Origin of the sequence: Paraburkholderia sp. GAS38, from assembly GCF_050434965.1 — a bacterium.
In the GTDB taxonomy this organism is placed as follows: domain Bacteria; phylum Pseudomonadota; class Gammaproteobacteria; order Burkholderiales; family Burkholderiaceae; genus Paraburkholderia; species Paraburkholderia phenazinium_A.
Genome location: NZ_JBNDJO010000004.1, coordinates 229,947 through 625,898, shown reverse-complemented (window position 1 = coordinate 625,898; position 395,952 = coordinate 229,947). Strand labels below are relative to the sequence as shown.

Annotated in this window: 365 protein-coding genes, 11 pseudogenes and 2 riboswitches (1 of these 378 cut by a window edge); of the genes and pseudogenes, 199 read left to right on the top strand and 177 right to left on the bottom strand. The window is 63.1% G+C overall.

The genetic code is table 11. The features are described from left to right. The first annotated feature begins 214 nt into the window (after nt 1–214). Nucleotides 215–904, top strand: a complete 690-nt coding sequence (locus P3T42_RS13300; protein ID WP_429306292.1) for a GIN domain-containing protein — start codon at nt 215–217, stop codon at nt 902–904. A gap of 27 nt (nt 905–931) precedes the next feature. Further along, a complete protein-coding gene (locus tag P3T42_RS13295) occupies nt 932–1,369 on the top strand; it encodes an acetyltransferase (RefSeq protein WP_074294790.1) in 438 nt (145 codons plus the stop codon). Nucleotides 1,370–1,405: 36 nt separating this feature from the next. On the opposite strand, the gene P3T42_RS13290 is transcribed toward P3T42_RS13295, so the two are convergent. After that, on the bottom strand, nt 1,406–1,852 hold the full coding sequence (locus P3T42_RS13290) for a GNAT family N-acetyltransferase (RefSeq protein ID WP_429306291.1): 447 nt from the start codon (nt 1,850–1,852) through the stop codon (nt 1,406–1,408). 269 nt (nt 1,853–2,121) lie between these two features. On the opposite strand from P3T42_RS13290, the gene P3T42_RS13285 reads away from it, so the two are divergent. Then, nucleotides 2,122–4,272, top strand: coding sequence for a tetratricopeptide repeat protein (locus P3T42_RS13285; protein ID WP_429306290.1), 2,151 nt, complete (start codon nt 2,122–2,124; stop codon nt 4,270–4,272). Nucleotides 4,273–4,393: 121 nt separating this feature from the next. Then, nucleotides 4,394–4,795, top strand: a complete 402-nt coding sequence (locus tag P3T42_RS13280; RefSeq protein ID WP_074297181.1) for a VOC family protein — start codon at nt 4,394–4,396, stop codon at nt 4,793–4,795. A 39-nt stretch (nt 4,796–4,834) separates the two neighbouring features. On the opposite strand, the gene P3T42_RS13275 is transcribed toward P3T42_RS13280, so the two are convergent. Then, a complete protein-coding gene (locus P3T42_RS13275; RefSeq protein WP_074294796.1) occupies nt 4,835–5,560 on the bottom strand; it encodes a DeoR/GlpR family DNA-binding transcription regulator in 726 nt (241 codons plus the stop codon). A 265-nt stretch (nt 5,561–5,825) separates the two neighbouring features. Here P3T42_RS13275 and P3T42_RS13270 point away from each other — a divergent pair, with 265 nt between their 5' ends. The 3 genes from P3T42_RS13270 (at nt 5,826) to P3T42_RS13260 (ending at nt 7,250) form a co-directional block, all read left to right on the top strand. Further along, nucleotides 5,826–6,257: a DoxX family protein gene (locus P3T42_RS13270; RefSeq protein ID WP_074294798.1), complete on the top strand. Its 432-nt coding sequence runs from the start codon at nt 5,826–5,828 to the stop codon at nt 6,255–6,257. A 90-nt stretch (nt 6,258–6,347) separates the two neighbouring features. Next, the gene (locus tag P3T42_RS13265; protein WP_074294800.1) at nt 6,348–6,620 is read left to right on the top strand and encodes a hypothetical protein; all 273 of its coding nucleotides are present in this window, start codon (nt 6,348–6,350) and stop codon (nt 6,618–6,620) included. Between the two features lie 150 nt (nt 6,621–6,770). Next, on the top strand, nt 6,771–7,250 hold the full coding sequence (locus P3T42_RS13260) for a DUF2501 domain-containing protein (protein ID WP_429306289.1): 480 nt from the start codon (nt 6,771–6,773) through the stop codon (nt 7,248–7,250). A gap of 82 nt (nt 7,251–7,332) precedes the next feature. Here the strand turns inward: P3T42_RS13260 and P3T42_RS13255 are convergent, their stop codons facing one another. Both P3T42_RS13255 and P3T42_RS13250 read right to left on the bottom strand, forming a co-directional pair. Further along, entirely contained in the window at nt 7,333–8,823 is a 1,491-nt protein-coding gene (locus P3T42_RS13255; RefSeq protein ID WP_429306288.1) for an MFS transporter, read from the bottom strand. 98 nt (nt 8,824–8,921) lie between these two features. Further along, complete coding sequence (locus tag P3T42_RS13250) at nt 8,922–10,238, bottom strand: MFS transporter (protein ID WP_074294803.1); 1,317 nt, start codon at nt 10,236–10,238, stop codon at nt 8,922–8,924. A gap of 420 nt (nt 10,239–10,658) precedes the next feature. Between P3T42_RS13250 and P3T42_RS13245 the strand changes: the two genes are divergently transcribed. Beyond that, entirely contained in the window at nt 10,659–11,378 is a 720-nt protein-coding gene (locus P3T42_RS13245) for a response regulator transcription factor (RefSeq protein ID WP_074294804.1), read from the top strand. Nucleotides 11,379–11,426: 48 nt separating this feature from the next. Here the strand turns inward: P3T42_RS13245 and P3T42_RS13240 are convergent, their stop codons facing one another. After that, nucleotides 11,427–12,332, bottom strand: coding sequence for a dihydrodipicolinate synthase family protein (locus P3T42_RS13240; RefSeq protein ID WP_074294805.1), 906 nt, complete (start codon nt 12,330–12,332; stop codon nt 11,427–11,429). Between the two features lie 198 nt (nt 12,333–12,530). On the opposite strand from P3T42_RS13240, the gene P3T42_RS13235 reads away from it, so the two are divergent. The 6 genes from P3T42_RS13235 to P3T42_RS13210 all read left to right on the top strand — a co-directional run bounded on the left by P3T42_RS13235 (nt 12,531) and on the right by P3T42_RS13210 (nt 17,421). Further along, nucleotides 12,531–13,478 (top strand): 4-hydroxyproline epimerase, encoded by a 948-nt coding sequence (locus P3T42_RS13235; RefSeq protein ID WP_429306287.1) that lies wholly within the window; start codon nt 12,531–12,533, stop codon nt 13,476–13,478. Further along, nucleotides 13,475–14,602: an NAD(P)/FAD-dependent oxidoreductase gene (locus P3T42_RS13230; protein WP_429306312.1), complete on the top strand. Its 1,128-nt coding sequence runs from the start codon at nt 13,475–13,477 to the stop codon at nt 14,600–14,602. The genes P3T42_RS13235 and P3T42_RS13230 overlap by 4 nt, the downstream gene beginning before the upstream one ends. Continuing rightward, on the top strand, nt 14,595–14,861 hold the full coding sequence (locus tag P3T42_RS13225) for a (2Fe-2S)-binding protein (RefSeq protein ID WP_429306286.1): 267 nt from the start codon (nt 14,595–14,597) through the stop codon (nt 14,859–14,861). Before P3T42_RS13230 ends, P3T42_RS13225 begins: the two co-directional genes overlap by 8 nt. Further along, nucleotides 14,858–16,153 carry an FAD-dependent oxidoreductase gene (locus tag P3T42_RS13220; RefSeq protein ID WP_429306285.1) on the top strand — a complete coding sequence of 432 codons (1,296 nt, stop codon included), beginning with the start codon at nt 14,858–14,860 and terminating at the stop codon, nt 16,151–16,153. Before P3T42_RS13225 ends, P3T42_RS13220 begins: the two co-directional genes overlap by 4 nt. 81 nt (nt 16,154–16,234) lie before the next feature. Further along, nucleotides 16,235–17,002, top strand: a complete 768-nt coding sequence (locus tag P3T42_RS13215) for an AraC family transcriptional regulator (protein WP_074297183.1) — start codon at nt 16,235–16,237, stop codon at nt 17,000–17,002. 83 nt (nt 17,003–17,085) lie between these two features. Beyond that, on the top strand, nt 17,086–17,421 hold the full coding sequence (locus P3T42_RS13210; protein ID WP_074294810.1) for a hypothetical protein: 336 nt from the start codon (nt 17,086–17,088) through the stop codon (nt 17,419–17,421). Nucleotides 17,422–17,481: 60 nt separating this feature from the next. Here the strand turns inward: P3T42_RS13210 and P3T42_RS13205 are convergent, their stop codons facing one another. The 4 genes from P3T42_RS13205 to P3T42_RS13190 all read right to left on the bottom strand — a co-directional run bounded on the left by P3T42_RS13205 (nt 17,482) and on the right by P3T42_RS13190 (nt 21,735). Further along, the gene (locus P3T42_RS13205) at nt 17,482–17,742 is read right to left on the bottom strand and encodes a hypothetical protein (RefSeq protein WP_074294811.1); all 261 of its coding nucleotides are present in this window, start codon (nt 17,740–17,742) and stop codon (nt 17,482–17,484) included. Between the two features lie 169 nt (nt 17,743–17,911). Further along, on the bottom strand, nt 17,912–18,244 hold the full coding sequence (locus tag P3T42_RS13200; RefSeq protein WP_429306284.1) for a hypothetical protein: 333 nt from the start codon (nt 18,242–18,244) through the stop codon (nt 17,912–17,914). A gap of 282 nt (nt 18,245–18,526) precedes the next feature. Next, nucleotides 18,527–19,708 (bottom strand): porin, encoded by a 1,182-nt coding sequence (locus P3T42_RS13195; protein ID WP_429306283.1) that lies wholly within the window; start codon nt 19,706–19,708, stop codon nt 18,527–18,529. A gap of 131 nt (nt 19,709–19,839) precedes the next feature. After that, a complete protein-coding gene (locus P3T42_RS13190; protein WP_429306282.1) occupies nt 19,840–21,735 on the bottom strand; it encodes a bifunctional sugar phosphate isomerase/epimerase/4-hydroxyphenylpyruvate dioxygenase family protein in 1,896 nt (631 codons plus the stop codon). Between the two features lie 237 nt (nt 21,736–21,972). On the opposite strand from P3T42_RS13190, the gene aroQ reads away from it, so the two are divergent. The 3 genes from aroQ to P3T42_RS13175 are packed head-to-tail and all read left to right on the top strand — an operon-like array spanning nt 21,973 to nt 24,708. Then, nucleotides 21,973–22,428: a type II 3-dehydroquinate dehydratase gene (gene aroQ / locus P3T42_RS13185; protein ID WP_429306281.1), complete on the top strand. Its 456-nt coding sequence runs from the start codon at nt 21,973–21,975 to the stop codon at nt 22,426–22,428. Further along, on the top strand, nt 22,425–23,294 hold the full coding sequence (locus P3T42_RS13180) for a shikimate dehydrogenase (RefSeq protein ID WP_429306280.1): 870 nt from the start codon (nt 22,425–22,427) through the stop codon (nt 23,292–23,294). Before aroQ ends, P3T42_RS13180 begins: the two co-directional genes overlap by 4 nt. A 43-nt stretch (nt 23,295–23,337) precedes the next feature. Continuing rightward, nucleotides 23,338–24,708, top strand: a complete 1,371-nt coding sequence (locus tag P3T42_RS13175; protein WP_429306279.1) for an MFS transporter — start codon at nt 23,338–23,340, stop codon at nt 24,706–24,708. 107 nt (nt 24,709–24,815) lie between these two features. Here P3T42_RS13175 and P3T42_RS13170 read toward each other — a convergent pair whose 3' ends face one another. From P3T42_RS13170 to P3T42_RS13145, 6 genes are all read right to left on the bottom strand, one after another. Further along, a complete protein-coding gene (locus P3T42_RS13170) occupies nt 24,816–25,511 on the bottom strand; it encodes a TetR family transcriptional regulator (protein WP_074294821.1) in 696 nt (231 codons plus the stop codon). 82 nt (nt 25,512–25,593) lie between these two features. After that, nucleotides 25,594–26,883, bottom strand: coding sequence for an NAD(P)/FAD-dependent oxidoreductase (locus P3T42_RS13165; protein WP_074294823.1), 1,290 nt, complete (start codon nt 26,881–26,883; stop codon nt 25,594–25,596). 56 nt (nt 26,884–26,939) lie between these two features. Beyond that, nucleotides 26,940–27,731, bottom strand: coding sequence for an anti-sigma factor (locus P3T42_RS13160; RefSeq protein ID WP_074294824.1), 792 nt, complete (start codon nt 27,729–27,731; stop codon nt 26,940–26,942). Further along, nucleotides 27,731–28,303: an RNA polymerase sigma factor gene (locus P3T42_RS13155; RefSeq protein ID WP_074294826.1), complete on the bottom strand. Its 573-nt coding sequence runs from the start codon at nt 28,301–28,303 to the stop codon at nt 27,731–27,733. The genes P3T42_RS13160 and P3T42_RS13155 overlap by 1 nt, the downstream gene beginning before the upstream one ends. A 299-nt stretch (nt 28,304–28,602) precedes the next feature. Then, a complete protein-coding gene (locus tag P3T42_RS13150) occupies nt 28,603–29,535 on the bottom strand; it encodes a dihydrodipicolinate synthase family protein (protein WP_429306278.1) in 933 nt (310 codons plus the stop codon). 87 nt (nt 29,536–29,622) lie between these two features. After that, nucleotides 29,623–31,197, bottom strand: coding sequence for a UxaA family hydrolase (locus tag P3T42_RS13145; protein ID WP_429306277.1), 1,575 nt, complete (start codon nt 31,195–31,197; stop codon nt 29,623–29,625). Between the two features lie 158 nt (nt 31,198–31,355). Between P3T42_RS13145 and P3T42_RS13140 the strand changes: the two genes are divergently transcribed. Then, nucleotides 31,356–32,291 carry a LysR family transcriptional regulator gene (locus P3T42_RS13140; RefSeq protein ID WP_429306276.1) on the top strand — a complete coding sequence of 312 codons (936 nt, stop codon included), beginning with the start codon at nt 31,356–31,358 and terminating at the stop codon, nt 32,289–32,291. A 234-nt stretch (nt 32,292–32,525) separates the two neighbouring features. Continuing rightward, nucleotides 32,526–35,600 carry a transglycosylase domain-containing protein gene (locus P3T42_RS13135; RefSeq protein WP_429306275.1) on the top strand — a complete coding sequence of 1,025 codons (3,075 nt, stop codon included), beginning with the start codon at nt 32,526–32,528 and terminating at the stop codon, nt 35,598–35,600. A gap of 67 nt (nt 35,601–35,667) precedes the next feature. Here the strand turns inward: P3T42_RS13135 and P3T42_RS13130 are convergent, their stop codons facing one another. From P3T42_RS13130 to P3T42_RS13105, 6 genes are all read right to left on the bottom strand, one after another. Further along, nucleotides 35,668–35,961 carry an addiction module antidote protein gene (locus P3T42_RS13130; RefSeq protein ID WP_074294834.1) on the bottom strand — a complete coding sequence of 98 codons (294 nt, stop codon included), beginning with the start codon at nt 35,959–35,961 and terminating at the stop codon, nt 35,668–35,670. A 1-nt stretch (nt 35,962) separates the two neighbouring features. Further along, nucleotides 35,963–36,259, bottom strand: coding sequence for a type II toxin-antitoxin system RelE/ParE family toxin (locus tag P3T42_RS13125; protein WP_074294836.1), 297 nt, complete (start codon nt 36,257–36,259; stop codon nt 35,963–35,965). Nucleotides 36,260–36,771: 512 nt separating this feature from the next. Next, nucleotides 36,772–38,025 carry an ROK family transcriptional regulator gene (locus tag P3T42_RS13120; protein WP_429306274.1) on the bottom strand — a complete coding sequence of 418 codons (1,254 nt, stop codon included), beginning with the start codon at nt 38,023–38,025 and terminating at the stop codon, nt 36,772–36,774. Nucleotides 38,026–38,054: 29 nt separating this feature from the next. Further along, nucleotides 38,055–38,852, bottom strand: coding sequence for an ATP-binding cassette domain-containing protein (locus tag P3T42_RS13115; protein ID WP_074294839.1), 798 nt, complete (start codon nt 38,850–38,852; stop codon nt 38,055–38,057). A gap of 17 nt (nt 38,853–38,869) precedes the next feature. Then, complete coding sequence (locus P3T42_RS13110) at nt 38,870–39,859, bottom strand: ABC transporter permease (protein ID WP_074294841.1); 990 nt, start codon at nt 39,857–39,859, stop codon at nt 38,870–38,872. A gap of 93 nt (nt 39,860–39,952) precedes the next feature. After that, a complete protein-coding gene (locus P3T42_RS13105) occupies nt 39,953–40,954 on the bottom strand; it encodes a sugar ABC transporter substrate-binding protein (protein WP_074294842.1) in 1,002 nt (333 codons plus the stop codon). A 476-nt stretch (nt 40,955–41,430) separates the two neighbouring features. Here P3T42_RS13105 and P3T42_RS13100 point away from each other — a divergent pair, with 476 nt between their 5' ends. Further along, the gene (locus P3T42_RS13100) at nt 41,431–41,568 is read left to right on the top strand and encodes a hypothetical protein (RefSeq protein WP_171991605.1); all 138 of its coding nucleotides are present in this window, start codon (nt 41,431–41,433) and stop codon (nt 41,566–41,568) included. A 154-nt stretch (nt 41,569–41,722) separates the two neighbouring features. Here P3T42_RS13100 and P3T42_RS13095 read toward each other — a convergent pair whose 3' ends face one another. Then, nucleotides 41,723–43,825, bottom strand: a complete 2,103-nt coding sequence (locus tag P3T42_RS13095) for a pyridoxamine 5'-phosphate oxidase family protein (protein WP_429306273.1) — start codon at nt 43,823–43,825, stop codon at nt 41,723–41,725. A gap of 54 nt (nt 43,826–43,879) precedes the next feature. Continuing rightward, nucleotides 43,880–44,527, bottom strand: a complete 648-nt coding sequence (locus P3T42_RS13090; RefSeq protein ID WP_074294846.1) for a glutathione S-transferase family protein — start codon at nt 44,525–44,527, stop codon at nt 43,880–43,882. Nucleotides 44,528–44,646: 119 nt separating this feature from the next. On the opposite strand from P3T42_RS13090, the gene P3T42_RS13085 reads away from it, so the two are divergent. Then, nucleotides 44,647–45,558 (top strand): LysR family transcriptional regulator, encoded by a 912-nt coding sequence (locus P3T42_RS13085; RefSeq protein ID WP_429306272.1) that lies wholly within the window; start codon nt 44,647–44,649, stop codon nt 45,556–45,558. Between the two features lie 81 nt (nt 45,559–45,639). Here the strand turns inward: P3T42_RS13085 and P3T42_RS13080 are convergent, their stop codons facing one another. The 3 genes from P3T42_RS13080 to P3T42_RS13070 all read right to left on the bottom strand — a co-directional run bounded on the left by P3T42_RS13080 (nt 45,640) and on the right by P3T42_RS13070 (nt 48,582). After that, on the bottom strand, nt 45,640–46,929 hold the full coding sequence (locus P3T42_RS13080; protein WP_074294851.1) for an MFS transporter: 1,290 nt from the start codon (nt 46,927–46,929) through the stop codon (nt 45,640–45,642). 93 nt (nt 46,930–47,022) lie between these two features. Beyond that, nucleotides 47,023–47,490 carry a hypothetical protein gene (locus P3T42_RS13075; protein WP_429306271.1) on the bottom strand — a complete coding sequence of 156 codons (468 nt, stop codon included), beginning with the start codon at nt 47,488–47,490 and terminating at the stop codon, nt 47,023–47,025. Nucleotides 47,491–47,565: 75 nt separating this feature from the next. Continuing rightward, complete coding sequence (locus P3T42_RS13070; RefSeq protein ID WP_074294855.1) at nt 47,566–48,582, bottom strand: 1-aminocyclopropane-1-carboxylate deaminase; 1,017 nt, start codon at nt 48,580–48,582, stop codon at nt 47,566–47,568. A 197-nt stretch (nt 48,583–48,779) separates the two neighbouring features. On the opposite strand from P3T42_RS13070, the gene P3T42_RS13065 reads away from it, so the two are divergent. Then, complete coding sequence (locus P3T42_RS13065) at nt 48,780–49,289, top strand: Lrp/AsnC family transcriptional regulator (RefSeq protein WP_074297192.1); 510 nt, start codon at nt 48,780–48,782, stop codon at nt 49,287–49,289. Nucleotides 49,290–49,323: 34 nt separating this feature from the next. Here the strand turns inward: P3T42_RS13065 and P3T42_RS13060 are convergent, their stop codons facing one another. Then, entirely contained in the window at nt 49,324–49,851 is a 528-nt protein-coding gene (locus tag P3T42_RS13060; RefSeq protein ID WP_074294857.1) for an Lrp/AsnC family transcriptional regulator, read from the bottom strand. 152 nt (nt 49,852–50,003) lie between these two features. Here P3T42_RS13060 and mdeB point away from each other — a divergent pair, with 152 nt between their 5' ends. Beyond that, nucleotides 50,004–52,775 carry an alpha-ketoglutarate dehydrogenase gene (gene mdeB, locus P3T42_RS13055; RefSeq protein ID WP_429306270.1) on the top strand — a complete coding sequence of 924 codons (2,772 nt, stop codon included), beginning with the start codon at nt 50,004–50,006 and terminating at the stop codon, nt 52,773–52,775. Nucleotides 52,776–52,788: 13 nt separating this feature from the next. Here the strand turns inward: mdeB and P3T42_RS13050 are convergent, their stop codons facing one another. Further along, nucleotides 52,789–53,592, bottom strand: a complete 804-nt coding sequence (locus tag P3T42_RS13050; RefSeq protein ID WP_429306269.1) for a DUF2182 domain-containing protein — start codon at nt 53,590–53,592, stop codon at nt 52,789–52,791. 43 nt (nt 53,593–53,635) lie between these two features. Next, a complete protein-coding gene (locus P3T42_RS13045; RefSeq protein WP_074294863.1) occupies nt 53,636–54,403 on the bottom strand; it encodes a DUF899 domain-containing protein in 768 nt (255 codons plus the stop codon). A gap of 130 nt (nt 54,404–54,533) precedes the next feature. On the opposite strand from P3T42_RS13045, the gene P3T42_RS13040 reads away from it, so the two are divergent. From P3T42_RS13040 to P3T42_RS13015, 6 genes are all read left to right on the top strand, one after another. Then, nucleotides 54,534–55,754 (top strand): helix-turn-helix domain-containing protein, encoded by a 1,221-nt coding sequence (locus tag P3T42_RS13040; protein WP_429306268.1) that lies wholly within the window; start codon nt 54,534–54,536, stop codon nt 55,752–55,754. Between the two features lie 77 nt (nt 55,755–55,831). Beyond that, complete coding sequence (locus tag P3T42_RS13035) at nt 55,832–56,518, top strand: DUF5074 domain-containing protein (protein ID WP_429306311.1); 687 nt, start codon at nt 55,832–55,834, stop codon at nt 56,516–56,518. Nucleotides 56,519–56,900: 382 nt separating this feature from the next. Further along, nucleotides 56,901–57,731, top strand: a complete 831-nt coding sequence (locus tag P3T42_RS13030) for a MipA/OmpV family protein (protein ID WP_429306267.1) — start codon at nt 56,901–56,903, stop codon at nt 57,729–57,731. Between the two features lie 103 nt (nt 57,732–57,834). Next, nucleotides 57,835–58,737 (top strand): LysR substrate-binding domain-containing protein, encoded by a 903-nt coding sequence (locus P3T42_RS13025; RefSeq protein ID WP_429306266.1) that lies wholly within the window; start codon nt 57,835–57,837, stop codon nt 58,735–58,737. Nucleotides 58,738–58,841: 104 nt separating this feature from the next. Then, nucleotides 58,842–60,788, top strand: coding sequence for an aconitase family protein (locus P3T42_RS13020; RefSeq protein ID WP_429306265.1), 1,947 nt, complete (start codon nt 58,842–58,844; stop codon nt 60,786–60,788). 157 nt (nt 60,789–60,945) lie between these two features. Next, the gene (locus tag P3T42_RS13015; protein WP_074294874.1) at nt 60,946–62,397 is read left to right on the top strand and encodes an MFS transporter; all 1,452 of its coding nucleotides are present in this window, start codon (nt 60,946–60,948) and stop codon (nt 62,395–62,397) included. Nucleotides 62,398–62,628: 231 nt separating this feature from the next. Here the strand turns inward: P3T42_RS13015 and P3T42_RS13010 are convergent, their stop codons facing one another. After that, the gene (locus P3T42_RS13010; RefSeq protein WP_074294876.1) at nt 62,629–62,937 is read right to left on the bottom strand and encodes a putative quinol monooxygenase; all 309 of its coding nucleotides are present in this window, start codon (nt 62,935–62,937) and stop codon (nt 62,629–62,631) included. Between the two features lie 383 nt (nt 62,938–63,320). Between P3T42_RS13010 and P3T42_RS13005 the strand changes: the two genes are divergently transcribed. The 3 genes from P3T42_RS13005 to P3T42_RS12995 all read left to right on the top strand — a co-directional run bounded on the left by P3T42_RS13005 (nt 63,321) and on the right by P3T42_RS12995 (nt 65,951). Next, nucleotides 63,321–64,568: an ATP-binding protein gene (locus P3T42_RS13005; protein ID WP_429306264.1), complete on the top strand. Its 1,248-nt coding sequence runs from the start codon at nt 63,321–63,323 to the stop codon at nt 64,566–64,568. A gap of 125 nt (nt 64,569–64,693) precedes the next feature. Beyond that, the gene (locus tag P3T42_RS13000; RefSeq protein ID WP_429306263.1) at nt 64,694–65,353 is read left to right on the top strand and encodes a glutathione S-transferase family protein; all 660 of its coding nucleotides are present in this window, start codon (nt 64,694–64,696) and stop codon (nt 65,351–65,353) included. A gap of 241 nt (nt 65,354–65,594) precedes the next feature. Further along, the gene (locus P3T42_RS12995; protein ID WP_429306262.1) at nt 65,595–65,951 is read left to right on the top strand and encodes a superinfection immunity protein; all 357 of its coding nucleotides are present in this window, start codon (nt 65,595–65,597) and stop codon (nt 65,949–65,951) included. On the opposite strand, the gene P3T42_RS12990 is transcribed toward P3T42_RS12995, so the two are convergent. Further along, entirely contained in the window at nt 65,948–66,232 is a 285-nt protein-coding gene (locus tag P3T42_RS12990) for a hypothetical protein (RefSeq protein WP_074294883.1), read from the bottom strand. The two genes, P3T42_RS12995 and P3T42_RS12990, sit on opposite strands and share 4 nt — an antisense overlap. Nucleotides 66,233–66,626: 394 nt before the next feature. Then, nucleotides 66,627–66,800: a hypothetical protein gene (locus P3T42_RS12985; protein WP_171991606.1), complete on the bottom strand. Its 174-nt coding sequence runs from the start codon at nt 66,798–66,800 to the stop codon at nt 66,627–66,629. Between the two features lie 12 nt (nt 66,801–66,812). Here P3T42_RS12985 and P3T42_RS12980 point away from each other — a divergent pair, with 12 nt between their 5' ends. Genes P3T42_RS12980 through P3T42_RS12965 form a run of 4 tightly spaced genes read left to right on the top strand, consistent with a single transcriptional unit; the run spans nt 66,813 to nt 73,120 of the window. Continuing rightward, the gene (locus P3T42_RS12980) at nt 66,813–68,735 is read left to right on the top strand and encodes an SPFH domain-containing protein (protein WP_429306261.1); all 1,923 of its coding nucleotides are present in this window, start codon (nt 66,813–66,815) and stop codon (nt 68,733–68,735) included. 58 nt (nt 68,736–68,793) lie between these two features. Next, nucleotides 68,794–69,873 (top strand): protease modulator HflC, encoded by a 1,080-nt coding sequence (gene hflC, locus P3T42_RS12975; RefSeq protein ID WP_429306260.1) that lies wholly within the window; start codon nt 68,794–68,796, stop codon nt 69,871–69,873. Further along, nucleotides 69,870–71,012, top strand: a complete 1,143-nt coding sequence (locus P3T42_RS12970; protein WP_074294885.1) for an SPFH domain-containing protein — start codon at nt 69,870–69,872, stop codon at nt 71,010–71,012. Before hflC ends, P3T42_RS12970 begins: the two co-directional genes overlap by 4 nt. After that, entirely contained in the window at nt 71,009–73,120 is a 2,112-nt protein-coding gene (locus P3T42_RS12965; protein ID WP_429306259.1) for a heavy metal translocating P-type ATPase, read from the top strand. The genes P3T42_RS12970 and P3T42_RS12965 overlap by 4 nt, the downstream gene beginning before the upstream one ends. Nucleotides 73,121–73,179: 59 nt before the next feature. On the opposite strand, the gene P3T42_RS12960 is transcribed toward P3T42_RS12965, so the two are convergent. From P3T42_RS12960 to P3T42_RS12935, 6 genes are all read right to left on the bottom strand, one after another. Continuing rightward, nucleotides 73,180–73,416 (bottom strand): hypothetical protein, encoded by a 237-nt coding sequence (locus P3T42_RS12960; RefSeq protein WP_074294887.1) that lies wholly within the window; start codon nt 73,414–73,416, stop codon nt 73,180–73,182. A gap of 458 nt (nt 73,417–73,874) precedes the next feature. After that, nucleotides 73,875–74,012: a hypothetical protein gene (locus tag P3T42_RS12955; protein ID WP_171991607.1), complete on the bottom strand. Its 138-nt coding sequence runs from the start codon at nt 74,010–74,012 to the stop codon at nt 73,875–73,877. A 136-nt stretch (nt 74,013–74,148) separates the two neighbouring features. Then, nucleotides 74,149–74,490 carry a hypothetical protein gene (locus P3T42_RS12950; protein ID WP_429306258.1) on the bottom strand — a complete coding sequence of 114 codons (342 nt, stop codon included), beginning with the start codon at nt 74,488–74,490 and terminating at the stop codon, nt 74,149–74,151. A 212-nt stretch (nt 74,491–74,702) separates the two neighbouring features. Next, complete coding sequence (locus P3T42_RS12945) at nt 74,703–75,713, bottom strand: DUF2891 domain-containing protein (protein ID WP_429306257.1); 1,011 nt, start codon at nt 75,711–75,713, stop codon at nt 74,703–74,705. A gap of 22 nt (nt 75,714–75,735) precedes the next feature. Next, nucleotides 75,736–76,686 (bottom strand): DUF979 domain-containing protein, encoded by a 951-nt coding sequence (locus tag P3T42_RS12940; RefSeq protein ID WP_429306256.1) that lies wholly within the window; start codon nt 76,684–76,686, stop codon nt 75,736–75,738. Next, nucleotides 76,683–77,372 (bottom strand): DUF969 domain-containing protein, encoded by a 690-nt coding sequence (locus P3T42_RS12935; RefSeq protein WP_429306255.1) that lies wholly within the window; start codon nt 77,370–77,372, stop codon nt 76,683–76,685. The genes P3T42_RS12940 and P3T42_RS12935 overlap by 4 nt, the downstream gene beginning before the upstream one ends. A gap of 318 nt (nt 77,373–77,690) precedes the next feature. On the opposite strand from P3T42_RS12935, the gene P3T42_RS12930 reads away from it, so the two are divergent. The 5 genes from P3T42_RS12930 (at nt 77,691) to P3T42_RS12910 (ending at nt 84,867) form a co-directional block, all read left to right on the top strand. Next, a complete protein-coding gene (locus tag P3T42_RS12930; RefSeq protein ID WP_143788273.1) occupies nt 77,691–77,888 on the top strand; it encodes a hypothetical protein in 198 nt (65 codons plus the stop codon). A gap of 10 nt (nt 77,889–77,898) precedes the next feature. Continuing rightward, nucleotides 77,899–79,449, top strand: a complete 1,551-nt coding sequence (locus P3T42_RS12925; protein ID WP_429306254.1) for an efflux transporter outer membrane subunit — start codon at nt 77,899–77,901, stop codon at nt 79,447–79,449. Nucleotides 79,450–79,523: 74 nt separating this feature from the next. Continuing rightward, nucleotides 79,524–80,789 carry an efflux RND transporter periplasmic adaptor subunit gene (locus tag P3T42_RS12920; RefSeq protein ID WP_429306253.1) on the top strand — a complete coding sequence of 422 codons (1,266 nt, stop codon included), beginning with the start codon at nt 79,524–79,526 and terminating at the stop codon, nt 80,787–80,789. 10 nt (nt 80,790–80,799) lie between these two features. Next, nucleotides 80,800–84,150 (top strand): efflux RND transporter permease subunit, encoded by a 3,351-nt coding sequence (locus tag P3T42_RS12915; protein WP_429306252.1) that lies wholly within the window; start codon nt 80,800–80,802, stop codon nt 84,148–84,150. 60 nt (nt 84,151–84,210) lie between these two features. Then, nucleotides 84,211–84,867, top strand: a complete 657-nt coding sequence (locus tag P3T42_RS12910) for a TetR family transcriptional regulator (RefSeq protein WP_429306251.1) — start codon at nt 84,211–84,213, stop codon at nt 84,865–84,867. A 48-nt stretch (nt 84,868–84,915) separates the two neighbouring features. Here the strand turns inward: P3T42_RS12910 and P3T42_RS12905 are convergent, their stop codons facing one another. Both P3T42_RS12905 and P3T42_RS12900 read right to left on the bottom strand, forming a co-directional pair. Next, entirely contained in the window at nt 84,916–85,923 is a 1,008-nt protein-coding gene (locus tag P3T42_RS12905; protein ID WP_429306250.1) for a hypothetical protein, read from the bottom strand. Between the two features lie 87 nt (nt 85,924–86,010). Next, complete coding sequence (locus tag P3T42_RS12900; RefSeq protein WP_429306249.1) at nt 86,011–86,847, bottom strand: AraC family transcriptional regulator; 837 nt, start codon at nt 86,845–86,847, stop codon at nt 86,011–86,013. A 194-nt stretch (nt 86,848–87,041) separates the two neighbouring features. Here P3T42_RS12900 and P3T42_RS12895 point away from each other — a divergent pair, with 194 nt between their 5' ends. Next, complete coding sequence (locus P3T42_RS12895) at nt 87,042–87,740, top strand: O-methyltransferase (protein WP_429306248.1); 699 nt, start codon at nt 87,042–87,044, stop codon at nt 87,738–87,740. Between the two features lie 27 nt (nt 87,741–87,767). Here the strand turns inward: P3T42_RS12895 and P3T42_RS12890 are convergent. The 12 genes and pseudogenes from P3T42_RS12890 to P3T42_RS12835 all read right to left on the bottom strand — a co-directional run. Continuing rightward, nucleotides 87,768–89,121: pseudogene (locus P3T42_RS12890) on the bottom strand (MFS transporter); the annotation flags it as partial. A gap of 454 nt (nt 89,122–89,575) precedes the next feature. After that, entirely contained in the window at nt 89,576–90,880 is a 1,305-nt protein-coding gene (locus P3T42_RS12885; protein ID WP_429306247.1) for an NAD(P)/FAD-dependent oxidoreductase, read from the bottom strand. Next, nucleotides 90,880–92,172 (bottom strand): NAD(P)/FAD-dependent oxidoreductase, encoded by a 1,293-nt coding sequence (locus P3T42_RS12880; RefSeq protein ID WP_429306246.1) that lies wholly within the window; start codon nt 92,170–92,172, stop codon nt 90,880–90,882. Before P3T42_RS12880 ends, P3T42_RS12885 begins: the two co-directional genes overlap by 1 nt. A 67-nt stretch (nt 92,173–92,239) precedes the next feature. Then, complete coding sequence (locus P3T42_RS12875; protein ID WP_429306245.1) at nt 92,240–93,814, bottom strand: DUF3138 family protein; 1,575 nt, start codon at nt 93,812–93,814, stop codon at nt 92,240–92,242. Nucleotides 93,815–93,857: 43 nt separating this feature from the next. Continuing rightward, nucleotides 93,858–94,763, bottom strand: a complete 906-nt coding sequence (locus P3T42_RS12870) for an ABC transporter permease subunit (protein ID WP_074294916.1) — start codon at nt 94,761–94,763, stop codon at nt 93,858–93,860. Further along, nucleotides 94,760–95,731 (bottom strand): ABC transporter permease subunit, encoded by a 972-nt coding sequence (locus P3T42_RS12865; protein WP_074294918.1) that lies wholly within the window; start codon nt 95,729–95,731, stop codon nt 94,760–94,762. Before P3T42_RS12865 ends, P3T42_RS12870 begins: the two co-directional genes overlap by 4 nt. Beyond that, nucleotides 95,728–96,894, bottom strand: a complete 1,167-nt coding sequence (locus P3T42_RS12860) for an ABC transporter ATP-binding protein (protein WP_074294920.1) — start codon at nt 96,892–96,894, stop codon at nt 95,728–95,730. Before P3T42_RS12860 ends, P3T42_RS12865 begins: the two co-directional genes overlap by 4 nt. A 205-nt stretch (nt 96,895–97,099) precedes the next feature. Next, nucleotides 97,100–98,233, bottom strand: coding sequence for a polyamine ABC transporter substrate-binding protein (locus P3T42_RS12855; protein WP_074294922.1), 1,134 nt, complete (start codon nt 98,231–98,233; stop codon nt 97,100–97,102). Between the two features lie 76 nt (nt 98,234–98,309). Further along, on the bottom strand, nt 98,310–99,746 hold the full coding sequence (locus tag P3T42_RS12850) for an aspartate aminotransferase family protein (RefSeq protein WP_074294924.1): 1,437 nt from the start codon (nt 99,744–99,746) through the stop codon (nt 98,310–98,312). Nucleotides 99,747–99,781: 35 nt separating this feature from the next. Then, nucleotides 99,782–101,116 carry a glutamine synthetase family protein gene (locus P3T42_RS12845; RefSeq protein WP_074294926.1) on the bottom strand — a complete coding sequence of 445 codons (1,335 nt, stop codon included), beginning with the start codon at nt 101,114–101,116 and terminating at the stop codon, nt 99,782–99,784. 31 nt (nt 101,117–101,147) lie between these two features. Continuing rightward, nucleotides 101,148–101,942, bottom strand: coding sequence for a gamma-glutamyl-gamma-aminobutyrate hydrolase family protein (locus P3T42_RS12840; protein ID WP_074294928.1), 795 nt, complete (start codon nt 101,940–101,942; stop codon nt 101,148–101,150). A 299-nt stretch (nt 101,943–102,241) separates the two neighbouring features. Continuing rightward, nucleotides 102,242–102,463 (bottom strand): hypothetical protein, encoded by a 222-nt coding sequence (locus P3T42_RS12835; protein WP_429285803.1) that lies wholly within the window; start codon nt 102,461–102,463, stop codon nt 102,242–102,244. 465 nt (nt 102,464–102,928) lie between these two features. On the opposite strand from P3T42_RS12835, the gene P3T42_RS12830 reads away from it, so the two are divergent. The 3 genes from P3T42_RS12830 to speB all read left to right on the top strand — a co-directional run bounded on the left by P3T42_RS12830 (nt 102,929) and on the right by speB (nt 106,154). Next, nucleotides 102,929–103,480, top strand: coding sequence for a cupin domain-containing protein (locus P3T42_RS12830; RefSeq protein ID WP_074294930.1), 552 nt, complete (start codon nt 102,929–102,931; stop codon nt 103,478–103,480). A gap of 91 nt (nt 103,481–103,571) precedes the next feature. Beyond that, nucleotides 103,572–105,059 (top strand): aldehyde dehydrogenase, encoded by a 1,488-nt coding sequence (locus P3T42_RS12825; RefSeq protein WP_074294932.1) that lies wholly within the window; start codon nt 103,572–103,574, stop codon nt 105,057–105,059. Between the two features lie 132 nt (nt 105,060–105,191). Beyond that, a complete protein-coding gene (gene speB / locus P3T42_RS12820; protein ID WP_074294934.1) occupies nt 105,192–106,154 on the top strand; it encodes an agmatinase in 963 nt (320 codons plus the stop codon). 26 nt (nt 106,155–106,180) lie between these two features. Here the strand turns inward: speB and P3T42_RS12815 are convergent, their stop codons facing one another. The 3 genes from P3T42_RS12815 to P3T42_RS12805 form a co-directional block, all read right to left on the bottom strand. Next, nucleotides 106,181–107,464 carry an MFS transporter gene (locus P3T42_RS12815; RefSeq protein ID WP_429306244.1) on the bottom strand — a complete coding sequence of 428 codons (1,284 nt, stop codon included), beginning with the start codon at nt 107,462–107,464 and terminating at the stop codon, nt 106,181–106,183. Continuing rightward, nucleotides 107,461–107,994 carry a MarR family winged helix-turn-helix transcriptional regulator gene (locus P3T42_RS12810; RefSeq protein ID WP_074294938.1) on the bottom strand — a complete coding sequence of 178 codons (534 nt, stop codon included), beginning with the start codon at nt 107,992–107,994 and terminating at the stop codon, nt 107,461–107,463. Before P3T42_RS12810 ends, P3T42_RS12815 begins: the two co-directional genes overlap by 4 nt. Before the next feature lie 103 nt (nt 107,995–108,097). Continuing rightward, complete coding sequence (locus P3T42_RS12805) at nt 108,098–109,330, bottom strand: D-amino acid dehydrogenase (RefSeq protein ID WP_074294940.1); 1,233 nt, start codon at nt 109,328–109,330, stop codon at nt 108,098–108,100. 41 nt (nt 109,331–109,371) lie between these two features. Then, a riboswitch (glycine riboswitch) is annotated at nt 109,372–109,485 on the bottom strand. Nucleotides 109,486–109,746: 261 nt separating this feature from the next. On the opposite strand from P3T42_RS12805, the gene P3T42_RS12800 reads away from it, so the two are divergent. The 3 genes from P3T42_RS12800 to P3T42_RS12790 all read left to right on the top strand — a co-directional run bounded on the left by P3T42_RS12800 (nt 109,747) and on the right by P3T42_RS12790 (nt 112,105). After that, the gene (locus tag P3T42_RS12800; RefSeq protein ID WP_429306243.1) at nt 109,747–110,649 is read left to right on the top strand and encodes a LysR substrate-binding domain-containing protein; all 903 of its coding nucleotides are present in this window, start codon (nt 109,747–109,749) and stop codon (nt 110,647–110,649) included. Nucleotides 110,650–110,887: 238 nt separating this feature from the next. Beyond that, nucleotides 110,888–111,289, top strand: coding sequence for a nuclear transport factor 2 family protein (locus P3T42_RS12795; RefSeq protein ID WP_429306242.1), 402 nt, complete (start codon nt 110,888–110,890; stop codon nt 111,287–111,289). A gap of 60 nt (nt 111,290–111,349) precedes the next feature. Then, nucleotides 111,350–112,105, top strand: coding sequence for an SDR family oxidoreductase (locus tag P3T42_RS12790; RefSeq protein ID WP_429306241.1), 756 nt, complete (start codon nt 111,350–111,352; stop codon nt 112,103–112,105). Nucleotides 112,106–112,140: 35 nt separating this feature from the next. Here P3T42_RS12790 and P3T42_RS12785 read toward each other — a convergent pair whose 3' ends face one another. The 9 genes and pseudogenes from P3T42_RS12785 to P3T42_RS12745 all read right to left on the bottom strand — a co-directional run. Further along, complete coding sequence (locus P3T42_RS12785; RefSeq protein ID WP_429306240.1) at nt 112,141–112,635, bottom strand: DUF3237 domain-containing protein; 495 nt, start codon at nt 112,633–112,635, stop codon at nt 112,141–112,143. Nucleotides 112,636–112,917: 282 nt separating this feature from the next. Continuing rightward, entirely contained in the window at nt 112,918–113,667 is a 750-nt protein-coding gene (locus P3T42_RS12780; RefSeq protein WP_429306239.1) for an SDR family NAD(P)-dependent oxidoreductase, read from the bottom strand. Nucleotides 113,668–113,722: 55 nt separating this feature from the next. Further along, entirely contained in the window at nt 113,723–114,118 is a 396-nt protein-coding gene (locus P3T42_RS12775) for a DUF427 domain-containing protein (protein WP_074294950.1), read from the bottom strand. A 69-nt stretch (nt 114,119–114,187) separates the two neighbouring features. After that, nucleotides 114,188–114,361 carry a hypothetical protein gene (locus P3T42_RS12770; protein WP_429306238.1) on the bottom strand — a complete coding sequence of 58 codons (174 nt, stop codon included), beginning with the start codon at nt 114,359–114,361 and terminating at the stop codon, nt 114,188–114,190. Between the two features lie 71 nt (nt 114,362–114,432). Next, complete coding sequence (locus tag P3T42_RS12765) at nt 114,433–115,179, bottom strand: SDR family NAD(P)-dependent oxidoreductase (RefSeq protein ID WP_074294952.1); 747 nt, start codon at nt 115,177–115,179, stop codon at nt 114,433–114,435. 474 nt (nt 115,180–115,653) lie between these two features. Beyond that, nucleotides 115,654–116,337, bottom strand: coding sequence for a DUF3331 domain-containing protein (locus P3T42_RS12760; protein WP_074294954.1), 684 nt, complete (start codon nt 116,335–116,337; stop codon nt 115,654–115,656). Between the two features lie 278 nt (nt 116,338–116,615). Continuing rightward, nucleotides 116,616–116,798 (bottom strand): zinc-binding dehydrogenase, encoded by a 183-nt coding sequence (locus tag P3T42_RS12755; protein ID WP_429306237.1) that lies wholly within the window; start codon nt 116,796–116,798, stop codon nt 116,616–116,618. Nucleotides 116,799–116,887: 89 nt separating this feature from the next. After that, nucleotides 116,888–117,079, bottom strand: a complete 192-nt coding sequence (locus P3T42_RS12750; RefSeq protein ID WP_429306310.1) for an SDR family oxidoreductase — start codon at nt 117,077–117,079, stop codon at nt 116,888–116,890. Beyond that, nucleotides 117,056–117,229 (bottom strand): annotated as a pseudogene (locus P3T42_RS12745) (SDR family NAD(P)-dependent oxidoreductase); the annotation flags it as partial. The gene P3T42_RS12750 and the pseudogene P3T42_RS12745, both read right to left, overlap by 24 nt. A 239-nt stretch (nt 117,230–117,468) precedes the next feature. On the opposite strand from P3T42_RS12745, the gene P3T42_RS12740 reads away from it, so the two are divergent. Then, nucleotides 117,469–118,371: a LysR family transcriptional regulator gene (locus tag P3T42_RS12740; protein WP_429306236.1), complete on the top strand. Its 903-nt coding sequence runs from the start codon at nt 117,469–117,471 to the stop codon at nt 118,369–118,371. Between the two features lie 61 nt (nt 118,372–118,432). On the opposite strand, the gene P3T42_RS12735 is transcribed toward P3T42_RS12740, so the two are convergent. Continuing rightward, the gene (locus P3T42_RS12735; RefSeq protein ID WP_074294960.1) at nt 118,433–119,080 is read right to left on the bottom strand and encodes a LysE family translocator; all 648 of its coding nucleotides are present in this window, start codon (nt 119,078–119,080) and stop codon (nt 118,433–118,435) included. Between the two features lie 102 nt (nt 119,081–119,182). Here P3T42_RS12735 and P3T42_RS12730 point away from each other — a divergent pair, with 102 nt between their 5' ends. Beyond that, the gene (locus tag P3T42_RS12730) at nt 119,183–120,031 is read left to right on the top strand and encodes a LysR substrate-binding domain-containing protein (RefSeq protein WP_429306235.1); all 849 of its coding nucleotides are present in this window, start codon (nt 119,183–119,185) and stop codon (nt 120,029–120,031) included. Nucleotides 120,032–120,080: 49 nt separating this feature from the next. Here P3T42_RS12730 and P3T42_RS12725 read toward each other — a convergent pair whose 3' ends face one another. Then, complete coding sequence (locus tag P3T42_RS12725; RefSeq protein ID WP_429306234.1) at nt 120,081–120,884, bottom strand: DUF72 domain-containing protein; 804 nt, start codon at nt 120,882–120,884, stop codon at nt 120,081–120,083. A 227-nt stretch (nt 120,885–121,111) separates the two neighbouring features. Here P3T42_RS12725 and P3T42_RS12720 point away from each other — a divergent pair, with 227 nt between their 5' ends. After that, entirely contained in the window at nt 121,112–122,284 is a 1,173-nt protein-coding gene (locus P3T42_RS12720; protein WP_429306233.1) for a 4-hydroxybenzoate 3-monooxygenase, read from the top strand. Between the two features lie 42 nt (nt 122,285–122,326). Here P3T42_RS12720 and P3T42_RS12715 read toward each other — a convergent pair whose 3' ends face one another. Further along, nucleotides 122,327–123,133: a TetR/AcrR family transcriptional regulator gene (locus tag P3T42_RS12715; protein WP_429306309.1), complete on the bottom strand. Its 807-nt coding sequence runs from the start codon at nt 123,131–123,133 to the stop codon at nt 122,327–122,329. A 232-nt stretch (nt 123,134–123,365) separates the two neighbouring features. Here P3T42_RS12715 and P3T42_RS12710 point away from each other — a divergent pair, with 232 nt between their 5' ends. The 4 genes from P3T42_RS12710 (at nt 123,366) to P3T42_RS12695 (ending at nt 129,171) form a co-directional block, all read left to right on the top strand. Continuing rightward, the gene (locus P3T42_RS12710) at nt 123,366–124,547 is read left to right on the top strand and encodes an isovaleryl-CoA dehydrogenase (RefSeq protein ID WP_074294967.1); all 1,182 of its coding nucleotides are present in this window, start codon (nt 123,366–123,368) and stop codon (nt 124,545–124,547) included. Nucleotides 124,548–124,624: 77 nt separating this feature from the next. Beyond that, nucleotides 124,625–126,232 (top strand): carboxyl transferase domain-containing protein, encoded by a 1,608-nt coding sequence (locus tag P3T42_RS12705; RefSeq protein ID WP_074294969.1) that lies wholly within the window; start codon nt 124,625–124,627, stop codon nt 126,230–126,232. 31 nt (nt 126,233–126,263) lie between these two features. After that, nucleotides 126,264–127,049 (top strand): enoyl-CoA hydratase/isomerase family protein, encoded by a 786-nt coding sequence (locus P3T42_RS12700; protein ID WP_429306232.1) that lies wholly within the window; start codon nt 126,264–126,266, stop codon nt 127,047–127,049. Nucleotides 127,050–127,116: 67 nt separating this feature from the next. Next, nucleotides 127,117–129,171: an acetyl/propionyl/methylcrotonyl-CoA carboxylase subunit alpha gene (locus P3T42_RS12695; RefSeq protein ID WP_429306231.1), complete on the top strand. Its 2,055-nt coding sequence runs from the start codon at nt 127,117–127,119 to the stop codon at nt 129,169–129,171. A gap of 100 nt (nt 129,172–129,271) precedes the next feature. Here the strand turns inward: P3T42_RS12695 and P3T42_RS12690 are convergent, their stop codons facing one another. After that, the gene (locus P3T42_RS12690; protein ID WP_429306230.1) at nt 129,272–130,063 is read right to left on the bottom strand and encodes a phosphate/phosphite/phosphonate ABC transporter substrate-binding protein; all 792 of its coding nucleotides are present in this window, start codon (nt 130,061–130,063) and stop codon (nt 129,272–129,274) included. A 49-nt stretch (nt 130,064–130,112) separates the two neighbouring features. Continuing rightward, on the bottom strand, nt 130,113–131,042 hold the full coding sequence (locus tag P3T42_RS12685) for a LysR family transcriptional regulator (protein WP_429306308.1): 930 nt from the start codon (nt 131,040–131,042) through the stop codon (nt 130,113–130,115). A gap of 172 nt (nt 131,043–131,214) precedes the next feature. Between P3T42_RS12685 and P3T42_RS12680 the strand changes: the two genes are divergently transcribed. From P3T42_RS12680 to P3T42_RS12635, 10 genes and pseudogenes are all read left to right on the top strand, one after another. Further along, on the top strand, nt 131,215–132,789 hold the full coding sequence (locus P3T42_RS12680; protein ID WP_429306229.1) for an MFS transporter: 1,575 nt from the start codon (nt 131,215–131,217) through the stop codon (nt 132,787–132,789). A gap of 283 nt (nt 132,790–133,072) precedes the next feature. Next, nucleotides 133,073–133,534 carry a cupin domain-containing protein gene (locus P3T42_RS12675; protein WP_429306228.1) on the top strand — a complete coding sequence of 154 codons (462 nt, stop codon included), beginning with the start codon at nt 133,073–133,075 and terminating at the stop codon, nt 133,532–133,534. A gap of 110 nt (nt 133,535–133,644) precedes the next feature. Then, the gene (locus P3T42_RS12670) at nt 133,645–134,064 is read left to right on the top strand and encodes a DUF3592 domain-containing protein (RefSeq protein ID WP_429306227.1); all 420 of its coding nucleotides are present in this window, start codon (nt 133,645–133,647) and stop codon (nt 134,062–134,064) included. A gap of 1,163 nt (nt 134,065–135,227) precedes the next feature. Further along, a pseudogene (locus P3T42_RS12665) lies at nt 135,228–135,881 on the top strand (ESPR-type extended signal peptide-containing protein); the annotation flags it as partial. 3 nt (nt 135,882–135,884) lie between these two features. Next, complete coding sequence (locus tag P3T42_RS12660; protein WP_429306307.1) at nt 135,885–139,451, top strand: YadA family autotransporter adhesin; 3,567 nt, start codon at nt 135,885–135,887, stop codon at nt 139,449–139,451. 45 nt (nt 139,452–139,496) lie between these two features. Next, nucleotides 139,497–139,961, top strand: coding sequence for an outer membrane protein assembly factor BamE (locus P3T42_RS12655; protein ID WP_429306226.1), 465 nt, complete (start codon nt 139,497–139,499; stop codon nt 139,959–139,961). A gap of 61 nt (nt 139,962–140,022) precedes the next feature. Continuing rightward, nucleotides 140,023–140,196 (top strand): hypothetical protein, encoded by a 174-nt coding sequence (locus tag P3T42_RS12650; protein ID WP_429306225.1) that lies wholly within the window; start codon nt 140,023–140,025, stop codon nt 140,194–140,196. A gap of 200 nt (nt 140,197–140,396) precedes the next feature. After that, nucleotides 140,397–140,822, top strand: a complete 426-nt coding sequence (locus P3T42_RS12645) for a GNAT family N-acetyltransferase (RefSeq protein WP_429306224.1) — start codon at nt 140,397–140,399, stop codon at nt 140,820–140,822. A gap of 316 nt (nt 140,823–141,138) precedes the next feature. Continuing rightward, on the top strand, nt 141,139–141,705 hold the full coding sequence (locus P3T42_RS12640) for a hypothetical protein (protein ID WP_429306223.1): 567 nt from the start codon (nt 141,139–141,141) through the stop codon (nt 141,703–141,705). Nucleotides 141,706–141,774: 69 nt separating this feature from the next. Next, the gene (locus P3T42_RS12635) at nt 141,775–142,347 is read left to right on the top strand and encodes a GNAT family N-acetyltransferase (RefSeq protein ID WP_429306222.1); all 573 of its coding nucleotides are present in this window, start codon (nt 141,775–141,777) and stop codon (nt 142,345–142,347) included. Nucleotides 142,348–142,491: 144 nt separating this feature from the next. Here the strand turns inward: P3T42_RS12635 and P3T42_RS12630 are convergent, their stop codons facing one another. The 4 genes and pseudogenes from P3T42_RS12630 to P3T42_RS12615 all read right to left on the bottom strand — a co-directional run. Next, the gene (locus P3T42_RS12630; protein ID WP_429306221.1) at nt 142,492–143,133 is read right to left on the bottom strand and encodes a DUF2268 domain-containing putative Zn-dependent protease; all 642 of its coding nucleotides are present in this window, start codon (nt 143,131–143,133) and stop codon (nt 142,492–142,494) included. A gap of 262 nt (nt 143,134–143,395) precedes the next feature. Next, nucleotides 143,396–143,863 (bottom strand): annotated as a pseudogene (locus P3T42_RS12625) (nucleotidyltransferase family protein). Further along, a pseudogene (locus P3T42_RS12620) lies at nt 143,824–143,964 on the bottom strand (nucleotidyltransferase family protein); the annotation flags it as partial. The pseudogenes P3T42_RS12625 and P3T42_RS12620, both read right to left, overlap by 40 nt. 14 nt (nt 143,965–143,978) lie before the next feature. Further along, nucleotides 143,979–144,153, bottom strand: a pseudogene (locus P3T42_RS12615) (IS5/IS1182 family transposase); the annotation flags it as partial. A 186-nt stretch (nt 144,154–144,339) separates the two neighbouring features. Here P3T42_RS12615 and P3T42_RS12610 point away from each other — a divergent pair. Together P3T42_RS12610 and P3T42_RS12605 are read left to right on the top strand one after the other, a co-directional pair. Then, nucleotides 144,340–145,062 (top strand): nitroreductase, encoded by a 723-nt coding sequence (locus P3T42_RS12610; protein WP_429306220.1) that lies wholly within the window; start codon nt 144,340–144,342, stop codon nt 145,060–145,062. Nucleotides 145,063–145,310: 248 nt separating this feature from the next. Then, nucleotides 145,311–145,823: a GNAT family N-acetyltransferase gene (locus P3T42_RS12605; RefSeq protein ID WP_429306219.1), complete on the top strand. Its 513-nt coding sequence runs from the start codon at nt 145,311–145,313 to the stop codon at nt 145,821–145,823. A gap of 123 nt (nt 145,824–145,946) precedes the next feature. Here the strand turns inward: P3T42_RS12605 and P3T42_RS12600 are convergent, their stop codons facing one another. Beyond that, nucleotides 145,947–146,249, bottom strand: coding sequence for a helix-turn-helix domain-containing protein (locus P3T42_RS12600; protein WP_429306306.1), 303 nt, complete (start codon nt 146,247–146,249; stop codon nt 145,947–145,949). A gap of 66 nt (nt 146,250–146,315) precedes the next feature. Further along, nucleotides 146,316–146,657: pseudogene (locus tag P3T42_RS12595) on the bottom strand (AraC family transcriptional regulator); the annotation flags it as partial. A 410-nt stretch (nt 146,658–147,067) separates the two neighbouring features. Here P3T42_RS12595 and P3T42_RS12590 point away from each other — a divergent pair. Next, a complete protein-coding gene (locus tag P3T42_RS12590) occupies nt 147,068–147,910 on the top strand; it encodes an SDR family oxidoreductase (RefSeq protein ID WP_429306218.1) in 843 nt (280 codons plus the stop codon). 86 nt (nt 147,911–147,996) lie between these two features. Here the strand turns inward: P3T42_RS12590 and P3T42_RS12585 are convergent, their stop codons facing one another. Continuing rightward, the gene (locus P3T42_RS12585; protein WP_429306217.1) at nt 147,997–148,413 is read right to left on the bottom strand and encodes an ester cyclase; all 417 of its coding nucleotides are present in this window, start codon (nt 148,411–148,413) and stop codon (nt 147,997–147,999) included. A gap of 199 nt (nt 148,414–148,612) precedes the next feature. On the opposite strand from P3T42_RS12585, the gene P3T42_RS12580 reads away from it, so the two are divergent. The 3 genes from P3T42_RS12580 (at nt 148,613) to P3T42_RS12570 (ending at nt 150,356) form a co-directional block, all read left to right on the top strand. Further along, nucleotides 148,613–149,497 (top strand): LysR family transcriptional regulator, encoded by an 885-nt coding sequence (locus tag P3T42_RS12580; protein ID WP_429306216.1) that lies wholly within the window; start codon nt 148,613–148,615, stop codon nt 149,495–149,497. A gap of 227 nt (nt 149,498–149,724) precedes the next feature. Next, nucleotides 149,725–150,096 carry a VOC family protein gene (locus P3T42_RS12575; RefSeq protein WP_074294986.1) on the top strand — a complete coding sequence of 124 codons (372 nt, stop codon included), beginning with the start codon at nt 149,725–149,727 and terminating at the stop codon, nt 150,094–150,096. A 65-nt stretch (nt 150,097–150,161) separates the two neighbouring features. Then, on the top strand, nt 150,162–150,356 hold the full coding sequence (locus tag P3T42_RS12570) for a hypothetical protein (protein WP_429306215.1): 195 nt from the start codon (nt 150,162–150,164) through the stop codon (nt 150,354–150,356). Between the two features lie 208 nt (nt 150,357–150,564). Here the strand turns inward: P3T42_RS12570 and P3T42_RS12565 are convergent, their stop codons facing one another. The 4 genes and pseudogenes from P3T42_RS12565 to P3T42_RS12550 form a co-directional block, all read right to left on the bottom strand. Next, nucleotides 150,565–151,083, bottom strand: a complete 519-nt coding sequence (locus tag P3T42_RS12565) for a tetratricopeptide repeat protein (RefSeq protein WP_429306214.1) — start codon at nt 151,081–151,083, stop codon at nt 150,565–150,567. A 248-nt stretch (nt 151,084–151,331) separates the two neighbouring features. Then, a complete protein-coding gene (locus P3T42_RS12560; protein WP_074294988.1) occupies nt 151,332–151,682 on the bottom strand; it encodes a BON domain-containing protein in 351 nt (116 codons plus the stop codon). 65 nt (nt 151,683–151,747) lie between these two features. Then, on the bottom strand, nt 151,748–152,878 hold the full coding sequence (locus P3T42_RS12555) for a porin (protein WP_074294990.1): 1,131 nt from the start codon (nt 152,876–152,878) through the stop codon (nt 151,748–151,750). Nucleotides 152,879–154,019: 1,141 nt separating this feature from the next. Beyond that, a pseudogene (locus P3T42_RS12550) lies at nt 154,020–154,306 on the bottom strand (IS3 family transposase); the annotation flags it as partial. A 185-nt stretch (nt 154,307–154,491) separates the two neighbouring features. On the opposite strand from P3T42_RS12550, the pseudogene P3T42_RS12545 reads away from it, so the two are divergent. Beyond that, nucleotides 154,492–156,393 (top strand): annotated as a pseudogene (locus P3T42_RS12545) (bifunctional transcriptional regulator/glucokinase); the annotation flags it as partial. A 420-nt stretch (nt 156,394–156,813) separates the two neighbouring features. On the opposite strand, the gene P3T42_RS12540 reads toward P3T42_RS12545, so the two are convergent. After that, nucleotides 156,814–157,698 carry a LysR family transcriptional regulator gene (locus tag P3T42_RS12540; RefSeq protein WP_429306305.1) on the bottom strand — a complete coding sequence of 295 codons (885 nt, stop codon included), beginning with the start codon at nt 157,696–157,698 and terminating at the stop codon, nt 156,814–156,816. A gap of 196 nt (nt 157,699–157,894) precedes the next feature. On the opposite strand from P3T42_RS12540, the gene P3T42_RS12535 reads away from it, so the two are divergent. After that, nucleotides 157,895–158,278, top strand: a complete 384-nt coding sequence (locus tag P3T42_RS12535; protein WP_074294992.1) for a cupin domain-containing protein — start codon at nt 157,895–157,897, stop codon at nt 158,276–158,278. A 110-nt stretch (nt 158,279–158,388) separates the two neighbouring features. Here P3T42_RS12535 and P3T42_RS12530 read toward each other — a convergent pair whose 3' ends face one another. Then, the gene (locus tag P3T42_RS12530) at nt 158,389–158,628 is read right to left on the bottom strand and encodes an HNH endonuclease (RefSeq protein ID WP_429306213.1); all 240 of its coding nucleotides are present in this window, start codon (nt 158,626–158,628) and stop codon (nt 158,389–158,391) included. 27 nt (nt 158,629–158,655) lie between these two features. Here P3T42_RS12530 and P3T42_RS12525 point away from each other — a divergent pair, with 27 nt between their 5' ends. Continuing rightward, nucleotides 158,656–159,582: a LysR family transcriptional regulator gene (locus P3T42_RS12525; protein ID WP_429306212.1), complete on the top strand. Its 927-nt coding sequence runs from the start codon at nt 158,656–158,658 to the stop codon at nt 159,580–159,582. Nucleotides 159,583–159,792: 210 nt separating this feature from the next. Here the strand turns inward: P3T42_RS12525 and P3T42_RS12520 are convergent, their stop codons facing one another. Both P3T42_RS12520 and P3T42_RS12515 read right to left on the bottom strand, forming a co-directional pair. Continuing rightward, nucleotides 159,793–160,425: a class I SAM-dependent methyltransferase gene (locus P3T42_RS12520; RefSeq protein ID WP_429306211.1), complete on the bottom strand. Its 633-nt coding sequence runs from the start codon at nt 160,423–160,425 to the stop codon at nt 159,793–159,795. A gap of 126 nt (nt 160,426–160,551) precedes the next feature. Further along, entirely contained in the window at nt 160,552–161,304 is a 753-nt protein-coding gene (locus tag P3T42_RS12515; RefSeq protein ID WP_074294998.1) for an SDR family NAD(P)-dependent oxidoreductase, read from the bottom strand. 584 nt (nt 161,305–161,888) lie between these two features. Here P3T42_RS12515 and P3T42_RS12510 point away from each other — a divergent pair. The 3 genes from P3T42_RS12510 (at nt 161,889) to P3T42_RS12500 (ending at nt 163,833) form a co-directional block, all read left to right on the top strand. Then, nucleotides 161,889–162,557 carry a Type 1 glutamine amidotransferase-like domain-containing protein gene (locus P3T42_RS12510; RefSeq protein WP_074294999.1) on the top strand — a complete coding sequence of 223 codons (669 nt, stop codon included), beginning with the start codon at nt 161,889–161,891 and terminating at the stop codon, nt 162,555–162,557. 282 nt (nt 162,558–162,839) lie between these two features. Beyond that, nucleotides 162,840–163,241 (top strand): NUDIX hydrolase, encoded by a 402-nt coding sequence (locus tag P3T42_RS12505; protein WP_429306210.1) that lies wholly within the window; start codon nt 162,840–162,842, stop codon nt 163,239–163,241. 154 nt (nt 163,242–163,395) lie between these two features. Beyond that, nucleotides 163,396–163,833: a GNAT family N-acetyltransferase gene (locus P3T42_RS12500; protein ID WP_074295002.1), complete on the top strand. Its 438-nt coding sequence runs from the start codon at nt 163,396–163,398 to the stop codon at nt 163,831–163,833. Between the two features lie 564 nt (nt 163,834–164,397). On the opposite strand, the gene P3T42_RS12495 is transcribed toward P3T42_RS12500, so the two are convergent. Further along, complete coding sequence (locus P3T42_RS12495; protein ID WP_031356643.1) at nt 164,398–165,192, bottom strand: SDR family NAD(P)-dependent oxidoreductase; 795 nt, start codon at nt 165,190–165,192, stop codon at nt 164,398–164,400. A 97-nt stretch (nt 165,193–165,289) separates the two neighbouring features. Between P3T42_RS12495 and P3T42_RS12490 the strand changes: the two genes are divergently transcribed. Together P3T42_RS12490 and rsgA are read left to right on the top strand one after the other, a co-directional pair. After that, complete coding sequence (locus tag P3T42_RS12490) at nt 165,290–165,442, top strand: helix-turn-helix domain-containing protein (RefSeq protein ID WP_429306209.1); 153 nt, start codon at nt 165,290–165,292, stop codon at nt 165,440–165,442. A gap of 267 nt (nt 165,443–165,709) precedes the next feature. Continuing rightward, complete coding sequence (rsgA, locus tag P3T42_RS12485) at nt 165,710–166,774, top strand: ribosome small subunit-dependent GTPase A (RefSeq protein WP_429306208.1); 1,065 nt, start codon at nt 165,710–165,712, stop codon at nt 166,772–166,774. A gap of 1,368 nt (nt 166,775–168,142) precedes the next feature. Here rsgA and P3T42_RS12480 read toward each other — a convergent pair. After that, nucleotides 168,143–168,646 (bottom strand): GNAT family N-acetyltransferase, encoded by a 504-nt coding sequence (locus tag P3T42_RS12480; protein ID WP_429306207.1) that lies wholly within the window; start codon nt 168,644–168,646, stop codon nt 168,143–168,145. Between the two features lie 196 nt (nt 168,647–168,842). Further along, nucleotides 168,843–169,505, bottom strand: a complete 663-nt coding sequence (locus P3T42_RS12475; protein WP_429306206.1) for a TetR/AcrR family transcriptional regulator — start codon at nt 169,503–169,505, stop codon at nt 168,843–168,845. Nucleotides 169,506–169,578: 73 nt separating this feature from the next. Between P3T42_RS12475 and P3T42_RS12470 the strand changes: the two genes are divergently transcribed. Beyond that, the gene (locus P3T42_RS12470; protein WP_074295008.1) at nt 169,579–170,160 is read left to right on the top strand and encodes a hydrolase; all 582 of its coding nucleotides are present in this window, start codon (nt 169,579–169,581) and stop codon (nt 170,158–170,160) included. Between the two features lie 177 nt (nt 170,161–170,337). Beyond that, entirely contained in the window at nt 170,338–171,459 is a 1,122-nt protein-coding gene (locus P3T42_RS12465; protein WP_429306205.1) for an FUSC family protein, read from the top strand. 89 nt (nt 171,460–171,548) lie between these two features. Here P3T42_RS12465 and P3T42_RS12460 read toward each other — a convergent pair whose 3' ends face one another. Then, nucleotides 171,549–172,637: a fatty acid desaturase gene (locus P3T42_RS12460; RefSeq protein WP_429306204.1), complete on the bottom strand. Its 1,089-nt coding sequence runs from the start codon at nt 172,635–172,637 to the stop codon at nt 171,549–171,551. 209 nt (nt 172,638–172,846) lie between these two features. On the opposite strand from P3T42_RS12460, the gene P3T42_RS12455 reads away from it, so the two are divergent. Further along, nucleotides 172,847–173,347: a MarR family winged helix-turn-helix transcriptional regulator gene (locus P3T42_RS12455; protein ID WP_429306203.1), complete on the top strand. Its 501-nt coding sequence runs from the start codon at nt 172,847–172,849 to the stop codon at nt 173,345–173,347. A gap of 23 nt (nt 173,348–173,370) precedes the next feature. Here P3T42_RS12455 and P3T42_RS12450 read toward each other — a convergent pair whose 3' ends face one another. The 5 genes from P3T42_RS12450 to P3T42_RS12430 form a co-directional block, all read right to left on the bottom strand. Further along, nucleotides 173,371–174,111 carry a CDP-diacylglycerol diphosphatase gene (locus tag P3T42_RS12450; protein WP_429306304.1) on the bottom strand — a complete coding sequence of 247 codons (741 nt, stop codon included), beginning with the start codon at nt 174,109–174,111 and terminating at the stop codon, nt 173,371–173,373. Nucleotides 174,112–174,260: 149 nt separating this feature from the next. Continuing rightward, nucleotides 174,261–175,715 carry an indoleacetamide hydrolase gene (iaaH, locus tag P3T42_RS12445; RefSeq protein WP_074295013.1) on the bottom strand — a complete coding sequence of 485 codons (1,455 nt, stop codon included), beginning with the start codon at nt 175,713–175,715 and terminating at the stop codon, nt 174,261–174,263. A 149-nt stretch (nt 175,716–175,864) separates the two neighbouring features. Next, a complete protein-coding gene (locus tag P3T42_RS12440) occupies nt 175,865–176,083 on the bottom strand; it encodes a transcriptional regulator (protein ID WP_074295016.1) in 219 nt (72 codons plus the stop codon). A 324-nt stretch (nt 176,084–176,407) separates the two neighbouring features. Beyond that, the gene (locus tag P3T42_RS12435; RefSeq protein ID WP_074295018.1) at nt 176,408–177,058 is read right to left on the bottom strand and encodes an NADPH-dependent FMN reductase; all 651 of its coding nucleotides are present in this window, start codon (nt 177,056–177,058) and stop codon (nt 176,408–176,410) included. 389 nt (nt 177,059–177,447) lie between these two features. After that, nucleotides 177,448–177,927, bottom strand: coding sequence for a hypothetical protein (locus P3T42_RS12430; protein ID WP_074295019.1), 480 nt, complete (start codon nt 177,925–177,927; stop codon nt 177,448–177,450). A gap of 556 nt (nt 177,928–178,483) precedes the next feature. Here P3T42_RS12430 and P3T42_RS12425 point away from each other — a divergent pair. Next, nucleotides 178,484–178,768: a hypothetical protein gene (locus P3T42_RS12425; protein WP_074295021.1), complete on the top strand. Its 285-nt coding sequence runs from the start codon at nt 178,484–178,486 to the stop codon at nt 178,766–178,768. 28 nt (nt 178,769–178,796) lie between these two features. Here the strand turns inward: P3T42_RS12425 and P3T42_RS12420 are convergent, their stop codons facing one another. Further along, nucleotides 178,797–179,201 (bottom strand): helix-turn-helix domain-containing protein, encoded by a 405-nt coding sequence (locus P3T42_RS12420; RefSeq protein ID WP_074295023.1) that lies wholly within the window; start codon nt 179,199–179,201, stop codon nt 178,797–178,799. 702 nt (nt 179,202–179,903) lie between these two features. Between P3T42_RS12420 and P3T42_RS12415 the strand changes: the two genes are divergently transcribed. From P3T42_RS12415 to P3T42_RS12400, 4 genes are all read left to right on the top strand, one after another. Beyond that, the gene (locus P3T42_RS12415) at nt 179,904–180,749 is read left to right on the top strand and encodes a DUF2092 domain-containing protein (RefSeq protein ID WP_429306202.1); all 846 of its coding nucleotides are present in this window, start codon (nt 179,904–179,906) and stop codon (nt 180,747–180,749) included. After that, entirely contained in the window at nt 180,746–181,564 is an 819-nt protein-coding gene (locus P3T42_RS12410) for a hypothetical protein (RefSeq protein WP_429306201.1), read from the top strand. Before P3T42_RS12415 ends, P3T42_RS12410 begins: the two co-directional genes overlap by 4 nt. Nucleotides 181,565–182,213: 649 nt before the next feature. Next, nucleotides 182,214–183,182, top strand: coding sequence for a hypothetical protein (locus P3T42_RS12405; protein ID WP_429306303.1), 969 nt, complete (start codon nt 182,214–182,216; stop codon nt 183,180–183,182). Between the two features lie 24 nt (nt 183,183–183,206). After that, complete coding sequence (locus P3T42_RS12400) at nt 183,207–183,602, top strand: hypothetical protein (protein ID WP_429306200.1); 396 nt, start codon at nt 183,207–183,209, stop codon at nt 183,600–183,602. Here P3T42_RS12400 and P3T42_RS12395 read toward each other — a convergent pair. Further along, nucleotides 183,574–186,711, bottom strand: a complete 3,138-nt coding sequence (locus P3T42_RS12395) for a winged helix-turn-helix domain-containing protein (protein ID WP_429306199.1) — start codon at nt 186,709–186,711, stop codon at nt 183,574–183,576. The genes P3T42_RS12400 and P3T42_RS12395 overlap by 29 nt on opposite strands. Nucleotides 186,712–186,903: 192 nt before the next feature. Then, nucleotides 186,904–187,527: a GNAT family N-acetyltransferase gene (locus P3T42_RS12390; protein WP_429306198.1), complete on the bottom strand. Its 624-nt coding sequence runs from the start codon at nt 187,525–187,527 to the stop codon at nt 186,904–186,906. Between the two features lie 270 nt (nt 187,528–187,797). Here P3T42_RS12390 and P3T42_RS12385 point away from each other — a divergent pair, with 270 nt between their 5' ends. Continuing rightward, nucleotides 187,798–188,340, top strand: a complete 543-nt coding sequence (locus P3T42_RS12385) for a hypothetical protein (RefSeq protein WP_429306197.1) — start codon at nt 187,798–187,800, stop codon at nt 188,338–188,340. A 41-nt stretch (nt 188,341–188,381) separates the two neighbouring features. On the opposite strand, the gene P3T42_RS12380 is transcribed toward P3T42_RS12385, so the two are convergent. The 4 genes from P3T42_RS12380 to P3T42_RS12365 all read right to left on the bottom strand — a co-directional run bounded on the left by P3T42_RS12380 (nt 188,382) and on the right by P3T42_RS12365 (nt 190,872). Further along, on the bottom strand, nt 188,382–188,837 hold the full coding sequence (locus P3T42_RS12380; RefSeq protein WP_074295033.1) for a CesT family type III secretion system chaperone: 456 nt from the start codon (nt 188,835–188,837) through the stop codon (nt 188,382–188,384). A 120-nt stretch (nt 188,838–188,957) separates the two neighbouring features. Beyond that, a complete protein-coding gene (locus P3T42_RS12375; protein ID WP_171991560.1) occupies nt 188,958–189,125 on the bottom strand; it encodes a hypothetical protein in 168 nt (55 codons plus the stop codon). Between the two features lie 148 nt (nt 189,126–189,273). Further along, a complete protein-coding gene (locus P3T42_RS12370; RefSeq protein ID WP_074295034.1) occupies nt 189,274–189,522 on the bottom strand; it encodes a type III secretion protein in 249 nt (82 codons plus the stop codon). A 66-nt stretch (nt 189,523–189,588) separates the two neighbouring features. Then, nucleotides 189,589–190,872, bottom strand: a complete 1,284-nt coding sequence (locus P3T42_RS12365; protein ID WP_429306196.1) for a type III secretion protein — start codon at nt 190,870–190,872, stop codon at nt 189,589–189,591. A 273-nt stretch (nt 190,873–191,145) separates the two neighbouring features. Between P3T42_RS12365 and P3T42_RS12360 the strand changes: the two genes are divergently transcribed. Further along, nucleotides 191,146–191,715 carry a thioesterase family protein gene (locus tag P3T42_RS12360; protein WP_429306195.1) on the top strand — a complete coding sequence of 190 codons (570 nt, stop codon included), beginning with the start codon at nt 191,146–191,148 and terminating at the stop codon, nt 191,713–191,715. Between the two features lie 53 nt (nt 191,716–191,768). On the opposite strand, the gene P3T42_RS12355 is transcribed toward P3T42_RS12360, so the two are convergent. Next, complete coding sequence (locus tag P3T42_RS12355) at nt 191,769–192,893, bottom strand: ABC transporter ATP-binding protein (RefSeq protein WP_429306194.1); 1,125 nt, start codon at nt 192,891–192,893, stop codon at nt 191,769–191,771. A 306-nt stretch (nt 192,894–193,199) separates the two neighbouring features. On the opposite strand from P3T42_RS12355, the gene P3T42_RS12350 reads away from it, so the two are divergent. The 5 genes from P3T42_RS12350 (at nt 193,200) to P3T42_RS12330 (ending at nt 198,683) form a co-directional block, all read left to right on the top strand. Continuing rightward, nucleotides 193,200–194,552, top strand: coding sequence for an ABC transporter substrate-binding protein (locus P3T42_RS12350; protein ID WP_429306193.1), 1,353 nt, complete (start codon nt 193,200–193,202; stop codon nt 194,550–194,552). Nucleotides 194,553–194,657: 105 nt separating this feature from the next. Continuing rightward, nucleotides 194,658–195,596: a carbohydrate ABC transporter permease gene (locus tag P3T42_RS12345; RefSeq protein WP_171991612.1), complete on the top strand. Its 939-nt coding sequence runs from the start codon at nt 194,658–194,660 to the stop codon at nt 195,594–195,596. Nucleotides 195,597–195,616: 20 nt separating this feature from the next. Next, on the top strand, nt 195,617–196,477 hold the full coding sequence (locus P3T42_RS12340; RefSeq protein ID WP_083640449.1) for a carbohydrate ABC transporter permease: 861 nt from the start codon (nt 195,617–195,619) through the stop codon (nt 196,475–196,477). A gap of 73 nt (nt 196,478–196,550) precedes the next feature. After that, nucleotides 196,551–197,519 (top strand): sugar-binding transcriptional regulator, encoded by a 969-nt coding sequence (locus tag P3T42_RS12335; protein WP_253190029.1) that lies wholly within the window; start codon nt 196,551–196,553, stop codon nt 197,517–197,519. A 129-nt stretch (nt 197,520–197,648) separates the two neighbouring features. Then, nucleotides 197,649–198,683 carry an NAD(P)-dependent alcohol dehydrogenase gene (locus P3T42_RS12330; RefSeq protein WP_429306192.1) on the top strand — a complete coding sequence of 345 codons (1,035 nt, stop codon included), beginning with the start codon at nt 197,649–197,651 and terminating at the stop codon, nt 198,681–198,683. Between the two features lie 93 nt (nt 198,684–198,776). Here the strand turns inward: P3T42_RS12330 and P3T42_RS12325 are convergent, their stop codons facing one another. The 10 genes from P3T42_RS12325 to sctU all read right to left on the bottom strand — a co-directional run bounded on the left by P3T42_RS12325 (nt 198,777) and on the right by sctU (nt 207,922). Beyond that, nucleotides 198,777–199,250, bottom strand: a complete 474-nt coding sequence (locus tag P3T42_RS12325) for a DUF1801 domain-containing protein (RefSeq protein ID WP_429306191.1) — start codon at nt 199,248–199,250, stop codon at nt 198,777–198,779. Between the two features lie 97 nt (nt 199,251–199,347). After that, a complete protein-coding gene (locus P3T42_RS12320) occupies nt 199,348–199,875 on the bottom strand; it encodes an SRPBCC family protein (RefSeq protein ID WP_429306190.1) in 528 nt (175 codons plus the stop codon). Next, a complete protein-coding gene (locus tag P3T42_RS12315) occupies nt 199,872–200,207 on the bottom strand; it encodes an ArsR/SmtB family transcription factor (RefSeq protein WP_429306189.1) in 336 nt (111 codons plus the stop codon). The genes P3T42_RS12320 and P3T42_RS12315 overlap by 4 nt, the downstream gene beginning before the upstream one ends. Before the next feature lie 155 nt (nt 200,208–200,362). Then, on the bottom strand, nt 200,363–201,373 hold the full coding sequence (locus tag P3T42_RS12310; protein ID WP_429306188.1) for a hypothetical protein: 1,011 nt from the start codon (nt 201,371–201,373) through the stop codon (nt 200,363–200,365). Nucleotides 201,374–201,413: 40 nt separating this feature from the next. After that, nucleotides 201,414–201,677 carry a type III secretion system export apparatus subunit SctS gene (sctS, locus tag P3T42_RS12305; protein WP_074295048.1) on the bottom strand — a complete coding sequence of 88 codons (264 nt, stop codon included), beginning with the start codon at nt 201,675–201,677 and terminating at the stop codon, nt 201,414–201,416. A 13-nt stretch (nt 201,678–201,690) separates the two neighbouring features. Beyond that, nucleotides 201,691–202,341, bottom strand: coding sequence for a type III secretion system export apparatus subunit SctR (sctR, locus tag P3T42_RS12300; protein ID WP_429306187.1), 651 nt, complete (start codon nt 202,339–202,341; stop codon nt 201,691–201,693). Next, nucleotides 202,325–203,257, bottom strand: a complete 933-nt coding sequence (gene sctQ / locus P3T42_RS12295) for a type III secretion system cytoplasmic ring protein SctQ (RefSeq protein ID WP_429306302.1) — start codon at nt 203,255–203,257, stop codon at nt 202,325–202,327. Before sctQ ends, sctR begins: the two co-directional genes overlap by 17 nt. A 593-nt stretch (nt 203,258–203,850) precedes the next feature. Then, nucleotides 203,851–204,618 (bottom strand): type III secretion system protein SctP, encoded by a 768-nt coding sequence (gene sctP, locus P3T42_RS12290; RefSeq protein ID WP_429306186.1) that lies wholly within the window; start codon nt 204,616–204,618, stop codon nt 203,851–203,853. 13 nt (nt 204,619–204,631) lie between these two features. Further along, on the bottom strand, nt 204,632–206,740 hold the full coding sequence (sctV, locus tag P3T42_RS12285; protein WP_429306185.1) for a type III secretion system export apparatus subunit SctV: 2,109 nt from the start codon (nt 206,738–206,740) through the stop codon (nt 204,632–204,634). 84 nt (nt 206,741–206,824) lie between these two features. Beyond that, entirely contained in the window at nt 206,825–207,922 is a 1,098-nt protein-coding gene (gene sctU / locus P3T42_RS12280) for a type III secretion system export apparatus subunit SctU (protein ID WP_074295055.1), read from the bottom strand. Between the two features lie 367 nt (nt 207,923–208,289). Here sctU and P3T42_RS12275 point away from each other — a divergent pair, with 367 nt between their 5' ends. The 10 genes from P3T42_RS12275 to sctC all read left to right on the top strand — a co-directional run bounded on the left by P3T42_RS12275 (nt 208,290) and on the right by sctC (nt 218,109). After that, nucleotides 208,290–208,868: an HrpB1 family type III secretion system apparatus protein gene (locus P3T42_RS12275; protein ID WP_429306184.1), complete on the top strand. Its 579-nt coding sequence runs from the start codon at nt 208,290–208,292 to the stop codon at nt 208,866–208,868. 37 nt (nt 208,869–208,905) lie between these two features. After that, nucleotides 208,906–209,301, top strand: a complete 396-nt coding sequence (locus tag P3T42_RS12270; protein WP_074295058.1) for a type III secretion protein HrpB2 — start codon at nt 208,906–208,908, stop codon at nt 209,299–209,301. Between the two features lie 76 nt (nt 209,302–209,377). After that, nucleotides 209,378–210,205, top strand: coding sequence for a type III secretion system inner membrane ring lipoprotein SctJ (gene sctJ, locus P3T42_RS12265; protein WP_429306183.1), 828 nt, complete (start codon nt 209,378–209,380; stop codon nt 210,203–210,205). Nucleotides 210,206–210,222: 17 nt separating this feature from the next. Further along, a complete protein-coding gene (locus P3T42_RS12260) occupies nt 210,223–211,029 on the top strand; it encodes a type III secretion protein HrpB4 (RefSeq protein WP_429306182.1) in 807 nt (268 codons plus the stop codon). A gap of 26 nt (nt 211,030–211,055) precedes the next feature. After that, nucleotides 211,056–211,886 (top strand): type III secretion system stator protein SctL, encoded by an 831-nt coding sequence (sctL, locus tag P3T42_RS12255; protein ID WP_429306301.1) that lies wholly within the window; start codon nt 211,056–211,058, stop codon nt 211,884–211,886. Then, complete coding sequence (gene sctN / locus P3T42_RS12250) at nt 211,883–213,232, top strand: type III secretion system ATPase SctN (protein WP_429306181.1); 1,350 nt, start codon at nt 211,883–211,885, stop codon at nt 213,230–213,232. Before sctL ends, sctN begins: the two co-directional genes overlap by 4 nt. Then, nucleotides 213,232–213,765: a type III secretion protein HrpB7 gene (locus tag P3T42_RS12245; RefSeq protein WP_429306180.1), complete on the top strand. Its 534-nt coding sequence runs from the start codon at nt 213,232–213,234 to the stop codon at nt 213,763–213,765. The genes sctN and P3T42_RS12245 overlap by 1 nt, the downstream gene beginning before the upstream one ends. Beyond that, a complete protein-coding gene (gene sctT / locus P3T42_RS12240) occupies nt 213,762–214,580 on the top strand; it encodes a type III secretion system export apparatus subunit SctT (protein ID WP_429306179.1) in 819 nt (272 codons plus the stop codon). The genes P3T42_RS12245 and sctT overlap by 4 nt, the downstream gene beginning before the upstream one ends. Nucleotides 214,581–214,770: 190 nt before the next feature. Next, nucleotides 214,771–216,246, top strand: a complete 1,476-nt coding sequence (locus P3T42_RS12235; RefSeq protein WP_429306178.1) for a helix-turn-helix transcriptional regulator — start codon at nt 214,771–214,773, stop codon at nt 216,244–216,246. A 63-nt stretch (nt 216,247–216,309) separates the two neighbouring features. Next, the gene (gene sctC, locus P3T42_RS12230) at nt 216,310–218,109 is read left to right on the top strand and encodes a type III secretion system outer membrane ring subunit SctC (protein WP_429306177.1); all 1,800 of its coding nucleotides are present in this window, start codon (nt 216,310–216,312) and stop codon (nt 218,107–218,109) included. 76 nt (nt 218,110–218,185) lie between these two features. Here sctC and P3T42_RS12225 read toward each other — a convergent pair whose 3' ends face one another. The 3 genes from P3T42_RS12225 to P3T42_RS12215 all read right to left on the bottom strand — a co-directional run bounded on the left by P3T42_RS12225 (nt 218,186) and on the right by P3T42_RS12215 (nt 220,878). Beyond that, nucleotides 218,186–219,112, bottom strand: coding sequence for a response regulator transcription factor (locus P3T42_RS12225; protein ID WP_429306176.1), 927 nt, complete (start codon nt 219,110–219,112; stop codon nt 218,186–218,188). Nucleotides 219,113–219,238: 126 nt separating this feature from the next. Then, the gene (locus P3T42_RS12220) at nt 219,239–219,661 is read right to left on the bottom strand and encodes a CHRD domain-containing protein (protein ID WP_074297225.1); all 423 of its coding nucleotides are present in this window, start codon (nt 219,659–219,661) and stop codon (nt 219,239–219,241) included. Nucleotides 219,662–219,915: 254 nt separating this feature from the next. Further along, a complete protein-coding gene (locus P3T42_RS12215) occupies nt 219,916–220,878 on the bottom strand; it encodes a response regulator transcription factor (RefSeq protein ID WP_429306175.1) in 963 nt (320 codons plus the stop codon). 479 nt (nt 220,879–221,357) lie between these two features. Here P3T42_RS12215 and P3T42_RS12210 point away from each other — a divergent pair, with 479 nt between their 5' ends. Genes P3T42_RS12210 through P3T42_RS12200 form a run of 3 tightly spaced genes read left to right on the top strand, consistent with a single transcriptional unit; the run spans nt 221,358 to nt 225,840 of the window. After that, a complete protein-coding gene (locus P3T42_RS12210) occupies nt 221,358–222,515 on the top strand; it encodes a Rieske 2Fe-2S domain-containing protein (protein WP_429306174.1) in 1,158 nt (385 codons plus the stop codon). Next, nucleotides 222,515–224,476 carry a thiamine pyrophosphate-binding protein gene (locus P3T42_RS12205; RefSeq protein WP_429306173.1) on the top strand — a complete coding sequence of 654 codons (1,962 nt, stop codon included), beginning with the start codon at nt 222,515–222,517 and terminating at the stop codon, nt 224,474–224,476. The genes P3T42_RS12210 and P3T42_RS12205 overlap by 1 nt, the downstream gene beginning before the upstream one ends. Beyond that, nucleotides 224,476–225,840, top strand: coding sequence for a polysaccharide pyruvyl transferase family protein (locus P3T42_RS12200; RefSeq protein WP_429306172.1), 1,365 nt, complete (start codon nt 224,476–224,478; stop codon nt 225,838–225,840). Before P3T42_RS12205 ends, P3T42_RS12200 begins: the two co-directional genes overlap by 1 nt. Before the next feature lie 85 nt (nt 225,841–225,925). On the opposite strand, the gene P3T42_RS12195 is transcribed toward P3T42_RS12200, so the two are convergent. After that, the gene (locus P3T42_RS12195) at nt 225,926–227,011 is read right to left on the bottom strand and encodes an LLM class flavin-dependent oxidoreductase (protein ID WP_429306171.1); all 1,086 of its coding nucleotides are present in this window, start codon (nt 227,009–227,011) and stop codon (nt 225,926–225,928) included. 26 nt (nt 227,012–227,037) lie between these two features. Continuing rightward, nucleotides 227,038–227,730 (bottom strand): DUF3455 domain-containing protein, encoded by a 693-nt coding sequence (locus P3T42_RS12190; RefSeq protein WP_429306170.1) that lies wholly within the window; start codon nt 227,728–227,730, stop codon nt 227,038–227,040. A gap of 319 nt (nt 227,731–228,049) precedes the next feature. Here P3T42_RS12190 and P3T42_RS12185 point away from each other — a divergent pair, with 319 nt between their 5' ends. Genes P3T42_RS12185 through P3T42_RS12175 form a run of 3 tightly spaced genes read left to right on the top strand, consistent with a single transcriptional unit; the run spans nt 228,050 to nt 230,692 of the window. Beyond that, nucleotides 228,050–228,985, top strand: a complete 936-nt coding sequence (locus tag P3T42_RS12185; protein ID WP_429306169.1) for a TylF/MycF/NovP-related O-methyltransferase — start codon at nt 228,050–228,052, stop codon at nt 228,983–228,985. Further along, nucleotides 228,982–230,241 (top strand): cupin-like domain-containing protein, encoded by a 1,260-nt coding sequence (locus P3T42_RS12180; RefSeq protein WP_429306168.1) that lies wholly within the window; start codon nt 228,982–228,984, stop codon nt 230,239–230,241. The genes P3T42_RS12185 and P3T42_RS12180 overlap by 4 nt, the downstream gene beginning before the upstream one ends. 43 nt (nt 230,242–230,284) lie before the next feature. After that, entirely contained in the window at nt 230,285–230,692 is a 408-nt protein-coding gene (locus P3T42_RS12175) for a hypothetical protein (RefSeq protein WP_074295091.1), read from the top strand. Nucleotides 230,693–230,786: 94 nt separating this feature from the next. On the opposite strand, the gene P3T42_RS12170 is transcribed toward P3T42_RS12175, so the two are convergent. Beyond that, nucleotides 230,787–231,707 carry an anti-sigma factor family protein gene (locus P3T42_RS12170; protein ID WP_429306167.1) on the bottom strand — a complete coding sequence of 307 codons (921 nt, stop codon included), beginning with the start codon at nt 231,705–231,707 and terminating at the stop codon, nt 230,787–230,789. Next, nucleotides 231,704–232,252 carry an RNA polymerase sigma factor gene (locus P3T42_RS12165; RefSeq protein ID WP_074297227.1) on the bottom strand — a complete coding sequence of 183 codons (549 nt, stop codon included), beginning with the start codon at nt 232,250–232,252 and terminating at the stop codon, nt 231,704–231,706. The genes P3T42_RS12170 and P3T42_RS12165 overlap by 4 nt, the downstream gene beginning before the upstream one ends. 287 nt (nt 232,253–232,539) lie before the next feature. On the opposite strand from P3T42_RS12165, the gene P3T42_RS12160 reads away from it, so the two are divergent. The 6 genes from P3T42_RS12160 to P3T42_RS12135 all read left to right on the top strand — a co-directional run bounded on the left by P3T42_RS12160 (nt 232,540) and on the right by P3T42_RS12135 (nt 239,893). Further along, complete coding sequence (locus P3T42_RS12160) at nt 232,540–234,111, top strand: sensor domain-containing diguanylate cyclase (RefSeq protein WP_429306166.1); 1,572 nt, start codon at nt 232,540–232,542, stop codon at nt 234,109–234,111. Nucleotides 234,112–234,320: 209 nt separating this feature from the next. After that, the gene (locus tag P3T42_RS12155) at nt 234,321–235,523 is read left to right on the top strand and encodes a hypothetical protein (RefSeq protein WP_429306165.1); all 1,203 of its coding nucleotides are present in this window, start codon (nt 234,321–234,323) and stop codon (nt 235,521–235,523) included. 185 nt (nt 235,524–235,708) lie between these two features. Next, nucleotides 235,709–236,461: an SDR family NAD(P)-dependent oxidoreductase gene (locus P3T42_RS12150; RefSeq protein WP_429306164.1), complete on the top strand. Its 753-nt coding sequence runs from the start codon at nt 235,709–235,711 to the stop codon at nt 236,459–236,461. Between the two features lie 38 nt (nt 236,462–236,499). Then, the gene (locus P3T42_RS12145) at nt 236,500–237,822 is read left to right on the top strand and encodes an MFS transporter (RefSeq protein ID WP_429306163.1); all 1,323 of its coding nucleotides are present in this window, start codon (nt 236,500–236,502) and stop codon (nt 237,820–237,822) included. Between the two features lie 62 nt (nt 237,823–237,884). Continuing rightward, nucleotides 237,885–239,063 carry an L-rhamnonate dehydratase gene (gene rhmD / locus P3T42_RS12140; protein WP_074295103.1) on the top strand — a complete coding sequence of 393 codons (1,179 nt, stop codon included), beginning with the start codon at nt 237,885–237,887 and terminating at the stop codon, nt 239,061–239,063. 47 nt (nt 239,064–239,110) lie between these two features. Further along, nucleotides 239,111–239,893, top strand: coding sequence for an SDR family NAD(P)-dependent oxidoreductase (locus P3T42_RS12135; RefSeq protein ID WP_074297229.1), 783 nt, complete (start codon nt 239,111–239,113; stop codon nt 239,891–239,893). 47 nt (nt 239,894–239,940) lie between these two features. Here P3T42_RS12135 and P3T42_RS12130 read toward each other — a convergent pair whose 3' ends face one another. Continuing rightward, the gene (locus P3T42_RS12130; RefSeq protein ID WP_074295105.1) at nt 239,941–240,945 is read right to left on the bottom strand and encodes a LysR family transcriptional regulator; all 1,005 of its coding nucleotides are present in this window, start codon (nt 240,943–240,945) and stop codon (nt 239,941–239,943) included. A 195-nt stretch (nt 240,946–241,140) separates the two neighbouring features. Between P3T42_RS12130 and P3T42_RS12125 the strand changes: the two genes are divergently transcribed. The 9 genes from P3T42_RS12125 to P3T42_RS12085 all read left to right on the top strand — a co-directional run bounded on the left by P3T42_RS12125 (nt 241,141) and on the right by P3T42_RS12085 (nt 250,227). Continuing rightward, nucleotides 241,141–241,464: an L-rhamnose mutarotase gene (locus tag P3T42_RS12125; RefSeq protein WP_074295107.1), complete on the top strand. Its 324-nt coding sequence runs from the start codon at nt 241,141–241,143 to the stop codon at nt 241,462–241,464. A gap of 69 nt (nt 241,465–241,533) precedes the next feature. Then, nucleotides 241,534–242,427, top strand: a complete 894-nt coding sequence (locus P3T42_RS12120; protein WP_429306162.1) for an amidohydrolase family protein — start codon at nt 241,534–241,536, stop codon at nt 242,425–242,427. 60 nt (nt 242,428–242,487) lie between these two features. Continuing rightward, nucleotides 242,488–244,017: a sugar ABC transporter ATP-binding protein gene (locus tag P3T42_RS12115; RefSeq protein ID WP_429306161.1), complete on the top strand. Its 1,530-nt coding sequence runs from the start codon at nt 242,488–242,490 to the stop codon at nt 244,015–244,017. After that, nucleotides 244,014–245,078 carry an ABC transporter permease gene (locus tag P3T42_RS12110; protein WP_074295112.1) on the top strand — a complete coding sequence of 355 codons (1,065 nt, stop codon included), beginning with the start codon at nt 244,014–244,016 and terminating at the stop codon, nt 245,076–245,078. Before P3T42_RS12115 ends, P3T42_RS12110 begins: the two co-directional genes overlap by 4 nt. Then, complete coding sequence (locus tag P3T42_RS12105; protein ID WP_429306160.1) at nt 245,071–246,084, top strand: ABC transporter permease; 1,014 nt, start codon at nt 245,071–245,073, stop codon at nt 246,082–246,084. Before P3T42_RS12110 ends, P3T42_RS12105 begins: the two co-directional genes overlap by 8 nt. 85 nt (nt 246,085–246,169) lie before the next feature. Further along, entirely contained in the window at nt 246,170–247,177 is a 1,008-nt protein-coding gene (gene rhaS / locus P3T42_RS12100; RefSeq protein WP_074295115.1) for a rhamnose ABC transporter substrate-binding protein, read from the top strand. Nucleotides 247,178–247,353: 176 nt separating this feature from the next. Next, the gene (locus P3T42_RS12095; RefSeq protein WP_429306159.1) at nt 247,354–247,593 is read left to right on the top strand and encodes a DUF2442 domain-containing protein; all 240 of its coding nucleotides are present in this window, start codon (nt 247,354–247,356) and stop codon (nt 247,591–247,593) included. Nucleotides 247,594–247,989: 396 nt separating this feature from the next. Further along, nucleotides 247,990–249,297, top strand: coding sequence for an MFS transporter (locus P3T42_RS12090; protein ID WP_429306158.1), 1,308 nt, complete (start codon nt 247,990–247,992; stop codon nt 249,295–249,297). A 108-nt stretch (nt 249,298–249,405) separates the two neighbouring features. After that, entirely contained in the window at nt 249,406–250,227 is an 822-nt protein-coding gene (locus P3T42_RS12085) for an NAD-dependent epimerase/dehydratase family protein (RefSeq protein ID WP_429306157.1), read from the top strand. 34 nt (nt 250,228–250,261) lie between these two features. Here the strand turns inward: P3T42_RS12085 and P3T42_RS12080 are convergent, their stop codons facing one another. Beyond that, nucleotides 250,262–251,215 (bottom strand): GlxA family transcriptional regulator, encoded by a 954-nt coding sequence (locus tag P3T42_RS12080; RefSeq protein ID WP_429306156.1) that lies wholly within the window; start codon nt 251,213–251,215, stop codon nt 250,262–250,264. Between the two features lie 148 nt (nt 251,216–251,363). Here P3T42_RS12080 and P3T42_RS12075 point away from each other — a divergent pair, with 148 nt between their 5' ends. Further along, complete coding sequence (locus tag P3T42_RS12075) at nt 251,364–252,167, top strand: SDR family NAD(P)-dependent oxidoreductase (protein ID WP_074295123.1); 804 nt, start codon at nt 251,364–251,366, stop codon at nt 252,165–252,167. Between the two features lie 42 nt (nt 252,168–252,209). On the opposite strand, the gene P3T42_RS12070 is transcribed toward P3T42_RS12075, so the two are convergent. After that, a complete protein-coding gene (locus tag P3T42_RS12070) occupies nt 252,210–252,791 on the bottom strand; it encodes a TetR/AcrR family transcriptional regulator (protein WP_074295124.1) in 582 nt (193 codons plus the stop codon). A gap of 256 nt (nt 252,792–253,047) precedes the next feature. Between P3T42_RS12070 and P3T42_RS12065 the strand changes: the two genes are divergently transcribed. From P3T42_RS12065 to P3T42_RS12010, 12 genes are all read left to right on the top strand, one after another. Then, entirely contained in the window at nt 253,048–254,082 is a 1,035-nt protein-coding gene (locus tag P3T42_RS12065) for a LysR family transcriptional regulator (RefSeq protein ID WP_083640288.1), read from the top strand. Between the two features lie 178 nt (nt 254,083–254,260). Beyond that, on the top strand, nt 254,261–255,070 hold the full coding sequence (locus P3T42_RS12060; RefSeq protein ID WP_429306155.1) for an alpha/beta hydrolase: 810 nt from the start codon (nt 254,261–254,263) through the stop codon (nt 255,068–255,070). A 231-nt stretch (nt 255,071–255,301) separates the two neighbouring features. Beyond that, nucleotides 255,302–256,237: a LysR family transcriptional regulator gene (locus tag P3T42_RS12055; protein ID WP_429306154.1), complete on the top strand. Its 936-nt coding sequence runs from the start codon at nt 255,302–255,304 to the stop codon at nt 256,235–256,237. 229 nt (nt 256,238–256,466) lie between these two features. Further along, nucleotides 256,467–256,817 (top strand): MarR family winged helix-turn-helix transcriptional regulator, encoded by a 351-nt coding sequence (locus P3T42_RS12050; RefSeq protein WP_429306153.1) that lies wholly within the window; start codon nt 256,467–256,469, stop codon nt 256,815–256,817. A 74-nt stretch (nt 256,818–256,891) separates the two neighbouring features. After that, nucleotides 256,892–257,998, top strand: coding sequence for an HlyD family secretion protein (locus P3T42_RS12045; RefSeq protein ID WP_074295128.1), 1,107 nt, complete (start codon nt 256,892–256,894; stop codon nt 257,996–257,998). An 18-nt stretch (nt 257,999–258,016) separates the two neighbouring features. After that, nucleotides 258,017–259,591, top strand: a complete 1,575-nt coding sequence (locus P3T42_RS12040; protein ID WP_074295129.1) for a DHA2 family efflux MFS transporter permease subunit — start codon at nt 258,017–258,019, stop codon at nt 259,589–259,591. An 8-nt stretch (nt 259,592–259,599) separates the two neighbouring features. Next, nucleotides 259,600–261,036: an efflux transporter outer membrane subunit gene (locus P3T42_RS12035; protein ID WP_429306152.1), complete on the top strand. Its 1,437-nt coding sequence runs from the start codon at nt 259,600–259,602 to the stop codon at nt 261,034–261,036. A 118-nt stretch (nt 261,037–261,154) separates the two neighbouring features. Next, nucleotides 261,155–261,517 (top strand): BON domain-containing protein, encoded by a 363-nt coding sequence (locus P3T42_RS12030; protein ID WP_074295131.1) that lies wholly within the window; start codon nt 261,155–261,157, stop codon nt 261,515–261,517. Nucleotides 261,518–261,761: 244 nt separating this feature from the next. Beyond that, the gene (locus tag P3T42_RS12025) at nt 261,762–262,931 is read left to right on the top strand and encodes a quaternary amine ABC transporter ATP-binding protein (RefSeq protein WP_074295132.1); all 1,170 of its coding nucleotides are present in this window, start codon (nt 261,762–261,764) and stop codon (nt 262,929–262,931) included. After that, nucleotides 262,924–263,826, top strand: coding sequence for a choline ABC transporter permease subunit (gene choW / locus P3T42_RS12020; protein ID WP_074295133.1), 903 nt, complete (start codon nt 262,924–262,926; stop codon nt 263,824–263,826). The genes P3T42_RS12025 and choW overlap by 8 nt, the downstream gene beginning before the upstream one ends. 125 nt (nt 263,827–263,951) lie before the next feature. Continuing rightward, complete coding sequence (locus P3T42_RS12015) at nt 263,952–264,956, top strand: GlxA family transcriptional regulator (protein WP_429306300.1); 1,005 nt, start codon at nt 263,952–263,954, stop codon at nt 264,954–264,956. A gap of 43 nt (nt 264,957–264,999) precedes the next feature. After that, nucleotides 265,000–265,941 (top strand): choline ABC transporter substrate-binding protein, encoded by a 942-nt coding sequence (locus tag P3T42_RS12010; protein WP_074295134.1) that lies wholly within the window; start codon nt 265,000–265,002, stop codon nt 265,939–265,941. A gap of 124 nt (nt 265,942–266,065) precedes the next feature. Here P3T42_RS12010 and P3T42_RS12005 read toward each other — a convergent pair whose 3' ends face one another. The 3 genes from P3T42_RS12005 to P3T42_RS11995 form a co-directional block, all read right to left on the bottom strand. Continuing rightward, on the bottom strand, nt 266,066–267,214 hold the full coding sequence (locus P3T42_RS12005; RefSeq protein WP_429306151.1) for a CmpA/NrtA family ABC transporter substrate-binding protein: 1,149 nt from the start codon (nt 267,212–267,214) through the stop codon (nt 266,066–266,068). A 10-nt stretch (nt 267,215–267,224) separates the two neighbouring features. Continuing rightward, nucleotides 267,225–267,800 carry an ANTAR domain-containing response regulator gene (locus P3T42_RS12000; protein ID WP_074295136.1) on the bottom strand — a complete coding sequence of 192 codons (576 nt, stop codon included), beginning with the start codon at nt 267,798–267,800 and terminating at the stop codon, nt 267,225–267,227. 567 nt (nt 267,801–268,367) lie between these two features. Continuing rightward, entirely contained in the window at nt 268,368–269,597 is a 1,230-nt protein-coding gene (locus P3T42_RS11995; RefSeq protein ID WP_429306150.1) for a Fic family protein, read from the bottom strand. 301 nt (nt 269,598–269,898) lie between these two features. On the opposite strand from P3T42_RS11995, the gene P3T42_RS11990 reads away from it, so the two are divergent. From P3T42_RS11990 to P3T42_RS11970, 5 genes are read left to right on the top strand one after another with little or no spacing between them, the layout of a single operon-like run. Next, nucleotides 269,899–271,107: a CaiB/BaiF CoA transferase family protein gene (locus P3T42_RS11990; protein WP_429306299.1), complete on the top strand. Its 1,209-nt coding sequence runs from the start codon at nt 269,899–269,901 to the stop codon at nt 271,105–271,107. Nucleotides 271,108–271,142: 35 nt separating this feature from the next. Further along, nucleotides 271,143–272,591 carry an MFS transporter gene (locus P3T42_RS11985; protein WP_429306149.1) on the top strand — a complete coding sequence of 483 codons (1,449 nt, stop codon included), beginning with the start codon at nt 271,143–271,145 and terminating at the stop codon, nt 272,589–272,591. Nucleotide 272,592: 1 nt separating this feature from the next. Continuing rightward, nucleotides 272,593–273,441 carry a citryl-CoA lyase gene (locus P3T42_RS11980; protein WP_429306148.1) on the top strand — a complete coding sequence of 283 codons (849 nt, stop codon included), beginning with the start codon at nt 272,593–272,595 and terminating at the stop codon, nt 273,439–273,441. Next, nucleotides 273,438–274,343, top strand: a complete 906-nt coding sequence (locus P3T42_RS11975) for an SMP-30/gluconolactonase/LRE family protein (RefSeq protein ID WP_074295138.1) — start codon at nt 273,438–273,440, stop codon at nt 274,341–274,343. The genes P3T42_RS11980 and P3T42_RS11975 overlap by 4 nt, the downstream gene beginning before the upstream one ends. Nucleotides 274,344–274,375: 32 nt before the next feature. Continuing rightward, nucleotides 274,376–275,197, top strand: coding sequence for an IclR family transcriptional regulator (locus P3T42_RS11970; protein WP_429306147.1), 822 nt, complete (start codon nt 274,376–274,378; stop codon nt 275,195–275,197). A gap of 51 nt (nt 275,198–275,248) precedes the next feature. Here P3T42_RS11970 and infA read toward each other — a convergent pair whose 3' ends face one another. Then, nucleotides 275,249–275,521 carry a translation initiation factor IF-1 gene (gene infA, locus P3T42_RS11965; protein WP_042325066.1) on the bottom strand — a complete coding sequence of 91 codons (273 nt, stop codon included), beginning with the start codon at nt 275,519–275,521 and terminating at the stop codon, nt 275,249–275,251. A gap of 144 nt (nt 275,522–275,665) precedes the next feature. After that, on the bottom strand, nt 275,666–275,947 hold the full coding sequence (locus tag P3T42_RS11960) for a hypothetical protein (protein ID WP_074295140.1): 282 nt from the start codon (nt 275,945–275,947) through the stop codon (nt 275,666–275,668). A gap of 202 nt (nt 275,948–276,149) precedes the next feature. Here P3T42_RS11960 and P3T42_RS11955 point away from each other — a divergent pair, with 202 nt between their 5' ends. Further along, the gene (locus tag P3T42_RS11955) at nt 276,150–276,317 is read left to right on the top strand and encodes a hypothetical protein (RefSeq protein ID WP_171991613.1); all 168 of its coding nucleotides are present in this window, start codon (nt 276,150–276,152) and stop codon (nt 276,315–276,317) included. Between the two features lie 153 nt (nt 276,318–276,470). On the opposite strand, the gene P3T42_RS11950 is transcribed toward P3T42_RS11955, so the two are convergent. Further along, a complete protein-coding gene (locus P3T42_RS11950) occupies nt 276,471–276,689 on the bottom strand; it encodes a hypothetical protein (protein ID WP_074295141.1) in 219 nt (72 codons plus the stop codon). A 197-nt stretch (nt 276,690–276,886) separates the two neighbouring features. Between P3T42_RS11950 and P3T42_RS11945 the strand changes: the two genes are divergently transcribed. From P3T42_RS11945 to cysC, 3 genes are all read left to right on the top strand, one after another. Continuing rightward, nucleotides 276,887–277,078, top strand: coding sequence for a DUF1653 domain-containing protein (locus P3T42_RS11945; RefSeq protein WP_253190031.1), 192 nt, complete (start codon nt 276,887–276,889; stop codon nt 277,076–277,078). Between the two features lie 50 nt (nt 277,079–277,128). Continuing rightward, nucleotides 277,129–277,323 carry a YqaE/Pmp3 family membrane protein gene (locus tag P3T42_RS11940; RefSeq protein WP_074295142.1) on the top strand — a complete coding sequence of 65 codons (195 nt, stop codon included), beginning with the start codon at nt 277,129–277,131 and terminating at the stop codon, nt 277,321–277,323. A gap of 246 nt (nt 277,324–277,569) precedes the next feature. Next, on the top strand, nt 277,570–278,325 hold the full coding sequence (gene cysC, locus P3T42_RS11935; RefSeq protein ID WP_429306146.1) for an adenylyl-sulfate kinase: 756 nt from the start codon (nt 277,570–277,572) through the stop codon (nt 278,323–278,325). 221 nt (nt 278,326–278,546) lie between these two features. Here cysC and P3T42_RS11930 read toward each other — a convergent pair whose 3' ends face one another. The 3 genes from P3T42_RS11930 to P3T42_RS11920 all read right to left on the bottom strand — a co-directional run bounded on the left by P3T42_RS11930 (nt 278,547) and on the right by P3T42_RS11920 (nt 282,281). Beyond that, complete coding sequence (locus P3T42_RS11930) at nt 278,547–278,858, bottom strand: 2Fe-2S iron-sulfur cluster-binding protein (RefSeq protein ID WP_429306145.1); 312 nt, start codon at nt 278,856–278,858, stop codon at nt 278,547–278,549. A gap of 71 nt (nt 278,859–278,929) precedes the next feature. Further along, nucleotides 278,930–280,069: a VIT1/CCC1 transporter family protein gene (locus tag P3T42_RS11925; RefSeq protein WP_429306144.1), complete on the bottom strand. Its 1,140-nt coding sequence runs from the start codon at nt 280,067–280,069 to the stop codon at nt 278,930–278,932. Nucleotides 280,070–280,223: 154 nt separating this feature from the next. After that, a complete protein-coding gene (locus P3T42_RS11920) occupies nt 280,224–282,281 on the bottom strand; it encodes a sigma-54-dependent Fis family transcriptional regulator (protein ID WP_429306143.1) in 2,058 nt (685 codons plus the stop codon). A 312-nt stretch (nt 282,282–282,593) separates the two neighbouring features. On the opposite strand from P3T42_RS11920, the gene P3T42_RS11915 reads away from it, so the two are divergent. Then, the gene (locus P3T42_RS11915; RefSeq protein ID WP_074295147.1) at nt 282,594–282,884 is read left to right on the top strand and encodes a DUF1488 domain-containing protein; all 291 of its coding nucleotides are present in this window, start codon (nt 282,594–282,596) and stop codon (nt 282,882–282,884) included. A 53-nt stretch (nt 282,885–282,937) separates the two neighbouring features. Here P3T42_RS11915 and P3T42_RS11910 read toward each other — a convergent pair whose 3' ends face one another. The 6 genes and pseudogenes from P3T42_RS11910 to P3T42_RS11885 form a co-directional block, all read right to left on the bottom strand. Next, nucleotides 282,938–283,468: a cytochrome b gene (locus P3T42_RS11910; protein ID WP_429306142.1), complete on the bottom strand. Its 531-nt coding sequence runs from the start codon at nt 283,466–283,468 to the stop codon at nt 282,938–282,940. Between the two features lie 164 nt (nt 283,469–283,632). After that, complete coding sequence (locus tag P3T42_RS11905; RefSeq protein ID WP_074295149.1) at nt 283,633–284,934, bottom strand: NCS2 family permease; 1,302 nt, start codon at nt 284,932–284,934, stop codon at nt 283,633–283,635. 469 nt (nt 284,935–285,403) lie between these two features. Continuing rightward, nucleotides 285,404–285,667: a DUF4148 domain-containing protein gene (locus P3T42_RS11900; RefSeq protein WP_074295150.1), complete on the bottom strand. Its 264-nt coding sequence runs from the start codon at nt 285,665–285,667 to the stop codon at nt 285,404–285,406. Nucleotides 285,668–285,698: 31 nt separating this feature from the next. Beyond that, nucleotides 285,699–286,472: a slipin family protein gene (locus P3T42_RS11895; protein WP_074295151.1), complete on the bottom strand. Its 774-nt coding sequence runs from the start codon at nt 286,470–286,472 to the stop codon at nt 285,699–285,701. Between the two features lie 14 nt (nt 286,473–286,486). After that, complete coding sequence (locus P3T42_RS11890) at nt 286,487–288,082, bottom strand: NfeD family protein (RefSeq protein WP_429306141.1); 1,596 nt, start codon at nt 288,080–288,082, stop codon at nt 286,487–286,489. A 95-nt stretch (nt 288,083–288,177) separates the two neighbouring features. Then, a pseudogene (locus P3T42_RS11885) lies at nt 288,178–288,285 on the bottom strand (IS5/IS1182 family transposase); the annotation flags it as partial. 164 nt (nt 288,286–288,449) lie between these two features. Here P3T42_RS11885 and P3T42_RS11880 point away from each other — a divergent pair. Then, the gene (locus P3T42_RS11880) at nt 288,450–289,364 is read left to right on the top strand and encodes an HpcH/HpaI aldolase/citrate lyase family protein (protein ID WP_074295153.1); all 915 of its coding nucleotides are present in this window, start codon (nt 288,450–288,452) and stop codon (nt 289,362–289,364) included. A gap of 118 nt (nt 289,365–289,482) precedes the next feature. Then, the gene (locus P3T42_RS11875) at nt 289,483–290,904 is read left to right on the top strand and encodes a DHA2 family efflux MFS transporter permease subunit (protein ID WP_429306140.1); all 1,422 of its coding nucleotides are present in this window, start codon (nt 289,483–289,485) and stop codon (nt 290,902–290,904) included. 12 nt (nt 290,905–290,916) lie between these two features. On the opposite strand, the gene P3T42_RS11870 is transcribed toward P3T42_RS11875, so the two are convergent. Beyond that, complete coding sequence (locus P3T42_RS11870) at nt 290,917–291,942, bottom strand: AraC family transcriptional regulator (RefSeq protein ID WP_074295155.1); 1,026 nt, start codon at nt 291,940–291,942, stop codon at nt 290,917–290,919. Between the two features lie 292 nt (nt 291,943–292,234). Between P3T42_RS11870 and P3T42_RS11865 the strand changes: the two genes are divergently transcribed. From P3T42_RS11865 to P3T42_RS11850, 4 genes are all read left to right on the top strand, one after another. Beyond that, nucleotides 292,235–293,368, top strand: coding sequence for an acyl-CoA dehydrogenase (locus P3T42_RS11865; protein ID WP_074295156.1), 1,134 nt, complete (start codon nt 292,235–292,237; stop codon nt 293,366–293,368). Between the two features lie 139 nt (nt 293,369–293,507). Continuing rightward, nucleotides 293,508–295,226 (top strand): AMP-binding protein, encoded by a 1,719-nt coding sequence (locus P3T42_RS11860; protein ID WP_429306139.1) that lies wholly within the window; start codon nt 293,508–293,510, stop codon nt 295,224–295,226. Between the two features lie 18 nt (nt 295,227–295,244). Beyond that, complete coding sequence (locus P3T42_RS11855; protein ID WP_429306138.1) at nt 295,245–296,048, top strand: enoyl-CoA hydratase; 804 nt, start codon at nt 295,245–295,247, stop codon at nt 296,046–296,048. Nucleotides 296,049–296,083: 35 nt separating this feature from the next. Further along, nucleotides 296,084–297,223 carry an enoyl-CoA hydratase/isomerase family protein gene (locus tag P3T42_RS11850; protein ID WP_429306298.1) on the top strand — a complete coding sequence of 380 codons (1,140 nt, stop codon included), beginning with the start codon at nt 296,084–296,086 and terminating at the stop codon, nt 297,221–297,223. 116 nt (nt 297,224–297,339) lie between these two features. Here the strand turns inward: P3T42_RS11850 and P3T42_RS11845 are convergent, their stop codons facing one another. From P3T42_RS11845 to P3T42_RS11835, 3 genes are read right to left on the bottom strand one after another with little or no spacing between them, the layout of a single operon-like run. After that, entirely contained in the window at nt 297,340–298,602 is a 1,263-nt protein-coding gene (locus P3T42_RS11845; protein ID WP_074295159.1) for an MFS transporter, read from the bottom strand. A gap of 59 nt (nt 298,603–298,661) precedes the next feature. After that, entirely contained in the window at nt 298,662–299,477 is an 816-nt protein-coding gene (locus tag P3T42_RS11840; RefSeq protein ID WP_429306137.1) for a siderophore-interacting protein, read from the bottom strand. Nucleotides 299,478–299,530: 53 nt separating this feature from the next. Beyond that, on the bottom strand, nt 299,531–300,283 hold the full coding sequence (locus P3T42_RS11835) for a PadR family transcriptional regulator (protein WP_429306136.1): 753 nt from the start codon (nt 300,281–300,283) through the stop codon (nt 299,531–299,533). Between the two features lie 257 nt (nt 300,284–300,540). On the opposite strand from P3T42_RS11835, the gene P3T42_RS11830 reads away from it, so the two are divergent. Beyond that, nucleotides 300,541–301,413, top strand: a complete 873-nt coding sequence (locus P3T42_RS11830; RefSeq protein WP_074295162.1) for an NmrA family NAD(P)-binding protein — start codon at nt 300,541–300,543, stop codon at nt 301,411–301,413. A 150-nt stretch (nt 301,414–301,563) separates the two neighbouring features. Here P3T42_RS11830 and P3T42_RS11825 read toward each other — a convergent pair whose 3' ends face one another. Beyond that, a complete protein-coding gene (locus P3T42_RS11825; protein ID WP_074295163.1) occupies nt 301,564–302,751 on the bottom strand; it encodes an NAD(P)/FAD-dependent oxidoreductase in 1,188 nt (395 codons plus the stop codon). Nucleotides 302,752–302,942: 191 nt separating this feature from the next. On the opposite strand from P3T42_RS11825, the gene P3T42_RS11820 reads away from it, so the two are divergent. Next, on the top strand, nt 302,943–303,908 hold the full coding sequence (locus P3T42_RS11820; protein WP_429306135.1) for a LysR family transcriptional regulator: 966 nt from the start codon (nt 302,943–302,945) through the stop codon (nt 303,906–303,908). Between the two features lie 259 nt (nt 303,909–304,167). Here the strand turns inward: P3T42_RS11820 and P3T42_RS11815 are convergent, their stop codons facing one another. Beyond that, complete coding sequence (locus P3T42_RS11815; protein WP_074295165.1) at nt 304,168–304,770, bottom strand: helix-turn-helix domain-containing protein; 603 nt, start codon at nt 304,768–304,770, stop codon at nt 304,168–304,170. 225 nt (nt 304,771–304,995) lie between these two features. Here P3T42_RS11815 and glnT point away from each other — a divergent pair, with 225 nt between their 5' ends. The 6 genes from glnT (at nt 304,996) to P3T42_RS11785 (ending at nt 312,703) form a co-directional block, all read left to right on the top strand. Then, entirely contained in the window at nt 304,996–306,384 is a 1,389-nt protein-coding gene (gene glnT / locus P3T42_RS11810) for a type III glutamate--ammonia ligase (RefSeq protein WP_171991614.1), read from the top strand. 11 nt (nt 306,385–306,395) lie between these two features. After that, a complete protein-coding gene (locus P3T42_RS11805; RefSeq protein ID WP_074295166.1) occupies nt 306,396–307,304 on the top strand; it encodes a class II glutamine amidotransferase in 909 nt (302 codons plus the stop codon). Continuing rightward, nucleotides 307,292–307,981, top strand: a complete 690-nt coding sequence (locus P3T42_RS11800; RefSeq protein WP_074295167.1) for a protein glxC — start codon at nt 307,292–307,294, stop codon at nt 307,979–307,981. The genes P3T42_RS11805 and P3T42_RS11800 overlap by 13 nt, the downstream gene beginning before the upstream one ends. A gap of 25 nt (nt 307,982–308,006) precedes the next feature. Continuing rightward, entirely contained in the window at nt 308,007–309,368 is a 1,362-nt protein-coding gene (locus P3T42_RS11795; protein WP_429306134.1) for an FMN-binding glutamate synthase family protein, read from the top strand. Nucleotides 309,369–309,448: 80 nt separating this feature from the next. Continuing rightward, nucleotides 309,449–310,885, top strand: a complete 1,437-nt coding sequence (locus P3T42_RS11790; protein ID WP_074297245.1) for an APC family permease — start codon at nt 309,449–309,451, stop codon at nt 310,883–310,885. Then, the gene (locus tag P3T42_RS11785) at nt 310,886–312,703 is read left to right on the top strand and encodes a bifunctional protein-serine/threonine kinase/phosphatase (RefSeq protein ID WP_429306133.1); all 1,818 of its coding nucleotides are present in this window, start codon (nt 310,886–310,888) and stop codon (nt 312,701–312,703) included. It abuts the gene before it with no gap. A gap of 128 nt (nt 312,704–312,831) precedes the next feature. Here the strand turns inward: P3T42_RS11785 and arsH are convergent, their stop codons facing one another. The 10 genes and pseudogenes from arsH to P3T42_RS11735 all read right to left on the bottom strand — a co-directional run bounded on the left by arsH (nt 312,832) and on the right by P3T42_RS11735 (nt 324,046). Then, nucleotides 312,832–313,596, bottom strand: a complete 765-nt coding sequence (arsH, locus tag P3T42_RS11780; RefSeq protein ID WP_429306132.1) for an arsenical resistance protein ArsH — start codon at nt 313,594–313,596, stop codon at nt 312,832–312,834. Continuing rightward, on the bottom strand, nt 313,596–314,018 hold the full coding sequence (gene arsC, locus P3T42_RS11775; protein WP_429306131.1) for an arsenate reductase (glutaredoxin): 423 nt from the start codon (nt 314,016–314,018) through the stop codon (nt 313,596–313,598). The genes arsH and arsC overlap by 1 nt, the downstream gene beginning before the upstream one ends. 5 nt (nt 314,019–314,023) lie before the next feature. Next, nucleotides 314,024–315,100 carry an ACR3 family arsenite efflux transporter gene (gene arsB / locus P3T42_RS11770; RefSeq protein WP_429306297.1) on the bottom strand — a complete coding sequence of 359 codons (1,077 nt, stop codon included), beginning with the start codon at nt 315,098–315,100 and terminating at the stop codon, nt 314,024–314,026. A 169-nt stretch (nt 315,101–315,269) separates the two neighbouring features. Beyond that, on the bottom strand, nt 315,270–315,602 hold the full coding sequence (locus tag P3T42_RS11765) for an ArsR/SmtB family transcription factor (RefSeq protein ID WP_074295173.1): 333 nt from the start codon (nt 315,600–315,602) through the stop codon (nt 315,270–315,272). Between the two features lie 167 nt (nt 315,603–315,769). Beyond that, nucleotides 315,770–316,087, bottom strand: a complete 318-nt coding sequence (locus P3T42_RS11760) for a DUF4148 domain-containing protein (protein ID WP_074295174.1) — start codon at nt 316,085–316,087, stop codon at nt 315,770–315,772. Nucleotides 316,088–316,303: 216 nt separating this feature from the next. After that, nucleotides 316,304–317,140 (bottom strand): annotated as a pseudogene (locus tag P3T42_RS11755) (hypothetical protein). Nucleotides 317,141–317,283: 143 nt separating this feature from the next. Further along, nucleotides 317,284–317,541, bottom strand: coding sequence for a PAAR domain-containing protein (locus tag P3T42_RS11750; RefSeq protein ID WP_429306130.1), 258 nt, complete (start codon nt 317,539–317,541; stop codon nt 317,284–317,286). 11 nt (nt 317,542–317,552) lie between these two features. After that, complete coding sequence (locus P3T42_RS11745; protein ID WP_429306129.1) at nt 317,553–319,049, bottom strand: virulence factor; 1,497 nt, start codon at nt 319,047–319,049, stop codon at nt 317,553–317,555. After that, the gene (locus tag P3T42_RS11740; RefSeq protein ID WP_429306128.1) at nt 319,046–321,238 is read right to left on the bottom strand and encodes a T6SS effector phospholipase Tle3 domain-containing protein; all 2,193 of its coding nucleotides are present in this window, start codon (nt 321,236–321,238) and stop codon (nt 319,046–319,048) included. Before P3T42_RS11740 ends, P3T42_RS11745 begins: the two co-directional genes overlap by 4 nt. 21 nt (nt 321,239–321,259) lie before the next feature. After that, the gene (locus tag P3T42_RS11735; RefSeq protein ID WP_429306127.1) at nt 321,260–324,046 is read right to left on the bottom strand and encodes a type VI secretion system Vgr family protein; all 2,787 of its coding nucleotides are present in this window, start codon (nt 324,044–324,046) and stop codon (nt 321,260–321,262) included. A gap of 1,060 nt (nt 324,047–325,106) precedes the next feature. Between P3T42_RS11735 and P3T42_RS11730 the strand changes: the two genes are divergently transcribed. Together P3T42_RS11730 and P3T42_RS11725 are read left to right on the top strand one after the other, a co-directional pair. Beyond that, nucleotides 325,107–325,340, top strand: a complete 234-nt coding sequence (locus tag P3T42_RS11730; protein WP_429306126.1) for a LysR substrate-binding domain-containing protein — start codon at nt 325,107–325,109, stop codon at nt 325,338–325,340. Nucleotides 325,341–325,506: 166 nt separating this feature from the next. After that, nucleotides 325,507–326,529, top strand: a complete 1,023-nt coding sequence (locus P3T42_RS11725) for an aldo/keto reductase (RefSeq protein ID WP_429306125.1) — start codon at nt 325,507–325,509, stop codon at nt 326,527–326,529. 25 nt (nt 326,530–326,554) lie between these two features. Here P3T42_RS11725 and P3T42_RS11720 read toward each other — a convergent pair whose 3' ends face one another. Continuing rightward, nucleotides 326,555–327,469: a glutaminase gene (locus tag P3T42_RS11720; RefSeq protein WP_074295180.1), complete on the bottom strand. Its 915-nt coding sequence runs from the start codon at nt 327,467–327,469 to the stop codon at nt 326,555–326,557. 104 nt (nt 327,470–327,573) lie between these two features. Continuing rightward, the gene (locus tag P3T42_RS11715; RefSeq protein WP_074295181.1) at nt 327,574–329,148 is read right to left on the bottom strand and encodes a DHA2 family efflux MFS transporter permease subunit; all 1,575 of its coding nucleotides are present in this window, start codon (nt 329,146–329,148) and stop codon (nt 327,574–327,576) included. Between the two features lie 350 nt (nt 329,149–329,498). On the opposite strand from P3T42_RS11715, the gene P3T42_RS11710 reads away from it, so the two are divergent. The 3 genes from P3T42_RS11710 (at nt 329,499) to P3T42_RS11700 (ending at nt 332,447) form a co-directional block, all read left to right on the top strand. Continuing rightward, the gene (locus tag P3T42_RS11710; protein ID WP_074297247.1) at nt 329,499–330,167 is read left to right on the top strand and encodes an alpha/beta hydrolase; all 669 of its coding nucleotides are present in this window, start codon (nt 329,499–329,501) and stop codon (nt 330,165–330,167) included. Nucleotides 330,168–330,355: 188 nt separating this feature from the next. Next, on the top strand, nt 330,356–331,408 hold the full coding sequence (locus P3T42_RS11705; protein WP_074295182.1) for a rod shape-determining protein: 1,053 nt from the start codon (nt 330,356–330,358) through the stop codon (nt 331,406–331,408). Between the two features lie 241 nt (nt 331,409–331,649). Beyond that, nucleotides 331,650–332,447 (top strand): alpha/beta fold hydrolase, encoded by a 798-nt coding sequence (locus P3T42_RS11700; protein WP_074295183.1) that lies wholly within the window; start codon nt 331,650–331,652, stop codon nt 332,445–332,447. A gap of 117 nt (nt 332,448–332,564) precedes the next feature. Here P3T42_RS11700 and P3T42_RS11695 read toward each other — a convergent pair whose 3' ends face one another. Continuing rightward, nucleotides 332,565–332,966, bottom strand: a complete 402-nt coding sequence (locus tag P3T42_RS11695; protein WP_429306124.1) for a hypothetical protein — start codon at nt 332,964–332,966, stop codon at nt 332,565–332,567. Nucleotides 332,967–333,360: 394 nt separating this feature from the next. On the opposite strand from P3T42_RS11695, the gene gltA reads away from it, so the two are divergent. The 7 genes from gltA to P3T42_RS11660 all read left to right on the top strand — a co-directional run bounded on the left by gltA (nt 333,361) and on the right by P3T42_RS11660 (nt 342,149). Further along, a complete protein-coding gene (gene gltA / locus P3T42_RS11690) occupies nt 333,361–334,662 on the top strand; it encodes a citrate synthase (RefSeq protein ID WP_429306123.1) in 1,302 nt (433 codons plus the stop codon). A 330-nt stretch (nt 334,663–334,992) separates the two neighbouring features. Then, nucleotides 334,993–337,272: an amylo-alpha-1,6-glucosidase gene (locus tag P3T42_RS11685; RefSeq protein WP_429306122.1), complete on the top strand. Its 2,280-nt coding sequence runs from the start codon at nt 334,993–334,995 to the stop codon at nt 337,270–337,272. 65 nt (nt 337,273–337,337) lie between these two features. Further along, entirely contained in the window at nt 337,338–338,198 is an 861-nt protein-coding gene (locus P3T42_RS11680) for a MurR/RpiR family transcriptional regulator (RefSeq protein WP_074295187.1), read from the top strand. 311 nt (nt 338,199–338,509) lie between these two features. After that, complete coding sequence (locus P3T42_RS11675; RefSeq protein WP_429306121.1) at nt 338,510–339,559, top strand: C45 family autoproteolytic acyltransferase/hydolase; 1,050 nt, start codon at nt 338,510–338,512, stop codon at nt 339,557–339,559. Between the two features lie 25 nt (nt 339,560–339,584). Next, nucleotides 339,585–340,931 carry an aspartate aminotransferase family protein gene (locus tag P3T42_RS11670; protein ID WP_074295189.1) on the top strand — a complete coding sequence of 449 codons (1,347 nt, stop codon included), beginning with the start codon at nt 339,585–339,587 and terminating at the stop codon, nt 340,929–340,931. A 36-nt stretch (nt 340,932–340,967) separates the two neighbouring features. Continuing rightward, nucleotides 340,968–341,522 carry a carboxymuconolactone decarboxylase family protein gene (locus P3T42_RS11665; protein WP_074295190.1) on the top strand — a complete coding sequence of 185 codons (555 nt, stop codon included), beginning with the start codon at nt 340,968–340,970 and terminating at the stop codon, nt 341,520–341,522. A 201-nt stretch (nt 341,523–341,723) separates the two neighbouring features. Then, the gene (locus P3T42_RS11660; protein WP_074295191.1) at nt 341,724–342,149 is read left to right on the top strand and encodes an OsmC family protein; all 426 of its coding nucleotides are present in this window, start codon (nt 341,724–341,726) and stop codon (nt 342,147–342,149) included. 135 nt (nt 342,150–342,284) lie between these two features. On the opposite strand, the gene P3T42_RS11655 is transcribed toward P3T42_RS11660, so the two are convergent. From P3T42_RS11655 to P3T42_RS11640, 4 genes are all read right to left on the bottom strand, one after another. Continuing rightward, nucleotides 342,285–342,899, bottom strand: a complete 615-nt coding sequence (locus P3T42_RS11655) for a hypothetical protein (protein ID WP_074295192.1) — start codon at nt 342,897–342,899, stop codon at nt 342,285–342,287. 44 nt (nt 342,900–342,943) lie between these two features. Continuing rightward, the gene (locus tag P3T42_RS11650; protein WP_429306120.1) at nt 342,944–343,735 is read right to left on the bottom strand and encodes a molybdopterin-dependent oxidoreductase; all 792 of its coding nucleotides are present in this window, start codon (nt 343,733–343,735) and stop codon (nt 342,944–342,946) included. A 2-nt stretch (nt 343,736–343,737) separates the two neighbouring features. After that, complete coding sequence (locus tag P3T42_RS11645) at nt 343,738–344,331, bottom strand: cytochrome b/b6 domain-containing protein (protein ID WP_074295194.1); 594 nt, start codon at nt 344,329–344,331, stop codon at nt 343,738–343,740. Nucleotides 344,332–344,609: 278 nt separating this feature from the next. Further along, nucleotides 344,610–345,374: a helix-turn-helix transcriptional regulator gene (locus tag P3T42_RS11640; RefSeq protein WP_429306119.1), complete on the bottom strand. Its 765-nt coding sequence runs from the start codon at nt 345,372–345,374 to the stop codon at nt 344,610–344,612. Nucleotides 345,375–345,597: 223 nt separating this feature from the next. Between P3T42_RS11640 and P3T42_RS11635 the strand changes: the two genes are divergently transcribed. Next, nucleotides 345,598–347,379 (top strand): NAD(P)/FAD-dependent oxidoreductase, encoded by a 1,782-nt coding sequence (locus tag P3T42_RS11635; protein WP_429306118.1) that lies wholly within the window; start codon nt 345,598–345,600, stop codon nt 347,377–347,379. Between the two features lie 608 nt (nt 347,380–347,987). On the opposite strand, the gene P3T42_RS11630 is transcribed toward P3T42_RS11635, so the two are convergent. Then, a complete protein-coding gene (locus P3T42_RS11630) occupies nt 347,988–348,698 on the bottom strand; it encodes an autoinducer binding domain-containing protein (protein ID WP_074295196.1) in 711 nt (236 codons plus the stop codon). Between the two features lie 67 nt (nt 348,699–348,765). Here P3T42_RS11630 and P3T42_RS11625 point away from each other — a divergent pair, with 67 nt between their 5' ends. Both P3T42_RS11625 and P3T42_RS11620 read left to right on the top strand, forming a co-directional pair. Then, nucleotides 348,766–349,215, top strand: coding sequence for a DUF4902 domain-containing protein (locus P3T42_RS11625; protein WP_074295197.1), 450 nt, complete (start codon nt 348,766–348,768; stop codon nt 349,213–349,215). Between the two features lie 208 nt (nt 349,216–349,423). Beyond that, nucleotides 349,424–350,098, top strand: a complete 675-nt coding sequence (locus tag P3T42_RS11620; RefSeq protein WP_074297251.1) for an acyl-homoserine-lactone synthase — start codon at nt 349,424–349,426, stop codon at nt 350,096–350,098. A 117-nt stretch (nt 350,099–350,215) separates the two neighbouring features. On the opposite strand, the gene P3T42_RS11615 is transcribed toward P3T42_RS11620, so the two are convergent. Together P3T42_RS11615 and P3T42_RS11610 are read right to left on the bottom strand one after the other, a co-directional pair. Then, complete coding sequence (locus tag P3T42_RS11615; protein ID WP_074295198.1) at nt 350,216–350,773, bottom strand: inclusion body family protein; 558 nt, start codon at nt 350,771–350,773, stop codon at nt 350,216–350,218. 188 nt (nt 350,774–350,961) lie between these two features. Next, nucleotides 350,962–351,519 carry an inclusion body family protein gene (locus P3T42_RS11610; protein ID WP_429306117.1) on the bottom strand — a complete coding sequence of 186 codons (558 nt, stop codon included), beginning with the start codon at nt 351,517–351,519 and terminating at the stop codon, nt 350,962–350,964. Between the two features lie 567 nt (nt 351,520–352,086). Between P3T42_RS11610 and P3T42_RS11605 the strand changes: the two genes are divergently transcribed. The 9 genes from P3T42_RS11605 (at nt 352,087) to P3T42_RS11565 (ending at nt 361,931) form a co-directional block, all read left to right on the top strand. Next, complete coding sequence (locus P3T42_RS11605; protein ID WP_429306116.1) at nt 352,087–352,989, top strand: alpha/beta fold hydrolase; 903 nt, start codon at nt 352,087–352,089, stop codon at nt 352,987–352,989. 33 nt (nt 352,990–353,022) lie between these two features. Next, on the top strand, nt 353,023–353,592 hold the full coding sequence (locus tag P3T42_RS11600; RefSeq protein ID WP_429306115.1) for a methyltransferase family protein: 570 nt from the start codon (nt 353,023–353,025) through the stop codon (nt 353,590–353,592). Between the two features lie 20 nt (nt 353,593–353,612). Then, a complete protein-coding gene (locus P3T42_RS11595) occupies nt 353,613–354,923 on the top strand; it encodes a nucleotide disphospho-sugar-binding domain-containing protein (protein ID WP_429306114.1) in 1,311 nt (436 codons plus the stop codon). A gap of 74 nt (nt 354,924–354,997) precedes the next feature. After that, nucleotides 354,998–356,509 carry a DHA2 family efflux MFS transporter permease subunit gene (locus tag P3T42_RS11590; RefSeq protein ID WP_429306296.1) on the top strand — a complete coding sequence of 504 codons (1,512 nt, stop codon included), beginning with the start codon at nt 354,998–355,000 and terminating at the stop codon, nt 356,507–356,509. A gap of 21 nt (nt 356,510–356,530) precedes the next feature. Continuing rightward, nucleotides 356,531–357,487, top strand: coding sequence for a glycosyltransferase family 2 protein (locus P3T42_RS11585; RefSeq protein WP_429306113.1), 957 nt, complete (start codon nt 356,531–356,533; stop codon nt 357,485–357,487). Further along, the gene (locus P3T42_RS11580) at nt 357,484–359,028 is read left to right on the top strand and encodes an efflux transporter outer membrane subunit (protein ID WP_074295205.1); all 1,545 of its coding nucleotides are present in this window, start codon (nt 357,484–357,486) and stop codon (nt 359,026–359,028) included. Before P3T42_RS11585 ends, P3T42_RS11580 begins: the two co-directional genes overlap by 4 nt. Further along, nucleotides 359,029–360,222 (top strand): HlyD family efflux transporter periplasmic adaptor subunit, encoded by a 1,194-nt coding sequence (locus P3T42_RS11575; RefSeq protein ID WP_429306112.1) that lies wholly within the window; start codon nt 359,029–359,031, stop codon nt 360,220–360,222. Between the two features lie 99 nt (nt 360,223–360,321). Then, nucleotides 360,322–360,948, top strand: a complete 627-nt coding sequence (locus tag P3T42_RS11570) for a TetR/AcrR family transcriptional regulator (RefSeq protein WP_074295207.1) — start codon at nt 360,322–360,324, stop codon at nt 360,946–360,948. Between the two features lie 704 nt (nt 360,949–361,652). Beyond that, nucleotides 361,653–361,931 carry a YodC family protein gene (locus tag P3T42_RS11565; protein ID WP_074295208.1) on the top strand — a complete coding sequence of 93 codons (279 nt, stop codon included), beginning with the start codon at nt 361,653–361,655 and terminating at the stop codon, nt 361,929–361,931. A gap of 59 nt (nt 361,932–361,990) precedes the next feature. Here the strand turns inward: P3T42_RS11565 and P3T42_RS11560 are convergent, their stop codons facing one another. The 3 genes from P3T42_RS11560 to P3T42_RS11550 form a co-directional block, all read right to left on the bottom strand. After that, the gene (locus P3T42_RS11560) at nt 361,991–362,470 is read right to left on the bottom strand and encodes a GNAT family N-acetyltransferase (protein WP_429306111.1); all 480 of its coding nucleotides are present in this window, start codon (nt 362,468–362,470) and stop codon (nt 361,991–361,993) included. 2 nt (nt 362,471–362,472) lie between these two features. Beyond that, nucleotides 362,473–363,105 carry a LysE family translocator gene (locus P3T42_RS11555; protein WP_074295210.1) on the bottom strand — a complete coding sequence of 211 codons (633 nt, stop codon included), beginning with the start codon at nt 363,103–363,105 and terminating at the stop codon, nt 362,473–362,475. Nucleotides 363,106–363,156: 51 nt separating this feature from the next. Beyond that, nucleotides 363,157–363,253, bottom strand: a riboswitch (ZMP/ZTP riboswitch). A gap of 90 nt (nt 363,254–363,343) precedes the next feature. Then, the gene (locus tag P3T42_RS11550) at nt 363,344–363,652 is read right to left on the bottom strand and encodes a superinfection immunity protein (protein ID WP_074295211.1); all 309 of its coding nucleotides are present in this window, start codon (nt 363,650–363,652) and stop codon (nt 363,344–363,346) included. A gap of 237 nt (nt 363,653–363,889) precedes the next feature. Between P3T42_RS11550 and P3T42_RS11545 the strand changes: the two genes are divergently transcribed. The 3 genes from P3T42_RS11545 to P3T42_RS11535 all read left to right on the top strand — a co-directional run bounded on the left by P3T42_RS11545 (nt 363,890) and on the right by P3T42_RS11535 (nt 367,749). Next, nucleotides 363,890–365,353 carry a M20 family metallopeptidase gene (locus tag P3T42_RS11545; protein ID WP_429306110.1) on the top strand — a complete coding sequence of 488 codons (1,464 nt, stop codon included), beginning with the start codon at nt 363,890–363,892 and terminating at the stop codon, nt 365,351–365,353. A 48-nt stretch (nt 365,354–365,401) separates the two neighbouring features. After that, nucleotides 365,402–366,505, top strand: a complete 1,104-nt coding sequence (locus tag P3T42_RS11540; protein WP_074295213.1) for a malate/lactate/ureidoglycolate dehydrogenase — start codon at nt 365,402–365,404, stop codon at nt 366,503–366,505. Between the two features lie 362 nt (nt 366,506–366,867). Continuing rightward, on the top strand, nt 366,868–367,749 hold the full coding sequence (locus tag P3T42_RS11535) for a crotonase/enoyl-CoA hydratase family protein (protein ID WP_074295214.1): 882 nt from the start codon (nt 366,868–366,870) through the stop codon (nt 367,747–367,749). A 13-nt stretch (nt 367,750–367,762) separates the two neighbouring features. Here the strand turns inward: P3T42_RS11535 and pdeR are convergent, their stop codons facing one another. From pdeR to P3T42_RS11520, 3 genes are all read right to left on the bottom strand, one after another. Beyond that, on the bottom strand, nt 367,763–369,766 hold the full coding sequence (pdeR, locus tag P3T42_RS11530; protein WP_429306109.1) for a cyclic di-GMP phosphodiesterase: 2,004 nt from the start codon (nt 369,764–369,766) through the stop codon (nt 367,763–367,765). 184 nt (nt 369,767–369,950) lie between these two features. Further along, complete coding sequence (locus P3T42_RS11525; RefSeq protein ID WP_429306108.1) at nt 369,951–374,408, bottom strand: DEAD/DEAH box helicase; 4,458 nt, start codon at nt 374,406–374,408, stop codon at nt 369,951–369,953. A 141-nt stretch (nt 374,409–374,549) separates the two neighbouring features. Continuing rightward, nucleotides 374,550–377,849: an autotransporter outer membrane beta-barrel domain-containing protein gene (locus P3T42_RS11520; RefSeq protein ID WP_429306107.1), complete on the bottom strand. Its 3,300-nt coding sequence runs from the start codon at nt 377,847–377,849 to the stop codon at nt 374,550–374,552. Between the two features lie 178 nt (nt 377,850–378,027). Here P3T42_RS11520 and P3T42_RS11515 point away from each other — a divergent pair, with 178 nt between their 5' ends. Then, a complete protein-coding gene (locus P3T42_RS11515) occupies nt 378,028–379,083 on the top strand; it encodes an aldo/keto reductase (RefSeq protein ID WP_074295218.1) in 1,056 nt (351 codons plus the stop codon). 71 nt (nt 379,084–379,154) lie between these two features. Here P3T42_RS11515 and P3T42_RS11510 read toward each other — a convergent pair whose 3' ends face one another. Together P3T42_RS11510 and P3T42_RS11505 are read right to left on the bottom strand one after the other, a co-directional pair. Next, the gene (locus P3T42_RS11510; RefSeq protein ID WP_074295219.1) at nt 379,155–379,715 is read right to left on the bottom strand and encodes an FUSC family protein; all 561 of its coding nucleotides are present in this window, start codon (nt 379,713–379,715) and stop codon (nt 379,155–379,157) included. Nucleotides 379,716–379,849: 134 nt separating this feature from the next. Then, nucleotides 379,850–381,175 carry a cation:proton antiporter gene (locus P3T42_RS11505; protein ID WP_429306106.1) on the bottom strand — a complete coding sequence of 442 codons (1,326 nt, stop codon included), beginning with the start codon at nt 381,173–381,175 and terminating at the stop codon, nt 379,850–379,852. Between the two features lie 495 nt (nt 381,176–381,670). On the opposite strand from P3T42_RS11505, the gene P3T42_RS11500 reads away from it, so the two are divergent. Further along, entirely contained in the window at nt 381,671–382,213 is a 543-nt protein-coding gene (locus P3T42_RS11500) for a hypothetical protein (protein ID WP_429306105.1), read from the top strand. 44 nt (nt 382,214–382,257) lie between these two features. Here the strand turns inward: P3T42_RS11500 and P3T42_RS11495 are convergent, their stop codons facing one another. Both P3T42_RS11495 and P3T42_RS11490 read right to left on the bottom strand, forming a co-directional pair. Further along, entirely contained in the window at nt 382,258–382,932 is a 675-nt protein-coding gene (locus P3T42_RS11495; RefSeq protein WP_429306104.1) for an HAD family hydrolase, read from the bottom strand. Nucleotides 382,933–383,141: 209 nt separating this feature from the next. Beyond that, complete coding sequence (locus P3T42_RS11490) at nt 383,142–383,456, bottom strand: hypothetical protein (protein WP_429306103.1); 315 nt, start codon at nt 383,454–383,456, stop codon at nt 383,142–383,144. A 42-nt stretch (nt 383,457–383,498) separates the two neighbouring features. Here P3T42_RS11490 and P3T42_RS11485 point away from each other — a divergent pair, with 42 nt between their 5' ends. Together P3T42_RS11485 and P3T42_RS11480 are read left to right on the top strand one after the other, a co-directional pair. Then, nucleotides 383,499–383,834: a DUF1488 domain-containing protein gene (locus tag P3T42_RS11485; protein ID WP_074295222.1), complete on the top strand. Its 336-nt coding sequence runs from the start codon at nt 383,499–383,501 to the stop codon at nt 383,832–383,834. Between the two features lie 45 nt (nt 383,835–383,879). Further along, a complete protein-coding gene (locus tag P3T42_RS11480; RefSeq protein WP_429306102.1) occupies nt 383,880–384,461 on the top strand; it encodes a hypothetical protein in 582 nt (193 codons plus the stop codon). Between the two features lie 29 nt (nt 384,462–384,490). Here the strand turns inward: P3T42_RS11480 and P3T42_RS11475 are convergent, their stop codons facing one another. Next, on the bottom strand, nt 384,491–384,724 hold the full coding sequence (locus P3T42_RS11475) for a hypothetical protein (protein ID WP_429306101.1): 234 nt from the start codon (nt 384,722–384,724) through the stop codon (nt 384,491–384,493). A gap of 403 nt (nt 384,725–385,127) precedes the next feature. Between P3T42_RS11475 and P3T42_RS11470 the strand changes: the two genes are divergently transcribed. Then, a complete protein-coding gene (locus P3T42_RS11470) occupies nt 385,128–385,580 on the top strand; it encodes a PA2169 family four-helix-bundle protein (RefSeq protein WP_074295224.1) in 453 nt (150 codons plus the stop codon). A 145-nt stretch (nt 385,581–385,725) separates the two neighbouring features. Here the strand turns inward: P3T42_RS11470 and P3T42_RS11465 are convergent, their stop codons facing one another. After that, on the bottom strand, nt 385,726–386,064 hold the full coding sequence (locus tag P3T42_RS11465) for a BON domain-containing protein (protein WP_074295225.1): 339 nt from the start codon (nt 386,062–386,064) through the stop codon (nt 385,726–385,728). A gap of 374 nt (nt 386,065–386,438) precedes the next feature. Between P3T42_RS11465 and P3T42_RS11460 the strand changes: the two genes are divergently transcribed. The 5 genes from P3T42_RS11460 (at nt 386,439) to P3T42_RS11440 (ending at nt 393,384) form a co-directional block, all read left to right on the top strand. Next, nucleotides 386,439–387,962: an RNA polymerase factor sigma-54 gene (locus P3T42_RS11460; RefSeq protein ID WP_074295226.1), complete on the top strand. Its 1,524-nt coding sequence runs from the start codon at nt 386,439–386,441 to the stop codon at nt 387,960–387,962. A gap of 327 nt (nt 387,963–388,289) precedes the next feature. After that, nucleotides 388,290–389,489 carry a pyridoxal phosphate-dependent aminotransferase gene (locus P3T42_RS11455; protein WP_429306100.1) on the top strand — a complete coding sequence of 400 codons (1,200 nt, stop codon included), beginning with the start codon at nt 388,290–388,292 and terminating at the stop codon, nt 389,487–389,489. A 149-nt stretch (nt 389,490–389,638) separates the two neighbouring features. Beyond that, nucleotides 389,639–390,349, top strand: coding sequence for a lytic transglycosylase domain-containing protein (locus P3T42_RS11450; protein ID WP_429306099.1), 711 nt, complete (start codon nt 389,639–389,641; stop codon nt 390,347–390,349). Nucleotides 390,350–390,548: 199 nt separating this feature from the next. Further along, the gene (locus tag P3T42_RS11445; RefSeq protein WP_074295229.1) at nt 390,549–391,607 is read left to right on the top strand and encodes an ABC transporter substrate-binding protein; all 1,059 of its coding nucleotides are present in this window, start codon (nt 390,549–390,551) and stop codon (nt 391,605–391,607) included. Nucleotides 391,608–391,695: 88 nt separating this feature from the next. Then, on the top strand, nt 391,696–393,384 hold the full coding sequence (locus P3T42_RS11440; protein ID WP_429306098.1) for a GMC family oxidoreductase: 1,689 nt from the start codon (nt 391,696–391,698) through the stop codon (nt 393,382–393,384). An 89-nt stretch (nt 393,385–393,473) separates the two neighbouring features. On the opposite strand, the gene P3T42_RS11435 is transcribed toward P3T42_RS11440, so the two are convergent. The 3 genes in view from P3T42_RS11435 to P3T42_RS11425 are tightly spaced (at most 22 nt apart) and all read right to left on the bottom strand, a layout consistent with a single transcriptional unit that may run on beyond the window. After that, a complete protein-coding gene (locus P3T42_RS11435; protein WP_429306097.1) occupies nt 393,474–394,901 on the bottom strand; it encodes an aldehyde dehydrogenase family protein in 1,428 nt (475 codons plus the stop codon). A 22-nt stretch (nt 394,902–394,923) separates the two neighbouring features. After that, the gene (locus P3T42_RS11430; protein WP_429306096.1) at nt 394,924–395,718 is read right to left on the bottom strand and encodes an ABC transporter permease; all 795 of its coding nucleotides are present in this window, start codon (nt 395,716–395,718) and stop codon (nt 394,924–394,926) included. Then, nucleotides 395,715–395,952: the 3' end of an ABC transporter permease gene (locus P3T42_RS11425; protein WP_429306095.1), read on the bottom strand. Its footprint extends 629 nt past the window's final position; 238 of the gene's 867 nt are visible here — the last part of the coding sequence; its start codon lies off the right edge, out of view — the gene reads right to left on this strand; the stop codon is at nt 395,715–395,717. Before P3T42_RS11425 ends, P3T42_RS11430 begins: the two co-directional genes overlap by 4 nt.

Genomic DNA, 395,952 nt, shown 5'->3' with positions numbered 1-395,952 from the left:
TACGTTCCAGGGCATGGATGGGTCCGGGCGTTCGATTGCCCGAAAGTGTCAACCATGTCCCCGTACACCTGTCAGCTATGTCTCCAGTCTGTACAGCGTTGCAAAGGACTCGATTTACTGGCGGGTTTGACGCCTCGCTGCGCTTAGGCGCATGATGCGCAACCAAAGCGGCCAAGGGCCGCAATAGCGAGTTGAGACAAGGAGGCGAAAGACCATGAGCGTGTCCATCGTTCGAATTGCCGCGGCGGCGGCCTTTAGCGTGCTCGCAAGTGTGGCGGTGGCCCAGAGCAACGCCGGTGCGGTGATCCGCGTGTCGACGGATGCCAACGCCGCCTCGTCTGCCGATCAGACCGAAACGCGGCCAGCAGGAAAGTTTTCAGGCATTGAGCTGCGTGCGCCGGCTGAGGTGGTCTTCTCGATTGGCGCAAGCCCGTCGATCACGGTCTCCGGTCCGGCGAACCTGTTGCCGTTGCTACTCACTTCCATCCACGACGACGTATTGACCATCGAGTTGAAGGAGCCGGTCGCGCTGGCGAGGGACATCAAGGTCGTGATTACGAATCCGTCGCTGCGTGCGGTGAGTCTGCAGGGCTCGGGGTCGATGACGGCGTCGGGCATCCATGGCGATGCCTTGAACCTCAGCGTTTCCGGGTCGGGCTCGTTCGTGGCTTCCGGCCGCGTGAAGACGGTGAACGTGGCCATCCAGGGTTCGGGCGCGGTGGATGTCCACGCCGTCGAGGCGAACGCGTTGAACGCGAGCGTGCATGGATCGGGCGACCTGCGTGGCGATGCCTCAGTCTCGGCGATCGTCAATGTAGCCGGTTCGGGCGATGTTCGGATCAGCGGGAACCCGTCGACACGAATCGTCAACCGTTCCGGTTCGGGGGACGTGCGTTTCGAGTAGCTGTTGAGGCGTTCGCTTATACCCATCATGACCATACGAAGCCGCATTCCCGCCGACAACTCGGCGCTGGTCGAAATCTGGCTGCGCTCTGTGCGAGCGACGCATACCTTTCTGCGCGAGCAGGATATCGAAGACCTCTATCCGCAAGTCAGAGACCTGTATCTGCCGGCGGTGGAAGTGTGGGTCTGTGAGAGTGCCGAGGGCCTCATTGCCGGTTTTATCGGCATGCATGAGGCACAGGTCGAAATGTTGTTTGTGGACCCCGAGCAGTTCGGGCGAGGTGTCGGTACAAGCCTGCTCGACCATGTGAGGCAGAAGCACGCCAGTCTCACCGTGGACGTCAACGAACAGAATCCGCGCGCGCATGAGTTTTATCGCCGCTACGGGTTCAAGGATGTGGGACGTTCCGCAACGGATTCTGCTGGCCGGCCGTTTCCGCTTGTGCATATGGCCTGGCAGTCTTAGGGCGGTGATTCGGACCGCCGTGCCGGCGAGCTCAGCTTAAAAGTCCCGTTGCAGCTGAATGTCGCCGTCCTCGAGCACACCCACGCGACGAAAGCCGAGCCTGGCATAGAGGCGGCCGGCCACTTCGTTGTCCGGCTTATGCATCGTGTAGGCCAGTCGAGCGCCCATCGTTTCCATCTCGGCTAACGCGAGTGTCACCGCCTGGTAGCCAAGGCCTTTGCCTTGATGCGAAGCGGCGATCATCATGCGGAACAGCCAGAATGCTTCAGCCTGCTGATCGGTGTCGTTCTGGCAATACATCAGGAAGCCGGCCACTTCCTCATCCAGCAGAATCACACGCGGCTGATAGTGCGGTTCGAATTTCGATTCCGCAATGGAGTAGACGTTAGGGGCGACATAGCCGCGCTGGCTTTCCGGCAATTCGAGCTTGGCGCAGGCGATCCAGTTGTCCCGCGTGACGGGGTGGAGCGTAAGTTGGGTCATTGTTATGGTTCCGATTTTCTTTACGACACGTTTCGGAGCTTAGCGTATCGCCGGGCGCAAGGCATCCCGATTGGGCGGGCCCATCCGCTGAATAACGTGCAGCAATACGCTCATTTCGTCCCATCGCGCCGGCCTCAAGTGCCGTAACCTGCTTGTTGGGGCGCTCCCGTTGCATGAAGAGCGTGCCAACCACGCATCCGCACCGGACCCGATCAGGGAACAACTTTCCCCGAGCTTACAAGCGCCGACAATCGCGCCTACCACCATCCATGACTTCGGCATCGACGCTCGCGCCTCTCACCACGGCACCTCATCAGGTGGCGGTTTCGCTGTGCGGGGCCGGGAAGTTTGCCGAAGCCCTGGCCTTGCTTCAGCCCATACTCGATGCACGGGAAAGCGTCGCCGAACACTTGCTGGTCGAGACGCTGAATGTTGCCGCGGTCGCGGCGCTCGGCCTGAACCGCTGGGACGACGCGGAAAATTACTGGCGCCAGTCGATCGCGGTCAAACCCGATTTCGTCGATGCGTACAACAACCTCGGCATCCTGCTCAAAGGTCTCAACCGCCTGCTCGAAGCGGAAGCGATGTTTCGCAGCGTCGCGGCCATCCGGCCCGATCAGGCTCAGGCCTACAATAACCTCGGCGCGGTGCTGTACAGCCTCAAGCGTTTGCATGACGCAGAAGCGGCCTACCGGCAGGCCATTGCCATCCGCTCCGATTACGCGGAGGCTCACTACAACCTGGGCATCGTGCTCTACGATCATCGCCGTCTGCACGAGGCGGAAGGCGCTTACCGGCAATCGCTTGCAGTGCGGCCCGACTGCGCCGAGGCGCATAACAATCTGGGTAATGTGCTCAGAGAACTCGGCCGTCTTGCCGAGGCGGAGCAGACTTACCGCCAGGCGTTGACCGTGCGGCCGCAATATCCCGAGGCCCTCAATAACCTCGGCAGTGTGCTGAAGATTTCAAAGCGCTTGCCCGAAGCGGAACTGGCTTGCCGCCTGGCGGTGACGATTCGCCCGAATTACAGCGACGCGCACAACAACCACGGCAGCGTGCTGGCCGACCTCGAGCGCTTGCCCGAAGCCGAAGCGGCCTACCGGCAGGCACTCGCATTGCGTCCCGACTACGCTGAGGCGTACTACAACCTGGGCATCGTGCTGCACAAACTGGAGCGGCTGGCCGAGGCTGAGGCCGCGTATCGCGAGGCACTGCGCATCAATCCGGGAGGCGTCGAAGCTCACAACAACCTGGGCAGTGTGCTGCAGGTCCAGGAGCGCTGGCAGGAAGCGGCCGCCGCTTATCAGCAGGCGCTCGCGCTACGTCCCGATCTTGTCGAGGCGCTCTATAACCTGGGCAACGTGCTGAAGGAGCTCAACCGTTTGCCCGAGGCCGAGGCGGCTTACCGGCAAGCCATCGCCATCCGCGCGGACTATCCTGACGCGACGTTCGCGCTTGCGACTTTGCTGATCAGTACCGGCGAGTTCGAAGAAGGCTGGCGGCTCTACGAATCACGCTACAAGAAGACCGACTTTATCTATCACAAGACGCCAAGGCTGTTGCCCTGTCCGCAGTGGCATGGCGACGCATTGGCGGGCAAGTCGCTGCTGGTCTGGCAAGAGGACGGTCTTGGAGACATGCTGCAGTTCGGCCGTTATCTGCCGTTGCTCAAGGCGCAGGGCGCCACGCATATTACGGTGGCCTGTCTGGCGCCGCTGCGCCGCTTGTTGGCGGCGGTGGAGGGCGTGGATGCGGTCGTCGATCACCAGGGGGCCGTGGACCGCGCTTCGGGCTTCGATTGCTGGACCAGCCTGTTGAGTGCGCCGCTGCATCTGCGCACGACGCTGGAGACGATTCCGCCCGTCGAACCGGTGAGACTTGCGGAGCCTGTCGTCGAACAGTGGCGCGCTCGGCTCGCGACGCTGCCCGCAGGACGCAGGATCGGGCTGGTGTGGAAGGGCAATCCGCAACACCACAACGACGCCAACCGTTCGCTGCCCTCGCTGACTGCGCTGGCGCCGCTGTGGAGCGTGCCGGATCTGCAATTCGTGAGTCTGCAAAAAGGTCAGGGCGAAGAAGAGGGCCAGTCGCCGCCGGCTGCTCAGCCGTTGCTGCATCTCGGCTCGGAGACGACGGACCTGGTCGACACCGCGGCGATCGTCGCGCAGCTCGATCTGGTGATTTGCGTCGATACCTCCGTCGCTCATCTGGCCGCCTCAATGGGCAAGCCTTGCTGGGTCATGCTGCCGAGCCAGGGCCTCGACTGGCGCTGGATGCACACGCGCAGCGACTCGCCGTGGTATCCGGATACGCTGCGGTTGTTCCGACGCGCGGCGGACGAGGACTGGTCGTCGGTGATCGAACGGGTGCGTGAGGCGTGTGTGGTGGCGTTCGCTACGTCGCTCGCTGCGCAGACCTGAGAACGCGTTTGGCCCGAGCGTGGTATTTTGCCTGGGTGGCATACGGTTGGCGTTGCCGGCGCATCGGCCGGTGCGGCAGACGCCCGTCCCCAACGCGATCTGCACAACACTCTCGACGATCATGAGCTTCTCGATAGACAGCATCGACCACATCGTTCTGAACGTAGCGGATGTGGAAGCCAGTGCCGAATGGTATGTGCGTGTGCTGGGTATGCAACGCATCGATTTCGATTCGCGCACCGGCGTGCGGGTCGCCGTGCATTTCGGCGTCCACAAGATCAATCTGCGGCCGAAGGATGCGGATACGGTGGCGTGGTTCACCGGCGCGGCGCCGGTACCGGGCAGTGCGGATCTCTGCTTCGTGACTCAGGCGAGTCCGGAGTCAGTCAAGGCGCATTGGCTCGCGCAAGGTGTCGCGATCGAAGCGGGCCCAACCGCGCGATCCGGCGCACGTGGCCCGATGACCTCGGTCTATTGCCGCGACCCGGATGGCAATCTGATCGAGGTGGCTACGTATCCTTGAGACGCGGCAAGTGCCGTTTCGCGGCCACGGCCCCAACGCTCACTTGCGCTGGCGCAACTCCTGGCCTTTCTCGGTGATGATCGAATCGAAATCGTCGACCTGCGAGAAACGGACGGCTTTGACCGCGCCGAACTTGCTGGTATCGACCACTAGATGCCGTTCGACGGCGCTCGCCATGGCCGCCTGCTTGAGCGCGACCTCATGGAAATTCCAGCAGGTGACACCACGCGCCTGGTCCACCCCACCCGCCGAAATGAAGGCCTTGTTGATGCCCATCCGGCGCAGCATTTCGATGCTCTCTTCCCCCGCGAACGAATCCGATGACGGCACGTAGACCCCGCCGAGCAGGATCATGCGTACGTTGGGCTTGCGCCGCAGGATTTCCGCGACGTTCAGCGAATAGCAGACCACGGTGACGTGCCGCTCGGCGGGAATCAGCCGGGCCAGTGTGGTGAGCGTGGTGCCGCAATCGATGAAGAGCGTTTCGTTGTCGGCGATGAGCTTGGCGGCGAATGCCGAGGCCTCGGCCTTGGCTTGCGCGAAGTGATCTTTTTCCTGCTCCAGCGAATAGCCGGCGGTGTTCGGCACATCTGTCGCGCTGACGATGTAGCCGCCGAGATAAGTGAACTGCCCCGGACTCGCGGCGACGTCGCGGCGCACCGTCATTTCCGACACCCCGAGCAGCGCGGCCGCGTCGCGCAGACGCATCACGTTTTGTCTCGCCAGCGCATCGGCGAGCGCGCGAAGGCGATCAGTTTTCAGCATGGAAGTCCTGGGGCCCGTGACGCAAAGCTGCGTTATATTTCGTTCGAAATCGTGAAAGGATTATAACAAGAGCGGCCGGGGGCGGCGAGCAATTGAAAGCGCGATTCCGGGCGTCCTGCAGGGAAGAATTCTCCTTGTAAGTGCCTGCCGTAGCGCGTATTCGCTTGGAAAAGCGAGTCAATGGACATATTCTGACAGTCAACCTCCGGGAACTGACAGCGCGCAGCCCGGTCTTCTGCTTATTCATTTACAGGAGCCCTCTCTCATGACGCGTCCCGTCGATTCCGGCGTTATTTTCCTCGCACGTCTTGCGCTGGCCGTGTTGTTCTTATGGGGCGGCGTGATGAAACTGCTGGGATACGCAGGCTTCGTCGGGTATCTGCACTCCAAAGGCGTGCCGTTCGTGCAGGTGGCGGCGCCGCTCGCCACCGCCGTCGAAGCGCTCGGCGGACTGTGTCTGGTGGTCGGTTTCAAGATTCGCCCGCTTGCGCTCATTCTGGCGGTGTACACGGTGGCCACCGCCGTCCTCGGACACGATTTCTGGAACGTCACCGATGCGGCCGTCCAGCACGACATGGTGATCCACTTCTGGAAAAACATCGGCATTGCGGGTGGTTTCCTGCTGCTGTTCGTGACGGGTGCGGGCCGGATCAGCATCGACGGGGCGCGTGCGCCGCGCGGCGGTTTGGGGCGGTGATTCTGCGCGGGCGCCGTGGCACCGGAATTGCGTGGGGAAGGCGTGGGCCGGCAAATCTCTTCGATTCGGATAGTCAGCAAGGAGCCAACAATGATTCAAAGTTTTGAGCAAACGATCGGCGGCAATGTCATGCAGTTTTGCGCGAGCCTCGGCGAAGGGCCGACGCCGCATCGCGTGATCATCAGCCGGGCCGATTCGGCGGAAACGCTGGTGATCCTCGATGCCTCCGGCTTCCTCAGCACGATCAAGGCAGAGATCGAAGAGCCGGAGAAGCTGATTGCCGACGCGATCCGCAAGGTGGAAAACGAAGGGTTGATCCAGCGCGCACTGGATTCCGGGGAGATTCAGGAAACCTCGCTATAGCGTGGAGAGTGCGCTGTGATGAAAAGGACAACTGCGCAATTGCCTGAAGTGCAAAATCAGTGGGAAACCAATGATTTCCGCACTATTGTGTCCTGTAGGGTTGTCAAAAAATATTGAACAACTGGAAGCGGCGACCCACAGGAGGAATCTATGAAAGCACGCATGCACTGCGTTGTAGCTGCGGCAACGCTTATTGGACTGTCGATCCCGCTTTCCGCAGCTTATGCTCAACTCGGCAATCTGCTTAACCAGGGGAGCAGCAACGGTTCCTCACCGAGCCTCGGTGGCTTGACCGGGGGCGGTTCGTCGGGAGGCCTGGGCGACCTTGGCAGTGCGTTGTCAGGGGGCTCGGTGACGTCCGGCAGCAGCAGCAATGTCGCCGGTGTGCTGCAGTTCTGCATCAAGAACAACTACCTGGGCGGCAACAGCGCGTCGTCGGTCAAGGATTCGCTGATGAGCAAGCTGCCGGGCGGCGCGTCGAATTCCAGCAGCGGCTATACCGATGGCGCCAACGGCGTGGTCGACACAGGCAGCGGCCAGAAGCTGAGCCTTGGCGGCGATGGCGTCAAGCAGCAACTCACCAAGCAGATCTGCGACAAGATCCTCGATCAAGGCAAGTCGATGCTTTAAGCATCGTCAGCCCAAATTCTGCGAGCGTCGCGGTTACCCGCACGGTCATCTTCATGGCCGCAAACAAACACCACACGGCGGCTCAACCGCGCCCGGCGCCATGCACCGGGCGCAAGGGCGGTTTCTTCCTGTCATCCGGTTCCTGAGCGTGCGGCTGCGGATGGACGAGGCACGCCAGCGCCAGCGCAGTGAGTAGCAAGCCCGCGGAAATCGCGGTGGCCGCTTGCATGCCGAACACGATGTGCGCGGCGCCCGCTCCGCTCACCAGCGCGCCGAAGGCCGCGACGCCCACTGCGCCGCCCGCTTGCCGCGCGGTGTTGAGGACCGCTGACGCAGTGCCGGCGCGCTGCTTCTCAACCGACGCGAGCACGGCGGTCGTCATGGCCGGCACCGCGAGGCCCATGCCCGAAGGAATCAGCAGGAACGGCAGCAACAGCCCGATAAGCGGCGTCGTTGCGCCCACGAGATGCAGCAAGCCATAACCCAGCGCCGCGATCAGCGCGCCGCAGATCATCGGCACGCGCGCGCCGTAGTGCCCCACGACCCAGCCGCTGAGTACGTTCGAGACCAGAAAGCCACCGGTCAGCGGCAGGAATGCGAGCCCCGCCTGCAGTGGTGTGTAACCGCGCACCCGTTGCAGATACAGGCTCAGCACGAACACCATGCCGTAGTAGGTCAGGTTCACGCAGATGCCGAACAGGACCGCCGCGCTGAAGGTGCGCTTGCGGAACAGCGAGAGCGGCAGCATCGGTGCGGCCACGCGCGATTCGATGGTGACGAAGGCGATGGCGGCGATGAGTGCGAGGACAAAGCCGCCTGCGACGAGCGGATGGCTCAGGCCGAGCGGTCGCCATTCGATGACCGCGCCGGTAAAGGCAGTCAATGTGACGACGGCAAGGGATTGGCCGGGCAGGTCGATGCTGCGCGGCGGCACCGCGGGTTGCGAGGCCTGAGCCGACGGTTGTGCCGACGCTTGCACCGGCTTGGCGTTCGGCCCCGGCACCCATGCGAAGGTCGCGAACAGGCCCGCGGCGCACAGGGGCAGGTTGACCAGAAAGATGCTGCGCCAGCCGAAGCCCGCAATCAACAAGCCGCCAACCACCGGGCCCGCTGCGATAGAGATGGCGCCCGCCGCGGTCCACAGACCCACTGCGCGCGCCCGCAGCTTCGGATCGTGCCCGCAGGCCTGATTGAGCAGCGCGAGCGAGTTGGGCAGCATCGCGGCGGCGCCGATGCCCTGCACCGCGCGTGCGGCGACCAGCATGACGTCGTCGAACGCGAGTCCGCAGGCGAGCGATGCGAGCGCAAAGATCACGATGCCGGCGGCGTACATGCGGCGCGCGCCGAGCCGGTCGCCGAGCACACCGGCCGACAGCATCAGGACCGCGAAAGCCAGCGCGTAAGCGTCGACGATCCATTGCAGGCCGGCGACGCTCGCATGCAGGTCGGTGCTGATGTTCGCGAGTGCGATATTGACGATTGTCACGTCGAGTTGCGTGACGACGAACCCGACGCTGACCGTTCCGACAATCAGGGCGATGGCGCGGGTGAAGGGGGCGGTGGGGGTATTCATGAGACACATCGTAACGCCGCGCGGCACGCGACGTTTCGGTGTGACATGAAGTATCGATGTATCGCCGCGGGTGAGCCGGCGCCGCGCCTAAGCCAGCCTCAGCGGCTCGACGAAGGCTCCTGAGGCGCATCCTTGATGAAAAAGGTGGTCACCGCGCCGAGCACGCACACTGCGCCCACATAGAGCGCCGGCGCCATCGGATTCGATTTCATCATCAGCGAAACGACGATTGGCGTGAGGCCGCCGAACACCGCATACGCGACGTTATACGAGAACGAGATGCCCGAGAAACGCACGGCGGCCGGAAACGCCTTGACCATCACAAATGGCACGGCGCCGATCACGCCGACGAGAAACCCCGTCACGGCGTAGAGCGGCAGCAGTTTGGACGGATCGACGGCGAGCTGCGCGAACATCACGTAGTACGACGCCGCCAGCGCCAGACCGCCGATAAACAGCGTGCGTCCCGCGCCGATCCTGCCGGCAATCGAACCCGCCACGACGCAACCGAGCGTCAGGCACAGCGTCGCCACGCCGTTGGCGAGCAGGGCGGTGGCCGGTGCGATATGAAACTGCTTTTGCAGCAGCGTGGGCGTCATCAGGATCACGACGACGATCGCCGCCGACAGCATCCACGTCAGCAGCATCGACACGACGACGGCGCGGCCGTGGTCGCGCAGCACCGCCTTCAAGGGGATTTCCGCGGCAAGCGACTTGCGTTGCTTGAGTTCGGCGAACACCGGCGTCTCATGCAGCCAGCGGCGCAGGTAGACCGAGAACAGGCCGAACACGCCGCCCAGCAGGAACGGGATCCGCCACGCGTAGCCGGTGATGTCCGCGGGCGCAAAGTGGCGGTTCACGCCCGAGGCGACCAGCGAGCCGAGCAGGATGCCGGCTGTCAGACCCGCCGTCAGCGTGCCGCAGGCATAACCGATATGGCGCTGCGGCACGTGTTCCGACACGAACACCCACGCGCCCGGCACTTCGCCGCCCACCGCGGCGCCTTGCAGCACACGCAGCACCAGCAGCAGCACCGGCGCGAGCAGGCCGATGCTGGCGTAAGTGGGCAGCAGGCCCATCAGCAGCGTCGGCACTGACATCAGCAGCACGCTCAGCGTGAACATGCGCTTGCGGCCGAGCAGGTCGCCGAAGTGCGCCATGATGATCCCGCCGAGCGGGCGCGCCAGGTAGCCCGCCGCGAAGATGCCGAAGGTCTGCAACTGGCGCAGCCAGTCGGGGATCGCTTGCGGGAAGAACAGTTGTCCGATCGCCGGGGCGAAGAACACGAAGATGATGAAGTCGTAGAACTCCAGCGCGCCGCCAAGTGCGGCGAGGCCCAGGGTTTTGTAGTCGCTTGGGCCAAGGGTGCGTGGGGTGACAGCCTGTTGTGCTCCACCCAGATTTGTTGCTTGCATTGCTCTGTCGTTTTATTGAATAGGAAGCCACGCGCGCTGCGTGGAATGCGGCGGTTGTCGGGCGAGAAGTGTTGGGGGCGCCGGGTAGAGCACGGGACACGGGCGCGTCTGCCGGGATACGACAGGCGCGATGACAACGTTGGCCGGCCGGCGATTTTACAGGATGAAAGGGATTGGCCGCTGGAAGTGCTTAATTCGATTGAACAAGTTGGTCGGCGGGGCGCGGCTCATTGGGACGTCACGACGCTTTTCTGACGGTCCCAGGCAGCCTCGCGCAGGTAATGCGGAATACATACGTCGGAACGCAAGACAGCTCTGTCGGACGACGCCGATCGGCGGCTAAATTAGGACTGCTCCTATGGGCTGGCGGTCATGCGACTCACAGAATCGCGTCCGATCTATCAGTTGAGAGCCACCCTCATGCGTATTGCCATCCTTCAGCGCGACCCCTTGCAGCGCCAGTCGATCGAAAAGACTCTGGTGCAGGCGGGCCACACCTGCGTGACTTATGACGACGGCCTGAACATGTCGAGGGTTCTCGCGCGTTCCACCGTCGACCTGCTCGTGCTGGACTGGCACGGCGTGCGCCTGTCCGGCGTCGACGTGCTGAAATCGGTGCGGGCCGTGGGCGGCGACCGGCTGCCGGTCGTCTTCGCGTCAAAAGAAAGTACCGAGGAGGCGGCCGTGCGCGCGTTCGCAGCCGGCGCTGACGATTACGTGTCGTTGCCGTTGCGCCCGGCCGAGTTCCGCGAGCGCGTCGCCGCGCTGCTGCGGCGCGCTTACCCGGACCGCCACAGTGTGGCGAGCTTCGACGCCGGGCCGTATCACTTCGACGGCCGTCGCCAGCTCGTCATGTTGCGCGGCGAGCCGGTGAATCTGTCGGGCACGCAGTATCGGCTGGCGTCGCTGTTCTTCGCCAACATCGGCCGCGTGCTGTCGCGCGATCATATCTTCGCGATGGTTTGGGGCCGCGAATTCCGCGAGTTCACGCGCACCATCGACAGCCATGTGTCGCGTCTGCGTCTCCTGCTCGAAATCGATCAGGACAGCGGCTTTCGTCTGCAACCGGTCTACAAGAGTGGCTACCGCTTGCTGAATCTGCGTCACGCCGATGCGCAGATCGAGAAAGCGGCGGCCTGATCGAACGGCGCCGCCGGCTGCTGACGCAGCTTCGGACGCCACTGCCGCTCAGAGCGTCGGCAAGGCCGGCCGTGTTTCGAGCGAGCGGCGAATCAAGGCTTCGACCGCCTTGCGTTCATCGCCGGCGAGCGGCAGGCGCGGCGGTCGCACCGGCTCCGTGCCGAGTCCTACCATCGCTTCGGCCAGCTTGATGTTCTGCACCAGCTTTGCCGACACGTCGAGCGAGAGCAGCGGCGCAAACCAGCGGTAAATCGCCCGGGCTTCTTCAAGGCGTCCTGCCTTGAGCAGCTTGTAGATCGCCACCGTCTCATGCGGGAACGCGCAGACGAGGCCGGCTACCCAGCCGTGTGCGCCCATCAGGATCGCTTCCATCGCGAGGTTGTCCACGCCGCACAGGATCGCGTAGCGGTCGCCCACGGCGTTGATCAGATCCGTGACGCGCCGCACGTCGCCGCACGACTCCTTGATCGCGACAATCTTCTTCTCGTCGGCAATCTCGGCAAACATCTCCGGCGTCATGTCGACGCCATACGCGAGCGGATTGTTGTAGATCATCAGCGGCAATGCGCTGGCGTTCGCCACGCTGCGGAAATGATGCAGCGTCTCGCGCCGGTCCGACAGGTAGCGCAGGCCCGGCAAGACCATATAGCCGGCCGCGCCGCGCTTCGCGCCCGCTTCGGCCTGGCGGCAGCCGTCGAGCGTGCTGTTTTCGGCGATCGTCAGGAGCACCGGCACCCGGCCGCGAGAGGCGTCCACGGCGATGTCGAGCACCTCGAGCTTTTCGTCGAGCGAGAGGGTCGAGGCTTCGCCGAGCGAGCCGCACACAATAATCCCATCCACCCCCGCGTCGATCTGCGCTTCGATGTTCTTCTTCGTCCACGCCCGGTCTATGCTGAAATCCGCGTTGAACTTGGTGGTGACTGCGGGCAATACGCCTTCCCAGATATGTGCCACGACTTCTCTCCTGAGTGTGATGAGTTGACCGCAGTGTAAGCAGGGAAAAAGCTGCCGTCTTGCGTGATTCGCGCGTGCCGGATGACGATTTCAGCATAGGCGCTGATGTTGCGCGCCGCCGGCGCCTATGCTGAAATCGTCATGATCCACGCATAATGACGCCAAGACCGGCCGAGTCGGCATTTCTAAGATAGCAGCATGAAAACCTTGAACGTGATTGATTCGCACACCGGCGGTGAACCGACCCGCCTGGTTGTGTCCGGCGGACCCGACCTCGGCAACGGGACGCTGGCCGAACGGCTCGACGTATTCCGCACCCGCTTCGACGACTGGCGCGCCGGCATCGTCACGGAGCCGCGCGGCTCGGACGTCGTGGTGGGCGCGTTGCTATGCGAGCCGGACGCGGCGGATTGCGCGGCCGGCGTGATCTTCTTCAACAACGTCGGCTACCTCGGCATGTGCGGACACGGCACGATTGGACTGGTGGTGTCGCTGGCGCATATGGGGCGCATCGGACCCGGTCAGCATCGGATCGAAACGCCGGTGGGCATCGTCGAGGCCACGCTCAATGCGGACGGCAGCGTCGCTGTGCGCAACGTGCCGGCTTACCGGTATCGCCAGGCGGTGAGCGTCGAGGTGCCCGGTTACGGCGTGTTGAGCGGCGATATCGCCTGGGGCGGTAACTGGTTTTTCCTCGTCGCCGAGCACGGCCGCACGCTCGAAGCGCGTCACATTGCCGAGTTGACCACCTTCAGTTCGGCGATTCGCGATGCGCTGATCGCACAACACATCACCGGAGCGGACGGCGCGCTGATCGACCATATCGAATTGTTCGAGGCGGGTTCGCGCGAAGGGATCGACAGCCGCAGCTTCGTGCTGTGTCCGGGCAACGCCTACGACCGTTCGCCGTGCGGCACCGGCACCAGCGCGAAGGTGGCGTGCCTCGCCGCCGACGGCAAGCTCGCCGAGGGCGCGGTGTGGCGGCAGGAAAGCATCATCGGCAGCGTGTTCGAGGCTACGTATCGGAACAGCGGTGACGGTGCGACCGTGGTGCCGACGATCACCGGCTACGCGCATATCATGGCGGAAGGGCGCCTGTGTTTCGACGAGCGCGATCCGTTTGCATGGGGTCTGCGTACGGCATGACGGCAGATGCGGTGATCGTCGGCGCGGGGATTGTCGGTGCGGCCTGCGCGGCGGAGCTGGCTGCGCGCGGCATGCAGGTCGAGGTGCTCGATAGCCATGGCATCGGGGGCGGCGCGACGGCCGCGGGCATGGGGCACATTGTCGTGATGAACGACTCGCCCGCGGAGTTTGCGCTGAGCGCGTATTCGCGCGACCTGTGGCTCGAACTCGCGCCGCAACTGCGCAAGCGCGACGCGTTCTCGCGCTGCGGCACGCTTTGGGTCGCCGCCGACGACGAAGAGTGGCAAGCCGCACGTGCCATGCACGACGCGTTTGCGGCACGTGGAGTGGCCGCACAGTTGCTCGATAGCGCGGCGTTGCGCGCCTGCGAACCGGCGCTCGCGCCCGACATGGTGGGCGGTCTGCGGATCGAACACGACAGCATCGTGTACGCGCCGACCGTCGCCGAATGGTTGCTCACGCAAGCGCCGCACGCCGCGAATATCCGCGTGCGGCTCGACACGGAAGTCGCCGCCGTCGACGCCCATGGCGTGACGCTCGCCAATGGCGAGCGCAAGCACGCCGCTCATGTGATCGTGGCGAACGGCATCGGCGCGCAGAAGCTGGTGCCGTCGCTGCCGTTGCAGCCGAAGAAGGGCCATCTGCTGATCACGGACCGCTATCCCGGCCTGATTCGCCATCAACTGCTTGAGCTTGGCTACATCAAAAGCGCCCATCATGCGGTGGGCACCTCTGTGGCGTTCAACGCGCAGCCGAGGCCGACCGGCCAGGTGCTGATCGGCTCGTCGCGCCAGTTCGACACCACCGATCCCGCCGTCGACATGCCCGTGCTCGCGCAGATGCTGCAGCGTGCCGCGCGCTATCTGCCGGCCTTGCCGAGGCTCAACGGCATTCGCGCGTGGACCGGCTTCCGGGCGGCGACGCCGGATGGTCTGCCGCTGATCGGCCGCATGGGCGGCGCCGCGCAGGACTTGTGGGTGGCGGTGGGGCACGAGGGACTCGGTGTTACCACTTCGTTGGCGACGGCAAAACTGCTCGCGGCGCAGATCACCGGCGACGCGCCGGCGATCTCGCTCGCGCCGTATTTGCCGCAACGTTTCGCGCAGGGAGGCGGTCATGTCTAGTCGCGCCGTCGAGCGGGTTCGCGTGACGATCGACGCACGCACGGTGGAGGTCGAGGCCGGAACCCTGGTGGTGGCCGCGCTCGCCATAGCGGGTCTGCACGGCACGCGCACCTCCGTGAGCGGTCAACCGCGCGCGGCTTTCTGCGGGATGGGCGTCTGCCAGGAATGCCGCGTCACCATCGACGGCCGGGCGCATGCGCTCGCGTGTCAGACGGTCTGTCGCGATGGTCAGATCATTCAGACGACGGAGCCCGCGTGAATCGGCACTATGACGTCGTGGTGGTGGGCGCGGGCCCGGCTGGGTTGAACGCAGCGCGTACGGCTGCGCAGGCGGGCGCAGAGGTCGCCGTGTTCGACGACAACCCGCGCGTCGGCGGACAGGTCTGGCGGCAAGGCCCAGGGCACGCGCCGCAGGCGCCGCTGCGCGAGGTACACGAGGCGCTGACAGGTCATCCGAATGTGACGGTTTTCTCTTCGGTGCGGGTGATCGCGCCGCTGCCCCCACACGCGTTATTGCTGGAATCGGCGGCCGAGCAGGGCGGCATGTGCGTCAGTTACGGCCAACTGATCCTCGCGACCGGCGCGCGCGAACGTCTGCTGCCGTTCGCCGGCTGGACGCTGCCAGGCGTGACCGGAGCGGGTGCACTGCAGGCGTTGATCAAAGGCGGCACACCGGTGCGCGGCGAGCGCGTCGTGATTGCGGGCAGCGGCCCGTTGCTGCTTGCTTCGCTCGCCACGGCTCGCGCCGCGGGCGCCCAGGTGGTGGCGGTGGTCGAGCAGGCCTCGGCGTTGGCGCTGGCGCATTTCGCCGCTTCGCTGCTGGCGACGCCCTCCAAGCTGCTGCAGGCCGCGCAATTGACGCGTGGGTTCGCAGGGCTGCGCTACCTGAGCGGCAGCGTGGTGCGCGAAGCACGCGGTGCAGGCCGGGTTGAACAGGTGACGATCCAGCGCGGCGAACGCGAGATCACGCTTGACTGCGATCGCATCGCGTGTGGCTACGGCCTCGTGCCCAATATCACGCTCGCGCAGGCACTGGGTTGTGCGCTCGACGTGCGCGGCGCGGTCCGCATCGACGATCTGCAGCGGACTTCCGTGCCGGGCGTGCTCGCCGCCGGTGAATGCACGGGTATTGGCGGGATGGAGTTGGCGCGCGTCGAAGGCGAGATTGCGGGTTATGTGGCAAGCGGCGCGCTGCCGGATCTGGGCGCCCGGCCAGATTTGCGCGCGCAACGCTCGCGTTGGCAACGCTTCGCTCAGCGCGTGGACGATGCGTTCACCTTGAGCGAGGCAGCCCGCGCGCTCCCGCCCGACGACACCTTGCTATGCCGCTGCGAAGACGTGACGCTCGGCGAAGTGCGAACTCATGCCGAATGGCGCGACGCCAAGCTGCACACGCGCTGCGGGATGGGCGCGTGCCAGGGGCGCATCTGCGGCACGGCTGCCGGCACGTATTTCGGCTGGCAGACGGCGCAGCCACGTCCGCCGTTTCATCCGGCGCAGATCGGCACGTTGATGGCTGCGTGCGAGCAGGACCTGGCTTCGACGGATTGAGGCGCACATTTTTTCACCGCATCGCGCGGCCCTATAATCAAGCGCACAAGACCACCGCACCGCATGCACGGGACACGCAAGATGAACACGCTGGCTCACCCGCTCGACCCAGCCGATGCCACGCTAAGCGGCATGCTCTCGCATTTCACGCTGCTCGAACCTGTCTTCGACGCGATGCCGGACGTCGTGTTTTTCGTCAAGGACGCGCAGGCGCGCTACGCGCTGGTGAACCGCACGCTGGCCTCGCGCTGCGGCTACAAGGACAAGACGGCGCTGCTCGGCAAGACCGCCGAGGATGTGTTCCCGCGCCGCTTCGGGCGCATCTACACCGCGCAGGACATCGCGATCATCAATGTCGGCAACCAGATGGTCGATCAGCTGGAGCTGCATCTTTACCCCGGGCGGCAACCGGGCTGGTGTCTCACCTGCAAGCAGCCGCTGCGCGATCCGGCGGGGCGGGTGGTGGGGCTGGCGGGCATCTCGCGCGATCTGAAAGCGGACGAGGGCAGCCATCCCGCGTACAGCCGGCTCGCCGCGGTTGTGCAGTACATTCAGGACAATTACGTGCAGCCGCTGAATCTGAAACAGCTTGCGGCGATGGCGGACATGTCGGTGGCGCAGCTCGAACGGTATTTCCACAAGGTGTTTCATCTGACGCCGCGTCAGGTGCTGCTGAAAACGCGGCTCGATGCGGCCACCGCCCTGCTGGTGTCGCACGACAAGGTCACGGATGTGGCCGCGTTGTGCGGCTATACCGATCACAGCGCGTTCACGCGGCAGTTCAAGGCGACGGTCGGCATCACGCCCACCGAATACCGCATGCTGCTGCATGGGACCGCGCATGGCTGATCCAGCCGCGACGCGCGACTGCTGCATGAGCGCATAAAAGCTGCTATACAGCCGGTTCAACGTTGATTTGTCGCCCGCATCGCATGGCCCGCCGTCGTCCGAGTCACCACTACTACGTCTATGTCGTCGCGTTGTCGGACACGGTCTGGAACGAGGCGCGTTTTCGCCGTTCGAACCCGGACTACCGGTTCGAGCGGCCATGCGTGTATGTGGGTATGACGGGGTTGGACCCGGACCTGCGTTTCGACCGTCACAAGGCGGATATCCAGGCGAATCGCTACGTGCGCGATTACGGCCTGCGCCTGATGCCTGAGCTGTATGAGGTGTTCAATCCGATGCCCTACGACGGCGCGCGAGACATGGAAGTCGAACTGGCGATTGGACTGCGTGAAGCGGGTTACGCGGTGTGGCAGGCTTAGAAACGTAGCGCCCTTGAGCCGTCACGGCGGTGCAACAGAAAAGCTGATGAAAGCCCGCTGTTAGCGGATGCCCAGTCCACGCAGGACGGCATTTCCTTCTTGCGTCAGACGAATGCTCGGTGCACCGGCTTCGGTGGCGACCGTCTCGACGAGGCCTGCCTCGTGGAGCATGGGAATTTCGGGTTTGGCGAACGCATCGATCGGCGCATGCAGCAACAGCAGCAGCGTGGCGAGTTCGTGATGGCTCAATAGCCGACGCAGCATGGTCGGGCGCTTGGCCGGCGCCGTGGCATCGTTTGCGTCGCGAGTCGTTTTGTACATGGTATGTACCTCCTGCTTTTTCATTGTCCGGTGGATCATGGGGCCCAAGTCTTAAACCATTCTTAAGACTCGGGCCTGAAGCGGCAGGTTCGCGGTGTTTCGATCCGGTATTGATTACCGGCTCTTACGGTACGGCAGGTTACGAAGCGGTTACTGAACGGTTTCGAAACTATTGCGGCGCGCAGATTTTGCTCGCGCCTTCGATCCACAGGTTGTCCACGTGGCGCTTGCCGGCGTAGAAACGGTAGGTGGTGGCGCCATTGTCGGCGCGGATCTTGACGACGTTCGAATCGCCGAAATCGAGCATTTGACCTTCCGGCAGCGGCGTGGTCTTGAACGTGGCGTTGTGTTTGGCCGCTTGCTGCGTCATGCAGGCCACCACATCGCTGACCGGGCGCTGCGTGTTGCCGTCGACCACGGGTTCGCCCGAATCCGGGTTCTGGAAATACGCGCATGCGCTGAGAAGCAGGGGAACGGACAGGACTACGGCAAACTTCTTCATAGGTCTCCAGATGGGTTCGGTCCCTGCGGCCCGCGAATCCGGCGCCGAACGGATCCAGGTGCTGAAAGCGCGCTGTACGGTGCGACCCGCTCGGGGCGGCCGGCAGTGGACGGCAGATCAGGCGTCATTATATCGGCGCAACAAGCGTGCCTCGGCCGAAGGGGAGACGCTGCCGCATTGGAGACGGCAGTAAAGCCGTGGAGGAGGCGGGAGCGCCGCTACCGGCGCGCACAGATGCGACGCCGGCAGCGGGCGGATGAAGCAGGCAACAACTTCCGCTGCTTAGAACAAAACGGCAATGCCCAACATGCCGACGAACTGCGCATTGGTCGACGACGGCGTTGAATTCTGCGAGTCGCCAACGGCCGGTGTGGCATCGACGATATCCCCGGCGCCCTTCGCGCCGAGCGTCTGACCGTTCGCCCGCTGGTAAGCCTCCACCGCATACAGCGTGGTGCGCTTGGAGAGGTGATAGGCCTGTTTCAGCGAGTACTGCTGATAGCGTGCCGCGCTGGTGATGCCGTTGGCTTGCGACGCCATTGTGTACGAGAACGCGCCCGCGATATCGAAGGCCGGGCTGAAGCGATAGGTGGCGAGTGCCGCGTAGGTGTTGAAGATCGCGGTGTCGCGGAAGATGGAATGGCTGCCCGCCACGTACTGAACGTTGGTGTACGTCAGACCCATCATCAGGCTGCCGATCGTATAGTCCGCGGCCGCGGCGATGTGCTGAAGCGCCTTCGCCGACACATACCCGGTATTGAGCGACGAGGTGCCGAAACTGCCCGTCGAGGCGGGATCGAAGCCCGTGGTCTGCTGCGCGTTGTCCATGCGCAGATAACCCGCGGCGAGGTTCACCGGACCGGTTGCATAACGCACCCCTGCGCTGATGGTCTGGCCTTTGCCGGTGCTGCCGGCAATGCCGCCCAATGCGTACATGCCGCCTGCTTGCAGGCCGTTCCAGCTCGGCGTGTTGTAGATCAGCGAATTGTTGATGCGGATCGTGGTGTCGAGACCGTCGATGTCGCCCGGATGCGCGCCCGTTGCGCCGGTCAGCCAGTTGCTCGAGGCGAGCGGCCCGACGAACTGGTAGTACGTGGTGTACTGGCGGCCCATCGTGAACGTGCCGTAGAGCGGGTTTTGCGCGCCGATATACGCCTGGCGGTTGAAGATCTGCGTGGACGACGACAGCGCACCCGTGTTCGGATCGAAGCCGTTCTGCAAGTCGAAAACGATCGTGGTGCCGCCGCCAATGTCTTCAACGCCGCGCAGGCCCCATTTCGACGCATACAGGTTGCCCTGCCGCAGATACACGTTGGACGCACCCTTCTGGTTATTGGCGTAGACGATCGCGTCGTCTACCGCGCCGTACAGCGTCACGCTGCTCTGCGCGAAGGCCGGGCTGGCGAGCAAGGTTGCGCTGGCCGTGAATGCGAGTTTTCTCAATGTGCCGCTTGTGTGTTTCATCTGCAGTCTCCTTCGTTGTCCATAAGATCGCCGGATAAATCATTGAGTTTTTACGCGGGCCCTTCGGGCGGCCCGTCGCTTTTGAAACGCTAAATCAACGTCTGGGTGAATCGGTCAAACCACGTCACGGCTTAGTTGAAGTCGTGCTTGCGATGCTGCGCCTGCGCGGCGAGGCGCACCGCGGCGTTCCCAGCGCCGTAGCCGTCATAGCCGCCGCGCCGTTCCACGATTTCGAGGAAAAAGCGCTGGTCGAGTTGCTCGGTGTAGGCGTGGAAAAACTCACCGCCTTTTTCGTCGCGGTCGTACAGGATGTTGCCGGCGCACAGCGCTTCGATCGTTTCGTCGGGCAGCGCATAGCGGGCCGCGAGATCGTCGTAGTAGTTGCGCGGAATGCGCAGGATCGGCAGGCCGGCGGCGACGAATTGCGGAATCGCTGCGAAGATGTCGCCGGTGCGGAACGCCACGTGGTTCAGTCCCGAGCCGCGATAGGCATGCAGCGCCTCCGCCACGGCCGTGTGCCGGTCCACCGAGGCGTTCAGCGCGATGCGCACCGAGCCGTCGCGGCTGCGCAGCGCGCGGCTGCGCACCAGCCCGTACGGGTCCGGCACCAGCCAGCTCGGCTCCGCGTCGAAGCCGAAGGCCGTGCGGAAGAACAGCACCCACGTGTCGAGCGAATCCGCGGGCAAGGACAGAACCACGTGATCGATGTTCGTCAGCAGCGCGGGTTCAGTGGGGGCGTTGCTGTTGTCGAGGAGGAAATCGGCTTCGAACAGCGTCGGTTCGTCGGGGGTCTCGTCGACGAAATAGTTGAGGCTGCCGTCCGGTGCGCGCACGGCCGGCAACACGCGTTCGTTGGGTCCGACCTGGCCTGAGAACGGCGTATAGCCGAAGCCCGCCGCGCGCTCGAAGGCCAGCCTGGCGTCGTCGACGCGCAGCGCCGACGCGCACAGCGACAGCCCGTGTTGCTGGAAGAACGCACTGGCGAACGAATCCGCTTCGGCGTTCAGCACGAGCGAGGCGGCGCCGTGCTGATAGAGCGTGACGTCTTTCGAACGATGCCGCCCGGCACGCCGGAATCCCAGCTTGCCGAGCCAGTCGGCGAGTTGCCTGCGCGCCGCGTCGTCGACGGCGAACTCGAGGAACTGAAAACCGATGTGCGCCGGAGCGGGCGACGGCTGATAAAGCTCGCGGGCCGGCCGACCTTGCTGGATCAGTTTGCTACGCGTCTGCTCTTCGAGAAACAGCAAGGAGCGATGGCCGTCCGCCGCCGTCGCGGCGGTGAGCGCAGCGCGAAAGCCGTCGTTGAAAATCTCGAGCGAGAGCGGACCCTGGTAGCCGCTTTCCACCACACGGGCGGTGAAGCCGGCAACATCGAAATCGCCCTGGCCCGGAAAGCAGCGGTAATGGCGGCTCCATTCGAGCACGTCCATGGCCAGCTTCGGCGCATCGGCGATCTGCACGAAAGTAATCCGCTCGCCGGGAATCGCCGCGATTTCATCTACCGGATCGCCGATCGACAGCGTATGGAAGCTATCGAGCACGATGCCGAGGTTCGGATGATTGACCGCATTCACCAGCCGCCATGCGTGCCGGTACGAATTCACATGGCGTCCCCATGCAAGCGCCTCGTAACCGGCGATCACACCCGCTTGCTCCGCAGCCCTGGCCAGTGCGCCCAACTGATCGACGATCAGCGCGTCGTCGCGCAGCGTATCCGGCGACACGTTGCTACACACGAGGATGCGGTCGGTGCCCAGTTCATGCATCAGATCGAACTTGCGCTTCACGCGGTCGAGATTGCGCGCGAGCCGCTCGGCGCTGACGCCCTCGAAGTCGCGAAACGGCTGGAACAGCATGATCTTCAGGCCGAGATCGGCCGCGATGCGGCGCACGTCGGCCGGCGAGCCGTCGAAATACAGCAGATCGTTCTCGAAGATCTCGACGCCGTCGAAGCCTGCCGCCTGAATCGCGGTCAGCTTTTCTACCAGTGTTCCACTAATCGAAACGGTGGCAATCGATCGTTGCATGAACGGCTCCTGCGGCAAGAAATGGACCAATCTGTTACTTCTCGGCTCCGAACCAAGGGCCAATATCTGCCAGATTAGTTCGATTTTGCGACAGTCTATACAAACTAACTAGATCGTACAAATTAGCACAAACCCCAAAAGACCGGACCGCGGATCTGGCGCACACTAGTGCCACAGTGGGGAAGAACAGCCGTGCCGGCTGTGCGCCCTGCGCCTGAATCTTATGGAGTGGCTGCAATGAGTTTCGCCTCGGTGCTGGTCCTGAACGGACCCAATCTCAACCTGCTCGGCACGCGCGAGCCGGCCATTTACGGCTCGGAAACGCTCGACGACGTCGCGCGCCTGTGCCGCGATGCAGCAGAACGGCTCGATCTCGCGGTCGATTTCTGTCAGTCGAACGCCGAGCATCAGTTGATCGACTGGCTGCACGCGGCCCGTACCAAGGTGGACGGTGTGGTCATCAATCCCGCTGCCTACACGCACACGTCCGTGGCTATTGCGGATGCGTTGAGCGCAATCGACAAGCCGGTGATCGAAGTGCACATTTCGAACGTGCATCGCCGCGAAGCGTTCCGGCACCACTCGTATGTGTCGGCGATTGCCGAAGCGGTGATCATCGGCTGCGGCACGCAGGGCTATGTACTGGCGTTGGAGCGCATGGCGACCTTGCTGAAATCGAGGACCGCGAAATGAGCCGGCCTGCTGATCGACAATCGTATCTGGTCGGGCTAATCGGCTCCGGCATCGGCGGCTCGCTTACGCCGGCCATGCACGAGCAGGAGGGCAGTCAACTCGGGCTCAATTACGTGTATCGCCGCATCGATCTGGAAGCGCTCAAGCTCGATGCCGCCGCGTTGCCGGACATCCTGGTCGCCGCCGAACGGATGGGCTACAACGGCCTGAACGTCACGTATCCGTGCAAGCAGCAGATCATTCCTTTGCTCGACGAACTGTCCGACGACGCACGCGCCCTGGGCGCCGTCAACACGGTGCTGCTGAAAGACGGCAAGCGCATTGGCCACAACACCGACTGGTCGGGTTTCGCGCGAGCCTTCCAGCGCGGCCTGCCGGACGTGGCGCTCGAACGCGTGGTGCAGTTGGGTGCCGGCGGCGCGGGCGCGGCGGTGGCTCACGCGGCGCTGATGATGGGTGCGCAAACGCTGACGCTGTTCGATGTCGACGCGTCCCGCGCGCGCCTTCTTGCCGACGAACTGCAGCAGCGTTTTCCCGCTTCCACGGTGAGGGCAGGCGAGTCGCTCGCCGGCGCACTCGCAGAGGCTAACGGCCTGATTCACGCGACTCCCACCGGCATGGCCAAGCTGCCCGGTATGCCGTTGCCCGCGGCGTTGTTGCACAGCGGCCTGTGGGCGGCCGACATCGTCTACTTCCCGATCCGCACGGCCTTGCTGCAAGCCGCCGAGGCGGCCGGTTGCCGCACGCTGAGCGGCGGCGGTATGGCGGTGTTCCAGGCGGTCGACGCCTTTCGTATTTTCACCGGACTGGAGCCCGATGCGGAGCGGATGTCCGCGCACTTCCAGTCGCTGTTGCCGCGTGAGTAGACCTGCTGTGCAGCACATCCAATAACAGATGGAGGAGACAGACATGCCGCATCCGATTCATCCCGCCCATTCCGACTTGCCGGACGAGAACGCGCTGCCCGCCGGCGCCGCCGCGACCGGCGTGCGCCGCTCGAAGGTGCGTTACCGCATCCTCGCGCTGCTCGCGGTCGGTACGATGATCAATTATCTCGACCGTACGGTGCTTGGCATCGCGGCGCCGCAGTTGACCAGGGAACTGGGCATCAATGCCGCGCTGATGGGGCTGATGTTCTCCGTGTTTTCCTGGAGCTACGTGGCCTCGCAGATTCCGGGCGGGTTGTTTCTCGACCGCTTCGGCAGCAAGCTCACCTATTTTCTGTCGATGACGTTCTGGTCGCTATGCACGCTCGCGCAAGGACTGGTGCACGGCATTGCGCCGCTGTTCGCGTTCCGGCTTGGGCTGGGTGTGGCGGAGTCGCCGTGCTTTCCGACCAATAGCCGCGTCGTGGCCACCTGGTTCCCGCAAAACGAGCGGGCCATGGCGACGGGCACGTACACGGTCGGCGAATACATCGGCCTCGCGTTCTTCAGCCCGTTTCTGTTTGCGCTGATGGGCGCTTTCGGCTGGCGCTCGCTGTTCTACGTCGTAGGTGGGGTGGGTCTGGTATTCGGTCTCGTCTGGTGGTTCAGCTACCGTGAGCCGCGCGATCATCCCGCCGCCAACGCCGCGGAACTCGACTACATCGAGGCCGGCGGTGGTCTGACGCATCGCAAGAAGACGCCCGGCGAAGCGAAGGCCCGGTCGAGCGGCTTCGAATGGCGCACCATCGGCCAGTTGCTCAAGCATCGCCAGCTCACCGGCATCTGTCTCGGCCAGTTCGCGGGTAACTCGACGCTGGTGTTTTTCCTCACATGGTTCCCCACCTATCTGGCCACCGAGCGTCACATGGCCTGGCTGAAGATCGGCTTCTTCGCGATCATGCCGTTTATCGCGGCGTCGATCGGCGTGATGTTCGGCGGTACGTTTTCGGACTGGCTGCTGCGGCGCGGCGTCTCGCCGAACGTGGCGCGCAAGCTGCCGATCATCGCCGGCCTGCTGCTCGCGTCCACGATCATTCTCGCCAACTATGTCGAGAGCAACGTGACCGTGATCGTGATTCTGTCGGTGGCGTTTTTCGCGCAGGGGATGGCGGCGCTCGGCTGGACGCTCGTGTCGGATATCGCACCGGACGGCTTGCTCGGCGTGACGGGCGGCATCTTCAACTTCGCGGCGAATCTCGCCGGCATCATTACGCCGCTGGCAGTGGGACTGATCGTGGCGTGGACCGGCTCGTTCGTCGGCGCACTGGTGTTCATCGGCGTGATCGCGTTGATCGGCGCGCTGTCGTACATCTTTATCGTCGGCGATATCAAGCGGATCGTGCTGGCCGACTAAAGCTGCCGCCGCGCTGAGGCGGGGCTAAACGACAAACGAAGCAAAGCAAAACAAAACGCCTGCGGTCCTTATGGGTCCGCAGGCGTTTCTTGTCAGCAGTCTATGTTTCAGGCTTCGTTGCGCAGGAAGCGCAGCACGGCATCGACGATCATCGCCCGGTGCCGCGTGCGCAGCCGCGGATGCGACGGGTCGCGGCCGAAGGCGGTGCCGAACGTATGGCGATTGCCGATGCGGTGAAAGCACATGGAACTGATCAGCAGGTGCAGGTCGATCGCATCCACGTCGCTGCGGAACTGGCCGCTCGCAATGCCGCGCGCCAGCAGATCTTCGATGGTATGAATCGCACTCGCGTTGCTGTTCTTGAACGTCTTCAACTGCTCGACGTACTTCGCGCCGTGAATGTTCTCGATGGTGATGAGACGTACGAAGTCGCGATGCCGGTCGTGATAGTCGAAGGTGAATTCCACCAGCTTGCGCATGCCTTCGACCGGGTCCAGCTCGCTGACGTGCAGGTCCTGTTCGAGCGCGCGAATGTCGCCGTACACTTTCTCCAGCACCGCCTGGTACAACCCTTCCTTGCTTTCGAAGTAGTAGTACAGCATGCGCTTGGTGGTGTTCGTGCGCTCGGCGATGGCGTCCACGCGGGCGCCGGTCAGCCCCATGGCGGAGAACTCCTGGGTGGCGACTTCGAGGATATTGCGCTTCGTCTCTTCCGGGTCGTACTTGCGACGGGCGTCGCCGCGTCGAGGTTCAGACGGGATGCCGCTGTGATCGGGCGCGGCGGCCTTGCTTCCCTTGTTCATTGTGTTTTTCAGCGGCGATGACGGCGCATTCTAGCATGTCGAAATTCGCCGTTCCCGTTGCATGGGCAGCCTGTCCGGCGGCTTATCCGGCAGCGTCTCCGGATGCCCGCCGCCGCGCCGCCAGCGCGTCGCGCGCCTGCATCGCGGTGTAGGTCAACTGCGCGGCGGCCAGTCCGAGCGTGCCGAAGGTGTGCGTCAGGCCGAACGCGGCGAACGCCTCGGGAACCGGCCGCTCGCCGGCAATCGCCGCGGCCAGCAGTTCGCCGGAAACGGTGGTGGGGGCCATGCCGTGACCGCCGAAGCCGACGGCATACCAGACACCGTCGGCGCTCTGGCCGATCTGCGGCATCTTGTGCCGGGCGTAGCTCATCAGGCCGCCCCACGCGTGCTCGATCCGCACGTCGTGAAGTTGCGGATAGACCTTCAGCAGATCGCGCCGCAGCAGCCGGGCAATGGCTTGCGGCTCGCGATTCAGGACGGAGATGCGGCCGCCCCACAGGATGCGCGTGTCGGGCAGCGGGCGGTAGTAGTCGAAGGCGAAGCGGGTATCGTAGATCGCTGCCGAGGTGTCGATCGCGTCTTTCAGGCGCGCGCCGAGCGGCTCAGTAGCCATGACGTAGGTGGCGATCGGCAGCACCGCGCGTTCGACGCGCGGATAGACGTTGCGCACGTAGCCGCCACCGGCCATGACGACCTGGCGCGCCTCGACGGCGCCCTCGGCCGTTTCGACCAGGAAGCCGCTGCCTTGCTGCTGCAGCCGCACCACCGGCGAATGCTCGTAGATCTGCGCCCCCGCGTCGGCGACGGCCGCGGCGACCCCGAGGACATACTTGAGCGGATGGAAGTGGAACGCGTTGTGCTCGAGCAGGCCGCCGTGATAGCGGTTCGATTTCAACTGCGTGGCGAGCGTGGCCGGATCAACCGGTTCCCAGTCGACACCGAACGATTCCTTCATCAGACGGCGTTGCGCTTCGAGCCGCGCGGGTTCGTCGAACCAGTTGGCGAGGATCACGCCGGCGTGGGTCGCATCGCACTCGATGCCGTAGCGCGTGATGCGCCGCCGCATCAGATCGACCGCGTCGGTCGTGAGCGCGTAGAGCTCGCGGGCGCGCGCCGCGCCCAGAATCCTGAGCAGATCGGCGCAGTCGAGACTGTAGCCGCCGAACACAAAACCGCCGTTGCGCCCGGACGCGCCGAAGCCCACTTGTTGCGCTTCGAGAACGACCACATCGCGCACGCCGCGCTCGACGAGGCCAAGCGCCGTCGACAGGCCCGCGAGGCCGCCGCCGATAATGCACACGTCAGCGGCACGTTTGCCGGACAGGCGAGCCCGTTCGGGGCGAGTCACAGTTGCTTCGTAAAAGCTTTGCATAAAAGGTGGCCGGCGCCCGCTGGTTCGTCAGCAGGCGCCGGCATGGAGCGTTGAGTTCAGGATACCGGCAACAGCTTGCCGCTGAATACCACCGGACCGCTCGGGCCGTTGGGATTCGGCGAGCCGCCCGGCGGTTCGATCGAGATCGCCAGCGCCGCGTAGTTTTCCGGCTTTTGTTGCGCCGCGGGGACCTTGCCGTTGCCGCTGTTGGGCAGCACGCCAAGCGAGACCGGATGGCCGCTGGCGGGGATGCCCCACAACTGCATCGCCCGGTCGGGCGGGAGCTGGACGTCGCCGAGCCGGTGCAGCGTCATCGTGGAATGGGCTTCGTCCCACGCCACCAGCATGATCGGCTGAGCGTTCTTGTCGTTGAGCACCGCAACGTGCGACACCTCGGCCTCGGGTTGCTGCGCGGCCGTCTGCGTCGATTCGGTCGTCGTGGCGCCGAACGGCAACAGCGAACGCACGGCAAACACCAGCGCAATCGCTGCGAGCGCGGTCACGCCGATGGCCCAGCCACGCCAGAACGCGAGGTTGTCGAACAGGCTGCGGGCCGGGCGAGCCGGGCGGTCCGGCTGGGCCGACGGCGGGACGGTTGTCCCGCTCCGGGCGGCGGCGATGCCCAGCCGCTGCTCGATGATCTCCCAGACCGCCGCCGAGGGCATGCGCGGCGGCACGAGTTCGGCCAGCGGCTCGAGCCGTTGTTGCCACTCTTCCAGCGAGCGGCGGATCACCACGTCGTGTTCCGCGTATGTTTGCAGCCGTCGCCGCGCGCCGCCGCGCAAGGTGCCGAGCGCATATTCGGCCGCCAGCAGGTCCACCAGTTGAGGATACCGATGCAGATTCATCAGACACCCCCGCCCAGGCAGCTTTTCAATTTGCTGAGGCCGCGCCGGATCCACGACTTGACCGTACCGAGCGGCACAGTCAGCGTTTCGGCAATCTCGCTATGGCTTTGGTCGCGCAGATACGCCAGCGCCACCGCTTGCCGCTGCGCCGGCTCGAGCTGCTGCATGCACCCGTCCAGCAGCCGCGCTTGCAGGCTGACGCCTGAGAGCGTCTCCGGATCGGGGTCTCCCGAAGCGACAAGATCGTCCAACGCATCACTCCATTCTGTTTCCTGCGTGTTCACCCGCCGCAGGTGGTCGAGCGCACGATTGCGGACGATCGCCGACATCCACGTCATGGGGGCCGACAAACCGCGCCGGTAGTCGCCCGCGAAACGCCAGATATTGACGAAACTGTCCTGCAGGACCTCTTCGGCCCACTCGTGTCTGGTCAATATACGGAGCGCAAGGCCAAACAGTTTCGGGGCAGCCGCGTCATATAGCTCCCGCAGTGCGGCAGCGTCCTCTTTGGCAATGCGTTCGAGGAGCGCGGCGAGCGTTTCCGGCGTGAGTTCTCGAGTGTTTGCGGTCATGGACAAATGAGTGATGGCATGCGGGGCTATGTTACTCAATTTCCGGCTGCGGTTATATCCGCATTTTTTTACGTCGACCTGCATCCTGTCGGGCGGCTGCTGCGTATAGGAGGGGGGAGGCAGGTCTGCGTCAAGAGTCGGAGTCCGTTCCGACGGCTGGACGCAGGGTAGGGAGGACGGGGTAGTCGTAGGCGACCGGCGCCGTGGTGCGGCCCGAGCAGGTGCCGGGCACGGCTTCGCGCCAGGCTGGACAGCAAGCGCCCGGCGTAAAGCCGTCATGATGCATAGGGAGGCGGTGCTTACTTGCCCCAGCGCAGGACCACCGGGTCGAGGCGCCGCGCAATCGTCAGGAGACCTGCTCGGGTTGCGGGATGCATCGGCAGCAGCGGATGACGGACCGCGTCGGACTTGATCACACCGCCTGCTTTCATCAACGCCTTCGGAGTCGCGAGACCGCCCTGGCGATTCTCGTAGTTGATAAGCGGCAGCCAATGCTGATAGTGAGCGGCTGCGAGTTCCGCGTCGCCGGCGGCGTAAGCGTCGACGATCAGGCGGATGCCGTCGGGATAACCGCCGCCCGTCATCGCACCGGTTGCGCCCGCATCCAGATCGGCCATCAGTGTGATCGCTTCTTCGCCGTCCCACGGACCGATAATCGCGTCGCCGCCCAGTTCGATCAACTCGCGCAGCTTCGCGGCCGCTTGCGGCACTTCGACCTTGAAGTACGAGACATTCGCGAGCTCGCGCGCCATTCTCGCGAGAAATGGCGCCGACAATGCCGTGCCGGCCACCGGCGCATCCTGGATCATGATCGGAATGTCGATCGCATCCGATACCTTGCTATAGAACTCGTAGATGCCGCGCTCGCCGACGCGGATCGTCGCGCCGTGATACGGCGGCATGATCATCACCATCGCGGCGCCCGCATCCTGGGCGGCGCGGCTGCGCAGCGCACACTGGTGCGAGCTGAAATGCGTGGTTGTGACGATCACCGGGACGCGTCCGGCGACGTGCTCGAGCACCAGATGCATCAAGGTGTTGCGTTCGTCGTCGGAGAGCGCGAACTGCTCGGAAAAATTCGCGAGAATGCACAGGCCGTTGGAGCCCGCGTCGATCATGAAGTCGATGCAACGCTTCTGGCCTTCGAGGTCGAGACGCCCCTCGTCGTCGAAGATGGTCGGCGCGACCGGAAACACGCCGCGGTAGGAGGTCTGGGTGCTTGCTTGGTTCATGATGGTTCGATCTGCCTGGCGATGGTTTGACGGGTTTGCTTGACGGTGGATTGTCGACGCGCCGGGACGCGCCGCGCCGGAGAGAAATCAGGTAATGGCGCCGATCTGCCACGGCACGAATTCGTTCTGGCCGTAGCCGTGAATCTCGCTGCGCGAGAGCGAGCCGGAGGCGGTATCGAGCATCAGCTGGAACAGTTCGGCGCCCATCTCGTCAATCGATTTCTGGCCGCTGAGAATCGAGCCGCAATTCAGATCCATGTCTTCCTGCTGACGATTCCAGAGCGCGTCGTTGGTGGCGATCTTCAGCGACGGCGTCGGCGCGCAGCCGTAAGCGGAGCCGCGTCCGGTGGTGAAGCAGATCAGGTTGGCGCCGCCCGCCACCTGGCCGGTTGCGGAGATCGGATCGTAGCCGGGCGTGTCCATGAAGACGAGGCCTTTCGCGTCCACATGCTGCGCGTATTCGTAGACCTCGACGAGATTCGTATGACCCGCTTTGGCAATCCCGCCGAGCGATTTTTCGAGCACCGTCGTGAGGCCCCCAGCCTTGTTGCCGGCCGACGGATTATTGTTCATCGCCGCGTGGTGGCGCGCGCAATAGTCTTCCCACCAGCGGATGCGCGCGACGAGTTTTTCGCCGACTGCACGCGTCACCGCGCGACGCGTCAGCAGATGCTCCGCGCCGTAGATTTCCGGCGTTTCGGAGAGGATGGCGGTGCCGCCGTGCGCGACCAGCCGATCCACCGCGGCGCCAAGCGCGGGATTGGCCGAGATGCCGGAGTAGCCGTCGGACCCGCCGCACTGCAGGCCAACCACCAGATGCGCGGCGGGCACCGGCTGGCGTTTGACCTGGTTGGCTTCGGCCAGCATGCCTCCCACCAGTTCGATACCGCGTGCGACCGTTTTGGCGGTGCCGCCGGTGTCCTGAATGTTGAAGGTCTTCAGGAACTCGGCTTCCTTGAGTCCTTGCGTCTCCATGAGGCGCGAGATCTGATTGGTTTCGCAGCCTAGCCCGATCACCAGCACGCCGGCGAAGTTCGGATGCGCCGCATAGCCGCCGAGCGTGCGTTGCAGAAGCGCGAGTCCTTCGCCCTCGGGATCCACCGCGCAACCGGCGCCATGCGTGAGCGCCACGACGCCGTCCACATTGGGAAACGGCGCCAGCACCTCAGGGTGAATGTCGCGCCGGAAGTGGTCGGCAATCGCGCGTGCGACGGTGGCCGAGCAGTTCACCGAAGTCAGCACGCCAATGTAGTTGCGCGTGGCGATGCGCCCGTCGGCCCGCACGATGCCGTTGAACGTAGCGGGCGTGGCTGCCATGGCCGTGGTTTTGGTATCGGCGCAGAACGCGTAGTCGCGGGCGAACTCGCCCATCGCGACGTTGTGCGTGTGCACGTGCTCGCCCGCGGCGATTGGCCGGCTGGCAAAGCCGATGATCTGGCCGTAGCGGCGCACCGCCTCGCCCTCGGCAATGGCGCGCACGGCGACCTTGTGACCGGGCGGAATCAGGCCCGAGACCGTGACGCCTTCGCCCGGCAAGATTGTGCCGCCGACCAGTTGGCCGCGCGCGATGACGACATCGTCGCGGCTGTGCAGGCGGATCGCGGGGGGCGGTGTGACGGGGGAGGGTGTGACGACGCTGGGGTCTTCGCTGATGGATGGCATGTCGAATCCTTCTCTGTGGCGCAGCGCAAACCGGGTGAGCCGCGTGGCGTGCACGTCCCGGCAGGGTGTCTTGATTGTCTCCGGGACTGACTATACGACGCCCCATTCCGGCCTGTATAGTGAATTGTTTCCATGCTGTGATCACTTTTACGACTCACATGAACGATACGCTGAACGTGCTGCTCTCGCGCTTGCGCATGAAGCAGTTGCAACTGCTGATTGCGCTCGACGATCACAAGTCGCTGCACAAGGCGGCGGGCGCGATGGCCATGACGCAGTCGGCGGCGAGCAAGGCCCTGCAGGAACTGGAATCGATGCTGGAAGCGCCGCTCTTCGAGCGTTCGAAGAGCGGCATGATCGCCAACCAGTTCGGGCATTGCGTGATCCGTTATGCACGGCTGATGGCGACGGACCTGACCTCGCTCTGCCAGGACATTGCGGAAATCCGCTCGGGGCGTGGCGGGCGTCTGGCGATCGGCGCGATCATGGGTGCGATTCCGGATGCCGTGGTGCCGGTGCTCAACACGCTGCATGCGAGCCAGCCGAATCTCTCGATCGAGATTGTCGAAGACACCAGCGCGCGGATGCTGCAGCAACTGGACGAGGGGCGTCTGGACCTGGTGATCGGGCGTGCTGCGGTCAGTGCCGATCCTTCGCGATATCAGTATCAGCCGTTGGGGGACGAACCGCTGTCGGTGGTGGTGGGCAACAGCCATCCGCCGATGTCGCGCAAGGCCGTGAATTTGCGCGATCTGGCCGGACACCGCTGGGTGACGTACCCCAGCCATATGCCGCTGCACGCGCTGCTGGAGCGCGAAATGGACCTGGCCGGCATGAGCATGCCCGTGAGTCCGATTTCCACCGCGTCGACCTTCGTGACCGTCGCGCTGCTTCAGCAGGCTGCGGATCTGGTATCGGTATTGCCGACCGGCATTGCCGAACTGTTCGCGAAGCACAAGATGCTGCGGATTCTGCCGGTCAAGCTGAAGTCGCAATCGCAGACGTTCGGGATTGTGTCGCGCAAGGGAGGCGTGCTGTCCCCGCCTGCCGAGCAGTTCATCCGGCTATTGCGCGAGCAGAAAGCGGCGGGGTGAAGGGAGGTGGGGTCTTGCGGGCGCTCCGGCGCGTTTTGACGCATTTTGATTTTGCGCGCGCGGAAACGCTCAATATCTCACTTCGCTCGCCGCTGCGCCATGCCTTGCTGAAACGGTGTTGCTGGCGCGAGACTGTGGGGGCATTCCGTACCCTTTCGGTTGTCCCGATCCGCGCTAAACTGATCGGGATGCGGGCCGGTTTTTCGGATGCGTGCCTGCGAGGGAGATGCCGCCATGAATCGGCCACTCGTTCGTTTTCCGCTTCGCACTGCCGGCGGTACGTCGGCGTGGAAGTGGTTCAAATGGTCGCTGGTCGCCGCTCTGCTGGTGGCGCTGGCAATCCTGGCCAAGCTTTGCCAGATCGAGATCGAAACTTCCCGCCTGCAGGCGCGCTACCTCTCAGAACTGACGCGCGACGTGGATTTCACGCTCGCGGACGGCGCGAGCCCCAATATCCGCTTTCCCACCAACGGCCCGTACGACGAGCGGCTTGGCTACGCCTTGCTGCCGTCGTTTCAGCAACGCCTGAGCGCACGCGGTTTCGTCGTCGCCTCGCAGGCGCGCGATTCCGAGCGCATGCTCGCGCTCGCCGACGACGGCTTGTTCCTGCCATATCAGGAGAAAGATCAGGCGGGCCTGCGACTGTTCGACGGCACCGGCGCGCCGCTGTTCGACGCTACCTATCCGCGCCGGATCTACGGCGGTTTTGACGCGATTCCGCCGGTCATCGTGAATTCGCTGCTGTTCGTCGAGGACCGCGAGTTGCTCGATCCCAACCAGCCGAACCGCAATCCGGCGATCGACTGGGGGCGCTTCGGCCACGCGGTGCTCGACCAGGGCGCGCGGATTTTCAACCGGCATCAGTTGCAGCCTGGCGGCAGCACGCTCGCCACGCAGATCGAGAAGTTCCGTCACTCGCCGGATGGGCGTACCGCTACGCCGCCGGAGAAGCTGCGGCAAATTGCGTCTGCTTCGGTGCGCGCCTATCTGGATGGACCGCAGACCATGCCGGCGCGGCGCGAAATCGTCGTGCAGTACCTGAATTCGGTGCCGTTGTCGGCGCAGCCGGGTGTCGGCGAGATCAACGGCATGGGCGACGGCCTGGCGGCATGGTATGGGCGCGACTTCGGCGAGGTCAACGCGATTCTCAACGCGCCGGCCTCGGCCGACAATCTGACCGAGCAGGCGCTGGCGTTCCGGCAGGTGCTCTCGCTGATGATTGCGCAGCGCGCGCCGTCGTACTTTCTGCATCACGGCTACGGCGAGCTCCAGCATATGACGGACAGCTATCTGCGGCTCCTCGCCACGGGCGGTGTCATTTCCACGTCGCTGCGCGACGCGGCGCTCAACGCGCAGATTGCACTGAATCCCACGCCGTTGCGCACGGCGGACGATTCGTTCGTCAGCCGCAAGGCCGTGACCTCGATGCGGGCGCATTTGCTGGACGCGCTCGGTTTGCGAAGCTTCTATGAACTCGACCGGCTCGATCTGCAGGCTACCGGCACGCTCAATAACGCGGTTCAGCAGGCGGTGAGCGACCGGCTCGCGGCCGCGGGCACCAAGGACGGTGCGCAGGCGGCGGGTCTGTATGGCTTCGAAATGCTGCGTCCCGGCGACGACCCGTCGAAGATCACCTACAGCCTGACGCTCTATGAACGGCACAACGGCGCGAACCTTGTGCGGGTGCAGACGGACAGCGTCAATGAACCGTTCGATATCAATTCGGGCGCGCGCCTGAATCTCGGCTCCACGGCGAAGCTGCGCACGGTGATCACGTACCTGCAGATCGTCACGGATCTGCACGACCGCTATGCGTCGCTGAGCGTGGCGGACCTGAAGCGTGTCCAGCCCGATCCGCAGGACGCGCTGACGCGTTGGGCGCTCGACTATCTGATCAAAACGCCCGACCATTCGCTGCAAGCCATGCTTGATGCCGCGGTGGAGAGAAAGTATTCGGCTAGCGCAGGGGAAACGTTTTACACCGGTGGCGGTGCGCAGACCTTCACCAATTTCGAATCGAGCGACAACAGCCAGATTCTGACCGTGCACCGGGCCTTTCAGCACTCGGTGAATCTGGTGTTCGTGCGCCTGATGCGCGATATCGTGCGCTATGAAATGATCCAGACCTCCGGGCCGTCGACGCAATGGCTCGACGATCCCGCCGCGCGCCAGCTATACCTGAGCCGCTTTGCCGATCAGGAAAGCCGCGTCTATATGAAGCGCTTCTACACGAAGTATCACGGCAAGACGCCTGATGAAGCGCTGGCGGCGATGCTGCACAGCGTGCATAAGTCGCCGCCGAAGATTGCGACGGTATTGCGCAGTGTGGCGCCCAATGGCGCGCAGGGCTGGTTCGACGCGCAGATGCGCGAGCAGCTCAAGGGCACGCCGGCGCAGTGGCTCACGGACGACGATCTCGCGAAGCTCTATACGAAGTACAGCATGGATCGCTTCAATCTGAACGACCGCGGCTATATTTCGCGCGTGCATCCGTTGGAGCTGTGGCTGGTGAATTATCTGCGCGAACATCCGGATGCCACGCTCGACCAGGTTCAGGACGCGAGCCGCGATGTGCGGGTGTCGACGTATTCGTGGCTCTTCAAGACTCGCTATCACGCTACGCAGGATCGGCGCATCAAGCACATGATCGAACTGCGTGCTTATGCTGCGATCGGCAAGTCGTGGCAGGCGCTTGGTTATCCGTTCGCCAATTTGACGCCGTCGTATGCGGCGGCGATTGGGGCGTCAGGCGACCGGCCGGCGGCGCTCGCGCAACTGATTGGTGTGATCGCCAACGGTGGCGACAAGGTGCCGACGGAAAGCATCGCGCAACTCGATTTCGCTAAAGATACGCCGTATGAAACGCATTTCGTGCGTGCAGCGGTCGCGCCGCAGACGCAGTTGTCGCCGCAGATCGTCAATGTCGTGCGTGGGATGTTGAGCGATGTCGTGCAGGGCGGGACGGCCAAGCGGCTTGCGGACGGGATGATTTTTCCCGATGGCAAGACGCTGCCGGTGTATGGGAAGACGGGTACCGGCGATCAGCGCTTTGAGGTATTTGCCAAAGGCGGGCGGTTGATCGAGTCGCGTAAGGTCAATCGCAGCGCGACGTTTGTGTTCATGATGGGCGACCGGTTCTATGGGACGCTGACCGCTTATGTGCACGAGCCTTATGCGGCCCGGTATGACTTTACTAGCGCGATGTCGGTGCAATTGCTGAAGTCGCTGGCGCCTGTGTTGCAGCCGTTGATTGAGGCGCCGAAGGCGGGTGGGGCGACGGGCGGCGTGGCCACGGTGAAGCGGAGTTGAGGGGACACCCAACTGTGCCGCAACGGCGTCGACGGGCGTTATGACGTGACGTCTTGCTGGCGTCGCCTCAGGCGTGGGTCGCCGCCTTGGCCGTCAGTTCCATACCCAGCGCTTTCATGACGGCCAGGGTCGTCTTCAGGGTGGGATTGCCGCGCTCGCTGAACGTCCGGTAAAGCTGCTCGCGCGAGAGTCCGGTTTGTCCGGCAATCTGCGCCATGCCTTTCGCACGGGCCACCACGCCCAGCGCGTGAGCAATATAGGCGGCATCGTTCGTCGCGAACGCCTCGGCCATGAACACGGCCATCGCTTCCTCGCTGGCCAGATCCTCAGCGGGATCATAGGTCGTCAACTTTTCAGTCATTTCATTCTCTCCATTCATCCGCCAGCCGCCTGGCTTCGAGGATGTCCTTCGCCTGACCGCTCTTCGTACCGCCGCAGAGCAGCACAATGATCGTGTTGCCCCGCCGCTGGAAGTAAATGCGGTAACCCGGACCATAGTGGATACGCAACTCGCTTACCCCCTGCCCGACCGGTTCCGCATCCCCCGCATGACCAAATGCCAGCCGGTCCAGCCGCGATGCAATCACTGCGCGCGCCCGCTCGTCCTTGAGGCGCATGCGCCATTTCCGGAAGGTTTCCGTTTGCTTTAACTCGATCATTATAAACCAATTTGTATTTTATAAACTACGGCCGGTTGCGATGTCGAGACCTCGCCACGTTGCGTACGTCACCTAGGGTTCCGTCGCGCCGCTGTGGCCTGTCGAGCCGCGGCTGCAAACCACGGTCTGCCCGGCCGCCTTCCCGAATGCTGTTGCGGTGTGCTCGATACCGGCGAGCATCCCTCGCATCTGACCAATTACTGGCTGGAATATAATGCGCTTCATAAAGTTTGTTATGCGAAGCAATTGGGATTCGTAAACTAGCGTCTTTTCACATTTTTGTCGTGATGTGAAGAGGTAAAGAATTGTGAAAAGACGCGTCCGCGCAACGACGGCTACGGATTCAGAGTTGTCTTGTTTTAGCGAACGGGTTTTGCTGTACTGGGCGGAGGAAAACCCATGTGTTTCGGACTGTCAGGGCAGCCGTTACTTGATGGGTCGAAGGCGGGTGGTGCGGGGCGGTGAGCGGGTGAAGCGGAGTTGAGGCAAGCGAGAGCGGCTCAATCGCCGCGTTAGTACTCCCCCTCCGTAGCCGGCTTAAGAAACAACTCATGCACCGGCGCAAAATGCGCATAAAGCGGCAGAATCGCTCCACCCATAGCGCGGGCATCCGCACCAATCGTGCCTTCCAGCAGTTGCGGCCGTACCATCCCCTCCCATTCGAACCCATCCAGTACACGCTCAGTACGCCGAATGATTTCGCGCACCAACTGACGGTCGAGTTCACCATCTATCACGACCGCTTCGAGATCGAGCAGGGCGGTCGCATTGATGAGCGCGCCGGCAATCGCAGGGCACGCGGTATCCAGCCACTGTTCGGTCAGACGCCACCACTCCGGCGCAAGCGCGCGATGATCGTGCGCGGCGGCAGCCGGCGCGCCGGCGTCGCTGAGCAGCCGCTCGAGCACAAAACCAGACGCCGCATGAAGCAACTGACGCGCCGCCTTAGGCTCCGTTTGCGCTCCCGCTCGATGCCCCGCGCCACCACCGCCAAGCGGAATCGACCCCACAGCGCCAGCGTTATTGTGCGGCCCGCCATGCAGCCGACCGTCGATCACAAGACCGCCACCAATAAACGTCCCAACGAACAGATACAGAAAGTTATGAATGCCGCGCCCCTGGCCCATCACCAGTTCGGCGGCGCAAGCGGCGGTGGTGTCTTTGGCGAACTCGACAGGCAGGCCGGTCATAGCGGCGATACGGGCGCGAATGTCGATGTCGTGCCACGCTTCAAGCGCTTCCGGCGGCGCGCCCAGAAAATCGCGCCAGCCCCCCAGCCAAAGAGGCGCCGCCACGCCCACGCCGACCACCTGTTTGGCCCGCTCGCCCAGCGTCTCGTTGACGCGCGCGAGCTTGCTTTCAAGCGCGGGAAACAACACCTGCGGATCGGGATACGCATATTCGAGCACATCGCGGCTGCACACGTGCCCCACGAAATCCATGGCAAGCACGTCGAGACTGCGGCGCCCAACCTTGATGCCGATCGTGTAGGCACCCTCGGGCCGCAACGCAATCGGCACCGACGGCTGCCCGATGCGCCCGCGCACGCGCGGCTGCCGCGCGAGCAGGCCGTCGTCGATCAGACGGTCGACGATCATCGAGACGGTCTGCATCGACAGGCGCGTCAACCGGCTGACATCGGCCTTCGCCAGCGGACCATGCAAGCGGATCGCCTGCAGCACGATCCGCTCGTTGAACTGCCGCATGCCGACCTGATTCGAGCCGACCGTGCGTTTAAGCGGCGAACGGGTTCCAGTGGTATCCATCGTGACCGCCCGTCAGCAGGGAACGTGCATCATGCGATGGCCTTGACGTCCGCTTCCTTGGCGCCGGTCATGATGGCAACCGCTTCGGACATATGAATGTCCTTCGTGTTGACGAGCGCCGCGCGCCGTCCCAACCGCTGGATATGGATGCGATCGGCAATCTCGAACACGTGCGGCATGTTATGGCTGATCAGGATTACCGGCAGGCCACGGTCGCGCACGCGCCGGATCAACTCGAGCACCATGTTGCCTTCCTTCACGCCGAGCGCCGCGGTCGGCTCGTCGAGAATCACGACATGGCGTGCGAACGCCGCGCTACGCGCCACCGCGACGCCCTGGCGCTGGCCGCCGGAGAGTGTTTCGACTGCCTGGCGCATCGAACGGATGCCGATCTGCAGGCCCTTCATATGCGCGGTGGCCTCTTCCAGCATGCGGCGCTTGTCGATCATCTTGAAGATCGAGCCGCGCCAGCCGGGCTTGACCAGCTCGCGGGCCAGAAACAGGTTTTCGGCGATGCTCATGGCGGGCGCCACCGCGAGGTCCTGATACACGGTTTCGATGCCTTGTTCGCGCGCATCGAGTGGACTGCGGAATTTGACCGGCTTGCCGTCGAGCAGGATCTCGCCTTCGTCGGGCACGGTGGCGCCGGAGAGCGCCTTGATCAGCGACGACTTGCCCGCGCCGTTATCGCCGATTACGGCCATGATTTCGCCGGGCATCACTTCGAAGTCGCAACCATCGAGGGCGGTGACCTGGCCATAGCGCTTGACGAGTCCACGCGCCTGCAGGACGGGCGTCGCAGTAGCAGCAGTTTGGGGAGTAGACATGACAGGCTCCTGGTGGATCATCGAGCGCCGCGGTGGGACAGCTTGTCGGCAGCGACGGCGAGAATCACCAGCATGCCGGTGATCAACACCTGATACACGGACGACACGCCGATCAACGTCAGGCCATTGCGGAACACGCCGACGATCAGCGCGCCGAGCAAGGTCCCGACAATCGAGCCGCGCCCGCCAAACAGGCTGGTGCCGCCGAGTACGACCGCGGTGATGCTGTCGAGGTTTTCGGTTTGCCCGGCTTGCGGATCGCCCACACCGGTCCGTGAAACCGACAACAGCGCGGCGATGCCGTAGATCGCGCCGGCCAGCGTATAGACGGTGAGCAGGATGCGCTGCGAAGAGAGACCCATCAGACGTGCGGCTTCGGCGTTATTGCCGAGCGCGTACAGATGCCGGCCGGGCACGGTATCGCGCAATACGAACCAGGTGGCCAGATACATCAGCAGCGTCAGCACGGTACCGTAGGTCACCTGGGCGGGTCCGATGCTGAACGTGTTGCCGAGGAACATGATCGCGTCAGGCAGGTTCGATACGCTCTCGGCGTTCGAGTAGATCTGCGTGAGGGCGAAGGCGATGTTCAGGGTGCCGAGCGTGACGATGAACGCCGGCAGTTTGATGCGCGTAATCAGTGTCCCGTTGAGCGCGCCGAACAGGGCGCTCGCACCGATGCCGCAGACGATGGCGAGGACCGGCGGCACACCGAGGTTGACCGCGAACTTGGTCATGATGATCGAGCCGAACGCCATCACCATGCCGCAGGACAGATCGATGCCGCCCGTCAGCACGATCAGCGTCTGGCCGATAGCGATGACGGCGACGACCATGGTCTGCTGGAGAATCAGCGAGAGGTTCTGGAACGACAGGAAGCGATTGCTCTGCGAGATGAAGAACGCACAGGCAAGCACGAGCGCGATGAGCGGGCCGATTTCGGCGAGCGAGGGTAGCCGCTCGGATAATGGGCGGTGGCCGCTGGCCGGTGCAGAGGGGGTCGACATGATGTGTTTCCTCGATGCTGGAGCGTGGCGCAGGGGCCACGCGGCAAATCAGCGGGAGACCCGTGGGAGGGTCCCCCGGTTGCTTAGGAACGCTTATTGACCCCAGCAGTTGGCAAGGCCAAAGGTGGTGTCCTTGCTGTCCACGCCGTTCATGGCCTTGTCGGTGATCAGCGTGACGCCGGTGTCGTGATAGCCCGCGACCTTCTTGCCGGTCTTGGCGTACTCGACGCCTGCGTCGACGCCGAGTGCCGCCATCTTCAACGGATACTGCTGCGACGTCGCGGCAATGGCGCCGGCCTTGACGTTGCGCACGCCTTCGCAGCCGCCGTCGATCGAAACGATCATCACGTCCTTATCCTTGCCTGCTGCCTTGAGCGCGCGATAGGCGCCTGCTGCAGCCGGCTCGTTGATCGTATAGACCACATTGATGTCCGGCGACTTCTGCAGGCAGTTCTCCATCGCCGTTTGTCCCTTCGCCTGATCGCCGCGCGTGTCCTGGCTGCAGACGATGGCCGGATCGCCTTCCTTGACGCCGAAGCCCTGCAGGAAGCCGTTATGACGCAGCACGCCCACTGAGACGCCCGGCGCCAGATCGAGCGTGGCGATCTTCGCCGGCTTGCCGCCCATCGCCGCCTTCGCGTACTGGCCGATCAGGACGCCGGCCTTGAAGTTGTCGGTGGCGAAGAGGGCGTCGGTGGCGTCTTGCGGCTCGGTCGGCGTATCGAGCGCAATCACCATTACGCCGGCGGCGCGCGCCTTCTTGATGCTCGGCACGATGGCCTTGGTGTCGCTCGGCGTAATCAGAATCGCTTTGGCGCCTGCCGTGATCATGTTTTCGATCGCGGTGACCTGGCTGGCGTTGTCGCCGTCGAACTTGCCGGCGGCGGTCAGCAGCTTGGCGCCGTCCTTCTGGGCGGCGGCTTCCGCGCCTTGCCGCATCTTCACGAAGAACGGGTTTGTGTCGGTTTTGGTAATGAGGCCGACGACGGGCTGATCGGCCGCCTGCGTGGCGCCGGCGCACCAGACGGCGGATGCCGCGACGCACAGGGTGACGATACGACGGACAACGGGCTGCCTGCGGGATTTCAGATTCATGGGACGCTCCTCCGGATAATTGACGACGACGTTATGGACTGCGGTCGATTCAATAGCTAATGGGCGCTGGGTGCGCCTCTCGTAGCCGCGTCGGCTGCATCGGACGACGCAGGACGGGCTGGTTTTTTCGACTAAATCACTTTGGTTTATTTAGTACAGCAGGGCGGCTGGGCAGAGTCAAGGAGGGGGAGTTGATGCAATGCGGCTAACCGGGCGTCTTCTGTTCGCGCGCAGCGGCTTGCCTGGAAAGGCATTGGGGAGATTGGTGCGGCGCAGGAATCAAGAGCGTGGATTGGGGTAAGTCTGGAGGGCGATGAGTGGCTTCTGACGCAATTGAGACGTTATCTGTATGTAAGAAACGGGTATTTGACCGCCGTTCCAGTTGAATTCTTTTTGTTTTGTTGCGCTGCGGAAAGATCGGTTTATAATAGGGTTATTACCTAGGTAGTTAACCCTAGCCTGAACTGGAGCTTGCCATGAGCCACATCACCACGACTTCCACCCCGGCCGCTAGCGGCTGGCTTGCCCGTCTTGCCGCCGTCGCCCGCCACGCATTGCAACTGCACCTGCAAACGTGCGCGATCATCGCTGAAGCCCATCGCCGCCCGCAATAAGCGTCGGGGTGCTTAGGCGTCCCTTAGGCGCCCAAGCAGGTATCAAAGCCTTGATTTAACCCGCCCGGCACGCGAGTCAACGGCTCATTTCGCCGTCAGCTACGCGTACGCGTGTGTCGAGCAACTCGCGGCGACCTCCCTTTCGACCGATTGGTTAGAGGTCCAACACAACGGTGGAAGTTTCACCCGTTCCGGTCCGCGCCGGTATCGCCGAGCAGATCAGCGCATGGCCCGGCTCGATGTGTGCCTCGCACGGCACGGGGTAAGTCACCTCGCCGGAGAGCAGGCGCGTCGAACAGGCTCCGCATACGCCCGATCTGCAGTTGGATTCGGCCGTCACCCCATTCGCTTCCGCGAAGTCGAGCAGGCTTCCTTCCTCCTTCGACCACAAGGCGTCGCGTTTCGTCCGCATGAACACGACTTTCGACACTTGCGTTGGGTCGCGCGGCACCGCAGGCGCTTGCTTGACCTCGGTAGCTGGAGCAAGCGCCGTGCTGCCGCCACGCTTGACGCTCGCCGGTCCGAACGCCTCGAAACGAATCCGCTCGTCCGCGATGTTGAGTGCGCGCAGCCCGTTGTAGAGGTCCTGCATGAACGCGCCCGGACCGCACAGATAAAAATCATAGTCGCCGAACGGCAAGACCCGTTTGAGAAACTCGACGTCGACCCTCCCCACCGACTGCCCGGAAATTTCGCTGCCCGTTTGCGTGGGCCGAGTGTCGCGCAAATGCACGGACAAATGCGGATGCGCCTGCTCGGCGGCTCTGAGCAAATCGGCGAATGGATGTTCGTCGGCCTGACGTGCGCCGTGAATGAAAAAGATGGGCTCGGGTTGCGCTTGCCCTGCGGTGTCGGCCAGCAGCGTGTTCAACATCGCGATCATCGGCGTGATGCCAATGCCCGCAGACAGCAGAACCACCGGGCGTCGACTGTCCCGGTCGAGCTTGAACGCGCCGGAAGGCGCCTTCGCCTCGATTTCCATCCCAGGCTTGATCTGCTCGTGCAGCCATGCGGACGCCGCGCCTTCGCGCTTGACGGTGATGCGGTAGTGCCGGCCGTGATCCGCGTCCGAGAGGGTGTAGGTCCGAATCAGCGGTGCGGCGAGCCCGGCCACCTGCAAGCGGATGGGCAGGAACTGGCCGGGCTCGAAATGAGGCAGCGCGGCGCCATCCACGGATTGCAGATAGAACGAGCGCGCCGTGGGCGTTTCTTCGCGGACGTCGGACACCTTCAGCTTGCGCCAGCCGCCTGAGGGCGCAACCACGGCCTCGGCTTCTTGCGTTTGCCAGCTTCCGGTCTTCACCAGTTGTGGCGCGTATTGCACCTCGGACCAGCGGAACGGCAACGCGCGTCGGCTGCGTCGAACTTCGCGCACATGAAAGCGCATGAGCCGCTCGGCGCCTTCGAACGAGGCCAGCTCGGCGCCTTCCCAGATGATTTCTGCATCCACGGCGAGATACAGCAGATCGCCGCTCTCGAAGTCGATCACCAGCAGTCCCGCACGCGGATCCTGCATCAGGTTGCCAATCGTGTTGAAAAACAGATTGCCGCTGAAGTCCGGTGTGGTCAGCGTGTGCGCGTCGTCGACGCGAATGAAGCCGGGCTTGCCGCCCCGATGCGAGACATCCGCGCCGCGCCCGAAGCCGGCATCGCTGGATGCGTTGGCGCTGGCGATAAAGAACGTGTCGGCACGGCCGAGCAGCGCGCGGTCGGCGTCACTGAGTGCTGGCGACGATTCCTGTGCCGCGTTCTCCTCGGACTCGGCCGCCACGAAGATAGGCGCGCGGCTCTGGATATATTTCGCGCAGTTGCCGAAGCTCTGGCTGACACTCACCGTCAGCGCGCCGTCGTCGATTGCCGCAATCACGCCGTTGACGCGATTGCGCCGCCGCGTGGCCGGCTGGATGCCCAACCCGCCGATCAGCGCGCCGACCTGCCACGCCGCGGCGAGCGGGTCGCCTGCCAGCGCGCGTCCGGCAATGCGCAGCGTACGCTCATCGGGCGTCGACACGAACCCAGGCTCACCCACGCGCAACGAGGCCCACGGTTGTCCGCTTGCATCGAGTCCGCTCAACACCATAAACGGCTGTTCGGCGAAGAACCGTCGATGCTGCTCCGGCATGTAATCGCGAATCCCGCGCCGTGCATCGACGTTCATCCGCTCGCGCACGCCGGCGCGCTCCTGCGCGGCGAGTTCGCCGGCATGAAACGGCGATTCGGCGGCGCGCCAGCCAGGCGCAGGTGCGAGCGTAGACATGATGGACTCGGGTGATTGACGCGTGAGTGAACCCCGGCCGCAGCCGGGGCAGGGCTAGTCGATCTCGGCGACCAGGCCGGCTTTGCTGGCCGGCATGGGCAGGAAGCGCGGCAGCGCTTCGATTCGCTTGAGCCACGCGCGAATATGCGGGTACGGCTCGAGCGAGATGCCACCTTCGGGCGCATGAGCGATATACGAATGCGCGGCAATGTCGGCAATCGTCGGCGTGTCGCCGATCGCGAACGGCTTGTCGCGCAACTCGGCATCGAGCACGTCGAACAGCTTCACGGCGATCTTTTGTGCGGTTTCCAGATGATGCGGCGCTCCGAACACGGTGACGAGCCGCGCCGCACACGGGCCGTACGCAATCTTGCCGGCGGCGAGCGAGAGCCAGCGCTGCACGGCCGCGGCGCCGAGCGGATCTTGCGGCAGCCAGGACGGATCGCCGTACTTGCGCGCGAGGTAGACCAGGATCGCATTCGAGTCGCTCAACACGACATCGCCGTCTTCGATTACCGGCACTTCGCCGAGCGGATTGAGCGCCAGGTGCGCGGGCTTGCGGTTGTCGCCGGCCGCCATGTTGAGCTCGTTGATCGTGAACGGCAGATCGAGCAGCGTCAGGAACAGCTTGACGCGATGCCCGTGACCGGACAGCAGGGTCGTATGCAGCCGGATCGGCTGGGCGGGCTTGGATGGGGACATGACAGGCTCCGTGAAAAAGCAGGCTATGGATGATTGGCTTAGCGTAGCTTATGCCTCGCCGAATGGCCTGAGAAGACGGATAATCATGATTACTCTATCCTCTTAAAGTGGACAATCGAATGGCTAGCGCGAGCGATGTGAACCTCAACCGGCTGGCGGTGTTCGTCGCGGTGATCGAGGCGGGTTCCTTGACGGCGGCGGCCGACCGGCTGGGCATCGCCAAGACCATGGTCAGCACGCATATGCAGCGGCTCGAGGCGGAGGTGGGGGCGAGCCTGCTGGTGCGCACCACGCGGCGTGTCAGCGTCACCGAGGCGGGCAGGGCGTTCTACGAAGCGAGCCGGCATATCCTGAGCATGGCGGACGAGGCGCTCCAGGCGGTGGAACAGGGCAGCGGCACGTTGCGGGGCACGCTACGCGTGGCTACGCCGGTCGATTACGGTGCGATCGTGGTCGCACCCGTACTGGTCGCGCTGCGGCAGCAGCATCCGGAGCTCAACATCGAACTCGTGTCGAACGACCGTCTTGTGAATTTGCTGGCGGAGGGTATCGATGTCGCGATCCGGGTGGGGCGCCTCGCCGATTCGAGCCATCGCGCGGTGAAGATCGCCAGCTACGCGCGCTGGCTGGTCGCGAGCCCAGCGTTCATCGAGGCGTGGGGCGCACCGTCCACCCTTGCGGCATTGGCCGCGTTGCCGTTTATCGGCATGGCGGTGCTGGCCAAGCCGCTGGCGGTCTCGTTGGAGAACGCCCGGGGCCGCAAGCAGACCGTGCGCTTTGCAGCGGGATTTCTCGCGGATACCGCCACGGCATGCCGGGCCGCGACGCTCGCGGGCGGCGGCGTGGGCGCGCTGACGGACTTCTCGGTGGGTGAGGATGTCGCCGCGGGACGGCTGGTCCGCCTGCTGCCGGAGTGGTCGACGCCGGCCGCGGGCATTCATGCGCTGTTCCCCTCGGCGCGCTATCCGGCGCCCAAGGTGCGCGTGTTTATCGACGCGCTCAAGGCGCATCTCGGTGCCGAAGATGTGTGACCTCTGAGACAGAGGCGACGCGGCGGCGCAGGCGCCGTCTTGCTGCCGTGCCGCGAAACCGCCGAGGGTGAATCGACCGCTCTAGCGAAGATTCAGCGTCTTACGGCATTGCCACAACGCAAACAGGCTGATGATGCCGAGCGCCATGAGGTAGAACGCGGGAGCCAGGTTGCTGCCGGTTGCCTGAATGAGCGTCGCCACAATGAGCGGTGCGAAGCCGCCGAAAACAGTGACACCGATGTTGTAGCTGATCGCCATGCCGGTTGCGCGCGTTTCTATCGGGAACGTCTCGGCCATCAACGCCGGCAGGGCCCCGAAATAGACGGCTTTGAGCAGGCCGACCCATGCCATCATCGCCATGAGCCCTGCGAGGCTGGCATGCTCGCCGAGGCTGCGGAACACGGGGTAAATGGTCAGCGTAAAGACGATGCCGGCCGCGCTCATCATGCGAACTCTTCCAATCCGGTCGGAGAGATGGCCGACGAACGGGGTGACGATGGTGAGAATGGCGCCCGTCAGCACGGTTGCGGTGAAGCCGAAGCTCGCAGGAAGGTGGAGCTGCCGGACTGCGTAAGTCGGGATATAAAGAATGACGTAACTGGTCCCGGTAGAGAGGACGAGCGTACCCACGGCCAGCAGCATGCGGCGCTTCTGGCGTGCGAACACTGCGCGCACGGGCGATTCTTCGGGCTTCGTTTCCTGGAAACTGCGGCCTTCGTGGACATGTTTGCGCAAATAAAGGCCTACGGGTCCAATCAGGATGCCGAATAAAAACGGCAACCGCCAGCCCCACGATTCGAGCGACGCCGTATCGAGCGTATTGGTCAGGATTGCGCCGAAACTTGCCGCCAGCAGGTAGCTGAGGCCCTGGCTGGCGAACTGGAAGCTGGCGATAAAGCCCTTGCGCTCGGGTGCCTGTTCAACCATGAAGGCGGTCGTGCTGCCGAATTCGCCTCCCGCCGAAAATCCCTGCACAAGCCGCGCAAACACGACTGCGATCGGCGCCGCTACGCCTATCGTTGCGTAGCCTGGCATCAGGGCGATGATGGCCGTGCCGGCCATCATCATGACGATCGACAGCATCATCGACGCCTTGCGGCCATGGCGATCCGCGTAGGAGCCGAGCACGAGCGCACCGACCGGTCGGATCAGGTAGGAAATGCCGAAGGTGCCGAGTGTCACCAGCAGCGAAACGGTGGCGTTCGAAGCCGGGAAGAACGTCTTGGCGATCGTCGTGGCGAAGAATCCATAGATCAGGATATCGAACCATTCGAGCGCGTTGCCGATCGACGCGGCGAAGATGATCCAGTAAAAGCTGGAATACCGGGGCTTGATGGCAACGGTATCGGTCGCAGTCGCGGCGGTAGGCATTTGACTCTCCAGGGGATAGGGCGAGTACTCGGTTGCGCAAGAGGATTGCCGTCATGTCGCACGCGCCCAGTGACGCTCGCGCGGCTCAATGGCTCAGTAACTATCTCCCCACTTTTCCGTCAATGAGGCGCGCAGGCCTTCTTCTATGGTGGCGATAACCGCATTGGCCTGTATGTCCTCGTTCGTGCGAGGACGATAGTGTGCGAAGAAAACCCGTTGCCCGAGGACGCCACCTAGCCACTCCAGCGCGGCAAGCTCCTGGGAGCACAGCAACAGGCGGCTGTCGCGCGGGAGCGGACCGATGGCCCGCTCTATGGCGGTTTCCGGTCTATGCGCGTTGGGCTGGGCATGCTCGCGCGACGCCAGCCATTCGTCGTGCGCGGCAGCGGCATTGATCAGGTGCAGCCACGCGACCTGGGGTGAGTTTCCCAGACGCGTGGACAACACCTGTTCGAAGTCGTATGCGACCGTGGCGTCGGTGACGACGCAGACTTGCGTGAGGCGCGACGGCTCCCTGCGCCAAAGCCAACGCGAGAGGGGTGAATCAACACGGGTTCGCATAACGTTCTCCGTTGCCCACGTAAAACGCCTATTTGTGTGATCTCTCAGGTTCGTGCATTGCCCTCGGCGTTCCTGTCAACCGTTGCGGAACAGGAAGCTGTAACCGTTCAGTGCCGGCACCCCGCCCAGGTGCGCATAGAGCACCTTCGAACCGGCGGGAAACTCGCCGAGCCGTACCTTGTCGATCATGCCTTGCATCGACTTGCCTTCGTAGACGGGATCGGTCAGCATGCCTTCGAGTTTCGCGCACAGGCGGATGGCTTCCATCGTGCCTTCGTTCGGCAAGCCGTATTCCGGGCCGCCGTAGCGCTCGTCGAGTACGATATCCGCCGCGACGATGTCGCGGTTCAGCTCGACCTGCTCGGCTGTTTGCTTCGCAATCCGGAAGATCTGCTCGCGGGTCTTGGCAGGCTTGGCCGACGCATCGATGCCGATCACGCGGTCGGCACGACCATCCGCGGCAAAGCCCACCACCATGCCTGCCTGCGTGCTGCCGGTCACCGAGCACACCACGACATAGTCGAACTTGAAGCCGAGTTCCGCTTCCTGTTGCCGGACTTCCTCCGCAAAGCCGACAAAGCCCAGGCCGCCCAACGGATGATCCGAACAGCCTGCCGGAATCGCATAAGGCTTTCCGCCTGCCGCGCGCACGCTTTCCAGCGCGTCTTCCCAGCTTTTGCGAAAGCCGATATCGAAGCCGTCGGAGACGAGTCGCACGTCGGCGCCCATGATGCGCGACATCTGGATGTTGCCCACGCGGTCATACACCGCGTCTGAGTAGTTCACCCAGTTTTCCTGCACGAGCACGCACTTCATGCCCAGGTGCGCGGCGACGGCCGCGACCTGACGCGTTTGATTGGACTGGATGCCGCCGATCGACACGAGCGTATCGCAGCCCTGCGCCAGGGCTTCGGGAATGAGGTATTCGAGCTTGCGCGTCTTGTTGCCGCCGAATGCGAGGCCGCTGTTGCAGTCTTCGCGCTTCGCATACAGCTCGACCTTGCCGCCCAGATGCTGGCTCAGGCGTCGCAAGGGTTGGATCGGCGTGGGGCCGAAGGTGAGCGAATGGCGAGGGAATTTCTTGAGGTTCATGCGCGGCTCCGGTGATGAAGAGAGTCCCAGCACCTCGTTACCCCGAGCGGCCGACACGCCTGGACTCGTGGCCGATGCTGCGATGAAGAGTATGGTAAGAAAATATCGAAGAAATCGGGTTGCGAAGATATTGGCGAATTTGGGTTTTGAGTAGGTCGATGGTATTTTTGACCTTTATTTACTTCGCCGAGAGCGCCATGCCCGCAAGAAAATTTCGTGCCTCTGCGCCGGAGTCCCAACCGGTAAGCCCGCAGATCGATCGCGTCGATCGGGCCATCCTGCGCCAGCTACAGCGCGACGCATCGATCTCGAACGTGGCGCTCGCGGCCAAGGTGAATCTCAGCGCGCCGGCCTGCCTACGCCGGGTTGAGCGGCTCAGGGAAATGGGCCTGATACGCGGTGTGGTGGCGTTGCTCAATGCGAAAGCGCTCGAAGCCGGCATGCTGGTGATGATCGGCGTGGTGCTCGACCGCTCGACGCCGGACTCCTTCGCCGACTTCGAAAAGGCCGCGCAGAAGGTGTCCGGATGCATGGAGTGTCACGTCGTCACGGGAGAGTTCGATTACTTCATGCTGGTGCGTACGCGGGATAGCGACAGCTTTAACCGCTTGCACGCCGAGCAGTTGCTGTATCTGCCAGGGGTACGGCAGATCCGCAGTTTTGTGGTCCTGAAGGAAATTCTTTCGACCACAAGCATTCCGGTCTAGCGGCGGCCGGCGCCGCTTGCATCAAGATGCGCGTTCACTGCCAGTCCGTCGCGACGTCGTCTGGGTCCACCAGCGTCAGGCCGGAGGCCGGCAGCGGCAGCGCCGTCTTGTAGCGCACCTGTTTGAGCGCGAAGCTGGAGCGGATGTTGGACACGCCCGGTATTTTCGTCAGATGTTCGAGGATGAAGCGCTCGAGCGTCGGCATGTCCGGCATTACCACGCGCAGCAGATAGTCGGCGTCGCCCGTCATCAGATAACACTCCATCACTTCGGGCCGCTCGGAGATGGCCTGCTCGAAGCGCTGCAGCGCGTCCTCGACCTGCTTTTCCAGGCTCACCTGAATAAACACGTTGATCCGCAGACCCAACGGCTCGGGATTGAGCAAGGTCACCTGCTGCTTGAAGAGGCCGAGCTTTTCGAGCGCGCGCACCCGGTTGAAGCAGGGTGTGGGCGACAGGTTGACCGCGCGCGCCAGCTCGGAATTGGTGATGCGGGCGTTTTGCTGCAACTGGCTGAGAATCCCGATGTCGATGCGGTCGAGCCGTTTCGGCGGCGTGGTCATAGATGAAAGATTCCGGAAATGGAGGTCTGTGCAGAATAAATACACTATCCAGAGTGGGAATGACAAGCAAATGAGAGGCCTATTTTGCAGCTTGATGGTTACCATGGTGTCCAGTGAGTTTGAACCGGATGCCTCCTTGCGGGAGTGGTGCCATGACGGATTTGTCGAGCGGTGCATTGCAGTTGGGCGCGCCTGAGCGCGGTCGGGAAGACACCGATCCCGAGGAAACAGCCGAGTGGCTGGATGCGTTCGATGCGGTCGTGGCGCACGTCGGCCGGGAACGCGCACAGTTTCTGTTCGACCGGCTCGCGGCTCATGCGCGCACGTCGGGCGTGGAGTTGTCCGACGCGCGCGTGACGCCCTACGTCAACACCATCGGCTTCGATCAGCAGCCGCGCTATCCGGGCAATCTCGAACTCGAGGAGCGGCTTGCCGCGGCACTGCGCTGGAACGCGCTCGCCATGGTGGTGCGGGCCAACAAGGCATACGGCGAACTCGGCGGACATATTGCGAGCTATGCGTCCGCAGCGGACCTGTTCGAGGTGGGCTTCAATCACTTCTTCCGGGCGGCAGCGCCGGATGCAGGCGAGGGCGCCGGCGGCGATCTCGTCTACTTTCAGCCGCACTCGTCGCCGGGGGTGTATGCCCGGGCCTATCTGGAAGGATTCCTGAACGAAGCGCATCTGCAGCACTACCGCCGTGAAATCGCCGGGCCGGGCTTGTGTTCGTATCCGCATCCGTGGCTGATGCCGGACTTCTGGCAATTTCCGACTGGCTCGATGGGCATTGGGCCGATCAACTCGATCTACCAGGCGCGCTTCATGCGCTATCTGCAGAACCGCGGCCTGGCGCAAACGGATGGCCGCAAGGTGTGGGGCTTTTTCGGCGACGGCGAAATGGACGAGCCGGAGTCGATCGGCGCGTTGTCGCTCGCGGCGCGCGAAGGGCTCGACAATCTGGTGTTCGTGATCAACTGCAATTTGCAGCGGCTCGACGGCCCGGTGCGCAGCAACGGCCGCATCATCGACGAACTGGAGGCGCACTTCAGCGGCGCGGGCTGGAACGTGATCAAGGTGGTGTGGGGTTCGGACTGGGATGCGCTGTTTGCGCGCGATCGCACCGGCGCGTTGGCGCGTGCCTTCGCCCACACGGTGGACGGCCAGTTCCAGACCTTTTCGGCGAACGACGGTGCATACAACCGCGAGCGCTTCTTCGGCCAGAACGCCGAACTGGCGGCGCTGGCCGCGCAACTGAGCGACGCGGAAATCGACCGCCTGCGCCGCGGCGGCCACGACGTGCGCAAACTGCACGCGGCCTATGCGAAAGCGCTGGCGCATCGCGGCCAGCCCACGGTGATCCTGGCGAAGACCATGAAGGGCTTCGGCATGGGCACGTCGGGCCAGGGCAGGATGACGACCCACCAGCAAAAGAAGCTCGATTTCGACGATCTGAAGGCGTTCCGCGATCGCTTTCGCCTGCCGCTCTCGGACGAGGACGTCGAGCAGGTCAAGTTTTACAAGCCAGCAGAACACAGCCCGGAAATGCAGTACCTGCATGCACGCCGGGCTGCCCTGGGAGGCTATCTGCCCAGAAGGCGGAGAGTCGCAGCGAAGGGACTGACCGTTCCCTCGCTGCACACCTGGGGGCAATTTGCGCTGGACGCGAACGGCCGGGAGATGTCCACGACGATGGCGCTGGTGCGCATGCTCACCGCGCTGTTGAAGGACGGCGAAATCGGCCAGCGGGTGGTGCCGATCGTCGCCGATGAGGCACGCACATTCGGCATGGCGAACATGTTCCGTCAGGTCGGCATCTATTCGCCGCATGGGCAGTTGTATGAGCCTGAAGATCTGGGTTCGATGCTGTATTACCGTGAGGATACCAAAGGGCAGATTCTCGAAGAAGGCATCTCGGAGGCGGGTGCGGTGTCGTCGTGGATTGCGGCGGCGACGTCGTATAGCGTGCATAACTTGCCGATGCTGCCGTTCTACATCTACTACTCGATGTTCGGCTTTCAACGGATCGGCGACATTATCTGGGCCGCCGCCGATCAACGCGCACGCGGCTTCCTGATCGGCGCGACCTCGGGCAAGACCACGCTCGGCGGCGAGGGCTTGCAGCATCAGGACGGCACGAGCCATCTCGCGGCATCGACGATTCCGAATTGCCGTGCCTACGATCCGGCGTTTGCCTATGAAGTGGCGGCGATCGTCGACGAGGGCATGCGGGAGATGGTCGAGCAGCAGCGCGACGTGTTCTATTACGTCACGGTGATGAACGAGAACTACGCACAGCCTTCTGTGCCCGAGGGCGATTTGCAGCGGGTGCGCGAAGGGATTCTGAAGGGGATGTATCCGCTGCCGTCGGGACCGGGTGAAGTGAATGTGGCTAAAGCCGTTGAAGCCACTGAGGGCACTGGGACCGCCGAGACCGCGCGAGTGCAACTGCTCGGCGCCGGGGCGATTCTCGGCGAGGTCGTCGCCGCGCAGAAGATGCTGAAGGACGATTGGGGTATCGAGGCGGCCGTCTGGAGCGTGACGAGTTTTACCGAGTTGCAGCGTGATGGCATGGCGTCCGAGCGGATTGCGCGATTGGGTGGATCCGGTGCGGCGCCGTATGTGACCTCGGCGCTGGCGGCGTCGAAGGGCCCCGTGATTGCCGCGACGGACTACGTACGGGCGGTGCCGGAGCTGATTCGGGCGTACGTGCCGCGCCGTTACGTGACGCTCGGCACGGATGGCTTCGGGCGCAGCGATACACGTGCCGCGCTGCGCGCATTCTTCGAGGTAGATCGGGCGTCGATTGCGATAGCTGCGTTGAAGGCGCTGATCGATGAGGGCGACCTTGACGCGGCCGTGCTCGGGGATGCGCTGACCAGGTATGGTAAAGGTGCCTACGATAGCGGGGCCGCCTGGGAGCGGTGAGGGCGACGGCTCGTCATCGGAGCCCGGCCGCCTGAGCGAACAGGAGCAACCCCGACCCGACGACGATCGCGCCGATCGCTTGCGCCACGCGTTGACCCGCCGGCGCGAGACGTTCGGCGGTGACCGCTACGGTGACGGCCGCCATCGCGCGCAGGTCCATGACCCCCATGACGAGCAGGATCGCGGTCAGGCCGGCGCAGCAACAACCGCAGTTCAGGCCGAGACGCAGGCCGTATCGCCAGGCAGTACTAACGCTTGCCGGCAGCGTCAGGCTGCAGCCCGACACCTTGCGGCAGCAGGCAAGATGACGGGCCTTCCACGCCGTGAACTGCAGCGCGCCGGCGCCGAGGACGACCCCGGCGACCGCGAATGGAACGGTGCGCGACAGCGCCGGCCATTGCATCTCCAGCGCCGCCAGCGCGACGCCTAGCGCAAAGGCGATCAGGCCGAACGCGCTCCACACCAGGAAATACGCGAGACCCACCAGCGCGGTCAGCCGGCTGAGACGCGTTGCGCCTGCGCCGCCCAGGGCCTCGCGATAGCGCCACAGCATGGGCGCGAGGGATGGCAGCATCATCGCCACCATCATCGCGACCCACATGCCGAGGAACGATGCGGCGAGGTCCAGCCATGTCTGTCCGCACATGCGCGTCCACGCCAGCGACATTGTCCAGCCGCCGGGCATCGGCATGCGGCCCATTGATGACATGGCCGCGCTCCAGACGATCGTCGCCGCTGCGCTGGCGGTGAACAGGAGCGCCGCGGCGCCGAAAAAGGCGCATCGGGAAGCTCGCTCTGCAACGCTGTGTCGTGACATCTCCCGTCTCCTTTGGGCGGTAACACTATCTGGCGCGCTAGCCTCAGCGCTGCTCATACTCGTCATGACGGCGCCACCAGATGCCTGCCTCGTTACGTCCTTTGGGCGCGCGGTCGAGCCACTGATACATGCCCCAGATGCCGTCCACGCCACGCGCATAGGTGGAATAGGTGTGATAGACCACGCCATCCTCGAGCACGAACGCGCTCATGCCAGGCCGGTCGCGCGAGTATGTGAGCGCGTCGGTGCCGCAGGTGGCCGCGAACTCGACCACAGGTTTCGGCGAAGGCGTCGCGTCCATCGCATGACCGCCGCGCTGGTAGTTGTATTCGACGCTGCCCTCGCGCTGCTGCGCCTCGGTAAAGGCAATGTTGAAATCGAAGTTGAAATCGCTGCCTTGCGAGGACGCCCACGGAAACGTCCATCCCATGCGGCGCCGGTATGTCAGCAGTTTTTCGAGCGGCGCCCGCGATACCGCCAGCAGCGAGACGTCGTGATTCGCGAGGTGGACGACGACGCCGTCGAACGAATCCGCGATCGACGAACAGGACGGACACCCCGCCTGGTAGTCGGGGCCGAACATGAAGTGGTAGACAAGCAGTTGCGAGCGCCCCGCGAAGAGGTCGGCGAGCGTGGCAGTCCCTTGCTCGGTCTCGAAGCGATAGGTCTTGTCGACCCGGACCCACGGCAGCGCCTGACGTTGCCGCGCCACTTCGTCGCCGCGCCGGGTGAGTTCCTTCTCCGCCTTGAGCAGGTCGAGCCGGGCGGCGAGCCATGCTTCGCGTGTGCCGCTGAGGTGTGTCGTAGCCATGCTGTGCTCCTTAGGTGTCCTGCGTCGTTCGTTCAGTTGACGATGCGATGGACGGGTGGTTGGTCGTGATAGATTAGGTCCGGGGCCTCGAACGGTGGGAGTGACAAGTGTGGCGGGATTCAGATAAAGCATGGACTCGCTAGTCACGGCCGCGGCGCGCGCGCTCGCCGCAGGCGACCCACTCGGTGCGCTGCAGCGCGTCGCCTTGCGCGACGATCCGCCTGCGCTCGCGCTGCGGGGTATCGCCATGGCGCAGCTCGGCGATCTGGTGCGGGCGAAGGCGCTGTTACGAAGCGCGGCGCGTGCCTTCGGATCGAAGGAGGCCGTGTCCCGCGCGCGGTGTGTCGTGGCCGAGGCCGAGATCGCGCTGGCCTCGCGCGACCTGAGCTGGCCGGCGAAGGCGCTCGAGTCGGCGCGGGCAACGCTGGAAGCCCACGGCGACCACGTGAACGCCGCACATGCGCGCTATCTCGAGGTCCGGCGTCAACTCCTGATCGGACGTCTCGACGAGACCGAGCGCACGCTCGCCGGGCTCGACCCCGCACTCATGCCACCCGCGTTGCGGGCGGCCCACGAGTTGGCCGTGGCGGGCGTCGCGCTGCGCCGCCTGCAGACAAAAGCTGCGCGCGCCGCGCTCGAGCGCGCCCGGCAGGCCGCACAGCACGCAGGCATTCCCGCGCTGGCGGCCGAAGTCGAAAATGCCGCCCTTGCCCTCAACACGCCCGCTGCACGCCTGATTGCACGTGGCGAGGCGCGGCTTCTGTTGCTCGACGAGATCGAGGCCTTGTTCGCGTCGAAGGTGCTGGTTGTCGACGCTTGCCGTCTGGTAGTGCGCGATGCGCACAACGTGGTCTCGCTTGCCACGCGCCCGGTGCTGTTCGTGCTCGCTCGCGCGCTCGCCGAAGCGTGGCCGGCGGACGTGCCGAGGGACGCGCTCGTCGCGCGGGCATTTCGCGCGAAGCGCGCCGACGAATCGCATCGCGCGCGTCTGCGGGTCGAAGTGGGGCGGCTTCGTACCGTACTCGCGCCGCTTGCCGGTGTGGACGCGACCCCGCGCGGCTTCGTGCTGGTGCCGCGTGGCGCCGACGAGGTGGTGGCGCTGGAGCGGCCCGTCGAAGCGGAACATGCTGGGGTGCTGGCCTTGCTCGCCGACGGCGAGTCCTGGTCGAGTTCGGCGCTCGCGCTGGCGCTGGGCGCGAGCCAGCGCACCGTGCAGCGGGCGCTCGACTCGCTCGCGGAAGCCGGCAAGGTGCAGCCGTTCGGTCAGGGGCGGGCGCGCCGCTGGATGAGTTCGCCCGTGACGGGATTCGCGACGACCTTGTTACTCCCCGTTCCGCTGCCGGGTGAGTAGGATGGGGGCATGAACCGTCGATTGCCGGGGCATGCCCGCCCGGCAGTTTCTTGAACTCGACCACCCAGGGTGGAAACATGAAGCGATCAGCCGCCGAAATCATTGGAGAATACGGACCCTTTCCGGGTGTCGACAGCGTGGGTGGCGTCACCTATGACGGTCAGCGAGTCTGGATCGCCGCCGGCGACAAGCTGAACGCCTTCGATCCGGCGAGCGGCGAGACGCTGCAAACGATCGCGGTCGCGGCGGATGCCGGCACGGCCTTCGACGGTGAGCACCTGTTTCAGATCGCCGCCGAGCGGATCCAGAAGATCGATCCGAAGAGCGGCCGTGTGCTTGCCACGATTCCCGCACCGGGTGGCGGTCGCGATTCAGGGCTGACCTGGGCCGAAGGGTCGCTCTGGGTCGGGCAGTACCGGGACCGCAAGATTCATCGGATCGATCCCGAGACCGGGGCGATTCTTCGCACCATTGAGTCCAACCGCTTCGTCACGGGGGTCACGTGGATTGACGGAGAACTGTGGCACGGCACCTGGGAAAGCGAGCAGAGCGAATTGCGGCGAATCGATCCACAAAGCGGGGAGGTCCTGGAGCGGCTGGAGATGCCGCCGGGCGTCTGCGTGTCGGGGCTCGAGTCCGATGGCGCCGATCGCTTCTTCTGTGGCGGCGGAAACAGCAGCAAGGTGAGGACCGTGCGCCGACCCAGGCGGGATGCTGCCGCTGATAGCGACGCCGAGCCTTCCACCCACTCCCAAACCAAGTAAGCGAAGTTGCCGCATCCGGGTGCGGGGCGCACGTCACGGCCTCGCCCATTCATCTCGCGCGCAGCGGCTTCATCTCACGCCTCCCCGGCGCATCTCGCGCCCGCTCCCGTCGTTTCGTCGCAAGCCGCTGGCTCCGCCCCGGCCCGTCGCGCCATGATGGCTGCGAGTGAACCGTCCTTCCCGCACGCTTGAAACAGCGGGGCTTCCCGCCCTGTCTTCGAGACCAGGACGCTTCACCGGACCGGTATTCATCCTTCGAGTTCGCAGCGGCTATTCCTTGGGACGGCTGTAACGGCGCTCGAACCCGACATCCGGTTCACGACGACCCATACCTTCCAATACCTGATCGGCTGGGGCGATGCGCTTCGAGCCTGGGATTCCAATGAAAGCACGTGTAAACCGCTACTTTAAGTATGTCCTGCTTGGCACGATGCTGTGCGCCGGCACAGTCGACGCAATGGCCGACGACTCGAGCTCGCCGGCCGCCCCGGATACGGCGTCTCCCGACGCCTGGCATTTCACCGTCGGTGCCGGCCTCTTTAGCTTGCCTAAATATCCCGGCGCAAGCGACCGCAGATTCGAACCGCTTCCGCTGCTCGGCGCGAGCAACGGCCGCTATTTCATCGGCACGGTGCCCGATGCGGGCATTCCGCTGGGACTGGGCGCGTACCTGTACCGGGACTCGCATTGGCAGGTGGCCGCGTTGCTCTCGTACGATTTCATCCAGCCGCGCGATCAATCCGACGACGCGCGCCTGCAAGGCCTCGGCGATATTCCCCGAACCGGGCATGCGGGCCTGTTCGGCAGCTACACGCTCGACTGGTTCTCGGTGCACGGCAGCGTGTTGACCGACATCCTCGGCAAGCACGAGGGCACGGTGGCAACGCTGGGTGTGGAAGGCAAGTACCAACCTATCGACCGCCTCACGCTTAGCGCGGGGCCTGGACTCACGTGGGGCAGCAGCCAGTACAACCGCACCTTCTATGGCGTGGACGCAGGCCAGAGCGCTCGCTCCGGCCTGCCCGAATACGAACCGGACGCGGGTGTCGCCTCGGTCAATTTCTCCGTCAAGGCCAACTACCGCCTGTCGAACCGCTGGGGTGTCGGCGCGACAGTGGTGGCGTCCGAGCTGCGTGGCGACGTCGGCGGAAGTCCTATCGTCGAAAAGAAGACGCAGGTCACCTACGGCGTGTTTTCCAGCTACCGGTTCTAAGCGAAGCCGTTTGGGTCCATGGCGTGGGGGCAGCACGATGCATCCGTAGCGCGTTTCGGTGAGGGCGCTACACTAGCTGCCCACGCTTTCCTCCGTGCGTTCCATGGAAAACCTTCTCAAGAAGCTCGACCTCACCTCCTTGCGCCTGTTCGTCGCGGTCTGCCAGGAAAAGAACATCGCTCGCGCCGCGGAGCGCGAGTTCATCGCTTCCTCGGCAGTCAGCCGCCGCATTGCCGAGATCGAGGCCTTGATCGGGCTGCCGGTGATCCAGCGTCAGTCGCGCGGCATCACGGTGACGCCGGTCGGCGAGACCGTGCTGCGTTATGCCCAGACCATCATCGCCAACATCGAGCAGATGAGCGCGGAACTCTCGCGTTTCTCCTCCGGTGCGAAGGGCCAGGTGCGGGTGGTGGCGAACCTCTCGTCGATCGTGCAGTTCCTTCCCGAGGACGTGGCTGCGTTTAGCCGTGTATTCCCCGAAGTGTCGATCGAACTGGAGGAGGAGAACAGCGCGGACGTGTTGCGCATCGTCGAGGAACACGGCGCCGACTTCGGCATCTGCAATGCGGTGACGGGCGTCGAAGCCTTCGAGCAGGTCCCGTACCGCGCCGACCGGCTCGCGGTGCTGCTGCCTGCTGCGCATCGACTCGCCGACGCACAGCGGCTGGCGTTCGCCGAACTGCTCGACGACAGCTTCGTCGGCCTGCGCAGCGAGAGCGCGCTTACCCAGCTTCTGACCCAGCAAGCCGCGCAGACCGGTCGGCAACTGGACGTGAAAATCCGCGTGAGCAGTCTCGACGCGCTGTGCCGGATGGTGCATGCGGGACTCGGCGTCGCGGTGGTGCCGGAGCAGGTGGGGCGCCTGTATCTGAACGCGCTCGACGTGCGCTTGCTGCCGTTGCTCGACGACTGGGCGGTGCGCAGGCTGGTGCTGGTATTCAGGGCGCGCGAGCAGTTGAGTGCAAGTGCGGCTGCGCTGGTTGGGTTTCTTGGGCGGGAGGCCTAGGCGTTGGCCTAAGCTCAACCCTCTCCAATCGAGACTTCAGCCCTGCCGCATCAGCACTTCGTGCCACGGCGTGAGCCGCCGTATAGTTCCCGAAAGGAGAACTTATGGACGATGCCATCCGCCTCGACGGCCGCGTGCTGTATTTGTCGCAGAACCCCGCCGTCATCGCCGCCCAGCTCGCGGGCGAAGACTTCACCTGCGCCACGGCCGGCCCGTTGCGCGACAACGTCTCGACCGACGAGATCACGCCCGTCACCGTGATGCTCACCTATGACGAGCGCCTCGGACAGTTTCCCTACGTGGGCTTCAAGGCGGGCGAGGTGCTGCCCATCGGCCGCGATGCGGTGAAGAACGGCGGCTTTCGCGTGACCGTGGCCGGCAAGCGCTACGGCAAGGGTTCGTCACGGGAGTCGAGTCCGTTGGCGGAACTGTCGGCGGGTATCAGACTGATCGTCGCGGAAAGTTTCGAGCGCATCTATCAGCAGAATTGCGACAACATCGGCATTCTGACCACAACCGATTTCTCGGTGCTCGACCGTCTGGTCGCCGGCGAAACCGTGCCGATCGACGAATTCCTCAAAGGCCGCGACGCGCTCACCCAGCAGATCATTCGCAGCGGCGGCTTGCTTGCGTACAGCAAGTTCTCGGACTGGCCGGCACCACGCGTGCGCGATGCGACCCACGCGTCTGCGCCGCAGCCCAAAACCCTCGTCGAGAAGATCATCGAGCGGCATCTGCATCCGGGCGTCGCCGGTGCGCAGCGTGGCGACGGCGTGTTTATCGCCGCGGACTGGCGCTTTAGCCACGACTATTTCACCGGCATGTGCGCCCATCTGATGCATCGGGCGTTCGGCAAACCCGCGCCGTTGCACGCGCCGGATCACATCATCGCGTTCCAGGATCATCTGGTGCTGGCCGCGCAAAGCATTCCGCACGTGCGCGACGGTTTGCTGCCCGGCGTGGCCAACCTGGCACAGGGACACACTGCGTTCTCGCGCGACTATCCGGTGCGCTCGCATGGCGCGCTGGACGGCGTGCCGGGCTCCGAAGGCATCTGTCACGCGCTGATGGCCGAGCAGTACGCGCTGCCGGGCCAGGTCGTGAGCGGCACAGACTCGCACACGCCGCATTCCGGCGCACTGGGCTGCCTCGCATTCGGTGCGGGCGCAACGGAAATCGCCAATAGCTGGGTGACGGGCTACGTGCGCTGCAAGGTGCCGGAGACGTTGCGCATCGAAATCAACGGCACGTTGCACGACGGCGTGACGGCGAAAGACGTCGTGCTGCATCTGTTGCAGATGGAGGCGATCCGCTCGGGCGGCGCGATCGGTCTGGTGTTCGAATATGGTGGCGAGGCGGTCCGCGCGATGTCGATCGACGAGCGCGCGACGCTGACCAACATGGTCGCGGAGCTCGGCGGCTTTACCGGCATTGTCGAACCGGACGAGCGCACGGTAGCGTTTCTGAAGGAACGGCGCGGCGTGGACTTCGTGCTCGAAGGCTGGATGAAGAGCGACGCCGGCGCCAGCTATCGCGATACCGTCCGCATCGACGCCACCGCCTTGCAGCCGATGCTCGCCCGCCCCGGCGACCCGGGCAACGGTGTGCCGGCGCCGCAGCTCGAAGGCGAGGTGGCGATCGATATCGCCTATGGCGGCTCGTGTACCGCGGGCAAGCGCGAGGACTTCGATTTCTATCACGAGGTGCTGCGCTGGGGTGTCGAGCGCGGCATGGCGGTGGCGCCGGGTACGCGTCTTTATCTGCAGTTCGGCACCATGGCGGTACGGCGCTATTGCGAGGAACGCGGCTATTTGCCGGTGTTCGAGCAGGCCGGCGCGACGCTCGTGATGCCGGGCTGCGGCTCGTGTGCGAACTGCGGGCCGGGTCAGTCGGGGCGTGCAGAGGAGGTGACCATCAGCGCGATCAACCGCAATTTCCCGGGACGATCGGGACCGGGCAACGTCTGGCTGGCGAGTCCCTACACCGTCGCAGCGAGCGCGCTGGCCGGAAAAATTACGACCTTCGAACAATTGAAGGGCGCACGCGGCTAGAATGCTGGCCGGGCCTTGTGCCCGGCATTCCGCGGTCCAGCGCCTCGGCGGTCCCGATCGTTGGATACGGCCGCCGTCAGCGAACTGCGGCACCTTGGGCCACACGCACGCCACGGAGAGCCGGCTCAAGACCGGCCTCACACAGGAAGGAGACATCATGGCAACCCCCGAACAAGCCGGGTCCAGTACGCCTGCAGCCGGCGCGATCTCGGCGCCAGGCCCTTACGCCGCCGCGCCGCTCGACGCGGGCACGATTTCCGCGCGCCTCGACCGGCTGCCGGCGACACGCTCCATCTGGAAGCTCGTGGTTCTGCTGAGCCTTGGCTTTTTCTTCGAACTCTACGATCTGCTCTATACGGGCTACGTCGCGCCGGGTCTCGTCAAGAGCGGCCTGCTGACGGCGACCACGCACGGCCTGTTCGGCAGCACCGGCGTCGCGAGCTTCATTGCGGCGCTGTTCGCGGGGCTGTTTATTGGCACCATCGCCTGCGGTTTCCTTGCCGACCGCTTCGGGCGGCGTGCGGTCTTCACGTATTCGCTGCTGTGGTACACCGCGGCCAACGTCGTGATGGCGTTCCAGGAGAGCGCCACGGGCCTGAACTTCTGGCGCTTCCTCGCGGGCGTGGGGATCGGCGTCGAACTGGTGACGATCGGCACGTACATCTCGGAGCTGGTGCCCAAGCAGATTCGCGGCCGGGCGTTTGCGTGCGAGCAGGCAGTGGGCTTTACGGCGGTGCCGGTGGTGGCGTTTCTCTCTTACCTGCTGGTGCCTCGTGCGCCGTTCGGTCTCGACGGCTGGCGCTGGGTGGTGCTGATCGGTGCGCATGGTGCGCTGTTCGTGTGGTGGATTCGCCGCGCGCTGCCCGAGAGTCCGCGCTGGCTCGCGCAGCAGGGGCGGCTCGCCGAAGCCGACCGCGTGATGAGCGAGCTCGAAGCGAAGGTACGCAGCGAATACGGCCGCGACTTGCCGCCGCCCGCGCCGCCGATGCCGGTCGCGCCGCGCGGCAGCTTCCGCGATATGTGGGTGCCGCCGTACCGCAGCCGCACGCTGATGATGACGATCTTCAACGTGTTCCAGACGGTCGGCTTCTATGGCTTCGCGAACTGGGTGCCCACGCTGCTGATCAAACAGGGCATCACGATTACGACGAGCCTGATGTATTCGAGCGTGATCGCGCTGGCTGCGCCGCTCGGGCCGATCATCGGCCTCTTTATCGGCGATCGCTTCGAGCGCAAGACGGTGATCGTCGTGATGGCGGCGGCGAATATCGTCTGCGGGCTGTGGTTTAGCCAGGCGGCGGGCGCCGTGTTGCTGGTGAGTCTCGGCGTATGTCTGACGCTTGCCAGCAACATCATTTCGTACAGCTTTCACGCTTACCAGTCGGAGCTGTTTCCCACCAGCATCCGCGCGCGGGCCGTGGGCTTTGTCTATTCCTGGAGCCGGTTTTCCGCGATCTTCACGGCGTTCCTGATTGCTTCCGTGTTGAAGGAGTTCGGCACCCTTGGGGTGTTCGTCTTTATCGCCGGCGCGATGCTGGTCGTAATGCTGGCGATTGGCTTGATGGGTCCGCGCACCAAGGGTCTCGAGCTCGAAAAAATCTCAAACTAACGAACCTCTTCGATACGGGAGGAGGGTGTTCGACCATGCACTGCCCGGAACGACCCGGCATGCACTGCGAGCACGCACTGCGCCAAACGAGGCAGAGTAGCGGCTGACGAACCCTTGCGAAAGTCCCCCTTTACGCAAAACAATTGTGCGTAAAGGGGTTCATGCCATGTCGATCAGCCGGGAGTGTCGTGAGACCTACGGCGTTACGCGGTGCGAACGCGAGCCGCAGGCTCAGACGGCGTGGAGCACGTTGATGACGCGCTTCGCGAGCAGCGGGGCGGTATTGCGGGCGTATTCGGCCATATGCGCGGCGGCTGCGTGCGCGTGCAACGCTTCGGCGCTTTCCCAGCGTTCGACGACGGCGAACGTATCGTCGCCGAGCGGCGTCTGAAAGCCACCGAAACCGGGTACGTCGACCACCGCTTCGTAGCTGATGCAGCCGGTCTCCGCCAGCACCGCGGGACGGTTTTTGTTAAAGAGCGCGAGCACAGCTTCCCGTTGACCGGGTTGTGCGGTGACGGTGGCAAACACATGGATCATTCGGGCATTCTCCGACGATGGTTGAGCGGCACATTGCCGTCTGCCATCATAGCGGGGTTCGTTGGGGCTCGCTGCGCGGCTACCCTTTGAAAGCTCTGGAAAGATTGTGTAAGGACTTCGCGCCCCAGGGGGCTTATTCGTAGGTTCTAATGTCGCCGGCGTGAGGGACTATTGGCGTGCGGGTTCGTCTTGCGTGGGGCTTGGCGCCCACCACCGTCTCTCTTAAGGTTAACGGACGAAGTCAAAGATTCTTTACCCCGGTCGCCAAAAGTTTCGCTGGTGGGATGTCCGAAGTCCGCCGCGTAGTGGAACGATGGTTGAACCGAGGCGCGCGTCACCCGATCCGGAGCACGCCGCTTCCGACTGACAACGAAGAGGAATCGTTGAATACCTTGTTTGTAAGAACCATTTTGCTGTCGTTGCTCGTGCTGTTCTCGGTACATGCCGGCGTCATGCTGCTGGTTTCCGGGTCGACGGCGGGCAGCGACGAAAGCGCGCTGCAGACCGCCGTCGTCACCGAACGCCCGTTTGCCGGCGACCCGCTGGAGACCGAGGTGGAGTCGCCTTCGACGGCGCCGGTGGGGCAGGTCTCGCTGGTGCCCGCGGCCATGAAGCTCGACCTCGCCGCGCGGCCGAAGATCGTGGACCTGCATCCGGCCGTCTACGAAGTGCCGGCCACAGGCGTTTCCCTGAGCGACGTCGCGGCCCCTGCCATGCCGCGTTCGCCCGGCAGCCTGCGCGACGATTCGCCATGGTCCGACGAGGTTCAGGCATGGCCGCTCGATTCGCGCTTTGCTGTCGCGGAGTGGGCGGTATCGCTGGTGATCCTCATGCTCGCATTCTTCAGCCTCTGGCGCGTGCAGCGTCCGCTGCGCAACGTCACGCACGCGGCCCGCGAGACCGCCTGCGGCCGTCGTGTTGCCGCGTCCGTCCGCGAAGAAGGGCCGAGCGAATTGCGCCGGGTGGTGCGGGCCTTCAACGAGATGTCGCGGCGCCGCAATGAGGCGCTCGAGGCGCAGGCCGCCGCCCTGGCGGGTCTCGCCGAGCATATGGAATACCAGGCGGCGCGACTGCGCACACGCGCGCTCGAGGTCAACGAGTGGCACAAACGGGTCGCGTTTGTCGAAGACATCGATTCGTTTTCCGACATCGCGCAGCAATTGCTCGAAGTCGCGGGACGCGGCAACAGTGCGGAGCAGGTCGTCTCGGTGGATGGCTTTCTGCGCGACCGTTTCTCGATGATCGGCACGATGGACGGCGCATTGTTCGCCTGCGACCTGAAGGCGGGGCCGCAGTTCGTGATGTCGCGCCCGCTGCTCGAACGCCTGATGTCCAACCTGGTCGACAACGCGCTCGAACATGGCGAACCGCCGATCGAGATCCGCACCTCGCGCGATCAGGACGGCTGGCTCCTCAGCGTGCGCGATCATGGCACGGGCATCGAGGCGAACGACATGGCGAGCGCAACCAGGCCGTTCGTGCGTCTGAACGCCACGCAACGCACGACCCAGCATTGGGGGCTCGGCCTTTCGGTGGTCGCGAGGCTGGCGCGCAGTTGCGGTGCGAGCCTGAAGCTGGGCAATCATCCCGATGGCGGACTGTGGGTGCGCATCGTGTTGCCGGCGCGCTGAAAAATTCGTGACCTGGGTCGGGCGGCGCATGTCGTTTTGCGCGCTTGTGATTCGTCGTAGGGTAAAGCAGACTTCCGGGCACGCGCTGTCCGGCTCGCTTTCCTTCCCGACCCAAGGTGACCGCGATGACATTGAAGCTTTACGCCCATCCCTTTTCCTCGTATTGCCAGAAGGTGCTGACCGCGCTCTACGAGAACCGGACCGCATTCGAGTACTGCCAGTTGTCCCACGACAATCCGCAGGCCATGACGGAGCTCGCGGCGCTGTGGCCGTTCCGGAAGTTTCCGGTCCTCGTCGACGCCGGCCGTCCGGTCCCCGAGGCGACGGTCATCATCGAATACCTGGGCCTCTATCACCCGGGGCCAGTGTCGTTGCTGCCGGCCGAGCCGCGCGCCGCGCTCGAGGTCCGCAGCATGGACCGCTTTTTCGACAACTACATCTCGACCCCGCAGCAAAAGATCGTCGGCGATAGTCTGCGCGGCGCAGCGGAGCGCGACCCGCGCGGCGTCGCCGACGCCCGCGCGATGCTCGATACCGCGTACGCCTGGCTCGACAAGACCATGGCGGGTCGCGAGTGGGCAGCGGGCGATCGTTTCAGCCTCGCCGATTGCGCGGCCGCGCCGTTCCTGTTCTACGCGGACTGGACCCATCGCATCGACCCGTCGTTCGCGCAGGTGTGGGCGTATCGGCAGCGGCTGCTGGCGCGGCCATCGTTTGCCCGCGCGGTCGACGAGGCGCGGCCCTATCGTTCGTTTTTCCCGCTCGGTGCGCCGGATCGCGATTGAGCGCGATTGTTCGATATCTGAAAACTGTGATTTCACCCTATCGACATAGACTTTCAATAGGGATCCCCTACACTTGACTTCAATGAGGCGCTGCACCTGTTATTGCGCAGCGCTCCCGCGCGGCGGGCGTTCGGCGTGCTCACGGATTGGAGCATAGCGAGTTGCCCGCCGCGCCCGTTAACTGTTGCGAGAGTCGTCGCAAAGGCTTTTGCAAAAAGCCGTCGAAAAATGAGGTGATGTCATGGTGCAGATACTTGAGGGCGTAGCCGTTCTGGGCGCTTTTACCCTCTACATGATTCCGTCGATCGAAGCGGATGCGCGCAATCGCGATGACGCGTTTGCCATCACGGTCGTCAACGTCCTGCTTGGCTGGACGGTGATCGGCTGGATTGCGGCATTTATGTGGGCGCGCCGTCCGGCGACCGAAAAGCGCTTGACCCATCTGGTCAGAAGGACGCGGCGCGCAGTGGCGCGCGTCACGATCGACAAGCTGGTCGCACACGCTGCACAGCGCGGCGCGTTGCAGCACCACCGTATGGTCGGCAAGCTGCGGGTGCGGGCGTCGCGTGCGGCGGTGGTGGCGGTGCGCCAGTCTTAGTCGGCGCTGGGCGGCGCATCCGCTGCGGAGGCGCTGGCGGGTCTGGCCGCGCCTTCGAGGAAACGCCGCGTGGCTTCGAACGACTGCAGCATCTGATCGGGCCACGGCGTTTGCAGCATCACGGCCTGATGGTTTTCGAACGCGCTGGATAGCAGCTTCGACAGCTCGGGAGATTGCAGGTGTCGAAGCAGCACGCTCACGGCGATCGCGGTGGCCTGGCTGGCGCCGGCCGTTTGCAGTTCGGAGGTGGTGAGCGCGGCGAGTTGTTTGTTGATGTCCATGGTTGCAAAGAGAAAGGGGATGGCGTTTCATTTGCCCTGGGTGCGTCGCCGTAGGCAGTCGGGACGAATCATACCGTCGGCATAGGGGGCGGACAACCCGCCATGGAGCGCATTGCACGGCCCGCCGGCCGACCGGATTGAGCCGACAATTAAAATCATGCAACGTCGAAACCATTTCAAGCGCATTTGAAAGCCGTTATTCATGATTGGCCGGATGTCTAAAAGGCCATTATGCAAAAACGATAGATTGCGCCCGTCTATTCAGTAAAATCCTCCGGTTTAATTCGCTTTTGACGGCATTGGGTATTGCCGCCGTCGGCGAACCCGGCGCTGGGCGCGCAAAGCGCCCGCGCCAGCGGGGCCAGCCGGTCTTCCGCACAATAAAAGCCCGGCACTACGCCAATAACGCGTTCATTGTTAAAAACGCCCGGCGCGCACGATTCGCTTGAGTTTCGAATCCTGACGCGTTAAATTCGCCTCGCACGCCGCCGGCGCTGCCAAACACATCCTGACGAAATACATACAGTTGCATGCCGTCGACCGGGTTCAGGGATCCGGCGCCGGTCATTTAAGGATCGCGATGTTGCCTCAGATGCAAAGCGACGAAGAAGCAACGCACCGCTATCCGGTTTCCGCCACGCGGATCGCCTCAGTCAGTCTGGTGCTGGCTCTGGTACTCGGCGCACTGCCGTTGATCAAGGGTGGCTGGTTCGATATCCGCTGGTGTGCCGCCCTGTCGAGCGCATGGCTCAACGTGTTTACCGTCGCGCTGGCGGCCGGGCTCGCCCATGCCGGTGGGCGGCGCGTGTCCACGACATCCCATCAAGCGCATGAACGGCATGAACCGCCTCAATCGTTAGGCCTGCGTGTCTGGCAGAGCGCATGGTGGCGCGCGGGCGGTGCAGCATCGCTCGCTGTGCTGCGCGGCATCCGCTGGCAGCCCTGGGCCGTGCTGGTATGTGCGGCGTTGTCGGTGGCGGTGGCCTCGCTCGCCTGGCGGGCGCCGGTCCAGTTTGCGCTCGCTGCCGTGCTGCGGCCGCCCGGCGCCGCGCTGATCGCGGGCGTGGCGGCCTTCGCGCTGGCATTCGGCACGCTGGTCGCCGAGCTGTTCTTTTCGATGCATGCCGAGCGCGGCCGCGCGTGGGCGTCGCTCGCCAACGTGCTGCGCGCGGCGCTGCTGAGCGCGCTGGTCGCGGCGGTCTGCGCCGTGTTGCTCGCCTATGCCGATGTCTCGCCCGTGTGGCCGGTGCATGCACTGAGTGCCTTCGGCGCCGCGATCGCGCTCGAATTCGCCTTGCGCGCCGTGTTGTCGTGGTTCGCGCCGCCGCACATGCGCAGCGGCGACGCCAGCGTGCCCGATAGCCTCGTCGCGAGCCTGCTGCGTTTGCGTCCCTCGCCGCTCGCCCGCTTTAGCGCGCAACTGCGTCATCGGTACGGCATCGATCTGCGCCAGAACTGGGTCTTGCAAAGCGTGGTGCGTCTGCTGCCGGCCGCGCTCGGCACGGTGGTCGTCTGTGCCTGGCTGCTGACGGGCGTCGTGATGCTGGGACCCGAGCAGCGCGCCGTGTACGAACGGTTCGGCGCGCCGGTCGCAGTGTGGCAGCCGGGTCTGCATGTGGCGCTGCCCTGGCCGTTCGGCAAGGCGCGTGCAATCGACAATGGCGCGGTCCATCAACTGGTCGTGTCCGGCTCGCCCGAAGAGAGCGTGGCCGCGTCGCCGCTGGTGCCCGCCGACGCCCAGACGCCCGAGCAGTTGAACCGCCTGTGGGACGTCGTGCATCAGGGCGAGACGAGCCAGGTGATTGCGGGCGGCAGCGGCGACCGGCAGAACTTCCAGATTGTCAGCGCGGACGTGCGGCTCGATTACCGCATCGGTCTATCGGATGCCGCCGCGCGGGCCTCGCTGTATCGCACCGACGACGTGCCGGCGACCGTGCGCGCGATTGCCAATCGCGAAGTGGTGCGCTACCTCGCGTCGCACACGCTGGACTCGCTGCTCGAAACGCGCCAGACGGTGATGGCCGACACCCTTCGGCACGCGGTGCAGGCGCAACTCGACCGCCTGTCGAGCGGCATCGACGTGGTGGCCGTGGTGATCGAAAGCGTGCATCCGCCGGCGGGGGCGTCGGGGGCATGGCATAGCGTGCAGGCCGCGCAGATTCGCGCCGAGGCGAGTGTGGCGGAGGCCCGCGGACTCGCCGCGCAGTCGTTGGGCGACGCGCAGCAGCAGGCCGAGACCGCGGTCGCGCAAGCCGACGCGCAAGCGGCCGACATCACGTCGGCCGCCCAGGTCCAGCAAACCAGTTTCAGCGCCGACATGATCGCGGCCCAGGCGGGCGGTCCGGCGTTTGTGCTCGAGTACTACCTGCACAACCTGCAGAAGGGTTTGCAGAATGCGCACGTGACGGTGATCGACGACCGGCTCGTGGAAGGGAACCGCGCCACCATCGATCTGCGCTCGTACGGCGCGGGCGATGCAGCGGGCGCGCGGCGGATTTATTGATGAGACGGCATCGCTGCACACGCGGTACGGCATTGGACAGACGGCTTCGGGGGATAGGGTGAGTTTGAATCATTCGCACGCACACGCTCATGGACAGGGTCATGCGCATCACCACCACCACGGCGGCGCGGCAGCAGGCGGCCCTGGTTTCTACTGGCGGGTAGCGCTGGCGGCGCTGTGCGTCGTGATCGCATTCGCAGTGGCGAGCTTTATCCAGGTGCAGGCCGGCCAGGCGACGGTGGTGACGCGCTTCGGCGAACCGGTACGGGTACTGCTCGAGCCGGGACTCGCGTGGCGGCTGCCGGCGCCGATCGAGGCGGCCGTGCCGGTGGACCTGCGTCTGCATACGACGTCCAGCGGTCTGCAGGACGTCGGCACGCGCGACGGCCTGCGCATCATCGTGCAGGCCTACGTGGCCTGGCGCGTGCCGGCCAATGCCAACGACGTCGGACGCTTCGTGCGCGCGGTGCGCAACGAGCCGGACGAAGCGGCGCGGCAGATTCGCTCGCTGCTCGGCTCGGCGTTGCAGACCACTTCCGCCGACTTCGATCTGGCCTCGCTGGTGAACACGGACCCGAGCCAGGTGCGCATCGGCGCGTTCGAGGACGAACTGCGCCGCCAGGTGGACTCGCAGCTTTATCAGGCGTATGGCGTGCATGTCGTGCAGGTGGGCATCGAACATCTGACGCTGCCGGCGGTGACGCTCTCGGCCACGGTCGAACGGATGCGCGCCGAGCGCGAGACGGTGGCCGCGCAACGCACCGCGGACGGCAAGCGGCAAGCCGCGCAGATCCGCTCGGACGCGGATCGCGACGCGCGCATCGCGGTGGCCGATGCCAACGTCAAGGCTGCGCAGATCGAAGCGCAATCGCGCCAGGATGCCGCGGCGATCTACGGCAAGAGCTACGCGGGCAATCCGCATCTCTACACGATGCTGCGTTCGCTCGACACGCTGAACACGGTGGTCAACACCAATACCAACCTGATCCTGCGCACGGATGCGGCGCCGTTCAACGTGCTGGTGCAAGGGCCTGCGGGACTCGGCGTGACGCAGGCGCCAGCGCAGAGTCAGACCCAGACTCAGGCCGCAGGCGCAACGCAGCCGGCGGCGGCGAAAAAGGCCAGGCACATCCCATGAGCACGGCCGTGGAAACGCCAACGCCCTCGCTCGGACCCGGCGCGCAGGCTGTGCGCCTCGCGTTCTGGTTCGTGGTGGCGATCGCGCTGCTGGCGGCGGGCGTGTGGGCTACCTCGAACATCCGCCGCATCCCGGCGGACAGCCGGGCCGTGGTGATGCGCTTCGGCGCGTTCGTGCGCACCCAGGATGCTGGCTTGCTGGTGGCGTGGCCGCAGCCGTTCGAAACGGTGCTGCTGATTCCCGGCAGCGCACGCGTGCTGGAGGAGCGCATCAGCTCGCTCGACCGAGATCCGCGCGCGCGTGCCGCCGATCCGGCCGCCACCACCGAATCCAGCCAGACCCAGCAGTTGCCCTTGGGCGATGTGAGTTCATGGGGGTTCCAGTCCGACGGCTCGACGCCCGGGAACGCCGGCCCGACGCTGTCCGACGCACTGGCCGGTTCCGGCTACACGCTGACCGGCGACAACGGCGTCGTGCAGTTGAGCGCGACGCTGTACTACCGGGTGGTCGATCCGTATTCGTATGTACTGCAGAAGGAGCGTCTCGACTCGGCGCTGCAGCGTGTGGTGGCAGCGGCGGTGGTCGAGGTGACCGCGTCGCGCGATCTCGATTCGATTCTGGTGGCGCGTCCCGAACTGCTGTCGACCGATCAGCAGATGGCCGTCAAGCGCGAGCAGTTGCGCGGCGAGATGGCGCAGGCGGTGCAACGTCATCTGAATGCGCTGGCGGCAGCGCACGCGGGCCTCGGGATCGACGTCGCGCGCATGGACGTGCAGGCGCAGTTCCCGGCGGCGGCCGTCGATGCGTTCAACTCGGTGCTGACGTCGCTGCAAACCGCCGACCGCAATATCGCCGACGCGCGGACCGAGGCCGAGAACATCCGCCAGGGCGCGCAGCAGTCCGCCGACCAGATCCTGCAAAGCGCCCAGGCAAGCGCCACCGAGCGCGTCGCGACCGCGCAGGCCGAAACCACCACGATCTTGCAACTCGAAACGCCGCTCGACGCGAATAGCGATCCCGGTCTGCTCGCGCGTGCCTATCGCGACCGGATCCAGCAGATCCTCTCGAAGGCGGGGCGCGTGACGACGATCGATCCACACGACGCATCGAGCTTGGTGCTGCCTGGGAAAATCCAATGAGCGCGCACATCGAACCGGTTGAGCGGGCTGAGCCTGGTGGGGCGGTTGATCCGGCCCATGCCGCGGCGCATGGGGCGCATGGCGCTCATGATGCGCATGACGCCGGACATGAACATGAACATGAGCACGACCACGGCGCCGGATCGGACACCCACCATTCACACGACGACGGACCGACCATCGCGCTGTCCGCCACGGAACGGCGCATCGTCACGCGGCAGATTGCGCTCGCCTTGCTGGCGGGCGGCCTGCTGGCGTTGTCGCTCGCATGGCGCTATTTCGCGCCGGGCGGCGCGCAACTTGCCGAAGTGCTCGCCGGACTCGCGTCGCTGCTGGTGGCGGGGCCGGTCTTCGCCGGCGCGTGGCACAGCCTGAAGTCGCCCAGCCTGCATGGCGTGACCGACCGCCTGATCGCGCTCGCGATGCTGGCGGCGTGGGCGATCGGCGACATGACGACGGCAGCCTTGCTGCCCATCGTGATGACCTTCGGACACGCGCTCGAAGAGCGCAGCGTGCTCGGCTCGCAGGAGGCGATTCGCGCGCTCGGCCGGCTGACCTCGGGCAACGTGCGGCGCGTGAAGGCCGACGGCACGCTCGAGGACGTGCCGTATGAGTCCATTCGCGCCGGCGACACGGTCGAGGTGGCGCCCGGTTCGCGCATTCCCGCGGATGGCGTGGTGCGCCGCGGCCGCTCCAGCGTCGACAACGGACCCATCACCGGCGAGTCGTTGCCGCTCGACGTCGACGAGGGCATCGCCGTGTTCGGCGGTGCGATGAATCTCGACGGCCCGCTGCGCATTGAGGTCACGCATGCGGGCGAGCAGTCGACGCTCGGCAAGATCATCGAGTTGCTGCAGCGCGCCGAGCAGGTCAAGCCGCCGATCACCCAGGTGCTCGAACGCTACATGGGCGCTTATCTGGCGCTGGTGCTGCTGATTGCGGCGATTGTGTGGTTCGCGTCGGCGAACTCATCGGCGATGCTGGCCGTGATCGTCGCCGCGTGTCCGTGCGCGCTGGTGCTCGCCGCGCCTTCCACGGCGATTGCCGGGATTGCGGTCGGCGCGCGCCACGGTGTGCTGTTCAGAAACGCGGCGTTCCTCGACCGGATTGCCGAGATCGACTCGCTTGTGATCGACAAGACCGGCACGCTCACGCACGGCGAACTGCGCGTCGCCGACGTGTTCACGCAACCGGGCGTAGCGCAAGCCGAAGCCGTTGCACTGGCGGCGCGGCTAGGGGCGGGCAGTGTGCATCCGGTGAGCCGGGCGCTGACGCGCCACGCCGCGGCAGCCGCGGGAGAGGAGGCAGCCCCGTTCGAACGCACGCGCGAACTGCGCGGTCTTGGGGTCGTCGCGGAAACGCCGGAAGGCACCGCGGTACTCGGACGCGCCGAGTTGTTGCGCGAGCACGTCGCCGCGTTGCAAGCCGCGCCGGCCTCGATCGACGGTCCTTGCGTGGGCCTCGCGCTCAACGGTCAACTGCTGGCGTGGTTCGGTTTTGCGGACGCCTTGCGTGCCGAAGCAGCCGGTGCGCTTGCCGAACTGCGCGAGCTCGGTCTCGTGCGGCAGACCCTGCTGACAGGCGATCGCGACGCGGTAGCGCAAAAAGTGGCCGCCGAAGTCGGCATCGATACGGTCGTCTCCCAGGCGCTGCCGCACGACAAGCTCGACTACGTGATGCACGAACTCGAAGCCGGACATCATCCGCTGGTGGTCGGCGACGGCCTGAACGATGTGCTGGCCATCAAGGCGGGCGCGACCAGTATCGCGATGGGTGAACGGGGCATCGACATTGCGGTGGCGTCCGCGGATATCGTGCTGCTCGGCGACGACCTGCGGCGCATTCCGACCTGCATCCGCCTCGGCCGACGCTGCCGCCGTACCGCGACCATCAACGCGGCGATCGGCCTGTTGTGGACCGTCGAGATCATCGCGCTGGCCGCGCTCGGTTTGCTGGGGGCCGTGTGGGTGGCGATCCTGCACAACGTCGGCACGTTCATCGTGATCGCGAACGCGGGACGGCTGCTGCGCATCGACGAGGATGCCGCATCGCAACCACGCAGAAAAGGTCTGGACGCCGATCCGCCGCGACCCATGACGCCGCATTGAAAAGCGGCGCCCGGCCGGCTTGAACGCTGCCGCTACGAGCGGTGCGTGGGTGAAGCGTCTCAGGTTTCGGCGACCGTCTTGCCGTGGAGAATAGCGGTGTCCAGTTCGTCGAGTTGCAGCAGCAAATCGTCGATGGAGCAGAGCTGGGTTTTGGTGACGTGATGGGTTTCGAGCAGGTCGTACAGGCGTTTGCGCCAGTACTCCGCAGGCAGGATGGGACCGCCGAAATCCCCGCACAACGACGGCTTCATCACGCGCGTGATGTGCGCGATGTCCTGATCGATCAGCGTAAGCATGTCCGCCCCCCGTGGTAGTTATACGTGGATTTGCGCCATCTTTTGTTTTGTCTAATTAATACTCTAGGTCAAATTCGTCGGATGACAAGCTGTCTGAATTGCGGGGGTATAGACCCTGATGGACCGTTGCAGGCGCGCGGTGGCCGGCAGCAACGCAGCGCGCCGTTATTAAGGAAAACCATGATGGCAACCTGCTGCGGAAGGGCTAGACTGTAACCAAACGTAACTAAGTGTTGCTAATCATAAGTACGGGGATGTTCAAACGGGGCCGCGCCAGACTGGGCGCACTGATGAGAACGTGGTGGAGTGAAGCCGCGCAGATGGAAATGGCCGCAGAGCAATCTGCGGCCATTTTTTTATTCGCTGACGGGGTGTGAGCGAGGTATTGGCTCGCCGCAGGCTATGCTGCAGCCGAGCCCGCCGGCACACCGCGGGACGGGTGTGCCTGAGCGTGTGCCTTAATGGCAGCGCTTTTCCCAATGATGATGGACCTTCACCTTGTGGCAAACCGGATGGTGATGATCGTCGGCGTAGGCCGGGGTGATGACGCCAACGGTGACAGCGGCGAGCGTGAGCGCAAGCAAAATTTTCTTCATGGGGGCTTCCTCGGTCGGACTGACCTGGTTGATGAACGGTCCGCTATCTTAGCCCGAGTGCCGTGACAACACTGTCAAGGAAATGCAAAACGTGTGTGGTTAGCGACGCAGCGTAGCGAACTGCTCAGCTTGCCTGCTAGTGCCCGTGTCCGCCACTGCTGCCGCCGCCCTGGAACGTGCCGCCGCCACCGCCACCGCCGCTATGACCGCCGTGTCCGCCACCGCCGTGCCAGCCGCCGTTGCCATGCCATCCATGGCCGCCGTGCCAATAGCCGCCGCCGTGCGGGTAGTAGCAGCAACCGCCGCCACCGCCGCCCCAGACGGTGACCGAGCCATAGGCCGGCGCATAGCCGTAGCCATATCCATAACCGTAGTCCGGATAGTACGGTTGATCGTAGTATGGATAGCCATAACCCGGCGCGACCGCACAACCGGCCAGAGCCGCCGCCACCCCGAGCGCCGCAATCAGGCGAAGCATGATGTTCTCCCTCGATATGCTTAAGAAAGAACTGGCCGCATCAAGTTCCAGCGTAATTGTGTCCTCCGTTTACCGAAACAGTGATTGATCGATACTTCTGACGTGAGCCGCGCGTCGTCATGCATAGCGGCGCTTCAGACGCGTTGCCGCTGAAACGCCTCCGTACGCTCGCAGCGGCGTTTTCGTTTCATCGCATCAAATGCATTCAGCACTCACGCTTCGAGCGCGAGCGTCGCGAAAGTGGCGAGCCAATGTTCGCCCATGTAGTCCCCGGCCACATGCGCAAGCGCGCTGTCGAGATGGACTTCGGCGGCTTCGTTGAGCAGTGCGCGGCGCGCGTCGTCGGCCGGCAGCGCGCGGGCGAGCGAACGTTGACACCACGCGCGGCTCAGATTCAGGCCGTCGAGGTGGGCGATCTTGCCGTCGCTGCGATCGGCCACCGTCACCGGGACGAACAGCGTGGCCGGCTGGCGCGCGGCGAGCTGCGGCAGGAACGCGCCGAACCAGTCGACGAACTGCCCGGCCGGCAACACGCGGCGCATCAGTTCGGCTTCCATGAGCGAGGGCGAAAGGAATTCATCGCCCGCCGGCTCCCACGCCTGACAGGCCACGTCATTCAGAAACCAGCGCTGCGATGTCTCTACGACCAGCGCCGCCAGCGATTCGCGCGCTGTCTGCCGCGCGAAATCGAGCGTCAGGGCGAGCGCGAACGCCATGTTGAAATGCGTGCCCACGCGCAGCGGATAGGTGGCCTTCGGCAGGAACTCCTCGAAGCGCTCGACGAACGCATCTGTTAGCGGTGCGAAGGTTTTGCCCCAGCGAGCCGCCTGCGGCAGTGTCAGCGCGTCGATTTGCGCCGAGAGCGCCAGCAGCCAGGCCCAGCCGTACGGCCGCTCGAAGCCGCGATTGTGCGGCAGGTCGAGATAGGCGCGCTCGCCGGCCACGTTGGCCTCGGTGAAGTGCTGGTCGACCACGGCGACGATGCGCGCGGCCTCGGGCAGATCGGGAAAGCGTTCGAGCAGATGGAGGATCAGCCAGTAGCCATGCACGCACGAATGCCAGTCGTAGCTGCCGTAAAAAATCGGATGCAGCGCACGCGGTCCCAGCACGTCTTGCGGACCGTCCAGCGAGTGAGTCAGCTTGTTCGGATACTCACGTGTGAGGTGATCCAATGCCAGACTGGCGAATTTCGATGCGATAGCGGAAGTGAGTTGAGCGGTCATCGGCGGCCTCGTCGGGAGCAGGTCAAAAGCGGAATACGAAGAGATACATCAGGACGGTGTTGACGATCAACAGCAGCAACGCGGTCGGCCATTGCGCCTTGATCACGCCATTCTGGTCTTTCAGTTCGAGCAGGGCGGCGGGCACGATGTTGAAGTTGGCCGCCATCGGCGTCATCAGCGTACCGCAGAAGCCGCACAACATGCCGATTGCGCCGAGGATCGCCGGATTGCCGTGGAACTGATGAACGATCAGCGGCAGGCCGATGCCCGCGGTCATCACCGGAAACGCGGCGAACGCGTTGCCCATGATCATGGTGAAGATGGCCATGCCGAAGGTGTAGGCGGCCACTACGGCGAAAGCCGAATCGAGCGGAATCCACGCTTTGACGAGTTCGGACACGACGTGGCCGACGCCCGCTACCGCGAACAGTGCGCCGAGCGCCGCGAGCATCTGCGGCAGAATCGCGGCCCAGCCGACGGTGTCCATCGTATGCCGTGCATCCTTGAGCGCATGGATCGGCGAATCGCGCAGCATCGCGAGCGCCGTGCCGAAGGCGACCAGCGTGCCGAGCACGAGTGCAATCAGCGTTACGCTCTTCGGATCGACGAACGGCACATATTTAAGCGTGAAGGTGCCGAGCAAGGTGACGAGCGGAATCAGCAGCGCCGGGACGAACAGCTTGTTGCCGAAGCGTTGTGCGTTCGCCTCGCGACGGGTTGCCGCCGCGGCGCTGGCGCTATCCGGATTGCCTTTGCCGAGCTTGCCCGAACCGGCAATCAGCGCGAGTGCGATGGCGAGGCAGCCGGTCACGAAGTGCGGCAACTCGGCGCCGAACATGAACGTGATGGCGTAGATGCCCCAGAACAGAAAGTTGACGACGCGGCGCGGATTCGAGCGGTCTTGCAGACTGAACAGCGCAAAGGCGGCGAACATCAGGCCGGCGAGGATGTACAGGGTCTCGAGCTTGATCATGGTGCGAGGCTCCGTCCATGGGCCTTCATCCGGTAGGACAGATTGCGGTCGAGCAGCATCAGGCGGGTGCAGTGGATGAGAAGTGCCGCCACCGCGGTCGGAATGGCCCACACGGAAATATGCAGCGGTTCGACCATCACGCTGTTCTGTTCGAGAAAGCCTTTGATCAGCAAAATGGACTGGATGGCGATGAAGATGTCTTCGCCGAAGAACACCGCGATGTTGTCGACGGCCGAGGCGTTGGCGCGAATCTGCTGGCGCACTTCATCGGGCAGCTCGCCGTAGCGGTTCGCGGCGGCGGCTTCCGCCATCGGCGCAATCAACGGACGCACCATCTGCGCGTGACCGCCCAGCGAGGTCAGTCCGAGCGCCGCGGTGATCTGGCGGATCACGAAGTACAGCATCAGCACGCGGCCAGTGGTGGCCGCCTGCAAGCGGGAGATCAGATGCCGCGCCTGTTCCTTCAAACCATTGCGTTCGAGCAGGGCGATCACCGGCAGCGTCAGCCAGATGAGGCCCATATAGCGGTTCTCGGCGAAGGCCTTGCCGAACGCGCTAATGATCTCGACCGTGTGGAGGCCGCCGGCCAGCCCGGTTGCAAGGCCCGCGATGGTTACGACCAGTAGCGCGTTAAAGCGCAGCGCGAAGCCGATCACGACGATCGGTATCCCTATCAGAACCAGCATGTTTCCTCCCGTGTCGCTGTGTGGCGGTGACGCGCGCCGGCGGGACGCGCATCGTGCGAAGCCGCCGGCTATGTGAATCGCATGAAACGCGGCGAGGCAATCTAACACGATAAATTATCGATAAATAGTCAATAAAGTGCGGTTTCAGGGTAAACGAGGGGGAGGTAGGGCGGTTCGGCATGTCGCGCGCCGGCATCCATATAAATACGACCTCGTCACACGGTCTTGCTGTTGCAATGGACTGGCGCCTCTTCTCTCTTGAGCGGGGCGCGTTCTGCGAAGGCGAATTTTTCCTTCTACATCGATAAGGATGGCGAAATGAATGTCGAGCCAGCAACTGCAGTAACCGGCCTGCCGGAACCTGGCGCAGCGAGGATGGCAAACCAGGCGGCGATGGCAATGGAATTTCTTTTCCTGGCGCTAGATAAGCAAAGTTTGCGTTACTTCGCTACAGTACGTCTTGTCTCGTTGTCGGGCTGTTTATCCGGTAATCAGGGGAACGCACTTGAAAAGTGATTTACGGACCTTGGATTCTGCTTACGAAGAGATTACGCATTCCCGGTCGCGGCGCGCGGCGAAGGGTGCGCTCGCGTTCGTCGTCGCCACGTCCCTTGCGGCGTGCATGGTCGGACCGGACTATCGCAAGCCCGCGCTCCAGGTACCGGAGGGATTCAAGGAGGGCGTCGACTGGCAGCGCGCCGAGGTGAATCCGCAGGCTGCGATCTCGAGCACATGGTGGCGCATGTACGGCGACGATCAGCTCAACGGTCTCGTCGAACAGGCGTTGCGGGCCAACCAGTCAATCGCCTCGGCGGAAGCCGCCTACCGGGTCGCGCTCGCGACCGTGGAAAGCAGCCGGGCGAGTCTGTTCCCGGTCGTCACGGCCGGCCTCTCCGGCGCGCGTTCCGGCGGCAACCTCGCCGGGCTCGAGGGGAGCGGCACCAGCTCGACCTCGGTGCCGGCCTCCAACAGTGTGATTGCCAGTGGAACCGTGAGCTGGGAGCTGGACCTGTGGGGCGAGGTACGGCGCGAGGTCGAGGAAGCGAAAGCGAATGCCGAGGCGTCGGATGCGCAGCTTGCCGGCGAGCGCATTTCGATCGCGGCCAGCGTGGCGACCGACTACTTCCAGTTGAGACAGGCCGACTACGACATCCGCGCGCTGCAGGAACAGCAGGACATCTACGGCCGCATCCTCGTGATGACGCAGACCGGGCTCAAGGAAGGCTTCGCGTCGAACGACGACGTGCTCAACGCGCAGGAAAACCTGCAGACCGTGATCGCCGACCTGCAGACCACCGAAACCACACGCGAGCAGGATGAGCACGCCATCGCCGTGCTGACCGGCACGCCGCCGGAGTCGTTCAGCATCGCACCCGATCCCGACTATCGCTTCCCTTCGCCCGACGTGCCGCCCGCGCTGCCTTCGCAACTGCTCGAGCGTCGCTATGACGTGGTCAGCGCCGAGCGCACGGCGGCGGGGGCCAATGCGAGCATCGGCGTGGCCGAAGCCGCGTACTTTCCAACGCTCACGCTCTCGGCCGAGGGCGGCTTTGCGCACAACACGTTCGCGCAACTGTTCACGGTGCCAAGCCGCTTCTGGACGCTCGGCCCTGCGCTCGCCGGGACGATTTTCGACGGCGGCGAGCGCACGGCCGCGGTGCACAAGGCGCGCGCGACCTACGACGAAGACGTCGCGACCTACCGCAATACCGTGCTGACGGCGTTCCAGAGCGTGGAGGACAGCCTGTCGTCGATGAACCATCTGCGGGCGCAGGAAGAGGCGTTCGCGAGGGTGCTCGACAGCAGCAGCCGGCTGTTCGCGAGCCAGCAGGCGCAGTTCAATGCCGGCGCGTCCAGCCAGCAGAACGTGCTGACGCAACGGCTGACGCTGATTCAGGCGCAAGAGAGCGTGCGGGATACGCAGGCGCTGCTCGCCGAAAGCAACGTCACGCTCGTCAAGAATCTTGGCGGTGGGTGGCAGGGCAATGACGCCGAGATGGCGTCGGCGCCGGCCGCCGCTTCATCGCCCGCTTCGAAAACGGCAACACAACCTGTCCCGGCGCGGTCAGCCGACTGACTCACACGCTGTTCCACAGGATCCGGCATACCGCCCAACCGCGCATGCCGGCCTCAAGCAAGAACGGAGTTCTCATGAAGTCACGTCCTCAGCGCGCGTCGCTGTCGTATCTGTGTCTGATCGTACTCGCCGCCTGCTCGAAACCCGCGGCGCCGCCTCCGCCACCGCAGGTCGCGGTGGTGACGGCGCATATGCAGTCGGTGCCGCTCGAGCGGCAATTCGCCGGCCGGCTTTCGCCTTACTACAGCGCGAATGTCACGGCCCGCGTGTCGGGCGTGCTGCTGCGGCGCAATTACACGGAAGGCTCGCCGGTTCGCGCGGGGCAACTGTTGTTCGAGATCGACCCGGTCGTGTACCGCGCGCAGCTCGATAGCGATCTCGCGCTGCTGGCCGAGGATCAGGCCACTTACGTCAACGACCACATCACGGCCGTGCGTAACCGCAAGCTGTTGCCGGTCGGTTCGGTCTCGCAGCAGACCGTCGACAATTCCGATGCTGCCGAACGCAGCGCCGCGGCCAAGGTCAAGGCCGACGAGGCGACCGTCGAGAGCGCACGGGTCTCGCTCAATTACACGCGCGTGACCGCGCCGATCAACGGTATCGCCGGACAACAGCAGGTGACGGCGGGTGCGGTGGTCGGCAGCAGCACGTCCGACACGGGCGGAAGCGGCACGCTGTTGACGACGGTCCAGCAGATCGACCCGATGTACGTGAACTTCACGATCAGCTCCGCCGATCTGGCCACGCTGCAGGATTCGCAGAGCGCCGGCTCGGTCGATCTGTCGCAGCAGAACCGCACCACGGTGCAGATCGCGCTGCCGAACCGGGCGGAGTACGGCACGGCGGGCACACTCGATTTCTCCGACGTGACGGTGAACGCGGCAACCGGCTCGGTCAATCTGCGTGCGCTGGTTGCGAACCCGCAGCGGCGTCTTCTGCCGGGCATGTTTGTGACGCTGACCGTCAATTTCGGTCAACGAAACAATGTATTTCTGATTCCACAGCAGGGCGTGCAGCGCGACACGGTCGGCGCGTATGTGTTCGTGGTCGGCGCGGACAACAAGGTGGCGCGCAAGGACGTGGTGGCGAACGACAGCCTCGGCAGCAACTGGGTCGTGACGCAGGGGCTGGCGGATGGCGACCAGATCATCGTGACGGGTGTGCAGATGGCGCGGGAAGGGGCCGCGGTGAAGACCGTCGCGTGGCAGCCGCCTGCGGCAGAGTCGGGAGCGTCCGCAGCAGCGGCCGGGTCGGCAGCGTCCACGGCGCCGGCCGCGTCGAGCCCGGCGTCCGCGCCGGTTTCCACAGCGTCAGCGGCTTCGGCCGCCTCGGCGCAGTAGGAGACCGCACATGCCGAGTTTTTTCATCAACCGTCCCGTCTTCGCCTGGGTTATCGCGATCCTGATCTGCCTGTTCGGCATCATCTCGGTGCACAGCATGGGGATCGATTCGTACCCGGACATCGCGCCGCCGGAAGTGACCGTCACCGCGCAGTATCCGGGCGCGAGCGCCCAGACGATGGAATCGACGGTGACCCAGGTGATCGAGCAGCAGCTCACCGGCATCGACAATCTGCTGTATTTCAGCTCGACGTCGAGCTCGAATGGCCAGACGCAGATCACCCTCACGTTCGCGACCGGCACCAACCCGGACATCGCCCAGGTGCAGGTGCAGAACAAGGTCACGCTCGCCCAGCCGCTGCTGCCTTCGCAGGTCACGCAGCAAGGCGTGGTGGTGGCGAAGGCGAGCCCGGACATCCTGATGTTCGTCGCGCTGCAATCGGACAATGCGGCGATCGACGCCGGCCGTCTCTCCGATATTCTCGCTTCGCAGATCCAGCCTAACATCGGCCGTGTGAACGGCGTCGGCAATACCACGCTGCTGGGCTCGGAGTACGCGGTGCGCATCTGGCTCGACCCCAACAAGCTGCAGAGCTACGGGTTGTCGACGACCCAGGTGCTGAATGCCGTGACCTCGCAGAATGCGCAGTTCGCGGCCGGCTCGCTCGGTGCGGATCCGGCCGTGAAAGGCCAGGTGTTTACGGCGAACGTGACGGGCGACAGCCTCTTTTCGTCGCTCAAGCAGTTCCAGGACATCATTATCGTCGCCAACAACAATGGCACCACGGTCAAGCTCTCGGACGTCGCGCGCATTTCGTTCGGCTCGCAGACGTATGGTTTCGCGCCGGTCTATAACGGCAAGGCGGCGGGGGGGATGGCCGTGTTCCTGCTGCCGGGCGCCAATGCGCTCGCGGTCGCGAAGGCGGTCAAAGCCGAGATGGCGACGCTGGCGAAGGATCTGCCGGAGGGCGTCACATGGAGCGTGCCTTACGACACCACGCCCTTCATTACCGCGTCGATCGTCGACGTGATCCGCACGCTTGTCGAGGCGATCGTGCTGGTGTTCTTCGTAATGCTGATCTTTCTGCAGAATCTGCGGGCCACGATCATCCCGACGCTGGTGATTCCGGTTGCGCTGCTCGGAACCTTTATCGGCCTGTCGGCGCTGCATTACACGCTGAATCAGTTGACGCTGTTCGGCATGGTGCTGGCAATCGGCATCGTGGTGGACGATGCGATCGTCGTGATCGAAAACGTCGAACGCATCATGACCGAGGAGCATCTCGAGCCAAGGGCGGCGACCCGCAAGGCGATGGGCCAGATCACCGGCGCCATCATCGCGATTACGGTGGTGCTGTCCGCCGTCTTCATCCCGTCCGCGCTGCAGCCCGGCGCGACCGGCATCATCTATGCGCAGTTCGCGCTGACGATCGCGGTGTCGATGGGATTCTCCGCGTTTCTCGCGATGTCGTTCACCCCTTCGCTGTGCGCGGCGATCCTGAGGCCCGAGCACGCGAATAAAAAGAACGCGTTCTACCGCTGGTTCGATCGTAGTTTCGAGTGGACATCGAGCAAGTATCTCGGCCACGCCGGCCGGGCCGTGACTCATGCGCCGCGCTGGATGATCGTATTCGTGCTGGTGGTGGTGCTGACGGGTTTCCTGTATACGAAGCTGCCGACCAGTTTCGTGCCGGACGAGGATCAGGGCTTCGTGCTTGCGCTGATCAATCTGCCGCCAGGCTCGACGCTGCAGAGCACCGATCATGTGATGGCCGAGGTGCGCGACAAGCTCGCGAACAGTCCGGTCGGCAAGGAAATCGTGGGGATTTTCCAGCCGGAGGGTTTCAGCTTTGTCGGCACGAGCGAAAACGTCGGCATGTCGTTTATCAAGCTGGCGGACTGGGACAAGCGTCACGACACCGCGATGACGATGATTCCGAAGATCAACCAGATCCTCCATAGCATTCCCGATGCGCAGATCTTTGCGGTGAACCTGCCGACCATTCGCGGTCTCAGCCAGTTCGGCGGTATCGACATGTACTTGCAGGCGCGTGAGGGCCAGTCGCGTGGTGAGCTTGCGCAGGCCACGGGCACGTTGCTCGCGGGGGCGACGAAGAGCCCGGTGCTGTTCGGGATCCGCCCCAACTCGCTGCCGAGCGCACCGCAACTGGACATCGCGGTGGACCGTACGCAGGCCGAAGCAATGGGCCTGTCGCTGACCGATGTCTACGACACGCTCCAGATGGAACTCGCGCCGTTTTACATCGACCAGTTCACCTACGGTGGGCGCGTGAAGCGCGTCTATATCCAGGCGGATGCGCCGTACCGGATGGGGATCGACGCGCTTCAGCATCTGTATACGCCGAGCCTGTTTTCCAGCAGCGGCACCAGCGCGAGCTCCAGCTCCAGCCAGTCGTCGAGCAGTGCGAGCGCGTCGAACGGCTTCACGACGCCCGTCGACCCGTCGCCCTCGAATACCTCGATCAGCCCCTACAACATGGTGCCGCTCTCCAGCGTGGTGAATACCAAATGGAGTTTCGGGCCGACGGTGCTGCCGCGCTACAACGGCTACTCGGCAATCGAGATTGTCGGTAATTCCGCGCCGGGTTATTCGACCGGGCAGGCGATCGACGTGCTGCAGAACATCGTCGATCGCCAGTTGCCGACCGGTTTTGCGGCCGACTGGACCGGACAGTCGTTCCAGGAACTGCTGTCGGGTTCGTCGGCGGTGACGCTGCTGTTGCTGTCGATCGTGGTGGTGTTCCTGTGTCTCGCCGCGTTGTATGAAAGCTGGTCGATTCCGGCCGCGGTGCTGCTTGTCGTGCCGCTCGGCATGCTCGGCATGCTGGCGTTCTGTCTGTCGTTCGGTGTACCGAACGACATCTACTTCAAGATTGGTCTCGTGACGGTGATTGGCCTCGCGGCGAAAAACGCCATCCTGATCGTCGAGTTCGCGGTGGAAGGGCAGCAACGTGGCATGACGCTGCGCGACGCGGTCATGACCGCGGCACGGCTGAGACTGCGGCCGATTCTGATGACCTCGATGGCTTTTATTCTCGGCGTGTTCCCGCTCGTGATCTCGTCGGGTGCAGGCGCGGCTTCGCGTCACGAAATCGGCACCGGCGTGATCGGCGGCATGCTGTTCGCGACCTTCCTCGGCTTGCTGCTGATACCGGTGTTCTATGTGGTCGTACGCCGGCTGCTTGGCGACAAGCTCGACGAGGTATCGCACAAGATGCCGCATCACGATGAGGACGGCGACGGTGAGGGCGGTCATGGCGGCACACCTGGTGGCGGGGGCGGCCACGACGGCGGTGGCGCGGGCGGTGCGAATCCTGCAGGGGAGGGCACGCCAGCCTAGCGAATCGATGCGCGCCCGGCACGGCGCGCTTCAGTCAACCAGCCACCGGCGCAGCGAGCTATGAAACGGACACGGCAACAGGCGCTGGACACGCGCAACCAGATTCTCGACGCGGCCGAGTGGGTGTTCGCCGAGCGAGGCGTCGCCCGTGCCTCGCTGGAGGATGTCGCGGTGCGGGCCGGGTTCACGCGCGGCGCGATTTATGGACACTTCCGCAACAAGGGGGAACTGTTCGTTGCCATGACGAACCGCGTCACATTGCCGATGGAGATGCTGGTGGGGGCGTCGGTCGATGCCGGAGAGTCGGATCCGCTCGGCAAGATCCGCCAGCTCCTGGTGTTCTGCCTAAGTAAGGCCGTGGTGGAACCGCACAGCCGCCGCGTGTTCGAAGTGCTGTTCACTAAGTGCGAGCACACGCGCGATACGGACCTTGTGTTCGATCGACAGCGCAACGCTGCCCGCAACGGCAGAAAGCAGCTTGAGCTTGCGCTGCGAAATGCGATTGGAAGAGGGCAGTTGCCGTCCGACCTCGATACGGTTCGCGCATCCGGTGTCGTGCATGCGTTTCTCGACGGCGTGTTGCGAGACTGGCTGCTGGAGCAGGATTCGATCGTCTTGCCGCGCGATGCCGAGTATCTGGTGGATGTGTGCATCGGCATGCTGCGGCATTCGGCTTCGTTGGGGGAAGGGGTTGGGGCGGTGCGGTCGGCTGGGTGACGTGGATGGGTCGTTTCCCGTCGCGTGCCTGGCCGACGCCGCTCACCCTCAGAGGTGTCCCTCGTTGTAAGGGGTACTGGATGACGCAACGTGTGTGTGGCTGGGGGCGCTTGATGACGCAGCGGCTATCTCACTGGGGGCGCTTGATGAGGCAATGGATATCCCACTGGAGGCGCTCGATGACGCAACGGATATCGCAGCCTCTGTGAGTGGTACCCATCCGGCAGCGTCATCCTTGTATATGTCCGGTTCTTTGACCTGTTGGTACGATAAAACGGGGTATCTAAAATATAATTTGTCGGCTTGAATCGGGGTCTTGGTCGTTGCCGCATCCTCTTGCGCGTGATCAAGCTTAGGTTTCGGGACATCCTCAAACTTGACGCGAAGGAGAAATACTCTATCTATTGTTGTGCGCAGGAGTTTGACATATTTCTCGAAATGCTCTTTAACGCCTTTTTCGGTAAGAAAATAAACGCGTTCGCTCGTTATTTGTTCTTCGGAATCTTCGATAGTCTGTCTGATTTTTATTGCCAATTTAAATAAAAAATGATTCTGGTATTTCGAGGTGTCGCTCTGATTTAATTTTTCAATTTTCTTTAACTCCTGGCTCACGACATTATGGGCCTTGATCTTGTCGACTTTTGTTTGCTCGATAGGATTTCCCTTCAGTGCATTGCCAAAATGCGCCAAACATTCTGTCCTGAATACAGATGCATCGGTACTGGCTAAACTTGTCGATCCAAAACGCATCTGATCTATACCAAATTGAAATTCGATCTCCAGCACCATCCCATGATTCTGTCTCCAGTGTAACGAATCGATAAAATGAGAGTCTGTCTGGAATTCAAGAAGGTCTTGAAATGGATAGCCCTCGTTTACGAAATACTTCAAGTGTGCCTTAAAGGCGGTCCAGATGTCTTTCGACTCCTTGTTCCGCCTGGTTTCCTTCGTCACGCCATCCGCCCCGGTTGTCTTGCGCAGTATTTTCGGGACCAGACCGTTTTCCTTGATCAATTCGAGATTTTCCACTTTCGAAATATGATAAAGATATGGCACGATCACTCTCCGTTATTTAAATAATAAGGTCATGGTTCATAGGCCCTCTTGCGCCCTTTACCCACGCCTGATCGAAACGCCCCTCCATCATGCCCGCTCCGACATGTAGCGTGCGGGCGGCGAGCCGAGGTTTTTGCGGAACATCGACACGAAGCTGCTTGCGCTCTCATAGCCAAGGTCGTCGGCAACCTGTTGCACGGATGCACCGGCGCCTAGCCATCTCACCGCCAGCATGAGATGAAGCTGCTGGCGCCAGCGGCCGAAGCTCATGCCCGTTTGACTGGCGAGCACACGCGCCAGCGTACGCTCGCTCATGCCCACTCTGCGCGCCCACGTCTCCATCGTGCCGCGATCGGCGGGATTGGCCGCAATCATTTCGACGATCTTGCGCAGCCGCGCATCCGTGGGCATCGGCAGATGAAGGTTGCCGATCGGCGCCGCCGCAATTTCATCCAGCAGCAGCGTGACCAGATGCGATTCGATGCCACCATCCGCATACATCATCGGCAGGCTGGCAGAGCGGATCAGCAGTTCGCGCAGCAGCGGCGTCGTCGAAAGGGCGCAGCACGTCGACGGCAGGTTCGACTCGACACTCGGGTCAATGAAGGCGACATAGCACTCGAGCGTGCCGGTGGCGACGAACTTGTGCACGACGCCGCCCGGCACCCAGATCGCGCTCTGTGGCGGAACGATCCATAAGCCGCCCTCCACCTCGCAGGTCAGCACGCCGCGCAGCGCAAGCAGCAGTTCGCCCTTGCGATGATGATGAAAATCCATTTCCTTCCGGTCCCGATACAAGGCAGCCGCTTTTTCATCGAGCGCTTTCATGTCGATGCCGGTCGCGCCAACCGTCACCACCGGACGAGGCACGTCGTCGGGATTCAGCCACTCGGCGGGATCGGACAGTTGACTGAGAACGGGCATGGCGGGGAACCGGGTGGGCGCGCAGGCCTGCGACGTGTCGATTGGCAGGAATTCCACATATTTTGGCTATGTTCCCTCATGTTGCCAAGCGCAAGCTTGTTTAGCATGCCAGTGGCACTAACGGATTGGTTGAACGGGACTGTCCCGGCATCCTCCGTCGACAATTTCCGAAACCCTTCAGGGCACACTAGACCATGGATTCGTTGAGCACCGGGCGCGTCGCCCATACCTTGCAGCAGATGTTTGCAGAAGCGGAACAAGCCGATCGCGCGTTGATGGCACAGTTCAGCGAGACCGACCACCCCGAGCAACTGATTGCCGACACCATCGCCGAACATTTCGCCGAAGAACGCCGAGACCTGCGCGGCTTCTATCACGGCTACGCAGACAACTTCCTGAACGTGACGCCGGCATACGGGCAATTCCTCTACCAATGCGCACGCGCAAGCAAGGCAACGCGGATGGTCGAGTTCGGGACGTCGATGGGGGTGTCCACGGTCTATCTGGCGGCGGCACTGCGCGACATGGGCGGCGGCCATCTGATCGGCAGTGAGCTGGAACCCGGCAAAGCGGCGCGCGCGCGTGCCAACCTCGAAGCCGCGGGTCTTGCCGATCTGGTCGACATCCGCGTCGGCGATGCGCGCGAAACGCTCGCCGATGTGCATGGCGCAATCGATCTGGTCCTGCTCGACGGTGCGTTCAGCTTGTATCTGCCGGTGTTGAAGCTGCTCGAGCCGCATTTAAAGAGCGGCGCGCTGATCCTCGCGGAGAATGCGTTCGATCATGAGAACGACTACCTGGACTATGTCCGCGATCCGGCGAACGGCTACCTCTCGCAGTCGATTCCGATCAACCCGGGCCGGGGTAATGAGTTCAGCCTCGTGACGCGCTGATCTGGCGAGGAGGTTCAGTAGACCTGATTAGTTCGTGCTTGCCCGAGCGCTCGAGATTTTCGCAGCAGCCGCGAACCGCGTTTCAGGAAGAAAGACCAGGCCAATCACAAACGTACAGGACGCGACCACGACCGGGTACCACAGTCCGTAGTAAATATCGCCCAGATAAACGATAAGGATGGTGATGAGCAGTACCAGCATCGGCCGATTGACGTCAGCCGGCGCGGCGGTCGCTGGGTATCCGCTGGACGCCAGCGCGTGCGTCACTTGCGCATTGAATGCCGCTGTCTGTGCCGCGAACTGCGAGCGCGACAGTCCCTTGCCGTCGACTGCTGAAATCACCTGCTCGCCTATGTGGATGGAGGCCACGGTGCCTGGCGGTTGTGCGACCGTACTGTATGGAACAGCGTTGCGCGCGAGCGCGGCTTTGGCCGAGTCGCAGGAACGGGTGAACGATGCGGTTCCAACGGGGTTGAACTGCAGTGAGCACTCTCCATGCGGCGCATATACCGTAACCGGGGCCATGGTGTGAGCCCGTCAGGATAACGGGCTTGCGTCCAATCCGGTCCGAAAGCCATCCAAAGAAAACGTAGAGCGGCAGACCAAGGACAAGCGCTATCGCAAGCACTTCGTTTGCAATCCGCCCGTCGACCTTGAGGGTTTGCAACAGGAAGAACTGAACGTAAAACTGACTCGTGTAAGCCACCACGCCCAAACCCGCGGTACATCCGAGTAGCGACAGAAGGACCGTCATGGCGTTGCGACGATTGCCGAAGGTGTCGCGCAACGGCGACTTTGATCGGGTTCCCTGGACCTTCATCTTCTCGAACTCCGGACTCTCTTTGAGCTTGAGGCGAATCCACATCGACACGCCCAGAAGCGCAATGGAGAACAGGAACGGTACCCGCCAGCCCCACGATGCGAACTGCTTTTCGCCGGTCAGGGTGCGGACGCCGAGAATGACGAAAAGCGAAAGAAGAAGCCCGCCTGTGCCGGTGGTCTGAATCCACGACGTATTGAAGCCGCGATTCGACGGCGTGGAATACTCGGCGACATACGTGACGGCGCCGCCATACTCTCCGCCGACCGCCAGTCCTTGCAGCAGTCGCAGCGCAATCAGTGCAATTGGCGCGGCCATGCCGATCGTCGCATACGACGGCAGCAGGCCCACTATGAACGTCGGCAAACCCATCAGGACAATGGTGATAAGGAACGTGTGCTTCCGTCCGCTCATGTCGCCGAGCCGCCCGAAGACCAGGGAACCGAAGGGCCGAACGATGAAACCGGCGGCGAATGCCAGCAACGCGAATATGAACGATGCGGTCGGATTGACGGCCGAGAAAAACTGCTTCGCGATAACGGTCGGGACCGTGGCTGAAAGAGGCCGACTGGGTGCTGTCCTGCGTAGTGGGGACCCAATCGCTTGAGGTCGCGACGCAGTGCTTCGGGTACATGCGGTGCGGCGCCTCGTTCGCCGACTTTACGACCGCCGCGCCCGACCTGAAGCGGCAGGCAGCGGCCGTGGCGGGAAACCCGACGATGCCTGCTTGCGGCCGGTTTCGCACTCTTCGACGCGGGCCTTTATCCCACGCTCATTACCGATCTTACGGTTGGCTCGTCACTCGACAGATCGGCCCAGCTAGGGATCAAGCTCTGGAAGCATCATTTCCGGCAGACCATCTCGAGAGCCGAAGTGCTCGCAGGGTTGCAGGCTTGACGCAGATTCATGGTGTCGCGCCGCTTGCATACTTGCGGATGCGACGGCTCAATTGCGGTCGGCCAGGACGAAGTCCGTGCCTGGCCGATCCCGTCTGCAACGTTAGCGAGATCGAGCGCTACAACAACTCCCGAATCCGGTGGTACAACATCCCGAGCTCGAGCGCCGGCCCACGTAACGCCGGCCCACCCGGAAAGCGCGCATGCCGCAGCTTCGCGAACAGATCGAATGCCGCCGTCTCTCCCGCAATCGCTTGCGCCACGACGCGCCCCGCGATCCCGGTCAGCGCCACGCCGTGCCCCGAAAACCCCTGCACGTAGAAGTAATTCGGATCGATGGAGCCAAAATCCGGCGCACGATTACGCGTGACGTCCACAAAACCGCCCCACGCGAATTCGACCCGCGCATCGGCGACTTGCGGAAACACGCCAACCATCCGCTTGCGAATCTGCTCCGACAACTGCGCGGGCGACGCACCCGTCGAACTGGCGCGTCCACCGAACAGCACCCGGTGATCGGCGGACACGCGGAAGTAGTCGAGAAAGAAATTGTTATCGCAGACCGCAGCGCGTCCCGGTATCAACGCAGAGGCACGCGCTTCACCAAGCGGCTCGGTAGCGACGATATACGAAGCGATCGGCGCGATACGCGCAGCAACGCCGGAAGGCAGCACGTTGCCGATGGTCGCGTTACCGCAGGCAGCGACAAAGCGGCAGCGCACTTCACCCGTAGCAGTCCGCACGACCGGCTGCGCACCGCGCACGACTTCAAGCACCGGAGAGTGCGCGAACAGCCGCGCGCCTTCCTGTCGCGCCGCCTCGGCCAGGCCGAGACAATATTTGAGCGGATGCAGATGCCCGGAAAACGGATCGTAGACGCCGGCCAGATAGCGTTCCGAGGCGACGCGCGCCCGGACTTCATCCGTATCGAGCCATGCGAGTTTCGGATAGCCCCAGCGCGATGATGCATCCTCCATCCACGAACGCAGGTCGGGCACGCGTTTCGGTTTGGTGGCGACGGTCAGATAGCCCGACGTGAAATCGCACTGGATGCCATACCGTTCGATGCGCTCGCGTACCAGCCTGACACCTTCCACCGACATCGCCCAGGCCGCGCGCGCACCCTCGAGTCCGAGTTGCTTTTCGATGACCTCGTCTTTCGCGAAACCCACCAGCGTCTGGCCGCCATTGCGACCCGATGCGCCCCAGCCGGGACGATGCGCGTCGAGCACGATGACAGACAAACCACGCGCCCGGCATTCGAGCGCGACGGACAAGCCGGCGAAGCCCGCGCCGATCACGCAGACGTCGGCCTCGAGCGTGCCCTCGAGCATCGGATCGTCGGCGAGCGGGCGCGTAACGCTCGCCTCGTAATAGGAGTTGCGGATCAGCGCATCCGCGCGGTGGTCGAGACTGTCGGTCATCAAAGCAGGTCCTTCATTCGATACCAGGCCATCGCGAGCACGAGGGCAGGGGTGCGCAGTGTAGCGCCGCCCGGGAAATCGCGGTGGCGAATCTTGCCGAACAGGTCGAAACGCGCGGCCTGGCCGTGGATCGCTTCGGCAATCAGCTTGCCGGCGAGGCCCGTGGTGTTGACGCCATGGCCGGAGAAGCCTTGCGCGAAATACACGGTTGGCGAGAGACGGCCGAAATGCGGCGCGCGATTCATCGTGATATCCACAAAGCCGCCCCACGCATAATCGACCTTGACGTCGGCCAGTTGCGGGAACGTCTTCAGCATATCGAGGCGCATCGCTTCGCCCAGATTGCGCGGCGCAAACGTCGAGTAGCTGACCTTGCCGCCCCACAATACGCGATTGTCGGGGGCGGCCCGGAAATAGTCGAGCACGAAGCGGCTGTCGCAGATCGCCGCCTGCGCGGGCATCAATGCCTGGGCACGGGCGGCGTCGAGCGGTTCGGTGGCGATCACATAGGTGCCCACCGGCATGATCTTGCGCGCCACGTCCGGCGCGAGCGCGCCGAGCCAGGTATTGCATGCGAGCGCAACGAACTGCGCCTGAACCTGGCCGCGCGCGGTTTCGATCACATGCCCGCTGCCTTCGCTACGCATGCGGGTCACGCAACTGTCTTCGAAAATCTGTACGCCGGCGGCACGCGCGGCGCGCGCGAGGCCCAGCGTGTAATTCAATGGATGCAGGTGGCCGCTGTCCGGATCGAACAGGCCGCCCAGGTAGCGGGTGGACTGCACATAGTGGTCGAGCGACTCGCGCTCGATATAACGGAAACGGTCGTAACCGAAGCGTTGTTGTGCCTCGTCACGCCACTCGCGCAATGCCGCGACATCACGCGGTTTATTTGCCGCATGCAGATAGCCGAACTGGAGATCGCAGTCGATCTGGTGCTTCGCCACGCGCTCCCTGACGATATCCAGCGTCTCGAGTCCCATCGCCCACATGCGTTTGACGTCTTCTGCAGGCATGTGCTTCGCGAACGTATCCATATCGCACGCAAAGCCGCCGATCAACTGGCCGCCGTTGCGGCCGCTCGCCGCCCAGCCGACTTTGGACGCTTCCAGCACCGCGACCGAATAGCCGCGTTCAGCGAGGTTGAGCGCAGTCGAGATGCCGGTGAGGCCGGCGCCGATCACGCACACATCCACTTTCAAAGGGCCGTCGAGCGGAGCGTGACGGGTTGTATCGTTGAGCGTCGCGGCGTAGTACGACGCGGCGTGAGGCTGGTTCGCGAAACGGAGCATAGGCAGAACACATGAAAAGCCGAAACGCGTTGCCGCACAGCGAGGCGCCGCGCTTCGGCTGGACTGATTAGAACGAGTAGATGAACTGCGTCGCAAGGATGTCGTTGGACTTGCTGTACGAGCCGTCGTTGCGCAGGAACACATTCTGGCTGGCCCAGTCGTGCCGGTATTCCACCTTCACAGTAATCTGCTGGGTTGCGTAGAACAGCACGTCGAGCGCGACGTCCTGGTGGGTGGCGCCCTTGCACTCGAAGCCGTGGTTCGACGAGTTGGCGAGACAGTTCGCGCCAATGCCGAAGCCGTCGGCCGTATCCATGCCGTTCGAGTTCAGCGCAATGCCACCACCGCCGCCGCCGTTCTTCTGGTCGACCAGCAGGTCGTAGCGCAGGGTCGCGCCCATGCGGCCCACGGTCGGCAAGGTGAACTTGCGGTGCGCGAGCAGCGACAGACCGTACCACTGTGCCTGGCCGCCGTTGTACGCGGCGTTCTGCTGCTGGCCATAGTCGAGCTCGGCGTTGTACTGCACGTCGGCGAGCGTGTAAGCCGCATCCGCTTCGGTGAAGAAGAACGTGCCGAAGGCGCTCGGCGCTGCACCGCCTACGCCATACACCGGCGTGCCATCGGAATTGATTCCGGAGGCGAGCGTCTGGCGGCCAATATTGAACGAACCGCCGATATCCAGCGCGCTAGACCACGTATAGTCGACGCGGCCCGTGAACGTTGGGATCTTGTTGCTGCTGGTGATCGGATCGCCCAACGCGTTGGTGCCCGTCTGCACCACCGAGCCATAGGTGCGGTACTGTTCGTTGCCCAGCATGAACTTCCACGCCCAGTTGCTGCCGTCGCCCGTGTAGTTCACGCCGACACCCACGTAGCTGCCCGGATCCGAGAAGTCGTACAGCAGGTTGTGCGTGAGCGTCACCATCTGGTTCGACTGCTGCACCTCGTAGCCGCCGAAGCTGGGCATCAAGCCCGCCACGAAGGTGGTCGTCGCCGTCACCGGCACGGTCACCACCGCGGTGTTCAGGATGTTGTCGCTGATCGTGCCATGTTCGTTCTGCAGCAGCGTGATGCCGTTGCCGCGGTTCGGCATCAAGGTGATTTCAGCCGACGGCGCCATCGGGCCGACACCGAAGGTCTTCTTGATGTCGAGGTAGAGATCGCCGAAGGTGCTGTTGAAGTAGTTGTAGCTGCTTTCGTGGTTCGCGAACAGGAACGACGAGCTGCTCAGATCGCGGTTATACATGTAGGTGGGGTCGATATAACCCGTCACCGACAGACCCGCGATCGGCCCGGTGTTTTGCGCATCCACCAGCGAATCGACCTTCAACTGCTGATTGGCGATCTGCTGCTTCATCGAGTCGACCTGGTCGTTGGTCAGCGTGGCCTGTGCCTTGCCGTAATCCGGCGACGAGATATCCACCGGCGCCGCGGCCACGGCAGGAGCCGCAGCCGGTGCTGCCGCCGGTGCCGCCGCGACCGCTTTGGGCTTGGCCGCCACTTCCGCCCGCAACTGCTTCACTTCTTTTTGCAACGAGTTCAGTTGCGCCTGCAACGCCTTGATCTCATCGCTGGTGGCGTCTGCCATGGCCACACCAGGCAGACTCCCCGCCACTAGCAGGCAGATGAGTTTCTTTCTCATGCACATTCTCCTTGTTGGTCGTATTGCTAGAAACTGCTTGGGCTCAGGCGGTACCGAGCGATTTGCGCACGGTAGCGGGTTGCGGGGTAACGGGTGCGGCGTCGGCGGCCTCCGCCACGGCGAAGGCCATCTGCATGTCGCGGGTACGCTTGCGTTCGCGGACCTGCATCCAGCGGTTGACGGCAATCACCCCGACCGTCACCACGCTGATAAAGATCGTTGCGAGCGCATTCATTTCCGGATTCAGTCCGAGACGCACGCGCGAAAACACGACGAGCGGCAGCGTGGTGGAGCCGGGGCCGGAGAGGAACGCGGACAGCACGAGGTCGTCGAACGAGAGCGTGAACGACAGCAGCCAGCCGGACATCAACGCCTGCGAGATCAGTGGCAGGGTGATCAGGAAGAACACCTTGAACGGCGTTGCACCGAGATCGAGTGCGGCTTCTTCAAGCGACTTGTTCAGCTCCTTGACGCGCGACTGCACGATGATCGCTACATAGGACACGCACAGCATCACGTGACCGATCCAGATCGTCAGCAGGCCGCGGCCCTTCGGCCAGCCGAGCATCTGTTCGAGCGCCACGAACAGGAGCAGCAGCGAGATGCCCTGAATCACTTCAGGAATCACCAGCGGCGCGTTGATCATGCCGGCGAACAGCGTGAAACCGCGAAAGCGGCCGAAGCGCGCGAGCACGAAACCGGCCCACGTGCCGATCACGACGGACGCACAGGCGGTCAGCAGACCGATCTTGAGCGAGAGCCAGGCGGCGCTCAGCAATTCGTCGTCCTGCAGCAGCGCGCCATACCATTTCAGCGAGAAGCCGGACCATACGGTGACGAGCTTCGATTCGTTGAACGAATACACCACAAGGCTGATGATCGGGATATAGAGGAACAGAAACCCGAGCGTCAGGACGGTGTTGGACAGCTTCCTGTTTGGCTTGATCATTTCGCGCCCTCCAGTTCCTTGACCTGGTAGTACTGAAACACGGCCATCGGCACGAGCAGCAGCAGAACCATCGCGACCGTCACGGCGGATGCCATCGGCCAGTCCATATCGTTGAAGAACTCGTCCCACATGACGCGGCCGATCATCAGCGTGTCGGCGCCGCCGAGCAGTTCGGGAATCACGTACTCGCCCACCGCCGGGATGAACACCAGCAGGCTGCCGGCGATGATGCCGTTCTTCGACAACGGCAAGGTGATGCGCGTGAAGGCGGTCCACGGTTTGGCGCCGAGGTCGTAGGCGGCTTCGAGCAGCGTCAGGTCCATCTTCACCAGGTGGGCGTACAGCGGCATCACCATGAACGGCAGGTACGAATAAACCATGCCGATATAGACGCCGATATCGGTGTGGTATAGCCGCAACGGCGAATGGATCATGCCGATCGCCATCAGCGTGTGATTGAGCAGGCCGTCGTCCTTCAGGATGCCGATCCATGCGTACACACGGATCAGGAACGACGTCCAGAACGGCAGCATCACGCCCATCATCAGCAGGTTGCGCTTGGCCGGTTCCGAGCGGGCGATGTAGTACGCCACCGGATAGCCGATCAACAGGCAGAAGAAGGTCGAAATGGCCGCCATCTTCAGCGAGCTGATGTAGGTCGCGATATACAGGTCGTCCTGCAGCAGAAACGCGTAGTGACCGAGCTGGATCGCGAAGTGCACGACCCCGTCCTTCATGCTGAGGAGGTCCGTGTACGGCGGAATGCCGAGCCGCAGATCGGCGAAGCTGATCTTCAGCACCAGCACGAATGGCAACGCGAAGAACAGCGTGAGCCACAGGAACGGCACGCCGATCACCGTCGTGCGGCCCGACGGCAGCAGGGCGCCGAGCCGTTTTTTCAGCGCGGCGAGCGCACCGCTCGCGTGCGGCGCATTCAGCGCCGGGGAGGTGGGGGCGGGCGTTCTCATTGCGTCACCACTACGCCGCTAGCGGGCGACCAGTAGACGAACACGTCGTCGTTATAGGCGGGCGCGCCTTCGCTCATCAGATGCGAGCTGGACAGGTTCGAAACGACCGTCTTGCCGCTCGGCAGGCGCACGTGATACAGCGAATAGCTGCCCATGTAGGCGACGTCCGAGACCACGCCACGGGCCCAGTTATGCGGCGTGCCCGGCTTGTCGCGCGAGACCTTCACGCGTTCCGGACGCACCGAGATGCCCACCGGCATGCCGAGCGGCCCGGTAATGCCGTGGCTCACATACATGCGTGCTTCGAGGTCTTCGCTTTCGACGAATATGTGATCCGGTTCGTCCTCCACCACCACGCCTTCGAACATGTTGGTCGAGCCGATGAACTCGGCCGAGAAGCGGCTGTTCGGAAACTCGTAGACTTGCGAGGGCGTACCGATCTGCACGATGCGGCCTTCGCTCATCACGGCGAGCCGTCCGGCCATGGTCATGGCCTCTTCCTGATCGTGCGTCACCATCACGCAGGTCACGTCGACCTTCTCGATGATGTTGACCAGTTCGAGCTGCGTCTTCTGGCGAATCTTCTTGTCGAGCGCGGACATCGGCTCGTCGAGCAGCAGCAGCTTGGGGCGCTTGACGAGCGAGCGGGCGAGCGCCACGCGCTGCTGCTGGCCGCCGGAGAGCTGATGTGGCTTGCGGCCCGCGAACTTGCTCATCTGCACGAGGTGGAGCGCATCCGCGACGCGTTCCTTGATTTCGTTCTTCGGCGTGCCTTCCTGCTTGAGACCGAAGGCGATGTTCCCCTCGACGCTCATGTGCGGAAACAGCGCGTACGACTGGAACATCATGTTGACCGGGCGCTTGTACGGCGGCATGGCGGCGAGGTCCTCGCCGTCGACGAAGATGCGGCCCGAGGTGGCCGTCTCCAGGCCGGCGAGCATGCGCAGAAGCGTGGACTTGCCGCAGCCCGAACTGCCGAGCAGTGCGAACAGTTCGTTCTTCGCGATGGTCAGGTTGACATTGTCGACAGCGACGCTGTCGCCGAATTTCTTCACGACGTTTTCAATCCGGACGAATTCATCCGGTTTGCTTTTGGTCGTCACCGCGAGTTTGGCCGCTTGAGGTGTTGCCTGGGCGGCGTTATTTGAGGTCGTCGAGTTCATGGTGTAACCATTCCTTGCGGATCGCGGGCGTAAGCATCCCCGTGTGGGGCGCGCGAGGCGGCTCACAAAGGTCTGCTGCGATCGGGAAACATGGGACTGCGCTTGCAAGGCGCAGGCTGACTGCCTTATTGCCTGATTCAGGCGGAGAGGGATCGAGCGATCCCTGCTCCGCGATTAAATATGCTTATCGGCTATGAGTAAAAAATCAGTGGCCGGTTTTGAGCTGAGCCCAAAGACGGTTTTCAAGGCGCAGGATGTCGCTCGGCATCGGCTTCATCAGCGTCATCTTGCTCAGCACTTCGTCACCCGGATAGACGGTGGTGTCCTGAGCGACACCCGGCGTCACGAACTGACGGGCTGCCTTGTTGGCGGTCGGGTAGAACACTTCGTTGGTGATGGCGGCGTTGACCTTCGGATCTTCGATGTAGTTGATCCACTTGAGCGCGGCTTCAGGGTGCGGTGCATCCTTCGGGATCACCATCACGTCGAACCACAGCAGGCCGCCTTCCTTGACGTTGGAGAACTTGACCGTGTACGAGCGCTTCGCTTCAGCGGCACGGCGGCTGGCGATGCCGACGTCGCCCGACCATGCCACGGCGACGCACACGTCGTTGTTGGCGAGGTCGTTGATGTAACCGGACGAGTTGAACTGGGTGATATACGGACGGACTTTCTTCAGCACTTCGAAGGCGGCCTGGTAGTCGGCCGGGTTCGTGCTGTTCGGGTCCTTGTGCATGTATTGCAGCACGGAGGCGAATACGTCGACGGCCTGGTCGAGGAACGACACGCCGCAACCCTTCAGCTTGGAGAGGTTGGCCGGATCGAACACGAGGGCCCAGCTATCCACCGGTGCATTGGCGCCGAGCGCTTTCTGCACCGCTTCCACGTTATAGCCGATACCGTCCGTCCCGTAGGCCCAGGGTACGCCGTACTGGTTACCCGGATCGGCGTCGGTGATCATCTTCATCAGAACCGGGTCGAGATTCGCCAGGTTCGGCAGCTTCGACTTGTCGAGCTTCTGGTACACGCCGGCCTGAATCTGCTTGGCCATGTAGTTCGAGGTCGGCACCACAATGTCGTAGCCCGAACTGCCGGCGAGCAGCTTGGCCTGCAGCGTGTCGTCGCTATCGTAGTTGTCGTACTTGACGTGGATGCCATCCTGCTTCTCGAAGTTCGGAATCGTGTCCTTGGCGATGTAATCCGACCAGTTGTACACGTTCAGATCGGTGTCGGCCGCAAGCGCCGGTGTGACCGACAGCGCCGCAAAGCTCGTGACGGCGAGAAGCGCGGCCCCCGCGACCGCATGACGAAGATGACGTCCAGTATGACTAGCGCTCATGACTTTTTTTCCCTTGAAGTTGAAGTCCCGGCATGAGCGCGTGTCGTGATGCGCCCACGCCGGAAAAGAACTGCCGTTACGAAATTCCGAGTTGTTGTGCGGTCGCGTCAATGGCCTTTTTCGCCTTCGACACGATCTCGTCGATCTCCTGCTTCGTGATCACGAGCGGCGGCGACAGCAGCATCCGGTCGCCGGTGGCGCGCATGATCAGGTTGCCGTTGAAGCAGAAGTCGCGGCAGATCGTGCCGACCTCGCCTCCATTGGCAAAACGCTTGCGCGTTTTCGGTTCCTGCGCGAGTTGCAGGCCGGCCACCAGCCCCACACCGGCGATATCGCCGACGATCGGATGGTTCGCAAAGGTGTCGCGCAGCTTCTTCTGGAAGTACGGGCCCGTATCGGTCTTGACGCGCTCAATGATTTTTTCGTCGCGCAGCAGCTTCAGGTTGGCGACCGCCACGGCTGCCGCGACCGGATGGCCGGAGTAGGTGAGGCCGTGATTGAAGTCGCCGTTTTCGATAATCGCGCGGGCGACGCGGTCGTGCAGACCCACTGCGCCCATCGGCACGTAGCCGCTCGTCAGACCCTTGGCGAGCGTGATGAGATCGGGTTCGAAGCCGAAGTGCTGATGCGCGAACCATTCGCCGGTGCGGCCGAAACCGCCGATTACTTCATCGGCCACCAGCAGGATGTCGTACTTGCGGCAGATGCGCTGGATTTCAGGCCAGTAGGTGGACGGCGGGAAAATCACTCCGCCGGCTCCCTGGAAAGGCTCACCGATAAACGCGGCGACGTTCTCTGCACCGACCTCAAGAATCTTCGCTTCGAGTTGCTGCGCACGGGCGAGGCCGAATTCTTCCGGCGTCAGGTTGCCCTCGGCTTCGCCGAAGAAATACGGCTGGTCGATGTGGACGATGTTCTCGACCTTCGAGGGCATCTGCTCATGCATGTAGCCCATGCCGCCGAGCGTACCGCCGGCAATCGTCGAACCGTGGTAACCGTTCTTGCGCGAGATCACCACTTTCTTCGCTGCCTTGCCTTGCGTCGCCCAGTATTGATGGACGATGCGCAGCACGGTGTCGTTGCCTTCCGAACCGCTGTTGCAATAGAAGAAGTGGTTGAAGGGCGCCGGCGCCAGTTCCGCGAGCAGCGCGGAGAGTTCGATCACCGGCGGATGCGTGGTCTTGAAGAAGGTGTTGTAGAAGGGCAGTTCCTGCATCTGCCGGTATGCCGCGTCCGCGAGTTCCTTGCGGCCGTAGCCGACGTTCACGCACCACAGGCCCGCCATGCCGTCGATGATCTGATTGCCTTCGGAGTCCCACAGGTACACGCCCTTGGCCTTCACGATCACGCGGCTGCCGGCCTTGTTGAGCGAACCCATGTCCGAAAACGGATGGATGTGGTGCGCGGCGTCGAGCGCGCGATATTCGGCCGTGCTGCGTTGTTGCGAAACCTGCGCGGCTGCAGCCGGCTGGGCCGGTTGCACGTACGCGACTTCTTCTGTTCTGTAGCTCATGTTGCCTCCAGTTGTTCTGTTTGCTCAGGCGCGTCCTAGACGTGCAGCAGCAAATGCCGGCGTTCCCACGAACTGATCACGCGGAAGAACGCTTCGTATTCGGTTTCCTTCAATGCCAGGTAGGCCTTGACGAATTTCTCGCCGAGCACTTCGGCGATCGGTTCGCACGCGCCCATCAGCGTCAAACCCTCTTCGAGATTGCGCGGCAGTTGGTAGGGCAGTTCGTAGCCGTCGCTGATCAGCGGTTCGGTGGGGCGCAGATTTTGCGTCATGCCGAGATAGCCGGCCGCGAGTGTGGCGGCAATCGCGAGGTACGGATTGCAGTCGACACCCGGAATGCGGTTTTCGATGCGGCGCGCAGCCGGGCCCGAATGCGGAATCCGGAAGCCCACCGTGCGGTTGTCGTAGCCCCACGCCACGTTGATCGGCGCTGCCATGAAGCGCGAGAGCCGGCGGTACGAGTTGATGTACGGTGCAAAAATCGGCATCAACGCCGGGGTGTACTTCTGCAGGCCTGCGATATAGCCGTCGAATAGCTGGGTGGGCTTGCCGTCGGCGCCGGTGAACAGGTTGTGACCGCTTTCCTCGTCGACGAGACTCTGATGCATGTGCATCGCCGAGCCCGGTTCGTTTTCCATCGGCTTGGCCATGAACGTCGCATACATCTTGTGACGCAGCGCGGCCTCGCGCACCGTGCGCTTGAACAGGAACACGCTGTCCGCGAGCTTGAGCGGATCGCCGTGCATGAAGTTGATTTCCATCTGCGCCGCGCCGACTTCGTGAATCAGCGTGTCGACTTCCAGTTCCTGAATGTCGCAGTACTCATAGATGTCCTCGAAGAGCGGATCGAATTCGTTGACCGCTTCGATCGAGTACGCCTGACGTCCCGTCTCCGGACGCCCGGTCCGGCCGATCGGCGGTTGCAGCGGCAGATCCGGGTCCTTGTTCATGTCGACGAGGTAGAACTCGAGTTCCGGTGCGATCACCGGCTTCCAGCCCTTTGCCTTGTACAGTTCGAGCACCTGACGCAGTACCCGGCGCGGCGAAATCGCCACGGGCGTGCCGTCGAAGTGCACGCAGTCGTGAATCACCTGCGCGGTGGGGTCGACAGCCCACGGGATCAGGCGAATGGTCGATGCATCGGGAACGCAGACCATGTCCGGGTCGGTGACGCCGGTCAGGGATCCGTCTTCCGGATAGTCCCCCGTGACGGTCTGGATCATCACCGCTTGCGGCAGGCGCATGGATTCGCCGGATTCGAACTTGCTGCGCGGAATGATCTTGCCGCGCGCGATCCCGGCCATGTCGGGAATGATTGCTTCGATCTCGGTGATGCGGTGTTGCTTCAGAAATTCGTCGATGTCTTGCATGATTGTTCTCTCAGTTTTTGCGCGGACCGGCCTAGGCGTGCGTGGCGGCGGTGGATACCGCGCCGTGGCCGGCCCTGGTGCGCATTCGATCGCGGCATGCGTCGCCGAACGCCCGGAAGATCGCGGTGGACAGCGCGTCGCTCGCATGCTTCCACTCGGGGTGCCACTGCACACCCAGAGCGAAGGCGCGCGCATCCTTGACGCTCACCGCTTCGATCAATCCGTCCGGCGCAGTGGCTTCGGCTACAAGGCCGTTGCCCAGCCGCTCGACGCCCTGGCCGTGCAGGGAATTCACCCGCGCTTCGTTCGCCCCTGCCGCGAGGCGCTGCAACAAGCCGCCTCGCGTCAGTGCGATGGAATGCGACGGTGCGTATTGCACGTCCAGTTCGTCTTCCTTGTTCTCGCGGTGATCGTTCAAGCCGGTCACTGCGTGAACGCTTTGATGCAGCGTCCCGCCAAACACCACGTTCATTTCCTGAAAGCCGCGACAGACAGCAAGGACCGGCACACCGGCGTCGATGGCCGCGGCAAGCAGCGGCAGCGTCGTCGCATCGCGTGCGGCGTCGTGCAGCGTGCCCGGCGCACTGGCGTGGCCGCCGTAATGCTGCGGTTCCACATTCGAATAGCTGCCGGTAAACAGCAACCCGTCGACCGCCTCGAGAATCTCGGCGGCGGCCTGACGGTTGCCGAGCGCGGGCAGCAGCATCGCCAGCGCCTGTGAGCCGTCGACCACGGCAGCGATGTACTTCTCGCCCACCGTGTGCGACGGGTGCACTCCCATCATCGTTCTATCGGCGCTAATGCCGACCAGAGGTCTGGTTCGCATGACTAATTGAATGGACGTGTTGGTTCCCCGCGGGATGCGGCACGAACAACGTTAAAACAGGCGCGGCACGATTCCGCAGCCGTGCGCAGGGCGCAAAGCCACCAGAAGTCCAGGCGGGGGTCGTTAGCGGACCGCGCCGCGCGTTGCTATCAGGAAGACCGTTCGATTCAGCCCGTTATCCGGCGCGATCCGCAGAACATGCGCACACGGCAGGCGAAACAAGGCACGCACAAGCGCGGACGCCATCAAAGGCACGCTCAGGCAAACAGGTGAACCGAACGGTAAGCGGGAGAGAGGCGCTACGGCAGCAGCGAAGCGACTTCGTCCGTGCGTACGGCGATGAAAGCGCGCGCAGAGACGGAATTGTGGCGTCGGACAGAACGGCGGGACAGGATCGTGAAGACGGACAGAAAGCGGCGAAACGCAAGGCTGCCGTTGCTGCCGTCGGCGATGGTGCCTTCAGGACGAAGACATCTCGCCTGACTGCGTTCCCACCTAACCAAAGGGCCTCGGACTCTCACGATTACACTCGACTAGCGACGTTGAAAGTATTGAACGCCTCGCTCCAGAAACGCACCGTGCGTTTAAAGAAACGTGACGCGGGATGATCGCCGGGTAGCCTCGCGAATCGGGATTACCCGCTTCGCTGCGCCGCAAAACACTGTGTTCAGCGTCTGTGACGTAGGCATGACGATCGCCTGTGAACCAGCATATACGAGCCAATATTGCCGTCAAATCATTTTTATAAAAGATTTATCAGGGCTTACCCGAGGCAATAGGCCTAAACCCGGGGGTTGGGTATGCTCGTTGCGTCAGTCAGTATTTCGAAATGCTTGCAGGGTTTTCCCCAGCAGCGGCGGCAATAAAGTGATTAGAATATTCAACACTCGCGCCGGTCGTGCATGACCCATGTGTGCCCAATGCGTGACCTGTGTCCGATTTCTGCCTGTTTCCTAAACCGGTTCATCCACTCTGAGAGTGCAGCGATGTCCATCGAAGTAGCGACCCGCTTGCAGTACATCCGTAAGAAGAATGGCCTGTCTCAGCGCGAGCTGGCCAAGCGGGCGGGGGTCACCAACGGCACCATTTCGTTGATCGAACAAAATCGCGTGAGCCCCTCGGTCGGTTCGTTGAAGAAGCTGCTCGAATCCATTCCGATGAGCCTCGCCGAGTTCTTTACGTTCGAAGTCGAAGCGGACTGCTCCGTGGTGTCGCGCCGCGTCGACATGCCGAATCTCGGCAACGAGTCGATTGAGTTCTATCTCGCCGGTGCGGGCGTAAAAGACCGCAACATGGGCATCCTGCGCGAGGTCTATCAGCCGCTCGCGGACACGGGGCCGGAAATGCTGGTGCATACAGGACACGAGGGCGGCGTGATCGTCAGCGGCCAGATCGAATTGACCGTGGACGGCGCCACATGGCTGCTCGACCCCGGCGACAGCTACTACTTCGAAAGCCGCCGGCCGCATCGTTTTCGCAATCCCAGCGCGGAACACGTCTGCGAAATCGTCTCGGCGAATTCACCGCCGAGCTTCTAGACATTCCGCGTCAACGTCGTTGCGACGCGCGTGATGGCTGCAAGGGCAACCCTCACGTTGAACGTCGAACGCATAACATTGAGGCATCCTGATGGAAAAGACTCTCGCTTACTGGCAAGACAAGGCCGCAACGCTTTCAATCGAAGGCCGCGCGTTTATCGACGGCGAATATCGCCACGCAGCCAGCGGGCGCACCTTCGATTGCCTGAGCCCGATTGACGGCAAGCTGCTCGTCAAGGTGGCCGATAGCGCCAGCGAAGACGTGAACGCAGCCGTGGCCGCGGCGCGCCGCGCCTTCGACTCGGGTGCCTGGTCCGGCCTGAATCCGCGCAAACGCAAAGCAATCCTGCTGCGTTGGGCCGGTCTATTGCGCGAGCATCTCGACGAGCTGTCGCTGCTCGAGACGCTCGATGCGGGCAAGCCGATCGGCGATACGACCTCGGTGGATGTGCCGGGCGCGGCGTATTGCGTCGAGTGGTTTGCCGAAGCGATCGACAAGATCGGCGGCGAAGTGGCCCCGGCCGACCATCATCTGGTCGGGCTCGTCACGCGTGAGCCGATCGGTGTGGTGGCCGCGGTGGTGCCGTGGAATTTCCCGATCCTGATGGCGTCGTGGAAGTTCGGCCCGGCTCTCGCCGCGGGCAACAGCGTCGTGCTGAAGCCCTCCGAAAAATCGCCGCTGACGGCCATTCGTATTGCGCAGCTCGCGCATGAGGCCGGCATTCCGGCGGGCGTGTTCAACGTCGTGCCGGGTGCGGGCGAGCCGGGCAAACTGCTGGCCTTGCATCCCGACGTCGATTGCCTGGCCTTCACCGGCTCGACCAACGTCGGCAAGCTGATCATGCAGTACGCCGGCCAATCGAATCTGAAGCGCGTGTGGCTCGAGCTCGGCGGCAAGTCGCCGAACATCGTGATGCCCGACTGTGCCGATCTCGACCGCGCCGCCAATGCGGCAGCGGGCGCGATCTTCTACAACATGGGCGAGATGTGCACGGCGGGTTCGCGCCTGCTCGTGCATCGCGATATCAAGGACGTGTTCCTCGACAAGCTGATCGCAGCGGCGCGCAGTTATACGCCGGGCAATCCGCTGGATCCGAAGACCTCGATGGGGGCGATCGTCGACCAGGTGCAACTGGACCGCGTGTTGAGCTATATCGAGGCGGGACGGGCGGAATCGAAGCTGCTGCTTGGCGGCGGCCGCGTGAAGCAGGAAAGCGGTGGCTACTATATCGAGCCGACCATCTTCGACACCAAGGCGGATGCTAAAATCGCCCGTGAAGAAATCTTCGGACCGGTGCTGTCGGTGATCACGTTCGATACGGCTGAAGAAGCCATCAGGATTGCCAACAATAGCGAATACGGTCTTGCCGCTGCGGTCTGGACCTCCAACCTCACCACCGCGCATGAAATGGCGCGCAGCCTGCGGGCCGGCACGGTGTGGGTCAACTGCTACGACGAAGGGGGCGATATGAACTTCCCGTTCGGCGGCTACAAACAATCGGGCAACGGCCGTGACAAGTCGTTGCACGCACTGGAGAAGTACACCGAGCTGAAGTCTACGCTGGTGCGGCTGCGCTAAAGGATTCGCAAGCCAGCGCGGCGGTGCGTCGTTCCGGCGCCGTCGCGTTCCCAATGAATCCGAAGCCGGGTGATACGCGCACAACCTCAGGAAAACCGCGTGTGTTGCCGGCATGTTTTATCAGGTCATCCCATGACTGAACTCCTCTATGGCGACGGTGCAATCCGCCGTCCGTCCCTCTACGGGTCCTCGATCGAAAATACCTACGCGGGCGTGCTGTCGTTCATGCGGCGCAAGTACACGCGCGAACTGGCCGGGGCCGACGTGGTCGTTTCCGGCGTGCCGCTCGATCTGGCTACCACCTTTCGCTCCGGCGCGCGCCTCGGTCCCGCTGCGGTGCGGGCGGCGAGCGTGCAGTTGTCCGAGTTGCATCCCTATCCGTGGGGCTTCAATCCGTTCGACGATCTCGCCGTGACCGATTACGGCGACTGCTGGTTCGACGCGCACAACCCGATGACCGTCAAGCCGGCCATCGTCGAGCATGCCCGCACGATTCTGCGTTCGGATGCGAAGATGCTGACGTTGGGCGGCGATCACTACATCACCTATCCGTTGCTGATTGCGCATGCGGAGAAGTATGGCAAGCCCTTGTCGCTGATCCATTTCGACGCCCACTGCGATACCTGGGCCGACGATAGTCCGGACAGCCTGAATCACGGCTCGATGTTCTACAAGGCGGTGAAGGACGGCCTGATCGATCCGAAGACGTCGGTGCAGATCGGCATCCGCACGTGGAACGACGACTTCATGGGCATCAACATCCTCGATGCGGCGTGGGTGCATGAGCATGGCACGCGCGCTGCGGTGGAGCGGATCATGTCGATTGTCGGCGAGCGTCCCACGTATCTGACCTTCGATATCGACTGTCTCGATCCGGCTTTTGCACCGGGCACGGGCACGCCGGTAGCCGGCGGCTTGTCGTCGGCACAGGGGCTCGCCATCGTGCGGGGCCTGGGCGGCGTGAACCTGATTGGCGCGGACGTCGTCGAAGTGGCGCCCGCCTACGACCAGAGCGAGATCACCGCCATTGCCGCCGCGCACATTGCCTGCGACGTGCTGTGCCTGTGGCGGCAACGCAAGGTAGCGGGGCGTTGACGTTGTTGTAAGCAGCGCGGCCGGCGTCAGCTCGCGGAGGACGCTTCGCGGGGTTGGCGCCGGCCTTCCAGTAGACCGAGTGTGTATATGGCAAGCGCGCCGCTGGCGAGCGCGAGTTGCCACATCAGCATGTCGCTGCCTAGCGCCTTCATGGCGAAGCCGGCGAGCAACGGACCGGCAATCGAGCTGACCGTGAAGGTCAGCGAAACCAGCCGCATGTTGCGGGTCAAGGCGGCTTTATCGCCGCTTGCGGCGGCGAACATCCCTAGCGTGATAAAGGCGCTATTCATTCCACCCAGCAAGACTGCGCTCGCCGCCAGCAGCCCCGACGCAGGCGCGGCCAGGGCGAACGACACGACTGCGAGCGCGCTTGCTGCTGCACAGACGACGACCGCTGCGGCGAGACTGACGCGCTGGGCGAACCAGCCAACCGGAAACTGCAACGCCATCCCGCCGATACCGAAGCAGGTGAGCAGGGTAGCGGTTTGTGTCGCGCTGAGTCCGCGTCCGTCGGCGAAGAGCGGAAAGAGGCCGTAGAGCGCGCCGTCGCCGAGACCACCGAATGCCACGACCACCATGCCGAGACAGACGAGCGGGCCGATTGCCGTTGTTTGGGACCTCGCCTTGGCAGGTTCGGTTGCGAGGTGTGCGGGTAAGTGAGGTTGCAGGGCTAGCTCGCGGGTCTGCGGCGTTGTTGGCGCAGCGAGCGGATTCGCTGGACGTCCGCTTGAGCGCGCAGCGTTGGGGCGGCGCGACTCGTCAGCGGTCAACCATAGCGGAATCGCCGCGGCAAACGTGAACAAGGCCCCCGCACCAAAGGTGATGCGGCCATCGACGGCGCACCACGTTGCAAGAGCCGGCCCGATTACACCGGCCGCTGCGATCAGCGCTTCATGAATGCCGACCACCCGGCCACTGGCCCGCTCGGGCACTAGTCTGTACAACCAGGTTTCATTGGCGATCCAGCGCAGGCCGATGCCGAGTCCGGTCAGCATGCCGGGAATCAGCCACCACGGCGACGCCAGCCAGCCTATCGTTGCGAATGCGACGATGCTCGCCGCAAGCCCCAGCGTAACGGTTGCCTTTGCACCGATTCGCTCCGCCAGATGCGGCGCCGCCAGCAGCCCCGCGACCATGCCGGCCCACTGGGCAGCGGAAAACAGCCCCGCGCGCGGTGCGTCGAGGCCGTGATGCGCCAGCCAGACCGGCAACACCATAAAGCCGATCCCGAACTGGCCGATCTGCGCCAGCGCCGACACGGCGGTCAGCGCGCCGATCGCACGCCAGCGCACCGGCGTCGCGGGATTCATGAGCCGCTCCGTTCGGGCATCGGCAAGCCCTGTTCGCGGCATTCGACCGGGCAACCTGCTGCGAGGCACGGACCGTCGTCGCATAGACGACACAACTGCATGGCATGCGCAGGGTCGCGCGTTTCATGCCAGAGAATCTTGATCAACAGGTCTTCGAACACGACCCGTTCGTCGTCGTCGAGCCGGCTTACCACGCGCTGCAGCATGCGTTCGCGCGCCGTCTGCATGCGCTTCGCTTCGCGCCGGCCAGCAGTGGTCAGCGCGAGCGCCACCGCGCGTTTGTCGGCGCCTGGTTTCTTTTCGATCAGGCCGGCCTCGACCAGACCCGCCACCGCGCGGACGGCCGCCGGATGCGACAGATCGACCGCATCGCGCAGCACTTCAATGGAGGAATCCGGATACTGGCCCACCGCATTGAGGATGGCGCGCGCCGTGGGACCGGCGAGCGCGGCCACGGTGGTCTGCGCATTCATCTCGTCCGTCACCAGCAGGGCGAGCACCCCAAGCAGATTTTCTGTGCGCTGCGTCATGGCAATACCTCAATGTGTGCGGTCTGCATATATGCATTATGCACACATTGAGGGAGGAGCGCAAGTTTACTTTTGCGGTGGCGAGTCAGCCTGAATTCGCCGCTTAGGCCTGCTGCGTTCTCGTTGAGGCGATTACATCGGCCACGCCCGTAGCGGTCGCGGCGGACAGCGTCCAGCCAAGATGCCCGTGTCCGGTGTTATAGAACACGCCGGGCAGGCGGCCTTTGCCGACCTTTGGCAACATGCTGGGCAGCATCGGACGCAAACCGGCCCATGGAATGACGCGCGACGTATTCACCTGCGGGAAGTAGCGACGGGTCCATTCGGTGAGCGGAGCAATGCGTTCGGCGCGGATATCGCGATTGAAGCCGTTGATTTCGGCTGTGCCGGCCACGCGGAAGCGGTCGGCGCCGAGACGGCTCGTGACGATCTTCGCGCTGTCGTCGAGCAGGCTGACCCAGGGCGCGCCTTGCTGGCTCGCGGCGTCGTCGAGGCAAACGGTGATCGAATAGCCTTTGACCGGGTAGATGTTGACCCGGTCGCCGAGCATCGACGCGAATGCGCGGCTCTTCACGCCGGCACACACGACGATCTGCGCAAACGTCTGCTGAAACGGCTCGCCCGCCTGCTTCGCGGCGACGCTGAAGGCGCCGGCGGAATCGCGCGTGATCGACGCAATCTCCGTGTCGTAGCGGAATTCGACGCCATGACGCTCGCACGCTTGCGCGAGGCCGCGGGTGAACTTGTGGATGTCGCCGGTCGAATCTGAGGGCGTGAAGAAGCCGCCGTGGAAGGCGCCGTCGAGCGTCGGTTCAATGCGGCGAATGTCGGCCACGTTCACCGCGTTGCGCTCGAGGCCGCCTTCGTTGAGCAGCGCATTCACCTTCGCTGCTGCATCGAACTCCTTGCGGGTCTTGTAGACGTGCAGAATGCCGCGCTTTTCGAGGTCGAAATCGATCTGCTCGCGCGCCGCAATCGAAAACAGATGCTCGCGCGCGGCGATCGCCAGCCGCACGGTTTCGATGGTGTTGGCACGGTAATGCGGAATCTGCCGCAGGAACTCGCCCATCCACGAGTACTTGTGCCAGCTCGGCAGCGGATTGAGCAGCAGCGGGGCGTCGCGCGTCAGCATCCAGCGCAGGCCTTTGACGACCGTGGCGGTGCTGTTCCACACCTCGGCGTTGCTGACCGATAGCTGGCCGCCGTTGGCGAATGAGGTTTCCATCGCGGCGTAGCGGTGGCGTTCGAACACGGTTACGTTGAAGCCGCGTTGCGCGAGGGCGTAAGCGGTCGTGACGCCGGTAATGCCGGCGCCAATGATGGCGATGCGTGACATGTCATGGTCCAGAGTGAGTGAGCAGGGCCGTTGCCGGCTTCCATGCCCCATCTGTCCATGTACCTGAGAGTTTCTTTCCGCGCGCATCCCGTTGCCGGGCGGGCGGAAATCCCCTTCGGTGGGCGCGTTAAGCGCCGCTCTCCAGATGTTCCCGCTGGGCGGTCCTTGTGCCTGAGAGTTTCCGGGGCGGTTGCTCCGTCGGCGCCGTCACCGCATTTCTGCGTGACAGTCTCTCCCGCGACAGCGTGTAGAACGGCGTAACGGTAGCCGTTCGCAAATAATCCGGCAAGCGTTTTTTTGCGGTTGCGGTTTTCTGTCCGAGCGGGGCGGGTGGTTCGCATATTTGCGCCGGGTGCATCAATCGTATAGCCTTGGTCAGGTTCGCCAGCCTTGATCCAACCCAACTATCCTGCACCGTGAAGGACATCCTCGCCCTCAAGCTCTACACCCGCGTTGCGCGTCTCGGCAGTTTCTCGGCTGCGGCGCGTGAGTTCGGGCTGTCGCAATCGCAGGTGTCGCGCATCGTCGCCGAACTGGAAGGCGACCTGGGCGCGCGTCTGCTCACGCGTACCACGCGCGCGGTCGTGTTGACCGACGCGGGCGCCGAGTTCCTGTCGCGTCTGGATCCGATCCTCATGGCGCTCGAGGATGCCGAGCAGAGCGTGCGCGAAGGCAGCGAGTTGCGCGGCATGTTGCGCATGAGCATGCCCAGCAGTGTCGCAATCCGCGAAGTCATTCCACGGCTCGCGCCGTTTCTCCAACGTCATCCGGCGCTGCGTCTGCAGATGTTGCTCGGCGACCGCCCGCAGGATCTCGTCAAGGACGCGGTGGATGTCGCCATCAGGCTCGGGCGTCTGGTGGATTCGAGCGCGACGGCCACGCTGATCACGCAGATTGCGCGGGTGATCGTCGCCTCGCCCGATTACCTCGAACGCCATGGTGTGCCGGTGACGCCCGATCAACTGACGCAGCACCGCATCGTGGGTGGACCCGCGTCCGTGGTCCCGACGGGCTGGAAGTTCGCACGCGCAGGCGAGGAGGTGGCGCTCGACCTCGACGCGCATTTCTCGACCAACGAGAACGAGGGCGCCGTCGCTGCCGCGGCTGCCGGCATCGGCATTGCTTCGACCAGCGAATGGGCTTGCCGCCGCGAACTGGCCGATGGCTCGCTGGTCCGGCTGCTGGTCGACTGGAAGACGGCCGACATCCCGGTGCATGCGTACTTTCCGATGGGCCGCGCAACCCGCGCCGCCGGGCGCGCAGTCGTCGAACATCTCATGGCCGATTTCAGGCGCGAACAGCACGCCGCTGTTTTGTGAACCTCACGATTCCTGCGCCTTAGTGCCGGCTTGTCGCGGCGGCCTCCGGCTGCCTGGCGTATGACGTGTGACCCACCCGCCGCGTCGCCATCTATGCATCCCATACATAAGACATAGCAGAAACCGATGGCTACCGCCGGCGGCGGCGCGCGCTTATCTTCTCCATCATCCGCTTCGCCAATACCTGACTCACATGGGGCGGCGGCGATCCGATTCATTCACGTTCATCGAGACTGACATGAGCAAAACGACACCGGAGCAAAACAAGGCCCTCGTCCTGGAGGCATTCGATACGTTGTTCAACCAGCGCGACTATGAGGCGGCCGAACGCTTCTGGTCGGACCGCTACATTCAGCACAGTGCGCATATCGCGCCGGGGCGCGAGGGGCTGTTTGCGCTGATCCGCACGCTGCCCGACACGCTGCGCTACGAGAATCAGTTGATCGTGGCCGAAGGCGACTACGTGATCGCGCACGGCCGTTTCTCCGGCAGCGGCAGACCGGCCGCGTGGATTGCCGCGGACGTCGTCCGCTTTGAGGACGGCAAGCTCGCCGAACACTGGGACGTGCTGCAAGACGAAGTCACTGCGGCGCAATCGGTCAGCGGCCTGCCGATGTTCGGCGACCGGTTCCCCGATTGAGCGCTGAAGTCACTATTACGGCAGTCTCAACCTATCTGCGATATCCTTAAGGAGTCCATCATGAAACTCAGCGGCAACACGATCTTTATTACGGGCGGCGGTTCAGGCATTGGCCGTGGGCTGGCCGAGGCGCTGCATCGGCGCGGCAACAAGGTGATCATCGGCGGACGGCGGCGCAGCCATCTCGACGAGGTGGTGGCCGCGAACCCCGGCATGGCGGCAGTCGAGCTGGACATCACCGATGCAGCGAACATCGAGCGGGTGGCGGCGCAACTGATCAAGACGTATCCCGCTCTCAACGTGCTGATCAACAACGCGGGTGTGATGCAAACGGATGCGGCGGCCGGCCGCATCGACGATGCGCTGATGGTCTCCACCATCACGACCAACCTGATGGGGCCGATCCGCATGACCTCCGCGCTGATCGACCATCTCAAGACGAAGAACGATGCCGTGGTCGCCTATACCAGTTCGGTGCTGGCGTTCGTGCCGCTGGCGGTGACGGCGGTGTATTCGTCGACCAAGGCGGCACTGCATTCCTATGTCATGTCGCAACGCTTCATGCTGCGCGATACCACGGTACGTGTGCTCGAAATCGCGCCGCCGTGGGTGCGCACCGATCTGATGAACAGCCGCGAGGCCGAACAGGCCATGCCGCTGGATGCGTTTATCGACGAAACGATTGCCGCTCTCGGCACCGACGCCAATGAGGTGCTGGTCGAGAACGCCAGGTTGTTCCGCGGTAACCCCGGACCGGGCGAGCATGATCTTGTGAACGGCTTTAACGCGCAGATGGTGGAAGTGTTCTCGGGGTGAGGCGGGGTCTTTATGAAGCGCCATGCGTACTCGGGCTACTTAACCTCAAACACGCTATAGACCGGGCCATCCGCAAACCGGTGGCCCGTTCCGATCGCAACCACCCGGTTCAGCCATTCATACTTGCCGGCAGGTGCTTCAAAGAGCGGATTGATGCGGAAGTAGTAGCTGGCCGGATCGACTTTCTCGCCTTTTTCCAGCCGCTGGATCACGTCGGCCGCGCCGTGGCGGATGCCGCGATAGGCCATCGTGATGTGGGCACCGTCCTCGGTTTCAAGGATCAGGCGCACGTCGAGCGTGGTGCTGCCGTCGCTGCGCACGGTCTGCCAGTCGCTGCCGCCGTCCAGCACCTTGCCGGATAGACGCTCGCCGGCGAAGGTGCCGGACGGCACGATACCGATGCGTCGAAACGGTCCCGGCGTCGCGCCGACCGTCACGATCGGTTTGACGTCGAGGCGCATCACGAACAGCGGTCGTGTTTGCACACTCTGGAGCGGTGCGGGGAGCTCGTGGAAAGCGGGCGTGGACATCGTAATCACCTTGAGCGTTGAGCGCATGACGTTGCGTGCCGTGCGGTTGAGTTTACCGGTTCTGATGGATCGTCGGGGCGGCTACTTCAGCGGCGAGAACTCCGTGGGACGCATGATTCTCTCCTGAAGCCACGGCACGCCTTGAGTCGGTGCTGCCGGTGATCGCTGCCGTAGAACGCATCAGCAATGACACAGAAGGCTCAATAAAAATAAACCGGATAACTAAACAAATACCAATTTATCCAGGCCGAACGAAACCTGCATGACAGACACCGCCGATCGTTACGCAGCGGTTCTGCCGCCGTTGACCCTGAGAATTTCGCCGGTCATGAAGCTGGCCTTTTCCGACGCCACGAACACGATCGCCTCAGCGATTTCCTCCGGCGTTCCGGCCCGCTTGAGCGGGACCGTCGCGAGCATGCCGGCCTTACGTTCCGCGCCGGCGGTGAGCCGGTTCAGCATCGCGGTTTCAACAGGACCGGGCGCGACGGCGTTGACCCGCACGCCGAATGCCGCGGCTTCGAGCGCCGCCGATTTGGTGAGTCCCTCTACGGCATGCTTGCTGGCGACATACAGCGAGAGGCCGGCCGCGCCTCGCAGGCCCATGGTCGACGAGATATTGACGATGCTGCCGCTGCCTTGCGCCGACATGACGCGCAGTTCGTGTTTCATCGCGAGCAGCGTGCCGAGCACGTTGGTGTCGAACACAGCCGTGTAGCGCTCGGGTGTCTGATCCAGCACCGGGATGGTTTCGCCCTCGGTGCCTGCCGCGTTCACGGCGATGTCCAACCGGCCGAAGCGTGCGACGACGGCGTCCACCAGCTTGCTCACGTCGTCTTCGAAGCGCACGTCCGATTGCACGAACTCGGCTTGTGCGCCGGTGGAACGCAGTTCCTCGGCGAGTTGCCGGCCTTCTTCCACGCGCCGGCCTGAGACGACGACACGGGCCTTGTCACGCGCAAAAGCAAAAGCGGTGGCGCGACCGATGCCGGTGAGCGCGCCGGTGATGAGTACAACGGGTTGGGTGGTCATGGATAGTCCTTGATCGGGGGGCGCGAGCCGTCCTTGCGGCGGCTCGCTGCCGAGCTCAGTCCTGCACGTCGATGGCGTCGACGCGGTCGGGGTAGAAAGCGACGTGAGCCTTGATCTCTTCGACCGCCGCATACGGGTTCTCATACGTCCAAACCGCATTCACCGAGCGCGCGCCGCCCGCTGGAATCGAGTAGTACGAGCAGTCGCCCTTGTAGGGGCAATACGTGGCATGCTCGGTGCGTTCCAGCAAGGTCATGTCCACGTCCTTTCGCGGGATGTACAGCACAGCGGGGTAGGCGGCCTCGCGCAGCGTCAGCGCCTCGCGCGTATCGGCGATCACCTTGCCGGCAAGCGTGACCACGACGCGCGCCGGGTTCGGCTCGATGGTGATCGGATGATCGGGGCCCGGTACCTTGACGGTCTTGCCTGACGGGTTGAGGTTGCTTGACATGGAAACACTCCTTGAGTTGATCGCCGTGCGCAAGAGCCAGGCGAGACCGGTGCTGCGGGCCGCTGCCGTTCAGGCGGCAGACGGCAGGAAGTCGAAATATGAACGTTCGTCGCCGCGTTGCAGGATGTCCTCGGCGCCTTCGCGGTCGAATCCACCTGCTGCCATGATGGGCCCTTTGAAGAATTTGCGCAGAAACGACGATGCGACCGGCGACTGACCCCGGCCCAGGCCGTTGATGTTCATTTCGACATCCTGATTGATGGAAGCTGTCTCAGTTCTAAAAGCCAGCCTCTGTCAGCTCTTCACCGCGGCAATCAAAGCTTCGAACCGCCGTCGACGTGCAGCGTGTCGCCCGTCACCCAGCGTGCGTCGTCGGAGGCGAGGAAAGCGACGGCGCCGGCGATGTCGTCGGGTTGTGCGATACGCTTGAGCGCCTGCATGCCCAACGTCATATCGCGGCCAGCATCGGTCTTGGTGAAGCTCGACATGTCGGTGGCGACTACGCCGGGTGCGACGGCGTTGACGCGAATGCCGCGTTCGCCGAGTGCAGCGGCAAAGTGCTTGACCAGCGTATCGACGGCGCCTTTGGTTGCTGCGTAAGCCGACAGCGCGCCGACTGCGGCATGCGCCGCCAGCGAGGACAGCAGCACGACGCTGCTGCCTTCGCCCAGCACCGGCAGCAACTGCTGTACGAGGAAGTAGGGCGCCCGCACATTCACGGCGAACAGGTTGTCGAAGTCTTCGACGGTGGTGTCTTCGATGCTCGCGGCCTTCGCGATGCCGGCGTTGGCGACAAGCACATCCAGACGCGCGCCGACGATCTCGCGCACTTGCCTGGCAAGCGTCTGCGGACCGTCAGCCGCGCGCAGATCGGCGCCGACTTTCTGGGCCTTGCCGCCTGCCGCGCGGATTTCGGCGACCACCGCATCCGCTTCCTTTTCTCCACTGCTGTAGTGCACCAGTACTTCGGCGCCCTGTTTGGCGAGGGCTAGGGCGCTGGCGCGGCCAATGCCGCGGGAAGCGCCGGTGACGAGGGCGGTCTTGCCGTTCAGATTAGTCATGATCAAGCTCCTGTGAGGTTGAAAGCTGGTGTGCCTGCGGAGTGGGGATGCACGCCGCGTGACCTGCGAATCGGAGCAGCGGTGCGTGGCGTCATGTCCGTTTGCGTCGCTGCCTTGGAAGCTAATTTAGTGGCGCGCGCGGCAAAGGAAAAAGACTTTGTGGGCTGGTGGCCATGCTTCGGGGGCATGCCTCAGTGGTGTCGCGCGCAATTGTTCGCGCTGCGCAGCCCAATCGGGCGTGATACGGCGGGATGTCGGAAGAATGAAAGCATGCGGGCGCATGCATGGCTGGGGGTGTGGTGCCGCGCGACGGCAGCGGAGGAGACTAATGGACCATCTACAAGGACGCGGCGGAGGTGTCCGTTAAAGTGCAGCGGCGGGTCAGGATAAGCGCCGCAGAGGGCCTGCGCGCGGCGGCTAGCGGGCCACCGCCCACCGTCCACCGCTCGCACCGAATCGCAGCTATACGCTCTTTCAGGCCGCCCCTTCCAGATACTCGATCGCTTCGGCCAGCACCATTTGCGCGGCATTGGCCGGACGTGCCGCCGTGCGGCCGGCCGGTCCATACACGGCGTCGCCGCGCACGATGCTGTTGCCCGTGAGCGCGCAGACGCCTTGCGAACGCGCGATGCGGCGAATCCACAACTGCTCGCAATAGTTGGCCGCAGTGGAGTCGCGCCAGGTAATCGATACGGACTTCGCGGTGAAACGCTCGACAAAAGTCACGACGGCGCTCTTCGCAAGCGCTGATGGCGCGCGTGCACGATCGGCCGCGGCGCCGCGGCGCACGCGCCCGGTGCATTCGCGCCCGGCGCGTTGCGCGGACTGGCGAAGGTCTTCGGTGGCTTTCCGCGCGGTTGCATTGACTTTCGATTCGCTTTCGCTCGCTTCGTTCGACACCGGCTCGGCGTCGTCCCCCACGTGCTTGGCGTCCTTCAGTCCGGCAATGACGAAAGCCCATGGGTCCGCAAGGCGGGCAGGCGTCAAGGTGGACACCATCGCCGGTCCGGCGGGCGGCGCCAAGGCCTCGCCGCCTGACGGGAAGGCACGTTCGGTGGCGTCGTGATGGTCGGCAGAGTCGGCCTTCAGGCGTCGATTGCGCGGCGCGGTCCGTTGATGCGTGGCCGCGAAGTCTGACCCGGTTCCTGTTCCGTTCACGTCGAATCCTTTGTTTGGCTCTATCCTCGCGGACAGAACGGACTGTAACGATGTGCTGCCTCGATGCACTTCGGCACCCCTGCCGCAGCGCGGCGAGAAGACGCCAATGCCCGTCGTGGCGGCGTGCGGCACAACGGGATATGAAGTGTGGATGCCCTTTACGACACCCTCGACGCATCATATCGACTGCGTTGCAGCGGATAAATACGCGTTCCCTGAAAACTCCGTTTGCGTTCGGCTAACAATCGGCCATGGGTCGCGCGGGCGCCCTATGGCGGTCACACGGTCACGACGATCTTGCCGAACTGGCCGTTTTCCTCCAGATGGCAGTGGACGTCCAGGATATCGTCGAACTTGAAGGTACGATCGATCACCGGTTCGAGTGCGCCGCTCTCCAGGCCTTTGAGGACAAATTCCATTGCCGCTTCGCGGCCGGTCTGATCGCCGCTCGGATGCTTCACGACCGCGTAGTCAGGCGCGGTGATGACTTCGCCGTAGGTCGAGTAGTGCGGTAGGGTTGCTAATTAAGATTGCTAATTAAATTAACTGGCTAGAACTTCGATCTACCGTCGACGTATAACGTCTCGCCGGTGATCCAGCGCGCGTCATCCGAGGCCAGAAAAGTCACGATGCCGCCGATGTCCTCGGGCCGCGCGATCCGCATGAGCGTCTGCATCACGGGCGCGGCCTCGCGACCCCCCCGGTTGCCGCGAGCGCCGGCACGGCCACCGGCTGAGCGGATCTGCGCGACCACTTCGTTCGCCGCCTGGTCTTCGTGACAATAATGCACGAGCACCTGGGCGCCGGCGTGTGCAAGGGCCAGCGCGCTGGCGCGGCCAATGCCGCGCGAGGCGCCCGTGACGAGCGCAGTCTTGCCGCTGAGAGGGCTCATAGTCGGACTTGTCGCGTTTCAATGCTCACCGCTGATCACCACAACCGGTGTGCTCATGTCGGTTCTTCAACGGCATAGATGGAAGGCATGAGGCGCAGCCGCTACCGAACCCGATCGTGCTGATCGTGTTGCCGTCGCTTCTGCGTCTGCTGCTCAATCTAGCCGGGGCTTGCGCAAAGTGAAAAGACTTTGTAGGCTGGCCGGCATGCCTGTCAGGCATGGACCGCCACCGAGGGCCTATGGAGCTTCGCCATTTGCGGTATTTCATCGCCGTTGCCGAGACCGGTAGCTTGACGGTTGCGGCCGAACGCCGGCTGTTCACCTCGCAGCCGTCGCTGAGCCGCCAGATCCGCGATCTGGAAGAGGAGGTCGGTGCCGAACTGTTCAATCGCAGTGCGCGTGGCGTCGAGCTGACAGCGTCGGGCAAGGCTTTTCTCGATCATGCGCGGCTCGCGCTGTCGCAAGTCGATGCCGCCACCGAAGCCGCGCGGCGCGCCTCGCAGCCCACCAGGCAGGTCTTCGCGCTGGGCTTTCTGACGGGCGAGGAGATGACGTGGTTGCCGCGCGCGATGCAGGTGCTGCGCGACGAATTGCCGAAGATCGACGTCACCGTGTCGAGTCACTATTCGCCGGATCTGGCCGACGGGCTGGCGCGCGGCAAGCTCGATCTCGCGTTTCTACGCGCCGAACCGGGCTTCGATCTCGACTATCGCGTGGTGAGCCGCGAGAAACTCATTGTGCTGATGCCGAGCGACCATCCGCTGACCGAGCGCACCAGCATCCGCCCCGAGGATTTCAGGGGCGAGCCCTTCATCATGGCGACGAACAAGGCGACGGTGCTGAATCAGGTGATCCTGCGGTATCTGCGCGAGAATGCGATCAATGTCGCGCCCGAACACGGGGTCGACAATCTCGCGATGGCTATGTCGTTGGTGGCGTCGACGCGTGGGCTCGCGCTATTGCCGGAGTACGCCAACAATCTGCTCCCGTGGTCGGTGGTAAGCCGTCCGCTCGAAGGCGAGGCGCCGACCATCGATCTGGTGATCGGTTATAGCAAGTCGAATACGTCTGCCGTGTTGAAGCTGTTTCTTTCCAGAGCGGACGAGTTGACGGGCGGACTGTATTCGACGACGAGTATCTGACCTGAGTTCGCCCTCAACGACCCGCCATGACACAGCCGGGATGTTGGAGGACGCTCAACCATCAGGCGATGCCGCCCAGCTTCAAGGCATCGAGCGTCATGTGTGCACCGAGCGTGACCAGAACGGCTCCCATCGCCCAGCGTTGCGCCAGCAGAAGTCCCGGCCGTCTCGCGAGGAACGTCGCCATGCTGCCGGAGCAGACGGCTACGAAGCCATTGACCGAAGCGAACGCAACAATCAACGACGAGCCAAGCACGAGCGATTGCCTGAGTACGCTGCCGTCCTGATAGTCGATGAATTGCGGCAGGAGCGACAGGAAGATCATCGCCAGCTTGGGATTCAGCAGACTGGTCGTGGCGCCCATCGCGAGGAGCCGGCGGGGCTGCTCACGAGGCAGTTCGCGAACTTCGAGGGGAGAGCGGCCACCCGGCTTCACCGCCTGCCACGCCAGATAGAACAGATACGCGGCACCCACCGCACCCAACGCGCTGGCTGCATAAGGCACGCTCAGGAACAGCGCCGTGATGCCGAACGCTGCCGCGAACATATAGAAGAGGTATCCGAGCATGACGCCCGCCAGCGATATCAAGCCGGCCGTGCGTCCTTGCGCAATGGAGCGCGACATCACGTAGACCATGTTCGGGCCGGGCGTCACAGCCAGCATGCCACCCACCATCAGAAATCCGTAAATCGACCCTGTACCGTGCATTTCGCGGGCTCCCCCAAGTGCGCATGGGTCGTAGTATCGGTTTGACGCTTAATCTGGTAAAACGAATTAAATTGAATGAATTGATCAGATTTTCTGACGAACATGAAAAAACTCGATCTGGACGTGCTTGAAATGCTGGTCGCGGTTGCCGATACGGGATCGTTTGCTAGAGGTGCGGAGTCCGTGCATCGTTCGCCGTCGGCGGTGAGCATGCAGGTCAAGGCGCTTGAAGAAGCGCTGGGAAAGCCGCTCTTCGTGCGCAGCACGCGTAACGTGGCGATTACCGCAGAGGGCAAGACGCTGCTGGACTATGGCCGGCGAATGCTGGCGATGCGCGAGGAAGCGTGGGCGTCGGTCGTTCGCCCGGAGATGAAGGGCCGCGTCACGATTGGCGTGCCTGACGACTACGTTTCTTCGGTGCTGCCCCAGGTTCTGGGAAAGTTTGCCATGGCTCATCCACGTGTCGAGATTCGGGTCATCGGTCTGCCTAGCAGCGCGCTCGCGCCCTTGCTCAAAGACAACACGCTGGATCTCGCGTGCATGACGAAAACAAAGGGCGTCGCAGGCGACTTCATCCGTTTCGAGCCGATGGTGTGGGCCGGGTCGTCCGCAAGAAAGGTGTGGAAAGAGCGTCCGCTTCCGCTTGCCGTTTTCGCCGACGGCAGCACTGCGCGTGCTTATGCCGTCAGCGCGCTTCAGCGTGCAAATATCAAGTACCGGATGTCCTACGAAAGCCCGAGTTTGCTGGGCCTGATCAGCATGGTCGAAGCCGGGCTCGCGATCGCGCCGCTCGCAAGATGCAGCGTGCCGGACCATCTGGTTCAGTTGTCGCAGAACGAAGGCTTGCCGCCCCTGGACGAGCTCGAAGTCATTCTTGCGCGCAGTGCCCGGTCTGCGCGACCGCCCTGCGATTTTCTCGCTGAGCAGATTCTGGCCGAGTTGAGGACCTGATGCGGTGGTTCTGCTTCGAGGGCGATGTGCGACAGAACGTAGTTAGCCTTCAAAGCCGTTCAATGATCGCCTTCGCCGCGGCCGGATTGCGCTCCTTGAAACCGCTGATCACGTAGAGATAAACATCGCGCCCGCCCTTGGCGGCGGCCTTCGCCTCCACCGGCTGCAGATCGTCAGGGACCGTGCCGGCGGCCAACTGATGGGCCCGCTCGGCCCATGCGTCGAGCGCCTTCTTCGAATAGCCTTGCGCCTGCGCGTCGGACGTCCCCATGATGCGCGCATACACGAACGGCGCGGTGATGTTGGCGATCTGCGGATAGTCGCTGTCGCCGGCGAGTACGATCGCCACGTCGTATTTGCGCGCCAACGTGACGAAGGTTTCAGTGCGGAAACTCTCGTGCCGCACTTCGACAGCATGCCTCAGCGTAAGGCCGTCCAGTTTCTTCGGCAGCAAGGCCAGAAATGCTTCGAAATCCTCTGCATCGAATTGCTTGGTGGTGGCGAACTGCCAGTTGATCGGGCCGAGTTTCTGTTTCAGATGCTCGAGGCCGCTGCCGAAGAAGCGCTCGATACTGTCGCCGGCTTCGGCCAGCACGCGCCGGTTCGTCGCGTAGCGCGGCGCCTTTAAGGCGAACGCGAAGTCGTCGGGCGTTTCGTCGTGCCACTTCATATAGCTCTCGGGCTTTTGCAAGCCGTAGAACGTGCCGTTGATTTCGATGGTGGTCAACTGGCGGCTCGCGTACTCGAGCTCGCGCTTTTGCGTGAGGTCATCGGGATAAAACACGCCGCGCCATGGGGCATAGGTCCAGCCTCCAATGCCGACCCGAATGTGCGGTTTCGTGCGCGTTGCCATATGCGGTTTTCCTCGTTGTTCCGGTTTGCCTTCGGCGAGCGCCCAGCTTAACGCAGCCGCCGTGCCGTTGTCTCAGATCTGCCGCAAACACCTTCTCCTGCTGCCCGCAGGCCCTCATTGGCTATCTCAAAACGGGATAGTTGTTATCTGTTATATCGCGTTGCGCGATATGCCGGGTAGTCGGCACACTGGGGCCACAAATCAATCGCCGCAGCAAGGAGACAATCATGCGCACTCAAGTCGGCATCATCGGCGCTGGGCCGGCAGGCCTGCTTCTTTCCCATTTGCTTCATCTGAGTGGCATCGAGTCGGTCGTGCTCGAATCGCGTACGCGTGAGCAGATCGAATCCACCATTCGTGCAGGCGTACTCGAACAGGGCACCATGGACTTGCTGAGCGAATCCGGCGTCGGCGCGCGCATGAAGGCGGAGGGGGCGCTGCATCACGGTTTCGAACTGGCCTACGAGGGCAAGCGCCGGCGTATCGATCTGACCGGACTGACGGGCCATGCCATCACCGTCTATGCGCAGCACGAGGTTATCAAGGACCTGGTCGCCGCGCGCGTGGAGGCGGGCGGCGCCTTGCTGTTCGGCGTCTCCGAGACGTCGATACACGGCATCGATACCGCCGCCCCGTCGATCCGCTTCACACATCAAGGCGAGCCGTGCGAACTCCAGTGCGACTTCGTGATCGGCTGCGACGGCTCGCAAGGGGTGTCGCGTGCGTCGATCCCCGCGGCGTTGCGCAAGGACTATGAACGGGTCTATCCGTTCGGCTGGTTCGGGATTCTCTGCGAAGGACCGCCGTCGTCCGACGAACTGATCTATGCGCGCCATGAACGCGGTTTTGCACTCGTCAGCACCCGTTCGGCGAACGTGCAGCGGATGTATTTCCAGTGCGATCCGAAGGAGTCGGTGAACAACTGGTCCGACGATCGCATCTGGGCCGAACTGCATGCACGGGTCGATTCCGCGGACGGTCAGAAGGTGGTGGACGGCAAGATATTCCAGAAGAATATTGTCGGCATGCGCAGTTTTGTTTCGACCACCATGCAGCATGGCCGGCTCTTTCTGGCCGGCGATGCGGCGCATATCGTGCCGCCTACCGGGGCGAAAGGCCTGAACCTTGCCGTGGCGGACGTGCGCGTGCTAACCGCTGCCTTGCGGGCGTTCTATGAAGAGAACCGCACGGATCTGCTCGATGGCTACAGCGCTACCGCGCTCAAACGCATCTGGCGTGCCGAGCATTTCTCGTACTGGATGACGCGCATGATGCACCGGCTCGACGATGCTTCGCCGTTCGAGCAGCAGCTTCAGGTCGCGGAACTGGAGCATGTCACGACCTCGCGTGCCGCGGCCACCGCGATGGCGGAGAACTACGTGGGTGTGGCGCCGGTATAGCCCAACGCGCTGGCCGGAAGAACGGATGCGCGAAGCGACGCGTTACGCACCATCGGCACCACCGACCTTCCGGCCGCGCCGCCCAGCCGGCGCGGCTGCGCTTGCCGCCCGCTGCGCCGCTTCGGCCGTCTCGGCCGCTTCCAGGCGCCGGCTTGCTTCGCCCACCTCATGCCTGAATTGCACCAACGCGGCCAGCGCCGCATCGGGCGGCTGCAGGGCCGCCCATAACACTTCGATCAGACTGTCCGCGGTGGCTTCGATATCCGTGCGACGATTGGCGAGCGTCGCGTCCCACAAGACGTGCTCCATCGGCCCGAACACCATGGAACGCAAGAGCCGCAACGGCACATCCGCGCGCACCTGGCCGGTTTCCTGGCCGTGCGCCAGCACGCGCATCAGCGGGGCCGTATAGCGCCGCTGCATATCGGTCAGCGTTTCGCTGAGTTCGTGATGCCGCGCACGCCCCTCCGACAGCACCAGCGCGCACAGGTCCGTGCCGTTCACCAGCATCAATCGCAGATGCATCCGCACAATGAAGGCGAATTGTTGCCGCACGCTGCCGTCGCGCGGCAGGCCAGTTTCGATTGCCTCGATGATTTCGTCATACCAGTCGCCGATCACCCGCGCGCACAACTCGCGCTTGCCGCGAAAGTAGCTGAATACCGTTGCCTCGGAGATACCCAGGCGCTGCGCGATCTCCGCCGTGGTGGCGCGCTCGTAGCCCTTCTCGGAGAACACGTCGCGCCCGGCCTGAAGAATTTCCTTCACGCGCTGCTGCGATTTGCGGCCGGCCGGCTGGCGGCGCGATGCCGGCGCTTCGGCCCTGGTTACGGCCTTCGGTGCGGCCATCATATGAGTCCAGTTCAAGTTTCGATTCCGGACAATCCCGGTGCCGCCGAGTTTAGCACGCTGGAACATGGCTAAAACGTGCTTCCGGCATATCTGAGTATCACTCAAAAATACCTATTGACGTATACGTAAATCTAGCGTGAAATTCGGCTTGGGCGAGCGCGTGTGGCCGCCGCGTCCGCAAGCGCGGCTGAGCGCGCACGAATGCCGATGAATTCCTGGAGACACTGCAATGAGTAACCTGCCCGGTTTGCAATTCCCGCTTGGTGAAGAGATCGAAATGCTGCGCGACAGCCTCGCCGGCTTTGCAGCGAAGGAAATCGCGCCGCGCGCCGCGGAGATCGATCGCACCGACCAGTTCCCGATGGACCTGTGGAAGAAGTTCGGCGATCTGGGCGTGCTGGGTATGACCGTGTCGGAGGAATATGGCGGCGCCAACATGGGCTACACGGCGCACATGATCGCCATGGAGGAGATCTCGCGGGCGTCGGCTTCGGTCGGCCTGTCGTATGGCGCGCATTCGAACCTGTGCGTGAACCAGATCCACCGCAACGGCACCGAGGCGCAAAAGCAGAAGTACTTGCCGAAGCTGGTGTCGGGCGAACACGTCGGCGCGCTCGCCATGAGCGAGCCGAACGCCGGCTCGGACGTGGTCAGCATGAAGCTGCGCGCGGACAAGAAGGGCGGCCACTACGTGCTGAACGGCACCAAGATGTGGATCACCAACGGCCCCGATTGCGACACGCTGGTGGTCTACGCAAAGACGGATCTCGAAGCCGGCCCGCGCGGCATCACGGCGTTTATCGTCGAAAAGGGCATGAAGGGTTTTTCGGTTGCGCAGAAACTCGACAAGCTCGGCATGCGCGGCTCGCATACGGGCGAACTGGTGTTCGAGAACGTCGAAGTGCCGGAAGAAAACATCCTCGGCCAGTTGAACGGCGGCGTGAAGGTACTCATGAGCGGGCTCGATTACGAGCGCGCGGTGCTCGCGGGCGGCCCCACCGGCATCATGGTCGCGGTGATGGACGCGGTGGTCCCGTACATTCACGACCGCAAGCAGTTCGGTCAGTCGATCGGCGAATTCCAGCTCATTCAAGGCAAGGTGGCCGATCTGTACACCACGCTGCAGGCATGCCGCGCGTATCTGTACGCGGTGGGCCGTCAGCTCGACACCATGGGCGCCGAGCACGTGCGCCAGATGCGCAAGGACTGCGCGGGCGTGATTCTCTATACCGCTGAAAAAGCCACGTGGATGGCCGGCGAAGCGATCCAGATTCTCGGCGGTAACGGTTACATCAACGAATATCCGGTGGGACGTCTGTGGCGCGATGCGAAGCTCTATGAGATCGGCGCGGGCACCAGCGAGATCCGCCGCATGCTGATTGGCCGCGAACTGTTTGCGGAAACGGCTTGATCCCTGAGCAGGGCCACCCGGCCGCCCCGGTTTAACGGAGCGGCGAAGAGAACCACGGCGCACAGGAGAGCCACGCAATGCCGATCATCGAAACAAAGCTGAATCCGCGCTCGGACGATTTCCGCAACAACGCGGCCGCGCTCGAGGCACTGGTTGCCGATCTGCGCGCCAAGGTCGACAAGCTCGCGCTGGGCGGCGGCCAGGCCGCGCGCGACAAGCACGTGGGACGCGGCAAGCTGCTGCCGCGCGACCGGATCGCGCAACTGCTCGATCCGGGCACGCCGTTCCTCGAACTGTCGCAACTGGCCGCGTTCGGCATGTATCACGACGACGCGCCGGGTGCCGGCGTGATCACCGGCATTGGCCGCATTGCCGGGCAGGAATGCGTGATCGTTTGCAACGACGCCACGGTGAAGGGCGGCACGTACTACCCGGTGACGGTGAAGAAGCACGTGCGTGCCCAGGAGATCGCAGCGGAGAACCACTTGCCGTGCGTGTATCTGGTGGATTCCGGCGGCGCGAACCTGCCGAATCAGGACGACGTGTTTCCGGATCGCGATCACTTTGGGCGCATCTTCTTCAATCAGGCCAACCTGTCCGCGGCCGGCATTCCGCAGATCGCGGTGGTGATGGGCTCGTGCACGGCAGGCGGCGCGTATGTGCCGGCGATGAGCGACGAGTCGATCATCGTCAAGAATCAAGGGACGATTTTTCTGGGCGGCCCGCCTCTGGTGAAGGCCGCCACTGGCGAAGTGGTCAGCGCCGAAGATCTCGGCGGTGGCGACGTGCATACGCGTCTGTCCGGCGTGGTCGATCATCTCGCGCAGAACGACGCGCATGCGTTGGGGATTGCACGCAGCATCGTCGGTAATCTGAATCGCACGAAGCAGGTGCCGGTGGCACTGCAGGAGCCGAAGCCGCCGCGCTACGACCCGAAGAGCCTGTACGGCGTGATTCCGGTCGATACGCGCAAGCCGTTCGATATTCGCGAGGTGATCGCGCGCATCGTCGACGATTCCGCCTTCGATGAATTCAAGGCCCGCTACGGCACCACGCTCGTCACCGGCTTCGCGCATATCTGGGGGCATCCGGTCGGCATCATCGCCAACAACGGCATCCTGTTTTCGGAGTCGGCGTTAAAGGGCGCGCACTTTATCGAACTGTGCTGCCAGCGCAAGATTCCGCTCGTGTTCCTGCAGAACATCACGGGCTTCATGGTAGGCCGCAAGTACGAAAACGAAGGTATTGCGCGCAACGGCGCCAAGATGGTGACGGCAGTGGCCACGGCCAAGGTGCCGAAGTTCACGGTGATCATCGGCGGCTCGTTCGGCGCGGGCAACTACGGCATGTGCGGTCGCGCCTATTCGCCGCGCTTCCTGTGGATGTGGCCGAACGCGCGCATCTCGGTGATGGGCGGCGAGCAGGCCGCTTCAGTGCTGGCGACCGTCAAACGCGACGGCATCGAAGGCAAGGGTGGCACGTGGACGGCCGAGCAGGAAGAGGCGTTCAAGCAGCCGATTCGTGAGCAATATGAACACCAGGGGCATCCGTATTACGCCAGCGCCCGCCTGTGGGACGACGGCGTGATCGACCCGGCGCAAACCCGCGATGTGCTCGGCCTCGGACTGTCCGCATCGATGAACGCACCGATCGAAGATACGCGCTTCGGCGTGTTCAGAATGTAAGGCCGGGCCTCGAGCGAAGGAGTCGATCGATATGCAATACGAAACTTTAAGCCTGACTGTCGCCGGCCAGGTGGCGACGGTCACGCTGAACCGCCCGGACGTTCGCAACGCGTTCAACGAAACGATGATCGCGGAACTGACCGCGGCGTTTGTCGCATTGAACGCGCGCGACGACATCAGGGCGGTCGTGCTGGCCGCCAACGGCAAGGCCTTTTGCGCGGGCGCGGATCTGAACTGGATGAAGAAGATGGCCGGTTACTCCGACGAGGAGAACCGCGCCGACGCCCTGCGTCTCGCGGCGATGCTCTCGGCAATCTACCGCTGCAACAAGCCGGTGATCGCGCGCGTCAATGGCGACGCTTACGCGGGCGGCATGGGTTTGATCTGCGCCTGCGACATCGTGGTGGCGCTGGACACGGCGCGCTTCTGTCTCTCCGAAGCGCGCCTCGGCCTGATCCCTGCGACGATCGCGCCATATGTGATTCGCGCCCTGGGCGAGCAGGCTTCGCGGCGTTACTTTACGACCGCCGAGCTGTTCGACTGCGCGACGGCGCTGCGTCTGGGCCTCGTCAGCGAAGCCGTGAGCGAAGACCGGCTCGACGCGACCGTGCAGCAACTGGCCGACACGCTCTGCGCCAACGGCCCGCACGCGGTGCGTGCCTGCAAGCAGCTCGTGCAGGACATCGCTGGACGTGAACTGAACGAAGCGCTGATCGAAGACACGGCCTCGCGCATCGCCCGTGTGCGCGCCGGCGCGGAAGGCCGCGAAGGGGTGGCGTCATTCCTCGAAAAGCGCGCGCCGGCATGGCGCAACTGACGCCTGCGCATGCCACGACAAACCGCAGAACTCCAGTCCTGAACGGGACACCTGAGCGAGACATCTCATGTTCAACAAGATTCTGATCGCCAACCGCGGCGAGATTGCCTGCCGGGTTGCCGCGACCTGCAAGCGTCTCGGCATCGCGAGCGTGGCGGTGTATTCCGATGCGGATGCCAACGCGAAGCACGTCGCGGCGTGCGACGAAGCGGTGCATATCGGCGGTTCGACCGCGGCTGAGAGTTATCTGCGCTACGAGCGCATCATCGCGGCGGCGCTCGCTACCGGCGCGCAGGCGGTACATCCGGGCTACGGATTTCTGTCGGAGAACGAAGCTTTTGCGCAGGCTTGCGAAGCGGCGGGCATTGTTTTTATCGGGCCGCCGGTCGAGGCGATCGCGGCAATGGGTTCGAAAGCGGCCGCCAAGGCGTTGATGCATGCAGCGGCCGTGCCGCTGGTGCCCGGCTATCACGGCGACGATCAGGACGCGCAATTGCTGCAGCGTGAAGCGGATGCGATGGGCTATCCGGTGCTGCTTAAGGCGAGCGCGGGTGGTGGTGGTAAAGGCATGCGGGTGGTCGAGCGCAGCGAAGACTTCGCGGCGGCGCTTGCTTCGTGCAAACGCGAGGCGGCCAGCAGCTTCGGCAACGACCGGGTGCTGATCGAGAAGTATCTGACGCGGCCGCGTCACGTTGAAGTGCAGGTATTTGCCGATCAGCATGGCGGCGCCGTGTATCTGTTCGATCGCGATTGCTCGGTGCAGCGCCGCCATCAGAAGGTACTGGAAGAAGCGCCGGCGCCGGGTCTGTCCGCCGAACTGCGCCGCGAGATGGGCGAGGCGGCGGTGGCGGCGGCACGCGCGGTGAACTACGTCGGCGCGGGCACGGTCGAGTTCATCATGACCGGCGCGAGCGATTTCTACTTCATGGAAATGAACACGCGCCTGCAGGTCGAGCATCCGGTGACCGAGATGGTGACGGGCCTCGATCTGGTCGAATGGCAATTGCGTGTCGCGTCCGGCGAGCCGTTGCCGCTCACGCAGGCGCAACTGAAACTCGACGGTCATGCCATCGAGGCGCGCATCTATGCAGAGCATCCGGCGCGCGGCTTCCTGCCGTCGACGGGCACGCTCAAGCATCTGCGTATGCCGGAAGGCGTGGAGTTCACGATCAGTCCGGCGGGTGCGCCCGGCTCACGCGCGGCCGTGCGGATCGACAGCGGCGTGCGCGAAGGCGATACGATCACGCCGTTCTACGATCCGATGATCGCCAAGCTGATCGTGCACGGCGCCACGCGCGCCGAAGCGCTCGCGCGGATGAGCCGCGCATTGCGGGCTTGCGAGGTGGTGGGCCCGCATACCAATGTCGAGTTCCTGCAGCGTATCGTTGCGAGCGAGCCGTTCTCTGGCGGCGATCTCGATACCGGCCTGATCGAGCGGCATCACGAGGCCCTGTTCGCGCCGGTGAAAAAGCCCTTCCGGGAAGCGCTGGCGCTGGCCTGTGCGGCGTTGCTCACGCGTGAGGGCGGTACCGCGCATGGCGCGTCGCCCTGGGATGCCTTGTCGCACTGGCGCCTGAACGGCGGCTATACGCAGACCTTCGCGTGGCGCGATATCGAAAGCGAAACCGCCTTTGCCGCGACTTTCGCGCGCGACAGCCGGGATAGCCACGACAGCGGCGGGCAGACGCTGGAATACGCGGGGCAGCGCGACAGCTTTACATGGTGGAGCGGCACGGGTGCGCACGAGTTCGGCGCGACGCTCGGCGACTCGCATGTCACGGGGCGCGTGTTTGTCGACGGCGACGTGTTTCATGTGTTCTGCCTCGGCGAGGCGCAGGCCTTCGAATGGCAGAACCTGCTTGCGCATGCCGCGGATGCCGAACACGGCGAAGGGCGTCTTACCGCGCCGATGCCAGGCAAGGTGATCGCGGTGTTAGTTGAACCGGGTACGGTGGTCGAGAAAGGCACACCGCTGATCGTGATGGAAGCCATGAAGATGGAGCATACGATCGGGGCGCCGGCGGCCGGCACGGTGTCGGAAGTGCTGTATGCGGTGGGCGATCAGGTGGCCGATGGGGCGCAGTTGCTGGTGCTTGAGGTGGGTTTATCCGGCGCGGCGTGATGTGACGTGCCGCAAGCGGCATTCGTGCTGCGGTAGTTACCGCAGCGGCAGTGGCAATGGCCGTCGCAGTGGCCGTCGTAGTTGAAGTCACACCGCCCGTTCAGGCGAGGCGCGCGTAGCCCAAAGCTTGCGCCTCGTTTTCCAGTTGCGTAATGCGGGCATAGTCGCTCAGCGGCAAGCTCGCAAATCCCTTCAGTCGCAGTCGTGCAGCACGTTCGGGCTGCGCCGCCACGGCTTCGTTCAGCGCCGCACGCAACGCCTCGATCACAGCCAACGGCACCGTGTTGGCGGCAATCAACGGCAAACCCGGCGATGCAGCGGTCCAGCCGATTTCCCGCACCTGTCGTGCGAGTTCCGGCATGTCGTCGCGCACGAACGCAAAGGTCACGCAGTCGATGGCGGCGATATCCGCGCGGTCTTCCGCCACCGCTCGCAGCGAGCCGAGGTGAGACCCGGTGCGGTTCACCTCGCTAAAAAATTTCCCGCCTCGTGCCAGCGGCGCGACCGCGTGCCGCAACACATTCATGCCGCTATTCGAATCGTCCTGGTTGTACGCGGCGCGTGCACCACGGCATGCCTCAAGCGTGTCGAACGGTGCGTCGGAGCGTGTGATCAGGACACTTGAATAATCCGCATCCGTGCAACCCGGTGCATCGAATAGCGGCGTCGCGATCAACTGGACGTGCTCATGCAGGCCGCTCATCAGCGGATAGCCGCAGGTCTGCGAAACCAGCAGGTCGGGGCGGCACCACAGGGCGTGCAGATCGTCGCCGGGGTCCACGATGCGGGCGTGCGGGTCGACGGCTTGCAGGACGTCACCGAGCAAGGCGCGCCACTCGGCGGCGAGGGCGGGCGTGACGTTGTACATGGGGAGGGCGGCGATCCGGTTCATGGATGCGATTCTGGCATATCGCTCGCCCGATGGGGTACCGCCTGGCGTCTTACCTCGAGGCAGGAGCGGTGGCGGCGAGGGCATCCTGCGCGGCTTTGGGAAACAGCGATTGCGCCATGAAGTCGATCAGCACGCGGTTTTTCGGCGGCAGATGGCGGCTCGACGGCCACAGGACCCAGAAGGTACCGGTCACGCTGTAGTCGGTGAGGATCGCGCGCAGCGCGCCGCTGGCGAACGCTTCGCGAGCGACGAAATCGGGCAGGTAAGCGATGCCCGTGCCGCTGACGCAGGCCGACAACACGGCTTCGATGTTGTTCATCACGGCGGCCGGGGAGATTCTTGCTTGAACGACGCGATTCCCCGACTTTAATGTCCAGCTCTGCAATTTACCGTTTGACGGGAATTTGAAATAAATGCCGTCGAAAGCGGATAGCGCATCAAGCGAATCGGGTTCGCCATAGCGATTCAGAAAATCGGGCGAAGCATACAGATTAACGCGGTATTGGCCGAGCGGTTTCGACATCAGGCTGGAATCGGGCAGATCGCCGCTGCGGACCACGGCGTCGAAGCCTTCTTCGACCAGATCGACCATCCGGTCGCTGAAATCGAGTTCGAGTTCGATGTGCGGATAGAGGCGCCGGAAGGCGGGCAGGACAGGGGCGATCAGGCGGTAGCCGACCGCCGGAAAGCTGACCCGCACGCGGCCGCGCGGCTCGCCGACGTTCAGGCTCAGTTCGGCCTCGGCGTCCTCAAGGTCGCGCACGATGTCGCGGCAGCGGGCGAAGAATTGCGCCCCTTCCTGAGTCAGGCTGATCTGGCGGGTGTTGCGATGGAACAGACGGACGCCGAGTCGTTCTTCGAGGCGCGTAATGCTTTTACCGACTGCCGACGACGAAATGCCGAGGTTGCGGCCGGCAATCGTAAAGCTTTCGTGTTGAGCGGCCTGGACGAATACGGTGAGGCTGTTCAGATTATCCACGCGCCTCCCACTTTGGCCTATTTGTCCGATCAGCGCGGAGTTTATCACCTCAATTTGATTACGTTGCCGAACATATGATCGAGAGCAGCTACCACGGGTCATGCCATTAGTCGTTGCGTCGATGGCGCGTGGTTTTTAATTGAGGCGATTCAATTTCTATGCAAACAACATCATGAAGACTGATCAGATCGACATCCGGGCGGGACGACGTTCCGGCGCCCAGAAGCTGCTGGGGCTGTGCGCGGTGTGTCTGGCCGCGCTGTGCATGCCGCTTAGTTTCACCGGGCCGGCGGTCGCGCTGCCGGATATCGCCCGCGAGCTCGGTGGCAGCCCGCTCGCGCTGAGCTGGATCACCAATGCCTTCATGCTCTGCTTCGGCGGCTTCCTGCTGGTGGCCGGCGCGTTGGCGGACCGCGTCGGCCGCAAGAAAGTGTTCCTCGCCGGCGTGGTGGTGTTCATCGCCGCCTCGTTCAGCTTGTCGCACGCATCGAGCATCGTTGCGCTCGACCTGCTGCGCGCGTTGCAGGGTCTGGCGGCCGCGGTCGCCCTGTCCGGTGGCGGCGCCGCACTTGCGCAGGACTTCGAAGGCGCGGCCATGACGCGGGCCTTCAGTTGCCTCGGCAGCTCGTTCGGGGTCGGCCTGGCATTCGGCCCGATCCTTGCCGGTTTCCTGATCCAGCACAGCGGGTGGCGCAGGGTGTTTGCCGGCACCACGGCGATCGGCATTGTTGCGCTCGTGCTGGCGACGCTCTGCATGCGCGATTCCCGCGACCGCGCCGCAACAGGTCTCGACTGGCCCGGCGCGGCGAGCTTTACGGCCGCGCTCGCACTGCTGACCTACGCCGTGCTGCGCGCTCCCGATAGCGGTTGGAGCAGCCCGTCGGTGCTCGGCCTGCTGGCGTGCGCCGTTGTGTTGTTCGGAGCGTTCGTGGCGATCGAGAACACGGTGCATCGCCCGCTGCTGGATCTGTCGCTGTTCCGCTACCGCCGCTTCATCGGCGTGCAGTTTCTTGCCGCCGCGCCGGCCTATTCGTACGTTGTACTACTGGTGTTGCTGCCGGTGCGGCTGATCAGTATCGAAGGCTACGGTTCGCTCGAAGCCGGTCAGATCATGTTCGCGATTTCCGCGCCGCTGCTCGTGCTGCCGATGGTGGCCGGGCTCCTGACGCGCTGGTTCAGTGCGGGTTCGATCTGCGGCGTCGGCCTGGTGGTGGCCGCGGCTGGTTTGCTGTGGCTCGCGCAATGTCCGCCGGCTCACTCGGCGGTGGCGATCGTGCCGGCCATGTTCATCATCGGCGTGGGTGTGTCGTTGCCGTGGGGTTTGATGGACGGCCTCGCGGTCAGCGTGGTGCCGAAGGAGCGTGCTGGTATGGCGACCGGCGTGTTCAACACCACCCGGGTCGCCGGCGAAAGCATTGCGCTGGCCGTCGTCGCCGCCGTGCTGGCGGCGTTCGCCGAAACCGGCTTGCGCGACGCGACGGCCGGCGCGAGTCTGCCGCCGGCGTCGCAAGCGCTGTCGGAAGCCGCGCATTGGCTGTCGCTCGGGAGCGTCGGAGAAGTCTCGCGGCTGCTGCCGGGCCTCGATCATGCCGCGCTGCTGGCGAGCTACGGGCGTGCGTTCAGCGACCTCGTCTATGTGCTTGCCGCCATCACGCTGCTCTCCGCCGTGATGATCTTCAGCTTCCTGACGCGGGCTCGCCCGGCCGTTTCGACACACCTTGGCGGCGCCGATTCGGTCGCTGAGTAATCCGGGCGACGCGCGGCGTCCTGGCTCAGGTGAATGCGTTGCTCGAAGCGGCTGAGCCGGTTGCTTCGCCAGGCGCGAATGCGTAGCGTCGCAACCATTCGCTATAACCCTGGATCGTCGACGATCGGTTCGCGGCGATAATGACAATTGCCTTCGCGGAACGCTCGTCTGGCTTTTCCATCAGCTTCGCATAGCTCGGACAGTTGAAGGCTCTTCCTGCCCTGAAGCATTTCCGCCAAACTGTGCGGAATCGATTTGTCAGCGTGGAATTACGGAGCCTCACATGCCCAAGATTAACATCGCCGACGTACCGGAACGTCAAGGTACAGGTTATCCGCGACCGTTCGATGCCCCCTGCGCCGACCGTATACGCCAGCGACTGGGCAACGCCGGCGGACTCAGTGACTTTGGGGTCAATCTTATGCGCTTGCCGCCGGGCAATTGGTCAAGCCAACGCCATTGGCACTCTGCCGAAGACGAATTTGTCTACGTGCTTGAAGGCGAGCTTACCTTGATCGAGGACGGCGGCGAAACGGTGCTCCAGGCCGGCGACTGTGCTGCCTTTCCAAAAAACACCGGAAACGGACATCACATGATTAACAGGTCGAACGTGATGGCCGTTTACCTCGAAGTCGGTTCGCGGTCGCCTGTGGATGTCATTACCTGCTCCGACGTCGACATGATGAGCCCGAGTGTCGACGGCCGGTTCTTGCATAAAGACGGTACCCCGTATTCCGATACTTGACGACCATGCAATATCCTGGATGACGACCTGAAGCCACGTTCTTATGGGGACGCCGCGTCCGTAAAGTAGTGGAACGCGGACCGTTATGCACCAATTATTTCCATCCAACCATGCCTGTCGACACTGAACGCAACCTGACGGAGCCGTGGAATGCGGCCACGATCCTGATGATGCTCATGGGTTGCGTTGTCCTTACCTACATCGCATGGCATACCTTTCAGACCGCTGCGTTCCTGCACCATGCGACCCGCGTCGCGGGGGTGGTCGTCGATCCTGCAGGACACCCCAGGATACGGTTCAGTACTGCCGATGGTGTGCCGGTTGAATTCGTACAAAACGGTTTCATTTCGCGCCCGCGCGGCGCGGCGGTGCCGGTAGCTTACGACCCGCACAATCCCGCCATGACGGCGCAAGCGGCAACCTTCTGGGCAAACTGGGGCGAATCATTGTGGTTGCTGCCGATGGGACTGGGCTTTACTCTGCTGCCGCTGTTCGGCGCACGGGCGCGGTTTCGTCCGGGACGATATTGATCACGGCCCTTGAGGTTCTGTGTCATGTTCGATGCGCGAGAGGCGCTGGGACAGAACTTGCCGAAGGCACAGTTGGCGCCCTAAGAGGTCAAGAAGGCGATGTTGGTGATTGGGGGCCGAACTGGATCGGGAATATCCAATAGGGACGCTGCTACGCACGCGGTATCGCAACGCGGCGTTGCACCCGGATCAGGCGAGTGCTGCCGATACTTGCCTTGTTGGGCAGGTTGACTTGCATCTCATGCTGACGCCCGACCCGACGTCAAGAGATGTGATGCTACTGACGGGCGAGGTTGGGGGTTACGCCTGATGCGCCACGCGTCCCTCCAGCTTGCCTGAAGGGAAAGCCTCGACTATAGGTCTCACTCATGTCTGGAATGGACCGACCTGTTTTCTATTCTCGGTCGGGGCTCGTATTGCCTGGGCCGACCGAGTAGTTCCGGGTTCGGCCAACTCCAGCCGTTCGGCCGCGCGCCAGGAAGGGCACTCGAACTCGGTTTTTGTGTTTCATTGCCTACCAACCAAATATGCGTTTTGCTATTGCCCAATTGTTAAATATCTCAATGTTTCGACTTCAATTGGTTTTAGTAGACAAATGAAAAATCCTATGCGAAAGTTTCATTGAGCGCTTACAAGAACTTACTTGCCTTGAGCTGCGACACAAAAAGTCGAATTCGACGCGAATGTTTTCCGGTCGTCAGATTGCGTAGTGCGCAAAATTTTTGCCGAAATAGAAATGTGACGCTTGCAGCGCGGGATGAGCGTTTGCCCTGTCGCGCCGAGAACACGATGCAGTACCTCATTTGGGGGGGGCGGAAATTATGAGTATTCCGGACAAGACAATGCAAGGCAAACGTTTGGCAAGCCAACGATTGCGTTTAGACATGCAATTAGCTCCCCGTCACACAGTTGACATCGATATGCCGTTGCCCTTCGGACCTTCATAAGCCAACGGTCCGCACCGCCGAGGTGCAAGAAAAATAGAAGTATTTTAACTGCGTCTTATCTATACCCTCCTCACGTGGATTATCCGGGAAGGAGGATGGCGCACGTTTGTACTTAGGAAATCTAAGTATTTATGCCGGGTCCATAAAAATAAAGTTCCACAATAATCCAATGAAACGCCAACATTTTACTTTCATATTGATTGCGTAGTTATCCTTATGAAAGATTATAGGATAGTGTCAATAATATTAAAGAGGGAAAATGTGAACAAGATATATCGGTCGATCTGGAATAACGCGCTCGGCGCGTTTGTGGCTGTATCGGAGCTCGGAAATTCGCGGGGTAAAGGGAAATCGGGCGCATCTGGTGTCGTATGTGACAGTCGCCATGAGGAGCAGGACGCGATCACCGCGCGGCATCGAACATCCAGGATTCTCCTCGGCCTTGCAATACCGTTGTGTCTTGGCCTGTCAGGCCAGAACGCCCACGCCCAGTACGACGCAGGCGGTGGCACGGCGACAGGCGGTAATTCAATTTCCATCGGCACTACCAGTACTGCGAGCGGACAGTATGCGACCGCCTTCGGAATTAGCTCGACAGCCTCTGGGACGAGCACCATTGCGATTGGTCCAGATTCAACGGCCTCCGTCTTGTACGGCGTGGCAATTGGCAATCTCGCACAGGCGACCAACGCGGGAGCGATAGCACTGGCCGCGGGCGCTGTCGCATCGGGAAATGAAGCGGTGGCCCTTGGCTTTAATGCAGCATCGAGCGGATCATCCAGCGTTGCGCTGGGATCTACAGCTGCCGCCAGCAGCACTAACGCCACGGCGCTCGGTGCCGGCGCTGTTGCCTCGGGGGATCATTCGACTGCGTTGAGCACGCAGTCGACCGCAGCAGGCGAATATTCAGTTGCTATTGGCTATGCGGCGATTACGACCACTACCGCCGCTGCCGGGGTAGCGCTGGGTTCAGGCGCCTCAGCCAGTGGCGCATCCGCCGTTTCGATAGGCGTCAACAGCGGCGCGTCCGGTACCGGTGCGGTAGCCATCGGGGTGGGCGGCACCGCCGGTGTCCCTGGCTCGGGTACGCAGGCAACTGGCGAAGAGGCGACCGCCATTGGCTTTAACAGTCTCGCCAGCGGGACATCCGCACAGGCATTCGGGACTACGTCGACGGCCAGCGGAACCAGTTCTATTGCCATGGGCGTGTCCGCCGTATCGTCCAGCCTGTTTGGCATCGCCCTGGGCGATCTGGCGACGGCAAGCGGCACGTCCGCGGTCGCACTGGGTCCTGGGACCCACGCAACTGCCAATAACTCCACGGCTTTGGGCATCAACGCGACCGCGTCCGGCGCACAAAGCGCGGCACTGGGAGGATCGGCGACGGCCAGCAGCACCGGTACAACCGCCGTCGGCGGTCAGGCAATCGCCTCGGCGGCGGAGGCGACGGCGATAGGTGCAGATTCGCAGGCACTTGCCGCCTCGACCGTCGCTCTGGGCTACAGCAACACGGTGGCCGCGGCAGCGGGCACGGGCTCGATTGCGGGCGGCTACAACTCGCAGGTCACGAGCGGCACAGGAGCGGTGGCGCTCGGCGAAGGCCAGACAGCAAGCGGCAACGGTGCAGTGGCCATTGGCGATCCGAACACGGCCGCGGGCAACGGCGCGGTCGCGATGGGTGCCGACAACACGGCCAACGGGCAGGGTGCGATTGCGTTGGGTAATCTCAATGCCGCGACGGGCCAGGGCTCGGTGGCACTGGGCAACAGTTCCACCGCCGCGGCCGCCGGCGGTGTTGCACTGGGCGACACGGCTCGCGCGCTGGCCGGCGACGGCGTGGCGTTAGGCTCAAACGCTGTGGCGACCAATGCAAACGACGTGGCGCTGGGAGCAGGCTCGAGCACGGCGGCTGCCGACACGGGTACCACTGCACTGTATGGCGGTACCGCAGCGGGCGTGGCGAAGACCGCCTCCGGAGTCGTCTCGGTAGGTAGCGCGGGCAACGAGCGCCAGATTCAGAACGTGGCGGCAGGCGTGATCTCGTCGAGCAGCACCGACGCGATCAACGGATCGCAACTGTTCTCCGTTGCAACCGGTGTCAACAACCTGGGCAGCGCGACGGCAAGCGCACTGGGCGGCGGAGCGACCTACAACAGTTCGACCGGAGCGATCAGTGCGCCAAGCTATACGATCGACGGCAATACCTACACCAACGTGGGCAGTGCGCTGGAAAGCATCAATAACTCACTGACTGGCGGTGGGATCGAGTACTTCCATGCGAACTCGACGCTTGCGGATTCGACGGCGACCGGTACCAATAGCGTCGCAGTCGGTCCGGTTGCGGTCTCTACCGGAGCGTCTTCAGTGGCAATCGGCAATGGGGCGCAAGCCAGCAATGCGAACGATGTTGCTCTGGGCGCTGGGTCTACAACCGCGGCACCGCATACCGGGACGTTCGACATGACGGGCGGTACGGCCGAGGCAACCGCGCCCACTTCTGTCGTGTCGATCGGCGCGGCCGGATCGGAACGGCAGCTCCAGAACGTCGCAGCGGGTGTCTTGTCAGCGACGTCGACCGACGCGGTCAACGGCTCGCAACTGTTTTCTGTGGCAAGCGCGGGCAACGCGACCGGGACCACGGTCGCTTCGGCATTGGGCGGAGGTTCGACATACACGCCGGGCAGCGGCGTCTCGGCACCGAGCTACACCGTGCAAGGCAACACCTACAACAACGTCGGTGCTGCGCTTGGCGGGTTGAACACTGGCCTTACTAACGTCGAGAACTCCCTCACTAACATTAACAACGGTGCGGGCATCGAGTACTTCCATGCTGACTCCACAGAAGCGGATAGTCAGGCAACGGGTACTAACAGCATCGCGGTTGGGCCTGAGGCGGTGGCAAGTGGCACAGCCAGCTTTGCGGCAGGCAACGGTGCGCAGGCGACGGCTGACAATGCGATGGCACTGGGAGCGCAGGCTACGGCTTCCGTCGCGGGCGCGATTGCCATAGGTTCAGGGTCCGTGTCTAGCCGCGCGATTGTTCCCGCGTCAGGTTCGCTTGCGACGGGTAGTAGTTACGTGATCCCCTATAACACCACCGATGAGACGCTGCTGGGCGCGGTGTCGTTTGGAACCACAAACGCGTATCGCCAGTTGACCAATGTCGCGGACGGGACGCAGCAGCAGGACGCGGTCACTGTCCGGCAACTTGCCGGCGCGTTGTCCTCGTTCGCAGTCACGTCCACCGAGTACTTTCACGCCAACTCAACCGCAGCAGACTCGCTGGCCGTAGGCAGCCAGTCGATTGCCGTTGGACCGACCACGGTGGTCAATGGCGACAGTGGCGTGGGTATTGGCAATGGCGCCATTGTCAATTCGAACGCGCCAGGTGGTGTCGCGATCGGCGAGGCGGCGAGTTCGAATCAGGCCGATGCGATCGCGCTGGGCAGCGGTGCTAACGCAAGTGGCGCCCAGTCTGTCGCGCAGGGCGCGAATGCCAGCGTCACGGCGGTGGGCGGTGTCGCGCTGGGTTCTGGTGCGCAAAGCAGTGCCACCGGCGCAGTAGCGCTAGGCGCCGGCGCTTCCGCGACCTATGCGAACAGTGTCGCGCTGGGAGCCGGGTCGGTGACGACGGTCGGGGCATTGTCGAACTACATTGCTTATGGTCTGAGCAGCCCGCAGTCCTCAGCAGGGGAGGTCAATATCGGCAACCGGCAGATCACAGGGGTTGCGGCGGGGAGTGTCGGGACCGACGCAGTCAACGTGAGTCAGCTCCAGGCAGTCCAGCAGCAGTTGACCACGCTGATCAACAACGAGAACGGCGGCGGTGGTGGTTTTCCGTCCACCTCGGGGACAACGACGCCGCCTGCGTCAACGGGATCCAATTCGGCGGCGGGCGGACAGGGGGCCGTTGCTTCGGGAACCAGTAGCACGGCTGTAGGCAACAACTCGCAGGCAACCGCCAACGGCTCGACGGCCCTCGGTCAGGGCGCGACGTCGACAGGATCCAGTTCCGTGGCCATCGGCGCCGGTAGTAACGACGAGGGTCGCAGTAACGTGGTGTCGGTAGGGTCAGCCGATTCGCCGCGGCAGGTCACCAATGTCGCCGCCGGTACTGCGCCCACCGATGCCGTCAACGTGCAGCAGTTAGGGGGCGCCGTCGCGCAGGCAAACGCATATACGGATAATCAGATTCAACAGTTGAAGCGTGACGCGGACGGGGGAATCGCGACTGCGATGGCGGTCGCAGGGTTGCCGCAACCCTCGGGGCCGGGAAGAAGCATGGTATCGGTCGCCGGCAGCGTCTATCGAGGCCAATCAGGGCAGGCGGTCGGAATTTCTACAATCTCGGATAACAATCACTGGATCTATAAGGCTGCGGTCTCGACCAATACGCAAGGCTACTATGGCGCGGTCGTGGGTGCAGGCTACCAGTGGTAGCCGGTGGAACGAAACTCCCGATGGGCGTCGTTCCGATAACCATGGGTGACGCCATTCCGCTTCTTGCTGCGGCCCGTCTCGCGCGCGGCTGCCTGTTCGATGAGAGATGCAAACATGAAAATGCAATGGAATCTTGCGCTGTCTATCACGTTACTTTCACTGATCGCGGGCTGCGTTGCCGATGGTCCGCCGAAGTTTCCGGATCCTCAATCCGCGACGCAGGCGGGTGGTACCTTCGTCAACCTGAATAGCCTGCGCAACGTGGGGCCAGGACTCACGAAGGACCAGATGTTCGATCTGCTCGGACCGCCTCATTTTCACGAATGGTTCGTGGGCGGGCACGTCTGGAACTACCTGTTCGATTTTCGCCGGGATGGGAAGATCGTTGCTTGCCAGTATCAGGTGCGATTCGACAAGCAGATGAAAGTGAGCGACACGTACTGGCGTGACCCTTCATGCGCAGCGTTTCTTTTGACAGCAGGGGGAACGCCGAAGCCGGTTGAGCCTTGATCCGCGAAGGCTTATGTCGGGTCCCGCCTGCTGGGTCCCGACCGCCTATACGGAGCCTCACATGCCTAAGATTAACGTCGCCGAAGTACCGGAACGTCAAGGTACGGGTTATCCGCCACCGTTCGATGCGCGAAAGGCGCTGGGACAGAGCCTGCCGAAGGCACAGTTGACGCCCCAAGAGGTCAAGAAAGCTATGTTGGTGATGGGGCCGAACTGGAGCGGGAATATCCAATAGGGACGCCGCTGCGCACGCGGTATTGCAACGCGGCGTTGCGCCCGGATCAGGCGAGTGCTGCCGATTAGCGCGGCGGCGAGCTTCGGCGAGGAGCCGCCTTTCGACGATCTTGCGTGGTTCGTCGACAATCCAGAGACCGGTTTGCGCGGTGCAAGGTCACTTTGCTACTCTTCGCTCTCCGGGTATCGCACCAATCAATCATGAAAATCGAAGTTACCGACGTGCAGAATGAAGACGATGATGCTTTCGTCGTATCGCAACTCCGCGCCTACAATGCCGCGTTTGCCGTAAAAGACTTCAAGTTGTTGCGCGTGTTTGCACGCGACGCGGACGGTACTATCATCGGCGGCTTGCTAGCTGATACCTACTGGCAATATCTCGAAGTCCACGTCGTATGGGTCAGCGAGGCGCATCGTAACGCGGGACATGCATCGCGACTACTGAATTCCGCAGAGAGCGAGGCCCGTCAGCGTGGCTGCAAGCACGCCTTTCTCGATACGTTCAGTTTTCAGGCGCTCGGTTTTTATCAAAAGCTCGGCTATAGCGAGTTTGGCCGACTTGATGAGTTCAGCGGCAAACATGAGCGGCACTACCTGCATAAAAGGCTCGATGACAGGCATCAATAGGACGTACCCTCGGCGCGGTTCTCAAGCTCTGCGTGCAACGTCCTGAACGGCGGTCCGAAGGTCCAGCTTTGCGCCAGGTCGAACGGCAAACGGGGCGATCTGAGCTGTCCGTTGTAGGACTCGGTGCACCGCTTTCGGGCGTCGCTTTACCCTTCCCAAGTTGCTGCCCAGGCCGATGCAGCGCGATCTGAAGGGTCGAATTTTTAGCGTGTTGCATTCAGCGCGCGTTTTCACACAACGTCGGCTAACAGCGGACCGTCGACACGGTAGCCCAGATCGCCGAAAATCAATGGCGTCCCGCAATTGAGAGAGAACAATGGACCACAAAGAACTCCTTCAGCTTTCTCGGCAGCTTTCACCAGCGGATGTATGTGCACAGCTGCTCGCCCTATGCGTTGTCGAATATAGCTATACGCCGAATTTAAGCATTGCTCTCGAACTCAATGACGCTGAAGGAAAGCTCACCGACACGGGCCGGGGAATGAGATTGACGCCGGATAAGGGCGACACGCTCGCACATGCCGAACGGGCACTTACCGGCTTCTATCCATGTCTTCCTTCAAGTCCGGCATTTGACGCGATTCTTCGCGAGTTAGTTTGGGGCGAACACGGTTCCCTAGGCCCGGCGGTCGCCAACTTTGCGTGCCGATCATTGAAGTTCACCAGCATGAGAGATGGCGAGGTTTGGTCGCAGAGTTATAGCTATGGAGCACCTTCCGGCCCTGCGGTGATGATCGGCTCGACGGGAAAAACCGGTACTGTCATTGATTTCAAAACCACCGCGCCAATTAATCATGCCGTTGTCGCGACGCTCGTAGAGGCGCTGCGTTCTCGCGTCCAAGGGCTTTCCATAGTTCTTCGATCTCATGGCAGGAGTCAGTAGCCGGCCATTTTGAGGCACTCGAGGCCATCGCTTAGACTGTTGACAATCATTGCTCATGACACGAACAAAATGATGACCGAAATTGAACTCTTGAGGCCTACGACTGCATTGCTACCAAGCTACGTTTCTGCCCTTGAGGCGGGATGGTCCCCTGACAATGTTCGGAAGAAGGTCGCTGCGCGCGAACAGTTGCACGCTATCGAATTAAACGCGGAGGCATTTGTCAACAGCCTGGATGATCCGACCGCATCGGGCGGCCCGATTCCTTTGCCAGACGGATCGACCGTCGCCCGTCTGCCGAGCATTGTTCGATGGATTTGGGACGGCGATGTTAGCGGTGCAATCGGATTTCGTTGGCAGGCTGGAACTGCCGAATTACCTCCGTATGTACTCGGGCATATCGGCTTCTCAGTCGTGCCGTGGAAGAGAGGCAACGGCTACGCCAAGCAGGCGCTCAATTTGATGCTGGGCGAAGCGAGGCTACAAGGCTTGTCCTACGTCGAGCTAACGGTTGATCCTGAAAATATAGCCTCACAGCGGGTAATCGCAGCATGCAGTGGTGTCCTGGTCGAACGGTTCAAAAAAACGGCCGCCTATGGATTCGCTGAAACTCTTCGCTATCGCATTGTGCTAGACGACTGAAAAGACTGTCGGACCCAGTTCGGCCACTTTCTGTCGGTCATATTGGACCGCTAGATCATCGATAACCGCTGCTTTGGCAACTGTCAATTCACGAGTTCTTTCGCTCGTTCCTGTAAAAGGTCGAGACGTGTGTGTAAGCGGTCGTCAAGCCAACTCGGCAAGCAGTGGACGAAACGATTCGGCAGACTCATTCACAAGCTGCGCAGCCGACTGCCCCAGTTGGTCGATTCCTCGCCCGACAATGCTGTAACCGATGCTATAGCCGGCGAAAAGCGGAAGCAGATTTGCGTCCTTGCCAAAAAACCAAAGACCTTGATCATGGGGCGTTTCGCCCCAACGATCCGCTGCGAGACGAGCCACTCGCGCCAGTTCAGTTGCTGCCAACGCCCGAGCGTAAAACGGCGCCGCTCCGCCCCGGAAATGGGACTCGAAATGACACGCCAATCCTTCAGAGACCAAGGCTTCACCAACCGCGCTGCCATATCCCACACCTTGCATGCGAACCGCATGATGACACTCGTGAGCAAACGCCGAGACAAATTCAATCGCCAAATTGCGGTGAAATGCTGGGTTCTCAGGGTCAAGCGCAAGCGAGATACGAAATGGGCTTTCCGTGTATGCGCCGATCCCGACCTCCGGAATGGTGGCCTCCGGGTCATAGTAAACGGAGCAATCCACCCTATCGATAGGCAGATAAGATTCGACTTCGGCTACGGCGAGCCGAAACAGTTCGCCAAGCTGGTCATGCAACGCAGGGAGTCGACCTTGAGCGTCCAGGATATGCAATTCGCAAGCCATAGTATTGTGTTTTCTCTCTCTGTGGAGTTGCGGGATATTCTAGCGATTGCCAAATATCTTTGGCGAGTGAGCGCTATGGGGAAAGCCGAAGGTCCCTTGTGGGTCGAGTACGGATGTTCAGCGTCGGACCGGGTTCGGCCAGGAGGCGACATTCGACGCCACCGTCTACATCGTCAACAATCGACCTGCGGCACGGGCTGGTCACAGTCGCAGCGAACCGAGTCCGGTTCATCTATTGCGGGTCGCCGTCCTACCACGGCTCTACGTGAAGATGCGGCCACTCGCGCTTCCAGCGCCCAGTTTTTTCGGCGTACACACCCGCTATAGGAAGTACCCGATTAGGCTTGAGATCACCTTCGAACAGGGCCTTCAGGCCAAACGGTTAATAGACTTCAAAGTTCTCATTCAGGCGCTTGACACCGATCGCAACAGTGGCACATGGAAATCGATCTATGCCATCCGAAGCTCGGGTCACGAGGCCAAACGGGATTCCAAACTTCTGCTCGTACCACAATGGGACACGGGCTTGGTTGCGGACCTGTACTTCGACAGGGACGTCAGAAAATATTTGCCTCGCTTTGCAAATGACGTCGTTTTCCGCATCCCAAGACGTATCCGGATCGTAGTAGAACAGGTCGTAATCCCGAATGCCGGAGTGAAATCCCGTTCGCAAGCGAAATTCCAGACGGACTGCGCAATGCAGCCGGCGGTTAGCCACCAATCCTCAAGGCCAAGTTGTGCTGCTCGACTCAGAATTAGCTGGTTCCACCGATTCTTTTGTATAACTTGGATGAGATGATGCTCCAAGGCAGCACTCATACTTTCCTCGCACAAGGGCCACCCCGTTGCTGCGGGCGCGGTTCCGTCGAAGCCGAGATCACGGAGATCAAGCTCATCGACAAAGACGTCGACTACGCGCACCGGATTGTCATCGGAGACATAGTCTTCGAGATACTCGGGCAGCAGGACAGCCTGCGTACGGTCTTCTCCTTCAACGAATCGCTTCATGTGGCCGCCCGATCTGAATGCGTTACTTCAGTTTAGACGATCAGCGTGCGTTTTCACACAAGCTGGGTCGAACTGAGCCGGCCGCGTCAGGCAGAGGTCGGCCATAAACGGCCCTTCGACATACCGTCGCGAATCGTCGACAATCACGAGTCCATCGATGCAATTCCAACAGAATCGGGAGTCTCCATGTATTCCTCTGGACCAGAAGAACTACCGGCCCGCGCACGCGACAGTCATGATCTGGAAGTAGTGCGACGACTTCTCGATGAGAGATATAGTTGTCGGGCATTTCGGTCGGAGCCAGTGTCCCGAGATGTCATTGAGAAAATTCTCGCTTCAGCTCAACGGACGGCCTCGTGGTGCAACAGTCAGTCATGGCATGTCACGATCACGGAGGGTAAGGGTACTGAGCGACTCAAGCGCATACTATACGAACATGCGTCAAGCGAAGAGCCGCAGGAACCCGACTTTGTATTTCCGCGCGAATACCGCGGTGTCTATCTAGACCGACGACGCGAGAGCGGATTTCAACTCTACAGTGCGTTGGGAATTGAGCGAGGTGATAAGGCCGCCTACACTCGACAGACACTGGAGAACTTTCGATTGTTTGGCGCTCCGCATGTCGCAATTGTCACCACGGACGAGGCTTTAGGGGTCTACGGCGCAATCGACTGTGGATGTTACGTCAGCAATTTTCTGCTTGCCGCGCATGCCAGCGGTGTAGCGACAATTCCCCAGGCTGCACTGTCGTCGTATGCGACGGTCGTCCGACGAGAATTGAGCTTGGGTGAGGACCGAAAGATGGTGTGTGCAATTTCCTTCGGGTATGCCGATGAAGCGCATCCTGCCAATTCATATCGAACGAATCGCGCGCCGCTCGAGGATTCTGTCAGATGGATCTCCGTGTAGACAACGACTCCCTCAAGCGACCCGGCATCTGGCCGGTTAGAGCGAAGGCAGGTGGAAATGCCCCCTTAACGCCGAGATACCTTCGAGACGTCATTTGAGTGTCCGGTCTCGATATGTGCAGTCGTAGCTTCAGGGTCGAACTGTGCCGGCCACCATCGGGCTCAGTTCGGCCAGTTTCGGCCGTTCGCAAGAGGGGCCGGGATCGTCGACATATCTTCAAGGCAATTTGTACTCAGTCGCATGAGACGATGCCTAACCGTGAGACCTCCCGTATCAACATGCGCCCGATCCATACCACTATTCTTGATCATCGAAATCCTCACGTTGCTGAGGCGATTCTTGCGGTACAGCATGCAGCCTATCGACAAGAAGCCGCGTTGCTTGGCGTCGAGCGTTTTCCGCCACTAGATCGGAACGTGGCAGATATCCTCCGCTCGGAGGATCGTTTCTTCGGAGCATGGATTGACGATGCCATGGTGGGCGTTGCGAGCATAGCGGCGACCAATGATCAGGCTCCGGCCTGCATCTCGTCTATGACGGTGAGCCCGAGCTATCAGCGAAGAGGCGTTGCGAGCGCCTTAATGTCGACTCTTCTGGCGGAAGTCGGTGCGGAACCACTCACGGTTTCGACCGGGGCACGAAATAGTCCTGCTATCGCACTCTATGTGGCGTTCGGATTTGTCGTTGTTAGATCTTGGAGGTTGGAGGAATTCAATCTTGAGCTTGTTGAGCTAGGACGTGCTGCCGACCCCCTTGACTGAGCAACTATAAAATCCGGTCTATGGGCGCAGGAGCATGTCAGACCGCGTTCGGCCACAAGCAGCCGTTCGGCCCCGTGACCTGGATCGTCAACAATCGCTTCCTGCCGGTCGTGAACGTGCGCGTCACGACAGCCGCAGTCGCCTCACGTCTTGCTGCGGAGGCGCGCCGAACAGACGGCTGTACTCGCGACTGAACTGCGAGGCGCTCTCGTAGCCCACCTGGATCGCGGCACTACCCGCGTCGATGCCAAGGTTGAGCATCATCTGCCGCGCCTCCCGCAGGCGCAGCTGCTTCTGGTATTGCAGAGGACTTGTTCCGGTGATGTTGCGGAAATGCTGACGGAACGTCGAAGGACTCATGTGCGCGTGCGCGGCCAGGTCATCCACCTGGAGTCCCTTCGAGAAATTCTGCTTGAGCCATGTCACGGCCCTGGCGATCTGTTGGCTCGGCGATCCGTTGGCTGCAAGGTGCTGTAACTGCGGACTGTGGGGGCCAGCGAGAAGCCGCACGATGATTTCCTGCTGAAAGAGCGGCGCCAATTGCGGAGCCAATGCCGGTTGGTCCAGCAATTCGATCAGCCGGATCAGGACGCCGATCAGGGCATCGTCAAGAGTTTCGATCGTGATGGGCGTGAAAGCTGGCGTTCGAGGCGGAGCCGGCAACTGCATTTCCGTAGCTGTCTTCACGATATCACGGCTGTCTAGTGTCAGCATCAGACCCAGCATCGGTTCCTCAATACCCGCGCGGGTGACGTGCGAAATCACAGGCAGGTCGACGCTTGCCAGCATCGACTGGCCGGGCCCGTAGTTCACCACCTCTTTTCCTACCAATGCCTGCTTATGGCCCTAGGCAACGACGCCCAGCCCGAGGCTAAAGATGCAGTGCAACGGCTCGGTTGGCCCCTTCCGGCGGTGAAGGGAAAGGGTTGGTATGGCTGTGGCGTAGTCGCCGTCAGACTGGGCAAAGCGGGCGATGGCTCGCGCGAGGCCGTGCGTGCGTGTGGTAGTCGTACTCATTTGCTCGGAACCTCGGTATTTCATGCGCAATCTCTAATGCCAGGACGACGGAAACACTTTACTCCGGTAGAAGACCATTCGCGTGGCTTTAAGCGCGCTTCATCAGTTTAGGCAAGATGTTCGGCGCTTTCGGCAACCTCCCCGGTGCCAATCGCGCGACACTGAAGCCAGTTAGTTCATATCCGATGCTCGAATTTTGGGGCATCAAGAACAGAGAGGACCCACGTATGAATAGCAAGAAAGTGTGGCTGATTACCGGCGCCGGCCGCGGCATGGGCGTGGATATCGCCAAGGCAGCATTGGCGGCCGGCCACAATGTTGTGGCGACCGGCCGCAATCCTGAAAAGGTCAGGAACGCCGTCGGCGATCACGATAATCTTCTGGTCGTCCAGCTGGACGTGACCAGCCCCGCGGATGCCGAGGCCGCCGTCGCAACTACCGTCCAGAGGTTTGGTCGCATTGACGTGCTGGTCAACAACGCGGGCAACTTCTATGGGGGTTTCTTCGAGGAGCTTAGCCCCGCCCAAGTGCGTAGTCAGCTCGAAACGCTTCTGTTCGGCCCGATGAATGTTGCCCGGGCTGTATTGCCGGTGATGCGCAGGCAGCACTCGGGCCTGTTAGTCACAATCTCATCGACGGCTGGCATTACTGCTGGCGTGTTTTGCAGTGCATATGCCGCTGCAAAGTTTGGCATAGAAGGATGGACAGAGTCGCTTGCCCAGGAAATTGCTCCCTTTGGCATTCGCACCATGCTGGTGGAACCTGGTTTCTTCCGAACAGATCTCCTCAGCGCAGACTCAACGACCTACGCCGAACTCTCCATTGATGACTATGCGGCCCGCACTCAGGAGACCGTGACTGCATGGAAAGGCATGAACGGCAAGCAGGGTGGCGATCCGGGCAAACTTGCCGCCGCGCTAGTGGAGTTGACCGCACAGGAAGAGCCGCCCGCTCGCTTCGCCGCTGGCGCGGATGCAGTTGAGGCTTTTGAATCCAAGGCGAACACCTTGCTCGCTCAGGCGAATGCCCACCGCGAGCTGTCTTCATCTCTTTCACACGACACAGAATAAAGACGGGCGCCGCCGGACAAGGGTTCGGCACCCTGGCCTTTGATGCATCCGACCAGGGGCGAGCGGCAGGCGCGACTATCTTCCGCTCAGGCTGGAACCGCGCCGATTTGCTGCAAGAGGGCCAACAGGTCAGGTTGCCCGCGTTCTTCGACAATTTTTCCGTTGAAAAAGCGATAGAAGTTCACCGCCTGAACCTCGATCTTCTTTCCGCTTGCGGGCACGCCAAAGAAGGTGGATTGGTGAGCACCGCGCATGATAAAACGTGCAGCAACCGTATCGTTTTCCGCGATCATTTCTTCGAGCGTCCATTGAATGTCGGGGAAACCAGAGCGCATCATGCCGAGGATTTCCATGTACCCGCGCGGTCCAATGAAAGGATCCGGGCTGACGGGGGCGTGGAAGATTGCATCGGCATCAACAAGCTCTTCGGCAAGCGCCTCGCTGGCTGTATTGATGAATTCAACAAAGCGGGACATCAACAGTTTGTTCGATTCGGCGGACATGGTTTGAACCTTGTAAGTGAGCGTGGCCGCCGGCAACGGCGTCGTTTGCGCGCGCCGCCAAACGAGAGGCGGAGCAAGTTGCGGTAGGTCGCGTACGTGCCGGGTTCAGCCCGCTTACGACAACTGCAACAAGTCTAGACTGCAAATCCATTGAGATAAATGCGTGATATATTTGGACATTCACAACAGGACGTTTCGAATGGACCGCCTCACAGGTATCAGCGTTTTCACGAAAGCAGTGGAATTGGGTTCGTTCTCGGCGGCTGGGGATGCGCTTCAGATGTCGCCACAACTGGTCGGAAAACACGTCCAGGTGTTGGAACAGAGTCTTGGCGTGCGTTTGCTGAACAGAACGACGCGCAGGCAAAGCCCGACGGATATCGGCCGGGCTTATTACGAACGCGCCAAGATCATCCTCGCGGAAGTCGAGGCGGCCGAAAGCCTCGTGGCCGAGACCCGTTCAGTGCCGACGGGCCGTCTGAAGATAAATGCGCCCGTGAGCTTCGGCATGCACACCTTGGCGCCTAAGTTGCCGGAGTACATTAAGGCGTTTCAGCAGGTCGCAGTTGACGTGACTCTGTCGAATCGAGCTGTCGATCTGATTGACGAGGGTTATGACGCCGTGTTCAGGATTGGCGAACTGGGGGATAGCGGCCTGATTGCTCAGCCACTGGCTCCATACCGGTTAGTGCTCTGCGCCTCGCCGTCGTATCTTGCTGCAAACCCGCGCATAACAGTTCCCGCTGATCTCGAGCACCATGAGTGTCTTGGCTTTACGCATACGGAACTACGATCGGAGTGGACGTTTGATGGCCCTGACGGCCGCGTCGCTGTGCAGGTCTCGGGGCGGTTCATGGGAGACCATGGTGAGGTGCTGCTGGCGGCCGCCGTGGCGGGCGTCGGGGTCATGCTTCAACCCGTGGAACTGGTGAAGGGCGAACTCGATCGGCGCAGTCTGGTTGTGGTGCTTCCGGACTATCAGGCGCCTTCGCGGCCATTACATGTTCTATATGCGCGTGATCGCCGCGTGACGCCCAAGTTGAGGAGCTTTCTGGATTTTGCGCGGGAGCACTTCGGAGCTTAGCGAAGTGATAGTTCCTCAGGGTTGTCCAAATGCCATCGGCGCCACACCCTGTCGAGCGAGCGATGGTGGCAATGACCGCTTTCGGGAAAACTGAAGGTCTCTGATGGGTCGAACTGAGACGGTCGTCATCGGGCTCAGTTCGACCACGCACGGCCCGTCGACTGCTCCATCAAAATCAACGACAATCCGGAAGAGTCGTCAATCTCAGCATATTCGGGGAGAGTCCAATGCCGGTTTCCATGTCCAGGTTGATACTTTACGTCCGTGATGTCGAGTTGCTGAAGTCGTTCTATCAGACCCATTTCGGGTTTCCGGTCACCGAAGAAATCGAAAGCGAATGGGCTGTGCTGAAAGCCGGTGAGATTGAGATTGCTTTCCACAGAGTTGGCGAGCCCTATCGCGAACGACCACATCACCCCAACACTTCGAACGCAAAAATTGTCTTTTCGGTGGAGTCAGGGCTATCGGAGTTGCGCGAGAAACTGTTGAGTAGGGGTGTCCGGATGCGTGACTTGAAACGCTACGATGGCTTCGCGCAATTGATGTGCGACGGAGAAGACCCCGAGGGAAACGTCTTTCAACTTTCCCAAGCTGATTAGATGACGCACTGGTCTCAAGTGACTCGTCCGTCCCGCGCGGTAGCAGCCTCTACAAGGGAAGGTATATGACTGGAAAAGCTGATGTATCGCAGGCTGCTAGCTTAATGCCGGTCGCAGCGGGTCTCATGGTGATATCCGCCGCGATCGTGGCGATCCACGGCGATGGATTCGAAAGAGTCTGCGGCGCGGCAATCGCGATAGGGGCCGCCCTGATCCTCGGTGGTTACCTGATGTCTCGGTTCGGAAGCGATAAAACGTAAGCGAGACTGAAACGGAGATCGTTGAAGGACAGAAGCTCTATCTGGATGAGTGTCGGCCGAAAGCGCGGCGACGGTTGTCGTAGACAACTCAGACCTCGCAGCTCCTATCATTCGACTGCGACCGTGAAGCCGTTGGAACTAGATCTGGAATTGCATGAGACGGTGTTCGGCCATGAAGAGTCCTTCGATGAGATCTTGGAGGAGGGGTCTAATCGCTATCGTCGTCGCCCGGCCAGATTCGATCGATGTTTTCCGCATAAAATGCGATCGCTCTCTTGTAAGCGACCACTTCTGCGTCGCCGCTGGTATCCGCGATAAGCAGCAGGAGAAGTCTCATTGCCTCCGTGTGCTCGCCCACATTGTGCAGCGTCATTGCGAGGAAGACGTCGAAGGATCGATGTGACGGAAATTTGCCACGACCGCACATCAGCACCCGTCTCGCATTTTCGTAGTCCCCAAGTGTGCGATACGTGCTACCGAGCCCCAGATAGGCGTTGGCTTCGTCCTCCGGGTCGCTCAAGCCGAGTGCCAGGGCTTTTTCGTAGTAAGGCACTGCTGCCTTTTCGAGCCCTAATCGATCGTGAATGGCGGCTGCTTGATACTGCACAAAGGCGCTCTCGGGTCTTTCGCCGGCCAATTCAATCATGAGGGCGAGGACCGCCTCATATTCACCAGATGCACGAAGGTTCATCGCTCGCGTCAGGCGTTCTTCGAAGGTGTCTTTCAATCCTGATCTCTCATTGGTTCGCACTGTAGCGTATTTGGCGACTGTATCTTATATCTCCGTGGCGTGAAAAAATAGCTGCGATGCCGCTGCTAGTGATTGTTGCGCTAGTGTGGCGGCCACTACTTCGATTCCCGGGGCGGCGCAGTTTCGCGGATCGACGTGAGGGCGGGGCGGTCGAAGCAAACCCGTCTGGAACTGAAGCGGGCACAACCCTCTGCCATGCAGGGTTGTGCCCGGTCTGGTAAGCACTACTGTGCACGGATCTCCAGTGCATTCTTCACGGACGTCACGCCCGCTACTCCTTGAGCGGTTTGCGTAGCTATGTCGCTTTGCGCTTGCTCACTCACCCGACCTTCCAACGTCACTGCACCGTCGCGTGCACGGACTGTGATGTTGTCAGCGGTCAAGCCCTTCGCCCTGGCCAGTGCCTTAAGCACCTTGCGTTGCAGAGCGCGGTTGGCCGCCCTGGTTGCCTTGGCGCTCGGGGCAGCTGTCGTGGCGGGTGCAGCCGTCGCATCGCTGCTTTGCGCATACGCGTTGAGCGAAGCCATTACGATGAGCGCGCCACTGATGGCCTTGATTGCCTGGGATGCTTTCATTTATGTCTCTCCTATTATCATGGTTCGTCGTGGTTCCTCTCGGGTCTTAAATTGACACTGTTCGATTAGAACGAGTGTTCGATACCTGCGTACACGCCAGTCTGGCTGTGGCCCGGAAGCGGGTTGTCCGCTTGCGGGTTTCCCGGAGTGCTCGGCAGGTTGGCCTCGAGGCTGAAGGTAGCATTGCTGCTGTTACGCACGCTAGCGACCTGGATGTCAAGCAAAGTGCGCTTGGAGAGGTTGTACGAACCGCCAATCGTGTACATGGTTGCGTTCCCTGCGCCATTGTTCGCATTGACGTGGTACACGGCGGCAATCAACTGCGCGGCCGGCGTAGCATGCCAGGTCACACCGCCGTATTCCTGGTTTGCTGTCGTCGCAACGCCAGTCGCGGCGCCGTTCACCCCCGAGCTACGCAAGCCGTCATACATGGCGTTCAGCGTGAATGGCCCTAGGATCAGGTTGCCGCCAGCCATATATTCGCGTGAGGAAGCCCATACACCGTCCGTTGCGTCGCCAAGGCCGCCGTTCACATTGCGGACTTCGTCATAGACAGCGCGAAGCTGGACAAGACTGTTGTTGTACTTGAGTTCCACAGCGTCTGAACGGCCTTCATTGTTAAATTGACCGCCGTTGCCCGTAGCGCCATTGTTAAAGTTCGTGGTGTTACCCAGTGAGTACTGGACGCGCGCTGCGAAGCCGCCGAAGGTTTGCGAGTCGTAATTGATGTTGTTGCTCGAGGCCTGCCAGTTGCGGCCACGTACCAGCGATGCTGACGACCACGAGGACTGGGCGAACGGGTCATATGCCCAAAGGTCCTCGCCATCAAGGGTCAGCTCGCGACCCAAGGTCAGGGTACCGTACGTGGTGTCCGAGAGCCCAACCAATGCATAACGATTGAAGAGTTCGCCGCCGCCGGGTAGGGCACCCGTCGCTGTGCTGAAAGAACCTTCCAGGTGGAACACGGTGGACAAGCCACCGCCCAGGTCTTCCACGCCCTTCATACCCCAGAGGCTGGTACCCCAGTCACCGCTTTCCAGTTTTACGCGAGACGTGGAGCCCGACCCAGTCGTGCTAGGTATTCCACTCATGTATTCAACACCCGCATCCAGGCGGCCGAACAGCGTCACGCTGCTTTGAGCGTGCGCAATGACGCCAGCTGACATCAGCGCAGCGGCGAGTAAAGCTTTTTTCATCGTCTCCTCCATATCCTGTTAAAAAGAAAAACCAGAAGTACTACTAATGGTGTTCGGGCACCACGGGCGCCTGAACAGACATCTCATACCAGGGAGGCAGTTAGACCGACCGGGATGTGTTGTCGTGACCATGTGGCCTGAGGCTATCTTTGCGTCACGTGGATCGCTCGTCGGCCGCCATCGCCCCTGTTTGCGTAGTCAAACTACTTTCAAATAACTTTCTTTTCGTACTTTGCCTACTGACTGGTTGAGAGAATACCCGAGAGTCGGACAAAAAAATCGATATCAGATGGACTGGTGTGGCGAAATTGCAATATTGATCCGTGTAAGCGGATCGTCGTGAAGTTCTAGAGCCTCGTATAACAAGGGAATTAAAGTTACCTGGGTGTAGAGCCAAGGATTGTCACTATTGACACTCAAAATCGATGAGAGTAGCGCGTGGCGCGATAGACATTTACCAGGAGATTTATGCGGCTGATGGATTGTCAGTGAAGGTATTTATGCGGATGACGGCGATAGTGCATGGTCATGTAAATTTCAGTAATAAACTGGAAATATAAATAATGTTTTAATTTTCTGATGCTCATATTTAGGCGTCGCTATACCGTTAACCACATTTCGGGCCGCAGTTCGATGCAACTCAGCGTCTACCGTCCGGCGGCAAGCGGCGTGGAAGCCTATGTACAAAGGGGTTAGGGTTTCCTGGGAAAAGGGGCACGGTTCGCCAGGCGTGCCGCCAAAGATTGTTATTGTTGTTGGCAAAAATAGATTAAAAAATCACGCATCTTTATATGTTTTATGCAAGAGTTCGCGCGACCAGGGACGATTGCATGCGAACAAGTAAAATCATGCGACAGGCCGGTAATATAAGTGGTGGTCGATTTGCTGTAGCATGCGCGTAGATGCGTCGCGATGCACATTTCGAGTTGCGTTTCATGATTGTGCGCGGTTGGTTAACAACCAGGCCGAAAGCGACATTACATGCGAAAATTGAAATTGAGAATTTCAGTTAAACCGCAACCCGATAATCCTGGAGGCTGATTGGTGTAAGACAATACCCGTGCAGCAGAGATATTGCTGCGTTGCTGGTATTAGTGTTTGCTCCAGTTTCCGCGGGCGGCATAAAGCCGAGCGGTTGCATCGGCCGGCGAGCGGAACGGGCCTGTTCAGTAGCGTCCACAACACAACGAAGCCCCTGGTCATCGAAGGGCCGGCACGCCAGCCGACGATGGGTCGGGCAAACGCGTTGATCACGAACGCCACACAGAGGCTGCCCTCCCACGTCTAGAGGTACGTGAAATCCGCAACTCACAACTGGTTCGGCCCGTCAGCCGTGAACTGACGGTTGACTCGGTCCAGCGGACGTGGGGCCGGAACTTCGGGGATGGTTGTGCTTACTCGGTTGCCGTGAATCACGCCGCGCAAACCCTGTTGGGGAAATCTTCAATACCTTGCAGATCGGCTTCTTGAGTCGATCGCGTTCCGACGTGGTTACGCCCTCGCACTCGACGCTATCGACTTCGTCTCGTTTGACCACCCCAGCAATGTCCGGCTCGCCCCGGGTGGAAAAAATGCCATCTCAACGCTGGCAAATGACAACGGAGTGAGACTCGATGTCTACTGGTGTGAAAAGTAACGCTGTGCCGAGTGCAGGCCAGCACGTCGACGGACCGAGGCTGCTAGGCGAGATCGGCGACACCAACGCGCGCTTTGCGCTGGAGACAGGACCGGGGGAGATTGTTCAGGTGCAGGAATATCCCTGCGCCGACTATCCGGGGATCGCCGAAGTCATCAGGAAGTACCTGAAAGACATGCAGATTGGCCGCGTGAATCACGGGGCGATTGCAATTGCAAACCCGGTCGACGGCGACCGGATCAGCATGACCAACCCCGACTGGACCTTTTCGATCGAGGCGACGCGCCGCGCGCTGGGCTTCGGCACGTTGCTGGTCGTCAACGACTTCACGGCGCTGGCGATGGCATTGCCGGGCCTGACGGATTCGCAACGCGTGCAGGTGGGCGGCGGCGCACGGCGGCCTAACAGCGTGATCGGGCTGCTGAACCCTGGCACGGGTCTCGGCGTCGGCGGCCTGATCCCCGCCGCCGACCGCTGGATTGCCCTGGACAGTGAAGGCGGCCACACCACCTTCGCACCGGCCGACGAGCGCGAAGATCTGGTGCTGCAATATGCGCGCAACAAGTGGTCGCATGTATCGTTTGAGCGCGTGTCAGCAGGCTCAGGCATCGAAGTCATTTATCGGGCGCTGGCAGCGCGCGACAAAAAATGCGTAACCTTCGACACGTCCGACGTGGTCAAGCGCGCGCTCGATGGCGAGCCGCTGGCGGCGGAATCGGTTGAGGTGTTCTGCAGCATCCTCGGCACCTTCGCCGGCAACATTGCGGTGACGCTGGGGTCGCTGGGCGGCATCTACATTGGCGGCGGCGTGGTGCCGCGGCTGGGCGAGTTCCTTGAGCGTTCGTCGTTCCGCGAGCGCTTCGAAGCGAAAGGCCGCTTCGAGTCGTATCTGAAGAACGTGCCGACCTACGTGATCACCGCCGAGTATCCCGCGTTGCTTGGCGTCTCGGCGATTCTGGCGGAGCAGTTGTCGAATCGCGCGGGCGGGAATTCGACGGCGGTGTTCGAACGCATCCGTCAGATGCGTGACGCGTTGACGTCGGCAGAGCGGCGCGTGGCGGATCTGGCGTTGAATCATCCGCGATCGATCATCAACGATCCGATCATCGACATTGCACGCAAGGCCGAAGTAGGCACGTCGACGGTGATCCGTTTTTGCCGCTCGCTGGGCTGGCCGAGATTGTCCGATTTCAAGCTGAAGCTGGCGACCGGGTTGACCGGGACGATTCCGGTGAGTCACAGCCAGGTGCACCCGGGCGACATGGCGACGGACTTTGGCGCGAAGGTGCTCGACAACACGATCTCGGCGATTCTGCAATTGCGTGAGCATTTGAACTTCGAGCATGTCGAGCGGGCGATCGAACTGTTGAACGACGCTCGCCGGATTGAATTCTACGGGCTCGGCAATTCGAATGTCATCGTGCAGGATGCGCACTACAAGTTCTTCCGCTTTGGGATCCCTACGATTGCTTATGGCGACCCCTACATGCAGGCTGCGTCGGCCGCGCTGCTTGGGGTGGGCGATGTGATTGTTGCCGTGTCGAGGTCAGGGTGTGCGCCGGAGTTGCTGCGTGTGCTGGACGTGGCGATGCAGGCTGGAGCGCAGGTGATTGCTATTACGTCTAGCAATACTCCGTTGGCTAAACGCGCTACGGTGGCGCTGGGGAAGGATCATATTGAGATTCGTGAGTCCCAGCTTTCCATGATTTCGCGGATCCTGCATCTGGTCATGATTGATATTCTTGCCGTTGGCGTGGCTATTCGGCGCGCTGTGCCCGGCGAAGATGTGGCTGAGGCTATCGCCAGGTTGCGCGGTAGTGCGGATGATGATGTCACTGCTGCGCTCGATTGGCTTAGTCATGGGGGGGCTGGTGCCGCGACGGGTTCCCGTAAGAAGTCGGTCTTGCAGAATGGCGTGAAACAAGACGTGGGGCTGGAACGGGCATGGCCCACCCATCGCGCGCCTTAGGAGCCGATTGCGCCCCAGTGAGTCCCCCGTCCGGAGGGGTTTCCCAAGATTGTTGTTGTTCGAATAATTGTATATTCAAATTATCAACATAAAAATCCAATAGTAAGGGTATACACTGACTGCCATGTTGCTGTAACGCGAAGTTGTGGTTCCTTCTGCAGCCTCTTGGCAAAGCCGAAACTCTCTATTGGAGGTACGTCATGAATACCAAATTCATCGCCGCTGTCCTGATCGCGGCTTCGACCGCCATCGCGGCCCCTGCTTTCGCAGCGGGCGGGAGCGGTGGCGGCGGAACCGGTCCCGCTGGACCGGTCGGGTATGACTGGGGCGCTACGCCACAAGGTCAGCAGGTACAAAAAGTCTGGGCTGAACGGGCTGAACGTCAAGGCGCCGACCGCAATGCGAACACGGCTTACGGCGGCAGCGACAGCACGGGGTCGCAATCGGGCGCACCGTCGTCCGTCGGCGCAAGTCACTGACCGCGAGGGGGTACCCGCGTTGCTCGTTCTGGCCAAATTCGGCTGGTGCGTGTGACCGTTCCGGAGAATCCTGAGTACCCCCTATGGGGCGGCTTTTGCCGCTCTCGAACACCGTGCGCCACGCAATTCCCTCGTTCGCGAGCGCGCCGAGCACCACCGGACGGAACGCGCAACGTTCGTCTACCATCGACAGTGGCAGCGGCCGCTTCTGCCACGCATCGCTGCCGCGTCCCTTCACCCACACCAGCGGTTCGACGCGAATAACTTCGCCTTCGGCTTCGCTCCCGACGTATTCGACCAGCGACACGTCCACGCGACCGCTATTCACCGCCTCGTTCAATTCAGGCGACGCTGCGCACACCAATGAAATCTCCACGTGCGGATAGGCTTCGGCGAATGCTTTCATCGCGGGCGCAAGCGGCGTTACGAGATCGTAGGGCACGCCGACGCGCAGGCGGCCGCGCAGCGGCTGGCCGGTCATATCGGCCCAGATTTCGTCGTTCAGCCGCAGCAGTTGGCGCGCCTTGACGAGAAACTGCTCGCCTTGATGCGACAGTTCCAGCTTGCGCGTCTTGCGCACGAATAGAAGACAGTCCAGCACGTCTTCGAGGCGTTTCACCTGCTGGCTGACGGCGCCCTGCGTCATGTGCAGAAGATTTGCGGCGACAGTCATGCTGCCGCTATCGACTACGGCGACGAAGGTGCGGATCAGATCGAGATCGAGGTTTCGTGTCATCGACACATTATGTCTCGTAATGGATTGCATCAACATTATTGCCTTTGACGATGCGTCGGCGATCCGTACAGTGCTAGTCTCGTTCACCCGGATGCGAAACGATCCCCCCGATTCTGCTGCTTGTTCTGTTCGCGGCCGCCCCGGGGCTTCGTAGCATGCTGCTCGCCGCACCCGTCATTCCGACCTGGAGATAATCATGGCTGTTTACCCCTTCGCCGAATCATTCGACCTCGAATCCGCGTTTGGCGACGTGTCCGACTATTGGTCGCCCAAAGTCGTCGCGCAGGTCAACGATCAATACGTGAAGATCGCAAAAGTGCGCGGCCAACTCGTGTGGCACGACCACGCGCATGAGGACGAATTGTTCTTTGTCGTGCGCGGGCATCTGAAGATCGAATACGAAGGCGGCCGCGTTGTCGATTTGCCTGCAGGTTCGATGCATGTTGTGCCGCGCGGTACGCGGCACAACCCGGTCGCCGATGAGGAATGCTGGATCGTGCTGATCGAGCCCATGCAGACGAAACACACGGGCGACGTGGAATCGCCGCTGACGAGGACAATTGACGAACAATTGCGTTGATCACGCTGAGTTCATCTCTTCACACGGCGGCTAACCTTCCAGGTTCGGACATTGAGCGACATTGCTCGGACTGGCCGTTGAGGGTCGGCATGTGCCGTAGCCAGCGACACTCAATTTTCGAAATGAATCGGCGGTGTGCGAAGCGGGACATGCAGCGCGTTGACGCGCCGGTGCGTGTGCTCCCCAGCGTAGGGGGTAATGTGGGCGGCCTCGAGCACGGCCGTTGCGTCGCATTGGGTGATGGCGCAACGACCGGCGTAGGCGTCCAGCAAGGCCTCGCGAAACTCTTTCTGGCCCCGTGCAGTGCCTCCACCCACTCTGAGAAGCCGGTATATTGCGATGCGAGACATCCCTCTCAGAGATAGATAAAGGCTTGTATGCTCGACGGCGTATCCCTCGACCAGCTTAGAACATTCATCGCCGCGGTGGACGAAGGAAGCTTCTCCGCGGCGGCTCGACGCTTGAACCGCGTGCAGTCCGCAGTCAGCGGCTGGGTGAGTGCTTTGGAGGAGCAGATCGGCATCACACTATTCGACAGGTCAGGGCGTTTCCCAAAACTAACGCCTGAAGGCGTGCTCCTTCTTGCGGATGCGCGGGCCATCGTGTCGGGTGTTGACACTCTCAAAGCTCGGGCAAAGCTCATGGCCTCGGGGGTCGAGGCCGAGCTCTCCGTGGTGTTCGATGTCTTCTTTCCCACTGCCGCCATCAGCGAGGCAGCCAGAGCGTTCACCAAGCGCTTCCCGTTGACGCCGTTACGGATCTTCGTGGAGGGTTTGGGTGCTGGGTATCAGCCGGTACTGGAGGGGCGCTGCACGTTGGGAATCCTCGCCTCACTCCCAATCGACTTCCCGTCGCTGGCTGTCGACCGCCTCGGCACCGTCCCGTTGGTGATGGTTGCTGCGCGTGGCCACCCGCTTGCAAACTTCGAGGGCCATATCCCCAAGAAGGAACTCTCTAAGCACGTGCAACTGGTCTTGACCGATCGTTCACAGCTGCTCGCTGGCCGCGACTACGGGGTCCTATCGTCTACGACCTGGCGCCTGGCCGATCTGTCCACGAAATATGCGTTGCTCAAGGACTGTGTCGGCTGGGGAGGGATGCCTCTTCACATGGTGGAGAAAGACATTGCCTCCGGTGACCTGGTCGCCCTTGACGTCGATGGTGTCCCGCGCGCCGGCGCCATGCTGACCATTTCTGCCGTCTACCCAGCCGCAGCGCCTCCTGGTCCAGCTGGCCGCTGGCTCGTTGAGCATCTGAAAGACTGGTCGAGCGCAAGAGAGTCGCCTGCACCCGCAAAACTCTAGCGCTAGGCCGCGGCCTTAACCGAAAGTCATTCGACCTCGCGAGCCAGAAGGTAGACCGCAAAGCCCGTCTTGGCCATTCAACGCCCCGACGATGCAAGTGACGTCCGTACGACCTGTCCTACTCACGAATTCGGCGCGTGGAACCTGCGGATCGCATCAAGTTGTTTGCACCCAGTGGCGAGCTCGACATTAAGTGGGCGGCTGGACTCGTTAGGGCTTCACAAACCGATAGGCGAAGCGATCGGTCTTACCCTTGATCGAGGGGTCAAACACCTTGCCCGAGTGCGGATCGTTCTTGTTGGCGAGAACGGTGCTTTCCGCGTCCAGTACGAAGCCTGCCGCTTCCACTTCCTCGCGCACGGACGCAGGGTCAATCCGATGCAGCGACTGGGCGTTGCTCATGCCCACCCCGGCGGCGGTGGCGTGATCGACGATGACATAGTACCCACCGGACTTCAGTCGCTCGTAGACGGCTCGATTGAACTCCGCCGCCGTCGCGCCTTTGGCCTGCATAAGCGCAGTGTGGAGGTCGTGGTAGAACAGGTGCAGCCACAGGACATCAGCCGGTCGAGTGGCCTGCGGCATCGCTAAGAGGTCCGCGGAAACGACTTCGACGTTCTCTCGGCCCGGCTCCTTCGCAAGCGTCCGCATGAGGCCGACCGGATCGTTCTTGAAGTGGGCGACTTCGGCCGGCACGAAGCTGTAGACCCGTCCTTCGGGTCCCACGACGTCTGAAAAGAGACGGGTCCAGTCGCCGTCGCCCGGGTAAACGTCGATGACGGTGGCGCCCGCATCGACGCGTGAGAAACGGATCAACTCCGCCAGCTTGGATTGGTCGTACATGGGATGTCCTTCACGGTAGAGAATTCGACGAGCGTATGACGTGCAAGGCATCGGCCCACGGCTCATTCGCCATAGACCGCGAAGAATGCCGCTAAGGCCAGCGCCTGCGTGTCAATGTACTCCGGGTCAGCCCTGCGCCATGCCCCCATCGACGGGAAGATCGATACCGGTGATGTAAGAACTTTCATCAGAGGCGAGGAACGTGACTGCTGCAGCGATTTCCTCGGGCATGCCCCTGCGGCCCATCGGGATCTGCGTGGTGAACTGTGCGACTGCTTGCTCGGCCTGTTCAGCGGTAAGGCCCGTCGTAGTCGCCAAGGCCGGGGTGTCGATTGCTCCGGGGCTCATACAATTCACGCGGATCTTGCGGTCTTTCAATTCCAAGGCCCAGCCGCGCGCGAAGTTGCGCACAGCGGCCTTACTCGCGGCGTAAGCAGTAAATCCTGGAAGCCCGAGCACGTTCGAGACCGAAGAGTTCAGGATAATCGAACCGCCGTCTTTGAAGAGGGGAAGGGCCTTCTGCACCGTAAAGAACATTCCCTTCACGTTCACGTCGAAGGTCTGGTCAAAATGGGCCTCACTAGCTACCGCGAGCGGTGCGATTGTCCCCGCGCCCGCGTTCGCGAAGAGAATGTCGATGTGACCATGTTTCTCTTTCACGACAGCAAAGAGGCGATCCAGATCGTCTAGGCGCGACACATCGCCCACGACCGTCGTAATGTTTCTCTCGATGGCGGCGGCGGCCTCTTTCAGCTCTTTCTCTCGGCGCCCAGTGATTACGACATGCGCACCTTCATCCACGAAGCGCTTGGCTGTGGCCAAGCCAATCCCACTGCTTCCGCCCGTGACGACTGCAATCTTGCCTTCTAGGTTTCTCATGATCTTTCATCCTTTCGTAACTGAAAAGCGGGGTTCCGCGACTGGCGGAGCCGAAGTCCAGCAACGGGACGACGACCCAAGCTCCTCGCTACAAGCGCGAGAGCTTGCAGATCGGCCCGCTGGCCGAACACGAATGGTAGGAGCGCACCGGCCTCCTGAGAAGACGACATATTGAGATGCAATCCATCTCTTCCGTAGATGGACGCCACTTACGGGCTCGATAAACTTCATGCGCTGACTATGACGGCGGCTCTGCGGACGAGACCGCAACGAACGGCAAGTGATCTCTCTCGCGTTGTCGACGGCAAGGATATCTGCCGAGCGGGCAATTTGCGTTCGCACCGACGATCCTTTGGTAACCGATGACATTGTCGAGAAGGTGTTGCGACGCATGGTCGGACGGACATATGATTGATGAGCTTATCGAACGGTCTCTGGGCCCTTACACCGATCGCAGGGGTAACAACCGGCCATCAAGCGACGGTCGACTGAGGCTTCAGAATGGGCGACAATTCCCAGTCTCGTAGGCGCGCCGCGTATCCGGTAGAAAAATCCAACCAGTTCGAAACGAATTTGAGAGTCGCATGTGCCCTTATCGAAAACTGGCGTTATATAGTGATCAAGACTTTCCAGCTAATGAAGAAATGGATGCGCGTCTTCTACGGTTGATCGGACGACCGCAGCCGAAGATTGGATATATCCCCGCGACAAGCGATCCAGAGCGCATTTACTTCCGGCGTAAAGCTGACTACTACGCTGGGATTGGCGCGAATTTGGTAGTGTATGTAGACCCTAGTCAAGACACATCGGAAGCGGAATGGTCGACTCTGCTGTCGTGCGATGCGATCCACCTATCTGGCGGGAATACGTTTTCGTTCTTGTCGTGGCTGCAGCGACGCAGCGTACTGCCGCTCCTGACTCGGTACGTATCCGAAGGAGGGGTGCTGATCGGTGTAAGCGCGGGCGCTATCTTGATGACACCCAGCGTGGATTCAGCATTACTGTGCGGCGATGTTCGGGACGAACAGTTGATGGATGACGCAGGACTCGGCCTTGTAGATTTCCACTTTTGGCCACACTTCAATTCTGAAAGCGTTACCGGAGATCAGTCGAAATTGTCCTCTACTATCCCGGACCTCTACGCGTGTCCCGACGGTTCGGGGATTGTCATTGACGGCAAGGAAGTCGAGTTATTCGGACGGGTTCATCGATACGCTTCAGAAGCGATTCGTCCTACTCCTCTTGAGGATTGAAGTCGTCCCGTTCTTTGGCAGCAACTGTGCTGATGGTCCATCTTCGGTTCGTGAACGTCCGCTTCGTAGAAAGCCGAACGTTACATGCGAGTCGATCTGGGTCAGCATTCGTCCGGCCCAATGCGGCCAGGAACGGACCTTCGACAAGTGGACGTAGATCGCCGACAATCGGACCTGCAACAACGGACCGTTCACACAGCAGGAGCGCGGAATCTAAGCGGCATATTCTTGAGAAGCTGCTTGTCTGTGCACAAATTGGCGAACTCAGACTAGGGCACCGAGATGGAAGACGGTCGATACGCGGTATCCATTAAGGGAGTGGTTTTCAATGAACCAGATAGAGTGATTCTGCTGCTCAACGAGCGACAGGAGTGGGAACTGCCCGGTGGCCGTATTGAACGCGGAGAGAGCCCGGCCGAATGCGTAGTGCGCGAATTCAAAGAAGAACTGGACATCGCCATCAGTCCCGCTGTTCTTCTCGACACCTATCTATTCGAAGTGATTCCGCGAAAGCACGTATTTATCGTTACATACGGTTGCCAGCTGGCCGGAGTGTTCTGCCCGAAGATCAGCGAAGAACATCTACAAGCCTGCACCTTCGACGTCAATGTGCTTCCTGTGAACCTACCGGAGGGATATCGCAATTCAATCCTGACCTGGCACAGTCAACGCACCCGGGCTTAACGCAGTCAGCTTCGCTGCGAAGGCGGCAGGAGGTCCGCTAGATGATTTTCAATCGAACGGCACAATGCATCAGGGGACACTGCGCTATTACCATGGAAGCTGCAGTCAAACTCCCCTTGACCGTTCATCTCGCCACGGCTGGACAGCACAGACCATGAATCAACAGATCAACTTACGCGCTGCATCTCAGGACGACGAGCCATTTCTCCTGCAACTCCGCAAGCTAACGATGACGGAACATCTGGAACGAGTCGCTATACCCGTCGACGATGAAGCGCACTACCAGCGCATCAGATCAAACTTCGAAGACGCGCAGATTATTTGCGAGGGAAATCGAAGCATAGGGCTAATCAAGTTGAGCCGCATGACCGACGAATGGCACGTACATCAAATCCAGGTGACACCGTCCCACCAGGGAAGAGGTGTCGGCAAAACCGTTTTGACTGCCGTGTTGAACGAAGCGAAGCGCGTAGGTGTACCAGTCACTCTGAGCGTGCTGCATGGCAACCCGGCACGTCGTCTGTATGATCAGCTCGGTTTCCAATTCGTCGCAGAACTACCCAAGAGCACGAAGCTCATTTGGCATCCATAGTCTCAAGTGTCCCAACGGCATCTTACGTAAAGATCAGTCACGCTTCCGACCAGCGTCGTTCATTGATCGCTTACGGTCAATCAGTCCACCCCATGAGCGGCAGCAATGCGGATGGAAACGGCCGTACCGGGTCGGCGCACGCCTTTCGTATATCTGCTGCGATTAGCGATCGATTGAGGTCTGTGTCGGACCGCGTTCGGCCGAGGCTGTGTCAAAACTCGAAACTACCCGGTTTTCGGGTGTCGCTTTACCCTTCCCGACGTGCCGCGAAGCCGATACAGAGCGTTTTGATAGGTCGACTTTCTCGCTCGATGTCGAAGTCGCACGTTTTGACACAGCCTCGGCCATGAGCGGACCATCGACCCTAAGGCGAGGATCGTCGTCAATCGTGTCACCATGGACCAACCGGTCGGCGCGATTAAGGCAACTCTGGGCGGCTATTTTTGAGTGGAAATACTCGTACGAATGCAGGCACATTCAACTTGGGCTGTCGTCTACTCCGGGAAGGAACCGATGGTTTGGCCCTTCCCTGGGCCGCGTTGAGCGAGTGAAAAAGCGGGCGCCCTATGCAATTGTCCGAACGACACCGCCGTCGACACGCAAGGAAGTGCCTGTTGTCGCCGACGCCTGCTCCGAGCAGACATAGACGACCAGGTTTGCGACTTCTTCGGTTGTCGCGAAGCGATTGAGGAGCGTGGTCGGGCGATTCGTTTTCAGGAACTGCTGCTCGGCTTCCTCACGCGTAATGCCTTGCGCATCTGCGTTCGCCTGCGCCCAACCACCCATGATCTCCGAATTCGTCGGACCAGGGAGAACCGAATTAACGGTGACGCCCGTTCCGCCGACCACCTCTGCCAAGCCCCTCGCAATGGCGAGCTGAGCGGTCTTGGTCGTGGCGTAGTCGATCATGTCTTTAGGGATGGCAAGCGCGGACTCGCTACTGATGAAGACGACGCGCCCCCAGCCGCGCTTCGTCATGTTTGGCACATAGTGGCGGGAGGCGCGAATACCGCTCATGACGTTAAGTTCGAAGAGATCGATCCACTCGCTGTCCTCAATTTCGAAGAAGGACTTCGGACGCCCAGTACCCACATTGTTGACGAGAATGTCCGCATCCGGCGCCTGCGCGAACAAGTCCGCCGCGCCTTTCGGAGTCGCAAGATCTGCGATGACGCCGGTAAACTCCGCCTTTGGCAAGAGTTCGCGAAGCTCCCGAAGCGCCGTGGAGACGCGCTTCTCTGTGCGGCCGTTGATCACGACCGCGGCGCCTGCGCGCCCCAGCCCTTCTGCAATGGCTCGGCCGATACCCGCTGTGGACCCAGTAACGACGGCCTTGCGGCCAGTGAGATCAATATTCATGACACCATTCCTTCAGCTGTGAAGAGAGCTGCATTGTGAGTGATGTCGGAACCAATGATAATAGCTTGATTTGCCATAACATTAATTCCCGGGAGGAATGGAAGTGGATCGATTCCACGAATTAAACGCCTTCATAGCCGTGGTTGAAGCCGGCGGTTTTACAACCGCCGCGCATCGAACCGGCGATTCACAGTCGGCAATCAGTAAGGCTAGTGCTGGGCCATTCGAACGACTTCCCCGGTTTACTTAACGGTCGTTGACTGACCGGCAGTGCATCGGTGCACCTGCAATCCCCGTGACAGGTTCGACAAGAATTCAGACACTTCTAGCATCTTGAAAGGGAGAACCTCAGACTCCCTATTCAGGGCTTTAATTCTCGGCTAAGCTCTGGAAGCCTTGCGCATATTGGGTTCTATTTCGGCTTAAGGCGGCCCCACTGAAATTTGGAGGTTGGATATGAAAGATATTGACACCACACCGTCAGGCAACTTTCTAAATTTTTCTATGCATTGGGACCATGACCAATCTCGAATCCGATTGTTTAAAGAAACTAGGCTTTAACGAACACTTTTCTTTACAGGTCGCGCCTTACGGTATCGGCCAACCCTATCGCGTTACCGAGGATTTCGGTTTGCGCTTTGTGGTGTCGGGTGACGCCCAAGGGCGGCTTCAACAATTCAATTTGACCTTTGCGAGAAAGAGCGAACAAGTACCGATCATCGGCGACTGGGTACTTGGCATCTTGAACGCAACGGGTGAAGTGGAATTTATCGACATCCTTCAACGCGCCAATTGTTTCCAGCGCAGTACCGACGATGGCCGCGTGCAAGCTTTGGCGGCCAACATAGACAAACTGTTTATCGTTACCTCCTGTACCGAAGAATTTAATTTGTCGCGGCTCGAACGCTATCTGCTGCTAGCACGCGCTAACCGCATCGCGCCCACCGTGGTTCTCAACAAGGCGGATCTAGTCGACGACAAAAGTGCTTATCTTGAGCAGCTTGCCGAACTCGGATCGGATATTCCGGTGTGTATGCTGAGTACCGTCAACGAACCTAGCGTCACGCGACTCAAAGACTTGATTGCAAAGGATGAAACCTGCGTGTTCGTCGGCTCATCGGGGGTTGGAAAGAGTTCGATTGTGAACGCGTTAACCGGTTCGCATCAGCAGCTAACGCTGGGCGTCAGCACAAAGGGGGCACGTGGCTCGCACACCACTACCAGCCGATCGTTATTTGTACTGCCAGAGCGTGGCGTCATTATCGATACGCCCGGCATTCGTAGTGTCGGCGTAACAGCCAGTGCCGACAGTTTAAGCGACACCTTCGAAGATGTGACACTACTGATGAGTCAGTGCGCATTTCGAAATTGCGGGCATAACGGGGAGCGTGGATGCGCGGTTGCACAAGCACTTGACGATGGACGCCTGACGCTCAGACGGCTAAATTCGTTTAGAAAATTGCAGCGAGAAGCCAAATTCTTTGACGACAAGAATACTGCACTACGGCAGCAGCGCAACGAAGCAAAGCAGCGGGCCGCGCGGCGCGGAAGCCGCGAAAGGTTTGAGCGGGAGCCAAGATGACAAACTAGGTTATCGAAGGTATGGATAGGGCACGCGGCTCGTCGGCTTGATTCGATGGGCTGCATGGCTAGTGACTGATGTACGTTCAGTACTCGGGCGCTCAGGCGTCGGCTCTGCACTCGGAAGCGGCCATTCATATTGTGTCTGGTCGAATGGCCGAGTTGGGTGGCAAGGGAAATTCGCGCCGAGGTTGGGTAGGTCTCTGAAGCGCGGTAGACGAACTTCCGCGTTCGGCCGAGGCTGTGTCAAAACTCGAAACTACCCGGTTTTCGGGTGTCGCTTTACCCTTCCCGACGTGCCGCGAAGCCGATACAGAGCGTTTTGATAGGTCGACTTTCTCGCTCGATGTCGAAGTCGCACGTTTTGACACAGCCTCGGCCAGGGGCGGACGGTCGGCACGGGGGTAGATTGATCACAAGACAGGTCTACATCGCGAACAATTTGAGTACGTACGATAGCCGATGCGACACTCGTTCAGCGCCTACTCTGCGAGTAGAGTCAGGTCTTCCCGGACATCCTCGTAGTCGGCCACGACCACTTGAGCGCAATGCTCGAAAAATTCGTTCGCGGGATTTCGGTAGACTGGTTTCATACTACGCTTTGTACACGAGGTATCAATGATGTTGCTCTCAATCACTTCCATCAATAGGCTGCGTAATCTCGGGTTGCAGTTGGCCGACGAACCGTTCTTTTCGCACGATCACACAGCGTACCCTTCGGGTTACCTGGTTATGAAGCCCACCAGTGTCCAGGGGAACTCGCTTCCCAGCCTTCGTAAAGGCTACGAAGATGGTCATACACTCAATGACACGGACGCTCCAGTCCCAGTAATCTGGAATGCCTCTGGTCGTTGGCACGTGTCTGTTTGGGATTGGGCGCCTGGCCCTGGACCGGGCGACTTCGTGAAGGAGTTCGTTGACGAGGCAACTGCGATTCACTTCATCATCCAATATTTTTTCGACGAGACCCCCGAATTTTCAGCGCGCCGCGCTCACGAGCGTCAACGTCGGTCGATATAGAACTGGATTCAACGTGCGGTTTGGGCGCGATTCTGCACCACGATCCAGCAACTGTGCTATCGATGAACCCGCCACGGTAACTTATCGATGGGTGTGGTTCAGCAATTCGGCATACGAGGCGCTTACATCGCCTCTGACGATGGATACACATGAACGACCGCTGTCGGGCGAATCGAAGGTCGCTTCAGGGTCGAGTGCGGAAGTTCACCGTAGAGCAGCGGGGCGGCCAGTTACAGTCATTCGATCCGTGAACGTGAATCGTCGACAAACCGCCCGGCGCGTGGCGAATGAATGCTATCGTCAAGGCACACGCCGATTGACGAGGCGGGTGTGAAGCGAAGGACAGTTGTCAAGACGGCTTGTAGACGTCCGGTCGCAAAACCTCCATGAAACGCCTTGCGTTCCCGAGTTCGGTGAAGCCGAACTGCGCATAGAGCGAATGCGCGTCCGATGTCAGCAGCAGGAGACGACGAAGACCCGAAAGATCCGGGTGTTGCGTCACTTCGTGCATCAGCCATTTCGACAAACCTTTGCCCCGGTGCGCCTCTAGAATGAACACATCGGCGACGAGTGCAAACGTTGCCCTGTCGGTGACGACGCGAGCCAAACCGACCTGCGCCGCCGCATCATAGACGCCGAAGCACAGCGAATTTGCAATCGACTTTTCGACGACCGATCGAGGTATACCAGCGGCCCAATACGAATCTTCCGACAGAAACCTGAAAATCATTTCGTGGTCGAGACGCGTTGTATCGGTCGAAATTTCGTATCCAGCGATAGTCATAGTCACGGTGTCGTTCTCGTGCAGTTGGCGATGGGTGGCGAGTTTCGTCAGGTAAGGATCAAGCCGCATCGATAGGTGCGCCATCGCCTGTTAGTGACGCCTCCACCCTGAGTCAACCTGACTCCAGGCTCAATGGGTCTATCGAACATTCTGAAGGCGAACTCCTTCGCCGCTTCGAGCCACATCGCCCAGTTGCGCTTGAGAACCTGATAGCGCGCCGCGGCGAGCCGCGCGTTTGCAATTGGACGTACCACGCTATGGCGACTTATGAAGACGTGGGCGTCTCCAGGTTCGCACGTTGGATCGCGTCCTGCAGGTAATGACGCATAAGGCCATCCAGTTCGTCCATGACAGCTTTACGACTGGCTATGGAGGTATCGCCATTAACCGCGACGGCCGCCTTCATGATCTGCTGGATCACGGCGGCACGGACGGCGATCTCTGCCGGTGCCAGATGCGGCGCCACTTCAGCCAGCACGGATTCGATCTCTCTACGCAGACTTTCGCGGATGTTCATGGTGCGCGGCAGAGCGTAACTGTAGGTCTCGACCAGGACCGCAAACGCCGGATGGCTCGCGCGGAACTTCACGAACGTTCTCGTCAACCGACTCGCAAGCAGCGATACGTCCAGAGACGGCGCAGTCTCGCGCAGCTTTTGGAACGTCTCTGCGAGTATGTCCAGATAGCTTTCGAGCAACGCACCCGCGATCCGGTCCTTGGTGGGAAAAAATTGATACAGCGAGCCAATCGACGCGCCCGCGCGGGAGGCGATCGCCGTCATGGTTGCTGCGTCGTATCCCTTGTCTGCGAATTCGGTACCTGCTGCCTCCAGCAGCGCTGCGACCCGTGCGTGACCGCGTGCGCGCTGTGGGGCTTTCGCTTGTCCGCTTTCGGCACGCAATGTTGTGGTTGACTTTTGTGAGGGCATGCTCATAAAATAGAAATGTGAGACGAGCCTCACAATACACCTTTGGCTCACTAACTTCAACGGAAGGCAAAAGATGTTGCAGAAACTTGACTCCAAGACTACGGCACTCGTTCTTATCGACCTCCAGCAGGGCATCCTTGGTTTTGGGAAGGCCCCTCGCAGCGCCGAGTCCGTGCTGACGGCCTCAGCGAAGCTCGCGAAGCGCTTTCGGGAACTCAGTGCGCCAGTCGTGCTGGTGCGCGTAGGCTGGAGCGACGATTTCGGCGACGCGCTGAAGCAACCCGTCGACCAACCCATGGCGCTTCCTGCCGGCGGACTTCCGTCGACGTGGTGGGACTTCCCCGAAGCGCTCGAAGCCGCCGAGCATGATCTCAAGATCACGAAGCGGCAGTGGAACGCATTTCACGGCACGGAACTCGATCTGCAATTGCGCCGCCGCGGCATCAAGACCATTGTGCTCGGCGGAATTTCGACGAATATCGGTGTGGAGTCGACGGCACGAGCTGCCTATGAACTTGGCTACACACTCGTGCTCGCCGAGGATACGATGAGTTGCGCCACGGCTGAGCATCATCACGCGTCGGTTAATTACATTTTTCCGAGACTCGGCCTCGTGCGTCAGTCCGAGGACGTGATCCAGGCACTCGCGGACTAACAACGGTCCACGAAGGGGCACGAGGGCCAGAATGCGCAGCCGCTGACAGGCCGGAAAGTGCGTCGGTCGGTACGCCGACCGATCGGATCGAGTTGACTCGCGGATTTGTACATCAACCTGTCCGCACACGCGAGAGGGCAGCAGCAGAGTACGAAGATTCAGTGCAGGAGTTCCGGGATGTCGAAATCAAGTTCCGACGAACAATCAGTTGTCCGTATAACCGACGCTTCGCCGACGCAAAAAAGTCGTTACGGGGTTGTCGGATCGGCCGTGTCGCGTATCGAGGCTGCTATCGATAGCAAGGCGCTTGTTCGCACGTTGACGGCCCTTTTCCCGCTAGTCGTCCTCGCGCTGGTTTCCGGTCAGACAAAGTGGTTGCTCGTTTCGCTGGTGACGGTGTCGACCGCTATCGCAGTGGATCGCTCGCATCTCGCTCCGCTCGGGGTCATTTCCCACGGGATAGCCATCGGAGCGGGCTTCCTGGTATTGATGGCCTCGCTTGCGTATCCACCACTGTTTGTCGTAGCCACCGCCTTAATGGCAATGGGGTCGATTTTGGTGACCGCACGGGGAAGCGAGTTGCGCTCACTCGGCAGCTTTACGTTCATTCCGGTGCTTTACCTCGCCTGCGAGAGCGCCGAAGGAGTGAGGCAATCGGCACTCATTCATCGCGGGTTCGAGCTTCTTCCCTTCGTCTTGGCGGCTTTCTTGCCGGTTCTGCTGATTTCCTCGATCAATCATTACCACGAACGCCGTCCAGAGGTTTCATATTTCGCGCACTATGCGAAATGGTCGAAGCGTTCTGAGCGTGGCGATCGTGTTCCGTACGTCGAAGCGATGATCGCAATAGCACTCGCCGTAGGCCTCGCAGCAGCGCTTGTGGAGTGGAGGCATATCGAGCGCGGACAATGGATGATCTGGTCTGCGGCGAGCGTGGTGACGGGCAGTGCGGCGAGCGCCCGAGTCAAGTTCCGGAATCGTATCGCGGGTGCCATCGTAGGCGTGCCGGCCGGTATCTTCGTCGGGTTGTTGGTCCCCCACGACTATTTCGTGCGAGACCTGGTTATCCTCGCTGCGTTGCTGACACTCGTCTGCATTCGGCCCTACGTTATGGCATTCGGCACGCGTTGCGCCTGCGCCGCGATGGCATTCGTGGTTGCCGGGCAGTCGTGGACTTTCGCTAGCGAGCGTCTGATCAACGTAGCGGCCGGCAGTGCGACGGGTCTCTTGATTACGCTGGCTGTGCACGTTATCGCGAGGCGCATCGAATGCTCGCGCAAACCGGCCTCATTTCGATGATCGGCAAGATTCCGGTCGCGCCTGTTGACGGGGCCGATGCTGTGTCGCGCGCCTCAAAACGCCGAAACCTTCAGCGCTGCAAGCGGAGCCTATACGACTCGCCGCGTGGTTTGGCGTTCAGCCGTAGCGGGTAGATGAGCTTCACGGAGTTCCCGTTGGCGGATAACTACCATGCGTTTTACCCGCAATTTACCCACAAAACTGTCGGAAGCAGAGGGATTCCCGTGGAGGTTGCCGGACAGATCGTCATGCGCCGGATGCGCAACTGGAGCGAACGCGTAAAGCTTCAACCATTCGCTATAACCCTGCACGAGAAAGCCGCCTGAGCGCGCCACGTACTCCTGGCGCGACGCCTTATAGACACCCCGCAGCGCAAACCAGGGGACATGAGGCAAATCATGGTGTACTAAATGATAGTTATTGTTCAAAAACAGCAGACGCCAGAACCACGCCGCTTCATTGAGCACCGTACGGTGTTCGACGGCGTCGGCCAAGCGATGCTCGTGAAACGAGCGGACCGAGCTGATCGACAGCGCACCGTAGCCGATGCCCAGCACATACAGCCACGTGGGTATCCCGCAGGCGGTATGCAGCCACCACGCAAGCGCGCTCACGGCGACGCCCTGAGCGATCCACAGCGGCACGTCGCGCCAGTCGCCGCGCGCGGCCTTGCGAACGGCGTCGATCGCGGTCGCGGCAATCGCGAAAGCCGGCCCAACCAGCAGCCGTCCCACGAAGGTATTGCGCAGCGTCAGCAGCGCATGCGAAACGGCGCCGGCGCCGTGCCATGTCTGACCCGAGACGAAGTAGCTTTCCGGATCGTGTTCGGGGCGGGTCAGGTTGGTATCGTCGTGATGCCGCAGATGCGACTCGCGATAGATGCCATACGGGAACCAGACGGCGAGCGGCGCGAAGCCGAGTAGCGCGTTGATCAACGGCGAGCGGGTGGGGTGGCCATGCAGCAATTCGTGCTGCAGGGACATATACCAGGCGCTCAACAATGCGAGTAGGCCGGTGGTGAGCGGCAGTCCAAGATTGCGCGCATGGGTCGCGACGCCGAACCAGCTCCCGTAGATCGTGACGATCAGTACCCATGTCGGCCACTCCGTGCGCCAGGTCCAGCTCGCGCTCAGGCGGGCCAGGGCTTTGCGTTGCGTGTCGTCGAGATAGATCGCCATCGGCAGGACAGGTAGGGCCGGATAAGGGTGTCGTAAAGCGTCAGCAGACGCGTTAAGGCTGATCCTACTGAGGGTCCTGTTCGCGACGAACCATTTTGTTGCGCAAAGCATCTGCGAAAAAGCGCTTAGGGCGTGCCGGCGCGCTATCCCGCCATGTCGTTAGCGGTTAATATCAGAGCACGAACGTTAATCTTCGAATGCTGATATCCATGCGCAAACCACCCACGACACCAGACCCGCAAGATGTGCCCCGCGTCGGCGAGGGCAAACGTGGCGAGGAAGGCCATATCGGCTATCTGCTGCGCCAGGCGGGCGCGGCAAACCGCTTGCGCATGGAGCGCGCGCTGGCCGACCTCAACGTGACGCCGCCGCAATTCATGGTGCTGACCATGCTGGTGGCGTATCCGGGTCTCTCCAATGCGGACGTCGCCCGTCTCGCGATGCTCACGCCGCAGACGGTCAGCGTGATCGTCGCCAACCTCTTGCGTAGCGGCACCATCGCCCGGCGGCCGCATGCGGTGCACGGCCGCATCCAGCATATCGACGTCACCGACGAGGGCAAGGCGCTCCTCAAGCAATGCCGCGCACGCGTGAAGACCATCGAGCAGCAGATGCTCGCGGGCTTCGACACGCAGGAGGAAAGCGTGATTCGCCGCTGGCTCGTGAGTCTAGCCGTCGAGGGCGGAGGCGGCGTGAGCGAGGCCGAATAGGCGCGACGGGACGCTACCCGACGTTACTGGGTGTCGGCCAGCTTGCAGGCATGATCGAGCAGGCCTTCTGCGGTGCCCGTGCCGTTGTCGACGTCGAGGCCGCTGTTGAGCACGAGCCAGCCGTCCTGATCGACGGAAGGACCGGCGCCGGTCACGAGGATGGTCTGCGTCGCCATGGCTTGCGGGTCCCGATGATCGCGCGCGACGATCCGGAATGGATCGTTGTCCTGCGTCAGGCTGGTGACGCGCATGATCCGGTAACGCACCCCGCCGAGCGTCTCCCAGCGCCATTGACCCGGTTGATCGTGGCGGTAGGCGGCGAGGGCGTCGATGACGTCCGTGCGCATGCAGTCCATATGAATATGCAGTTGCTGCTGCGAGCGGCGGAATTCAGAATTGATTTCGAGTCCGAACTGATTGGCGGCGAGCGGCGCCTTCAGCGTCGCCTCCACCACCTTGAGCGAGCTCCAGCCATCCGCCCAGTAGTCCGGCGCGTCGGCGTCGAGAATGCTCGGGCTTTCGATGCCGGTGACGCGCTCGGTCGGAATCAGCAGGTGCTGCGTGCGTCCGAAGATGTCTTTCAGAATCGCGTAGTGCCCGGCGAGATCCACGCTCGTGCATTGGCCTGGCCGGCCGCTGGCCTGTGCTTCGGGCACGCATTGTCCGCCGACGATTTTCCACAGCGCGTCGGGATCCGCGGCTGCGATTTCCGCGCAACTGCTGGTCACGACGGCGACGGCGACAAGGGCGGTCACGCGAGTCATCATGCGACGCGCGCGGCGGTGAATGTGCATGTCAGTCATCCTATGCATTGCAGGCTATGCGGTGTGGTGTGCGATCAGCAAGCGCAGGGCGCGCAGTGAACGCCATGAGCGGCGGCCGGCCTCTGCCGGTAAAACCTTGTGGGTTTTCATCAAAGGGTAGGCGCAGGCAACGCGCCGAGCACCTGTTCAAAGGCTACGCCGATGGCAAGAAGCCGCCGGTCGCTGCCGAGCGGGCCGTCCAGTTCGAGCCCCACCGGCAAGCCTTCCGAGGTCAGGCCGGCGGGTAGCGACAGGCCCGGAATGCCGGCATTGCTGGCCGGATCGGTGTTGCGCAGATAGGCGCTCAGTTCGTCGATGGGCGCGCTGCCGTTGATCGTCACCGCCGACGAGCCGGCCAGATCGTCGATCGGCACGGCGGCCAGGCGCGTCGTGGGGAACAGCAGCGCGTCGAGCCGGTGCGCGGCAAAGGTCTGCGCATACAGTTCCTGAAGCTGCGGCCGCCATACGGTCAGTGCAGTCTGATACTGCTGGGCGAGCGGGTCCGCGAGGATCGCGTCGTAGATGCTGCGCACATCCGGGCTGGCAATGCGCGCGGCTACCTCGGCGAGCGTCTTGACCGGCGCATCGTTGGCGACCAGCCACGCGGGCACGTCGTCGTGCGCCTCATGGATGGCGACAGGCGAGGCGACCTTGTCGTTCAGCTCCAGCAACGCATCCATCTCAACGGGCACGAAGATGACGCCTGCGGCCTCCAGCAGGGGCAGCGCAGCGCGTACGACGTCTTCCAGCGCGTACTCCAGGTCCTCCCACAGCGGCTCAGGCAGGCCGATGCGCAAGCCGTTCAGCGTGATCGCGGGCAACGGCCCGGCGCCCGTCACGACCTCGTCCAGCAGCGCGAGATCGGCGACGTTGCGCGCCATCGGGCCAACGGTGTCGCGCGTATGGCTGATCGGCACCACGGCGTTGGGATCGTGATAGCGGCGCTCGGCGCCGCCGTTGCCGACCGACGGACGGAACCCGGCCGTGCCGGTCAGGGCGGCTGGGATGCGGGTGGACCCGCCGGTGTCGGTGCCGAGACCGGCCGGCACGATACGCGCGGCGATCGCGACCGCGGTGCCGCCCGACGAGCCGCCCGGAATCAGCCCCGGGTCGTACGGATTGCGCACGGGCCCGGCGTGGGCGGCGAGGTTGGTGCTGGTTATGCCGAAGGCCAGCTCATGCATGTTGGCCTTGCCGAGCACGATTGCGCCGGCGTCGAGCAGACGCTGCACCGTGGGCGCGTTCTCGCGCGGCACGAAGCTCTCCAGCGCGGGCGTGCCCGCCGAGGTCATGAGCCCCTGGGTGTTGATGTTGTCTTTCACGACGATGGGCAAGCCCGCCAGCGGCAAGGCTGCGCGTGCTTCGGGCGTCAGCGCGTCGAGCCGTTGCGCGGCGGCCAGCGCCCCTTCCATGTTGAGCGCGGTCAGGGCGTTGAGCGTCGACAACGCGGCGGCGCGAGCGAGCAGCGTGGCGATGTATTCGGTGGTTTTCAGCCGGCCGCTCTGGATTGCAGCCACGGCTTGCGTGGCCGTCAGGGCCAACTGTTCGTCGACGGTCCATGTCATGCGTGAGATCTCCAGGTGTGCCCGGGACGATCTTCGGCGGCATCTGCATCGATCAACGTATCGGACATGGCGAGTGCAACAGGGCGGGACGTGCCGCCTATTCTGTCACAGCCATTTAAACCGCGTCGTCAGGTGAGCAGGGCGCCCGCCTATTGATGGCTGTCGACCCACATGCGTCCCCAGCGGAACGCATACGCCACCGCGTGCTCTTCATCGAAGAAATAATCGAGCGCGTCGAACGAGTAAGCACGGTTATGCTCCGGTGTGGCTTTCCCGATGGTCAGATTCGCCGCGAACAGGCCGTTGGGCAGTCGCTGCGCGACGGGGGCAACCTCGTAACCTTTGTATTGGATAGCTTGTCGATTCATATGGATGGCGATGGTTCTGCCCGCGTGCGTTGCAAAGGAAGCTCAACGCACTGTGCCGACCGGATGGTGGGCGGGCAGGAACAAGCGTAGGCCGGGCGGCCTCGCGAGTGAACCAATGATTCGTCGCAAGCAAATCACGGTGGACCTGGAACGGTCTTCGTGGATTCGACTGAGGCGGCCCCGGATGCGTTGATGCCACTATCCGGCGCGCCGTACCGCCTGTCTGTTACTTGGCACACGCATTGTGCCGCGCGAGTGCGGCAAACACGGCGCGCTGCGTGCGCCGCTGCACGTTGGATGCGCGGCGCCGCGGCCGCGCCAGGCTCAGTTGGCGAGCGTCAGTACCTTGGCCGTGCGAGCTTCGGTCGCGCCGAGATGTGCCGGCGCGTGGTGCGCGCTGAACGCGAGCGCGAACTGCGCGGCCTGCTGGCCGACTGTGGCGAGCTGGTCGACCACTTTCGGGTCGGAGCAGCTATCCACGGATTCGAAACGCGTCTCGAGCGTGTTGATGCCGGCGCCAAACGGCGTGGGCCAGCCGCGCAAGGCGTGGACGATCGAGCGCAGCGAGGTGAGCACGGAACCGGCGGCCTGCCAGCCGTAGGCGGTGACGATACAACCCACCGCGCGGCCATCGAGGTAGGGACGTTCGTCGGCACGCAATTCTTCCAGCGTGTCGAGCGCGTTCTTCACGAGACCGGACACACCGCCGTGATAGCCGGGTGTGGCAATGATCAGCGCGTCGGCCTGGCGCACGGCTTCGATCAGCTCGAGCTGGGCGTCGGTACGTTGCGGGTCTTCGGGTGCGTAGTGCGGCAGGCTATGCAGGAAGGTGCCGCCGAACAGGCGGGTGCGGGCGCCGGCGGCTTCCGCGCCGCGCAGTGCGAAACCGAGGGCACGCTCGGTCGACGACGCCGCACGCGTCGTGCCGCCGATGCCGATGACGAGCGGCCGGCGATTTTGATCGAAACTGGTCAACGAAATGCTCCTTCGGTAGCGGCTGTCGGGGCCTCGCACGGGGCTGCGTGCGGACTTGCCGAGGCAAACTGGACTTAAACCGCCATGTTAGTGACCGATGGTAGCAGCACGAAGCGACTTTTCGTTCTAACGATATACGCTGGGAGGGTTATCCACGTAGGGCTGCGGTGAAATGCACCTGAAGCGGGCGCCGATAAGCAAAGCGCAAACGCTTGGTTGGAGACGCCCCTTGCCTGCGGCTACGATCGGCTTGTCTCCTCCATGACTACTCCTTGACATGGGACTAGGCCCTGCCGTCGCAAGATGGTGGGGCCATTTTTTTGCCTTGCGCCGGCGTTGCGCTGGTTTGTTTTGTGTCGACTTGCCTTTGCCTTTGCCTTTGCTCAGGCTTATCCAGGCTCATTCACTCGCTCGCCGAGGCTGGACCACGGCGTCGGGCGGCTGCTTTGCGCAAAACGCACGAGACGCTTGTGCACCTCGTGCATGGCGTTGACCGACGCCTGTTGCAACTGCTCGTCGTGCAGCGTCAGCAGTTGTTCCAGCACGAGAGCTTCCGCGTCGTCGAGCCGCCAGATGTTTTCCGCCGTGGCGCGGGCCGCGCTGCGCTCGAGCGCCTGCTCTGCCTGCGCATAGAGCGCGGCGCCGGCCACGCCGAAACCCGCTTCCTGCAGATACCAGGCAACGTACAGGACGTGAATCAGTTCGCTCAGCAGATGGCCGTTGCCGGAGCCCACGCGCAACGCTTCGAGTGCGAGATGGCCGCGCAGCGACTGGGCGCGGATCGACTGGGCCGTGGGCGGCAGCAGCCTGGCTTTTGCCGCTGATTTTCCGCCGGAACTTCGCCTGACGGCATGTTTCCTCTTATTCATTTTGGGTAAAACTCGCAAGACCTGCCGGATTTTGAGTCGCGATTTTATATGCGCTTACCGGTCAGACGATTTAATTTTTCGATTTTTAAAAAATGACGGGACAATGACTTCTGGATTTCATGGTATTTAAAGCAGGGAGATGCGCGCTGGGTTGATGCGGCGCGATTATCTATCACGCCGAAACGGCTCAACACGTCCGGCTGGGCGGCGGTTTGAGCGATTGGCAGATAATCGTCACATGCGCCATGCATTTACTGGGATTGTGCATTGCGAACGCTTCCCGGAGTGGGCGCGCAGACTGAAACATCTGGCGTATCGGCGGCTTGTCATAAAATCGACCAGGCAATATGCATCGCTTTTGGAACCGGAAGATTCGCTGAAGGCGGGTTAAACACCGCTCGAATCCGGCGGCATGGCCTGCGCGCCGAGCGCCGTGGACGCATCCTGCCGCAACGGTCCGGCCGTGCGCGAGGCCGCCAGAATTCCTGCGAGGCATTCGACGCGTTGTCACATCCATCTGATACATGGAGAGGGACACCCTGCACAGGAGAGCAATGTGAGCAACCGAGTCCCCGATTTGCGCCCCGCGATTGCAGCGAAACACCCGTTTGAGAGTTGCTTCGTGGACCTGGGCAACCACTCGGCCGACAAGGCGCTCAACGCGTTGACGCACGCCGTGCACGCCGAGCAGCGCGATATGAACGCCTACGACTGGATCACCCAGGCGCTGCCCGGTGCGACGCTCAAGCCGGCACTGGCATTCGGCACCGTCGGCGAACTGTACCGGTCCTATACCCGGCCTGCCGAGTTCGGCAGATTGAAGCAGATCTGGCGTCTATGAGGAGACATTGTCGCGGCGTTGCGCCCGCTCAGCGGCTCGACTTCGAGAGCCGATGGCCGAGGCCCAGATTGGTCGCGATCTGCCACGTGTAGACCCGCGAGTACTGGACGCCGAAGCGCGCCTCGATCAATTCGCGCAGGCGCGCGTTGGTCCATGCATCGCTGGGGAAGCCGTGCGCTTGCGCGGAGCCTTGCAGCGCGGCCGCGATCCAGTCCAGCGCCGCGGCGTCGAGCGCGGACGAACGGCCGCCGACACTCATTTTCTTCAGCGCATCGAGGCCGCCGTCGTCGAGGATGGTCTTATAGCGTTTGACCGTGGCCATGGACAGATGCAGGGCCTTGGCGACCGCGCTCACCGAGGAGCCTGCCAGCAGCATCTGCGCCGCGCTCATGCGCCGGGTAACGGTGGGAAGCTCTTCGGTTCGGGAGCGCATAGGATTGACCGTCCATCAAGGTCCGGGGCAAACAACTGGGGCGCCGCTCGTCTCTGCAATCATTCTTCTCCTGGACGCGGGGCCCGTACCTCAGGTCTCGGCCGGATGGATGTCCGGCGCCGCGGCGGATACCACTACTAATAAATGATTTTTTATTGAATGTGTTGAAATGAAATGAAAATAACTGGACTTGCGGTTTAATCCATTCTTGCTATGGATTCTCGATATACTGCTTTCCGGCATCTTTTATTGAAACAATCGCGCTCATCGTTACAGATTCCAGCATCACCGTATTGGTGCTTGATGTTCATTAAAACGTTTGCTAGCATCCAGTAATATTCTTTTACCTCTGACGATTTGCGCAGACACCGGTTTCGCGCACAGTTCACGGTGCGCCTGCTGCGTCTCGGCGAGGAGCCTTGTATGGCCCGTCCCGGCTGCATTACGCATTGTTTTAATGTGTGAAATGGCTTCAGCCTGCGCAGTCTTATTTTAAAATAATTCCGCCCTGTCACATTCGTCAGTTGTTATCCCCGGTGAAACGGGGAGGTTTGATTTTCCGCGCAAACCGTTATACGTGCGGCATAACGATTGCCGCTAAATCCGCATCGGCTGGGCCGGACCGGATGTCAGCGGCTTTTTGAATGCCAGTACGGTTGAATGCTCGGTGAATGCAACGTTTCAGTGATTTAGGAGAGCATAGTGAATCTGTTCATTTCACGTCAGGGCGGCGAGAGCGCCTTGCAGGTCAGGCGCTTCGTCCTGATAGGCTCCGCGCTGGCCGCCATGGCCGGCGCATCGGTCGCGCTGGCCCAGGCGCCGGCGTCCGGAAGCGACGAACCGGCGCAGGCGCAAGCGGAAATGCAACCGCAGGCCGTCGATGCCCTGAACAAGCTCGGCAACTATCTGCGCAGCCTGAAGAGCTTCCGTATCCAGGCGGACAGCGTGACCGACGCCGTCCTGACCACCGGGCAGAACGTCGGCTTTCTGCATCGCACGGAGATGTCGGTGCAGCGTCCGAACAAGGTCCGGGTCGTGGTCACGGGCAGTCGTGCGCCGAAGGGCCTGATCTACGACGGCCGCACCTTCGTGCTGTTCAACGACACGCATCACTTCTACAGCAAGGTGCCGGCGCCGCCCACCATCCGCCAGTTGATTACCGACGCCGATGAGAAGTACGGCGTCCAGCTTCCGCTCGTCGACCTGTTTTACTGGGGCGAGCAATCGGACGACGAAAAGTCGCTGACAAGCGCGCTGTTTATCGGGCTCGACAAGGTCGACGGCAAGTGGTGCAACCACTACGCGTATCAACAGCCGGGGCTCGACTGGGAACTGTGGATCCAGAGCGGTTCGCGGCCTCTGCCATGCCGGTTTGTCGTCACCGATACCACTCAGCCGTCGCGGCCGCAGCATGCCGTCAATTATCAATGGACGCTGAATCCCACGTTCGAGGCGGGCACCTTCATGTTCCGTCCTGGCCCGGACGCGCGGCAGATTCCGATGCGGCCGCCTGCAATATCGGACGACCAACAGGGAGACGCGCAATGAAGCCACTGACGCGACTGACCGCTATTGCGCTCGCCCTTGCGTTTTCGGCGACATCGGCCACCACCTTCGCCTTTGGGATCCGCGGCGGGGCGCGCACCAGCATCCATGGAGGAGGCGGTGGGGGCTTTCACGGCGGTGGAGGCGGTGGCTTCCAGGGCGCTGGAGGGGGAGGCGGCTTTCAGGGAGGCGGGGGCGGTTCTCACGGCGGCGGCAATTTCGCCGGCGCGCCTGGCGGTGGACCGTCCCATGGCGGCGGTCAGCCGTCGCACGGCGTGGGCCAGTCGTCCAATGGCGGCGGCGGTGGCTCGAACTCGCATGGCGGAGGCGGCGGGAGCGGTGGCGGAGGAGGCGGGCAAAACAACTCGCACGGCGGCAGTAATGGTGGCGGCGGAGGCGGCAACCAGAACTCGTACGGCGGCGGCAGCAATGGCGGCGGCAGCGACCACCATGACAATGGCGGCAGCGATCACCACGACAACGGCGGCAGCGACCACCATGACAGCGGCGGCAGCGACCATCACGACAATGGCGGTAGCGACCACCATGACGACGGTCACCACGACGACGATCACGACCACCATGACGATGACCACCATCACCACGACGACGGCTGGTATGTCGATCCGGTGGCAGTGGGCGTAGCCGTGGGCGTGACGACGGCAATCGTGGTGGGGACGACGGTGGCAGCCCTGCCGCCGAGTTGCAACAACGTCATGATCGCGGGCGTGGTGTACGAGCAGTGCGGCCCGAACTGGTACCAGCCCCAGTACGTGGGCGCAACGGTGAAGTACGTGGTCGTGACGCCGCCGAGGTAAGCGCGGCGTCAGGCGCCGGGTGCCGGCTTGCGAAACCGCTAGCGGAGTGTCGCGCCGGCACGCAGGTGCAACGTATGAAGTCACGAGCATCGAAGGCTCAAACGGGTGCGGGGAAGCCGCGCGTCGGCTAGGTCCTGGCTGCGCGCCGCAGGGGTTCCTGTTCGCGCGCGCGGCAATGACAAGGACGGATATGGATATCGAACTCGAGGCGCGAATCGCCCAGTTGCTTCTAAGGGCAGCGCGGCGCAGGAAGCTCGTTCCGTACGGTAGCTTCCACGCAATCTTTCCCCCGGATTTACCGCTGAACCGTCGCTATAAGGTGCTGGAGAAGGCGACGTCGTCCATCTGCGACCTGCAGCTTGCGGATTATGGCGCGCTTCTCAGTACCGACTCCGGTCTGCCGGGACCGGACTTCTATGCGCGCTTCAAGCGCATGCATGCCGAGCGCTATTACGCGGTGCTCGGTGCGGACCGCTTCCGCAAGCTCAGACTCGTCGAAAAGCAGCGCTTCGCGCTCGAGGCGCGCGAAGCGGTGTATCGGCATGCCCGTGCCGTCAACGCAGCGTCGTCCGCGGACGCACCTGCAGACGCACCAGGGCCGGCCGAGGCCGGCGTGGCAGGCTTCTCAGCGCGCCCGGTTTGCAGCGCCGTGCTGGGCGTCGTGCTGGTGGCGGGTGGATTGCTCGGCTCACCGGGCGCCGAGGCTCAGGAGTTTTCGCTATTCGGCGGAGGGTCGAGGGCAGCCAACACCAACACCTACAGTTGGGCTTTCAACTATCAGGAAGGACTCGGACAGTACTTCGCGGGCAGCTTCTCGTGGCTGAACGAAGGACACATTCCCGACCACCATCGCGACGGCCAATTGCTGCAGCTATGGGGGCGCATTCCGGTCGGTAATCCTAAGTTTATCCTGCAGGCGGGTATCGGTCCTTATCGCTACTTCGACACGACCACGGCCGACCAGGGCGGAAGCTACTCCGATACCCACGGCTGGGGCGTGGTCTACAGCGTGCGTGCTGCGTATTACGCGTCGAACCGCTGGATTACCCAATTGCAACTGAATCGCGTGCACGTGCAGCGCGGACCGGATGCGACCAGCGTGATATTCGGCGTGGGCTATCAGCTCGATGCGCCGGACACGCCTGGGCCGCGTGACTGGGCGGCCAGCAGTGCGACAAAGGTGACGAACAACGAAGTGGCCGTGTATCTGGGCAAAACCATCGTCAATTCCACGAGCTCGCCGTCGGCGCTGGGCGGCGCCGTCGAATACCGGCGTGGCCTTGCAAAGTATCTCGACGTGACGCTCGGTTATCTGCACGAAGGCAGCAGCAAGGTGGCGCGCCGGGACGGCATCACCAGCCAGCTATGGGCCACCCGTGCGTTTCTCAACGACAAGGTGACGCTCGCGGTGGGCGCCGGGGCGTACTACGCGATCAATGAAAACGAGAACAGCGAATCGCCGGGGCCAGGGGCCGGCAAAGTCTCCGGTCTCGTCACGATTGCAGGTTCATACCGGTTGACCCAGCACTGGGATGCGCGGCTCGAATGGAACCGGGTGGTGACGCGCTACGACCGCGATACCGATGTGATCTTTGCAGGGGCGGGCTACCGGTTCTGAGAGCGCGATATCAAGGAGGTCCCCATGACCACCACAAGTCGCGGCATCGCCGCGCTGTGCCTGGCGACATGCTGCATGTGTACGGCGAATGCGTATGAAGATGCCGGTGCGGTCGCGGAGCGGATTCAGTCGGCCGGGCGTGGCGCGCACCTTGGGCACGAGCTGTGCGGTTATACGTCCGCGCAGGTCGCGCAGTACAAGGAGAGACTGCGGCGCTCGCTGTCGGGGCCGGCCGGCTTCGATACGGAATGGGACTATGGCTGGAAACGGGCCGAGCCGATGCTGCTGCAGTATCAGTCGCTGCGCACGGGCGATCCGCAGGACTACGAAGCGCGCGTTCGCCGCGTCTGCGCAACGCTGCGAGGCCTTGCGAAGCGCCTGCCCACGCCCGCTAGCCAGGCCGTTCCGCCGTCGCAATAGACGCGTGACCGGTTGCGTTGGCGGATATCGTGCCGAGCGCTTCGAGGTCGACCGTAATGCGCAGCGCGAGACGCCGGGCGTCCTGCTGGCGGGCGCGTTGCAGCGCTTCGTCGAGCAGCGGCCGGACAGCGTGCGTGGACTCGCCGTTGGCGAGCTGCACCATGGCCGACAGGCGCAGCAGTTCCGGCACATACCAGAGCTCGCCGGTGCGCTCGCTGCGCGTCACCGCGCCGAGCAGCGTGGCCGCCAGCGACGCCGTGAGTTCCGGCTCGTCCTGCAAGGCAATGCGCGGCAGCAGCGTGGCAATGAAGGCGACGTCGAGCAGGTAGATGTGTTCGCGGCCGATCCGCTTGAGCGCGTTGCCGATCACGCGCTTTGCGGCCTGCTGATCGCCGCGGCGGGCGTCGAGCCAGAGCCGGAAATCGAGCCCGGCGCGCAACCAGCGCCGCACGCCGGCCACGCGGGCGCGAGTGACGAGCGCGGCGGCACACGATTCGGCCAGCGCGATATCGTCGTCGAGCGCGGCGAGCGCGCAGGCAAGGCCGAGCGCGATGCAGCACGCCACTGGTTCGCTTTCGTCAATGGGGTCGCGAAACGTACTCCGCAACGGCGCCGCCACATTGGGCTCGCCGGCGAGCCACTGGGTGACGGCCAGCACGGCGCGCGCAACCAGATGCAGCGAGAGGCCATAGCCCGTCGCCATTGCATTGGCTTCGTGGCAGGCGTCGTCGTCGAACGTGTCGTCGGTTGCATCGTCGCTTAGACTGGCTACCGGCGACAGCAGGCGAATCGCTTCCTCGTACTCGCCCGCATAGGCCCTCATGACCCCTTCGATACGCCGCGCGTTGATGCTGACCGCCGGCCACCGCGTGGCCGCGGCGATTTCGCCGAACGCCTGGCTTAGCTCGCGGCAGCGCAGCACTTCGCCGGCTTCGAGCGCGCCCATCGCCAGGCTGAACAGCGCGCGCAAGCGGTACGGCGTGTCGGCGCAAATATTCGCCAGTTCATAGGTACGCTGCCAGCTCGCGACGATCTCCCCCGAAGCGCTGCGCTGTAGCGTCAGGGCACGCGCCAGTACCGCGCGCAGGCGCATCTCGTCGCGGATGCGCCGCATCGAGCCGCTATCCACGCGGGCCAGCGCAGCGCGTGCCCAGCCGACGTATTCGTCGACGAGCGACAGCGTGGTCCACACGGGCGCAGTGTTGTCGAGCAGATCCGCGCACAGTTCGGCCTTGTCGGCCGAGACCGCCCATTCGAGGGCGGCGCGCAAGGCGTCGATGTCGTGGCGGCTGTGCAGCGCGCCGCTCGTGAGACCGGCGCCGAAGCGGCGCGCCATGTCGCGCGCCACGAAATGCGCGTGATGGGCGGCCGCATCGGTGCTTTCGCGGGTCCGCTCGAGCGCGTCCAGCGCAAAGCGGCGCACCGCCTGCGGCAGGCGCAGGCGCAGCGCGCCGTCGCAATCCACTTCGTTGATGAGGCCCGCGTCCACCAGCGAGCGCAACTGGATTTCGAGCGCGCCGGCTTCGGGCGGTCCCGATTCGTAGTCGGGATCGAACGCGCCCAGCACGGCGAGCGCGGCTTCCTGGGCAAACGCGTTGGCGAACACGCCGAGGCGGCGCAAGGTGGTGCGGGTGGGCGCGTCGAGCGCCGCATACGAGAGATCGAGCATGGCCTGGACCATCATCGCGCGCGGCAGCACGATGCGGCGTGCGCCGGTGCGGCGGGTCATCACCGCGTCGAGTTCCGCGGCAAAGGTGGCGAGCGCGGTCTCGACCGGCGCACCCGCACGCACCTGGGCGGCGACCGTCGCGGCGGCGAGTTCCACCGCGTAGGGCACACCGTCGATGCGCCGGCACAGCAGCGATGCGGCGGCGAGCGCGTCCGGCGCGAGCTGTTGCGGGTCGAGCGACGCCGCGCCGCCGCCGGCGGTTTTCAGACCATGTGCGAGCCGCATGAGCAGCAACTGCAGCGCGTCGTAGTCGAGCATCGACGCGGCATGCGGTGCGCCGTTGAGCGGCTCGGGCGGTACACGTAAAGGTGCGACCGCCACCGTCGACTCGCCCGCGATAAAGAGCGGCGTCTCGCAGGTGGCGATCACATGCAGTCCACGCGTGGCGGCGACGAGGGCTTCGATCGTCGCGCCCGCGGCTTCGCTCAGAGGGTCGCAATGATCGACGATCAGCAGCATGCGCCGGGCGCCGATCAGCGCGGCGAGGCGGGCCGGTTCCGCGAGTCCTTCCGCTTCGGCGGGGCGCGCGTTCGGCTCCTGACCGACCGCCGCGGCAATCGCATTGATCACCCGGTCGGGCTGTGCCAGCGACGCCAGTGCCGCGCACACCGCGCCGTCCGGGAAGTGCGAGGCGAGCCGGCTGGCGGCCTCGGTGGCAAGCCGCGTTTTGCCGATGCCGGAGGCGCCGGTCAGCGTGACGATGCGGCGTGTGGGCACAAGCGCGAGCAACTCGGACAGCTCTGCATGACGACCGACGAACGGCGACGGGTCGATCGAATGCGAGCGCAGCGAGGCGACGGCACTGGTTGGCACCGGTGCCGTCGGGACCGACGCGGCGAGTTCGCTGCCGGGCCGCGCGCCGCGCAGAAAGGTGGAGCGCACCGTGCCGAACGGCGGCGCCGATGCGAGGCTGACCGCCGGCCCGAACGCGGCGGCAGCAGGCAAGCCGGCGGTGGCGCCGCCCGGAGCGCCGGCGGGCATGAACGAGGTGGCGAGCGATGCCGCGATGCTGCCGGCCCCTACGGTACCCGGTTCGAGTCCGGTATCCGGCGATTCGACGAGGCGTATCTCGCCGGCGAAGCGGTAGCCGCGCCCGGGTACGGTGACGATCAGATCGCGCTCGTCGTTGAGCGCGCGGCGGATCGCCGAGATCTGCGCCTGCACCGTATTCGCGTCGATATGCGTGCCGGGCCAGACGATCTCGCGCAGCTCCGCCGTCGACAGCACGCGGCCGCGCGCATCGAGCAAGGCGGCCAGTACGGCGAACGGGCGCGTGCCCAACTCGATCACGGCGCCGTCGGCGATCAGAAGGCCGACCTCGCGCGCGAGCCAGAAGCGCGAAAAAGCGATCATCTGTCCCGTTAGCCGCGGTAACGACATCAAGGGATCTCCGGCGTTGTTTGTTGTGTGGTCGGTCAGCCGGCGAGGGTGGCCGCCGGGGAAGCATCGTGACGCGCCGCGCTGCGGCTTTCGTCAGACCTTTGCATTATCGCCTGAGAGTTGAACAATTGCTTGAATCTGGAACACTTCTTCATCTATCGGGACAGCAGGGCGTTTGCTGCGGTGCGGGGTTTATGCGTTTTCGAGGCTCCATTGAAGTGTCGTGCGCAACCAGGCGACGCCCTCGTTGGGCGGCTCGGGCAAGGTGGGCACCGGGCGCGTGCGGGCGTACAGGTAGCTGTTGTCGGCCAGCAGGCCGCGGTTGGGGCGCGGTTCGTGATTCATCAGGAGTGCTTCCTGAACGAAGCCGAGCCGCCCCATGCTGCTGTGCGCGGCGCCGTCGACGGCGCAGCATGCGAACAGCCGGTAGACGCCCGGCTGTTCGATCAGCCAGTCGAGCAGATCCTGCAGCGCGAGCACGCCCGCGCGCCGCCGCCGCGCGCCGCCGAGCCGGCTGATGACGACGCCCACCTCGATACGCGGCAACGCCGGTTTCAGTTCGATCAGCGCGGTGAGGCGGCCGGTCTCCTTGCACTCGAGCGCATAGCGGATCAGCGTGCCGTCCTGCCAGCCGCGCAGCGCTTCGTCGATAAATGCAGCGGTTTGTTCGACGTTGCGATGGCGGGGCACCGGCAAATCGCGCATCGTGCCGATGTCGCCGAGCATCTCGTCGAAGAGGGCGGGCGCATCGGCCGGCGCGAGTGGGCGCAACACCAGATACGGCGTTTCCATTCTGTCGAGCGGGACGAAGCGCATGATTCAGGTCCGGTTAACGAGGCTGCCCCGTAGTGTGCCGCGATGCCGTGTCCGCCGGATGGCGCTTTGCGAAACGGCGAGCGGGGGTGCGAAGCGGACGCGCGAAGCGGGGCCTTCGACGTGTGGCTTCGTTCCGGATGACGCGGTTTCGCGCCGCGCCAGGCGTGTGCGGATGCGCCGCAGTATGGTCGGACGGGATGCGTGTCGTATTGTCCTCGCGCGCGGCCGGTTGCACTTCGGTCATACGCGGTCCAACCAGGAGCCTGCACCATGACGAGATCTCCGTCGATCGGCGGTCACAGCGGCGTTGCGCCGCTTGCGGATGTTGCCACGCCGTCTTCCGCACCGGTGGGGGGCGGCAAAACCGCCGAGGCCGGCGCGCAGGCCGGCCCGCAAGGCGGCGCCGTTCTGAATGGCCTGAACGCGCTGAAGAGCGGCGGTGCGGCTCCGGGTGGCGGCGCGCGGGCGTCGTTCGCGGCGAAGCCCTCGACCGCCGAGCGCGGCGGCACGCCCTATACGCCCGGTGGTCCCGGCGCGAAAGTGAGCGTGGGCGGGCGTATCGGCAACCTGCTGCATGACGCGTCGGCGCGGCTCAACACGGCGGGCGGTGGACGTCTCGGCGGCTTGCTGCAGGATGCCTCGGCGTTGACGGGGGGCGTCGGCGGCCTGGCGCAGGCGGGTGCCGGACTTGTGTCGGCTGGCATGAGCGTGGTCGGTTCGATCATGCAAGTCGAGGAAGCGGAGGCCAGCGAGATTGCCAAGATCGCGGAGCAGGGCGCACAGAATGTCGAAAACGCCGCCAAGGGCGGTTGAGCGTTCAACCGCGGTTAGGCGCTCAAGCTCTCAAGCTCTAATCAAGCCCTCAGCCAGAAGAACTCGCCGGACGCGACCCCTTCGAACATTTCGTCGCTCGATTCCACGATGTTTTGCCGCCAGTAGCGGCCGTGTTCGGCGTAGTGCGCGAGCAGATCGGCGAGCGCCTCGCCGTTGAGCTCGTCCGCGAACGGCAGGCGCAGGACCAGCACGACGCCGCCAGTGTCGGTGTCGAGTCCCAGTTGCGCCTGATCCTGCGCATAGATCAGCAGATTGGCTTCGAGCATCAGGCGGAACACGACGAGCGTGCGCCCGGCCGTCACCGTGCCGAAGTGGAAATTCGCGTACATCGCGTCGATGTCGCGCTCGAAGTAATCGAGCCGCACGTCGAAGCCTTCGACTTCGATCGAACGCGTGCGCAGCACGTGGTCGGCGTCGCCGAGACCGACGGTCGCGCACAGATCGACAATCAGGTTGGTATAGCGCTCACTGCTCATGCCTCGACCTCAATAACGCAGTGACAGGCAGCCGATGCGTGCACGGGACACGCACCGGCCGCGACGGCGGCGCGCCACCGTGCGCAAGCGCGCGGCGACGGCCGGCCGGGCTAAGGCCGCTTAGCTGCCTTGCGCGGCGCTCTTGACGTTGCTGGCACCGCTCTTCGCGATGTCGGATACCGATGCATACATGCTCTGCTCGACTTGCATCTGAGCCGACATCTCGGTCATCTGATCCATCTCGCTGGTGAGACCTTGCATCATCGAGCCTGCGCTTCCTACGGACATGAGAACCTCCAGTGGGTGTGGAACGAAAGGAGTGGCCTACATCGAGACCTGCTGCTGCGCCGGCTGCTTTGATGGCATACCGGCGCGGCTAGCGCGTTGACCGGGCGAGGCACGAACGGTCGGTGCCCCGCGCCGGCAGGGCGCGGCGTCAAGCCAGCGCGGCGCCCTGTTTTTCCTGAAGCCGCGCGAGCACGCGCGACGCGGCCAGAAAGCCGCGATACAGCTTCGCGAGATTGTTGCGGTCGAGGTCGTTGGCGCCCTGCGTTTCGCTGATCTGCTGCGCCGTCTTGTCGAGCGCATGGCGGATTGCTTCGATGCGCGGGGCGCCCGCGGGGTCGGCCAGGGTCTTCGGCAAATCGTTGAAGTCGCTGCCGTAAGGTTCGAGTTGCTCGTACATGTCGATCTCCTGAGTTGAGGATGGCGCGCTGGAAGGTTCGGTCAAAGGCTCGCCGGGTTGCCTGCGTCAGCCGGCGGGACCGCGCTGCCGCTGGGGCGGCGGTGCGGCGGCCGGCAAGGTGGCGGGGTCGGGCAGCGGCACGCCGGCGTCGGCGCTGCGGCTGATGGTGTCGTTGTCGACGGGGCTGGTTGTGCTGGCGGCGTGCGTCACGCCGGTGGCGGCAGCGCTGCCGTTGGCATTCGCGCTGCCGCTCGGGGTGGCGTTCGGGCCGGTCGCGCTGGTGGCGGTGATGGCATTGGCCGCCTCGCTATCCGAGGCGCCGGCGGGCGGATCGACCGCGTAGATATGTTTGACCCCGTCAGGCGTTTCGGCGTATTTGACGTCGTCCGAGGAAATCATTTCGGAGTACGACGCTTCATTGGGTGCATCCACGGTGCCGGCGCTTTCGGACGCCTGCACCACGATGCCCTTGACATTGCCATCCAGGTCGGCCCGCACGCGCGCCAATGCGGCGTCGAGATCGGTGCGGCTGCCGACCTTGCCGGTCACGGCAAAGGTGCCGTCGCCCTGATATTCGACGTGCGCGCCCGCAATCCCCAGCGAGTCCTCGATACTGCGCGCGTCGTTTTGCGCGACGTCGTAGTTGCGCGAGATGCCGTTCTCCGAAATGCGGTCGAGCAGGGTCCGCACGGCCTGGTCGTCGGCGGGCGTCGCCACCATGCCCGTCACCACCACGGTGTTGCCGAGCGCATGCGCGTGCAGGCCGCTCACATGGGCAGCAGCGAGCGCTTCGCCGACCCGTTGCGCGCGGTCGTCGGCATTGTGCGGCAGGGCCGCACGGCTCATCTGCGTGGTGGTCAGGAGCGACACGGCGACAATCACCGCCCCGAGCGCGAAGCAGGCTGCGACCGCGCCCACATAGCGGTGGCGCTTCTTGCGCTCGGCCGCGAAACGGGCCTCGGCGGGGCGGGTGAGGAGCGTCGACAGCAGGTCGAGGTCGGAGGGCCATGCCGCATCGTCGGCGCCGACGCACAGGATCGTGTCGTCGAACTGCATGGGCACGAAATCGACCAGCAACACCACTTCTTCCTGAGCGGCCGGACTGCGAGGCGCGCCGGATGCCTGCTGTGCACGTTCTGCGTGTTGAGTCTCCTGCGCGGTGCCGTGGCCCGGCGCGAGGCGCTGCGCGCTCACCACGCCGCTCGCATCGACATGCAGCAGCGTATCCGCACCGCGCCAGTCGGCGAGGCGGATGTCGGCATCGTCGTCCGCGCCGATGCGGTGCGTCCCCGGCGTGAGCTGCAATTGCGCTCCCGCGTGGACGCCCGTCAGTATCCGCAGCAGTTTCATCGTGCTCGCACAGGGTGATGGGAAGGGTTCCGGACTCGCCGGCTCGATCGTCCCTAATGTAGGCGTTTGAAAGCAGGCGTTCGCGCAGGGATGCGAAGGCGGCGCGTGCGATGCGAAGCCGCGCGGTTCCCCCGCAGCACGGCATGGCGCGCCATTCGAGCTAGTGTTCTACGGATTTGCCCCCATCTATCGGTCCCGGATCGCATCGTCGCGGCTACCATGCACGTTTGCGCGCCGCTTGCGGTGCGTCTCCATCACTGGGTTTTCTTGCGCATGAGTCTGCTACTTCGTTTGTTGTGTCTGGTTTTGACCAGTCCCCGCCGCAGCCGGCTGCACGTGCTCGATACCTGCGTCACGCCGTTTCGCGTCTGGTTGAACGACCTCGACGTGTTGTTGCATATGAACAACGGCCGTTACCTGACGATCCTCGATCTGGCGCGCGTCGATCTGATGATGCGCAGCGGCCTGTGGAAGCACCTGAAGGCACAACGCTGGTATCCCGTCGTCACGCTGGAAACGATCCGCTTTCACCGCTCGCTTGAGCTCGGCAATCGTTATAACGTCGAAACCCGTGTTATCGGATGGGACGAAAAGCACATCTTCATCGAACAAGGTTTCGTGCGCGGCGAGACGCAAGTCGCGTTGGCTGTGGTCCGCGCCCGCTTTCTGAAGCGAAGTGGCGGCGTTGTGACGACCGCCGAGTTGATCGGGCTGGCCGGAATCGAGCAGCCGTCGCCAGCGTTGCCCGAATGGGTCGCACGCTGGAGCGAGGCGGAAGGCGGTATGGCGTTTCCGTCGTCGTCTTCTTCGGATAGAGAGAAGGAGACTGTCGTAGAGCAGTAAGTGCGGGGCCGCTGGCCGGCGCATGGCACTGTCATGCGCCGGCCGCGATTTCTTCAGGCCGTCGCAGCAGTTTGCGGCACCGTCAGAAGACGCTCCACGGCCTCGCCATTGTCGCGGAAAAGATGCACGTGACGCAGCGCGAAGCCGGCATCCACCGCTTGCCCGTCGGTTGTGGTCGACTCTCCTGAGCCCTTCACCTGAATCACGGCGCCGCCTTCGAGGCTCACGTGCAGCAAGGTCTCGCCGCCGAGATGCTCGACCACCATCACCGTGCCCGATAGCGTCCCCTGCATGTCGTTCACCACCGTTTCGGACAGATGCTCCGGGCGAATGCCGAGGGTCAGCGCGTCGCCCGCCGTCACGCCCGCTGCGCTGAACGGCAACGTAATCGGAGCGCCGCCAGGCAAGCCGATGGTCAGGCCTTCCGCGTCGGCGCGCTGCACCTTCACGGGCAGAAAATTCATCTTTGGCGAACCGATGAATCCCGCCACGAAACGGTTCATGGGTGTCCGGTATAACTCGAGCGGCGAGCCGATCTGCTCGACCTTGCCGTTGTTCAACACGACGATGCGATCCGCCATGGTCATGGCTTCCGTCTGATCGTGCGTGACGTAGATCATGGTTGCATTAAGCTGCTTGTGCAGCTTGATCAACTCGAGCCGCATCTGCACACGCAATGCGGCGTCGAGATTGGACAGGGGTTCGTCGAACAGAAACACCTTGGGTTCGCGCACGATGGAACGCCCGATTGCAACGCGCTGGCGTTGCCCGCCGGATAGCGCCCGGGGTTTGCGCTCGAGCAGTTGCTCGATCTGCAGGATCTGCGCTGCACGCTGCACGCGCTCCTTGATCTGCGCTTCAGGCAGCTTGATCATTCGCAGTCCGAATGCAATGTTCTCGTAGACCGACATATGCGGATACAGCGCATAAGACTGGAATACCATCGCCACGCCGCGTTGCGACGGTTCGAGTTCGGTGACGTCTTCGTCGCCGATCAGGACTTGCCCTGAATCGCTGCGTTCCAGTCCGGCAATGGTGCGAAGCAGCGTGGATTTGCCGCAGCCCGACGGGCCGACGAACACCATGAATTCACGATCGGTCACCGAGATGTCGACGCTCTTCAACACCTCCGTTCCGGCAAACGTCTTGCGGATCTGCTGCAACTGAACTGCACTCATGCTTGTCTCCAGCTGAGGCTCGTGCCTTCGCTCGACGCGAGCCAGGTAACGGGTTTTGTGCGCAACTTCGCCTTGCAACGCAGCATGCACCCTTTATCGAATTTGTTCTTGACAACCAGTTCGGGTCCAAATATACAATTGTAATTGCCGAATTACAAGTGAAACGAAGCTGGTCGGTGCGGGTGAAATACGAAGCAGGGGTGTGCAAGGAGCCGGCAGCCGGTCGGGTCCGTCTGCACGCTTGAACGGCTCAGCCGGCCGCGTCCGCTGTGAGCCCCTTTAAGAAGAAATGCTTAGGAGACAGGCATGAAGAAGCACTACGCGCAGGCCGCGGCGTTCGCGCTGCTGGGCGTCACCGCATCATTCCTTTCGGTGTCCAATGCGTCCGCCTGGACGCTCAAGGAGGCCGCCGCGCCGTATTCGGGCACCACCATCAGCGCCATCTTTCTCGACCGGCCAGGCTACAAGGCTGCGTCGGCGCTCATCCCGCAGTTCGAGAAAGAGACCGGCATCAAGGTGCACACGGAAGTGGTCCCCTACGAGAACACCCGTGAAAAGGAGGTACTCAACTTCGTAGGCGGCGGCGCCCAGGACATCGTGCTGGTAGACGTGGTGTGGATTGGCGAGTTTGCGAGCAACAAGTGGCTCGTTCCCATCAAGACCTTTACCGACAACCCGAAACTGGCCGACCCCAATCTCAATCTGGGGGACTTTTTCCCGATCCTGCTCGATTCGTTCGGCACGTGGGACAAGACTACCTACGGTCTGCCGTTCGATAACTACTCGGGCCTGATGTTCTACAACAAGTGCATGTTGAAGGACGCAGGTTTCGACCAGCCGCCGAAGACCTGGGACGAGTTGCTCAACGTCTACGCACCGAAGCTCACCAAGCCCGACAAGAACCAGTTCGCGTTCGCGCTGCAGTCGCGCCGTGGCGAAACGCAATCGGCTGACAGCTTCATGCGCATGCTGTGGCCCAACGGCGGCTCCTTGCTCGATGCGAAGTTCAAGTCGAACCTGATGTCGCCGCAATCGCAGGCCGGGCTCGAATATCGGCAGAAGCTGATGAAGTACATGCCGCCGGGCATCGTCGATTACGACCACGCCGAGGCCGTGAATGCGCTGGCGCAGGGGCAGGTCGCGATGATCACCGAGTGGTCCGCGTTCTATCCGACGCTGACCGATCCGAGCAAGTCGAAGATCGGCAACTGTCTCGCCATCTCCACCGAACCGAAGGGTCCCGCCGGACTCAAGCCCGCGCTGGGTGGTTTCTCGCTGGCGGTGAATGCCAAGTCGGACGCGAAGAAGCAGGCGGCGTCGTGGCTCTTTATTCAGTGGATCACCTCGCAAGCCATGGCAAAGCCGTATCTGGAGGCAGGTGGCGTGAGCGGGCGCATGTCGGTCTACAAGGACCCGGCGATTCAGAGCAAGTATCCGTTCGTGAAGCCGATGGTGGAGTCGTGGCAGGGCGGTGTGCCCGACTATCGGCCGCGTTTCCCGGAATGGCCGGCAGTGTCTGAAGTGATCGGCGAGTGGGGTAGCAAGATCATGCTCGGTCAGGTCTCCGTGAAGGACGGTGCGCAGACCATCGGCACCAAGACGGAAGAAATCCTGCAGAAAGCGGGCTATTACGATGGCAAGAAACCTTTGCTGAAGTAAACCCGCGTGGGCGAGGCAGCCTGTGTGCTGCCTCGCTCGTTGAAGTTGAAGTCGAAGTTGGAGTTGACGTCGAAGTTGAAGTAAGCCCCCCCGCGGAGACGATTCATGCTGAACACCACGGTACCACCGGCGAGCGGCGCAATGCGCCCGCGGCGGCCCAAGCGCTCTCGCTTCGTGCCGCGCTCGCCCGCGTTCTGGTTCCTGTTTCCCGCTGTCGCGGCGCTGGCGATCATCGGCATCTACCCGTTGCTGCTCGCGCTTTATAACTCGTTCCATCTGTACAAGCTCGCGGACGTCGCAGCGGGTACGCCGTTTGTCGGCTTCGACAACTACATCGCCACGCTGTCCGATCCGTCGTTCTGGGGGGCGCTCGGTCGTACCGTGTGCTTCCTCTGCCTGACCTTGCCGATTGAAATTGCGTTGGGGCTGTTTGCCGCCTTGATGTTGCATCGTACGGCGCTGCCTTGGCTGCGTGTCGCGGCGCGCGTCGGTCTCGTGATTCCGATGGCGACCACCTACGCCGTGGTCGGCTTGATCGGACGCCTGATCTTCAACCGCCAGTTCGGTGTGGTCAACTATCTGCTGGGCCTGTTCGGCATTCCGCCGCTCGACTGGCTCGCCGACCCCACGCTCGCGTTCGTGTCCGTGATGATCATGGACATCTGGCAATGGACGCCGTTCTGCGCGCTGATCCTGCTCGCGGGTCTGGCGATGGTGCCGAAGGAAGCGGAAGAAGCCGCTCGGCTCGAAACGCCGAAGTGGAGCAAGATTCTCTGGCATCTGCAGCGTCCCTACCTGCTGCCGGGGCTTACCGCGATCCTGATTCTGCGTTCGGCCGACATGCTCAAGATGTTCGACGCCGTATTCACCATGACACGCGGCGGACCCGGCACGGCGACCGAGTTCATCAGCATCTACATCCAGCGCATCGCGTTCCGCCTGTTCGATCAGGGCATGGCGTCGGCCCAGGCGGTCTTGCTGCTGATCCTGACCATTGTGCTGTCGCGGCTCTATATTCGTTTTGTCTATCGGGAGGCCGTGTGAGCACGACAACGGACACCAGCATGCAAGCTTTGCCGCTATCGCCGCGCGCTCGCCGCGCGAAGAACGCGCGGCGCCGCGCGACGGTGTGGCATGCGATCGGCTTGCTGATCGTATTTCTTTCTTCGGTGTTTCCGTTCTACTGGATGGTGACGACGAGCCTGAAGAGCCAGGCCGACGCGCTCGCCATGCCGCCGGTCTGGTTCTTCACACCGACGCTCGCGCACTACACCGACGCGCTGTTCCAGCACGACGTGGCGCAAAGCCTGTTGAACTCACTGATCGTGGCAAGTAGCACGACGTTTCTGGCGATCCTGCTCGGCACACCGGCAGCCTATGCGCTCGCGCGTTTCGAGTTTCGCGGCAAGGAAGACCTGTGGTTCTGGTTCATCTCAAACCGCATGGTCAGCCCCGTCGTGCTGGCCGTGCCGTTCTTCCTGATCGCAACGAAGCTCGACATCGTGGATACGCATACCGTGCTGATCCTGCTGTACCTGACGTTTTCGCTGCCCATTGTCGTCTGGATCTGCACCGATCAGTTCCGCAACATTCCGGTCGAACTCGACGAGGCCGCGCGTCTGGACGGCGCCTCCGCGTGGCGTGTGTTCTGGCGCATCAACCTGCCGCTGGCGATGCCGGGAATCGTTGTGTCCGCAATCTTTGCATTTATCTTTTCGTGGAACGACCTGCTGTACGCGCTGGTGCTGACCCGCACCGACGCCATTACGTCACCGGTCGCCGCAACCAGTTACATGAGCGGCTATGAGTTACCCTGGGGCGAAATCATGGCCACCGGCACGCTGATTGTGTTGCCGATGGTGGTGTTCGCGCTGGCTGTCTCGGGCCGGCTGGTCCAGGGGCTCACGATGGGCGCAGTGAAATGAAAGGTGGAGCACGGGGTGGTGAACTACTATCGGGTTGTGCACATTCAAACCCATCATACATATGAATAAATCCATGCCATCCGCTGCCACGTCGCTTGCCGAATCCTCGGTCGACACCGAAGAGGAGTTGCAGGCGCGCGTCGCATGGCATTACTACATAGGCAATCTGACGCAACAGGAAATCGCGCAGCTGATCGGCAGCAATCGGGTGCGGGTCAACCGGCTGCTCGCCGCGAGTCGCGAATCGGGGATGGTGCAGATCACCATCAATAGCCGTCTCACGCCCTGTGTCGCATTGGAAGAGACACTGGTCAAACGTTTTGGGCTCGAGGCCGCGGTTGTGGTGCCGTCGGGCGCGGACACGGACGCCAACATGGCCGCGATCGGCATTGGCGCGGCAAATTACCTGGCAGGACAGATCGAAACGGGACAGACCATCGGACTCGGTTGGGGGCGTACGATCCGCGCCGTGCTGCGCGCCTTGCCGCAACGATCGTATGGCTCGCTTTCGGCGGTGTCGTTGCAAGGCGGCCTCTCGCATTGCCCGAGCATCAACACGTTCGACATTGTGTCCGACTTTGCCAACCTGTGTCAGGCGGACGGTTTCCTGTTTCCCGCACCGATCTATGTGAGCAGTCAGGCGGTGCGCGACGTCCTGCTGCAGGAAGACGCCGTGCGCGAGACCTATGAGCGGGCGCGTCAATCGGACCTGGTTCTGCTGACCTGCGGCGACCTGACCGAGTCGCTGGTGGTGACTTATGGCATCAACGATCCGGAACAGGTGAAAGCATTGCAGAAGGCGGGGGCGGTAGGCGACATGCTCGGTCACTTCATGGACGCGGACGGCGAGGCGATCGACCATCCCCTGAATCGCCGCACGGTTGCGATTTCGCTCGAAGATCTGCGCACGATTCAGCGGGTGATTCTGGTGAGCGGCGGCGCCAAAAAGTTTGCAGTGACGCGAGCGGCATTGCGCGGACGTTATCCGTCGGTACTCGTGACCGACGAAGACACCGCTCGCCGTCTCTGCGAAGAACCTTGATGAAACGATGATCCCTGGAGTGGAATCGCGACGACTCGAACTTCTCTAACGGTGTAAGCCTTGCAGCATACGGCGGTTTTCAGGCCGACCGATTTCATTCCGTTTATCCCCTAGCAGAGGGCTTCAATCATGGAAGCACTGGTTCTCGAAGAAGCGCGCCGTATCAGCTTGCGCCCGTTCACCTTGCCGCAGGTGGTGGGTGCGCGCGACGTGCGCATTCGCATCAACACGGTCGGTATTTGCGGCAGCGACATTCATTATTATCAGCATGGCCGCATTGGGCCGTTCGTCGTCAATGAGCCGATGGTGCTCGGACACGAAGCGGCCGGCACGGTGATCCAGGTCGGCGAGGAAGTGACGCACCTGAAGGTGGGCGATCGTGTCTGCATGGAGCCGGGCGTACCGGACATGGCGTCGCGGGCGTCGCGCGAGGGCATGTATAACCTGGACCCGAGCGTGCGCTTCTGGGCGACGCCGCCGGTGCACGGATGCCTCACGCCGTTCGTCGTGCATCCCGCTGCGTTCACTTTCAAGCTGCCGGACAACGTCAGCTTCGCGGAGGGCGCGATTGTCGAGCCTTTGGCGATCGGCATGCAGGCCGCAACGAAGGCGAAGATAAAACCGGGGGACGTAGCCGTCATTCTGGGCGCGGGGACGATTGGCATGATGTGCGCGCTTGCGGCGCTCGCCGGTGGGTGCAGCCGCGCGATCGTTTGTGACATGGTGCCGGAGAAGCTTGAACTGATCGGCAACGTGCAGGGCGTGACGGCGGTCAATATCCGTGATCGGAAACCGAAGGAGGTGGTTGCCGAGCTGACGGAAGGGTGGGGCGCGAACGTTGTCTTCGAAGCCAGTGGCAACGAAAAAGCATTCGAGGGCATCGTCGATCTGCTGTGTCCGGGTGGCTGCCTCGTGCTGGTGGGCATGCCGCAACACGCGGTGCCGATCGATATTGTTGCGGTTCAGATCAAGGAAGTGCGGATCGAGTCGGTGTTCCGCTATGCCAACATGTTCCCGCGTGCGATCCAGTTGATCGCGTCGGGACGGCTCGATATCAAGCCGTTCATTTCACGCTCGTTCGCGTTCGCGGATGGGATCAAGGCTTTCGAGGAAGCGGCCAGCGGCAAGCCTACGGACGTGAAGGTGCAGATTATTATGGAGTGAGTGAGGGGCGTGCGCGTGCCGTGGGGTTCGTGTTGGAGGGCGGTTGAACACCGAGGCACGCGTCGGTGATGCGGCTTAAATTACGCAAACTGGCTAGGTCGCCTTTTTCACTCGCGCTGGCTTCGCCTTCGCCTTCGCCTTCGCCTTCGCCTTCGCCTTCGCCTTTGACTTCGCCGCGACAGCGGATGCATTCAGATCAATCGCCGCGCGGACAAGCGTCTTGAAAGCCCTCGCATCGACTTCTTCGCCTTCATGAATGTCGATCGCACGCCGTGTGTTCCCGTCGAGGCTCGAGTTGAATAGCTTCGACGGGTCCTTCAGCGAAGCGCCTTTGGCGAAAGTCAGCTTTACCACTGCTTTATACGACTCACCGGTGCAGATGATCCCATCGTGCGACCACACGGGCGTGCCCATCCATTTCCACTCTTCCACGACGTCGGGGTCCGCGTCCTTGATGAGCTCGCGCATCCGGCTCAAGGTTGCGCCGCGCCAGTCGGCGAGATCGGCGATGCGTTGATCGATCAGTTCGGATGCCGACCGATTCTCGTTCGAAGCGGACTTGTTCATGTTCTCCTCCTGAAACTTCCCGACGTTTTTTTAGATTTCGCAACGAGCCTTTCATGCTGCCCGCGCGCGGGCAACTTGCTTCGCCGCGCGCCGAAACTCAAAGCCCAAACTGCTTCGTATACTCGTCGTTCAACCGCGGCCAGCCGAATTTCATGGCTTCACCACCGACGATACGCCCGATTGGCTCGTCTGCCACGAACCGCTCGAGCACATCGAGGCAGATGTGCCAGCCGGCGGCGCCCATGGCAATGAAACCGCGATCGATGTTGTGCCACAGCGTGAGCCGCGTGCCGTCACCGAGCGGCTCAAGTTGCCAGCGCATATCGTTGTCACCCCAACGATATTCGAGCAGCTTCGGCGCCTCGGCGCGCGTGACCTGGGTAGCCGAAATCTGTGGCGCCGGCGTGCCGACCGTTGAAAGCCTCACGGGGCCAACCGAAGCGAGGCTGCGGTCGGCATCGAACGGTGCCCATTCGCGCAAGCTGGCCGGATCGGTCAACGCTTGCCACACCTTCTCCGGCGGATGGCGCAACTCGCGCGCGATCACGAGTGTCCACCTTTCGCCGGCCTTTTGGACTTCGGCGCCGGCGGCCGGGCCCGGCAGGTATTCGTCGCGCTTGCTCATCGCTTTCTTCCCTTTCGTTGCGGTACAGGATCTATCTGATCGAGGTGGCGTTCGAGAGCATCGAGGTGCACCGACCAGAACTGGCGGAACGGAGCGAGCCACGCGTCGATTTCCATCAACGGCTCCGGCCTGATCCGGTAGAGACGTCGCTGTGCATCGACGCGCGACTCCACGAATCCGGCCTCCCGAAGGACCCGAAGATGTTTCGAAACCGAGGGCTGCGAAAGGCTTAACTGCTCCTCGATATCACCCACGGACCGCTCGGCAGAGGCGAGCAGGCTCAGGATGGCGCGGCGGTTCGGCTCGGCGATGATCGCGAATGTCGATTCCATTGTTTTTATATACCTGATGAGGCATATACGTGTCAAGCGAAGGGCATGCACACGGTGCCGCTGCGCGTGCGGTTTTCACGGCTCGTGGATCACGGCTCGTCAATCTTGCGGGAGGGTAGGCGCCTGATTACGGCACGAACATAAGAAGCGATGCTTTAACGCCGGCCGCCGGGAAACGCCTGGCGGGGCGCGAGCGCGGCTTGCGGCGCGGCTCCATCCGCCGCGTTTGGCCGCGCGGCGGATCCATGCGACGAGGACATGGCCGCCGTCGCGGTTCCGTCGGCGCCGGCCGCAGTACCAGCCAAGGCCCGGCTCACCACGCCGCTACGTACCGAACCCAGCGTATCGAGCGCACGCGCTCGTTGCGATCCCGTGTACGGCATATCCGCATGCAGCCACAACAAGGGAAACAGCAGATTGAAGCGTTGCACCCGCTCAGGCGGCGGCAGCCGTGTCACGCCGGCGCCGGCAGCGCTGGAACTGCGATCGCGCAACGAGGCGAGCCCAAGCGCCGGCAGGCGGCCGAAGCGCTGTTGCGCGCCGAGCAGATCCATGGAATGTTCAAGCACGTTCGCGGCAAAGTGCATGTGCGGATTGGCGGCCAACTGATCGCGCAGATCCAGCATCGCGCCGCACCACGCGTCGCGCAGCGCCGCATTGCGCGCGGCTTCCTGGCCTGGTTGCGCGTACTGTGCGGCGATCGCGTCGAGCTGGCCGGCAGGCGGCGGCACCACGGCGCTGTCCTTGCGCACCTTCATGGCGGGCGCGGCGGACGAATCGTGCTCGTCCGCATGGTCGTCGTGCGATTGCCCACCACCACCGCGTCCGCGGCCGTCGCGGTTCACGCTATGGCTGTCGGCGTGGTGAGCGTCGGCGTCGTCGGGACCGTCGTCATCGGATCCTACGCCGCCGCCACGTTGCTTCTTGGCCGCGCGGCGCTTGCGTGCGAGTTGATCCGCCATTTTTTTTGCGCGCACCGAACTGACCGACGGGCCGCGCTGCGCGTCCTGCCCGTAAGTGAAGTTGGTCGCGCCGCGATACAACGCGGCAAATTGCGCACCGTTGCGGGCGCCCTGCGCATTGGCGCTTTTCTGCTGGGCGTCGGCGGTGTGCTGCGCATTGGCTGCAGCGGTTTCGTTGCCGTTCGAGTGGGAGACGCGGTTCATGACGATGGCCTCGCTAGGTTCCGGTGGCTCACGCGTCGCGTCACAGCGGGACCGCTGCCTGCAGGATTTCGTTGGCGAAGTGCAGGACCGCCGCGCAAGACAGCGGCGCGGCAATCACGATGGCGACCGTGACCGCAATCAGTTTGACGGCATGCGAGAGCGTCTGGTCCTGCATCGAGGTGATCGCCTGCAGGAACGACACACCAAGGCCGACCACCGCCGCGACGATCACTGGCGGCAGCGAGACGGTCAGACATAGCAGCATGCCCTCGGTGGTGTAGCGGATCAGCGAATCGATATCCATGGTGCGCGCCTCGCTATTTGTAGGTCATGACGAGGCCGTGAATCAACGTCGACCAGCCGTCCATCACGACGAACAGCAGCAGCTTGAACGGAATCGCCACGTTGGTGGGCGTGACCTGGTTCAGGCCCATCGCAAGCAGCACGTTAGCGATGATCAGATCGACCACGATAAACGCGATGTACAGCAGAAAGCCGATCTTGAACGCGTCGGTCATCTCGGTCAGCGTGAAGGCGGGCGCGAGCACGATCAGGTCGTCTTCCTTCAGTTCCGCAGCCTGCTCCTTCGGCCATACCACGCCGGCCGAGCGCAGGAAGAAGCGCTTTTCGCGCTCCTGCGTATGCTTGACGAGGAACGCACGAAACGGCTCGCGCGCGGCGCCGAATGCCTGGATCAGCGTCTGCGATGGCTGCGAGGCGAGTTGCTGGCCTTCGAGCGACTTCGCCGCCAGCATGCCGATCGGCGCCATGACGTACACCGAAACGAGGATCGCGATGCCGTTGAGCACCATGTTGGGCGGCACCTGCTGCACGCCGAGCGCATTGCGCAGCAGACCGAGCACGACGACGATCTTGGCGTACGAGGTCACCACCATGGCGACGAAGGGCAGCAGGCTGATCGCAACGACGACGAGCAGCAGCCCGGTGATATCACTGAACTGGACCATGCCTGTGCGCCATGCGAATGATGCGAATGCCAAGATGCTCGCCGACTGTCACAAGCTCGCCGTAGCCGATTGTTTGTCCGTGTGCGACGAGGCGCAGTTGCGCGTCCGCGACCGGCACCGGCAGTTCGACCACGTATCCCGGCCCCAACGCCGACAACTGGGCGAGCGGCAGGGCGACCGTGTCGATTTCGAACTGCACGGGCAGCTCGAGTTCGCCGATACGGATCGGGTCCTCGGGCTGGTCGATGGCGAGCCCGGCGTCGGCGTTCGCCGGGTCCAGCTCTTCTGACATGTTCGGCTCCTTGACGATGACGAGCGATTGCCCGTCGAGTTCCACAGCGGCGCACAGACGCGTGAGCCCAGGGGTGCCCCACGCGGCGACGGCGCGTAGCCGTGACCGGGGCAGGGAGGGGTCATCGTCCGTTGCGAACAGCGTCGCGTCGAACGACGGAAACAGGGCGCGCAGCAGCACATCGCCGGTATCGAGCGCGTTGAGCGTCTCGACGGGCAGCGGTTTCATGCCGATGACCAGGCGGCCCGGAATCACGAGGTCGGGCTGCGGCAGCGGCGCGGGAATGACGCTGGTCTCCGTGCCCGTCTGCGCATGCAGCAGCGTGTCGAGCAGGTCGTAGCAGCGCGAGTCGGCACGGATGGCCAGGTCGAAGCGTCGGGTCTCATGCATGAACGACAACGCTACAACGGGCGTTTGGGTAGGCGAATCGCGATGCAGTGCTTGCGTGGGTTCGTGACGGGACTCGCGTGGCATGCTGCGTGGCCCTTCGCTCAAACGCCGCCGCCGCACAGCTATCACGCGTGGGTCCTTGACGCCGAAGCGAAGCAGTTGCGCGAGCAACGGTTCCAGCACCACGCCAGCCACCGCATTGCGGAGTGCGACATCCGCCGAGCTGCTTGTCATCATGGGCGCCGCCGGGGCGCCTGCAGATTGCCCATTGCCTTGCGGCGGCACATCGCGTTCGGGCCACGCGGCGATGGCGAGCGCCGGATACGCCTGCAGATCCAGCGCCACTTGTAACGCCGCACTCGCTGTGCCGACCGGCAGCGCAACCGAGAGTTCGACCACGGCCGGGTCGGCGTAGGCTGAATCCACTGACTGCGCGTCCGTTACCTCAACGCGTAACGCTGTGACCGCGCACAGTGCGGCGGCGCGCATCGCAAGCCGTGTATCGCAGACACTGCGCGTGATGCGGGCGGCCGCGCGTTCGATGGCACGCGGCCGCAGCGGCGCGATGTCTTGCTCAATCGCAGACGGCCCAGACGGCCCCGGCCGGGCCGCTTGATTCGACGCTTCGCTGTGCCGCTGCAAACCGTCGTCCTGCACACGCTTTGCACTAGCGGCTGCGAGCCGTCCACCGATCGGATTCACAGCGTGACCCGTGCCAGCATCCGTCCCCTCCGGCACGCCATGCGCAGCGCGTCCCTGCGCATCGGTGCGCACGGCGTCAGCGGTCCTCGGTTCGGCTAGCGGATGGGCCATGCGTTGGGAGTCAGTCACCAGACAGTGAGTTCGATTTCGCGGGCTTCGCCCCACGCGCGCAGCATCGTGTCGAGCTCTCTCTCGAGCAAGCTGCTATGGTCCAAGAGTAATTGCCGCGCCGCCGTATCCGGTGCGTCGAACCGAAGCTGGAGCCTGAAACGCGAAAGCGACAGATACAAGGTGGTCTGCGGCAGCAGCTTCTGATCGAGCGGTAACTGCACTTCCCAGTTGCCTGCGTCGGCAATCGCACGCTCGCTGCAGAACGCGCCAATCTCGCGCGCAAGCGAACCCAGCAACTGGATGCAGCGTTGCTGCTGCTGGTAGACCGCCGACACGACCGGCATCGCCGCACCGGCGACGCGTGCGCGCAGTGCCTGACGCTCGGCGGATTCGCCGGCGTCGTCGGCTGCATGGGCGGACGTGCGGGCCGAAGCGTGGCTATTCCCGTTGTCCCATGGCGTGTCGTGATCCGCGCCGGGTTCCCGTTCGAACGGGCGGGGTGCCTGGGGTGTCCCTGTGCCTGCGTCATCCTGAGAGGGTTTGTCACCGTCAGCGCCAGCGCCAGCGCCGGCGTCGCCATCGGCTTGCGCATGCGCGCCGGCATGGGTGTTGGCGCCACTGCTCAGACGATGCGGCGCACGGCGTCGTCCCAGCAGCGACGCGTAGTCAAACTGACGTCCACGGCCGCTGCCCGCCGGTGCCGCTGTGTCATCGGACGCGTCCTCATAGCCCTCGCCTTGGCCTGGAATGATGCGGAGATGGCGTGCCTCGATATGCGTCATGGTCGCCTCGGCCTTAGATCGACACGCGGCCGAGCGGCTGCAGTTCGACGTGCTCGCCGAGTTCCTGGTACGAATAGACAGCGAGCCAGCCCAGCCGTGCTTCGATCATCCGGCGCACATAGCGGCGGATATCCATCGAGGTCACCAGCGCTACGCCGTCGCGCGGCGCCATGCCGACGAACGACTGGATCTTGTCGATCAGCAGCGTCGCTTCGTCCGGCGGCAGCGCGAGAAAATTGCCGGTGGGCGTTTGCTTGATGGCCTGGCGAATATGCTGTTCGACCGGCATGTCGAACAGGACCGCGGAAAGCGTGCGCTCGCCGCGCGCGGCGCGATGCGCCAGAAAGCGCGACAGGTCGCCGCGCACGTACTCGGTTAGCATCAGCATGTCCTTTTCTTTAGGACCCCACGTAATCAGGCTTTCCATGATGGTGCGGACGTTGCGAATCGAGATCTGTTCTTCGAGCAGACGGCGCAGCACGTCGGCAATCCGTTGCGGCGGCAGTACCTTCTGTACCTCGGCGACGAGGCCGGGGTAGTCGCTCGCGAGCTGGTCGAGAATCCACTGCACTTCCTGGATGCCCAGAAAGAGCGGCGCGTGCCGGCGCATCAGCGCAACAGACGCATGCGCAATCACCTGTTCGGCACGCCATACCGGCGTTTTCGCGGGTACGGCGCGTTCTTCGAGCCAATGTGTGGGCGCCCCGCTGGCGTCGATGGGCGCGCGTTCCTCGCTTTGTGCGAGCAGCGTCGCGAGCGCGGTGTTGTCCTCGCTCGTGACGGCGGCTGCCGCCGCGCTTGATTGCCCCATCCGCGCCGCCTCGGGCAGCATCACCTTGCCGACGGGCAACTCAATAGCAAGCTGCGGCACGTCATGCACGAGGATCTCGCAGGTTGCAGCCGGCAAGGCGGCATAGCTCCACATCGTGATGCCGGGGAACGGCAGTCCGAGCTCTTCCTGCAGGCGCGCCCGTTCGGTTTCGAACGACTTGTCGAGCGCGGGCATGGTGAGCCGCGCCACCAGGTCCGGTGCAATGCGCACGCCAAGCGGGCAGGTGAACTGCGGCGCGCGGGCGAGGATGGCGGGCACGTCGATCTTCGAGCCCGAGCGCTGCATGGCGTGCAGCGACTCGCGTTCGTGGCTTTGCTGCTGCGGTTTTTTGGCGTTCAACCGGTAGGCGGTAAAGGCGAGGGTGCCGGACAGCAGCACGAACAGCGCGGCCGGAAAGCCCGGTACCGCAGCGAAGCCCAGCAGCAACACCGCCGCGAAATAGAGCGCGCGCGAACTGGAACCGAGCTGCCGGCCGATTTCGTCGCCGAGCGAGCCTTGTTTGGTCTGGCGCTCGTCCGCGACACGGGTGATCATCACGCCGGCCGCCACCGACAGCAGCAGCGAGGGAATCTGCGACACCATCGCGTCGCCGACCGAGAGGATCGAGAAGCGGTTGGCCGCGTCGCCCGCGCTCATGCCGTGATAGGCGACGCCCACGGCGATGCCCGCCACGATATTGATCATCGTGATGATGAGACCCGCGACCGCGTCGCCCTTGACGAACTTCATCGCACCGTCCATGCCGCCGTGCAACTGGCTTTCCACCGCGAGCGTGGCGCGCTTGCGGCGCGCTTCTTCGGCGGTCAGCAGATTGGCGCGCAGATCGGCGTCGATACTCATCTGCTTGCCGGGCAACGCGTCGAGCGTAAAGCGTGCGCCGACTTCGGCCACCCGCTCCGAGCCCTTCGCAATCACGATGAACTGCACCGTCGTGATGATCACGAACACCACAAGGCCCACCACGAGATTGCCGCCCACCACCAGTTCGCCGAAGCTTTCGATGATATGACCGGCCTCGGCATGCAGCAGAATCGACTTGGTGGAGGCGATGTTCAGCGACAGCCGGTACAGCGTCGTGAACAGCAGCAGCGAGGGGAAAGCGGAGAGCGAGACCACGTCGGGTACATACATGGTCACCATCAGCAAGGTCACGCTGATAGTGATGTTCACGCCGAGCAGAATATCGATCAGCGCGGGCGGCAGCGGCAGGATCATCAGCGAGATGATCGCGACGATCAGCGCCACGATCCCGACTTCACCGCCTGCGGGGAGTTTCAGCGTCTTGAGCATGGATCGGTTCTCATGTCGGAATGCCTGGTTAAACGGGTCAATGCGCGAAACAACGCGCGAATCAATGCGAGTCAAAAGACCACGCTAATGGAGCATCTGCGGCGGGTCGTACGGTTGCTCAGAAGCGACGCCGTCATCGCGCCGCGCGCCAATCGCCTCCACCCAGCGCAGAATCGCGGCGACCGTCTCGAACAGTTCCTCGGGAATCGGCTGATCGACGCCGACCTTATAAAGCGCGCGAGCCACCGGCGGATTGCCGATGATCGGCACACCGGCGTCGCGCGCCGCGTGCCGCAAATGCGCCGCCTGCTCGTCCATGCCCTTGGCGATCACGCGAGGCAGCGGATGCTCGTCGGGCGCATAGCGCACGGCGACCGCATAGTGCGTCGGGTTGACCACCATCATGTTCGCCATGCCCACCTTCGCCTGCGGCGGTGCGGTGGCGAGTTCGCGGGCGAGCCGGCGCCGTTCGCCCTTGATGCGCGGGTCGCCCTCCTGGTTCTTGTGCTCGCGTTTGACTTCGTCCTTGCTCATCTTCATCTTCTTGAGGAACATGAAGCTCTGCAGCTTGACGTCGGCCGCGCCGACCAGCACGAACACCGCTGCCGCCACCATGAACAGCTTGAGCAGGATGTCCCAGAACATCCGCACGAGACCCGGCAAGGGCTGGTAAAGCGAGCCGACGATCAGCGGGAACAGCCATTTGATCGACTCCCACATCACGCAAAAAATGATCGCCGCCTTGACGACCATCTTGGCGCACTCGATCAAGGTGCGCACCGAGAAGATGCGCTTCAGGCCCGCCGCCGGACTGACGGCCTTCGGATCGGGCGTGACCGGCTTGGTGGCGATCTGGATGCCCACCTGGCCCAGCGAACCTGCGACCGCGGCCAGTGCGGCCACGCAAACGCACGGCACGATGGCGGAGAGCGCCACGCCGCCGAGCCGGTAGAGCTGCGTATTCATGTTGGTGAGCGAATGGTCGCCGTCGACAAAACCCATGGCCGTGTTCACGACGGCACGCATCGCATCGCTGAAGCGGCTGGCGCCGCCCACCAGCAGGACGACTACCGCCAGCATCGAGATCGAGTCGGTCAGGTCGCTACTGCGCGAGACCTGGCCTTCCTTGCGCGCGTCCTTGAGCTTTTTGTCTGTGGGTTCTTCGGTCTTTTCGTCGCTCATGCGTCGGCTCGGCTGGAAGGGGCGGCAGGGGGCGGGGACATCTGCACTGAGGCATTGAAGCACTGAGGCACTGCGCAAACGCAACGCTCGCCCGACGATAGCGCTCACGCTCAAGCCGCATGAGGCTCGAAGCGAAGCTGTCGCATGCCTTGCGAAGCCCGCGAGGCAGGCAGACGCCTGGAGACGCTTACCGTTGGTGGCGCTATGGGCCCGCTGTGCAAGCGCCGCTGCGGCTTCGCTTGCGGTGCGCTTGCTTCGCATCGCACAGCGTATGCCGCGGCGCCTGTTGCTATGTTTGACGCATCCTTCGTGACCGGCCGCGCGTGGCGTGGCCGTTTTCAACGTCTCTCCCCAGGAGTGAGTCGCCATGACCGTCAGCACGCCGGAATACATGAATTGCAGCCCCAATGTCATCGGCGGGCTGATCGAAACCGTCTCGACTGCCTTGCTCAGCAACTTCCCGAAAGTCTCGGCCGATCCCTACGACATCGAACTGGTGCTCGACGCGCTGCGCGTGCTGCGTCCGCGCGTGACCGAGATCGATACGCTCGACGGCATCCTGCATATGGTGCGCGGCCATTGGGACGACGCCATTCACGTGCTGCGCCAGGTGGGCGAGAATGCGCCGCGCTTCGGTTACGCCAAGGCGCTGCTGGCGTTCTGCCTCTCCGCGAAGGGCGATCCGGACTGGAAGCAGTGCGCTACCGAAGCCATGGAAATCAATCCCAGCCGCGATACCCAGGCCCTTGTGCGTGCACTCGAAGCGCGTGAAGACCTGCTCAACGCCATGCGCGTCAAGCGTAACGGTGGCCAGTTCGTGACGCCGGCTTCATGCGAGGCGCTGGCCGAATTCAACGCGGAAACCGAGAGCGCCGAGCCAGCAGTGGCAATCGCGTCGGCGCCGGTGGCTGCGCCGATTCCGCACGCGTCGTTTCTGCGCGCCTGAGGCGCTGCACGTTTTTCCACTCGTCACGGAGTCGCACATGACCGTCAACGTCAACGCGTCGGCGCTACAAGCCTCGCTCGAACAGATGTCGCAAGGGGCGGCGGCGCCTGGCGCACAAGCGCCCACGCAACTGGCCGACAAGTTCCAGTCGCTGATGCAGAAGGCGCCGATGAGCGCGCCCGCGGCGCCGCAGGACGACGGCACGGCGGTCGCCTCGAAGCTGGTTGCTTCGCAGGACGCGGAATTGCAGCAGACGGTGAACGATGCGCTCGACCTCGCACAGCGCGCGCCGACGCTGACGATGAACGAGATGAGCGCGGGCACCATCCGCATGACGCTTGAGCTCGCCAGCACGCAGCTCGATCTGGAAGCGAAGATGGGCGTGGTCGATTCGTCGAAGTCGGCCATCGAAACGCTGATGAAGAACCAATAAGGTTGTCGTTACCCAACGACCGTTGTCAGGGACGCCGCGCCGGTGTCCTTCATGCGATGAATCGCGAGGCTTAGCCATGTCAGACCGAACGCCGATTCGCCGCCGCAGCGCACCTTTGCTGTGCGTGCTGGCGCTATGCGTGCTGCTCGCCGGCTGCAAGAAAGAGCTATACGGCAATCTGTCCGAACAGGACGTCAACGAAATGGTGGTGGCGCTGCTCGAACGCGGCGTCGACGCGACCAAAGACACGTCGGACGCCGGCAAGACCTGGTCGCTCGATGTGGACGACAGCCAGCTTGTGCGCGCCATGGAAGTGCTGCGCGCGCGTGGCCTGCCGCATAACAAGTTCGATGATCTCGGCGACCTGTTCAAGAAGGACGGCCTCGTCTCGACGCCGACCGAGGAGCGCGTGCGCTTCATCTACGGGATGTCGCAGGAGCTTTCGTCGACCCTGTCGAAGATCGACGGCGTGCTGGTGGCGCGTGTACAGATCGTACTGCCGAATAACGACCCGCTGGCGCAGACCATCAAGCCTTCGTCGGCGGCTGTGTTTATCAAGTACCGTCCGGACTCCGATATCGGCGCGCTGGTGCCGCAGATCAAGACGCTGGTCATGCATAGCGTCGAAGGGCTCACCTACGACGAGGTCAGTGTGACTGCGGTCGCCGCGGATCCGGTGGAATTGTCGCAACTGCCGCAGTCGAACGGCATGCCGGGATGGCTGTTGGGTGTACTGGCCGGCGCCACAGTGCTGGTGGCTACCGCGCTGCTGGTGTTGGCGAAGCGCGGTGTGTTGGCGGGACGGGTGCAAAGCGGCGCGACGAGCGGTGCGGATGGTGAGGCCGAGACGGGCCGCTTCGGTGGGCTGCTCGCGCGCTTGCGACGCTTGCGTCCGGCCAGTTGAGTCTTCATGCACTGCCGATGAACGCCCCCGTCGATTTACCGTTTATGCGTGCGGCCGCTGCGCTCGACGCGTATCGCCGCAATCTCGCTCAAGCAGTTCACTGGGCCGATCCGTCGTGGAGTGCGGCGCTGCTTGGCGCCGACGACGCGCAGCTCGCCGGTTGGCGTGCGGCGCTTGCACGGGCGAGTGCATCAGCGCTGGAAGCCGGCTCGCGAGCGCTCGTGCTTGCGGCTGGCGTGCGCATGCCGGGGCTGGATATCTTGACGCAATCAGCCATGTTCGGTGCTTCAGCGTCACCGGCTTCGTCAATCGCATCAGCGGCATCCACTGCGTCCGCCCCAACGCTGCAGCCGAACGCCGCCCTGCTTGACGTGCTGCCGGCACAAACGGGCTTGCAAGTGCTGCGCATGCGCGCGCTGTCGTTCCGGCGCGCCGAAGCGCGGCGCCTGATCGACAAGCGTAGCCGCTCGCAGCTTTCCGAATGGGCGGGCGTCGGCATCGACCGTCTGACCCAGGACGCGCATCTGGCCGACGCGCCCGACACGGCACGTCTCGCCGCGCGTGCCGCGATGCCGCCGCTGGCGGCGCTCGACGCCGAAGCGCTCGCCATCGAAGGCTGCGTGTTGCTCCTGCGCGATCTTGCGACGTATGGACACAGCGGCTCGCGCATGCCGTTTCCGTTGCTCAGGCTCGCTTTGCCGCGCGTGCTGCCGACGCCGCCCTGGCTGGCCGCCGCGCCGCCGCAGCTCGACGCGCTGGGCACGGCGCGGCTCTTCGTGCGGCTGTCCGAACTGCTACCGGAGTGGGCATGGCTATTTGGTTGAAAAGCGCCCGGTCGGCGCCCGGCGAGATGGACATCAACGGTCTGGTGGCGCGCGTCGGCGCGGCGCGCGATGTGATCCCGCGCGAGACCTTCGGCACGCTGGTCTCGATCGACGCGGCCTACACGGCACTCGCGGCGGACCGCGAAGCGCTGCTCGCCGCCGCGCGCGAGGAAGCGGCCGAGATCGTGGCGGCAGGCCAGGCACAGGCGGGGCAGATTATCGAAGAGGCGCAACGCGAATACGACACGGCTGCCGAGCAGGGCTATCGCGATGGTTGCGACCGCGCGCTCGCCGACTGGATGGAGCGCCTTGCCGATGTCGCCGACGCCCAGAGCCAGTTGCAGATTCGCATGCGCGAGCGGCTGGCGGGGATTGTTGCGTCGGCGGTGGAGCAGATCGTGCGCGTCGAGCGTCATGAGGCGCTGTTCGAGCGAGCCTTGGCGACGGTCGACCGGATCGTTGACGGCGCAACCTATCTGCGGGTCGCCGTTCATCCCGACGACTACGACGAAGCGAAGGCGACGTTCGACCGGCTCGCCGCGCGCTGGCTCGAACTGGGACGGCCGATTCCGCTGTCGGTCGTCGCCGACAAGCGCCTCGGCCCCGGCAGTTGCGTGTGCGAATCGGACTTCGGCACGGTGGACGCGAGCCTCGACACGCAGCTTCGCGCGATGCGCAGTGCGGTGTCGCGCGCGTTGAAACGGTCGGTAGAGGAGGCTGAGGCGGACGAGGCCGTGCAAGCTGAAGCAGAAGGCGACGAAGCAGAAGCGACGGCAGCGGACCTCGGCTATGGCGCGGATGAAGGTCACTCCCCCCATCTGGACTACCCGCAATCAGCCACTGAAGGAACCGCATGAGCACGCCATGGCTGACCCGCACGCTCGATTTCGAGCGGCTGACCGACGCCATCGAGCGCGAGATTCTCGCTGTGCCGGGTGTCGCGCGCACCGGCAAGGTCCTCGAAGTGATCGGCACGCTGATCAAGGTGGCCGGTCTCGACGTGTCGCTCGGCGAACTGTGCGAATTGCGCGCGCCGAACGGCACGCTGCTGCAGCATGCCGAGGTAATTGGTTTTACCCGCGACGTCGCGCTGCTGTCGCCGTTCTCGCGGCTGGAAAACATCTCGCGTTCCACTCAGGTGATCGGACTGGGCCGGCCGCTCGCGGTCAAGGTGGGCGACATGTTGCTCGGCCGCGTGATCGACAGTCTCGGCGAACCTGTAGACGGTGGCCCGCCCATCGAGTCCGACACCATGCGGCCGATCTTCGCCTCGCCGCCCGACCCCATGAATCGCCGCATGATCGACGCGCCGCTTGCCACCGGCGTACGCGTCGTGGACGCCATGATGACGCTCGCCGAAGGCCAGCGGATGGGCATTTTCGCGCCGGCCGGCGTCGGCAAGAGCACCTTGCTCGGCATGTTCGCACGCGGCGCCTCATGCGACGTCAACGTGATCGCGTTGATCGGCGAGCGCGGCCGCGAAGTGCGCGAGTTCGTCGAACTGATACTTGGCCCGGAAGGGATGGCGCGTTCGGTGGTGGTGTGCGCCACCTCGGACCGCTCGTCGATGGAACGCGCCAAGGCCGCCTATGTGGCGACCGCGATCGCCGAATACTTCCGCGATCGCGGCCAGCGCGTGCTGCTGATGATGGACTCGCTCACGCGTTTCGCGCGGGCTGGCCGTGAGATTGGTCTCGCGGCGGGCGAGCCGCCGGCGCGGCGCGGTTTCCCGCCGTCGATCTTCGCCGAGTTGCCGCGCCTGCTCGAACGCGCCGGCATGGGCGCGACCGGTTCGATCACCGCGTTGTACACGGTGCTCGCGGAAGACGACAGCGGCAGCGATCCGATTGCCGAAGAAGTGCGCGGGATTCTCGACGGCCATATGATTCTGTCGCGCGAGATCGCGGCGAAAAACCAGTACCCCGCTATCGATGTGCTGGCGAGCCTGTCGCGCGTCATGCCGCAGGTGGTGCCGGAGCAATATGTGCAGGCGGCGGCGAGGATTCGCGAACTGATGGCCAAGCATCGCGAGGTGGAGATGTTGTTGCAGATCGGCGAATATCAGCCCGGCACCAATGTGCTTGCCGACGAGGCCATCGCCAAGCTCGATTCGATCAAGGCGTTTCTTTCGCAGCGGACCGCCGATTACGCGGCGCCGGCCGACACGGAAGCGCAGTTGTACGCCCTGAGCGGACTCGGCTGATGGCGGCGGCAAAGGGAGCGAGCGGTTCGCGGGACCGCCGGATTATCGCGCTCGACCGTTCGTGCACACGGCGGCGGCGTCTCGACGACACGCTGCGCGCCACGCTCGCAGCGCAGCGCAACGCGCATGCGTCGCTCGAGGCCGCGCGTGATGCCAAGGCCGCCCAGGTCGAGCATGAGGCCGGCATCCAGCGCTTCTATCAGCATCGCATCGATGCGATGATGACCGGCACGGAAGCCTTCTCGCTCGAGGACATGAACGGCTGCCGCCGCTATCTGGAGATCGTCGGCGAACGGCTGCGCGCGCACGAAGGCGAACTCGTTCACGCCGAAGCGGCGGTGCAAAACAGCCTGGCGGCGCAGGACAAGACCCGGCGCGATATCGCCCTGAACCAGGGGCGCATCGATCTGTGCGGCGAGCGGATTCAGCAGATTCGCCGCCAGCACGACGAGGCGGCAGACAACGCGAGCGACGAGGAAGCGGAAGAGACCGCGCTCGCGCGCCGCTTCCAGCAGCAGAGGACGCGCGCGTGAACGATATTTTCTCGGCGCTGCCGCAGCTTGGCGAACTGCTCGTCGGCTATATCACCTTGATCGGGGTCTGCTCGCTGCGCCTCTTTATCGTGATGTTCATCTTTCCGCCCACGGCCGATGGTCTGCTGCAGGGCGTGGTGCGCAATGCCATCGTGCTGCTGTTCAGCTCGTATGTCGCGTATGGGCAGCCTGCGTCGTTTATCGAGTCGCTGCATGGCGTCGCGCTGCTCGAAATCGGCCTGCGTGAAGGGATGATCGGTCTGGTGATCGGCTTTGCGGCATCGATCGTGTTCTGGGTCGCCGAGAGCGCCGGCACCTATATCGACGACCTGACCGGCTACAACAACGTGCAGATCACCAACCCGACGCGCCAGGAGCAATCCACGCCCACCGCGACCCTGCTCGGCCAGGTGGCCACGGTGGCGTTCTGGGCGCTGGGCGGCATGACGTTTCTGCTCGGCACGTTGTACGAGTCGTATAGCTGGTGGCCGATCACCTCCGCAGGACCGAACGTTTCGAACATGCTCGAATCGTTTGTCCTGCAGCAGACCGATACGCTGATGCAGACCGTCGCCAAGCTCGCCGCGCCGATGATGCTGATTCTGTTGCTGGTCGACTTCGCCTTTGGTTTTGCATCGAAGTCGGCATCGAAGCTCGATCTGATGACCTTGAGCCAGCCGGTGAAGGGCGCAGTCACGGTGCTGATGCTGGCGCTCTTCGTGGGCATCTTCGTGGACCAGGTGCGCGAGCAGGTGACGGTCGCCGGTCTCGCCGCGGAATTTCGTGAGCTATCGCATACCGCCGGCAAGCCTTGAGTTTTGCTTGAGAAACTGAGGTCTCGGCACGCGTACGGGGCGTGCCGGCGTGCAACACTCAACACTTCTCAAATACGCGGAAAAGGTCAGATTTATTGAAAGTTCAGCGCGAGCGTTTGGCTACATTGACTCCATCCGATGACGTGCGCGCTCAGCGTGCGACGCGGTCCGCAATCAGAGGAGTCGAATCATGTTCTCGATGCTGTACTTCCCCGTTGTCGCCGCTCTCGCCACACCTACGCCCACTGCCGAGCCGGCGCTTGCCAACCGTTACCTCGATGCCCTGCTCAACGGCAAGCTGAGCGCTGCGCGCCAGCAGGTGAGCCGTTGGGCCGAAGAGGCCGGCGCTGCGGAACACGCGCCGCATGGCCTGCAATTGCATGCGGATATGCAACTGATGCTGGGTATCGAAGTGGAGGCTGAAGAAAACTATCGCCGCTCGCAAAAGCTGATTCGTTCATCGAAGCATGCCATCCGCATTGCTTCGTGCAGGAACGCCGCGTGGCAGGCCTTTTTCCGTCACCGGCTCGGCACCGCGCTGGCGTGTTTCTCGCGCGTCGCGGACGAACCCGAGATCGAGCCGGCGCGCGCGGCCGAAGCGCACTTCGGCATGGTCTGCGTGTTGCAGGAACTCGGCCGCACGGGCGAGGCGAGCGAGGCGCTCGAGAGCCTGACGGCGCTGGTGGAGCGCGATATCGACGACCGCCACGGTCATTGGCACGACGTGCTGGCTACCTTGCGCTTCGATCTCGCGGTGCAGAGCGAGGTGCGTAGCGCGAGCGCGCTAGGCGATCACGTGTACTGGCAGTCGGCGTTGTCGAGCGACCGCGTGCTGCGCCTGGCACACGCCGCCGATACGACCGTCGACAGCTTGCGCGAGGCCGTGTCGGGCGTGCGCACGCCGCTGCTGCGCGGCCGCATCGACTATCTGAAGCGCCTGCGCCTTGCGGCCTGTGCGGACCGCGATGCGATGGGCGGCCTGCACGACTATCTGAACTGGGCGCGCGAGCAAGGCCTCACCGATTATCAGCGCACGCTGAGGCTGGAGATCGCGCTGGCCACGCTGGCCGGCGCGGCGCCTCATCTCGCGAATGCCGTGCTCGAACCGCTGCATCAGATAGGCCGTAACGGCACCACTGGTCACCGCCAGCTCGAGTATCTGTATTGCACGGCCAAGACGCGTCAGGCGCAAGGACGCGCGCAGGAGTCGCTGCAACTCTATAGCCGCTATGCGCTGGTCGCGATGCAGTGTCTGCGCGAGGACTCGCATGTGCGTGCACCGTCGCTCAATCGCGCGGCCAAGCCGTCGCCGCAACTCGATGACGTCAGCGCCCGATTGCCGGCCAAGTATCGCCGTGCCTACGGCTATGTGCTCGACAACCTGGACCGGCGCGATCTCTCGGTGCGCGAAGTCGCTGCGGAAATCGGCGTGACGGAGCGTGCTTTGCAGAGCGCGTTCAAGAACTTCCTGGGACTCTCGCCGACCGAGCTGATCCGGCGTCAACGTATGGAACGCATTCGCGCGGAACTGACGGAAGGCTCGTATGCGAGCGAGCGCGGTGTGCTGAGCGCGGCGAGCAAATGGGGCGTGCAGAACCGCTCGACGCTCGTCAACGGTTACCGCAAGCAATTCCATGAAGCGCCCTCCGAGACGCTCGAACGATAAGACGTTGCAGCATGGCGGCCCGCAGCGCGTTGCCATTTTTATTCACCTCACCCACACGACTCCATGAAATCGAAGAGGCTACTTTGCGCCGCGTGGATCGCGGCGTCCCTCGCATGCGCTGCGGTCGATCCGGCCGATGCCGCGCCAGTGCGCTGGCGCAGTTCGACGGTGCATATCGCTGTAGAGGGCAAGGATCTGAAAGACGTATTGCGCGATTTCACGGCGAGCCAGGGGGTGGCCGCTTCGATCGCGGGCAACGTGCAGGGCTCGGTGACGGGGCACTTCGATACGTCGCCGCAACGCTTCCTCGACACGCTTGCGTCGACCTTCGGCTTCGTCTGGTTCTATGACGGCAGCGTGCTGTCGATCAGCAGCGCCAACGACATCACGCATCAGGTGATCAAGCTCGATCATGCCTCGCCCGCGGATCTGCGCGCGGCGCTGCAAACCATGAGCATCGACGATACGCGTTTTCCGATTGCCTATGACGAGGCAGCCGGCACCGCGCTCGTCAACGGACCGCCGCAGTATGTGCAACTGGTGATGGAAGTGGCGCAGCGTCTGGACGACAACGCAAGCCGTCGCGGCGGTTCGGTGATCCGCGTCTTCAAGCTGAAAAACGCCTGGGCCGCGGATCACAAGGTAAAGATCGACGACAACACGATCACGGTGCCGGGTGTCGCCACCGTGCTGTCGAATATGTACCACGCGAAGCAGGAGCAGGGCGGCGGCAGCGGCGGCAATGCACAGAACTCGGTCTCGCCTAACATGCAGCGCCTGCAACCGATGAACGACGTGGGCGGCAACGGTTCCGGCGGCGGCTTGCAGACGTTGTTGCCGCCGCTGCCGTCCAACATGCCGCAGGGGCAGGATGCTTCGCTCGGCGGTCTGGTGGGCAACTCGGCGCCGCCGAACTTTGCGAACGGCGGCAACGTCGGCTACGGCAGCGTGCCGGGCCGCTCGCAGGGCGGCGGAATCGCCAGCGGCGGCGATCTGAGCTTGCCGATCATGCAGGCCGATCCCACCACCAACTCGGTGCTGATCCGCGACACGCCGCAACGCATCGACCAGTACGCGTCGCTGATCGACAAGCTCGATACGCGGCCGAAGCTGATTGAGATCGAGGCGCATATCATCGAAATCGATGACGACGTCCTGGCGCAAATCGGCGTCGACTGGCGCGCGCATAACAGCCATGTGGATTTGCAGACCGGCAACGGCGCGCAGCCGCAGAACAGCTTCTCCAACGGTCAGGTCAACCCGACCTTCGGCACCACGACGCTCTCGGACGGCACGACGGTGGTCGATTCGACGCCGCTCGGCGGCTCGATTACCGCGGTGATCGGCGGTGCGGGGCGTTATCTGATGGCGCGCATCAATGCGCTGCAGAGCGACTCGAAGGCGAAGATCGATGCATCGCCGAAGGTCGCGACGCTCGATAACGTCGAAGCGGTGATGGACAACACCACGAAGTTCTTTGTGCGCGTTTCGGGGTACACGTCGGCGGATCTGTATAGCGTGTCGACTGGCGTGTCGCTGCGCGTGCTGCCGATGGTCGTGACGGACAACGGCCAGACCCGCATCAAGCTCGACGTGCATATCGAGGACGGCCAGTTGACGGGACAGCAGGTGGACAGCATTCCGGTGATCACGAGTAGCGAGATCAACACCCAGGCGTTTGTCGGCGAGGGCGACAGCCTGCTGATCGCCGGCTATAGCACCGACAATAACTCCAATGGTGTGACCGGCGTGCCGGGGCTCTCGAAGATACCGCTGATCGGTGCGCTGTTTCGCTACAACAACGACCAGCATACGCATATGGAGCGGGTCTTCCTGTTGACGCCGCGAGTGCTGAGCTTGTGATGGAGGATGAGGGCGCCCTGGCCTGATAGGCGCCCTCATGTCGACGACCTGTCTAGCCGGGGTTCTCGTTCTGGCTTTAGCCGCGCCGTGGCATGCACACGCAAGCTAGCGTTTCGGACACGGAGTAGAGCGGCAGCACCGCGCCCTGCCATGACGACGCGATGGCCCAGGGCAGGCGAGCGCCGACGGCCTGTGCTTCATCAATCGTATCAGCCGTATCAGCAGCCGCTTCGGCGTCCCCATCCCCGTCCGCATCTGCGCTTGAAGACGCGTTCGGTTGCGCGTCGCCATCGCCGGCACTGCCGGTCAGCTCGATGCGGTAACCATGCCCATAGCGCGTACGCAGATGCACACCGGCGGCTCCGTTCAGATCCAGCTTCTTGCGCAGCTTGTAGATATGCTGCTCGAGCGTGCGGCCGACAATATCCTCGGTGCCGCCCCAGATCGCAGCGGCCATCTGTCTGCGGCTCACGTACTCGCCGGCCCGCGAAAACAGCAGCCACGCAATCGCGAACTCGCGCACGGTGAGGCGCACGCTGTGCGCGTCGATATGCACGGCGCTGGCGCGCCGGTCGAGCCGATAGCGGCCGAAGCTCAAGAAGTCGTCCGCGTGCGGCGGCGTGGCCGACTGGATGCGGCGTAACGCAAGACGAGTTCGCGCGGCCAGTTCGCCGGGATTGAACGGCGCGAGGACGACGTCGTCCGCCCCTTCGCTGAACGCACGTTCGATGCTGCTTCGATCGGCAAACTCGCCGACGACAATCAGCACGGCGCGACGGTCGTCATAACAGGCGCGATGCGCGACTACCGCATGGGTCGAGTCGATACCGTTCGACGCATCGACGAAAATCGCGTCGTAGTTGTCGCGGGTAATCGCTCGCGACAACGCAATATCGTCGCGAAAGCGCCGGTATTCGATGGCGTTGTCGCTGAAGTCGCTAAAGGACTGGCAAATCCGATTGAACAGATTGCCGTCGGTGGTCAACACGGCGAATTTCAACATGTTCTCCGGAGGTCGTGCGAGGGGCACGCTACGCCGCGGCTGTTGCGAGTGGGCGTAGGGATCGCGCCGTGCAACCGGCCGGCGGATCGACCGGTTGCACGGCAGAGGGAGCGGGCCGCGAGGCGCTTACTTGACCTGTTCGACCTGGCCGCGAATTTCGCCGCCCGGGTTCTTCGCGGTATGCACGTTGAAATACCAGTTGCCGGCGAGCAGGTCGCTTTCCTGCGCGGGGGTGAGTGTGGCCTGGCCTTCGATTGGGCTGGGCAGCTTGTCCATCGGAATCGGAATCACGACAGGCGCGTTCTTGCCTGCGGGTGCCGGGCCATGAAAGTGCGCCATGCTGGCCGGGCCGGTGAGGTCCGCGTAGGTGACCTTCCACTGCAGCACTTTCGTCGACGTGTCGTAGGTGGCCGTCAGGTCGCCATGTCCGTCGCTGGCTTTGGGCGGCACTTCGGTCGAGGCGAGCAGGTTGGCTTTCAGGTTCAGCGTGTCGGCAACCGCGAGCGCAGGTGCCGCGAGACTCAGCGACAAGACCATAGCCGTGAGCATTCGATTGATTTTCATAGACGTCTCGTGGAATGGAAAGAGGATAACCTGCGACGCACGCGCGCCTTCGGGCGATGTGTGGCGACGCTGGTTACTCTATTGAACGCCTGGTGTCGGCGGCTTATTCCGTGACGCGACGGTCTTTTTTTGCACCCATGCACGGGATGAAACGGGCATGGTCGCGCGCCTGCGACGCGCGCCGGCAGCGGCAGAGGACGGGCGCGGGACGCCCGCTTCGGAGGGAGCGTGTGCGGCGTCTAGCGGCGCTGTCGTATGCCGTTGCGCAGCAAGGCGGCGGGGATGGAGAGCGAGGCGTACGTGCTGCTGTCGCTGCCCGCATGGGCGGTTTCCGTGGCGACGAAGTTCGCCACCAGGCTCGCGGAACCCGGAGCGCCGAGGTTCCAGAACGCCGCATATTGCCCCCACGGCTGGGCGGTGCGGGCGGCTTCGCTGTCGCGCGGATGAACGTCCAGAGCGCGGCAGGCGCGAGCGGCGAGCGTTGCTTCGGCGTCGATCTCCACCGTCGAATCGCAGAGCTCGATCCGGTAGCCGTGCGCATACATGGTCCGCAATTGCACGCCCGAACTGCCGTTCAATTCCAGCTTCTTGCGCAGCTTGTAGATATGCTGTTCGAGCGTGCGGCCGACGATGTCCTCCGTGCTGCTCCAGATTGCGCCGGCAATCTGCCGCCGGCTCACATACTCGCCCGCTCGCGAGAACAGCAGCCACGCAATCGCAAACTCGCGCACCGTGAGACGCACGATGCGGTCGTTGACGAGCACCACGCCCGCACGCCGGTCGAGCTTGTAGGGACCCAGTGCGGCCGATTCTTCGGTGGGCGCGGCGGGCGTCGACTGGAAGCGGCGCAGTGCGAGAAAGGTACGCACGGCCAGTTCGCTGCGATCCACCGGCGACAGCACCACATCGTCGGCGCCCGCCTCGAAGGCGCGCTCGATGCTGTCGCGATCGGCGAAGGAGCCCACCACGATCAAGGGTGCTCGCCGGTCGCCATAACAGGCACGGCGGGCGAACACGGCGCGGGTCGAATCGATGCCGGTGGCCGCGTCGACGAGGATCGCGTGATAGTCCTCGCGATAGATCGCTCGCGACAACGCCACGTCGTCATGAAAACGGCAGCACTCGATCGTGTCGTCTCCAAAGCACTGGCATATCAGATTGAACAGATTGCTGTTGGTGGTCATCACGGCGAATTTCAACATGCCCTCCAGGACGGATACCAACGGTTGTGCTCCGAATGACGAACTGCACGACCCGAAAATTAAGACCCTTAAAATATCAGGGCTGTAACGAATTGTTTCCCCTTGAGGGTTGGCGGTTTACAGGTAAACATCGGTGTTTGAAGTCGCCTGAATTGTTACGACGAATAACGACGCAGATGCCGGAAAGATGTCGTAAGTTATGTGCCTAAGCAGGCGCCCGGTATCAATTGCTGGCTTTCGCTCAAGGCCAGGTAAAAAGGCCGGAAATGGCCGTCAACACTAGGCGATGTATAGGTTCGCGCCACCTTTCAATGTCGCAAGGCGGATTAAGCTTTGTTGAGGATCGACTAAACAAATCGCAAGGCGCGGCTTCGCGTTTGCATGAGCTTTGTTGAATCTATGCGTGAAGGGCCTCTTTAAACTCGCTTTAAATCCCGCTTGATTCCCTTCACGCCTGACGATCCTGCTCTGAGCTGCCCATGTCCTTCCTGTTGAATGCGTGGTATGTCGCTGCCTTTGCGCACGAGGTGCGCGCCGATGCGCCGTTTGCGCGCACGCTGCTCGGGCGGCCGGTGGTGTTGTATCGCGATGCCGCGCAACGCGCGATCGCGCTCGACGATCGTTGCGCGCATCGCTTCGCGCCGCTTTCCAAAGGGCGCGTCGTCGACGGTGCGCTCGAATGTCCGTATCACGGTCTGCGCTTCGGCGCGTCCGGACAGTGCGTGCACAATCCGCACGGCGATGGGCGCGTGCCGGCCGGCGCACATGTGCGGACCTATCCGGCTATCGAGCGTTACGGCGCGGTCTGGTTCTGGCCGGGCGATCCGCAACGTGCCGATGCGTCGCTGCTGCCGTCGTTTCCATTTGTGGATCCCGACACGGCGTTTATGCAGGATGGCTATCTGCTCACGCGTGCTCACTACCAGTTGAGTGCCGACAACCTGCTCGATCTGAGTCATTTCCAGTTTCTGCATCCCGATACGTTGGGCAGCGAAGCGATTGCGCGCGGCGAGGTGCAGTCCGGCAGTCTTGGCGATACGGTCTGGGTGCGCCGGCTTGCGCACGACGAAGAGTTGCCTCCGTTCGTCGCGAATGGCTTTGGCATTCCGCCCGGCACCCGGGTCGACCGCTGGATGGATGTGCGCTGGACCCCACCTGGTCTGCTGTCGATCATGGTGGGCGTCACGCCGGCGGGCATGCCTCGCGAGGCGGGGCTGATCGCGCCGTCGGCGCATTGGCTCACGCCCGAGACCGAGCGGACCACGCACTATTTCTTTGCCTTCGGCTTGCCCAAGGAGATGGGCGAGGCGGGCCGCGAGCTGGTGCGGTATGCGGTGGATGGCTTGATGAAACCGTTCGAGCAGGAAGACCTGCCGATGCTCGAAGCGCAGCAACGCAATCTGGGCGACAACGATTTCTGGGCGCTGCAACCGGCCTTGCTGCCGCTCGATGCGGGCGCGATTCGCGCTCGCCGGGTGATGGAGCGATTGCTGGCGGAGGAGCGTGCGGCTGGTGTAGCCGGTGTGGCGCAGGGGCCGGTTAGTCAAATGCCTGGGCAGACGCCCGGGAGTGAGACAGCGGCGACGCAGACGGTGCCGGTGGAATCGCTACGCCGTTCTTCCTGCGCGGCGGCGTAGTGGCGGCCGTCCTCGAGTCGCGCGTCGCGGCCGGATCGCTGAACGCGGTATGGGTGGAGGGTATTGCCGATGCGCTCAGCGCGGCGGGCGTGCGCCATGCCGTGCTGTGTCCAGGCGGACGGGCGAGCGCGATGTGCCTTGCTCTCGACGCGCATGCCGGCATCGCGGTCGAGCTGATCAGCACCGACGAGCGCAGCGGCGCCTTCGCGGCGCTCGGCATGGCGAAGGCCACCGGCACGCCGGTGGCGATCGTCACGACTTCCGGTTCAGCGGTGGCGAATGTTTTGCCGGCGCTGATCGAAGCCGATGCATGCGATATTCCGCTCGTCGTGCTGACCTGCGACCGGCCGCGTACTTTGCGCGGCGCAGGCTTCGGACAGATGGCCGATCATCTCGGCGCAACGCGTGCCTTCGTACGGGCGCAGGCCGATCTCGACGATCCCTTTGATTCTGCGGCTGCGTTTGAGGCTGCACGTACGCTGTTAAACCGCGCGCTGGCTGCAATGCATGGCGTGTGCCGAAGCGACGTGGCGGTGCTGGCCTTACGCCCTTTGCACGTCGACGAGCATCCGTCCCCTGTGCGTGCGGCGCCTGGCCCGGTGCATGTGAATGTGCCGCTTGCCGGGGTCTACGACGCCACCGAAACTCATCCCGTCTCCGTCGATACGGTGATAGCCGCGCGCGAGCAGCGCGCGTTCGGGATTCCCGCAGCAGCGCTGCGCGAAGCTCAGGCGACGCCTGCTTCGATCGTCGGGCGTGTGATGGCGAGCGTGCGGGGCAGGCGGCGCGAGCGATCGATTGACGCTGGACTCGACGGTCTGATCGTCGTGGGACCGGAGCCGGGCGTATCGCTCGAGGCGATCTTTGGGTTCGCTGCGGCGACGGGATTTCCGGTCCTCGCGGATGCCGGCAGCGGCCTGCGCGCGGGACCCGCGGCGCTGGCGCCGGCGCAGGCCGCTCGTGGTGCGCCGGGGGCGTTGATCGTCAATGCATTCGACGTGCTGGGCGGCAGTGCGCGTATGGCCGATGCGCGGCCGGACCTGATCGTACGCTTCGGATTGGCGCCGGTGCTGCCTCTGCTGCATACGTATCTCGAAGCGCTGGCCGATGTGCCCGCGATCAAGATCGCGCCGCATCGCGTGGCGCATGATTATCTGCATCAGGCGCTCGATCCGCGCGATGTGCTGGTTGCGCCCACAACGGTCGAGTTGGGCAAGATGGCGCGTGCGCTGGGTGACGCGGTGCGCGGGCATTTGACCGGTGCAGCAGCGGCGTCCGCTGCGGTAGATGCATCGTGCCCGGTCGCTTTCGCGTGGCGCGACCGCTGGGCCAGTGTCGCCAGCTATGGTGCACGCGAGCGGCGCGCCTGTGTCGCAAAGCTCGGCTGGGGCGAAGTAGCGGCGGCTCATCAACTCTTCGCTGCAACGGGCTTTGGGTTTGTGCATATCGGCAACTCGATGTCGATGCGGCACGCCGATATCGGCTATGACGTCCGCGCTGAACCGCAGGACGTCTATGTCAATCGCGGCGTGAGCGGCATCGACGGCACGCTGTCCACGTTTATCGGCGAAGCGCTCGTGCGGCGCGATGCAGGTTTGCTTGTGCTTGGCGATCAGGCGTTGATTCACGATCTGTCGGCGTTAGCCAGTGCGCAACGGGTGACGACGCCCGCCTGCGTATGCGTGGTCGATAACGGTGGCGGGGCGATTTTCGACTTTTTGCCGATTGCGCAGTCGCCGGCGTATGGACGGACGATTCGCAATCCTTACCGGATCGATATTGCTGCGTTGGCGCAGGGTTTTGGATTGACGCATCGGCGTGTTGCAAGTCGCGAGGCGCTGCACGACGCACTCGAAGCATCACGCCAACACGCGGGCGTGACGATTGTCGAAATCGCCGTGGGCGCTTTTTCCGGCATGGAGCAAATGCAGTTGCTCGCGCAAGCATTGGGAGCGGACTGATGTGGGATATGGCTGAGGACCACGATCCGCTGCGCCGTTCGCTTGCCGCGCTGCAACGCTACGCTAGCGCGGCGGCGCCGGATGAAGTCTTCCTCGACGATATGCAGCAGCGGATCGATGCTTCGGCCAATTCGCAAGGGCACGGGCCCGTCCCAACCCACGCGCCACGCCTGCGCATTCTCCTGCTCGGCTACAGCGGCGCGGGCAACACTGGCGCCGATCTGCGCACCATCGAAACGATCGCACAACTGCAGCGCCTGCTGGCGCCGCGCGAGCCCAGCATCACGCTATTTGCGTTAGGCGACTGCTTCGACCATCCCGTACTGGCGACCACGCCGAAGCTCACGCCGGCGTTGCCCTACTTGCCGGATGCGCTCGACGCCGCGATTCGCGACGCCGACCTCGTCCTGAACGTCGAAGGCTCGACGTACACATCGAAGTTTTCCGATTCGCTTGCCGGCATCCTGATTGGCGGCGTGGCGCTGGCCGACGCGCATGGCCGGCCGGCCATCGCCTACGGCGTCGATAGCGGGACGATGAGCGCGGCGCTCACGCGCTTCGTCACGCGCAACGCGGCGCGCGGCCAGATCATCTGCCGCAATGAGACCGCGCGCGCGCACCTCGCACCCCTTGGCGTGCAGGCGCAGCCCGGCGCAGACACCGCATGGACCTATCGTGCGCCCCACAGCGCGCGTGCAGCCGCACGCGGTTCGCGCATCGCTGCGCTATGCCCTAACAACCCGTTCTGGTGGCCGGTCGTCGCGGATGCGGCGCGCGCGCGCCTGCTCGATGCGCGGCGCGAGGTCTCGCCGTTTCGCTACGGGCCGTTGCATTTCCACAGTTGGGATGACACGCGCGCCGCAGCGTACGACGCCTACCTCGCGCGTTTCGCCGACATCGCCGAAGGGCTGCGGCAGCAGGGTTACACCCCTGTGCTGGTCGGCATGGAACAGCTCGATCGTGCAGCGTGCGCCGATCTGGCGGCACGTTTGCCGTTCGCGGTAGAGATTGTCGCGCGGGGCGCCGAGCGGCTTGACGAAGTTGCGGCTACGGTCGCCCAGGCGGCCTGCGTCGTGACGACGCGATATCATGCCGCCGTGCTGGCGATGTCGCATGGTGTGCCGGTGTTCGGCCTGTCGATGGATCCGCGGATCGACCGCCTGTTAGCCGAGGCGGGATGTGCGCAATGGCGCGCGGCCTGCGATGCGGAAGACAGCACGCAAGCGGCGCTGGCGCAACTTGGCATGCTTGAGGCGCCGCACGTTCGGGCTGAGCTGATCGCATGTTACGACCGCTATGCCGACGCGCAGCGGTCGCGTTTCGAGGAGATGGGCCGACAGGTTTTGGCGGCGCTGGGGCTTTGAGCGTTGCCGCCGTGGCTCCGTTTCGGTCGTAGGGCGCCGTCCCGATGTGAAATCAATGCAACTCGGGCACGACTCAAACCCGTCCTCACCACGCCAGCATCGTTTCCCGCTGTGCTTCGGCTTTGCGCGCCTGCGCAGCCGCCTCGCCAGCAAACACCGGCATCACCTTCTTCGCAAACCTGCGCATCGACGCCATCACCTGTTCATGCGGCAACGCGCCGAACCAGAAGCTCGCGCTGAAATAATCGCAGCCCAGGCCGTTCTGAATGCGTCGCAACTGGTGGATGCATTCATCTGCCGTACCGACCACCAGAAAATCGTCCCGTAGCGCCTGTTCCGACGGTTCATCGGCAAACGGTTGAGCCGGCACCACGCCGTCGACGACATCACCCATGTCATGCCGCAAGCGCAGCGTGGCGCGGCCGTTCCAGCGCGCCTGCTCCACCGCTTCACTGGCCTCGGCCTCGCTTTGCGCGACATACACCGGCCGCTGCGTGCCGATGCGCACCGAGGTCAGCGCCTGCGCCAGATCCGGATACTGACGGCGCACATTAGTCAGCTTCGAGATCGGTTCGAGCACGCCCGTAAACAGATTCGCACGCCGCTGCACGGCCTTCTCAACCGAGGCGCGGCGGCTCGAATTGACCACCAGCCAGAGCGGCATAGCGGCCTGCAGCGGCTGCGGCACGAGCGCAGTGCGTGCAATCCTGAAGTGTGCGCCGCTGTACGAGAACACCGGTTCGCGCAGCGCCTGCAGCAGCACGTCGATGGCTTCGTCGTCACGCGTGGGCGTTTTGCCCTTGACGAGCTGAAAGCGCTCGTACTGATAAGCCTGATAGCCGCTGCCGAGACCGACTTCGACGCGCCCGCCGCTCAGCACGTCGAGTGTCGCGAGTTCTTCGGCGACCACGAGCGGGTGATGCAGCGGCACCGGAATGATCGCCGGCCCAAGCCGCAGATGCTGCGTGCGCGCGGCAATGTGCGTCAACAGCAGTAGCGGCCGCGACGAGTGCGAATAGTTGGTGAAGTGATGTTCGGCGAGCCACAGGTGGCTGTAGCCGAGGCGGTCGGCGGCTTCGGCCATCTCGAGCGCGCGCCGGTACGACTCGGCAGCGGGTCGTGGTTCGGGTGCGGGCATGGTGAGGAACAGGCCGAACTGCATCGGTTGCATCGTCGACTCCTGTGGGGAAGGCCTGATCAAAGCCCGGTCGAATCCGTCGACGAAGCGATCGGCGCCACGCCCTTGGGACGGTAGAACATATAGGTGGCCGCATACGGCACCAGCAGCCGCGAACCCTCGAGTTCGCAGCCCGGTTGCGGCGGCAGGCCGCCCGACGTGTCGATGCGTTGAATCGAACTGATGTCCGCGAAACGGCCCGAGCCGGGACGCGGCGCGGCGTCGTAGCCCGCCGTGTAGCGCGCCCAGGTCAGCGCATTGGCGCCCACCTGGCTCTCGGCCGAGGTGGCGGCCTTCACATAGCTGCCGTCATAGGAGAGAAAGTAGTGCCCCGGCGCGACCGTGCCGACGCTTTCGCCGCCGGCATCCACGAGGATCGCTTCGGAGCCGAAGGGCGCCCAGAGCAACTGGGTCGGATCGCTACGCACGCCGGATGACTTCGGGCCGGTGGTTTTCGCCGCGCTCAGCGCACCGAGCGGGTCCGCCGGGATGGGCGTCCTGCGGCAGATGTAGGTCTCGTCGCCGTGGGTGGTCATGACTTCCTGCAGCACCTCGTCCTGGCTCGCGCGCAACGCGACGGGCAGCGCTTCGTTGGCGGTCGGCGGCGGTTTGGGCGGCGTGGCGCAGCCGCCGAGCATCAGCAGAGCGCCAATGCCCACCACGGCGGTGAGCTCGCAAAGCAATCGGATGGGGCGCAGCGGAAGAGCTGTCATCGGCGTATCGAAGGTAGCAAAAGTGAAGCGGGGACGGACGATGTTGCAATCACACCCGATCTTCGACTGCGCGCCTCCGCACAACCCGAAAGGCTGCACGGGAAAACGCACGAACCGGCCATGGTTCGCGTTCGCATGCCTGCGTTCGCAGATGGGTGGGCGAGGGCAGCCGCGCAGCGGATACTGTCCGTGGTCCGCTGGCGATACATCCGTCACCGCCCACCTTCGATGTGCATTACGCGCTCGGTTTGCAGGCGGCAAGCGTCTGCGACGTAGCGCGCCACTTCCTTACCATGGCCTCGCGGCTCTGCAACCGTCGATGGAACCGAACCTGACCGACTCTGCATCCCTGATCGATCCTGAGCGGCGTGACATAGCGCCCTTGGGTCGCACCGATCTCTCGTCCACATGGCTCGCGCTGATCCGCAAGTACATTCGCGGCGAGCCTGACGACGGCGCATTCATCGGGGCTCACACGCCCAGCGTCACTCCGGTTACGGCAGCGGAATGCGCGGTCCGTCTGGCCGATGCAGACCGCGTGTTTGCCCAGTGGCTCGCGCCGTTGGGGCGCTCGGCGGCGCAGGTGGCGGGCATCGAGCCGGCGCGGATTGCGGTAGCGCTCAATCACATGCATCACGAGTCGCGCCGGCTGACGATGTGCGACGACGCCTTGCTCGACAACGTGGTTACGCTGGCGCGCGAGGTGGTCGAGCGCCGCGTGCCGGGCGACTTTATCGAAGCGGGCGCGTGGCGCGGCGGCGTGACGATCCTCATGCGCGCCGCCTTGACGGCTTTCGGCGACCTGCATCGCACGGTATGGGTGGCCGATTCGTTTGCCGGCTTGCCCGCGCCGGATCCGGCCAGCGATTTGCGCGATGCGATCTGGCATCACGTGATGCGCGCGGTCGGGTTGCTGCAGAGCGATCTCGATGGGGTACGCAGCGCATTTGCCCGCGCGGGCCTGCTCGACCGGCGCGTGCGTTTCCTGCCCGGCTGGTTCGCGGATACCTTGCCGGCTGCGCCGATCGAACGGCTCGCGCTGATGCGGCTCGACGGCGACTGGTACGACTCGACGCGCGATGCGCTGGAGGCGCTGTATCCGCGCTTGTCGCCGGGCGGCTTTGTGATTGTCGACGACTATGGCCTGCCCACCGGATGCGCGCGAGCCGTCGACGAATACCGCGAGCAACACGGCATCGACGCGCCGCTGGAGTGGGCCAATCAGCAGGCCGTGTATTGGCGTAAGCCGTTGTGAACGCGCCATCGCTGTCTCAGCTTGCCGCGCGGCTCGCCGAGCATTACGTGGCGCCGCCGCGAGCCGCGGTGCTCGACCTGATCGTCAGCGACGATGCTCAGGCCAGCCGCCGCTTTGTGCTTGGGCCATCTATAGACATGAGCGCGTTGCCGGAGGACGGCGGCAAAAGCGCAGCGGCGGCGCGCATCACAGTCAGCGCCGCCATGCTTGCCGCGATCCTCTCGGATCCAACGGGTTTCGACATCCGTAGTGCCGCGTCGCTCGCGCTGGGCGGTGTGCGGATCGAAGGCGCGCCGCAACTCGCGGCGTACTGGCTGCAATTGCTCAAGCGTCCGTCGCAGGAGGGGCGCGCCGCGCTGGCGCGTGCCCGTGAACGTGCGCCGCAGTGGCTCGACGCGGTGCCGGCGTTGGACGCGCGGCATGGTCACGATCGCTCGCTCGCTCGACTCATCGCCAGTGTCCTCGACAGCAGCATCCCGCTGCATTTGCGCCGCGTGCTGCGCTGGCCCGAGACCGCCTGGACGCTCGCCGATTGGCGTCAGCGTGAAGCGTCGACGGTGTTGCGCACGAATCCGGCGAACGGACGCCCGCAATGCATCGGCGAGTTTATCGACGCGCTCGACTCGCCCGCATCCCACGCCGTTACCGATTCGCCCTATACCGAAGGCTGCTTGCTGCCCGCCGGCTGGGAGGCGCGCTTTACGATGCCGGTGTTGCCCGCGTCCATGTTCGGTGCGGCGCAACTCTGGTTCGGCCGCCGTCGCGATCACGCGCTGGTCACGCGCCTGCATTGCGATCTGGCGAACTCGTTCCTCGCCCAGGTGCATGGCCGCAAGCGCGTCCGTCTATACAGCCCGTCGCAGGATGAAGCCGTCTATGCGCTCGATGCGTTCAATACGTACCGTCCGTGCCGCGTCGATGCAGCCGCGCCGGATCTCGCGCGTTTTCCGCTGTTTGCCGGGGCGCGTGGCGTCGATGTGACTCTTGAACCCGGCGATCTGCTGGTGATCCCCACCGGCTGGTTCCACTGTGTCTGGGCGCTCGATCACGTGCTGTCGATCAGCCGCTTCGTCAGCGACGCGCACGCGGCCGCGCTCGCTTCGCATGCGCACAACGCTGGCTTTCATCAGGCGAATCCGGGTAAGCTCGCGGATGTCTCGATCGTCCACCCGAACGACGTGAAAGGGTTGACCCGGTTCGGAGCGGCGATACAACAGGGCGGCCCACCGTCCGGCGGAGACGGCGTGCTGGAATGACACGCGCGGGGTCTGGTCCAGTCCATCTCATGCAAAGGATTGAATGAACGAGTCACGCACCCGCGGCGCTTATCCGCGCCCATTTCTGTTCCGCCCGGCGGCCGCGCTTGCCGTCCTGAGCTCGTTGACGTGCGCGACGCTCCCTGCGATAGCGCATGCCCAGGCGCCGGCTTCCGTGGCCAGCATCTGCGCCTCGCGCGCGAACAATGCGAAGCTGATTGCGCAGGACCGCGACGCCGGTGTCAGCGAAGCGCAGGAACGGCGCAAGACACAGGCCGTGGTCGAGGCGCTGCCGCCTGGGCGACAGGCTTATGCGCTGGCGGAGACGTCGTCGTTTATCGACGGCCTGTATGGCCGCTATGCGAAGCTTCCGCCGCAGGAGGTGTATACGAAGTATCTGGCTTACTGCGAAGGACAATCTTCGAATGGCGGGGCGGCTAAAACGCCGTGAGGCGGTGGCTTGATCTGGAGTCGGGACGAAGCAGCCATGCATGCCGTGTGCGTGCGATCCAACCTTCGCGCCCACACGGCCCGTCACGTCACATTCAGTTAGCCGCCAGCATCGAGATACCGGCGTCACCGTACAGCGTCTGCACGTTGTCGCCGGAAATATGTTTGGCCAGCGCCGACAGATCGGTTCCTTCGGGTTTGCCGATCAGCGCATAGCTGAGCTCGGCGTGCCGCCAGGTCACGACATTCATGCTGTCGATGTGCTGCTCGGCCACCGCGGCGTCGGGCTTGGCGTCCTTCATCACACATAGCGCGATCGGGGCGCCTTGCTCGGGCAGATAGACGATCTGCACCAGTGGCTTGTCGTTAAAGCGCAACCGTTGCACGCGCTTGAAGGTCAACCCCGCCGCACTCAGATCGGGAATCCGCACATCCAGGCCGTCCTGATGCTGGATGGCGTCGACCGTTTGCGACGTGACCTCGGCATTGACCGGCACCTGCGCGATGGTATCGCGCGAATAGAGCTGCTGATAACCGGCTGCCGCCGCGACCCAGCTCGACGCATGAGGGTCGGCCGCCGCCAGCGTCGCTGTGGGCGTGGCGTTCGAACCCGCGCTCTGGCCCGGCAGGAACCGCATGCCGACGCCGTAGCAGAACACGCCCGCCACGAACGCCACCGCGAGCCACTGCGGGGCAATCCGCAGACGTGAGCGCACGGGAGCGGAGGGTGGGGCAAAGGCGCCGTGCGCGATGCTGGCGTCGTTGGCGCCTGGCGTGGCCGTGCGCTGCACATGGGCGCGCGCCATCGCCGCGACGGCCTCGGTCAGGCTGTCCGGCACCGGCGGCAATTTTTGTTGCGCGAAGGCTTCCGCGTAGGGCAAGCGCGCAGTCTGCAACTGCGCGACGAATTCTGCGGCATCGGGCGACACGGCGATCTCCTTTTCGACCTCGAGGCATTCCTCGGCGGATAGTTCGCCGTCCACGTATGCCATGAGCAGGATAGAGTCCATCTTCATGAGACCGGGTCCTTACTAGCAACTGCTACTTTCGTTCTCTGCGTGTCGCGCACCCCGAACAGCGCGCCGATGGTCTGGCGTGCGCGCGACAGGCGGCTCATCACGGTGCCGATCGGCACCTCGAGCACTTCGGCGGCTTCGATATAGCTGAGTCCCTCGACGGCCACCAGCAGCATCACCAGACGCTGCGCTTCCGGCAGCCGGCCGACCGCGCTGACAATCTGGTTATTGATCGCATTCTCTTCCGGCGTGCGCATGGCCGGGTCGGCGACGGTTTCGAGCATGTCGTCGTCCCACTCCGTGCTCGAACGGTTGCGCCGGCTGCGGGCGCGCAACTCGTTGATCCAGGTGGAATGCACGATGGCAAACATCCAGCTCAATGCCGAGGTGTCGGGCTGCAGCTGATGCGCGCGTTCGAGTGCGCGCACGCAGGCCCGCTGCACCAGGTCTTCGGCATCGTGCCGGTCGCCCGAAATGCGCAAGGCGAACGCCCACAATCGCGGCAGCATGGCCGGGAGCAGGCTGGGTAAATCCGAACCGGTCATCGACATGGTTCCTTGCTGGGTGTCCGGTGTCTTTGGGGCGCCGCACGCAGCGCGGCTGGCGCTCTGGCGTGCGGTCCGCCGGATGGTGGCCGGCGTGGTGGCCCGGGTTAGCCTGGGCGGAGACCGGCAGATTCAGGCCGGCCCGCTTGCCTCACCGCGGGCTAAATGGAATGCTCGCGCCAGGGCAATCTGCAGATTTTAGCGGCAAACCGCGGCTTGCGCTCCAACCCGCCGGAACCCGGGCACTTGCGGATTTCCCGTCGCCGGTCGAAGCGGTTAAAGTCCCGATGACGACTTCGCTATTCACGACGGGGGGACGGGTGACGCATCGAGTGCTTTCCTTGCGTCGGCGCTGGCGCAAAACCCGGCGCAAGTACGGCGCGGCGATTACGCAAATGGTCGGCAGCCATCCGATCCTCGCCGGCATGGCGGGGACCGCGGTGGCGGTGGCCATGGCAAGCCTGACCTTTGTGACGCTCTACGATGGCCGGGCCGACGCGCTCAGGCACGCGCACGAGACCTCGGAGAACCTGGTGTCGCTGATCTCCAGCGACCTGGCGCGCAACGTCGAGATCTACGACCTGTCGCTGCAGTCGATGGTCGACAGCGCGCAAAATCCGGCCACCTGGCGCCTGCCGGGCGACCTGCGCCAATCGGTCCTGTTCGACCGGGCGACCACCGCCGCCTTTCTGGGCGGCGCCTATGTGCTGGACGTCCACGGCCAGGTGCTGGCGTCCCAGAACGGCGAACTCAATCCCGCGGTGCGGCTCGACGACCGCGACTATTTCGTCGTGCAACAGCGCAATCCTTCCGTCGGCCTGTTCGTGTCGCATCCGTTTCGCTCGCGGCTGCGCGAGGGCAACGTCTCGATCGGTCTGACCCGGCGCATCAATACGCCGGCCGGCGACTTCGCAGGCGTCGCGCTGCTGGCGATCCGGATGGAGTATTTTCAGCGCCTGCTCGACAGGATCAATATCGGCAACGGGGGGGCCGTTTTCATTGCCCTCGACGACGGCACGTTGCTCGCCCGCAAGCCGTTCTCGCCCGAGGCGATCGGCACGAGCATCGCGAAGTCGCCAACCTTCATGATCATGGCGTCGCATGCCGAAGGGGCGTATACGGCGAACTCCGCCGTCGACGGCGTGCCGCGCATCTTCACCTATGCCCACGTGCCGTCCACGCCGTTGATCGCCGTGGTGGCGCCGGCGGTCAGCGATGTGTTCGCCGAATGGCGGCGGCGCAGCCTTGTGGCCGGCGGCCTGACGCTGGCGTTGGGCACCGTGTTTGTCGTGGTGGCGTGGCTGCTTGCCTTCACGCTGCAGGACAAGGTGGCGGCCCAGGCGGAACTGGTCCGGCTCGCCGCGACGGACCCGCTGACCGGCCTGAGCAATCGCCGCATTCTGGACAGCCGGCTCGACGAAGAGTGGCTGCGCGCGCGGCGCAACGGCAGCCCGATGTCGGTGCTGTTCGTGGACGTCGATTACTTCAAGGGCTTTAACGACACCTACGGCCACGCCGCCGGCGACGAAGTACTGGCGGCGGTTGCCGAATGTATCGACTCGGTGGTGAGGCGGCCGGTGGATCTGGTAGCGCGCTACGGCGGCGAGGAGTTCGCCGTGGTGTTGCCCGATACTGCGGCGGACGGGGCTGCGGCGGTCGCCGAAAAGATCCGCAGAAAGGTGCAGGGCATGAGCCTGTTTTATGGCGAGAGCGAACACGGCAGCGTGACGGTCAGCGTGGGCTGTGCCACCTGCTTGCCGGTGCAGGGCGGCAGTGCGTCGGAGTTGATGGCGGCGGCGGATGCGCAGCTCTATGCGGCGAAATCGGCGGGGCGGAACCGGGTGAAGTCGGCGGTGTGAGGGGGATGGGGCGGATGCCGTTTGTTTGCGCACGGGAGACCCATGGGATCGGCAGGCGGCACTGCCAGATCGAGTTGCGTCCGCCTTTCTCAAGTCCTTCGGGTATCCGGCCGATAAACGGCAAAGAGACGAACGACCGTCACGCCGCAACGCGCATATGCATGCTGTATGCGTATTGACTGACCACCCACACTCATCGACCCCAATCCATGCGCTTTCTGGACCGCTTTCGCAAACCATCCGAGCAGAAATTTGCCGAGCTGTTCATCACAGGCTTACGCGCGTCAGGCGATACGCGCTCGTGGGAGTACGACAAGAGCCAGAACCGGCTCGTGCCGACGACGTCCGGCAACGGCGAAGGCTTCAACTTCATCAATCTGCCCAACATGTACCGGGAGTATCTGCAGGCGAGGCCGGCAGAGCGCAAGGACGTCCTCAAGCGTCAAACCGGCGGCATGATCCGGCATGCCATGCCCGCGCTGTTTGCCGACGCACGAGCTCGCCTGCGGCCGGTGATCCGCAGCGCCACCGAGCGCGGCGTGACCTACCTGCAGACCCAGGGCAGTTCATCGCGGTTCGATATTGCGTTCCGGCCGCTCTGCGAGAACCTGGAAATCGGTGTGGCCTACGACGGCGATTTGAACATCATGAGGCTCACGCAAGCCAAACTGAGGGAGTGGAACACGACGTTCGACGAGGCTTACGACATCGCGCTCGACAATCTCCGGGGCGAATCGTCGAAGCCGTTCGTGGCATTGAGAGACGGTGTCCTCGCTTCCCAATTCGGCGATCACTACGACGCCGCGCGTCTGTTGCTGCCCGATCTGCTGCACAGACAGAATATTTCCGGGGCGCCGGTGGTGATGGCGCCGAACCGCACCGTCCTGCTTTTGACCGGCGACCGGAACACCGCGGGCCTCGCCACGATGGTGCAGATCGCGGAGGAGGCGCTTGCCCAGCCTCGCGCCCTGCCACCGTTGATGCTGCGATGGGACGGAGCCGTATGGCAACGCTTCGTGCCCGCGGAGCTCGAGCCGAAACTCAGCGAGCTTCGATTCAACGAGCTGGCCGGTGACTACCACGATCAGCAGAAGCTCCTGAACGACATGCATAGCCGGACGGGCCTCGATATTTTTGTCGCCCAGTACACCGTGGTTAAACGGCACGCCGGCGGGATATTCAGTCTCTGCGTATGGACCCAGGGTGTGCACGCGTTGCTGCCGGCGACGGACACGGTCGTGCTGTTCCGCCAGGAGCCGAAGCAGACCGCCTACGTGCCATGGTCCGAACTGGTCAAGGAGTGTGGGCATCTGCTGAAGCCCACTGACGATCTGCCCGTGCGCTATGAGGTCACGGCATTTCCCGACGAGCGTCTGTTCCGGTCGTGGTGTACGCGGTTCAGTCAGGCTTAGGCTGCCACACGGCATCCAGGGATTCCCCTGACGCGCGGCGCTGTTCGCTTCGTTCGATCCGCATTTGTTATCGCACCTTCCAATACTCGAATTGTTCAGGTATCGGCCACGCCGTATATTGGCTGACACCAACACAACCATTACCGTGACGCGGCGCGAGCCCAGTCATGGAAGCGAGACAAGCGATGAACCGAATCGATCTGGAGGGGCGTGCCGTTGTCATTACCGGCGGCGCGCGCGGCATTGGCTATGCAGTGGCGCAACGCGCGCTGAACTCGGGCGCCTCGGTCGCGCTCTGGGATGTCGACGCAGAGCGCCTCGAGCGCAGCCAGCGCGAGCTGGCGGAACTGGGCAAGGTGTCGTCGGCGATCGTCGAACTGACGGATGAAACTTCGGTGGCTGATGCGGTCGCGCAAACCCTCGCCGCGCACGGCACGATCGACGTGCTGATCAACTGCGCCGGCATCACCGGCGGCAACGGCACCACGTGGGAACTGGAGCCGGACGTGTGGCGGCGCGTGATCGACGTGAATCTGATCGGGCCGTATCTGACCTGCCGCGCGGTCGTGCCGCAGATGCTCAAGCAGGGCTATGGCCGGATCGTCAATATCGCTTCGGTGGCCGGCAAGGAGGGCAATCCGAATGCGTCGCACTACAGCGCGTCGAAGGCCGGCCTGATTGGGCTCACCAAATCGCTCGGCAAAGAACTCGCCACCAAAAACATCCTCGTCAATGCGGTGACGCCTGCGGCGGCTAAAACCGAGATCTTCGATTCGATGTCGCAGCAGCATATCGACTACATGCTCTCGAAGATTCCCATGAACCGTTTCCTGTTGCCCGAAGAGGCGGCCTCGCTGATCTTGTGGCTGGCGTCGGAAGACTGTGCGTTCAGCACGGGGTCGGTGTTCGATCTGTCCGGTGGGCGCGCGACTTACTGAGGCGGACATCAGCACAGACGGTCGACAAAGGAGACGCCATGAATCCGGATTCGCCCGCTTCCCTCGAGGCGATCAACAGCAAGGTGATGCGGCGGCTATTGCCGTTTCTCCTGCTGATGTACGTGCTGGCCTTTCTCGATCGCGCCAATATCGGCTTCGCGCAAAAAGCGCTGCAGCACGATACCGGCTTGTCGAATGCCGCGTTTGCTTTCGGCGCCGGCGTGTTTTTCATCGGCTATGCATTGTTCGAAGTGCCAAGCAATCTGCTGCTGCATCGGGTCGGCGCCCGTGCGTGGATGTGCCGGATCATGGTGACGTGGGGGCTGGTGTCGGCTTCCCTGTGCTTTGCCCACACGCCCACGGCATTTTACGCAGTGCGCTTTCTGCTCGGCGTCGCGGAAGCCGGTTTTTTTCCGGGCGTGATCTATTACCTCACCCACTGGTTTCCGCAGTCGGCCCGCGCGCGTGCGGTCGGCGTGTTCTATTTCGGCGCGCCGCTCGCGTTTATCTTCGGCAGTCCGCTCTCGGGTCTGCTGCTCGAATTGCACGGAACGGCGGGTCTGGCCGGCTGGCAGTGGCTGTTCCTGATCGAAGGCGGCATGGCGACCGCGGTCGGCGTGTGGGCCTTCTGGTATCTGGACAACCGTCCCGAAGACGCGCGCTGGCTCGATGACGCGCAACGCACCACCTTGCGCGCGGCACTCGACGCCAACGCCCGCGATGCCTCCGCCCATGGACCCCGCAACACGCTGGCTGCGCTGCTCGATCGCCGCGTGCTGGGTCTGTCGGCGATCTATCTGCTGATCCAGATGAGCGTGTACGGCGTGATCTTCTATCTGCCGCAACAGGTCGCCGCGTTGCTGGGCACCGCCGTGGGCCTGCGCGTCGGACTCGTCGCGGCCTTGCCGTGGCTGTGCGCGCTCGTGGTGACCTGGATCGTGCCGCGCCGCGCGGATCGTACCGGCGGGCATCGTCGCTCGGCCGTCGCGCTGCTGGTGCTCGCCGGACTCGGCATCGGCGTTTCCGGTCTCGCCCACAGTCCATTGCTGGGGCTCGCTGCGCTTTGTTGTGCCGCGAGCGGATTTATCGCCGCACAGCCGCTGTTCTGGACGTTTCCCACCCGCTATCTGACGGGCGCAGCGGCTGCGGGCGGCATTGCGCTGATCAACTCGCTCGGCGGCCTGGGCGGCTTTATCGCGCCGTCGCTGCGTACCGCGGCCGACCACACGTTTGCTTCGACCTCGGCGGGTCTGCTGGTGCTCGGCGCAGCGAGCCTGCTGGCGGCGCTGCTGATCGGCACGCTGTTTCGCCACGAGCGCGTCATCGCGGCGGACGCGCTGACGCCGCTCATCCATCACTGAGACACCGCGCCCGCCACGCATCGACGGCCGCGCTTTACTGCACTAAAAACGGAGCCTTTCTTATGGCCATGCCTACTATCAAGCACGTGCGTGCCTTTATCGTCCGTGGCGGCGGCGCGGATTATCACGACCAGCCCGACGGTCACTGGATCGACGATCACATCTCGACGCCGATGGCGCGCTACCCGGAATACCGGCAAAGCCGCCAGTCGTTCGGCATCAATGTGCTGGGCACACTGGTGGTCGAGATCGAAGCGAGCGACGGCACCGTCGGCTTCGCGGTGACGACCGGCGGCGAGATCGGCGCGTTTATCGTCGAGAAGCATCTGGCGCGTTTCCTCGAAGGCCAGCTCGTCACCGACATCGAGAAGATGTGGGATCAGATGTATTTCTCCACGCTTTACTATGGCCGCAAGGGCGTGGTGCTGAATACGATCTCCGGGGTCGATCTCGCCCTGTGGGATCTGCTCGCCAAGGTCCGCAAGGAGCCCGTGTATCAACTGCTGGGCGGTCCGGTGCGCGACGAGCTGGTGTTCTATGCGACCGGCGCGCGGCCCGATCTGGCCAGGGAAATGGGCTTTATCGGCGGCAAGCTGCCTTTGCAACACGGCCCGGCTGAAGGAGAGGCGGGGCTCAAGAAGAACCTCGAGCGTCTCGCCGAGATGCGCAGCCGCGTCGGCGACGACTTCTGGCTGATGTACGACTGCTGGATGAGTCTCGACGTGCCGTATGCGACGCGTCTCGCGCAAGCGGCGCACGAGTACGGCCTGAAATGGATCGAAGAGGCGCTGCCGCCGGACGACTACTGGGGTTACGCCGAACTGCGCCGCAACGTGCCGCGCGGCATGATGGTCTCGACGGGCGAACACGAAGCGACGCGCTGGGGCTTTCGCATGCTGCTGGAAATGAACTGCTGCGATCTGATCCAGCCGGACGTTGGCTGGTGCGGCGGCATCACCGAACTGATCAAGATTTCCGCGCTGGCCGATGCGCACAATGTGATGGTGGTGCCGCACGGCTCGTCGGTGTACAGCTATCACTTCGTCGTCACGCGTCACAACTCGCCGTTCGCGGAGTTTCTGATGATGGCGCCGAAGGCCGACGAAGTGGTGCCGATGTTCACGCCTTTGCTGCTCGACGAACCGGTGCCCGTCAACGGCCGGATGAAGGTGCCGGACACACCGGGCTTCGGCGTGCGGCTCAATCCGGAATGTGCGCTGGTGCGGCCGTATCCGCGTTAAGCGGTGAACTGAAGGGCGCGATGGCTCAATCGATCAAGGAGAAACAAGTGCTGCTCAAGGACAAGGTCGTGATCGTGACAGGCGGCTCGCGCGGCATTGGCCGGGCCATCGCCGTGGCTTGCGCACGCGACGGCGCCGACGTGGCGATCAACTACTGGGGCGATAACGACGCATCGTACGGACGCCGCTCGGCCGTCGAAGAAGTGCTGGCTGAAATCGAAGGGCTCGGGCGGCGGGCGATAGCGGTGGAAGGCAACGTCGCGGCGCGCGAGACCGGTGCGGAACTGGTGAAGCGTACGGTGGAGGCCTTCGGCAAGGTCGACGTGCTGGCGAGCAATGCAGGCATCTGTCCGTTCCATGCGTTTCTCGACATGCCACCCGAGGTGCTGGAGACGACTGTCGCGGTGAACCTGAACGGCGCCTTCTTCGTGACCCAGGCCGCGGCGCAGCAGATGAAAGCGCAAGGAACAGGCGGGGCGATTGTCGCGACCAGTTCGATTAGCGCGCTGGTGGGCGGCGGCATGCAGACGCATTACACGCCCACCAAGGCCGGTGTGCATTCGCTGATGCAATCGTGCGCGGTGGCGTTGGGGCCGTACGGGATTCGCTGCAACTCGGTGATGCCGGGCACCATCGCGACGGATCTGAACGCCGAGGATCTCGCCGACGAAGCGAAGAAAGCCTACTTCGAAAAACGCATTCCGTTAGGACGCCTGGGACGTCCCGAGGATGTCGCGGACTGCGTAGTATTCCTCGCCTCGGACCGGGCCCGCTATGTGACGGGCGCGGCGTTGCTGGTGGACGGCGGCCTGTTCGTCAACCTGCAGTGAACACGCGCGGCGCGGTGCGTGGATCGATGCGCGGCTCAATAAGCGGCTTAATGAGCCGAAAGTGGCACGGCATCGCCGGTGGCCGCGGCATGCGGTTGGACGGTGGCATCGCGGGCAAGCTGGTGCGAGACGCTGCGCAGCAGGTCGATGAAATGCAGCGCCGGTTCGGCGAGCGGTTCTTCCTTGCGCGTGAGGATGCCGAAACCCGCGAGGCTCTTGCCGATTTCGACCGGCAGCGCCACCAGCAGTTTGCCGCGCACATGATCGCGCACCACGGACTCGGGCAGCATCGCCACGGCATCGTAGTTTTCAAGCAATTGCAGGGTCGCGAAGATCGACGCGCATTCGGTCAGGTTGACCGGCGTCGCGAGTCCCGCGCGGGCCAGTTCTTCTTCGAACAGCACGCGCGCCGGACTGGTGAGCGGTTGCGCGACCCACGGCCAGTCGATCAGTTCGCGCAACGTGATGGAGGTGCGCTGCGCCAGCGGATGAGCGGTGCGCACCACCAGCAGCAGGGTCTCGCGCGCCAGCGGCTCGAAGCTGAAATCGTTGTGCTGGAGAGGATGGGTGAGCCGGCCGAGCGCCAGATCCACTTCGCGGCGGTGCAGCAACTGGACGACCTGATCGCTGGTTTCGCCGAGGATGCGCACATTCAGCAGCGGCCGCTCGGTCTTCAACGTCGCAACCGCCATGGCCAGCAGGTCGGGCGCGGCGCCCATGATGGCGCCGACGGTCAACTGGCCGTGTCCGCCCTTGCGCTTGACGTCGAGGTCTTCGGCGAAGCGGGTCAGTTCCGCCAGCGCGCGCCGCGCATAGGCGAGGGTGACGACACCGAGCGGCGTGGGCGTCATGCCGCGCGCGTTGCGCTCGAAGAGCAGGAAGCCGAACGCTTCTTCGATATCTCCCAGCATGCGGGATGCGCTGGGCTGGGCGACGTTGACGGCGTCGGCGGCTTGATGAAGGTTGCGTGCATCGTCGAGCGCGACCAGCAGCGCCAGGTGCTTGAATTTGAGCCGGTTGACGAGGGCGACGGTAGCGGCGTTCTGGCTCATGGGGCTGATGCGGTGGGAAGGGCGGGTTGGCACGTGCGGTGGCCGATGCGAAGGCGGTCGTGCGATTCGGTTTCTGGATCGCCCAATCCCAACAACGGATTGAGATGCTATCGATCCAGGAATTATAGTCCGATCAGGCGCTTCACCCAGAAAGCGCTCCGACATACGAATCACAAGGACTGGAGACAGGCCGCCATGGAGACAATCGCTTTCCGGATGGTGCTCAACCCCGGCATGCGCGAGGAATACGAGCGCCGGCATCAGCAGATCTGGCCTGAGCTGGTTGATGCGCTGCATCAGGCCGGCGTGCGCGATTACCGCATCTTCTTCGATGCCGGGACCCATCACCTGTTCGCCATCCTGACGCGCACCGGCGATCATCACATGGACCGTTTGCCCGAGCTCGACGTCATGCGCAAATGGTGGGATTACATGGCCGACATCATGCAGACCGCCCCGGATCACACGCCTTTGCAGGAGGCGCTGGAGCCGGTGTTTCGTTTGCACGCGCCGGCTTGATCCGATCGACGCGAGGCTCATTGAAGCTGCACTGTGGTTGATTGAGGCTGATGCAAGGAGACATGCCCCATGCAAGTTATCGACCCGCACATTCATCTGTGGGATCTGAAGACACATCACTACCCTTGGCTCGCGAATCCGGGCGTGTCGTTCGTCGGTGACGCGCGCGAGTTGAAGCACGACTATCTGCTGGCCGATCTGCTGGGCGAAGCCGGCGCGATCGAGATTCTGAAGGTGGTGCATGTCGAGGCGAATCACGATCCGGTCGATCCGGTCGAAGAGACGCGCTGGTTGCAGCAGCTTGCGAGCGAAGCGGGTTCGCGCGGCATGCCGAACGGCATCGTCGCGGCGGCGGATCTCGCGGCGCCCAATGCCGCACAGGTGCTCGAAGCGCACGCGGCCTTTGCGAATACGCGCGGCATTCGCCAGATTCTGAATGTGCATGAGAAGAAGCTGTTCGATTACATCGGGCGCCATCTGATGCGCGATTCCGTGTGGCGCGAGAATTTCGGCTTGCTGCGCCGCTATAACCTGTCGTTCGATCTGCAACTGTATCCGTCGCAGATGGACGAGGCCGTCGCGCTGGCCCGCGCTCATGCCGATACGCAGTTCATCGTCAATCACGCGGGCATGTTCGTGGACCGCAACAGCGTGGTGGGCTATCGCGCGTGGCGCGAGGGCATGCGGCAACTGGCCGGCTGTGCCAACGTGGCCGTGAAAATCAGTGGGTTGGCGATGTTCGATCACAAGTGGTCGGTCGAAAGCCTGCGTCCTTACGTGCTGGAGACGCTCGACACGTTCGGCGTCGAGCGTGCCATGTTTGCGTCGAACTTCCCGGTCGATCGTTTGTTCGGGACGTATGAGGAGTTGTGGCGTGCCTATGCTTCGATTGTCGCGGACGCGAGCGACGCCGAGAAAGACGCGCTGTTTTGCCGGAACGCGGAACGGATCTATCGGATCTGAGAAAGCATCCCCGATAAAACGCGGCGCGCTTGCGACGCCGCACGATGGAGGAGACAGGTAGTGCAGGAACAGACAACCGCTGCGCCCCGACTTGAACTGCGGCATGCGAGCAAATCGTTCGGCAGGGTCCGTGCGTTATCCGATGGCGACCTCACGCTGTGGCCAGGCGAAGTGCATGCGCTGCTCGGCGAGAACGGCGCGGGCAAATCGACGCTCGTGAAGATCCTCGCCGGCGTGCATCAGCCCGACACCGGCGAGATTCTGGTCGACGGTGTGGCGCGCCGTTTTGCGACGCCTGCCGAGGCCCGCGATGCGGGTCTTGCGGTGATCTATCAGGAACCGACGCTGTTCTTCGATCTCTCGATTGCCGAGAACATCTTTATGGGCCGGCAGCCGGTGGACCGCATCGGGCGTATCCAGTACGACGCGATGCGCAGCGAGGTGGATGGCCTGCTGGCATCGCTCGGCGTCGATCTGCAGGCGGATCAACTGGTGCGCGGTCTGTCCATTGCGGATCAGCAGGTGATCGAGATTGCCAAGGCGCTCTCGCTGAACGCGAATGTGCTGATCATGGACGAGCCGACTGCGGCGCTGTCTCTGACCGAGGTGGAGCGGCTCTTTGCCATCGTGCGCAAGCTGCGTGAACGCGATGTGGCGATCCTGTTCATCACCCATCGTCTCGACGAAGTGTTTGCGCTGACGCAGCACGTCACCATCATGCGCGACGGCGCGAAGGTATTCGATGCGCCCACAACCGATCTGACGACCGCCGCGATCGTCGCGAAGATGGTCGGGCGCGATCTGGAGAGCTTCTATCCGAAGGCGGATGTGACGCCGGGTGAAGTGCGTTTGTCGGTGCGCGGCTTGACGCGGCTTGGCGTGTTCAAGGACATTTCGTTCGACGTGCGCGCCGGCGAGATCGTCGCGCTGGCGGGTCTGGTGGGCGCCGGGCGCAGCGAAGTGGCGCGGGCGATCTTCGGCATCGATCCGCTCGATGCGGGCGAAGTCCGGATCGCCGGCAAGCCGCTCGCCACCGGGCGGCCTGCGGCCGCGGTGCGGGCCGGGCTGGCGCTGGTGCCGGAAGATCGCCGCCAGCAGGGCCTCGCGCTCGAGCTGAGCATTGCGCGCAATGCGTCGATGACGGTGCTGGGACGTCTCGTCAAACACGGGCTCATCTCCACGCGTAGCGAAACGCAACTCGCGGCGCAGTGGGGTACGCGGCTGCGGTTGAAGTCGGGCGACCCCAACGCGCCGGTCGGCACGCTGTCCGGCGGCAATCAGCAGAAGGTGGTGCTCGGCAAATGGCTCGCCACCGACCCCAAGGTCTTGATCATCGACGAACCCACGCGCGGTATCGACGTGGGCGCCAAAGCGGAGGTGTATAGCGCGCTGGCGGAACTGGTCACGGGCGGCATGGCGGTGCTGATGATCTCGAGCGAACTGCCGGAAGTGCTCGGCATGGCCGACCGCGTGCTGGTGATGCACGAAGGACGGATCAGCGCCGAGATCGCCCGCGCCGACGCGAACGAAGAACGGATCATGGGCGCCGCGCTCGGCCAGCCTGTGTCCCCACTAGGGCACGCCGCATGATGCGCCACTCTCATACTCATCCCCATCCGGCGCCGGTGCGGCCTCCCGTAGTCGGAAGTTCCGCCGCGAAAACCGGTGGCCTCGTCGCCACGGTTGCGAAGAGCCGCGAGACCACGCTGTTTATCGTGCTGATCCTGCTGATCGTAGGCACGGCACTCGCACGGCCGCAGTTTTTGAATCTGCAGAATCTGCGTGACGTGCTGCTGAATGTGTCGATCATCAGCTTGCTGACGGCCGGCATGACGGTGGTGATCCTGATGCGGCATATCGACCTGTCGGTTGGCTCGACGGTCGGTGTCAGCGCGTATGCGGTCGGCAGCCTGTATGTCGCGTTTCCCCATATGCCGGTGCTCGTGGCGCTCGCGGCGGGACTCGCAATCGGTCTGGTGGCGGGCGGCATCAACGCATTGCTGGTGGCGGTGGGACGGGTGCCGTCGCTGGTTGCCACGTTGTCGACGCTCTACATTTTCCGCGGCGCGGACTACGCCTGGGTGCATGGCGGACAGATCAACGCCACCAGCTTGCCCGATGCGTATTCGCGGCTGGCGACCGGGGTGATCCTCGGCGTACCGACGCTCGCGTTGATCGCGATTGTGGTGCTGATCGGCCTGTCGATCTACCTCAAGCAGTTCCGCGCCGGCCGCGAGCACTATGCGATCGGCTCGAATCCGGAGGCCGCGCGTCTGGCCGGCGTGAATGTGGAGCGGCGCGTGATGTCGGGCTTTCTGCTGTCCGGTGCGATTGCGGGCTTCGCGGGCGCGCTGTGGCTGGCGCGCTTCGGTACCGTCGACGCGAGCACGGCCAAAGGCATCGAATTGCAGGTCGTGGCCGCGGCGGTGGTCGGCAGCGTGGCGATTACCGGCGGCGTCGGCACCATTCTCGGTGCGACGCTCGGTGCGCTGGTGCTCGGCGTCATCAGTATTGCGCTGGTGGTGCTACGCGTCTCGCCGTTCTGGGAACAGGCCATTCAGGGCGCGTTGATCGTCGCGGCGATTGCCGCCGATACCTTGCTGGCCCGCTCCGTCGCCAAACGCATGATGAGGAAACGCGATCATGGCTAAACCCGATTCCGCGCTGTTGACCCGCAAACGCGAGACGCCGCTGCGCTGGGAAATTCTGCTGGTCGTCGTGCTGGCGTTGTCGCTGGTGCTGGGCCGGGTGCTCTCGCCGGTGTTTCTGACCGGCGCCAATATCAGCAACATCCTCGCCGATCTGACCGAGATCGCGCTGATGGCCTTGCCGATGACCTTGATCATCGTGGCCGCCGAAATCGATCTGTCGGTGGCGTCGGTGCTGGGGGCATCGAGTGCGCTGATGGGCGTGCTCTGGCATATGGGCTTGCCGATGCCCGTGGTGATCGTGCTGGTGCTGATTGTCGGCGCCTTGGCCGGGCTGCTGAACGGCCTCGTGATCGTCAAGCTGAACCTGCCTTCGCTCGCCGTTACGATCGGCACGCTCGCGCTGTTTCGCGGGCTCGCCTATGTGCTGCTCGGCGATCAGGCCGTCGCGGATTTTCCGGCGGGCTATACGGCGTTCGGCATGAACAATCTCGGCGCAAGCTTTATTCCGCTGCCGTTTGTGATTGTGATCGTCGGCGCCGTGGTGTTTACGGTGCTGCTGCAGGCCACCGCGTTTGGCCGCAGCCTCTATGCGATCGGCGCGAATCCGACGGCCGCCACCTTCTCCGGCATCGAAGTGGCGAAGATCCGTTTGCGGCTGTTTGTTCTGTCCGGCGCGATGAGCGCTCTCGCCGGTGTGGTCTACACACTGCGCTTTACCAGCGCGCGCGGCGACAACGGTGAAGGCTTCGAGTTGTCGGTGATCGCGGCGGTGCTGTTCGGTGGCGTGAGCATTTTCGGTGGACGCGGCTCGATGATCGGCGTGTTGCTGTCGCTGCTGATCATCGGCGTGCTGAAAAATGCCCTCACGCTCGATGACGTCTCGAGCGAAACGCTCACGATCGTGACCGGCGTGCTGCTGCTCGCGTCCGTGCTGATTCCGAATCTGGTGGCCCGCTGGCGCGCGATGCGCGACCGGCGCTTTATCGCGAAGTCTGCTGCTTCATAGCCGTACGGAGTCCGTACGGTATGCCGTTCCTGATATCAACAACCCGGACGCTTTAACGTCCGATTATTCAGCCAGGAGACACTTCATGTTCAAACCCCTACGTCAGGCCGGAGCGGTCGCGCTCTGCGTGGCCCTATTGGGCATCAGTTGCGCGGCGGGCGCAGCCGATATCAAAAGCGGCCTGAAGATCGCCTTCATCCCGAAGCAGATCAACAACCCGTATGAAGTGATCGCCGATAACGGCGGCCTTGCCGCGATCAAGGAATTCGGCGGCGTCGGCAAGGTGGTGGGTCCGTCGGATGCGGGCGCATCGTCGCAGGTGCAGTACATCAACACGCTGATCACGCAGCGCCAGGATGCGATCGTGATTGCCGCCAACGACGCGAACGCGGTCGTGCCGTACCTGAAAAAGGCCATGTCGCAAGGCATCAAGGTCGTGACCTTCGATTCGGACACGGCGCCCGATGGACGGCAACTGTTCGTCAACCAGGCCAACGCGGAAGGCATTGGACGCGGGCAGGTCCAACTGGTCGCAAAGTTGATGGGCGGCGAGGGCGAGTTTGCGATTCTCTCGGCGACGCCGAATGCGACCAACCAGAACACCTGGATCAAGTGGATGCAGGAGGAGCTGAAGAAGCCTGAATACGCGAAGATCAAGCTGGTGAAAATCGCCTACGGTAACGACGACGACCAGAAGTCGTTTGTCGAGACGCAGGGCCTGTTGCAGGCCTATCCGAATCTGAAGGCGATCGTTGCGCCGACCACGGTGGGGATTGCGGCGGCCGCGCGCTATATCTCGACGTCGTCGAGCAAAGGCAAGGTGGATGTGACGGGTCTGGGCACACCGAACCAGATGCGCGCCTTCGTCAAGAACGGCACCGTGAAGGCGTTCCAGTTGTGGGATCCGAACCAGCTGGGGTATCTGGCAGCTTATGCAGCGGCGGCGCTCGCGTCGGGGACGATTACCGGCAAGGAAGGCGAGTCGTTCGATGCCGGCAAGCTCGGCAAGCGCACGATCGGGCCGCAAGGCGAAATCATCCTTGGACCGCCGACTACGTTCGATTCGAGCAATATCGACAACTTCAATTTCTGAGCGTGAACGCGGCGTGTAGCGCGAGAGAAAATGTTGCTTGCAAAGACGCCCTTCGGGGCGTTTTTGCTATTTGGAGTACCGGTGCGTGCGGCCTGCTCGTACCCGCTTTTTCTTTCTTGAACGCCTGGTTTCGGCGCTATACGCTTGGATGGCTTGCCTCTCTCAAGGAGCCGGTCATGAAAGGCGCTGCGGTGGATGTGCATTTCGATGCACGCTTTATGGTGCTGGATCTGGCCGACGGCCGGGTGGCCCAGTTTCCTCTGACCCAGTTTCCTGCCCTGGCGTCGGCTACGCCGATGGAGCGGGACTGCTTTGCGATTTCGCTCGACAAGCAGCAGCTCTATTGGCCGGCGTTGCAGCAGGACGTGAGCGTGACGGCGTTGCTGTTGCCGCTGGACGAAAACACGCTGCATTGAGTCGTCGGCCTGTCTGGTCTCTGCGCGCGGCTCGCTCGCTTGCTGGCGATGCCGCGATCCCCGGCTGTCTGGATTCTTCCTTCCTGCCGCGCATCGCTGCCAGCGGTGGCGCGCGCTTCCTCGCCTGAGACGTCCGTGTCTTCAACACCGGCAAGTTGTATGGCAAAAGCCTGTTCAGGGTATACGCCTATGACTCTGGTTTTTCGCGTACTGTACGGAAATTCTCGTAAATTCAGCCATATATCACGCAAATCCAACCTCATCTAGTTTTCGCAATTGTCTGTCAATTCAATGTTGCTTGACAACTATTCCTCCGCTTGATTATCTTGGCGCCCATGGTGCGCACCCTACAACACGGCACGTCAGCGCACGGCGGCATATTGGATGGAGGAGCAAATGGGCAAGGTTAGAGGCATGCGCTGGTGGATGATCGGACTCGTCACATCGGGCCTGATCGTCAATTACATTGCGCGCAATTCGCTGGCGGTCGCCGCTCCGGAAATGAACCGGCTGCTGAGCATCTCGACCGCGCAGTACTCCTATATCGTCGCTTCGTTTCAGGCCGCTTATATGGTGATGCAGCCGATCGCGGGCTATGTGCTCGACGTGGTCGGCACCAAGATCGGCTTCGCGATTTTTGCCATTGCATGGTCGGGCGCGTGCATGCTGCACGGCACGGCCAACGGCTGGATTTCGCTCGCGGTGTTCCGCGGCATGCTGGGCCTCACCGAAGCCGCAGGCATTCCCTCCGGCCTGAAGGCCACCTCCGAATGGTTTCCCGCCAAAGAGCGTTCCATTGCCACCGGCTGGTTCAACATCGGTTCGTCGATTGGCGCCGTGATCGCGCCGCCGCTGGTGGTCTGGTGGGTGCTGCATGGCAACTGGCGCATGGCGTTCGTGTCGATCGGCGTGCTTGGGCTTGTCTGGAGCATCCTGTGGCTGCTGTTGTATCGCGCGCCGAAAGACCAGCCGCGCCTGTCCAATACCGAGCGCGACTACATCCTCGCCGGGCAGGAGGCGCAGTACAAAACGGCTGGCGCCGTACGTCCTTCGTGGCGCGCCATCATCAAGCGCCGCGCCTTCTGGGGCATTGCGATTCCGCGCTTTCTGGCCGAGCCGGCATGGCAGACCTTCAACTTCTGGATTCCGCTCTACATGGTGAGCGTGCGTCATATGAACCTGAAGGAAATCGCCATGTTCGCGTGGCTGCCGTTTCTCGCGGCCGACATAGGCTGCGTGCTGGGCGGTTATCTCGCGCCGTGGTATCAGAAGCGCTTCAAGACCTCGCTGATCACCTCGCGCAAGCTGGTGGTGGTCACGGGTTCGCTCTGCATGATCGGACCGGCGTGCATCGGTCTTGCCACCAGCCCGTATATGGCGATTGCGCTGTTCTGCATTGGCGGCTTTGCCCACCAGACGCTCTCGGGTGCGCTCTATACGCTCGCCTCCGATGTGTTCGGCAAGAACGACGTCGCCACCGCGACCGGCCTGACCGGGATGGCAGGCTATGCGGGCGCCACGCTGTTTTCGCTGGCGGTGGGTGTGGTGGTGGCGCTGGTCGGTTACGACCCGTTGTTCGTGGCGCTGGCCTGTTTTGACCTGGTCGGGGCCGTGGTGGTGTGGTTTGTTTTGAAGGAACCGGGTGACCCGCAACAGCGTGCCGCCGATGTCGTCCCGCACGTTGCCGACGCAGCGCGCGCATAACGCAGTCGATGGCTGGTCCGGCCACGCGGCAATGCTCTAAACGCAGCAACGTGGTAACGCGCTGATGACGCGCTGAACGGCAGCAGCAAGAACGGAGAAGCAGCAAGGATGAGCAAGCAGGAATCGATGGGCAAGCCGTTTCGACGGCTGTTGCTGACCGGCGCGGCCGGCAATCTCGGCCGCCAGTTGCGCAGCGCGCTGGCGCAATGGGCGGATGTGGTGCGGCTGTCGGATATCACACCGGTCGGCGACGCGGTCGCGCATGAAGAGCATGTGGTGCTGGATCTCGCCGACCGCGCGGGCGTGGATGCGCTGCTAGAAGGTGTCGACGCCGTGGTGCACCTGGGCGGCATTTCCGTCGATGCGCCGTTCGACGATCTGCTCGAGGCGAATATTCGCGGCGTGTACAACCTGTACGCGGCGGCGCAGAAGCATGGCGTGAAGCGTGTGCTGTTCGCGAGCTCCAATCACGCAATCGGTTTTCATCCGACCACCACGGTGATCGATGCCGATGCGCCTTTGCGTCCCGACAGTCTCTATGGGGTGACGAAGTGCTTCGGCGAATCGTTGTCGCGCTATTACTTCGACCGCTTCGGTCTGGAGACGGTCTGTCTGCGGATTGGTTCGTCGTTCGAAGTACCGAAGACCGCGCGCATGCTGGTGACCTATCTGAGCTATCGCGACTTTGTCGAACTGGTGCGCTGCTCGCTGTTCACGAACCGCGTGGGACATGCGATCGTGTATGGCGTGTCGAACAATCGGGTGGCATGGTGGGACAACACCAAGGCCGCGTTCCTCGGCTATCGGCCGCAGGACAGTTCAGCGCAGTTCGATGGGATGTTTCCGGTTCAGGCGCCGACCGTTGAGTTCGACGACCCGGCCCAGCAGTTTCAGGGTGGCCCCTTCGTGGTGGCGTTGCCGCAGTCCTGAGTCGGCCAGTCGCAGACGAACATCAGCCCTTCGCTCACACCCGCTCCGGCTCAGCGCCTCCCCGCGAGGCGCGCCGGATCACTTGCGGCGGCTGCCCGAACGCGCGCAGAAACGCGCGACGCATCCGCTCGCGATCGCCGAAACCCGTATCGCGCGCCACGACTTCAATCGGATGCAGGCCCGATTCGAGCATCAGACGCGCAGCCTCGATACGCAGATGCTCGATCGCCTTCGCCGGCGATTGGCCGGTCTCCGCCCGGAACGCGCGGCTGAATTGCCGCGGACTCAAATGCGCCGCATCGGCCAACTGCTCGACCGACAGTTCGGTATGAAGATTTTGCTTCGCATAAGCGAGCGCCGTCTGGATGCGATCCGAGCGCGGCTCCAGTTCGAGCAGCGCTGAGAACTGCGACTGTCCGCCGGCCCGCCGGTGATAGACCACCAGCTTCCGCGCCACCAGCCGCGCGACCTCGGCGCCCGCGTCCTTTTCGACCAATGCCAATGCGAGGTCGATGCACGCTGTCATGCCTGCAGAAGTCCACACCGGCCCGTCGATGATAAAGATGCGATCTTCCTCCAGCTTCACCTCCGGGTACTCATGGCGCAGGCGTGCCGCGAAAAACCAGTGAGTGGTGGCGCGCCGGCCATCGAGCAAGCCGGCCTGCGCCAGATTGAACGCCCCAGTGCAAGTGGAACCGATGCGCCGCGAGGTCTGCGCGGCGCGCTGCAAAAAGGCGATCAGGGCCGGGCCGGGTTCGATCACCTCGTTGTCGCCGACTACCAGCACCGTATCGAAACGGCTGTCGTCGAACGCCTGGGTCTCGACCGCGAAGCCGGCCGAGGTCTGCACCGGTCCACCATGCTCCGAGAGCAGAACGACCTCATAGACGGCCTTGCCGGCCGTCATGTTGGCGAATTCGAAGACCGTCGTGATGGCCAGGTTGATGACCTGGAAGCCGCGGTACAGCACGATTCCGATACGTAGCATGGGCGTGTCCTTGGGGTGTCGTCAGGGTGTCGCAGCGGATGTCCTGAAAAGTGGCATCTATGACATTGGAGACATCCGATTATGAGCCTAATCTCCTTTCCATGCAGGCCGACACGGGTCGGCGCTCATGAAACCAAGGAGAAATTCGATGAACGACACAGCACACAAGGGCACGGCTCTCATCACCGGCGCCTCTTCAGGAATCGGCGCCATTTACGCGGATCGCCTGGCTCGCCGCGGCTATGACCTGATTCTGGTCGCGCGCAATCGCGAACGGCTCGACCAGTTGGCCGATCGCCTGACGACGGCGACCGGCCGCTCGATCGAAGTGGTCGCCGCGGATCTCGGCAACAAGGCCGACGTGCGCCGCATCGAAGAGATTCTGCGCACCGATTCGAGCATCACGATGCTGGTGAACAATGCCGGCGTTGGCGGTGCGGGTCCGCTGCTGGTGTCCAATGTGGACACGATGGAAGCGATGATCGATCTGAACGTGACCGCGCTCACGCGGCTGACGTACGCGATCGCGCCGGCCTTCGTGGCGCGCGGCGCCGGCACGATCGTCAATATCGCTTCGATCGTGGCCGTGGCGCCGGAAGTTCTGAATGGCGTGTACGGTGGCACCAAGGCCTTTGTGCTGGCGCTTAGCCAGTCGCTGCATCATGAGCTTGCGTCGAAGGGTATCCGCGTGCAAGCCGTGTTGCCGGGCGCGACGCGCACCGAGTTCTGGGACATTGCCGGACATCCGGTCGAAAACCTGCCGCAAGGCATTGTGATGAGCGCTGACGATCTGGTCGACGCCGCGCTCGCCGGACTGGACCTGGGCGAACTGGCTACGGTGCCGTCGCTGCCGGATGCGGCCGACTGGGCGGCGTTTGAGGCGGCGCGTGCCGCGCTCGGGCCCAATCTGTCGCGCAGTGAGCCGGCGGCGCGTTATGGTGTGCGCCAGTAAGGCTCGGTGAGCCGCTGCCAGGGCGACACCCTGGCGATGCGGTCAGCGCAGGATTTTCGAAAACAGCAGATGCTTGAAGCGCACCACCGGCTGCGGGCTGCGCTGTGCCTTGGCGAGCAGGATGGAGCCTTGCAGCGACGCGACGATAAAACCGGCGACGTCGTTGCAATCGAAATCCGCGGGCAGTTCGCCCGCCTTGGCCGCCGACGCCAGGCAGTATTCGAAGCTCTGCTGCAACTCCGCGAAAATCTCCACCACGCGATGGCGAATGGCGTCGCTATGGTCGCTCGCCTCGAGTGCGAAGTTGCCGAGCAGGCAACCGTTGCGCGTCTGATTCACGCAGAGGCGCGAAATGCTCCAGTCGATATAGTCGCCAAGGCGCTTGAGCGGCGGCAACGCGTCGTTGCGCAACGTGTCGCGCAGGATGTCGCGGGTGTTGGCGAAGTAGAGCTCGAGGACTTCGAGACCGAACGCTTCCTTCGAGGCGAAGTGGTTCGTGAACGACCCTTGCGGCACCCCCGCGGCCTGGACGATGTCGCGCACGCTGGCACCCGCAAAGCCGCGTTCATGAACGACCTTGAGGCCTTCGGCGAGGATCTTTCCGCGATGTGAGGGTCTGGGCATAGTGGCTAAATTGTACGGTCGTCCATATTGGGGCGTCAACGCTGAACGCCGTCCCGGCGCCGGAAACAGTGGCCTTGGTAGGACCAGGGGAATCCTTGACTTCGTGGGACGCTTCCATTTTAATACGGACAGTCGTATTGGTTGGCGGGAAATGAGCGTATTGCGTGCGTCACGCAGGCTGCGCACTGCCGCAGGCCACGCAACAAGCACCGCCCGGGCCGCCGGGCAAACCTGAAACGCTCAAAGGGATGGGTATATGGACCGGCTGCAAGCAATGAAAGTGTTCACGCGGGTGGTGGAGACGAACAGCTTTTCCCGCGCCGCTGATACGCTGGATCTGCCGCGTGCGTCGGTCACGACCATCATCCAGAATCTCGAAGCGCATCTGAAGGTCCGGCTGTTGCAGCGCACGACGCGGCGTCTGAGCCTCACGCCGGATGGCGCGGCTTATTACGAACGCTGCGTGCGCATTCTGGCGGACATCGAGGAGACGGAAAGCTCCTTGTCCCATGCGCGGCGGGCGCCGCGCGGCAGACTGCGCGTCGATATGCCGAGCGCGCTCGGCAAGCTGGTGGTGATGCCCAAGATCGACGAGTTTCACGAGCGCTATCCGGACATCGAGCTGATGGTCGGCTTCGGCGACAAACCCGTCGACCTGATCCAGGAGGGCGTGGACTGCGTTATCCGCATCGGCACGCTGCAGGATTCGAGTCTGGTCGCACGGCGGATTGGGGTCTTCCAGCGTGTGACGGTGGCGAGCCCGCTTTATCTGGAACAACACGGCACGCCGGAGACGATCGAGGCGTTGCAGGATCACGTGGCTGTCAATTACTTCATGAGCCGCACCGGGCGCGTGGTGGATTTGACCTTCGGGGTCGACGATCAGACCGTCGAAGTGAAGATGCGCGGCAACATTGCCGTGAACGACGCCGAGGCCTATGTCGCGAGCGGCCTGAAGGGCGTGGGTTTGCTGCAGGCGCCGCGGTTTATGGCCTTGCCGCATCTGCGTTCCGGCGAACTGGTCGAGGTGCTGTCGCAATGGAAGCCTTCGCCGCTGCCGATCTCGGCGGTGTATCCGCACAACCGGCATCTGTCGCCCACGGTGCGGGTGTTCGTCGACTGGGTGGCGGAACTGTTCGGCCGTTGCCCGCTGTTCTCCGGTCAGGAAGACGCCGAACAGCGTTGCCTGCCGACGATGGCGCCGGCGGCAGTGCCCGCGTCCGCGCCGGCCATCCGGCGCAGTGCGCCTGCGCCGGCTGTGTCGGTGGATAACGCGGCATTGGCGGTCTGAGCAGGCCGTATCCGTAGATATCCTAAGCAGACCGGGCAGGGTGCTGATGCTGTAGCGGATTATTCGGTATCCCGAGATTGTGTTTCGGTTCCACAGGGCTTTATCCCGCGCCTCTTGAGCACCACAATAGCCGTCATCGCAAACAAGGAGGACGGCGCGAGCGCGCCCGACGGTAGACATGGTGTCGACGCTGGATCTTGGACTTTGTATCGAGGATGTTCGCATCACGGGGCATGCGCAGCCCATTACGCTGCGCAGCTACCGGCCGGCATCGAATGGCTTGATTTTGCCGGTGGTCGTGTATTTCCACGGCGGCGCTTTTATCGGCGGCACGCTCGACGATGCGGATACGGCGGCGCGCTACATTGCTCGCGCTACGCCGGCGTGGGTCGTATCGGTCGGCTATTCGCTCGCACCGCAGTTTCCGTTTCCCGCTGCGCCTGAAGACGGCTACCGCGCCTTGCAATGGGCCGTATGCCATGCCCGCGCGCAACGCGCCGATCCGCGCCGGCTTGGCATTGCGGGCCACGATGCGGGCGGCAATCTCGCGACCTGCGTCGCCGCCATTGCGCGCGACCGGGCCGAGGTGATGGTGTCAGCCCAGGCCCTGCTGGCGCCGTTGCTCGATCCGAGCATGACCCGCATCGCCCATCACAGCAAAACCCCAGCGACCCTCGATCTTTATCAGTGCGCGCGCTGCTATCGGGAGTATCTGCCGAATGCGACGCAGCGGCTGCATCCTTATGCGGCGCCGCTCGATTCCTGGCGGCTCGCGGGGCTGCCGCCCGCGCTGATCGCCAGCGCGCAGCACGACTCGTTGCGCGTGGAGGCCGAGACCTATGCGGCCGCGCTGACCCGTGCCGGGGTTCTCACCGAAGTGCTACGCTATACGGAGACGTCACGCGACGATCTGGCCACGCATGCCGAGGCCCTGGCCGACCTCGTCGCATTCCTGCAGAGGCAGTTGCGCGAGCCTCAGCCCGTTTGACCCGGGGCCAAGACGTGCCGCCGCTGCACACGTGCCCATAATTTCAGCGGCGTGTTCGCAACGGACTCCAACCGAAACGAAACGCTTTCCCGGCTTGCCCAGCCCACCCCACTATGCGGTAATCTGCGGACGCTCAGTCTCACATTCGATCATGCGAACGTGCCAGCGTGCGGACGTGCGGCGCCATCCGGCAACCGCTCACTCACTCACGAGCCCACCACAAGGTGCCTTATGGATTATCTGGAGAGTCTGCGGGTCTTCCGCGCGGTCGTCGAAGCGAGGAGCTTTACGCGCGCTGCGGATATGCTCGGCCTGACCACGCCGATCGTGTCGCGCTCCATTTCCGGACTCGAACGCCGTCTCGGCAGCCGGCTGTTCAATCGCACCACGCGGCAGGTCTCGCTCACCGAGGCGGCGGAACATTTCTACGAAGGCTGCGCGCGGATCCTCGACGATCTCGAAGTGCTCGAAGCCGAGGCTTCGGCGCAGACCCGCGAACCGAGCGGCGTGCTGCGTCTCGTCGCGCACACGACGGCCACCGTCAACCGGCTCGTGCCGCTGATCTCCACCTTCAAGCACAAGCATTCCAAAGTCAGTCTCGACGTGACGCTGACGGAGCGGCCGGTCGATCTGGTTGCGGACGGCTATGACCTCGGCATCGTGCTGCCTTTCATGCTGAGTACCGACACCGTGGTGACGCGCCTGCTCGAACGCATGAACTTCGCTATCCTGGCGACGCCGGAGTATCTGAAACAGCATTCGCGACCCACGCATCCATCCGAGCTCGTCGACCATACGTTTGTGGCGCTTTCGCCGGCGTTTCGCAAACCGCAGTTGACGTTCCGGCTCGGGCCGGAGGATCTGCTGATCCCGCTCAGATACGACATTGCTTCGAATAACGCCGTGTTCAATCGCGAGATGGTGCTGCAGGGGTTCGGCATCGGCGTGTTGCCCGCAACGCTGGCCCAGGCCGAACTGGCCAGCGGCAGACTGGTGGCCATTCTCGAAGAATTCGAAGTGATCGACCAGTCGGTCGATCTGCGGATCGCCTACAACACGCGCACGCTGTTGCCGGCCAAGGTGAAAGCCTTCGTCGAGCACGCAGCGGAGTTCTTTGCCGACGTGTCGGCTATCCCGGCGTCATCCGATCTCAAGATCAGGCCATAATTCTGACGATAGGGCCATTGGCCGATGTAGCCGGCGCCACGGCGCCCGGTTAGCGGCCCTCGTCGGCCTGACTCTTGTCGCCGTCACAACAATCAGATGCCCCTGCGAGATTGATCCGCACGAGCGGCATCACTACTCTGTGCACATGCACACCAACTCACCCGAAAACGACGACTGCTTCGCGATTCGTCAGGCCGCCCGGCATATTTCCCAGCTTTACGAGCGGCATTTGTCTGAAGCAGAGGTCACGCCTACTCAATTCAGCATTCTCACCGTGCTGCGCCGCGGCGCGCCGCTGACGATGCTCGAACTGGCGCAGGTGATGGTGATGGATCGAACCACGCTGGTGCGCGCGCTCAGGCCCCTGCTGCGCAACGGACTGATCGCCGGCGAACCGGACGGGCAGGGCACGCGGCGCTTGCAGCTGGTTCTGACGCAAAGCGGCCGCGCGAGGCTCGATCAGGCCATGACGCATTGGCTTGCGGCGCAGGACGAGTTTGAGCGCAAGTTCGGACCGCAACAGGCGGCCCTGCTCCGACGCGAACTGTTCCGCCTGACACGCGACGTTTCGAAAACCTAAAGAAGATTGGGCCGCTGGCCCCGGTAGCAATTGCAGTTTTCCATTCAATGTAGTGCATATACACAGGTGAAATCATGTCGAGTCCTTCAACTCCTGCTTCTGTCGTTCCCAAGCCGTCCGCCGAGGCGGCCAAGGCCGGGCGTATTCCGTGGATGCGGCTTGCCTACGGGGCGGTGGCGCTGGTGCTGGCCGCGGCGGCGGGCTACTGGTTCTTCGTCCTGCGCTTCGAGCAATCTACCGACGACGCCTACGTCGGCGGCAACGTGACGGTGATGGCGCCGAAGGTCAACGGCTTCGTCACCGACATCCTCGTGCAGGACAACCAGCATGTTGCCGCGAACCAGGTGCTGATCCGCCTCGATGCGCGCGACTACGACGCGAAACTCGCGCAGGCCACCGCCGAGGTGGATAGCGCCCGCGCGGCGGTCGCGGAGTTACAGGCGAAGCAGGTTTTGCAGGCCGCGGTGATCAATCAGCATCAGGCGGAAGTTCGGGCCTCGTCGGCTGAATTGACGCGCAGCGCGGAGGACCAGACGCGTTATCGCGAGCTGGTCAAGGACGATGCGGTGTCCAACCAGATCGTCGAGCGCGCCGACGCCGATTTCTCCAAGGCACAGGCCTCGGTGCAGAGCAGCGGCGCAGCGGTGCTTGCCGCGCAGCGCGAACTGGATGTGCTCGGTGCGCAGATCGCCGACGCGCAGGCTCGCGTCAACACGGCGCTGGCGGAGCAGCGGGTGGCGCAACTGAACGTCGACTACACGACGATCCGCTCGCCGGTCGACGGGTATATCGGCAATCGCACGGCGCGGGTCGGCATGCTTGCCAATATCGGCGCGCCGCTTCTGACCGTGGTGCCTTCTACGGACCTCTGGGTCGACGCGAACTTCAAGGAAGACCAGCTCAAGAAGATGCAGATCGGCGACAAGGCCGACGTCGCGCTCGACGCTTCGAGCCTGCCGCTGCACGGCTATGTCGAAAGCCTTGCGCCTGCTACGGGCGCCACCTTCAGCGTGTTGCCGCCTGAAAACGCCACCGGCAACTTCACGAAGATCGTGCAGCGCGTGCCGGTGCGGATTCGCCTGAATGTGCCGCGCGGGATGGAGAGCGTGTTGCGTCCCGGCCTGTCGGCGACCGTCGAAGTGCATCTGGCCGACGGCTCGCAAGCGTCGAGCAGTCACTAAGCGAACCGGACCTCCATCATGACAAGCGCTCCTTCGCTCGATCCCGCATCCCAGCCCATGCGGCAACGCGTATTTGCATTCGCGCTCATGTGCCTGGGATTTTTTATGGCAACCCTGGATATCCAGATCGTCGCATCCTCGCTGAGGGATATCGGCGGCGGACTGTCTGCGAGTCAGGACGAGTTGTCATGGGTGCAGACCGCCTATCTGATTGCGGAAATTCTCGTGATCCCGATGTCGGGCTGGCTCTCCAAAGTGTTCTCGACGCGCTGGCTGTTCGTTGCCTCCGCGGTGGGATTTACCGTTACCAGCATGCTGTGCGGCATCGCCTGGGACATCAACTCGATGATCCTGTTTCGCGGCCTGCAGGGCGCCATGGGCGCCGCGATGATCCCGACGGTGTTCACCACCGCTTTTGTGCTGTTCCCGGGCAAGCAGCGTCTGGTGGCCTCCACCACGATTGGCGCGTTGGCTTCGCTCGCACCGGCGATCGGTCCGGTAATCGGCGGCTGGATCACCGACCAGTGGTCGTGGCACTGGCTGTTCTATCTGAACGTCGTGCCGGGCGTGGCGGTGGCTGCTCTGGTGCCGAAGTATGTGAATATCGACAAGCCCGACCTGCCGCTGCTGAAAAAAGGCGATTACCTGGGAATCCTGCTGATGAGCGGCTTTCTCGGCTGCCTCGAATATGTGCTGGAAGAAGGGCCGCGCAAGAACTGGTTCGGCGATCACATCATCATCGCCTGTACATGGATCTCGGCGATCTGCGGCTTTCTCTTCATCGTCCATGCGTTGACTACCGAGGACCCCATCGTCGATCTGCGCGCGCTGGTGGTGAGAAATTTCGGCATCGGCAGCTTGCTGTCGTTCATCACGGGGATCGGAATTTTTGTGGCGGTGTTTCTCACGCCGGAGTTTCTGGGTCAGGTGCGTGGCTTCAGTTCATTGCAGATCGGTACCGCGTTGCTGTCGGTGGGCGTGTTCCAGTTGTTCGCGCTGGCGGTCTATGCGTGGGTGGCGCGGTTTGTGGATATGCGCCTGTTGTTGCTGTTCGGCCTGATCTGCTTCGGCCTCGGCTGTTACCTGTATGTACCGCTGACGCACGATTGGGGCTGGCAGCAACTGCTGTTGCCGCAGGCGTTGCGCGGTATCGGCCAGCAGTTTGCGATACCGCCGATCGTCACGATGGCACTGGGATCGCTGCCGCAGTCGCGCCTGAAGTCGGCCAGCGGGCTGTTCAATCTGATGCGCAACCTGGGCGGTGCGATCGGCATTGCGGTCAGCGCGACCATGCTCAACGACCGTCTCAACTTCCACTATCTGCGGCTCAACGAAAGCGTCACCGTGGGCCGTCCGGAAGTGGAGTCCACATTCACGGAACAGAGCGCGCATTGGTCGTCCGTGGCCGGCGACGTCCTCAATACGACCCAGTCCGGGCTTGCCGATCTTCATGCGCTGGTGTTGCGCGAAGCGTTGGTGCTGACCTACTCGGACACCTTCTATGTGCTGTCGCTGTGCTTCATTGTCGCGATAGCCAGTCTGGTGTTTTCCAAACCTTTCTCTAACGGTGCGCCGCCGCCGGACGCACATTGAGGCCTATCATGAAGAAGCTCATCGTAGAAATTCTGGCTTGTCTTTCGGTGGCCGCGTGTGCGGTCCAGCCGGCCACTCACGCGGATCTGCCGGCCACCGTCAAAACGACCGCGCCGCTCAACTGGAGCGTCGAGGCGCCGCAGGATGCGGTGGACGCGAAGACCTGGTGGTCGCAATTCGGCGACCCCGTGCTCGACCAACTGGTGGACTCCGTGCTCACCGGCAACCTCGATCTGCAGGCCGCCGTGGAACGCGTCAAACAGGCGCAAGCCATCATCACGCAAAAGCATGCGGTGCTGCTGCCGGAACTCGATGCGACGGCTACCGCCGCGGATAGCCGCATCAACACGCCGCCGCCGCTAGGCTATGTGCGCCAGGGCGGCGTGGGTCTTGCGCTGAACTGGTCGCCGGACGTGTTCGGCGGCGAGCGGCTCGATCTGCTGGCCGCGCAGGCGCAACTCGTTGGGCAACAACATGCGGAGGACGCACTGAGGCTCGCGCTCGCGGCCAATACCGCATCGGCCTATGTGGATCTGCGCTGGGCGCAGTCGGAACTGCAGATTCTTCAGGATAACCAGGTCATCCGTCAGCGCGCTTTGCAACTGACTCAGGAGCGTCTCAAGTATGGCTTGTCGACGCAACTCGATGTCGCCCGCGCGCAGAACCAGCTCGATGAATTGCAGGCGCGGATCCCGCGTGCTCAATCGACGATCGAACACGAACTGAGCCTGATTGCCGTGTATTCGGGCCGCACGCCGGAATCCGTGGACAAGCTGGTGCTGGCCACGCCCAGCCCGATTCCCAACCCGGAAGGCGCGGCGCCGACAACCCTGCCGTCCGAAGCGTTGCTGCGCCGTCCCGATGTGCTGGTTGCCTATGCGGCCGTTGAGCAGCGTGCAGCCGAAGTCGGGGTATCGAAGGCGGAACGTTATCCGAAGTTCAATCTGAATCTGAGCGATGGCTTGCTGGCGGCTTCGTATCTCGGGCTCCCGACATTGACCGACAACCTGTTCAGCGCGGCATTGAATGCCACCAGCCCGATTTTCAACGCTGGACGGATCACGGCGGATATCCAGCAGAGCGAAAGCAAGATGCGCGAATCGCAATTGAATCTGCAGCAGACGATGCTGCAGGCGCTCAGGGAAGTGGAAGACACTCGCAGCGATCTGGTGAGCACGACGGCGTCGACGCAAAAGCTGACCGACGCATTGGGGGCTTCGGATCAATCGCTCAAGCTGGCGAACCAGTTGTACAAGGGTGGTGCAACCGACTTCCTTGATGTGCTGTCGGCGCAGCAGACCTATCTGCAGGACTCCGATTCGCTGAATCAGGCGAGGCGCGAGCATGCGCTGGCTGCGGTCGCGCTGTACCGCTCGCTTGGGGGCGGGTGGAGTCAGGCGGGTGAGCCTGCACTGGCTGCAAACGGCCATGCGACGGGCGGCTGAATGCTTTGCACTTTGCGAGCCGATGAATTAGATTGACCATGGACCGCGTGCCGCACGCCCTGCGTCTGTTTTCGCCGTGGCGAGGCACGCGAACTTGCAGCCAGCAGAGGAGAAGAACGTGAAGACAGTCGGAATCTTGAGCGCGTTATGTCTGACAGTAGCCGTTGCCATGCCGGTGGCCGCTTATGCGCAGGCAAGCGATGCGATGGCCGGAATGGACAACGGTTCCATGCCGAGTGGTAAAAAGGCCGCCTCCAAGGCCGACCGTGCGCTTGCGCGGGCCGTGCGCCGCGCGCTGACGAAAGCCCAGGGCTTTAATGTCTCGAACGTGTATGTGCGAGCGCGCAGCGGGGCGGTGACCCTGTCCGGCACCGTCGATACCGGCGATCAGATCGCGCAGGCAGAGCAGGTTGCGCATACGGTGTCGGGGGTGACGTCGGTTTCGAACAAGCTCACGCTGTTTCATGGTGGGAATGGGTAGGGAGGGGCTGAACACACCCACCTTCCAAAACGCGACATCGGCAAACGAGCCATGGCGCATCGCATCATCTCCTCAAACGCCCGCCCGGCAAGGCGATCCGCCTGCCGCTAACGCCCGTGCTTTTTTCCCCGTGTCGTATTTGCGCAAGCGTCTGTCGCAATTAGTCGGCCTGTCGGGGTTTTTTCTGGCAACTATGTGGGTACACAGTGCGGGCCGGCGCCTGCACCACGAGGAGATGGATTCAATGAATTCCCCAAAGGTCGTGGTCGAAGGTTTATGTAAGGTTTTCGGGGCTAATCCCAAGCTGGCGCTCGATATGCTGGCCAGCGGCTCCACGAAGGACGAAGTGCATGCGAAAACCGGCCACGTGGTCGGGGTTCATAACGTCTCCTTCGACGTTCAGGAAGGCGAGATCTTCGTCTTGATGGGCCTGTCGGGTTCCGGCAAGTCGACGCTGATCCGCTTGATCAACCGCCTCGTCGAGCCGACGGCCGGCAAGGTGCTGGTGGATGGCCGCGACATTGCCGCCGTGCGCCGCTCCGAGTTGACCTCGCTGCGCCGTACCGACATGAGCATGGTGTTCCAGTCGTTTGCGCTGATGCCGCAACGCACGGTGCTCTCGAATGCGGCGTTCGGCCTCGAAGTGGCCGGCGTGGGCCGCAAGGAACGCGAAAAGCGCGCGCTCGGTGTGCTCGAACAGGTTGGCCTCGCAACCTTCGCGCAGAAGCTGCCCGCCGAATTGTCCGGCGGCATGCAGCAACGAGTGGGTCTGGCGCGTGCGCTGGCCGTCAATCCGTCGCTGATGATCATGGACGAAGCGTTCTCCGCGCTCGATCCGCTCAAGCGCAAGGAAATGCAGAACGTGCTGCTGGAACTGCAAAAGAACCAGCGCCGCACGATCATGTTCGTCTCGCACGATCTCGAAGAGGCGCTGCGCATCGGCAACCGCATTGCGATTATGGAAGGCGGACGGGTGGTGCAGATCGGCACGCCGCAGGAAATCATCAGCAACCCGGCGGACGACTACGTTCGCGCGTTTTTCGAAGGCGTGGATACGAGCCGCTATCTGACCGCCGGCGATCTGATGCAGACCAACGATATCCCGCTGGTGCGCAATCTGGATGTATCGAGCGTCGCGGCTTCGTTGAACGGCAGCGCCGAATACGCCTTCGTGCTCGATGCCGAACGCCGCATTCGCGGTTTCGTCACGCGCGATGCGATCGGCAACGCCGCGCCGCATCTGCGCAAGGTCGAATGCATTTCGCGCGGTGCGTCATTGGAGCATGTGGTCTCGCGCGTCTGTGCCAACGCCACCGCGCTGCCGGTTGTCGACGACGAAGACCGCTATTGCGGCTCCGTCAATCAAGCCGCCGTCCTGAAGATTCTTACGCGCAATCGAGGTTCTCATGTCTGAGATCATCCCGCTCGGCCGCTGGGTCGACGATTCCGTTCACTATCTGCTCGACCACGACGCGAATACGTTCGACGCGATCGGCAAGGCCATCGAGAGCTTCGCCGCGCTGATCGAGCATAGCCTGCAGGCGATTCCGATGTGGGCGCTGATGGCGTTCTTTATCGGCATCGGCCTGTGGCGGGTGGGCTGGCGCTTCGCGTTCTTTACCACGCTCGCGCTATTGCTGATCTATGCGACGGGCTTCTGGGACGAAACCGTCATTACGCTCGGACTGACGCTGTCGTCGACCCTGATCAGCTTGCTGTTCGGTATTCCGCTCGGCATCTGGACGGCCAAGAACAAGCATGTGGCGATGGTGGTGCGGCCGATTCTCGACCTGATGCAGACCATGCCGGCCTTCGTCTACCTGATTCCGGCTGCGATGCTGTTCGGCCTTGGCCGCGTGCCGGGGATTCTCTCGACGGTGATCTTCGCCATGCCGCCCGCCGTGCGCCTGACGAGTCTCGGCATCCGCCATGTGAACCGCGAGATCGTCGAAGCGGGTCAGGCCTTCGGTTGCACGCCGTGGCAACTGCTCTACAAGGTGCAATTTCCTAACGCGCTGCCTTCGATCATGCAGGGCGTCAATCAGACCATAATGATGGCCTTGTCGATGGTGATTATCGCTTCGATGGTCGGCGCAGGCGGTCTCGGCAACGACGTGCTGGCGAGTATCCAGCGGCTCGACATTGGACTCGGCTTCGAAAGCGGCCTGTCGGTCGTGCTGCTGGCGATCATTCTGGACCGTATCACCGAGAGCTTCGGCCGCTCGCCGGGCGCGGCGAATGTGCCGCGTTTTGCAGGCTTGCGCCAGGTGATGCGGGTACGCCGCGATCAGCCGGCCGTGCAAAGCTGATTTCGGCAAGCGGCAGTTCAAGGCCGGGCTAAGCCAAACCCAGCCCGGCCAGGTAAAACCAAACTCAACTCAGGCATCGCGAAGGCCTTCGGGCCTTCGCGATGGACAAACTCACCCTGTGCATCATGGAGCGCGACGTGACGTCTGCTACGACTGAATCGGCCCGCCTCAACGCGCCGTTGTCGAGTCTTGCGCATTTCGGTTTTTTGACGCTGCCCAGTTTTTCGATGATCGCCTTTACCAGTGCGATCGAAGTCTTGCGGATGGCTAACTATGTCGGCCGTGCGCAGCATTACCGCTGGTCGGTGCTGACCCCGGACGGCGTCCCCGCGCGGGCCAGCAACGGCATCACCGTGAAGCCGACCCGCACGCTCGAAGAGGCCGGCATGCCCGATGTGCTGATCGTCTGCGGCGGCACGCAGATCCGCAGCGCCGTCGATTCGGACGTCAAGGCGCTGCTGGGCGATGTGGCGGAGCAGGGTGTGCCACTGGGTGGCATTTGCACGGGGGCGTATGCGCTGATGTCGGCGGGCCTGCTCGACGACTATCGTTGCACCGTGCATTGGGAGGATCTGTCCACGCTGCACAAGGAGTTTCCGCGCGTGCATTTCGCCGACGAGCTGTTTGTCATCGACCGCGACCGTCTGACCTGCACCGGCGGCACCGCGCCGCTCGATCTGATGCTGAATCTGGTGGAAAGCCGCCTCGGACAAAGTCTCGCTGCTCAGGTATCCGAACAATTTATTCTCGAACGCATTCGGAGCGCGAGCGACCCGCAGCCGATTCCGGTCGACGCACGGGTGGGTTTTTCCCGTGCCGAACTGATCGAAGTGGTGCGGTTGATGGAAGCGAATATCGAAGAGCCGCTCTCGCTCGAGGAACTGGCGCGTCTCGTGCAGCTTTCGCAGCGCCATCTGCAGCGCATGTTCAAGGTCTATCTGAGCGTATCGCCGACGCATTACTACCTGACGTTGCGTCTGCGCCGCGCCCGCGATCTGTTGCGCACGACCGATGCCTCGATCGCACGCGTCACGACCGTGTGCGGTTTTCACTCACCCTGTCATTTCAGCAAGGCATACCGGGCGCAATTCGGCCATGCGCCGAGCGTCGAGCGTCGCCAACCCAATTAAATCAACAGCAAGCAAGTCAACAACAAGCGTGGAGAGAAAGAAGATGAATAGAAAGCTGATGGCCGCAGCCTGCGTACTGGGGCTGGCAAGTGCAATGGCCCATGCGGCCGATCCGGCCGTATGCCGCGACGTGCGTTTCGCCGACGTGGGCTGGACCGATATCGCGGCGACCACCGGTCTTGCCTCGACGGTATTCGAAGGTCTGGGGTATCACCCGACCAAAACCATCGCCTCGGTGCCGATTACGTTTGCCGGGATCAAGAGCAAGCAGATCGATGTGTTCCTCGGCTATTGGGCGCCCACCATGGACCCGATCATCACGCCGTTCGTCAAGGCGGGCACGATCAAGGTACTGGCGACGCCGAACCTGACCGGCGCGAAATACACGCTGGCAGTGCCGGACTATGTGTATAACGGCGGCCTGAAGAACTTCAACGATATCCAGAAGTACGCCGACAAGCTCAACGGCAAGGTCTACGGGATCGAACCGGGTAACGACGGCAATGCGCTGATCAAGAAGATGATCGACGGCAATCAGTTCGGCCTCGGCAAATTCAAGCTGGTCGAATCGAGCGAAGCGGGCATGCTGGTCGAAGTGAACCGGGCGATTCGCGAGAAGCAATGGATCGTGTTCCTCGGCTGGGAACCGCATCCGATGAATGTGCAGATGAAGATCGATTATCTGGCCGGCGGCGACGATGTGTTCGGGCCGAACTACGGCGAAGCGAAGGTGTTCACGGCGACGCCGCCGGACTACGCCGCGCGCTGCCCGAATGCGGCGAAGCTGGTGTCGAATCTGCAGTTCACCACGGCCATCGAAAACCATGTGATGGTGCCGATCATGAACAAGACCGACGCGAATCAGGCCGCGTTGAGCTGGCTCAAGGCGAATCCGCAGGTGCTGGATCAGTGGCTGGCGGGCGTGACGACAATCGACGGGAAACCGGGCTTGCCGGCCGTGAAGTCGTATATCGCCGCGCACTGAGCTGCAACGAAGTCTCCATGTAGCGGGGCGTGAGTTGGGCCGGCGGGTTCGGCACACGCCCCGTGCTTTTTTGCTGCGTAGTTATCTGCGATCCGTCCTCTATCATGCGGCGCGATTGCCCTGATCATGCGCGGATCTCGAATCCGTTCGCATACTCCCGCGGATCGCTGCCGTCCCACACGCGGCCGTCTATCAGAACCTGCGAGGCGGTCTCAGCCGGAATCGCAATGCCGATACTGTGCGCCGCTTCACGATACAACTGCGTTTGATTGATGGCTGCCGCGATCTCCCGATAGTCGTCGCGGCGCGCGATCATTCCCCAACGCTCGTATTGCGTCAGAAACCAGACGCCGTCGGCCGCGCGCGGATAGTTGACCGTGCCGTCTTCGAAGAAGCGCACGGGCAACCTGTTGGACTCCGGCGACACGCTGTCGCGCGTGAGCCGTCGCGCGATCAACGCTTCATCGATGCCGATAAATTCCGGCCGCACCAGCCAGCGTGCAATTTCGTTGCGATGTCCAGGACCATCCAGCCAGCGGCAGGCTTCAAGCAGTGTTTGGACCAGTGCCCGCGCCGTATTGGGGTGCCGGCTCACAAAATCGCGCCGGCAGGCGAGCACTTTCTCCGGATGATCGGGCCATATTTCGCTGCTGTAGGCAATCGTGCGGCCGACGCCGCGCGCTTCGGCGGCGGCATTCCACGGTTCGCCTACGCAGAGTCCGTCCAGCCGGTCTTCTGCAAGCGCGGGCACCATCTGCGGTGGCGGTATCACCACGCTTTCGATGTCGCGCAACGGATGCACGCCTTGCGAAGCGAGCCAGTAGTACAGCCACATGGCATGCGTGCCGGTCGGGAAGGTCTGCGCGAAGACCGGCTTGCGGCCGAGTGTGGCGAGGGCTTGCGGCAGCGTGCGCTGTTCGGCCAGAGCGTCGGCAAGACGGTTCGATAGCGTGATGGCCTGGCCGTTGCGGTTGAGCACCATCAGGACGGCCATATCCGTTTGCGGACCGCCGAGGCCTAGCTGTACGCCATAGGGCAGGCCGTATAGCGCATGAGCGGCATCCAGTTCGCCGGCTAGCAGTTTGTCGCGCAGCGCGGCCCATGAAGGTTGACGCGAGAGTTCGAGTGTCAGGCCGTGGGCATGCCCGAACTCGAGCAGCTTCGCGGCCACGAGTGGCGCCGCGTCGGCAAGCGACACAAAACCGAGCCGCAGATGCGTCTTCTCGAGCCGCGTGGGCGCGGAGGGTGGGGTAAGGGGAGCAGGTTGGTTCATGAGCCACGCTTCATTTGGGCAGGTCCGCAGCCTCGACGATCTGGCGCGCGATCTCGGCGAGCTTGACGCCCTGGTTCATTGCACGCTTGCGCAGGCTCGCATAAGCGGCGTGTTCGGCCAATTTTTGCTGATCCATCAGGAGACGTTTGGCGCGGTCGATCAGCTTGCGCTCGGCCAGTTCGTTTTCGACTTCGGCGAGCCGCTCGCGCAACTGGCTTTCCTGTGCGAAGCGGGCGAGCGCCACTTCGAGAATTGGTGCGAGCTTCTCGGTGGCCAGGCCTTCGACGAGATAGGCCGTGACACCGGCGCTCACGGCATCGCGAATCAGTTGCTGGTTGGCATCGTTGCTGAACATCAGCACGGGGCGCGGCGCGGTCGCCTTCATGACCGCCAGTTGTTCGAGCGTGTCGCGCGATGGAGATTCCGTGTCGATGATGATCACGTCCGGCCGCTCGCTTTCGACCCGCCGATGCAACGCCTGCGAGGTCGTCGTGCCGGCCAGCATGTCGTAGCCGAGCCGCGCGAGGGCATCGCGCAGATCGCCAATCGGCTTGTCGGTATCGGTTACGAGTAATACACGCAGCATGGTTCGAATCGGGTCAGCGACATCAAGGATTCAGCTTGGGTTTTAGCAGTTTTGCGCGGTTCCGGCTGGCGAGGGCTGCAGCCTGGCGCGGCGCGGCTGCGCTTGTTGGACGACAGCCGTGCGGGACGCCGTGGAGGGGAGTGGCTATGAGGCCTGGTGCTGCGGTTCATGAAGGTTCCGTCGTCGAATCGCCATCCGGTCTGATGGGGACCGGATGCGATGAACGTCGAACGTCATTGCCCGACTTCAAATACGAAGCGGCGTCTTTCTGGCTGGTAAAGAAGGGGCCGGGGAAGACGCTGTTGTGCCTGGTGGAGCCGGTGACGGTGGCCTTGCGCCGTGCGGTTTCCACTCATGCCCTTCCGCGCCTTTGCGGAGGACCGTGAGGTTTAAGCAAGCGGTATGCCATCCGTGGGGATGGGCGGGGAGGATTGCCTGAGCGGAGCGGAGGAGCGGGGCGGCATGCACGATGACGGTGCGAGGTACGTGATGCGCACTGAACTGGCGCGTGTTCGGCATGCGTCGTATCGCGGAGCTGGTCGCGATACGACGCACGGCGTGCGGGTGTCAGGCGGTATTCGACTCCGCTTCCGGCCAGAGTCGTGGGAAAAGATAGCGGAACAGCCCGATCGGCAGCGCGAGTTCGACCGGCCCTTTGGGCGTTCTCGAGCGGACAATGCCCAGCTTGAACAGATCCGCGAGGGCACGATCGGCCGTTCGCGTGGGCAGGCCCATCATCCCTTTGAATCTCGCCCGGTCCATTGACTTCACGGTTCCGAGATAAGCAAGCGGTTGTGCCGCTTCGGTTCTCAGGTATCGGTAGTCTTCTTTGGTTGCTTCGGCCGCGAGCATCTGCGCCAGCCGGGCTTCGAATGCCTGCATCTGCAACATGCCGTCCATAAACCTGATTTGATCGAGGCAGATATTCATGGCAAAGGAGATGAATTTCACCAGACCGCTTTCGCTCAATACACCTCTGCCATCGTAGTCGCCTTTGCGGCGTGCGTCGGCCGCCGCCAGATGTTCATAGTAAGCCGTGTGTTCGCGCGCAAGGCCTCGCATTGGCGACCAGAGTCCTTGCGTCAGACCCAGCGCCGACAGTCCGATATGCGTATGCAACCGTGCAGTACGGCCATTGCCGTCCAAAAACGGGTGAATCCACGCCAGCCTATGGTGTGCCGCCATCAAGGCGATCACGGCGGTTTCTCCCGCCCGGGCATAACGGTATGCCCGATGCCACTCTTCGACAAAGTTCGCCACGGTGGCCGGATCGGGAGGGATATGCGTGCCGACCTTGACGCCTCTGTCTCGCCACACTCCCGGCGTAATTTTCTCCTCATTGCCATCGTCGTCCATCTGCACGAGGTCGTCCGGCGACAGCTGATCATGCAGATGGCGATGAATGGCTTGAGGGACCTTGCCCTCGAAGAGCGTAGTGGAGTCCCAGGCCGGGAATGTTTCCTCTCCCCACCTTTCCGTAGCGATATGAGCCACCGCGATGCGTTGCTTGCGTGCTTCCGCGGGCTTGCTGGAAAAATCCTTCTGGAGTGCCTGCTCGATCAGTAGAGGCTCAGTGTGCTGGCCTTCTATTTTGTTGGTGTAGTACGAATTCATGGGACGTAGCGCTTCACGCAATAAATCGCGCAGATGCGGCATTCCATGAGCGGCCAGATCTTTGGCTTGCCCGATTACCTCGGCGGCCACCGGGCGCAAGCTATTGAGTTTCGGGTCCGAGGGAAGCAGTGGATGCATCTGATGGACCGCGTGGTACGGATATTTTGATTCAATGCTATCCATGGCAACTTTCTTGGCGGATCTCGTGGTGGATCTTACAAAAAAATTATAGCACAAAAAATCCTTTTATTACAAATACATAGACGGTTTGTGGTTGATGTCGTGGTCGATCTTCTGGTAGATATTCAGGCGGTCTTTGCCACGCGCCGGCGGCGACGTATTCATCCCCTACGCCCTTATCCACTCGGGGGTAACCCCTATTCCCACTCCGTGACCACGAGGACTACGATCCGCCTCATCTAATTATAGAACATCATTCTGTCAGATAGAACGACATTCAAAGGACTCAAAAAGGCTCGTCATGATTTCCCTTCCGCTTTCCGGCATCCGCGTGCTGGATCTGTCCAATGTGCTGTCCGGTCCGTTCTGCACCTACCAGCTGGCGCTGCTCGGCGCCGCTGTCCTCAAGATCGAGAACCCCACCGGCGGCGACCTGGCCCGGCGTCTGGGCGCGGACCCGCAAGCCTCGGCGCGCAATATGGGGGCGTCGTTCGTGGCCGTGAACGCGGGCAAGGAGTCGATGACGCTCAACCTCAAGCACGAGGCCGGCAAGGACATCCTGCGCAAGCTCGTGGCCGACGCGGACGTGCTGGTCGAAAACTTCCGCCCGGGCGTCATGGACCGGCTGGGTCTGGGCGCGAAATCGTTGCTCGAACTGAATCCGCGTCTTGTCTACTGCGCCATTTCCGGGTTCGGCAACGACGGTCCGCTGGCGCACCGTCCGGCTTACGATCAGATCATCCAGGGCATGTCGGGCGCGATGAGCGTCACGGGCGACGCCGAAAGTGCACCGCTGCGCGTTGGCTATCCGGTCTCGGATACGGTGGGCGGCATGAACGCCGCGCTGGCGATCTGCGCCGCGGTGCTGGCCGCGCAACGCACCGGCGAGGGCAGGATCATCGATGTCTCGATGCTTGAGGCGACGCTCTCCAGCATGGGCTGGGTCGTGTCCAATTATCTGAACGCCGGCGTGACCCCCACACCAATGGGTAACGAAAACTTCACAGCGGCCCCGTCCGGAACCTTCGTCTGCGGCGACGGCATGCTGAATATCGCCGCCAACGAGACCAAGCAGTTTGTTGCGTTGTGCGAACTGATCGGCCGCCCCGATCTGCCGCACGATGCGCGCTTTAGCGAGCGCAATACACGCAAGCGTTATCGCGCGGAGTTGAAGCAGGAAATCGAAGCCGCGCTCGCCCTCGACACCGCCGGCAACTGGGAGCAGCGCATGACCGCGGCGGGCGTGCCGGCTGGGCTCGTTCTGAGCGTGCCGGAGGCGATCGGCCAGCCGCAACTGGCCGGCCGCGGTTTCGTACATGAACTGCAGGACGGCGACACCGTGCAGCGGGTGACCCGCGCGGGCTTTCGCTTTGCCGATGGTCATGGCGAGTTGTCGAGCGGCGCACCCGTCTCGCGCGCGCCGCATCTGTCCGAACATACGGATGCGCATTTGCAGCGTCTCGGTTTTGATGCCGGCGCGATTGCGCGCTTAAGAGAAGACGGCGCTATCTGACGTCGCACCGCGAAGAGATCTGATTGGAGGAGACCATGAGACAAGCATCGAATGCCGTGGCGCGCGCCGGATTGGCGAACGCGGTAGAGCACAACGCCGATCAGGAGTCCCAGGCGCGCGGCATTGTCGCGCGGCTGGACCGCCTGCCCGCCACGCGGCATATCTGGAAGATCGTGTTTCTGCTGTCGCTGGGCGGCTGTTTCGAGTTCTACGACCTGTTTATGACCGGCTATATCGCGCCGGGGCTGATCGTGAGCGGTCTGTTCGTCAAGACGTCCACCTCGATCTTTGCCATGAACAGTATCGCGGCCTTTGTCGCCGCGACGTTTCTCGGCCTCTTTATCGGCACCATGGGACTCGGCTTTCTCGCCGACCGTTACGGCCGCCGCCGCATCTTCGTGGTGGCCTTGCTGGCCTATACGCTCGCGAGCATTCTGATGGCGTTTCAGCAAAGCGCGCTTGGCGTGAATGTGTTCCGCCTGCTCGCGGGGATCGGACTCGGCGTCGAGATGGTGACCATCAACACCTATGTGGCCGAACTGATGCCGAAGGATCTGCGTGGCCGAGCGTTTGCCATCACGCAGATCGTGCCGTATTGCGCGGTGCCGGTGGTGGCGCTGATGTCATGGTGGCTGGTGCCGCAGCAACCGTTCGGTCTCGACGGCTGGCGCTGGGTGGTACTCGCAAGCGCGGCCGGTGCGGCGATTGTATGGGTGATCCGGCTCGGTATCCCCGAAAGCCCGCGCTGGCTCGTGACGCGTGGGCGCCTCGATGAAGCGGCGCGGGTCACGCAGGACATCGAGCGCGTCGTCGAACGTCAATACGGACAGCCGTTGCCGTCGCCCGTGCCGCATACGCACAGCGCGCCGACCGTCGAGCGGCGCTTTCGCGACATCCTGAGGGCGCCGTATCTGAAGCGCACGATCATGATGTCGGTCTATAACGCGGTTTCGGTGATCGGCTTTTACGGCTTCAGCAACTGGATTCCTTCGCTGCTCACCAGCAAGGGCATCAATCTGGTTCACAGTCTGCAATACTCGTTTCTGATGTCGATTGCGCTGCCGCTCGGGCCGGCGTTGTTTTTCTACTTCGCCGACAAGATCGAACGCAAGTGGAGCCTGGTGGGCGCGTCGGGTGCGATCGCCGTATTCGGGCTGGCCTTTGCGCAGCAAACCGGATCGTTCGGTCTGATCGTGTTCGGCTTCTGCATGAACCTCGCGCTGACCATCATGACGTACTCGTTTCAGACCTATCAGTCGGAGTTGTACCCCACCGAGATCCGCGCACGGGCAATTGGCTTCGTCTACTCATGGAGCCGTCTGAGCGCGATTTTCTCGGGCTTTCTGGTTGCGTTCTTTCTGCGCGATTTCGGCGCGAACGGCGTGTTCGTCATGATCAGCAGTTGCATGGTGTTTGTGATGTTGCTGATCGGCATCATGGGACCGGCCACCAAAGGTCTCGCACTCGAAGATATCAACCGTTGAAATGACCGCCATGAACAGTACACCTATCGATTCCGCCGCCCTCGCCGCCGATTACTGGAGCACGTCGATCATCGACATTCACCCGGGCTCGATCCAGGTGCGCGGCTATCCGATTCAGGAGCTGATCGGCGCGATCAGCTTTCCGCAGATGATCTGGCTGATGCTGCGCGGCGAATTGCCGGGCGCGGGCGAAGCGCGTCTGCTCGAGGCGGCGCTGGTGGCGTCGGTGGATCACGGTCCGCATGCGCCTTCGATTGCGATTTCGCGCATGGCCGTGAGTTGCGGCTTGCCGCTGAACGGCGCGATGGCTTCGGCGTTGAATACGCTCGACGATGTCCACGGCGGCGCCGGGCAGCAGACCGTCGAGCTGTTTCACATCGTCGAACGGGCGCAGGCGGACGGGGCATCGCTGGAAGCAGCGGTCGAGTCGTCCATCGACGCCTTTATCGTCGCGCATGGCAAATATCTGCCGGGCTTCGGACATCGGTTCCATCCCGTGGATCCGCGTGCGGGCCGCCTGCTGGCGATGGTCGACGAAGCCGCCGCCGAAGGCGTGGTCTCCGGCCGATACGCCGCGATTGCACGCGCCATCGAAGCCCTGCTCAAAGGGCGCAAATCGAAGCCGATTCCGATGAACATCGACGGCGCCACCGCCGTGATCTACGCCGAACTCGGCTTCGCGCCGGAACTGGCGCGCGGCGTCTTCTGCCTGTCACGCGCGGTCGGCATTCTGTCGCATGCGTGGGAGCAGCGCGGGCGCGGCGAGCGCAACAAGGGGCCCATGCCCCGGCAGATGCCGTATCGCTATACGGGGCATGCCACGCGGCATGTCGAGGAGGAAGGGCAATGAACTGGAATCCAACTCCACCCGTCGTCGGGACCGCGGTTCATACAGCCATGCCGCAGACGCTGCGCCGTCATGAGGTGACGGAGTGGTCGCGCGCCAACAAGGGCGGGGCGGTGGTGGATTCGTTTATCGAAGGTCCGTGTTTCGACCGCGAGAGCAATCTGTATATCGTCGATATTCCGCACGGACGGATCATGCGGATTTCGCCGGCGCTCGAATGGAGCGTGGTGGCCGAATACGACGGCGAGCCGAACGGACTGGCATGGCATCCCGACGGCCGCGTGCTGATTGCGGACTACAAGAACGGCATTCTCGCGCTCGATCCCGCCAGTGGGGCCATTACGCCGGTGATCGCACGGCGCAACAGCGAACGCTTCAAAGGGCCGAACGATCTGATCGTCGCGAGCAACGGCGATCTCTACTTTACCGATCAAGGCCAGACGGGCTTGCACGATCCCACTGGGCGCGTCTACCGGCTGCGTCCCGATGGCCGCCTCGACTGTCTGATCTCGAATGGCCCAAGCCCGAACGGACTGGTGCTGAGTCCCGACGAAAAGGTCCTGTTTGTCGCCATGACGCGCGATAACTCGGTGTGGCGCCTGCCGCTGCTGGCGGACGGCAGCACCAGCAAGGTGGGCCGCTTTGCGCAGTTCTATGGCGTGAGCGGGCCGGACGGCCTGACGATGGACCGCGACGGCAATCTGTTTGTGGCGCATGCATCGCTCGGCGCGGTGTTCGTGCTCAATCCGCATGGCGAGGGCATCGCCAGGATCGAATCGTGCGCGGGCCGTACGATCACCAACGTGACGTTTGGCGGCGCGCACCACAGCACCTTGTTCATCACGGATTCGAGCAGCGGGTCGGTCTTGACGACGCAGTGGAATACGCCGGGCCTGGGCGGGTAAAATGATGTTCTGTCAGGCATAACACAGCACTAATGGCCTCTTCCCGTTCTTCCAGCGCCTCCAGTCCCGCCTCCGCTGACGATGCGCAAGCCGTCTCGGGGCCGTCGAGCGCCCCCGATGGTGTCGCCGCGCTCGATCGCGCCTTTGCCATCCTGTTCGCCTTTCGCCCGGACGACAAAGGGGTGTCGCTCGCCGAACTGGCCGCCCGTACCGGGCTCTACAAAAGCACGATCCTGCGGTTGATCGCGTCGCTCGCGCATCACCGCATGCTGCTGCGCTCGGACGACGGTCTTTACTTCGTCGGCCCGGCCACGCTGCAACTCGGCGCGCTATACCAGCGCAGCCTGCAACTCGGGGATGTCGTCCTGCCGTTGATGCGCCGTCTGCGCGACGCCAGCGGCGAAAGCGTGTCGTTCTACGTGCGGCAGAAGGACCTGCGGGTCTGCTTGCATCGGGTCGATTCGACGCATGCGATCCGCGATCACGTCCGCGAAGGCGACGTCCTGCCAATGGACAAAGGCTCGGGTGGACGCGTGCTGAGCGCGTTCGGCGACGGGCGGGGAGAGTTGTGCGAACGAATCCGCCACGACGGCTATTACATGTCGGTGGGGGAGCGGGATGCGGAAACGGCGGGCATTTCGGCGCCGGTGTTTTCGGCGGCACAACCGCTTGCCGGCACGTTCACGCTGGCTGGGCCGCGTTCGCGTGTCGACGAAGCATTGATGCTGCGGATGCGTCAGCCGATGCTGGAGACCGCAATTGAAGCCAGCGAACAGCTCGGCGGCGATGCGACCCCGCTGCGCGCCGCTCTGGCATTGCTCAAGCCGGAGAAGGCGCGCGAAAAGCTCCGCTAGCGGTAGGGCCGTAAGCGGGCCGTCAACGCGACGGCAAACGTGCCGCCGCTTTTAACGACGACGGAACTGCGTATTGCGGGCGCCGCCGCCACCGGAGGCGCGTTCGTCCTTGTGACGGAAGTTGATCCGTCCTTTGGTCAGATCGTAGACCGACAGCTCGAGCGTCACGCGGTCGCCCGCGAGAATACGAATGTGATTCTTGCGCATGCGTCCGGACGCATAAGCGCCAACCACGACGCCGTTGTCGAGCGTCACGCGGTAACGGCTATCCGGAAGTACTTCGTCGACAATACCGTCAAGTTCAAGCAGTTCTTCTTTCGCCATGCATAACTCCTGGTCGATGGGGTAAGGGCGCTTTGCTTAACGGCAAAGCTTGTGATGCGGTAGCGCGGGCAGCCGGGTGGCGCACCCGCGAAGAATGGCGCGGCGCAGCGCTCAGGGCGCGCGCGGCGAAGGTGGAGCTGCCGATCAAAGATCGGCGACCGACTGGCCGTCTACGCGGCCGTCGATCAACTGTTCGGCGTGCGCCATGCACGCGATGCGGGCCTTGCCCGTGCCTTCGAACGGCCACAGATACGGCAGACGGAACACCCGGCCGTCGGCTGCCGGATTGGCGCCGACGCGGCAGATGCGCACCGAGGCGTCGTAGCCTGCGTCCGGATTGCGGCTGGTCGTGCCGTCAGCGGGGCGGCGCGGGTACACGAGCGGATGGATTTCGTAGCCCTTGTAGGTCTTGACAACTGAATTCATTAAGTCCTTGTCCTGTAATACGTGGCTGGCGTGTCACGCGTGTTACGCGCGGCACAACAGGCCCGGCAGCGCTGCGCCTTGGGGCGCGCCGCCATGGAAAATGAGTGGCACAGGCCCGATGGCAGGGGGCTTGAGCGCAGCCGCGCAAAATCGCGGATTCGATGGAGAAGAAACGCGCTAATGTCGCGCAGACATCAGGCGCATGAAAAACTGCACAACTCGCGACGGCGAATGCGTGCTGCGCATTGCCGGAGTGACGGGATCGCCGACGGGCGGCGGTCGAACTGTCGGGGGTGGTGCGGAGATGCTAAATGCTGCTGCTGATACTGCAGATGCGGCGGAATACAGCTATTTCAATATGATGCACTAAATGGGCCAGGTTGGATAGCAAAAACTGCCGGGCGGACGCCGGCGGGCGGAAAAACGTTGCCGAAAAGGGCGCCGCCGCCCGTGCCGGGCACAGCGAACGCCTTGTGGGACGGGCCCCAGCGAGAGGCTGGCGGGCCCGGGTGGAGGTTTCGGGTTAGCGGGTCGTTTCCGCGACGCGTTTCTTCAGTTCGCGCGAGGCGGCAAGCGGAATGCGCGCGTCGTCCCAGACCGCGAGCCATTCGACTTCCTTCGAGGTAAAAATCTGGCCGTGATTGCGCAGCGTGTATTGCAGTGAATCGATGATGTGATTGCGGATGATTTCGGGCGTGCCTTCATCGTCAAGCACGGCGCGAAACGCTTCTAGCGTGGCCATCTGTTGCTCCGTGGAATAGGTTCTTCTTTTATCGCACGAAAAAATTCTGCCCGCCAAGCGAACAAAAATGCACGCGTGTCCGCTAGTCCACAGGTGCATGCAAGACCGCCTCTCTCGCGGATGCGGCGCGGCTCGCGTACGATGCGCGTTTTTCCCGCGCTGTATTTCCCTCAACCGCGATCCAAAGGAGCGCGACCGTGCGCTATCAGCATTACAAAGGCGGCATCTACGAACTGATCTGCGAGGCGACGCTCGAGTCGGATCCGAGCGTCACGATGATCGTCTATCGGGCCGCGAATGGTACGATCTGGACACGTCCGGCTTCGGTATTTTTCGAGCTGGTCGAACTTGAAGGCGGCAAGGTACCGCGCTTCGCTCCAATCAACTGATCCCGGCGCCACGCGTGGGCGGGTCAGCCGGATCTCATGAGGACATCTGCATGCGCCTGTTGCTTGCCATCATCCTGCCGTGGCTCCAGTTCTTTACGATCGGCCGTCCGTTCGCGGGGATCATCTGCCTGATTTTGCAGATCACGCTGATTGGCTGGATTCCGGCGGCAATCTGGTCGGTGTACGCGCTGAGCCAGTACAAGACCGATCAGAAAATCGAACGCGCGCTCGGGGCGCGCCGGTAAGTCCCCGGCGGATTTTCCCTGCCGGACCTGAACGCAACCGCTTTTACGTTTTTACTCGCCGCCGGTGATCTGACCGGTGATGGGATGCACGCGGCGCGCGAATCCGATCAGCGCGAGTATGCCGAGCGGTGACAGGATAAAAAATGCGAGCAGCATGATGGCATTCGCGATGATGGAGTGCTGTGAGTGTAGTCCGTTGTCCGGATTAGAAAATCACCCCAAAAGACAACACAGTGTTCAGCTTGTGTGAATGAACTAGTCTGCTTTCTATTGCCCATTCAGTTCGGGCCGGCTTGGCGCGTCTTCCAGAAGGGCTGTTTGAAATTTTCCGTAAAGGATGACTTTTTTTCAGCGACGGAAAATGGAAGCGCAAACGTTAAAGTTGGACCGAAACAGACTGGACGCGATTCCATGAACGCAAACGACGGATTGACGACTGCCGACCTGCCACCGGTTGTCTGGATGACGGGCTTGCCAGGCGCCGGCAAGAGCACCATCGCGCAGGCGCTGCACGCCGCCATGCAGAGCGAGGGCGCGAAAGTGGTGGTGCTCGACGGCGACACCCTGCGCGAGGGGCTGTGTTCGGATCTGGGGTTTTCGGATGCGGACCGCATCGAAAACGTGCGCCGGATCGCTCATGTCGCCAGACTGTTCCAGCAGACCGGACATGTGGTGGTGGTCGCCACGATCTCGCCGCTTGCGATCCAGCGCGAGATGGCCCGCGCGATTGTAGGCGACAGCTTTCTGGAAACCTTTATTTCGGCGTCGGCGGATGTGTGTTCTCAGCGCGATCCGAAGGGCATGTATGCGCAGGCGCGGATCGGCAAGATCGCGCAGTTTACCGGCGTGTCGTCGCCCTACGAGGTGCCGGTCAACCCGGATCTGGTCATCGAGACTTCGCGTTGCCGGGTCGAGAGCGCCGTCGCCACCATCATCCTGCGGCTGGGAAAAAGCGTTCGAACGGGCGGCGTCAAGAGCACCGGCAGGCGGGTGACATCGTGACCCGGATCAAGGTCTGAGGCGAATGCTCAGGAAAGGACTCTTGCAGCGGGGGCGGTTAATCTGAAGAGCAGAAGCCGCTAAATTAGCGTTGCGTGCTGGAAGTCCGCTGCGCGTGAGAGAGTTGCCCCGGTTGCCTGAACAGGCGACTGGGGGTTTTTTGTGTGCGGTGCCTGGGCGAGCGTCTCAGGCGACGGCCGCGTGCTGTTTGATCACGGCGAGCTTTAAGCAGGTGGACCAATCTCCGCCGCATCGGGCACCTCGATCACCAGATCCGACGCGGCCACCGCCACGCAGGGCAGGATAAACCCCTCCGCTTTCTCCTCCCGCGACACGCCTGGCCACTCGATGGTGTAGGACACCGTCCCGCTGACCAACCGGCACAGACATGTGCGGCACGTCCCGTTGCGGCACGAACGCGGCAGACGCAGATTGGCGAAGCCGGCGGCTTCGAGCACGGTCAGCGAGTCGGGGGCTTCGAACGTGCATCCGAGCGGCTCGACGCGCACCGAAAAGGGGGGCTTGGTGTCGGACATGGCTTCAAACGGGAGTCAGCCCGCCACGATACCGCAGACTCGTCGTGCCGGCGCGCGCCGCAGCGGCGGCGTCATGAAATCGACACCCCGAGCAGCCGCCCGACGCCGAACGTAAACGCCGCCGCAATCAGGCCGATCACGATCTGCCGGAATGCCGACAAGAGCGCCCCGCGGCCATTGAATAGCGAGGTGAACACACCCACCGCCGCCAGCCCGGCGCCGCTCAAGGCGACACATTGCAGGATCGCCTGCAGGCCATGGGCCCACAGGAACGGCAGCACCGGAAAAATCGCGCCCAGCGAAAACAGACAGAACGAAACCCCCGCCGCCGACCACGGATTGCCGCCGAGTTCGGCCGGATCGATCCCGAGTTCCTCGCGCGTCAGCGTATCCAGCGCCTTGTCCTTGTCGCGCATGATCTGGCTGGCGATGCGGCGCGCTTCGCCCGCTTCGATCCCCTTCGCCTGATAGATCAGCGCCAGTTCGTGGCGTTCGGCGTCGGGCGTATGTTCGATCTCGTCGGCTTCCTTGGCGATCTGCGTGCGGGCCAGTTCGCGCGCGTTCGTCACCGAGAGCCATTCGCCGAGCGCCATCGAGCACGCCCCCGCAATCAGGCCGGCAAACCCGGTCAGGAGGATCGCCTTGTTGCCGGTGCCCGCGCCGGCGACGCCCATGATCAGGCAGAAGTTCGACACGAGGCCGTCGTTCGCGCCGAGTACCGCCGCGCGCAAGTCGTTGCCGGACCGCACGCCCTTGTGCCACGACTCCGCGTTGGCGATCTGCGCGCCTTTCGATTCGGCGTCGGAGGCGCCGTTTCGGGCCGCGTCGACGACTGCCTGCACCACGTCCGCGTGATGCTGCTCTTCGGCGGAAAGACGCGCGGCGTCCGGCTGGTTCGCGTACTTGTTGCGGTCGGCGTTTTCGATGGCGGCGATCGCCGGCAGTACGAACGATGGGCCGAAGGTATGCACGAGTGCGCGCATCAGATGCGTTTTCACGCTACGCCGCGGCAGCCGTGCTTCGATGCCGTTGGCGTGCAGCTTGTCGAGCCATACCTGAGCGTGTTCGCGCTCCGAATCGGCGAGCTGCTGAAACACGTCGCGGCGCGCCGTATCTTTCTCGACATGCGCGAGCGTTTCGTACAGCGCGGCGCTGTCGAGTTCGTCGGCGAGGTTGGTGCGGTAGCGTTTGAGTTCGTGTTGGGAGGCCATGGATGACAGATGCGCGCGGGGTCAGCGTCGAAGCTTAACCCGGCGCGGCGTATCGGATGGCGAAGTCCCCACGACGCAGTTTGACTGCGAATGCCAATGCTTCTAATTGCGCTAACAGGGCCAACGATGCTATCGATCGCCGCCGGCGCTCGCGTCAATGCGTCTGGCCGCGACGCAGATACCGGTACACGGTATTGCGCGCAAGGCCGAGTTCGCGCGCGGCGGCCGAGACGTTGCCGCCATGGCGCGAGAGCGTCTGCGCGATCAGCGTGGTTTGCCAGTCTTCCATGCGTGCCGGCGAAGCTTGTGTGTGCGGCGCGGTTTCGTGGCCACGCTGGTCGGCCACGCTGTTTCCTTGCGCCGACGAGTGTGCCGGTGAGGCGAGCGTGTCTCCGGGGTCTGCTTGCTGCGAGCGGTTCGCCTGCTGAGTGCCGGTCGCGCCGTCCACGGCGTCGCAGTCGTGCAGGAAATCGTCGGGCAGATGCTCGACTTCGATCTGCTGCGCGCCCTCGGCCATGATGCCGGCCGTGCGCAGGACGTTCGCGAGTTGCCGCAGATTGCCCGGCCAGCGGCAACGCCTGAAACGCTCGAGTACGGTCGCGGAGACGCGCACAGGCACCCGTTCTCCCTCGCGCTGCGATTCGAGGATGTAGGAGACCAGTTCCGGCAGATCCGTGCGCTCGCCGAGCTCAGGCAAGGTCACGACGAGTCCGTTGATACGGTAGTACAGGTCTTCGCGGAATGTGCCGGCTTCGATCATGGCGCGCAGATCGCGGTGGGTCGCGCAGACGATCCGCAGATCGACCGCAATCGCCCGCGTGCTGCCGAGCGGCGTCACCGTGCGCTCCTGCAGCACCCGCATCAGCCGCACCTGCTGGGCCAGCGGCATATCGCCGATTTCGTCGAGAAACAGCGTGCCGCCGTCGGCCTGCACGATCTTGCCGACGCTGCCGCGCTTCTTCGCGCCGGTAAACGCGCCGTCCTCATAGCCGAACAGCTCGGCTTCGATCAGCGTGTCGGGCAGCGATGCGCAGTTGAGCGCGACAAACGGCGCCGTGCGGCGCGGCGAATCGTGATGGATCGCGCGCGCGAGCCACTCCTTGCCGGTGCCGGTCTTGCCCAGCACGAGGATGGGAATGTCGCGGCCGCGGACTTTTTCGACCCGGCGCAGGATGGCGGCCATCTGTGCGTCGCCGGTGTCGAGCGCGGCGAGCGTCATTACCGGTACCGGCACGGCTGCGCGTGTAGCGGGACGTATTGCGACGGCGATGCCTGCGTCTGCGCCGAGGCCGGCGGCCGGCAACAACTGGCGAGGCGCGGCAAATTCGCCGCGGGCGATCACGCGTACTCCGCTTGGCAGCGTCAGCGTCATGCATTCGCCCGGCGCGCAGAGCGCCTGCTGCAACAAGGCGGGAAACGCCATGCCGAACAGTTCGTCGAACGATTGCCGTTGCAGCTCAGCAAGCGGCCGCCCCAACTGGAACAGCGCGCTGCGGTTCGCCGACAGAAACGTACCGTCAGGCGCAAACGCCGCCAGCCCTTCAACCAGGGTGCCGATGAACTCGGCGCGCGCATGGAAATGAATGCGCACGGCGTCGGCAAACTGGTTGGAGAACAGATGATTCTCGATCATCTGCGCGGACATCCGCACCAACGCCAGCGTGTGCTTATGGAAACCGCGCGTGTCGCCGCTTACGTCGAGTGCGCCGATGACGCGGCCGTAGGGATCGGCGATGGGCGCACACGAGCAGGTGAGGATGCGATTCGCGTGCAGGAAGTGTTCGTCGGCGTGCACGACTGTCGGTTGACGCTCGACCAGCGCCGTGCCGATTGCGTTGGTGCCGCGATCCGCCTCGGCCCACGACACGCCCGGACATAACGCGACGCGGTTGGCCTTTTCGATAAAGTCGCTGTCGCCGAGGCTATGCAGGATCACGCCGTGATCGTCGGTGAGCAACACCATGCTTTGCGTATCGACGATCTGCGCGTGCAGCGTCTCCATGACCGGCAGCGCGTGCGTATAGAGCGAATGATTGCGCCCGACCAGATCGCGCAGCGCCGGTTCGCGCAACGGGTGGAAATCGGGCGTCTCTGAGGCGCGCAGTCCCACTTGAAGCGAGCGCGCGTGCGCCTGCGCAATCACGTCGGGCTGGCCCGTCAAGGGGCGGGCAGCCATAGGCGCCGTAGGGGGCGTGCCAGGGCGATGGGTCACTGCTCGTCTCCGGTTGGATTTCGACGCAGGGGGTACGTTGCCCGCCTGTTGCCATCCCGCAGCGCAGCATGCCGCGCGGCCGAAGATTTCATCTTACAGGATTGAGGCGCGCGGCTGCGCCAGATCACCTTATCCAGAAGAAAACTTGCGGCGCGCCGGAACTCGTCTAAAGTGAATGAAATCAACCGTGACTGGCGTGCGTGCACACCTATTTGCGGTTGCTTGTAGCCCGCGCCTCGACCACGGAGGGAGGCAACGAAAAAGGCGTGCGCGGCCCCCGAGCGATCCACCCGTCAAACCAAGGCGAATCCCATGCAGATCATTTTCCCGAACGAAACCCCTGAATATTCGGGGCGCGAACTTACCCTGGCGTTCCCGGCAATGGTCGACGGTGAAAGGGTGGAGTGCATGATCACCGCCGAGGCGCTCGAAGACCACTATGGCGCCGCCTCACCGCGTCTCGAAGACATGGTGGGCGCTTTCGCCGAGCATCGTACCCGCATCGAAGCGGCGACGCGCCGCCTGCTGTCGGAAACCCGCGCGCAATGTCTCGTTCTGCGCAGCGGCTATGTGCGGTTCTACGAAGCGAACTGGCGCAACTAAAGCGCCGTTCGCAGTCGTTAAGGGGAACTAAAGGTGGCGCGGCGCTCGCCGCGTCAGATCATGCGCCGCAGTGTGCGATCCTTCAGCAGCACGTGATGGCCGATTGCGGCCAGCGCGTGCAGGCCGATCACCCAATAAAACGCATTGCCGATCCACACATGCGCAGTCTTGAGCAGCGGCCGTGCGGCCGGGTCGGCGCCGACCAGCGTCAGATTCAGGTTCAGCCCCGCGAGCGTTACCGGATGGCCACCGGTATTCACCATCAGAATTCCGAGCAGCGGCTGCGCAAAGATAAACAGGTAGAGCGCGAGATGCGCCAGCCGCGCGAGAAACGCCAGCAGCCGGTTGGTATCGATCTCGGGCGGCGCCGGTGTCCATAGACGCCAGCCAAGGCGCGCGACAGCCAGCGTCAGCACCAGCGTGCCGGCCCAGAAGTGCACGCTGGTCCAGACGGCGCGGCTCTCGGTGCCTTTCGGGCCGCGCACTTCAATGGCCAGATACGCGAGCGCCACCAGCAGAAAAATCGCCCAATGAAAGAAAATGGCCGGTTGCGAATAGCGATCCGGGCCGCGTTGCAAGGACATGTGGACTCCTGTGGTCGGGTGGGGCTGTTGTTGTAATGGTCGGATGATAATCAACGGCGCCGGAAACGAGAACTGGCCGAACGGCTAATGTTGATCCAGACCGCAAACGGCGATAATTCAATCCTCAGCGCGGGCCGGTTTTGCCGGCGCTGAGGCGAGGCGGCTTACTCCGCGCCGAGATAGAAGTAGCGGAACAGGAAAATCGCCGCGATGATCCACACCACCAGCTTGACCTGGCGCGCGCGGCCGGTCAGCAGCTTCAGTCCGGCGTACGAAATAAAGCCGAACGCCACGCCGTTGGCGATGGAATAGGTGAACGGCATGAGCAGCGCCGTGAGGGCGGCAGGGACGACTTCGGTGGCGTCGTCCCACGGCAGGTCGACCATTTCGCGCAGCATCAGGCACGACACGTAGAGCAGGGCCGGCGCGGTCGCGTAGCCGGGCACTACGCCCGCGAGCGGGGCGAAGAACAGGGCGGCCAGAAACAGCACGGCCACGGTGATGGCGGTGACGCCGGTGCGGCCGCCCGCCTGCACGCCCGAGGCGCTTTCGATGTACGCGGTGGTCGACGAGGTGCCCAGCAGGGAACCCGCGAGGATGGCGGTGCTGTCGGCCAGCAGCGCCTTGTTCAGACGGTGCATCTTGCCTTCCACCAGCAGGCCGGCGCGGTTGGCGACGCCCATCAGGGTGCCGGTCGCATCGAACAGCTCGACGAGGAAGAACACCAGGATGACGTTGAGTACGCCGGTCGAGAGGGCGGCGCGAATGTCGAGGTGAAACAGCGTCGCGTCGATGGACGGCGGCGCCGAGACGATGCCGTGAAACTGGTTGCCGCCGAAGAAAAAGCTCAGTACCGTCACGCCCACAATGCCGATCAGGATCGCGCCGCGCACCCGCAGAAAGTCGAGCGTGACGATGGCGAAGAAGCCGATCACCGCGAGAATCACGTGCGGATCGTGCAGATTGCCGAGGGTCACGAGCGTTGCCGGATTGCCGACCACCACGCCGGCCGTCTTCAGCGAAATGATTGCCAGAAAGAGACCGATGCCAGCCGTAATGGCGATGCGGATGGAATGCGGAATGCCGTTGACGATCACCTCGCGCACCCGGAACAGCGTGACGATCATGAACAGGCAGCCGGAGATGAACACGGCGCCCAGCGCGGCCTGCCACGTGAAGCCCATGCCCTTGACCACGGTGTAGGCGAAGTAGGCGTTCAGGCCCATGCCCGGCGCGCAGGCAATCGGATAGTTGGCGTACAGGCCCATGATCATCGAGCCTAGCGCCGCGACAAGACAGGTCGCCACGAACACGGCGTCTTTGGGGATGCCCGCGTCGCCGAGAATGGCCGGATTGACGAAGATGATGTAAGCCATCGTCAGGAAGGTGGTCAGGCCCGCGAGCAGTTCGGTACGCAGGTTGGTGCCAGCTTCGTCGAAGCCGAAGTATCGTTTTACGAAGTCCATGAGGCGAGTCTCGGGTCGGGGTGACGTGGTGTGTTGTGGTGGTCGAAAGGCGCGGCCGCTTCACAGGGAGGCAGGCGCTCGCAAAGCGCTACGGGCGGATTGTAGTCACGATTGGCGGTGAAGTACCGTACCGGGACGGTAGGCGTGGAGCCGATGCAACAGTTGCGCGCGGTAAACAGGCTTATTCCCGGGGGGCGTTTAGCCGTAGCCGCGCGGATTCCGCGCGTCGGCGTCTACCCGTATCGGTATGGTGTCGGCGTGCGGTATCGAAGGGGCGAGATGATACCTTGCCGGCGCGCGAGGCGGCGCGGCAAGTCCGTTGCCGATAGCGCAGTCAATGGCTGCCGGCGTTATGGCGGTCGCGTTGCCGGGCGGCGCATGAGGCGCATGAGGCGCATGAGGCACGAAAGCCGCCTGAAGCGAGAGGGGGACGAAAGCCGCGCCGGACGCACCACCCACCGCCACCCGCCTACTGCGCGCAGCCGCCCATACTTCCCGTCGCCGCACGCTGTTGCGCGACGATGCGGCCCGCGCGTTGAGCGTTGTCCGGATAGTTGATCCAGTCAAGCGGTTCGTAGCCCGCTGCGCGCCATTGGACGAGATCCGCCTTGACTTCGGCGCGGGTTTTGGCCGCGTACGGATTGCACGACCCTTGAGCGGTCTGGGCAAACGCCGTTGCCGCGCAGCACGCGGCGAGCAGCGTCCCCAGGGTAATACGGGAAAGGGTTTTCATAACAGGCTCCTGTGGAGCAATCAGGACCAACCTACGATGCTGACGGCTTGCCGAACCGGTCCAGCACCGCACTGAGCAAATCGATCGGCAACGGAAATACGATGGTCGAGTTCTTGTCGGCGGCAATCGTCGTGAGGGTCTGCAGGTAGCGCAACTGCATCGCCTGCGGTTGCTGCGCCAGCGTCTGCGCCGCTTCCAGCAGATGCTGCGAGGCCTGCAATTCGCCTTCCGCGTGAATCACCTTGGCGCGCCGCTCGCGTTCGGCTTCCGCCTGGCGGGCAATCGCGCGGATCATCGTTTCGTTGATATCCACGTGCTTGATTTCGACGATCGCCACCTTGATGCCCCACGCATCGGTTTGCGCGTCGAGCACCTTCTGGATATCGGCGTTGAGCTGTTCGCGCTCGGCCAGCAGTTCGTCGAGTTCGTGTTTGCCGAGCACCGCGCGCAGGGTGGTCTGCGACAACTGACTGGTGGCCTCGAAGTATTTCGCCACCTGAATCACCGCCCGCTCCGGATCGACGACGCGGAAATACACCACCGCGTTGACCTTGACCGAGACGTTGTCGCGCGTAATCACGTCCTGCGGCGGCACGTCGAATACGACGGTGCGCAGATCCATCCGCACCACCTGCTGGACGATCGGAATGATCAGCACGAGGCCCGGCCCCTTGACCTTCCAGAAGCGTCCGAGCATGAAGACGACACCGCGCTCGTACTCGCGAAAGATGCGGATCGACGAAGCAATCAGAATGGCGATCAGTACGATCAGAATGCTGCTGAAGCCGAATGTGAATCCAATCATGAGCGTTCCCCTTGTTATGGTTTTTCCGCCGGCACCACCGTGAGCGTGAGCCCACGTCGAGCCGTGACGCGTACCGCGTGGCCGGGCGCGAGCGGCGCCGCGCTGCGCACCTGCCAGCGCTCGCCATGGACCTGGGCCCAGCCTTCGCCGGTGCCTGTGATGCCGTGCGGTACGAGACCCTCGCCAAGCACGACGCCAAGACTGCCGATCAGCGCTTCCGAACCGGTCACGACCGGCCGGCGCCGGGCGCGCAGCGCGACGCTAGACACGGTGAAGACGAACAGCGCGCTGAATGCGGTGACGGCGGCGATTACCGGCAATGGGATGCCGTAACCCGGCACATCCGTATCGATCAGCATCAGCGCGCCGACCACGAACGCAACGATGCCGCCGAAGCCCAGCGCACCGAAGGTCGGCAGAAACGCCTCGGCAATCAGGAAGGCAATGCCCAGAAAGATCAGGCTGAGCCCCACATAGCTGATGGGCAGCATCTGCATCGCAAACAGACCGACCAGCAGGCTGATGGCCCCGACCACGCCGGGCAGCACGAAGCCGGGATTGGCGAACTCGAAGAACAGGCCATACATGCCGATCATCAGGAGAATCAGCGCCACGTTCGGGTCGGTGATCACCGCGAGGAAATGGCTGCGCCAGTCGGGTTCGAGCGTGACGATGGGCGCATTGGCTGTGTTCAGCCGCTGGTCGCCTGCCACGGTATTGACCGTGCGGCCGTCGAGTTTGCGCAGCAGGTCGGGCACGTCGCGCGCGGTCAGGTCGATGACATGCTGCGTGAGCGCTTCGTTGGCCGACAGGCTCACGGCTTCCCGCACCGCGCGTTCGGCCCAGTCGGCGTTGCGGCCGCGCAGTTGCGCGAGGCCGCGGATATAGGCGGCCGCGTCGTGGACCTGCTTGCGCAGTTCGGTCGATTGGCTGTCGAGAGGCACCGCGGTTGCAGGGGCGTTGGCATCGCCGGCAGCCGCGTTCGAGGTTGCCGCTGCGCGGGATGCGCCTGTTGCCACGGACGCGCTTGCAGCAGCAGAGGCTCCGGCGCTGTCCGCCGCCCCTTGTCCGCCTGGACGCAAATCCGGCAAGCCCGGTGCGCCCTGTCCCGGCGGCTCGCCACCCCCGCCCAAGCCGAGCTGTACCGGCGTCGCCGCACCGAGATTGGTGCCGGGCGCCATCGCCGCGATGTGGCTGGCATAGACGATATAGGTGCCGGCGCTCGCGGCCCGCGCGCCGCTCGGACCGACGAAAGCGGCCACCGGCACGGGCGAGCCCAGAATCGCCTTGATGATCTGCCGCATCGACGTGTCGAGCCCGCCGGGCGTATCGAGTTGCAGCACCGCCAGTTGCGCCCGGTCCTGCGCCGCGCGTTGCAGGCTGCGCCCGATGAAGTCGGCGCTCGCAGGGCCGATCGCGCCATTGACGGGAATCACGACGACCCCGCCCGGCGCCGCGGCGGCTTCAATGCCGATGGGGAGGGCGCCGGCGAACGCCAGCACGAATCCCAGCGCGGTGAGGCCGCGCAGGAACCGGACCGCTACACCGCCAGGGATACGCCGGCGGCGCGGGCCGGATTGCCGAAACGGGAGAAACCGGTACGTTCTCATCGCGGACGGCCGAGGGCGCCGCCACGAACATCAAACGGACTCAGGCGGCGCGGGCCGAAAAAAGGGCAGGCCTGCTGCTTACAGCTTAGAGCGTGTTAGGAGCTTTGCCTAATAGGTCCTGCATGAACGAGCCTGGCGGAAACGACGAAGTGAAGGTCTGCGAAGGTTTCGGGCAGGCATTCGTAGTCGCGTGCCACCCGCTTCGATACATCCGGGTCAACTGTCTGATCTGTCAGGTTGATGAATGTAAACTGAAAGTTTATTGTAATGTATTCGTATGGATTCGTCGTTAATCGTATTGAACACCATATTAAATACGCATGAAAGGAGACACCTTCCATTGAACCGATCGAATTGAGGTGGAAAGATGAAAAAGTGCTCTCCTTTTTCGCTGGGCGCGACGCTTTACATGCCCGCAACCAGAACGGATCTGTTAGACGTCGTCCTGAAGAAAAAGGTGACTGACCTGCGCTCCCTGGTCGTCTGTCTTGAGGATTCGGTAGCGGAGTCAGACGTTGAAATCGCTCTGCGCGGCCTTGGAGAATTGCTGGCCGGCATTGACATACAGGGTGGGCGTCCCGAGGGGGGACCGCTGTTGTTCGTTCGACCGCGCAATGCGGAGATGTCGGCGATGCTTAACGATTGGCTGTTGATCCGTCACGTCGACGGTTTCGTCATTCCGAAGCTTCGCCTCGAGAATACGGTGGACTGGGTGTCGTCCGTTGCCAACCCGGATCTGCTGGTGATGCCGACGCTGGAGACCGCGGAGGCGTTCAATCCCAGCACCGCCGCTGAACTTGGGCAGGCGCTCAAGGCGGGTTTCGACGAGCGCATTCTTGCGTTGCGCATCGGCGCGAACGATCTGCTCGGCTGCCTGGGCTTGCGGCGACATCGGATGTTCACGCTGTACGACACGCCGATGGGCTACGTGATCCCGATGCTTGCCGGCATCATGGGCGCGCAGGGTTTCGCGCTGACCGCCCCTGTCTTCGAGCAGATCGCCATGCCCGAGCTGCTCGAGAAGGAGTTGAGGCTGGACATCTCGCATGGACTAGTCGGCAAGACGGCGATTCATCCGGCGCAGATCAAACCGATCAACGATGCGTTCCGGGTCAGCTCGAACGATCTGGACTGTGCCCGGCTGATCGTGGAGCAAGGCGCGCCCGCCGTGTTCAAGTTCAACGACGCGATGTGCGAGCCGGCAACGCACTATCGCTGGGCCTCCAACATCATCGACCGGGCGAAGTGGTACGGCGTACGGGCGCACGCCGTGGCGGCGTGAAGCGCTGACAACCTCAGGATGCGCGCCGGCCATCGCGTCGGACCGCGCTCGCCGGGCGGCCGCGCGACACATGTGCGGCCGTCCCTTGCCGCTTTCTTTTCGAGCCCGGCTTTCCACGATGATGCGAACTTCCTCCCAATCAGGGCTACTGTGGGTCGTAGCCGCCGGCTTCTTCATGCAGGCGCTGGACACCACGATCGTCAACACCGCACTCCCGTCGATCGCGCAGGCGTTCGGCGAAGACGCGCTGGCAATGCGCTCGGTGGTGATTGCCTACACGCTGACGATGGCGATGCTCACGCCGCTCTCGGGTTGGCTGTCGGACCGGTACAGCACGCGCTCGGTGTACTTTGCCGCGATCCTCGTGTTCGCGCTCGGCTCGCTCGCCTGTGCGGCATCGCAGACCTCGTCCCAACTCGTGGTCGCGCGCATCGTGCAGGGCATCGGCGGCTCGATGCTGCTGCCGGTCGGCCGGCTCGCGGTGCTGCGCAGCGTACCGGGGGAGGCGTACGTCACCGCGCTGGCGTTCATCTCCATCGCGAGCCAGGTCGGCCCGCTCGTCGGGCCGACGCTTGGCGGCTGGTTCGCGCAGACGTGGTCGTGGCGCTGGATATTTCTGGTCAACGTGCCGATTTGCGCGGTTGGGTTGCTTGCATCGCTGCGCTATTTGCCGTCGGACCGGCTGGGCGAGCGGCACCCATTCGACTACCGGGGCTGTGCATTGCTGTCGCTCGCCATGCTCGCGAGTTCGCTGGCGATCGATGTGACGGCCGGGACGAATCATCTGACATGGACGCTCATCGCGGGGCTCGGCGCGGCTGCCGCTGTGTCAGCTTACGTCGTGCACGCGCGACGGCATGCGAGGCCGCTGTTCCGCCTGGATCTGTTTGCCGAACGGAACTTCCGCACCGGGCTGATCGGCAACCTGGTCTGCCGGATCGGCACGAGCGCGGTGCCTTTTCTGTTGCCCTTGCAGATGCAACTCGGGTTCGGCTATTCACCGTTGCATGCAGGTCTCGTCATGTTGCCGGCGGCGCTCGCGGGTGTGCTGGCGAAGCGCTGGATTGCACCATTGATCCGCCGTTTCGGCTATGTGTCGTTCCTGAAGATCAACACGCTGGTTGTCGGCGCGACCATCTTCGGATTCGCGGCCATCTCGCCGGATACACCATTGCTCGTCGACCTTGCACTACTGGCGGCATTCGGCGCCGCCAATTCGATGCAGTTCGCGGCAATGAACAGCGTCACGTTAAAAGATCTGTCCAGCCACGATGCCAGCAGCGGCAATAGCCTGTTCTCGATGGTGCAGATGCTGGCTATCGGTCTGGGCATTTCGGTCGGCGGTGGATTCGCGAGCCTGTTCGAGCAGCGGCTCGGCGCCGCGGCGCTCGGGATTCAGTTGAGCTTTTTGATTGTGGGAGCCGTCACGATTGCGTCTGCTTTCGTGTTCGGCAAGCTGGCGGCGACGCGCGTTATCGGGCCGGTGCCTGCGAGAGTGGGCCGGCCGCCGTCGAGCGATGAAAAGTTATCTGAAAAGTGATTGGCCTTGCTCCTATTCCGCGACTCCTCGCGCGAGCCGGTAATCGGTTGGCCGCATGCCGGTCCATTTGCGAAAGGCGCGATGGAACGCGCTCGGTTCGGCGAATCCCACCCGGGTGGCGATCTCCGCGATGCTGCGCCGGCTGTCCTGCAGTTCCGCAATGGCGATGTCGCGCCGCAGATCGTCCTTGATGGACTGGTAGGTATAACCCTCCTGCTTGAGATGCCGCCGCATGGTCGCCTCGGCGACGTGCAGGCGCAGCGCCATCTGATCGGCGGCGGGCCAGCCGGCCATCGGCAGTGTGCGCAGCAGCTTGCGCACCCGTGCGGCGAGCGAGCCGGGATTGCGGTACTTGACGATAAAGTTGCCGGGCGCGTCGCGCAGAAACGGCTTGATCGTCTGGGTCGTCTGGATCACCGGCAACTCGAGAAATTCCGGCGGCAGGTCGACGTACGAGGCCTCCTGGCCGAAGCGCATGTCGTCGCAGAACATCAGCCGGTATTCCTGCGCGGCGGCCGGCTCGGCGCAGCGAAAGCGCGCGGCCAGCAAGGGAATGCGCCGGCCCACGAGCCAGCACACCAGCCCGTACACCAGGATGAAGTAGGTCGCGTAGGCGAACATGGTCGGCTGCGGCGTGCCTTCGCGATGGCTGAAGGTGATCCGCACGCGGTTCGGCTCCGGGCTGAGGTGTGCGCTCAGATCGTCGAGTACGAGGCGCATGAAGCCGAGCGCGCGTGACAGGGCCTGGGTGCCGTTGCGTGCCGTCAAGGCGCACTGGGTCATGGCGATAAAGCTGCCGGAGCGCATCGGATGCGAGTCCTGGCCGAAAAACTCGTCGTCGAGCGCCCGCGCGATGCCGGCCCAGAGCGCGCCGTACTGCGCCGACGACACCCGGCTTTTCGGCGCGGCCAGTATTTGCGGCGCAATGCCGGCCGCTTCGACGAGCGGACGCACATCGAGGCCGCGGGCGCGGGCGAGCGCCAGCGTCTCTTCGACGAGGCTCAGCGAGATCGTCCCTTTGTCGTGTTTCGGCGTCATTGAATCGAATCGGGTTGCATGGTTTGGACCGGGTAACCTGCTTCAAACACGGGGCCGGCGAATACGAGGCGGGCAACTGCGCGGCAGACACGCGGCAAACGCTGGGCTGGCAAACGCGCTCAGCGATCCGCGTGCCGGCTGATGCCGGCCGCATGAATCCGCGCCCGCCGGGCTTGCACGATTATGCCGGTATGGCAAATTCGCTCACGCAGAATGATCGGGCAGAGCATCGAACCTGTCCAGCAGCTTGCCTACACTGGTCTTTACATTGACGCAGAGGCGAGGCCCCATCATGGACGACTTTTACACCGACGATCAACGGATGATCCGCGACGCGGCGCGCGACTTTTCAGTCGAACGCCTCGCGCCGCACGCGGCGCAGTGGGACCGCGACGCGCAACTGCCGGACGAGGTCGTCAAACAGATGGGCGAGCTCGGCTTCCTCGGCATGATCGTGCCGTCCGATTGGGGCGGCTCGTACACCGACTACATCGCCTATGCGCTGGCGCTCGAAGAAATCGCCGCCGGTTGCGCTTCGTGCGCAACCTTGATGAGCGTGCACAACTCGGTCGGCTGCGGTCCGATCCTGAACTTCGGCACCCAGGCGCAGAAAGACGCGTACCTGGAAGATCTCGCCACGGGACGCCGGATCGGCGCTTTCTGCCTGACCGAACCGCAGGCCGGCTCGGAGGCCAACAATCTGCGCACGCGCGCGGAGCTGCGCGACGGCAAGTGGATTCTCAACGGCAACAAGCAGTTCGTGACCAACGGCGCGCGGGCGAACATTGCCATCGTGTTCGCCGTCACCGATCCCGAACTGGGCAAGCGGGGCATCTCCGCCTTTATCGTCCCCACGGATACGCCCGGCTTCAACGTCGGGCCGCCGGAACACAAGATGGGCATTCGCGCCTCGGATACCTGTCCGATCGCGTTCGACGACTGCGCCGTGCCCGAGGCGAATCTGCTTGGCCAGCGCGGCGAGGGGTTGCGCATTGCCTTGTCGAACCTCGAAGGCGGACGGATCGGCATTGCGGCGCAAGCGCTGGGGATCGCGCGGGCGGCTTTCGATGCGGCGCGTCTCTATGCCAGCGAGCGCGTCCAGTTCGGCAAGACCTTGAGGGAGCATCAGAGCGTCGCCAATATGCTGGCGGATATGACCACGCGCCTGAACGCGGCGCGCCTGCTGGTGCATCACGCGGCGCGGTTGCGCAGCGCGGGCAAGCCGTGTCTGTCCGAAGCGTCGCAGGCCAAGCTTTATGCCTCGGAGATGGCCGAGGAAGTCTGTTCGAAGGCGATCCAGATTCACGGCGGGTATGGGTATCTGGAGGACTACGCGGTCGAGCGCCACTATCGCGACGCGCGCATTACGCAGATCTACGAGGGGACTAGCGAAGTACAAAGAATGGTGATTGCGCGGAGCGTTTGAGCGCAGAATAAACCGCCAATTGAGCGCAAGAAAAGAGACTGGAGTAAGCGCTGAAGCGCTTACTCCGATCGATTGCGATAAGACTGCATGGGACCAGAGTAAGCGCTGAAGCGCTAACTCTGGTCGACAGGAGACAACGATGACCGAGCGGACCACTTCAACGCAAAGCTTTCTCGCGGCGCGCGACCTGCTACTGCGCCATCGTACCGACTACGACACCGCCTATCGCGAGTTCGCCTGGCCCGCGCTCGACGAATTCAACTGGGCGCTCGACTATTTCGACGTCATCGCGCAAGGCAACGACCACCCGGCACTGTGGATCGTCGACGAGCCGGCCGGCGCAGGCACGAAGTACTCGTTCGCCCAGATGTCCGAGCGCTCGGCGCGCATGGCGAACTTCCTGCGCGGTGTCGGCGTGGGGCGTGGCGACCGTCTGCTGTTGATGCTGCCGAATCGCGTCGAACTCTGGGACGTGATGCTGGCGGCGATGAAACTCGGTGCGATCGTGTTGCCCGCCACCACCCAGCTTTCCTCTGACGATGTGCGCGACCGCGTGCAGATCGGCGAAGCGACATTCGTCGTGGTGGACAGCGCCGAACTGGCGAAATTCGAAGGCCTCGAGATTCCGCTGACGCGCCTGTCGGTGGGCACGCCGCGCGACGGCTGGATCGATCTTGCCGCGGCTTACGAGGCCGAGCCGCAGTTCAGGCCCGACGGCCCCACGCGCGCCACCGATCCGCTCCTGCTGTACTTCACCTCGGGCACGACCTCGAAGCCCAAGCTCGTCGAGCATACGCATCAGAGCTATCCGGTCGGCCATCTGTCGACGATGTACTGGATCGGCCTGCAACCCGGCGACATCCACTGGAACATCAGTTCACCGGGCTGGGCCAAGCACGCGTGGAGCTGCTTCTACGCGCCGTGGAACGCGCAGGCCTGCGTGTTCGTGTTCAACTACGCGCGCTTCGTGCCGAAGGAAACGCTCGACGTGCTGGTGCGCTGCCGGGTCACCACGCTGTGCGCGCCGCCCACGGTCTGGCGCATGCTGGTGCAGGAGCCGCTCGCGGAATATCCGGTCAAGCTGCGCGAGATCGTCGGCGCGGGCGAGCCGCTGAATCCGGAGGTCATCGAGCGCGTCCGGCACGCCTGGGACGTGACGATCCGCGATGGGTTCGGCCAGACGGAGACCACCTGCCAGGTCGGCAATTCGCCGGGTCAACCGGTGGTGGCGGGTTCAATGGGACGACCCCTGCCGGGCTACCGGATCGAACTGGTCGACGCGGACGATCATCTCGTCAGCGAAGGCGAAATCGCCTTGCCGCTGGCGCAGCGTCCGCTCGGCCTGATGACGGGCTACGCGAACAATCTCAACGCCACCGTGCAGGCAATGCGCAACGGCTACTACCACACGTCCGACGTCGCCCTGCGCCGCGACGATGGCTACTACGTGTATGTGGGCCGCGCCGACGACGTGTTCAAATCGTCCGACTACCGGCTAAGTCCATTCGAACTCGAAAGCGTGCTGATCGAACACGAAGCCATTGCCGAAGCCGCCGTGGTGCCGAGCGCCGACGCTTTGCGCCTGTCCGTGCCCAAAGCGTTTGTGACGGTGCGTCACGGCTACGAAGCCGGTCCCGAACTCGCGCGCAGCGTGTTCCAGTTTTCGCGCGAAAAACTCGCCCCGTACAAGCGGATCCGGCGGCTGCAGTTCAGCGAACTGCCCAAGACCATCTCCGGCAAGATCCGCCGCGTCGAGTTGCGGCGCCGTGAACTGGAGCGCGAGACCGAACCCGCGCGCCTGCCTGGCGAGTACTGGGAAGAGGACTTCCCGGATCTGTCGGGCGCGAACAGTAAATAGACCGAACGGAGAAGCACGATGATCGAACTCGACTACGCCAACGACGGCGCCATTGCACTGCTCACCCTCAAGCGGCCGCCCGCGAATGCCTTTACACCGGATGGCTTGCTGCAACTGCAGCACACCGTCGAGCGCCTGAACGGCGAGGCGCGCGTGCGGGCAATCGTCATCACCGGCGACGGCCCGAAATTCTTCAGCGCCGGCGCCGATCTGAACACCTTCGCCGACGGCAATCGCGACGTGGCGCGCACGGCGGCCACGCGCTTCGGCGCGGCCTTCGAGACGCTGCAAAACGCGCGTGCCGTGGTGATTGCCGCCATCAACGGCTATGCGATGGGCGGCGGACTCGAATGCGCGCTGTCGTGCGATATCCGCATTGCCGAGCGACATGCGCAGCTTGCCTTGCCGGAGACGGCGGTGGGCCTGCTGCCCTGCGGCTGCGGCACGCAGACGCTGCCCTGGCTCGTCGGCGAGGGCTGGGCGAAGCGGATGATTCTGACCGGCGAGCGCGTCGATGCCGCGACGGCCTTGCGCATCGGTCTCGTCGAGGAGGTGGTGGAAAAGGGCGCTGCGCGCGAGGCCGCATTGACGATGGCGACCCGCGTCACCACGCTGAGCCCGCAAGCAGTCTCGTTCAGCAAGAGCCTGATTCATCAGGCACGTCATGGCGTGCCGCGCTCGGCGGCGCTGGCGGTAGAACGCGAGCGCTTCGTGGATCTGTTCGACGGGCCGGATCAGCGCGAAGGCGTCAACGCATTCCTCGAAAAACGTGCGCCGCAATGGCAGGTGACGCAGGGAACGCGCGCAGGGGACCCGTCATGAATGCCGTGGTGAACCCACGTAGCGCTACCGCCGTAATGGCCGATGGCTCGGCGGAGCAGGCAGCCGAACCGGCCATCCTGTTTCGCGTGCTCAACCGCGTCGCGATCATCACGCTGAACCGGCCGGCCGCGCTGAACGCGCTATCGCACCCCATGGTGCGCGAACTCGCGGCGCTGCTCGAGCGTTGCCGGACGGACGACGCCATCCTCGCCGTGGTGCTGCGCGGCGCGGGCGAAAAGGGTTTCTGCGCGGGCGGCGACGTGCGCGAACTGTACCGTATGAAAATGCGCGGCGAGACCGGCTGGCAAGCGTTCTTTGTCGACGAATACCGGCTCGATTACGCGCTGCATACTTTTCCGAAGCCGATCGTGGCGCTGCTGGACGGCATCACGATGGGCGGCGGCATGGGGCTGGGTCAGGCGGCGAAGCTGCGCGTCGTCACCGAGCGCACGAAGATTGCGATGCCCGAGACGCGCATCGGTTTCCTGCCCGATGTCGGCGCCACGCATTTCCTCGCCGTGATGCCGGTAGAAGTCGAGTTGTATGTCGGGTTGACCGGTGTGACGCTGTCCGGCGCGGATGCCGTGCGTCTGCAACTGGCCGATCTGTGCGTTCCCGCCGAATGGCTCGCCAGCTTCGAGGAGCGGCTGCAACGCATGTCCACCGACGGCGAGTTACTGCCCGCGCTGCGCGCGGTGTTCGAACCGCCGTGCAACATCGTGCCGCATGCCGTGCTCGGACCGTTCACGCAACTGATCCTGCGGCATTTCGATCGGCGCTCGAGTGTCGAGCGGACCGTGGCTACGCTACGCCACGATCTGGAGCGCGAGCCGCCGCGCGAAGTGCGCCAATGGCTGCAGGCCACCTTCGATGCGCTAATGAGCCATTCGCCGACCATGCTCCACGTGACCCGCGAGGCGTTACTGCGCGGCCGCCAGATGACGCTGGCCGAATGCTTCAGGATGGAGTTGGGCATCGTTAGCCGCGTGATCGAAGAGGGGGATTTCTGCGAGGGGGTGCGGGCGCATCTGGTCGACAAGGACCGTCAGCCGCGCTGGGCGCCCATGACGTTGGCGGAAGTGCGCAGCGAGCGCGTGCGGCATTTCCTGGCGTCGCCGTGGCGCAGTGAGGCCCATCCGCTGGCTGCGCTTGGCGGGACAGGATTGGTTGATTAGGAATGCTGGGCAGGTGCCCTCGCTTTGTGGCGAGGGCACCTGTCTGCGCGGTTTTGGTTTTGGCTTTGCATAGCGCTATGCAGCGCAGCGCAACGCTACGCAGCGGCAAGGCCTGATCAAACCTCGCCAAGCGGCTCCGGACCGAGTTCCGCGGCGCCGGCCGCCGGCGCCTTATCCGCCGCAGCCTTCACGCGACCGACCCACAGCACCGCGACCAACGTCACCGCCACCGCGACCCAGCCGACCGTGCCGTAACCGGCGATCTGCCCGCTCGGCGTATTGGTCAGCATCAGGCCGCCAAACCATGCGCCACAGCCGGTCCCGAGCGCCTGCAACGCGCTGTTGGCGCTGAGAAACGCGCCGCGCCGCTGCGGTTCGGGAACCGTGGTCAGCAAGGCCTGCATCGGCACCATCCGCCCGGACATCGCCACCATGAAGAACGGGAAGAACAGCACGACCGCCACGAACGGCAGATCGGGCAGGTGGGTCACGAACAGGACGGGCAGCGTCGACAGCAGGGCGGCGATGCGAAACACCCGGTGCTTGCCGTAGCGGTCAGCCAAACGACCGATTGCGCGCGACGTGAAGAACGTCGCGAAGCCGCCGCCCATATAGATCCACGACAGATGCGCGGGCGGCACGCCATGGTTGAGCACCAGCATAGGCGCGATAAACGGAATCACCAGCATATGCGACACCATGATCATGAAGGTGAGCGCAAATGCATTCAGGTGACGCGGATTGCCGAGCAGGCGCATGAGGTCGGGCAACACCTGACGCAACGGCGGCGGCCGGCGGCTCAAATGCTCGGCGAGCGACGGCACGATCAGCGAGCCGCCGAACCAGATCAGCACGGAGAGTACGACCAGCAGCACGAACGGCGCCGCCCAGTTGAAGTGCGCCCCGAGCATCACGCCGGCCGGCACGCCGGCAATCGCGGCCAGCGAGAACGCGGTCATGATGGTGCCGGTGGCCGCACCGCGCCGCTGCACCGGGATCACGTCGCCGACGATCGCCATGATCACCGAGCCCAGTACGCCGCCGGTGATGCCGGCAAACGCGCGTGCCACGAGCAGTAGCGGAAAGCTGCCGGCGAGCGCGCAGCCCAGGTTCGACACCGCGAACAGCGCATAGATGGTCAGCAGAAGCTTGCGCCGGTCGAAGCGGTCGATATAGGTGGCGGCGAACAGGCCCGAGAGTCCCGAACACCACGAATAGGCCGACACCGCTGTCGCGAAGGCGGCCGGCGTGATGCCGAAGTTGTGCATGATCTGCGGGCCCAACGGCATCATGATCATGAAGTCCATGATGATGGTGAACTGCGTCAGCGCGAGCAGCCACAGAAGGCGGCGTTCGTGCCTGGTGCTGATGGAATACATCGGCAGGGTCCTTGACAAGATAAAGCCAGCCGGATGGCTGGCGGTCGGCACTGCGTGGTTTAGTCGTCGAGGTTTTCGTGGACCGCTTCGGCGCCCTGTTTCCAGTAGCTCGCCGCGCGGATGCGCGATTTGTCGACACCGCGTTCAGTGCATAGGTGATAGCGCACCGCGCGCATGGTCGCGGATTCGCCCGCGGCCCAGACATAGCCCTCGCCGTCCGGCAGATAGGTCTCGCGTACCGCTTGCAGCAGCGCGTCGCCGCGATACGGCGATTCGCTGCGATAGCGCCACACGGTATGCAGCTCGGCTTCGGTGTCGAACTCGAGGCGCGCCGACGGGTCGGCGACTTCGAGTACGGCTGCCACGCGCGTGCCGGCAGGCAGTTCCTGCAGACGGCGAGCGATGGCCGGCAGCGCGGTTTCGTCGCCGATCAGCAGATGCCAGTCGAAGCCCGTCGGAATCACCAGCGAGCCGCGCGGGCCGCCGATACCCAGATACTGCCCGACCTTGGCCTGGGCGGCCCAGGTCGCGGCCGGGCCGGCCTCGTGCATGGCGAATTCGATATCCAGCTCGAGCGCCGCGCGGTCGTAGCGGCGCGGCGTGAAATCGCGCGCCACCGGCCGCGGCTGACCTTCCGGGAACACCGGGCCGTTCGGGCCTGCGCTTGGTAGCGCCGGCTTGTCGGCACCCGGCTCCGGGAAGAAAACCTTGACGTGATCGTCGAACGACGCCGATTCGAAGTCGTGCAGATCGTCGCCGGTCAGGGTGACCCGAATCAGGTGAGGCGTCAGCGGTTCGACCCGCTTGACTTGCAGCAGACGGAATTTCAGGGAGTGACGGACGCGGGTAACCGCGAGATCGGACCTGGTCAGCATAAGTGTTCTCTCCAGTGTTGTCGGGTAGCGCTCGGGATGGCGGCCACGCGGGCTCAGAGCGCGTCCGCGCCTGCGTCGGCGCTGGTCGCGGCACCCGGGTTGCCTTCGATTTCGGCCGTGGCGCGCACGAGGATCGCGGCGATGCGGCGCTGTTCGTCGGCCGGTACGTTGTCGCGGCGAATCAACGCATGCTTGAGCGCGCGACGGGCTTCGATCAGCTCCGGCAGCCAACCGCCTTCGTTCGGATCGAGCGCCTCTTCGCCAGCGAAGGCGCGGCGTACCGAATCCATCTTGCGGGCAATGTGGTTCAGCTTGGCGAACATCAGTTCGACACGCTCGCGGTTGTCCGCGAGGTATTGGCGGCCGGGTTCGGCGAGCTCGTAGCGCTTGCGGTTGCCTTCCAGTTGCACGGTCACATGACCGATTTCTTCGAGGTAGGTCAGCGCCGGGTAGACCATGCCGGGGCTTGGGCTATAGAAGCCGTTCGAGCGCGTTTCAAGCGCCTTGATCAGCTCGTAGCCGTGGCTCGGCTGGGCGTCCAGCAAGGCCAGCAACAGCAGTTGCAGGTCGTCCGAGCTGAATTTGCGGCCGCGCGGGAAACCGTCGCCGTCGCCGCCGCCGAAGCCGCCAGGACCGCCGTAGCCGCCTCCAAAACCACCGCCGAAGCGGCCGCTGCGGTCACTGCCACGGTCGCCGCCACGATGATGGCGGCCGATGGCGTGCCACAGGGCATGCAGCGAGAAAGCGTGGGTGGAATGCAGGCCGTCGGTGTCGTGGTGACGGCGCGAATGATGGGAGTGACGCATCTGTGTGCTCCGTTGTGTCTTAAGATGTGTCGTAAGATATATATCTAAAGATAGCTTGTCAAAGAGAAAATGTGGGGCCGGATGGATGTGGGATGAGGAACGCGAGTTCTCGGCTCGTCATTGGATCACCGTGGGTGGGAGGCTTTAAATGACAGAAAATCATTAAAGTTATGACACTGATGCTCTCGCGAAATGGCTGTGACGCGACCAGAATGCCTCTCAGCGCGGCATCGGGCCGTTTTCACCGGAGAGATGAAATGTTTGCAATTACTGGCGTGACGGGAAAGGTCGGGGGCGCCGCGGCGCGTGCATTGCTGGATGCGGGCCACGCAGTGCGGGCTGTGTTGCGCGACAAGGCGAAAGCGGCCGCCTGGGTCGAGCAGGGCGCGGAGGTGGCGATTGCCGACATGGAAGACACGGCGGCGCTGCAAGCCGCGTTCGCGGGCACCGAGGGAGTCTTCGTGATGGTGCCGCCCAACTTTGCGCCGCAGGCGGGTTATCCGGAGGCGCGCGCCGCGGCGGCGTCGTTGGCGCGTGCGCTTGCTGAGGCTGCGCCGCAGCGGGTGGTGGCGTTGTCGTCGATCGGCGGTCAGCGTGAGTCAGGGTTGGGTCTGATTACGCAAGTGCATATTCTCGAGGAGGCGCTTGCTGCGTCGCCCATCCCAAGCGCGATTTTGCGTCCGACATGGTTCATGGAAAACTCGCTGTGGGATGTCGCTCCGGCACGCGAGACCGGGACGATGGCGAGTTTCCTGCAGCCGCTCGATCGGGCGTATTCGATGGTCGCAACGGCGGATATTGGTCGCGTGATCGCCGATACGCTTGTGCAGCAGTGGCAGGGCCGGCGCGTGATCGAAATTGAAGGGCCGCGGCGTTATACGCAGCATGAAATTGCGGCGTTGCTGGGTGCAGCCGTGGGACGTGAGGTTCAGGCGCAGGCCGTGCCGCGTGAGCAGTGGGAGGCGCTGTTTCAGTCGCAAGGGACGGCGAGGCCGATGCCGCGGATCGAGATGATCGACGGGTTCAATAGCGGATGGATCGAGTTTGAAGAGGCAGGCGTCAATGAACGGGTGATCGGCACGACACCTTATGAAGTCGTGTTTGGGGAGCTGGTTAAGCAGGTGGGGTGAGTGTCTCGGGTTTGCCGCGGATGAGCGGGGCGCGTTGGACATGACGCGCCCCGCTCAAATCATTCGTGGCGGCCCGGACGTGCACGTCGGCGTCAACCGCACGTTTCACTGGAACCAGAAAATCGATTCCAGGAGTGAAGCCTCCGTTGCTCAGGAGACCGCGCCGGAACCGTATTTGCCCACCAGCAGCGCGCCGCTGGCGAACCGCTCCAGTGCATAGGGTGCGAGAGAAACGTCGGTGGGCTGACCGAGCGCGTGCTGGGCGAGAATCTTGCCGATGCCCGGCGAGAGTTTGAAGCCGTGCCCGGAGAAGCCGAAGCCGACCACGAGTCCCTCGATATCGGCGACCTTGCCCAACACCGGATTCCAGTCGGGCGTCACGTCGTAGACGCCGGTCCACGACGAAGCGAGCCCCGCCGCTTCATAAGCGGGGAAGCGTTCGGCGACCTGAGCGCCGACTTCGGCGACATAGTCGAGCGAGATCTCTCCCTGTTCCGTTTCCGGCGAGCTCAGCGTTTCGCCGACCACGCCCTCCGACACGAGCATCTGGCTGCCGCCATAGCTGCGGTAATAGAGCATGCCGGCCGAGCCCAGGTCCTTGAACGCCGGCATCCTGAACGAGTAGGCGGCGCCCTCGCATTCGAGGGCGAGCACCGTGTGGCGCTCCGGCTTGACCGGCAACGGCACGCCGATCCAGCCGGCAAGTTCCGGCGTCCAGATGTTCTGCGTGCTGATCAGGGTGCCGCAACCAAAGCGGCCGGCGCTCGTCTCGATACCGGTGATCCGGCGTCCTTCGCGGATGAGGCCCGTCACCGTCACGCCTTCCATGATCTTGACGCCGCGCCGGCGCGCCGAACGGGCGAAGCCGGTGGCGACCAGATAGGCGTCGGCAAAGCCTGCTTCCGGTTCATAGCCGATCAGCGCGGCGTCGTCGAAGCTGGCGATCGGCAGGCGCTCGTGCGCTTGCGCCCTGTCGAGTAACTGCACTTCGATGCCCATGTCCCGCTGCGCGGCGAGCGAGGCGCGCAGCGGCTCAAGCTTGTCGCCCTCGGGCGAGCAGATCAGATAGCCGCATTTGACGAGGCCGCAGGACGCTTCGTCGTCGCCGACGTATTCGGCGAAGTTGTTGAACGCCCACCATGACGAGCGCGCAAGTTCCACATTCTGGCGGACCGAATAATGCGTGCGCAGCAGGCCCGACGACTGGGAGGTGGTGCCCGCGCCGATCGTGCCCTGCTCGATCACCAGCACGCTCTGCGCGCCGTGTGCGGCGAGATGATGGGCGACCGACGCGCCGATGACGCCAGCGCCGATCACGATGAAATCGTAGTGGCTCATGTGGAGTGGACCTCTGTGCGGGCAATGAGGCGAATTCTAGGAAAACGCCGGGTGCGCCAATTTTGTATCAGGCAAACTTATGGCGACCCATTGGAATTTCTCATCCTGAACACCGGCCCTGCGCACAACGGCACCATGCTTTCGTGCCGCGCAGGATGACCGGCCCGTCACCCACGCGAGCGGAACATGCCATGAGACGAACCCCGCCTCCGATCGATCTGCGCGCGCTGCAGGCGTTCGTCGCCGTATGCGAGAGCGGCTCGATGACAGGCGCCGCGAAACAGCTCGGCGTGAGCCAGAGCGCGGTCAGCCAGTCGATTGCCGCGTTGGAGCGCGACCAGGGCCTGACGCTGTTCGACCGCGAGAGCCGGCCGCCGCGGCCCAACGTGGCGGGGCGCGCGCTGCTCGAACTGGCCGATCCGTTGATCGAGCACGCGAAGATGGTCGCCGCCCGCATCGGCGATGCGTCGCATACGGGCAAGATGCCGGTGCGGCTCGGCTGCGTCGACTCGTTCGCGGCGACCGTCGGCCCCGAACTGATCCGCGCGGTGTCGAATTCGGAGCGGCAGATTTCGATGTGGTCCGGTCTGACGCCGGGCCTGAGCAAGCAACTGCACGACCGGGAACTGGATATCGCGATCTGCACGCAGACCACGCTAAGCGATGCGCGGATCGTCGAAGAGCCGCTGTTTTCCGAGGCGTTCGTCATGGTGGTGGCGCGTAGCCATCTGAGCGGACGACGCACGGTCGACTGGCGTACGCTCGCGCTGGAAATGCCGCTGATCCGCTACACGGCGCGCTCGGTGATCGGCCAGCAGATCGAGCGGTTCGCGCGGCATCTGGGTATCGACAGCCCGCGCCGTTACGAGTTCGACGCGACCGATCCGCTGCTGAGTCTGGTGGCCGCACGCGTGGGTTTCGCGATTTCGACGCCCTTGTGTCTGTGGCAGGCACGTCACTACCTCGACGATATCGCGGTGATGCCGTTGCCGCCGAGCCGCCTTGGGCGGCGCGATTTCTTTCTGCTGCACCGGCAGGGCGAATGGGATCAGTTCGCCGGCGACATCGCCATGCTGACGCGCGGCGTGCTGGACAACGCCATTCAGCCGTCACTGGCGCGCGCGTTGCCCGATCTGCCCGAGGATGCGTTGCGCTGAGGCTGAGGGAAATCTCTCGCTTTGTATAAGTATTGCTTTTGACGCTGCGTAACCACGCACCTCGTTCTTGTGCAAAGTCGCACCAGTCGCAACAAGGATGTGCACCGCAGTCGAGCCAGCGCGCGCTTCACCCTGGTTGCCGACACGGCGTCATTGCGCCCAGGGCGTTTATCCAAGGGAATTTTTGATTCACCGAGATAAAAATGGCATAAACGTTGCATTGCTTTGTGCACCGGCGGTGACCGGACACAGCGCGAGATCAGTCGGCGCCCGATTGCGGGTACATAAAGATCGACAGGAATTGAATGGGCGTCTTGATCAGACGTTCAGGACCGTGGGGGACCTCGCCCTGGAAGGTGAGGGTGTCACCGGGATGCAGGATGTAGGTTTGCTGTCCGTGGCGATATTCGATGACGCCCTTGAGCATGTGGATGAATTCGGTGCCCGGATGCTGGAACACGGGAAAGCGCTCGGCTTCGTCCTCCATCGTGATCAGGAAGGGTTCGAAGAGTTTGCGCGGCCCCTGGTCGTAAGCGAGCAGGTGATAGGTGTGGCCGCGTTTGGTGCCTTTGCGGACCACCTCCATGCCGGCGCCTTTTTTGACGAGCTGTGCACCGCCTTGCGGCACGTCGAAATTGCGGAACAGCGTGGAGAGCGAAACACCGAGCGCCTGGGCGATGCGGTTAAGCACATCGAGGCCGGCGGAGGTCTGTGCGTTCTCGATCTTCGAGAGCATGCCGCGGCTGATGCCGGCCTGCGCGGAGACCTGGGCGATGGTCAGGCCGTGGCGCTGGCGTAGCTCGCGAATGGTGATACCCAGGTAGCGTTCGAGCGGCGTGTTGTTGTCTTCACCGGTTTGCATGTAGGCCTCGGGAAAAAGGAAAGCGTAGCAGATCGTCGTACCTGGCTTGCGCGTGGAGAGTTTCACTGAGGGAATCTTAGTTTATCGCCAATAAAGTACCCGTCCGATTGAAGACGGGGTTGCAGCGCAAGGCAACCGGCGTTCGAAAGCGCGCTGCATAGCCTCGCCACATGCATTGCGTGTGGCTTGTCCAACCCACCAACACTGTTGTTGCAAGGAGTGGCGATGAACCTGAACGATGCGACCACGCTGCCGGTCAACGAACTCGGATGCGTGCCCCGGTTCGGCTCGGCGGAAGAGGCGCAGGCTTATCTGACGCAGCAGGGCGTGAAGTACGTGCTGGCGCAGTTTGTCGATATTCACGGGGTGGCCAAGGCGAAGTCGGTGCCGGTCAGTCATCTGAAGAGCGTGTTGACAGCGGGTGCCGGTTTCGCGGGGTTTGCGATCTGGGGCGTCGGCATCGAGCCGAACGGTCCCGACTACATGGCCGTCGGCGATCTGGCAACGCTCACGCCGGTGCCGTGGCAGCCGGGTCTGGCACGGATCGTCTGCGACGGTCACGTGGCCGGCGAGGCGTGGCAATACGATTCGCGCGTGACGCTGAAGAAGGCGGTTGCGAGGATGACCGAGCGCAACTGGACCCTCTTCACCGGTCTGGAGCCGGAATTTTCGCTGCTGCGCCGTTCGGCGTCCGGCACGCTGGAGCCGTGCGATCCGAGCGATACGCTCGCCAAGCCGTGCTACGACTACAAGGGTCTCTCGCGTACGCGTGTCTTCCTGGAAAAGCTCACCGAATCGATGCGCGCGGTAGGCATCGACGTCTATCAGATCGATCACGAAGACGCCAACGGGCAGTTCGAAATCAACTACACGTACACCGATTGCCTGACCTCCTGCGACCACTACGTGTTCTTCAAGATGGCGGCCTCGGAGATCGCCAACGAGCTCGGCATGATCTGCTCGTTCATGCCGAAGCCGTTTGCGAACCGCCCAGGCAATGGCATGCATATGCATATGTCGATCGGCGACGGCGAGCGCAACCTGTTCGCCGATCCGGCGGACACACTCGGCATGGGACTTTCTGCGCTCGGCTATCAGTTCACGGCCGGCCTGCTCGCGCATGCACCGGCGCTGACCGCGCTGTGCAATCCGACCGTGAATTCGTATAAGCGTCTCGTGGTGGGCCGCTCGTTGACGGGCGCCACGTGGGCGCCGGCTTACGTCAGCTACGGCGACAACAACCGCTCGACGATGGTGCGCATGCCTGGCGAGCGCATCGAACTGCGGCTGCCCGACGGCTCATGCAATCCCTATCTTGCGACCGCGGCGGTGATTGCGGCGGGACTCGACGGCATCGACCGCGGCCTGTCGCCGGGCGAGCCGGCTAACGAAAACCTCTACGAGTGGTCGTCCGCGCGGCTCGCGGAACACGGCATCGGCGTGCTGCCGCAAAACCTCGAACAGGCGCTCGACGCACTGGAGTCCGACCGCGTGATCTGCGATGCGCTCGGCCCGGTTGCCGACGAATTCCTCAAGCTTAAGCGGATGGAGTGGCTCGAATACATGCGCCACGTGTCGGACTGGGAACTGAAGACCTACCTCGAATTTTTCTAAGGAGAACTGCAATGTGCGGAATTGTCGGCTTGCTGGTGAAGACGCCTGCACTGCGCGAGCGGCTGGGCGTTCTGATGGTGCCGATGCTGATCGGCATGACCGAGCGCGGACCGGACTCGGCGGGCCTCGCGGTGTTCGGCAAGCCGGTCGATGCGAGCCAGCGCAAGCTGAGCCTCTACGCGGGCTTCACCGAAGAAGGCGCGGATTTCGCATGGCAGCCGCTGGTGGAAGCGCTGAACGCGGCGATGGACGTCACCGCGCGCGTCGACTCCAAAGGCAATCATGCCGTGATGACGGTGCAAGGCGACGTCGAGCGGGTGAAGACATGGCTGCGCGAAAAATATCCGAAGCTGTATCTGCTCTCGAGCGGCCGCTCGATCGATCTGTACAAGGATATCGGCTCACCGTCGCAAGTCGCTGGGCGCTATGACTTTGCGAACCTGAAGGGCTCGCATCTGGTCGGCCACACACGTATGGCGACCGAGTCGGCCGTGACGCCCGACCGCGCCCATCCGTTCACCGCCGGCGACGACTTCTGTCTGGTCCACAACGGTTCGCTGTCGAACGCGCATGGCGTGCGCCGCAAGCTCGAACCGCAAGGCATTCACTTCGATACCGACAACGACACCGAAGCCGCCTGCCGCTTTCTCGAATGGCGGCTGCGCGAAGGCGACACGCTGCCGGTCGCACTGCAGAAAGGCTTCGAAGAACTCGACGGCTTCTACACGTTCCTGATGGGCACCTCGACCGAACTCGCGCTGATTCGCGATCCGTTCGCTTGCAAGCCGGCGGTGGTTGCGGAAAACGACGACTACGTCGCGATCGCTTCCGAGTTCCGTTCGCTCGCGCATCTGCCCGATATCAAGAACGCCAGGGTCTTCGAACCGGCACCCGAGGAGATGTACGTATGGAAAGCCTGACTTTCGATCTGGAGCGCACGACGGTCCGCGAGTTGAACCAGTTCCTGCACAAGCCCGCGAGCGAACTGGAAGGCCAGGCGGTGACGGTCGTCGCACCGAACGGCGCGCACAACCTCGCTGTGGGTGTGGATGCGGCGGTGCGGGTCACCATCGCAGGTCACGCCGGCTATTACGCGGGCGGCATGAACCAGCACGCGACGATCGAGATCGACGGCAGCGCGGGCACCGGCGTCGCCGAAAACATGATGAGCGGCAAGGTGCATGTGAAGGGTTTCGCGTCGAACGGCGCAGGCGCTTCGGCGCATGGTGGGCTGCTGGTGATCGACGGCGATGCGGGCCTGCGTTGCGGCATTTCGCTGAAGGGCGGCGACATCGTGGTGGGGGGATCGGTGGGCAGCTTTTCTGCGTTTATGGCGCAGGCCGGACGCATGGTGATCTGCGGCGATGCGGGCGATGCGCTCGGCGACTCGCTTTACGAAGCGGTGCTGTACGTGCGCGGCGAAGTGAAATCGCTCGGTGCGGACGCGCAATACGAGCCGATGACGCAGGCCGATCTCGACGCCGTACGCGCACTGCTCGCCGCCGCCGGCATGGACCACGATCCGGCGTCGTTCAAACGGATCGGCTCCGCTCGCACGCTCTATCACTGGAACGCCGACGCGAACCAGGAATATTGAACACACGCTCTCGAAGAAGGTCGCCATGGAAGCCAAACCCGTTCACTTCGCCCGCTTGCAGCAGGAAGAGTCGCAAGGCTACGACCGCAAGACGATCGACTATATCCACGCCGCCGCGCAGCGCGGTCTCTACGAAATTCGCGGTCTGGGCGCGAAACGACGCGTGCCGCATTTCGACGATCTGCTGTTTCTCGGCGCCTCCCTGTCGCGCTATCCGCTCGAGGGGTATCGCGAGAAATGCGCGACGCGGACCGTGCTCGGCACACGCTTCGCCAAAAAGCCGCTGGTGCTCGACATTCCGATCACGGTGGCCGGCATGAGCTTCGGCGCGCTGTCCGCGAACGTGAAAGAAGCGCTCGGCCAGGCCGCAACGGCGATGGGCACCTCGACCACTACCGGTGATGGCGGCATGACGCAGGAGGAACGCCGCTCGTCGAAGATGCTGGTTTATCAGTGCCTGCCGTCGCGTTATGGCTTCAATCCCGACGACGTGCGCCGTGCCGACGCGATCGAAATCGTGATTGGTCAGGGTGCGAAACCGGGCGGCGGCGGCATGCTGCTCGGGCAGAAGGTGAATCCGCGCGTCGCGTCGATGCGCACGTTGCCGGCCGGCGTCGATCAGCGTTCGGCGAGCCGTCATCCGGATTGGACCGGCCCGGACGATCTGACGATCAAGATTCAGGAGTTGCGCGAAATCACCGATTGGGAGAAACCGATCTACGTGAAGGTCGGCGCCACACGTACGTTCAACGACGTCAAGCTCGCGGTGCATGCGGGCGCGGACGTGGTCGTGATCGACGGGATGCAGGGCGGCACGGCGGCGACGCAAACCTGCTTCATCGAGAACGTCGGCATTCCGACGCTGGCGGCGGTTCGCCAGGCGGTGGACGCGCTTGAAGACCTGAACATGAAAGGCCAGGTACAACTGATCGTCTCGGGTGGGATCCGTACCGGTGCCGATGTGGCGAAGGCCCTGGCGCTCGGCGCAGACGCGGTGGCGATCGGGCAGGGCATGCTGATGGCGCTCGGTTGCAACAGCGATACGTATTTTCAGAACGGCGCGCTGCATTCGGCGGCGGCGGAGTACGCGGCGCTGAACACGTCGCCGGGGTACTGCCATCACTGCCACACCGGCAAGTGTCCGGTGGGCGTCACCACCCAGGATGCGGTGCTCGAACAGCGTGTCCAGCCCGATGAAGGGTCGCGCCGCGTGCGCAACTACCTGAAGACGCTGAACATGGAACTGACGACGATTGCGCGTGCGTGCGGCAAGCAGAACGTGCATCACCTGGAGCCCGAGGATCTCGTCGCGCTGACCGTGGAAGCCGCGGCAATGGCGCGCATTCCGCTCGCGGGTACCTCGTGGATCCCCGGATGGAACACATGAATTGAGTTGTTTCCAGATTTTTGACTGTGGAAAAGTTGAGCGCACGCAACGTTGATTCACCCATCTATCAGGAGCCCTACATGAGCACTCCGCAAAGCAGTACGCAAGCAGCGCCGGTATCGTCCGGCGGACTACGTGCCGGCACTTTGGGTTTCCCCGAGGTCATTGGCCAATCCATCGCGAACCTTTCTCCAACCTTCACGCCGTCGATCAATGTGACCGCCATCGCGGCGCTGGCCGGCGCGGGGACCTGGTTGATTTATGGCCTTTCGACGCTCGGGTTGCTGCTGGTGAGCATGAGCATCATTGCGCTCTCGAGCCGGATCGCGTCGGCCGGGTCGTTCTTTATCTATATCTCACGCGCACTTGGACCGATGGCGGGTGGCATTGCCGGCTGGGGCCTGATTGCGGCTTACGTGGGTACGGCGATGGGGGTGGGGGCGGCAGGCGTGGTGTTCGTGCAGAATGCCTTTTCGGCCTGGAACATGGCGATTCCGTCGTGGGCTATTTACACGATCTTTATCGGCCTCGCCTGGTTCTTCTCGGCACGTGACGTGAAGCTGTCTTCGCGCCTGTCGCTGGCGATCGAAGGTGCTTCGGTGGTGATTGTGGGCGGTGTGCTGATTTATGTGCTCGCACTGCACCCGGACCATATCGTCGACCATACGCAACTGGGGCTGCAGGGTGTTAGCGGTAAGGGCATGGCACAGGGCATGGTGCTCGGCATCTTCTCGTACGTGGGATTCGAGAGTGCGGCCTCGCTCGGTCAGGAAACCAGGAATCCGCTGCGCGTGATTCCGCGTGCGGTGGTCTGGTGCGTGATCCTGTCGGGGCTGTTCTTCATGTTTGTGGCCTATTCGATGACGATCGCCTACCACGACGACGTAGCCAAGCTCGGCGGCGATTCGGCCGTGCTCAGCACGCTGCTCACGAGTGTCGGCGCCTCGCCGCTCGGTCCGGTGTTTTATCTGATCGCCTCGGTCAGCGCGTTCTCGTGCGTCCTCGCGTGTATCAACTCGGCGAGCCGCCTGCTGTATTCGATGGGCCGCTATCAGTTCGTGCACCGCTCGATGGGCATGGTGCACCGTACGCACCAGACGCCGTATCTGGCCGTTGCGTTTTCCTCGATCGTGACCTTCGTGGTGTGCATTGCGATGCTCGGCACGGGGCCGCTCAACACGTTCGGCTATACGAGCACGTTTGCGACCTTCGGCTTCCTGGTCGTGTATTTCCTGGTCGCAATCGCGGCACCGGTTTATCTGAAGAAGCAGGGCGAGCTCAAATCGATCAACGTGGTGTGGGGCGTGCTCGGCGCACTGGCGATGGTCGGCGCGGTGATCGGCAGCGTGTATCCGGTGCCCGATTATCCGTATAACATCCTCCCTTATCTGTTCGTCGCGTATATGCTGGTTGGCGCAGTCTGGTTGATGATGCTCAAGAAGCGCTCGCCGCAGGTGCTCGAGAAGATCGAGCACGATCTGGAAACAAGCGACGTGATGACTCACGGCAAAAAGTAAATGAATGAACCCTTCTCCCCGGATAGCTTGTCCGCACCGAACACGGGCCGGACGCCGGACGATCCGGAGGGAAGGGCAGTTAGCCGTCGCGGCATGGGCGGCCAGGAAATCGACCTGCAGTTGCGGGCGGAGCGCGGCGAGTGCGCCGCGCTCGAGATCGGTTGTGTCTCTTGCCCTGCCCGCGGACGCGGGCAGGATCACATCAACGAAGACTACGTCGGCGTGATGCTTGGCGATCTGGCGGCGCGCGTGGCGCGCGGCAGTGTGATTGCTCTCGCCGATGGCGTGAGCGGCAGCAAGGGCGGGCGGGTGGCGGCCGAACTCTCGGTGCGGACCTTTATCGACGCTTACTACGGACTCCCCGACACCTTGCAGCCTGGCGTGGCCGCTGCGCGCGCGCTTGAGGCAATCCACGGCTGGCTGCATCAGATGGGGCGCGTCGATCCCGCACTGACGCAGATGGCCGCATCCTTTGCGGCGCTGATCGTGCGCCGCGCGACCGCGTATCTGGTGGCGGCCGGCGATGTGCGGCTCTATCTGCTGCGCGATGGTCAACTGATCCAGGTCGGCGACGACGATGTCGTGCCGGTCGCCTTCGGTTCTTATGTGGCGCATGCGGTCGGCATGCTGCCGGCGCTGGTGACGCGCATCGAAACCCTCGAGCTGCGCGAGGGCGACCGTCTGCTGATGTGTTCCGACGGGCTCTATCGCCGCGTGCCGATGCGCGAGTTGCAGACGGTGCTGGCGGCGCGCGGTAGCGCACTCGACACGGCACGCCGGCTTGGTGCGCTGGCGGTGACGCGAGGCTCGCATGACGACGTGACGAGCGCGGTGCTCGATGTGGGCGCTCTGCCTTCGCTCGATGTTGGCTACCTTGAGCGAGTGGTGGGGGTCTTGCCGATTCCGGCCGTGCCCGACGCCGGCGATGTGGTCGATGGATATCTGCTCACGAACGTGTTGAACGATGGTGTCTATTCGCGGATTTTCGCCGGCTACGATCTGGCCGATCCGAACACGCAACTGGCGCTCAAGTTTCCCAAGCCGCGCGTTGGGGAGGACGAGAACGTACGCCAGTCGATCGTGCGCGAGCGCTGGCTGGCAGGCAAGATCGACGACGAAGGCGTGCTCGCGCCGATGCCGGTCGATGCCGACCGGCAAACCCGGCTCTATGTAGTGATGCCGCTCGGCGCAGGCATCACGCTCGAAAAACTGCTGGCGGCGCCTCAGCCCATATCGCTGCCGCGCGCGCTTGGGATCGCCCAGCAACTGGGCCGTTCGATCGCCGCGCTAAACCGCCGCAATATCTTCCATCGCGATATCAAACCCGAGAACGTGCTGGTAATGCGGGGCGATAGCACGCGCCTGCTCGATCTCGGTTTCGGTTATATGCCGGGCATGCAGTTGCCGGGGCCCGACGTCGCACCGGGTTCGCCCGCTTATATGGCGCCTGAGTTGATGAAGGGCGCGCAGGGCGATGCGCGTTCCGAGGTGTTCGCGTTTGGCGTGACGCTGTACCGGCTGTTCAGCGGCGGCAAATTGCCTTACGGCTTTAATGGCCGCGTGCCGCTTTATCAGTATCGGCTCGACGCGCCACAATGGCTCGACCTGGTGCTCGAGAAAGCGCTACAGCCCGATCCGGCGCGCAGGTATCAGGACGTGCTCGAAGTTTGCGCCGATCTCGAGCGCTTTTCGAGCGGTCGAGATGCGCTTGCGCCGATTCGGCGCAAGCCTTTGCTTGAGAGCGATCCGGTGCTGTTCTGGCAGGGGGTTGTGGTGGTGTTGCTGGCGCTGTTGTTGTGGTCGTTGATGCGGCGTTGAGGGGGGCGATTTCGGCCGGACATCTTCTACGGGTAAGCCATTCACCCATTGCGAAGACATGTATCGGTAGGCAGATCGCCAGATTAAACCCGGGCAGCACGGTCCCGCAGACCATGACGCTCTGGCCGTCACTGCGTTTCGCTGTCGTCAGTGTCTGCATTGGTGGTGACCGCTTCCTGGTTCATGGCGGCGGCCGCCAGTGTCGTTGCAAGCTGCGGGTGCGCTTCCTTCCGTTCACTGTAGCGATCGGTCAGGTAGTCCGAGCGGTCACGCACCAGCAGCGTGAACTTGTATAACTCTTCCATCACATCGACGACGCGATCGTAATATGCCGAGGGTTTCATCCGGCCGTTTGCGTCGAACTCCTGCCAGGCCTTCGCCACCGACGACTGATTCGGGATGGTCACCATGCGCATCCACCGGCCGAGAATGCGTAGCGCGTTCACAGCGTTGAACGATTGCGATCCGCCGCACACCTGCATCACCGCGAGCGTGCGACCTTGCGTCGGGCGAACGCCGCCGGTTTCAAGCGGTAGCCAGTCGATCTGGTTCTTGAATACTGCCGTCAGGGTTCCGTGACGTTCTGGGCTGCACCATACGTGCCCTTCCGACCACTCCGAGAGTTGGCGCAGTTCGACCACCTTGGGATGGTCGGCCGGCACGCTGTCCACCAGCGGCAAGCCGTGCGGATCGAAAACCCGCGTTTCCGCGCCGAAATGGCGCAGGATGCGTGCGGCTTCCAAGGTGAGAAGCCGGCTGTATGAGGTGGGGCGCAACGAGCCGAACAGCAAAAGGATTCGCGGAGCGTGTTGCGAAACCGTGCGCGGTTCGAGCTTCTGCAGATCCGGTACGTTGAGGTGCGGGGTGCTGACGTTGGGAATGTCCTGCGTCATTAGAGAAGCCTCCTGCGTTCGCCATCGACGACCTGTTCCCCGTCCTCTTTCGTGAATGCCCCCTTCTGCCCAGCAGGAAGGATGTCGAGCACGACTTCGGAGGGCCGGCACAGGCGCACGCCTAGCGGCGTGACGACAAACGGACGGTTAATCAGGATTGGATGTTCCATCATGGCATTCAGCAACTGCTCATCGCTTAAGGACGTATCGCCCAGACCCCGCTCGGCGTAGGGCGTACCCTTTTCACGCAGCGCGGCGCGTACCGTCAAGCCGGCGCGAGCAATCAGGTCCTTCAGTATTTCCCGGTCAGGCGGGGTTCTCAGATACTCGATTATTTCCGGCTCTATTCCGGCATTGCGGATCATGGCCAGCGTGTTGCGCGACGTGCCGCAATCGGGATTGTGATAAATCGTGACGCTCATAGCGGTTACCCCTTGATGCTGCGTTTCGTTTCGTACCAGTGCTGCGAGCGGTTGACCATGCCGACGACGAACAGCATCACCGGCACTTCGATCAGCACGCCGACCACCGTGGCCAGAGCCGCGCCCGAATGAAAGCCGAACAGACTGATTGCGGTGGCGACTGCCAGCTCAAAGAAATTGCTGGCACCGATCAGACTGGACGGCCCGGCAACACAGTGCGCAACGCCAAGCCGCCGGTTCAACAGGTATGCGAGGCCCGAGTTGAACAACACCTGTATCAGGATCGGCATCGCGAGCATGGCGATAACGAGCGGTTCCTTGACGATTGCCTGGCCCTGAAAGGCAAATAGCAGGACGAGTGTCGCGAGCAGTGCGCTGATTGAATACGGACCGAGACTTGCGACCGTCTGCTGGAAATAGGCTTTGCCCTTGGCCAGCAGATGCCGACGCAGCAACTGGGCAAGGATGACGGGAATGACGATGTACAGCCCAACCGAAATGATCAGCGTATCCCACGGTACCATGATGGCCGACAGCCCGAGCAGGAGCGCAACGAGCGGTGCAAAGGCCACGATCATGATGGAATCGTTGAGTGCTACTTGCGAGAGCGTGAAATACGGATCGCCTTTGCACAGCTGCGACCAGACGAACACCATCGCCGTGCAGGGCGCGGCGGCCAGCAGAATCAGGCCGGCGATATAGCTGTCGAGCTGATCGGCCGGAAGCCACGGCGCAAACACATGACGGATGAAGATCCACCCGAGCAGTGCCATCGAAAAGGGTTTGACGAACCAGTTCACGAAAAGGGTTACGCCGATGCCTCGCCACTGGCTCTTTACCTGGGTCATCGCGCCAAAATCGATCTTGACGAGCATAGGGATGATCATCACCCAGATCAGCACGCCGACCGGGAGATTGACCTGTGCAACTTCCATACGGCTGATCGCCTGGAAAAGCAGGGGTAGTGCTTGCCCGAGCAAGATGCCGCTCACGATGCAGAGGGCAACCCAGATCGTCAGATAACGTTCGAAAAACCCGATCGCCGGCCGTGCGGCGCCGATCGTTGCATCACTGCTGCTCATTTGATTCCTCTGCGGGCCTCGTACCGATTGTGTCGTAACCCAGCGCTTCGCGGCGCTCAATGGCAAACGGGTTCACTGTGCCGGATGGGCTCCGCGTTACCGAACATGGCGCGATAAAACCGGATGCTGTCGCCCAGGTTTTCGACCGCAACATGGATGTGCATGCGCTTCATGGTTTGTCTGCGCAGCAGTTTGGGAGATCGCTCGCGGCACACGTCGCGCCGGCGCAGCAGTTCTCCGTCAGGAAACCGATCAGGTCCGTCATGGCGTCGAAGTTCGCCGTGTAGATGATGAAACGCCCGTCCTGTCGCGGCGTTACCAGGTCTGCATGAGACAGATCCTTCAGGTGGAACGAGAGGCTGGAAGGCGAAACATCAAGCTTCTGTGCGATATCACCAGCAGCCATGCCGTCCGGACCGGCCACAACCAGCAGGCGAAAGATGGCAAGGCGCGATTCGTGGGCGAGCGCGCTCAGGGCGCGTACAACGAGGTTTGAGTCCATGCCGGAACAATAGACCATTCATTTCCATATTTCAAGTATTGTTGAAATGACGGTGATGTTAAAGCAGATACGGGTGGAAAGCTGTGCCAAGCGGCCGACTCGCGCGTGGAGTCAAATGCGAATCCCCCACGCGCAAGTCGAGCACGCTCTCACCCGAAAGCGCTGGATCAGTGATGAGCGAAGATTGATTGAGCACCTGTGAGGTTCGTGGGTGTACCCGCCTGCGAGGAGCCGATCGATACTCCGCCGACTGACGTATCGCTCTGCGTCGTCGCGTCCTGCGCTGCGAGACGCGCGTCCGCTGCCTGAATCTCGGCCGGATAGTGCACATCGTTGACGTTCGGGTGATACCCGGCCTGTTCGACACGCACCAGGTCCGCCTGCACTTCGGCACGTGTGATCGGGGTAGTCGTTTCCTGTGCAAAGGAAAGCACCGGGGCGGCCAGTGCGCCGGCAACCAGCGCTGCGTAGATTAGGGTCTTCATGGCGAACTGCCTCCTGAACTGAACTGTGGTCGGCGTCACTCACGATGAATGAAGCCTCGGGACTCACCGCCAAACCTTGAGGAGATGAGTTACGTTCATTGTGTGCGGAGGGGCGTTTCGCGATACTGACACCTGGATTACGTTTATGTCATGTTTGGAGAGTGATTGCTGTTCGCTGTGGGTAGGCGCGCATTGTCCAAAGACACTGTTTGTCTGCTAGTACGAATAGCCTTGAGCGTTGCCGTAGTTCGTGTCGGGTCGTTTGCCCCACCATGATAGATAGGCGTTGTTCTCTCCGCGCGCGCGGAACCAGTCTTGGTCCGGGTTGATTGGTGTCAGCGTCGACGGTGGCGTCACAACGACGGCCACCGGATGCGCGGGATCAGTCGTTCCGGCGACGAGCACACTACCGCCCAGATGGTTTGCGTGGCTGATCGCGAGTGCGACATTGGTCAGCGCGGTGCCTGCATCCATGTTGCCAAGCAAGCCAGGGGTGTTGAATGTCTGTTTCTGGTAGTTGAATTCCGGCAGGCTTTCCGTGAGCGTCTGGCTAAGTGAACCGATTCGTTCCGAAGCTGCGTCGCCGCCTTTGCCGGCATCGTACACGACGTAATTGATATCGGTGACGTTGCGATGGCGCCACCGTGTAGAAGTAATGCGGATTCTGCGCATACCGGTCACTGAAAAGCAGCAGTAATTGCTCAACGTATTTGTGATGAAATCCTCTAAAGGTTTCCTCTCGTTGTTGCCGTCGGCAACTATAGCCACTGATTTAAGTGAGCTAAATGCTTCCGGATGGGTGCGCACCATGTCATCGTTGCGGTTTGGTTTCGCCAGCCCGAGTGTCCACAACAGTTGCCATTCAGTAGGATAATCGCGGCGTTGCAACGGGTTCAGCCACTCAAGGCCGACGACCTGCGCGACGAAGGGTTGAGCTTGATCGACCGCGGTCGTTCGAGCGAGCGGCTGAGGTGTTGCTGCTTGTGTCGGTCGATTAGCCAAGACCACACTCAGCGCAAACACGGCACACGCCATCAGACCTGGCAGGAGCATCGGCCGCTTTCTCACCGACGTACTGCGCGAACCGATTACGAAAAAGGGACGCTTCGCGAATATCTTTGAAAGCAATGCGCACGTGCCCGCGAATTCTTGGTGGCGACGTTGCGGGTCGTTTGCATGAAGCGCATTGCTCTGCCTCACGCAATCCCCGAGGAGGGCAGGCTCGAAATCAGCGTAGCGCCGCATGAGGTCTTGTGACCATCAAAAGATGCCGGCTGACCATCGACGTCGACGTTTGTATCGCCTTCGACAATCTGGCATTCGCCATGTATCGGGCAGGTGCAGCGATCGCCTTTACGTGCGACCGGACGCCCCATCACTTCGCTGTTGGGGGCGCCTGTTTCCACACGGCCGCCGTGGCTATGGCGATCGCCTTTCCTGATGATTCCACGCATCGAGCTGACTCCTAGTACGAGTAACCTTGAGCGTTGCCGTAGTTCGTGTCGGGTCGTTTGCCCCACCACGGGAGATAGGCCAAACCTTCGCCACGTGCTCGCCACCAGTCGCGGTTTGGATCGATCGGGTTCAGTTTCGAGGGCGGCACGATCACGACTGCCATCGGGTGTTCTGGATCGGTTGTACCGGCCACGAGTGTGTTGCCACCCAGGTGGTTCGCCCGGCCGATTGCCAGGGCAACGTCGGTCAGTGCCGTGCCGGCGCCCATGTCGCCGAGCAGGGCGGACGTGTTAAAGGTCTGTTTCTGGTAGTCGTATTCGGGGAGTATTTCGGTGAGAGTTTGCGATAGGCTCGCCAGTCTGGCCGACGCCGCATCATCACCTTTGCCGGCATCATGGACGACATAGTGAATGTCGTGAGCAGCGACACCTGCGTTTTGCGCGGCCTGATCGATGGTCGCTTTCCACGCCTGTACGGCGCGCGTCGTGCCGGCCTTTGCTTCGAAGTCCTGCGTGTTGCCTGTCGCTGCGCGGCCAATCCATGCGAGCGGTTCCCGCTCGGTCTTGAAATCCGGCCCGGTCAGGATGAGCAGCGCCATGTTTTCGTTCATTAACCCATCTGTGGGGGGAAAGCTGGGGGCGTCCCAGTTCATCACCCACACGCTTTTGTCAGGGTGGACTTGCAGGTAGTCGAGTGCTTTGTTTAGGGAGGTGAATCCAGCATTCGGGCCACCGGGGGTAACGTGCACGTCCGGTGGTATGTTTTTGCTCCAAAGATCGGTGGCGTCTTCATTGCCGATCTCAAAGATGTTGACGATCTGGTCACTGAGGTATTTTCGTGCTCCTTCAGGGTCGAGTCGCCCAGCGGGGATTGCAAATTCGATGTGAATACCGGCAAGCTCTCGCCATTCGGCAGTATTCTTCGAATGCACCGTGTAAAAGTACTTCGGATTTATGACGTACACGTCGCCGAACAGGAGGAGAAGGTGATCGATGTACTTTTCATAAAAACCCTCGAAAGATTCGCGACCCTGATTGCCGTCCGCGACGATTCCGACAGGTTGCAATGTGGTAAAGCTCTTGGGGTCGCTTTCCACCATGTCATCGTGCTTGTTGGGTTTCGATAGTCCCATGGTCCACAGTAGTTCCCACTCGGTCGGATAGTCACGTCGCTGAAGCGGGTTGAGCCATTCGAGGCCTACCACCTGTGCCATAAATGGTTTCGAGCGATCTTGCGGAACGGCCGTCGCCACAACGGGAGACGTTGATAGGGCAGACGTCGACAACTGCGTTCGATGCTTCCATACCGCTGTCGCCAACGCCAATAAGGCGACGGTCAGTAAAATCGGCAGCACAATCAATCGCTTCATCAATTCCTCGAGAGACAAGAGCTGCGGCGCAGCGCGATACGAATAATACGTCCATAACGCTAACGGGACGAACGTCAGCAGCAATATCCCCAGTGCTAATCCCAAACGACGCGGCCATGTGACGAGGAGTGCATTCACAGGAACCTCGCCGCGTCAAGAAGGAGCCAGCCGTCTCGCTCATCGACGATTTTCTTAGGCATTTGAGCATCGGGATCGTTTTTGATCCACTTCGAGAGAAAGCTTCCCCCCATTTTTCCTGTTGCAAAGTAATCCGAATATTTTTTATTCGGATTACTTTTGTCGACCGCACCACTGAACCGCCAGTCAGCCTCAACACGGAGGTCATACAGATCCTGATCGGACAGATGGCACACGCCGATCGCCACGTCGTAGGCGAGCGCCTTCTCCGCGTGCTCGGGGTTCGTCATGATCGTCGAGTGATTGGTCGGATTGTTCGTCTCGGTCTTCTTCAGATAGTTCTGCACGACGTTATGTGAAAACGCAGCGGGAGAGCTGGTCGCCTGATAGCCCGGCTGCTCCGATACCACCTGTCCCTGATCGTCAAGGAGCGAACCATTTGAAGACGACGTCCTACGAGCTTCCTCACGGACGAGCGCATGGTCTTCATATCGCTGTGCAGCTTCGCTGTCGGCGTCCCCCAATGCAGGTGCGCTACCCTGATATTCGTCGAGGGCGTCACCTTTCTGCTTCGCCGCAGCGGCCTTATGCTTGTCCCGGGCCGAAGCCGGCGGGTCGTTGCCTTCGTTGAAATCACTGACGGCATTGGGCCCGTCGCTGGTCTTGACCACTTGCCCGTACTGGATCGCCTTGGGTGTGAAAGGCTGATCGAGCTTCGGCGCGGTCACGGCCACCGCCCATCCTTGCGGTGGATTGGCGTTCACCGGCAGTTTGACCACGTTGACGATGCTGAGGAGATGCCTGGACATAAAAGTGGCGACCTTTCCCGCCACTGTCTGATGGTTGTGCAGCGAGCGTGTGAGCGAAAAATTTGCCTTCGGAGACGATGGGAACCAGAAGCCAGGCGTTTCGCCCTTGCCGTAGCGCCAGTCGTTCTTCCAATAATCGTAGAGGGGAAAATTCGTGGGGTCTTGCCCGACAGTGAAACCGGATGCGAAGACCCGTTGGGTGAAGACGTCGTTACTGCGGGCTGCGGCCATCTCGTACATACTCATGCCGCGCCAGCCGATGCCCTGAACCGTCGATGCGGAAATGACCTGATCGTGCGGACAACAGTACAGTGTGACGCGTCCATAGGTTTTGTTTTTGAGTCCGTGAGCGGCTCTGTCGGCCGCAGCCGAATAGGGTTTGCCTCCATTCGCGGAAGGGCGCGAATTTGCCATTTCCTTATCGACCTTGGCCGGGTCCATTTCAAGGTTGGCCCGTTCGCGCAAGATCTGGAAATAGTTTGCGAGCGTCTCGGCGCGCGCTTCGAACGTTTCGCGGCCGCGTTCGCCCTGCGAGTCCTTTATGCTACGTTGCGCGTAGGAGTCCGGCGTAAGGTCGGTGACCAGGCTGTAGGGAGGATTGGTCAGCACATACGAATCGGCCACACATCGTCCGGACTTGCCCTGTTGATCTGTCACCGGCGGTAAGCGGTCGCCAAGGAATGCCGCAGCAATGCCGACCATGTTACCCTGGCTATGGCAAACGACAGTAATCGGTGCATCCGCCTGTTTTTTACGGATCGACTCGATCAGCTTTGCAAGCCTCAGGGCGCCCATCACGCCGTAGTTCCGGGCCGGCGTCGAATAGACCTGGCGGGCATCGACGGGGTTGATGTCCTGCACGGTGATCCAGAGGAAAAGCCGGTCGTTCACGCCTTCGTTCCAGAGATCCGGCAGACTTGAGCAGCCGTTTGCAAACGGACCGCCGCCCCAATAGTTTTGCTCGTTGAGGAACACGTTCCCGCCGTATTCCCTCATCTCTTCCTTGTTCGCCCTGTAACCCCACCGGAAGTGAATCACGGGTGAAAACGACGGCGTATCCTGGATGTACGTTTTCGAGCTCATCTTGGGATTAATGAACCCGTCACTAGTCAGGCTATTGATATAACTCGCGGGCGCAAGTTGCCCAGCCGCAGGGCCCTTGTGCGCCATCTGATCATCCAGGCGCCCCAGCCGGCGATTCAAACCCGCGCAGAGTCCCTTCTCAGCCGCGACGAACCACTCGCCCTCGGAGTTCACGCCGTGCACAAAAATGACCACGCCGGGTAACGGCATCGGCTTGACTGCAATCACTTTCTGGTTCTTGTCGAGTAGCGCCACGCCCTGTGTACGGGCAACTTCTGGAGGATTCGCAGTAGCCATATTTGATGTTCCGTCGATCGATCACACGTCGGTCTTGAAGAATTTGACAACCAGTTGCTCGAACTGGTCGCTGCTGACTGGGCTGAGCTGTCCGCTGGCATCCGTCTGCCCCTTGATGATCTCGCCCGTCGCCTTGTGAACTTCGGCCTGATAGCCTTCTATAGGCTGACCGTCGGACGCCCGCACGAGTTGCGGCACCCGCCCCAACGTCCCACTATCGAACTTCGGCATATCCGTACTCATGCTTGCCGGTCCCGCCCACGTATGTCCCGCCGCCTTGACAGTAAAACTGCCCGGACACCCCAGTTCGATATTGGCGCCCTGCAATTTCAGGTAAGCGCCACCCGACGTCACCAACACCACCTGTTCGCTCGCCATCCCCGATAGCTTTCCGCCCGCGGCCGTGAGCAGGATGTTCTTCGCCGAGTCGACCTGCGTGTCGTCCGCCTGGCTCTGCAGCCGCACCTTGCCCTGGTTCGCGATCGCCGAGATGCCGTCCTGCTGGGCAAACATCGCCACGCCGTGTCCTGCCTGCAGATTGATCCTCTGGCCGCTGGTGTACTGAAGATGGTTTTGCGCCACCGTATCGACGTTGCCGCCGGCATAGGTCGCGACAGTCTTGGGCGTCGCCATGCTGATGCCGGCGGGCGCGGTCACGCCCACCACCGCCTGCGACGACGATGCTCCGCCGCTTGCATCGCCGTCACCGGATGCCGCCGCACCGTCATTCCACGACTTGACCGACGCCGCGAGGTCGCTCTGCGGCTGCGTATCCATCGCGAGGCCCTGATGCTGGGCAGCGTAATCGCCGAGGCTCTTGAACAACTCGACGCACTCCTGCATCAACTGCAGATACTCGTCGCGCGCAAGCTGTCCATTGCTCGCCTTGACTTGTTGCCATGCGGAGATGAGCATCGCCTTGCCGCTACGGATCGCCACGTTCGCGTCGCTGCGCAGTTCCGCGCCTTCGCCGCGAGCCGTGCCCTGCCCGTTGTCGCGCGGTTGGGTCAGGTAGCCGAGGTTGAGCTGGCTATAGGTGTGCTCGCTAGCCAGTTGACTGCTGATCTGTCCTGCGGTGTCGTCGAACCGTAACTGGTTATAGCGGCTGCCCTTGATCTCTTTCGTCTTGCGGCCCGACACATAGCGGTTGCCGGGCAGCGAGCCGGTGTGGCTAAAAGTGGCGGGACTGTTCGGTCCGTTCGACAGCACGCCGATGACCACGAGCCGGTCCGGGTCGCCGTCGATATGGTCCAGCAGCACCTCCATGCCAATGCGCGGCATGGTGTTCTCGCCAAAGCTCGGACCCGCCAGGGTGCTGACGACGCGCACCGGCGCGCTATCTGTTTCGTTGCCGTTGGTACCCGCGCCTTGGGCATGGGTGTGGTCGTCGGCATTGAGCCCTTGGATCTGTACGCGGATACGACCCGATTCGTCGCAATACACTTCTTCGTCCTTCGGACCGACGACAGTCGCGGTGATCGGATGCACGACCGGCAGGTCGATGCGTGGGTCATAGGCGGGTGTCAGGGCGACACCGCGGCGCACGCACGTAAAGGTGTTTTGGTAGCGCGTGTCGCCAGCCCCGGTTCCTGCCGGACCGGCCAGCGCGGAGGGTGCTCCGGGCATGCGGCTGCTGGAATCGAGGAGCCTCTGGGCCCGCTCGTTCAACTCCTTAGGCAGGTTGTTGTCCGCCCGATGGCGCAAGGAGGTCACGATGAACTGGCGCTGCTCCGCAGGCCGCGGGTCGACGGCCGGGTGACCGGTGAGCGAGAACCAGTGTCCCACCGCCAGATCGCGCACGGTACCCGCGGCGTGCACACACTGCGCGCGTAACTCGTGGGCCAGCATTCGGTCCTTGGCGATCCGGTCGTAGTCGGACCACGAATCGCCGGCGTGTGGCGTATCGATTGCCGAGTCGGCCAGCAGGTGCGCGAGGTCGTTGCCGGCATTGCCCTGATCGACGATAGTCACCTGATCGGTCTGCGACATCGTCGCTACCTTGTAGTCCCAGGACGCGCGTCTCACGGCGCCGGCAATCAGCGTCTGCGATTCGGCCCACTGCTGCACCGTGTCGCGTTCTTCGGTCGCGGCGTCCCGGTGATAACGGACCGTCCCGGCAGTGCTCTGCGGCAGCTTCATCGGGTCGTCGAAAAACACCAGCGTATGGACCGGGCTCTCGCTGCCGTTGTTGTCGCCTTCGGATGCCCGGCCCGCCTTGACGAAGACGGTCGCGCCCTCGCGGCGCAACAGGCGCCGGATGAACGCGGCATCCGACTCGTTCACCTGGCGGGTCAGTTCCCGCGCGGGATACCGTGAACGCGTCAACCCTGACAGGTCGAACTCGAAGGCGCTCGCGAGGGCAGGGCTACGTTGCGTCCATTCGCGCAGCATCACGTCGAGAATGTCGGGCAGGCTCTTGCTGCGGAACATCCGCGAATTGACGCGACGCTCCATGACCGACAGTGCGTCGCTAAGCGTCAACTGATAGCAGGCCAGCGAGCCGTCGGACTGGCCGGCCGAGCAGGCCGTCACGATCGCGCTGATGTTGTGCAGCTTGCCGACGTCCGTGACCAACTGGACCGTAACCGGCAGACCCAGAAACGCCTTGCTGGGGAGATCGGCGCGCGAGGACAGGCAGGTCAGTTGCCCGCGGACACCCGTCATCAGGCCTTCGTCGATCTCGAGACGGTGCACCAGCAATACCTGCTCGAGCGAGCGCTGGGCGTTTCCCCAATGCAGCCGGACCGGACGCCGCTCCTGGTCGAGCATTCCTGCCACGGCTTGTTTGAATACCTGAACGTCACTCACGGAAACGGCCCCCAACGATTTAGGTTCTCTCGTAAAGGGCGGATTATTTGTTAATTTTCTTCAAGGCGAAATGAATTGTCTTAACGACCACCCGAAACAGGCTGAGACGCTAGCAGTTAGAACGTTAGACTGTCAATGAGAGAGGGTGGTATAGGGCCAAAAATAGGCTGCGCAATCCAGTTTGTCCTAAAGACTAATCTGTTGAGCATAGCCATTTGAGAATGAAATGCCGTCATCGCGGTTTGGCAGCGATGCCGTCTAACGGTAGGAAAAATCTACGTGCGTGCTAATGCGGCCGAAGAGGGCAGAGTAATAGTTGCCGGTTCGCCGACAGTGCGCACTTTCAGGAAAACCGGAATCTATGCTGGCTGGATTAATCCCGCAGCTTCTTGCCCCAACTCCTTGACCTTCGTGCAGAATACCGTCCCAGCCCATCAGTGTTCGCCAGCAATATCGATCGCGGCGGCTAGATGTGCAAAGCAACACTCGGGGCCGTGCGAACCACCCATTAAAACTTTTACTCCAAATATGAGCAGCCTACCTCAGACTATTCAGCCAGAACTCATCGTGCGTGGCAGTCGCTTTGCAATGCCGCTTCTGGTCGTCGTTATGCTAATAATTGCAGTGTGCTATTTCGTTTTCGCGCAATCGGACCCGTTTTTAAGCTTCGGCGATATTTTTATGCTTTTTGTAGCCCCTTTTGGCGCGCTAATAAGCATGAATTTCATGACGCGTGCGATATTTTTTGACGATCGTTGTCAGGTGAGTCGCACGGTGATTCTTTATCAGAACATTGTTAGCGTAGAGCGAGGGCGGTTTCTCTTGACTATCCGCTACTACCGTCCGAATGACTCGCGCGCCAAACCGCGAAGCGCCAAACTGTCCTTCTATGAAATGCGGCGAGCCGAACAGGAAAAGTGTCTGGATATCTTGCGAACACGTCTACCAGCAAAGGCTGTGTCAAGTCTTTAAATGCCGAAGCGTACAGCGACTCCGCATCGATTCGCGAGAGTCGCGACATCTTCTTCGCGCGCGCTGTCGCTACCCTTTGAAAGGTAGCGTGCTGGCCTGGCCTGGCCTGGCCGGTCTCGGCGTCGTCCATGCGTTGACGTTTTCCGCCGCAACGCACGTTCAAGGCGGCGCACTCGAAACCGTCCTGAGCGACTGGGTATCGGATCCGGTTCCCGTTTTTGTTGCCTATCAGCCAAATCGACACCTGAGTGCGAAAACCCGCGTCTTCATCGACTGGCTCGCCGAACTGTTCGCGAGCAACGAGTCGACTGCGAAGCGTTAGTGCTAGCGCGACGCGATGGCCCATTAATGACCAACTGTCATTTTACAATTGCCATTCGTGTCATTCAGTTTCTCCTCGCGTTTCCCCACAATGCATCCCAACGGTACGTTTCGATGGACTTTTTCCGCCCATCGTTCATCAAGGGATTCATATCAAAGGGTTCGCTATGGAATACAGCACACTCGGCAGGTCAGGCCTGCGCATTTCCCGCCTTTCTCTGGGTGCCATGACCTTTGGTTCCGGTACCGGCATCTGGGGCGAAATTGCCGGCCTCGACCGTGCCCAGGCCACGCGGCTTGTCGCGATAGCCGTCGAGCGCGGTATCAACCTGATCGATACGGCTGACGCCTATTCGCAAGGGCAGTCGGAAGCGGTGGTCGGTCAGGCGTTGGCCGACCTTGGACTCGACGAGTCGCGCATGCTGGTCGCGACCAAGGTTCGACTGCGCACAGGAGCCGGCCCGAACGACGTGGGGCTCGGCCGCTCGCACATCATGCGGTCGGTGGAGACGAGTCTTCGGCGTATCGGCCGCGATCATATCGACCTGTTCCAGTTGCACGACCGCGATGAACTCGTTCCGCTGGAAGAAACGCTGCGTGCTCTCGACGACCTCGTGAGGCAGGGCAAGGTGCGGCACGTCGGGGTCTGCAATTTCAGCGCGGGCGATCTGGAGCGTGCGCAAGGGATTACCGCCCGCACGGATTGGACCCGCGTCGTCAGCAATCAGGTTCACTATGCGCTGACGAGCCGCGACGTCGAGCATGAGATCGCGCCGGTGGCAAAAGCGAATGAGGTTGCGCTACTGGTGTGGAGTCCGCTCGCGGGCGGGTACCTGAGCGGCAAGTACACGCAGGGAAGCAGCGGTGAAACCGGGCGTCGAACGAGGCTGAATTTTCCACCGATCGATCCGGCAAAGGCGGATCCCGTCGTGCGCGTAGTGTGCGACATCGCCGCGGAACTGGACGCCTCGCCGGCTCAGGTGGCATTGGCCTGGATTCTGGCACGCCGCGAAGTCTGTTCGGTCATTGTCGGCGCGCGCACGCCCGACCAACTGGCTGCGAACCTCGACGCCCAGAAAATCGCGTTGAGCGCGACGCAGACCGAACGTTTGAATCAGGTTTCGCAGCCGCAGCTACCTTATCCGTACTGGATGCAGCAGTTCCACGACAAGGATCGAGTCGTGGTCTGATTTCGGGGTGTCTGCGCGAGGGCGATCAAAAAATCGATCGCCCGGTCTGCGTCGTCAGCCACTCCAGCGCCATGACGCCCGCCAGCGAATTGCCATTGCTGTCCAGCCCCGGCGACCACACGCAGACCGCCATTTCACCCGGCAATACCGCGACGATGCCGCCGCCCACGCCGCTCTTGGCGGGCAATCCCACGCGGTACACAAAATCCCCGGCCGCATCATAGGTGCCGCACGTTAGCATGAGAGCCGACAGCCGCTTGGCCGAACTGCTATCCAGAATGCGCTCGCCGGTGGACGGCACGACACCGCCATTGCTGAGAAACAGCGCCGCCTTCGCCAGCTCGACGCAGCTCATCGAGATCGCGCATTGCCGGCAATACGCCTCGACCACTGCGTGGACGGGCATCTCCATGTTGCCGAAGCTCGCAATGAAATGCGCCATGGCCTGGTTGCGGTCCGCATGTTGCAGCTCCGACTGCGCGACGCGCGAATCGTAGTCGATCGTCACGTCGCCGGTTAGCCGACGCATAAACTCGACCAGCGCGGTCTCGGCCCGCACGAAACGGCGGCACAGCACATCCGTGACGACCAGCGCCCCGGCGTTGATGAACGGATTGCGCGGCTTGCCTTGCTCCGCTTCGAGCTGCACCAGCGAATTGAACGGCGTGCCCGACGGCTCGCGGCCGACGCGTTGCCACAGTTCATCGCCGAGCAGCCGGAAAGCCATGGTGCAGGCGAATAGCTTGGAGATACTCTGGATCGAGAAGCGGGTATCCGCCTGACCGGTGCGGAAGACCTTGCCGGCCGGCGTGACGATGGCCATGCCGAAGCTCCTGGCCGGGACGTTCGCCAGCTCGGGAATGTAGTCGGCAACGCGGCCGGTTCCCAGGTAGGGCTGCAGATCCTGGTGAATCTGTTCGAGGATGCCTTGGTAGTTCATGAGCAGGGATGAGCGTGGATGCGCCGCGATTTTACTGGCTAGCCACGACACATGGCCAGCCGGGCGGGGCGCGCTTGCACCGCGCGCCCCCACCGTTCACACGCTCAATGCGCCCCGGCCGCATCCGCTCCGCCGCCACCCTTGGAGGGCCGCGTGATCCAGATCAGCGGAATGATCAGGATAAAGATGATCGCCGAGATGAAGAAGATGTCGTTCAGCCCCATCATCGCGGCCTGCGTGTTGACCGTGAAGTCGAACAGCGCATTGGCGGACTGGTTGTTCATATGCAGCAACGACTGGGTCGAATCGATCTGCTGGTTAAACAGCGGATTGTCGATCGAGGCGCGTTCGGTCAGCCGTGCGTGGTGCAGCACGGTGCGGTTATTCCACTCGTTACCGGCAATCGAGGTGCCCACCGCGCCGCAAAACACCCGCGCGAAATTCGACAGACCCGCGGCCGCCGGGATTTTATTCGGCGGCTGCCCGGACAGGATGATCGCCGTCAGCGGCACGAAGAACAGCGCCATCGGAATGCCCTGCAGCAGCGTGGGCAGCACCAGATGCCACGTGTCGATTTCAATCACGTATTTGGAGCGCATGTAAAACACGATCGCAAAGCCGACAAAGGCCAGCGTGGCGATGACGCGCGCATCGGAGCGCGGCAGCACGCGGCCCATCACCGGCGCGAGCAGCACCGCGAAGATGCCGAGCGGCGCGGTCACGAGGCCGGCGTCGACGGAGCGGTAATTGAGGTATTCCTGCATCCATTGCGGTAGCAGCACAAGATTGCCGAAGAACACGCCGTAGGCCACCGAAATGGCAATCGTGCCGCCCAGGAAATTACGCTGCGTGAACAGCCGCAGATCGACGATCGGGTTGTCCTCGGTCAGCTCCCAGACGAGGAAGAACGCGAAGCTGATGATCGCCGTGATACCGAGGATGACGATCACCGGCGACGAGAACCAGTCGAGGTCCTTGCCCTTGTCGAGCATCACCTGCAGCGAGGCAACCCAGGTGATCAGCAGACCGAGCCCCACTACATCGATAGGCGGCTTGCGGGTGGCCGTTTCGCGGGTACGGTAGATCATCCACGTGACCCCGGCCGCGAAAATACCCACCGGGATATTGATGTAGAAGATCCACGACCAGCTATAGCTATCGGTGATCCAGCCGCCCAGCGCCGGTCCGGCAATCGGGCCGACGGTGGCGGTCATGGCCCATAGCGCGAGCGCCGTCGAGGACTTCTCCTTCGGATACGAGCCGAGCAGAATGGCTTGCGAGAGCGGGATCAGCGGGCCGGCCACCGCGCCTTGCAGCACCCGTGCAACCAGCAGGATGGGCAGCGTCGGCGCGATGCCGCACAGCCATGACGACAGCACGAACATCAGGATGGCGCCGACGAACAGCTTGACCTGGCCGATGCGCTGCGTGAGCCAGCCGGTCAGCGGAATCGAGACGGCGTTGGCGGCGGCGAACACGGTGATCACCCAGGTGCCTTCGTCCACCGATACGCCGAGATTGCCCGAGATGGTCGGAATCGCGACGTTCGCGATCGACGTGTCCAGCACGTTCATGAAGGTGGCGAGCGCAACGGCGATCGTCGCGAGGACGAGTTGCCCGCCCTTGAGCGGCGGCGGTGGCGGCGGGGGCGATGCGGGCGCAGGGGTGGGCTGGCTCAATCGTTTCTCCGGAGCAAAAAATAATCGGGGATGATGCCGCGCCGGGGCGAATGCCCTGCGGCGTGTCTGGGCGTGCAAGTTGCAAGCGGCCCACAGGCCGTGCGCGCAAGGCAGCGGGAGCGAAGGCGCAAGACGGCGGTGGAACGGCTGCTAAAAGCATACCTGCATTCCCGCAGAAGGGTCATTGGCGCGGGCAGGCGCTAGCTGGGCAAAGGCGGCAAAAAGATAAGTGAAAGCGTATGCTCGCGGCTGTGAGCTGCGCGTCGAAGCATCGCGGTGCCTTCGCTGCGCGGGCAAAAAGCGAAACAGAAGCGGATACAGATCCGGAATCGGAAGGGAGAGGAATCGCAATGGCCTGGGAACAATTCGAACATGGCTGGCGCCGCGCGCCGCTTGGTGCGCCGCACGATGCGCCGGCTCGCGCGCTGGTGATCCTGCTGCATGGCGTCGGTAGCAATGCGCAAGACCTGCTGCCGCTCGCCGATGCCTGGAGCAACACGCTGCCCGAGGTCGCCTTTGCGTCGCTCGACGGCAGCGAGCGTTTCGACGGTGGCTTCGGCGGCCGGCAATGGTTCAGCCTGCGCGACGTGAACGAGGCTAATCGCATCGGCCGCGTCGCCGACGCCTATCCCGCGCTGCGCCGCATGCTGGACGCCGAGCTGGCGCATTGGCAGCTTCCTTTCGGTAAGCTTGCGCTGGTGGGCTTTTCGCAAGGCTCGATGATGGCGCTCCATCACGCCGCCACGAGCGACGACGCGCCGGCGGCGGTCGTGGCGTATTCGGGCCGGCTCGCGTCGCCCATCACCACCCGGGCCCGCACGCCCTTGACGCTGGTGCATGGCGTCGAAGACCCGGTGATTCCGGTGCTCGAACTCGAGCGCGCGGCCAATGCGTTTAGCGACGCGGGCTTCGCAGTGGGTGCGTTTGCATTGCCTGGTATTGGTCATACGATTTCAGGCGACGGCGTCGTGCTGGGACGCGATGCGCTGGTGCGCGCACTGGGCACGCCGCGCGCCTGAAAAATGCGGAAATAAATCAAGTCGGCCTAAAGAATTTGATCTGCTTGCCGTTAATGGTTCATTAGCGTGAAAATCACGCGCGCCGCAATGATGTCTTGCCATGCCCCCAGGGGAGGCGGGATGTCAGCGGTACGGGGAATCACCGCAACGCCCCAAAAGGGCGATAACGACATACGCAGAGCCTATCTATGGCCAGACCGAAGCCGCACCATCCGTTGTTCAGGGGTCTGTTCCGTCACACGGTGGCGGTCGACCTTGGCACGGCCAATACGCTGATCTACACCGACGACGGCGGCATCGTGCTGAATCAGCCGTCCGTGGTGTGTTTTCAGAAGCATCAGCAGGCGGGGCAGAAGCGAGTGGCGGCGGTCGGCAGCGAGGCCAAGCAACTGCTCGGCCGGGCGCCCAACAATCTTGAGACGGTACGACCCATGCGGCATGGCGTGATCGCCAATTTTTCCGCCGCGGAACACATGATCCGGCAGTTCGTCGATATGGCGCGGCCGCGGCCGTTTTTCGGGCGCCGGGCGGCGTTCACGATCTGCGTGCCGGCCGGGGCGACCCAGGTCGAACGCCGCGCCATCAAGGAAGCCGCAGTGGCCGCGGGCGCATGGAAGGTGAGCCTGATCGGCGAGTCGCTGGCATCGGCGGTGGGTGCGGGTTTGCCGGTTTCGTCGGCCACCGGCTCGATGGTGGTCGATATTGGCGGCGGCACGACGGAAGTCGGCGTGATCGCCTTGGGCGGCATGGCCTATAACGGCTCGATTCGGGTCGGCGGCGACCAGTTCGACTCGGCCATCGTCAACTATGTCCGTAATGTGTACGGCGTGCTGCTCGGCGAGCAAACCGCCGAACACGTCAAAAAGACCATCGGTTCGGCGATGCGCGACGTGCCGCTGGAGCGCATGAATGCGACTGGCCGCAGCGTCGACGACGGGCTGCCGCGCACGGTCGAGATCAACAATCACGATATCGCCGATGCGATCGACGGGCCGCTGCGGCACGTGATCGGCGCGGTGAAGACGGCGCTCGAAAGCGCGCCGGCCGAACTGGTGACGGATATCGCCAACACAGGGATCGTGCTGACCGGCGGCGGCGCGCTGCTCGCCAACCTCGGCCGGCGTCTGACCGCCGAACTCGGCCTCGCGGTGCGCATCGCGGACGAGCCGCTCACCTGCGCGGTGCGCGGTGCGGGCGCGGCAGCGGAAGCCGGCTTGCTGGACGATCTCGTGTACGAATAACCCGCACGGCGCCGGCGGTATTTGCACGTCAGGCGTGCGGGCGTCATGACTGTGTGACAATACTGCCTTGTTTCGCCGATCCTGCGGCCTGAACGGTCCCGCAGGCGCAATCCGTTCCACTCCACTTTTGAAAAACCAGCACGCCCGACGGGCGCTCGCTGCGTTGTCCCCGAATCGACCCGTGACTCATCCTGATCCCGTTTCATCCCCATCGTTTATCGAATTATCGAGCGGCTTGCGCATGCCTTATGTTGTCGAAGGCGAGGGCGAACTGCTGCTGTTCGTGCACGGTTCGTTGTGCGATTACCGCTACTGGCAACCGCAACTCGCGGGGATGGCGAAGCATTACCGCTGCGTCGCCGTGAGCCTTACGCATTACTGGCCGGTGACCGATACGCCGCCCGACATGCCGTTTAGCTGGAGCGACCACGCCGACGAAGTGGCCGAATTCATCGAGCGCCTGGGCGAAGGGCCGGCCCACGTCGTGGGTCATTCGCGCGGTGGCTGCGTGGCGTATTACTTTGCGCAGCGCCATCCGCAGCACGTGCGTACCTTGACGCTCGCCGACCCGGGCGGGCCTTTGCAGATCGCCGGCAGGCCGGCTGCCCGCTTGCCGGAAACGGTCAACACGCTGCGTGCACGCGCCGCGCAACTGATCGAAGAGGGGCAGGTGGATGCGGGCTTGCAACTGTTCGTGGATTCGGTGAGCCGTCCGGGGTTCTGGGCCAGAAGCACCGAGTCGTTCCGCACGATGGCGACCGACAACGCCCACACGCTGGCGCGTCAATTCCGCGATCCGCTGCCGGCCTATGCGCCGGAAGAGGCCGCGCAAGTGCGCTGCCCGGTCTTGCTGATCGACGGCGAAAAGAGTCCCGACATGTTCCGGCGCACCGCGACGGCGCTCGCCTCGTGGCTGCCGGATGCGCGGCGCGAGACGGTGCGCGGCGCATCGCATGGGATGAATCTGGCGCACCCCGCGGCGTTCAATCGCTATATCGACGAATTTATTCGCGGCGTGGGCGCGGCCGATCAGGGCTGATTCGGAGGGCTGATTCGGAGGGCTGGCCCGAGGACTGATCCGGCGTGACGCGCCTGCTTACCGCCGCAGGCCACGCCTGCCCTCCAACGGGGGCGCGGCGTGGCTGCGGTCTGGCTGTTAAGCCTTGCGATGCGCGTCGGCGTCGAGCGCGAGTTCGGCGGCTTCGCCGACGAGGCCTTGATAGTACAGATGCACGCCGATCGCGAGCGAGTCGTTGCGGATTTCCTGGAAGGCCTTCCATGCCTTCACCGGTTCCTTGAATATGAGGTAGTGCGCTTCATTGGCGACCAGTCCGGCGACTTTGTGCAGGCCACTGCCGTGCAGCTTGGCGACGAGTGCATCGAGGCTGCTGTGCGTGCGCGCGTCGGTACGCGGATACAACATGTGCAGCACAGCGACGTTTTGCGTCTTCAGTGCCGCCGACAACGCCACCACGATGTCCTGATGGTTCAGTGCGGTGACGATGCTGTCTTCGGTGTGGTTGAGGTCCGGAAACAGCGTTTCGAGCGAGGCGTTCATCTGATGGTCCTGTTCTTCTGACTGGATAAAAAGGCCCGCCGCGAACGGCGGGCCAAAGACAGCGATGTGTTTTGCAGGGGAAGCATCACACGCAACGAGTATCTCAGAGGACGCGCACTCGTGCTGCATGCCCGTTGCAAAACATTGTTGCGTTCTCAACGTTGTCTTTCAGTTGGCTGGCTGATTTTATCTGACCAATATTCATGAGCCGTGCAATGGTTTCAGCGCAATTTAGAGTGAATGTTGCTGAGGTCGAGATGGATTGTTGCGGTCAATCGCCGCAATGAATTGACTCTGTAGCCGTAAAATGCAAAGCCTGAGCCGGAGCATGGCGAGCAACGACAGCACCCGTAGTCCGGCACGTGTGCGATGTGATAGCAAAAGGAAAGCGTAGATGAACGACTCTAAGACACACGCAACGCTGAAGTTTTCTGACAGCGACCAGACCATCGATCTGCCGATTTACAAGGGCACGCTTGGCCCCGACGTGATCGACATCCGCAAGCTGTACGGCCAGACCGGCAAGTTCACGTACGACCCGGGCTTTATGTCGACGGCGGCGTGTAACTCGGCCATTACCTATATCGACGGTGACAAGGGCGAGCTGCTGTACCGCGGTTATCCGATCGACAATCTCGCGCAGAATGCCGACTTCCTCGAATCCTGCTATTTGCTGCTGAAGGGCGAACTGCCCAACGCGAAGCAAAAGGAAGAGTTCGTCGCCTCGGTCAAACAGCACACGATGGTGCATGAGCAAATGCACTTCTTCTTCCGCGGCTTCCGTCGCGACGCGCACCCGATGGCGATTCTGGTGGCTGCAGTCGGCGCGCTGTCGGCGTTCTATCACGACTCGCTCGACATCACGAACGCACAGCACCGCGAGATCTCGGCGACACGCATGATCGCGAAGCTGCCGACGCTGGTGGCGATGGCGTACAAGTACAGCATCGGCCAGCCGTTCGTCTATCCGAAGAACGAACTGTCGTATAGCGCGAACTTCATGCACATGATGTTCTCGAACCCGTGCGAAGAATACAAGGTCAACGACGTGCTGGTGCGCGCACTCGACCGTATCCTGATCCTGCACGCGGACCACGAACAGAACGCGTCGACTTCGACGGTGCGTCTGGCCGGCTCGTCGGGTGCGAATCCGTTTGCGTGTATCGCAGCCGGTATCGCCTGCCTGTGGGGCCCGGCGCATGGCGGCGCGAACGAAGCCGCACTGAACATGCTGGAAGAGATCGGCTCGGTCGACAACATCCCTGAGTTCATCCAGCAGGTGAAGGACAAGAACTCGGGCGTGAAGCTGATGGGCTTCGGTCACCGCGTCTACAAGAACTACGACCCGCGTGCGAAGCTGATGCGCGAAACCTGCCACGAAGTGCTGGAAGAGCTCGGTCTGCACGACGACCCGCTGTTCAAGCTGGCTATGGCGCTGGAAAAGATCGCGCTGGAAGACGAGTACTTCGTGTCGCGCAAGCTGTACCCGAACGTCGACTTCTACTCGGGCATCGTGCAGCGCGCGCTGGGCATCCCGACCTCGATGTTCACGTGTATCTTCGCGATGGCGCGTACGGTGGGCTGGATTGCACAGTGGAACGAAATGATTGCCGATCCGGAACAGAAGATTGGCCGTCCGCGTCAGCTGTTCGTTGGCGATACTGCACGCGAGGCGAAGCCGATTGCGCAACGCTGATTGATTGATCGGTGGGTGTTGCACGGGCTTGAGCGTGATTCAAGCACACGCACACGCGCAAGCAAGCGGGCGCTGCTTCCGGAATGGAGCCGCGCCCGCGGTCCGTTTACGGAATGCTACGAGGGATCCAACCCGCGCCGCATGCCGGATCAAAACTGCATGACGCGTGCCAATTGCCCCCACACAACGGCACGGGCGACTGCCGTAGCGTTTTGTTACGCCTTCAACGTGGCCCGCTTGCGCAAATCCACCACACTCCTGTGTTAAGTTCGTTCGACGGGCGCAGACCCTCTACAATCGGAACGAAGCCCATAGCACAGGAGCAAGCTGATGCAGGATCCAGAAGCACTCGGCGGACTGACGCACTCAGGCGGTGCGGACCGCGCGGAACATGAACCGGACACGGCGTTCATCCCACCAGAAAACCTCAACGTCGCCAGCGCCAACCAGTATGTGTTGAAGTCGGGCGATACGTTTATCGTCAACGACGCGCTGGGCGACATCACCGGTCACGACGACGGCCTGTTCGTCAACGACACGCGCGTGTTGTCGCAACTGCGCCTGACCTTCGGCGGTCGCGCGCCGTCGCTGCTGTCGGGCAGCGTCAGCAGCGACAATGCGGCATTTACGGCGCATCTGACCAACCGTCCGTTGCCGCCGCTCGGCGGCGACAGCACGCCGGAGGGCGTGATCCACGTCGAGCGCGTGCGCGTGTTGTCGGGCACCGTGCTCAACGAAGCCATTGAGCTGACCAACTACGGTACGAAAGATGCGGTCGTGCCGCTTTCCATTTCTTTCGCCAGCGACTTCAGCGACATGTTCGAAGTGCGCGGCCTGAAACGCGACAAGAAGGGCAATGTCGAACCGGCGCGTGTCGAGAATGGCGAAGTGCTGCTTGGCTACGTGGGGCTCGATAACGTCGAACGTGACGTGCAGATTGCTTTTTCGCCGACGCCGGACAAGCTGTTCGCCAATCGCGCGGATTACACCGTGCAACTGCCGGCGCAAGCCTGCGTATCGATCTATCTCGCCGTCGCGGTGAAGCTGCGGGCCGACAAGCCGGTGGTCAGCGCGGGCGTGTCGGTGCCGGGCCACGCGCAGAGCGGGTCGCACGTGTCGCAGATCCATGCGGAGCGTCCGCGGGTCGGACGCGCGGCGGTGCGCGCAGCGCTGGTCGAGGCCCACCTTGTGATGCGCGAACGGCGCCGTGCTACCGCGCGGGTGCGTTCGAGCAATCCGCTCTTTAACGCATGGATCGACCGTTCGCTCGCCGATCTCGGCCTGCTGACCACCGATCTGGAGACCGGTCCTTATCCGTACGCCGGCATTCCCTGGTTTTCGACCCCGTTTGGCCGCGACGCGCTGATTACCTCGTTGCAGACCTTGTGGCTGCAGCCGGGCCTCGCGCGCGGTGTGCTGCGCTTTCTTGCCGAGCATCAGGCGCTCGAGAACTCGGCCTTCCGCGACGCTGCGGTCGGCAAGATCATGCATGAAATGCGCAAGAGCGAAATGGCCGCCACCGGCGAAGTGCCGTTTGCGCTCTATTACGGCGGCGTCGACAGCACGCCCTTGTTTATCGTGCTGGCCGGCGCCTATGTGGCGCGTACCGGCGACGTGGACCTGATCGACGAGTTGTGGCCGGCGCTGCAACGCGCGGCGAACTGGGTCTCGGGTGTGTGCGACAAGAACCGCTTCGGCCTGCTCGACTATCAGCGCGAATCGGATGGCGGGCTGGCGAATCAGGGCTGGAAAGACAGTCACGATTCGGTTTTTCACGCCGACGGCCGCTTCCCGGATGGACCGATCGCGCTGGTGGAAGTGCAGGCCTACGCGAGCGCCGCGTTCGACACCATGGCGCACTTCTCGACGCTGCGCGGCCTGTCCGAGGACGCTGCCGGATATAGCCGGCGCGCCAGGGCGATCCGCGAATGCGTCGAAGAGAAGTACTGGATGGAAGAGTCCGGCTTCTACGGCATCGCCCTCGACGGCCATGGCGAACTGTGCCGCGTGCTGGCCTCGAATGCCGGCCATCTGCTCGCCTTCGGCTTGCCGTCGCGCGAGCGCGGCGAAGCGGTCGTGCGCGGTCTGGAGTCGACGCTGTTCCATACCGGTTGGGGCGTGCGCACGCTGGCGGCGGGCCAGGCGCGCTTCAATCCGATGGCGTATCACAACGGGTCCGTCTGGCCGCACGACAACGCGCTGTGCGCGCGAGGTGTGGCGCGCTACGGCGGCAAGGCAACCGCGGTGAAGTTGCTGCAGGCGCTGTTCCAGGCCGCGGTCAATTTCGACATGCGTCTGCCGGAGCTCTTCTGCGGCTTCCCGCGGCGGCGCGGCGAACCGCCGACGGCTTACCCGGTGGCCTGCCTGCCGCAGGCTTGGGCAGCGGGCTCGCCGTTCATGATGCTGGAAGCGTGCCTGGGCGTGACTGTCGACGCAGCGAAGCGCGAGGTGCTGATCGAACAGCCGATGCTGCCCGAAGGCATCGACTGGCTCGAAATCGGCGATATGCGCGTCGGCGATTCCACGGTGACGATCACTTTCCGGCGGGTCGCGGGCAAGGTGGTGGCGTCGGCCGAGCAGGGCGACGTGCGGGTCGTGGCCTTGCTGTAGAAGGGCGCGGCATGCGTGGTGCCGGGTGGTAACATTTGTTGTCAACTTACTTCCCGGTCCACCGCATGCCCGACAGTTTCGACCAGCTCGCCGCCCTGATCCGGGCGCGCTTCTCAGAACTGAGTCCGCAATTCCAGATGGGGGCCGCGTTCCTGCTGGATCATCCCGACGAAGTCGCGGTTTCCTCCATGCGCAAGGTCGCCGAACGGGCTCAGGTGCAACCGGCATCGCTGGTGCGGTTGTCGCAACAACTCGGTTTTCCCGGCTGGAACGAGTTGCGCAATCTGTTTGTGGCGCGCGTGCGCACACGGCCGGAGCCGCTCGCGAGCCGCGCCCGGACGCTCGTCAAGGCTAATGCCAAAGACGCACTGGCGCACGATCTGCTGATCGCTCAACAACATAATCTCGATGTCACCGCGGCGCATAGCGCGCGGGCCGTCGTCGAAACGGCGCGGCTATTGCGCCGCGCACCGCATGTGCATGTGGCCGGTTTTCGCTCCTGCTATGCGGTAGCGTTCGGTCTGGTGTACGGCTACCGGTTGTTTCGTTCAACGGTGTCGCTGTTGACAGGCGAAGCCGGCACGCTGGAAATGCAACTGCGCACGATCGCACGCGATAGCGCCACCGTCGTCATCAGCTTCGCGCCTTATTCGGTGGAGGCGGCGCGCGTGGCCGAAGCGGCCCTGGAGAAGGGCAGCAAGCTCATCGCCATCACGGACAGTGCAGTGTCGCCGATTGCGTTGAATGCCGACAAGGTGCTGATCTTTTCACACGAAAGTCCTTCCTTCTTTCCTTCGCTAGTGGCGGCTACGGCGCTTGCGGAGTCGCTGGTGGCGCATCTGCTGGCGCTCGAAGGCGCCGATGCGGTCGAGCAACTCGAGATTGCCGAGCGGTCGATGCACGCGAAGGGTGTCTACGTGCCTTGAACGAGGCGTGCGCGGTGCGAGGTGCCGCGCACTTCGCAGACCGCGCAAGTGCCGCCACGCCGGGCGCAGCAATGGTGCGTCGCAACCTCAACCTCAACCTCAACCATGTTGAGGTGATTCGCTTCATTCGGTACATGCTCGCCTCGATTGACAACATATGTTGTTGAGATGTATAAATTAGGATCGAATGTTGAATCGATGCCATGGTTGCTGACGGCATCCTTTCACTTTGCCGCACAGGCGAGTGGGCGATGGTTGCCATGCCGATGCGGCGCAACGATCAACAAGGTTTGAGCGAGGCATAACCGTCGATGCAGGAATGGACTCTTTCCCGTGTAACCGGCCGGCCGGATGACATCGGCTACCAGCTGGGCGAACTGGCGCGGCCGGTCATGGCGGCCTACATGGAGCAAAGCGCCGCCTGGCAACAGGTCAGCCGTTGGCGCGGCCACCCGTTCGTGGAGGCGCTGCGCCGCGCGGCGCAAGCGCATTTCCCCGCGCTGCTCGCCGAGCTGGAGGGCATGGCGGCGGGCCTTGGCTGGCCAGTGGAAGACGTGTTTCTGTGGAATTGCCGTGGCGAGCTGATCCATAACACGCCGGACGGCTGCACGACACTGGCGGCCGTTTCCGGCAACGCGCGTTTCATCGCGCACAACGAGGATGGCGATCCGTACCTGCGCGAGCGGTGCTTCCTCGTGGACGTCCAGCCTGCCGGCAAGCCCGGCTTCGTGAGTTTCTACTATCCGGGCTCGTTGCCCGGCCATACCTTCGCTGCCAATCGCGCGGGCGTCGTGCAGGCCATCAACAATCTGCGCATCCGGGCACCGGCTGCGGGCGTGCCGCGCATGATCCTCGCACGTGCCGTGCTCGATACGCGTTCGCTCGACGAAGCCGCCAGGCTGTTGAGCGATGCGCCGCGAGCCAGTGGGTTTCATCACACGCTTGGCTGTGTGGGCGACGCGCGCCTGTTGAGTATCGAAGCCACTGTCCAGCGCTGTTCGGTCATGGCCGATACGCCGCGGTTCGGTCATGCGAATCACCTGATTCACGATGGCTGCGAGGGCGAAGCGCAAATCGTGACCGATTCTTCGCGCGACCGCCAGGCACGCGTCGACGCTTTGCTGCCGACGCTGCGCACGCCGCTTGCAGACGACGGGCTGCTACGCGTGCTGCGTGACCAGGCGCCCGCTGGCTTGCCCATTTACCGTGACGACCCGCGCGATCCCGACGACGAAAACACCTTGGCTACCGCGCTGTTTCGCATCGAAACGGACGGTGTTGCGATGCAGGTCTATCGGCAAGGGCACTGCGCCTTCGACACCTTCATTCCCCTGGCGGCGCGTTCGAATACCGCCTTCTGACCGCGATCACGCGATAAGGAATCCTATGTCCACCGTGTTTCACCGTGCCCCGAAACAAACGCTGCCGGTTGCCGTCGCGGGCGACGGCATCGAGATGATCGACTCCACCGGCAAGCGCTATATCGATGCGTCCGGCGGGGCTGCCGTTTCGTGCCTCGGCCATAGCAACCAGCGCGTAATCGATGCGATCAAGCGCCAGTCCCAGCAATTGCCCTACGCGCACACCTCGTTCTTTACGACGCAAGCGGCCGAGGAACTCGCGGACCGGCTGGTGGCGAGCGCGCCGCAAGGTCTGGATCACGTGTATTTTGTATCGGGCGGCTCGGAGGCGATCGAAGCGGCATTGAAGCTGGCACGCCAGTATTTCGTCGAGAAGGGCGAGCCGCAGCGCCGTCATTTCATCGCCCGTCGTCAGAGCTATCACGGCAATACACTGGGCGCGCTGGCGATTGGCGGTAATGCATGGCGCCGCGAGCCGTTCCTGCCGATCCTGATCGAAGCGCATCACGTGAGCCCGTGCTACGCATATCGCGAGCAACGTGCTGACGAAACCGAAGAAGTCTTTGCACAACGGCTTGCCGATGAGCTGGAACAGAAGATCCTCGAACTCGGCGCCGACACGGTGGCGGCCTTTGTCGCGGAGACGGTGGTCGGCGCAACCGCCGGCGCTGTACCACCGGTGCGCGAGTATTTTCGTAAGATTCGCGCGGTCTGCGACCGCTATGGTGTCCTGTTGATTCTCGATGAGATCATGTCGGGGATGGGACGTACCGGTTATCTGTACGCGTGTGAAGAGGACGGCGTGGCCCCCGATCTGCTGACCATCGCGAAAGGTCTTGGGGCTGGCTATCAGCCCATCGGCGCAACGCTGGTCAGCCGGCGCATTTACGACACGATCGTCGGCGGCTCGGGATTTTTCCAGCACGGCCATACGTATATCGGACATGCAACGGCATGCGCCGCCGCGCTCGAAGTGCAACGCGTGATCGCCGAAGACAAGCTGCTCGATAACGTTCAGGCGCGCGGCGAACAGTTGCGTGCGCAACTTCGCGAGCACTATGCGCAGCATCCGTATATCGGCGATGTGCGCGGGCGCGGCTTGTTTGTGGGCGTCGAGCTGGTTCAGGATCGCGCCACCAGGGTGCCCTTCGACGCGAAGCTCAAACTGCACGCGGCGATCAAGCGTGAGGCGTTTGCGCGCGGCCTGATGGTGTATCCGATGGGTGGAACCGTCGACGGTCAGCGCGGCGATCATGTGCTGCTTGCGCCGCCGTTTATCTGCACGGCGCAGGACATCGATCAGATTGTCAGCCGTCTCACCGACGCGATCGACGGTGCGCTGCTTGCCACCGGCGTACGCGCTGCCGCGTAGCCGGCGGCGGCTACTTCATCATTTGTGGGAGTTTTCATGACTGAGCGTTTGCCGCGTTTTGACGCATCGACTGCTACGCCCGAACAGAAGGCCGTCCTCGACGAGATCCTGTCCGGTCCGCGTGGCAACCTGAACGGGCCGTTCCTCGGCTGGATTCACAGTCCGGAGCTTGCGCAGCAGGCGCAACGGCTGGGTGCGTTTTGCCGCTACCGGACCGGCTTGCCTCTGCGCCTCTCGGAACTGGCGATCCTGGTGACGGCGGCGCGCTGGCAGGCCCAGGCGGAGTGGTATATCCACTATCCGATCGCACTCGAAGCGGGTGTTGTGCAGGCCGATGCCGAAGCGATCCGTTCAGGCCAGCAGCCGTCGTTCGCGGACCCCGACGATGCGCTGATCTATGCTTTTGCCAGCGAGCTGTACGACACGAAGCGCGTGTCCGATGCGACTTACGCGGCCGCGGTGGCGCGCTTTGGGCATGAGGTCACCATCAATCTGGTCGGCTTGCTCGGTTATTACGCGCTTGTGGCGATGACGTTGAATGTGTTCGGAATGCGGGCGGAAGGTCAGGTGACGTTGCCGTTTGCGCAGTGAGGGAGGGGGAGGCCGATATACGCTGTCCGACGCCGCCCTCAGGAAGCGCCTATCATGAAGTCCGGTCTACGCCCGCGCCTGTCGCGCTGCGTGGCACGCTCGACCTACGCCGATGCCGCAAGAACCTGGGCGCGACCGTTGCGGCAGGCGTCATGGTCGAATGCACAGCAGCGCCGGCAGGGCTACCCATTGGAGAGAACGATGAAGCGCAAGGCATCAGCGGTCTGGCAAGGCGGCCTGCAGGACGGTAAGGGCACGATTTCTACTGATAGCGGGGTTCTGAAGGACACCCAGTATTCGTTTGCAACGCGTTTCGAGGACGGTATCGGCACCAATCCGGAAGAGCTGATCGCGGCGGCGCATGCCGGGTGCTTCTCCATGGCGCTTTCGGCCGAACTCGGCAAGGTGGGCATCAAGCCCGAACGCATCGGCACCACGGCCACCCTGACGCTCGACAAGGCCGACGGCGGGTTCGCCATTACCGCCGTTCACCTCGACGTCAAGGTGAAAATTCCCGGCGGCGACCGGGCTGCGTTCGAAAAAGCCACGGCGGACGCGAAGGCGGGTTGCCCGGTTTCGAAAGTGCTAAAGGCCACCATCACCATGGATGCGACGCTCGAAACCTGAGCGGCATCCAGGCATCCTCAGAGCGAAGCATCGCTACGTCTGTCTGAGGCGGCCTTGCATTGCCGCCTCAGGCGAAAACCAAAATGGCCCGGATCGCCCCGGGCCATTCATCAAACAGCAACAACCTGCCGGTTGTTACATCGGCGGCGCGACGCCATCCTTTTCGACCACGACCCGCTGCGCCACAAACGCGCCCTGCGCCGCAGGCGTCGCCACCACGAATACCTTTTTGCCCGGCGTGAGGTCGGTGCGGGCTGCCGGCGTGAAGGTCACGATAGGCACATTCGCCGGTACCGTCACCACATTGTCGCCACCCTTGTACGACAGCTTCAGATCGCGGCCGCTGGTGCCCTCGACGACCGTGTCGACGTTCGCATTCGTCATCGAGCTATTCGGACCCAGGTCCCATGCATAGTGACCTTCGCCAGTGCCGCGCGCCGATTCGGGAAACACCACCACTTCGGTGGCGGTCAGCTTGCCGTCGGTGCCGGTGGTGGCCGCCGTGCCGATGAACGAGCCGGGCTTGATATCGGACAGTTGCATCGCCTTGACCGCCGAGATGCCGACGGTGGGCGCCACGTTGATCGCGACCGTGTCGCCGCTGCGGCGATGCACCTGCAGGACGTCGCCGTTGAGCGAGACGATCTCGCCGCGAATGCGCGAGGGTTTGACAGCCGGCGTCTGCGCCAGCGCGACGCCCGCGAAGGCGAGCGTAGCAAGCGTAACGCCGAGTTTCAGGCGGATAGACATGGAATCTCCGTGCAATGTTGTCGGGTTGAAAATGGGGATGCTGCTCAGGAACCGCCGAACCAGTTGTAGCCCTGGTTCTCCCAGTAACCACCGGGGTAATCGTTCGTCACGGTGATCGCGACGATGTGTTTGGGATTCTTGTAGCCGAGCTTGGTGGGCATGCGCAGCTTCATCGGAAAGCCGTACTTCGGCGGCAGCACCTGGCCGTCGTAGGTCAGCGTGAGAAGCGTCTGCGCATGCAGCGCGGTGGGCATATCGATGCTCGTCCAGTAGTTGTCCGCACAATGCAACGACACGTAGCGTGCCGTCGTATCCGCGCCGGCGCGCTTCAGGAAGTCGGCAAAACGCACGCCGCCCCAGCGGCCGATCGCGCTCCATCCTTCAATGCAGATATGGCGGGTGATCTGGTCCTGCTGCGGCAGCGCGCGCAGCTCGTCGAGCGTCCAGACACGTTTGCCATGCGCAAGACCGCCTACCTGAAGCCGGTACGAGGCCGGGTCGACTTCCGGCACGTCGTCGATATCGTAGAACGCGTTAAACGGAAACGGCCGCGTGATCATCGACTCGGGATAGGTCGGCGCCATCCTGTGCGGATCGAACAGCAGGGCCTGTACGTCGTCGTTGAAGAACGAGATCCTGCGCAGCATCGTGTTGACCGATTTGTCGCTGCTGAGATCGCAGCCGGACAACATCGCCAGGCCGCCGAGCGAGAGAATCCGCTTGCCGAGCAGGCGGCGCGCGGGATTTTTCAATTCCCGCTGGGCATCCTTGATGATGGCGTCGGCGTGTGACGATAGCGTCGTGCCGGGTTCGCCGCTGCGTTTGCGAGTTACCATGTCTACCGTCCTCGAAGCATCAGAAGCAGGGAGCGCGGCACCAGCGCGACCATCGCGACATGCACGAAGAAGAAGGCCACCAGCACGCTCATGCAGACGAAGTGCACGACACGCGCGTTGTCATAGCCGCCCATCAAGGTGCGCAGCAGCGGAAACTGCACCGACTTCCACACGGCCAGCCCGGAGAGTACCAGCAGCACGATGTCGACGATAACGGTCAGATAGGCCAGCTTCTGGATGGCGTTGTAGCGGCTCAGGTCGCCGTGCGTGAGGCGGCCGCGCAGGGCGGCGAGCGTATCGGCGGCAAGCGACCTGGCACTGAGCGGCAGCAGCTTGCGGCGCAGCCGTCCTGAAGCGAGATTGAGCCCAAGGTAGACGAGGAAATTCGCCACCAGCAGCCACATGACCGCGAAGTGCCACAGCAAGGCGCCGCCGAGCCAACCGCCCAAGGTGACGGCGGCCGGAAACTGCAGGGCCGGGAAAATGGGCGAGGCGTCGTAGATCTGCCAGCCGCTCATCGCCATCAGGACGACAGCGAGCGCATTAATCCAGTGTGTGACGCGAACCCAGACAGGTTGAATCGTGGTGTGACTCACAGCGATCTCATCGTTGGTGGCAATTCACGCGGGACAGGGCAATCAGGCGCGAGCCGTGGTTCGCGAGCCTGAGCAGCAGCCATGCATGCGCCGCGTCGAGCGCGGCATGAGAGGGTGAACACCGTCTTTCCGGCGTTATTCCGCGGCGGCGAAAAAAAGATTTATTACCGAATGTTTGCGGCGGAGGAGGTGGGGATGGGCGGGCGTGAGACGGGGGATGCGCGAAAGCGGGATGACGCTCAAGCCTGGCAGCGCTCTATTGCGCGCCGCCACCTGGCTTATCGTGCGTCCTGCTGGGCCATGCGAATCAGCGCCGACCGGTTGCCGACGCCGAGCTTCTGAAAGCTGCGGTCCACATGCGTGCGCACGGTGGTGTACGAGATGCCGAGCCGCTCAGCGATCTGCTTGTCGAGGAGTCCTTCCATGATGAGCGACACAACTTCCCGTTCGCGCGCCGTCAGCGACTTGAGCACACGCTCTGAAATCAGGCGCGTATGCGGCGTTCCCGCTTCGGTCATGCCGGCGGTTCTGCGGGCGCGGGCGAGTCCCGACGTGAAGGCCGGGCGAATCAGTTCGGCGAGGGCGAGGTCATGGTCCGAGAAATTGTCCCGCTGTTTGCCGCGCCAGATGCGCAGGTCGCCGATGTTCGTCTCGCCGGACCACGCGAAGACGTCCATGCCCCAATGCAGTCCGTCGCGGCGCAGAAAGTCGTTGAACAGTTCGGTGCGCACGAGTTCGGCCTGGGGAAGGACGTCCGTCACGCGAACTGCTTGCCGACAGTTCTGCAGCAACGGTGTGACCGTGTCGTGGTACTGGTAATACTGTTCGTACTCGGAGAGGTTGTCGTCCGACATATTGAGCGCGACCCGATTCACAAACGCCTTCTTCGTCGCATCCCACACGTACGAGCCCAGATAATCCGCGCGCAGCAGATCCAGCATCCTTACGCCGATTTCCCGGCGCATCAGGTCCTCGGGTAAGGCATCGGCCAGCACGGCGAAGATGTCAGAGACCAGCGCAGTCTCACGGTTCGTCAAATACATGGTGTTCCGGACTGCCTGCGAGTAAGTTTTGCTCCTTCAGCCAGAGGCCTCAGGTCTGTAAGAAAGTGTTACCGGCGAGCTTACACGGCCAAAGTAAATGGTTCAAGCGGGACGCAAAAATGCCGTTAAGCCGTGTGGTGTTATCCCCACCGGGCTGCCGGGAACATGAGTGAAACCCGCTGCCCGCACGCTGCACGTTTATCTTTAGCCCACGAGGAGAAGCATGCCGTTCATTCCGAATCTTCGCCGACGCTTACGCCCTTCGCCTCTCGCCGGCGAATTCGGCGCGACAGAGCGCCAGAGCCCGAGTTTTGGCTACATCGATACGCTGTTCGACTATGGCGCCTACCTGGCCGGCTCGCCCGATGCCCTGGGACGTGTGCCGCCCGCGGCTGCGAACGCCACGATTGCGATTATCGGTGCCGGCATTGCCGGTCTCGTCGCCGCGTACGAACTGCTGCGCGCCGGCGCGGCCAATGTGGTGCTCTTCGAGGCCTCGGATCGCATCGGCGGCCGCGCGTGGAGCTCGACCTTTACGGAGTCCGCGCCCGAGTTTCTTGCGGAGCTGGGGGCGATGCGCTTTCCGCCCAGCGAATACAGTCTCTTCCATTATCTTGACCGCTTCGGCATCAAGGCAACGTCGAGCTTTCCCGACCCCGGCGCCGTGCTAACTAATTTGGGGTACCAGGGAAAAACCTATGTGTGGCCCGCACACGGTAATCCACCGGATATGTTCGCGACCGTCAACACCGGTTGGAATGCCTTTATCAGCGAGGGCTTTACGCCGGAAACCGGGCCCGCACTGATCGCGCCGGTGGCGATCACCCAGTTGCTGCGCAGCGGACAAACCGCGGCAGCACGCAATGCGTGGCAGGCGTACATCGACGTCTTCGGCAACGAGAGTTTCTACAGCGCCCTGTGCCGTATCTTTGGCAGCGCCAACCCGCCGGGCGGCACGCGTTGGCGCTATCCGGACGACTATGAGCTGTTCGGCGCGCTCGGCGTCGGTTCAGGCGGTCTGGGGCCGATGTATCCGGTCGCCTTTCTCGAGATCGTGCGCCTCATGGTGGACGAGCTCGAAACCGACCAGTTGTTCATTCCAGCCGGCATCGAATCGCTCGCCCGGGCGTTCTCGACGCAGGTCTTCGAGCGGCGCTCGATCGCGCAACGCGTGATCAGGACGCCGGTTGCGCGGGTCACGCGCGAAGCGGCGGGCGTGAAGCTCTGGCTGGAAGACGGGACGACGCAGTTTGCAGACCGGGTCATTGTGACTGCGAGCACGCGGGCCATGCAGATCGACATGGCGCTGAATGGGCCCGGCACCTCGCTCTCGCCGCAACAGTGCACGGCGATCGACGACGTGCATCTGACGAGTTCGTCAAAGGTCTTCGTGATGACGCAACGCAAGTTCTGGCTCGACGAGAACCTGCCCGCCAACATTCAGACCGACACGTTGGTGCGAGGCGTCTACTGTCTCGACTATGCGCCGCAGAACCCCAACTCGCCGGGTGTCGTGCTGCTGAGTTACGCCTGGGAAGACGACGCGATCAAGCAACTGGCGCTGGGCGACAACCGTCGGCGCGTGCAACGGCTGGTGGCGGATCTGGCGCAGACGAACGCGGCGTTTGCCCGCCATGTCGTGCCGATCGGTAACGATTACGACCGGTATGTGCGCGTGGTCGACTGGGATCTGGAGCGCGGCTACTACGGCGCCTTCAAGCTGAATTTTGCCGGCGGCGATGGCTATAGCCAGCAACTCTTCTTCCAGTTCCAGGCGAGCCGCAATCCGTCGACGGATCCCTCCATTTACCTTGCAGGCGATAGCTGCTCGTTTACCGGTGGGTGGGTCGAAGGGGCGTTGCAGACCGGCGTCAACGCGGTATGCGCGGTAATCCGCAGTCTTGGCGGCGAACTGTTTGGTCCGGCCAATCCGCTCGATAACATGACGCCGCAATACGATTATGGCGGACGTGCCACAAGCCTCGCGGTGCCGGTTGAGTCGTAGCAATCGTTTGCGCCAGAGATTTTTTGCAAAAAAAGACCCGCGCAAGGCGGGTCTCATCTCTCAGGTTTAGCGGCGCTCTATGTCTTAAGTACTGTGTGCAGGTTTCGCCGGGTCCGGTATCTACAATGGATCCGGGACTCCAATCGAATATACCCGATGCATATTCAAGCTTCATCCTCATTTCTGAGGACAAAAAAACGCCAGCTTGCGCTGGCGTGAAAAGTTCTGGCTATTCCGAGGGCCGCCAGAACCTGAGAGAGGGGATGTAACGACAGACGGCTCAGCCCCGGTATGAGCCCGCCTGTCACAAAGGCTGTCAAAGCTATTGAACGAACCGCGATGCCGCCAATAATACTGCTAAATCGTCATCATCATTTTTATTTTGTGTTCGTTTGGAGGCGAGCACAAGCGCGGCGCGCGACGGCAGTGAGAAATCCGCAAGCTGTCAGACCTCACAGCTATGTGCCCCGTTCAATAGATATTATAAATAGACTGCGCGCGTCGGTCGGGACGCAGCACCGGGATAGCCGCTGTGTGTCCCTTGCCAGTCCGTTATACGTCTTGCGCCTCCTGCGCCGGTCAGTGCCGGGCCTTCTATGCGAGGGCGGCTAGATCAGCCCGGTTGCGATCGCTTTCACGACCGCCTGTACCTTATTGGTCGCCGCCAGCTTCGACAACACGTTGTTGACATGAAAATTGACTGTACGCTCGGAGATGCTGAGGATTTTCCCGATTTCGTAAGAGGTCTTTCCCTCGCCGGTCCAGCGCAGCACCTCGCGCTCGCGGGCGGTCAGCGTGATGCCAGTTTCGGGTGCGAGCTTGCCTTGAAGGAACTGGCCCATCCGCATGTGGCAAAGATTCGCGAGCCAGTTTGCGGGCAACTGCAATTCCTCGACTTCGGCAGACGTCAAGGTGTCCGCGTTGCGCGACATGGTCAGGAGTCCAAACGTACCGTGCGCGGTCCAGCTCGAATGGGCAACGCCGACCTTGATGCCGAAGTCGCGCGCATCGGACCACAGGCGCGGCGCCTCGTCGGACATTGCGCGCGGCCAGGCAATCAGATCGGTGCGACGCATGCCCGCCCGGACAATGGGGTCGATCTCGAGAAAGCCGTTGGCGCGATAGTGGGTCATCCACCCGGGTGGATAGGTATCGAAAATCTTGACCACCGGGTTCGAAACCGGCAAAGGCATGCGAATTCCGTAGCAGCAATATTCGAATCCAAGACGTTCTGCGAAAGCCGTTATTTGCTTAAATAGCTCATATTCGTCGCTCGCAGCGAAAAACTGCTGATAAGCATCCTGAAAGTACGATTCCATTGCGCCCCCGGTTTAACGTCTTATATAGAAGCAAGCCCGTCCAGCTATAACGAAAGGTACAGGCCCGATGACACTCTCCCCATTGCTCTTTCATTCCCCATCGTCCGATGGCTATGTTCGTGTTCCCGAATTCATGCTGGCCCGGTTGACACTGGTCCACGTTTCCTCGGGCATCGACGAGGGCCTGCTGGCGGATCTACGCGCCGATGCGATCGACGCCCTCGATGCTGGCTATACCGAGTGGCAAGGTACGCTCCACCCATTGACCTCGCAGGTAACCGTTGGCTGGGATTGGTATATAGAAGGCACGTCAGGCGCGTTTCTGATCGCCTGGGGCGACGTGAGAAGCAATCTCATGGGTGTTGATGGCTTGGGTACCGACCTTGGAATGGTTTGCACCACAAGGGCGCTCGTACATCGGCTCATGCGCTTGAACTGGTCGCAACCGGTTGCGGCCAACGTCGCGTTCGCCTTGAGAGGGCGGCATCACATGCTTTCCTCGTTTCAACGACACTAGACGTTGCAGCGGCAATGCAAACATTTCAAACGTCTCACCGCTCATTTATAAGCAAAAGGTGTTCGCTTTGCAATCGTAAATTGATGTCAGGGCTGAATATATCAACGAATGAAAATATTCCGCCATAAAGCCCTGTCAACTCTACCAGTTACTGCGCAACCCTGTGCGCGCTCTAATGCGCTCGATAAAAAGCGACCAGGGGTGCATGATGCGGACTTTCATTCACGACGATGGACGGTTACCTGAGGGTGTAGGTAACGCGCTTGCGCAGTACCGGCACGAGATTTTCGTTAAGCAGCTGGGCTGGCGCTTGCCAATGGCCGACGAGCGATTCGAGCGCGACCAGTATGACCGTGACGACACGGTCTATGTGCTCGGGCGCGATGAGGACGGCTCGATTTGCGGTTGCGCGAGGCTCTTGCCGACTACGCAACCCTATCTTCTGCAAGAGTTGTTTCCGTTTTTGCTTGCTGAGGGCATGCCGCCGCCCGAATCATCTGAGGTATGGGAACTCTCCCGCTTCGCGGCCAGCCCGATTGCCGGCGACCAGGCCGAGGGCGGCAATCTCACGTGGTACTTTCGCCCCATGCTGGCTTCGGTCGTGCGCTGCGCCGCGCGCCTCGGCGCACGCCAGATCATTGGCGTGACTTACCTCAGTATGGAGCGGCTATTCCGGCGCATCGGCGTGCATGCACACCGGGCCGGACCGGCGCAATGCATCGACGGCAGAATGGTGGTGGCGTGCTGGATCGATATCGACAGTCAAACGCTATCGGCGCTCGGTATCGAGGCCACGCATGACGCCGCACCGGCACAGATCGTGATGAACGTAGCGCACGAGAAGAGGGCGGCGCATCTTGCCGGAGAACATGAGCCTGCCTGAGCCTGTCTGAACCTGTCCAGGCCCGCTTGAAACCTGCTTGCAACCTGCTGGATCCATCGCGATGAATCCAGCAGGTGCGACGCTGCTTACCCGATGATCTCTCGCGAGATCAACCGGTCACGCCACCGTGATGTACGGGTCCCACCAGTAATAGCCGAACAGTTCCTGGTCCTGGCCATTGGCGGCTAGCGTATACAGGCCGAACGCGAGGCCAAATCCTTCCCGGCCGCTGCTCCTGACTTTCGATTCGAACACGGAGAAGTTCGTCTGCTTCTTAACCGGCGGCAGGCCGTTGCGGCTCGGCGAATCGGCGTTCGGTTGAACCGCGCCATTGCGGATAATCAGGTCTGCACTGAACTGATTGAATACCTGATCGCCCGAAAAGTGCTTGACGTCATACACGATCACGGCGTCATCGGAGTTGTCGTAAATCGACACACCGGTGAACGCCACGTCGTCGCCGACGTTCGCCCTGAATTCCAGGTCTCCCGTGCCTTGTCCGGAGATGATGCCTCGCGAACCCGTGCACAGCATGTACTGATGGTTGTGATCGATACCGGTAGGATTGTTTTGATCCTTGCTCGGATTGGGATACGTTCTTTTCACGTATTCCGTGTCGATGACTACGAGCACGTTGATGTCTTGTCCGCTCGCTGTTAACACAGTTCCAGCCATGATGAATCCTCCTGTTTCTGCGTTTATCGGTGACTGCGTGGTGACACGTGTTTCACGTGTCACGTGCAATGTCCTCCTATTTTTTAGTTAGCACACCTAGTAAAGTAAACAGGACTGCTGGAGTTCGAAGCAGCACAGCGTGCGAGGCCAAACCCTATGCTATGTCATGATTTTTTGCGCGCGACGTTTTATATAACTGTCACACTGAAGTGATAGGCGTAGTAGCCGAAGAGCGTCTGGTTCTCGCCGTCGTCGGCGAGCGTGTAAAGAGCGAAGGCGAACGTCAGAGGGGCAACGCCAGGCGCTTTGGCGGTCACGGAGAAGTTCGAGAAGTTCGCTTCTTTGCTGACGGGCGGCAAGCCGTTTCGGTCCGGCGAGTCGGGGTTAGGTTCGACAGCGCCCGCCCTTGCGTAGAAGGCCGCTTGAGAGGGTGTGAAGATGTGGCCGTCTGCGGGAGGCGCGAGGCTGTAGACGATCACGGCGTTTTGCGAGTTGGCGGAACCGGAGGTGCCCGTGATCGAAACGACATCGTGCACACGCGCGTTGAAGCTTAGCTTGCCGGTTCCCTGGCCGTGGACCTTGCTGCGTGCGTCGGTGCACATCGTAATCGTGTCGTCGTGGCTTAGTGCCTTCGCCAGCGACGGGTCGCGGTTCGGTCCGTAGGTCGCGATGATGGTATCGGTATCCACGACGATCAACACGTTGATGTGTTGCTGGACCCGTTGTATTGAAGTGTCGTGTTCCATATACGCTCGATCCGTTCGTTTTCGCCGCGGCGTGGGCAACACCCCCGCAAAGGGGTGCTTTGATTCTCCTCTCGCGGCTTCCTTTGGATACCTGTCAGAGTCGTCAGGGTGAGCTGGCGCAAGCACGCATCGGTGTTGCATTCTCATTGACCAGGCATCGCGCGTAACAACGGTGCATAACGGTCGAATTAGATTTTTTTTGAAAAAACTTGAATTGTTCTTTATCGACATATTAGTATCACACCCTAACGCGACACTCATCTCGTCCGGACAGACCGGATGAGGCGAAGCAGCCGAATTACTTTCTTGTTGTAAACATAAAAAGACAATAAACGAGGCGTCGAATGCCCGATTGCCGTCGCGCAGTGCCAGCGCGCCGGGCAGTTGGGGGATCGCATCACACGGTGTGTGAAGCGAGCTTCGATGGCGCGGTGGCCGTCATGGATCGAACTTGCCGGGGGGCAAGCGTTACGGGCCCGATCCCATGGCTGTACGGCCCCAAAGCGTCCGCTCAGGCGGGCGCGGTATCAGTGCGCATTTGCTCTTGCAAGTGCACGGGATACGCTCATGCCCATCGAAAAGCTGGTTGTTCCACTGCCGACAGGCTGCAAGGTCTACGTTGAACGTCACGTGTTCAATCCGGACTTTGAAAGTGTCATTCTGATCAACGGCGCACTAGCGACAACTGCGTCGTTTGGACAGACAATCAAATATCTCGGCGAACGCTATAACGCAATTTGCTTCGATTTGCCCTACGCCGGGCAATCCAAAGCGTATAACGCAGGCGAATTCGTCCTGACCAAGGACGATGAAGTCGACATTCTGCTGCACCTGATTGCCGTATTCGAGCCGAGCTTTCTGCTGTCGGTCTCGTGGGGCGGGGTGGCCTCGCTGCTGGCGCTGGCGCGCCGGCAAACCAGCGTGCGACGGGCGGTGATCGCCTCGTTCTCGCCGCTGCTTAACCCAGCCATGACCGACTACGTGACCTGTGCGCGCGACTACATCGCCGCCGGCGAAAACCTCAAAGCGGCGCAACTGCTGAACGATACCGTGGGCCGCCATTTGCCGCGGATCATGAAGCTGTACAACTACCGCTACCTGTCGACGCTGCCGCGCCGGGAACAGGATCAGGTCGCCTTTCACGTGGACCAGATCCTCGCCATTCGTCCCGAGCAATACCTGCACGAATTCCGCAACATCGACTGCGATCTCAAGTTCATCAACGGCGAGCTGGACGAATACACCACGTCCGCCGACGTGCGAACGCTGGCCGCGCATCTCGCGCGGGCCGAGTTCGCCACGATCGAACAGGCCGGCCATTTTCTCGATCTGGAAGGACGTCATCCGTTGCGCCAGGTTCGCACGGCGATCTTCGACTTCTTCGGCGAGGCGGCGTGTAGCGAGGCGGGCGATGGCTTCGGTTCGTTCGAGGTAGCCGAGCGCTTCGCCGGCGCCCAGGCGGTTACGTAGACGCATCACTCATTCATAACAGGCTGAGCTACCGTGAATATCATTCAAAGCATGGCGATCGTGATTCCGTGGACACTGTGGCTCGTCTACTGGATCGCGACGTCGAAGCAGGTCAAACAGACCGCGCAGCGCGAAACATCGAACTCGCGCACGCTGCAGTCGATCCCGCTGATTGCCGGCGGCGCGCTGATCATTGTGCCGGACCTGACATCGGCGGCATGGGTGCCCGACTGGCAACAACTGCAGGGCCCGCAGTTCGCCGGTTTCGCGGTCCTGCTGGCAGGCCTCGCGTTCTCGGTATGGGCACGCCTGCACCTCGGCACGAACTGGAGTGTCTCGGTCACGCTCAAGGAGGGGCACGAGCTGGTGCGCAGCGGTCCTTACGGTCTGGTTCGTCATCCTATCTATACGGGGTGCCTGATCGCGCTGGCGGGGGCGGTGCTGATCGGCGAGCAATGGCGCTGCATGGCTGGCCTGCTGCTGATCTTCGCCTCGCTCGCCTACAAGGTGCGCGTCGAGGAAAGCTGGTTGACGCGCTATTTCGGCCCTGCCTACACGCAGTATCGCCGCGAAGTGGCGGCGCTGATTCCCGGCCTTTACTGACGCGCGCCGGATACAGCGCAATGGCCAACGTCATCATTACCGCGATCGGCTCCGCCGGCGATGTGCATCCGCTGATCGGTATCGGCGCTTCGCTGGCGGCGCGTGGGCACCGGATCGTATTCTGCACGCACGCGCCGTTTGCGGAGCTGGCGGAGCGGCGCGGCTTCCAGTTCGTGCCCATCGGCACGCGTGAAGAATATGCCGCCGCGATGGCCGATCCGGCGCTGTGGCATCCGCGCACCTCGTTTCGAACCTTGTGGAACGTAATCGCACCGACGTTGCGGCCGCATTTCGACACGCTCGCTTCGCTCACCGATGCCGATACGGTGCTGGTCGGCACGCTATGGGCGTTTTCGGCGCGTCTGATGCAGGAGATCCACGGCGTGCCGTTTGTCTCGGTGCAGGTGTCGCCTTCCACGCTGCTGTCGGCTCATGCGCCGCCCACCCATAAGCGCCTGACGATCCCGCGACGCCTGCCGCTCGCGCTCAAGACCGGCTTGTTGAGCATGGTGGAGCATCACGTTCTCGACAAGGTATGCGGGCCGGCCTTGAACGTGCTGCGCCGGGAACTGGGTCTGTTGCCTGCCCGACGCATCATGGGAGAGTGGTTGCATTCGACCGACGGCATCCTGTGCCTCTTCCCCGAGTGGTTTGCGCAACCGCAGCCCGACTGGCCGAAACCTCATCTGCTGGGCGGCTTTCCGCTGTTCAACGACATCGGCACGCAAGCGCCCGATAGCGGCCTCGACGCCTTCCTTGCGGCGGGCGAGCGGCCGCTGGTCTTTACAGCGGGTTCGACGCTGATCGACAACAAGCGTTATGCCAGCACGGTAGAAGAGTCGCTGCGTGAGATCGGGCTGCGCGGCATTCTGCTCACACCGGATGCAGGCGCCGCAGATGCGCACGATGCTCAAAGCACGCTGCTCAAACGCCGCTATGTGCCGATGGGGACGCTGTTGCCACGATGCCGCGCGCTGGTTCACCACGGCGGCATCGGTACGGCGGCGCTGGCCTATGCGGCGGGGATTGCGCAGATCGTGACGCCTTTTGCGCATGACCAGTTCGATAACGCCCAGCGCGTTGCCGATAGCGGTTGCGGCATCCGTATCGATGCGCCGGTGAATGGCCGAACGCTCGCGCGTGCCATCGAAAAGGTGCTGGGCAGTCCGTCGATCGCGATTCAATGCGGCCGCATCCAGGACCGTTTGTCGGGCGCCGTGGATGGCTGCGACGCGGCTGCACGATACATCGAGCGTTTCGCGGCGCCGCGTGCGCAGCCCGCGCATGCAACGAGCGCGCGCGTCGAACTGGGCGAGGTGCAGCGGGCATGAGCTCATCTTCCACGTCGACGTTGGCAAGCGCAGCGGGCGAGGGCGGCCATCCGTCCGGCGGTGCGTTGCCGGCCATGCGTGGCGCGCGGCTCGCTCTGCTGACCTTTGCGTTATCGCTCGCCACCTTCATCGAGGTATTGGACTCGACGGTCACCAACGTCGCGGTCCCGGCAATCTCGGGCGGTCTCGGCGTGTCGAACAGTCAGGGCACGTGGGTCATCAGTTCCTACTCGGTGGCGGCCGCCATTGCGGTGCCCCTGACCGGCTGGTTGTCGAGGCGGGTAGGCGAAACACGCCTGTTCGTGAGCGCCGTGATCCTGTTCACGTTGACGTCGCTTTTGTGCGGCGTGGCAGGCGACTTCCACCTGCTGGTGATCTGCCGCACGCTGCAAGGCCTGTGTTCCGGGCCGATGGTGCCGCTCTCGCAGACCATCCTGCTGCGCACCTTCCCACCCGACAAGCGGGTCGTGGCCCTCGCCCTGTGGGCGATGACGGTCTTGCTGGCGCCGATCTTCGGGCCGGTTGTCGGCGGCTGGATCATCGACAATTTCTCGTGGCCGTGGATTTTCCTGATCAACCTGCCGATCGGCCTGTTTTCGTTTGCGGTCTGCACGGCGCTATTGCGTCCGACCGGCCGGCCGTCGACGCGCGAGCCGATCGATCTGGTGGGCATCGTGCTGCTCATAGTCGGCGTCGGCTCGCTGCAGGCCATGCTCGATCTGGGCCATGACGCGGGGTGGTTCGATTCCTCGCTGATTCTTGGCTTGGCGATCGCGGCTGCGCTCGCGATCGGCTCCCTGCTGATCTGGGAGGCGGGCGAGGCGCACCCGGTTGTCGATCTGAGCCTGTTCCGGGATCGAACCTTTTCGTTCTGCGTACTGATCATCTCGCTGGGCATGATGAGTTTTTCGGTCGTGGGCGTGATTTTTCCGCTCTGGTTGCAGGCGGTGATGGGCTACACCGCCTATCACGCGGGACTGGCCACCGCGCCGCTCGGCATTCTGGCGCTGGTGTTTTCGATTCTGGTGGGGCTGTTCTCGGCACGCTTCGATGCGCGCGTCCTGGCAACTTCTGGATTTCTCGTATTCGCGGGCGTGCTGTGGTGGGATGCACATTTCACGCTGACGATGACGTTCACGCAGATCATTACGCCAGGACTGATTCAGGGCATCGGCCTGCCGTGCTTCTTCATTCCACTCACGGCCGCGACGCTGTCGCGCGTGCCGGACGAGAAACTGGCGGCGGCCTCGAGCCTGTCGAACTTCCTGCGCACGCTATCGGCGGCATTCGGGACCGCGATGAGCGTGACCTTGTGGGACAACCGGGCGAGTTACCACTACGACACGGTTGCGCAATCGGTCACTCAGGCATCCGCCAATACGCAGCGCTTTGTGCAGGCGCTGCATGGGATGGGCGTGAGCGGCACGCGCGAACTCACGACGCTGCATCAGATCGTGCAGCAGCAGGCGTACATGATGGCCACGGGCGACATGTTCTTCATGGCGAGCGTCACGTGCCTGGTGCTGGCCGCGATGATGTGGTTGACACGTCCCAGACGCGGCGCGGCCGCGACGCTGGGTCACTGAGCCGACGATGGAGCGAATGCGATGACGACCCTTGGCGCACTGGTGGTTCTGTTTCATCCGACGGCCGACGAACTCGCGCGGGTGGTCGCCTTGCGCGAGCGTTGCGACGGCCTTACGGTGGTCGATAACTCGCCGCAAGTGAATCCGGCGGTCGCCGCGCAACTGGCGGCGCACGACATCACGCTGCTGTACAACGGCAATCGCAACGGCATCGCGGGCGCGCTCAATGGTGGACTAGCGAGCCAGTTCGAGCAGGGCATGGATGCGGTGGCCCTGTTCGATCAGGACTCCGTGGTGCCGGCCGGCTATTTTCCGGCGATGCGCGACACGTGCGCCGCGCTCGGCACGGGGGCATTCATGGCCGGACCGCGCATCTTCGATGAAAACGATCAGCGCTTCCTGCCCGAACTGGCGAGCGACGGTCTCACGGTGCAACGTCTCAAGCTGCACGAAGGCGTCGCACCGCAACGCTGCGCCTTTCTGATTTCTTCGGGCTGCCTGGTTTCGCGCAAGGCCTTCGAGACGCTGGGCCGCTTCGACGAAGCGTTGTTTATCGATCACGTCGATACCGAATACTGCTTGCGTGCCCTGGCGCGTAACGTCCCGCTATACGTCGTACCGTCGTTGATCCTCTCGCACAGGATCGGCGAGCGGCGTCGCCATAAGCTGGGTCCGTTCCATATGACCGCGACGCATCATCCGTGGTATCGGCGCTATTACAGCGCCCGCAATGCGATGCAGCTCGGACTGCAGTACGGCATGCGCTTCCCGGTCGCGATCGTGCCGAACTTGCTGACACTTTGGCAGATCGCGCAGGTCCTCCTGCTCGAAGAGGACAAGCTCGCCAAGCTCAACGGCATCCTCCTCGGCGTGTCGGATGGTCTGTTCGGACGTCTCGGTCCGCTGGAGCGCACGCGGCCCGCGCTTGCCGCACGCTTTGCACACTCGGCATCCGCTCACAGGACGCAGTACGAATGAGGCACGCTCTTTTAACACGGCTGCTGTGGCCGGTTCCCGCGCTGCTGGTCGCATATACGCTCGCCGGCTGCGTCGACGACGCCGGTTTGCATGCAAGCGTCAAACCGTTGACGCCCGCTGTCGATGCGCTGGTCGCGACGACCGGCACCCAAAACAACGGCACATGGCCCGCGCCCGGCTGGGTCGAGCAGTATCGCGATCCGCAACTCAACCAACTGGTGAGCGAAGCGTTGCAGCAGAATCCGGATATGCAGATCGCCAAGGCCAGAATCGGCGTGGCGCAGTCGCAACTGGAGCAGTTTGCTTCGCTGACGGGCCTCACGGGAACGGCCGGCGCCACGGTGACCAAGGCGCGCTTGCCGCAGCCGCCCAACGTCGCGAATGTGTCGGTCGACGGCCAGACCTTTCCGGTGCAGTTGTTCAGCGATCCGACCGCCTCGCCGTCCGCGCTGTTCGCAGGACTGAGCTATCAGTTGGACCTGTGGGGCAAGAATGCCGCCTTGACGCGCGGACTGATATCCGAGCGCGACGCCGAGCGCGTGGACGCGGAAGAGGCGCGGCTCTCGCTGACCGTCGCACTGGTGACGCTGTATTTCGAGCTCGACCGCGCCTTCGCGATGCAGGACAACCTGCGCGAGAAGCAACATGCGAGCGACTACGTCAGCGAGGTGACGCGCGAACGTTTCGCACGCGGTCTCGACAACGCCTACGACGCCGCCGACACAGCACTCAAGCAAAACCGGCTGCTCGCGCAGACCGAGCTCAACGACGAGCGCATCAAGCTCACGCAATTGCAGATCGGGGTGCTGACGGGCCGCGGCGCGGAACGAGGATTGTCGATCCGGCGGCCGCAACTCGCCGACGTCGACGATGCGGCGCTACCTGCACGCCTGCCGGTGGATCTGTTGGGGCGGCGGCCGGATATCGTGGCGGCCCGGCTGCGCGCCGAGGCGGCCGTGGCGAATGTCGATGCGACGCGCGCGCAGTTCTATCCGGACGTCAATCTCGTCGCCTTTGCGGGTTTGACGGCGCTCACGCCGGCCTCGCTGTTTACCCGCTCGGCGTTGACCGGCTCGGTCGGGCCGGCGATTTCACTGCCGATCTTCGACCGCAGCCGCCTGCGCGCGAAGTTGGGCGGCGATTTTGCCAGTGTCGATTCGGCTGTTAGTCTGTACAACAAAACAATCGAAGGGGCACTGGGCGAAGTGGCGCAACGCCTGACCTCGCTGCGTACCGTGGACAAACTGGTGCAGCAGCAGGCGCAGGCCGTCGACGCGGCGACGCGTATCGTGTCGATCGCCGACGAACGACACCAGCGCGGCATGGTGATGCAAAAGGACGTGATGCTGGCCGACCTGACGCTGCTGGACGAGCGCGCCGAGCAGGTCGACTTGCAGACGCAGCGCCGCGCGTTGCAGGTTGCGTTGATTGGCGCGCTAGGCGGCGGCTTCGACGAGCAGACGCTCGCCGGGCCGCCGATTTCCCATTTCCAGGCTGCTTTTCCATCACACGGCCGCATCACGGATACGCACTTCGACTGAATGTATAACGACATCAAAGAACATACTCAGGCCAGCGAAACCGAGGCTGCCGCCGCGAAGCAAGCCGCCAGACGTGCGACTCGCCGACGGCGGCTCGCGCTTTTTTTAGGGGCTGCGGCAGTAGCGGCGTTGATCGCGCTTGCGTGGTGGGGCTTCACCGCGCGCTTTTACGAGGAAACCGACGACGCCTATGTGGCCGGCAATATCGTGCAGATCGCCGCGCAGATTCCGGGCACGGTGACGGACATCCTTGTATCCAACACGCAGCGCGTGCGGGCTGGACAGAGCCTCGCGAAGCTCGACGATACCGAGGCGGCGGTGGCGTACACCCAAGCCCAGGCGCAGCTTGCGCTCGCGGTGCGGCAGGTCGCCAACGCGACGCTCTCGCGCGGCTCGTACGTGGAGGCGATCAAGGCTCGCCGCGCGGAACTGGCGCTCGCGCAACAGGCATTGGCGGCGCGCGACCACTCCGCGATCGAGATCGTCTCGCCCGAGGAACTGGCGCACGCTCGCGAAACGGTGGCGGTCGCCGAGGCGAATCTCGCTGCGGCGCAGTCGCAGCTCGATGCGGCCCGTGCGCTGGGCGGCGGGCAAGCGCTCGAGGCCAATCCGACGGTGCTCCAGGCCGCCGCGCAACTACGGCTTGCGTTCCGCAATCTGCAGCGTTCGACGATCGTGTCGCCCGTGGACGGCACAGTGGGGCAGCGCTCGGTGCAAATCGGGCAGCAGGTGGGCCCGGGCGTGCCGCTCATGTCGATCATCCCGCTCGAGCGGTTATGGGTTGAAGCCAATTTCAAGGAAGGGCAGATCCGCCATATGCGGGTCGGCCAGCCGGTGCGCATCGTGTCGGATGTGTATGGATCGCAGGTGGTGTATCGCGGGCGGGTGGAAGGGTTTTCGGCGGGGACGGGTAGCGCGTTTTCAATGCTGCCTTCGCAGAACGCGGCGGGCAACTGGATCAAGGTGGTGCAGCGGGTGCCGATTGTGATTTCTCTCGATGCGGACGAGTTGGCTGCGCATCCGTTGAGATTGGGACTCTCGATGCAGGTGTCGGTGGATACGCATGTGCGCACGGGGGCGCTGATTGGCAATGACGTGCCGCCGCCGGTTCAGCGTACGCGAGTGTATGACGAAGGGGCGGGGGAGGCCGAGAAGGTGATTGCGCGGGTGATTCGGGAGAATGAGGGGAAATAGGCCGGCCCCGTCCGGTTTCCGCAGCCGTTACGCCCTCTCCAATACCCCCACCCTCGCCAGGCTTGATTTGTTGAACGGATAGTCATAATATCCATTCCCATGACGCCACCCGCCATTTCGAAGAAGTCCCGCACCGCCAATGCCCGAGGCCGCCCGCGCGAGTTCGACACGCCCACCGTACTCGCGCACGCAAGCGAGGTGTTCTGGCGCCACGGCTACCACGCGACTTCGATCGACGACCTCTGCAAGGCAACCGGCCTGTTGCGCGGCAGCCTGTACGGTGTGTTCGGCGACAAGCACGGCATCATGCTGGCCGCCCTCGATCACTACGCGGACGGTTCGATTGCCCGGCTTGCCGAACGTCTGAACGCGCCGCTGCCGCCCATGGAGGCGCTGCACAGCGCCATTCTGCACTACGCCAAGGCGGCCGCCGCGCTGTCCACGCAACGCAGTTGCCTGATTACCAACACCGCACTGGAAATGCAGTCGGACGACGAGGCGTTGCGCGAGCGCATCGGCTCGATCCAGCGCCGCATGGCCACGCTGCTTGCCGCGGCCGTGATTCGCGGCCAGGCGAGCGGGGCGTTCAGTTCGACGCTCGACGAAAAAGCGGTCAGCAATTTTCTGCTGTGCATTATCCAGGGCCTGCGTGTGCTCGGCCGGGTCGCTCACGAGGAGCGCGAGTTGACCGCCATCGTGGATATCGCGATGCGCGCGCTCGTCTAAATTTTTTTGCCTAATTGTTGAACAAATAGTCATGAATAGTGAGTGCGCCAAATCCACGCCGGCGGCCTTCGCTGCGCCCGGCCGGGTGGCGACCTGCGCCCCACGCCTATGCCCATGCCTTCCAGTACAGCCTCGCTATTAATGCGCTATTGATGCTGACATGCATCGGACCAAGCATCCTGTTGGTGCGGCATCAGCAACTCGCGGTGCGGCATGCCAGCTAAATCGTGATAACCCCGCACCATTCCCGGTATTGCACTGCACCGCATTAATGCAGCGCTCCCGCAGTACTGGAAATTCATGGGTGATTGGGCTGTTTATGGATGGTTTTGGCAATAATTGATCAGATAAAAACCATTCAAAGATTCAAATGGATTTCAATGTCTGACAAATTATCCTCCGGCATCTTTTACGCTGGGATATTAGCCGTCGCGTAAATTGTTCCCGCGTCAGGCGTCTGGGAGCGGGCCTGAAACCCCATGAAGGATAGGGGTTTCGCCGTATGAGCATTGTTTCACCCAGTGAGCCGATGACCGAATTCCGATTCCCGTCTGCATGAAAACGGTATCAATAAAAATCGCTTGCAGACGGTAAATTCGATTGTTAATCTTGGCAAACTTTAAAATCTTTTGCCAGCCACCTGTCTGAGACAATGGGTTAAAACACGCCAAGGCCACTTCAACGCTTTAGTCCCGGGGATTGATATGCTGACCGCCACCCTCGATACATTCGATACACCAATCGCGCCGCTGAATGTCGGCGATGTGGTTACGCTCAAGTCGGGCGGCCCGCGCATGACGGTCACCTACTTTGGGCCCGTTGCGTTGACGGCGGGTGACTGGGTGGTTTGCCAATGGTTCGACGAGCATGGCGAACTGCGCCAGGAGATGTTCGAGCAGGAGCACGTCCGGCTCGAACCGCGCTCCATCCCGCCAGGCTCAGTCCACGTGGGCCGTTTCGCGCGCGTTGCCCGTCCCGGCTGACATGCGCCGCTCATTCAGCCGCTCGTGCTTGTGCTCGTGCGGCTCACCCGCTTGAGGTCTCACGCCGCCGGGGGCGCGTCTACGGCTTTGGCCATTTCGGTGGTCGGTGCCCAGCCGAGTCCCGCGTAAAGCGGCCGCCCCTTCTCCGTGGCGTGCAGGATCGCATACGGCAAACCCCGCTCGCTAAACGCCACCTCCGCCCGGTCCATCAGCGCGCGTGCTATGCCGCGCTGCCGGTGGCTCGGCTCCACATACACGTTCAGCACGTAGCCACGCCGGTCCTGTTCCGGGTGCAGCGGATGCGGCGGCCAGTCGATTGCCATCAGGCCGATGCCGGCCACCGGCGTGTCGCCGTCGAGCGTGATAAAGCCGAAATACGAACCGTCGGCGAGGCGCGGCTGCAGCCAGCTCCGAAAGGCCGGCGTCATCTGGTCGAGGACGGCCGGCTCGCGGCCGGCCTCACGGAACATCTCATAGCGGTGGCGGCAAATCAGGTCGAGGTCGCCGGCCAGCAGTGGGCGCGTGTGCAGCGTGCCCATGCTTACCGCCGCGCTTCGGTGGCCATGCGCACGGCGAGGCCGGCGAGCACGGTGCCCATCAGCCAGCGCTGCACGAGGATCCACGCGGGCCGCCTGGCGAGAAACACCGCAATCGAACCGGCCATGAGCGCGACCATCGAGTTGACGGTCAGGCTGAGCGCAATCTGCAGCGTCCCCAGCACCAGCGACTGCTCCAGCACATGACCGTGTTGCGGATCGATGAACTGCGGCAGCAGCGACAGATACAGCACCGCAATTTTCGGGTTCAGCAGGTTCGTGACGAAACCCATGGCAAACAGTTTGCGCGGGCTATCGGCCGGCAGGTCGCGCACCTGAAACGGCGAGCGGCCGCCCGGTTTGACGGCTTGCCACGCGAGCCACAGCATATAGAGCGCGCCGCCGAAGCGCAGCGCGTCGTATGCGAACGGCACGGCGAGCAGCAGGGCGGTGATGCCGAGCGCGGCGCTCAACATATAGAAGACGAAGCCGAGCGCCACGCCGCCGAGCGAAATCAGGCCCGCGGTGCGGCCCTGGCAGATCGAGCGCGAGACGAGGTAGAGCATGTTCGGGCCGGGCGTCAGCGCCATTCCGAGCGAGACGAGACCGAAGGTGAGCAGCTTGGCGAGTTCAGGCATGGCGGGGCTCCTTGGAGATTGATGCGGCCGATGTGGCTAAGACAACTGAGGCAGCAATACCCAGGCGCGCGGCGGTTCGCGAGATTGATGTCGCGGTCCGCGTTTCCCGATGGTGATCCATCTTCAAGCGCCAGTTGCGCGGACCGGACGATTATTCCACGCCCGGCGCGAAGCGGGCAAATCGAAGCGCTCATGGGCGACGCCTGCGCGTGCCGCGCGCTTGACGCGCCAGCCGCGCTTACCGGTCGCTCTTGTTGCGGTTCGCGCGGTTCTGCACGCGCTGGATCAGCATCACGGAAAAGCTGCGCATGCGGACCACGCGGCGCGTTTGCTCCACCTCGCTCGCGACGTCCTTCGGTGGGTTGGGCTGCAGCGCCCAATAGAGCGCCGCGAGCCAGCCGAAGCCGGTCCAGCCGAGGCATGCGTTGAACAGGGCGAGCGTCAGCAGATCATGACGTTTGCGCCGGTCGGCGAGAATGGCCGGCAGGAAGTACAACCCCAATGCAATGACTGCGGCTACGGCTTGAACGACCGTGCTGGCGCCCATCGCGGTTCCTCCAGGCGTAAGCGGATTCTTTCAATTGTCGCTCGAATGAGCAATTTGCGCAGTAATGGATGTGCTTTGGATAGGCTTTATTGCGAATCCCAACAGGGTGGACGCCACGCATGGCCTCGGCAGCGCCATGCTGCAGCGCCGCGCGACGGCTTGGCCGAATGGGGGACTTCAGGCCGGCACTGTTGAGGTCTATCATGTGCGTTTTGACCGACCGACCGGACAGCCAACATGATTTCCGACGACACCACCCAGCAAGCCAGGCAGATCAACCACGACACGCTACGCGAGTTTGTCGAGCGCAAGTGGAACGACGAGATCGTGCCGGCGCTGACGGACTATATTGCCGTGCCGGCCAAAAGCCCGGGCTTCGACGCGGACTGGGCCAGGCACGGCTTTATCGACCGCGTGGTGACGGACGCCGCGCAGTGGGCGGAGCAACAGCCGGTCAAAGGCCTGAAGCTGGAAGTAATTCGCCTGCCGGGCCGCACGCCGGTCATCTTCTTCGAGACACCGGCTACGCGCTCGGGCAGTACCGAGACCATCGTGCTGTACGGCCACCTCGACAAGCAGCCTGAATTCGACGGCTGGCGCAACGACCTCGGCCCGTGGACCCCCAAACTCGAAGACGGCAAGCTGTACGGCCGCGGCGGCGCGGATGACGGCTACGCCATCTACGCGAGCCTCACGGCCCTCGCCGCGCTCGACGCACAAGGCGTGGAACGGCCGCGCTGTGTCGGCCTGATCGAAACCTGCGAGGAGTCGGGCAGCTACGATCTGCTGCCGTATGTCGACGCGCTACGCGAGCGGCTCGGCAAAGTGGGGTTGGTGGTGTGCCTCGACTCGGGCGCGGGCAATTACGACCAGTTGTGGCTGACCACCTCGCTGCGCGGTCTGGTGTCGGGCGACCTCGAAGTGCATGTGCTCGACGAAGGCATTCACTCGGGCGGCTATGGCGGCATCACGCCGTCGAGCTTCCGCATCATGCGGCAACTGTTCGACCGTCTTGAAGACGCGTCGAACGGTAATCTGCTGCCAAAGGGTTTCCATGCTCCGATCCCGGCCGACCGTCTGCGCGAAGCAGAGGCGACCGCCCATATTCTGGGTGACGACGTCTGGAAGAAAATCCCCTGGGCATGCGGCCAGGACGGCCGTCAGGTGCTGCCCACCACCACCGATCCGAAAGAGGCGCTGCTCAACTCGACGTGGCGTCCGTCGCTATCGGTGACGGGCGCGGCCGGTTTGCCGGCTATCGCCGATGCCGGCAATGTGCTGCGTCCGCGTACCGCGTTCAAGCTGTCGTTGCGCCTGCCGCCGCTTCTCGATGCAGTCAAGGCGGTTGCGGAGCTGAAAGCGTTGCTCGAGTTCGATCCGCCGTACAACGCCAAGGTCACCTTCAAGCCGGACGCCGGCGCGGCCACCGGCTGGAGTGCGCCGGAGCTGGCGCCGTGGCTCGCAACGGCTCTCAACGACGCATCGCGTCAGCATTACGGCGCGGACTGTGCGTACATGGGGCAGGGCGGCACGATCCCGCTGATGAATGTGCTCAAGGAGGGTTTCCCGCATTCGCAGTTCATGGTGTGCGGCGTGCTTGGACCGAAGTCGAACGCGCACGGCCCGAACGAGTTCCTGCACGTGCCGTATGGCAAGAAGCTGACGGCGGCGGTTGCCGACGTGATCGCCGCGGCGCCTTGAACGGAAGGCGGTGCCGAACCTCAACCTGCTTGCTCACCGATACTGCGAATGAACGAACCTCGCGCTGCCTATCCGTCGCCGCTCAGCATTCCATCCGCAACGCTGCACGACTATGTGCGGGCCATCTGGGAGCAAGCCGGCAGTGCGCCGCGCGAGGCCGAACTGGTCGCCGATCATCTGGTGGCCGCAAATCTCACCGGGCACGATTCGCATGGCGTCGGGATGATTCCGCGCTATGTGGCCTCGCTGCGCGATAACGAACTCAAGCTCAACCTGCATGCGCAGGTGGCGCGCGATGCGGGCGCCGTGCTGAGCATCGACGGCGGCAAAGGCTTCGGCCAGGTGGTCGCCTATGAGGCGATGGAGCACGGCATCGAGCGTGCGAAACGGCTCGGCATCTGCGCGGTCGGGTTGCGCGGCGCGCATCACATTGGCCGCATCGGTCATTGGGCCGAGCAATGCGCGCGTGCCGGGCTCGTTTCGTTTCACTTCGTCAATGTGGCGGGCGATCCGCTCGTGGCGCCTTTTGGCGGCACCGACCGCCGTATCGGCACCAATCCGTTCTGCGCTGCGTTTCCGCGCAGCGGCAAGCCGCCGCTGGTGCTCGACTTCGCCACCAGCGCCGTGGCATTCGGCAAGGTTCGGGTGGCGTATAACCAGGGCAAGCAGGTTCCGCCCGGCGCGCTGATCGATCACGACGGGCAGGCCACGCTCGAACCGAAAGCCATGATCGAGGCGCCCTTCGGGTCGTTGCTGCCGTTCGGCGGCCACAAGGGCTTCGGGCTGGCGGCGATGTGCGAGATTTTCGGCGGCGCATTGTCGGGTGGCTATACGACGCATGCGGAGACGCTGGGCACCAACCACGCGATCGTTAACTGCATGCTGTCGGTAATCATCAATCCCGCCGCCTTCGATGCACCGAACGCCGAGGCCGAAGCCGATGCGTTTGTCGAATGGGTCAAGGCTTCGCCGCTTGCCGCGGGCACTGAATCTATCCAGGCGCCCGGCGAACCGGAGCGTGCCATGCGGGCCAGGCGCGAGGCCCAGGGCGTGCCGGTCGATCCGGCGACATGGCGGCAGATCGGCGACGCAGCGCTTGCGGTCGGCATGCCGGCCGAGCAGGTCGATCGCTGGTCGCAGCATTTGCAATAACAGCAACGCAGTGCCCCGCATTCCGCCCACCGCCTCAAACCGCTTCGAAGCAATCATCCCGCATAACGGTAAATAATTACCGCCGCATTCCGCGGCGGCAATTAATTCCGTATCCAAGCGCACGTCGTTCTGACATCGCGCTTTGACACAAGCCTTTTCTTGCGCTTATTTCGGTGTGCTTTCCATGCGCTCCGTATGCATCCAGCACCTCCATTCCTTTTGAACGTCCCCGCTCACCCGCTTGCCACGGGTTTGCAAGGACTACTTGTGTTTGTCCGTTAGCAAACCCGCTCCCACCTTATTCAGGTCTGCTTTAGGCTCGACTTGCATTACCGCCGTTTAACCTTAAAGGACCGTTCAAAATGAATCTTCACAATCATCACGCCTGCCGTCCCTTCCTCGAAGCGGGTAATTTGTCGCAGATTTCGGCCTATTATGAAGAAGGGCGCAATGTCATGTGGATGATGTTGCGGGCACAACCCCGTCCCTGTTTCAACCTCGAACTGGTGCACGATATTCTTGGCCTTGCTCAGGCCGCACGCGATTCGCGTCTGCCGATCGATTTCTGGGTGACTGGCTCGTTGATCCCGGCAATCTACAACGTCGGCGGCGATCTCGACTTCTTCGCGGAGACGATCCGCGCCGGCAAGCGTCAGTCGTTGCTGTCGTATGCGCGGGCCTGTGTCGATTGCGTGCATGCAGCCGCGCGCGGTTTCGATACCGGCGCCATCTCAATCGCCATGGTGGAAGGGACCGCGCTCGGAGGCGGTTTCGAAGCGGCGCTCGCGCATCATTTCCTGCTCGCGCAGAACGATGCCCGCATGGGTTTTCCGGAGATCGCCTTCAATCTGTTCCCGGGCATGGGCGGCTATTCGCTGGTCGCACGCAAGGCCGGCATGCGTCTCGCGGAAGAGCTGATCGGCATCGGCGAGTCGCATACGGCAGAGTGGTATGCGGGCAAGGGGCTCGTCGACCAGTTGTTCGAGCCGGGCGAGGCCTATGTCGCCACGCGTACCTTCATCGACACGCTGCGTCCGAAAATGAACGGCATCCGCGCCATGTTGCGGGCGCGTCAGCGGGTCCTGAAGATCTCGCGTGCCGAGTTGATGGAGATCACCGAGGACTGGGTGGAGGCCGCGTTCACCATCGAAGAGAAAGACCTGGCTTTTATGGAGCGGCTGGTGATGCTGCAGAACCGCCGCACCTCGAACACCCTGCGCCAGAATAGCGCGAGCATCGCCTGAAACGTCCGGAAGCTCAGGCGATTAACCTGAGCTTCTGCCTGTCGCGCAGCCACTGTTCGAATTCCGCGGCCGGCATCGGCTGGCCGTACAGAAAGCCCTGTACGTAGTCCACGCCAAGCCCCTTCATGAAGGCTTCTTCCGCTTCCGTTTCGATCCCTTCCGCCACCACCTTGAAATTCAGCTCCTGGGCTACCGCGACCATCGAGCGCACCAGTGCCTGGGCTTTCGTATTCTCGTTGATCGAGCGCACGAAGCTGCGATCCAGCTTGATGACATCGAGCGGAATCCGCCCGAGTTGCGACAGCGACGAATAGCCGGTGCCGAAGTCGTCGAGATGCACCTGCGCCCCGAGTTGGCGAAACTGCGTAATCAGCTCGATGGCGGCGGCTTCGTCTTCGATCAGGCAGCTTTCCGTGAGCTCGAGGTCGATCAGGCACGGGTCGAGCCCCGCTTGCTGAAGCGCTTCGGCAAAATGCCGGATCACGGCGGTATCCACCAGTTGCCGCGCGGAGACGTTGATCGCCACGCGCAGATTGAAGCCCGCGGCCTTCCAGCGGGCGGCCTGCAGGGCGGCCGTCTGCATGACCCAGCGGCCGAGGTGGCCGATCAGTCCCGATTCTTCTGCATACCGAATGAACTCGGTGGGCAGGATCAGCCCGCGCTCCGGTGAATTCCAGCGTATCAGCGCTTCGACGCCGAGCACCACACCGGTCGAAAGCGACAGCTTGGGCTGATAGAAGAGCGTGAACTGGCCTTCGTCGATGCCGCGGCGCAGGTTGGTGTCGAGCCACATATACTCGGCCACCTTGCGGTCCATTTCCTGCGAGAACACGCGATAGGTGCGCTTGCCTTCGTCCTTGGCGACGTACATGGCGGTGTCTGCCGAGCGGATCAGCGATTCGAGGCTGTCGCCGTGTTCGGGACTCAGCGCAATGCCGATCGAACAACCGGTGTAGACCTCGACGAGCCCCAGGCTGAACGGCGTGCGCATGCGTTCCAGAATGCGTTGCGCGGTGGCTTCGAGCGAGGCGAGCGTGCCGGTGGCGGCCAGCACGATAAACTCGTCGCCGCCCAGCCGCGCGAGCGTATCGCCTTGGTTCAGGCAGGTGCTGATGGCTGCCGACACGTCTTTGATCAGCCGGTCGCCGAACACGTGGCCGTAGTGATCGTTGACCTTCTTGAAGTTGTCGAGGTCGAGGAACAGAATGCCGACCGACTCGTCGAGCGCCGCGCTTGCGATCGCGGCGCGGATCTTGTCCTGAATCGCGTTGCGATTGGCGAGGCCGGTCAGGGAGTCGGTGTTGGCCAGTTCGGTCAGACGTTCCTGCGCGCGGCGTTCCTCGGTAATGTCCGTGCCCGAGCAGATCAGGAACTGCTCGTCGACGCCGCTGCCGCTCTGTACGAACTTGTTGCGAAACAGGAAGAGCCGCTCGCCGTGGACGGTTTTCACGAGCCGTTCGACTTCGTACGAGACGCCGCGGTTGAAGAAGCCGGCAATGTTCTGGCTCGACGCCGCACCGGCTTCGGACGACATGAACAACGCCCACACGCTACGGCCGACGATGTCTTCCTCTTTCATGCCGGTGAGTTCTTCGGCGAGGCGATTGAAACGCTGGATGCGACCGTTGCGGTCGACGATCACCACCACCGAATTGACCTCCGACACCACCTGCTCGGCAAACGACAGGCCATGGACGAGGTCGCGTGCCACCGATTCGGTATCTTCGTACGCCGAAGCGGTGCCTGCCCACAGATTGGCGCTCAGCTTCTTGCCGACCAGATGCAGCCGCAGGGGCGCGCCGGACAGGCGGACGTCGAGAATCAGATGGGCGGTGATGCCGGTGAGGCGGCGGATTTGCGCGGCTTGCTGCGGGTTCAGGGGGATGGCGGCATTGGCAGGCATGTCGCCGGTGACCGGCGTCAGCTCGAGCGCGTTGCTGTCTTTGGATAGACGCCAGCAAGGGCTGCTTGTGCCGAACTGGGCATAGAGCACCTGGTCGTGTTGGTCGTCGTTCATAGGCTTCCCCGGACAAGGCGAGCTTGCGGGCCGACAGCGTGAACAGGTGGCTGGCGGGTGACAGTCAGTCTACATCAGATGAAACCGCAACTTCATTGTATCCGGGCAATCTGCACTCGCGGACATAAAGGTTGAACGGTGAACCCACCTTGAATCTTTAGACACCCTAACATCTCAGTGACGCTCAGTGGCGACGGACCAGCAGCGTGCGCATCTGTTCGCGCATTGCGCCGTCTTCATTCGTCAGATAAATAAACTCGCCCGCCACCAGCTTCGCGACGGCCACGCCGTCCCGATACAGCACGCGATTGCCGACGACCGCCGGCACCTTGTCGCCCGGCAGCAGGGTGCCGACGAGGTTCAGGGGATCGGTGCCCGCGACGCAGACAAAGGCGCCGTCGCCGGTATGGCGGCGCACTTCGCGCAGGAGCGGAATGGCCTCCGGCAGCGCGAACTGCTCGCCCGCCAGACCGTTGATAAAGCGTCCGCCGCGCACGACGCCGCGCGCTTCGAGACGCTGCAGCACGCGCAACAGATCGCGCCACGGCGGCAGCCATTCGGCTTCGCGCGCGAGCAGACGCCAGCACACCACGCCGTAGCGGCGCAGCAAGGTCATCGCCAGATGTTCGAGCACTTCAGGTTCGAGCCGCGGGGCACGGCCCGCGGGCGGCGCCGAGGGTGCGCTTTCGCTTGCCGCAGGCGCGCTGCGGCGCCGGACCAGCGCCCAGCGGCCGGCGTCGTCCATGCCGCCGATCAATGCGCCGCCGCGTGGCCGTCGGCTGCTGTGATGTGCCTGACGTTTCGCGACGGGTTTCAGTAACGCGCGCAAGCCGGCGAAGCTGTCGGAGTTCGCAAGCCCCGCTGCGACCAGTTCGCCCAGCGCATTTTCCAGTTCGATACCCAGCAGGCGGGTATCGCCCAGCAGTTCGTCGAAGAACATGGCGCCGTGTTGCAGCAGCGCGTCATAAACGCTTTGCGCGCGTGGCGACAATTCGGGCGTTTCGGATTCATCGATCAGCGCGCTCCATACGCCGATATCGCGGCGCGGCAGCAAAACGACTGGCGTGCTGCGCACCGGCGCAGCGGTTGCGCGTGCGCGTTCGGTCAGACGCGTCCAGACCAGCTTGCCGGAGCGGCACAGTTCGTCGAGCGAAGTAATCGAATAGTCCTTGAGCCGCGCCGGCAGGATGTCTTCTTCCCAGGCGCCGGCGGCCGCTTCGAAACCTGCCATCTGATCGAGCACACCCGCGAGGGCATCGCGTCCTTCGCCGCGTGTGCCGGGCGTCAGGTGTTGCCATTCGAACAGGAAGCGCATGAAATCGTGCCGCTCGACCGGTTCGATCTCGCGCCGCAAGCGTCGCACGGTATAGCGGTGAATCCGCGCCAGCAGGTGACGCTCGCACCATTCCTCGACGGTTGCGCGCGGTGTGAAGCGGCCGCGCATCACATAGCCTTGCGCTTCGAGCGTCGTCAACGCGCGCTCCACGGCCGCAGCCGGAAGCGCCAACTCAGCGGCGATGGTCGCCACCGGTAGCGGACCGAATCCTGTGAGCCGGGCACGAATCACGTCGACGAGCGCGTCGTCGTCGCTCCATGCTTCCGTGAAGCCTTTGGGGGCGGCGATGGCCGGCTCGAACGACGCGTCCGGGTAAATCGCGCGCAGGCAGGTCAGGCGTTCGGCCGGAAGCCAGAGCGCGGCGCCGCTCGCACCATGCAGCCGGGTAGCGCGGCCCGCCTCGGCAAGCGCCGCAAGCCATGCCGGCCAGTCCGCATTGTGCTGGGCCTCGGTCTCGCTGATGCAGGCGAGACCGGTCAGCGCCTCGTGCATTTCATCGAGGCTGCGCGGTTGCGGCCAGGCTTCCTCGCGCACGCCGGCAATCGCGTCCGCGTCGAGCGCGCCGAGATCGTCGGCGGAGGCGGGATCGGACCAACGGCGGTTGAGCACGGCCTGGGTGCGGCGTTCTTCGATCGGCGCGTCGTCGAGATACGCGTAGGGTTTGGCAGTGAGAATCTCGGCTGCGAGCGGCGAGGGCGCCGGCAACTCGCGCGTCACCAGTTTGACCTCGCCCTGTTCGATTCGACGCAGCAGGCTCAGCCATCCCTCGGTGTCCATTGCTTCGTGCAGGCAGTCGTCGATGGTCTGATCGACCAGTGGATGATGCGGCAGTTCACGCTCGCCGACGATGTTCTCCAGGCACGCCACCTGATCGGGAAACACCGCCGCCAGCAAATCCTCGCTGCGCATGCGCTGCAGTTGCGGCGCGGTTTTGCGGCCGCCGCTGTAGCGCGGCAGCGCCAGCGAGGTGGTCGCGTTCCAGCGCCAGCGCACGCCGAACAGCGGCGCGTCGAGCAGGGCCTGGATCAGCAGATGTTCGGCGCTGTTCGAGTGCAGGTAGCGCCACACTTCATCCAGCGCGAAGCTGTGGCTGCCGGTCAGCGAGAGGATGATGGCGTCTTCCGTCGCGGCGGCCTGCAATTCGAAATTGAAGGTGCGGCAAAAGCGCTTGCGCAGCGCGAGGCCCCACGCGCGATTGACGCGGCTGCCGAACGGCGCGTGAATCACGAGTTGCGTACCGCCCGATTCGTCGAAGAAACGCTCCATCACGAGGGTGGTTTGTGTCGGCAGCGTGGTCAGGGCGGCACGGGCGCGCGCGAGGTAATCGACGATCTGGCGCGCGGCGGCTTCGTCGAGGCCGAGCGTGGCGGTCATCCAGCGGATAGCGCGTTCGATACGTGGGGCGTTGCTGGCCGGGGTCACGGGCGTGGACGCATCGCCGTTGGCGATTTTCAGCACGATGTCAGCGTCGCCGAGCAACTGATCGATCTGCGCCCGCAACCGCGCGACGCCGAAGGACAGCTCATCGCTGCGCCCCGGCGCCTCGCCGAGCCAGAACGGAATATTCGGCGGCTGGCCTTGCGCATCCTCCACGCGCACACGGCCCGCTTCCACGCGCAGGATGCGGTACGACGCATTGCCGAGTTGGAAGACGTCGCCGGCCAGACTCTCGACGGCAAAATCTTCGTTGACCGTACCAATGTTGACCGCCTGCGGTTCGAGGATCACCGCGTAGTCCGCGTTCTCGGGAATCGTGCCGCCTGAGGTCACCGCGACCAGCTTGCCGCCGCGCCGGCCGCGCAGCGTGCCGCTGACGGCGTCGCGATGCAGATAAGCGCCGCGCGGACCGTGGCGGCTCGTATAGCCTTCCGCGAGCATGCGCAGCACGGCGTCGTATTGATCGCGCGCCAGCTCGGCGTACGGAGCGGCGCCGCGCATCAGCTCGAACAGGGCGTCTTCGCTCCACTCGGCGCTCGAGACCTCCGCGACGATCTGCTGGGCCAGCACGTCGAGCGGCGCGCGCGGGATCTGCAGCGCGTCGAGTTCGCCGCGCCGCACGCAATCGAGCAGGGCCGCACATTCGATCAGGTCGTCGCGCGAGGCGGGGAACAGGCGCCCCTTCGGCATGCCGCCCACGTGATGCCCGGAGCGCCCGACGCGTTGCAGGAACGGCGCGATCGCGCGCGGCGAACCCATCTGGCAGACCAGATCGACGTCGCCGATATCGATGCCCAGTTCCAGCGAAGCCGTGGCGATCAGCACGCGCAGTTCGCCGCGCTTGAGCCGTTGCTCCGCGTCGAAGCGATGTTCCCTGGCGAGGCTGCCATGGTGCGCGGCGACCGCTTCCTTGCCCAGGCGCTCGGTGAGATGGCGCGCGGCGCGCTCGGCCATGCGCCGCGTGTTGACGAAGATCAGCGTGGTGCGATGCTGGGCGATCAATTCGGCGAGCCGGTTGTAGACCAGCTCCCAGACCTCGTTGGCCATCACCGCTTCGAGCGGGACCGGCGGAATCTCCAGCGCGAGGTCGCGGGCGCGTATATGGCCGACGTCGACGATGGCGCAGTCGGCGGGCGCTGCGCTCGTGACGCTCGCACCGCCCACCAGAAAACGCGCCACGGCTTCGATCGGCTTTTGCGTCGCGGACAGGCCGATGCGCGGCAGGCGCCGGCCGCAGAGCGCGTCGAGCCGTTCGAGACTGAGCGCCAGATGGCTGCCGCGCTTGCTGCCCGCGAGCGCATGAATTTCATCGACGATCACGGTGCGCGTGGTGCCCAGCATGCGCCGGCCCGAATCCGAGCCGAGCAGGACATAGAGCGACTCCGGCGTCGTCACGAGAATGTGCGGCGCACGCTTTTTCAGCGCGTTGCGCTCCTGCTGCGTGGTGTCGCCGGTGCGCACGGCCGTGCGGATATCGAGCGGCGGCAGGCCGCGCTGCGCGAGTTCGGCGGCGATGCCTTCGAGCGGCACCTGCAGGTTCAGACGGATGTCGTTGGAAAGCGCCTTGAGCGGCGATACGTAGACCACCAGCGTTTCGTCCGGCAGCTCGCCGCCGTTGGCGAGGCCCTGCTGGACGAGGTCGTCGAGCGCGGACAGAAACGCGGTCAGGGTCTTGCCGGAACCGGTGGGCGCGGCGACCAGCGTCGAGCGTCCGCTACGGATGCACGGCCAAGCGGCGAGCTGGGCGTCGGTAGGCGCCGGAAACGTTTTCTGGAACCAGCCGGCGACCGCCGGATGAAAGCCGTCCAGCACGCCGCTCGCGGAAGAGGCGGGAGTCATGCTGCCGTAGATGGGGGCGCGACGGGCCATATCCAGAGGGGCGATGGACGCCGTTAGGTTGGTCGAGACAGAGGCCCAGTCTCGCAGGTTTTGGACAGGTGTGCCAGGAACGTGTACGAGCGCCACAGCAGCATTTTTTGCCGTGTTTCAAGGGGTGCCGGCCGGTACGACCTACCAGGTCCAGCGCACGCCTGCGTTGCCCGTCACCGTACGTTGGTGGGATCCGCCGAGGTTGGTCAGCCAGCTCGCGGCGGCATACACACTGCCCGACTTGCTCACCTTCGCCGTGACGCCTGCGCCGATCTGTCCCGCGGTCTGCCCGACGTTCGTGCCGATGTCGGTCGCGCCGCCAAACGTCGTGTTGTCGTTCGAACCGAACGAGCGCAGCACGTTCAGCCGCAGCCACGGTTGCCAGCTGGTGCCGAGCGTGTCGAAACGCCCTTGCAGCCGGACGCCGAAGCGGCCGAGAAAGGTGTTGCCGCTATTGAAGCTCACACTGGAGACGCCGTCGTTCAGATCGTCGATCGACAGATGTTGCCAGATCAACTGCGCTTGCGGCTCGATGGTGAGGACGCTGCCAAGCGGAATCGGCAGGCCGCCTTCGAGCGATCCGCTCACCGCGTCGCCATGTGTCGTTGCGCCGACATTGTCGCGCGACAGCGGATCGACGGTGAGGGCGCTGCCCATCAGGACGGCATCGGTGTACCAGCCGCCTGGCCCGATATGGGTCCAGTAGCCGCCGAGACTGTAGGCATTGATCGCGAGATGCCCGGCGTCGAGGTTGGGCGTGCCGAGCGCAAAGCCGTCGACATCGCCGGTGGCGCGCGCGAAGCCCACCAGCAGGCCGTAGTGGTTGCGCTGGCCGCTGGCGCTCGTGTCGGCATAAAGATCCTGGCCGGCCTGCATGCCGTAGATGGAACCGTCGAACTCCGGGCTGACGGTGCCGTCCTGACTCAGCACGCTGTGGCTGCCCCATACGCGCCCCCACGCCGCCGGCAAGGTGCCGTTGTCGGTCAGCAGGGACTGGTCGCCGAGGCGCTCGTGGAAGGTGTCGATCTGCATGATGCCGATCTGCCGCGCGACGCTCGGAATCTCCGCGTAGACCGGCACTTCGACGCGATAGAGCGGAATCGGCCCGGAGCCTGCCGCGCCCGGCGCCGGCAGCGCGGGCGTGCCCGCCGCGGCAATCGGCTCGCCCGACAGGTTCGAGGACGGCGTGCCTTCCGGCGAGGTGCTGGTGGGCGTCGAAGGCAAGGGCGCGACGGTGTTGCGCAAATACCAGTTGTCGGACGTCCCCGCGCTCACGCCGCCTTTCGCCAGATAGTAGGAATAGGCGCCGGCCTTGACCGGCGCGGCGAGCGTGAAGGCACTGGCCTCGGTCGTCGCGCCGTTGGCCGCCTGGATCACTTCGATGCCGTTCGCGACCGTTTCGGCCCCTTGACCGCCGACATTCGTGATCTTCAGCGCGGTCGAGCCTCTCCCGGTTCCTCCGCTGATCACGAGCCGGTCTGACGCCGCGCCGTCGCCGGCCACTTGCGTGTTCAGGCCGAGCAGGCCGTTCTGGCCGACGTAATTGCCGGCTACCGTCAACTGATTACCCACCCCCGTGCCGCCGATCTGCACAAGGCCCGCGTTGAACAGCGCTCCGTTGATCGTGAAGCCGCCGTTCGCCTCGGCACTGAAAGACGGCAGCGCATTGGCGGCCGCAATCGTGCCGTTGTTGGTGACCGTACCGCTGACGCTGCCATAGCCGCCGAGCGTCGCACCGGCAGCCACCGTCGCACCGCCTCCACCCGCCAGCGAGGCGCTGGCATGCGCGGCGTCGCCCACCGCGAGCGTGCCGGCGGCGACGGTGGTTGCGCCGCTATAGGTGCTGGCGCCTGTCATCAACAGGCTGCCGGTGCCGTCCTTCGTCAGCGCGCCTGCACCGGTAACCGGTTGCGCCAGGGTCGAAGAAAAGGACTGCGTATCGATTGTGCCGCCGCCCGCATTCAATGTGACCGCGCGCGTGCTGGCGAGATCCACGCTCTGGGTCAATTGCAGGGTGCCGCCGTTGAACGTGAGACTGCCGGTATTCGCGCCCAGCGCACTGTCCGCGCCGATCGCGACGGTGCCCGCCGTGAAGGTGGTGCCGCCCGAGTAGGTGTTGCCGCCGGCGGCGCTGGGCGCCAGCGTCAAGCTGCCGGCGCCGGTTTTTTCGACCGCGCCGCTGCCCGAGATCAGTCCCGCGTAGGTGCCGTCGCTGGCTTGCGCGAAGCGCACGAGGCCGTTGTCCGTGACCGTTTGCGGCAGATTCTGCGCAGTGGCCTGCAAGGTTGCGCCGCTGTCGACGACGCCCGCGGCGCTCGCGCCCAGCGTGCCGGTGAGGTTGAGCGTGCCGCTTTGCACATGGGCGAGTGTAAAGGTGCCGCTGCCGCTCCAGTTCCACAGCGTGCCCTGCATCAGCAAGGTCTGGAAGTTCGTAAACGCATTCGATGCCGTGCCGGTGCCCTGCAACGTCACGGTGTTCGTTCCGGCGCCGCCGTCCGCGGTGCCGTTGATGACGGAACCGGTTTGCAGGATCAGCGAATCGTTGCCGTTGCCCATTGAAATCGCCGTGCCGGCTCCGCTCTGCACGAGTCCGGCGTTGATGACCGTCGTGTTGCCGTTGAGCGTGCGAATGCCCGCCGCGCTCTGGCTGATGATCTGGCCGCCGGCAAGATTCTGAATGGTGGCCGTGAAGCTCGACCCGGCCGTATTCGAAAACACCGCGTCGGAGCCGCTGCCGCTTGCGGTGATCGAACCGGTATTGATCAGGACGTCGTTGTTGCCTTGCAGATAGGCGGTGGTACTGGACGTACCCGTGGTCGACAGCGTGCCGCTGTTGTTGATCGTGCCGCTGCCGCCAAGAATCGAGGCCGCGCGCGCGTTGCTGCCCGAGGTCGTCACCGTACCGGTGTTGACCAGGGTGTTATTCAGTTGACCGGAATTTGTTTGTCCCCATGCCGCGGTCATGCCATACGCGTTGGGTCCCGCGGTCGTAATCGATCCGTTGTTGGTCAGGGTATTGCCGCTGCCATTCGCGGCCATGCCGTCGTTATACGCACCGGTGGTATTGATGACGCCGCCGGCCGCGTTGGTCACGCTGTTGTTATTGCCGGTGCCGAGCAACACGGCACCGCGCGCGGTGCCGCTGCCGCCTCCGCCCGTGAGCGAAAGATTGCCGCTGTTGCTGATCGTGCTGGACGTATCGACGCTGAAGGCCACGGGATTCGTCGTGCGAAGGAAATTGCCGGTGGCCGTCGAATCCAGCGTGATCGAGACGCCCGTGCTGCCGGTCTGGGCGATGACGCCAGGCACGCCCGCGCCGGAGCAGGTGACGGCAGTGCCGCTCGGCGGCGCGGTGTTGCTACAGGCCGCCAGCGCCGATGGGGTCAGCGCTCGCGACAGCAGTACGACGCCTCCAATGCCAATGCCGATCTTTTTCTTCATGGGTATCGCCCTATTGTTGCGAATAGGATGTACACACCAGAGTCGGCTGATTTATAGCACTCCTTGCAATGGATTAACAAACCTTTCACGATGTGTTCTGTAAATTCGTTGCACAACTCATACGTATTTGCGCAATGCAGTATGCTGATTGGATTCCTCACCCAGTGGGAGCTTCGCGATGCGTTATAACCAGCTAGGCCGCACCGGCCTGTTTGTTTCTGAACTCTGTCTCGGCACGATGACCTTCGGCGGCGGCGAAGGCATCTGGCGGCAGATCGGCGATCTGCAGCAAGCGGATGCCGAGCGACTCGTCGGCCGCGCGCTCGACGCCGGCATCAATTTCATCGACACCGCCGATGTCTACGCGCAGGGCCTGTCCGAGCAGATCACCGGCCTCGCGCTGAGAAACCTCAAGGTGCCGCGCGATCAGGTGGTGGTCGCCACCAAGGTGTTCGGCGCGACGACGGAGTCCGCCAATACGCGCGGCGCCTCGCGCTATCACATCATGGACGGCATCAAGGCGAGCCTCAAACGCCTGCAGCTGGACCACATCGACCTGTACCAGATTCACGGTTTCGATCCCGCCACGCCGATCGAAGAAACGGTGCGCGCGCTCGATACGCTCGTCCAGCACGGCCATGTCCGCTACGTCGGGGTTTCGAACTGGGCTGCATGGCAGATCGTCAAGGCGCTCGGTATTGCCGAGCGGCAGGGCCTTGCGCGCTTCGAAACGCTGCAGGCTTACTACACGCTGGCGGGCCGCGATCTCGAACGCGAGCTGGTGCCGATGCTGCACAGCGAAGGCCTCGGGCTGATGGTCTGGAGCCCGCTGGCCGGCGGCCTGTTGAGCGGCAAGTACGGCCGCGAGCAGCAGGGCGAGAGCGGCAGCCGGCGCAATACGTTCGATTTCCCGCCTGTGAACCGCGAGCGCGCCTACGACTGTATCGATACGATGCGCGGCATTGCCGAGGCGAAAGGCGTGTCGGTGGCGCAAATCGCGCTGGCGTGGCTGCTGCATCAGCGCGCGGTGACGACGGTGATTGTCGGCGCGAAGAAAGTCGAACAGCTCGACGACAACATCGCGGCCACGAAGGTGGAGCTGAGCGCGGACGAACTGGCGAAGCTCGACGCGGTCAGCGCATTGCCATCCGAGTATCCGGGGTGGATGCTGGAGCGTCAGTGCGAGCCGCGCCGAAACCAGCTGGAACAGAGCCGCCGTGGCCTGGTGAAATAAGGCGGCTGCAGCAGGGCTGGCGCTTTAACCCCGTTCACGCGCCAGCGGGCGAAGCCGGACTTCGTGCCGGCTTACGTCTTGCCGAACCAGCGCTGCTCGACGACGCGAATCAGCGCGCACACCAGCAGCGCGCTGACCGTCCCGAGCGTGACCTCGCCGAGGCGCACCAGCGCGACTTCCCATGCCGGGCCGATGCGCGGCACCAGCAGCATGATGGTGGCGGTGATGCCGCCGAGGCGCGCCGCGCTGCCGATATTGGTCACCCAGCAGATGATGATGGCGATCGCGACCGTCACCATATAGGCGAGGAAATGACCGCCGCCCAGCACGGCGCCGGCGAGTCCGCACACGCCGCCGACCATCGCGCCGATGAACTGGTCGCGCGACAGTTTGCGCGTGTCGACATAGCTGTGCTGACTCACCGCGATGGCCGTGATCGCAGCCCAGAACGGCTGCTCGGCGCGGAGGTGGCTGGCGAGCGTAAACGCAATGCTGGCGCCCCCAACCGCCTGCAGTGCCATGACGCAGCCCTCGATCAGGCGGTCGGAGAGCGGCAGCGATTTCAGGAACGCGAATAGCGAATTCGCGGCGCTCGTCTGCGCGGCGCGGCGGGCGTGGGAGGAGTCCGTCATGGTGGGTCGAGGGCGTTCTGGCGTGATGAAGCTCGGAAGAGGGTGACGTATTCTATCGGCTCGTGCGCGAGCGCGGCATGAACGGCGCGAGCGAGGCGAATGAGCGGGGATGCCCGGGCATGCGCGGCGCGCCTTCAACGGCGCCGATGCCGCCCGCGGTGATACCAGTTCATCAACGGCGTCGCCGAGACGCCGTGCACCACCACCGAGGCCGTGACGACCGCCAGCGCGAGCGGCAGCAGCGGCAGAATCGTGGTGGCGGGCCCGTGTTCGAGTGCGTAGGCGAGGTAGTAAAACGAGCCGATGCCGCGAATGCCGAACCAGCTCATCAGACGCCGTTGCGCGCTCGACGCCTGCGAGCCGAGCAACGAAAGCTCGACTGCAGCGGGCCTTATCAGCAGGAACAGCGCCACGATCAGCGCGGCGCTCGACCACGTAAAAAGCGGCACGCGCAGATTGGCGAGCACGTTGCCGATCATCGCCATGATGGCGACTTCGGCGATCCGCTCCAGTTCGATCGTGAAGCCCAGCACCGACTCGGTCATATACGCGTGGGCCTTGTCCGGATCCGCGGCGGTCGCGCTCACGTCTTCCGAATCGACGCTGCCGATCGTACTGCGCGGCGAGCGTTCGCCGCTCGCCTGATGTTCGACGCGCCGCATGGCGACGCCGGCCGCGAACACGGCGAGGAAGCCGTAGGTATGGGCGAGTTGCGCGCAGCCGAACGACAGCACAATGAGTCCCAACGCGAAGAAGCCTTCGAGACCGAGCGCCTGCGCATGATGCGTGCGCAACCAGGTGACCGCGTGCGTCGTGGCCCAACCCAGCAGGGCGCCGATTGCGACGGCGCCGGCTATGCCCCACAGCGCGCCGCCGGCGAAACGCCCCGTCAGTCCTGCAGCCGGCGAGGCGAGCGGCACGGCGCAAAGCGCGAGGCCGAGCACCGCAAACGGCAGCGCGATGCCGTCGTTCAGGCCGCCTTCGCCGGACAGCGCGAAACGCAATACGTCGCGGTCGCCGGGATCGTGGACCTGGACATCGTGGGCGAGGACGGGATCGGTGGGCGCGAGAATCGCCGCGAGCAGCAGAGCCGGTCCCCAGCCGAGCCGCAGCCCGTAGACGCCGAACAGCGTCAGCAAGACGATCGTCAGCAGCATGGCCGGTACGCCGAGCCTTAGCGGCAGCCACCACAGCGCGTCGAACACCGGCACGCGCAGCCGCAGGCCGATGGCGAACAGCGAGACCAGCAAGGCGATCTCCGTCACGATGCGCAGCAGATGCGCGTCGGCGGCGAGATCCAGATGCAACAGATTTACCCCGGCGGGACCGAGTCCGTAGCCGATTGCCAGATAGAACATGGCGGCGCTGACGGGCAGCCGCCTGAAGGTGGTCGCCGCGATGCCCATGAAGACGAGCACGCTGCCGACGATGAGGAACCAGAGGGTTTCGGTGTCGTGCATGAGTGGGCAAGCGCGCGCGGGCCGCGGCTACGGCGCGCGGCCGAACGATGGATGTCCACTGGTGACAGCAATGGGCATTCCTTCTACCACGCGGCGTCCGAGCGACGGCTTCCGGGTGCTGGGCATGCTGCGCCGCGTCCAATCCGCTGTCGCGTCCGTGTGACCCGTGCCGCCTCGCACGGCAAAGCGCGTAAAAAGCGTCCGAACGATTGCAATTCTTGCGCGCTGCTGACTCCGCGACCGGGCGTGCGGGGCTTAACGGCCCTTAACGGCCCTGTGCCCACGGCCTGACGGCGGACTTATTCAAGCGCCTGCGAATTCGGCCCAATTCTTGCTGCGTTGCGCCGGTGGACGTCCGTCCGCTGCTCGCACGCGCTGCTGCGAACCCATCTTGAGGAGGCCTCCGTGGCGCTCCGCTGGATTCGGGTTCGGAGCGCAACCGGCGAGCGGTGGCGGTAGCCCACGAGAACTCCCCGCATTTCTATCGGAATCAGCATGACCGCGGAACGACTCAACTCGCGCGCCCCCTCGCGTCACGGCCCCGCGCCGGGCCGCGGCGTCGGCGCGCAACCGCCGACCGTTCGCACCGTAGCGCCCGGGCCGGCAGCTTCGCAGGAAGTGAATACGTCGCAGTCGCACGCGCAGCAGATCAGCGCCACGCAGATCCTGATCGCGCTGCTGCTGGCGCCGCTCGCGTGGCTCGCCCAGGTGAGTATCGCGGAAATGGTCCTCGGCGGATCGTGCGCGGCGGCCGGCCCGCTGTTCGTCGTGCATATGATGCCGTGGACGCCGGCCACCGTTGTTGTCGCGAGCGTCGTCTGCCTGATCTTCGGCGGCGTCGGCGCCTATGTGGCATGGCGCAATCTGTGGCGCACGGCGCGCATTCCCTGGCGCTTCCCGTCGGCGCTCAGAGGCACACGCGCCGAGCGTGACTGGCTCCTGTCGCGGATCTGCGCGATGTCCAGCACCATGTTCATCCTCGGCCTGGTGGCGACCGATATCGCGATGCTGGTTATCGCGCCGTGCAGTCCCTGGTAGGCACGCAGCGCCGGTCAGGAATCGGCGACCGCGCACGGGACCCGCTACGGACGTGCGGCGACCTCGTCGAGATGCAGCAACAGGTCAGCCGGATCCTCATAGACGCGCAGGGCGCCGGCGCGTTCGAGTTCATCCTGGCCGTAACCGCCGGATAGCAGACCGACGCCCAGGGCACGGCAGCGCTGCGCGGCGAGCATGTCCCAGATGCTGTCGCCGACCACCACGCTCTGTTCGATCGGCGCACCGAGGCGATGGGCCGCGGCAATGAACAGATCGGGATCGGGCTTCGCATACTTCACATCGTCGCGCGTCACCACGACCGCTTTCTCCGGATCGACCCCGAGTGCGGCGAGATTGACCGCGGCGGTTTCCATCCGGCCGCTCGTGGCGATGGCCCAGCGGGTGCCGCTTTCGCTGAGCGCGGCGAGCAGTTCGCGTGCGCCGGGCAACGCCCGCACCTGGCTGCCCAGGCGCCGATAGGCCTCGGCATGCGCCTGCCGCAACCGCTCGATGCGCTCGGCGCTCATCTCGCTGCGGGTCTCGCGGAGCAACTGATTGGTGAACAGACCGCCGCTCATGCCGATCTTGCGATGGATGCGCCACACCGATAGCTCGATTCCTTCCTGATCCAGCGCCTGCTTCCACGCGAGGACGTGCTGATACACGCTGTCGACCAGCGTGCCGTCGAGGTCGAAAAGGAAGGCGGTTTCAATGCGCATGGTGTTCCTCCGGGAATGGGTGGTGGTGCTGCGAAAGCTTGGAAAGCTGGAAAGCGGCGAATGGCTATGGTGCGCCTTTGTGGGCGAGCGTGCGCGTCGCGTTTCGGTCAGGGGTGAGGGCGTTTTGCGTTGGAGGGTTTCCGCGTGCAGCGCCTCGCGTTCTGGCTGCCTTTCGCATTTTTCGCGATTTGATAAGGAATGCTGTGATTTTATCGTCGCTCGCAGGATGCGCTGCGTCCGCCGACGGCGACGCCAATCTCGCAGCCGGCGCGCACATCGAACCGGACCGCGTCGACGAACCGTTTTAACCCGACGATCCAGATGTGGAGCCCGGCTGATTTTGCACGGGCATAGGTCTTGCTCGTTAGCTCCTTGAACGGAGCCGAAAGCGAGTTCGAGGCGATGCCCGGCGCCGCGCAAGTGAAGTCGCTTGCACGCTCGCCACGGAAGCGGAACAGCCAGAGGCGCAGGGTCGCTGCGGCTCTATAAACAGGGAGAAAGTGCATGAAATTCCGGTATTCCATACACGCCGAACTGCACCTGAAGACATTCGGGCCGGCCGCATCATGAACGCGATTCTGCCGCGCCCGGCCTATGAGGACGCCACCATGCGCATTACTTTTCCTGACGACGAACCGGGCTTCAACGGTTCGAGCCTGACCGTGCAGTTCATGGCGCAGGTCGACGGCGAACCGGTGATGTGCGCGATCACGGCCGAGGCGCTCGAGGACCACTTCGGCGCGTCCTCGGCGCGTGAAGACGTCCTGCTCAAGGCATTCGAACAGGGTCGTGGCCGGATCCGTTCGGTGTGTGCCGAGGAACTCGACCGCAACGACGGCGGTGGAGTAGTGTTGCATAGTGGACTGTTCCGGGTCGAAGGCATGGAGCCGGGTCGCCGCTAGTGATGGATGTGTCCACCATTCTCTTCCGCGATGAAAGGAGGTCATATGTCACTGATCGTCGCTGCGCGTTTTACTACATTTCCCGCGGCCGAAAGCGCCGCACAACGACTGTTCAATAGCGGTTTCGTCGAGGAGGACGTGACGCTGTTCTTCGTCAATCCGGTTGGACAACATGCGCGTTTTCCGATCGGCGGCGATATCGGCACCGATGCGGGCGCTGCCGAGGCGCCCAAAGGCGCGGGCAAAGGTGTAACGATTGGCGCCGTGGTGGGCGCGGCGGTCGGCGTCGGCATCTTTACGCTGTTTGCGGCGCCGGTGCTGGTGTCGGTCATTGCCGCAGGGGTGGGCGCGTATATCGGCTCGCTGGTCGGCGCCATGTCGCACACGCGCGAAGGCGGCAGGCTGGGACGACACACTCCGCGGCATGACGAAACGCGCGACTCGGGCGTGTTGCTGGCGGTGCACGTTTCGCCGGACAGTCAGTACGACGCCGCGCGCCTTTTGCGCGATGCGGGCGGTACGGCTATCGAGCGCGCCACCGGCCGCTGGCAGAAAGGCCGTTGGGCCGATTTCGACCCAACCCGGCCGCCGGATACCATGCCCGAGTTAAACGAAAAGCACGCCTGAGCGCGTGTTAGATAGTTGCCCCGCCTTCGTTATACCCAGATGCGCGGGGCCGACTGTTGCGGATGCGTCGCGCCGTCGACGGGATGCTCGCTGCGCATGGCAGCGCAGGCCGCCGGCGCGAGGCCCTGATGCGGGGTTTCGCAGGACAGTGTCTGGACGGCGTCCTGCGGCGCGGTCTTCAAGACGTATTCGCGGATCTGCATGACCGCAGCGGACGTGACAATCGCCACGGCCAATAGAAATTCTGCTCTCCTGATTTTCATGAGGTTCTCCCTATGTCGGTGTTGCGTGCCCATTGCTTTTCGATTGGGGCGCGTCCGGCTGATCAGCGAGCGGGTCGCGCGAGGGTGGGCAGCACTAGCACAGCAACATCCATGCCATTGGTTGGAAACCCGGCGCGAAAGCTGCGGAGGCTCATGCCATGCGGGCTTGGCAAGGCGCGAGGGAGCGGGACGCGGCTGCGGTCTGCGCCAACATTTACCTTCGCTGGGTAACTTTGCAAATGCGTTTGCAAACGCGTATGCCGATGTGTTTGCCAACGCGTTTGCGCAGCCGCGCCGGCACGCCGTTGCAGCGTGCGCTCCAGGCATGCGGCATGCGGGGTAAGTGGAGAGCCGTTGCCACCGGCAGCGGATCCGATGAACCACGAAACCCCGGAGGAATGCAATGTCTACCAATGTGACGAGTGTATTGAACGATCTGGTCGAAACATCGAAGGACGGCGAGCGTGGCTTTCGCAAGGCTGCCGAAGATACGCACGATGCGCAGCTCAAGACGCTCTTCGTATCACGAGCCGAAGACTGCTCGCGCGGCGCGCGTGAACTGCAGGACGTGGTCCAACGGCTGGGCGGCAAGCCGGAAACCGGCGGTACGGTGAGTGGCGCACTGCATCGCGGCTGGACCGATGTCAAAGCGGCTGTCGCCGGGCGCACCGACTATGCGATTCTCGAAGACTGCGAAAAGGGTGAGGACGTGGCGAAGAAGCGCTATCACGATGCGCTCGAGAAGGAACTGCCCGCCGATGTCCGTATTGTCGTCGAGCAGCAGTTTCAGGGTGTGCTGCAAAACCATGACCGGATTCGCGATCTGCGGGATCAGTTCAAGGCCGCCAGGCACTAGGCGGGCACTAACCTGGACTCGGTGAGCCGGCGTCTTGCCGGATCACCGGAACCATCCAGCACAAAGGGCCGTCCGCAATGCGGACGGCCCTTTGTTTGAATCCGGCATCGACAGCATAGCCGATGCCGTCAAGCGTGCTTCCGGTTTAGTCGGCCACCACCTTCAGGTGGTTCTTGACGCTTTGCACGCCGTTCACGTTTTGCGTCACTTCTGCCGCCGCTGCCTTGTCGTCCGAGCTCGGCACCGTGCCCGTCAGCCACACCACGCCATGGCGGGTCTTGACGTGAATATGGGTCGATTTCACGTTGCTGGCGCCGAGCAGATCGGCCTTCACCTTGGTGGTGATCGTGCCGTCGTCGATGTGCTGGCCCATCGTTTCCGAAGCAGCAGGCGGCGCCGAGCTGCTCGTCTGAGCGGTAGCGTTCAGGGCGAAAGCGACACAGGCGATGCTGCCGGCTGCCTTGATGAAATTGAGGGTCTTCATAGGTCGAGCTCCTTTGTGTTGTTGATAAAAGATGCGGTCCTGTTAATCGTCCACATGGCTTCGAGGCGCAAGGAGCGTTCCCGGCAAGGCGATCGCGTGGTCCGGACGCGGCAAATGCCGTTGCGGCAAGGGACTCACGCGCTGTGCGGTGCAACACAAGCCGTTGCTGCGCGGCCTTGGCGGCCCGGTCGGCCGGTTGCGGTTCTTTGTAAACATTTTTCCGGCGGATTGTAAAAGTTGGGGCTCGAATGGCCTGCGCGGCCTCGGCGAAAAAACTAAAGCTGAGAAAAAACAGCAGTTTGCGAGAGCTGGTACGGCAGTTGCTCTGCATAGGCCACACGATGTTTTCGAACTGTTCACAGGACCTGACTACAATGCCGCCTTCAATCGAACTACGCACGAGGCAGTCGCTCGCACTGACACCGCGGTTGCAACAGTCAGTGCGGCTATTGCAGTTGTCGTCCCTCGAATTCCAGCAGGAGTTGCGGACTGCCCTCGACACGAATCCGTTTCTCGAATACGACGCCACCGACACCGAAGACGTTGCGCTCGCAACTTCTTCGACGGGCGGTGACGGCGTCGAGGCCGTCGCCGGCGAAACCGCTACGGTGAGCGAACGCGAGACGACGCTCGACACCGCGGTGGCCGACACGCGCGAGAGCGTGTCTCAGGATGAAGCGTCCAGCGACTACTCGAGCGATTCCAGCGACTCGAACGACTACGCCAGCGAATACTCCGGCGATTCGTTCAGCCGCAGTTCGTCGCGCCAGAACGGCGATTCCGAAGGCAGCGATCCGGCCGACTGGGCCCGTTCCCAACCCACGCTGCGTGAACAGTTGCACGACGCGTTGCGGCTGTACCGGCTCGACCAGCGCGATCGGGAAGTCGCGCGTTTCGTGATCGAAGCGCTCGACGACGACGGCTATCTGCGTCAGGACCTGGCCGATCTGGCCGCGATCGTCGACCTCGAGCCCGTATTGACCGAAGACGAATTGCTGGTGGCATTGCGCCTCGTGCAGGCGCTGGACCGCCCGGGCGTCGGCGCACGCACGCTCTCCGAGTGCCTCGCGCTGCAACTCCACGCCATGCCCGACGACGTGCCCGGGCGCGATGTCGCGCTGCAGATCGTCGAGCATCACCTTGAACGGCTCGCACGCCGCGAGCAGGCGGAATTGCAAAAGCAGATCGGCTGCTCGGCGGAAGAATTGCGCGTGGCCTGTGCGCTGGTGCGCAAGCTCGACCCGAAGCCCGGTAATTTCTATGGCCGCACCGAAGACAACTATGTTGTGCCGGACGTGATCGTGCGCCAGGTGCGCAACAAGTGGATCGTCAATATCAACCCGGCGGTGCAGCCGCGTGCGCGGATCCATCGCATGTACGCCGAGCTGTTTGCGCAATCCGCCGGCGCGAGCCGTTCGCCGCTCGCGCAGCAACTGCAGGAAGCGCGCTGGCTGATCCGCAATGCACAGCAGCGTTTCGATACGATTCAGCGCGTGGCCGAATGCATCGTCGCGCATCAGAAGGCCTTCTTCCAGTACGGCGAGATCGCGCTCAAGCCGATGGTGCTGCGCGACGTCGCCGAAGAACTCGGCCTGCATGAGTCCACGATCTCGCGCGCTACGGGCAACAAGTACATGGCGACGCCGCGCGGCATTTTCGAATTCAAGCATTTCTTCCCGCGCGAACTGGGCACCGAAAGCGGCGGCACCTGTTCCGCCGCGGCCGTGCGCGCGTTGCTCAAGGAAATGATCGCCGCGGAGAACACCAGCGATCCGCTCTCGGACGTCTCGCTCGCGCGCATGCTGGCCGAGCAGGGCGTGCTGGTTGCGCGGCGCACCGTGGCGAAGTACCGGCACTTGATGAAGGTGCCGCCGGCTGAACTGCGTCGCCAGATCTAGACCTTCAGATGCGCGGCGTTCGCCCCTTGAACGCCGCCGCGCGCATTGAGTTTTTCACGCCTCCTCCAGGTTTATCCGCAAAACGTCGTTCGTAAGGATGGACGTTTTGCCCGCGCCCCATTACATTGATGGCCGGACCGCGCGTCGCATACGCGCGGTTGCAGTGCGCGCGCGTGTGGCCCGCAGAGGGCCGTCCTCGTCGCGGCGCTGCAACGTGTCTATGGGAACTGTCTGGAACATCGCGTGCCGGTGCATCCGGCATGCTGCTACGACGAGGCGGGACAGGGGGCGCTGGCCCACTCTGCCTGCATCGCGAGGAGTGCGTGGATGAAGTATTCAAGTCTGGTGGAGCGCCTGCAAGGCAAGCGCACGTCCGCGTGGGAGATTCACCATGCCGCGCAACAGGCGCGGGCAAGAGGCGAGGATGTGATCGTACTGAGCGTGGGCGATCCCGACTTCGCGACGCCTGAGGCGATCGTCGAGCGGGCAGTCGACGCATTGCGCGGTGGCGATACGCACTACACCACGGTGGTGGGGCGCGAGCCCTTGCGTGCCGCGATTGCGCGCGAGCACACGCGCACCACCGGCCGTGCCGTGAGTACGGAAAACGTGATGCTGTGCGCCGGTGCGCAGAACGGCATCTTCGCCACGTCGCTTTGCCTGTGCGAGGCCGGCGACGAAGTCATCGTGCCGGAGCCGCTGTATCTGACCTACGAAGCCTGCGTGCGGGCCTCGGGCGCCACGCTGGTGCCCGTGCCGGTCGATCCGGCGCGCGGTTTCCATCTGGATTGCGATGCGCTCGAAGCGGCCATCACGCCGCGCACCAAAGCGATTTTCTTCGCCACGCCGTGCAACCCCACTGGCGTCGTGATGCCGCGTGCCGATCTGGAACGCATCGCGCAACTGGCTCGCCAGCATGACTTGTGGGTGCTGTCCGACGAGGTCTATGCCGACCTGACGTTTGAACGCGAGCACGTCAGCATTGTGTCGCTCGAGGGCATGGCCGAGCGGACCGTGACCATTGCCAGCCTGTCGAAATCGCATGCCATGGCGGGCTGGCGAGTGGGCTGGGCTGTCGGACCCAAGGAACTGATCGGTCATCTGGGCCGACTGGCGCTGTGCATGCTATATGGGTTGCCTGGGTTTATCCAGGAGGCCGCGCTCACCGCGTTCGAGCAAAAGGCGCAGATCGTCGCCGAGATGCGCGAGGTGTATCGGCGCCGCCGCGACGTCGTCTATGAGCGCTTGAGCCAGGTGAAGGGACTGCGCTGCCTGTTGCCCGAAGCGGGCATGTTCATGATGGTGGACGTCAGCGGCTGCGGCCTCGATACCGTCGATTTCACCTGGCAACTGTTTCGGGCCCAGGGCGTCTCGCTGCTCGATGCGAGCGCCTTCGGCGAGACCGCCAACGGTTTCGTGCGGCTCGGCTTCGTGGTCGACGAGGCCCGGCTCGCCGAGGCCTGCGAGCGTATCGCTGCGTTTGTCGCGAGCCTGCAGGTGAGCGCGCCGGCCTTGAACGCGGACTAAAGCAGACCAAAGCGCACTAAAGCGGGTTCCACGCGGCGCTTCAGGCGCTGCGATCTTGATACGGCGTTTACGTCGGGCGGACGGGTTTTTGTTCGCCCGATATGCCATTCCCGTTACTGTTCATCGCACGCTAATAACCAGCGGGCGATATGCAGAACAAGCAAACGAACAGGGGAAGGGAAGGCCGCGCCACGCGAGCCACACGCTGGATGCGACGGGCGCTGGGCATGCTGGCGCTGTCATTTGCGAGTGCGATGCAGGCGGCCGAAGCGCCGCTGATCACGGATGCGCCGGGCGTCGACACGCCGGGCCTGGCTGCACCGGCAGTAGCCGTACCCGTCATGGCCAGCCAGCCGGCGAGCGACGGCAACGCATCGGCACTCGTTGAAATCGCAACCATCTTGTCAGGGCAATTCCGTGTGGCGCGCGGAGAGTCGACTGCCATTGCGCATGCGGTGCTCGACGCGGCGGATCGCTTTGCGATGTCGCCGGTGTTGCTGCTTGGCGTGATCGCCACGGAATCGGGCTTCAACCGGCGTGCTGTCAGCTCAGCGGGAGCGCAAGGGCTGATGCAGGTGTTGCCTTCGGCGCACCCGCAACTGGTCTCGGGCGGCAAGGACCTCTCCGATCCGGTCGTCAACGTGACCATCGGCTCGTCGATCTTGCGCGGCTATCTCGACGCCGCGGGCGGCAATGTCGACTCGGCACTGTCGCGCTACAGCGGCGGCGGCAAAGGCTACGCGCGGCGCGTAGCGCTGCAGATGCAGCAGTTCTCCTGCTTTTCCCAGGGTGATAAATGCGTCAAATCCTCGATCGCAATTCCGGGAGTCCGCCCGGCAATTCGTAGAAAACGGCTGTAGCGGTCAAGCCGGCGGTACCACGACGTTGACAGCAGTCCTCGAAAGACAAGCGGGTGCCGGCGTCACGCTCTTGCCATAACGTGATGTCATGGGCACCAAAACAATTCCGGTGTTGTCGCCGCAAAATAGACTCACTATATTTTGCTCAACGCGCATTACACCCACGATATCTTTCGCCTAACGTTTCGAGGACACAGTCGTGATCAAGAAGCCAACGTTGCGCCCGCTTGCCGCAGTTCTGATTCTTGGTGTCGCGGGTCTGGTGCCTGCGTGTCTAACGCCTGTTTTTGCCGCTGGGCAAATTACCTTCGTCTCCCAAGGCGGTACGTATCAGGAAGCGCAGACGAAGGCGATCCTCGATCCGGCCGCGAAACTGCTGAACATCACCGTGAACCAGGACAGCATCCCGGACGCGTGGCCGCAGATCAAGGCACAGGGCGCGACCGGCAAGCCGATCTGGGACGTGGTCGATACACCGACCTCCAACTGTCTGCGTGGCGGCCACGAAGGCCTGCTCGAAAAGCTCGATTTCTCGAAGATCCCCAATGCGGCCGCGATGCCTGAGAAATACCGCACGCCGTATTCGGTCGCCTATGAGTTCTATTCGACGGTCATCGGCTACAACAAGAAGACCTTGAAGAAGGTGCCGCAAAGCTGGGCCGATTTCTGGAACGTGAAGGGATTCCCCGGCACACGTGCGTTGCGCAACGACCCGCAGACGGTACTCGAAGCCGCGCTCCTCGCCGACGGCGTGCCGCGCGACAAGCTTTATCCGCTCGATGTCGACCGTGCGTTCAGGAAGCTTCAGCAGATCAAGCCGGACGTGACCGTCTGGTGGACATCGGGAGGGCAGTCGGCGCAACTGCTGCACGACGGGGAAGTCGATATGACGATGATCTGGAACGGCCGCGCGAGCGCCGTGCGCAAGGATAATCCCGACATCGACTTCACGTTCAACGACGGCATTCTCCAGAACACCCAGTTATGCATTCTGAAGAACGCACCGAACCTCCCCGAGGCGATCAAGTTCGTCAACGCCGCCGTCTCGCCGGACTTGCAGGCGAACCTGCCGCTCTACATCGACTACGGCCCGGGCAATCCGGCGGCCTTCAAGACGGGCAAGATCGACGCGAAGCGCGCGAGCGAGCTGCCGAGTTCACCGGATAACGCGGCGAAGCAGGCGCTCATGTCAGAGGAGTGGTGGGCCTCGGACGCCGGGATTCAGGCGAAGGCGCGCTGGCTCAAGTTCATGCAGTAAAGCGCGGCGTGCTTGCCTGCACGCGGGCTGACGGGCTCGCCCTGCCGCGCCGGCCCCGCACAGTTCAACGCCTGCGTACTCAGCGAACGTGATCGACTATCTGATTCTCGGCGGCGGCTCGGCCGGCTGCGTGCTCGCGGCGCGCCTGTCCGAAGAGGCCGGCAAGACCGTCTGCCTCGTCGAGGCCGGCCGCAATATCTCGCGGACGGACATGCCCGCTGCTGTGCGCAGCCGGTATCCCGGCCGCGCCTATCTCGACACGGCGAACATCTGGCAGCGCCTGAAGGCGCGCATGAGTACGTCGGCGACGACACGCCGTTACGAACAGGCGCGCCTGCTCGGCGGAGGCTCGGCGATCAATGCGCTGATGGCGAATCGCGGCGCGCCTGCCGATTACGACGAATGGCACGCGCTCGGCGCACACGGCTGGAACTGGAGCGCGTGCCTGCCGTACTTCCGCAAACTCGAATCCGATTGCGACTTCGACGGCGAGTTGCATGGCAAGAGCGGCCCGGTCCGCATTCAGCGCGCGAACGGGGCACGCATTTCGCCTTTCGTGCGCGCGGTGCTCGACACGCTCGATGCGCACGGCCACGTGCGGCGCAACGACCAGAATGGCGTGTGGCAGGACGGTACGTTCATCGGATCGATTGCCGTGAGCGAGGCCGGCGAGCGTATCCCGACCTCGGTCTGCTATCTCGACGACGCGGTGCGCGCCCGCCCGAACCTCGAGATCCGCACCGGAACGCTCGTCGAGCGCGTGCTGTTCGACGGCACGCGCGCAGTCGGCGCGCGCATCGTCGCCGGTGAGGGCCGGGATGGCGTGGCTGAAGAATTGCGCGCCGCGCATGTCATTGTCTGTGCAGGCGCGATCCACAGTCCCGCGCTGCTCATGAGAAGCGGCATCGGACCGGCCGCTGAGCTCGCCGCGCTCGGTATCGAGATACGCGCGGATCGAGCCGGCGTTGGCGGCAATCTGATGGAGCATCCGTCGATCGCTGTTTCCGCGGTTTTGCCGCGGACCGCCCGCACGCCGTTTCCCGACGAGCATCACGAGCAGGCCATCGTGCGCTTTTCGTCAGGCATGCCCGGCACGGTCCCCGGCGACATGCACGGTGCGATCCTGTCGCGTTCGGGCTGGCATTCAGTCGGCTACCGGCTCGGCACGATCTTCTTCTGGGTGAACAAGTCCTACTCGCGCGGCCGTGTGACACTCACCTCGGCGAGTCCGCATTGCGAGCCCGCTGTCGATTTCAACATGCTGTCCGATGCGCGCGATCTCGAACGCCTGAAGCGGGCGCTGCGCTTCGGCGCTGAAACGCTGGCCGATCCGATGATGGCGAAGCATCGCACGACGCTGCTGCCTTCGAGCTATTCGCCGCGTGTGGCGAGTGTGGCCGTGCCCGGTGCGTGGAATGCGTTGCAACGCGGCATGCTGAGCGCGCTGCTGGACATTGCGGGGCCGTTTCGCGCGTGGCTCGTGCGACGCGTGGTCACTCAGGGCGTGACGCTGAACGACCTGCTCGCCGACGATCGTGCCTTGACGAAATTCGTCACGCGCTCGGTGGGCGGCACCTGGCATCCGTCGGGAACCTGCCGGATGGGCACCGCCGACGATCCGCTCGCGGTTTGCGATGCGCGTGGCGCCGTGTACGGCGTCAGCGGGCTATACGTATGCGATGCGTCGCTGATGCCGTCGATACCCTGCGCCAATACGAATGTGCCGACCATCATGATCGCGGAACGTATCGCGGATATGCTGCGTGGCCGCCCCTGACCGGCGTGCCGGCCCGGGGCAGCGAACCCGCAGCGCGCGGCCCGGAAACCGCTGAGGTGCTCGGTGACCGCGGGCGCGCCGAGTCGCCTTCAGTCTCCATATCCCACGATACCCTTCACCTCGAGAAACGCTTCGAGTCCCCATTCGGCGTATTCGCGCCCGTTGCCCGATTGCTTGTAGCCGCCGAAAGGCGAGCCGGCGTCCCATGAGGGATAGTTCAGGTACACGCTGCCCGCCCGCAACCGGAACGCCACGCGCCGCGCGCGTTCGAGATCGGCGGACTGGACGTAGGCCGCGAGGCCGAAGGGGCTGTCGTTCGCGATCGCAATTGCCTCTTCCTCGTCGCGATACGGCATGATCGCGAGCACGGGTCCGAAGATCTCTTCACGCGCGATCGTCATTGCAGGACGCACGTTCGCGAACACAGTGGGTTGCACGTAATAGCCGCGTTCGAGACCTTGCGGCCGACCGAGCCCACCTGCCGCGATCTGCGCGCCCTCGTCGATGCCGGCCGCGATCAACCGTTCCACGCGCTCGAACTGCACGCTGCTGACAACCGGCCCCATGGTCGTGCGCTCATCGCCGGCGGGGCCGACGCAATGCGCTTGCGCCGCGCGCCGGGCAATCGCCACGGCTTCGTCATGGCGTGCCTCGGGCACGAGCATGCGCGTCGGCGCGTTGCACGACTGGCCGCTGTTGTTGAAGCAGGCGTTGACACCTGCCGTCACCGCTGCGTCGAAATCGACGTCGTCCAGCAGGATATTGGCCGACTTGCCGCCCAGCTCCTGATGTACGCGCTTGACGGTGGGCGCCGCGAGCTTTGCGATCTCGACGCCAGCGCGGGTCGAGCCGGTGAACGACACCATGTCGACATCGGGATGCGCCGCAAGCGCCGCACCGACGGTCGGTCCATCGCCGTTCACGAGATTGAAGACGCCCGGCGGCACGCCCGCGGCGTCGAGAATTTCCGCGAACAGCAACGCGTTGAGCGGCGTCACTTCGCTGGGCTTCAGCACCATCGTGCAGCCGGCCGCGATGGCGGGCGCAACCTTGCAGACGATCTGATTGATCGGCCAATTCCACGGCGTGATGAGTGCGACAACGCCTACCGGTTCGTGATTGACGAGCGTCGTGCCTTTTTGGCGTTGCCACGCGAACGTTTCGCACGTGCGGATCAGCTCGTCGAGATGCCGGCGCCCGATCCCCGCCTGCCACGCATGCGCCATCGCGCGCGGGGCGCCCAGCTCGCGAGAAATCGTCTCGCCCATCTCATCGTGACGTTCGAGAAAGACTTCCAGAATGCGGCGAATCAGTGCGAGGCGCTCGGTGGGCGTAGTCTGCGAGAACGACGTGAACGCGTGTTTTGCCGCAGCGACCGCGCGATCGATGTCGGCGGGCGTGCCCATTGCCACTTCGGCGAACGCTTCTTCGGTGCAGGGATCGATCACCGGCAGGCGTGCCGTGCCCGACGGCTCGACCCACGCGCCGCCGATATAGAACTTCAGTGCATTGATCATGTGAGAAGCGCGTAGGAGGAGTTCAGGCCCGCGCCGTGCCGGCGCGCCGGCTTACGACGACGATCATCACGAGGCAAAGGGTCAGCGCGGTGAGCATCGTGCTGATTGCGGCGATGGTCGGATCGATCTCGTCACGCAGCGTGACGAACATGCGGCGCGTCAGCGTCTGGTTCGAGCCACCCGACACGAAGAGTGCGACCACCGTTTCGTCGAGCGCCTGAATGAATACGAACACTGCGCCGGAGATCACGCTTGCCTTGATCTGCGGCAGCGTTACCGTCATGAAGCTGCGAAAGCGATTCATGCCGAGGCTGCGGGCGACCATTTCCTGGGTGCGGTCGAAGGTACGAAGATCGGCGCCGACCGAGATCAGCACATACGGCAGCCCGAGCATCGTATCCGCGAGAATCAGCCCGCCGAGCGTATTCACATAGCCGGCCTGCGAGTAGACGAAAAACACGCCCACCGCGACGATGATGATCGGCACCATCAACGGCAGCATCAGCAGGGTGCGCAGATAGCGCATGATCCAATGCGTGCCGTTCTGAATCGCATAGGCGGCGCATACACCGAGCGGGGTCGCGAGCAGCGCGGCGCAGGTCGAAGCGGTCAGCGTGGTGCGCGCGGCGTCGATCCATGCGGGGTTGTCGAAGAACGAGTGATACCAGCGCAGCGAATAGGCCGGCGGGGGGAAAGTCATGAAGCGCGTGTCGGAGAACGACAGCGGCACGACGATCAGCACCGGTATCATGAGGAACAGGAGAATCAGCACGACCGCCGCGCCGAGGACGATCCGTCCGAACGAAAGCTTGGTCATTTCGCGCCCAGGGTCTTTTCGAGTGGCACCACGCGGCTCGCGGCGTAGAAAATCGCGAACACGCAGATCAGCAGCACGACGCTTACCGCGCTCGCCGCGCCCCAACTGTTATAGATCTCGACGTTGCGGCTCACCACCATCGACACCATGATCGATTTGCCGCCGCCCATCAACTCAGGCGTGATGTAGAAACCGAGGCAAAGCACGAACACGAGGGTGACACCGGCGAACACG

Coding starts and splice junctions, on each gene's coding strand:
- P3T42_RS13300 (WP_429306292.1), top strand. CDS start 215: ATGAGCGTGTCCATCGTTCGAATTGCCGCGGCGGCGGCCTTTAGCGTG.
- P3T42_RS13295 (WP_074294790.1), top strand. CDS start 932: ATGACCATACGAAGCCGCATTCCCGCCGACAACTCGGCGCTGGTCGAA.
- P3T42_RS13290 (WP_429306291.1), bottom strand. CDS start 1,852: ATGACCCAACTTACGCTCCACCCCGTCACGCGGGACAACTGGATCGCC.
- P3T42_RS13285 (WP_429306290.1), top strand. CDS start 2,122: ATGACTTCGGCATCGACGCTCGCGCCTCTCACCACGGCACCTCATCAG.
- P3T42_RS13280 (WP_074297181.1), top strand. CDS start 4,394: ATGAGCTTCTCGATAGACAGCATCGACCACATCGTTCTGAACGTAGCG.
- P3T42_RS13275 (WP_074294796.1), bottom strand. CDS start 5,560: ATGCTGAAAACTGATCGCCTTCGCGCGCTCGCCGATGCGCTGGCGAGA.
- P3T42_RS13270 (WP_074294798.1), top strand. CDS start 5,826: ATGACGCGTCCCGTCGATTCCGGCGTTATTTTCCTCGCACGTCTTGCG.
- P3T42_RS13265 (WP_074294800.1), top strand. CDS start 6,348: ATGATTCAAAGTTTTGAGCAAACGATCGGCGGCAATGTCATGCAGTTT.
- P3T42_RS13260 (WP_429306289.1), top strand. CDS start 6,771: ATGAAAGCACGCATGCACTGCGTTGTAGCTGCGGCAACGCTTATTGGA.
- P3T42_RS13255 (WP_429306288.1), bottom strand. CDS start 8,823: ATGAATACCCCCACCGCCCCCTTCACCCGCGCCATCGCCCTGATTGTC.
- P3T42_RS13250 (WP_074294803.1), bottom strand. CDS start 10,238: ATGCAAGCAACAAATCTGGGTGGAGCACAACAGGCTGTCACCCCACGC.
- P3T42_RS13245 (WP_074294804.1), top strand. CDS start 10,659: ATGCGTATTGCCATCCTTCAGCGCGACCCCTTGCAGCGCCAGTCGATC.
- P3T42_RS13235 (WP_429306287.1), top strand. CDS start 12,531: ATGAAAACCTTGAACGTGATTGATTCGCACACCGGCGGTGAACCGACC.
- P3T42_RS13230 (WP_429306312.1), top strand. CDS start 13,475: ATGACGGCAGATGCGGTGATCGTCGGCGCGGGGATTGTCGGTGCGGCC.
- P3T42_RS13225 (WP_429306286.1), top strand. CDS start 14,595: ATGTCTAGTCGCGCCGTCGAGCGGGTTCGCGTGACGATCGACGCACGC.
- P3T42_RS13215 (WP_074297183.1), top strand. CDS start 16,235: ATGAACACGCTGGCTCACCCGCTCGACCCAGCCGATGCCACGCTAAGC.
- P3T42_RS13210 (WP_074294810.1), top strand. CDS start 17,086: ATGGCCCGCCGTCGTCCGAGTCACCACTACTACGTCTATGTCGTCGCG.
- P3T42_RS13205 (WP_074294811.1), bottom strand. CDS start 17,742: ATGTACAAAACGACTCGCGACGCAAACGATGCCACGGCGCCGGCCAAG.
- P3T42_RS13200 (WP_429306284.1), bottom strand. CDS start 18,244: ATGAAGAAGTTTGCCGTAGTCCTGTCCGTTCCCCTGCTTCTCAGCGCA.
- P3T42_RS13195 (WP_429306283.1), bottom strand. CDS start 19,708: ATGAAACACACAAGCGGCACATTGAGAAAACTCGCATTCACGGCCAGC.
- P3T42_RS13190 (WP_429306282.1), bottom strand. CDS start 21,735: ATGCAACGATCGATTGCCACCGTTTCGATTAGTGGAACACTGGTAGAA.
- aroQ (WP_429306281.1), top strand. CDS start 21,973: ATGAGTTTCGCCTCGGTGCTGGTCCTGAACGGACCCAATCTCAACCTG.
- P3T42_RS13180 (WP_429306280.1), top strand. CDS start 22,425: ATGAGCCGGCCTGCTGATCGACAATCGTATCTGGTCGGGCTAATCGGC.
- P3T42_RS13175 (WP_429306279.1), top strand. CDS start 23,338: ATGCCGCATCCGATTCATCCCGCCCATTCCGACTTGCCGGACGAGAAC.
- P3T42_RS13170 (WP_074294821.1), bottom strand. CDS start 25,511: ATGAACAAGGGAAGCAAGGCCGCCGCGCCCGATCACAGCGGCATCCCG.
- P3T42_RS13165 (WP_074294823.1), bottom strand. CDS start 26,883: ATGCAAAGCTTTTACGAAGCAACTGTGACTCGCCCCGAACGGGCTCGC.
- P3T42_RS13160 (WP_074294824.1), bottom strand. CDS start 27,731: ATGAATCTGCATCGGTATCCTCAACTGGTGGACCTGCTGGCGGCCGAA.
- P3T42_RS13155 (WP_074294826.1), bottom strand. CDS start 28,303: ATGACCGCAAACACTCGAGAACTCACGCCGGAAACGCTCGCCGCGCTC.
- P3T42_RS13150 (WP_429306278.1), bottom strand. CDS start 29,535: ATGAACCAAGCAAGCACCCAGACCTCCTACCGCGGCGTGTTTCCGGTC.
- P3T42_RS13145 (WP_429306277.1), bottom strand. CDS start 31,197: ATGCCATCCATCAGCGAAGACCCCAGCGTCGTCACACCCTCCCCCGTC.
- P3T42_RS13140 (WP_429306276.1), top strand. CDS start 31,356: ATGAACGATACGCTGAACGTGCTGCTCTCGCGCTTGCGCATGAAGCAG.
- P3T42_RS13135 (WP_429306275.1), top strand. CDS start 32,526: ATGAATCGGCCACTCGTTCGTTTTCCGCTTCGCACTGCCGGCGGTACG.
- P3T42_RS13130 (WP_074294834.1), bottom strand. CDS start 35,961: ATGACTGAAAAGTTGACGACCTATGATCCCGCTGAGGATCTGGCCAGC.
- P3T42_RS13125 (WP_074294836.1), bottom strand. CDS start 36,259: ATGATCGAGTTAAAGCAAACGGAAACCTTCCGGAAATGGCGCATGCGC.
- P3T42_RS13120 (WP_429306274.1), bottom strand. CDS start 38,025: ATGGATACCACTGGAACCCGTTCGCCGCTTAAACGCACGGTCGGCTCG.
- P3T42_RS13115 (WP_074294839.1), bottom strand. CDS start 38,852: ATGTCTACTCCCCAAACTGCTGCTACTGCGACGCCCGTCCTGCAGGCG.
- P3T42_RS13110 (WP_074294841.1), bottom strand. CDS start 39,859: ATGTCGACCCCCTCTGCACCGGCCAGCGGCCACCGCCCATTATCCGAG.
- P3T42_RS13105 (WP_074294842.1), bottom strand. CDS start 40,954: ATGAATCTGAAATCCCGCAGGCAGCCCGTTGTCCGTCGTATCGTCACC.
- P3T42_RS13100 (WP_171991605.1), top strand. CDS start 41,431: ATGAGCCACATCACCACGACTTCCACCCCGGCCGCTAGCGGCTGGCTT.
- P3T42_RS13095 (WP_429306273.1), bottom strand. CDS start 43,825: ATGTCTACGCTCGCACCTGCGCCTGGCTGGCGCGCCGCCGAATCGCCG.
- P3T42_RS13090 (WP_074294846.1), bottom strand. CDS start 44,527: ATGTCCCCATCCAAGCCCGCCCAGCCGATCCGGCTGCATACGACCCTG.
- P3T42_RS13085 (WP_429306272.1), top strand. CDS start 44,647: ATGGCTAGCGCGAGCGATGTGAACCTCAACCGGCTGGCGGTGTTCGTC.
- P3T42_RS13080 (WP_074294851.1), bottom strand. CDS start 46,929: ATGCCTACCGCCGCGACTGCGACCGATACCGTTGCCATCAAGCCCCGG.
- P3T42_RS13075 (WP_429306271.1), bottom strand. CDS start 47,490: ATGCGAACCCGTGTTGATTCACCCCTCTCGCGTTGGCTTTGGCGCAGG.
- P3T42_RS13070 (WP_074294855.1), bottom strand. CDS start 48,582: ATGAACCTCAAGAAATTCCCTCGCCATTCGCTCACCTTCGGCCCCACG.
- P3T42_RS13065 (WP_074297192.1), top strand. CDS start 48,780: ATGCCCGCAAGAAAATTTCGTGCCTCTGCGCCGGAGTCCCAACCGGTA.
- P3T42_RS13060 (WP_074294857.1), bottom strand. CDS start 49,851: ATGACCACGCCGCCGAAACGGCTCGACCGCATCGACATCGGGATTCTC.
- mdeB (WP_429306270.1), top strand. CDS start 50,004: ATGACGGATTTGTCGAGCGGTGCATTGCAGTTGGGCGCGCCTGAGCGC.
- P3T42_RS13050 (WP_429306269.1), bottom strand. CDS start 53,592: ATGTCACGACACAGCGTTGCAGAGCGAGCTTCCCGATGCGCCTTTTTC.
- P3T42_RS13045 (WP_074294863.1), bottom strand. CDS start 54,403: ATGGCTACGACACACCTCAGCGGCACACGCGAAGCATGGCTCGCCGCC.
- P3T42_RS13040 (WP_429306268.1), top strand. CDS start 54,534: ATGGACTCGCTAGTCACGGCCGCGGCGCGCGCGCTCGCCGCAGGCGAC.
- P3T42_RS13035 (WP_429306311.1), top strand. CDS start 55,832: ATGAAGCGATCAGCCGCCGAAATCATTGGAGAATACGGACCCTTTCCG.
- P3T42_RS13030 (WP_429306267.1), top strand. CDS start 56,901: ATGAAAGCACGTGTAAACCGCTACTTTAAGTATGTCCTGCTTGGCACG.
- P3T42_RS13025 (WP_429306266.1), top strand. CDS start 57,835: ATGGAAAACCTTCTCAAGAAGCTCGACCTCACCTCCTTGCGCCTGTTC.
- P3T42_RS13020 (WP_429306265.1), top strand. CDS start 58,842: ATGGACGATGCCATCCGCCTCGACGGCCGCGTGCTGTATTTGTCGCAG.
- P3T42_RS13015 (WP_074294874.1), top strand. CDS start 60,946: ATGGCAACCCCCGAACAAGCCGGGTCCAGTACGCCTGCAGCCGGCGCG.
- P3T42_RS13010 (WP_074294876.1), bottom strand. CDS start 62,937: ATGATCCATGTGTTTGCCACCGTCACCGCACAACCCGGTCAACGGGAA.
- P3T42_RS13000 (WP_429306263.1), top strand. CDS start 64,694: ATGACATTGAAGCTTTACGCCCATCCCTTTTCCTCGTATTGCCAGAAG.
- P3T42_RS12995 (WP_429306262.1), top strand. CDS start 65,595: ATGGTGCAGATACTTGAGGGCGTAGCCGTTCTGGGCGCTTTTACCCTC.
- P3T42_RS12990 (WP_074294883.1), bottom strand. CDS start 66,232: ATGGACATCAACAAACAACTCGCCGCGCTCACCACCTCCGAACTGCAA.
- P3T42_RS12985 (WP_171991606.1), bottom strand. CDS start 66,800: ATGACCGGCGCCGGATCCCTGAACCCGGTCGACGGCATGCAACTGTAT.
- P3T42_RS12980 (WP_429306261.1), top strand. CDS start 66,813: ATGTTGCCTCAGATGCAAAGCGACGAAGAAGCAACGCACCGCTATCCG.
- P3T42_RS12970 (WP_074294885.1), top strand. CDS start 69,870: ATGAGCACGGCCGTGGAAACGCCAACGCCCTCGCTCGGACCCGGCGCG.
- P3T42_RS12965 (WP_429306259.1), top strand. CDS start 71,009: ATGAGCGCGCACATCGAACCGGTTGAGCGGGCTGAGCCTGGTGGGGCG.
- P3T42_RS12960 (WP_074294887.1), bottom strand. CDS start 73,416: ATGCTTACGCTGATCGATCAGGACATCGCGCACATCACGCGCGTGATG.
- P3T42_RS12955 (WP_171991607.1), bottom strand. CDS start 74,012: ATGAAGAAAATTTTGCTTGCGCTCACGCTCGCCGCTGTCACCGTTGGC.
- P3T42_RS12950 (WP_429306258.1), bottom strand. CDS start 74,490: ATGCTTCGCCTGATTGCGGCGCTCGGGGTGGCGGCGGCTCTGGCCGGT.
- P3T42_RS12945 (WP_429306257.1), bottom strand. CDS start 75,713: ATGACCGCTCAACTCACTTCCGCTATCGCATCGAAATTCGCCAGTCTG.
- P3T42_RS12940 (WP_429306256.1), bottom strand. CDS start 76,686: ATGATCAAGCTCGAGACCCTGTACATCCTCGCCGGCCTGATGTTCGCC.
- P3T42_RS12935 (WP_429306255.1), bottom strand. CDS start 77,372: ATGCTGGTTCTGATAGGGATACCGATCGTCGTGATCGGCTTCGCGCTG.
- P3T42_RS12930 (WP_143788273.1), top strand. CDS start 77,691: ATGAATGTCGAGCCAGCAACTGCAGTAACCGGCCTGCCGGAACCTGGC.
- P3T42_RS12920 (WP_429306253.1), top strand. CDS start 79,524: ATGAAGTCACGTCCTCAGCGCGCGTCGCTGTCGTATCTGTGTCTGATC.
- P3T42_RS12915 (WP_429306252.1), top strand. CDS start 80,800: ATGCCGAGTTTTTTCATCAACCGTCCCGTCTTCGCCTGGGTTATCGCG.
- P3T42_RS12910 (WP_429306251.1), top strand. CDS start 84,211: ATGAAACGGACACGGCAACAGGCGCTGGACACGCGCAACCAGATTCTC.
- P3T42_RS12900 (WP_429306249.1), bottom strand. CDS start 86,847: ATGCCCGTTCTCAGTCAACTGTCCGATCCCGCCGAGTGGCTGAATCCC.
- P3T42_RS12895 (WP_429306248.1), top strand. CDS start 87,042: ATGGATTCGTTGAGCACCGGGCGCGTCGCCCATACCTTGCAGCAGATG.
- P3T42_RS12885 (WP_429306247.1), bottom strand. CDS start 90,880: ATGACCGACAGTCTCGACCACCGCGCGGATGCGCTGATCCGCAACTCC.
- P3T42_RS12880 (WP_429306246.1), bottom strand. CDS start 92,172: ATGCTCCGTTTCGCGAACCAGCCTCACGCCGCGTCGTACTACGCCGCG.
- P3T42_RS12875 (WP_429306245.1), bottom strand. CDS start 93,814: ATGAGAAAGAAACTCATCTGCCTGCTAGTGGCGGGGAGTCTGCCTGGT.
- P3T42_RS12870 (WP_074294916.1), bottom strand. CDS start 94,763: ATGATCAAGCCAAACAGGAAGCTGTCCAACACCGTCCTGACGCTCGGG.
- P3T42_RS12865 (WP_074294918.1), bottom strand. CDS start 95,731: ATGAGAACGCCCGCCCCCACCTCCCCGGCGCTGAATGCGCCGCACGCG.
- P3T42_RS12860 (WP_074294920.1), bottom strand. CDS start 96,894: ATGAACTCGACGACCTCAAATAACGCCGCCCAGGCAACACCTCAAGCG.
- P3T42_RS12855 (WP_074294922.1), bottom strand. CDS start 98,233: ATGAGCGCTAGTCATACTGGACGTCATCTTCGTCATGCGGTCGCGGGG.
- P3T42_RS12850 (WP_074294924.1), bottom strand. CDS start 99,746: ATGAGCTACAGAACAGAAGAAGTCGCGTACGTGCAACCGGCCCAGCCG.
- P3T42_RS12845 (WP_074294926.1), bottom strand. CDS start 101,116: ATGCAAGACATCGACGAATTTCTGAAGCAACACCGCATCACCGAGATC.
- P3T42_RS12840 (WP_074294928.1), bottom strand. CDS start 101,942: ATGCGAACCAGACCTCTGGTCGGCATTAGCGCCGATAGAACGATGATG.
- P3T42_RS12830 (WP_074294930.1), top strand. CDS start 102,929: ATGTCCATCGAAGTAGCGACCCGCTTGCAGTACATCCGTAAGAAGAAT.
- P3T42_RS12825 (WP_074294932.1), top strand. CDS start 103,572: ATGGAAAAGACTCTCGCTTACTGGCAAGACAAGGCCGCAACGCTTTCA.
- speB (WP_074294934.1), top strand. CDS start 105,192: ATGACTGAACTCCTCTATGGCGACGGTGCAATCCGCCGTCCGTCCCTC.
- P3T42_RS12815 (WP_429306244.1), bottom strand. CDS start 107,464: ATGAATCCCGCGACGCCGGTGCGCTGGCGTGCGATCGGCGCGCTGACC.
- P3T42_RS12810 (WP_074294938.1), bottom strand. CDS start 107,994: ATGACGCAGCGCACAGAAAATCTGCTTGGGGTGCTCGCCCTGCTGGTG.
- P3T42_RS12805 (WP_074294940.1), bottom strand. CDS start 109,330: ATGTCACGCATCGCCATCATTGGCGCCGGCATTACCGGCGTCACGACC.
- P3T42_RS12795 (WP_429306242.1), top strand. CDS start 110,888: ATGAGCAAAACGACACCGGAGCAAAACAAGGCCCTCGTCCTGGAGGCA.
- P3T42_RS12790 (WP_429306241.1), top strand. CDS start 111,350: ATGAAACTCAGCGGCAACACGATCTTTATTACGGGCGGCGGTTCAGGC.
- P3T42_RS12785 (WP_429306240.1), bottom strand. CDS start 112,635: ATGTCCACGCCCGCTTTCCACGAGCTCCCCGCACCGCTCCAGAGTGTG.
- P3T42_RS12780 (WP_429306239.1), bottom strand. CDS start 113,667: ATGACCACCCAACCCGTTGTACTCATCACCGGCGCGCTCACCGGCATC.
- P3T42_RS12775 (WP_074294950.1), bottom strand. CDS start 114,118: ATGTCAAGCAACCTCAACCCGTCAGGCAAGACCGTCAAGGTACCGGGC.
- P3T42_RS12770 (WP_429306238.1), bottom strand. CDS start 114,361: ATGAACATCAACGGCCTGGGCCGGGGTCAGTCGCCGGTCGCATCGTCG.
- P3T42_RS12765 (WP_074294952.1), bottom strand. CDS start 115,179: ATGACTAATCTGAACGGCAAGACCGCCCTCGTCACCGGCGCTTCCCGC.
- P3T42_RS12740 (WP_429306236.1), top strand. CDS start 117,469: ATGGAGCTTCGCCATTTGCGGTATTTCATCGCCGTTGCCGAGACCGGT.
- P3T42_RS12735 (WP_074294960.1), bottom strand. CDS start 119,080: ATGCACGGTACAGGGTCGATTTACGGATTTCTGATGGTGGGTGGCATG.
- P3T42_RS12730 (WP_429306235.1), top strand. CDS start 119,183: ATGAAAAAACTCGATCTGGACGTGCTTGAAATGCTGGTCGCGGTTGCC.
- P3T42_RS12725 (WP_429306234.1), bottom strand. CDS start 120,884: ATGGCAACGCGCACGAAACCGCACATTCGGGTCGGCATTGGAGGCTGG.
- P3T42_RS12720 (WP_429306233.1), top strand. CDS start 121,112: ATGCGCACTCAAGTCGGCATCATCGGCGCTGGGCCGGCAGGCCTGCTT.
- P3T42_RS12715 (WP_429306309.1), bottom strand. CDS start 123,133: ATGGCCGCACCGAAGGCCGTAACCAGGGCCGAAGCGCCGGCATCGCGC.
- P3T42_RS12710 (WP_074294967.1), top strand. CDS start 123,366: ATGAGTAACCTGCCCGGTTTGCAATTCCCGCTTGGTGAAGAGATCGAA.
- P3T42_RS12705 (WP_074294969.1), top strand. CDS start 124,625: ATGCCGATCATCGAAACAAAGCTGAATCCGCGCTCGGACGATTTCCGC.
- P3T42_RS12700 (WP_429306232.1), top strand. CDS start 126,264: ATGCAATACGAAACTTTAAGCCTGACTGTCGCCGGCCAGGTGGCGACG.
- P3T42_RS12695 (WP_429306231.1), top strand. CDS start 127,117: ATGTTCAACAAGATTCTGATCGCCAACCGCGGCGAGATTGCCTGCCGG.
- P3T42_RS12690 (WP_429306230.1), bottom strand. CDS start 130,063: ATGAACCGGATCGCCGCCCTCCCCATGTACAACGTCACGCCCGCCCTC.
- P3T42_RS12680 (WP_429306229.1), top strand. CDS start 131,215: ATGAAGACTGATCAGATCGACATCCGGGCGGGACGACGTTCCGGCGCC.
- P3T42_RS12675 (WP_429306228.1), top strand. CDS start 133,073: ATGCCCAAGATTAACATCGCCGACGTACCGGAACGTCAAGGTACAGGT.
- P3T42_RS12670 (WP_429306227.1), top strand. CDS start 133,645: ATGCCTGTCGACACTGAACGCAACCTGACGGAGCCGTGGAATGCGGCC.
- P3T42_RS12650 (WP_429306225.1), top strand. CDS start 140,023: ATGCCTAAGATTAACGTCGCCGAAGTACCGGAACGTCAAGGTACGGGT.
- P3T42_RS12645 (WP_429306224.1), top strand. CDS start 140,397: ATGAAAATCGAAGTTACCGACGTGCAGAATGAAGACGATGATGCTTTC.
- P3T42_RS12640 (WP_429306223.1), top strand. CDS start 141,139: ATGGACCACAAAGAACTCCTTCAGCTTTCTCGGCAGCTTTCACCAGCG.
- P3T42_RS12635 (WP_429306222.1), top strand. CDS start 141,775: ATGATGACCGAAATTGAACTCTTGAGGCCTACGACTGCATTGCTACCA.
- P3T42_RS12610 (WP_429306220.1), top strand. CDS start 144,340: ATGTATTCCTCTGGACCAGAAGAACTACCGGCCCGCGCACGCGACAGT.
- P3T42_RS12605 (WP_429306219.1), top strand. CDS start 145,311: ATGCCTAACCGTGAGACCTCCCGTATCAACATGCGCCCGATCCATACC.
- P3T42_RS12590 (WP_429306218.1), top strand. CDS start 147,068: ATGAATAGCAAGAAAGTGTGGCTGATTACCGGCGCCGGCCGCGGCATG.
- P3T42_RS12585 (WP_429306217.1), bottom strand. CDS start 148,413: ATGTCCGCCGAATCGAACAAACTGTTGATGTCCCGCTTTGTTGAATTC.
- P3T42_RS12580 (WP_429306216.1), top strand. CDS start 148,613: ATGGACCGCCTCACAGGTATCAGCGTTTTCACGAAAGCAGTGGAATTG.
- P3T42_RS12575 (WP_074294986.1), top strand. CDS start 149,725: ATGCCGGTTTCCATGTCCAGGTTGATACTTTACGTCCGTGATGTCGAG.
- P3T42_RS12570 (WP_429306215.1), top strand. CDS start 150,162: ATGACTGGAAAAGCTGATGTATCGCAGGCTGCTAGCTTAATGCCGGTC.
- P3T42_RS12560 (WP_074294988.1), bottom strand. CDS start 151,682: ATGAAAGCATCCCAGGCAATCAAGGCCATCAGTGGCGCGCTCATCGTA.
- P3T42_RS12555 (WP_074294990.1), bottom strand. CDS start 152,878: ATGAAAAAAGCTTTACTCGCCGCTGCGCTGATGTCAGCTGGCGTCATT.
- P3T42_RS12540 (WP_429306305.1), bottom strand. CDS start 157,698: ATGACACGAAACCTCGATCTCGATCTGATCCGCACCTTCGTCGCCGTA.
- P3T42_RS12535 (WP_074294992.1), top strand. CDS start 157,895: ATGGCTGTTTACCCCTTCGCCGAATCATTCGACCTCGAATCCGCGTTT.
- P3T42_RS12530 (WP_429306213.1), bottom strand. CDS start 158,628: ATGTCTCGCATCGCAATATACCGGCTTCTCAGAGTGGGTGGAGGCACT.
- P3T42_RS12525 (WP_429306212.1), top strand. CDS start 158,656: ATGCTCGACGGCGTATCCCTCGACCAGCTTAGAACATTCATCGCCGCG.
- P3T42_RS12520 (WP_429306211.1), bottom strand. CDS start 160,425: ATGTACGACCAATCCAAGCTGGCGGAGTTGATCCGTTTCTCACGCGTC.
- P3T42_RS12515 (WP_074294998.1), bottom strand. CDS start 161,304: ATGAGAAACCTAGAAGGCAAGATTGCAGTCGTCACGGGCGGAAGCAGT.
- P3T42_RS12510 (WP_074294999.1), top strand. CDS start 161,889: ATGTGCCCTTATCGAAAACTGGCGTTATATAGTGATCAAGACTTTCCA.
- P3T42_RS12505 (WP_429306210.1), top strand. CDS start 162,840: ATGGAAGACGGTCGATACGCGGTATCCATTAAGGGAGTGGTTTTCAAT.
- P3T42_RS12500 (WP_074295002.1), top strand. CDS start 163,396: ATGAATCAACAGATCAACTTACGCGCTGCATCTCAGGACGACGAGCCA.
- P3T42_RS12495 (WP_031356643.1), bottom strand. CDS start 165,192: ATGAATATTGATCTCACTGGCCGCAAGGCCGTCGTTACTGGGTCCACA.
- P3T42_RS12490 (WP_429306209.1), top strand. CDS start 165,290: ATGGAAGTGGATCGATTCCACGAATTAAACGCCTTCATAGCCGTGGTT.
- rsgA (WP_429306208.1), top strand. CDS start 165,710: ATGACCAATCTCGAATCCGATTGTTTAAAGAAACTAGGCTTTAACGAA.
- P3T42_RS12480 (WP_429306207.1), bottom strand. CDS start 168,646: ATGCGGCTTGATCCTTACCTGACGAAACTCGCCACCCATCGCCAACTG.
- P3T42_RS12475 (WP_429306206.1), bottom strand. CDS start 169,505: ATGCCCTCACAAAAGTCAACCACAACATTGCGTGCCGAAAGCGGACAA.
- P3T42_RS12470 (WP_074295008.1), top strand. CDS start 169,579: ATGTTGCAGAAACTTGACTCCAAGACTACGGCACTCGTTCTTATCGAC.
- P3T42_RS12465 (WP_429306205.1), top strand. CDS start 170,338: ATGTCGAAATCAAGTTCCGACGAACAATCAGTTGTCCGTATAACCGAC.
- P3T42_RS12460 (WP_429306204.1), bottom strand. CDS start 172,637: ATGGCGATCTATCTCGACGACACGCAACGCAAAGCCCTGGCCCGCCTG.
- P3T42_RS12455 (WP_429306203.1), top strand. CDS start 172,847: ATGCGCAAACCACCCACGACACCAGACCCGCAAGATGTGCCCCGCGTC.
- P3T42_RS12450 (WP_429306304.1), bottom strand. CDS start 174,111: ATGACTCGCGTGACCGCCCTTGTCGCCGTCGCCGTCGTGACCAGCAGT.
- iaaH (WP_074295013.1), bottom strand. CDS start 175,715: ATGACATGGACCGTCGACGAACAGTTGGCCCTGACGGCCACGCAAGCC.
- P3T42_RS12440 (WP_074295016.1), bottom strand. CDS start 176,083: ATGAATCGACAAGCTATCCAATACAAAGGTTACGAGGTTGCCCCCGTC.
- P3T42_RS12430 (WP_074295019.1), bottom strand. CDS start 177,927: ATGAATAAGAGGAAACATGCCGTCAGGCGAAGTTCCGGCGGAAAATCA.
- P3T42_RS12420 (WP_074295023.1), bottom strand. CDS start 179,201: ATGCGCTCCCGAACCGAAGAGCTTCCCACCGTTACCCGGCGCATGAGC.
- P3T42_RS12410 (WP_429306201.1), top strand. CDS start 180,746: ATGAAGCCACTGACGCGACTGACCGCTATTGCGCTCGCCCTTGCGTTT.
- P3T42_RS12400 (WP_429306200.1), top strand. CDS start 183,207: ATGACCACCACAAGTCGCGGCATCGCCGCGCTGTGCCTGGCGACATGC.
- P3T42_RS12395 (WP_429306199.1), bottom strand. CDS start 186,711: ATGTCGTTACCGCGGCTAACGGGACAGATGATCGCTTTTTCGCGCTTC.
- P3T42_RS12390 (WP_429306198.1), bottom strand. CDS start 187,527: ATGCGCTTCGTCCCGCTCGACAGAATGGAAACGCCGTATCTGGTGTTG.
- P3T42_RS12385 (WP_429306197.1), top strand. CDS start 187,798: ATGACGAGATCTCCGTCGATCGGCGGTCACAGCGGCGTTGCGCCGCTT.
- P3T42_RS12380 (WP_074295033.1), bottom strand. CDS start 188,837: ATGAGCAGTGAGCGCTATACCAACCTGATTGTCGATCTGTGCGCGACC.
- P3T42_RS12375 (WP_171991560.1), bottom strand. CDS start 189,125: ATGTCCGTAGGAAGCGCAGGCTCGATGATGCAAGGTCTCACCAGCGAG.
- P3T42_RS12370 (WP_074295034.1), bottom strand. CDS start 189,522: ATGTACGAGCAACTCGAACCTTACGGCAGCGACTTCAACGATTTGCCG.
- P3T42_RS12365 (WP_429306196.1), bottom strand. CDS start 190,872: ATGAAACTGCTGCGGATACTGACGGGCGTCCACGCGGGAGCGCAATTG.
- P3T42_RS12360 (WP_429306195.1), top strand. CDS start 191,146: ATGAGTCTGCTACTTCGTTTGTTGTGTCTGGTTTTGACCAGTCCCCGC.
- P3T42_RS12355 (WP_429306194.1), bottom strand. CDS start 192,893: ATGAGTGCAGTTCAGTTGCAGCAGATCCGCAAGACGTTTGCCGGAACG.
- P3T42_RS12350 (WP_429306193.1), top strand. CDS start 193,200: ATGAAGAAGCACTACGCGCAGGCCGCGGCGTTCGCGCTGCTGGGCGTC.
- P3T42_RS12345 (WP_171991612.1), top strand. CDS start 194,658: ATGCTGAACACCACGGTACCACCGGCGAGCGGCGCAATGCGCCCGCGG.
- P3T42_RS12340 (WP_083640449.1), top strand. CDS start 195,617: ATGCAAGCTTTGCCGCTATCGCCGCGCGCTCGCCGCGCGAAGAACGCG.
- P3T42_RS12335 (WP_253190029.1), top strand. CDS start 196,551: ATGCCATCCGCTGCCACGTCGCTTGCCGAATCCTCGGTCGACACCGAA.
- P3T42_RS12330 (WP_429306192.1), top strand. CDS start 197,649: ATGGAAGCACTGGTTCTCGAAGAAGCGCGCCGTATCAGCTTGCGCCCG.
- P3T42_RS12325 (WP_429306191.1), bottom strand. CDS start 199,250: ATGAACAAGTCCGCTTCGAACGAGAATCGGTCGGCATCCGAACTGATC.
- P3T42_RS12320 (WP_429306190.1), bottom strand. CDS start 199,875: ATGAGCAAGCGCGACGAATACCTGCCGGGCCCGGCCGCCGGCGCCGAA.
- P3T42_RS12315 (WP_429306189.1), bottom strand. CDS start 200,207: ATGGAATCGACATTCGCGATCATCGCCGAGCCGAACCGCCGCGCCATC.
- P3T42_RS12310 (WP_429306188.1), bottom strand. CDS start 201,373: ATGAACCGCGTCTCCCACTCGAACGGCAACGAAACCGCTGCAGCCAAT.
- sctS (WP_074295048.1), bottom strand. CDS start 201,677: ATGGATATCGATTCGCTGATCCGCTACACCACCGAGGGCATGCTGCTA.
- sctR (WP_429306187.1), bottom strand. CDS start 202,341: ATGGTCCAGTTCAGTGATATCACCGGGCTGCTGCTCGTCGTCGTTGCG.
- sctQ (WP_429306302.1), bottom strand. CDS start 203,257: ATGACAAGCAGCTCGGCGGATGTCGCACTCCGCAATGCGGTGGCTGGC.
- sctP (WP_429306186.1), bottom strand. CDS start 204,618: ATGACGCATATCGAGGCACGCCATCTCCGCATCATTCCAGGCCAAGGC.
- sctV (WP_429306185.1), bottom strand. CDS start 206,740: ATGCTCAAGACGCTGAAACTCCCCGCAGGCGGTGAAGTCGGGATCGTG.
- sctU (WP_074295055.1), bottom strand. CDS start 207,922: ATGAGCGACGAAAAGACCGAAGAACCCACAGACAAAAAGCTCAAGGAC.
- P3T42_RS12275 (WP_429306184.1), top strand. CDS start 208,290: ATGACCGTCAGCACGCCGGAATACATGAATTGCAGCCCCAATGTCATC.
- P3T42_RS12270 (WP_074295058.1), top strand. CDS start 208,906: ATGACCGTCAACGTCAACGCGTCGGCGCTACAAGCCTCGCTCGAACAG.
- sctJ (WP_429306183.1), top strand. CDS start 209,378: ATGTCAGACCGAACGCCGATTCGCCGCCGCAGCGCACCTTTGCTGTGC.
- P3T42_RS12260 (WP_429306182.1), top strand. CDS start 210,223: ATGAACGCCCCCGTCGATTTACCGTTTATGCGTGCGGCCGCTGCGCTC.
- sctL (WP_429306301.1), top strand. CDS start 211,056: ATGGACATCAACGGTCTGGTGGCGCGCGTCGGCGCGGCGCGCGATGTG.
- sctN (WP_429306181.1), top strand. CDS start 211,883: ATGAGCACGCCATGGCTGACCCGCACGCTCGATTTCGAGCGGCTGACC.
- P3T42_RS12245 (WP_429306180.1), top strand. CDS start 213,232: ATGGCGGCGGCAAAGGGAGCGAGCGGTTCGCGGGACCGCCGGATTATC.
- P3T42_RS12235 (WP_429306178.1), top strand. CDS start 214,771: ATGTTCTCGATGCTGTACTTCCCCGTTGTCGCCGCTCTCGCCACACCT.
- sctC (WP_429306177.1), top strand. CDS start 216,310: ATGAAATCGAAGAGGCTACTTTGCGCCGCGTGGATCGCGGCGTCCCTC.
- P3T42_RS12225 (WP_429306176.1), bottom strand. CDS start 219,112: ATGTTGAAATTCGCCGTGTTGACCACCGACGGCAATCTGTTCAATCGG.
- P3T42_RS12220 (WP_074297225.1), bottom strand. CDS start 219,661: ATGCTCACGGCTATGGTCTTGTCGCTGAGTCTCGCGGCACCTGCGCTC.
- P3T42_RS12215 (WP_429306175.1), bottom strand. CDS start 220,878: ATGTTGAAATTCGCCGTGATGACCACCAACAGCAATCTGTTCAATCTG.
- P3T42_RS12210 (WP_429306174.1), top strand. CDS start 221,358: ATGTCCTTCCTGTTGAATGCGTGGTATGTCGCTGCCTTTGCGCACGAG.
- P3T42_RS12200 (WP_429306172.1), top strand. CDS start 224,476: ATGTGGGATATGGCTGAGGACCACGATCCGCTGCGCCGTTCGCTTGCC.
- P3T42_RS12195 (WP_429306171.1), bottom strand. CDS start 227,011: ATGCAACCGATGCAGTTCGGCCTGTTCCTCACCATGCCCGCACCCGAA.
- P3T42_RS12190 (WP_429306170.1), bottom strand. CDS start 227,730: ATGACAGCTCTTCCGCTGCGCCCCATCCGATTGCTTTGCGAGCTCACC.
- P3T42_RS12185 (WP_429306169.1), top strand. CDS start 228,050: ATGGAACCGAACCTGACCGACTCTGCATCCCTGATCGATCCTGAGCGG.
- P3T42_RS12175 (WP_074295091.1), top strand. CDS start 230,285: ATGAACGAGTCACGCACCCGCGGCGCTTATCCGCGCCCATTTCTGTTC.
- P3T42_RS12170 (WP_429306167.1), bottom strand. CDS start 231,707: ATGAAGATGGACTCTATCCTGCTCATGGCATACGTGGACGGCGAACTA.
- P3T42_RS12165 (WP_074297227.1), bottom strand. CDS start 232,252: ATGACCGGTTCGGATTTACCCAGCCTGCTCCCGGCCATGCTGCCGCGA.
- P3T42_RS12160 (WP_429306166.1), top strand. CDS start 232,540: ATGACGACTTCGCTATTCACGACGGGGGGACGGGTGACGCATCGAGTG.
- P3T42_RS12155 (WP_429306165.1), top strand. CDS start 234,321: ATGCGCTTTCTGGACCGCTTTCGCAAACCATCCGAGCAGAAATTTGCC.
- P3T42_RS12150 (WP_429306164.1), top strand. CDS start 235,709: ATGAACCGAATCGATCTGGAGGGGCGTGCCGTTGTCATTACCGGCGGC.
- P3T42_RS12145 (WP_429306163.1), top strand. CDS start 236,500: ATGAATCCGGATTCGCCCGCTTCCCTCGAGGCGATCAACAGCAAGGTG.
- rhmD (WP_074295103.1), top strand. CDS start 237,885: ATGGCCATGCCTACTATCAAGCACGTGCGTGCCTTTATCGTCCGTGGC.
- P3T42_RS12130 (WP_074295105.1), bottom strand. CDS start 240,945: ATGAGCCAGAACGCCGCTACCGTCGCCCTCGTCAACCGGCTCAAATTC.
- P3T42_RS12125 (WP_074295107.1), top strand. CDS start 241,141: ATGGAGACAATCGCTTTCCGGATGGTGCTCAACCCCGGCATGCGCGAG.
- P3T42_RS12120 (WP_429306162.1), top strand. CDS start 241,534: ATGCAAGTTATCGACCCGCACATTCATCTGTGGGATCTGAAGACACAT.
- P3T42_RS12110 (WP_074295112.1), top strand. CDS start 244,014: ATGATGCGCCACTCTCATACTCATCCCCATCCGGCGCCGGTGCGGCCT.
- P3T42_RS12105 (WP_429306160.1), top strand. CDS start 245,071: ATGGCTAAACCCGATTCCGCGCTGTTGACCCGCAAACGCGAGACGCCG.
- rhaS (WP_074295115.1), top strand. CDS start 246,170: ATGTTCAAACCCCTACGTCAGGCCGGAGCGGTCGCGCTCTGCGTGGCC.
- P3T42_RS12095 (WP_429306159.1), top strand. CDS start 247,354: ATGAAAGGCGCTGCGGTGGATGTGCATTTCGATGCACGCTTTATGGTG.
- P3T42_RS12090 (WP_429306158.1), top strand. CDS start 247,990: ATGGGCAAGGTTAGAGGCATGCGCTGGTGGATGATCGGACTCGTCACA.
- P3T42_RS12085 (WP_429306157.1), top strand. CDS start 249,406: ATGAGCAAGCAGGAATCGATGGGCAAGCCGTTTCGACGGCTGTTGCTG.
- P3T42_RS12080 (WP_429306156.1), bottom strand. CDS start 251,215: ATGCTACGTATCGGAATCGTGCTGTACCGCGGCTTCCAGGTCATCAAC.
- P3T42_RS12075 (WP_074295123.1), top strand. CDS start 251,364: ATGAACGACACAGCACACAAGGGCACGGCTCTCATCACCGGCGCCTCT.
- P3T42_RS12070 (WP_074295124.1), bottom strand. CDS start 252,791: ATGCCCAGACCCTCACATCGCGGAAAGATCCTCGCCGAAGGCCTCAAG.
- P3T42_RS12065 (WP_083640288.1), top strand. CDS start 253,048: ATGGACCGGCTGCAAGCAATGAAAGTGTTCACGCGGGTGGTGGAGACG.
- P3T42_RS12060 (WP_429306155.1), top strand. CDS start 254,261: ATGGTGTCGACGCTGGATCTTGGACTTTGTATCGAGGATGTTCGCATC.
- P3T42_RS12055 (WP_429306154.1), top strand. CDS start 255,302: ATGGATTATCTGGAGAGTCTGCGGGTCTTCCGCGCGGTCGTCGAAGCG.
- P3T42_RS12045 (WP_074295128.1), top strand. CDS start 256,892: ATGTCGAGTCCTTCAACTCCTGCTTCTGTCGTTCCCAAGCCGTCCGCC.
- P3T42_RS12040 (WP_074295129.1), top strand. CDS start 258,017: ATGACAAGCGCTCCTTCGCTCGATCCCGCATCCCAGCCCATGCGGCAA.
- P3T42_RS12035 (WP_429306152.1), top strand. CDS start 259,600: ATGAAGAAGCTCATCGTAGAAATTCTGGCTTGTCTTTCGGTGGCCGCG.
- P3T42_RS12025 (WP_074295132.1), top strand. CDS start 261,762: ATGAATTCCCCAAAGGTCGTGGTCGAAGGTTTATGTAAGGTTTTCGGG.
- choW (WP_074295133.1), top strand. CDS start 262,924: ATGTCTGAGATCATCCCGCTCGGCCGCTGGGTCGACGATTCCGTTCAC.
- P3T42_RS12015 (WP_429306300.1), top strand. CDS start 263,952: ATGGAGCGCGACGTGACGTCTGCTACGACTGAATCGGCCCGCCTCAAC.
- P3T42_RS12010 (WP_074295134.1), top strand. CDS start 265,000: ATGAATAGAAAGCTGATGGCCGCAGCCTGCGTACTGGGGCTGGCAAGT.
- P3T42_RS12005 (WP_429306151.1), bottom strand. CDS start 267,214: ATGAACCAACCTGCTCCCCTTACCCCACCCTCCGCGCCCACGCGGCTC.
- P3T42_RS12000 (WP_074295136.1), bottom strand. CDS start 267,800: ATGCTGCGTGTATTACTCGTAACCGATACCGACAAGCCGATTGGCGAT.
- P3T42_RS11995 (WP_429306150.1), bottom strand. CDS start 269,597: ATGGATAGCATTGAATCAAAATATCCGTACCACGCGGTCCATCAGATG.
- P3T42_RS11985 (WP_429306149.1), top strand. CDS start 271,143: ATGAGACAAGCATCGAATGCCGTGGCGCGCGCCGGATTGGCGAACGCG.
- P3T42_RS11980 (WP_429306148.1), top strand. CDS start 272,593: ATGACCGCCATGAACAGTACACCTATCGATTCCGCCGCCCTCGCCGCC.
- P3T42_RS11975 (WP_074295138.1), top strand. CDS start 273,438: ATGAACTGGAATCCAACTCCACCCGTCGTCGGGACCGCGGTTCATACA.
- P3T42_RS11970 (WP_429306147.1), top strand. CDS start 274,376: ATGGCCTCTTCCCGTTCTTCCAGCGCCTCCAGTCCCGCCTCCGCTGAC.
- infA (WP_042325066.1), bottom strand. CDS start 275,521: ATGGCGAAAGAAGAACTGCTTGAACTTGACGGTATTGTCGACGAAGTA.
- P3T42_RS11960 (WP_074295140.1), bottom strand. CDS start 275,947: ATGAATTCAGTTGTCAAGACCTACAAGGGCTACGAAATCCATCCGCTC.
- P3T42_RS11955 (WP_171991613.1), top strand. CDS start 276,150: ATGAAAAACTGCACAACTCGCGACGGCGAATGCGTGCTGCGCATTGCC.
- P3T42_RS11950 (WP_074295141.1), bottom strand. CDS start 276,689: ATGGCCACGCTAGAAGCGTTTCGCGCCGTGCTTGACGATGAAGGCACG.
- P3T42_RS11940 (WP_074295142.1), top strand. CDS start 277,129: ATGCGCCTGTTGCTTGCCATCATCCTGCCGTGGCTCCAGTTCTTTACG.
- P3T42_RS11930 (WP_429306145.1), bottom strand. CDS start 278,858: ATGTCCGACACCAAGCCCCCCTTTTCGGTGCGCGTCGAGCCGCTCGGA.
- P3T42_RS11925 (WP_429306144.1), bottom strand. CDS start 280,069: ATGGCCTCCCAACACGAACTCAAACGCTACCGCACCAACCTCGCCGAC.
- P3T42_RS11915 (WP_074295147.1), top strand. CDS start 282,594: ATGCAGATCATTTTCCCGAACGAAACCCCTGAATATTCGGGGCGCGAA.
- P3T42_RS11910 (WP_429306142.1), bottom strand. CDS start 283,468: ATGTCCTTGCAACGCGGCCCGGATCGCTATTCGCAACCGGCCATTTTC.
- P3T42_RS11905 (WP_074295149.1), bottom strand. CDS start 284,934: ATGGACTTCGTAAAACGATACTTCGGCTTCGACGAAGCTGGCACCAAC.
- P3T42_RS11900 (WP_074295150.1), bottom strand. CDS start 285,667: ATGAAAACCCTTTCCCGTATTACCCTGGGGACGCTGCTCGCCGCGTGC.
- P3T42_RS11895 (WP_074295151.1), bottom strand. CDS start 286,472: ATGATTGGATTCACATTCGGCTTCAGCAGCATTCTGATCGTACTGATC.
- P3T42_RS11890 (WP_429306141.1), bottom strand. CDS start 288,082: ATGAGAACGTACCGGTTTCTCCCGTTTCGGCAATCCGGCCCGCGCCGC.
- P3T42_RS11880 (WP_074295153.1), top strand. CDS start 288,450: ATGAAAAAGTGCTCTCCTTTTTCGCTGGGCGCGACGCTTTACATGCCC.
- P3T42_RS11875 (WP_429306140.1), top strand. CDS start 289,483: ATGATGCGAACTTCCTCCCAATCAGGGCTACTGTGGGTCGTAGCCGCC.
- P3T42_RS11870 (WP_074295155.1), bottom strand. CDS start 291,942: ATGACGCCGAAACACGACAAAGGGACGATCTCGCTGAGCCTCGTCGAA.
- P3T42_RS11865 (WP_074295156.1), top strand. CDS start 292,235: ATGGACGACTTTTACACCGACGATCAACGGATGATCCGCGACGCGGCG.
- P3T42_RS11860 (WP_429306139.1), top strand. CDS start 293,508: ATGACCGAGCGGACCACTTCAACGCAAAGCTTTCTCGCGGCGCGCGAC.
- P3T42_RS11855 (WP_429306138.1), top strand. CDS start 295,245: ATGATCGAACTCGACTACGCCAACGACGGCGCCATTGCACTGCTCACC.
- P3T42_RS11850 (WP_429306298.1), top strand. CDS start 296,084: ATGGCCGATGGCTCGGCGGAGCAGGCAGCCGAACCGGCCATCCTGTTT.
- P3T42_RS11845 (WP_074295159.1), bottom strand. CDS start 298,602: ATGTATTCCATCAGCACCAGGCACGAACGCCGCCTTCTGTGGCTGCTC.
- P3T42_RS11840 (WP_429306137.1), bottom strand. CDS start 299,477: ATGCTGACCAGGTCCGATCTCGCGGTTACCCGCGTCCGTCACTCCCTG.
- P3T42_RS11835 (WP_429306136.1), bottom strand. CDS start 300,283: ATGCGTCACTCCCATCATTCGCGCCGTCACCACGACACCGACGGCCTG.
- P3T42_RS11830 (WP_074295162.1), top strand. CDS start 300,541: ATGTTTGCAATTACTGGCGTGACGGGAAAGGTCGGGGGCGCCGCGGCG.
- P3T42_RS11825 (WP_074295163.1), bottom strand. CDS start 302,751: ATGAGCCACTACGATTTCATCGTGATCGGCGCTGGCGTCATCGGCGCG.
- P3T42_RS11820 (WP_429306135.1), top strand. CDS start 302,943: ATGAGACGAACCCCGCCTCCGATCGATCTGCGCGCGCTGCAGGCGTTC.
- P3T42_RS11815 (WP_074295165.1), bottom strand. CDS start 304,770: ATGCAAACCGGTGAAGACAACAACACGCCGCTCGAACGCTACCTGGGT.
- glnT (WP_171991614.1), top strand. CDS start 304,996: ATGAACCTGAACGATGCGACCACGCTGCCGGTCAACGAACTCGGATGC.
- P3T42_RS11805 (WP_074295166.1), top strand. CDS start 306,396: ATGTGCGGAATTGTCGGCTTGCTGGTGAAGACGCCTGCACTGCGCGAG.
- P3T42_RS11800 (WP_074295167.1), top strand. CDS start 307,292: ATGGAAAGCCTGACTTTCGATCTGGAGCGCACGACGGTCCGCGAGTTG.
- P3T42_RS11795 (WP_429306134.1), top strand. CDS start 308,007: ATGGAAGCCAAACCCGTTCACTTCGCCCGCTTGCAGCAGGAAGAGTCG.
- P3T42_RS11790 (WP_074297245.1), top strand. CDS start 309,449: ATGAGCACTCCGCAAAGCAGTACGCAAGCAGCGCCGGTATCGTCCGGC.
- P3T42_RS11785 (WP_429306133.1), top strand. CDS start 310,886: ATGAATGAACCCTTCTCCCCGGATAGCTTGTCCGCACCGAACACGGGC.
- arsH (WP_429306132.1), bottom strand. CDS start 313,596: ATGACGCAGGACATTCCCAACGTCAGCACCCCGCACCTCAACGTACCG.
- arsC (WP_429306131.1), bottom strand. CDS start 314,018: ATGAGCGTCACGATTTATCACAATCCCGATTGCGGCACGTCGCGCAAC.
- arsB (WP_429306297.1), bottom strand. CDS start 315,100: ATGAGCAGCAGTGATGCAACGATCGGCGCCGCACGGCCGGCGATCGGG.
- P3T42_RS11765 (WP_074295173.1), bottom strand. CDS start 315,602: ATGGACTCAAACCTCGTTGTACGCGCCCTGAGCGCGCTCGCCCACGAA.
- P3T42_RS11760 (WP_074295174.1), bottom strand. CDS start 316,087: ATGAAGACCCTAATCTACGCAGCGCTGGTTGCCGGCGCACTGGCCGCC.
- P3T42_RS11750 (WP_429306130.1), bottom strand. CDS start 317,541: ATGCGTGGAATCATCAGGAAAGGCGATCGCCATAGCCACGGCGGCCGT.
- P3T42_RS11740 (WP_429306128.1), bottom strand. CDS start 321,238: ATGGCTACTGCGAATCCTCCAGAAGTTGCCCGTACACAGGGCGTGGCG.
- P3T42_RS11725 (WP_429306125.1), top strand. CDS start 325,507: ATGGAATACAGCACACTCGGCAGGTCAGGCCTGCGCATTTCCCGCCTT.
- P3T42_RS11720 (WP_074295180.1), bottom strand. CDS start 327,469: ATGAACTACCAAGGCATCCTCGAACAGATTCACCAGGATCTGCAGCCC.
- P3T42_RS11710 (WP_074297247.1), top strand. CDS start 329,499: ATGGCCTGGGAACAATTCGAACATGGCTGGCGCCGCGCGCCGCTTGGT.
- P3T42_RS11705 (WP_074295182.1), top strand. CDS start 330,356: ATGGCCAGACCGAAGCCGCACCATCCGTTGTTCAGGGGTCTGTTCCGT.
- P3T42_RS11700 (WP_074295183.1), top strand. CDS start 331,650: ATGCCTTATGTTGTCGAAGGCGAGGGCGAACTGCTGCTGTTCGTGCAC.
- P3T42_RS11695 (WP_429306124.1), bottom strand. CDS start 332,966: ATGAACGCCTCGCTCGAAACGCTGTTTCCGGACCTCAACCACACCGAA.
- gltA (WP_429306123.1), top strand. CDS start 333,361: ATGAACGACTCTAAGACACACGCAACGCTGAAGTTTTCTGACAGCGAC.
- P3T42_RS11685 (WP_429306122.1), top strand. CDS start 334,993: ATGCAGGATCCAGAAGCACTCGGCGGACTGACGCACTCAGGCGGTGCG.
- P3T42_RS11680 (WP_074295187.1), top strand. CDS start 337,338: ATGCCCGACAGTTTCGACCAGCTCGCCGCCCTGATCCGGGCGCGCTTC.
- P3T42_RS11675 (WP_429306121.1), top strand. CDS start 338,510: ATGCAGGAATGGACTCTTTCCCGTGTAACCGGCCGGCCGGATGACATC.
- P3T42_RS11670 (WP_074295189.1), top strand. CDS start 339,585: ATGTCCACCGTGTTTCACCGTGCCCCGAAACAAACGCTGCCGGTTGCC.
- P3T42_RS11665 (WP_074295190.1), top strand. CDS start 340,968: ATGACTGAGCGTTTGCCGCGTTTTGACGCATCGACTGCTACGCCCGAA.
- P3T42_RS11660 (WP_074295191.1), top strand. CDS start 341,724: ATGAAGCGCAAGGCATCAGCGGTCTGGCAAGGCGGCCTGCAGGACGGT.
- P3T42_RS11655 (WP_074295192.1), bottom strand. CDS start 342,899: ATGTCTATCCGCCTGAAACTCGGCGTTACGCTTGCTACGCTCGCCTTC.
- P3T42_RS11650 (WP_429306120.1), bottom strand. CDS start 343,735: ATGGTAACTCGCAAACGCAGCGGCGAACCCGGCACGACGCTATCGTCA.
- P3T42_RS11640 (WP_429306119.1), bottom strand. CDS start 345,374: ATGTATTTGACGAACCGTGAGACTGCGCTGGTCTCTGACATCTTCGCC.
- P3T42_RS11635 (WP_429306118.1), top strand. CDS start 345,598: ATGCCGTTCATTCCGAATCTTCGCCGACGCTTACGCCCTTCGCCTCTC.
- P3T42_RS11630 (WP_074295196.1), bottom strand. CDS start 348,698: ATGGAATCGTACTTTCAGGATGCTTATCAGCAGTTTTTCGCTGCGAGC.
- P3T42_RS11625 (WP_074295197.1), top strand. CDS start 348,766: ATGACACTCTCCCCATTGCTCTTTCATTCCCCATCGTCCGATGGCTAT.
- P3T42_RS11620 (WP_074297251.1), top strand. CDS start 349,424: ATGCGGACTTTCATTCACGACGATGGACGGTTACCTGAGGGTGTAGGT.
- P3T42_RS11615 (WP_074295198.1), bottom strand. CDS start 350,773: ATGGCTGGAACTGTGTTAACAGCGAGCGGACAAGACATCAACGTGCTC.
- P3T42_RS11610 (WP_429306117.1), bottom strand. CDS start 351,519: ATGGAACACGACACTTCAATACAACGGGTCCAGCAACACATCAACGTG.
- P3T42_RS11605 (WP_429306116.1), top strand. CDS start 352,087: ATGCCCATCGAAAAGCTGGTTGTTCCACTGCCGACAGGCTGCAAGGTC.
- P3T42_RS11595 (WP_429306114.1), top strand. CDS start 353,613: ATGGCCAACGTCATCATTACCGCGATCGGCTCCGCCGGCGATGTGCAT.
- P3T42_RS11590 (WP_429306296.1), top strand. CDS start 354,998: ATGCGTGGCGCGCGGCTCGCTCTGCTGACCTTTGCGTTATCGCTCGCC.
- P3T42_RS11585 (WP_429306113.1), top strand. CDS start 356,531: ATGACGACCCTTGGCGCACTGGTGGTTCTGTTTCATCCGACGGCCGAC.
- P3T42_RS11580 (WP_074295205.1), top strand. CDS start 357,484: ATGAGGCACGCTCTTTTAACACGGCTGCTGTGGCCGGTTCCCGCGCTG.
- P3T42_RS11575 (WP_429306112.1), top strand. CDS start 359,029: ATGTATAACGACATCAAAGAACATACTCAGGCCAGCGAAACCGAGGCT.
- P3T42_RS11570 (WP_074295207.1), top strand. CDS start 360,322: ATGACGCCACCCGCCATTTCGAAGAAGTCCCGCACCGCCAATGCCCGA.
- P3T42_RS11565 (WP_074295208.1), top strand. CDS start 361,653: ATGCTGACCGCCACCCTCGATACATTCGATACACCAATCGCGCCGCTG.
- P3T42_RS11560 (WP_429306111.1), bottom strand. CDS start 362,470: ATGGGCACGCTGCACACGCGCCCACTGCTGGCCGGCGACCTCGACCTG.
- P3T42_RS11555 (WP_074295210.1), bottom strand. CDS start 363,105: ATGCCTGAACTCGCCAAGCTGCTCACCTTCGGTCTCGTCTCGCTCGGA.
- P3T42_RS11550 (WP_074295211.1), bottom strand. CDS start 363,652: ATGGGCGCCAGCACGGTCGTTCAAGCCGTAGCCGCAGTCATTGCATTG.
- P3T42_RS11545 (WP_429306110.1), top strand. CDS start 363,890: ATGATTTCCGACGACACCACCCAGCAAGCCAGGCAGATCAACCACGAC.
- P3T42_RS11540 (WP_074295213.1), top strand. CDS start 365,402: ATGAACGAACCTCGCGCTGCCTATCCGTCGCCGCTCAGCATTCCATCC.
- P3T42_RS11535 (WP_074295214.1), top strand. CDS start 366,868: ATGAATCTTCACAATCATCACGCCTGCCGTCCCTTCCTCGAAGCGGGT.
- pdeR (WP_429306109.1), bottom strand. CDS start 369,766: ATGAACGACGACCAACACGACCAGGTGCTCTATGCCCAGTTCGGCACA.
- P3T42_RS11525 (WP_429306108.1), bottom strand. CDS start 374,408: ATGGCCCGTCGCGCCCCCATCTACGGCAGCATGACTCCCGCCTCTTCC.
- P3T42_RS11520 (WP_429306107.1), bottom strand. CDS start 377,849: ATGAAGAAAAAGATCGGCATTGGCATTGGAGGCGTCGTACTGCTGTCG.
- P3T42_RS11515 (WP_074295218.1), top strand. CDS start 378,028: ATGCGTTATAACCAGCTAGGCCGCACCGGCCTGTTTGTTTCTGAACTC.
- P3T42_RS11510 (WP_074295219.1), bottom strand. CDS start 379,715: ATGACGGACTCCTCCCACGCCCGCCGCGCCGCGCAGACGAGCGCCGCG.
- P3T42_RS11505 (WP_429306106.1), bottom strand. CDS start 381,175: ATGCACGACACCGAAACCCTCTGGTTCCTCATCGTCGGCAGCGTGCTC.
- P3T42_RS11500 (WP_429306105.1), top strand. CDS start 381,671: ATGACCGCGGAACGACTCAACTCGCGCGCCCCCTCGCGTCACGGCCCC.
- P3T42_RS11495 (WP_429306104.1), bottom strand. CDS start 382,932: ATGCGCATTGAAACCGCCTTCCTTTTCGACCTCGACGGCACGCTGGTC.
- P3T42_RS11490 (WP_429306103.1), bottom strand. CDS start 383,456: ATGGAATACCGGAATTTCATGCACTTTCTCCCTGTTTATAGAGCCGCA.
- P3T42_RS11485 (WP_074295222.1), top strand. CDS start 383,499: ATGAACGCGATTCTGCCGCGCCCGGCCTATGAGGACGCCACCATGCGC.
- P3T42_RS11480 (WP_429306102.1), top strand. CDS start 383,880: ATGTCACTGATCGTCGCTGCGCGTTTTACTACATTTCCCGCGGCCGAA.
- P3T42_RS11475 (WP_429306101.1), bottom strand. CDS start 384,724: ATGAAAATCAGGAGAGCAGAATTTCTATTGGCCGTGGCGATTGTCACG.
- P3T42_RS11470 (WP_074295224.1), top strand. CDS start 385,128: ATGTCTACCAATGTGACGAGTGTATTGAACGATCTGGTCGAAACATCG.
- P3T42_RS11465 (WP_074295225.1), bottom strand. CDS start 386,064: ATGAAGACCCTCAATTTCATCAAGGCAGCCGGCAGCATCGCCTGTGTC.
- P3T42_RS11460 (WP_074295226.1), top strand. CDS start 386,439: ATGCCGCCTTCAATCGAACTACGCACGAGGCAGTCGCTCGCACTGACA.
- P3T42_RS11455 (WP_429306100.1), top strand. CDS start 388,290: ATGAAGTATTCAAGTCTGGTGGAGCGCCTGCAAGGCAAGCGCACGTCC.
- P3T42_RS11450 (WP_429306099.1), top strand. CDS start 389,639: ATGCAGAACAAGCAAACGAACAGGGGAAGGGAAGGCCGCGCCACGCGA.
- P3T42_RS11435 (WP_429306097.1), bottom strand. CDS start 394,901: ATGATCAATGCACTGAAGTTCTATATCGGCGGCGCGTGGGTCGAGCCG.
- P3T42_RS11430 (WP_429306096.1), bottom strand. CDS start 395,718: ATGACCAAGCTTTCGTTCGGACGGATCGTCCTCGGCGCGGCGGTCGTG.